The following is a 459,081-nucleotide window of genomic DNA, read 5'->3' on the forward strand; positions in this document are numbered from 1 at the left end:
CGGCCCTTGACGAAAAGGTCCGCGAGGCGGAAGACAAAAAATGGACGCCGGGAAAGATCGCGCTCTGGGCAGCGATTGCCCTCCTGGGCGGTGTGGCATGGTTCATGCTCGCGATCATCCGCGGCGAGACCGTGAACGCCATCTGGTTCGTGTTCGCCTCGGTCTGCACGTACCTCATCGGCTACCGCTTCTATTCCAAGGTCATCGAGCGCTACATCACCAGGCCGGATGACCGCCGTGCCACCCCCGCCGAGTACAAGGCGGACGGTAAGGACTACGTCCGGACGGACCGCAATGTCCTGTTCGGCCACCACTTCGCCGCCATCGCCGGCGCCGGGCCCCTGGTGGGCCCGGTCATTGCGGCCCAGATGGGCTACCTGCCCGGCACCATCTGGATCATCATCGGCGTCGTCCTGGCCGGTGCAGTGCAGGACTACCTGGTGATGTTCTTCTCAATGCGGCGCGGCGGGCGTTCGCTGGGACAGATGGCCCGGGAGGAACTCGGTGTCATCGGCGGCACCGCGGCGCTGGTCGCCACCCTGCTGATCATGGTGATCATCGTGGCCATCCTGGCCCTGGTCGTCGTCAACGCCCTTGGCGAAAGCCCCTGGGGTGTGTTCTCCGTTGGCATGACCATCCCCATCGCCCTGTTCATGGGCGTCTACCTCCGGTACCTGCGGCCCGGCAAGATCATGGAAGTTTCCCTGATCGGTTTCGTCCTGCTGATGGCGGCGATCATCGGCGGCGGCATCGTTGCTGAAACCCCTTGGGGCGCCGAGCTCTTCACCCTGGATAAGGTCACCATCGCCTGGGGACTTATCGTGTACGGCTTCATCGCAGCCATCCTGCCGGTGTGGCTGCTCCTGGCCCCCCGGGATTACCTGTCCACCTTCATGAAGATCGGCGTGATCGTGATGCTCGCGCTGGCGATTATCGTGGTCCGCCCCGAGATCACTGTCCCGGCCTTCAGCGAGTTCGCCAGCAGGGACAACGGCCCGGTGTTCCCGGGGGCCCTGTTCCCGTTCCTGTTTGTTACCATCGCCTGCGGCGCCTTGTCAGGTTTCCACGCGCTGATTTCCTCCGGCACCACACCGAAACTGGTGGAAAAGGAGCGGCAGACCCGTTTCATCGGCTACGGCGGAATGCTGATGGAGTCCTTCGTGGCCATCATGGCCTTGGTCGCCGCAATCTCCATCGACCGCGGCCTCTACTTCGCGATGAACGCTCCTGCTGCCCTCACCGGCGGAACCGTGGAAACAGCCGCCACCTGGGTCAACAGCCTGGGCCTGGCCGGCGTCAACATCACTCCGGACTTCCTGGCCCAGACCGCCAGCAATGTGGGTGAGGAAAGCATTGTTTCGCGCACCGGCGGCGCTCCCACCCTGGCCGTTGGCCTCGCCCACATCATGCAGCAGTTCATCGGCGGCACGGCCATGATGGCGTTCTGGTACCACTTCGCCATCATGTTTGAGGCCCTCTTCATCCTTACGGCAGTGGACGCCGGCACCCGCGTGGCACGGTTCATGCTGCAGGACTCCATCGGCAACTTCGTTCCCAAGTTCAAGGAAGCCTCCTGGCGACCCGGCGCCTGGCTCTGCACGGCCATTATGGTGGGCGCGTGGGGCGCGGTGCTGCTGATGGGCGTCACCGATCCGCTCGGGGGCATTAATACGCTGTTCCCGCTGTTCGGCATCGCCAACCAGTTGCTGGCCGCCATAGCGTTGTCAGTGTGCCTGGCCATCGTCGCCAAGCGCGGGACCTTCAAGTACCTGTGGATCGTGGCACTGCCTTTGGCGTTCGCGGCGGTGGTCACCATCACGGCGAGCTACCAGAAGATCTTCTCGCCCACCCCGGCCGTGGGGTACTTCGCCAACAACGCCGCCTTCAGCAAGGCACTGGCGGACGGGAAGACGGAGTTCGGCACCGCGAAATCTGTGGCAGCCATGGAAGCCGTGGTGCGCAACACCGCCATCCAGGGGTGGCTGTCGGTGATCTTCGTGGTGCTCAGCATCATTGTGATCGCGACGGCGGTGCTTGCCACCGTCAAGGCGTTCCGCACCCGTGCGGACGGGACTGCCGCCAAGGATAACGAGGACCCCGCCAGGCCGTCCCGCGTCTTTGCGCCGGCCGGACTCATTCCCACTCCGGCGGAGCGGGAGCTGATGGCTGAGTGGGACAAGGTCCCCGCCGAGTTGAGGTTCGAACGGGCAGGCCACCACTGATGAGTTCCGGACTCGCCGCGGTTGCCCAGGGCTTCCGGGGGTTCGCGCGTTACTTTGGCGGCGTGCTGGGGGCCGATGCCTACGCGAAGTACCTGGAGCACCACCGTGCTGCAGGCCACAGCGCGCCACCCCTGACTGAGCGCGAGTTCTGGCGGGACCGGACGGACCGCCAGGACTCCAATCCCCAGGGCCGGTGCTGCTGATTGAGCCTGGAGCGGACAAACCCCCAGGGGCCTTCGCCGAGTGGACTCCGGGCGGATCGCTCGTGAGAGTATGAACCCATGAGCGATCCGAAAGACACTCAGGCACCTGAGGACCTCCCGGTAGAGGGCACCACCATCGACGGCAACCAATCGACACCTGCGCCGGCTGTTTCGGGCGACGGCGGCAAGCCCAAAGGCAGCAACCTGCAGGATTTGGTGGATGAACCAGCCAAAGTGATGCGGATTGGAACGATGATCAGGCAGCTGCTGGAGGAGGTGAAGTCCGCCCCGCTCGACGACGCCGCACGGGAAAGGCTCGCCGAAATCCATGAGCGCTCCATCAAGGAACTGGAAGACGGGCTTGCGCCTGAGCTGGTGGAGGAACTGGACAGGATCAGCCTCCCCTTCCCGGACGAGGCCACTCCTTCCGACGCTGAGCTGCGCATCGCCCAGGCCCAGCTGGTGGGTTGGCTGGAGGGGCTGTTCCACGGCATCCAGACTGCTATCGCCGCCCAGCATGCCGCCCGCGAGCACGCCGCAGTGCAGCAGCAGCTCCGCCAGCTTCCTCCCGGCACGGTCATCGCCCCGGGTGTCGTGATCGGGGAAAATGGGGAGCCTCAGCGCGCGTCAGCCGGACCACGGGCGGGTGCTCCGGCACGGCCAGGCCAGCCCGCTGAACCGGACCACGGTCCGGGACAGTACCTCTAGGGTCGTTGGGCTTTTTCAGCGCCGCCAGGCAGGGGCGCAAGGACGACGCGGAACTTGGGAAGGGATTGTGGCGCCGGGCCCACGACCGCTTCCACCGGGGGCTGGACCGCTTCCACCAGGTCCTCGAAGGGGTTGAAGACGACCAGCTCTACGGGGAACTGGTGGACATTGCCAATGAGCTTGCCGCACTGCTGGACCGCGTCAGGGCAGTTTGTGTGGAGGCACAGCAGCGGTCACCCAGCGAGGGACTGGACATCCCGGTGCCCCTCGCCGGTGTACACCGTTCGCTGTCCAAGGCCGGCAACTCCCTCGCTACCACCGCCGAAGCCGCCGCGATGCTGCGGCTCGCGGTGGGCCCCGTCCCCGTCGGAGCGGCCTCCGTACGGCGCCGCGCGGAGGCAGTGTTCCAGCAGGTGTCCGATGCCGAGAGGCACCTGCGGGAGGAAAGCCTGGGCTCCCGGCAGGAGGATATTCCCGGTTAAGCGTGTGGCTTACTCGTCGCCCGATCTACCAATGCGGGGCAGTTGGTTTGGCAGGATAAGGGCATGACATTCTCACCGACACTGACTTTCAACGACGGAAACCAGATTCCCCAGCTCGGCTATGGCGTATGGCAGGTTGAGGACGGAGTGGCGGAAAAGGTTGTCCGCCAGGCCTTCGAAGCGGGCTTCCGCCACATCGATACCGCCAAGATCTACGGCAATGAGGCTGGCGTTGGCCGGGCCATCGCCAGCTCTGGCTTGTCGCCGGAGCAGCTTTTCATCACCACCAAGCTGTGGAACGCAGACCAGGGCTACGAATCCACCCTTGCCGCTTTCGAAGAGTCCATGGACCGGCTAGGCCTCGAGACCCTGGACCTCTACCTGATCCACTGGATGACGCCCAAACGGGACAAGTATGTGGACACCTGGAAGGCCCTGATCGAGCTGCAGAAGCGCGGACGGGTTACGTCGATCGGTGTCTCCAACTTCACGGTAGAGGGCCTGGAGCGGATCATCGACGAAACGGGTGTGGTCCCGGCCATCCACCAGATCGAGCTCCACCCGTACTTCAGCCAGCGCGAACTGCGCGAGTTTGGGGCGTCAAAGGGGATCCTGACGCAGGCCTGGTCACCGCTGGGACAGGGTGGCGAGCTCCTCGAGGACGCCACGGTGGCGTCCATCGCTGCCAAGCACGATGCCACGCCGGCCCAGGTGGTTATCGCCTGGCACCTCGCCATCGGCAACGTGGTCATCCCCAAGTCCGTCACCGAGTCCCGAATCCGCGAGAACTTCGCTGCGCTGGATGTTTCCCTGGACGCGGATGACATCGAGGCCATCAATGGACTGGACCGGAGTGCCAAAGGCGAAGGCCGAATCGGAGCTGATCCTGCAGTGGCCGATTTTGCCTAGGCTGAACCGCATGCCGTTATAAGCAGGCTGGTCTCACCAGACCGTTGACCCGCGTTGCCTGGGAAATTTTCCCGGACAACGCGGGTCACTGTTTTTAGCGGCCATGCTCCATAAGCAACACCGCATTATTGTCGCCCCGGCTTGACCGGACTTGATTAGGCGGCCAGACGGACCTGCTGAACCGGGACTGCGTCCACGACGGCCCAGCTGTCCTCGCCGGTGCAGTGCCGGCCGGCGAACCGCTCGGCCTCCGCCAGGGTGTCAAAAGTCTCGGCGCGGGCACGGCCGCAGTCGGCGTCGAAGTAGGTGACGTGAAATTCCTGTACGAGTTGGTTTTCCATAAATCCAGTGTGCAACCGGGGTCTGACATTCCACGGAATCAGCCCCGCGTGTTGCCCAGCCGGAGGACCCTTTCCTGAGCCAGCATCGCTGTCCGCTCAGCTTTGTCCGCTGCCCGCACGGCCTGTTTTGCCTCAGCAGTGGTGCTGACAAGCCTTTTGCGGGACCGTTCCAGCCGGTCCTCGGCCGCTTTGAGACGGGCGCGTAGATCCGATGCCTCCTGGGTCAGCTCAGCGATCTCAATCTGCGTTTCGTCCGCCTGGTCCTGCAGGTCCCGGGCGAGCTGCGCCGCCTCAGCTTCTGCCGCCTGCGCCTCCGCAAGGGCGGCCTTGGCTCTCTCCAATGCGGGTGGTGACGTTGGCCGCGGGGTCTGCCGGACTGCCTCAAGCCGCGGTTTAGCGGGCTTGGTCCGGGCGGTGCCCGCCGCCGTCGTACTCCCTTTCTGTTCCTTTTGCGTTGGCGCCTTGGAGGGTGCTCGAGTTGTCCCCGGTGCGGCAGTTGTTCGCGGGGCGGCAGTTGGCCGGGGTGCGGGCAAGGCGCCAGGGACTGCCACTGAGCCCTCAAGCTCCACGGCGTTCACGCCGTCGGCCGAAAGGGTCTTCAGGAGCCGGCCGCTCTGGACCGCAGCCGCTGCCCCCTCGTCCGCAGTCAGGGCCCGAAGCGTCTCCTCGACGTCGGTGGCCATGGCATCGCTGATGGGCCTGCCCTGCTGCTGGGCAACTGAGCGGGCCGTGTCGATGGCGGCGGCCAGCATGGTCCGCCGCTCGCGTCCGAGCTCTCGGAGCGCCGCGGCGTCCAGTGACGACTGGGCTTCGCGCATCCTGCCGCCGAGATCCGCCAAGCCGGACAGGATGTCAGGTTCGTGCAGTGCCAGCATGTTCACGGCCCAAGCGGCAACCGAGGGCTTGGGCAGCGCGCGCACCTCAGCTCCAAGTTCCTTGTCCGAACCGGCAGCTTCCTTCGCTGCGGCAGCGCGTGCTGCCACAAAGTCTTCCATCGGCTTGGCGTAGAGCTGGTTCGCAATCTCCGCCAGGGCCTCGTCTTCCATGAACGCCATTTTAGGTGCCGGCGTAGCCGCAGAAGGGCAATCCAATGCTGCGGTATGCGCAGGACTTTGCTAGCTGCCGTTCTGCCGGCGGACCATTTCGGTGATCCAGCTGGGCGCAAACGGCGAGGTGCAGCCCGGCGGGGTTGGGTAGTCCTTGAGTACTTCCAGGCGCTCACCAATGCGGACGGCCCGGTCCCGGTGCCCGGGGTGCCCGATCCCGATCTGTGCGAGGCAAGTGTTCATTGCCCACTGCAGGCGGTCCGGCGCGCCCTTCATCTCAGCCTCGATGACGTCCAGCAGCCCGGCGAGGTCGAGGCCTTCGGGCTGCTTCACTACACGTTCACTGGTCAGCGCCCAGCCGGCGCTCGCGACCACCGGGTCGGGATCGGCGGACCATGCCAGGCGCAGCTCTTCTGCGTGTGGGTTCTTTTTCACCACGTAGTTCACGAGCCAGTCGTGCACCTTGGGTCTGCGGGCCTCGCGCAGCATGGAGTCGAGCTCGTCGCGCCCGAACGCCTTGGGGCGGCAGACCAGAAGGGCAAGCAGCCTCGCCGCGGTGTCGCCGGTCTCCCAGAGCTCGCGGGCAAGTTCCTGCTGCGTCTTCAGCCGCTTCGCCACTGCACGCAGCTTCCCGAGGTTCACACCGTGATCGTCACCGTGTTTTTCGTTCACCTCGCGTGCCCGCGGGTCTTCAAGGTTGGCAAGCTCGGCCATCACGCCGGCCACACTCGTCCCGGTCAATGCAGTCCCGGCCATCGCAGTCTCCTCGTCGTCGCATGCGAAGTTCAGCCTACGATGAAGCAGGCAGTCCGTGCACGCCTGCATCCTCCGGCGCGGGGCATCGCAAGCTAAAGCCGACGCACCAGCCAGCTGGCCACCCACCGCGCATCGTGCCCGCCGCCGTCGTCCCACTCCACCAGCACGTGGGTGACGGTGTAGGCGATGGCGAGTCCGACGATGGAACCCGCTTTCACCCGTGCCGGCCGGAGCATCAGGACGGGCCGGCCGGGTGCTTGCCGCAGGGCGCCCTCGGGAACTGCTGCCTGTGCCGCAAGGCCGGGCAGCTGCCGGGGGAACGTATCCGGCAGTGCGCGCTTTTCGGCTGAATCGGGGGACAGCGGCATGGTTAGTCCTGGAGTATTGGAACCTGTGCACCAGTACCGTTTTCTTAGGCTGAGCGCACGAACCACCGGTCAAACCGGATGGCCGGCAGCAGCCGTGGCCGGCGTGCTGCCGTACCAATAAGACTAGGATCCGGTTCCTTGCTGTACATGCGTAGGAAGTACTCGATCCTGGACGGAGCAACTACTCGCCGGAAGCGCCGGTTCCAGTCTTGCTGAAGTCCAGGTCCTCAGGGGACAAGAGCTTCCGCCAAGTGGTTCCCACCCGGGCGGAGGGCAGTTGCGCCGCTATGGGCATGCGGTCCACGGAGGCCAGCTGGTGCAGATCCAGGCCCGTCAGTGCGGCAATGTCCCTGATGGGGACCTGGAAAGTCCGGAACGGGCCCAGCGGCGGTGCCGCATCGGCGGTTTTTCGGTGAGTGACGCCCGGCAGTTCGCCCAACTGAACTGTCTGGTCCGCTACGTAGCCCGTGGCTGCCAGCTCTCCGTCCTGCAGGAAGGCTGCGACTTTGAAGAAGAGCAGAGGGATGTCCACGCCCCGGTACACCGGATCGTTCTCACCGAAGATGGGACCGGTAAAAACGACGAGACGGCGGCCGTAGTCGGCGGCATGGTCGAGCAGGTACGACTCGAGGCCGAGCCACAGGTCCAGGCCTTGGTTGAATTCCGCGGCCTGCGGAGCAGCGTTTGTGTAATGAAAGGTGTCCTCATTGGCCTGGGCTGCCTCCGTGCGGGAATCGCCCCAGACAGCGGAGGCGCGCCGGACCAAATGGCCGCGATCGATGTCGTTGCGTGCGTAGAGCCGCTCCCCGGTTTGCTGGTCCTCAGCCAGCCTGGGATCCAACCGCCATTTAATACCGGACCTGTCCAGGTCCATCAGCTTCTCCCCGTTGATGCCCAAAGCCGTTATCGCCGCCAGGCGCTTGTCGAGCCGCATCAGCACTGAGAAGTGGGTGTAGGGCAGCAGCACTGTCTCAGCACCCGCGAGAGCCGGTACTGGAAGTGGAACCCCCAGGAATTTCTCGTCGAACCCGGCACGGCTCGACAAATCATGTGCCACAGCAGATTTTGATGACAACCAGACTTCATTCATGGCCCGGACACTAGCATCAGGAGATGACAATCGGGGTTAAAAAAGGCAGTTTCAAGATGTAACCAAAAAGCAACTGCCACCTGCGCCCGCACGTGTCATGCTGGGCCAATGAAGAGGCTGTCGGTCCCGTTGCTCGTGATGCTCGTGTCCGGCACGGCAGGTTGCGCTACGCCCGGCGTGTGTCCTGCCATCGGCTGGAGCAACGCTGCCACCGTTGTCCTTGCCGGACCGGTTGACGAGGTGGCGAAGGTCCAGTTCTGCCCGGACGGTATATGCTCCATCACACCCCAACCGACCACAGCACCGAAATCCACCATCACTCCCGGCGCCTCCTCCATCCCCGGCCAGGCCGGCGCCGCTGTCCCCGCAACACCCGGTGCGCCTGTCGGCGACTCGCAATACAGCCCATCCACCGGCAAGAAGATCGATGACCGCACGTGGCAGTTCAGTACGCCCATGAGCGCCCCCAAAAAAGCCACCATCAGGGCTTTGGCCGCAAGCGGCGAGGTACTCGCCGCACGCGAGGTGGATCTGACCTGGACCCGGGTGGGTGGCAGCGAACAATGCGGCGGCCCCTCCACAACAGGACCTATCACTCTGTCACTCTGATGGGGCCCCGAGGTCCTGTCTTTCAAGTTCCTGGAACAGTGTCACTTGCAGGCCCGGTCTATAAGCGCCTGCGCCGGGTTGGACAGTTCAAGGGTGGCGGGCGGGCGCTGCAAAGGAAAGCGGCGTGCTTTTCCGCTTAACCAGCGAAAAACCCCGCATCATCGTCGAAATCAACGACAACACGGGGTTTATCCCGAGCTTCCTATCAGAATCGAACTGATGACCTTTTCATTACGAGTGAAACGCTCTACCGACTGAGCTAAGGAAGCACCGCATGCTTGCCCGGACGAACCGGGCGCTTCATGCAAGAGTCAACTGTAATCGAGTCCCCGCGCCCGGGTCAAAATGGGCGGGACGAAAGGGCTGAGGCCTTCAACACACCGTGTTGTCGGCGGGAACCTGGCCGCTGACAAGGTAGGCGTCCACGGGCTCCTCGATGCAACTGTTGGACCGGCCGTAGGCGGTGTGGCCTTCGCCTTCCCAGGTCAGCAAGGTGGCGTTGCCCAGCTGCTTGCGGAGCGAAGCGGCCCACTCAACAGGGGTGGCAGGGTCACCGGTAGTGCCGATAACCACAATGGGCGAATCTCCCGTGTACTCGACTGGCGCCGGTGTGCGTACGTTTTTGTACGGCCAATCGGCACAGTTGGTACCGCCGTAGGCAAAGAAATACCCGAACGTGGGCGAGTCCTGCATCAGGCGCTGCTGTTCGGCCCGCATGGCAACAGGATCGGAGTCCATCGGGTAGTCCAGGCAGTTGATGGCGTTGAACGCGAACGTCGAGTTGGACGTGTACGTCCCGTTGGAAGCACGGTCGGCACCAAGATCGGCCAGCCGAAGCATAAGGGTCACGTCGCCGGTCATCGCGGCCTCCAGGGCCTGGGTCAGGGCCGGCCAGCTTTGATCGTTGTACAGCGGGGTGATCAGGCCGCTGACGAACATCGTGGCGTTGACCACGCGCCCGTCCTTCGCGGTGCGGGGAGTCTGCTGGACGGCGGCGATGAGGTCGCGGAGCTGCTGCACTCCCGAATCAACGGTGCCGCTCAGCGGGCATCCGTCCTGCTGGAGGCAGCTGGCAACATAAGCCCGGATGGCCTTTTCGAAGGCACGGGCCTGCCCCTGCGTCAGATCCTCGTTGCTCATGGCAGGATCCAGGGCACCGTCAAGCACCATGCGCCCCACGTTGTCCGGGAACAGCGAAGCGTAGGTGGATCCCAGGAACGTGCCGTAGGAGTACCCGAGATAGTTGAGCTTTGTGTCATTGACCACTGCCCGGAGGATGTCCATGTCCTTCGCGGAGCTCACCGTATCGACGTGCGCCAGCACCGGGCCCGTCTGCTCGGCACACTGGGCGGCGATCGCCTTGTTGTCCGTCCGGGCTGCTTCCAGGCCGGCATCGGTTTCCAGGTCGTAGACCTTGGCCCGCGCGGCGTCACGCTCGGCGTCCGACAGGCAAACGACGGGGGCGGAACGCTTCACGCCCCGGGGATCGAAGCCCACCAGGTCGTACGCGTCACGTACTGACTGGGAGAAGTGTGTTCCGGAGGCGTCCTTGATGAAGTCATACCCGGACGCGCCCGGTCCTCCCGGATTGACCAGCAGACTGCCGGTTTTGTTGCCCGTGCCCGGCGCCCTCAGCGCGGCCAGTTCGATGGTGTCGCCCTCGGGCTTGTCGTAGTCCATCGGCACCTTCACCTTGGCGCACTGGAATTCACTTTCGCACGGCTCCCACACCACTTCCTGCGAGTAGAACTGCTCCAGCCCGGCCGGGGCGGACGCCACAATCGAGGGATCGGCCTTGGCGGTGGCTGCCTCCGGGCTGCGGTCCCCGCCGTCGATCAGGGTGCAGGAGGCCAGAACCATGGCAAGCGCCATGGCTGCGGCGGCACGCAGTCCAGTCACCCAGGATCGGGGGCGTGCTGGCAGGGGGCGGGCAGTCATCGGGTCTCCTTGAAAGGGCTAGATCAGGCTGGCTGCCATGGACTCAATGGTCAACAGCGGGGCAACGTTGGTGGTGGTAATGCGTTCGCGGGCTTTGTTGATGGCGTCCATCCGGGCGAGAGTTGCTTCTGGAGTGGAGCGGCCGGCAAACTCCTCCAATTCACTCCTTAGCTCAACGTTTACGAGCTCCACAGCATTCCCGAGCTGGATAATCAGCACATCCCGGTAGAAGGACAGCAGATCGGTGAGGGTCCGGTCCAGGGAATCGGTGATGGACCGCTTCGCCCTGCGCTTCTGGTCGTCCTCAAGCTGCTTCACCTGGCTCCGCATGGCCGGAGGGAGCGTTCCGGACTCCGGCGCCCCCAGGGTTGCCAGCAGGGCGGCTTTCTCGGCGGCGTCGCGTTCCTCGTTGGAACTGTTGGCCTCGGCGGTGGCGATCTTGACCAGCTTCTCCGCCATCATCACCGCGGCGGTAACGCCCCGCAGTCCCAAGGGAAACCTGACGGTTTCCAGGCGACGTTCCCTGGCTGCAGGATCCCGGGCAAGCCTGCGGGCAATGCCCACGTGGCTTTGTGCCGCCCGGGCTGCCCGCTCCGCCAGCGCCGGTTCGACCCCGTCGCGCTTAACCAGCAGGGCGGCCACATCGGCGGCGGGCGGCAGCCGCAAGGCCACACTTCGGCAGCGCGAGCGGATGGTTACCAGTACGTCAGCCGGGGAAGGAGCACACAGCATCCACACTGTCCGGGGAGTCGGCTCCTCGATGGCCTTGAGCAGAACGTTGGTGGTGCGCTCAGCCATCCGGTCTGCATCCTCCACCACAATGATCCGCCAGCGGCCGGAGGACGGCCGATTGCCCGCCGTAGCTACCAGGTCGCGGGCTTCGTCGATGGTGATGGTCACTTTTTCGGTACGGACGAACGTGACGTCGGAGTGGGTTTCCCCGAGGATGGTCAGGCAGGCCGGGCACTGCCCGCAGCCGCGCCGGCTGACGTCCTCCTGGTCGCAGTTCAACGCCGCGGCAAACGCCTTGGCGGCATTTGAACGGCCGGACCCGGGCGGGCCGGTAAACAGCCACGCGTGCGTCAGGCTTTCGCCGCCGGCGGCCTGGCGGAGTTGTTCGACGACGGCGGCCTGGCCCTGCAGGTCGTCCCACACGGTCATGCGTCGCCCTCCGCAACCGCCAACAGGGCCTCCACGCGCTGGAGGATCTGCGCGGCAAGGCTACTCACGGGAAGATGGGCGGGCAGCACAAGGTAGGAACCGGCCCGGCTTGCGGCGAGCTCCAGGAAGGCCTCCCGGATCCGCAGGTGGAATTCGTCAGCCTCGGATTCGAGCCGGTCCTCTGAGGCGTCACCGGCGGTCCGGCGCTGGCGGCCCACTGCCGGGTCAACGTCCAGCAGGACTGTGAGGTGTGGCTCCAGACCCGAGGTGGCCCACGCATTGATTGACCGGACGGCGTCCTTGCCGAGGTCCCGCCCGGCTCCCTGGTAGGCGACGGAAGAGTCGATGTACCGGTCCGTCAGTACGATTTCGCCTCGCTCCAGCGCTGGACGTATGACCTGGCTGGCGTGGGCGGCCCTGGACGCCGCGAAGATGAGGGCTTCCGTGTGGGCGTCGATGGGGCCGTGGCCATGGTCAAGGACCAGGGACCGGAGTTTCTCGCCTATGGGGGTTCCACCGGGTTCCCGGGTGCGCAGGACGGTGAGCCCTCGCAATTCAAGGGCGTCTGCAAGCCGGGCCGCCTGGGTGGACTTCCCCGCACCATCCCCGCCCTCAAACGCGATGAAAAGGCCGGCCCGTTGTTTGCTCACCGGTCAAGCCTACCGATCCCCGCCGGCAATCGCAGATTGCCGCAGGCACCATGTGGACAGCATTGGCGGGCGGGTAACGGCTCTCCGGGGTGCCCGGGCCGGACAGTAGGCTTTCCTGCATGAGTCTTTCCGAACAGCAAGCGGCTTCCCTGGCAGCCGAGACGGTAGTGGTGGCTGCCGGGCGTCCCCCGCGGGAAAGGGACCAGCCGGTCAACGCGCCCATCGTCCTGTCCTCCACATTTTTCGGCATTGGTGCCCTCGCTGACGGGGAACGCGGCTACGGCAGGTACTCCAACCCCACCTGGGATCCTTTCGAGGAAGCACTGGGCCAGCTCGAGGCGTCGGAACTGCCCGGTCTCCTGTATGCGTCGGGCCTCGCTGCGGTCAGTTCCGCCCTGTCCCTCATTCCCGCCGGGGGAGTGCTGGTTATGCCAACGCTCTGCTATTCGGGTTCCCTGGTGATGGCGGCCGAGCTCGCCCAGAAGGGCTTCATCGAGCTCCGGACCGTTGATGTCGCGGATACCGAAGCGGTCAAGGAAGCGCTTGCGCCCGCTGGCCCGGCCGGACGCGCCGCCGCCATGCTGTGGCTTGAGAGCCCCACGAACCCCATGCTCAGCATCGCGGACATGCAGGCTCTTACCACCGCAGCACACGCTGCCGGAGCCATCGTCGTCACGGACAACACCTTTTCCACCCCCTTGGTCCAGCAGCCCCTGCGCCTGGGCTCCGACGTCGTCCTGCATTCGGTAACCAAGTACCTGGCGGGCCACTCCGACGTCGTCCTTGGCGCCCTGGTGACCTCCAACCCCGACATCCGTTCCGCGCTGCTCCATCACCGGACCGTCCATGGCGGCATTGCCGGCCCTTTCGAATCCTGGCTGGCCCTGCGCGGGCTGCGGACGCTCGCGCTCCGCATTGAACGCTCTCAGGCCACGGCCATGGTCCTGGCCGAGCGGCTTGCAGCCCATCCCCGGATCGAGACGCTCCGGTTCCCCGGCCTTCCCGCAGATCCAGGCCACGAACGGGCGAAGGCGCAGATGAAGGGCTTCGGTTCCATCATCTCTTTCCAGGTAGCGCCGGTGGGCGGGATGAGCGGCGCTGACGCTGCGGACGCGGTGGTCCGGGCAATGCAGCTGTGGCTGCCCGCGACGTCGCTGGGCGGAGTTGAATCACTGATCGAACGCCGGCGCCGGCACGCCGCCGAGCCTCCAGACGTCCCCGAGAATCTGGTCCGCCTCAGCGTGGGCATCGAGAATGTCGAGGACCTCTGGGCAGATTTGAAGCAGGCGCTGGACGCGCTGGGCGGCTAGGCTGGGCTTGTGGACGGTGAACTCATTATTCGGCCTGTAGAGCAGGCAGTGTTCTTTATTCTTGCCCTGGTGGCCCTTGGACTTGAGCTGTGGGCCGTGGTGGACTGCGCCCGGCACCGCGCCAATGCCTTCGAGGCCACAGGGAAGAGGACCAAGACCTTTTGGATGGCACTTACGGGCGGAGCGGCCCTCGTCGGCGTCATCTCGTTCTTTGGCAGCGGCGGCTTTTTCGGCACGCTTGGCCTGTTCGGGCTCGCGGCCGTCGTCGCGGCGTCCGTCTACCTGGCAGACGTACGGCCGGCCGTAAAGGATGCCGGACGCGGCGGCAGCCGCAACACGGGGCCCTACGGGCCCTGGTGAACTAGTCCCGCGGGGCTACCGCTTCCCAGTCCACCGTCAGTTCGCCCAGCCGCCATCTGGCCGGTCCGTCCTGAATAGGCCAGCCGGCGTTGCGCAGGAGCCTGGCCATGGATTGCCAGCGTTGCCTGTTGCCAAAGGCCGCCAGCGGTGCGGACTCCAGCCAAGCCCGGTCCATTGCCTGCATCAGGGCGTGCACCGGTTCACCGGGGACATTGCGGTGGATCAGCGCCTTGGGCAGCCGTTCGGCAACGTCGGAGGGCAGGTCGAAACTGCCGAACCGGACAGACACACTGAGTGAAAGTGGCCGTTCAGCATCCAGCGCCACCCACGTCACCCGCCGGCCGATCTCGTCGCAGGTCCCATCGATAAACAGGCCGTCAGCGGACAGCCGGTCCTGCACCAGGCGCCAGATCCCCGCCACATCGGCTTCCTCATATTGGCGCAGAACGTTGAACGCGCGCACCAGCACCGGCCGTCCGGGAACAGGGATTTCGAAGCCGCCCACGTGGAAGCTCAAACCGCGCCGCTGCAGCGGCAGTGCGGCGCGGACCCGGTCCGGTTCGATCTCGATGCCGCGCACTTGGACGTCCGGACGCAGTGCGGACAGCCTCTCAAAGAGCTCGACGGCGGTGGCGGGGGTAGCGCCATAGCCCAGGTCCACCACCAGGGGGCTTTCAGCGGACCGCAGCCGCCACGCCTGCGGCCCCGTCAGCCAACGGTCAACCCGGCGCATGCGGTTTGGATTGGTGGTGCCGCGGGTGACGTTGCCTACAGGCCGGCCTTGCCTGCCGGCCGGGTTTTTGCCGGTTATCTGCGGGGCGGCCACCCGTTCAGCTTTTTGCACCACCGCCCCACCTTATCCTTGCCGCAGTCCTGCCAAGGGGTGCCCTTTGTAACGCTGGGCGGGCGGCAGTGGCGCTCGGCTAGGATGAAAATCATGACTTACAAGCTGATTTTGCTGCGCCACGGCCACAGCGAATGGAACGCCAAGAACCTGTTCACCGGATGGGTGGACGTAGACCTCAACGACCAGGGCCGGACGGAAGCAGCACGGGGCGGGGAGCTCCTGGTTGAGAACGATGTTCTCCCGGACATCCTTTACACCTCCCTGCTGAAGCGGGCCATCAACACCGCAAACATCTCCCTGGACAAGGCCGACCGCGGTTGGATCCCGGTGAAGCGCGACTGGCGCCTGAACGAACGCCACTACGGCGCGCTGCAGGGCAAGGACAAGGCCCAAACCCTCGCCGAATACGGCGAAGAGCAGTTCATGGAGTGGCGCCGTTCCTACGACACTCCGCCGCCGCCCCTGGACGACAACTCCGAGTTCTCCCAGGCGCACGACCCCCGCTATGCAGACCTTGGCGACGCCCTGCCGCGCACCGAGTGCCTCAAGGATGTCCTGGTCCGCCTGCTGCCGTACTGGGAGTCGGACATCAAGGAGGACCTGAGGTCAGGCAAAACCGTCCTGGTCACGGCCCACGGCAACTCCCTGCGCGCGCTGGTCAAGCACCTGGACGGCATCAGCGATGAAGCCATCGCCGGCCTGAACATCCCCACGGGCATCCCGCTGGTCTACGACCTCGACGAGGATTTCCAGCCGGTCAAGCCGGGCGGCACCTACCTGGATCCCGATGCCGCCGCCGAGGCCATCCTCGCCGTGGCAAACCAGGGCAAGAAGTAAGGCGATAAATCAACGACGGCGGGCTGGTCACTTTTCGTGACCAGCCCGCCGTCGTAATTCCCGAAGGGTTAACTGTGCTCGATGCCGCTCGGTTGCCAGGCGCCGGTGACCAGGTAGGTGACCTTCTGCGCCACGGAGACGCCGTGGTCCGCGAAGCGCTCGAAGTACCGGCTGGCCAGGGCAACGTCCACAGTGGTCGCGGGTGACTCGGCCCATTCGGGGGCGGCGATGGCCTTGAATACGCTGAGGTGGAGATCGTTGATGGCCGTGTTCGCCTTCAGGATGTCCCGCGCCACCTCAAGGTCGCGCGTTTCCAGCAGTACGGTGAGCTTGTCGGCGATTTCCTGGTCCAGCTCCGCCATGCTCTTGAACGTTCCGGTCATGGAATCCGGAATGACGGTGGACGGGAAACGGAGGCGGGCCAGCTGGGCGAGGTGCCGGGCAAGGTCGCCCATCCGCTCCAGCGAGGCGCTCATCCGCAGGGACCCCACGATCATCCGCAGGTCGCTGGCAACCGGACCCTGCAGGGCCAGGATGTCGATGGCCCGTTCATCCAGGCTGTTCTGCAGGAAATCGATGCGGGCATCCGCAGCGATGACGTCCTGGGCCAGGTCAACATCCGCCACCTGGAAGGATGTGGTGGCCTTATCCATGGCTTCGCTGACCAGGCGGGAGATCTCCACCAGCTGGTCACCGACCTGGGTGAGCTCTTCCTGAAAAACCTTACGCACTTAGGCGTCCTTTCCTTGGAACTCCGTCCCGCCCGCTCCAGGGCAGCAGGAATTCGTGTCGCCGTTCGGCAGTCCAACTCGTTACTCTGCCAGTATCCGGTAAACGGTTAAGCCCTTGAAGATGAACGTTAGTTGAACCGTCGGTGCAGCAGTCGCGGACGCGCCGACGGCCACCTGCCAGCACATAAGGTGGAGCTGTGGATCCTATGCTCATTGGTCTGGTCGCCGGCCTCATCGGCCTGGCGCTCGGCACCTTCGGCGTGCTGGCCTACAGGGTCAGCGAGAAGCAGCGGCACCTGCTGGACATCGACGCCGATGAAATCGCCCTGCCGGCCGGCGCCGCCGAGGTGTTGGCCGTCGTCGGACGTGCCTTTGTGGTGGTTGACGCTGTGGACGGCGTGGTGCGGGCCAGCCCGGCGGCCTACGCCTACGGCCTCGTACGCGGGCACACCGTGGTCCACAAAGAGCTGCTGGACATGACAGCAGGAGTCCGGCGCGACGGCGTCATCCTGGAGAAGCAGCTGGAGCTTCCGCGCGGTCCCCTGGGTCAGGGCACCATCATTGTCCAGGTGCGGGCAGCGATGCTCGGGGAGGAATACATTCTCCTGCTCGCGGACGACCGCACCGAGATCACGCGCACGGAAGAAATCCGGAACGACTTCGTCGCCAACGTCTCCCACGAACTCAAAACCCCCGTGGGCGCGATCTCCCTGCTCGCGGAAGCCTTGGAGTCCTCGGCCGACGACGAAGAAGCAGTGCGCCGCTTTGCAAAGCGCATGCACAAGGAATCCGGCCGTCTGGCTGCCCTGGTGCAGGACATCATCGAACTCTCACGGCTGCAGGGGGCAAGCGTCACGCAGGAGGGCCGCCCTGTCGACATCAACGCCGTCATTGCCGAGGCCGTGGACCGTTCGCAACTCCCTGCGGAGAGCAAGAACATCCGCATTGTGGTGGGCGGCCGGACAGAGGGCAAGGTCTTCGGTGACCAGGACCTCCTGGTCACCGCACTGCGAAACCTGATCGACAACGCCATCCGCTATTCGCCGGCGAACACCCGGGTGGGCATCGGCGTCCGCTCCAGGGAAGGCCTCGTCTCGATCTCCGTGACGGATCAGGGCGAGGGGCTCACCCCCGAGGACCAGGAGCGCGTCTTCGAGCGTTTCTATCGGGTGGACTCGGCCCGTTCCCGCCATACCGGCGGCACCGGCCTGGGACTGAGCATCGTCAAGCATGTCGCTTCCAACCACGGCGGGGAAGTTGCCCTTTGGTCACAGCCAGGCCAGGGGTCCACCTTTACGCTCCGCCTCCCGGAGATGGAAGGGCAGGAGGACGAGGACGAGGTTCCGCACGCCGCTGCCCCGGGACTGGCTGGACACGGACACCGGAAGCCAGCTGTCACCCAAGTACCCCGCGCCGCAGGCGCAAAAGAACGAGGAGCTAACGCTTGAGCAGGATTTTGATTGTGGAGGACGAGGAATCGTTCAGCGATCCCTTGTCCTATTTGCTGGGCAAGGAAGGGTTCGAGGTGGAGGTCGTGGACAACGGCCTGGATGCCATTACCGAATTCGACCGGAACGGGGCGGACCTGGTGCTGCTGGACCTCCAGCTTCCAGGGCTCTCCGGCACCGAGGTGTGCCGCCAGCTGCGCCAGCGCTCCAGCGTCCCGGTGATCATGCTGACGGCCAAGGACTCCGAGATCGACAAAGTGGTGGGCCTGGAACTCGGGGCCGACGACTACGTCACCAAGCCCTATTCCTCCAGGGAACTCGTGGCCAGGGTCAGGGCCGTCCTGCGCCGCCAGGGTGAGCCGGAGGAACTGATCTCTTCCACTGTCCAGGCCGGGCCCGTCCGGATGGATATTGAACGCCATGTGGTCAGCGTCGGCGGCGAACAGGTGCTGCTTCCCTTGAAGGAGTTCGAACTCCTGGAGATGCTCCTGCGCAATTCGGGCCGGGTGCTCACCCGCGGCCAGCTTATTGACCGCGTCTGGGGCTCGGACTACGTGGGCGACACCAAAACCCTTGATGTCCACGTCAAGCGGCTGCGCGGAAAGATCGAACCGGATCCTTCAGCGCCGCGGTTCCTGGTGACAGTGCGGGGCCTCGGCTACAAGTTCGAGCCGTAGGCGGAACTGAGCCTAAAGGCCATAAGAAAAGGGAGGGGCCGCCTGGCCCCTCCCTTTAGTCTTGCCGAAGCTTCTTCAGGCCTGCTGCGGCCTAGTGGTTACCGCCCCCGAGGTCGGAAGCCGTGGGGGAGGGAGTTGGGGATGGCGACTGGGTGCTGCCCGCAGGCAGGTATTCCTTGTACTCGGGCAGAGTGGCGTCCAGCACCGGAACCTTGACGGTGTTGTTGACGTTGGTGCCGTTTTCGCTGATCTTGACGTCAACCAGGGACCCCGGGATTCCACCCGTGGTGCTCAGGACCGCTGCGTCCGTGGTGGCGTTCAGCAGTGTGTAGTCGTTGGCCTTGACCGGCACTTCCGTCTGCGAGCCTTCGGCGCCGTTGAGCTTCAGGGTCACATCCTGCGATGACGAGTTGTAGACCGCACCGATGACGCGGCCGGGCTGGTCTTCCCCGGCGGACACGATGAGCATGTTGCGCAGCTCAAGCGGGCCGAGGTCTGCGTTGATTCCATCGGACTGCTGGTACTGCGCAGTTGTCTGCTGGGAATTTGATGCCGAACAGCCCGATGCCAGCAGTCCGACGCCAAGGGCGGCAGCCGTCAGTGCCAGTTTGGCGCGCTGGGCCCGGTTCATCGCAGTGAAACGCACGTCACGTACTCCTCGAGAGTCTTGAAAGATTATTCAGCCATAGCCTATCCGGAAAGCTGCTGGAACGAGGATTCGGCGCTGTCATATCGGCCTTGGCAGCACCCTCGGGATGCACTATTATCCGCGTTCGTCAAGGGGGTGAAGGGGGTCGATTGTGCCGCTTTTCCGCGTATTTTCGCGGTTCCGGACCCTTTCCGCGGCCGGTCATATGCCTGAATCGTGATAAACTGGTCTGCGGGAAAGGGGAAATGTCCACATGGTATTTGAGGTCGGCGAGACAGTAGTTTACCCTCACCACGGTGCTGCGAAAATTGAAGAAATCAAGATGCGCACCATCAAGGGCGAAGAGAAGATGTATCTCAAGCTCAAGGTGGCTCAGGGTGATCTGACCATTGAAGTTCCAGCAGAAAACGTTGACCTTGTTGGGGTCCGGGACGTAGTGGGCAAGGAAGGCCTGGAGCACGTGTTTGATGTGCTTCGTGCCGAGTTCACCGAAGAGCCTACCAACTGGTCGCGCAGGTACAAGGCAAATCTGGAGAAGCTTGCTTCCGGTGACGTCATCAAGGTGGCAGAGGTCGTCCGCGACCTGTGGCGCCGGGATCACGACCGGGGCCTTTCCGCAGGCGAAAAGCGAATGCTGGCCAAAGCCCGGCAGATTCTGATTTCAGAACTGGCGCTGGCTGAAAAGACCGACGAGGAGAAGGCTGCAAGCGTTCTCGACGAGGTCCTGGCTTCCTAAGAATTGAACCCCGGTGGCACCCAAGTGCCGCCGGGGCTTCTTTTTGCCCGGATTCAGGTCCGGGCGGGGCCGGCCACGGGGACGTAGGCTAGTCCGCATGAGTGAAACTCCCACGCGCCCTGTCACCGCCGTGATCCTGGTGGCTGCCGGCTCCGGGCAGCGGCTCGGCTACGGAATGCCCAAAGCAGCGGTGCCGCTGGGCGGCGAACCTATCCTGATGCATGCCCTGCGGGGCATCGTCGCATCCGGAGTGAGCAGTCAGGTGTGCATCGCGCTGCCGGCCGCTGACACTGCCCTGCGGCAGCTGTGCGAGGACTTCCGGGGGGAATTGGCCGACGGCGGCCCCCTCCTTTCGATTGTCGACGGCGGCGCCACGAGGGCCCAGTCCGTCCGGGCGGGCATGGCTGCGCTGATGGACGGAATCGACGCCGTGCTGGTGCATGACGCTGCGCGGGCCTTGACCCCCGAGTCCGTGTTTCACCGGGTGGTGGACGCGCTGGCGGCGGGAGCCACCGCAGTCATTCCTGCCCTCCCGGTTGTGGACACCGTCAAAACCGTGGCTGCTACTACGGGGGAGGACAGTGCCCTGGCACCGGAGGTTGTCACCGGGACCGCTCCGCGCGAGGACCTGCGCGCAGTTCAGACGCCCCAGGGCTTCCGGCTCAGTACCCTCCTGAAGGCGCATGAAGCGGCCGGTGCCCTGGACCAGCAGCAGTCCGCAGCCGTCACCGATGACGCCATGCTCGTGGAGATGCTCGGCACCCCGGTCCATGCCGTGCGGGGCTCCAGCCAGTCCCTGAAGATCACCACTCCGCTGGATCTGATCGTTGCCGAGGGACTTCTCGAAGGGCCGCTGGGCGCCCGCTGGGTGGAGGGCTGACCATGACAGGCATCAACATGGTCCTGCCCCGTACCGGAATCGGCATCGACGTCCATGCCTACGCCCCGGAAGACGCGCCGCGCCCGCTCTGGCTCGGTGGGCTCCTTTGGGAAGGCGAACGCGGCCTTGCCGGGCACTCAGACGGCGACCCGGTTGCCCACGCTGCTGCGGACGCTCTTTTCTCGGCCGCCGGGATTGGCGATCTTGGCACCCACTTCGGAACCAGCCGTCCTGAGTTCGCTGGCGCCTCGGGAGTCACCCTCCTTACGGAGGCGGCACGGATCGTGAGGGCTGCAGGCTTCGAGATCGGCAACGTCGCAGTTCAGTTCGTTGCCAACCGGCCAAAGTTCGGTCCACGGCGGGAGGAATCGCAGCAGGTCCTCAGCGCCGCCGCCGGCGCACCCATCAGCGTTACGGCAACCACCAGCGACGGCCTGGGCTTTGCCGGACGCGGAGAAGGCATCTCCGCCGTGGCCACTGCGCTGGTTTATCCGAGGCCCTCCGGCGCCATCGGCTAATCTGGAGCGGTGACCCTGCGCTTCTATGACACTGCCTCCGCCGAAGTCCGGAACTTCGTCCCCCTCGTCGAGGGCAAGGCCAGCCTCTACTACTGCGGGGCCACGGTGCAGGGCATGCCCCACGTTGGCCACATCCGCTCAGCCATCGCTTTCGACCAGCTCACCCGCTGGCTGACCTACCGGGGCCTCCAGGTCACAGTGGTCAGGAACGTCACTGACATCGATGACAAGATCCTCGCCAAGTCGGAAGCATCCTTTGCGGCGGGCTTTGTGCCGGAGGCGGGCGAAGTGCCCCAGGAGGAGTGGTGGGCCCTCGCGTACCGCTACGAACAGGAATTCCTGAAGGCGTACGACACCCTCGGCGTCTCACGGCCCACCTACGAGCCCCGCGCCACCGGCCATATACCGGAGATGCATGCCCTCATCCAGCAGCTGATCGACCGCGGGCACGCCTACCCCGCCCTGGACGAATCCGGTGACGTGTACTTTGACGTCCGCTCCTGGAGCAAGTACGGCGCCCTGACCAGGCAGAACATCGACGACATGCAGGCAGCTCCCGACGCCGACCCGCGGGGGAAGAGGGACCCCCGCGACTTTGCGCTGTGGAAGGGTTCCAAGGAGGGCGAGCCTGCAACCGCGAGCTGGGCTTCCCCATGGGGCGCCGGCCGCCCGGGCTGGCATCTCGAATGCTCCGCCATGGTCACCAAATACCTCGGCGCCGAATTCGATATCCATGGCGGCGGGCTGGACCTGCGGTTCCCGCACCACGAAAACGAGCTTGCCCAGTCCCAGGCCGCGGGCCACCCGTTCGCCAACTTTTGGATGCACAACGGCATGGTCACCTACCAGGGCGAAAAGATGTCCAAGTCCATCGGGAACACCATCAGCCCCGCCGAGATGCTGGAGCTGGCCCCGCCCCGCGTGGTCCGCTACTACCTCGGCCAGGCGCATTACCGCTCCATCCTGGACTACCGGCCCACGTCACTGCAGGAGGCGGCCGCCGCCGTCGAACGCATTGACGGGTTCCTTGCCAAGGCCGCGGCCCGTTTCGGCAAAGACTTCGACTTTGCTGCAGGTGACTTCGGCCCGTCCACCGACGCTGTCCGTACTTTCTCCGGGGCCATGGACGACGACCTCAACGTCCCGCGTGCACTGGCGGCGCTTCACGAGACGGTCCGCGCCGGGAACACCGCCCTGGCCGAAGGGGATGACGACGCCGGCCGCCAGGCGATGTCCGCCGTGCTGATGATGACGGAGGTGCTTGGGCTCGACGCCGTCGCAGGCACCGATGCCCGCAGCAGCAAGGAAGCAACAGCGCTGGAGGTCCTGGTCCAGGCGCAGGTGGACGCCCGGGCTGCGGCCCGCGCCGAAAAGAACTGGGCCGCCTCCGACGCCATCCGGGACACCCTTGCCGCCGCCGGCGTCGTGGTGGAGGATGGCCCGGACGGCGCAACCTGGAGCCTGAAGCGGGATTGAGTCTGTAGCTTCCAGGCAGGAAGATTCCATGCGGGTCAGGCGATTTTAATTGGTTCAGTAGACTGGTAAGCAGACGCAGTCAACACAATCAAGGGTGGAACATCATGGCCAATAATGGTCGCCGATCGGTTAAAGCGAAGAAGGGCCCAACCATCGGAACCGGTGGCCATGGCCGCAAGGCCCTCGAAGGCAAAGGCCCCACGCCCAAGGCGGAGGACCGTCCGTACCACAAAGCGCACAAGTCCAAGCAGCTCGCTGAGCGCTCTGCCGCCAAGCGCGGCACGGGCGCGCGCAGTGCCGGCGCAGCCAAGTCAGGCCCCAAGGGACGGGCTACGGAGGAAGTGGTCACGGGCCGTAACTCCGTAGTTGAAGCGCTCCGGGCCGGCATCCCCGCCAAAGCCCTGCACATCGCCATCCGGATCGAAATGGATGACCGGGTCAAGGAATCACTGAAGATCGCCGCCGAACGCGGCATCCCGCTGCTGGAAACCGGCAAACCGGAACTGGACCGGATGACTGATGACGCCGTCCACCAGGGCCTGGTCCTGCAGATCCCGCCGTACGAGTACCAGGACGCCTACGAACTCGCCGAAGAAACGGTGGATAAGTGGAAGAAGGGACACGTCGCCAACGCGCCGCTCTTTGTGGCGCTGGACGGCATCACCGATCCCCGCAACCTGGGCGCGATCATCCGCTCCGTCTCCGCCTTCAGCGGCCACGGCGTCATTGTCCCCGAACGCCGTTCGGTGGGTGTCACTGCGTCCGCCTGGAAAACCAGTGCGGGGGCAGCGGTCCGGGTACCGGTGGCACGCGCGTCAAACCTCAACAGTGCGCTGAAGCAGTTCAAGAACATGGGCATCTTTGTCCTGGGCCTTGACGGAGACGGCGACGTTTCACTTCCCGACCTCACCCTCGCCACCGAACCGGTGTGCATCGTGGTGGGTTCGGAAGGCAAGGGCCTCAGCCGCCTGGTCCGGGAGAACTGCGACCAGATCGTTTCGATCCCCATCGACTCGGCCATGGAATCCCTCAACGCCTCCATGGCAGTGGGCATCTCGCTGTACGAAGTGTCCCGCCAGCGCGCGGCTAAGTAACCACGGCACAGTAACAAGGTTCCGTTTTCCGGCCTGCCTGCGCGTCATCGTGACGCGCAGGCAGGCAATGTGCCCTTGGCGGCTAATATTTTAGGTGATGGTCATGCCGCTCTTCGACACTGCTTCCACCACGGACGCCTCAACGGCCCGTCCACTCGGTGTGACTGTCCCGCGCGCAGATGTGAGCGCCGGCGGTCGGGCCGGAAACGTGACCAGGCCGGCCGCTCGGGCCAACGTGGCCTGCTACGCCCCCGGTGTACGGAGCCTGGAGATCGTCTACAGGGCCCCGGGGGATGACTGGCGCGTTCAGGCGCTGCCCAACGTGAGCCACGGCGTCCATCACGGGATGGTGGACAACCTTCCTTACGGCTCGCGGTATGGGTTCCGCCCGGCAGCAACCGAACAGTCCCTGCCGCTTGCCGTGCCTACCCAGGACGTTGACGACGACGGCGGCCAGCCGCTGCTGCTGGACCCCTACGGCCGGGCAGTGGACCAGCGTGAAGGATTCCTGACCAGTGTCCGGATGGCCAGCGACTTTGACTGGGGATCTGACACGCGGCTCAGACTGGAATGGCGCGACACCATCATCTACGAGGCCCACGTGCGTGGCCAGAGCATGCTCCACCCCGACCTGCCCCCGGAACTCCGCGGCACCTACGCCGGCATGGCACATCCGGCTATTGTCGAACACCTGAAAAGCCTTGGAATCACGGCCGTTCAGCTGTTGCCCGTGCACTTCCACCTTGATGAACCGCACCTGCAGGACCTGGGCCTGACCAACTACTGGGGCTACAACACCGCGGCCTTTTTCGCCCCGCACCCCGGCTATGCCACCAAGGCGGCCCAGGAAGCGGGCCCCCAAGCCGTCCAAAACGAGTTCAAGGGCATGGTCAAAGCCCTCCACGCCGCAGGGCTGGAAGTCATCCTTGACGTCGTGTACAACCACACCGCGGAGGGCGGGCCGGACGGTCAGGCCTTGAGCTTCCGCGGGCTGGGGGAGGACAAGTACTACCGGACGGACGGGAACGGCAAGTACGTGGACACCACGGGCTGCGGCAACAGCCTGAACTTTGCTGAGCCCCAGGTGGTCCAGCTGGTGGTGGACTCCCTGCGCCACTGGGTGGACGAGTTCCACATTGACGGCTTCCGGTTCGACCTTGCCGTCACGCTTTGCCGCAACGAGGCCAACGACTTCGATCCCCGGCACCCGTTCCTGGTGGCCATTGCGGCGGACCCCGTGCTGTCTGACGTGAAACTGATCGCCGAACCCTGGGATATTGGCTATGGCGGCTGGCAAACCGGGCGCTTCCCGGTTGGCTGGGCGGACTGGAACGACCACTTCCGTGACGCCGTGCGCTCATTCTGGCTGGCCGACCTGGCGTCCCTCGAATCCGGCGGACACGGCGGATCGGTGGCCCGGCTCGCCGACGTGATGTCCGGTTCCGCAGCCCTCTTTGCGGGGTCCGGCCGCTCCCGGCTGGCGTCGGTCAATTACATCGCCTCCCACGACGGCTTCACCCTGAACGACCTCGTCTCCTACGACCGCAAACACAATGAAGCCAACGGTGAGCAGAACCGGGACGGCCACGGCGACAACCGCAGCTACAACCACGGTTTTGAAGGCCCCACCGAGGATGGCGGCGTCCTGGCCCGGCGCGCCCAGTCCCGGCGCAACCTCATGGCCTCGTTGTTGATTTCCCTCGGCGTCCCGATGATCACGGCCGGAGACGAACTGGCGCGGACCCAGCAGGGGAACAACAACGCGTACTGCCAGGACAACGCCCTCGCCTGGGTGGACTGGACCAGGACTCCGGAGTCCTCCGAGATGCTCCGGACCACCAAACGGTACATCCGTCTCCGCAAGGAGTTCCTGGCCGCGCAGCCCCATGATTTCCCGGACCGGGATGAGCAGTCCTACCTGTACTGGTTCGACCAGGCCGGGCAGCCCATGTCCATGGAACGCTGGAACGATCCGCAGCACCGCGTGATGCAACTCCTGCTCGGCTCGGAGGATGGAACGCTGGCCGGCCTGGTGGTGGTGAACGGCAGCACCTCCGATATTCAGATCACACTGCCCCGGATCATCACCGGGGGCACACCGCACCCGAAGTTCGAGCTGCGGCTGACCACCACACCCCAGCACGAGCTTCGCCAAGGCAGCAGGGTGGCTTCGGGGGAGACGGACCTCGTGGAGGCCAACTCCATCAACATCTACCGCACCTGATGCAGCGGGGAACACCATAATGCGCAACCGCAAAATCCTGCCCTTGCTGCTGACTGCGCTCGTGGTGCTCGGGCTGCTCGCGTTCGGTGGCTCCGGGATCCTGGGCCAGCTGGCGGAAAGTACGACGCCGGAGGTTGGGTCCGGGGCCACGCCCGCAGCAGGTGCCGCAACAGGTTCCGGGGAAGCAGATGCTTCTCCCAAGCCGCAGGCACCGGACAACCCGTCCGGGCTGCCGGAGGTGCGGGAGTCGGCCTTGCCGGCTGAAGGCCGCAGGACCCTCGACCTCATTCGTGCGGGGGGACCGTACCGATACAGCCAGGATGACCAAACCTTCGGGAACTTCGAGCGGATCCTGCCGCGGCGGGACAGGGGCTACTACCGCGAATACACGGTGCCCACGCCGGGAGAATCAGACCGGGGAGCCCGGCGCATTGTGGCGGGCGGCGACGGGAAGTACTACACGGATGACCACTACGAGACGTTTCGTTTCATAGCAGAAGGCAGCTAGGCAACAATGAGAATCTACTCCGGCGAGACCTGGACCCTGGAAGAACTGCAGGAGCAGGTGGCCGACGCCGGCCGCCGCAGCCTGCTGGTTCCCGCGGCCGACAGCAAGAAGGCAGTCCTGGAAACCTTTGGCGAAGTCCTGAACTTCCCGGAACACTACGGCGTCAACCTTGATGCCCTGAACGATTCCCTGCATGACTTCGCGGACAGCATCACGGACAACGGCAACCCGCCGGTCACGGTGCTGTGGCAGGTGGCAGCGCCTTTCCGCGCCGACCGGTCATTCGGGGTTATCTGCGAGATCCTGCAGGACGCAGAGCGCTACGCCGGCAAAGACCTCTCCGTCACCGCCGTCATGCTCTAACACCCATCGCAGCTGCCCTAGGAGCGTTCTTCCTGACCGGTGTACGTGTCCAGCAGATCCAAGGCCCGGCTGCCGCCCGGCTCCTCCGCAAGGGCCTTGCGCATGCTCTCCGCCTTCTCCCGGCCTCCGGGGAAGGGCGGCAGGAGGGGAACCTCGGGGTCGGTCAGCACTTCGATCACCACCGGGCGGTCAGCCGCGAACGCCCGTTCCCAGGCATCACCCAGGCGCTCTGGATCGTCCACCCGGATGCCCGTGAGGCCCAGCAGTTCGGCGTAGCCCGCGAACGGGAAGTCGGGGAGTTCCTGGCTGTCCCGGAACCGCGGCTCGCCCTCGGACTCGCGCTGCTCCCACGTCACTTCGGTGAGCTCCCGGTTGTTGAAGACGCAGACGACAAACCGGGGGTCCTCCCACTGCCGCCAGCGGTGTGCCACCGTCACCAGTTCGGCGATTCCTGACATCTGCATGGCGCCGTCCCCCGACAGCGCCACCAGCGGCCGGTCGGGGTGGGCAAGCTTGGCCGCAATGCCATACGGGATGGAGCAGCCCATGCTGGCCAGCGTCCCCGAGAGGTGCGCCGGTACGCCGTGCGGAAGAACCAGCTGGCGGGAATACCAATAAACGCAACTGCCGACGTCGACACTCACCTGGGCGTTGGCCGGAAGCCTGCCGTTGAGTTCCCGCACCACGCGCTCCGGGTTCACGGGCCGGGCAGGTACCGCTGCACGTTCTTCGGCCAGTGCCCGCCAACGCGTGACTTCCTGTTCGACGTCGGCCCGCCATTGCCCGCGCGGCCGCTGGTTGAGCCGCGAACCAAGGGCCTGGAGGGCGCCGGCCGCGTCTCCTGCCAGCCCCACTTCCACGGGGTAGCGGTTGCCGATCTTCCGCTCGTCGATATCGATCTGGACGGCGCGGGCAGCTCCGGGAGGGGGATAAAACTCGGTCCAGGGATCGTTTGAGCCGACGATCAGCAGCGCATCACAGTTGCCCAGCAGGTGGGCACTGGCGGTGGTGCCCAAATGTCCCATGGTGCCCACGGCGAAGGGCAAGGTCTCGTCCACGTAAGGCTTGCCCAGGAGGCTCGTGGCCACTCCCGCCCCCAGCTGCTCCGCCACGGCCACCACTTCGGCGGCCGCGTGCCTGGCGCCCTGTCCTACGAGCAGCGCCACCCGCTGCGCGTTGTTGAGGATGGCGGCAGCGGCGTCCAGGTCTTCCTCGCGCGGGGTCTTGGCGGACGTGCTCCAGGTCGGCGCGGTGACCACCACGCCGTGTTCCTGTTCCAGCTGCGGTGCAGGCGCGGACTGGATGTCATGCGGCAGGATCACAACACACGGCGAGGAGGTGGCCTTGGCTGTACGGAAGGCGCGGTCCAGCACCATGGGAAGCTGCTCGGGGGCGTTGACCTGCTGCACGAACTGGGCTGCCACGTCCTTGAACAGGACGCTCAGCTCAATTTCCTGCATGTAGGCCGACCCCAGCACGGTCCTGCTCTGCTGCCCCACAATGGCCACCACAGGCACGCCGTCGAGCTTGGCGTCGTAGAGGCCGTTGAGGAGGTGAACGGCGCCGGGTCCCTGCGTGGACGTGACCACTCCCACCCCGCCGGTGTACTTCGCATGTCCCACCGCCATAAAAGCCGCGGTTTCCTCGTGCCGGGCCTGTACGAATTCAATCCGGCCCTCCGCGCGGCGGAGGGCCCCCATGAACCCGTTGATCCCGTCGCCGCTGTAACCGAACACACGGCTGACGCCCCACGTTGTGAGCCGTTCCACGATCAGGTCTGCCACAGTCCGGTCGTTCATGGAATCCTCCTGCAGTGGTTCGGGCCCTGCCTGTTATGCGTTGACGATCAGGCCCAGCTCGGCCTTTGATGCCAGCGCATCGTGCCGCGGCAGCACCCGGACGGTGTAGCCAAAGGATCCCGAGCGGTCGATCACCAGGGACCCGCTGAAAAGATGGCGGCCGCTGCCAAGGTCTTCCTGGACCTTCAGTTCCACCACGGTGATGTCAGTGAGCGTGTCGCTTTCCTCAGCCATGCCGTAGGCAACTTCCACGCTGACGTCGTCCGGGGTGAGGCTGTTCAGCGCCACGTAGGCATTGACCTGCAGGGTGTCACCGATCTGCGGATCCTCCGAGACTCCCACCGAATCCACGTGCTCCACGTGCACCTGCGGCCAGGCGGACCGGACCTTGGCCGTCCAGGCTGCCAGCGTCCGGGCCTGGGAGTAGGAGTTGGCACCGGCGCTCCGGCCTGCCTCTGCTGCCGGCCGGTAGAGGATGTTCACGTAGTCGCGCAGCATGCGCTCGGCTGAAACCGCCGGGCCGAGGTGCGACAGCGTGTGCTTGATCATCGACACCCAGTGCGTGGGCACTTTCTCGCTGCCCGACGTCGACGGCCCCGCGGCTCCAGCCGCTTCCGAAACTGTGCTGCCGTAGAACCGCGGGGCAACCTGCGTCTCAAGGAGCTCGTAGAGTGCGGCGGCCTCGATATCGTCGCGCTCATCGGGTGATGCGTCGTTATTGGCCGTGGGAATGGCCCAGCCGTTCTCGCCGTCGTACATCTCATCCCACCAGCCGTCCAGAACGGACAGGTTCAGCGAACCGTTAAGCGCAGCTTTCATGCCGGACGTTCCGCAGGCCTCAAGCGGCCGGAGCGGATTGTTCAGCCACACATCGCAACCGGGGAACAGCGTCCGCGCCATCGCGATGTCGTAGTTGGGCAGGAAGGCGATGCGGTGGCGGACCTCCGGGTCATCGGTGAAGCGGACCAGGTCCTGGATCATCTTCTTGCCGGCGTCGTCCGCGGGGTGGGACTTGCCGGCAATTACCAGCTGGATCGGGTGCTCCTTGTGCAGGAGGAGTGCCTTGAGCCGGTCCGGCTCGCGCAGCATCAGGGTGAGGCGCTTGTAGGTGGGCACGCGGCGGGCGAACCCGATGGTCAATACGTCCGGGTCCAGCACCTTGTCCGTCCAGCGCAGCTCGGCATCGGCCGCGCCGCGTCCCTTCCACGCGGCGCGCAGCCGGCGGCGGACGTCCTCAACCAGTGCGCTCCTCATCTCGCGGCGCAGCTCCCACACATCGGCGTCGCTGACGTTGTAGGCAAGGTCCCAGCGGCCCAGCGCTTCGGCCTCGCTGCCGAACTGGTCCCGGGCGAGCCTTGAGATGCGGCTGTCCACCCAGGTGGGCACGTGCACCCCGTTGGTCACGGAGGTGATGGGCACCTCCGAGTGGTCGAAGCCCGGCCACAGCGCGGAGAACATCCCGCGGGACACTTCGCCGTGCAGCTTGGCCACGCCGTTTGCCCGCTGCGCCAGCCGCAGGCCCATGACTGCCATGTTGAAAACGGAGGGGTTGCCCTCGGCGTAATTTTCGCGGCCAAGCTCCAGGATCCGGTCCACCGGCACGGCCGGTGCAAGCCCCGCCTGGAAGAAGTGGTGGATCTGGGAGATCTCGAACCTGTCGATTCCGGCAGGCACCGGGGTGTGCGTAGTAAACACGGTGGAGGCGCGGCCGGCAGCCAAAGCCTCGTCAAATGTCAGCGCCTCGTCACCGGACATCAGTTCCTGGATGCGCTCGATGCCCAGGAAACCTGCGTGGCCTTCATTGGTGTGGAACACTTCCGGTGCGCCGGTCCCGGTGAGCTTCTGGAAGGCGCGCAGCGCCTTGACCCCGCCCATGCCCAGCAGCAGTTCCTGCTGCAGCCGGTGGTCCCCCCCGCCGCCGTAGAGACGATCGGTGATGCTGCGGGCCGCTTCATCATTGCCCGGAACGTTTGAGTCCAGGAGCAGCAGCGGGACGCGTCCGACGTCGGCGCGCCAAATGTGTGCCAGCAGCCGGCGGTTGTTGGGAAGGGGCAGGGAGATTTGCAGGGGCCGGCCGTTGCCGTCGCGGGAAGGCTCGCGCAGGAGGGTGAGCGGCAGGCCGTCCGGATCCAGGACAGGGTAGGTTTCCTGCTGCCAGGCGTCACGGGACAGCGACTGCTTGAAGTATCCGGCCTGGTAGAGCAGGCCAACTCCGATCAGGGGCACGCCCAGGTCCGAGGCTGCCTTAAGGTGGTCGCCCGCCAGGATGCCCAGGCCGCCGGAGTACTGGGGGAGGACTTCGGTGATACCGAATTCGGGGGAGAAGTAGGCAATCGCCGCCGGTGCGTCCGGACCCAGGCTCTGGTACCAGCGGGGCGCCTCGAGGTACCGGTCCAGGTCCTCATCGGCTGCGCGGACACGGTCCACTACCGACTGGTCTGCGGCGAGCTGCTGGAACTCTTCGCGGCTTACCAAGCCCAGGAAACCGACGGGGTCCTCGCCGCTTTCCGCCCACAGCCGCGGGTTCAGCGCGGCGAAGAGTTCCCGCGTGGGGCGGTGCCAGGACCAGCGCAAATTACTCGCCAGCCGGGCGAGCGGCCTGATCGGTTCGGGGAGGACTGTACGGACCGTAAATCTGCGGATTGCCTTCACCTGCGTCACACTAACGGACAACATGCGCAGCCGGAACCGGCATTGGGTTTCTTTTGGGTAAATGACAGCGGGCTTGGAGGAAATGACACGGCCGCAACAAAATTGGTGCGCAGGCTTAGCAATCCGGCTCATTTCTCGCTAACGTCGAGCGTGTGACGACTAACTCAGGAACCATTGCCGCATCAGAGAAAAAGCCGCAGGGCCCCATCACGGACGGCCTGCAGTTTGGACGTTTCCCCATCACGGCCGTGCAGCCGGTGGTGGAGGGTGGAAAGTTCCCCGCCAAGGCCCTGCCTGGCGAGGGAATCGTGGTGGGCGCCACCGCGTTCCGGGAAGGGCATGACCAGCTTGGGGTCAATGCCGTGCTCCTGGATCCGGCCGGCCAGGAACGCCAACGCGTCAGGCTCACGCCGCCCCGCGGGGAACGCGGCATGGGCACCGACCGCTGGGAAGGCGTCCTCACGCCGTCGGACATTGGCAACTGGTCCTTCGTTATCGAAGCCTGGCACGACCGCTACGGCACCTGGCACCACAACGCGGAGGTGAAGGTGGAAGCCGGGATTGACGTCGAGCTGATGCTCGCCGAGGGTGCCGCGCTGCTCCATGAAGCGTCCGACGACCACTCCCGCAGCGAGTGGGACAGGGGAGTTCTCCGAAGGGCCGCCGACAGGCTGGCGGACCCTTCCCTCAGCACGGAGGAGCGTCTCGGGGCAGGATTCAGTCAAGACGTGGCCGGCGTTGTAGCGCACCAGCCCATCCGGGAGCTGGTCACCGTATCCGAGAAGTTCCCGCTGCTGGTTGAACGGGATCTTGCCGGCCGCGGCGCCTGGTACGAGTTCTTCCCCCGCTCCGAAGGTGCGGTCCTGGACCACAACACGGGGGTCTGGACCTCGGGAAACTTCCGCACCGCCGCGCAACGGCTCGATGCTGTTGCCGCCATGGGCTTCGACGTGATTTATATGCCGCCCATCCACCCCATCGGTGTCCAGCACCGCAAGGGACCCAACAACACCCTGATCGCAGGGCCGAACGATCCCGGCTCGCCGTGGGCGATCGGCGGCAAGGAGGGCGGTCACGACGCCATCCACCCGGACCTTGGAACCTTTGATGACTTTGACGCCTTCGTGGCGCGGGCCAACGAACTGGGCCTGGAAGTGGCTTTGGACCTGGCTTTGCAGGCTGCCCCGGACCATCCCTGGGTCCAGTCGAATCCCCAGTGGTTCACTACCCGGGTGGACGGCAGCATTGCCTATGCGGAAAACCCGCCCAAGAAGTACCAGGACATTTATCCGCTGAATTTCGATAACGATCCGGAGGGGCTCTCAAACGAAATTCTCCGTATTGTCCTGCTCTGGGTCAGCCACGGCGTAAAGATTTTCCGTGTGGATAACCCGCACACCAAGCCCGTGTGGTTCTGGGAATGGCTCATTGCACAGGTTAATAAGGAAGTTCCCGGGGTTGTTTTCCTGGCTGAGGCCTTCACCCGTCCGGCCATGATGCACGCGCTGGGCCGCGCGGGCTTCCAGCAGTCCTACACCTACTTCACGTGGCGCAACACCAAAAAGGAAATTGAGCAGTACTTCCACGAGGTTAGCCACGAGTCCTCGGCCTTCTTCCGGCCCAACTTTTTCGTGAACACCCCGGACATCCTGACGGAATACCTTCAGTTCGGCGGCCCGGCGGCGTTCAGGATCAGGGCAGCACTTGCCGCCACGGCAAGCCCTCTGTGGGGGGTCTATGCGGGCTACGAGCTGTACGAGCACGTTGCCCGGCCGGGGGCCGAGGAGTACATCGACAACGAAAAGTTCGAGTACAAGGCACGGGACTGGGACGCAGCCGCACAGTCCGGGCGGACACTTGCCCCGTACATCACCAGGCTGAATGAACTGCGCCACACGCACCCGGCGCTGCAGGACCTGCAAAACCTGACGGTCCACCACAGCACTGATGATTCGACAGTGGTGTACTCCAAGCACAAGACCCTCGCCGATGGATCCAAGGACACCATTATCGTGGTGGTCAACCTGGACCCCCACGTCACCAAGGAATGCAGTGTCTCGCTGGACCTGGCTGCCCTCGAGCTGAATCCCCAGGACCTCACCGCGAACGGCGGCTTCCACGTGGACGACCTCATCTCCGGTGAAAGCTGGGAATGGGGCGAGTTCAACTACGTCCGCCTCGATCCGCATGTTGAGCCCGCACACATCCTCAGCGTGAGGAGAACGCATCAGTGAGTTTTAATCCGCAAAGTTCGGGCCAGCATTTTACGCCGAAGAGCACCTTCGAACTGAATGCCCCGGGCCTGCAGCACGATCCGCTGTGGTACCGGAAAGCCGTTTTCTACGAGGTCCTCGTCAGAGCTTTTGCGGATGCCAACGGTGACGGCTCGGGAGATTTCTCGGGCCTCATCGACAGGCTTGACTACCTGCAGTGGCTGGGCGTGGATTGCCTGTGGCTGCCGCCGTTCTTCCAGTCGCCGCTGCGCGACGGGGGTTACGACATCTCCGACTACAACTCGGTGCTGGACGAGTTCGGCACCATCTCCGACTTCAAGCGGCTGGTCGCCGAGGCGCATGCCAGGGGAGTGCGGGTCATCATCGACCTGCCGCTGAACCACACCTCCGACCAGCACCCCTGGTTCCAGGAATCGCGGAAGGACCCGGAGGGGCCCTTCGGCGACTTTTACGTCTGGAGCGACACAGACGAGAAGTACCAGGACGCCCGCATCATCTTCGTGGACACCGAGGAATCGAACTGGACCTTCGATCCCATCCGCCGGCAGTTCTTCTGGCATCGGTTCTTCAGTCACCAGCCTGACCTGAATTTTGAGAACCCCAAGGTCATCGATGCCCTGTTCGATGTGGTCCGGTTTTGGCTGGACCAGGGCATTGACGGGTTCCGCGCGGACGCCATCCCCTACCTCTTCGAGGAGGAGGGGACCAACTGCGAGAACCTGCCTGCCACGCATGACTTCCTCCGGAAGCTCCGCGCGATGGTGGACGAAAGCTACCCGGGCCGGGTCATCATCGCCGAGGCCAACCAGCCACCCAATGAAGTGGTGGAGTATTTCGGGACGGACGAGGAGCCGGAGTGCCACATGGCCTTCCACTTCCCGATCATGCCCAGGCTCTACTACGCGCTCCGGGACCAAAAGGCTGCACCCATCATCGAGACGATGCAGGACACCCCTGACATTCCCGACGGCGCCCAGTGGGGCACCTTCCTGCGCAACCATGACGAGCTGACCCTTGAGATGGTGACCGCCGATGAGCGCGCAGCGATGCTTGGCTGGTATGCGCCGGATCCCCGGATGCGCGCCAACATCGGCATCCGCCGCCGGCTCGCGCCCCTGCTGGATAACTCCCGGGCGGAGATTGAGCTGATCAACGCCCTGCTGCTGTCGCTTCCGGGCAGCCCGTTCCTGTACTACGGGGACGAGATCGGCATGGGGGACAACATCTGGCTTGAGGACCGGGACGCCGTCAGGACTCCCATGCAGTGGAACCCGGACCGGAACGCCGGCTTCTCCAATGGGGACCCGGGCAAGCTCTACCTGCCGGTCATCCAGTCGCTTGTTTACAACTACAACATGGCAAACGTTGAGGCCGAGGCCGCCCACTCGGGGTCCCTCCTTCGCTGGACGCGGCAAATCCTCAGCGTCCGCAAAAACCATCCCGCCTTCGGCCTCGGTTCGTTCAAGCATGTTGAGGCCGACCATGACGCCGTGCTGGCTTACCTCCGGGAGTTGCCCAACGGAAACTCCGCCGGAGTGGACGGCGAATCCATTCTGTGTGCATTCAACCTCTCGCAGCATCCAGTGGCCGCCAGGCTGCGCGTCCCCGATTACGGCGGGCGCGGTCTTCGTGACGTGTTTGGCGGCCAGCCGTTTCCTGGCATCAACGAGGACGGGACGCTGACGCTGACCCTGGGCAGCCACGACTTTTTCTGGCTGCGGGTCCGGTCGGCAGCGTCCAGTCCTTCGTCCCCCTATACGCAGGCTATGCCGATCCTCTCGATTGAGAACTGACATGAACCAGCCCATCCTTACTCCCGCCCTTACCGCGCTGCTTCAGGAATGGCTACCGAGGCAACGATGGTTCCCCGTCAAGTCGCCCGGCTTCGAGCTGTCCCAGGCGGGCAGCCTGGGGCTGGAGGACCCTTCCGGCCACGCCGCACTCGCGGTGTTCCTCCTGAAAGTGACCACGAAGGGAGCAGCAGGCGGCCGCCGCACGGACGTCGTCCAGGTCCCCTTGAGCTTTCGCCCGGCGCCTGCGGCCGGCATGGAGCGAGCGCTGGTGGGGGAGGCCGCGGGGACGGATCCGTCCAGGCCATGGGTCTACGACGCCGTGCACGATCCGGATTTTGTTGGTGGCTGGCTTGAGCTGATGCGCGGCGGGGAAAAGGCGCCCAGCGGCACCGCTACCGGCTTCCGGGCGCCGGGAAACCACCGACTTCCCACCGCGCGGGGAGTGGTGAAGGTCCTTTCCGGGGAGCAGTCCAACAGTTCGGTAATTGTGGACGACGGCGAATCGGCCGCCATCGTGAAGTTCTTCCGCGTCTTGTCGGACGGGACGAACCCCGAGGTCGAGGTGGGCGCTGCCCTCACGTCGGCAGGCACCACCGAAGTACCGGCCACCCTGGGGTGGGTGCGCGGGGAATGGCTGACGCAGGGCGCGCCTTCCTCCGACGGCCCTGGCTCCGGCTCGCGGTATGTCCAGGGGGAGCTTGCGGTGGCGCACGAATTCCTGGCCGGCGGACGCGATGCCTGGCGCCTCGCTGTTGACGCGGCCCGGTCCGGAACGGATTTTACGGCTGAGGCGCGCGCCCTGGGCGCCGCCACGGCGACGGTCCACCGCCGGCTTGCGGAAGCGCTGGGGCAATCAGCGGAGGCTGAGCCCGGAAAGGCGATTGCCCCCGCCGTAGCCCAGCGCGTCCGGCAGGCGTGGGCAGAAGCCGCCTCCGCCGTCGGGCCTTACGACGCAGCTCTGGACGAGCTCCTGGCCGGGCTCGACGCCGTGCCAACCGGTCCGCTCCAGCGGATTCACGGAGACCTTCACCTTGGCCAGATCCTCCAGGTCCCGGGACAGGCCGGAAACCCTCCCCGGTGGGCGATCCTCGACTTCGAAGGCGAACCGTTGCGCCCCATCGCGGAGCGGAACGTTCCCGATGTTCCCCTGCGGGACGTCGTGGGCATGCTGCGGTCCTTCGACTATGCGGCAGGAGCTGCGCTGCGGGAGCAGGAAGGCGCCCAGGTGCCGGCCACCTGGGTTGATGACTGCGCCGAGGCGTTCCTTGCCGGTTATGCGGGTGTCACACCGGGTACGGTCAACAGGGAGTCACCCCTTTTTGTGGCATTGTGGCTGGACAAGGCCCTGTACGAAGTAGTTTATGAAATGCGTAACAGGCCGGACTGGCTGGCGATCCCTGTGAACGCCTCCAGGCGGCTCCTCAGCGGTAACGGCGCCGGCGACCAAGCCGGGGCAGCATCGGAAGGTAGTGAAATGACAGGCTCAGCACGAACGGACCGTCCGGGGGTGCCGCTGCATGTGGATGCGGGCACCCTTGGCAAGATCGCGAACGGTGAACACCACGCCCCCCATTCCATCCTGGGCGCGCACCTGGACGACTACGGGCACGTCACCATCCGTACCGTGAAGCATTTGGCGGAAGCCGTCACCGTCATCACTGCGGCCGGCGAAATCCCGATGGAGCATGAAGCCCACGGCGTGTGGGTGGCTGTTCTGGAGCCGCTGCAGCAGGGGCACGTCCCGGATTACCGCCTGGCCGTCACCTACCCGGGTGCTGAACCCGTCACCGTGGACGAGCCCTACCGCTACCTGCCAACTGTCGGTGAAGTGGATCTGCACCTCATTGGCGAAGGCCGGCACGAGAAGCTCTGGGAAGTGCTGGGCGCCCATGTCCAGCATTACAAGTCGTCCCTGGGAGACGTGGACGGAGTGTCCTTTGCCGTTTGGGCGCCCAACGCACAGGCTGTGCGCATTATTGGAGACTTCAACGCCTGGGACGGGCGCGAAAACTCGCTCCGCTCCCTTGGCTCGTCCGGCGTATGGGAGATCTTCGTTCCGGGGGTTGCAGCAGGGGCGTGCTACAAATTCGAAATCCGGACCAAGTCCGGCCACTGGGTGGAGAAGGCTGACCCGCTTGCCTTCGGAACCGAGGTTCCGCCGTTGACGGCGTCGAGGGTTGTCGAGCCCTCGTATGCCTTCAAGGACGACGAATGGATGGAGGCCCGGGCCCAGCGGGATCCGCACAACTCGGCCATGAGCGTCTACGAAGTCCACCTTGGTTCGTGGAAGCTTGGGCTCGGCTACCGGGAACTTGCCAAGGAACTGGTGGACTACGTTAAGTGGCTTGGCTTCACGCACGTGGAGTTCATGCCCGTTGCGGAGCACCCCTTCGGCGGATCCTGGGGCTACCAGGTCACGTCGTACTTCGCCCCCACCTCCCGGTTCGGCCACCCCGACGAATTCCGGTACCTGGTGGACGCACTTCACCAGGCCGGCATCGGGGTCCTCCTGGACTGGGTGCCCGCACACTTCCCCAAGGACGCCTGGGCCCTTGCCCAGTTCGACGGCGAGCCCCTGTACGAGCACGCCGATCCCTCCCTGGGTGAACACCCGGACTGGGGCACGCTGATCTTCGACTTCGGCCGCACCGAAGTCCGCAACTTCCTCGTGGCCAACGCCCTGTACTGGCTGGACGAGTTCCACATCGACGGCCTTCGCGTAGATGCCGTCGCTTCCATGCTGTACCTGGACTATTCCCGTGACGAAGGGCAATGGCGGCCCAACCGCTTCGGCGGCAGGGAGAACCTGGAAGCCATTTCCTTCCTCCAGGAAGTCAATGCCACCGTGTACAAGACGCACCCCGGTGCTGTCATGATCGCCGAAGAATCAACGGCCTTCCCCGGCGTCACCGCACCCACCAGCCACGGCGGCCTTGGCTTTGGCCTGAAGTGGAACATGGGCTGGATGCACGACTCCCTGAAGTACGCCTCCGAGGAGCCCATCAACCGCAAGTGGCACCACGGCACTGTCACGTTCTCCATGGTTTACGCCTTCACCGAAAACTTCCTGCTTCCCATTAGCCATGACGAGGTAGTTCACGGCAAGGGCTCCATGCTCCGCAAGATGCCCGGCGACAGATGGCAGCAACTTGCCAACCTGCGCGCTTTCTTTGCCTACCAGTGGGCCCACCCGGGCAAGCAGCTCATCTTTATGGGTACCGAGTTTGGCCAGGAAGCGGAGTGGTCCGAACAGCACGGGCTCGACTGGTGGCTCGCTGACATCCCCGCCCACAAGGGACTGCAGCTGCTGACCAAGGACCTCAACGAGCTCTACGCATCCACCCCGGCCCTTTATGCCCGCGATAACGAGCCCGGCGGCTTCCAGTGGATCAACGGGGGGGACGCAGACCGCAACGTACTGTCGTTTATTCGCTGGGACAAGGAGGGCAATGCCCTGGTCTGCGCCATCAACTTTTCCGGGTCGCCGCATGCCGGCTACACCCTGGGAGTGCCGGAAGCAGGTGCCTGGACGGAAGTGATGAACACCGATGCCACGGCGTACGGCGGTTCCGGGGTGCTGAACAACGGCGAGTTGAAGGCCACGGATGAGGGGCAGGACGGACAGCCGGCCACCCTGAGCGTTACGCTGCCGCCGCTCGGTGCTGCGTACTTCAAGCCGGTGTCCTCAGCAGCTGTGTAGTTCCGCTGATGCTTGGCGGGAGGGCCCGGAATCCTTGTGGTTCCGGGCTTTTTCGTGGCATGCGTGGCGTGCTCGGGATCTCTCCCGAAGCCGGGTTGGCCATCTCGGACGAGTGGTGGTAGAGTTTATTTCCGCGCTGCTCCACGGAGTCAGACGGAAAAACCGACAATCAAGCCTTCGGGTGTGGATGGTCGCGGACGCCGGTTTGACAAGTGAGAAGGCAGCCGGTAAGTTTGAAAAGTTGCTCCGGAGCGATCCTTGACATGGAAGTGTTGTGGTGGTGCCGGGTGTGTCTGTTGTTTGAGAACTCAATAGTGTGCCAAGTTTGTTGATACCGATTTGTTTTATGAATTGGTTGGATTTGCCGGGCTGCCCGCCCCTGTGGGTGGTCTGGTTTTTACAGCTGGTTTCAAATTTTGTGCAGCTTTTTGGTCCCGTTTTCCCGGGGCTGGGGGTTGTGTCTGTTTTTGTTTTACTTCAACGGAGAGTTTGATCCTGGCTCAGGATGAACGCTGGCGGCGTGCTTAACACATGCAAGTCGAACGATGAAGCCAGCTTGCTGGTGGATTAGTGGCGAACGGGTGAGTAACACGTGAGTAACCTGCCCTTAACTCTGGGATAAGCCTGGGAAACTGGGTCTAATACCGGATATGACTCCTCATCGCATGGTGGGGGGTGGAAAGCTTTTTGTGGTTTTGGATGGACTCGCGGCCTATCAGCTTGTTGGTGAGGTAATGGCTCACCAAGGCGACGACGGGTAGCCGGCCTGAGAGGGTGACCGGCCACACTGGGACTGAGACACGGCCCAGACTCCTACGGGAGGCAGCAGTGGGGAATATTGCACAATGGGCGCAAGCCTGATGCAGCGACGCCGCGTGAGGGATGACGGCCTTCGGGTTGTAAACCTCTTTCAGTAGGGAAGAAGCGAAAGTGACGGTACCTGCAGAAGAAGCGCCGGCTAACTACGTGCCAGCAGCCGCGGTAATACGTAGGGCGCAAGCGTTATCCGGAATTATTGGGCGTAAAGAGCTCGTAGGCGGTTTGTCGCGTCTGCCGTGAAAGTCCGGGGCTCAACTCCGGATCTGCGGTGGGTACGGGCAGACTAGAGTGATGTAGGGGAGACTGGAATTCCTGGTGTAGCGGTGAAATGCGCAGATATCAGGAGGAACACCGATGGCGAAGGCAGGTCTCTGGGCATTAACTGACGCTGAGGAGCGAAAGCATGGGGAGCGAACAGGATTAGATACCCTGGTAGTCCATGCCGTAAACGTTGGGCACTAGGTGTGGGGGACATTCCACGTTTTCCGCGCCGTAGCTAACGCATTAAGTGCCCCGCCTGGGGAGTACGGCCGCAAGGCTAAAACTCAAAGGAATTGACGGGGGCCCGCACAAGCGGCGGAGCATGCGGATTAATTCGATGCAACGCGAAGAACCTTACCAAGGCTTGACATGAACCGGAAAGACCTGGAAACAGGTGCCCCGCTTGCGGTCGGTTTACAGGTGGTGCATGGTTGTCGTCAGCTCGTGTCGTGAGATGTTGGGTTAAGTCCCGCAACGAGCGCAACCCTCGTTCTATGTTGCCAGCACGTGATGGTGGGGACTCATAGGAGACTGCCGGGGTCAACTCGGAGGAAGGTGGGGACGACGTCAAATCATCATGCCCCTTATGTCTTGGGCTTCACGCATGCTACAATGGCCGGTACAAAGGGTTGCGATACTGTGAGGTGGAGCTAATCCCAAAAAGCCGGTCTCAGTTCGGATTGGGGTCTGCAACTCGACCCCATGAAGTCGGAGTCGCTAGTAATCGCAGATCAGCAACGCTGCGGTGAATACGTTCCCGGGCCTTGTACACACCGCCCGTCAAGTCACGAAAGTTGGTAACACCCGAAGCCGGTGGCCTAACCCCTTGTGGGAGGGAGCTGTCGAAGGTGGGACTGGCGATTGGGACTAAGTCGTAACAAGGTAGCCGTACCGGAAGGTGCGGCTGGATCACCTCCTTTCTAAGGAGCACCTACAGGCTTCTGCTGCGTGTATGCGTTGGTGGGGGTTTGTCAGGAGTATATGCCCGTTGCGCAGACGTTTGTTCTGCGGCGGGTGCTCATGGGTGGAATATCAACGAATAGGTGCCTGGTGGCACGGACCGTTTGTTAGTACGGGCTGATCTCCTTGTGGGGTTGGTTCGGGAACGCTGGTGGTTTGTGGTGTTGGGTAGTGTTTGGCACACTGTTGGGTCCTGAGGCAACAGGGCCGGGATGATTGTGGCTTTGGCTGCGGTGGTTTCCGGGTTTGTTTGTTTCTGGTTTTCCTGGCTGCACCGATCATGCATGTAGATGTGTGGGGTGTGTGGTTTGGGGTTGTTGTTTGAGAACTACATAGTGGACGCGAGCATCTTTTATAAGAAGCAATTTCCAAGAATATGAACCTGGATCTGGTTGCAGCCCTTTTGTGGTTGTGGCTGGTTTTCATGGTTCTCTCGAAAATTACTGATTGATCTTTTGTGGTCAAGTTTTTAAGAGCACACGGTGGATGCCTTGGCATTAGGAGCCGAAGAAGGACGTAGGAATCTGCGATAAGCCTGGGGGAGTCGATAACCGGACTGTGATCCCAGGGTGTCCGAATGGGGAAACCCCGCCAGGGGCGCGAGTCGCCTGGTGACCCGCATCTGAACACATAGGGTGCGTGGAGGGAACGCGGGGAAGTGAAACATCTCAGTACCCGCAGGAAGAGAAAACAATAGTGATTCCGTTAGTAGTGGCGAGCGAACGCGGATCAGGCTAAACCGTTCCATGTGTGATAGCCGGCGGGCGTTGCATGGTCGGGGTTGTGGGACTTTCCGTACTGTCTCTGCCGGGGCAGTGGGGTGTGATGTGCAGGCATAGGTGAGCGGTCTTGAAAGGCCGGCCAGAGAGGGTGTGAGCCCCGTAACCGAAATGTTGTGTACCGCCTGGATGAGTATCCCAAGTAGCACGGGGCCCGAGAAATCCCGTGTGAATCTGTCAGGACCACCTGATAAGCCTAAATACTCCCTAATGACCGATAGCGGACCAGTACCGTGAGGGAAAGGTGAAAAGTACCCCGGGAGGGGAGTGAAACAGTACCTGAAACCGTGTGCTTACAATCCGTCGGAGCAGCCTTGTAGTTGTGACGGCGTGCCTTTTGAAGAATGAGCCTGCGAGTTAGTGTTACGTCGCGAGGTTAACCCGTGTGGGGAAGCCGTAGCGAAAGCGAGTCTGAATAGGGCGTTGCAGTGGCGTGATCTAGACCCGAAGCGAAGTGATCTACCCATGGCCAGGTTGAAGCGACGGTAAGACGTCGTGGAGGACCGAACCCACTTCAGTTGAAAATGGAGGGGATGAGCTGTGGGTAGGGGTGAAAGGCCAATCAAACTTCGTGATAGCTGGTTCTCCCCGAAATGCATTTAGGTGCAGCGTTGCGTGTTTCTTACCGGAGGTAGAGCTACTGGATGGCTAATGGGCCCTACAAGGTTACTGACGTCAGCCAAACTCCGAATGCCGGTAAGTGAGAGCGCAGCAGTGAGACTGTGGGGGATAAGCTTCATAGTCGAGAGGGAAACAGCCCAGACCACCAACTAAGGCCCCTAAGCGTGTGCTAAGTGGGAAAGGATGTGGAGTTGCGAAGACAACCAGGAGGTTGGCTTAGAAGCAGCCATCCTTAAAAGAGTGCGTAATAGCTCACTGGTCAAGTGATTCCGCGCCGACAATGTAGCGGGGCTCAAGTACACCGCCGAAGTTGTGGCATTCAGATATTAGCTAAGCCCTTGTGGTTCAGGCGTCTGGATGGGTAGGGGAGCGTCGTGTGGGCAGTGAAGTCGCGGTGTAAACCAGCGGTGGAGCCTACACGAGTGAGAATGCAGGCATGAGTAGCGAAAGACGGGTGAGAAACCCGTCCGCCGAATGATCAAGGGTTCCAGGGTCAAGCTAATCTGCCCTGGGTAAGTCGGGACCTAAGGCGAGGCCGACAGGCGTAGTCGATGGACAACGGGTTGATATTCCCGTACCGGCGAAAAACCGCCCATGCTGAACAGGGGATACTAACTGCCCGAGACCTGCCTGACACCCCTTGTGGGTGAAGGGTTTTGGTGGAGCGCAGGACCTGATCCTGGGAGGCAAGCGTATTAACAGGTGTGACGCAGGAAGGTAGCCAAGCCGGGCGATGGTTGTCCCGGTCTAAGGATGTAGGGCGAACGGTAGGCAAATCCGCTGTTCATGATGCCTGAGATCTGATGGGACCCCCGTTTGGGGGGATTTGGTGATCCTATGCTGCCGAGAAAAGCATCGACGCGAGGTTTTAGCCGCCCGTACCCCAAACCGACACAGGTGATCAGGTAGAGAATACTAAGGCGATCGAGAGAATTATGGTTAAGGAACTCGGCAAAATGCCCCCGTAACTTCGGGAGAAGGGGGGCCCCAACCTTGATGGACACTTGCTGTCCGGAGGGGATCGGGGCCGCAGAGACCAGGGGGAAGCGACTGTTTACTAAAAACACAGGTCCGTGCGAAGTCGCAAGACGATGTATACGGACTGACTCCTGCCCGGTGCTGGAAGGTTAAGAGGACCGGTTAGCCGCAAGGCGAAGCTGAGAATTTAAGCCCCAGTAAACGGCGGTGGTAACTATAACCATCCTAAGGTAGCGAAATTCCTTGTCGGGTAAGTTCCGACCTGCACGAATGGAGTAACGACTTCCCCGCTGTCTCAACCATAAACTCGGCGAAATTGCAGTACGAGTAAAGATGCTCGTTACGCGCAGCAGGACGGAAAGACCCCGAGACCTTTACTATAGTTTGGTATTGGTGTTCGGAGTGGCTTGTGTAGGATAGGTGGGAGACGTTGAAGCCCGGACGCCAGTTCGGGTGGAGTCATCGTTGAAATACCACTCTGGTCACTTTGGACATCTAACTTCGGCCCGTAATCCGGGTCAGGGACAGTGCCTGATGGGTAGTTTAACTGGGGCGGTTGCCTCCTAAAAAGTAACGGAGGCGCCCAAAGGTTCCCTCAGCCTGGTTGGCAATCAGGTGTCGAGTGTAAGTGCACAAGGGAGCTTGACTGTGAGAGAGACATCTCGAGCAGGGACGAAAGTCGGGACTAGTGATCCGGCGGTACATTGTGGAATGGCCGTCGCTCAACGGATAAAAGGTACCTCGGGGATAACAGGCTGATCTTGCCCAAGAGTCCATATCGACGGCATGGTTTGGCACCTCGATGTCGGCTCGTCGCATCCTGGGGCTGGAGTAGGTCCCAAGGGTTGGGCTGTTCGCCCATTAAAGCGGTACGCGAGCTGGGTTTAGAACGTCGTGAGACAGTTCGGTCCCTATCCGCTGCGCGCGCAGGAAATTTGAGAAGGGCTGTCCTTAGTACGAGAGGACCGGGACGGACGAACCTCTGGTGTGTCAGTTGTACTGCCAAGTGCACCGCTGATTAGCTACGTTCGGATGGGATAACCGCTGAAAGCATCTAAGCGGGAAGCTCGCTTCGAGATGAGATTTCCATACACCTTGTGTGTGAGAGGCCCCCAGCCAGACCACTGGGTTGATAGGCCGGATGTGGAAGCGAGGACTAACGACTCGTGAAGCTGACCGGTACTAATAGGCCGATAACTTACACCACACACCACCCCGGCAAACGTTCCTTCAAAAGCGTTTGCAACCACGGGTTGGTAAAAAGATAAACAAGACTGCTTGCGTCCACTATGTGGTTCCCGAACAACAAACCAAACTGTTGTCCAGGGAACAAAACCACAACTGAATAACAACACCACAGCTGCATCACTGCAGCACCTGTTGTAACCACAAAAGTTTTCCCACACCACCCCGAAAGGGGTTGGTGCCGGGTACAAGGGTTACGGCGGTCATAGCGTGGGGGAAACGCCCGGTCCCATTCCGAACCCGGAAGCTAAGACCCACAGCGCCGATGGTACTGCACCCGGGAGGGTGTGGGAGAGTAGGTCACCGCCGGACATAAATTAACAGTAGGGCCCTGACACATGGTGTCAGGGCCCTACGGCTTTAACCGCCATTAACTAAGTGGGCGCTTCAGGGCCCGCTGGCCCGCCGTTGCAGGTGGAGTGGCACGGGTAGAGTGGAGCACCATGAACAGCCTCTTCAGCCACGGCAACGAATCGTTCGGCAGCGATGACAGGGGCCCTATCGAGCTCCTCGAACCCGTCATTAACACAGTGGTAGTGCCAGGAAGTGTTGCGCCCGCTTTTGCCGGCTTCACCGACCACACGCACCTCTGGTGGCCGCTCGATATGGTTGGTGTGTACGGCGCGAAATCCTATGTCGAGTTCGAGGAGAACCTCATCCTGGAAACGGCTGACGACGGCCGGACCAGCATCTGGGGCACGCTCGACGACTGGCAGCCCCCGCTGTCCTTTCACGCGACCTGGCATCCTGGCTCCAGCGCGCTGTGGTCCACCGAACTGCTGGTGGTCTTCCGGGCAGTGGAGGACGGAACGGAAGTACGCACCTTCCACGACGGCTGGGAAGGGGCCGAGAACCCGGCCGCAGCCCGAGCTCAATATGTTGCCGCCTGGCCCCTGATTCTTGCCAAGTATTGCCGCTTTATGGGCGTCCCTGAGGCCGGCGGGGCGTAGGCACTAAAGGCGCCACCAACATTGTCAGAGGGTCAGGCCCCGCGGCCGGACCCGTTCCGCGGCACGGCCGTACTGGTCCTGATCACGAACTCAGTCCGGAACTCCTGATCGGCTCTTGGTGCCGTCGCGTCTTCGTCAGACCCATTCTTAGGCTCGAGCAACTGCAGCGCAGTCCTGGCTGCCAGGGCGCCCTGCCCGCGGGGGTCTTGATCAATGGTGGTAAGGCCGAACGTTTCACCAAGTTCGTGCCCATCCATGCCCACCACGGAGAGATCCTGCGGAACCTGCAGGCCGAAATCCCGGGCGGCAAGGATCGTGCCCACCGCCATCTCGTCTGAGGCTGCGAAGACAGCTGTCGGGGGCTCGGACGCGGTGCCCAACAGCCGGCGGGCGGCGCCGTAGGCGCCGTGGACAGTGAAGTCGGCCGTGATCTGCCATTCGGACCTGACCTCCAAGCCGGCGGCGTTCATTGCCTGCTGGTAGCCGGCCTGCCGGATGCCCGGCAGCTTGAAGTCCTGGTTCAGCGCGGCGTCGCCGGTGACGTGCGCTATCCGCGTATGCCCCAGCCGGATCAGGTGGTCGGTGGCCATCCGGGCCAGCCGCTCGTCGTCGATCCTGATCGTGGAGGCACCGGGCAAGGTGCCGCCGATGCCCACAATAGGGCGATGGACCGCCAGTAACTGCTGGATTTCGTCGTCGCTGAGCACCAGCGCAACGGCGATCACAGCGTCGAGGCGCTTGCGGAGCAGGAAGTCGTTCAGCACGCTTTGACGGCGCTCCGGCTGGTCGCCCACGTTGTAGAGCGTCAGGTCAAAGCCGGCATCCAGAAGGGTGGCAGATGCACCCTCCAGCACCGAGGAGAAATACCAGCGGTGGATGGAGGGAACCACAAGGCCGATGTTGTGGTTCCGCCCGGAGGCCAGGCTGGATGCGTGATAGGACGGGATAAACCCCAGTTCCCCTGCCGCCTCCAGTGCCAGTTTCCGGCTCTTGGCGGAGACGTTCGATTTGCCGCTAAGCGCCCGTGAGACGGTTGCGACGGATAAACCGGCCTTGTCTGCGACGTCCTTTATCCCGGCCATGCTCAATTGGCAGCGGTGTCCGGTCCAATCCGGATCCAGGCGGTTTCGCCCGAAGCCAGCAAACCGTCCGGCCCTGAAGATGCACTCCGGACGAGGACCTGGCCGGCGGGCATTTCCAGCGGCTCGTGGTTGAGGTTCATAAGCACCAGCGTAGTGCCGTTGAGGTATGCCAGGGATGAACCCATGCACCAATCCTCGGCCCACGCCAATGACCCGCGCCCCAGGTCCAGCTCACGGCGGATCTCCAGCATGTTCCGGTACAGGGCGAGGTGCGACGACGGTGAGCTGGCCTGCACGTCCCGGGCCAGTTCCCCGAAAGAGGAAGGCAGCGGCAGCCAGGGGTCGTTGCCGGCGCCGAAACCGAGATGGCGTTCAGCGGCCCGCCACGGCAACGGAACGCGGCAGCCGTCCCGGCCCAGCCGTTCCCCGCCTGTCCGCGCGAAGGTGGGGTCCTGGCGCAGGTGCTCAGGGATGTCGATGCCGTCAGGCAGCCCAAGCTCCTCACCTTGATAGAGATAGGCAGCCCCCGGAAGCCCCAGCATAAACAGCGATGCAGCAGCAGCCCGGTGCCGGCCCAGGGCCGTGTCAGGCTGCGGATCGGCCAGGCCGATACCGTCACCATCCCGGGGCCCTTGCCCGTTGTAGCCGAAGCGGGTGGCATGCCGGACGACGTCGTGATTGGAAAGCACCCAGGTGCTGGGAGCGCCGACGGCGCCCAGGACGGTCAGGGAGTCCGTGATGACGGTCCGGAGACGGTTCACGTCCAGTCCGGCGTGCAGATAGGGGAAGTTGAAGGCCTGGTGCATCTCGTCGGACCTGACCCACTGGGCGAGACGGGGGAGGTCGACGCTGGCTTCTGCGCAAAGGATCCGGTCCGGGCCATACTGGTCCAGGATTTTCCGCCAGGCACGGTAGATGTCGTGGATGGCCGGCTGGCCGAACATGGGTGCCTCATGGCCCGGGAAGCCGTCGGAACTTCCGCCGTCGGCCCGTCCGCCCCAGGCGGGGAGGCCGGGTGCCTTGACCAGCGCATGGGCAACGTCCACGCGGAAACCGGAAACGCCCCGGTCCAGCCAAAACCGGAGAATCCGTTCGAACTCGGTGTGGACGGCGGGGTTGTCCCAGTTGAAGTCTGGCTGGGATGAATCAAAAAGGTGCAGGTACCACTGGTCAGGCTGGCCATCAGGCCCGGTTACCCTGGTCCAGGCGGGACCGCCGAAGTGGGACTGCCAGTTGTTGGGCGGCTCGTGGCCGTCGGGCCCATTGCCGTCCCGGAAGATAAACATTTGCCGCTCCGGGCTGCCGGCGGGCGCCGCGAGGGCTGCCTGGAACAGCGGGTGCTGGTCGGAGCAGTGGTTGGGCACCAGATCCACAATGACGCGCAACCCCAGCCGGTGGGATTCCGCCATCATGACGTCGAAGTCGCCGAGGGTGCCGAAGATCGGGTCCACGTCGCAGTAATCGCTGACGTCGTAGCCGGCATCGCGCTGGGGGGAGCAGTAGAAGGGCGACAGCCACATCGCGTCAACCCCGAGGTCAGCCAGGTGCGGCAGCTCCTCGGTGATGCCGGCAATGTCTCCCACGCCGTCACCATTGAGGTCGCGGAAGGAACGTGGATACACCTGGTAGATCACGGCCGAGCGCCACCAGCCGGGCTGGTTGTCTTCGGAGTGGATCAGGGTCAGCGGGCCGGTACAGGGAGCAGTGGCGGACGTCACAATTTCGACAGACATGGAAGCAAGCTTAGCTTGTTCGGCGGTGGTCATGGAAACGCTTCCACTCCAGGCTACCGACGACGACTATCAAAAGCTGTCTCTCCGCAGGTCAGAAGCTGGAAGCGCTTGCAGGAGGATTATTGGTGTGAGCTCTGCCGTGTGCGGGACTCGAGTCCGAACGCCTCCAGCCCCAGCGGCACCCGTCCTAGACTGGTGGGACACGTGCGACGACGGATGGAGGCTTCGTGGGAAGTGTACTTGAGGAGCTGGAGACCGTCCTGGCGGCGGGCAAGGTGGACCGGACAGAAGCAACCCTCAGCCGGTACGCCGTGGACCAGGCGCCCGTCCTCGACTACCAGCTCCCTCTGGCAGTGGTGTTCCCCGAGTCGGTGCCGGACGTACAGGCTGTGGTGCGGATCTGCGCTGACAGTGCTGTGCCAGTAGTGCCGCGGGGCGCGGGAACGGGAGTCTCAGGCGGCGCCCACGCCACGAAGGACTGCATCATCCTGTCCCTCGAACGCATGGACCGGATCCTGGACCTGAACCCTGACGACGAAACAGCCGTGGTGGAACCAGGAGTCATTAATGCCGTGCTCAACGAAGCGGCAGCGGCGCACGGGCTGATGTACGCGCCGGACCCTGCCAGCTTCCGCAGCTCCACCATTGGTGGCAATGTCGCCACTAATGCCGGCGGCCTGCGCTGCGCCAAGTACGGAGTCACCAGGGACTCGGTCCTCGCGCTGGACGTAGTGTTGGCGGACGGCTCGCTGATCCATACCGGCCACCAGACGTTCAAGGGCGTGGCCGGCTATGACCTGACCGGGCTGTTCGTCGGTTCGGAGGGAACGCTTGGCATCGTGGTGGGGGTGACGGTGCGCCTTAAGTATCTACCCCGGGAAGTGCACACTGTTGCGGCTTTCTACCCGGACTTTCGTCTGGCCGCCGCCGGCGTCCTTGCTGTGGGCAGGGCGCGGGTGCAGCCAGCCATTATGGAACTGCTCGACGGCGGTACGCTTGCGCAGTTGGACGAGATCCACGGATCGGACCTCACGGCGCGCGGCCGGTCACTCCTCCTGATCCAGACGGACGGCTTCGGCGCTGCCGCCGAGGCTGAGGTGGTCCGGGAAGTCCTGAAGGCCGGCGGGGCAACCGTCACCACCGCGGCGAGCGCAGAGGCAGAACGGCTGGTGGAGCTACGGCGCCACAGCAGGGGCGTGGAGGTCGACGACGAGTACCGGGTGGGAGAGGATGTCGCCGTGCCCCGGTCGCGCCTGGTTGACTACGTCGTTGCCCTGGAGGGAATGGCCGTCCGCCACGGCGTGCACCTGAAGGTAGTGGCGCACGCCGGCGACGGCAACCTGCACCCCACCTTTTGGATAGACCGGAAGGACAGCAAGGTGGATACGGTTGCGATGGCGGGGCTCCAGGAAGTACTTGATGAATCCATCACGGCTGCCCTGCAGATGGGTGGAACCATCACCGGCGAACACGGCGTAGGACAGTACAAGCTGCGGTGGCTGGGCCAGGAACAGCCGGAACCGGTCCGGGAGCTCCAGCGCAGGATCAAGGAACTGTTCGATCCTGCCGGCATCCTGAATCCCGGTAAGGCGATCTGACCTTTAGTCGTCCACGTCGGGATATTCGTCGATGGACTCTTCCGCGCCGTAGCGGGACTCTTCCGTCTCCACCTCAAGGATCTTCAGCAGCCCGGTATCCGGGTTCAACATGATGGCTGCCTCGTCCCGGCGGTGCCGGAGGATGGAATCGATGTAGGACTGCACGGCTTCGGCGAGGGGGATGTGCCGCTCCTGCTTTTCGGACATGTACCAGCGGTGTTCCAGGACCTCGTGTACCGCCTCCGCCGGCTCCAGCTTGCCGGACAGGTCACGGGGAATGGACCGCACGATTGGCTCGAAGATCTGGCTGACCCAGAGGTGGGCGCTGTATTCCTCGTCCATGTCCGGATTGTTGTCAGCCCGGAAGCTGTCCATGTCGTTGAGGAGCCGGCGCGCCTGGTTCTCCTGTGCGTCCAGCCCCGTGAGGCGGAGCAGCCGTCGCTGGTGGTGCCCGGCGTCAACCACCTTGGGCTGCAGCTGGATGGTGGACCCGTTCTGGGTGGTCTTGATGGCGTATTCCTCGACGTCAAAGCCGAGTTCGTTAAGCCGCCGGATGCGGGCGCCCACGCGCCAGCGCTCGCCAAGTTCGAAAGATTCCTTCTCGGTGAGTTCGGTCCAGAGGCGGCGGTAGCTCTCCATGATCAGCTCGCTGGTGGCCACGGGGTCCACCTTTTCCTCGATAAGCCCCCCGTCCAGCAGGTCCATCAGCTCGCCCGCGATATTCACCCGGGCGATTTCCAGGTCGTATTCGCGCTGGCCGGTGGACAGGTCCGGATAAAGCTCACCGGTTTCGGCGTCCACCAGGTAGGCCGCGAAGGCGCCGGCGTCGCGGCGGAACAGTGTGTTGGACAGCGAAACGTCGCCCCAATAAAAGCCGATCAGGTGCAGCCTGACCATCAGCAGAGCCTGCGCATCGATGAGGCGCGTGAGCGTGTCCTTGCGGAGCATCTGCGAAAAGAGGGCGCGGTACGGCATGGAGAACTTCAGGTGCCGGGTCACCAGCACGGGGTTCAAGGGCCGTCCGTCCAGCGTGGTACGGCCGGTGATGACGGCAACGGGCTCCACGCAGGGAACGTCCAGCCGGGCCAGCTTGCGGAGCATGTGGTATTCGTGCCGGGCGACGTGCTCGGAGGTTTCCTTGATGGCGATCACGGAGCCGCCGAGGTGGGCGAAGCGGACAATGTGCCGGGAGATGCCGCGGGGCAGTGCAGCCAGGTTCTCCGCCGGCCAGTCCTCCAGCGCGATGTGCCACGGCAGGTCAAGCAGCTCCGGATCGGCAGCCGCCGCCGTAATGTTCAGGGAACTGGAGACCGAGGCATTTTTGCCGTCGTCGGCACTCGCCGCAACGAACCGTGGAAGCTTCCCCACCTGCGCATAGTCGGTGGGTTCATCGTGCCACTGGGCGCTGTATTCCTCGGTCATGGGTCAATTCTTCCGTACATAGGCGTGGCCAGCTAATTCTTGTGGCCGCGAAGTTAAAGGCCGACGGCGGCCGTCCATTCAAGGAAGGCCGCCGTCGGTTAGCGCAAGGGTTAGTCGCCCAGGCGCAGGCCGGTCTTGGTGTCGAACAGGTGCACGTGGCCCGACTGCGGACGGACGTAGATGGACTCGCCCTTCATCGGGGGGCGGCGGCCGTCGACACGTGCCACGATGTCGTGGTCCTTGCCGTCAAGCGTGGTGTGGCCGTAGACGTAAGCGTCGGCACCGAGCTCTTCGACGACGTCGACCTCTACCTTCAGGCCTTCACCGTGCGGGGCGGTCTCGAGGTCCTCCGGGCGGGAGCCCAGCGTCACGGTGGAGCCGTGTGCCTCTTCGAGGACGGAGCGGGGTACCGGGTAGACGGTTCCGCCGAACTGAACGCCGCCGTCGACAACCGGCAGTTCCAGCAGGTTCATGGCGGGGGAGCCGATGAAGCCGGCAACGAAGACGTTCTTGGGCTTGTCGTACAGGTTGCGCGGGGTGTCAACCTGCATCAGCAGGCCGTCCTTCAGCACAGCCACACGGTCGCCCATGGTCATTGCCTCGACCTGGTCGTGCGTCACGTAAACGGTGGTGACGCCCAGGCGGCGGGTCAGGGATGCGATCTGGGTGCGGGTCTGCACGCGGAGCTTGGCGTCCAGGTTGGACAGCGGCTCATCCATGAGGAAGACCTGCGGGTTACGGACGATGGCGCGGCCCATGGCGACGCGCTGGCGCTGGCCACCGGAGAGTGCCTTCGGCTTGCGGTCCAGGTAGGGCTCAAGGTCAAGGAGCTTGGCGGCTTCACGGACACGCTCGGCGCGCTCTTCCTTGGAAACGCCGGCGATCTTCAAGGCGAAGCCCATGTTGTCAGCAACCGTCATGTGCGGGTACAGCGCGTAGTTCTGGAAAACCATCGCGATGTCGCGGTCCTTGGGCGGAACGTCGGTGACGTCGCGGTCGCCAATGAGGATACGGCCGGCGTTGACGTCCTCGAGCCCTGCGAGCATGCGCAGGGAGGTGGACTTACCGCAACCGGAGGGTCCAACGAGGACCAGGAATTCGCCATCGGCGATGTCGATGTTGAGCTTATCGACGGCGGGCTTTTCTGTGCCCGGGTACAGACGCGTAGCGTTATCAAAAGTAACTGTAGCCACAGTTATCAATCCCTTCACCGGCAGGTACGTGCCGGACGATCCGTTGTGAATGGTTCATGTTTGTTCAGTTTTGTCCTGCAGACGCTCGCCGACCAAGGTTGGTGAGCGTCGAGTGACGCCGCACGGTGCTTGTGCGCCACATCACAAGCAAGAGTATGTCAGATATTGTGCATTTCGCCCCAAATGTTACGGACGTCACACGTGAGCTTGCTCAACTCCTGCCCTGGAAGCCCTGCTGGTCTTCCTCGGCAACGGCAAGGCTCCGCTCTTGAAGCAGCACCTCCAGCAGCTCCGCCACGTGCACCGGTGCCTCCACGCGGTACTGGGCCTGGGTGAAATCCAGGCCCACCTTCACGCCCACGTCCCCGGGTTCCAGGCGGGCCAGCGCATCCTCGTCCGTGGTGTCGTCGCCGGCAAACAGGACGGCCGTGGCCCCGGTGGCTTGCCGCAGGAAGGTAACCCCCTCGCCTTTGGAGGCATTCACCACTGAGGTTTCAAGGACTCGCTTCCCGTCCTTGAGGAAGACCCCTTTGCGGTCCTGCAGCAGCGAGCGCGCGGCGGATACCGCGTCCTGTGCCACGTCGTCATCCGCCTGGCGGGTGTGGAGGACCACGCCGGCCGGTTTGTCCTCCAGCATGGTGCCGGGCGCCTCCGCGGCGATCACCGCCAGGATGCTGCGGACCTCGGCCAGCAGGGCCTTTTGTTCCTCGTCCAGCGTCAGTCCGGTCGATCCAGGTCCCAGCCAGGCCTCTGCCCCGTGGCTGCCGATCAGCAGGGTGTCCACCGGCGGCGACGCTACTGCACGCAGGCTGGCGAGGGCGCGTCCGGAGATGAGCGCCGTCGTCGTGCGGGGCAGCACGGCGAGCCCGGCGAACGCCGTGGCTGCACGCGGAAGGGGGCGGGCGTCGTCGGCGTGGCCGACGATGGGAGCCATGGTGCCGTCGAAGTCCATGGCCACCAGCAGATGATCCGTCGCGGCGACGGCCCGAAGGGCCTCACGAAGCTCCGGTGTCAGGGCCAACTTGCCGTTGCCGGTTCTGCCGTCAGGAGTCATCGCGGACCACTTTTTCTTTCAAGGCCTGGAGGAAGTCGGCGGACCAGTGGTCCACGTCGTGTTCGAGGATCTGTTTGCGCATGGCCCGCATGCGCCGGGAAGCGTCCCGGGGCGTCATCTCCACTGCCCGCATGATCGCGCTCTTCAGGCCATCGATGTCGTGCGGGTTCATCAGGAGGGCCTGCTTGAGCTGGTCGGCGGCACCGGCGAACTCGCTGAGCACCAGCGCGCCGTCGTTGTTGGTGCGCGCCGTGACGTACTCCTTGGCCACCAGGTTCATCCCGTCACGCAGGGCGGTTACCAGCATGACGTCGGCGGCCAGGTACAGGGCCACCATCTCTTCCACGGGGTAGCTGTGGTGCAGGTAGCGGACGGCGGTGTTCTCGAGGGTGTCGTAGGTGCCGTTGATGTGGCCCACCGTGCCCTCCACTTCCTCGCGCAGGAGCCGGTACTGTTCAACGCGCTCGCGGCTGGGGCTGGCAACCTGGATCAGGGTGGCGTCGGCCACTGACAGCTTGCCGTCGGCAAGGAGCTCCTCGAACGCCTTGAGCCGGTGCCGGATGCCCTTGGTGTAGTCCAGCCGGTCCACACCCAACAGGATGGTTTTCGGGTTGCCAAGGTCCTGGCGGATCTGCCGTGCCCGCTCAATGATTTCCGGTTTTTGGGCCAGCTCGCTGATCTGCTGCACATCGATGGAAATGGGAAACGCCTGGGCCCTGGCGATGTGCGTGATTTCCCCGTCCTGGCCCTTGACGTGCACCTGCTGCTGCTTGACGCTGGCGCCCAGGAAGCGGCGGGCTGAGCGCATGAAGTTGCCGGCATCGCTGGGCCGCTGGAAGCCCACCAGGTCAGCGCCGAGCAGGCCGTCGATGATGGCCTGGCGCCAGGGCAGCTGGGCGAAGATCTCGGGCGGGGGAAACGGGATGTGGTTGAAGAAGCCGATCTTGAGGTCCGGCCGCGCTTCCCGGAGCATCCGCGGCACCAGCTGCAGCTGGTAGTCCTGGATCCACACCGTGGCGCCGTCATCGGCATGGCGTACGACGGCGTCGGCGAACCTTTTGTTCACCGTGCGGTAGGTGTCCCACCAGGTGCGATGGAATTCCGGCGGGGCGATCACGTCATGGTAGAGCGGCCACAGTGTGGCGTTGGAGAAGCCTTCGTAGTAAAGCTCGACGTCGTCCGCGCTGAGCTGAACGGGCACCAGGTCCATGCCACCGTGGCTGAATGGTTCCACGGTCTCTTCGGGGGCGCCGTGCCAGCCCACCCAGGCGCCGTCGGTCTTGGTCATCATGGGTGCCAGCGCCGTCACCAGGCCGCCGGGGGACCGGCGCCATCCGGAGCCGTCGTCGCCGCTTTCACCGGGGGCGCAGCGGTCAACGGGCAGCCTGTTCGAGACCACCATGAAGTCATACTTTGTTTCCCCGCCATGGCCGGAGCCGGCGGCGCCGGACCCGGCTGCGGTGGAAGGTTTTTCCTGGACGGGTGTTTGCATTGCGGCCCCCTGGGGTTGCTTGTGCCTCTTAGTTCACCCTAACGGGACGGAATCTTCCGTGCTATTCGTCCGTTGGTCAACCCGGCAGAATACTTGAACAGCCAAGCTCTCAGTTTTCTCCCCTAAAATGGGAGGGTTGCCACGAACTGGTCCCCCTCGTCGATCGACCCAAGGAACACATGAGCCCCGCAAACGAAGTACGTAAGTCCAAAGCTGAGCGCACCGCGGAGGCCCGCGAGAAAGCGCGGCTGATCCGTGACGCACAGCTGAAAAAGGACAAGCGCAACAAGCTGCTGATCGGGTGGGGGATTGTGGCGGCCGTTGTGGCTATCCTTGCGGTGATCGCATTGGTGGTGACCACCAGCATCCGCCAGAACACCCCCATTGCGGACCAGGGGCCGGTACCGGCCAGCGCGAACGTCAACGGTGGTGTGACCCTGCTGGCTAACACCGACGTCAAAAAGGCGGACCCGGCGACTGTGGACATGGCCAACCTCCCGGCCAAGCCGGATGCGCAGCCCAGCCCGGTCGTGGCGCCGGGCGCCGAGGCCGAAGCGGGCCAGCCCGTCAAGGTGATTGCCTACATCGACTTCATCTGCCCGGTCTGCCTGCGGTTCGAAAACACCTACAACGAAGCGCTTACCTCGCTCCGTAATGAAGGCAAGATCTCCATGGAGTACCGCCCGCTGGGCTTCCTGGACCGCCAGTCCACCACGAACTACTCCTCACGCGCAGCCAACGCCGCGGCCTGCGTAGCGGACAAGGCACCGGAGAAGTACTCCGAATACGTTGATGTCCTGTTTGCCAACCAGCCCGCTGAAGGCGGAGCCGGGCTCTCTGACGACAAGCTGAAGTCCCTGGCCAGTGACATTGACGCGGACATCAACAGCTGCGTGGATGACAAGACCTTCCGCCCCTACGTGAAGTACTCCACCGAGCTCGCCAACCGCACCGGGATCACCGGGACGCCCACCGTCTTCATCGACGGCAAGCAGTGGGACGGTGCTGCCGACCTGAACGCTGAAATCCAGGCGGCGATCGACGCGAAGGCCTAGCGTCTCCCTGGTACAAGGGCCCGCCGCCGGATATGTTCCGGCGGCGGGCCCTTCCCTTTGGCCGGGCATCTGCCGCGGGAACCACAACCGGCGTTTTTACCACCGGGAGGACTTGGGCTAACCTTATCTAGCGCCGTTCAGGTGCCCGCCCGCAAGGGCACGCCTCCTTAGCTCAGTTGGCCAGAGCACCGCTCTTGTAAAGCGGGGGTCGTCGGTTCGAATCCGACAGGGGGCTCAGACTGACCGGTCCTGGGAATCCTGTCGGACGCTTCAGGCACCCGTAGGCGGGATGTTGTGGTTAAGGCGCAGGAGATTCTGCGGATCATAACGGTCCTTGAGGGCAACGAGCCGCTGGTACTTATCCTGGCCGTAGGCATTGCGTGCAGCGTCTGCCTCCGGGACTCCCAGCTCCGCCCCCAAAAAGTTCACGTATTCGCCCTGCTCCGCGAACGGCTGCATCACCGCGTAGGCCTTCCGGGCAAATGCTGTAAGGCGTTCGTCCTCGGCCGGGTCCTGCCAAAACCCGTAAATGTTCAGCCAGTAACGCGCCGACCGGTTCGGAAACGCTGTTGCCTCTTCCGGGACCCGCCCGAAAGCGCCCTCCAGGTGGTGGATGTCGATGCCGGTTCCCTGCCACGCCAGCTCGGAGGCGAAACCAACCACCGCATCGGCCACCTCCCCGTCCAGCCGCGAGAAGGACACGTTCTTCCAGTAGCCGCGTGAGCCCTTGGGGAACACTGCGTCCATGGCGCTTTGCCAGTCCAGCCACGACGCCGATCCCACTTCCTCTTCGTCAGGCGGAGCAACGGCCCGGAGCTGGTCAACGAGGTTGAGGCCGGCCTGGTGGTCGTCGCTGACCCAGGCGAAGCCAAGAATCATCCATGGCTCATCACCCATGCCGAAATCGGGCGGGAAGACCAGGAAGGAAATGATCGGATTCATCTCGTCGGGCAGGTCCCGTGCCCACGCGTCGAAGGCAAGCAGGGCGGTCTTCCAGTGCTGTTGCCGGTAGAAGAGGTTGCCACCCAGGGGTGCCGCAGGCAGGGGAAGGGTGCGGAAGGTAAAAGAGGAGACGACGCCGAAGTTCCCGCCGCCGCCGCGCAGCCCCCAGAACAATTCAGGGTTTTCGTTCGCGCTTGCCTGCAGGTGCTCGCCGCCGGGGGTGACGACGTCCACAGCCTCCAGGTTGTCCAGGCTCAGCCCGCCCGTCCGCGTCAGCCAGCCCACCCCGCCGCCAAGGGCGAGTCCAGCTACCCCTGTCCCGCTGATGACTCCCAGCGGGACAGCCAGCCCATGCGCGGCCGTAGCCCGGTCCACATCCGCCAAGGTGGCTCCCGGCTCAACGGTGACGAGCCCGCTTCCGGCATCGACCGTGACAGCGCGGAGTGGCCCCAGGTCCAGGACCAGGCCGCCGTCGACAGTGCCATGGCCGGCGATGTTGTGCCCTCCGCCGCGGACCGCCAGCGCCAGACCGCTGCCCCGCGCAGTATCCAGCACCGCGTCGATGTCCGCGACGGCACCGGCCCTCGCGATCGCGCGGGGACGCAGATCCACCATGCCATTCCATACCGCCCGGGCTTCCTCGTAAAGTGGATCCTCTGGCTCGATCAACGATCCCTGCAGCCGTCTACGCAACTCCTGCAGTGACTGCTGGACCTCACGTTCCGGATGGTTGTGATGAGCTGTGGCCATCGCTGGTTACTTCCAGATCAAAGGGCAAGGACAATCCATCTGGAATGCCGATGCCGGGAGTTTAGGAGCAGTTCCCGGCGCGGGTCAACAGCCTATTTTTCCATTCACCTTGAGGCAGCAGGGCCGGGTTAATATCCACGAGACAGCGACGAAACGCGGCCACAACATTGGCTGCGTACGGTCGGTGGCATGAAAGCTCAATTTCCAGCCCGCATCAGTGCCTGGTTCGCGGATACGTTCTACTGCGAGACCCCTGCCCAGGCTGCCGATGCCATGGCCGATGCGACACGCTGGGGGTGGTTGCCGGCACTCAGTGGCGTGGCAGTCGGAGCGGACCATGCGCGGGAACTGCACGTGGAATCCGCGGCGGAACCGGGCGGCATGTCTGGTTGAACACACGGGCGCGCGTGTGAAGGCATAATGACTTAAACTGCCTGAGGTGCCTGAAATGGCGCTGTGCAGCAAGGAAAGTGAACACGCTATGGCTACCGATTACGATGCTCCACGCAAGCAAGAAGAAGAGTCTCCTGCCGACTCCCTGGAGGCCCTCCAGGCATCCCGTGGTGCCACCGCCCAGACCGCGGTGATTGACCTCGACGAAAACGACACGGCCGAGGGCATTGACCTGCCCGGCGCCGATCTTTCCAACGAGGAACTGACCGTCATCGTCGTTCCGGAGCAGTCAGATGAATTCACCTGCTCGTCGTGCTTTCTGGTCCGCCACCGGTCGCAGGTGGCCCGCGAAAAGAACGGCATGAAGTACTGCCGGGACTGCGAAGGCTGAAATCCCTACCCAAAACAGCGCCGGCCACCCCTAAAGGGTGACCGGAGCTGTTTCGTCGTCCGGCGTCGTTATCCGGCATAACAGCCGGGTCCAGAAACGGCACCGGAATGGTTAAGGACGGCCGCAAAAAGGCCCCGGATATAAAGGCGTGTGATCCGGATCCCGGCTTCCTTACGGTTCCGCGCCGAAGCGGCCACAACCCTCGTATTCAGTAGTGCGACGCTCCTACGCTTGAGCTATCCAATCGCACCACTCACTACGGATGGCACCCCAAATGAAAAAAATTCTCACCTGGCTCTCGGCCCTGCTCATGGCCGTCGGGGTCGGACTACTGGCTCCGGGGCCCGCCTCGGCTGCTACATCCTATTGCGGTCTTCAATGGGGGTCCCTGGCAAAAGCCGGACCCCACTTCAGCACCGCCTCCGTCACCAACGTCCGGACCGGGCAGCACACCTGCTTCGACCGTACGGTAATTGACCTCAAAGGCCCGGTAAAGGGCTACACCGTTGGTTACGTCACAGACATCACGCAAGACGGCTCCGGCGCAATCATCCCTGTCCGGGGCGGTGCTCGGCTGCAGCTAACACTGAAGGCACCCGCGTACGACGCACACGGCAATGCCACGTACAGTCCCCGGAACAGAACCGAACTGTCCAACGTCTCCGGCTACCAGACCTTCCGGCAGGTGGTCTACGCCGGAAGCTTCGAGGGCTACACCAGCGTTGGCCTGGGCGTCCGCGCCCGGCTGCCCTTCCGGGTCCTAACGCTGGACGGCCCCGGATCGGGGTCACGGCTGATTGTGGACGTGGCACACTTCTGGTGACGCACCTGAGGTGACGCAACGAAAAGGTGCCGCACCCCGGAATCTGGGATGCGGCACCTTTTGTGTGTGCTGCAACGAAGCAGGAAACTACTCCGGGACCACCAGGGCCGGGGTGTCCCGCTTGAGGGTCTCGCCGCGGAAGAATCCGGGGCGCAGCCGGGACATCACCAGCATGAACACCACACCAAGGACCAGGATGCCCACGCCGAGGACGAACACCAGGCCCACCCCGAACACCTCCGAGCCGCTGCCGAACTCGGGCGCCCAGCTGTCCACCGCCGTCTGCAGGAACACCACAAACAGTCCCACGCCGCCGAGCACCGGGCAGAGGAACCGCAGCAGGAAGTTGCGGGCGCTGCTGAAGACGCTGTGGCGGAAGTACCAGGCGCAGGCGATCGCAGTCAGCCCGTAGTAGAAGCAGATCATCAGGCCCAGCGCCAGGATGGTGTCGTTCAGGACGTTTTCGCTGAGCACATGCATCACGGCGTAGAACCCCGCGGACAGGAAGCCGGCGGCAATGGTGGCATAGCCCGGCGTCGCAAAGCGCTTGCTCACCCGGCTTAGCGGTTCCGGCAATGCCCCGTAATGGGCCATGGCCAGCAGGCTGCGCGACGGCGACATAAACGTGGACTGCAGGGAAGCGGCTGAGCTGGACAGCACAGCCAGGGACATCAGGATGGCGAAGGGACCCATGATGGGGGACGCCAGGGCAGTGAAGATGTTTTCGTGGTTCTCGGCGTTGTTCAGGCCGTTGCCCGTGTCACCAACGCCGGCGAACATCATGGTGGCGATGCTCACCAGCAGGTAGATGGCCAGGACGATGAGGGCGGTCAGGGTGCCGGCGAGGCCTGCCGTCCTTTTGCCGTTGGCGGTTTCCTCGTTCACGGTCAGACAGACGTCCCAGCCCCAGTACACAAAGATGGACAGGGAGATTCCGGCGGCGATCTGGCCGAACGTTTCGATCTTGGTGACGTCAAACCAGTCCCAGCTGAAGGGGATGGCCGTCTCCGACGTGGACCAGTTGGCGAACGCCATGGCCACAAACAGGCCCAGGACCAGCAGCTGGAACCCCACCAGGCCGTACTGCACCAGCTTCGTGGTGTGGAGGCCGCGGTAGCTGACCCACACGGCAAGGGCCACGAACACAAAACAGGTGAGCACGTTCAGCGGCTTGTTGGCCGCGAGGTCAGCAAGTTCGGCCGACCCGGTGAGCTGGGAGAGGAAAAGGTAGAAGAAGTCGACGGCGACCCCCGCCAGGTTGGACAGGACGATGATGTTGGCTGCGAGGAGGCCCCACCCGCCCATCCAGCCCACCCACGGGCCGAACGCTTTGGTGACCCAGGTGAAGGTGGTGCCGCTGTCCGGGGAGTCGGCGTTGAGTTCCCGGTAGGCCAGGGACACCAGGATCATCGGGATGAACCCGATCAGGAAGATGACAGGCAGCTGCAGCCCGGCTTCGTTGACGGTGGGGCCCAGCGCGCTGGTGAGTGTGTAGGCCGGGGCGATGGTGGAAATGCCAAGGACGACGACGGCGAGGAGCCCCAGCTGCCCGCCCTTTAGACCCTTGGGGGTAATTCCGTGGGCGGTGCCGGGAGCATGCTGTCCGGCCCCGCCTGCGGCAGGGGTGCCGGTGCGGATGGTTTCTGTCATGACACCACTTTCTGGGAGGCAGCGGGCTGCTGTTGGGTGATGCAGTGGATTCCGCCGCCGCGGGCGAACAGTTCGCGTGCGTCGATGGCGACGATGCGGCGTCCGGGGTAGGCCTCCGCCAGGACCTGCAGGGCCTTGTCGTCCTGGGGGTCGTTGAAGCTGCAGGCGATGACGCCGCCGTTGACCACCACGTGGTTGATGTAGCTGTAGTCCACGAAGCCTTCATCGTCCCGCAGGGTTTCGGGGGCGGGGACCTTGATGATCTTCCACTGCCGGCCGGCGGCGTCCGTGGTGCCGCGCAGGAAGTCGATGATGTCGCGGCTGACCTCGAAGTCCGGATGTTCCGGGTTCTCCTGCGAATGGACCAGCAGCGTGCCGGGGGAGGGGATGGCGGCCACGATGTCCACGTGGCCGCGGGTGCCGAAGCGCTCGGAGTCGCGGGTCAGGCCCCGCGGCAGCCACACCACATGGGTGGCGCCGATGGTGCGGGCCAGTTCCCGTTCGACGTCGGCCCGGCTGAGGCCCGGATTGCGCCCGGGATCCAGCTGCACGGTTTCGGTGACGAGGACCGTTCCCTGGCCGTCCACCTGAATGCCGCCGCCCTCATTCACGAGGGCGGACGCGAGGTGGCGTGCCCCCGAGCGGCCAGCCACCTCGCCGGCGATCAGGGCATCCTTGTCCCACTGGGCCCAGTCCTGCCCGCCCCAGCCGTTGAACACCCAGTCCACGGCACCGAGCTGCCCCTCGCCGTCCAGGACAAAGGTGGGCCCGATGTCGCGCATCCACGCGTCGTTCAGCGGGGCCGCGAGCACCTCTATGTGAGGGTGCAGGTAGTCGGCGGCTGTCTCGACGTCGTCGGGGTCCACCACCATGGTGACAGGCTGGAATTCGACGGCGGCGTTAGCCACGGCAGCCCAGGTGGACCTGGCCGCACGGGCGGCTTCAGCAGACTCCCCAAGGGTGTAGCCGCCGGCCGGGAACGCCATCCAGAGCCGCTCCTGGGGGGCTGTTTCGGCAGGCATCCTCCATTGCGTGGCTTGCGCCGTTTGCCCCCGGGCGCCAGCCTCCCGGTGAGCCGCGGCGGCGGTCACGAGCACACCTCCGCGAACCCGTGCTCGCCGCCGATGGATTCATTCGGGCGGACGGGTTCGGTGAGGCGGCCATAGGTATCCGGGCGGCGCGTTGCCAGGAAGGGGAACAGCGTCAGCCAGTCCTTCCTCTGGTCCAGGTCCACATCAGCCACCAAAACGGCGGACGCATCGCGGGGTGCCTGGGCGAGAATCCGGCCGTAGGGATCGGAAATGAAGGATGACCCGTAGAAGTTCAGGGTGCCTTCGCTGCCCCAGCGGTTCGGCGCAATCATAAAGAGCCCGTTGGCGATGCCGTTTCCCACGATCACCTGCTGCCAGAGCGGCTGGGTATCAAAGTCGGGGTGGTCAGGTTCGGAGCCGATGGCCGTGGGGTAGACCACGATGTCCGCGCCGCCGAGTGCATACAGCCGGGCCACTTCAGGGAACCATTCGTCCCAGCAGGTAGGCATGCCCAGCCGGGCGCCGCCGAGTTCGGCGGGCGCATGGACCTCATAGGCGTCTGCGGCAGCCGGGCCCTTGCGGAAGAACTTGTCCTCGTAGTAGCCGGCGGTGACCGGGATGTGTAGTTTGTGGGTCCGGGCCAGGAGCTCGCCTTCCGGCGAGACCAGAATGGCCGTGTTCAGGCCCAGGCCGTCGTCCTCTCCGTCCGGGTCTTCGGCCCGCTGGTACAGGGACGCGTGAACGGACACCCCGTGGCGCCGGGCAGCGTCTGCGGCGAACCGGAAGGTGGGGCCGGCGAGCAGGTCCTCGGCAATATCCGAGGGCCGGGTACGCGTGGGGCCCTCGGCGGGATCGTTGTGCGGCTGCGTGTCTGCGGGATACCGCGAAAGCGTCAGCTCAGGCAGGAAAACAACGGAGGCGCCAAGGCGGGCTGCCCGGCCGATGCCATCGTTCAGTTCGGCCTCCACGACGGCGCTGTCTGCTTGCCAGCGGTGCTGGACCACGCCAACGCGCAGGGCCTGCCGGCTGGACGGCGATGTCCGGGCCAGGGAGGCGGGTGCGTCGAGGCAGGAAATTTCAATCATGGTTTCTACTCCAGTGAGACGACGGTCACTAAATGAATGACGTTCATTTAGTATGGGGTTCCGCGCCGGCGGATGCAAGGGGGAATATGAATCAGGTTCGTTTATGTCGCGAAAAACAAATTAGTAAGCTCACTGAGAAATTTCCCAAGGGCGCCGTCCTATGCTGCGCAGGGGGCTGGTAGCGTCAGGATTACTGGACCAATCGAGGAGGACGCATGAAAGCTTCACCGACACTGACCAACAACCTGCAGGCTGTGCTTACGGACCTGATCGAGCTGCACATCCAGGGCAAGCAGGCCCATTGGAACATCGTGGGAACCAATTTCCGGGACCTCCACCTGCAGCTGGACGAAATTGTTGACGCCGCCCGCCAGTTCGCCGATGATACGGCTGAGCGGATGCGCGCCCTGCACGCGCTCCCCGACGGTCGCAGTTCCACCGTGACCGGGTCCACCAGCCTCGCTCCCTTCCCTGAGGGCCTCATCAGCACCAAGGATGCCATCGAGCGGATTGTTGGGGCCCTCGAAGCTGCCGTGGGCACCATGCGGAAGGTCCACGATGAAGTAGACGAGGAAGACCCCACCTCGGCTGACCTCCTGCACGAGTTCATCCTGAAGCTGGAACAGTTCGCCTGGATGGTGAACGCCGAAACCATGAAGGCCACCGCGAGCGTCACTGCGCCTGACGCGCAGTAGCCCGGTGGCCCTGACGGGCAGCGCCCTGCAGGCGCCCGGCGTCGGAGGTTATCCTCCGGCGCCGGGCGCTTTTTCCTGCCCGGCCGCTGCCCCTATGCCGCCTTGGGCACCTTCCGAAGCACGACGGCGGAGAGGACTGCCGCCGTCGCCATCAGCACCAGCCCGATCGCGGCGGTGACGTGCACGCCGGAGTCGAAGGCGGCGCCGGCTGCATGCCGGACGGCGTCCGCGAGGGGCGCCGGCAGGCCTGCCGCGAGCTCCATGGCCCCGGCCAGGGTTTCGCCGGCCTGTGCTGTGCTGTGGCCGGATGCAGCGGCTGCAAGACCTTCCGGGAGCCGCAGGTTGTGCTGGTAGGAGGCTGTAAGGATGGAGCCCAGCACGGCGGTTCCCAGCAGGGCACCCACCTCGTAACCTGTCTCCGAGATTGCTGAAGCTGCCCCGGATTTTTCCGGCGGCACGCTGCCGAGGATGAGGTCATTGGAGATGGTCTCGGCCGTTCCCACGCCCAGTGCCAGAACCAGCAGGGCAGCGAGCAGCAGTGCCGGGCCGTTGGCATGGCTGCCAAACGCCACCATGCTGTAGCCGGCGGCACTCATGGCCAGTCCGGCGCCCACCACGAATCCCGGCCGGATCCTTCGTACCACCGGAACCACCGCAAGGCCCGCCACCACGGTTGCCACCAGTGCGGGAATCATTGCCACGCCCGCAGCGGAAGGGGACATGCCCTCGAGGAGCTGAAGGTGCTGGGCCAGGAAGAGGATGAAGCCGTTGAAGGAAAACAGGGCCAGGACATTGGCGGTGATGGCCATGCTGAACACCCGGTTGCGGAACAGGGACATGTCCAGCAGCGGGCTCTCCAGCCGCTGTTGCCGGCGGACAAAAACGGCACCCATTGCCAGTCCAAAAGTTATGCTCCCCAGGGCCAATGGGCCGGCGCCTTCCGTGGCGAATTCCTTGATGCCGTAGACCACCGGAACCATGGTGAGCAGCGAGAGCAGGATGCTGGGCGCATCCACCCGCCCCGGTGTTGGGTCCTTGGATTCCGGGATGAATGCCGGGCCGAAAGCCAGCAGGGGCAGCATGATGGGTACGGCCACCAGCAGAATTGCGCCCCACCAGAACTGCTCAACAAGCCACCCGCCAAAGATCGGACCCAGGGCCGCGCCGCCGGAGAACCCCGCAGCCCAGATGGCGATTGCCAGCCGCCGGCGGTTCGGGTCAACGAAGATGTTGCGGATCAGGGAAAGGGTGGAGGGCATCAGCATGGCGCCGAAGAAGCCCAGGGCGGCGCGGCCGGCAATCAGCCAGCCGGCGCTGGGGGCGAAGGCCGTTACGGCTGACACAGCGGCGAAGCCGATGCTGCCGGTAATGAGGAGCCGGCGGCGTCCGATCCTGTCGCCCAGGCTCCCCATGGCAACGAGCAGTCCGGCCAGTACCAGCGGGTAGGCGTCCACGATCCACAGGAGCTCGACTCCGGATGTGCCCAGCGCACCCGCGATCGCGGGCAGCGCAAAGGTCAGCGCGGTGTTGTCCACGGCTACGAGGAGGACCGGGAACATCAGGAGTCCCAGTGCGAGCCAATCGCGCCAAGTGCCCGTGGCGCGATTTTGTTCAGGCGGGGCAGGTGGAGTGCTGCGGGTGATGCTCTGTGGGGAAGTGGCGGAAGACTTCATCATCCCTAAACTATACCGTCCGGACGGTATAGTTAAGAAACGGGGCCCGACGATGCATGATGGGAACCATGCCCCGAAAACCCGTTGCGCGAGACGCAGTCCTCGACGCCTTTGAAGAACTCCTGATTGATGTGGGGGAAAGGGCCGCCACGCTGGATGCAGCGGCCAAGCGTGCCGGCGTCTCCAAAGGCGGCCTGCTGTACCACTTCCCCAACAAGGAAGCGCTGATCACCGCCACCCTGGACCGGCTGGACCGGCTGGCAGGGGAGGACCTCGCCGCCATGGCGGCTGCGCCGGAAGGGGCTGCGGCATACTTCATCCGGTCATCGCTCTGGTCCGACACTCCGATGGACCGTTCCTTTGTCGCCGCGACGCGTCTCGCCGAGGTGGCCCATGAGGATGCGCGCCGCCGCTTTACTGTGATCCAGCAGCAATGGCTGGAGCTCATCGGCAAGGATGTGGGCCCGGCGATGGCAAAGGCTGTGCTGTACATGGGGGACGGGCTGTACTTCAACGCCATGTGGGAGAGCGGGCCGTCCGGAAACCCCGGCGACAGGCAGGCGGAGGTGGACGAACTGCTTGCCGCCGTCGAGCGGTTGAGGGGCTAGCTGCCATTTGCTCCTCAGTCAGTGGCATAGGAGAATTGGTCCATGTGTGGGCCGTCTCCGGCGCGCCCATACCCAAATGAATAGCCTTTGATCTGCGGCGGGAGAGTTCTGCCAAGGTACAAGCAGGCGCCGTAGGAGCAATACCTCCCCAGGAATCTCACAGGCCCATGTACCGCCGCGGCGAGGCACCTCTGGAAAGCAGCACGCTGTCCGCCTCGGTATCCGGTCCCGGATACTTGGAACGCTGTGCTCACCGACGGTGCAAGCGGGGCTTGCGCAAGCAGGCACCGCGGAAACTCTCAGGTCCAGTTACAGAGCGGGGAGGGCCCGAATCGATGTGGCGTACCCTGCGCCGCCTTAGTTATGGAGTTCCTCGTGACTGTATCTCCGGCCTCCGCCATCCCAGCCTCCGCCATCCCAGCCTCCGCCTCCCCGGCCACCGCCAATCCGGCCTCGGACCGCCAAACTCCTTCCGCCCCGGCCGCCGCCACCTTCGTTGACCGGCACATCGGCGCCCGCCGGGAGGCTGACGTCGACACCATGCTCGAGGCCGTCGGCTACGACACCGTGGACGCGCTGGTTGATACCGCCGTCCCCAAGGACATCCGGCAGGACTCCGCTTTGGAGCTGGCAGGCGCGCTGAGCGAGGTGCAGGCACTCGCTGAACTGCGCCGGCTGGCCGCCAGGAACAAGACCGCCGTGCAGATGATTGGCCAGGGCTACTATGACACCGTGACGCCCCCGGTGATCCGCCGCAACATCCTTGAGGGTCCGGCCTGGTACACCGCCTACACCCCGTACCAGCCCGAGATTTCCCAGGGCCGCCTTGAAGCTCTGCTCAACTTCCAGACCATGGTCCAGGACCTGGTGGGCCTGCCCATCGCGAACGCCTCTTTGCTGGACGAAGCCACCGCAGTGGCGGAGGCCGTACTGATGATGCGCCGCGCCAACAAGAACAAAGATGCGCGCGACGGCAAGACGGTGCTGGACGCGGACTGCCTGCCGCAGACCATCGCCATCGCGAAGGGCCGCGCCGAGGCTCTGGGCTTCGAGGTTGAGGTCGCGGACCTCTCCAAGGGACTGCCCGACGGCGTCATCAACGGTGTGGTGCTCCAGCAGCCCGGCGCTTCCGGCCGGGTTTTCGACCACAGCGCCGTGATCGCCGATGCCAAGGAGCGCGGTGCCCTGGTGACGGTTGCGGCCGACCTGCTCGCCCTGACCCTCATCACGCCACCAGGCGAGCAGGGCGCGGACATCGCCGTCGGCTCCGCGCAGCGCTTCGGCGTCCCGCTGTTCTATGGCGGTCCGCACGCCGCCTACATGGCAGTGCAGAAAGGACTGGAGCGTTCCATGCCCGGCCGCCTGGTGGGCGTTTCCAAGGACTCCGCCGGGGTTCCTGCCTATCGCCTGGCCCTGCAGACGCGCGAGCAGCACATCCGCCGGGAGAAAGCCACGTCCAACATCTGCACCGCGCAGGCGCTGCTGGCCATTGTGGCCTCCATGTACGCTGTGTACCACGGCCCCGAGGGGCTGAAGGCGATCGCCCAGTCCGCCCACGCGCATGCCAGGACCATCGCTGCTTCCCTCAAGGCCGCCGGCTTCGAGGTGCTGCACACCAGCTTCTTCGACACCGTCACGGTCTCGGTGCCGGGCAGGGCGGCGGGCATCGTGGCCGCCGCTGAGGCGAAGGGCATCAACCTGCGCAATATCGACGCCGACACGGTGGGCTTCTCCACGGATGAAACGACAACATCAGAAATTGCCGGCGGCGTCCTTGAAGCTTTTGGGCTGGAAGCCGTCGACGCTTCCGCCGGTGACTCCGAAGGCGCTGGCTTTGGCCTGGATGCCGCCGTCACGCGCTCCTCCGGCTTCCTGCAGCACCCGGTGTTCAACACCTACCGCTCCGAGACGCAGTTGCTCCGTTACATCCGTAAGCTTTCAGACCGGGACCTGGCGCTGGACCGCACCATGATCCCGCTGGGCTCCTGCACCATGAAGCTGAATGCCACCGCCGAGATGGAAGCCATTTCCTGGCCCGAGTTCGCCTCCATCCACCCGTTTGCCCCGGACTCCCAGACCGCAGGCTGGCGCGAACTGATTGCGGACCTGGAAGCACAGCTCACCGAGATCACGGGCTACGACCAGGTGTCCATCCAGCCAAACGCGGGTTCTCAAGGCGAGCTTGCCGGCCTGCTGGCGATCCGCGGCTACCACCACTCCCGCGGCGATCAGCAGCGGAACGTCTGCCTGATCCCCGCCTCGGCCCATGGCACCAATGCCGCCTCGGCGGTCCTGGCCGGCATGAAGGTGGTTGTGGTGGCCACCGCCGTTGACGGCACCATTGACCATGCCGACCTGTACGCCAAGATCGAGGCGAACAAAGACGCGCTGTCCTGCATCATGATCACCTACCCGTCCACCCACGGAGTGTACGACGCCGACGTGCGCGAGGTCTGCGACGCCATCCACGCAGCAGGTGGCCAGGTGTACATCGACGGCGCCAACCTGAACGCCCTGGTGGGCTTGGCGCAGCCGGGCAAGTTCGGCGGCGACGTCTCGCACCTGAACCTGCACAAAACCTTCTGCATCCCCCACGGCGGCGGCGGACCCGGCGTCGGACCCGTCGCTGCTAAGGCGCACCTGGCACCGTTTATGCCCGGCAACGCGGCCACCTGGACCGAAGGCAATGACGTCCCGATCTCTGCCTCGAAGTACGGTTCGGCCGGCGTCCTGCCCATCTCCTGGGCGTACGTCAAGCTCATGGGCGGCCAGGGGCTCACCGAGGCCACCAAGTCCGCGCTGCTCGCCGCGAACTACATCGCCGCGCGCCTGAACGACTTCTTCCCCGTCCTGTACACGGGCGAAGGCGGGCTCGTGGCGCACGAGTGCATCCTGGACCTGCGCGAACTGACCGCCAGGACCGGCGTCACCGCCGAGGACGTAGCCAAGCGCCTCATCGACTACGGCTTCCACGCCCCCACCCTGGCGTTCCCGGTTGCCGGCACCCTGATGGTGGAACCCACGGAATCCGAGGACCTCGGCGAGATCGACCGCTTCATCGAAGCCATGATCTCCATCCGCGCCGAGATCGACCAGGTGGCCAACGGTGACTTCACCGTTACCAACAGCCCGCTGCGCAACGCACCGCACACCGCCGCGGCCGCCATCAGCAGCGATTGGGACCGCGCCTACCCCCGTGAGCAGGCAGTGTTCCCGGTGAAATCGCTGAAGCAGGACAAGTACTTCCCGCCCGTCGGCCGCATCGACGGCGCAGCCGGCGACCGGAACCTGATCTGCTCCTGCCCGCCGCTTTCCGAGTTCGAAAACTAAGGCCCGCCATGACGGAGAAATACACCGCACTCTACGACGAGCACAAGAAGCTGGGTGCGTCCTTCACGGACTTCGGCGGCTGGCAGATGCCCCTGAAATACAGCTCCGAGCTCGCCGAGCACCACGCCGTCCGCAAGAGCGCCGGCCTGTTCGATCTCTCCCACATGGGCGAGGTCTGGGTCACCGGGCCGGCCGCGGCCGCGTTCCTCGACTACGCGCTGGTGGGAAAAATCTCCGCCATGCCCGTGGGCAAGGCCAAGTACTCCCTGATCTGCAACGAGGACGGCGGCATCATCGACGACCTCATCGCCTACCGGCGCCCAGCGGCGGAGGACGGTACAGACGTTTTCCTGGTGGTGCCCAACGCAGGCAACGCCACAGTGGTGGCCGCCGCCCTTGCCGAACGCGCCGCCGGGTTCGACGTCGCCGTTGATGACGCTTCCGCCGCCACCTCGCTGATCGCCGTCCAGGGCCCGAAGGCGCAGGAGCTGCTGCTCCGCCTCGTCCCGGCCGCCCGGCACAGCCTGGTGACGGAACTGAAGTACTACGCCGCCGTCGAAGTTCCTTTCCTGGTGGCCGGCGCCGGGCTGGACCTCCTGCTCGCCCGCACCGGTTACACGGGCGAGGACGGGTTCGAGATCTTTGTAGCGAACGACGACGCCCCTGGCCTTTGGCAGGCACTCGTCGCCATTGCCGAGGAGGGGGAGCTGGCGCCTGCGGGCCTGGCCTCCCGGGATTCCCTCCGCCTGGAAGCGGGGATGCCGCTGTACGGAAACGAGCTGTCCCTGCAGGGCGACCCGTTTAGCGCTGGGCTGGGACCCGTCGTCGGGCTTTCCAAGGAAGGCGACTTTGTGGGCAAAGCCGCGCTCGCAGCCCAAAAGGAAGCCGGTGCCGGCAGCACCTCCGGCCGCAGGCTCGTGGGCCTCAAAGGGCTCGGCCGGCGCGCGGGCCGGGCCCACTACCCCGTCCTCAAGGACGGCAACGTGGTGGGCGAAGTCACCTCCGGCCAGCCCTCACCCACCCTGGGATACCCCATCGCCATGGCGTACGTGGACGTCGATTTCACCGAAGTCGGCACGGCCCTGGAGGTTGATCTCCGCGGCAAGGCAGAGCCGTTCGAAGTCGTCGACCTGCCGTTCTACAAGCGCCTTCAGTAGCATCGTGCTCTTCGATGGTTGGCTTCGGGACCGGCGGACCGCGCCTCCGGATACCGATCCCACAGGGGCAGCGCCCGTCTCACCAAAGTCCGGCAGCCACTGATCGTCGGCAAGGGTGAGGGCCCGACGGCGGGTGAGCGGATTCCGGAAGCGTGCGTCAGAGGCGAGGAACGAGCCAGCACGCGGAGGAATTCGGCCGGTCGCACCCACCCCGCCACGAACTCTCTAGTTAGGAACACACCATGGCTGTTGGAGTCTTTGATTTGTTTTCCATCGGGATCGGGCCCTCGAGCTCGCATACCGTGGGGCCGATGCGGGCTGCTGCCGTTTTTGCGGAGGAGCTGAAATTCTCCGGTGCGCTGGACCGTGTGGCGTCGCTGCGGGTTGACCTGTTTGGGTCGCTCGCGGCGACGGGCCACGGGCATGGGACGATGACGGCAATCCTGCTGGGGCTGGAGGGCTTCCATCCGGAGTTGATCCTGCCTGATGAGGTGGAGGAACGCCTGGCGGCCATCGACCAGACGGGCATGCTGCAGTTGGCGGGTGCGGTGCCCCTGCCGTATGGGGTGAAGGACATGGTGCTGCGGCCGTTGACCATTCTGCCGCGGCACACCAACGGCATGACGTTCACGGTGTCCGATGCCAACGGCCAGGTCCTGCACACGGCCACGTTCTTCTCGGTGGGCGGCGGTTTCATCGTCCGTGAGGGCGAGGAGGACGCCGCGCAGCAGGAGCTGGAGGAATCCAAGAAGGAACTGCCGCTGCCGTTCCGCACGGCCGCCGAACTGCTGGAGCACTGCCGGGAAACCGGGCTGGGCATCAGTGACGTGATGCGCGTCAACGAGGAGGACAGCCGCACTCCCGAGGAGATCCGGGCGGGTCTGCTGCACATCTACTCCGTGATGGAGGGCTGTGTGCAGACCAGCCTGCAGCGCGAAGGCGTGCTGCCCGGCGGGTTGAAGGTCCGGCGTCGTGCCCCGGACTGGTACGACCGGCTGAAGAAGGAGAGTTCGCGGCCGGACAGTGAAGGCCAGGACCAGGAGTTCCATGACCCGAAGTATTGGCAGGAGTGGGTTAACTTGATTGCCCTGGCGGTGAATGAGGAGAACGCGTCCGGCGGCCGGGTGGTTACCGCGCCTACGAATGGGGCTGCCGGGATCATTCCGGCGGTGCTGTACTACGCGCTGCACTTTGCGCCGGGAATGGAAAACGCCAGCCAGGAGGACCGCGACGACGTCGTGGTGAAGTTCCTGCTCGCCGCCGGTGCCGTGGGGGTGCTGTACAAGGAGCAGGCCTCCATCTCGGGTGCCGAGGTGGGCTGCCAGGGCGAGGTGGGGTCGGCGTCGTCCATGGCGGCGGCGGGCTTGGCCGAGGTCATGGGCGGAACGCCGGCGCAGGTGGAGAACGCCGCCGAGATTGCGATGGAGCACAACCTGGGCCTGACGTGTGATCCGATCGGCGGGCTGGTGCAGGTTCCCTGCATCGAACGGAACGCGATCGCGGCGGCGAAGGCGATCAACGCCGCGAAGATGGCGCTCTGGGGTGACGGTTCGCACCGGGTTTCGCTCGACGAGGTCATCGTGACCATGCGCGAGACCGGCAAGGACATGAGCTCCAAATACAAGGAAACAGCCATGGGCGGCCTGGCCGTCAACGTGGCCGTCTGTTGACGGCGGCCGCATCTTCAGGGGACATGTGCCGTTCCGTTATGACGATCCCCGTCAGTTGTGGATGGCGGCCCACCAGTTAAGCGTGGCGGCGAACACCAGCCAGCTGATGTACGGCAGCAGGAGCAGCCCTGCTGTATGGCTGATGGGGCCAAAGTACAGCACTGTCACCGAGACTGCGGCGATGAGGGCAAGGATGATGACCAGCGCCAGCCACAGGGCAGCCGTGCCGATGGCGGGGTAGAGGCCGAAAAATACCGGGGTCCACGCCAGGTTCAGTGCGAGCTGGAATCCGTAAGCTGTCAAAGCGCGCTTGGTCCCGGGTGCCCGTTTTCGCCACACCAGCCAGGCCGCCACCGCCATCGCCGTGTAGAGGACAGTCCAGACCGGGCCGAAGACACTGTTGGGCGGCGACCAGGGTGCCTTGTCGGCGGTGGTGTACCAGCCGTTCACATTGTTGAAGGTGGCCAGGGACCCCAACCCGGCAACGATGAACGACGCAGCCAGGAAGGCAACCAAAGCCGTTGCCTGCCTGCCGGCCCCCGGCCGTCCGGCGCTTTGATCCTGCGGGTGAGTTAACTTTCCGGGATACGGCTGCATGCTTCAACCCTTGCCAAGAGCTTTTCCGGAGTCAAGGCGGCATGGGCGGGGCTTGGCGGAACGGCGCTGGCCCACGGCGCCTGAAAAGCCCCCGGCCCGCCAGCCTGGAACGTCCGAACGTCGTCAGGCTTTAGACTTGAGGCTGCATGTCCGCACGCAGCCACGAGTACAGAACCGCGCACAACCCTGATTGGACACGGCCCCCTTGCGAGAATTCACCGCACGTTTTGCCACAGCCGAGGAAATTGAAAACTGGGACAAGCACGCCACTGCCAACCCGAACGGCGGAAACATGCTGCAGTCGGCGGCGTACGCGTCGGTTAAGAACGGCACGGGCTGGAAGGTCCGCTTCCTGGTGCTGGAAAGCTCCGGGGCTGCCAGCTACAACCTGGTACTCGAAAAGCGGTTTCCGGTGCTGGGCCGGCTCTGGTACCTCATCAAAGGCCCCGACCTCGCTGCCTCCGGAGACCTGAAAGCAGCCCTCGAGGCCTGCGCCGACTTCGCCCGGGCCAGGAAACTCAACGTCTTTACCATCAAGATCGAACCCGACATCGTTGATTCCGCCGATGCCCGGGCGCATCTGGCTGAAGCCGGTCTGGTCAAGGCACCCAACATCCAGTCCAACGACTCCACCGCCCTGCTGGACATCTCCGGCCCGGAAGAAGCCGTCTTCAAGGCCATCTCCTCCCGCGCGCGCAACGCCATCCGCCGCGCCGAGCGGGAAGGCTGCCAAGTGCTCCGCAAGGAACACGGCCCGGATACCTACCGGGCGCTCTATGACCTGATGGCGGACACCGTCAATGCCAAGGGCTCGATGCCGCTGCGCAGCTACGAGTACTACGCCGCTTTCTGGGACGAGTTCTGCAACCGCGGCCAGGGCAACTTCTTCTTCGTTTACGAGGACGGCAAACCCAGCGTGGGCGCCTTTGTTATCAACTATGGAGCCAAAGCCACGTACAAGGACGGCGGCTCCACCCAGAACCGCAAACAGTACGGCGACTCGCACCTGGTCCAATGGGCAGCCATTAAGCGGATGCAGGAACTCGGCTGCACCGAATACGATTTCTGCGGCACGCCGCCCTCCGCCCGGATCAAGGACAAGAGCCACAACCTGTACGGCATGGGCATGTTTAAGACCAGCTTCACCAAAACGGTCACCGATTTTGTGGGGTGCCACGACTATGTTCTTGCTCCCCTGAAGCACCGCCTTTGGGTCAAGGGCGCAGAAAAAGTCTTCCGCCGGATTGAAACCGCGCGGACCGGCCAGCAGTTCTACTGACCCGATTTGCCCGTGCAAACGCCCGCACCGCTGGCCCGCCCCATACCCGTCATTGCCCTGCGCCTGGCACTGCAGGGCCGCACAACCGCGAATGAGGAAATCCCTTGAATCCAGTCACCACCGGCACCGATCTTGAATATGCCATCCTCAGCGACGCAGACTTCGAAGCCTTCGCGCTGAAGCACCCGCAAAACAGCTTTCTCCAGTCTGTTGACTTCGCGGCGTTCCAGATTGCCCGCGGCCAGCAGGTGGAGCTTTTCGGCGTGCGCCGCAACGGCGAACTGGTGGCAGCCGGAAAACTCAACTACAGCACCACCCGCCTGGGCTACACGGTGTGCGAATGCGCCAAGGGACCCCTGATGGACTACACGGACGCGGACCTGGTGCGCGACGTCGTCGTACTCCTCCGTCAACGCGCCGGGGAACGCAAAGCCGCCGAGCTCCGGATTTCCCCCAACCTCAAGTACATCGCCCGCGACGCCGACGGCGCGGAACACCCGGAGGTTGAGGACAACCGTCCGCTGGTGGCCCGGCTGGCCGGGCTGGGATTCCAGCACCAGGGGCTGGACATGAATTTCGTCAACGTGAACTGGATGTTCATCAAAAGCCTTGCCGGCGTCAGCGACGCCGAAGAGCTCATCATGGGGACCAGCTACCGGACCCGCAAGGCCATCCGGAAAGCCGAAAAAAACGGCGTCTTCCTGGAACAGGCGACCCTGGAAACCCTGGACGAGTTCTACGGCGCGCTGAGCAGGGCCGGGGACGAAAAGGGCTTCGTCTACCGGGAACGCGCCTACTACGAGCACCTGCTGCGGACCACGTCCGCAGAGTTTACGAAGCTGATGATGGCCAAGATCGACATCCCGGCCTATCGGAAATCGATCACCGAGCGGCTGGAGGCGGAATCGGCGACGGCTGCGGAGCTGCGCCGCGAGGTGGAAGAGACCGGCAGCAAGAAAAAGGCCAACCGGCTCAAAGTGGTCCAGGACCTCGTGGACAGCTATGAACGGAGCCTGAAGGACATTGAGCGGTTCCCCGACTCCGTGGGAGTCGCCACCGTGGCCGCGATCCACTTTGTCTGCTACGGCGACGAGGTGGTCTGCGTCATCGGCGGCACCGTGCAGGACTACATTTACTTCAACGGCGCCACCTCCCTGTATTGGGGCATGATGCTCCACGCACTGGAGAAGGGGTACCCGCGGTACAACTTCTACGGAACATTCGGCATTTCCGGCCAGGACGAGGAAGGCCACGGCGGGTACGAGTTCAAAAAGGGCTTCGGGGGAGAGGTGGTCCAGCTGGTGGGTGACTTCGTGGTGCCGGTCCGCCCCGCCGTCTTCCACGCCAACAGGCTGGCCCGCGCGGCAGCCGCCGCTGCCCGGACCCTGCTGGGCAAGTTGCCCCTGAAACGCAAGGCCTGAAATACCAGCCACAGCACCGCATCGGGAGGAGGGAACCATGACTGACCGGCCCGAACGTCCCGGCCGCAGGCCCCATACGGACGGCCTGCCCAAAACAGAGCCGCTGACCCCTGCCCAGGTCCGGCAGAACGCCGCTGCCAAAAGGATGCTGCGGCGCCTGGTGCAGGGTGAAAACCCGCCAACCGCGCCGATGAGCATCGTGGACCGGCTGACGGGGAGTCCCTACGCCAACCCCATGATCCAGGTGGGCGGTGTTGACACCTCTGCCCGCAAGACCCTCGACTTCGTCCTGCACCTGGCCGAAACCATGTTCCGGTACGGAGCCGGTGCGCTGGAGGTGGAAACGAGCATCATCGCAGTCACCGCTGCGCTGGGCCTGAAGAACATCGAAGTGGACATCACCAACCAGTCTGTCGGCATCAACTACGCGCCCAAGGACCAGACACCCATTTCGCTGCTGCGGGTGGTCCGTTCCTGGACCAACAACTACGCCGGTTTGGCAAAGGTGCACCAGCTGGTGACGGACATTGTGGCCGGGGGAGTGGGCCGTGACGAGGCGATCCGCCGGCTCGATGAGGCCATCACCAGCCCCAAGCCGTTTCCGCGCTGGATGGTCACTGTGGCCTTCGGTACGTTCGCGGCTGTCTTCGTTGGAGTCCTGGGCGGCGGACCGGTGGCTTCTGCCATCGCCTTCGTGGCCAACATTGGCATCAGCCTGCTGGCACGCCAACTGGGGAGGTGGCGTGTGCCGGACTTCTTCATCACCGCCAGCTGCTCCTTCGTGGTGACTCAGCTGGCGCTGGTGCTGTGGCAGTTCGGGCTGACCACCTCCCCGGCCATCGTGGTGGTGGGCGGCATCCTCCTGCTCCTGCCGACAGGACGCCTTGTATCGTCCGTGCAGGACGCCATCAACGGCTTTCCTGTGACAGCGGCAGGCCGGTTCCTGTCAACGCTGCTGACCTTCGGCGCCATCGTGGCCGGAATCGCCGTCGCCTTCGTGGTGGGTGAGCTGACCGGGATGCAGCGGATCGACGTCACGCAAACGTTCCCGCCAGCCTACGATCTGTGGGTCCTGGTCATTTTTGTGGCGGTGGCCGTGATGGCTATCGGCATCACCGAACAGACCAGCTGGCAACTCCTGCTGCCCACGGCGGCCGTGGGAGTGGCCGGCTATCTCGTGCTGCTCGCCGCCGGCCAGCTCGGGGTTGGCGATCGATTCTCACCGGCCCTGGCCGCCGTGGTCATCGGCTTGCTGGCACGTGTGGTCGCCCTCAGGATGGGGGCGCCGCAGCTGGTGGTTGCCGTGCCCGCAGCACTGATCCTGCTGCCTGGCCTCACCATCTTCCGGTCCATGTATGTGCTCACCATCGAGGAAGCCGAGATCCTGCTCGGCGCCGGAGGGATGCTCAACGCCGGTGCCATCGTCCTGGGGACGGCCGGCGGCATCGTCCTCGGTGACACCCTTGCCCGGCCGCTGACGCGCAGCCTGGCGAGCAATGAGCGGCGGCGCGCCCGCCGCCGCTAGTCAGGCACCTGCTAGACCTGTCCCACCGGCAGCTTTTTCTCCGCCTGGAACACATCCTCCACCCGGCCCTTGGCCCAGTACCCCGAGAGGGATACCTGGCTGCGCTCCAGGCCGCGCTGCTCGAAAAGGACCCCGCGGAGGGACTTCATGTAGCCGCGCTCGCCGTGGGCGAACACGTCCACCCGGCCTGCGGGCCACTCGGCGTTTGCTACGGCCTGCACCAGGACGTCACTCTCGCCGGCCGGGACACCATTGCGGGCAAGCCAGTGGATTTTCACTCCGGCGGGAGCGGCAATCGGCTGGATGTCGGCGTCGGAATCCACCTCCACAAAGGCCAGGCCCACTGCTTCCCCCGGCAGGGACTCCAGGCACGCGGCAATCGCAGGCAGCGCCGCCTCGTCGCCGGCGTAGAGGTACCAGTCGGCGTCGGGTGCCGGGTTGTAGGCACCGCCCGGGCCGGTGAAGGTCAGGATGTCGCCCGGCTGGGCCTTTGCTGCCCAGGGCCCAGCCAGGCCTTCGTCACCGTGGACCACAAAATCGATGGCCAGCTCGCGCGCCGCAGGGTCCACCCAACGGATGGTGTACGTGCGGGTGAAGGGCCATTGCTCCCTCGGCATGGTCTCGCGGATGCTCCACAAATCCAGAGGGGAGGGATACTCCACCCCCGGCTGGGGAAAAACAATCTTGACGTACCGGTCCACGAAACCGTTGTTGACGAAATCCGCGAATCCGTCCCCGCCGGCGACGATCCGCACCATGTGCGGGGAAAGCTCTTCCCTGCGTACCACGGCGAGGTTGATCTGCGGACGGCTTTTCTTGCTGGCGCTGGTAGCGGCGGGAAGGATGCTCATAAGGCAAGCCTAAGCTAGGCCGCTGGGGGGAGCTCCCAGGTTACGCCAAGGGCACCTTGCCCGTTCAGGAGGTCGTTGACGCGGCTGAAGGGCCGGGACCCAAAAAAGCCGCGGGATGCGGACAGGGGACTGGGGTGGGCGCTCGCCACCGCAGGAGCCCCGTCCAGGAGTGGGCGGACACTTTCGGCGTCCTTCCCCCACAGCACCGCAACCAGCGGCATCCTGGACCCGTCATGGTTCCGCCGGTGGGCCAGCGCGGAGACTGCCGCCGTCGTAATCTTCTCCCAGCCTTTGCCGCGGTGCGAGCCGGCCGATCCCGCCCGCACCGTCAGCACACGGTTCAGGAGCAGCACACCCTGGTCAGCCCAGGCGGAAAGGTCGCCGTGGACCCGCGCCGGCAGCCCGAGATCGGCCTCCAGCTCCCGATAGATGTTCGCCAGGCTCCGCGGGATGGGCCGCGTGCGCGGAGCCACCGAGAAGGACAATCCCACCGCGTGCCCCGGCGTCGGATAGGGATCCTGGCCCACAATCAGGACCTTTACCGTGGCGAGGGGCTGCCGGAAGGCCCGCAGGACGTTCGACGGCGCCGGCAGGACCTGGTGCCCGGCTGCCACTTCGTCCGCGAGGAAGGTGAGCACCTCCCGAAGTTCGTTTTCCACCCCCGCCAGGGCGGCGGCCCAGTCGGGCGCCATGAGCTCCTCCAGCGGGAGCCGCGCCAGCTCGGCGAAACCGGTGCCGTGCGCCGGTTCCTGCTCAAGTTCGAACAAGGCATCTGATTCAAACACCGTTCCATTCTTGCAGGGCAACCGGGTACGCGGCCCCGGCCTGCTGCCCGGCCCACTGACCCCATCGGCCCTCCGCTCCAAATGACAAGGGTGTTATTCGTCCGTAGCATGGGGGTCAGACATTTTCCGTAACCAGCTAAGGAGTTCGCCGTGGCGGAACCAGCTCGGGAGCACCTGCCGGAGCCGGAACCCCGGCAGTCCCTCCTGGCCGACTTCAAGCTTCGCGATTCACCCCTGACCGAGCGTGACCAGCAGATGCTTGCCCTGGAGCGGCAGTGGTGGAAGTACGCCGGTGCCAAGGAACAAGCCATCCGGGAGCTTTTCGACCTCTCCGCAACCCACTATTACCAGCTGCTCAACGCCCTGATTGACACCGAGGATGCGCTGGCCCACGATCCCATGCTGGTCAAGCGATTGCGTAGACTACGTACGTCGCGTCACCGTGCACGTACCGCACGGCGCCTGGGGTCCGACGCATAACACGCTCCAGCTGAGCCACCAGCAGCAATCAACAAGGATATCTCCATGCCCAAATATGCCCGCGATGAATTCGACAAGGTCCCGGAGACTGCTTCGCGACAGGGTGTCCACCGCACGGCATCCGCCTCGCCACGGGTGCGGCTCTGGCCCATTCTCGCAGTGGGCATGGCCGCTCTGGCGATTGGACTGGTGTCCTTCCTGATCCTTCCCAAGCTGGGTTTCAGTACGCCGGACAGCCAGGCCTCTTCAAGCCAGGAATCGGCCCCGCTGGCCAGCACCGGGGGCACTCCTTCGGCCACCCCCGACGCTTCTGCGGAACCCTCTGCAGAGGCAACGCCGCCCGCGTCCAGCGGGCCCGAAGCCACTGCTGACCCCGAACCGGAGCTGGAGGAGCCAACCGCCGCTCCCGTACTCATCGACAAGACGCAAAGCGTCGCCATCTATAACGCTGCCGGAACGGCAGGACTTGCCGGCCGCGTTGGTGGAACGGTCCAGGCCGACGGCTGGACGCTGGGGGAGGTGGGCAACTGGGCGGGGGCCCCGCAGCAGGCCTCCGTTGTCTACTACCAAGGGGCAGAACAGTTGCCCAGCGCGCAGGCCCTGGCGGCGCTGCTCGGCATTCCCACGGTGGTGGACAGCAGCGGGTTCCAGGTGCCGCTGGTTGTAGTGCTGGGGCCCGGCTACGTGTAAACGCTGGGCCGCTGTGGCCGCATCCCGTGTGGGGGGTTACGCCTGAATAACTTTTGTGGGCGGTCCCGCCGCATCCGGGCGGCCCCGGTCAGGCATTGGCTAGAGTGATTTTTAGGTGCGGTTGGAGCCGGTCGGCACACAGCGGCGTGGGCACCCGGACACAACGGAAAGAGTGGTCAGCATGGCACAGGGAACCGTCAAATGGTTCAACGCTGAAAAGGGCTACGGCTTCATCACCGTTGACGGCTCCGGCGATGACATCTTTGTCCATTGGTCGGCCATCCAGGGTGAAGGTTACCGGGCCCTGGATGAGGGCCAGCGGGTGGAGCTCGAAGTGGGCGAAGGCGAGAAGGGTCCGCAGGCTGAAAGCGTCCGGCCCGCCGAGTGAATGATCTGAACCGCCGCCCTGCAAACGTCTCCCGGGCGCTTTCAATGGCTGCCCTGTGCTCTGCCCTGGCCGTGACCGCCTGTTCGGGGACCACCGGCAATGCCCGGGTGGAAGCGGCAGAGGCTTCCGGTGACGGCAGCCTTCGCGTGGGACTGATCCTGGACAATACCGGCCAAAACGCCTTCCTGAATGCCCCGCAACTTGCCGCCGCCAAGCTCGCCGTGCAGGAAATCAATGCGGCCGGCGGCCACAAGGGGAGGCCGGTGGAGCTCCTTCCCGCCGACGCTGGGCAGGGTGCCGCGGAGCAGGCCCAGGCGCTGGTCGCCGCAAAGGCGGACGTCGTCATCGGCCCCACCGATTCAAGCCACGCCGCAGCGGCGATCGATGTCCTCTCCCGTTCCCGCACGCCGCTGATCTCGCCCGCCAACACTGCCGTTGGGCTCAGCAGTATCAGCAGCGGCGGCTATTACTTTCGGACCGCACCGGCCGACGTCGCGCAGGGTCCCGTCCTGGTGAAGCTGGCCAGGGACGCCGGCGCCACGTCGGTCGCGGTGCTGTACCAGGAGGGTTCCTACGGCAAGGACCTTTCGGACGCGGTCGCCGCCTCTGCCGAACAGGCGGGCGTGGACGTGCTGGCCAGTGCCGGCTTCAAGCCGGGCGACGCGGGCAGCGCGGCCGATGTCGCCGGTAAGGCTGGACCAGGCGCCGTTATTGTCATAGCCCGCGATGGTGCGCAGGGCGCCCTCGCGGAGCTGGCCAACTCGGGTGTTGACGGGAAGCAGCTCATCCTCAGCGACGGCGCCTTCGGCCGCTATGGTTCGGGCCTGGCAGCGGGGTACCTGGAGGGCGCCCGGGCCGTGGTTCCCGGACAGCTTCCGGACGCCGGTTTCCAGGCGAAGCTCCTGGCGGTGGACCCCGCGTTGAAGGACCTGTCTTTCGCCGCCGAAGCCTATGACGCAGTGACCGTTGCTGCCCTGGCCGCTGCAACGGCCCAGGACGACGCCGGCCGGTCAATTGCCGCCAACCTGATCGGTGTTTCGGGAGGAGCCGCGGAGGGTTCAGCGGGGGACGGGGCAGCGGAACCCTGCCTGTCCTACAAGGACTGCCTGACACGCCTGAAAACCGGGCCGGATGCCAATTACGACGGCGAGTCAGGGCAGATTGCTTTCGACGACAACGGAGACATCACCACGGGCACTTTCACCGTCTTCAGGTACGGAGCCGACAATATTCCCGCACGGAGCGGCCTGGAGACGGCGGGGCGGGCTTCGGACTGAACCTCGCCCCTGCTCCCCGGCGCCACCGCATTCCGTCTTCTTTCGCTTGCACTCTCACGTGGGGAGTGCTAATTATTGAGTTAGCACTCTGACGCACCGACTGCTAAGCAAAGCTGGTTCCGGCCAGCGGGCTCTGCACCGGTCGACGAGCGAAGAAACACCTAACTGGAGTGAGATCCGCAGCCGGAGGCATACAGAGGCCAACGGTCAAGGATCGTCCGTCGCGGGCACTGCAGCGAAGGTTCAATCTTAACGACTGTCCCGAAAGGACTATTGCCGTTATGGCCAAGATCATTGCATTTGATGAAGAGGCACGCCGCGGCCTTGAGCGGGGCCTGAACACCCTCGCCGACGCCGTTAAGGTCACCCTCGGCCCGCGTGGACGCAACGTCGTCCTCGAGAAGAAGTGGGGCGCCCCCACGATCACCAACGATGGTGTTTCCATCGCCAAGGAGATCGAGCTGGACGATCCTTACGAGAAGATCGGCGCCGAGCTGGTCAAGGAAGTTGCCAAGAAGACCGATGACGTCGCTGGCGACGGCACCACCACGGCTACCGTGCTGGCGCAGGCACTGGTGAAGGAAGGCCTGCGCAACGTTGCTGCCGGCGCCGACCCGCTGTCCCTTAAGCGCGGCATCGAAAAGGCAGTCGAGGCCGTTACGGCCGAGCTGCTGAACTCCGCCAAGGAAATCGAAACCAAGGAAGAGATCGCCGCTACGGCTTCCATCTCCGCCGGTGACGACGAAATCGGTGCCCTCATCGCCGAAGCCTTGGACAAGGTGGGCAAGGAAGGCGTCATCACGGTCGAGGAGTCCAACACCTTCGGCCTGGAGCTTGAGCTCACCGAAGGCATGCGCTTCGACAAGGGCTACATCTCCGCCTACTTCGTCACCGACACTGAGCGCCAGGAAACGGTCCTTGAGGATCCGTACATCCTGATCGTCAACTCCAAGATCTCCAACGTCAAGGAACTGGTTGCTGTCCTCGAAAAGGTCATGCAGTCCAACAAGCCGCTGCTGATCATCGCCGAGGACATCGAGGGCGAGGCCCTGGCCACGCTGATCGTCAACAAGATCCGCGGCACCTTCAAGTCCGTCGCCGTCAAGGCCCCGGGCTTCGGCGACCGCCGCAAGGCGCAGCTTGCCGACATTGCCGTCCTCACCGGTGGCCAGGTCATCGCCGAGGAAGTTGGCCTCAAGCTGGAGACTGCCGGCCTGGAACTCCTGGGCAAGGCACGCAAGGTTGTTGTCACCAAGGATGAGACCACCATCGTCGAAGGTGCCGGCGACGCCGACCAGATCGCCGGCCGCGTCTCGCAGATCCGCGCCGAAATCGAGAACTCGGATTCCGACTACGACCGCGAGAAGCTGCAGGAGCGCCTGGCCAAGCTGGCCGGCGGCGTGGCAGTCATCAAGGCCGGAGCCGCAACCGAGGTTGAGCTCAAGGAGCGCAAGCACCGCATCGAAGACGCAGTGCGCAACGCAAAGGCTGCCGTTGAAGAAGGCATCGTAGCCGGTGGCGGCGTGGCCCTCATCCAGGCTGGCGCCAAGGCATTCGCCAACCTGCAGCTTTCCGGTGACGAGGCAACGGGCGCGAACATCGTCCGCGTTGCCATCGATGCACCGCTGAAGCAGATCGCCTTCAACGCCGGCATGGAGCCGGGTGTTGTAGTCGACAAGGTCCGCGGCCTGCCCGCCGGCCACGGCCTGAACGCCGCAACCGGCGAATACGTCGACCTGCTGGCCGCCGGTGTTAACGACCCCGTCAAGGTAACCCGCTCTGCCCTGCAGAACGCGGCTTCCATTGCCGGCCTGTTCCTCACCACCGAAGCAGTCGTGGCTGACAAGCCGGAGAAGAACGCCGCTCCGGTTGGCGGCGGCGACGACATGGGCGGCATGGGCGGCTTCTAGGCTTCCCCTGCAGGGCCTGTCCCGCAAAACAAAAAATGCGGCCCCCTCCCGAGGGGCCGCATTTTTTATGCCCGGATCCTTTGATCGGTCCCGGCGGTTGCGCTGGCGCTGTTACCTGGCGCCGGCCAGCATTCCTTCAACTTCCTTTTTGAATGCTTCTGCGGCTGCCTGCGGCGTGAGACGGTCGTAGAGGACCTCATCGGTGTACCGCTTGATGACGTTCTGCACGCTGCCGGCGCCCACCGGGGGAACGGGCGGTGCTTCCTTCATGTCGGGGGCGATGTTCTTCAGGAAGCTGACCACGGTGGTGTCCGCAGGCTTCAGGGCAGGAGTAATGCTTTCAACGATCTCCGGGTTGGTGGGTACGCCCCGGTCCGTCATCAGGATGGCTCCGGCTTCAGGGCTGTTGGCCAGGTAGTTGATGAAGGTGGCGGCGGCTTCCGGGTGCTTGGACCGTGAAGAAGCTGACCAGAACATGGTGGGCTTGTAGTACATGCCGTTGCCTGCCGAAGAGCCGTCGTTGCTGGGCGCACGGAGCATTTTGATGCTGCTGCCGGTGGTCGCCTCCAGTGAGCCGAGCTGGTTGGTCCACCACCACGCCATGCCCACCCTGTTGGTGCCGAAGAGGCTTTCCTCAAGCCCTGCTCCGGCGTCTTCGGTGGCGACGGTGGCCTGCGGGCTCGCCTTCGAATCACGCTGCTCCTTCAGGCGCTCCCAGAAGGACGCGGCCGTGGCGGTGTCGAAGTCCAGCTTGCCGTCCCCTGAGTAGAGGTTCTCGCCGTGCTGGCGCAGCCAAATGATCAGGTCAGCCTCATTGCTGCCGTATGCAGCGCCATAGTTCTTCCCGTCTCCAGCGGCGCTGATCTTGGACGCAGTCGCCATGAATTCGTCCCAGGTCCACTTGGTGTCGTCCGGCAGGGGCACTTTGGCCGCCTCGAAGACCTTCGTGTTGGCCATGAGGACGTAGGCGTTCTGGCCGGTGCTCAGGCCGTACTGGGCGTCGTTATACTGGCCCGAAGCCAACGCTTCCTTGTCCAGCTTCGATGTATCAATGCCGTCCTGCTTGGACAGATCCAGCAGGGCCCCGCGTCCACCGTATTCAGCAATGTACTTCTGGTCCATCTGGATGACGTCAGGGGCGTCGTTGGCCGCTGTCTTGGTGGCGAGCTTGTCCCAGTAGCTGGCCCACTCGCCGGGTTCGGATTCGATCTTGATGTTCGGGTGCTCCGCTTCGAAGGCATCAATGACCTTTTCAGTCTGTGCATTGAGATACTCGTTGCCCCACCAGGCAAACCGCAGGGTCACTTCCTCGTTGCTGGTGGAACTGGTGGACGTGCCGCATCCGGTGGCGAGAAGCGAGAGGGCAACGGCTGCTGCGCCGAGCTGGAACCTTCTCCGGCTAACGGTTGGAATCGTCATTGATGTGCCTTCCTTGTGCTGATAAGTCCGCTTCCGCCTGGCGTTTGGGCAGGCTTGGGCACCGGCGGGAGCGATGTGAGAAAACGTTTTCTCATATGACTTTCGATTGTGCCGGGGGCCGGCGCCTTCCGTCAAGAGGTTTTGGTAAACGCTTTCCTTCTGCTCCGCCGAATGCTTCTGCCGCCGGCGCCCGCATCTCTGTTCGTTGCCGGGCTACGGCGTCCCGCCAAGCCTGCATCACCGCATTGGTGCCGTCTTCTGGCAGGATGGACCGGTGACGATTACTGCAGCGGCCGACGGTTCGGCTTTGGGAAACCCTGGCCCGGCCGGCTGGGCCTGGTACGTGAACGACGATTGCTGGCGCGCCGGCGGATGGCCCCACGGCACCAACAACCAGGGCGAGCTGATGGCTGTACTGGACCTGCTGCGGGCAACCGCCCACCTTCGCCACGAGGACCTGCACATCCTTTGCGACAGCCAGTACGTCATCAACTCGATCACCAAGTGGATGCCGGGATGGAAGCGCAAAGGCTGGCGCAAGGCGGACGGCAAGCCGGTGCTGAACGTCGATCTGCTCAAGGAGTTGGACCGGGAACTCGCCGGGCGGAAGTACAGGTTCGAGTGGGTCAAGGGGCACGCGGGGCATGACCTGAACGAAGCCGCCGATGAGCGGGCCCGGGCCGCCGCGACCGCCTACCAGCAGGGGGTTGCGGCCCGGTCAGGACCAGGGTTTCCCGGGGCCCACCACGCGTCGGCTTCCGGAAACCCGGCCGCTGCCGGAATACCGGCAGCGGGCAAAGCCCCGGCCGGTGATGCAGCCCCAGCAGCTGGCTACGGCGAACCCGACCTCTTCAGCCAGCAGGACGGGACCCGGCAGGGTGCCGCGCAGCTGAACGGCAGCAGGCTGAGCGGCAGCAGGCAGGACGTTGGCCGGCAGGACGCTGCCCGGCAGAGCGTTGCCCGAAAGGAGCCCGCTCAGGAGGAACTCAGCCACGGGGACTTCGATCAGGAGGATTTCACCCAGCTGGACTTCACCCAGCTGGACGCTGCTTTTGGCCTGGCCGGCACGGGCCGGGCGGAAACAGCCGCGCCCGAAGCGCTGGTGGAAGAGCTGGAGCGGGAACTGCTCGGTCCCCTGGTGCGCGGCGACATCGGCAGGACAGCTGTCCTGCTGCACCCTGACTTCCTGGAGATCGGCAGCTCGGGCAGGGTCTGGACCCGGGACGCGATGATGATGGCGCTCCAGGAAGACCCGGGCGAGCGGACCGACATCGAGATCCTCGGCGCCGACCGTATCGGCACCAGCGCAGTCCTCCTGACCTACCGAAGCTACGCGCGCTCCGGCACTACTCTCAGAAGCTCACTCTGGATGCTGGACAGTGGCCGGTGGCGGCTGCGGTTCCATCAGGCAACCCCCGAAGCCTAGGCCTTGACCGCGGATCAGCTGAACCGTTGGGTGTTTCCCTGCTCAGCCTGCGCGTAGGTGGCTGCGGCCGAAGACAGTGCCATATTGATCGAGGCCAGTGAAGCCTCCACCCTGCCCTGGGTGATGGTCCACTCCGTGATGAGTGCTTGGAAGTTGGTGGCTGCGGAGCCCCGCCAACTGCCCTGGAGCTCGTCCAGCCCCCGTTTCATGGCCTGGACGTCGGCGCTGATCCTGTCCACTGTTGCCTGGACGTTGGCGGATTTGAGCTGGAGCAGTTCGGTGTCGACGGAAATGATGCTCATGGCATTGCCTTTCGCTGGAACGGGCAGCGTCTGCACCCGCGCCCGGACTGTCCGGGCCACGTTGACGAGCCTATGAAAGCGGATGCGGCGGTGCCATGACAGGGAGGCTATATGTGGATAACCCGGCCGTCGCTGCCCCTGGCGTCATTGCCCGCAGGCTTGGGGAATTCGCCCAGGCTCTCCACATCGGCGCTGTCCGAGGTCTCGTGCTCCGGTGCGTCATCGCGGCTCGGAAGGGTGACCACAAGGGTGGCGCCCCCGCCAGCAGTATTCTCCACCCGGACGGAGCCGCCGTGGGAGCCGACGATGGCGGCCACAATGGCCAGTCCCAGCCCGCTGCCCCCGGTCTCCCGCGTACGGGAGGTATCAGCCCGATAGAAGCGCTCGAAAACCTTGGACGCGTCCTCCTCGGAGATCCCGGGGCCGTGGTCGCGGACTTCGATGACTGATCGGAGGAGCCCACCCTGCATGGCGCGTACGCCGACAGCCAGTTCAATCGGGCTGTCCTCCGGGGTGTAGCGCAGGGCGTTGCCTACCAGGTTGCCTACCACCTGGCGGAGTTTTGCTTCGTCGCCCAGCACCGGCGCGGGAGCTGCCGGGCCGCCGTCGAGCCCCACGAGCGAGATCACTCGGGACCGGGCGCTGGCTTGCGTATCCACCACCGCGTCATGGGCAATGAGCTGAAGGTCAACAGGTTTTTGCTGCAACGGGCGCTGCTCATCAAGGCGGGCCAGCAGCAGCAGGTCCTCCACCATGGAGCCCATGCGCTTGGCTTCGCTTTCGATCCTGCCCATGGCAGTGGCCACGTCCTCGTTGGTGGCCAACGCCCCGTGCCGGTACAGCTCCGAGAAGCCCCGGATTGTCACCAGCGGCGTACGCAGTTCGTGGGAGGCGTCGGCCGCGAACCGGCGCATCCTGGCCTCTGACGCCATGCGGGCGGAAAAGGCTGTTTCGATGTGGGCAAGCATGGCATTGAGCGAGCTGCTGAGCCGGCCGAGCTCGGTGCCCGGATTTTCCACGTCCACGCGGCGGGACAAATCCCCGGCGGCAATGGCGGCGGCGGTCTTTTCAACCCGGGCAAGCGGCCGGAATGCACGCGATACAGTCCAGCTGGCAATCAGGGACGCCAGCAGCAAGGTCAGCAGGCCCACACCGATAACAACAAGGGTGGCGTGCTTCAGGACGTCGTCAACGCTCTCCAGCGGCAGCCCAATGACCACTACCGCGGTGGTCTTGTTGTTCTGCACGGTCACCGCGATAACCCGCCAGTTCTGGCCGTCCGTTCCCCGCACCTGGAAAGGGGCGTCGCCGTGGGCCTGGGCCTGTTCCACGCTCATGGAGCTGATGTCCGGTCCATTATCCGGTTCAGCGCCGAACGGGTAAGGCTCTTGGCCGGGTACAAACAGAATCAGCGAATAGTCGGTGGGAACCGCGGGGTTGCTGGGTGCCTGCAGCTGCGAGAAGGACCGTTGCCTGCCCGCCAGGTCAACGGCTGCGTAAAGCTTGCCGTCCACCTGGTCCTGCAGGTAGCTGTGAAGCAGCGCCAGGGTGCCCGCCCCGGTCACCGTGAGGGCGACGATGAGCAGCGCCATGATCATGGCCACCAGTTGTGTCCTGAGTGAGGACGACTTCCACCGCTGCAGCAAGGTCAGCGCTTTTCTGCCGTCCGGAGCACATACCCCACGCCGCGTTTGGTCTGGATCAGTGCAGGAGCTTCAGGGTCAATGTCCACTTTCCGGCGCAGGTACGAGATGTACGACTCCACGATGGAGGCATCGCCGTTGAAGTTGTACTCCCATACATGGTCCAGGATCTGCGACTTGGACAGCACCCGGTTGGGGTTAAGCATGAGGTAGCGGAGCAGCTTGAACTCCGTGGGGGAGAGCTCGATGACGGTGCCGCCGCGCCGGACTTCGTGGGCGTCGTCGTCCAGCTCCAGGTCATCGACCCGTATTACGGCGTCGTCATCGAGCAGGGGCTGGGTCCGGCGCAGGACGGCACGGATCCGGGCAACCACCTCATCGAGGCTGAAGGGCTTGGTGACGTAGTCGTCCCCGCCGACGGTAAGGCCCGTGACCTTGTCCTCTGTGTCGTCTTTGGCAGTCAGGAACAGGACGGGGAAGTGCTTGCCGGAAGCCCTGAGGCGGCGGGTGACGGTGAACCCGTCCATATCCGGGAGCATCACGTCCAGGACGGCAAGATCCGGGGAGTGAAGGTCGGCAGCGGCAAGGGCGTCGCGTCCGTTTGCTGCCGAGACGACGTCGAATCCGGCGAACCGCAGGGACGTGGAAAGCAACTCCCGGATGTTGGGTTCGTCATCCACTACCAGGAGCTTTGCTTCAGGGCCGTTCTTGTTCATGTTCCCATCATGCTCCCAGACACTGGGAGTTGTCTGGATACTTCTTGTGAGCAAGGTGGCAGACACAGGTTGTGACTTACCACCCCAGGGATCCAGGTTCGCCCTTGAAAGGGCCGACTACCCGCGTGGTAATCCAGCCACCATAGAAGTCTCCGGACTGGGGGCGCACCCGTTCACCCTCGACCTCGCAGCGATCCATCCTGCCCGGATAGACCGCAACGCGGTCCAGGAGCGCAGCATAAGCGGCAACTGGCTCGGGGTAGAACCACGCTGCCCTTTCCCTGACCTTCCCGCCACCGCGGACAGTGAGGTAACCCGCTGTGCCCTTGAACTCGCAGAAGCTGCTCCCGGGAGCGGGCTCCAGTGCACCTGGGCAGAACTCTGACCGGGGCAGGTAATAGGCCGGGGGATGGCTGGTCTCAAGGACACGGAGCGAGTCCGTGGTGTCCAGGATGAGTTCGCCGCCCAGGAAGATCCTGATGCGTTCCTTGCTTGGCTCTACGCGCGGCGGCCGGGGATAATCCCATACTGACTCTTGGCCCGGCAGGGGGATCACGGGCTTTCGTTCAAAACGCATGCCTCCAGTGTGCGCCCCAATTTACGTCCGCACTGGACGGCGTCGCCGGGGGAGGGCCTGCTATTCGGCCGTTTCCACGTCCTTGGCGTCCATGATGCGGTAGGCGTACCCCTGCTCGGCGAGGAACCGCTGGCGCTTGGCGGCGAAGTCCTGGTCCAGGGTGTCCCTTGCCACGAGCGAGTAGAAGCGGGCTGCCCGGCCGTCCTTTTTGGGCCGTAGCAGCCGGCCCAGCCGCTGCGCCTCCTCCTGCCTCGACCCGAAGGAACCGGAAACCTGGATCGCCACCGAGGCCTCCGGAAGGTCGATGGAGAAGTTGGCCACCTTGGAGACCACGAGGGTCTGGATCCCCCCTGCACGGAAGGCATCAAAAAGCTTCTGGCGCACCTTCACGGAGGTGTCACCCTTGATCACCGGCGCCTTGAGGCGCTCGCCGAGGTCGTCCAGCTGGTCGATGTACTGGCCGATGACCAGCAGTTGCTCCCCGGTGTGCCGGGCCACGAGTTGTTCCACCACCAGGGTCTTGGATTCGGAGGTGGCACAAAGCCGGTACTTGTCCGCATCATCGGCCATGGCATAGGCAACCCGCTCGTCCCGCGGCAGGTCCACGCGCACCTCGATGCAGTCCGCCGGGGCGATGTAGCCCTGGGACTCAATGTCCTTCCAGGGCGCGTCATAGCGCTTGGGTCCAATAAGGCTGAACACTTCGCCTTCGCGGCCGTCTTCCCGCACCAGTGTGGCCGTGAGGCCAAGGCGGCGCCTTGCCTGCAGATCAGCCGTCATACGGAAGATCGGGGCGGGCAGCAGATGGACTTCGTCGTAAATGATCAGGCCCCAGTCGTGCCCGTCCACCAGCTCAAGGTGCGGATACAGGCCGCCGCGCTTCATGGTGAGGACCTGATAGGTGGCAATGGTCACCGGCCGGACTTCCTTTACCGCCCCCGAGTACTCGCCGATCTCGTCCTCGGTGAGGGACGTGCGCCTGAGGAGCTCGTCCTTCCATTGCCGGGCCGCCACGGTGTTGGTGACCAGGATCAGGGTGGTGGTGGAGCCGGTTGCCATGGCCGCTGCGCCCACCAGCGTTTTGCCCGCACCGCAGGGCAGCACTACAACCCCGCTGCCTCCGGCCCAGAAGTTGTCGCTGGCCATCTGCTGGTATGGCCGCAGTTTCCAGCCGTCCTCTTTAAGCGCAATCAGGTGCGGGGTGCCGTCCACGTACCCGGCCAGGTCCTCCGCCGGCCACCCAATTTTGAGCAGGAGCTGCTTGATCTGCCCTCGCTGGGAGGCGTGCACCACGACTGTTTCGCCGTCGATGCGTGGTCCCAGCAGCGGCTGGATCTTCTTGGCCCGGATCACTTCCTCCAGAACCGGATAATCGTCGGTCCTCATGACCAGTCCGTGATGCGGGTCTTTTTCCAGGCGCAGCCGGCCGTACCTGGACATGGTTTCCTCGACGTCGATCAGCAGCGAGTGCGGCACCGGGAACCGGGAGTACTTAAGGAGGGTGTCCAAAACCCTCTCGGCGTCCAGCCCCGCCGCGCGGGCATTCCATAAACCCAGCGGAGTCAGCCGGTAACTGTGGACGTGCTCGGGGGCACGTTCCAGCTCTGCGAACGGCGCGATGGCGTGCCGGGCTTCGGTGGCGAGCTCGTGATCCACCTCAAGGAGGATGGTCTTATCGCTCTGGACTATCAGGGGTCCATCGTTCACGCGGGGGAGTCCTTCACTGGCGCAGTTCCTCTGCGGCCTCAATATCAATAATGCGGTGGATGGACAGCACCCGTTCGGTGTCCTTTGCGGGGTCGAAGACCCGCACCCGTCCGCCCGTTACTGACAAGGGAACAACAATTTCCAGGTTGGCATTCCCCATGCCGTCCACCACGTTCATGCTGATGCGCTGCTTGAGCCGGATGGCCCGCTGCAGAGCCTCCAGGCCAAGTTGCGTGGCCGCCTCATCAGCATGGTCTCCTTCCGGGCCGTGGTGATTCCTGACGGCGGCAGGACGCTGCCGCAGCACATCAAGTTGTGCTTGTATTTCCTCCGCCGGCGGGGCTGTCCGCGGGGCGGTGTAGATGGGCCGGGACGGGGTGTGTGCCGCAGGAGCGCGCCGCAGCCGGAGCACGGGCTGCTCCGAGTCGTCAAAGGATGGGGAAAGGCCCAGGCTCCGGAGAACCTGGGCTGTTTCACGCGGCGGCGCCGATGAGATGAGGACCGTGGGGGAGATCCGAACCAGGCCAAGCCCCTCCGTTTTCGGGCCGGTCAGCAGGTCCAGCAGTGCGCCTTCATCCTCGCTCTGGACAAAACTCGCCGCTCCGCCTATCCGCAGCCGGCCGTGCCGGGCGGCCGTATCCTCGACGAGGTACTGCAGCGGTTGGGGTACTGCGGTGGCAGAGTGCTCCCGCAGGAACTCCAGAAGGGTGGAGGCGTCATGGCCGGCGTCGAGCGCCCGGCGGAGGGAGCCGGGCGAGAACCGGTAGATGGTGGCCGGCCCCTGGCCTTCGGCGTCGGCCATCAGCAGCAGTTTTTCGGTCAACGCCGGGGCAAGGTACCCGGGTGCCACGGCGGTGAGGTCCGCCTGGAGCAGTACGTGGTTCAACTCCGCGGGCAGGTGCTCACCCAGGAGGGAGAGAGCCGCGTCCGGCTCGTCGTCCGCGATGGCGCTTCCCAGCTGGCTCAGGGCCCCGGATCCGAGCAGGCCGAGTATTTCGGCTTCGGCCAGGACTCCGCGGATCAGGGAGCTGAAACGCCGGGCCATTCGGGGCTGCGCCCACTCGGCGCGCTGGAGCACTGCTGCGGCGTCCAGCACCGGCGCTGTTCCGTCAGGGGCGGCTGCTTCACACGTGAGTTCGTTGAGGATTTCCAGGATCCGTTTGCGTACCACGGGGGCGTCCGGCCGTTGCGCCTCGGCCGACAACGCGATGATGGTACTGCCGGACGCCGCGCGGTGCGCAGCTGCTCCCGGGGTTCCATTGATTGGCTGCCCCACCATGGACGGCACGCGCTCGCTGGCCAACCATGCGTTGACCAGCCAGAGCCATTGTTCCTGCCTTGGCAGGACAAGCCACTCCAGCTCCGGCGGCTGGACCCAGGACGACGAATCGACGTCCAGGCGGATCAGCCCTGCGAGCCCGCAGAGCTCCAGCAGAAGCCCGGCACGCGGCTGGTCAATTCTGAGCAGCTCAGCCAGCCGCCTCATCTCGCGGACGCCCACGCCGCCGCTGCGCAGTGTGGCCAGGGGCTGTTCGCGCACCGCGTGCAGTACTTCGCCTACCAGCCGCAGGGTTTCACTGATGGCCCCCAGGGCGGCGTTCCGCCGCAAGGCGGCGCTGGTCCGGCCAAGCGCCGGCACCGGCGGCGAAAGATTGAAGTCGTTGATGATGGCACCGCCCCGCAGCGAGAGCCCAACGCTGTGCGGCAGCTCCACATGGGCGGCGTCCAAAGGCACCAGCAGGCCGCGCGCAAGGAGCCAATCGATGGGCCCGACGTCGGATCCCTCTGTGGTGATGGACGCCTTGCGTTGCGCCTGGGGGACCGCGCCCATGGCCCAGTTCCGGAACCGGGCGAGCAACGCGGTTGTCCGTTCCGGAGCCGTGGCCAGAATTTCCTGCAGGGCCTCCGGCGAGGACGTCCAGTGCTGCAGGGCAAGCGCCGCCTCCATGGGCGTTGTGGCTCCATGGATGGCTGCACCGCTGCGGTGAAGGTCGGAAACGAGCTGAACGGCCCGCTGCGCAAACGCAGGCTGGAGGCGCACCAGCTCGGTATAGCTCCGGCCAAGCCCCGCCGGATAAATGCCCACGACGTCCTTGAGGCTGCCAACGGGGAGATAGTAGCGCTGCCTGTTGCCGGTGGTGGCTGCTCCGTGTGGGGGGTCGGCACGGTGGACCAGGGCAAGTTCCTGAAGCGAAGCCAGGATCCGTTCCACAACGGCAACGGTGGAACCGGAAATCAGTTTACGCAGCCCTGCGGCGGAGGCACTGTGCTCCGTATCCGTGTTGGTACACAGATGGAGGGTTTCCAAGACCTGCATCTGGGGCCGGTTGAGGCGCTCCAGCGCGCGCTGGACGCTGACGCGACCGCTGGCCCTGGCTGCGAGGGCGCCGAAGTCCGGCACTGCGGGGGAGATGAGGTCCGGCCGCGCGTCGAACAGCGCCCGCAACGAGTCGTCGCTGCGGGCCTCCAGGTCCTTGCTGAGCGCGCGTATGAGGGACATCAGTCCAACGTTACCGCCCGCCCGGTTTTCCTGCCCGGCGGCGCCCGGCAACGCTGTCCAGAACAAGGAACAGCATCAGGAGGAACGCCAGCGGCAGGCCGTACAGGGCGGTGTAGGTGACCCAGGCCGGAGACACTGAACCGGCGACGGCGAATGCCATAACGGCAGCCACCGCTGCCAAGGAAAGCACGGCAATAACTGCGGCGAAGATCGTCAGGGGACGCCGGTAACGCGAGGGTGTCATGAACGTAACGCTAACAGCCCGGTCTGACAGATCCGCTGCGCCGGGCAGGTGCCGTTGCACAGAGCCATCGAAAGCAGGATTACGGCACCGGGCAGGATAACCTTGAGGGATAAGACCAACACGGTCTCCAGCCGTCATACCCTGAACCCGCACAGCAATGCGGATGCGGTGACGGCTGGCCGTGTCTCAAGACGTCAGAACGAAGAAGGTTGATTACGTGCCTACCGGCAAGGTCAAGTGGTATGACAAGGAAAAAGGCTTTGGATTCCTCGCGGGCGAAGACGGCCAGGAAGTTTTCCTGCCCAAATCGTCGCTGCCCGAGGGCGTAACAGAGCTGAAGGCCGGCACCCGCGTTGAATTTGGTGTGGCCGACGGCCGCAAGGGTGCCCAGGCCCTGGGCCTGCGCGTGCTCGACAAAACGCCGTCCATCGCCAAGGCAAAGCGGCCCAGCGCCAAGGACCTCGCACCGCTGGTCCAGGACCTCGTGACTGTCCTTGACAACCTGTCCGGCACCCTTTCCAAAGGCAAATACCCGGAAGGCAATAAGGGTAAGGCAATCGCCGCCGCCCTGCGCAAGGTTGCCGACGAGCTGGACGTTTAGGCCCTCATGAATCCGGAAGCTGATCAGCAGGACCCGGAGTCAACGACCCCGGCTGCAGAGGACATGGAGTTGACTACCCCGAAGTCCCTGGGCTCTGTGTCATTAGACCCGGCGTCGTTGGGTTCGGAGTCACTGGACATTGAATTGGTGGACCCGGTGTCACTGGAGATCGAGTTGGTGGACCCCGTGTCAGTGGACCCGGCGTCGGTGGACCTGGCGGCGCTGCAGGCAGGTGCCGCAGCGGCCAGTGGTGCCACTGCGGGTCCTTCGCCTGCCGGCCCGACCGCAGCGGCGGCCAAAACGGCCAAGCGCCGCGCCGGGGTGCCTGTTTGGCGGACCGGCAAGCCTGACGCTTTCCTTGCCGCTTCCGTGGACACGGCCCGGACCGCCCTTGAGGGCATTACGGCGGCCTCGGACATTGGGCAGCACCTGGCAGCGAAGAGCGAAGGCGACCGCCTGGTAACCCACCTCTTCGACTGCAGGCTGCCCGGCTACGCCGGCTGGCAGTGGTTCGCCGTGCTGACCCGAAATTCGCGGTCCAAGGTGGTCACGGTCAACGAGCTCGGCCTCTTGCCGTCCGAGGATTCGATCCTCGCACCGGAATGGGTCCCGTGGGCGGAACGTGTCCGGCCCGAGGATGAGCAGGAACAGGAGTCCGGCGAACACGAGGCCCGTGAGCCGGAAGCAGGCGCGCATGAAGCCGCTGCGCTCCGAGATCGGGCGCCGGAAGCCGGTGCAGACCAGGCCGACGCACCCGTTGCTGCCGCCACTGAGCCTGCCGACGGCGTTGCTGCGTCCCTGGACGCCGCAGGCCTGGACGGTGAGACGCATGAGGGTGGAACGCAGCAGGGTGAAGCCCGGGATGCTGAAGCCGGGGAGTCACCGGAACAGCGCTTCACGCACGACGCCGGGACAGACTAAGGCACAGAGCCGCGCAATGCACGGGAACTGAGCTACGACGCAAAAACGGCGCCGACCGGGCAGAACCCGGGCGGCGCCGTCGTACGTTAATGCTGGAGCGCTACGCCAGCCGGGCTAAGGGCGCCCTTGCGATTACTTGCGCAGCTCGCCCACCACATAATCGATGCTGGCCAGAAGGGCGGAAACGTCGGCCGGCTCGATGGCCACAAATGTAGCGATGCGCAGCTGGTTGCGGCCGAGCTTGCGGTACGGCTCGGTGTCCACGATCCCATTGGCTCGCAGGACCTTTGCGACCACTGCGGCATCCACGGAGTCATCGAAGTCGATGGTTGCGATGACGTTTGAACGCTCGTCCGGGTTGGTGACGAAGGGGGTCGCAAATTCCGAAGCCTCGGCCCAGCTGTAGACGCGGCCGGCGGAGTCTGCTGTGCGTGCGGAAGCGAAGTCCAGGCCGCCGTTGGAGTTCAACCACTGCACCTGGGCGTCCATCGTTACGAGGGTGGACAGCGACGGGGTGTTGTAGGTCTGGTTCAGGCGTGAGTTGTCGATGGCCGTCTGCAGGTCCAGGAAATCCGGGATCCAGCGGTCGCTGGATTTGATCCGCGCTGCACGTTCCAGGGCGGCGGGGGAGAACAGGCCAAGCCAGAGGCCGCCGTCGGAGGCGAAGTTTTTCTGCGGGGCGAAGTAGTAGACATCGCTTTGCGCAACGTCCACATCCAGTCCGCCGGCGGCAGATGTGGCGTCAACGAGCACCAGCGCGCCCTCGTCTGCCCCGGCAACACGCTGCACGGGGGCTACGACGCCGGTGCTGGTCTCGTTCTGCGGCCAGGCGTAGACGTCCACGCCTGCCTCGGCCTGGGCCGAGGGGCGGGTCCCGGGTTCAGACTTGATGATGGAAGAGGCATCCAGGAAGGGCGCCTTGTTGGTGGCTGCGGCGAATTTCGAGCCGAACTCGCCGAAGGAAAGGTGCTGGGCCTTGTTTTCCACCAGGCCGAAGCTGGCAATGTCCCAGAACGCCGTGGAGCCGCCGACGCCGAGTACAACTTCGTACCCTTCGGGCGCGCGGAAGAACTGGCTGAGGCCCTCGCGGACGGAACCGACGAGGTTCTTGACCGGGGCCTGCCGGTGGGACGTACCCAGGATGTTCTTCGACGCGGCGGACAACGCATCAAATTGCTCCGGCCTGACCTTGGAAGGTCCAGCGCCGAACCGTCCGTCCTTGGGCTGCAGGTCGGCGGGAATAGTGATGCTGGTTTCGCTCACAGGTGCTCCAATTTCGGCATGGACACGGCTTTGGTCCGGACGGGTGTTGGTGGCCGGCAGCCGGTGATGGCTGCAACCAGGGCCTCCCTCATTCTGCCCTGTTGGTATGTATCGCCGGGAACCGGAACCGTCATAGTCCAGCCAATGAGACGGTACTGCCGCCAGCGGCAACTATTCGGACAAAGTCAAAATAGGCTAAGCTCTTCCACGGACTACGTCGCAGTGAAGGCGATACGGTGGGACAACGCAAGGTACTGCGCTCGAGGAGCTGAGCTGGATGACGGATCTGATCGATACTACGGAGATGTACCTTCGGACCATTCTGGAGCTCGAGGAAGAGAACATTGTTGCCCTTCGTGCCCGTATCGCCGAGCGGCTGCGCCACTCCGGGCCCACTGTCTCCCAGACCATCGGCCGAATGGAGCGGGACGGTCTGGTGGTTGTGTCCGGCGACCGCCATCTGGAGCTCACCGAGACGGGCCGGAAGCGCGCCACTGAAGTGATGCGCAAGCACCGCTTGGCGGAACGGCTCCTGGCTGACGTGATCGGACTGGACTGGGCCTACGTCCATGACGAGGCCTGCCGCTGGGAGCATGTGATGAGCGAGCGGGTGGAACGGCGCATTTACGAGATGTTGAACCACCCCACCGAGTCTCCCTACGGGAACCCGATCCCCGGCCTGGCGGCCCTGGGCGGCGTGCCGTCCCCTGGCTTTGCTGATGGAGCCATCAGCCTCCTCGAGGCGATGAAGTCCTACGGGCCCGCCTCGGCTGTGACTATCAGCAGGTTGGCCGAACCTATCCAGGTGGAGCCCGAACTGCTTTCACAGCTCGATGAGGGCGGCATCCGCCCGGGCGCTGCTGTGTCGCTGGAACGGGTGGGTGACTACATATCCGTCCGCGTTCCGGGCATAGAAGGGGCGCTTGAGTTGCCACCAGAGGTGGCCGCGCACGTCTTTGTAGCCGTCCGCTAGGGAACCACCCGGGCGTTTCCCTACCCCATGTGAGGTGGGTTACGCAAAGATAACGGAATTGTTACTTTGCACCATGAGCCTCTATAGTTAAAACGAAGTTGATATTTAAGCGTTACCTGATCTGGAGCCGAGCTCTGCCAGCAGATCAGGAGCACGAGTCGTAACTGGCAGAGGCGGGGGAACCACAAGCGGCAGCCGGGGGACTGCCTTGGGGTGAAGTCCGTCAGCAGCAAGCCTCTTCCAGTGAAGGATTCCTCCGGGGATATCTCTGTGCCGAAGCTTGCTAACGGCGGACCGGGTCTATGAACTCTCTGACCCGAATCCGACAGCTAACTTCGCAGGCTACCCAGAGAGGAACCCTTCTTGACCATGCAGAATTCCAGGGGACGCCGCCGCGCGGCGGTCCCTGCTTCGACACCGCGCGTTGTCGAAGTCATCACCTCGGAACGCCCCCGCGATCCGCAACGTGATGCGCGCCGGCGTCGGGGTCCCTTCCATCAGATCACTGAGTTCGCTGCTGCCAGCGGAATCGGCCAAAAGGCCGGCGCCGCACTGGCCGCGGCCGGGCTGGTTCTCACCGTGACCGTTCCGGCCACCAGTCCCGTGATGGCAACGGACGGCTCGGGAGCTGCTTCTGTTGCTGCGTCCGCTGTTGCCCCACAGCCGCAGGTTTCCGCGAAGGCCGAAGCCCAGATCGATTTCAGCCGCTCTGCTGTAGTCACCAAGGCGGACCCGGACGGAAAGCTGAAACAGCTGCTGAGTGCCCAGTCTGCCGGTGCCATAACCCGCGCTGCTTCCGCCGGAAGCCTCGGAGCCCCGCTCGCTGCGTTGAGCACTGCTTCGCCTTTCGGCTACCGCGTCAGCCCGATTACGGGCGGCTCCGGCGACTTCCACCGCGGGCAGGATTACGTAGCCCAATGCGGCACCTCGGTTTTGGCCGCGGCCACCGGAACCGTTACCTTCGTCGGCTGGCACCAGTACGGCGGCGGCAACCGCGTTGTGGTGGATCACGGCAACGGCCTGGAAACCACCTATAACCACCTGTCGTCCTTCAGCGTCAAGGAGGGGCAAACGGTTTCCCGCGGGGACGTTGTGGCCCTCAGCGGGACCACGGGAGCCTCCACGGGCTGCCATCTTCACTTCGAGGTCCAGGTCAACGGTGAAGTTGTTGACCCGACCGGCTGGCTCTAGTCAAATGACCGTGGACTCTCAAATGATGTTGACCTGCCGTGACCTGAATGTGACATTTACGCAAAACTGCTGTACCGTCTAACTCGCGTCAACTTTTCCGAAGTTGACGCTCTTGTGCGGATTGCCTAACTCTGCCACCGCTCAAGGTCCGTTCGCATTTCATCGTCTGGCAGGGGCGGGGGAACCAATTTTGGCCTTCAGCTTTGAAGGCCTTGGGGTTAAGTCGCAAAGCTTTCCACGGAAGCCGCGCGGCCGGGTGACTCCCATCCGAATCCGACAGCTCACCTCGCAGGCATTGGGAGAGGCTACCTTCGTGTCTTCACGCCATAATTCTGCGCGCCACCGTGCGCAAACGGTTCGTACCAACCCCCTGGACACCATGTCCAGGGCTGTTAGTGCCAATGCCGGGACAGTAGGTCGCCAGGCTGCAGTTATCGCAGCTGCGTCCGGACTCATCCTGACCATGGGCCTGCCGGCCAATGCAGCGGACACCACCGCTGGTGTTTCCGCTTCGACCGAATCCGGGTCCGCGCAGGCGGCCCTCGCCGTCACCGCGGCACCCACGGCTACCGTTTCCTTCGAGCGCCCGGTGGTCAAGACCATCGCCGCTCCCGTGCTGGAGCCGGTGACTGTCCAGTCAACCTCTGATGATGAAGACGACGACGCGGATGCGGCCACCGCTCCCACGGCCACCACTGCTTCCGAAGCAGCAGAGAAGGTCGTAGCGACCGCATCCTCCGCTGCTACCTCCGGAATTGCGGCCATCGCCTACACCGGCATCGGCAGCCCGTACGTCTGGGGCGGCACCACCCCCAATGGCTGGGACTGCTCAGGCTTCACCCAGTGGGTTTACGCCCAGGCCGGCATCAGCATCCCCCGCGTCAACGCCTGGACGGCAATGAAGCCCACCTCCACGCCGCAGCCCGGTGACCTGGTTATGCAGAACGGCGGCGCGCACGTTGGTATCTACGTCGGCAACGGCATGATGATCAGCGCCCTGAACCCCTCCCAGGGAACGCTGCTGCACGCGGCCGCTGCTACCGGCTCCTCCGCGTTCTACACCATGAACTAGTTCTTCGACCTTACGGTCCAAGGGCTTTTTCTTTGCCCAAACACGCTTTTCGCTAAATCACCACATCCCCCGTTCGGGGCGTGCCGGCGTACCCCCAAGATGCCGGCGCGTCCAGTCCCCTTTGGCTGCCTACACGCGGTTTGAAGGAAAACGAAAGAGAGAACTGATGACTACTCGTGCAACCGCACGGCACCGCGCCGAGGTCACCAAAACCAACTCGCTCGCCATCATTGCCAAGGCTGTCGGCGACAACGCCGGCGGCGTAGGACGCCAGGCAGCTGTTATCGCAGCCGCCTCCGGCCTGGTCCTGACCAGCGGCCTCGCAGCCAACGCCGCCGATGCCAACGTTCAGCGTGACTCCGCTCCGGCTTCCACCCTGGAAGTTGAATCAACGGTTGAGGCTCCGATCTCCGCTGCTTCCACCATTGCCATTTCCTTCGAGAAGCCTGCTGTGACCACCACGCCGGCTCCCGTTGTTGAGGCGCCCGAACCCGAGCCCGAGGTTGAGGTCCAGGAAGCTGCTCCGGCTCCGGCTCCTGCTCCCGCCGCTCCCGCCGCAGGGACAGCCGCTGTCGCCAAGGTGACCGCCACAGCTCCGGCCGCTGCAGCCCCCGCCGCTCCTGCCTCGGCAAGCGGCAAGGGTGCAGCCATCCTGTCCGCCGCCTACGCCCAGCTCGGCGTTACGCAGGACTGCACCATGCTGGTGACCAACTCCCTGGCTGCCGTTGGCATCAACTTCCATGACTGGCCGGCAGGCTACCTGTCCCTGGGCCGCACGGTGAGCGCTGCCGAGGCTCAGCCGGGCGACCTCATCTACTACGCCGACGGCGGAGCCGGCATGGCGCACATTGCCGTCTATGCCGGAAACGGCCAGGCGGTGCATGGCGGCTACAACGGCAACCAGACCGTTGTCTTCAGTGCCAACGTCGGCTCCGGCCCGGTGTTCATCCGCGTCGACTGACACCCGCAGCCGCGGTTTGCGCTGCTGATCAAGACACTCACAGGACCCCTGCCCTACGCGGCAGGGGTCCTGTCTGTTAACCCCCGGCAGGGGCGGGCACTCCACCGAGTTTCGGCCGGACACGGCAACCCCGGCAACTGTTATTAGCTGATAGTGCACTTCTTTGTTTACTCTTGTGGTGTCGATCCATAGCCCGGACATGCCGAGGGCAGCCGGCCCTCGTGCCCCTGACGGGTGCGGCCGTGAAGAGGTACGTGCATGCGCACTCTCGTTCTGAATGCTGGATATGAACCGCTGGCGGTTATTACCTTCCGCCGGGCGCTGGTGCTTGTGCTCACGGGCAAGGCGAGCGTTGTGGCTGAAGGGGACGACCCCGTGGTGGGCCCCCAGGAGATCCTGGGCCGCCCGTCCGTGATCCTCCTGAACCGCTACATCCGTCCCAGATACAACCAGTCGACGGCGGTCAGCCGCCGGGGCGTGCTCAGACGCGACGGGCACAAGTGCGCCTACTGCGGGAAAGCTGCGCACACCATCGACCATGTCCAGCCAAAGTCACGCGGGGGTGCTGAGTCCTGGGAGAACCTGGTGGCCGCCTGCCTGAGGTGCAACAACGTCAAAGGTGACCACACCCCGGCGGAAATGGGCTGGAAGCTGCGGTTCGTCCCCGAGCCGCCGCACGGCACCATCTGGCAGATCAAGGAACTCGAGAAGCCCACGCCCGCCTGGGATCCGTTCCTGCTGCCCGAGCGCGCTGCCTGATTCCAGATAGTTAGCCTCCGCCGTCACCGGACTAGGCTGGGGGAGTGGAGCAAAACCGGCTGGACTTCGATGCCCTGATCCTGGCCGGCGGCCGGTCGTCACGGCTGGGCGGGTTGCCCAAGCAAGGGTTGGTCTTTCACGGTGCCACGCTCCTGCAGCGGTCACTTGCCGCGGCCGCCGGGGCCTTCCGTACGGTGGTGGTTGGTCCCGATCCCGGCGCACTTCCCCCCGGTGTACTCTCCTGCCGGGAGCAGCCGGAGTTCGCAGGACCCGCTGCCGCTGTGGCTGCCGGCCTCGAAGCCCTGGCACAAGCCGGAGGCGAACGGACGTACACGCTGGTGCTGGCCTGCGACATGCCGCGGGTCTCGGCTGCCGTGCAGGTACTGAGGGAGGCATTGGAACAGGAGGAGTTCCAGGGCGACGGACTCATGGCATGCGCCGAGGACGGCAGGGCCCAGCAACTCGCGGGGTTTTACCGCACAGGCTTGTTAAAAAGGGCTGCTGGGGACCTGGCGTCGCGAGGTGCCTTAATCAACGGCTCCATGCGGGCGCTCCTTGCTAGTCTTGACCTGCAGCTTGTCACCGTCCCGGCCGGCTCCACCGATGATGTGGATACCTGGGATGATGCCGCCGCACTAGGAGTTGACGCCGGGATCCGGGACGAGGTCCAGGACCCGCGCGGCAGCAGTTGAATTGGGAGGCAGTGCGTGAAAAGCCAGGATGAAACGCTGGAGGAATGGTGCAGGTCCCTGCTCCAGGCTTATGAGCTTGAGGACGTCCAGGTGGACGTCAATGCCATCCTCGCCCTCGCGGGTGTAGCCGCCCACTCCGTTGTGCGGCCGGCGGCGCCACTGACTACCTTCATCGCCGGCTACGCCGCTGGCCTGGCCTCAGCAGCCGGACGCAGCACAGATGCCGCGTCCATGGAAGGGGCCCTGGCCGTGGCACGTTCCCTGGCTGCCGACTACGATGCTGAAGCCGCCGGGACTCCCGGCGAATGACAGGGGAACCCGGGGAGGAACGGAGCCCAACCGGCCAGCCGGAGGTGCCGCAGCACCTGGCCCACACCTGGGAGGAAGCGCGGCTGGCCGCATTCGAGGCTGCCTCGCCAATTCCTGCCGGACCCGTTCCACTGCATTTGGCCCTCGGCCGCAGGCTGGACCAGGACGTTGCGGCACTGCAGGACATGCCCCACTACGCGTCCTCCGCCATGGACGGCTGGGCCGTTAACGGGACCGGGCCATGGATTCTGGCGGAACCCGGGGCTCGCCTGGCGCCCCACCAGGCCAGCCCTATCGTCACCGGCGGGCTGATCCCTCCGGGCGGAAAAGCAGTGCTGCGGAGCGAGAGCGCAGTGCTGGGCAAGGACGAGGACGGCTTGCCTGTCCTGATGACCGGAGGAAGCGTACGGCCCGGAGAGCCGCGCAACGGCCAGCACATCCGTAAAGCCGGGGAGGAAGCCCTGGCAGGGGACGTACTGGTCAAGGCGGGGGCGAAGCTCAATCCTGCCCATCTTGCCTTGGCTGCCTTGGCCGGTTACGACGAACTGCAGGTCCAGGGGAAACCCCTGGTCCGGCTGCTGCTCACCGGCTCCGAAGTTATCGACCAGGGAGTACCGGTCCCCGGCCAGGTGCGGGACACGTTCGGTCCGCAACTGCCGGCAGTCGTGGACATGCTGGGAGGTATAGCGGGGGAACAGCAGAGAATCGGGGACTCCTACGGCGAGTGGCTCGCCGCACTGGAAGACGGTGTCCCTGAGGCGCCCGGCGCTCCTGACCTGCCGGCCGACGTCGTCATCACTACAGGCGGGACGGGACGCTCCGGTACGGACCACCTCCGCCAGGCGGTGGCAGAGCTGGGCGGCCGGCTCGTCATCGACGGGATCGCGATGCGGCCAGGACATCCGGCTGTCCTGGCGGAACTGCCGGATGGCCGTTTTGTGCTCGGCCTCCCAGGGAACCCGCTCGCCGCGATGATGGCACTGCTCACCGTGGGGGCACCGCTGCTCGCCGCGCTGGGACACGGCAGCCTGCCCGAGGTCCAGGAAGTGCCCTGCGGAAGCATCATCGAACCCGATCCCGGCCGCACACGGCTGATGCCGTTCCGGCTCCTGTACGGGATGGCATCTCCGGCGCAGCACACCGGCCCGGGCATGATGCGCGGGCTTGCGTCGGCCGACGGCGTGATGGTGGTGCCGCCGCACGGAGTCCAGCTCGGCGAGTTGGTGCCCGCGGTTGCCCTGCCCTGGGGACCACCTATACCGGCGGTTGCCGATCCTGCCACCAAAGCAAAGCCGAGGAGCGCGGCGCGGCCAGGCCGGACGGCCGCCAAGCCGGCGGCCAACGGCCCCGTGGACTGGAGCGCGCTTCTTGGCTGAGGGACTTGCCCCGCTGGCATCCCGCTCCGGCAGTTGCCATGATGGACTTATGAAAAGGCAGGGGTGGGAATGGGCCGTGTGACCCAGCGCCGAAAGGTGCACAAGTATATCCTCGACGGTTCTCCCAAGGCCCTCGAGTTTCCGGTACGGCACCGTGAGGACGTCCTCGCCGTCGAGGAGCCGCTGGAAATCCGGTTGGGCCAGCTCTCCTTCTCCGTCACTATGCGGACCCCCGGCGACGACTTTGACCTGGTGGCCGGCTTCCTGGTGTCGGAAGGCATCATCTGGAGCTCCGAGCAGCTCGTGTCGCTGCGTTTCTGTGCCGGTGAAGATGAGAACGGCGTCCAGACGTTCAACGTGGTTGAAGTCCAGTTGCGGCCTGATGTGACAGTCCCGTCCATCGGCCGCCACATCTACACGTCAAGCTCCTGCGGCATTTGCGGGACCGATTCGGTGGAGTCCGTCCAGAAGTCCTCGCACTACAGTCCCGCCGCGGATCCCCTGGCCATTCACGCGGAACTCCTGGCTTCGCTGCCCGCTCTCCTGCGGAAGTCCCAGCGGCTTTTCGAGGACACCGGGGGAGTGCACGCCGCTGGACTGTTCAGAATCCAGGACGACGGCGGCGTGGAGCTTTTGTGCCTCCGGGAGGATGTAGGGCGCCACAACGCCGTGGACAAGGTAGTGGGCTGGGCGCTGCGTGAAGGGCTCCTGCCGCTCCGTGGCACCGTCCTCCAGGTCTCGGGGCGGGCGTCCTTTGAGCTGGTGCAGAAAGCGGCACTGGCGGGAATTCCCGTGCTGGCTGCCGTCAGCGCCCCGTCAAGCCTCGCCGTGGAACTCGCGGAAGCCAGCGGTTTGACGCTTGCCGGTTTCAGCCGGGGGACCAGCCTCAATATCTATGCCGGTGACCACCGGATTGTGAGGCCCGTGGCCCAGATAAGCGCTGGCGCCCATCCCTGACTTCCGGATTCGCGGCGGGCCCATTGTTCGGGAAAGCGCTTTTTTGGGGATGTTATCCGCAGCCATTGGCGAGTAGGCTACCAGCGGGTAGTTTTATCCACCGGATGGACACAATGGTCCATATTTCCAGCGCTGAAGAGGGCCAACATTGCATGACGACCGCCGGATCACGGAAGTCCGCCTCGAACGATTCGTCCGCGAACGCATCGGTCCCGCCGTGTACAGCCGGAGCCTTCCCCTCACCCTGAGCAGCTGGGATGTGCCGGACGAACCAGTCCCGGCCCTCGAAGCCATGCGGCAAAAGTTTCAGCCGCAGGAACACTGCGCTCCCTGGGGAAAGCCGTGGGGTACCAAGTGGCTCCGCCTTCAGGGTGAAGTGCCCGAGTTCTGGGGCACGGAACCGGACACCACCGTTGAAGTGGTGGTTGACCTGGGCTTCACCGTCGAAGTGCCCGGCTTCCAGTGCGAGGGCATCGCATGGCGCGCCGACGGCACCATCATCAAAGCCGTGTCGCCCCGAAACCAGTACATTCCGCTGAAGCTGCTGGGAGGCGGCATGGCAGTGGACTTCTACGTGGAGGCCGCCGCCAACCCTGATGTTGCCCAGGGCTGGACGTTCGCTGCCACCCCGTACGGCGACAAGTCAACGGCCGGAGCGGCGCCCCAGTACAGGCTGGGAAACATTGCCATCGCCGAGTTGAACCAGACCGTCTGGGAACTCCAGCAGGACATCTGGACCCTGTCCGGGCTGATGGCGGTGCTGCCCCTTGAGCTGCCGCGGCGGCACGAGATCCTCCGGGCGCTTGAGCGCATGATGGACGTGATGGATCCCGACGACGTTGCCGGAACCGCAGCAGCCGGCCGCAATGCCCTCGCCGAAGTGATGGCAAGGCCAGCGTATGCTTCAGCGCACCAGCTCGTCGCCACCGGCCATGCCCATATCGATTCCGCCTGGCTTTGGCCCGTCCGGGAGACCATCCGCAAATGCGCCAGGACGTTCTCCAACGTGGTGGCGCTGATGGATGAATACCCGGGTTTCGTTTTCTCCTGCTCCTCGGCGCAGCAGCTCGCCTGGATCAAGGAGTACTACCCTGAGCTCTTCGGCCGGATTCGGGAAAAGGTGCGTGCAGGGCAGTTCGTACCCGTGGGCGGCATGTGGGTGGAGTCTGACACCAACATGCCCGGCGGCGAGGCGATGGCACGTCAGTTCGTTGAGGGAAAAAGCTTCTTCCTGGCTGAGTTCGGTGTGGACTGCCAGGAAGCGTGGCTGCCGGACTCCTTTGGATACTCTGCCGCCCTGCCCCAGATCGTCAAGTCCGCCGGCAGCCGGTGGTTCCTCACGCAGAAAATCTCCTGGAACCAGACCAACAAAATGCCGCACCACACCTTCAACTGGGAAGGAATCGACGGCACCAGGCTCTTCACCCACTTCCCGCCGGTAGACACCTACAATTCCCAGCTCAGCGGCCGCGAACTCGCCCACGCCGAGCGGAACTACCGCGACCACGGCCGGGGCACGGTGTCGCTGGTGCCCTTCGGCTATGGCGACGGCGGCGGCGGCCCCACCAGGGAAATGCTTGCGGCGGCCGTGCGGACAGCGGACCTGGAAGGCTCACCGAAGGTACGGATTGGATCCGCGGAGAGTTTCTTCAAGCAGGCCGAGGACGAGTATCCGTCACTGCCGGTGTGGGTGGGCGAGATGTACCTCGAACTGCACCGCGGCACCTACACCAGCCAGGCCCGGACCAAGAAGGGCAACCGGCGCAGCGAACACCAGCTGCGCGAAGCGGAACTGTGGTGCGCAACGGCCGCAGTCCGCACAGGGGGCTCGTTTGCCTACCCCGCAGATGAGCTCAAGAGGCTGTGGCGGCTGGTACTGCTGCAGCAGTTCCACGACATCCTTCCGGGCAGCTCCATCGCCTGGGTGCACCAGGACGCGGAACGCAATTACCAGGCCATCGAAGTTGCCCTCGAAGCACTCATCGCCCGGGCGGCCAAGGCAGTGCTCGGCAGCGGGGACCGGCAGTTCTTGTTGAACGCAGCCCCGCATGCCCGGGAGGGCGTGCCGGCGCTGGCTGCCGGCGAACCGGTGGCGTCGCCGGTACCAGCCCGTGCTGCAGCCCGGGACACCGGCTTCGTACTGGACAACGGCATCATCCGGGCAGTCCTGGATGCGGACGGTTTGCTCACCTCACTTCGGGACTACGCCAGCGGCCGCGAGGCGATCGCCCCGGGGGAGCGCGGCAACCTGCTGGAACTCCACCGCGACACCCCCAACGAGTGGGACGCCTGGGACATCGACGAGTTTTACCGCCGCAACGTCACACCGTTGACGTCCGCGGAGTCTGTGCGGCTCGCGGACGATGACGGCGAGGCTGCTGTGGTGGTTGAGCGGATGGCCGGGTCCTCTGCCATTACCCAGCGCATCAGCCTTACCGCAGGGAGCCCTTCCCTTTCCATCACCACGTCCGTGGACTGGCAGGAGCGGGAAAAGCTGTTGAAGCTTGGCTTCGCACTGGATGTTCGTGCGGACCGGTCTGCAGCGGAGACACAATTCGGGCACGTCTTCCGCGCCACGCACACCAACACGTCCTGGGAAGCGGCCAAGTTCGAAATCTGTGCGCACCGCTGGATCCACGTTGCGGAGCCAGGCTACGGCGTTGCCATTGCCAACTCGTCCACCTACGGCCACGACGTCACCAGGAGCATCAGGGAGTCCGACGGCGGCACCACCACCACGGTCCGTCTGTCACTGTTGCGTGCCCCTAAGTTTCCTGATCCGGATGCAGACCGTGGGCGTCACGTGCTGACGGTCACTGTTCGGCCCGGCGCTGACATCGCCGATGCCGTCCAGGAGGGTTACCGGACAAACCTTGCTCCGCGCCTGGTTGCCGGCGCCTCGCCGGTGGAGCCGCTGGTTTCCCTGTCCAATGCGGCTTTGGTTATTGAGGCAGTCAAACTGGCTGAGGACGGTTCCGGAGATGTGATCGTCCGGTTGTACGAGTCGCTGGGGCAGCGTTCGGGCGGAAGGCTCACGGCGAATTTCCCGGTACAGCGCGTCAGCGCCGTCGATTTGCTGGAACGCGCGGTCGAGCCTGCCGGCGTGGAGGCCGGTCCTGACGGGGTGGAGCTGCTCCTGCGGCCATTCCAGTTGGTGACACTGCGGTTTGTCCGCGGGCAGGAGTAGGCGCCAAACAAGCATGTGGAGCCGCGAAGGAATGCTTGGGGCCTTAAATGGCTGAGTGGGGGCGGTCCCCAACGGCCGCCACCACTCATCCCCCCAAAGCGTGCAAAGGCCCCCGGGAGCCGCATTCGTTCAAGAAAGTATCCCCGTTCGTAAACGTCCCGCAACCCCCACCTTCACACATTCATGATTGTTTCACATTCTAATGATTTTGTGAAAGCCGAAAAGGTTACGTTTCAGTAGATGTCCTTTTCAGCTTGAAGCTCCTGCTGTTCCTGACTTTGGCTGCCCAGATCAGCGCGAGGCCGAGGACGAAGCAGAGCACTGCGGTGTAGTTAACGATAAATTCCAGCGCGCCCCACTCCGGCGGCACTACAGGGAACAGCAGGGTGAGGGCACTGGCACCTCCGCCCAGTGCGAGAAGCCCGGCCGCAAGCCGTACCAGTACGGGCAGCCTGCTGCCCACTGCGCGGACCATGGCCGGAATGAGGACCAGGGAGATGTAGGAGGGATATGCGCGGCCCGCTGCAGCGTAGTACTCCACCAGGACGAAGTTCCGCCCACTCTTGCCTGAGGTCGCCGCCATCCCTGCAGAGGAACCGGCCGTGTCCGCAAGGAAGAACAGAATGGTCATCACCAGGGAAATGACCAGGAGCACCGCCATGCCAAGCCTGCCCGTAATGAGCCGGTAGGCATGGTCGGCACCGAATCCGCGGGTTACCCGTATCCCGATGAAGTAGATCGCAGCGAAGATGATGAAGCGCAGCAGCAGGTTTGCGAGATTGATGCCCCCCAGCGCTGTGTCCACCGCTATGTAAGGCGCCTCGATGCTCAAAAAAATGGCCGCGGTCATCAGGGCGAAGATATAGAAGAGGGACCTGTTCTCTCCCCTAAGCGCACTGGGTACCCGGGCAGCCGCGATGAGGCCGCAGGTGGCCAGCGTTGACCACTGAAGGATTTCGATCATCCCAGGTTCTCCCAAATCTTCTCTGTCTGCGCCTGGTCGTGTTCCTGGCGCCGTAGAACTTTGCCCAACGCCTGCAGCCGGTCGCCGGCCAGGACGGCGAGGTCGCCGTCGGACAGGCTGTCCAATGCTGCCTGGCGGGCGTCGGTAGGCCAGCCGGCCTCTTCCTCGGTGATCAGGCCGGTGGCCACGAGGCCGTTGGCGGCTCCAACGCCCGCCGCCCGCGCCGTGGCCACAACCAGCTCCGCCGAAAGCCGGTTGGCGGTCAGCTGCGCGGAATAGTTTTGCGGGGCAATGCCGGTGGCGGCGGAAACGCGGTGCCGCACTTCGCCGTCGTCAATGGCGTCAACCCAGTTCTTGACTGACGTTGCGTGCGGCGCCGGCGACAGTGCGGGCGGCTTGCCGCCTGTTTCCCCCGCCGGGTCCAGCCCCGGACGGGCCAGCATGGCACGCAGGAGGTCGGCGGTGGAAATCTGGCTTACCAGCTCGCACGGGGCGGGCGGCTGCTGGGCACGCGCCAGTTCCCGGTACGGTTCGAAGTCGGCCAGGGCCGCCACCGGATTGATGTTGTAGGCGCGGCTGATGCTGACCACCGTGCTTACTGAGACTTTCCCGCGCACCAGCTGCTGGGCCAGGGTGGTCCGCTTGATCCCGGAGATCCTGCAGACGTCTGCCGTACTGGCGTCCGGCGCGATGCCTTGCAGCCAGCGCTGGAACGCCTTGGCGGGGAGGGTCATGGATTGCTCTCTGCAGAACGGATGGTGTGTTGATATTAGCCTGCCGTTGCCCTGCCGATTTTGCCAGCACCTCCGTTTCGACTATGCTTGATGGTCGAGCCCGTTGGTCCGTACACCCCCCAAGTCCGGACCAGCGGGTTCTTTCATGTCCGCGCTCCGGGCGCCGTCCTCCTGCCGGTATGCAGAGGCTTTGCGGGCCGAAAGACGCCAGACCTGCTGCGCGCTTCGGTGAAAGGATGAACCATGACTGCGACCCTTGTTGCGAAGGATGTTTCCGGCGGTCATGACCACCGGCTGCTCTTCTCCGAACTTTCCCTCACGGTGGCCCCCGGTGATGTTGTGGGTGTGGTGGGAGCCAACGGCGCCGGGAAGTCCACCCTGCTCCGCCTGCTTGCCGGGGTCGACCAGCCGCAGGACGGCACTGTCAGTCTTGCTCCCGCTGACGCCTTCGTGGGCTGGCTTCCCCAGGAGCATGAGCGGGTTCCCGGCGAATCGGTTGCCGCCTACATTGCCCGGCGGACCGGCTGTGCCGAGGCCACCGCAGAGATGGAATCCACAGCGGAGGCGCTCGGTTCCGGCGCCCCTGGTGCCGATGACGCCTACGCGCGGGCTTTCGACCGCTGGATGGCTTCCGGTGCCGCGGACCTGGACGACCGCATCCCCGCCGTCCTTGCCGATCTGGGGCTGGAAACAGGCGCGGACGCCGAGATGACGGGTTTGTCCGGCGGGCAGGCAGCACGGGTGGCCCTCGCAGCCCTGCTGCTCAGCCGGTTCGACGTCGTCCTCCTGGACGAACCCACCAACGATCTCGACCTGGCCGGACTCGCGAAACTCGAGGACTTTGTCCGCGGACTGCGCGGCGGTGTTGTCCTGGTGAGCCACGACCGGGAATTCCTGGCCCGCTGCGTCACCACCGTGGTGGAACTGGACCTGGCCCAGAACTCCGTCGCTGTTTACGACGGCGGCTATGACGCCTTCCTTGAAGAACGCGCCGTGGCGCGACGGCACGCGCGCGAGAAGTACGAGGAGTTCGCCGCCACCAAGGCGGATCTGGTGTCCAGGGCGCGGACGCAGCGCGAATGGAGCTCCCAGGGAGTTCGGAACGCGATGAAGAAGAGCCCGGACAACGACAAGATCCGCCGCGCCGCCAGCACAGAGTCCTCGGAGAAGCAGGCACAGAAAGTGCGGCAGATGGAATCGCGGATCGCGCGGCTGGACGTCGTGGAAGAGCCTCGGAAGGAATGGCAGCTGCAGTTCTCCATCGGCAAGGCGCCCCGCTCAAGCGCCGTGGTGGCAACCCTCCGCGATGCTGTGGTGCGGCAGGGCGGTTTCACCCTCGGACCGGTCAACCTCCAGCTCAATGCGGGGGAGCGGATCGGCATCACAGGCCCCAACGGCGCCGGCAAGTCCACCCTGTTGCGCCTGCTGTTGGGTGACCTGGCACCGGAGTCCGGCAACGCCGCCATGGGCGCGTCGGTGGCCATCGGGGAGATCGACCAGGCCCGCGGGCTGCTGGCAGGCCATCTTGCCCTGGCTGACGCCGTCGAGGCCGTCCTCGTGGAGCTGAACCCGGCAGAGGTCCGTACGTTGCTTGCCAAGTTCGGACTCAAAGCGGACCACACGGCGCGGACCGTTGAATCGCTGTCGCCCGGTGAGCGGACCAGGGCTGCATTGGCGCTGCTGCAGGCGCGCGGGGTGAACCTCCTGGTGCTGGATGAGCCAACCAACCATCTTGACCTTCCGGCCATCGAACAGCTGGAGGAGGCGCTGGAAAGCTACGACGGCGCCCTGCTGTTGGTGACGCACGACCGGAGGCTGCTGGAAAACGTGCGGCTGGATGTACGTTGGAATGTGGAGAACGGGACAGTAGTGGAGCAGCAGCAATGAGTATGGAACGGGTGGCCTGGGGCTCCCTTTACAACATCACCCGGGCCAAGAGCGGTTCCAAACCGTTCTCAAAGGCCACCCTGAAGCGTGTTTTGGGGTTTGCCCGGCCGCACCGCGGCAAGCTGTTGGCCTTTGTGGCGTTGTCTATTGTGATGGCATTCCTCGCCGTGGCCACGCCCGTCCTGGCTGGGCAGGTGGTGGACGCGATCGTGGCTAAGGCCGCCGCCGGGGAAGTGGTCCGCCTGGCCGTGCTCATCGCCGTCGTGGCCGTGGCAGAAGCAGGCCTTGGCCTGGTGAGCCGTTGGCTCTCCTCCACCATCGGGGAGGGTGTGATTGTGGACCTGCGCACCCGGGTCTTCGACCACGTGCAGAAGATGCCCATCGCGTTCTTCACCCGCACCCGCACCGGAGCCCTGGTCAGCAGGCTGAACAACGATGTCATCGGTGCCCAATCGGCGTTCGCCGGCACCCTGTCGGGGGTTGTCAGCAACGTGGTGGCACTGATCCTCACGCTCATCGTGATGCTGGGCACGTCCTGGCAGGTGACGGTCCTGGCCATGATCCTGTTGCCGATCTTCCTTATCCCGGCGCGGCGGATGGGTTCCAAACTCGCGGACCTGCGCCGCGAGGCTGCGGAGCACAACGCCGCCATGGGCACCCAAATGACCGAGCGCTTCTCGGCCCCCGGCGCCACCCTGGTCAAGCTCTTCGGCCGCCCGGATGAGGAATCCCGGGAATTTGCCCTCCGCGCCGGCCGCGTCCGCGATATCGGCGTCCGGACCGCCATGCTGCAGTTCACATTTGTGACGGCCCTGACCCTGGTCTCCGCGCTCGCGCTCGCCCTGGTGTACGGGCTGGGTGGCTGGATGGCCATCACCGGACAACTGGCGGCAGGTGACGTTGTGGTGCTGGCCCTGTTGCTCACCCGGCTCTACGCTCCACTGACGGCACTTTCCAATGCCCGCGTGGAAATCATGAGCGCCCTGGTCAGCTTCGAGCGTGTTTTCGAAATCCTGGACCTCAAACCCCTGATCCGGCAGAAGCCGGACGCCGTGGCTGTTCCCCCAGGACCGGTCGCCGTGGAGTTCGACGACGTCCGCTTCGCCTACCCCTCCGCAGACAAGGTTTCACTGGCCTCCCTCGAGGATGTGTCCACACTGGACACCCGCGGCGGGGAAGAGGTGCTGCACGGCATCAGCTTCCGGGTGGAACCGGGACAGACAGTGGCGCTGGTCGGATCCTCCGGCGCCGGCAAATCCACCGTCGCCCAGCTGCTGGCCCGGCTCTATGACGTGGACTCCGGCGCGGTGCGCCTCGGCGGAACCAGGCCCGGGACCGGGCTTGACCTGCGCGATGCCACGTTCGATTCGCTGCGGGATACCCTGGGCATGGTGACGCAGGACGGCCACCTGTTCCACGAAACCATCGCCTCCAACCTCCGGCTGGCCAAGCCGGACGCCACCGAGCAGGACATGTGGGATGTCATCCGTCAGGCCCGGCTCGAAGCCATGATCCGCTCCCTGCCCGACGGGCTGGACACGGTGGTGGGAGAACGCGGCTACCGGCTTTCCGGCGGTGAACGCCAGCGGCTTACCATCGCCCGGCTGCTCATCGCCCAGCCCCGCGTGGTCATCCTGGACGAGGCGACCGCCGCACTCGACTCCACCAACGAAGCTGCAGTACAGGCTGCACTGGGCGCCGCTCTCGAGGGGCGCACCGCCGTCGTGATTGCCCACCGCTTGTCCACGGTCCGTGCCGCTGATGCAATCCTGGTGGTGGAGGACGGCCGGATTGTGGAACGCGGGACGCACACCGAACTGCTGGCCGCCGAAGGCCGCTACGCGGAGCTCTACCGGACGCAGTTTGCTGAAGCCACGGCAGTGGCCCAGGAAGCAGTTCCTGAGTTCTAGGCTTCCGGCCGGGCGCCGGCAGGCCTTGCAGCCAGCTCTGGAAGGATATGGTCCGTCAGTAGCGGGGCGAGGTCCGCGGGCAGTTCGCCGGTGAGTTCGAGCCAGCGGATTTCCGCTATTTCGGCGGACGGATGGGCCGCCCAAGTGCCCGGCGCCAAGAACACGGTAGCCTCGATGTCGGTGGCGGCCTCATTCGCGGCATCGGCGATCCAAACGCCCATCAGCTGCAGTTCCCGGGGATCGACGACGATACCCACCTCCTCCGCCAGCTCCCGAGCCGCCGTCTGTACCGCTGTTTCCCCTGCTTCCGGCTTGCCGCCCGGATGCATGAACATGGATGTGCCGCGCTTCCTTACCGTCAAAAGGCGGCCGGCGTCATCAAAAACGCAGACGGCGGAGACCACGATGCGGTTTTTCATGCTTCCCGCACCAGCGTTGATGTCAGCAGCAGATCCTTGCGTGGGCCCTTGACGTCCCAGCTGTAACTGAACCGGTCCGTATCCCCATAGTTGTACGCCACGCGGTAGGTATCAGGATCGCACCAGTGCTGGTCCAGGTTGGCCTCCGGCGTGAAGCTCATGGTGTGGAAGGGACGCCCGTCCGGGAAAAATACGTCCATGGCATCGGGCCTGTCGGTGGTCTTCAAGAGGTATTCACGCGAGGCGGGGCCGGTAAAGGTAGGCCAGCGCATGGTGCCTTCCTCCCGGAGGGCAAGGCCGCCGTCGTCCGTGGGAACAAAGTGGACGACGCCGGAAAAGGTTCCGCGGGTGCCATTCGTCCGGTCCAGCAGGTCCCGCTGGACGGTCCACTGCCCGGCGGGCCCATTGGCCGTTCTGCCGAGCAGGTAGGAGCGGAGGGCGAACTCCGGGGGAGGAAAGTTCAAGTGCCCTCGATTGGAATCGAACCAACGACACCGGCTTTAGGAGAGCCGTGCTCTATCCACTGAGCTACGAGGGCGGGCATCCGATGGATCGGCAAGGCCGGTCCGGCCGGACACGGATATAAGCATACAAGGTGCGGAGCCGTACTACGCTCAAAGCATGAGTTCAGCGCCGTCCACCGCCCAATCCGTGGCGTTCATCCCGGACACCACCTCCACCCGGCAGTACATCGGAGCCTGGTCCGTGCTTAGCGTGCTGCAGTATTTCGCGGCGGAGGCGGCGGTGATTGGCGCCTGGGCCGGTCCCCGGCCCTATGACCTGCGCACCGGCTACATCAGCGACCTCGGGGCCATCAACTGCGGCGTCTTTGATGGCCGGGAGGTGTGTTCCCCGCTGAACTGGCTGATGAACGCATCGTTCGTGGTCCAGGGGCTGGGGATGCTGCTGGGGGCGCTGCTCCTGAGCTCGGGGCTGCTGCGGGTGGCTGCCCTGGCCGGCGCGCGGGTCCGGCCGGGCCGGCGGACACCGTGGCTGGCCGCCCTGGCCGTGCGGGTGCTGACAGGAACGGCGGGAGCCGGAACGGTGATTGTGGGGCTGGTTCCGGAGGATGTTGGCTCCGGCTGGCACTTTTCCGGCGCAGTCATGTACTTCATTGCCGGGGCGGTCGCCCTGTTGGTCCTGGGGTTCCTCTGGCTGCGGAAGACAGCGATGGCCTGGTTCATCCTGGCCTGCGGCACCGTGTCCGCTGCCGCCCTGGTAACGGGCGGGCTGACCGGCATGCAGGTGCCGGAACCGGGCACCCTGGAACGGCTTATGGGCTACCCGGTCACCGTGGGGATGGCCACCGCCGGTTTGGTTATAGCGCAGCGGGTGCATCGGCACCGGAAACAGGTCCGGGCAGCGGCCGCGCTGGGGTCAGGGCCGGTTGAGGAAGAATTCCCTGAAGTCCGTTAGGGCGGTGCCGCCCGGGTAGCCGAGGGCATCCACCCCCACGGAGACGGCATCATCGGATGAAAAGATGGTGGTCGAGAAGGTCCCGGACTGGAGATTTTCGGTTTTCTCGAGCATTGCTGGAAGGGCTCCTTCTAGAGCCTTGGCGAGCGTTGCCTCGTCGCTGCCGGTTCCCACGAGCTTCGCGGTGATGAAGTTTCCGGACGTATTCATGTTCACGTGGACCTGGGCCGATGCAATCCCAGGAACTGACATGGCGGCGTCCTCCATGGAGGCTTTCAGGCTTTCAGCCCCTGTCGGGGCACCGGGGCCACACGATGCGAGAGCAAGGACTGCCAGCCCTAGCGCGAGCATTCCGGCAACGGTTTTAAGTCGGCGCATCATCACTGCTTTCGGGAAATGTTGGACACCGTCGAGGTTACTTGGCTGGCATCCGAGGTCAGGAATCTCTGGGTCGATTGCTGCTGGCTGTACTGGGCGAGCGGTCCGCCGGCCTCGTGGTTCCGGGCTGACTCTACGTAAGCGGAGCCGTCGTGGTAGTTGATGCCCGCAATCCCGGGGTCGCCGCCGGGGTTTGGCAGTTCCACTATGGTGGCCCCGTTGTCCCGGCTAGCGGAAACCATCCCGCCCGACCACGCGGTGGCGTCGGCCAGGTCCACCTTCGGTACCGGATCTCCGGCGTGCTGCAATGCCAAAACATCGATGGACGACGGGATGTGCGCGGAATCCACGGGTGAACCGAACGTGACCACGTTGGTGACGTTGAAGCGGTCAGTAAACCCGGCATCGGATGCAAGCGCCGTAGCAATCATTCCACCTTGGGAGTGCCCGGACAGCATCACCGGTGCTCCTTCCGGGATGCCGACTTGCTCCATGGCCAGCCGGACAGCCTCCGCCGCGGTGGACAGGTTACCGCCTGCCAGTTGGAGGTTCCCGGTTAGGTCCGTGGGATTTGCCGCGCCGTCAGGCATCCACCGCGTGGTGCCGGGAATGTTGATGATGTAGGCCGGCGCCTCACCCGGCTTGTCGATCCTGTTGATGCGAACGCCCGTGTCCTCTGTGCCGGGCTTTCCCTGGTCCCCGTACGCCATGTTGGTCGTGGCCAGTACCGCACTGATGGTGGACGGGACAGGCGTATTGCCCCTGCCGTTGGTGTCCACCATCCTGGGATCTCCAACCCCAACAGGGATAGGCTCCCCGGCGACCGGCCGACCGTCATCAAGCAAGTGGGGGTTGGACAAGCCCAAATTGAAGGTGGTTGCCCGCAGATTGTCCACGGCGACCGCCAGCAACACGCCGTTGGAGAAAAGCTCTGTTACCGATGGCGGCTCGCCGGATGTCAGCCATCGCCAGCCCATGTCTGTCACATTGCCGGTTTGGCTGAAGACATTTCCTTGGGCGTCCATGAGGTTGCGGATGGGAAGCGGAGCCGAGTCCTGGACAGAGTTCCATACGTTACCCACTGCGTCCTGGACAGTAGTCGTGAGTTGTCCGGCCGTGTTCCACAAGTCGCCTGCGGTGCCGGCAATGGAGTCAAGCAGCGGGTCGGGAAACGACGGGGCCTGCGGAGCATACGTTCCGCCCGTCACCCTGGTGCTGGCCGCAATCTGCTCCTCGACATTGCGCCCGACATCTTTGGCCGCCGCAGCGAGCGCATGGGCTGTGCTGATCAGCTTGGTCCTGTGGCCGGTCCATTCGTCAGTAAACTTCTGCGCGTCTGCACCCTTCCAGGGGGAGCCGTGGATCAGGGGTGTGAGGCTGCGGCTCAGGGCAGCGAGCCGGTCACTGGCGCGGGCCAACTCTTCGCTGAGGCGCCGCCCGCTTTCTACGTCCATTCCGTAGAGGGTCATCTTCAGGCCGCCTGTTCCGCAGCGCTGGCCAGGTATTTTCTGGCGCCCAACAGCCGCCACGCGAACCCGAGGCGAATGGCATCCGAGGGAACAGGAGTCAGGGCGGAACCCTCGCCGGATGGACCGGTACTGACTGAATACAGACGCTCCCCGAGCGCCCAGACGTCCCAGCTGACGTGGTCCGGGGCGGGGGCCGGGGCAGACGGCCGCACTGGGCATGATCCCGCGGGATGAGCCGACACGTGGAGATGGATGGTGTACCTGGCCTTGGCGACGATTTTGCTGAGCGCGGCGCCCGGGGCCTTCGGGAGTTCGGTGGCCTCGGGGACTTCCGTAATGTCCGGGAGGTGGCGCTTGAGGGCGGCCCAGGCATTTTCCTCAGCGAAGAAGGATATTTCGACGGCGTTGCGGACCTCCGTCACGTCGACTCCCCCGTCACCGTGCCTGATGCGCCGGGCATAAGTGACTCCGATACCCCGGCCGCCTGCGAGGGCGAGGTCGGTGTGGACGGATGATTCGCCGGACTGGACCACTCCAGTGGCCTTGAGCGGGCCGAGTGCTGCAATCGAGACTGCCAGCGCCCACTGCCGGGTAATGGCACCGTTCGCGTCAACTATTCCCGCCTGGCGCAGTTCGGCCCCGGCCGCCTCTACTTCCTGGGAATCCAGCGCCTCCAACGCCTCGGCATGGATTGACTCCCGGTATGCGGACAGGTCCGCATCCGGCTCATGCGCAAGAACCTCAGCCGCCTTGTGGACCGTCAAAGTCCAGGCCACTCCGCTGATCGCAAAGACGTTGAGAGCAACGTCTGTCCGTGATTCCCCCAAGGATTCCCCCGTATTAAGTCCGCAACAGGCATCCAGCGCCTGTATTCAACACCCTATCCGGCCCCTCTCAGGAGCGGGAATGGGGAGTTCTACCGGGCCTCCTGCCGTTCCTGCGGCTTTTTCCGCAGGAACACTGCGGCCGCGCCGGCGACCAGGCTGAGAACCAGCAGTACCCAGCCGGCAACGGTGAGGACGGACGCAAGGGCGACCTGCCCGGCGTCGGGCGTTCCCGACGCCAGCATGCTGTCGATGGCTGCGTTGCCCCAGAGCCGGACCACCACAAACAGCAGGGGGAGCGCCCACAGCGTCCAGCGCAGTGCCTTCCTGGCAACGTTCGTTCCGATCAGCAGCAGCCAGGTGAAACCGAAGATCAGCGGGAACAGGGTGCCGGCCGTTTTGTGGATGTAGTTGAGCTGGCCGCGGGCGTCATCGTCCATGGCCGAGTTCAACTGGCTGACGTAGGAAGGATCGAAGCCGCCGAGCAGTGAATCGGGCATGGCCAGCCCGTCGGCGAGCTGCCGGAGTTGGTCCAGCGTCAGCAGGTGCAGGTACCAGAACAGGAACAGGCTGGCCACCACGCCTGCGATCAGGATGAGGTTGCCGTTGCTTTCGGCTTTCTGCGGGGTGCGCGCGGTGGTGGGATTAACCACCGGGGGTAGGTGGTGCTGCGGTACTACCGCCTTTGAGCCGTGCTTCTTGATCCGCTGGGCAGGGGTTTTGGCCATGGCATTATTATCCCGCCCCATAAACTGAAGCCATGACCATTGGCCGGCACAGCGCTGTTGAACTCGACTCCACCCTGGACGACTACCAGCTGGCGGCAGCCCTGGTCCGCGAAGCCGGGCAGCTGGCGCTGCTCATGCGGATGGCCGGCCTGCAGTCCGAGCAGAAGACCTCGATTTCCGATGTTGTGACCGCAGCGGACCATGCCGCCGAGGCATACGTGCTGGAGCAGCTGCAGCGCTGCCGGCCTGAAGACGGCATCCTGGGGGAGGAGGGCGCCTCGGTGCAGGGGACCAGCGGCCGCACCTGGGTCATCGATCCCGTGGACGGCACCTACAACTTCTTGCACGGTTCCACCTACTGGTGCTCGGCCATCGCCTTGAAGGACTCCTCGGATGTGGTGCTGGGCGCCATCTTCCAGCCGGAGGAGGACAAGCTTTGGCTGGGGGGCAGGGCGCATCCGGCCACCTTGAACGGCGAGCCCCTGACGGTGTTCCACGACGGCAGGGGAGCGCGGAACGGTGCTGCCGTGGCCGAGCTTGGGGCGGCCACGTACATCCACCCCAGCTGGCTGATGGATCCCCTGTGCGCGATGCCCTGGCACGCCGCTGCCACCTCGGCCGCCGCCCTGCGCATGCTCGGATCTGGCTCCTGCGACCTCGGCCGGGTAGCGGACGGGCAGCTCGGATGCTGGTTCCAGCACAGCTGCCCGGAGTGGGACTGGCTGCCGGGCAAAGCAATCGTCCGTGCGGCCGGCGGGGCCGTGGACACCGTCCGCGTCAACGGCCTGGAGTGGTTCATGGCAGGAGGCACGACGGCGGTACGCGAGTTGCGTGCTGCCCTCGAGTCGGGCTCGGTGGCGTGAACGCCAGGGTAATCCCTGCCACGTAATCCACAGGCTGGAAGTGGGTGTCGGCCCCACCGCCTAGACTTGTAGGCATCATGGATATGTTGTTTGACCCGTACTCTGACGGACCTTTTAAAGCCGCTCCCGCCGCCGCTGCCCGCACCAAATCGTCCTCCGAGGGCGTAGCTGCGGCTCCGGGGACGGGCGGCAGCGTCCGCGTGGACCGGGCCCCGGAAGGGCAGGGCCACCGAGGCCACCGCCTGGATGCCGCCCAGCTCCTTGAGGGTCTGAACCCGCAGCAGGAAGAGGCAGTCAAACACTCCGGCCCCGCCCTGCTGATCGTGGCCGGTGCCGGTTCGGGTAAAACCCGTGTGCTCAGCAACAGGATCGCGTACCTCATCGCCACCGGCCGTGCCCACCACGGCGAAATCCTTGCCATCACCTTCACCAACAAGGCCGCCGCGGAAATGCGCGAGCGTATTGAAGTGCTTGTGGGCGGCCGCGCGAAGATCATGTGGATCTCCACTTTCCACTCATCCTGCGTCCGCATCCTCAGGCAGGAAGCCGCCAACGTAGGGCTGAAATCCAACTTCTCCATCTACGACTCCGCGGACTCCCTCCGGCTGGTCACACAGGTGTCCAAGGCCCTGGACCTGGATCCCAAAAAGTTTGCGCCCAAGGCCATCCAGCACAAAATCTCTGCGCTGAAGAATGAACTCATCGATGCTGACGCGTACGCTTCCTCGGCGAACTACAACGATCCTTTCGACCAGGCGGTAGCAGAAGTCTTCAAGGGCTATACGCAGCGGCTGCGCCAGGCCAACGCCATGGACTTTGACGACCTCATCGCGGAGACCGTCTACATGTTCCGTGCCTTTCCGGCCCTCGCCGAGTCCTACCGCCGGCGGTTCCGGCATGTCCTGGTGGACGAATACCAGGACACCAACCACGCGCAGTACGCCCTGGTCCGCGAAATCGTGGGTGAAGGCCCGGGAGCATCCGAACTCACAGTGGTGGGCGATTCTGACCAGTCCATTTACGCTTTCCGCGGCGCAGACATCCGCAACATCGTGGAGTTCGAAAAGGATTACCCCGAGGCGCGAACCATCAAGCTGGAGCAGAACTACCGCTCCACGCAGAACATCCTCAGTGCGGCCAACTCGGTTATTTCGCGCAACCCCAACCGCCCCGAGAAGCGGTTGTGGACAGCGGAAGGCGACGGCCACAAAATCGTGGGCTATGTGGGCGAGAACGAACACGACGAGGCCCAGTTCATAGCCAAGGAGATTGACCGGCTCCAGGATGAGGACAACCTCCGTCCCGGGGACGTCGCCATCTTCTACCGCACCAACGCCCAGTCCCGCTCCATCGAAGACGTACTGGTCCGGGTTGGCCTTCCGTACAAGGTGGTGGGCGGCACCCGCTTCTATGAGCGCAAGGAGATCAAGGACGCCCTGGCCTACCTTCGTGTCCTGGTCAACCCGGACGACGACGTCAACCTCCGCCGGGTGCTCAACGAACCAAAGCGCGGCATCGGTGACCGGGCTGAAGGCGCCGTCGCAGCGCTGGCCCAGCGCGAGCGGATCTCCTTTATGGCCGCCGCACGCCGCGCCGAGCAGGCCCCGGCCATGGCCACCCGCTCCGTCAATGCGGTCCTCGGTTTCGTAAAGCTGCTGGACGACCTCGCCGAAGTGGCGGCGGGTTCAGGTGCTGCGGCAGCCCTGGAAGCCGTGCTCGAACAGACCGGTTACCTGGCCACACTCCGCGCCAGCACCGATCCCCAGGACGAGTCCCGGGTGGAGAACCTGGCGGAACTCGTGGCAGTGGTGCGTGAATACGAACAGGAGAACCCGGAAGGAACCCTTGAGGCCTTCCTGGAACAGGTCTCCTTGGTGGCCGACGCCGACCAGATTCCCGATGCCCCCGGCGGTGACGCCGAAGACACAGCTGCCGCCGTGGCCGAAGCGAAACGGCTGGGCGTTGTCACGCTGATGACCCTGCACACTGCCAAGGGACTCGAATTCCCGGTGGTGTTCCTGACCGGCATGGAGCACGGACTGTTCCCGCACCAGCGCTCAGCCACCGATCCCAAGGAACTGGCTGAAGAACGCCGGCTCGCCTACGTGGGCCTCACCCGCGCCCGCAAGCGGCTCTACGTCACACGTTCCGAGGTCCGCAGCATGTGGGGGCAAAGCCAGTACAACCCTGCGAGCCAGTTCCTGGAGGAGATCCCCGCTGAGCTCCTGGAGTGGAAACGTGAAGGAACCAGCCGTCAGTCCGGTGGCTGGGGCGGCGGATCGATCGGGTCCGGCCGTTACAGCGGGTCCTTCTGGGGCGCGGGAACAGCCCGCGGTGCCGCCGCTGACCCTTCGGCCGGCTTCAACGCGGATGTCCCCGCCATAGTTGCCCGGACCCGGGTGCAGCCGCAGAAGGAGATTGTTGCGGTCAGTGTGGGGGACAAGGTCAACCACACGAGTTTCGGCAATGGAACCGTCCTGGCGCTCGAGGGAGCGGGGGACAAAACCGTGGCCAAGGTGACGTTCGACATCGGCGAGAAGCGGCTGCTGCTGCGGTATGCGCCGCTCACGAAGCTCGACGCCTAAGCCGCCATGCGACGGACTGTTCTGGGGATCTTCGCCGCCCTTATCCTGACGGCGGGCACGGCCTGCACCATCACAACGGAGGATCCAGGGTACGTCCCGCCTGCGCCGCTGCCGCCGTTGGAACAGCTGGAACAAGCCGCGCTGGTGGACTCCGAAGGTTATTCCACCGGCGGGGTCATCTCGTTCATCACCGAAGACCGCGGTATTGCCTGCTCCCTTACGTCTGCCCGCGGCGGGCACGTAAACCTTCCTTACGAGCAGAACAACTTCGGCGACAGCGCCAACAACAAGCTGGCAACAGTGCCAGTGGCCCACTGTGAACTGGCCAGGTATCCCAAACCCCGGACCGAGGACGTCAAGGATGACTGCGCGCGAACAAACCTTGGCTACCTGGGCGGCGTCGCGTTGCTGACTCCGGACAGCGCACGCTATGGAGAGTGCCGGTCCGGCGTCACACAGATGGAAGCAACATACGGCCCCAACGGCAGCAAGGCAGGTCCCGTGGCCCAGCTGCAGGTGCTGGGGGAGGGGCAGAACCTTGAGAACAACGGGCTGCGCTGTACCGCCTACAACGGCGGGGTGGCGTGCGGAAACGTGTCCGCCGGCGTCGGATTCTTCCTTTCGCAGGACCGTTACGAGTTGATTTCCGGTCCTGCTGAAAGCGCCACACCAGCACCGGCAGAAGCGTCAAAAACCGCGTAATTCCGCGGTTTTTCTACGCTTCATAGAATAGTGTGCTTACTCACATAAGCGGTAGTCTTGGACGGGCCGGTCCCTCCAAAGGACTAGAGTTCCCAGTGGAGCATCACGCCGCGTGGCTCGTTTCCAACAGGCCTCCGGTGCGAGCAATTCCGCAGCCCGGTCATCGTCTCCGATGGTGTCCGACTGTACAGAAACTACTTCGACGTAGAAGGACACTAAACCGTGGACCTGTTTGAATACCAGGCGCGCGATATGTTCGAGGCGCACGGTGTACCCGTGCTTGCCGGCATCGTGGCGCACACCCCAGAAGAAGCAAAGGCAGCTGCCGAGAAGATCGGCGGCGTAACTGTTGTTAAAGCACAGGTCAAGGTTGGCGGCCGCGGCAAGGCCGGCGGCGTCAAGGTCGCAAAGTCCGCCGATGAGGCACTTGAGCACTCCACCAACATCCTGGGCATGGACATCAAGGGCCACACCGTCAACAAGGTGATGATCGCCCAGGGTGCGGACATTGCCGAGGAATACTACTTCTCCGTCCTGCTGGACCGGGCCAACCGCAACTACCTGGCCATGTGCTCGGTTGAAGGCGGCATGGAAATCGAACAGCTCGCCGTCGAGCGCCCCGAAGCGCTCGCCAAGATCGCCATTGACCCCGCCGTGGGCATCGATCAGGCCAAGGCCGACGAAATCGTCGCAGCCGCAGGCTTCGCTGAGGAACTCCGCGGCAAGGTGGCCGCAGTGATCCTCAAGCTCTGGGACGTTTTCAAGAAGGAAGACGCCACCCTCGTTGAGGTCAACCCGCTCGTCAAGACCGGTGCGGGCGAAATCGTGGCACTGGACGGCAAGGTAACGCTGGACGAGAACGCCGAGTTCCGCCACGCCAAGCACGCACTCCTCGAAGACAAGGACGCTGCCGATCCGCTCGAGGCCAAGGCCAAGGCGCAGGACCTCAACTACGTCAAGCTGGACGGCGAAGTGGGCATCATCGGCAACGGTGCAGGCCTGGTCATGTCCACCCTGGACGTTGTTGCCTACGCCGGTGAGAACCACGGCAACGTCAAGCCCGCCAACTTCCTGGACATCGGCGGTGGAGCCTCCGCCGAGGTCATGGCTGCCGGCCTGGACGTCATCCTCGGCGATGAGCAGGTCAAGTCCGTATTCGTGAACGTCTTCGGCGGCATCACCGCCTGTGACGCCGTTGCCAAGGGCATCGTTGGTGCACTGGCCGAGCTGGGCCACTCCGCGAACAAGCCGCTGGTAGTCCGCCTCGACGGCAACAACGTTGAGGAAGGCCGCCGCATCCTGGCCGAGGCGAACCACCCGCTGGTTACCCTGGCCGCAACCATGGACGAGGGCGCCGACAAGGCCGCCGAGCTCGCCAACGCAGCTAAGTAAAGGGACGCACCATGTCTATCTATCTGAACAAGGACTCCAAGGTCATCGTCCAGGGCATCACCGGCGGCGAAGGCACCAAGCACACTGCCCTGATGCTGAAGGCGGGCACCAACATTGTCGGCGGCGTCAACGCCCGCAAGGCCGGCACCACGGTCCTGCACGGTGACAACGAGATCACCGTCTTTGGCACCGTCAAGGAAGCGATTGCGGAAACCGGCGCTGACGTCTCCATCGTCTTCGTGCCGCCGGCGTTCACCAAGACCGCCGTCGTCGAAGCCATCGAAGCCGGCATCGGCCTCGTCGTTGTCATCACCGAAGGCGTCCCGGTCCAGGATTCCGCCGAGTTCTGGGCACTTGCCCAGGCCACGGTGGACGCGGACGGCAACCAGGTCACGCGCATCATTGGACCGAACTGCCCCGGCATCATCACCCCCGGCGAGGCATTGGTCGGCATCACGCCGAACAACATCACGGGCAAGGGTCCCATCGGACTGGTTTCCAAGTCCGGAACCCTGACCTACCAGATGATGTACGAGCTGCGCGATCTCGGCTTCTCCACGGCGATCGGCATCGGCGGCGACCCCGTCATCGGCACCACGCACATCGACGCCCTGGCTGCGTTCGAGGCTGACCCCGAAACCAAGGCGATCGTGATGATCGGCGAAATTGGTGGCGACGCCGAAGAGCGCGCTGCGGACTTCATCAAGGCCAACGTCACCAAGCCGGTTGTTGGCTACGTTGCCGGCTTCACTGCTCCCGAGGGCAAGACCATGGGCCACGCCGGCGCCATCGTCTCCGGTTCCGCCGGAACCGCCCAGGCCAAGAAGGAAGCCCTTGAAGCTGCAGGCGTGAAGGTCGGCAAGACGCCATCCGAGACCGCCAAGCTGCTGCGCGAAGTCTACGCAGCCCTCTAGGCACAACCTGCAACGCGGGCTCACTTCCCATCCATTCCACGCTCGTTGGATGGGCGGGAAGTGACCCCGCGTTTGTTGTTTAACTACGACGACGGACGGCACCTTCCCGCCGGAAGATGCCGTCCGTCGTCGTACTTTTGAGGCCTAGACCTTGGCGCCGCTGAGCAGCTCATCCAGACGCTCGTAGCCTTCGGTCATGCCGCCTTCCATTCCGGACTGCGCCATCCCGTCCCGCGCCTCCTGGGAGGGGTAGACGGAGTGGCCCACGAGCCGGCAGCGGCCGCTGCCGAGGTCCTCAAATGTCATGAACTCCAGGCTGACCACGTCCGGGTAGCCGCCGAACTCGAAGGTCTGGATGGCGAACTCGTTCTCGCGGACGGTATGGAAGATGCCCTTGAACTCGTAGGCCACCCCTTCGGGCCCGGTATGCAGGTAGCTGTAGGTGCCGCCGGTTCGGAAATCGTAGTGGTCGATGTCCATCTTGTAGCCCCGCGGACCAAGCCACTGGACGATCAGGTCCGGTTCCTTGTGGGCACGGAAAACGTCCGCAACCGGGAAATCGAACTCGCGCTCGTAGTCGATGAAGGGGACGCCCTCCGGGACGCTGAGTTTCAGGGAATTGCTCATGATGACTCCTATGAATTAGTCGCTGCCGCCTGCAGCGCTTGATCTAAGCACGGCGTCGAGGTTGCGGAACTGCCCTTCGCGAACCAACCTGTACTGGTCGATCCATGCGGTGAGCGACTCAAGCCGCTCGGGGTTCAGGTGCACGGGCCGCCGTTGCGCATCCCTGGTCCGGGTGACCAGTTCCGCCTGCTCGAGTACCTGGATGTGCTTCGAGACCGCCTGCTTTGTGATCTCGAAGGGTTCTGCCAATTCATTTACTGTTGCCGGTCCCCGGCTGAGCCGTGCGATGATGCTCCGCCGTACGGGGTCCGCCAAGGCCATAAAGGCCGCATCCAGTGCCGCGCTTCCGGTGCTCATCCGCGGCCTCCGTTAGTCAACCAAAACCTTTATCAACCTTTTGGTTGTTTAAGCGTATACCCGCCTGGTCCTCGGTTCAATACTTTTCCTCACTTGTGCCGCGAGCGAGGAGCTTGTTAGTATGTCAGGACAAACTTTTGAAGGAGCCGAAGGTGCCACTAGTACGCATTGACGTCAACGAAGGACGCAGCCAAGAGGATCTGCAGCGATTGAGCCAGGGAATCCATGACGCGATCCTTGCTGAATACGGCGTTCCTGAACGGGACTACTTCCACATCCTCACCGAACACCCGCAGGGGCAGATCTTCGCCCAGGATGCCGGCCTCGGGTTCGAGCGGACCGGAGGAGTGGTGATGATCCAGATCTTCACCCAGGAAGGCCGTTCCCAGGAGGCAAAGCAGGGCCTCTTCGCCGCGGTGGCTGGAAAGCTGTCCGAGGTGGGCATTTCGGGCGAGGATGTGTTTATTGGCTATGTGGAAAACACGGCAGGCGACTGGTCATTTGGTTTCGGTCGCGCGCAATATGTCACAGGCGAACTCGCGGTCCCAAAGAGGTAGCGTGCCCGCCCGTTATTAGGGGTGGGCGTCACCCATTTTATGTTGTAAGTATGTCATTACAAACCTTTGACAGGACATTCGTTCTGAGGCAAAGTAGTGTCTGTGGCCTCCACCACGGCCTGCCAGTTCCGGAGCTCCTGATACTCAGAGGTTTCGAGTTCCACACCAGAAAGGTCCACGATCACCGTGACCCACGAGCTTCTTACGATCGGGCGCATCAGCGTTGATATCTACCCGAACGATATTGGGGTGGACCTGGAGGACGTTACGTCCTTCGGGAAATACCTCGGTGGTTCCCCGTCCAACGTCGCGGTAGCCGCTGCCCGGCACGGACGCCGTGCAGGCGTTATTACCCGTACGGGGGATGACGCGTTCGGCAAGTACCTGCACCGGGAACTGCACAAGTTCAACGTCGATGATTCGTTTGTTTCCCCAGTGCCGGAATACCCGACGGCGGTGACGTTTTGCGCGATCAAGCCAGCTACGGATGAGTTCCCGCTGTACTTCTACGGCCGTTTCCCGACTGCCCCTGACCTGCAGATCAAGGCAGCTGAGCTGGACCTGGACGCCATCCGGAACGCCGGGATTTTCTGGTCCACCGTGACCGGCCTCTGCCAGGAGCCCAGCCGCAGCGCACATATCGCCGCTCATGAGGCCCGGCCCCGTACGGGCCTGGCCGAGGGCCAGTTCACCATCCTGGACCTGGACTACCGCCCCATGTTCTGGGCATCGGAGGAAGAGGCCCGGGCCGAAGTGGCCAAGGTCCTGCCCCATGTCACCGTCGCCATCGGCAACGACAAGGAATGCGCCGTCGCTGTGGGCGAGGGTACTCCGGACGAGCAGGCTGACCGGCTGCTGGCCGCCGGCGTTGAGATCGCCGTCGTCAAACTTGGCCCAGAAGGCGTCATGGCAAAGACCCGCACCGAGCGCGTTGTCTCCGCGCCAGTTCCGGTGGAAACCGTCAACGGCCTGGGCGCAGGTGACTCGTTCGGCGGCGCCTTCTGCCACGGGCTGCTCTCCGGCTGGCCGCTGGCCCAGGTCCTGGACTACGCCAACGCTGCCGGCGCCATCGTGGCCTCCCGCCTTTCGTGCGCCGACGCCATGCCGACGCCGGAAGAGGTCACCTCGCTGCTGGCCGAACGCGGCCGCCCGGTACCCGGCGCCGTTTCGCAGCTTGCCACCGAAGGAGCAGCACTGTGACTCTCACCCCTGTCGCCGCCAACAGCGTGGTCAATGACGATCCCCGCCGGTACGAGCATCTGAGCACTATCCGGCTCGAAGACCCCGGAGCCGTGGCCCGCGCTGCCAAGTCCCGCCGCCGCCACCCCGGAGTGAAGTCCGGGAAGCAGAATTTCATCGTTGCTGCCGACCACCCGGCCCGTGGCGCCCTCGCCGTGGGCAGTGATCCGGTGGCGATGGCTGACCGCCGGCAGTTGCTGGACCGGCTGCAGATCGCACTCGCCAACCCGGCCGTGGACGGTGTGCTCGCGTCCCCGGACATTATGGATGACCTGCTGCTGCTGGGCGCCCTGGACGGCAAACTGGTGTTCGGTTCCATGAACCGGGGCGGGCTGTCCGGCCTGGTCAACGAGATCGATGACCGCTTCACCGGCCACACGGCCGCGGCGCTGGAAGCACTGGGCGCAGACGGTGGCAAGATGCTGACCCGTATATGTCTGGGTGACCCGGACACTGTGGTTACCCTTGAAGCGACGGCCAAAGCCATCGACTCCCTCGCCGAGCGCAAGCTCATCGCCATGGTGGAACCCTTCCTCTCGGTCCGCGAAAACGGCCGGGTCCGCAACGACCTGTCCACCAACGCCGTGATCAAGTCCATTGCCATCGCAGAAGGACTGGGATCCACCAGCGCCTACACCTGGATGAAGCTGCCCGTAGTGGCCGGGATGGAACGCGTCATGGCCGCCACCACCATGCCCACCGTCCTGCTGGGCGGGGATCCAGAAGGGACCCAGGACGAGGTCTTCGCCAGCTGGCAGGCCGCACTGGCGCTGCCCGGCGTCCAGGGCCTCACCGTGGGCCGCACCCTGCTCTACCCCTCGAACGGGGACGTCGCCGGCGCCGTCGCCACGGCTGCTTCCCTGCTGCACCACACGTCAGAAGTATCGGAGTAGGAATCATGGCAACGCGCAGAATGACGGTGGCCCAGGCCGTCGTCGAATACCTTTCCCAGCAGTACACGGTGGATTCCATCGGCGGAGTCGAGTACCGTGAACGGCTCATTCCCGGCACGTTCGGCATCTTCGGGCACGGCAACGTGGCCGGCGTGGGCCAGGCGCTGAAGCAGTACCAGCAGCTGGACCCGGCCATCATGCCGTACTACCAGGGCCGCAACGAGCAGGCCCAGGTCCACCAGGCCGTCGGCTACGCCCGGCACACCCGCCGCCGCCAGACCTTCGCGGTCAGCACCTCGATCGGGCCGGGCTCCTCGAACCTGCTCACCGGCGCCGCGCTGGCAACCACCAACCGGCTTCCGGTGCTGCTGCTGCCGTCCGACACCTTCGCCACCCGCGCCGCGGACCCTGTGCTCCAGCAGCTGGAGCAGCCCTACGCCTACGACCTCACGGTAAACGACGCGTTCCGGCCGCTGTCCAAGTTCTTCGACCGGGTGAACCGGCCGGAGCAGCTGTTCTCCGCGTTCCAGCACGGCCTGCGCGTCCTCACGGACCCGGCCGAAACCGGCGCCGTCACCATTTCATTGCCGCAGGATGTCCAGGCCGAGGCGTTTGACGTCCCGGCGGAGTTCCTGGCCGAGCGTGAGTGGCGGATCCGCCGCCCGGACGCGGACGACGACGACATCGCCCGCGCTGCCGACGCCATCCGTTCCGCGAAGCGGCCGCTGATCATCGCCGGCGGCGGTGTTTTGTACGCCTACGCCAACGACGAACTCGCAAGGTTCGTCGAGCTGACCGGCATCCCGGTGGGCAACACCCAGGCCGGCGTAGGCGTCCTGCCGTGGGACCACAGGTTCTCCCTCGGTGCGATCGGCTCAACGGGCACGACGGCGGCCAACGCCATCGCAGCCGAAGCGGACCTGATCATCGGGATCGGCACCCGGTATGAGGACTTCACCACCGCGTCCCGCACCGCATTCCAGAACCCGGACGTGCGCTTCATCAATATCAATGTCGCCCCGATTGACGCGTACAAGCACGGCACCACGCTCCCGATTGTGGCCGACGCCCGCAAGGCCCTGGTGAAGCTGAACCAGGTCCTGGGCGGGTACCGCGTCGGCGCGGACCTGGAGCAAAAGGTCGCGGCGGAGAAGAAGCGCTGGGACGCCACCGTCGACGAGGCGTTCGACACCCGCTACACGCCGCTGCCGGCACAGAACGAGATCATCGGCGCCACCTCCCGGGCCATGGACGCCCGTGACGTCGTGATCTGTGCCGCCGGGTCCCTGCCCGGTGACCTGCACAAGATGTGGCGCGTCCGGGACCCGTTCGGCTACCACGTCGAATATGCGTACTCCTGCATGGGCTACGAAATTCCCGGCGGGCTGGGCGTCAAGCGTGCAGCGCTTGCCGAAGCCGCAAGCACGACGGCGGCGGGCGGGGACCGCGCGGACGTGCGGGACGTCGTCGTGATGGTGGGGGACGGCTCCTACCTGATGATGCACACGGAACTGGTCACCGCCGTCGCCGAACGGATCAAGCTGATCGTGGTCCTGATCCAGAACCACGGCTACGCCTCCATCGGCTCGCTCTCCGAATCCCTGGGCTCGCAGCGGTTCGGCACCCAGTACCGGACCCTGAACGAGGAACAGCACAGCTTCGACGAAGGCGAAACCCTGCCCGTTGACCTGGCCCTGAACGCCGAGTCCCTGGGCGTGAAGGTCATTCGGATTGAGCCGGGGGAGAAGGTCATCGCCGAGCTCGAACAGGCCATCCGGGATGCCAAGGCCGCGCCGGAGCGTGGCGGACCGATCCTGATCCACGTCGAATCCGATCCGCTGCTGGACGCCCCGTCCTCCGAGTCCTGGTGGGACGTTCCCGTCTCCCAGGTCTCCGAACTGGACTCCACCAAGCAGGCTTTCCAGACCTACACCGACCACAAGAACCGCCAGCGCAAACTGCTCGGCTGACGTTCCCCTGCACTTCATCCCCTTTCACTACTCAAGGAAGAGTCCCATGACTGCCACCACCACCGAGACCACCGTCATCAACCACTTCATCAACGGCGCCGAGACCGCCGGCGAGGGTGACCGCACCACGTCTGTCTATAACCCGGCTACCGGTAAGGTCTCGGCAGAACTGCGCTTAGCCAACCGGGCCGACCTGGACGCTACCGTCGCCGCCGCCCGCAAGGCCGCCGACACCTGGGGCGACATTTCCCTGGCCAAGCGCACCGCCGTGCTGTTCAAGTTCCGTGAACTCGTCGCTGCCCACGTTGACGACCTTGCCCAGCTGGTGACGGGCGAGCACGGCAAGGTCCTCTCCGACGCCAAGGGCGAGATCGGCCGCGGCCTCGAGGTCATCGAATACGCCTGCGGCATCCCCACCCTGCTCAAGGGCGACTACTCGGACCAGGTCTCCACCGGCATCGACGTGTTCAACTTCCGCGAACCCCTCGGCGTCGTCGCCGGCATCACCCCGTTCAACTTCCCCGTCATGGTGCCGCTGTGGATGGCCCCGATGGCGATCGCCACCGGTAACGCCTTCATCCTCAAGCCCTCCGAACGCGACCCCTCCGCCTCCATGCTCCTGGCCAGGCTCTGGAAGCAGGCCGGCCTGCCCGACGGCGTGTTCCAGGTCCTGCACGGTGACAAGGAAACCGTCGACGGGCTCCTGACCCACCCGGACGTGGACGGCATCTCCTTCGTCGGCTCCACCCCGATCGCCCAGTACGTCCACGAAACTGCTACGAAGCACGGCAAGCGCGTCCAGGCCCTGGGCGGGGCGAAGAACCACGCCATCGTCATGCCCGACGCCGACCTGGACAACGCCGCCGACCACCTCGCCGCCGCCGCGTTCGGCTCCGCCGGGGAGCGCTGCATGGCCATCTCCGTCGCCGTCGCCGTCGGGGACGCCGCGGACCTGATCGTCAAGAAGGTCGAAGAGCGCGCCTTGGCCGTGAAGGTCAACAACGGCACCGAACCCGACGCCGAAATGGGCCCGGTCATCACCCCGGCGTCCAAGGAACGCATCGTCAAGATCGTCACCGAAGCCGAAGCCGCAGGAGCGGCGATGGTCGTCGACGGCCGCGACCTCGTGGTCCCCGGCCACGAAGACGGCTTCTGGGTGGGCCCCACCGTCATCGACCACGTCAAAACCGAAATGACCGCCTACACCGAGGAGATCTTCGGCCCCGTCCTCGTCGTCGTCCGCGTCCCTGACCTCGCCGAAGGCATCAAGCTGATCAACGCCAACCCCTACGGCAACGGCACCGCCATCTTCACCTCCTCCGGCGCCGCAGCCCGCACGTTCCAGCGCTCTGTCACTGTCGGCATGATCGGTATCAACGTGCCGCTGCCCGTGCCCGTTGCCTACCACTCCTTCGGCGGCTGGAAGGCATCCCTCTTCGGCGACAAGCACATCTACGGCCCCGAAGGCGTCAGCTTCTACACCCGCGGCAAGGTCATCACCTCCCGCTGGCCCGAAACCCACCACGCCTCCGGCGCCTCCTACAACTTCCCGTCCAACTGATCCCCACCGCCCAAGAAGAAAGACAACGCTGTCATGACTGAGAACAAGCTGATCATCGGCACGGCGCCGGACTCCTGGGGCGTCTGGTTCCCCGATGATCCCAAGCAGACACCTTGGGAACGCTTCCTCGACGAAGTTGCCGAATCCGGCTACAAGTGGATCGAACTGGGCCCATACGGTTACCTTCCCACGGACCCCACCCGGCTGGCGGAGGAACTGAAGCAGCGCGACCTTCAGGTCACGGCGGGGACCGTGTTCACCGCCTTCCACCGTGGCCTGGACCAGTGGGAAAGCGCCTGGGAGCCGGCCCGCAAGGTGGCCGAACTGACGGCGGCCATGGGCGGGGAGCACATCGTGGTCATCCCGGCCATGTGGCGCGACGACGTCACCGGCGAAGCCTTGGAAAGCGGCACCCTGGGTGACAAGGCCTGGAGCGACCTGTTCGCCGGCCATAATCGCCTGGGCAAGACCTTGCTGGAGGACTTCGGCCTGAAGCAGCAGTTCCACTCCCACGCCGACTCGCACGTCGGTGCGCAGGAGGACATCGAAACCCTGCTGGGCGCTACAGATTCGAAGTACCTGAACCTGTGCCTGGACACCGGCCACGCCGAATACTGCGGCGCCTCCAGCCTTGAGCTCATCAAGAACTATCCCGACCGGATCGGCTACCTGCACCTGAAGCAGATCAACCCGGAGATCCTCCAGAAGGTCAACGAGGAAAACATGACCTGGGCCGCCGCCAACCTGGCCGGCGTCATGACCGAACCGCCGAACGGCCTGCCGGATCTCCGCGCCGTCATCGAAGCCGTGGAGGCCCTGGACCGGCCCATCTTCGGCATCGTGGAGCAGGACATGTACCCGGTTGCGTTCGACGTGCCGATGCCCATTGCCAAGCGCACCCGCAACTACCTGCTGTCCTGCGGCTCCCGCACCGCTGTCAGCTAACCATCGCCAAGAGACCTAAGGAAAAGACAATGACCGAAACATTGCGCGTAGCCGTCATTGGTGCCGGACGCATGGGCGCCGACCACATCCAGCGACTGAACAAGCGCATCCACGGAGCCGAAGTTGCCGCCGTCGTGGACGTCGACCTGGCCCGTGCCCAGGCCGCCATCGAAGGCATTCCGGGCGCGGTTGCGCTTGCCGACGCCGAGGAAGCCCTGAACAACGGTGACGTAAACGCTGTACTGATCGCCACCCCAGGGTTCCTGCACGAGGACATCCTGTTCAAGGCGCTCGCCAAGGACATCCCGATCCTCTGCGAAAAGCCGCTGACCCCGGACGCCGAGTCCTCCTGGAAGGTCGTCGAGGCCGAGGTGGCCCTGGGCCACAAGCGCATCCAGGTGGGCTTCATGCGGCGCTTCGACGCCGAGTACGCGGCTCTGGGCGGGATCATCCGGAACGGCGAACTGGGCGAACTGCTCATGCTCCACCACCAGCACCGGAACCCCACCACGCCTGCAGGGTTCACCAACGAGATGCTGATCAACGACTCCGTGGTGCACGAGTTCGATGCCATCCGCTACTTCACCGGCGAGGAAATCACCAACATCCAGGTCCGGCTGGGCAAAGCGACCAGGAACGCTCCGGGCGGCCAGCACGATCCCCAGCACGTCCTGCTCGAGACCGAGTCAGGTGTCCTGGCCGACGTCGAAATCTTCGTCAACGCCAAGTTCGGTTACGAAGTGGCAACACAGGCCTCCTTCGAGGACGGCATCGTGAACATCGGTGGGGACAAGGGTCCGTACACCCGCAGCGTTGGCCGCTGGGGCGGCAACGTCACTCCCGGCTTCGAGGAGCGCTTCGGTGCGGCCTACGACGTCGAAATCCAGTCATGGGTGGACGCTGCACTCCGTGGCGGGATTGGCGGGCCCACCGCCTGGGACGGTTACGCCACCGCCGCCTGCTGCGAGGCCGGCGTCGAAGCGCAGAAGAACGGCGAGAAAGTCGCTGTGAAGCTGGCCGCCAAGCCCGACCTCTACAAGTAGGACCCGGGAAGGGGACGGAGCGATCCGTCCCCTTCTGCGCGCCTCCGCCCATAACTGATCCTCAATGGAGTGTTTTACGTGAAAATCGCACTTGATCCCACGCCGTTCCACCACAGCCACAATTTGCTGGAATTTCCGAAGGTGGTGGCGGATCTCGGCTACAAGTACATGCAGATGACCCCGCACCCGGACTTCATCCCTTTCTACAACCATCCGAAGGCGGATGACGAGCTGGTGGGCCAGCTCAGTAAAGCGTGCAAGGATGCGGGAATTGAGATTGCCTCTGTCCTGCCGGTGCTCCGCTGGTCGGGACCTGACGAGGACGCCCGCGAGGCGGCAGTCCGCTACTGGAAGCGCGCCATCCAGATCACCGTGGACCTCGGCGTCAGCACCATGAACACTGAGTTCAGCGGCCGGCCGGAGAAGGCAGAAGAGTCTGAGCGGGCCTTTTACCGTTCCATGGAGGAGCTGCTCCCCATCATCGAGCGTGAGGGCATTGACCTCCTGATCGACCCGCATCCGGACGACTTCGTGGAGGAGGGTCTTGCAGCCATCCGGGTGATCCGGGGCCTGAACTCCAAGAACGTTGGCATGGTGTACGTGGCTTCGCACAGCTTCCATATGAAGAACTCGCCGATGGACATCATGAGGGCTGCGGGGGACAGGCTGCGCCTGGTCCACGTGGCCGACACAATGAATCACCACGCCTCCCACGGGCTGCGCTACATCACCAACCCGCCCGGTAACGCCGTGCGGGTGCACCAGCACCTGAAAATCGGCGACGGCGACGTCAACTGGGACGAATTTTTCGGCGGCCTGAAGGACATCGGCTTCCTGGACCGGGACGACACCGTCATGGTATCCAGCGTCTTTGCGGAGGACGAGAACGCAGAGGACGTGTCCCGGTACCAGCTGGAGACCATGAAGCAGCACGTGCAAAAGGTCAGTGTATGAGTGCCCCTGTCCCTGCGGAGACCGGGACAAAGCCTCGAAATCACAAAAGGGCACTCCGTACCGTCACCATCATTTCAACGTTCGGCGGCCTGCTCTTCGGCTACGACACCGGCGTGATCAATGGCGCGCTGCCTTACATGCAGGAGGACCTGGGGCTCACGCCGCTGACCGAAGGCCTGGTTACGTCCTCGCTCCTCTTCGGTGCAGCCTTCGGTGCCCTGTTCGGTGGCCGCCTCGCTGACCGCAACGGACGACGCAAGATGATCATGGTCCTTGCCGTCATCTTCCTCCTGGGCACGCTTGCCTGCACCTTCTCGCCGAACACCGAAGTCATGATTGCCGCCAGGTTCGTGCTGGGGCTTGCCGTCGGTGGCGCATCCGTGACCGTGCCCGTGTACCTCGCGGAGGTCTCGCCGAGCGCCCGACGCGGCAGGATTGTCACGCAGAACGAGTTGATGATTGTCACCGGCCAGCTGCTGGCCTTCATCTTCAACGCATACTTGGGCAATACCTTCGGGGAAGCTGGCGGCATCTGGCGCTGGATGCTGGTGATCGCCACCCTTCCCGCCATCGCGCTGTGGATCGGGATGAACTTCATGCCCGAAAGCCCGCGGTGGCTGGCTTCAATGGGCAGTTTCGGTGAAACGCTCAGCGTGCTGCAACGCATCAGGTCCCAAGCTGAAGCGCGTGCGGAGTTTGAAGAAGTCAAAGCCATGGCTGTTGAGGACTACAAGTCCAAAATGGGCTCCTGGAAAGACTTGGGAATCCCGTGGCTCCGCCGGATCTTCCTGGTGGGCATCGGGCTTGCCGTCATACAGCAAATCACCGGCGTGAACTCGATCATGTACTACGGGACGCAGATTTTGGCTGAGTCCGGCTTTGGCAGGGAAGCAGCCCTGACTGCCAACATTGCCAACGGGGTCATCTCGGTAGTCGCCACGTTTGTTGGCATCTGGCTGCTGGGTAAGGTGGGGCGCCGGCAGATGCTCATCACCGGTCAGGTAGGCACAACAGCGGCGCTGTTGCTCATAGGTGTCTTCTCCTTGATTCTTCCTGAAGGGTCCGCGCGCGGTTTTGTGATCCTCTCACTAACGGTCACGTTCCTCGCCTTCCAGCAGGGTGCCATCTCACCGGTAACCTGGCTGATGCTTTCAGAGATTTTCCCGCTGAAAATTCGCGGATTAGGAATGGGGGCGTCCGTCTTCGTGCTCTGGATTGTGAACTTCCTGGTGGGTTTCGGCTTTCCGCAGCTCCTGGCGGGAATCGGGCTTTCCAACACCTTCTTTGTCTTCGCCGTCCTGGGCGTAGGCGCGATTGCTTTCGCTGCCAAATACGTGCCGGAAACCAAGGACAAGACCCTGGAGGACCTGGAGCATTACTTCAAGAGTATTTCGGGGGCAAAACCCACCGCCGTGGAAGCCCCTGCCGGGTAGCTGGCAGCGCTTTTGCGCCTGGCACAGACAGAAAGGGCACCAACACCGACCAAGGTGTTGGTGCCCTTTGCCGTACCCGTCCAGGCCAAGCGGCGGCCGGTACCCTGCCGGCAAATAAATCAATACGTACTAATGTCAGGACAAACTGTTGACATGTGTGCTATTAGTCACCATGATCGTTGTAGGCACTATTCCGGCAGCTGAGAAGCGGCAGCCCGGAGCTGAAATCAAAGGAGATTCACGTGGCAAGATTTTCATGGCGCAAGGCGGCTTTGGTCGGGGCTGTCGTGCCGATGCTGGCATTGAGTGCGTGTTCAAGCACCGGGGGCAGGCCTTCTGATTCCGGCGGTGCCGCCGGCGGGGGCCAGGTCGCAACGACCGAAAGGATGCGGGTTGCGCTCATCACGCACGCAGCTCCCGGTGACACTTTCTGGGACATCGTCCGCAAAGGGGCGGAAGAGGCCGCTGCGAAGGACAACGTGGAGTTGCTTTACACCTCGGACCCCGAAGGTGGCCGCCAGGCCCAGCTCATTGAGCAGGCGGTTGACCAGAAGGTCGACGGTATCGCTGTGACCCTTGCCAAGCCCGAAGCTCTGAAGGATGCACTCAAGAAGGCTACGGATGCAGGGATTCCGGTCGTGAGCCTCAATGCAGGGGAATCGACATTTGCGCAGGTTGGCGCATTCACCCACTTCGGCTCCGATGAAAGGCTCGCCGGCGTGGCCGTCGGGGAGAAGCTCCAGGCGGAGGGCCTCAAGCGCCCCATCTGCGTCATCCAGGAGCAGGGTCACGTGGGCCTGGAAGCCCGCTGTGCCGGTGTGAAAGAAAAAGTTCCTGCCACGGAGATCCTTTACGTGACCGGAACGGACATGACCCAGGTTTCCTCGACCGTCACCGCCAAGATCCAGGCGGCCACGGACACTGATGTCGTTATCGGACTCGGCGCCCCGTACACCCTCACGATGCTGAAGGCTGTTACGGCCGCAGGCAGCGCAGTGAAGGTTGCTTCCTTCGACATGAACGCCGAGTTGGCACAAAAGATCGCCGACGGTGAAGTTCTTTTCACCGTGGACCAGCAGCCGTGGCTGCAGGGCTATGGCGCAATCGACGCACTATGGCAGGCCAAGCGCGGCGGCTTCAGGGTCGGCGGTGGCCAGCCGGTTCTGACCGGGCCCGCAATCGTGGATAAGGCCGCTGCTGCCGAAGCCCTTTCGTTTGCCCAACAGGGCGTCCGCTAAATAGCCCGCTTGCCGGGCCGGTAATGCCGGCCCGGCAGCAAGGAGAATCATCATGACCATTACCCAAACCAAAACGGCGGCAGCGCCGGCGGCCGATGAACGTATCGCCAAGCGCAGCCCGTTGCAGAAACTCCTCGGCCGGCCCGAGGTTGGTGCCCTCGTTGGCGCGATCGTCCTCTTTGTCTTCTTCGCACTCGTTGCCCCGACGTTTACCCAGCCCAATGCCTTCGCCACAGTGCTGTACGGCAGCTCCACGATCGGAATTATGGCGGTCGGGGTCTCCTTGCTCATGATCGGCGGTGAATTCGACCTTTCAACCGGCGTCGCCGTTATCTCCTCGGCACTGACCGCATCGATGTTCAGCTGGTACTTCAGCACGAACATCTGGGTGGGCGTTTTCCTGGCTTTGCTTGTCTCGCTCGCCATCGGTTACATCAACGGCTGGATTCTGATGAAGACCAAGCTGCCCAGCTTTATTGTCACGCTGGCCACGTTCCTGATGCTGACCGGCCTGAACCTGGGACTCACCCGGCTGATCGGCGGTTCGGTGTCATCACCGTCCATCTCAAACATGGACGGCTTCGATTCAGCCCGGGCAGTGTTCGCTTCCTCGGTGACAATTGCTGGTATCGACGTGAAAATCACCGTCTTCATCTGGATTGCCCTCGTCGCCGTCGCCACCTGGGTCCTGATGCGCACCAAGGTGGGCAACTGGATCTTCGCCGTCGGCGGGGACGAGAACGCCGCCCGTGCAGTCGGCGTCCCGGTCAAAGCCACCAAGATCGGCCTGTTCATGGGAGTCGGCTTCTGCGGCTGGATCCTGGGCATGCACAACCTCTTCGCCTTCGACACCGTTCAGTCCGGTGAGGGCGTGGGCAACGAATTCCTTTACATCATCGCCGCCGTCATCGGCGGATGCCTCCTGACCGGCGGCTACGGCTCGGCCATTGGCGGGGCTATCGGGGCATTCATCTTCGGCATGGCCAACAAGGGCATCGTCTACGCAGAGTGGAACCCGGACTGGTTCAAGTTCTTCCTCGGCCTCATGCTTCTGCTGGCCACCATCGTCAACCTCATCGTCAAGCGCCGCGCGGAACTGAAGTAAGGGGTCCGGGACATGAACGCCCAGAAAATCGACCAGCAAACGCTGCTCCAGAATGAAAAAGATCCGCTCACGCATACCCCGGTGCACCTGCTGTCCCTGGAGGGTGTTGGCAAGCACTACGGCAATATCGTGGCACTGCGGGATGTGACCATGGCCGTGGACAACGGCCGCGTCACCTGCGTCCTTGGCGACAACGGGGCAGGCAAGTCCACGCTGATCAAGATCATCGCGGGCCTGCACCAGCATGACGCAGGAACGCTGAACATCATGGGCGAGGAACGGAAGTTCGGTTCGCCCCGTGATGCCCTCGATGCCGGCATCGCCACCGTCTACCAGGATCTCGCGGTCGTGCCCCTGATGCCGATCTGGCGCAACTTCTTTCTCGGTTCGGAGCTGACCAGCGGCTTCGGTCCGTTCAAGAGCATGGACGTCCAGCAAATGAAGGACATCACCAAGAAGGAACTGGCTGAAATGGGCATTGATCTGCGCGACGTGGAGCAGCCCATCGGCCAGCTCTCCGGCGGTGAACGCCAGTGCGTTGCCATCGCCCGGGCCGTGTACTTCGGTGCCAAGGTCCTCATATTGGACGAGCCGACGGCGGCCCTGGGCGTGAAGCAGTCAGGCGTGGTTTTGCGCTACATCCTGCAGGCCCGCGACCGCGGCCTCGGGGTCATCTTCATCACCCACAACCCGCACCACGCCTTCCCCGTCGGGGATCGGTTCCTGCTGCTCAAACGGGGCAAGTCCATCGGCTACTACGACAAAAAGGACATCACCCTGGACGAGCTCACCGCCCAGATGGCCGGCGGCGCGGAGCTTGCCGAACTTGCGCACGAACTGGAGCAGCTCGGCGGCCACGGCGACGTAGTAAAGGAAGTCCAGGCCGAAGTTGCCGGCGTCGCCGGAACGGCAGAAGTCGCCAGGGGAAGCAGCGCGCGCCACGCCTAGCACTGGACCCGCCTGAAGCATTGCTGTTCTAACCATTGAAAGGACAAGCCTTTGGCTTACATCACCCACCACCTCACAGCAGGCCCGGCGCCTGTACGAATCGGGCTTATCGGCTCCGGCTGGATGGGCGCGTTCCATGCGGAGAGTATTGCCCGCCGCGTCCCCGGCGCCGTCTTGGCGGCCATCGCAGACCCCAACGTTGAATCTGCCCGGACCCTTGCCCTGGAACTGGACACCGCGAAGGTGACTGCCAATGCAGACGACATCCTGGCTGACCAGGAGATTGACGCCGTCATCATCGCCAGCCCGGCCCGTTTCCACGCCTCACTCATCACCCAGGCTGCCGCAGCCGGAAAGCACGTCTTTTGCGAGAAGCCGGCCGGGCAGGGCCTGGAGGAACTCGAAGGCGCGCTCGCGGCGGTCGAAGATGCGGACGTGCACTTCCAGGTCGGCTTCAACCGCCGGTACGCGGACGACTTCCAGGCCGCCAAAAAGGACCTCGCCGCCGGCATCGCCGGTACACCGCAGCTCCTGCGCTCGCTGACCAGGGACCCCGGCAACGGAAGCATCCCCAACGCGGCCCGGGTCCCGGCATGGACAATTTTCCTGGAGACCCTCATCCATGACTTCGACACCCTCAACTGGTTCAACGAAGGTGCTGAGCCGGTAGAGGTTTACGCTGTGGCGGACGCACTCGTGGAACCCTCCCTGCGTGACCAGGGGTTCCTGGACACCGCGGTGGTGACCATCCGTTACAGCAATGGAGCCGTGGCTGTGGCCGAGGCAAACTTCAGCGCCCTCTACGGATATGACATCCGCGGGGAAGTTTTTGGCTCACGCGGCATGGTCCAAGCCGGCCGCGCCACGGAAACGGCAGCACGCCGGTACACCGCGGAGGGGCTCTCCGCCGACACCCCGCGGCTGAACGTCGAGCTGTTCCGCCAGGCCTATACGGACGAACTTGCCGACTTCGCCGGTGCGGTGCGGGCAAAGCGGGACGGTACGCCGTCGCCGACGTCCGGCCCCACGCTGACCCCCGGCGCTGCAGACGCCCGCCGTGCCCTGGCCATGGCCCTGGCCTGCATTGAGTCAGTCAAGTCCGGGGCTCCCGTTGCTGTCACGCAGAAGGCAGCCGTTTGATGCGCCTGGCAGTGTGCGCGGAGATGGTCTTCACCGACCTTCCGCTCGTGGAACGGGTGCGCCGGATCCACGAGGCCGGCTTCGACGTCGAACTGTGGGATTCACGTGGCAAGGACATCCAGGCGTTGAAGGCCACCGGTGCCGTCTTCTCGTCCATGACGGGCTACACCTCAGGCAGCCTGGTAGACCCCGATACCGCCGATGACGTCGTGCGGACAGCCGAAACGCTGATCCCCACAGCCTTGGAACTGGGAATCAGCCGCATGGTGGTGCATCCGGCGGAACTCATCGATGGCCACGCTGCCCGCCCTGCGTACCGCGCCACGGGCAGGATGTGGGACACGGGCGCGCGGACCCTGGAGCGGCTCGGAAACCTGGGCGAGAAGCACGGCGTAACGTTCTGCCTGGAGAACCTCAATACCATCCTTGACCACCCCGGCATTCCCCTGGCACGGGCAAAAGACACGCTCGCTCTGGTGCAAGCGGCCGGGCATTCCCACGCCAAGCTGATGCTGGACCTCTACCACGCTCAACTGGGGGAGGGGAACCTCATCGAATTGGTGCGGACCGCCCTGCCGTACATTGGCGAAATTCAGGTCGCTGATGTCCCCGGCCGCTGCGAACCCGGAACCGGCGAGATCAACTACGCAGCTGTAGCTAAGGCCCTTGCCGGTCTTGGATACGCGGGCACCGTGGGCATGGAGGCTTGGGCCAAGGATGACAGCTTCGCTGCCCTTGACGCCTTTCGAAGCGCCTTCACCGTTTATGCCGAGGAAAAACGATGAAGAGTGTCACTCTTGGCTTGGTGGGGGTAGGCCGGATCGGGGCCATGCACGCGGACAACATCGTGGCGCTCAACGGCGTCCTGAATGCGCAGGGCATCGAGATCAGTCTCAGGCTGACGGACGTCGCCGAAGAGCACGCGAGGACCACCGCGGCGCGGTTGGGCGCCGGTTTCTACCCATCCGTGGAGGCACTGCTCGCCTCCGGCCTGGACGGCTTGGTGATTGCCACCGGCACTGGCACCCATCCCGGCCTGATCAAGGCGGGGGTGGACGCCGGCATCCCGGTCTTCTGCGAAAAACCGGTGGCGTTGGATGTGGCGGACGCTTTGCCGGTCCTCGAGTACGTGCTGGAGCGGCAAGGCGTGGTGCAGATCGGCCACCAGCGGCGCTTTGATCCCGGCTACCTCGAGGCGCGGCGTGCCTACCAGGCGGGTGAGCTCGGCTGGATCCACTCGCTGCGGGCTGTCACATGCGACATGGCGCCGCCGCCGGTTGAGTTTTTGGCGGGTTCGGGCGGCTTGTTCCGGGACTGCTCCGTGCATGATTTCGACATCCTCCGCTGGCTGACGGGCCGGGAGATTGTGGAGGTGTACGCAAAGGGCTCCAACAACGGGGATCCGGCCATCGGTGCGGTGGGGGACGTCGATACTGGACTTGCGATGGTGACGTTCGACGACGGGACCTTGGGCACCGTCTCTGCCAGCCGTTACAACGGGGCCGGCCACGACGTCCGCCTGGAAATCCAGGGCTCCCTCGGTTCGCTCCTGGTGGGACTGGATGACACAACAGCGCTGGCGTCGGCAGAAGCCGGCGTCGGCTTTCCCGCCGGCGAAGCGCACCGCACTTTCGCCCAACGGTTCGATGCTGCCTACCGGGCAGAGATGGCGGCGTTCGTGGAGCTGATCCTGGGCCTGCGCGGGAATCCCTGCACCCCGGAGGACGCAATCATGGCCTCCCGGGTGGCGGACGCTGCACAGGAGTCCCTGGCCAGCGGCGTGCCCGTGCGCGTTGCACAAAAGGTGGCCAGCTAAAAGTCTTTCCGAGACCACTGATGCCCCGTCCCGCAGTTGCGGAACGGGGCATCAGCCGTTGGCAGTTAGCCCGTGAACGGCAGCCGCGGGTCGATGTCCTGGCCCTCCCACGTCTGGCGGATCCAACCATGGTGCGGGTCGTCGCTGATGAGCCAGTCGCGGACCGGCCCCGGGCCGGCCATGACGTTCAAGTAGTACAGGTCGTATCCGGGGGCGGCCATGGCAGGACCGTGCCAGCCGTACGGTACCAGGACAACGTCGCCGGTGCGGACCTCCGCGGCCACGTCGATGGGCCGCTCGTCCGAGGCGTACACACGCTGGTATCCGATGGCATCAGCCTCGGCGGGGGCTGCGGAATTGGCGGCCTTCTGTGTCTCGAAGTAGTAGATTTCCTCCAGGCTGGTCTCGCCGTCCTTTTCCTCGTCATGCTTGTGGGGAGGGTAGGAGGACCAGTTGCCGGCTGGAGTGATGACTTCGCAGACGATAAAGCGGTCAGCCTCCAGCGCGGCCGGCGTCCCGAAGTTGTGCACTTGGCGGGAGCAGTTGCCCGCCCCGCGAAGCTCCACCGGTGTTTCCCCGGCGGTCACCAGCCGGGTGGGGTAGGACGTTTTGGCCGGCGCGCTCGCAACCGCAACCCTGCCGCCGTCGGCCGAGCTGATGGTGAGGGCCTTCCCGGTGCCGGTGTACAGGACGTCGCTGGGGCCGCTGAAGACACTGTTCCTGCCGGCCAGCTGAAAGTCCACACCGTCAACGTCGGCCGTAAAGGAGCCGTTCAGCGGCACCACAATGCGCTCCTCGTCGGAGGCGGAAAGTTCGACGGCGGCACCAGGCTCAAGGGTTGCGATCTTCAGGCCGGTGTGGGCCCAGCCGTCGACCTTGAGTGCCGAATCGGCCGTTCCCAGAGAGACGTCCCAGCTGCCGTCGGCGGCGGAACCCAGCGGATATACCCAATTGGCCATGGATTTTGCTCTTTCGTTCAAGGACGGGCGCCCGGGAGGCGTCCGCGTGGTCTAGGCGCTTCGCGCCGTTTCGGGGATCGTCGCGCTCAGCGCTGCACCAGGGTCATTTCGAAACTGTAGGAATCGCCACGGTAGACGTGGTGGCCGGTTTCCACATTGCGCCCGGTGTCGTCCACAGCGGTGCGCTCCATGGTCACCAAGGCTGAGCCGGGTTCGGTCTCCAGCAGGGGTGCCTGGTAATCGTTGGCCACCATCGCTCCGATGCGCTGCGAAGCGAGCCGGAAGTTCACTCCGCCGTTGCGCAGGATGCCGTAGAGGCCCTGCTCGCTGAGTTGGACTTCGTCGAGGGAAGTGATGTCATCCCGCACCCAATTCTCCATTAGTGCCAAGGGTTTGCCGCCCACCCTGCGCAGGCGGGTGAAGTGGTAGACCTTCGCGCCGACGGGAAGATGGAGGGCCTCGCGGGTGGCCGCATCGGCTTCAATATGGGAAAAGCTAAGGACCTCGGTGGTGGGTTTGGCGCCGTTGTTGCTGAGGTCGTCGTAAAGGCTGGAGAGTTCCAGCGGTCTGCGGACCTGGCTGGAAACCACCTGCGTTCCCACCCCGCGCTTGCGCACCAGCAGCCCGGAGCGGACAAGCTCATCCATGGCTTTGCGCATGGTGGGTCTGGACAGGTTGAGCTGGGCAGCAAGGTCGATCTCATTGTCGAGCCGGCTGCCGGGAGGCAGCACGCCGGTGTGAATGGCCGATTCAATACCTTGCACCACCTGATGGTAAAGGGGCACGGGCGATGAGCGGTCGATGCTGAGGTTTAATTGATTCGCCATTGAGCGCTCCCTTGGGTCCGCGGGTCCCGGTTCTGCGGGATCCACGAATGTCCGCTTATGTTCTCTTGATAGGACATACTGCCTTTGTTGACGATAATAGCAGGCACTTTTGGGCCCGCCAAGGAGCCTTTCCGGGAGCCATGCGGCAGGGCAGCCGATTAGGCTTGGTCCATGAGCAACCGATTTCTGGCGCCTTAGGTCCTGGATATGAACCTCTCCGGAAACCTTGGCGCCAGCCCCCGCAGCCTTGACGTGGACGACCTCGCCACTTTCGACCACCTGGTCGGAGCAGGCGGTGTGGACCTGGACGGCTGGCACGCGCAGTCGCTGGATTTGCGCGGGCGGGCCCCGGCCCTGGAGCAGGTCAACGTTGAGGGCGCCATTTTCCTGGGTTGCACCTTTGATGAGGGAATGGAGGACACCCTCCGGCGCCGGGGAGCCCTGATTTTCCCGCGCCTGGAGGCAGTTCCCTTCAACCCCTACCGGGCCGGTTTGTACTCGCCGGCCCAGCTTTACGCCGGCCTCGCGGCTGCCCCGTATGAAGAGCTGCCGGACGCACGCATCTACCAGTGGAGCATCCAGACCGGGCAGCGGCACCGGCTGGATGCCACCCTTGCGTCAGCACTGCACGACCACGCCATAGGTGATGCGCTGGAGGAAGCAATCCATTCCGGGCCCTTCTCCACCCGGTCCCTGGTCGGCGTGATGGGTGGGCATGCCGCCCAGCGGGGGAGTGCCGACTACGTCCAGGCGGCACGGCTCGGCAGGCTGCTTGCCCGGGACGGGCACGTGGTAGCAACCGGAGGGGGACCGGGAGCCATGGAGGCAGCCAACCTGGGTGCCTACCTGAGCCAGGCGGACGACGGCGGGCTGGAGACTGCGCTTTCAGCGCTCGCCTCCGTCCCGGGGTTTCGTCCCTCGGTGTCCGCGTGGGCGCGCGCGGCGGCTGCCGTCGTCGAACGCTACCCGGACGGGACGCCGTCGCTGGGCATCCCCACCTGGTTCTATGGCCATGAGCCGCCCAACTACTTCGCCACGCACATCGCGAAGTACTTTGCCAACGCCATCCGCGAGGCAATCCTGCTTGAACTCTGCCAAGGGGGCATCATCTTCCTGCCCGGAGCAGCAGGCACCATCCAGGAGATCTTCCAGGACGCCTGTGAAAATTACTACGGTGCCCGCGAGAAAATCACGCCCATGGTGCTGGTGGGCAGCCACCACTGGAAGCACCAGTATCCGGCGTGGCCCATGCTCCGCAGCCTGGCCACGGGCAGGCCAATGGCGGACCGGATTTTCCTGGTGGAGACGGTGGACGAGGCTGTGGCAGTACTGCGGGGCTAGCCAGGACGTCCCGTTGCGGCAGGGCTGCTCAGAGGTCCTTGCGGCACTGCGCTTTGCTTAACTCGTACAAGCCGTTGAGGTCCCCAGCGGACAGTCCCTCGGGCGTGCCGATCTCCGGGTACATCAGCTGGGTGGGGTCCTCCACATGGTCCAGCCCCATCACATGGCTGAGCTCGTGGAGAATCACTGCGGTTGCGTAGCGGTGGCCATCCGGGTTCAGCAGTTCATCGGCAATCTGTGGTGCGTCCAGGTCCAGGCCGCCGGTCACGAACGTTTTGGGACCGTCGTCGTAGCCATAGTGGGTGCTGCCGCCGGTGCCGATCACCTTGCCCTTCAGTTGCGGTGCAACTTCCGGCGTGGTCCACGCGATGAGAAGCGGAGCCCAGCGCTCGCCGTATGCATCGGGCTGATAGGGCGGACGCTGGGGCGACGGCAGTTCGCCGGTGGTGCCGTCGTAGACGAAAGTGATGCCGGTGGCAGCGGAAATAGTAATGATGGCTTCCGAAACCAGTTGCTGCGACCCCTCCGGCGCCAGGCCGTCATTGATGACATAGTGCAGCGGCCGGCACGGGGAGTACCCAACCGGGCTTCCGTCGCCGTTGACCGCCAGGAACCGGTAGGAATCACTGCCCACGGTCGGTGGTACGGGCGCGCCCAGGGGAGCTGCCTCTTCCTCCACTCCCGCCGGCGGCGCTCCTGTCCGTGCCTCCGCCGCGGGCTGCCCTCCGGCTTCCCCGGCGGTCCCGGATTCTGGCGCGCGGCCCTCTTGCCCGGCAGCACCCGGACCGAGGCGGAGATCAAGGAAATCCTTCAACCGCGGATCGTCAAGCACCAACGCTGCCCCCAGCAAGGCAGCAGAAAAGAGGGCACCCTTGAGCACAAAACGAAGGGCCCTGCCGCCGGTTCCAGTGCGCGCCCGCCTCCCGGCATGGCGAGGCGGCTGCCCGTCCATCACTGAACCCCCATTATGTCGGCCCCGCTCATTCGCTGCTGCTGCCAGCGAACCTGTTGCCAGTGAACTTCACTGCCAGTGAATTTTACTGCTAATGGACAACCGTTCCGAAAACCAGTCCGAGCAGGTAGGTGACCGCCGCGGCGCCGAGCCCGATGGCAAGCTGGCGCAGGCCGCGGGTCAGCGGTGACGTGCCGGAGAGCAGGCCCACGATGCCGCCGGTGACCAGCAAAGCAAGCCCCACGAGCACACCTGCCACCACCAGGGCCGCTACTCCGGTCATGCCGAACAGGAACGGCAGGATGGGGACAACGGCCCCCGAAGCAAAGAAGCAGAAGCTGGACAGGGCCGCACCCCACGCCGTGCCCACGGCTTCGTGCTGGTCCTCGGCCTCGGAAAGCTCCGGCTGCAGGGACAGGCTGGGATCGCAGTCGCAGGTCAGGAGGCCCATGCGTTCGGCAACGCGGTGCTGCGCCGCTTCCTGGGTCATGCCCCGGGCCAAATACACGAGCAGCAGTTCGTTGTGCTCGATGTCCAATTTGGGGGCCGCGGCCAGGGTGACCTGGGTGGGGCGCGTGGCTGCCAGGAGTTCGCGCTGGGAGCGGACCGAAATGAATTCTCCGGCTCCCATGGACATGGCGCCGGCCAGCAGACCGGCAATGCCGCTGAGCAGCACCACACTGCTGGCCACGCCGGATGCCGCCATGCCCATCACCAGGGAAAGATTGCTGACCAGGCCGTCGTTTGCGCCGAAAACGGCGGCGCGGAAGGTGCCCGCCAGCCGGTTGCGCCCGCGGGTGGCCAGTCCCCGGACCACTTCCTCGTGGATCTGCTCGTCGGCAGCCATCGCGTCCGTTGCGTTGGGGTCCTTGGCGTAGGGGGAGCGGCCTTCTGCGCGCTGCGCGAGGGCCAGCACAAAGACCGAGCCAAAGTGGCGCGCCAGGAAACCGAGCAGCTGGCTTCGCAAGGAGGCAGGGCGGGGCTTGCCTGCGTGTCGGCCAAGGAGCCCCAGCCAGTGGGCTTCGTGCCGTCCTTCTGCTTCGGCAAGGGCCAGGAGGATGTCGCGTTCTTCACCCTTCCGGTTCTGCGCCAGGTCCCGGTAGACAGCAGCCTCGGCACGCTCATCCGCCAGGTACTGGCGCCAGCGGCGGATGTCCGCGGCGGTGGGCTGGGGTACTTGCCGGGCGGCGGGGGAGGGTCCGGCCGGGCCGGAATCTGAGGGAAACGACTCTGACGGGGCGGCGCGGCGGCGGTATGGATCGGCGTGCTGAGTCACGTAAACTCCTGGGCTGGATGGGGTATGGTTCGGCCCCATTGCAATGGCCAGCTTACCGCGGAAATCCGCGGTTTTTCGGCTGGCTTCCCTCACTCCGGAGTTTCGGTATCCCTCAAACCGCTGGGCTTCCGGGGGCTCCTGGCTTCCGGTGCTGACCCTTGACCGCGGCACCCTGCGGTGCTGTGATGAAACTGTGGCGCACGCCGGCGCCCACCGGAAAAGAGCACGTCAGAGGCGAATAAACGGAGGTTGCACAATGAACACCACCGGACAGCACCCGGACATGCCCCACCTTGATTCGGTAGAAGCCGATCCCGCTTACGACTATGCCGAGGATGTGCCCGTCAGCGAAGAGGACTGGGACACCGAGGATGAGTTCCTGGACGCGGAGGAGCCCGTCGTCCAGGTGCCGCCGGTAGTTATTGACGCAGAGGATCGCCCGGTCCCATTGGACGATGACGAGGTCCGCGACACTGAATAGAACGCACGACGGCGGCACTCCAGCTTCGCTTGGAAGCGAAGCTGGGGTGCCGCCGTCGTGAGTGCCGTCGGCGTTGCCGCTAGGGGGCGGAAACTGCGTCCGCTGAAGTCTCCAGGGTGTCCTGCCCGGCAACGCGGCGTTGCCAGTTGCGCATCACCTGGGGATCGGTGGGCTTGGTCAGCAGGGAAACCGCGACGTACACCACGGCGGATGCGAGCAGGCCGTAGTAGATGGGCTCATTGGCGTAGATGCCGTCAAGCGGCGCCTTTGCATTGATTTCCAGGACAATCATGGTGCCCAACGTGACCACGGAGCCAACGGCCATGGAAGCGGCGGCGGCCACACCGGTGCCGCGCTTCCATACCAGGCCGCCGAGGATGGCCACCAGGAGGCCGCCCACCAGGATGTCGTACGCGATGGTCAGGGCCGCGACCACGTCCTTGGTGATGATCGCGATGATGATGGCGATGATGCCCAGGGACAGGACCCAGATGCGGTTGGCCTTGACGTCGTGCTCGGGATTGTCGGTGTCCTCCGTGTTGATGGTCTTGCCGAACCAGCTGGCCACAAACGGCAGGACATCGGCGCGGGCAACGGTTGCGGCGGCGATGAGTGCGCCCGATGCTGTCGACATCATTGCCGCTACAGCAGCCGCCAGCACCAGTCCGCCGATGCCGACGGGCAGCAGGGTCTGGGCCACTTCGGCATAGACGTCATCCTGGGCGGCAATCTCGATGTTGGCCAGCGCCACGCTGGCGGCCATGCCGATGAGAGCACCGGCAACACCGTAGAGGATGCAGTAGATTCCGGCGGTTGCGCCGCCCCACCTGGCCACCTTGGCTGTCTTGGCCGTGAAGACACGCTGCCAGATGTCCTGGCCGATCAGCAGGCCCAGGGTGTACACCACGAAGTAGGTGATGATGGTCTGCAGGCCGATGCCGTCGATCTGGAAGAAGCTCTCATCCACCCGGCTGCGGATGCCGTCGATGCCTCCCGCGGCGTTGAGGGTGAAGGGGAGCATCAGGAAGAAGATGCCGACGGTTTTGATGATGAACTGCACCTGGTCAGCCAGGGTGATGGACCACATCCCGCCCACTGTGGAGTAGATCAGCACAATGGCGCCGCCGACGGCGATTGCCATTGCGCGTTCCCAGTCGAAGAGCACCACGAAGATGGTGGCGTAGGCGCCGGTAGAGGTTGCGCAGAGCATCAGGGTGTAGGCGAGCATCACGATGCCGGAAGCCTCCGTGGCCCTGCTGCCGTAGCGCAGGGTGAGCATCTGCGAAACCGTGTAGATCTTCAGCTTCTGGATGGTTCCGGCGAACAGCAGGCTCAGGAGCAGGACGCCGGCGCCGATAGCGACGACAAGCCACATCCCGGAGATGCCGAACTTGTAGCCGAGGCCAACGCCGCCCACCGTGGAAGCACCGCCCAGGACGACGGCGGCCATCGTGCCGGTGTAAAGGAACGGGCCAAGGCGACGGCCGGCGACCAGGAAGTCGCTGTTGTTCTTTGTGCGGGACTTGCCCCACCAGCCGAATGCCAGCATGGCGAGGAGGTACACCACCACGATGGCGATGTTGATGACATTTGCGTCCACGTTGGACTCCTTGGAGCTGTTGGCAGCCGGGGCGGGGTGTTCTCCCGGTAAAGGGGAAAAGGGGAAGCCGGGAACCGCTGCACGAGGATAAGTGTGAGAGTGGATTCTCAAATATTGCTCTATAGGCAACAAGTGTTTTCCAAAGCGTAGGCTGTGACGGCGATAACAGTCAAGAGGTCGCCGACCGACCGAGCCATACGCGCCATGCAGGCGTCACAGAAGCCGCTGGCCATTAGTATTGCTCCAGAGTGGGGCCGGGCGGCCGGCCATGAAAGGTACGCAGATGAAGGCACTGCCAGTTGAGCCGAGCAATGTACCGGTTGCCATCGGCTCCCGGATCCGCGCCGCGCGGCAGTCCCAGCGGCTCACCATCGAGCAGGTCGCTGACGCCACCGGACTCACCAAGGGCTTCCTCAGCAGGGTGGAACGGGACCTGACGTCCCCCTCCGTAGCCTCGCTTGTGACGCTTTGCCAGGTCCTCTCGATCTCCATTGGTGACCTGTTTGCGGCGCCGGAAACCCATCTCACCAAACGCAATGATGGTCCCCGGATCTCCCTCGGCGGCCAAGGCATTGTGGAGCGCCTGCTCACAGCCCGTTCCGAGCGGCGCATCCAGATCATTCAGGCCTGCATCGAGCCGCACGGCCGCGGCGAGACGGAGCTCTACGCCGTGGACTGCGACGTCGACGTCCTTCATGTCATCAAGGGCAACATCAGGCTGATCCTCACCAATGAGGAGTATGACCTGAGTGCCGGGGATACCGTGACCTTCCCCGGCCGGGAACCGCACACCTGGATCAACCCCACGGACAAGCCAGTCGAAGTTCTCTGGGTCCTGGTCCCTGCCGCCAGCCGCTGACCCTCCCGCCCGCTGGTTCTTCCCGGCCGGGCTGTGCGTTCCTGCCCGCTTGGTGGCTTCGCCCCCAGTGGTGAACCGCATGGTGGCTCCGCGCCCAGTGGCCGCGCTGCCTCCTGTGCTTGTGGGGATTTCGCGGCCCGGAGCTGAGAAGTAAACAGATGGTGCACATATGAAAACAGGCTGTATGATGGCAGTCACATCAGTCCCCCAACTCCTCGAAGGAGAGGCCTCCATTGGAAGAGCTGCGCATCGAAGCCAACGGCAACCTTGGCCCCATCGATTCATCCCGTATTCCCCGCTACGCCGGGGCAGCCACCTACGCCCGGCTTCCGCGCCTGGACCAGGTGGAGACGGCCGATATTACGGTGGTGGGCGTTCCTTTCGACTCCGGCGTCTCCTACCGCCCGGGGGCCCGCTTCGGCGCCAACCACGTCCGTGAAGCAAGCCGCCTGCTCCGCCCCTATAACCCCGCCTGGGACGTCAGCCCCTTCGAAAATGTCCAGGTGGCCGACGCCGGGGACATGGCCGTCAACCCGTTCAACATCAATGAAGCCATCGAGACCATCCAGCAGAACGCCCTGGACCTCACCGCCGGCGGCAGCAAGCTCGTAACCCTGGGCGGTGACCACACCATCGCCCTGCCACTGCTCCGGGCCGCCGCCGAACGCGCCGGTGAACCCGTCGCCATGCTGCACTTCGACGCTCATCTGGACACCTGGGACACCTACTTCGGCGCGGAGTACACACACGGCACGCCGTTCCGCCGCGCCGTCGAGGAGGGCATCCTGGACACTGAGGCGATCAGCCACATCGGCACCCGCGGGCCTCTGTACGGCAAGAAGGACCTCGACGACGACCATCGCTTTGGGTTCGGCATCGTCACCTCCGCGGACGTCTACTACCAGGGCGTCCTGGAAACCGTGGCCAAGGTGCGGGACCGCATCGGCAACCGGCCGCTGTACATCTCGGTTGACATCGATGTCCTTGACCCGGCCCACGCCCCGGGCACCGGCACCCCTGAAGCCGGCGGCATCACCAGCCGCGAACTGCTGGAAATCATCCGCGGTTTCCGCGGCATGAACCTGGTAGGCGCCGACATCGTCGAGGTGGCCCCCGCCTACGACCACGCCGAGATCACCGGCGTCGCCGCAAGCCATGTCGCTTACGAGCTGGTGACACTCATGGCTGACAACGCCGTGGCTGGTGACCGCTTCGGGGCTGCCACCGGTTACGCGGCACAGGCCCTCGGCCAGGAAAGCCGACGCCCCGCAGGGTTCGCCGCCGCCGGAAAGGAGTAGGCAACGTGATTGATTCCGGTCCGGGTACGGCAGCTGCTCCCGCAGGGAACAGTGCAGGCACGGGGGCCCGCAACGGCGGGGACCTCGTCGTCGAGACCCTTGAGGCGCTGGGTGCGAAAACTGTCTTTGGCATCCCTGGCCAGCATGCCTTGGGACTCTTCGATGCGATGGGCAGGGGCAACCTGCAGTTTGTGTCCTCGCGGGTGGAGAACAACTCCGCTTTCGCAGCAGACGGTTACTCGCGGGCAACCGGGGAAGTGGGGGTCCTCTTCCTTTCCACCGGGCCCGGGGCCCTGACATCGCTGGCCGGGCTGCAGGAAGCGTATGCCACGGGTGTTCCCATGGTGGTGGTGGCAAGCCAGATCCCGCTCGAGGGCCTGGGCGCCCGGCGCAAGGGCATGCTGCACCAACTCGATGACCAGAAGGCCTCGGCGGCAAACGTCACAAAGAGCCAGCGGCTGATCCAGCATGCGTCCGGTATCCCGTCGGCGATCCAGGATGCGTGGACGGAGGCGATCTCCTCACCCCAGGGACCCGTCTGGATCGAAATCCCGCAGAACGTCCTGCTTGATCCGATTATGGTGCCGCCGGTCGAGGACGCGTTGGCCGAAGCGGCGGATAACCCGCCCCGGGTTGAGCTGGTCCGCGAAGCGGTGAAATGGCTGCAGGCGGCGAAACGCCCCGCCATCATTGCCGGCGGCGGCGCCCGGCGGGGCCGGGCCGAGAAATCCCTGCTCTCGATCGCGGAGAAACTCCGCGCTCCGGTGATCTGCACTCCAGGCGGCAACGGCGCGTTCCCTTGGAACCATGAGCTGTCGCTGCAGTCCTGGATCGAGGACCGCTACATGACCGATGTGCTGGAGGAGGCGGACGTTCTGGTGGTGATCGGTTCGTCCCTGGGCGAGGTCACCTCCAACTACTTCACTTTTGAACCGCGGGGCCGGATCATTCAGATCGACGCCGAACCCCGGGTCCTGGAGTCCAACCGCCCTGGGCTGGGGATCCGCGCCGACGCCGGCCAGGCCCTCGCCGCCCTCGACGAGGCGCTCCTGCCTGACAGCGCCACCGTACCGAACTGGCACGGCACCGCGCCGGAGGACCTGGTGAAGGAATCGCTGGCGAAGGTCCGCGCGCGCTTGGAATCCCAGGACCTCGGCACGGAGCTGAAGTTCATGGCCGACATCCGTGAAGCAGTTCCGGCGGACATGCAGACCTTCTGGGATATGACCATCTCCGCCTACTGGGGCTGGAGCTGCTGGGACGCCCGCGAGGGGCAGTTCCATTCTGCACAGGGCGCAGGAGGGCTTGGCTATGGCTTCCCGGCAGCCATCGGGGCGGCAGTTGGCCTGGAAACGGTGGGCTGTCCGGGCCGGGTCCTCGCCGTATCCGGTGACGGGTCCTCGATGTACTCCATCTCCGAACTGGCAACCGCGAAGCAGCACAACGTGCCGGTCACCTGGCTCATCGTGGACGACGGCGGCTACGGCATCCTGCGCGAGTACATGGTGGGTGCGTTCGGCAAAGCAACCGCCACCGAACTCGCCCGGCCGGACTTCGTCAAACTCGCCGAGTCATTCGGCGTGCCGGCCACACGAGTGGCGCCTGAGGACGTGGGGGAGGCGTTGAAGGCGGGCTTCACCGCGGACGGGCCCAACGTCGTCGTCGTTGAAACGCTCCTGAGGATGTTCGCGCCCACCCACTTGCCCACATAATTGCTCCGGTCTTGCACCGGAACCGAGACAGTAAAAGGCCCCGCAGCACGAGTTCGTGTTGCGGGGCCTTTTGGCAACCGCTCCGCGTGATGGGGGACAAGCGGAGTAGCTGAAACCAGAGTATAGAAAGCATGCTTACGTTTCAAGCTGCGGTTGCGACCGGTTCTGTTCGCGGTTGGTTATGCTCCATCCTGCAAGCCCTGGCACCCCCGCGCGTGCACTTAGTTTCCCAAAGCAACCAACTTGAGATATAGTTGCTTCAGGCAAACAAGTAAGGAGTGCCTGAAGCCATGGCAGTAGCACCGGATACGGCAGCGGATCTCGTGTACCAGATCTTCGATCTCCAGCGCGCAGTGCGGTGCATTGCCACCGCCAGCGTGCGCGGGCAGGACACCGGAGTAGCGCTCCAGGGTGTCCTGCGCTTCGTCGGTGAAGGGGAGTCCCGGGCCACCCGCCTGGCCGAGCGGTTGGGCGTCAGCGCCCCGGTCCTCAGCCGCCACATCGCGGACCTGGAAGAGCACAGCCTGGTGGTCCGCAGGCAGGATCCCGACGACGGCCGGGCCCAGTTGGTTGCCCTGACGCCCCTGGGTGCGCAAAAACTCCGCCACATCGAGGAGCAGCGGACAGCCGTCCTGCAGGACTACCTGCGCGACTGGAGCGAGGAAGACGCGGGCCGCACCGCGGCAATCCTCCAAAAGCTCACCGAGTCACTTAAACAATCAGCCCGGGCAAAGGCGGCCGGCACCATCACAAGCCACACCTCCTAGGAGCTTCACTTATGGCAAGCCAAACCGCCGCCCCGGCCAAGGTATCCACCGCACCCGCAGGGACGCCTCCTGAGATGTCCCACCGCCAGATCATGGAAGCCCTCACGGGGCTCCTGGCCGCGTTCTTCACGGCCATCCTCAGCAGCACCATCGTGGCCAACGCGCTGCCGACCATCATGTCCGACCTGCACGGAACGCAGACGGACTTCGCTTGGGTCATCACGGCTGCGCTGCTGGCCAACGCTGCCACCACCCCCATCTGGGGCAAGTTGGCTGACCTCTTTAACAAAAAGGTGCTGGTCCAGCTCAGCATTGTGATCTTCGTGGCCGGTTCCGTGATGGCCGGCCTCTCCGAAACCATCCCGCTGCTCCTGGGAGCACGGGTAATCCAGGGTGTCGCGATGGGCGGACTCACCGCACTGGCCCAGGCCATCATCGGCACCATGATCCCGCCGCGGGACCGCGGGAAGTACTCCGGCTACATGGGCGCCGTGATGGCAGTCGGCACCGCCGGCGGGCCGCTGCTGGGCGGCTTTATCGTGGACAGCCCGCTCGGCTGGCGCTGGACCTTCTTCGTGTGCGTGCCGCTCGCCGTCGTCGCACTGATCCTGCTGCAGGTCACCCTCAAGATCAGCCACGTCCGCCTCCCCGCCAAGATCGACTGGCTCGGCTCCATCCTCCTGACCTCCGGCGTGAGCCTGCTCCTGATCTGGGTCTCCTTCGCCGGCAACCCGGCCTACTACGACTGGATGTCCTGGCAGTCGGCTCTCATGGTGGGTGGCGGTGTACTCCTGCTGGCGCTGCTGGTGCTGGTGGAATCGAAGGTTGAGCAGCCCATCATCCCGCTCAAGATCATCTCCGAGCGCACCACAGCACTGGCCATCATCGCTTCCGTGGCGGTGGGCATCGCGATGTTCGGCTCATCCACGTTCCTGGGCCAGTACTTCCAGGTGGCCCGGGGAGCGACCCCCACAGAGGCCGGGCTCCTCACCCTGCCGATGATCGCCGGCAACCTCACCGGTTCTGTGGCTTCCGGCCTGCTGATCAGCCGGACGGGCAAGTGGAAGGGCTATCTGATTGCCGGTTCCATCCTGCTGATCGGCGGACTCGGGCTCGCCGGCACCATGGACCACACCACGGAACTCTGGCACACTGGCGTATTCACCGCGGTGCTGGGCCTGGGCCTGGGCATGCTGATGCAGAATCTCGTCCTGGCGGTGCAGAACACTGTCCGGGCTGCTGACATCGGAACAGCCAGCGCCTCCGTGGCGTTCTTCCGGTCCGTGGGCGGCGCCATCGGCGTCTCCGTTCTGGGCGCCGTCCTGGCCAACCGTGTCAGCGAACTGGCCACCCAGGGACTGGTGGCAGCCGGAATCCCGGTGCAGGGCGGCGCCGCCGGCTCCAGCATGGACCTGGCACACATGCCGGAACCAGTCCGCGACATCATGAGGGCAGCGTATGGCGATGCCACCGCGGAAGTCTTCCTGATCTCGGCCGCCGTGACCGTCGTCGCGCTGGTATCGGTGCTGTTCATCAAGGAAAAGCCACTGCGGCGCACCGTGGACATCCAGCCCGTGCAGCCGGCGGCGCAGGCGGCGCAGGCGAAGGAAAGCGCGACGGCGGAGCCCGCCTCCGCTGCCCGATAAGCCATGGGCACTACTCCTCCCGGATGATCTTTTGCGGAGCTGTTTCACCCCCGGGAGGAGTTTCGTAGAGTGGGAAGGCTAAGGCTGTCAGCCCCGGCTGGTACTACTTAAGCCTCACCACTTCGCGAACTCTTCCTAAGGACCCGTGGGCATGCTCCTCACCCTCATACGGCGGTATTCCAGGCCGTACATGCCATACATTGTGGCCGTTATCGTCTTCCAGCTGGCGTCCACCATCGCTGCGCTGTACCTTCCCAGCCTGAACGCCCAGATCATCGACGAAGGGGTATCCCGCGGGGACACTGACTTCATCTGGCGCACGGGCGGAGTGATGCTCCTCGTCGCCTTCATCCAGGTGGGGACGGCCATCGCCGGCGTGTACTACGGCTCCAAAACGGCCATGGCCGTCGGGCGCGACCTGCGGCGGGGGGTGTTCAGCAAGGTCACCAGCTTCTCAGCCAAGGACGTCAACACCTTTGGCGCCCCCACCCTGATCACCCGCGGTACCAATGACGTCCAGCAGGTCCAGATGCTGGTGCTGATGGGGCTGAACTTCATGGTGGCCACTCCCATCATGTGTATCGGTGGGATCATCATGGCCCTGCGTGAGGACCTCAACCTGTCCTGGCTGGTCTGGGTCTCCGTGCCCGTCCTGGTTGTGGTGGTGGGCTACCTGGTGGTCCGCCTGATGCCGCTTTTCCGTGCGATGCAAAAGAAGATCGACCGCATCAACGGCGTCCTGCGTGAACAAATCATCGGCATCCGGGTGGTCCGGGCCTTTGTCCGGGAACCCTATGAAACCGAGCGGTTCGGCGAGGCCAACAAGGACCTGACGGACGTATCCCTGAAGATCGGCGCCCTGTTTGTCCTGATGTTCCCGGCCATCGGCATGATCCTGCACCTGTCCACCGCTGCGGTGCTCTGGTTCGGCGGCCAGCGCGTGGACTCAGGCGAGATGCAGGTGGGCGCACTGACCGCGTTCCTGCAGTACTTGCTGCAGATCCTGGTGGCCGTCATGATGGGCACGTTCATGGCCATGATGATCCCGCGCGCCTCGGTGTGTGCGGACCGCATCGGCGAGGTGCTCGACGTCGAACCCTCCATCCACGATCCCGAACGGCCGGAGACCCCGGCTGCACTGGCCGGCGTGGTGGAGTACCGGAACGTCACGTTCGCGTACCCGGGCGCGGAGTCGCCGGTGCTGAGCAACATCAGCTTCACCGCCAAACCAGGCGAGACCATCGCGATCATCGGTTCCACGGGTGCGGGGAAAACCTCGCTGTTGTCCCTGCTGCCGCGCCTCTACGACACCGCCGAAGGGGAAGTGCTCCTGGACGGGGTACCCGTCAGCAGGCTGGACCGCGCCGAAATCACCAAGCGCGTGGCACTGGTGCCGCAGCGGCCTTACCTCTTTTCCGGCACTATCGAACACAACCTCCGCTTTGGAAAAACCGAAGCCACGGATCTGGAACTCTGGGACGCGCTCGAGGTGGCACAGGGCGCCGACTTTGTCCGGGACAAGAAAAACGGGCTGAACTCCCGGATTTCGCAGGGCGGGACCAACGTCTCCGGCGGACAGCGGCAGCGCCTCTGCATCGCCCGCGCCTTGGTCACCAAGCCCCGGGTCTACCTCTTTGATGACTCCTTTTCCGCCCTTGACGTCGCCACTGATGCCCGCCTCCGGGCGGCGCTGAAGCGCACCACCGCCGACGCCACGGTCATCATCGTTGCCCAGCGTATCTCCACCATCACCGAAGCGGACCAGATCCTGGTGCTGGATAACGGCCGCATTGTGGACCGCGGAACTCACGAGGAACTCCTGGAAACCTCACCCACCTATCAGGAAATTGTTGAATCCCAGCTGAGCGTGGAGGAAATGGCATGAGCCCCCGCAAGAGAAACTCCACCGTGGAAGAGACAGCAGCCTCCCAGGACCAGGTTGCCGCGGGGCTGGCCGAGGACGGCGCCGTTGAGGACGAGGAATTCTTCGAAGAGGAATACAAGCCTTCCGAAGCCGACGGCGACATGTTCGGCGGCATGCCGGCAAAGAAGGCTGAACACTTCTGGCCGTCCGCGAAGCGTTTAATGGGACTGCTGAAGCCGGAGGCCGCGGGCATCTATGCCGTGGTGGCGATGGTGGTGGTCGCGGTGGTCCTGAACGTTATTGCCCCCAAGATCCTTGGCCAGGCGACGGATGTGATCTTTGGCGGTGTGGTGGGCAAGCAACTCCCGGCAGGCGCCAGCAAGGAAGAGTTCGTGGCGGGGCTGCGCCAGCAGGGGCAGGACAACTTCGCAGACATGATCTCCAAGATGGAGCTGGTACCCGGAAGCGGCATCGACTTCCAGAAGCTGTCCTTCCTTATTGCCGTGGTGCTGCTGATGTACTTTGTGGCCAACATCTTCCTGTGGCTGCAGGGCTACGTCCTGAACCGCATCGTGATGAAGGTTATCCGCCGGCTCCGTGACGACACCGAAAAGAAGCTCAACCGGCTTCCGCTGAACTACTTCGACACCCGCCAGCGCGGCGACGTCCTCTCCCGGGTAACAAACGACGTCGACAACATTCAGCAGGCGCTCCAGCAGGCGTTCGCCCAGCTGATTAACTCGCTGCTGACGGTCATCGGCATTGTGATCATGATGTTCATCGTCTCCTGGCAGCTGGCGCTTATTGCTTTGGTGGCGCTTCCGCTGTCCGGCGTCGCTGCCGGGATCATCGGCTCGCGCAGCCAGAAGCTCTTTGCCGCCCAGTGGAAGAACACCGGTGCTTTGAACGGCCAGATTGAGGAGTCGTTCTCCGGCCATGACCTGGTGCGGGTCTTTGGGCGGGACGCAGACATGCTGGAACGCTTCGAGGAACGCAACGAAGCCCTGTACAAGGCCAGCTTCGGAGCCCAGTTCGTATCCGGCATCATCTTCCCGGTGATGCAGTTCGTCTCCTACCTCAGCTACGTGGGCATTGCCGTGGTGGGCGGACTTCGGGTGGCTTCGGGGTCCATGTCCCTGGGCGATGCCACGGCCTTCATCCAGTACTCCCGCGAGTTCACCCAGCCGCTGGGCCAAATGGCCGGGATGGCCAACATGCTCCAGTCCGGCGTGGCGTCATCCGAGCGCGTGTTCGAATTCCTGGATGCCGAAGAACAGGACGCTGAGACGGCCACAGGGCACTTGCCGGCCAAAACGGACGGACACGTCGAGTTCAGGAACGTCACCTTCAGCTATACAGAAGACAAGAAGCTGATCGAAGACCTGTCCTTTAACGCGGAACCGGGACACACCGTGGCCATCGTTGGGCCCACCGGAGCCGGAAAGACCACCCTGGTCAACCTGGTGATGCGTTTCTATGAGCTCAACTCCGGCTCCATCACCCTGGACGGGGTGGACATCACCCATCTCAGCAGGTCCGAACTGCGCTCCAAGGTAGGTATGGTGCTCCAGGACGCCTGGCTGTTCGGCGGTTCCATCTACGACAACATCCGCTACGGCAACCTGGATGCCACGGAGGAGCAGGTCATGGCTGCGGCCAAGGCAACCTTCGTGGACCGCTTCGTCCGTGCGCTCCCCGAGGGATACGACACGGTGATTGACGAGGAAGGCAACAACGTCAGTGCCGGCGAAAAGCAGCTCATCACCATCGCCCGCGCCTTTGTGGCCAACCCGTCGCTGCTGATCCTCGACGAGGCCACCAGCTCCGTTGACACCCGCACGGAACTGCTGGTGCAGAAGGCCATGGCAGCGCTCCGTACGGACCGCACCAGCTTTGTGATCGCCCACAGGCTCTCCACCATCCGCGACGCCGACACCATCCTGGTGATGGAGAACGGCAGGATTGTGGAGCAGGGCAACCACAAGGTCCTCCTTGCTGCGGAAGGCCCCTACCACCGGCTGTACATGTCCCAGTTCGCAGGCACGGACGCCGGGGAACTGCCGGTGGATGATTCGACGGCGGTGCACAGCTGAGCGCGCAGGAGGCCCCGGTGCAGGAGAACGCGTCGGTGCAGCAGGACACAGCCGTGCATCAGAACCCGGCGGGGCAGCAGGATGCGGACGTTCAGCCGGATGCCCTGCTGAAGCGCGGCGGGCGGATCGAGGTCCTGGTTCCCATGCGGTGGGGTGACATGGACGCCTACGGGCACATCAACAACGTGCAGATCGTCCGGATGCTGGAGGAAGCGCGGATCGGGGCGTTTGGGCCGCCGCGGGGAGCGGGGATGCCAGGCATCGAGCCGCACGTCTCCCTTTTCAACGACCTCCCGGACGGCACCATGGCGCTCGTAGTGGACCACAAGATCCGCTACGTCAGAACCCTTGAGTACCGGAACATCCCCGCTGTGGTCCAGGTGTGGATCGGCGCCGTTAAGGGAGCCAGCTTCGATATCCACTACCTGGTCCAGGACCCGGTCACGGGGGAGGATTGCGTAAAGGCCAGCAGCCACTTGGCGTTTGTGGATGAAGCTACGGGCCGGGTGCAGCGCCTCACGCCAGAACAGAAGGAACGGTTGGCGCCGTTCACGGCATGAGCTGAATTTGCAGACACACAGCGGGACGCCGCCCGCTGCTTTGGTGCCGTCCACTGAACCGGTGCAGGCCGTTGCACTGGAGCGCGCCTGTACCGGAAACTGAAACCCCAACCCAAGGAGAAGCAGGCATGGCTCAGAAGAAGACCTGGAAGGAAATGTCCCCGTCCGCGAAGGCCGGCACCATACTGGTGGGCATCACGCAGGTGTCCCTGTTGGTTGCGGCGCAGCGGGACATTTCCAAGCGCCCGGCGGCCATGATCAACGGTCCGAAGGCGGCTTGGCGCGCGGCATCCTTCATCAACTTCATTGGGCCGGTGGGCTACTTCACCTTCGGCCGGAAGAAGCCGGGACCGGTCAAGTAGCAGCCTGGACCGGTGGGGCGCGGGCAGCTCTCTGAGCACCCGTTCAGCTTCACCCTGTAAGTTTGAATCCATGACCCCCGCTTCCACTGCTGCCATGACCCGCGCCCTCGGCATCTCGAAGGAGATTGAGGACGCGGCATGGTTTGTGCTTGGCCCCGGGCTCCTGGGAAAACCGTCAGCGCTGGATGGGCGCACCATGACCTGGACGTCCGAGGCTGCGGCGGAGCTCCTGGAGAGGCTGGAACGGGGCACGCCGGATCCGAAGGCGCCCATGATGACAAACCTTCGGCAGAACCTCGACGGCGCGTCCCGGGAAGCGAAGCAGCTGGCCGTCGAGCTGCTGTTCCTTCAGTCGCTGCCGCTGGCCCATGAGGTGAAGTCCCTGAAGGTCAAGCGCGCCCGCGTGGCCGAGGCCGCCTCCTGGCTTGAGCCTGCGCTGGATTTGCCTGAGGAGCTGTACGAGGGCCTGACGGACCACGGCGTCATCCGTGACCGGACCGCCGAGTTCAACTGGACGATCTGGGACCACCTGAAATGGCTGTGCCGGTTTGTGCAGCACGTGGACCAGCTACCGACGGCGGACATTGCCGAGGCGCTGCAGGACCCGTTGAAGTTCCACCGCCTCGCCGCCGCCACGCCGGGGGACCAGCCGGCAATCCGCCGCAGTATCGAGTTCCTCACCTGGCCCACCTACTTCGAACCCGTCGTCGCTGACGTGGAACGCCAGGAAATCCGGGACGCCTTCGCCTCGCTGGTGGGCGGCGCGAAGGGGGACGCCGAAGAGGACATCACCGCGGACATCCACCGCATCCGCCTGCACCTCGATGAGCAAGCGGGGCAGCGCATCGACTGGCACGCCCGCCAGCTGGTCAGCCAGTGGCGCAAAGTAGGCGACCCCGGGCGTCGGGCGTGGCTGCTGCGCACACACAGCGACAACACCGAGCTGCTCACCGCCTGGCAGGGCGAGGAAAAGGTGACGCTCGACGTCGAACATCTCCGCCTGCTGGGCCCCGGCGTCACGGCGGGGGTGGTCCAGCACGCCGTGGACGAGGACTACAAGCACCTCGGCTATGTGGAGCGCGAGGACACCAAAACCGCTGTCTTTGCTTTCTTGACGGTTATGAAGCCAGGGGACCTGGCGCTGTACCAGCACGGCGGAAAGGTGCGGTTGGGCGTGGTGCTGGGGGAGCCCGAACACAACGAGGACAACCGGCGGCTGCGCCGGAAGGTCCGCTGGTTCGATGAAGGCCACGCCACTACCAGCCTTCCCCGGCACGTCCAGCGGCAGCTGGCCACACCTGGGATCGTTGTGGACCTGACCAGGGTGGTGCAGGCACTGCAGGCCCTGCTGCCTGCCGAAGCGGAAACAGAGCCCGACGGCGATGCTGAAGCGGCCGCCGTCGTCCCGCCCGTCCAGGAGGGCTTCCGTCCGTTGACCCCCGAGTTCGCGGACTCGCTGCACATGGAGCTGGAGCCGCTCCAGGAAATTGCCGAGCTGCTGGAGGAGAACCGGCAGCTGGTGCTGTACGGCCCGCCGGGCACCGGCAAGACCTACCTGGCCAAGCACCTCGCCGCGGAACTTGCCGACGACAGCACCGACGAGCGCGTCAAACTCGTGCAGTTCCACCCTTCGTATGCCTACGAGGACTTCTTCGAGGGCTACCGGCCGGACAAGACGGACGAAGGCCAGGTGTCCTTCAAACTCGTTGCCGGTCCGCTCCGCCGCCTCGCCGAGGAAGCCGCCAAGCCCGGCAACGAGAAGAAGCCGTACTTCCTCATCATCGATGAGATGAACCGCGCCAACCTGGCCAAGGTGTTCGGCGAGCTGTACTTCCTGCTCGAGTACCGCGATGACCGGATCTACCTGCAGTACAGCCCCAACGAGCCGTTCACGCTGCCGGACAATCTTTACATCATCGGCACCATGAACACCGCGGACCGGTCCATTGCCATGATGGACGCCGCCATCCGCCGCCGTTTTGCGTTCATCGAGCTGCACCCGCAGACCGAGCCGGTGCGAGGCTCACTGCTCCGGTTCCTTGAGGCACGCCAGCTGGACACCACCCCGGCGCTGCTGCTGGATGCCCTGAACAGCGCCATCGACGAGTGGGACCGGGACCTGATGATCGGCCCGTCGTACTTTATGAAGCCAGCGGCCCAAACCCCTGCCGGGCTGCGGCGCATTTGGAAGTACGAGCTGATGCCCCTGCTTGAGGAGCACTACCACGGCCAGCTGACGCGGGCGCAGCTCGAGGAACGCTTCGGACTGGACCGGTTGCTGGAACGCCTTGCGGGCCGCTGACCCCGGCGTGTCCGTCCGGCACCTGGTGCTGGACGAACTGTCCCGGGGGATGGTGGAACGGCTGGACCCGGCCAGTGCCTCCTTCCTGAACTCCAGCGGCCTGGCCAAGGCGTCCCCGATGGGCCTGGGGCTGTATCGGATCGAGCCGGTGGGCAAGGTGGGCTCCGTGCGAACTGGCACGGTGCAGCTGGATGTGCGGCCCAAGGACCGGCTGGGGCTCAGCCGGCTCCTGTTCCTGCTCAGCTACGCGGGCGAGCAGGGGTTCCGTCCGGATTCGGTGGCGGCCATCGAGGACCGGGAGCTGTGGAGCGCGCTGGCTGAGTCGCTGGCCCAGCTCGCTGAACGTGCCTTGGGCCGCGGGGTGCTGCAGGGGTACCGCACCGTGGACGAGTCACTCCGCACGGTTAAGGGTCGAATCCGGATCTCGGACCAGATCTCCCGGCGGCCCGGGATGCTGGTGCCCCTGGAAGTCTCCTATGACGAGTTCAGCGAGGACATCGCCGAAAACCGCATCCTCCGCGCCGCACTGGAACGGATGGGCCAGGTGCCGCGGGTCCGCCCCGAGGTGCTGAGCAGGCTGCGCCAGCTCAAGGGAAAGCTCGACGCCGTCACCCGCCTTCCAGCGGGTGCCCCGCTGCCCAGGTGGACGGCGACCCGGATGAACCTCCGCTACCACGCCGTCCTCCGCCTGGCGGAGCTGATCCTCCGCAACGCCTCGGCCGAAGCCGGCCAAGGCAAACAGCAAACCGCTTCGTTCGTGGTGGATATGGCGCAGGTGTTTGAGGACTTCGTCGGCACGGCGCTGCGGGAGGCGTTGGCAGCGTACCCGGGGGAGCTCCGGCTCCAGTACAACGCGCTCCTGAGTGAGGCGGTACGGGACGCGGACCGCCTGTCCGTGCGGCCAGATGCCGTGCACCTGCTGGGCGGGCAGCCTGTGGTGGTCTACAACACCAAGTACAAGGCCGCGTCCGACCTCGGTGCCTCGCTCACGGCGGACCACTACCAGATGCTGGCGCACTGCACGGCTTTGGCGGTTCCCACCGCCTGGCTGGTCTACGCGGGCTCCGGCGAGGTCAAACTGCGCCGCATCCTCAACACTGACATCGACATCGTGGAGTTCCCGCTGGACCTGTCCAGGCCGCCGTCGGAAATCCTCGCCTCCATCGCGGACCTCGCCCGGCAGTCCTGGGGCGAAGTGGTGCGGCAGGCACGCGCCGAAGGTTGACGCTGGCACTGGCCGCCGCCGTCGTACGTCTTAGACCGGAACCCGGAACGTGAAAGTGGTGCCCTTGCCCAGGGCGCTCTCCACTTCGATGGTCCCGCCGTGGGCCTCTACGATCGCTTTGCTGATCGGCAGGCCCAAACCGACGCCGGGGATGGCTGTCCTGCGGACGCTGCTGGTGCGGAAGAACTTTGCGAAGACCTCTGAGGCGTCCTCAGGGGTCATGCCCATTCCGGTATCGCTGACCCGGCAGGCCAGGTGGCCGTCCTCCTGAGCCAGCGAGACCAGCACGTTGCCGCCGTCGGGGGAGTACTTGATCGCGTTGGACACCAGGTTGTCCAGCACCTGGGAAATCCGCGCCCCGTCCAGGTGGGCCTCCAGCTGCTCCGGTGTATCGGCGGCCAGCACAACACCGGACGCATCGGCCTTCGGTAGGGCCGAGGAGACGCTGCTGCGAACGAGGTCAGCCACGTCAACGGCGTGCGGGGAGACGATCAGCTGCCCGTTGCGGGTGGACAGCAGGTCGGAAACCAACGTCAGCAGCCGCTCCGAGTTCCTTCGGATGATCTCCAGCATGCCCCGCTGTGTTTCGTCCGGCTCGTCGTCAAGCAGGATTTCCACATACCCGAGGATCGACGTGAGGGGTGTGCGGAACTCGTGTGAGACGCTGGAAACGAAGTCATCCTTGGCCGTCAGCGCGTTGACGAGGTCCGTGACGTCGCTGAACGCGATCACAGAGCCGGAGAACTTCCCGTCGGCGTCCTTCATGGCCCGGGCGGTGGTCACGAAGGCACGTTGCCCGGTGCCGGAGCCCAGCCAGACGAGGTAGTCCGTGAAGGTTTCCCCGAGTACGGCACGGCGGACGGGGCGGTCCTGCACTGGAACCAGCGTCTTGCGGTCCGGTCCGAAAACGAGCAATTGGGACTCGTTAGGGTCCGCTACATCCTTGGGCCGCGCCAATTCGTGGTTGGTCCGCTGCTTCCGGTTCATCAGTACGTCATGCCCGTCGGCGTCCACCGCCAGGACGCCCAGGTGAACAGTGTCCAGGACAGTATTCAACAGTGCTTCCTGCCGCTGGCTGTTCCGCAGGTTGGTCTGCAGCTGGGCATCCTTATCCTCCAGCTCGCGCTGTTGCCGCATCATGCTGAGCGTCAGGACACTCACGGAAACGCCGATGCCGAGCATCATCACGGGCAGAAGCAATGACCGTGCCAGGTCCTGTGCCGTAAAGCTCCCCTTGATCAGCAGCGGAACCCAGATGATTGCCAGCGGCGCCAAGAATGACAGCCACAAAGCAGCCCGGGGGTAGTACCCGGAGGCGCACAGCCAAATCACCGGGAATACTGCAAGCAGGCTGATACCCGTCAGGCTTTCCTGCCCGCCTTCCCTGCCGAGGGCAATGGAAATGAAATCAAGCAGTGGAATGATCAGGAAGCTTGTATAGGGCAGCCGCTCCCATGGGACCAGGTAGCAGAGCGCCATGATGGCGGCCTGCGACACAAGGAACACAACAAAAAGCGGATTGTTCATGGTGGACGGGAAAAACGCCCACATCAGGAAGGCTGTCAGGATCGTCGTCACAAACAGCGGCATCTGGCTCAGCGTCACCCGCTCCGCCAGCCGGTACTCGTGGAAGGGCCGCCGAAAGAACCTGATCCGGCCGGACGACCACGCTACGGGGTTAGTCATGGCGCGAAAACTTACGGGGCAAGGTGTGCGAGGCCATATCAGCAGGATATCCGCAGCCAGCTATACTTCAGACGTTGGCTGCTGAGGGGGCGCTATGAGTGATGCACGTGTCGGACTGGTCATCGAGGATGACCACGACATTCGGGAACTGGTTCGCACGGTGCTGACCCAGGCAGGCTTTGACGTGACCGTGGCCAGCAGCGGCGCCGAGGGCGTCCTGACGGCGAAGACCCTTAATCCGGATGTCATCACCCTGGACCTCGGGCTGCCGGATATCGACGGTTTTGAGGTCTCCCGGCAGATCCGTGAATTTTCGGACGCCTATATCGTGATGCTGACGGCCCGCACGGACGAGCTGGACACCCTCATCGGGCTGGAATCCGGCGCGGACGATTACCTCACCAAGCCGTTCCGGCCCAGGGAGCTGCGCGCCCGTATCGCTGCGATGATGCGCCGTCCCCGTTCCGTCCCGGACCCGTCAGAAGCAACAGGTGTCGAGGCATCAGCTGAGGGCCAAGCGCATCCCGAGCGGGGGAATTACAGCCATAACGGGCTGGAGCTGAGCTATGCATCCCGCACGGTAACCGTGGACGGCGCAGACATGAACCTGACCCGTACCGAGTTCGAACTCCTGCACGCACTGCTGGAAGCAGGCAAAACTGTCCGGACCAAATCGGATCTGGTGCGTCGGCTGCGGGACGAGGATTACGACGTCGGGGGTTACATCAGCGAAGCGGACGAACGGTCCGTCGAGGTCCACATGGGGAACCTGCGCAAGAAACTTGGTGATTCGCCGCAGAAGCCGCGTTGGCTTCAGACGGTTCGCGGCGTCGGCTACAGGCTCGCTCCCGGCGAGCACTGAGCCTGCAGCCTGTTTATCGTTTGGCGGCTGCACCGGCTGATCGGTCGAAGGAACGAGGCTGCGAGCTTGGGGAGGACGACGACGGCGGCGTCAGCATCGAGCCCTTCAGTCCGGATTGCGCCTTCCAAGGCTCCCGCCAGACCGGCGAGCCGCTCGGCGCCCACCATTTGGCTGGATGTCTTCAGGCTTAGGACGGCGTCCACTGATCCGTCCAGGTCTCCTGTGGTCAGGGCCAGCTTCAGGTGCCCGATCCGATGCGGGAGGTAGTTGATGAAGTTTCCCACGAAGACGCTGCAGTAACCCTCGTCCTCCTCGAGTTCCGCGCGCAGCCGGTCCAGGACGGACTGGTCCACCAGGGGGCGGTCGGCATCATCGGACGGCGTCATCGTTGTCCTTTCGGAAGTGGTCTTCCACTCCGGAAACTGTGAGATTAAGTGGGGCATTAGCTCCTCTTCAGATTAGGACTGCTCCGCATAGTCAAAAGTTGTTTCGGATGAGAATTGTGCGTTTCTTGATGAGACTGCGGGTTTTACGCCTAATACTTGAGCCGGTGCGTTTGTACCGACAGTCAGTGCCGGGGCCGCATGTCGACATGGAGAAGTTGCTTTGTTGCGATCGGTAAGAACGTTAGTGATTCCCCTTTTTGTCACTGGCGCGTTCAGCACCGGTATCACCAGTCCTGCCGGGTCCAGCGGCACCGTCACGATTACAGCCAAGACGTCATCCATCAAGGGAACCGCCTCCTTTGTTGTGGAGGCCGCCCCGGCGCCCCAGCCGCCTCAGGTCAGCACGGGCCCGCTGCGTTTTGGAGTGGCCACCCCCGGCGGAGCTTTGGCTGCCGCAGAACTCGATGAAGTATCCGCGTTGGCGGGGGAGAGCCCGTCCATGGTCCTTATCTACAAAGACTTTCTTCAGCCGCCTCCGCTGAGGGAGATGACCGCGGTGCGCGCCCGCGGTGCTGTTCCGCTGGTGACGTGGGAGCCGTGGGCCTGGGGTGGCGGCGTCGAGCAGGCCGCCTACTCCCTTGACCGGATCACCGCCGGCGACTTTGATGCCCGCATTCTCGAGTGGGGCCACGCCATTGCTGCCTGGGGCCAGCCTGTGATGCTCCGCTTTGCGCATGAAATGAATGGCAACTGGTATCCGTGGGCGGAAGCGGCGAACGGAAACCAGCCAGGCGACTACATCCAGGCCTGGCATCACGTCCACGATGTCGTCGCCTCCACCGGAGCCGGCAACGTCCAATGGGTGTGGTCCCCGAACGTATCCTACTGGGGTTCCACGGAGCTGGCGGGGCTTTATCCGGGCGCAGGCTACGTGGATGTGGTGGCCCTTGACGGCTACAACTGGGGCACGTCCACCGCATGGAGCAGTTGGGTTTCGCCGCAGGACCTCTTTGCCCCCGGCATTGCGCAACTCCGCACCCTCGCGCCGGCCACACCGATCCTGATTGCCGAGACGGCGTCGAGCGAGACCGGCGGTTCCAAGGCTGAATGGATCACCAGCCTGGTGTCCTACCTTGCCGCCCAGCCCGACGTTGTGGGCTTCGTGTGGTTCCACCTGCAGAAGGAGGCCGACTGGGGCATCAACAGCAGTGCTACCTCGGCGTCGGCCTTGAATGCGGCCCTGTTGGCGCGTCACAGTTAGCTGGCATGAGGGGATGTTGTTGCTCCGGACTTCTGGTGCTGCAGTCCTCCAAGCGGGACAACGGGAGTCATCCTTCCTGACCAACATCAAGAGCTTCCGGGGCAAAGGCTAAAGATTGCCTCAAGATTGGTCTTTATTGAGGCCCGGGCCAGAGGGGGAGGGGGCAGTTTCCAGGAACTGCACCAGCTGCTCTTCAAGCGCTGAGCCATCCTTGAGCTCGCATTCCCAAACGGTGAGTACCTCCCAGCCGGCGTCCTCCAGCAGCCGGCGCTGACCGGCGTCGCGCTCCTTGGTGCGTGAACGCTTGGCTGCCCAGAACTCGGCATTCGCTTTGGGCGCGTGCAGGCCCACGCGGCAGTCGTGGAAATGCCAGAAGCAGCCGTTGACGAAGATAACCTTGCGGCGGCCGGCAAAAACGAGGTCCGGATTGCCCGGAAGTCGGGTGCCGCCGGTGCGCCCGTGCAGGCGGTAGCGGTATCCCTTGGCGTGGAGGAGGCGGCGCACCAGCAGTTCGGGCTTGGTGTTCTTGCCCCGGATCCGGGACATGTTCCAGCTGCGCTGCTCCGGGCTCAGCTTGTCCGCCATGCTTTTAGTCTAGGTTCCTAGAAGCCGCGCTCCGGCTGGTCCCCGAGCTGGAAATGGCGCCCGCTCACCGATACGGGGTCGATCTCGACGTAGAAGTCCTTGAGTGTCGGCACCCAGGACTTCAACCCCAGCTCCTCCACGGCTGCCAGTTCGGCCGACTTGCTCAAAACCCGGGCTTTTCCCCGAAGCACCACGGACCACGCCTCGTCGGAGAGGATGCCATCAGCCTCGAAGAGCACTGTCGAGTTGATGGTCAGCTGGGCGAGCTTGTTGCCGGGGGCGGTCCGCAGATACAGCTTGCCGTTCGAGCTGACGTAGTTGACGGGAAAGATGTCCGGTTCGCCGGCAACCGAGACCACCAACCGTCCGTGCCTGGTTCCTTCCAACAGGTGCCAGGACTGCTCGTCGTCGAGTTCCAGGACCGGATTTCCATCTGGGTGTTCAAACATCATGACGCCATTCTTCTACGTCCCGTAGAAATGCGCTAGGGGTTTGATGCCTTCATTCCTGTGGCTGTGTTCGAAATTGTGCCCTAACGGATGTGCTCAGTTCAGGACGAGCCCGACGGCGGCCGCCACTACTTTTTGTCGCTCGCCCTTTTGATGGGCAGAGCGGGGGAGGGCGGTGGTCCTGCCTGCGGAGAAGTTGCTTTCTGGCCTTGTGGGCGGCGTGACGCTGCCGCACTTCACACGGCGGCTTCCTCTATGACTTTCTTCAGGGCAATTGGGGTGGTAGAACCAAGGACGGGTACCTGTGGATAAGTTTGATTGCTGAAATGTGACCTGGGCTACCCTTAAGTCACTGTCCGGAGCATGCCGTCTTGAAACTACTGGGGGATTAGCGGCCCATGACATCGCACAACATATTCACGTCCCGACTCATGGGCTCCGGCGCTGTAGTCTTCGGTGTTGCTGCCGCACTTATGCTGGCGGGTTGTGCGGGGGAAGCACCTGCAGACCCCGGCACTCCATCCCCGGCTGCTACAGAGCTAGCCTCTTCCAGCCCTACAGCCACCCCCACGGCGACGCCCAGGGCAGTCTACAAACCGGCCGATGCGTCCGGCCCCGCTCAAAACGTGCCCGTACCCGTGCTGCCGGAAGTGGCAAAGACGGAGACGAAGGAGGGCGCGGAGGCTTTTGCAAAGTATTGGTTTAGCGTGCTGAGTTATGCATATGAAACAGGCGACCTCGTTCTTCTTGAAAGCGTAGAACCACCGTCCTGTGCGGCTTGCCAGAAAGTCAAAAAAGTAATTCGTGACTGGCACTCCGAGGGGCGTTGGCTGGTAGGCGGCAAGCTAACGACGCCTGTCGCGGACACCACGTTTATGAAGGATCAAGAGGGCAAGTACAAAGTCGCTGTCCAAGTCCACCAAGAACCTTTGTCATACATGCGATCTGACGGATCCACAGCTCGAACAGATCCCCAGCAGCCCGACCAGGGGAATCTACTTATACTCACTCATGAAAGCGGCGGATGGACTGTAGTTGAGCTCGGAAGCATCGTTGGCTAGCAGTGTCCCGGTATTTACTGCTCCGCGTCCTTCTGGCAGCAATCGTGTCCGTTGGCCTTAGTGCCAATCCCGCGCACGGGGACGGCGGCCGTGATCCGGAATTTGGTGGCGAATGGAATCCCGGTCTCCAAGTAGTCGGTTACAGCTGGGACTCTGCACTCAAAGATTTTGTTAGGGCCGATCCGAATGTCCCCCTCACCGACCCGAACGAGTACAAGTACGAACTCCAGTGCCACCTTGGTGGGGGCGACTTCGACACTCCCTGCCTCGCCCGACAGATCGAATGCAACAACGGTCCCGACGGGGAAGACGGTATTCCTGTTACTTGGCTATCCAGGCCCCGCGGAGTTCCCGGCGCCGTTTGGGCCCACCACTCCGGCCCGACCTGCCTCTACGATGCTCGACCGGAGGATCTGCTGCCTCGTATTGCCGCCGGCATTCAGCGGCAGTTCGAAAGCTTGCCGGTGAACGCCGGAACGGTCGTGGCGCAGCCCAGTCCGCACACGCTCAGGGGTGCCGAAACCAACTTCTACGCCGAAGCAGTTGAACAGCAGTTCGACGTCACCATGTTCGGCCAGAAGGTGCACATCGTGGCTACGCCAGTCCAATACACCTGGAACTACGGCGACGGCATGGTCTTCGGTCCCCAGCCGTCGATGGGAGGCCCGCTGCCCCAGGACCGGTGGGGCGAGAAGACGAGGACAAGCCATGCCTACGGAACCACGGGGGACTTCCAGGTCGTGCTCACCACCACCTTCCAGGGAACCTACTCCGTCAACGCCGGCCCTCTGCTGCCTATCCCGGGCCAAGGCCAGTTCAATGCGCCGCCTCAAACCATCAGCGTCTGGCGGTCGGTCACCCGCAACTATGCCGACGACTGCAATGTGAATCCTCAAGGACAGGGGTGCCCGGGCGTCGGGGCGCCGCGCTGAGCTCCTGTCGTGCCCCTTGTGGCCGGCGCCACCCAATACCCGCAGCGCTCGGCGCCCACCCGCCGTTGGCAAGCCTGTGATTCGCGCCGCATCCGGAATAGCTGCACGCGCCTCCCAGTTGGGCCAGACAGAACGTTGAAAACTTCGAAAGGACGCGCACATGCTGTTTTCTCCTCTGGCCCTTGGCGAACTTGAACTCCCGAACCGGCTGGTCATGGCACCCCTGACCCGCCTCCGCGCCGGCGAAGACGGCATCCCCGGACCCCTCATCGCGGAGCATTACCGCCAGCGGGCTTCCCTCGGCCTGATCGTCAGCGAGGGAACCTACCCCAGCCAGGCGGGTCGTTCCTACCCCGGCCAGCCCGGCATCGTCACCGAGGAACAGGTGGCCGGCTGGAAGAAGGTCACCGACGCCGTCCATGCCGAAGGCGGCCGCATGTTCGCCCAGGTCATGCACGGCGGAAGGGTCTCGCATCCCGACATCACAGGCGGCAACGCAATCGTCGCCCCCAGCGCAGTGGCTATCGAGGGCGACGTCCGCACTCCGTCCGGCAAACAGCCGTACCCGGTGCCGCACGCACTCACCACAGACGAACTGCCGCTGGTCATCCAGGAATTCGTCGCCGCCTCGCTTAACGCTGTTGAGGCGGGGTTCGACGGCGTGGAGCTGCACTCCGCCAACGGCTACCTCCTTCACGAGTTCCTGGCGCCGAACTCCAACGTCCGTACGGACAGCTACGGCGGTTCCCCGGAAAACCGGGCACGTTTTGTGATCGAGACGGTCAATGCGGTTGTGGCAGCAGTCGGAGCCAACCGGGTGGGTATCCGTATCTCCCCTGAGCACAACGTCCAGGGCATTGCCGAGGTTGATGCAGCCGATGTCCGGGCAACGTATGAGGTATTGGTGGACAGCATCGCCCCACTGAACCTGGCTTACCTCAGCATCCTTCACCACGAGCCGAGCGGGGAACTGGTTCAGGACCTCCGCGCCCGCTTCGGCGGTACCTTCCTGGTCAACACCGGCTTCAGCGTCGTCACCACCCGCGAGGAAGCCGTTGCCCTGGTGGCCGACGGCCACGCTGACGCCGTGGTGGTGGGCCGTCCCGCCATCGCCAACCCGGACCTGGCACGGCGCTGGGATGAGAGCCTGCCGCTGAATGAGCCGGACCCCTCCACCTTCTACGCCGATGGCGCCGAGGGCTACACGGACTACCCGGCCTACGCGGGCTAAACGACTTTTTAACAGCAACGACGCGACAGCGACGACGGCGGCACCCGGTTTGGGTCCCGCCGTCGTTTGCTGCTCGGTGTGCTGTCCCGGCAGGGGCGCTAAAGGTCATCCGACGGCCTTTAGCTAGTGAAGTTGGCCCGCCGGGCTCCTCTGGGGTCCCGGCGGTGATCAGATGCTACTCCAGCAAATGGAGTTTTACTAGAGGCCCGTCCAGTGCCTGCGGGACGGGCTTAGAGAAGCGCCTCCCGGCCCGTCCCTTCCTTCATTACGAGCCTGCCGTCTTCGATTGAAACGAGCACGCTTTTGGGCTTTCCGCTGACCTTCGTGATCGCCTTGAGGCCCCGGTTGGTCACTTCAACTCCCACCTGCGCGCCCTTGGCCGGCAGCTCTATGGACACCTCGGACGCGATGCCGAGGATCGGATTCGTGGAAACGTCCAGGTCCCGCCGCGCCTCCTTGCCGTTCACCGTCACGGTGATGTTTGCTTCCTCGAACCCCTCCTGAAACACAATAAGCAGTTCCCGCATGATGCCCTCTTCCTCGAGCGATGGGTTCCTTGTGACGGTATTCCAACTACAGCACTTTGCGGGCGGCAGCGGAATACCTTGCCGGCAGAGCAGCGCCCCGGCGGCAGTGGAGCCGCGCAAGCGCTTAGGGCAAGATGTTCTGGTGACCCAACTGCCGCATGCCCCTTCCCCCGCACCGTCCACCCCCGCGAAGAGGGAGGACGGAATCTATGGCCAGATCGCAACTGAACTGGGCGTCAAAGCCTGGCAGGTGAAGGCAGCTGTGGAACTGCTGGACGGCGGCTCCACCGTCCCGTTCATCGCCCGCTACCGCAAGGAAGCCACCGGGACGCTGGACGACACGCAGCTCCGTGACCTCGACGAGCGCCTGCGCTACCTCCGGGAGTTGGAGGACCGCCGTCGTACCGTGCTCGATGCTGTTGCGTCGCAAGGACAGCTGACACCCGAGCTGCAGAAGATGATCCTCGCTGCTGAGACAAAGTCCCGGCTTGAGGACATCTACCTGCCGTTCAAATCCAAGCGTCGGACCAAAGCACAGGTTGCGCGTGAGGCGGGCCTGGAACCGCTGGCCGAGGCGCTGCTGAAACGGCCTGAGCTTCATCCCGAACGTGAAGCGGCCAAGTACCTTAACCCTGAGCACGCCGTGAGTGACGCAGCTTCCGCGCTCGCCGGTGCACGGGCCATTCTGGTGGAGCGTGTTGCCCAGGATCCGGACCTCGCTGCCACCCTGCGCGAGCGCCTTTGGACGCAGGGCCGCATGGTGTCGCGCGTAAAGAAGGGAAAGGAATCAGAGGGCCAGAAGTTCGCTGACTACTTCGAGTTCGCGCAGGCGCCGGCCGGCATGCCGTCGCACCGGGTGTTGGCTTTGCTGCGCGGCGAGAAGGACGGCGTCCTTGAGCTCGATCTCGCTGAAGCAGATCCCACGGACGACGGCGCCCTGGCCGCCGCGCGCTCGCGGTACGAATCGGCTGTGGCCAGGTGCCTCGGGGTCACCGACCGTGGACGTCCCGCCGACCCCTGGTTGATGGAAACGGCCCAGTTGGCGTGGCGGTCCCGCGTGCTGGCCCGGCTGACGGCCGACCTTCGGGGCAAGATGTTTGCAGCCGCCGAGGATGAGGCGGTTCGTGTTTTCGCTGCGAATCTTCGCGACGTGCTGCTGGCCGCGCCCGCCGGGAACCGTGCCACGCTGGGTTTGGACCCCGGTCTTCGGACCGGCGTCAAGGTCGCGGTGGTGGATGGCACCGGCAAGGTCGTGGCCACCGACACGGTCTACCCCCACGCCCCGGCACGGAAGTGGGACGAGGCGCTGGCAACGCTGGTGCGGCTGGCGCGGCAGCACGCCGTCGAACTCGTGGCCATTGGCAACGGAACCGCTTCCCGGGAAACGGACAAGCTGGCAGCGGAGCTGATCAAGCGGCTGCCAGACGTTGAACGCAAACCGCAGAAGCTGGTGGTTTCGGAGGCCGGGGCGTCCGTCTACTCTGCTTCCGCGCTTGCCGCGGCTGAACTGCCAGGGATAGATGTATCCCTGCGCGGGGCCGTTTCCATCGCGCGAAGGTTGCAGGACCCTCTTGCCGAGCTGGTGAAGATCGATCCGAAGTCCATCGGCGTTGGCCAGTACCAGCACGATGTGACGGCGTCGAAGCTGGACCGGAGCCTGGATGCAGTTGTGGAGGACTGTGTCAACGCCGTGGGAGTGGACGTCAACACGGCCTCGCCCGCGCTGCTCAGCCGGGTGGCCGGCGTCGGGCCTCTGCTGAGCGAAAACATCGTGGCGTACCGCAACGAGCACGGGCCCTTCGCCAAGCGGGCCGAACTAAAGAAGGTGCCGCGCCTCGGTGCCAAAGCGTTCGAACAGTGCGCCGGCTTCCTTCGCATCACTGGGGGAGCGGAACCTTTGGACGCGTCCAGTGTGCACCCGGAGTCGTACGCCGTGGCCCGCAAGATTCTTGTCGCCGCCGGTTCTGCGCCCGCCTCATCGCTGGACCCGCGGGAGTTTGTGGACGACACCTTCGGGCTGCCCACCGTGCAGGACATCCTGGTGGAGCTGGACAAGCCGGGCCGTGACCCGCGTCCCGCATTTGCAGCTGCGACCTTCTCAGAGGGGATCGAAAAGATTTCCGACCTCAAGCCGGGCATGGTTTTGGAGGGGACAGTGACCAACGTTGCTGCGTTCGGTGCGTTCGTGGATGTGGGCGTCCATCAGGACGGGCTGGTCCATGTCTCGGCACTGGCTAACCGTTTCGTGTCGGATCCGCGCGAGGTAGTGAAGTCCGGGCAGGTGGTCCGGGTGAAGGTCCTCGAGGCAGACCCTGAGCGGAAGCGGATTTCGTTGACGCTGCGGCTCGATGACGAACCTTCCTCCAGTGCCGCGGGTTCCGGTGCCGCATCCTCTGGAAGGACCGGTGGCAGGCTGCAAAGCCAGGAGCGTGGGAGGGCGGAGACCAGTGGCCGCGATGCTAGCTCAAATACCGGGCGTGCCGGAGCCCGTGCCGGAGCCCAGGGCGGCTCGAAGCGTGGCATCCGTCAGGATCAGGGACGATCGGGTGGCAAGCCGGCACGCAACGCGCCAGTGCCTGGCCGCAGCGGTTCAGCCCAGCCAGCCCCATTGGATACGGCGATGGCGGAGGCGCTGAGGAAGGCGGGGCTCGGTAAGTAGGCCGTTCGAATAGCTGGTGAGCTGGTGATCTGTGATTTCGGGGTGCTGGGTGTGGCTGCTGCCCGGCAGTTACGCCTTAGGCCAGCGACAGCACGAACGCGAGGACGAATCCCGCCGCCGTGCTCAGCGCGACGGCCGGGCCGCCGTGTTCATAGGCTTCGGGCATCAGGGTGTCCGCCAGCGATGCGATCACCGCCCCGGCAGCAAACGCCAAAGGTATCGAGATGGCCTCCGGGTCTGCTCCGGAGAGCGGTCCCGCTCCCACTACGACGGCGATGACGAGCAGAACCGCGCACCCCAGCCAGAGTCCGAGGATGCTGCCCGTCGACCGGCCTTGGCTGCGCATGGACGCCGAACCTACCAGTGCTTCCGGGAAATTGGAGACGAAGATAGCTGCCAGGAGCGCCAAGCCGCCGGTTCCTTCGCCCAGCGAGATTCCGAGGGCAACGTTCTCCGGCACGCCATCGAGGGTTACGGCAGCCAAGAGGGCCAAACCAGCTGCTCCGCGGGTTGAAGCAGATGTGGCTGACTTATCGCTGGCGGCCGCGTCGGTGTCCAGCTTGGCGCTGCCCTCGAACTCATCGGCAGGTGCTGCCTGCTTCTGGTCTCCGGCTTGCGCCCACCGGTCCAACAGCGCGCTGAGGACCGTGAACACTACCGCGCCGCCCATCAGGCCGATAGCTGCGAGGATGATTCCGCCGTGTTCATAGGCGTCCTGGAAAAGTTCGAAAGCGAGGGCTGTGATGAGCGAACCTGCTGCGAAGGCCAACAGCATTGCCAGAAGGCGCTTGGGGAGTTCAAAGCGGACGCCGATGAAGGCACCCAGGACCAGAGCGCTGGACGCTATGACGCCAAACCACAGCGACATCATCATGCCGCAAGTATAGGAGCAGGCCCTTGACGTGAGAATACTTCGCAGGCCTACGATCCGTGGGCATACTTTCGATGATGAGGGGTTTCTGCAAAGGTGGTTTCATGACTTACTTCCTGGAGTACACCATCCCTGCCGCCGCCGACGACCCCGAGTTTGAGTTCCCGCACGATGAGATCAACTCCGGTACTACCATTCCGTTGACCCAGACAAACGCCGATGTGGTGCACAATCCCGAACTGCCGGCGCGGACCGGCATCATTGGAGCCACGGTTCCCGAGGCAAAAGTGGAAGCCGAGCAGCTGATCACTCACAGCCGTGCAACCGAAGCATCCCTGTACTTCGACCCGTCCAACTCGTTGAACGCTGGCGTCGGAAACCTCGTGGCCACTTTCAGCGAAGGCCGCGGCTGGCAGGACGTTTAGGACATACGGCTTAAGTCAGCTATCGGCCGACGACACGGGGCCGGCCGAATTGTGTTCGGACACCGGGCGAGTACAGTACGGACTCCGGCGGGCCGACCACTTCGATCCCCGCGGCTCCCAGCAACCCGTCCTCTAGTTCGAGCACGTCTGCCACATACAGGGGCCATGGTTCGTGCGTATTAGGAATGTAGACGGTATGTCCCCTGAAAGTGGTGTGCAGCCCGAATCGTGCCGTCAGGTGAGTGGAGAGGGGATCCTCCGCAGAGGTGCCAAGATCCGGCGCAGCACGAAAGATGCTGCGTGCGCCCCGCCGGAACCTGCGGACGGAGTAGCTGATGACAGGGGCCAAAACTGAGGGCGGCTCGTACCCCGTGCGTGACCAGACATAGGGTAGGCCAGCCGCCCGAGCGGCCAGGACCACGGGCAGCCGGTTTGCGTCCAGGCTCAGAAAAACCACACCACGCGTTCCGTCAGGCTCATGGGAGTAAAGGCGGACATTGACCTCAGTGAAACTCCCCAGGTGGGGGATGCCCGGTCCGCGGCCAATCCCAGCCTCCTTCATACGGAAGCCGATAAGGCCCGCCCAGGAGCTTCCCTCGAAAGTGTCCGGCTCAACGCCCTGGGGCATAAACCGGGCAGCAACGGGTTCCGGAATGCGCCAGTGGAGGAAAACGACGTCTATCCAGCGCTGATCCATGATGACAGGAAGAGGCAGATCCTCCGGCAGCGGCCATCGTGGCACCCCGTTTTGGTGTTGTATCATCGCCCGCTCCTGTTACTTCAGTGCAAAGGTGCCCGGAGAACGCTGGCCATCACCGCAAGAAGGGTGGTACCGGTAAAGCGGCCTTTGCACTGGTGGTTGCCTTCGTGCTGTGAAGCGTAACGGAGCTCGTCGGTAAGCAGCAGTGCGGCTTTTCCCGGGAAGGACGGCTTGCTGAACGTTTGACGGCGGGGTGGTGGCAGCCCCTCCCGATGGGTACCTTTGGGTTTTCTCGGAATGTAGCTGCTAAACCGCTTCCCCGGCGTTCATTCCACTGCGTTGATTTCTTCATTTTCGAAGGGTGTTCATTCACAGGGTGGTGGGGGTGGTTTGAAGTAGTTGTTTTGTTGGGGTTTTTGGTGGGGGTCGAGGTGTTTTGGGGGTGTGTACCAGGGGGTGCCGTTGATGGTGGTGATGGTCCATTGTTCTTTGTGGATGAGGTGGTGGTGGGCGGAGCAGAGGAGTGCGCCGTTGTCGGTGGTGGTGGGGCCGCCGTGGGACCAGTAGGTGATGTGGTGGGCTTCGCACCAGGGGGCGGGGATGGTGCAGTTGGGGAAGGTGCAGCCTTGGTCGCGGGCGGTGAGGGCAAGGCGTTGAGCGGTGGTGAAGAGCCGGGCTTTGCGGCCGAGGTCCAAGAGTTCGCCGTGGGTGCCGAGGACGGCGGGGATGATGTCGGCGTCGCAGGCGAGTTTGCGGAGGGCGGCTGCGGCGACGGGTCCGGTGAACACGAAGTTGCCCGTGCCGGTGCCGGTGGTGTTGGTGTTTGTGGTGGTGGTGTTTGTGGCTGTGCCGGTGCCGGTGCGTGTGCCGCCGTTGCCCGTGTAATTGGTGCCCGTCCGGTGGGGGAGGAGGTCTTGGTAGTTGATGGTGGCGATGATTTGGGGGCGGTTGCCGCCGGTGTTGGGCAGGGTGTTGGTGGCCAGGGCAACTTTCGCGGCACCGACGAGTCCGTCGAGTTGTTTCTGCGGCCGGGTGCGGCGGTCGAGTTCCACCTCGCCGTCGTGCCAGGGGCTCAGTCCGGTGCCACTGCCACTGCCACTGCCGCTGCCACTTCCAGTGCGGGTGCCTGTGGGGGCAGTGCTGGTGCCTGTGGTGGTGCGGGGGTTGGTGGCGGTGTTCATGACGGTGAGGAGGTGTTCGTATTGGTCGGTGGTGGCGAAGATTTCGAGGTGGTGCAGGCCGTGGCGGGGTTTGCGGATGAACGCGCCCTGGGTGTGGCGGAGGGTTTCTTCGCTGGGTTCGGTGCCGTCGGCGTCGATGGTGTCGGCCCAGCGGCGGGCGACGCGGGCGAGGAAGTCCGGGTCGGTGGTGGCGGCGGTGGTGGTGAGGTTCTCCTCGATCAGCGCGAGTTTTTCCGGTGTGGTGAGGTGCTGGAGCCGGTTCAGGGTCAGGCTGATGATGGTCCCGGCCCGGGATGAGACGGCAGGGCTGGCCGGGCCCTGACCGGGCGCCGTAAGTGCATTGGTGCCGGCGGTGTTTTCGGTACGATCGTCCGGATTGGGGCCGGAGCCGGTGCTGGAATCGTCGGTGCCGGTGCCGGTGCTGGTGCCGGTGTTGTCGAGGTTTGTGGCGGGTGTGGGCGCGAGGGCGGCGGCGAGGTGTTCGCGCGGGGCCGGGGTGGTGTCGCCTGTGAGGGTGGTGGCGGGCAGGATGTCCGCGGCGAGGGCGAGGCGGCGGTGGGCTTCGCTCTTGCCGATACGCAGCCGCTGGCGGAGGAACTCGGCGGTGTTGGCGCACCCGTCGTCGGCCGGCGATGTGACAACGCGATCCTGCCTGTCGGTCCAGGCCCCGGTGCCACTGCCGACTGAACCGCTGGTCACCGAGCCGCTGGTGGTTGGGCCGCTGGCAGTTGAACCGCTTGCTGCTGCGCCCTCGGGCCAGGCGGCGTCCGTCTCATCCAGGGTTTCAACGCCGTTGTCCCAGCCGGTCACCCAGTTTTTGCCCGTCCGGGAGCGGCAGGCACGGGCGGTGCCGGCGTCCGCTATGGCCCGTGCCCGGGTACGGTCAACGACACCGGCGGCCAGGATCTGCAGGTATTCCACACCCCGGGAGAGCTCCTCCACCTGCCCGGCAAAATCAGCGGCTTCAACGTAGTCAGCCGCCGCAAGCCTTGAGGGGGCAGCAGCGGCGGCAGCAGCCAGGAGCCGGCAAATCTCCGCCAAGCTGACCGCCGCATCAGCACTCGCCCCGGCGACCGGGGCGAGGGGCACGGCCTCAGCCAGCACAGCATCAGCCGGCGGCGCCTCACCCCGCACAGCATCAGCCGGCGCCGCCTCACCCCGCACAGCATCAGCCGGCGCCGCCTCACCCCGCACAGCATCAGCCGGCGCCGCCTCACCCCGCACAGCATCAGCCGGCACAGCTTCGTCGGGTTCATCATCATGAGGGGCGGGCCTGGCGGGAACGACGCGGAGGTGACCGGTAGGACTGAGGCGGGAGTCGTCGTCGTACGCCTGAGGGCCACGGCCGGGACTGCTCCCAGCCCGCGTGAGTACGGCAGTAGTACTGCCGTACTCCGCAAGCTGATCCCCCATGGCTTCCATGGGACAACTCTGCCAAAGACCCCTGACAAAAGTGCTCGCAATGACCGCTATGTGGATAACCGGGCCACGTCAGCTAATTGGTAACCACCAAAGAAATCAGCGCGCAGGAGCCTCCTCGGACTCCGAGGTATCTGGCTCTTTCTGCCACGGCCACCGACCCGTAATTTCCAGCTCCAACGAGAAGCTCAGGAACGTCCTGATCAGCACGATCATGGCGAGGACCCCCACGCTTTCGAACGTCGGGGTACGGCCACCGTGCGGATGATGTCGGCCGCAATCAGGAGTTCGAGGCCCAGCAGGATGGACCTGCCCAGCAGTTGCCGATAAAGGCGGTACGTGCTGAGGCTTTCAGCCCCCGCCGGCAAGTCGCGGCTGGTGCCCGCGGAGCGCCATCGGAATGGAAACCAGCGCCCCGATGACCATGACGGCCACTCCGGCGAAGTCGACAAACTCTCCGACAGTCTCGATGCGAGGGAAGGCCCACAACCTACGGGTGCCGCACCCCGTTCCCGGCAAGGATGTCACGGTAGCCCTCCCGGAACGACGGAAAGTTGAACTCGAAACCAGTGTTGCGCAGGAGTTGGTTGCGGCAGCGCTTGTTGCCCCCGCGCGCTGGCCCGGCGTCTCCCACAGTCGGCTCGGTAAAGCCCATTTCGGCTGCCAGGAAGCGGAGGACGGCACCAAGGTCGGCGGGTTCGTCGTCCACACCAACATAAACGGGCGCCAGTTCGAGTGGCATGGTGGCGAGATGGACGATCACAGCAGCGGCATCGTCGCGGTGGATGCGATTGGTGAAACGGGAATCTTCCGGAATGATGGCTGAACCGCTGCGCACCTGATCGATCAACCGGGTCCTGCCAGGACCGTAGATGCCGCCAAGCCGGAGTGAGGCCGACGTCGTCTTTGTCTCATCAAACCTGGCAGCCAGGAGTTCTTCAGCCTCCAGAAGGACCTGCCCCGAAAATCCGCCCGGAAACGCCGGTGTAGCCTCGTCGACCCAGCCGCCTCCAGCGTCGCCGTAAACAGCGGTGGAGGAGACAAAGAGCACGCGTTCCGGGGTTACGCCGTCCCGCTCTAATGCGCCAAGGACATTGGAAAGGCCCCTCACGTATGCGGCACGGTAGGCGTCCTCCGTTGGTGAGTCGGCAGCCACAGCTATGACGACGGCGGTGGTGTCCGCCGGGACCGGCGGAAGGTCCGGTGCGCTTAGGTCAGCCGCCACACCTTTGATAGCGCGGGGCAATTTCCCAGGGGAGCGGCGCCAGCCCACAACGCCGTGGCCCTGCGCCGCGAACCGCACTCCTGCTTCCGTTCCAAGATCGCCGCATCCGGCCAAGAGGATTGTCATGCCCTACGGTGCCTCCACCGGGAAGAACACGCGAGGGTCCTGCAGGAGTGCCGGGTAGGCGAAGGCGGACCGGTCGATGATCTCGGTGACCGTGAAATTCCTGCCAAACCTGCCGTCGTCGAGCGTGATGGGCCGCCCCACCACCTGCCCTACCGCAAATTTCGTGCCGTGCTCGAAAGGAACAGCCACGGGCGTCTTTCCGGGGAGCGTGGAGAAGGCTTCCTCCTGCGCCAGGCGCTTGCGGGTGGGCTTCTTCACCAGTTGCTTCGGCGGGGCCTTCCGGGGCTGCTTTGAGGGACGGCGGGACCCGTCCTCGATGTAGACGGGGGTGTAATCGTCATCCTCGTCAGCTACGGCGGCAGCGGTGAATCCATGCACCGGCGGCAGTGCCACCGTGTCCAGGGCCTGGGGATCGACGTCGTGATGCGGCGAGCGGAGGATCCAGAGAATGTCTCCCTCGGGTTCCTGCGGCAGGAACTCGTGCTTGGGTTCGGGCCAGAGGTAGTCCATGTCCGGAACCGCGTCCGTGAAGATGGAGCTGTAGAACTTGGGTTCCTTGCGCACCAGCTTGGACCGGTGGCTCAGGTGGAAATCCGTATCGCCGAGCCAGGGCGGCATGGGAATCTTCGAGGTGTAATCCGGATGGGCCGCCTGCGGCGCGAACTCGGTGATGTTCGCTCGGGTCTTGTCGGGGTGCCCGCGCTCGGTCCACTCGTCCACCATCGCCAGCCCGTACATCGTCAGGGCCGGCACGTAGCCCATCCACATCCGGATGGCGGGGTGGGTCTGCCAACCGTATCCGGGAATTACCAATGCGCGGAGCGTCTGCAGCGCTTCGACTCGCTGCTTGCCCAGCCGGGCAGTGTCCAGGGCAGCGGCGGTCTGCCGGAAATCAGGGTACGGGAGGAAGGTTTGCATCCCTTCAGTCTGACGGCCGCCGGCAAATGTGCCAATTGCAGTGCCAGGCGCCACAGAAGCGGCGCCAAAATGTTCACCATGTGGACCCATGCATACAACAGGTGGACGGAACCACTAAGATCACCGCAACCACCCAAGCGTTCTGGAAGCCCTCTCATGACATTCACACCTGAAAAATCCACCGGAATCACCCACGTCTTCGCCCCCCGCTACGGGCAGATGCTGAGTCCGGAAGCAAAGGGCATCCTGGTCCTTGACGAATTCACCCTCGACGCCGAAGCCGCGCGCAAGGAGCAGCATGGCTTCCGCGCCGGCATGGCCGCCGTCGCCACCACTATGCGCCGCATCGCAGCTGCGCGCGTGGTGATCGCGATCGTGGCTATCGCTAATCTGCCGCTCTTCCTGCTCTCAAGCGGATGGTGGATTTACGGCGTCTCACTCACCCTCGTCGTTGGCGTTCACGCCGCCGTCACCTGGTTGAACCGCCACGAGCCGCGGCTCAAGCAGCGCTCGGCTTTGGAGCTGCACCTCCACCGGGAACGCAGCGCCAACTACCGCAAGGTGCGCGACGCCGTGAAGTACATGATCGATACCCCCAGCCGGATGAACGAGCACCTGTACCTGGAGCTCCTGGCCGCCAAACGCGTTGCACTTAACTTGGCGCATGGCACCGTTGCCCTCCTGGACACGAGCGACGATTCCGCCTGGAAAGTGCGCATCGTCCGCGAGTTGCCGGCGACCAGCTAAGGCATCCGTCTACAACAGCATCACAAAAAGTACGACGCCGGTCCGCCCCTTTTGGGAGCGTGCCGGCGTCGTTCTTTGGTCAACGGAATTTGTCTATCGCCGACCGATTGGGGAGCCCTTGCGGGCCTCAGGCACTACCATGTCACCGTTTACGCGGGAAGCTGGATGACCTGTCCTTCGAAGACGAGGTTAGGGTCGGAAATTGTGTCCAGGTTCGCGTCGGCAAGGTGCTGCCAGCCGCCGTCGACACCCAGCTTCTCAGCCACGATGCTCAAAGTGTCGCCGGCCTGCAGGGTGTAGGTCTCGCCGCTCAGGGCAACCGCGGTGACGTGCTTGGCAACGGGCGCCTGGGCGGCGGGCGTCGAGGTGACGGGCGCACTCTGGACGGCCGCGCTTGGCGCGGTAGCAGCCTGAACGGGCGCGGCCTGGGCCGGCACGCTCTGGACGGGAACGCTTTGCGGTGCGACGCCGGTGGCGCCCCCGCTCAAGCCGAGCTTCGCAGCGCAGGATGGCCAGGCGCCCCAGCCCTGCGACGCTTGGACCTGCTCGGCCACTGCGATCTGCTGCTCGCGGCTGGCGTCGGCGGCCGAACCCGTGCCGCCGTATGCTGCCCATGTGCTGGGGCTGAACTGAAGGCCGCCGCTGTAGCCGTTGCCGGTATTGGTTGCCCAGTTGCCGCCGCTCTCACACTGCGCGAGGGCGTCCCAGGTGGAGGCACTGGTGGTGGCGTTGGCCCCGGTGGCGGAAAGGGCCAGCCCTGCAGCCGAAATGGCGGCGACAGTGGCTCCGCGGCGCGCGGCAGTACGGAAAGTGGTGTTTTTCATGGTGGTGATGCTCCTGAAGGCCACCTGCGCTGGCTCCGTCCCCGGAGATCGTCGCGCCACTGCCCACCCCTGACGAATAGAGGTCAAGTTCGGTGGCTGCCAGCTGGGCAGTTCTGGTGGAGGCAGCACCGGGCATTCATGCGCCCACATTCGCGGGCATGCCTTTCACGCTAGGACATCACCGGAGCGTTATCAAATCGAGATCTTAGCTGGGCGTTGGCTGACAGTTTTCTGACCGAGCACCGCGGCCAGATAGGGGGCCGTGCGGCTTTCAAGGGACTGTGCGACGGCGGCCGGTGTCCCGGTTGCCATGATCTGCCCGCCTTTGTCGCCACCTGACGGTCCCAGATCAATCACCCAGTCGGCGCCGGCCACCACCGCCATCTCGTGCTCAACAACCACCACCGAATTTCCGGCGTCCACCAGGCCGTGGAGCTGCGCCATCAGCAGTTCCACGTCGGCGGGGTGAAGGCCCGTGGTGGGTTCATCCAGCAGGTACAGCGTGTGCCCGCGTTGGGCGCGCTGAAGCTCCGTGGCCAGCTTGATACGCTGCGCCTCCCCACCCGAGAGCTCAGTTGCCGGCTGCCCGAGCCGCAGATAGCCGAGCCCAACATCCTGCAGGCTCTTGAGGCTCCGGGCCGCGGCGGGGACATGGGCCAGGAACTCCGCGGCGATGTCCACCGTCATGGCCAGCACTTCCGCCACGTTCTTGCCCCGGCACTGCACCTCGAGCGTTTCCGGATTGTAGCGGGACCCGGCGCATTCGGGGCACGGGCCGTAACTGCCGGGCAGGAAGAGCAGTTCGACAGCAACAAAACCCTCGCCCTGACAGGTCTCGCAGCGCCCGCCAGCCACGTTAAAGGAAAACCTGCCGGCACCGAAGCCCCGAAGCCTGGCATCTTCGGTGGCGGCAAATTCCTTGCGGACAGCATCAAAAAGCCCCGTGTAGGTGGCCAGGTTGGACCGCGGCGTCCGTCCGATGGGCTTCTGGTCCACCGTCACCAGGCGGTCAATGTGATCGTTTCCGGTGACGGCTCCCAGCGCCAACGGGTCCGCCGCTTCGTCTGCCTCACCGGGCGCCTTGAGCCCGGATCCCACCACGCCGGCCAGCACACGCCCTACAAGCGTGGACTTGCCGGAGCCTGAAACGCCGGTGACGGCAGTCAGGACACCAAGGGGAAAACGCGCGTCCAGTCCGCGCAGGTTGTGCCGGCTGACGTCCTTTAGCTCCAACCACCCGGCGGCCTCCCGTGCCTGGCCGCGTGCCAGGTAATCGCGGGAAACACCGGGGACTTGCGGTAGGGCATCGTCAAACAGGAAGGGCCTGGTGACTGATGACTCGATGTCGGCCAACCCGTTGACGGGTCCGCTGTAGAGCACCTTGCCTCCGCCTTCGCCGGCACGGGGACCAACGTCCACCAGCCAGTCGGCCCTGCGGACCACATCCATGTTGTGCTCCACCACGAACACCGAGTTGCCGGAGGACTTCAGTTGCTCCAAGACATCCAGGAGTGGCTCTGCGTCGGCCGGGTGAAGCCCTGCAGACGGTTCGTCCAGCACGTAGATCACGCCGAAGAGGCCGGAGCGAAGTTGGGTGGCTATGCGGAGCCGCTGCATTTCGCCCGGCGACAGCGTGGGTGTGGCGCGGCCCAGGGCGAGGTATCCGAGCCCGAGGTCCAGCAGGACAGTGATGCGCTGGAGCAGGTCCCGGGTGATGGCCACGGCCACCTCGTTCGACTCGCCCGAAACCTGCGTGCGTATGGCCGCGCCGGCGTCGTGCAACTCGGAGGTGGGACGGACCACCTCCGCAAGATCCACCATGGGGAGGCGGTTCAGTTCCGCGATGGTCCTGCCGGCAAACGTGACGGCCAGGGCCTCCGGTGTCAGCCCTGTGCCCGAACAGCGAGGGCACGGTCCGGACTCCATGAACGCAAGCACCCGTTCCCGCATGGTGGCGCTTTGCGAATCGGCGAGCGTATGGAGCACGTAGCTCCTGGCACTCCAGAAGCGCCCCTTATAAGGTTTGGCCACGCGGTCGCGCTGGGGAGTCACCTCCACCACGGGCTGTTCCTCTGTGAAGAGGATCCAGTCGCGGTGCTTCTTCGGCAGCCTGCGCCAAGGGACGTCGACGTCGTAGCCCAGGTGCGTCAGGATGTCCCGCAGGTTCTTCCCCTGCCAGGCGCCCGGCCAGGCCGCGATGGCGCCATCGCGGATGCTCAGGGAGGGGTCCGGGACAAGCGAGGACTCAGTGACGGTGTGCGCGACGCCCAGGCCATGGCATTCCCGGCACGCCCCGGCAGCTGTGTTGGGGGAGAAGGCGTCCGAGTCCAGCTGGGTGCTGCCGGCGGGGTAAGTGCCCGCGCGGGAAAAGAGCATGCGCAGGGAATTGGAGAGCGTGGTGACCGTTCCCACCGTGGACCTGCTGCTGGGTGCGCCGCGGCGCTGTTGAAGCGCGACGGCGGGCGGCAGTCCGCTGATCAGCTCCACCTTGGGATTGTGCCCCTGCTGGATGAGCCGGCGGGCGTACGGGGCCACGGATTCGAAGTAGCGGCGCTGGGCCTCCGCGTAGATCGTGCCGAAGGCAAGTGATGATTTCCCGGAGCCGGAAACCCCTGTGAACGCCACGATCGCATCCCGCGGAACATCAACGTCCACGTTGCGGAGATTGTTCTCGCGGGCTCCGCGCACCCGGACAAAGCCGTCGGTGGCATGGACAGGAGCTGGATACTGCAGGTCATCAGCGTGTTTGGCATTCTGCATTGGCTCGACTCTAGTGGCGAATCCGGCGCAGGGCATTATCCTGACCGGATGGATAACTCTGCAGGCGGTACTGCCGCGCCTGAAACCGAACTCGTCGCCGTTGAGCCCGAGGTCCCCGCCAGACTCCTCCCGGTGGCGGAGCTGCACCTGCACATTGAGGGGACCCTTGAGCCGGAGCTGATTTTTGCGCTGGCCGAGCGCAACGGCATCGCGTTGCCGTATACGGGGCTGGACGAGCTGCGGGCACGGTATGAGTTCACGGACCTGCAGTCCTTCCTCGATTTGTACTACGCCAACATGGCGGTGCTGCAGACTGAGGAAGATTTCGCAGACATGACGTACGCCTACCTTGAGCGCGCCGCCGCTGCCGGGGTGCGGCACGCGGAAATTATGATGGACCCGCAGGCCCATCTCTCCCGCGGCGTTCCTTTGAAGACCTGCGTCAACGGTGTGGCCTCGGTCCTGGCGACGTCGGAGGAAGACTTCGGAATCTCCACCGTCCTGATCGCGGCATTCCTGCGGGATCTTCCTGAGGAGTCCGCTTTGGAAGTCCTCGACGCCCTCCTGGCTATGAACGCGCCGATCGGGGCGGTGGGTTTGGACTCGGCCGAGGTGGGCAACCCGCCGTCGAAGTTTGAGCGGCTGTACGCCAAGGCACGCGAAGCGGGCCTGCGGCTGACCGCCCACGCGGGCGAGGAAGGGCCGGCGTCGTACATTATTGAGGCCCTGGACATCCTGGGCGTGGAGCGGATCGACCACGGAATCCGCTGCATGGACGATCCCGACCTGGTGGAGCGCCTCGTGGACGCACGGATCCCGCTGACCGTCTGCCCGCTGTCAAACGTTCGGCTGCGCGCGGTGGACACCCTGGCCGACCATCCCCTGCCCGCCATGCTCGCTGCAGGGCTGAATGTTTCGGTCAATTCGGATGATCCGGCGTACTTCGGCGGCTACGTGGATGACAACTTCACCCAGCTGGGATCGGTGTTCGAACTCTCTGATTTCGACAAGGCGCGGCTTGCCGCAAACTCCATCCATTCGTCCTTCGCTTCGGAGGAGCGGAAGGCGGAGTTGCTGGACGAACTGAATGGCGGAGAAGTAACGCACTGACACCGTTGTGTCTCACGCAACAAGCGGGGCGTAATGCCGCTAAACTTGGTGCCGCAGGCGTGTCTGGGGAATTGGAGGGCGGCGCCCAATGCCAACGCTCCGGGTTGTGCAGCCAGCCCTGCACCCGATACTCCAGACTCACTTGTTGGAACGTACGCTTCATAGTCGGTCACGACACGCAGAGTTAACCATTTCAAGTCGCGCGATTTAACGGGCAGTTGGCATGATGCCTAAGACCGATCGCTTTTATAAAGGGGAATCATGGCCAAGTCCACCGCAGAAAACACCTTCCTTCGACTCAAGACCGTGCTGGATGTCCTGACCGAAGGCGTGTGGTCCGGCGATGCACTGAACGCAGGCCAGGTCCTCGCTGAGGCTACCGCGCGCGTGCCGTTCAACGACCACGAGCGCGAACTGCTCAGCGGCGGCATTCCCCGCGGCCATAAGACGCTGACGTCCGCCACCGCCAAGCTGGTCAAAGCCGGCTGGCTGGTCAAGGGCCGCACCGGCTGGACCATCACCGAAGACGGCATGCGCGCCACCGTCGCCTACCCGGATCCGGTGTCCTTTGCCACCGCGCTCGATGCCGGCACTCCGGTCCCTGCCGACACGCAGGTTCCCACGGCTCCCGCAGGCTTCGTCCGCCCGGTCTCCGCTGCCACGGCTACCTTGGAGGTTCCGGCAAAGGTGGAGACCAAAAAGACCGCCGCGAAGAAGACTCCTGCGAAGAAGGCGGCTGCAGCCGTAGGCAAGGCAGCCAAGGTGATTGAAGACGCCGTCGAACCAGTTGTGAAGGCAGTGCGCGGCAAGGCGCCGGCAAAGGCCGAGGAAGCCGCTGCTGCTGAGCCGTTCGAGGACGCGGACGTCGAAACGCACCCGCAGCCCGAAGCAGTGGCTGTTGCAGGTGACTTCAACACTCTCCTGGGCGCGCCGGAGAACTGGGCGCCGCAATACGACGAAGCCCAGATGGAGTTCGACTTCCTGGACCAGCTGTGGAAGAAGAGCGCCGAACTTCCGGCCGGGCACTACACCTTCAAGATCGCCCTGAACCGGTCGTGGGACGAGAACTACGGCGCGTTCGGCACCTTCGACGGCCCCAACCACGAACTGCACCACGACGGCGGAACAGTCACCATCCGCTACAACCACAGCACCCGCGACATCACGATCAACTAGGTGCCCCCGGCCCAACTGGGTAGCGCTGAGTGTCGTTTTGGAGCGTCAAAACGACACTTAGCGCTACTTGGTTGGGAGGGGACGGCTCTGACTGAGGGGAGACAACATGGCCAGGAACGAAGGGTCGTCGCCCGATGAGTCTGATGCTGATGCTGATGCGGTGCGTTTGACTGCCCGCGTTTTCGGCGTGGTGCAGGGGGTCGGCTTCCGCTTCTGGACGATGGGCAAGGCGGAGGAGCTGGGCCTCACCGGCGAAGTGAAGAATCTCGACGACGGTTCGGTCGCCCTGGTGGCTGAGGGGCCACAGTGGAAGATCAACGAGCTCCGCGCGTGGCTGAACTCTGACGCCGCGCCGGGCCGGGTGGACCGGGTGGAGGACTCGATGTCCCCCGCCGCGGGCAACTTTCGCAGCTTCAACGCCCGCTGACCCAGTCCCGCTGATCGTCTCACGCGTGCAGCCTTGCCTTCACTGTTGAGCCAAGGCCGGCGCACTGCCTACGCCTGTGGAATTGTCCTGCTCCGGGGGATTGCTCACTCCCGCGGGCTCAGGCCGATAAACGCGCCGAGCTCCTCCAACGCCGCCGGCCGATGCGGCATGTAGCTGGTGAGGTCGGGTGAGCGAATAATGACCGCCCGCCACTGCCCGCGCGATACTGCGACGTTGATCCGGTTCCTGTTCAGCAGGAACTCCGCCCCGCGGGGCGCCTCGCTGACTGCCGAGCACGCCATCGAGACCAGGACCACCGGTGCTTCCTGGCCCTGGAACTTGTCCACCGTCCCGACCCGGACGCCCGTCAGGCCTTCCTCCTCGAGGGCTTTCCTGATCAGATGGACCTGCGCGTTGTACGCGGCCACCACCAAAAGGTCGTCCTGACCCAGGGGCCGGGACTCTGCATCCATGCCGGGAGTCCACTTCAGCCCGAGATGCCGCCGCGCCTGGCGGACCACCTCGGCAGCTTCTTCCTTCGACGAGGTGGTGTTGCCGCTGTGGTTCACGAAGAACGTTTCCACCCCCGGCGGGAGCCCCTCAAGCTCGCGTTGCGAAGCCGCAGGCGCCGCCTGGAGCTTGCCGTCGTAGCTCAGCCGGGAGACCGCGCGGCACAGCTCCGGATGCATTCGCCAGCTGTCCGCCAGGAAGTAACCAAGGTTGGCAGGCAGGGTGGCGTGTCCCGCGGCGAGCCAACCCAGCGCAGATTCATCCACCGGCTCGGGGTGCGCGCCCTGCGTGACCTGCGGCAGTTGCTGGGGGTCACCGAGCAGGAGGAGCCGCTTCGCCGCCCGGGAGACTGCCAAGGTGTTGGCCAGCGAGAACTGCCCGGCCTCGTCGATGACCAGCAGGTCCAGAGAGCCGGCCGGGACCTCCTTGCCCGTCATGGTCCAGGCCGTGCCGCCCACCAGGCAGCCGCCGGGCATAGCCAGCAGCCGCGCCACATCGCCCTCGGCCGTCAAACTCCACGGGACGTCGTGCGCTGACGCCAGTTTCTTGGCTACCACAGCCGGATCGACGCCCCCGGTGTTGATCGCACAGCAGAGGAGATTTTCGACGACGTTATGCGACTGGCCCACAACGCCGATCTTCCAGCCTTCAGCGACGAGCCGGCCGATGACGCGGGCACCAACGAACGTCTTCCCCGTGCCAGGAGGTCCCTGGACGGCGAGGTAGGAACGATCGAGGTCGCGGACAGAACCGGTGATCGCGGCGGCATAGTCGGCGGAACCGTCCGGCCCGTGCGGGACGTCCACGGGCTGCTGGAGCCTGCGGAACCGCGGAGGCTGTTTGCGCAGGATGTCCAGTCCCGGCTGGGCCGGCATTGATGGCAAAGATGCGCCAACCACGGCCGCAATCTCGGCGATGGCAGCCTCGATGCTGTCGGTGGGTATAGGCGTATCCTCCGTCAGGGCCACGGGAAGGTGTGGGTAAGCGGCCACCTTCCCGGACTCGCGCTCGGAAATGGTGATAATGGTGTGCTGCGGATTGTCCGGTGCCGGCTCTAACCCGCTGATTTTCGTCTTGAACGTGTAGGCCCGGGCACCGGGCGCAGCAGTGGGCGCAACCATGCCGTCAGGGGCGGGAGAGTCGTAGAGCCGGCACCAGGTGGAATCGCTCCGGAAATCTGACCCATCGGTCATCGTTCCCCGTAACCGCAGGACGCGCGTGCGATACCGTTCCCTGGGTTTGGCCAGCGCCCAATCCGAGGACACTTCGGCCGAAGACACCACAAACACGTTCCGCTGGTCCGACCAGTTCTCGATCGGTGCTTCCACCCGGTCGAAGTGCTGCCACCAGAACTGTTTGCGTTCACGGCGGTGATATCCGGTAGCGGCGGCCACCATGGCGATCGCGCGTTGGTCGTCCGTCCAAGGTGCGTCGTCCGGCAGGCCGGCGAGGTATTCGCGCAGCCTGGACTCCTCGGGAGTTTCCTCCGGGACTGCCGGGCGGTCCGAGGACCCGGCCGCAGCGGGCTGGCTGGCCTCCGCTGTGGAGGAATCTTCCGCAGCCTGCCCTGCGAACTCCGCATAGCCTTGGCCGGCAATTCCGAGGAGCCAATCGCGCAACCGGAGGGTGGACAGGCAGTCGTACCGGTTGTAGTCGGAGATGGACGCGAGGATCTTCCCGGCCTCGGCCTTGCCGGAGTCGGTGCCCGCGTCCCGTGCCGCACAGTACGCGGCGTACGCGACCACCGAGGCACCGGCGTCCTTTACGTCTCCGGAGCGCAGGTTGTTGCCCATGTACAGCGGTTCGAGCTTTTTGATGGAGTACGACGCTTCGGAAATGCGCAGCGACTGCCGGACCGTGGCGTAGAGGTCCACGAGCAGCCCCTCCCTGAGCCAGGTGTCCACCGTGTCCTCGCCGGCCTGATGGGCCAGGGAGAGGTTCCGCAGGGCGGTCTTTTCGTAAGCGGCGTAGTGGTAAACGTGCATCGCCGGGTAGCGGGCGCGGCGTTCCTCTACATATTCCAGGAACTCCAGGAAGGCGCGGCGTTCCTCGGACCGGGAGTGGGCCCAGAACGGGCGGAACACGGGGCCGCCGGAGTCACCCGGAACCGGTGCCTCGACCACACCGAAAAGGTACTCAATACCCCAGGCTCCGGTGGCTGGGTCCTGCCAGAGCGGGTCGCCCTCAAAGTCGAAAAAGATGTCGCCGGGGCTGGGAGACGGGAGCGAGCCGATGGTGTTCTCCGGCAGCACCGTGAACGCGACGGTGTGTTCCTGGCCGTCCTTCGTGAAGGTCCGGGATCCGGCCGGGGTGTCCAGGCCAAGCTGCATCCGGGCCTGCGCCCGCAACCGGACTACGGAATTCTGGGCGTCCCCGGGGGGCATCGCAGCCAGTTGCTCGATGGTGGTGACACCGGCCGCGCGCAGCTTCCTGCGCTGCACTACGGACATCCCGGCAACCATCAGCAGGTCCCGGTGCACCTGAACCTGCTCGGCGCAGTAGTCGCACCGGCCGCAGTGGACAATCCCCGGCTGCTGCCACTGCACGGTGGTCTCGGCGGACCGGTGCCGCGCAGTCAGCTCGAGGAAGCGCCGGCGTCGTTCCCGGAAAACAGGCAGCAGGTCCGGAAGGGAGTGGCTGCTGCGGAGCCAGTCGTCACCCATACGGGTGCCCAGCACCAGGGTCACGGTGGGGGAGGGTTCAAGACCCATGCCGAGAAGCTGGTCCCCGTATGCCGCGAGCTGCAGCAGGGCGCCCACCTTGGCGTGCCGTGCCAGCTTGGTGTCCCAGACTTCGTAGCGCCCGGGGCTGCCCGTGCCGGCGGCTTCGTTTACAAGGAAATCCGCATAACCCAGGAATTCGCCGTCGAAGAACGTGGCCTGGAAAACAACGTCGGCGCCGGAACGGAGGGCGAGTTCGGTTTCCGCATGCCTGGCCTGCAGGTCCCCGCGTAGGTTCTGGCCGCGTTCGAGGCAGTAGACACCAGCGCCACGGCCGGCATCCCACTCTCCGTACTTGGCGACCAGGCTGGCGAGGACGGTTTGCTCGTGCTTGTCACCCAGCCCGCCGGCACGGACCTGCATTTCGTCAGCCTCAAAGACGGCCTTAGGGGAGCGTCCCAGCTTTTCGTCCAGGATCCGGAGCGTGCGGTACTCACACTCGCTGGCAGCCACCAGATCGCTGGCAGAAAACACCAGGTCCGGCGGTGCGCCAGCTACTGAAGCTTCGAGCAAAAACACGTGGCCTCCCCATCGACAGCCGGGCTGTGATCATCAGCCTAAGGAGGGTTCCCCCGGCTATGAACCAAACCTAGCAAGAGGCACTGACAATACGGACCGCCTGAACGGATCCGGCCAAGGCTAGCTGTCCGCGGCCGCCCGTACCTGGGCCTTGTCGTGCTCCGCATGGGCGCTGCGCAGCAGGTCCAGGAACTCCGTCTCGTTGCGGATGAGCTTCTTGTACTTCTCGGGAAGCTTGCGGATCTGGTCCTCTTCGCGGCACATCCGGGCGAAGATCTTGTCGCGCTCCACCATGTCCGTCTCGTAGTTGAGGTCCAGGTATTCGTTGGCGTGGCGTCGGGCTCCGGACACAGCGTTCTTCGCCTTGCCCTTGGGGCTGAAGATGGATGCCAGGACCGTGACCAGCAGGACTCCCAGGATCACGCTCAGGGACACTTGGGTGCTGACTTCCACCACATTGACGTGTGCGCCGTCGTTGATGAACGGCAGCGTGTTTTCGTGGAGGGCATGCAGGATGAGCTTGACGCCGATGAAGCCAAGAATTGCTGCCAGGCCGTAGGAAAGGAAGATCAGTCGGTCCAGCAGCCCGTCGATCAGGAAGAACAGCTGCCGCAGGCCCATCAGGGAGAACGCGGTGGCAGTAAAAACGATAAAGACGTTCTGGGTCAGGCCGAAGATCGCGGGGATGGAATCCAGCGCAAAGAGGATGTCTGTCCCGCCGATCGCCACCATCACCAGGAGCATCGGAGTGAGGACACGCTTGCCGTTTTCGGTGGTGAAGAGCTTGTCCCCGTCATAATGGGCCGACGCCGGAAGATACTTCTTGGCGAGCCGGACCACCAGGCCGTCCTCGTCCTCGTCGTGGCTGTTCGGCCGGAGCAAATTACCGGCGGTGATGAGCAGGATGAGGCCGAAGATGTAGAACACCCAGGCGAAGCTGTTGATCAGCGCGGCACCCAAAAAGATGAATGCGGTGCGCGCGATGAGCGAGAAAACGATGCCGAACAGCAGTACCTTCTGCTGGTCCGCCCGGGGCACCTTGAAGCTGGCCATAATGATGAGGAACACAAAGAGGTTGTCCACGGACAGTGCCTTCTCCGTGACGTACCCCGCGAAGTACTCCGTGCCCATCGTGGGTCCGCCGAAGAACAGCACACCCAGCCCGAAGAGCAGTGCGATACCCACATAAATGGCAGACCAGGTGGCGGATTCCTTCAGCGAGGGCGTGTGGGCCTTCCGCACATGGAAAAAGAAATCGAAGGCAAGCAGGCCAACAATTCCTGCGATGGTCAGGGTCCAGACAGAGGAGGGTACGTCCACGCGGCGGGCCTTTCGTCGGAGTGTCCTTCCAGCCTACCCGCGTGCCTACCCGCGTGCGCAGCAGCTAAGCAGGCCTCAGGAGTTCGTGCTCCACGACGGCGGTACGGGAGAGCGTCTTGTACCCCTCCTGCTCGAACAGGACGGTAATAACGTCATCCTCGTGCCGCATCACCAGCCCCGGACCCCACTCCTTGTGGACCACCGCGGACTGGAGCGGGAAGGGCTCCTCGGTATCCGGGGCGGCCTGTTCCGCGGCCCCCGGCCCGCCGTCGTCGTGCATTTCCGTTCCCAAGGCGGGCGCATCCGCGCGGCCGGCAGCATCGGCGCAGGCGTCGCAGTTGCCGCACGATTCCGGCAGGTCCTCGCCGAAGTAGCCCAGCAGGAACTGCCGCCGGCAGCTGTCCGTCTCCGCGAAAGCGCGCATCATGGTGAGCCTTGACTGGTCCACGCGCTGCCGGGCGTCAGCAATTTCCACGGCGCGGTCCACTAAGGAGGGCAGTTTGGCTTTGGAGGTAAGGCGGATGCCGCGCTTGCCGGTGGTGACACCGCCCGTCTCCTCGAGCTGGTTCACGAGCCCTGTGACCCGGCGGACCGGGAAGCCGGTGAGCTCCGCCAGGGACGTCTTGGGTGCGGCTGCGCCAGCGGACTTGAGGACCTTCAACACCGCCAGCAGCGAGTCCGGATCGGGGGAGTGCGTGCCGAAGAACTTGCGCAGGCCAAGGTCCTCGGCGCGGTAGTGCAGCACAGCTGAAGCGGGGCCGCCGTCACGGCCCGCCCGGCCGATCTCCTGGTAGTACGAGTCCAGGGATTCAGGGATGTCGGCGTGCACCACGAAGCGCACGTTGGATTTGTCGATGCCCATGCCGAAGGCGGTAGTGGCAACCACCACGTCCAGCTGGTCGTCCAGGAACAGCTCGTGGATGCGTTCGCGGTCCCCTGCGGAGCGGCCGGCGTGGTACGCCTCCGCGCGGAGCCCCTCCTTCTCGAGCTTGGCGGCGTATTTCTCGGTGTCCTTGCGGGTGGCGGCGTAGAGCAGTCCCTGCCCCTGTTCCCGGGCGAGCGCCGCAACCTGCTCCAGTACGGCCTTGCGCTTGCCCTTGTCCTCCTGGTGGCGGATCACGTCGAGGGTGATGTTGGGCCGGTCAAAGCCGTGGACCAGGACCAGCGGGTCCTTCATACCCAGCCGTTCACAGATCTCATCGCGCACGGGCGGCGAGGCGGTGGCGGTCAATGCTGCTACCGGCGGATTGCCCAGCCGTTCGCGGACGTTGCCCAGGTTGAGGTAATCCGGCCGGAAGTCATGGCCCCAGGAGGAGACACAGTGGGCCTCGTCCACCACAAACATGGAGATATCCAGTTTGGCAATGCGGTCCACGGTTTCCTGCTTGGCCAGCTGCTCCGGTGCGAGGAACAGGAAGGTTGCGTCGCCGGACTCAGCCGCCTGCCAGGCGGTTTCCACCTCGGAGTCGCTGCGGGAGGAGTTGACGGCGACGGCGGCGCCTTCGCCCAGCTCGGCGGCCAGCCCGTCCAACTGGTCCTCCTGCAGGGCAATGAGCGGGGACACCACGACGGCGGGACGTCCCGTTGTGTTGTGAAGGTACCGGGCGGCGACCTGGTAGATGGCGGATTTTCCGTATCCGGTGGGCATCACGGCCAGGACATCGCGGCCGTCTGCGAGGGCACGGATGCCATCCAGCTGGCCGTCGCGCAGGTGGGGCAAGGAGAAGGAGGACGCCGCAAGGGCGCTGAGGGCACGATCGTCGGACATTGGGAGCGGCTCCGCACAGTGGTTCCTGCGGCCGCTTGCTTCAGCCGAGGGATCAAGCCTAACGCGGGCCGGGACCCGCCGTCGTCCTTTGCAGCGCTATGTGGACAAACCACCCCTCCTGCACAGCGCTGCTGTTGTCCACCTGCCCACTCCCATCCTTGACTTCCCGGCCACCCTGAACAACTGTGGAAGGAACTGGTCCGCCGGCAGACGCTGTGACCTTTTGGGGCCGGGACAAGCAAGGAGAGTGCATCGTGACACGCGAAAACCCGAAGGTCGAAGAAGCCGACGAGTCCGAGCTTGAGGTGACCGGACATCCCAAAACCTGGGCTGCCGGGGTGCCCGGCGTCTACCACTCCATGCAGCCTGCGTTGAAGCACATGGGCGTGGACAGGTCCCGGAAAACCCTGCTGGCGCTGAACCAGAAGGACGGCTTTGACTGCATGAGCTGCGCCTGGCCGGACCCCGGCCACCGCAAGACGTTCGAATTCTGCGAGAACGGCGCCAAGGCAGTCACCTGGGAGGCCACCCCTGTGGTGGTCAGTTCGGAGTTTTGGGCCGAGCATCCCGTCAGCGAACTGCGGGAGCGCTCCGAGTACTGGCTGGGCATGCAGGGCCGCCTCACGGAGCCCGTGTACAAGCCCGCGGGCGAGGACCATTACCGGCCGGTCAGTTGGGACGAGGCGTTTGGCATCATCGCGGACAAGCTCAACTCACTGCCCACCCCGGACCAGGCAGCCTTCTACACGAGCGGCCGCACCTCGAACGAGGCCGCTTTCCTCTACCAGTTGTTCATCCGCGGATACGGCACCAACAACCTGCCGGACTGCTCCAACATGTGCCATGAGTCTTCCGGCTGGGCCATGGGACAGACCATTGGTGTCGGCAAGGCCACGGTTTCCTACAACGACTTCGCCAAGGCCGAACTCATCATCATCATGGGCCAGAATCCCGGCACCAACCATCCGCGGATGCTCACCGCACTCGAGGAAGCCAAGGAAGCCGGGGCCAGCATCGTGGCGGTCAACCCGCTGCCCGAGGCAGGCCTGATGCGGTACAAGAACCCGCAGAAGGTGAAAGGGATCATCGGGCACGGCACGGATATGGCCGACCAGTTCCTCCAGATCCGGCTGGGCGGCGACATGGCATTGCTGCAGGCCGTGTCCAAGCGCGTCCTGGACGCCGAGGCCGCGGCGCCCGGGACAGTGCTGGACCATCAGTTCCTCCAGGAACACTGCCTGGGACTCGAGGAACTGCGGGCGCACCTGGCCACGCTGGATGAGGCGGCCGTCCTTGAGGCCACAGGGCTGCGTACCGAGGAAATCGACGAACTCGCGGACCGTTACCTTCGCGCCGAGAAGGTGATCATCACCTGGGCGATGGGCATTACGCAGCACAAGAAGGCCGTGGCCACCATCAAGGAGATGATCAATCTGCTGCTGCTGCGGGGCAACATCGGCAAACCCGGCGCCGGTGCCTCGCCCATCCGCGGGCACAGCAACGTCCAGGGGGACCGCACCATGGGTATCTGGGAGCAGATGCCACCGGCGTTCCTGGACGCGCTGGGAAAGGAATTCAGCTTCGACCCGCCACGGAAGCACGGGGCGGACGCGGTGGAAACCATCCGGCAGATGCGTGACGGCGGCATCAAGGTCTTTATTGCCGTGGGCGGCAACTTCGTGGGAGCAATGTCGGACACCCGTGCCGCGGAAGCTGCGATGGTGAACACCGAGCTTTCAGTACAGGTTTCCACCAAGCTAAACCACTCCCACGCCGTGACCGGTGCGGAGGCCTTGATTCTCCCCACGCTTGGACGCACTGAAATCGACAGGCAGGAATCCGGCCCGCAGTTCGTCTCCGTGGAGGACACCGTGTGCGCCGTGCACGCCTCCCATGGCACGGTGGAGCCGGTGGCGCCGGGGCTGCTCTCGGAGGTGGCGATTGTCAGCCGGCTGGCGCATCGGGTACTGGGAGACCGGATTTCCGCGGACTGGGCTGGCTTCGAAAAGAACTACGACCTGATCCGGGAACACATCTCCCACGTGGTGGTGGGCTGCGAGGATTACAACCGGAAGGTCCGGCAGGAGGGCGGGTTCGTCCTGCCCAACGGGCCCCGCGACTCCCGCACGTTCAATACGCCCACCGGCAAAGCCATGCTCACCGTGAACGAACTCGAACACGTGGAAAGGCCCACCGGCACCCTGATCCTGCAGACCATCCGTTCGCACGACCAGTTCAACACCACCATCTACGGCCACAACGACCGGTACCGGGGCATCAAAAAGGGCCGCGAGGTGGTTTTTGTAAACCCTGCGGACCTGGCCGAACTCGGCCTTGAACACGGACAGCACGTTGACATCCGGGGTGTGTACCCGGACAACGTGGAGCGCGTGCTCCGGAACTACCGGGTGGTGTCCTACCCGTCAGCACGTGGATGCGCCGCCGCCTACTACCCGGAGGCGAACGTCCTGGTGCCGCTGGAGAGCGTGGCCGAGGGCAGCCAGACGCCCGCGTCCAAAGCCGTGATCGTGCGGCTGGAGCCCGTTCCGGTACTCGAAGAGGAGCCGACGGCCGCCGGATAACTACTGCGCGGTGTCAGCCCAGCCCTTGCTGGCGGGCCCGCCGTCGTGCCCGTCCTCGCACAACCCGAAAGCCACACCGGCGGCCCTGGTGACCGCCGCACTCGATGCTTCCCGCGTCCCGGCACTGCCCGTTCCGGCTTCCAGGCCCGCGGCATAGCCCACCAGGAACGTGGTGACCGGGGCGGCCGGGTGGATCACGGACTCGGCCGATTTGCGGGCGAGGTCCAGAAGCAGCTCGTTGTCCACGTCCAGGTCCAGGATCTGCAGCGCCTGGGCAAGCCGATTGCTCCACTGGTCCAGCACCTGCGCTTCTTCGTCACTGACTGCCATGGTTCGCTCCTCGTCAACATGTGGTCCAACAACTGGATGCTTTCCCGGTGCCGACACTACAAGGCTTCGCCATGGAAGTCAGGAGTTCACGCCTTCCAGCCAGAAATCCATATCGCAAAATGGTGGTCTAAAGGTCGCCTTAGCTATGGATTCCACTCAGGGGCCGTGCCTAGACTGGGCAGACCCCGGCCAAGGCACCAATTGAGTTGCAGGACGGCAGACTGTCCGGGGACGCATCACCACTCATGAAAAAAGTGCTCCCAGGACTGGACATCGACGCCCGGACCAGGGGGATAACAGAGGAGAGAGATGACAGGGAACAAAGCCGTTGCCTACAAAGCGCCCGGGAAGGTCGAACTGATCGATATCGACTACCCCACGTTCGAACTCAAGGACGGACCGGGCGTCAACCCGGCCAACGTGGGGCGCGCCGTCAACCACGGCGTAATCCTCAAAACCGTGGCCACCAACATCTGCGGATCGGACCAGCACATGGTGCGGGGACGCACCACCGCACCGCCGAACCTGGTGCTGGGCCACGAGATCACCGGTGAAGTGGTTGAAGTGGGCCGCGACGTCGAATTTATTAAAGTCGGAGACCTCTGTTCGGTGCCGTTCAACATCGCCTGCGGGCGCTGCCGGAACTGCAAGGAACGCAAGACCGGCATTTGCCTGAACGTGAACCCGGACCGTCCGGGCAGCGCCTACGGATACGTTGACATGGGCGGCTGGGTGGGCGGCCAGGCGAACTATGTGCTGGTGCCCTATGCCGACTGGAACCTGCTTAAGTTCCCGGACAAGGACCGGGCCATGGAGAAGATCCTGGATCTTGCCATGCTCTCGGACATTTTCCCCACGGGCTACCATGGCGCTGTCAGCGCGGGGGTAGGCGTCGGTTCCACCGTGTACGTGGCCGGGGCAGGGCCGGTGGGCCTTGCAGCGGCGACGAGCGCACAGCTGCTGGGCGCCGCCGTCGTCATTGTTGGGGACCTCAACGAGGACCGGCTGGCACAGGCCCGCAGCTTCGGCTGCGAAACGGTGGACCTCACCAAGGGAGGCCCGGCGGAGCAGATTGAGCAGATCCTCGGCGTGCCGGAAGTGGACTGCGGCGTGGACGCCGTGGGCTTCGAGGCGCGCGGGCACGGGCACGGCAGAGAGGCCGAGGAGGCGCCGGCCACGGTGCTGAATTCACTGATGGACATCACCGCGGCCGGCGGTGCCTTGGGCATCCCCGGCCTCTACGTCACCGGTGATCCGGGCGGTATTGACGAGGCTGCGAAGAAGGGCGCCCTGAGCCTCAGCCTGGGCACCGGCTGGGCCAAGTCGCTGAGCTTCACCACAGGCCAGTGCCCGGTGATGAAGTACAACCGGCAGCTGATGATGGCCATCCTGCATGACAGGGTGAGCATCGCGAAGAACGTCAACGCCAAGCCCATCACACTGGAAGAAGCGCCGAAGGGCTACGCGGAGTTCGACGCCGGCGCAGCCACCAAGTACGTCCTCAACCCGAATGGATACCTGAACTAAGGCGGGAACGGCGGACGGTGGTCCTGGTGGGGAAACCGGTGCGGAAATAAGGGCTGCCCGGCCCGGGTTAGGCTTTGCACGGGCAGCAAAACAACCGCATCGAAGGAGATCCCCTTGAGCCAGATCACCGTCCGCCACAACCCCGGCCACCAGCGCTTCGAAATGCTCGACGCCGGCAACGTGATCGGCAAGGCAGCGTACAAGGATTACGACGGCGGCGCCTCACCCCAGCGGATTTTCTACCACACCGTGATCAATGAGGAATACGGCGGGCAAGGTTTGGCAGGCCAGCTCGCCACCGCTGCCTTGGACGATGCGGTCAGCGCCGGGAGGGGCATCGTTCCCGTGTGCCCGTTCATCAAAAAGTTCCTGACCAAGCACCCGGAATACGCTGACAGCACTGTTCGCGTCGCCCCGGCACACCTGGAGTACCTGGACTCGGCACTGGCTGCCCGCACCCGCTAGCGGATACCGCACCCCCCTGCATGCGCAGGGGTGCTGGGGGTTCTCGATATGGATGACCAGCCTTGAAGAATCGATGTTCCCGCCCCTGGCAGGTTGGCGAATAAGCCCGACAGGTTCATCAAAGTCGCGAACGCCCGGGCCGGTGCACCAGACTGTTTCCGTGAGCAACAATCCCCGGACTGCCCTGGCCGTCGCCGGCCTCAGCCTGGGCACGGCGCTGAACCCCCTTAACTCCTCGATGATCGCCGTCGCCCTGGTGGTGCTCCGCGCAGATTTTGGGCTCGACGTCGCCGCCGTCACCTGGGTGGTTACCTCCTTTTACCTCGCCTCGGCCGCCGGGCAGCCGGTGATGGGCAGGCTGGCCGACAGGTTCGGACCGCGGCGGATGTTCATGCTGGGCATGGCACTGGTGGCCGTCACCTGCGCCCTGGCACCGCTCGCGCCGAACTTCGCCCTGCTCTGCGTGGCCCGGGCGGTGATGGCGCTGGGCACCGCCACGGCGTATCCCGGCGCGGTGGTGATGGTGGGGGCTGTTGCCCACCAAGCGAACGTCGACTCCGCCCGTCTGCTGGGCCGGCTCCAGATGGCCAACACATCGGCGGCGGCAGTGGGGCCCGTGGTGGGCGGCCTGCTGGTGGGCTTTGTGGGCTGGGAGGCACTGTTCCTGATCAACGTGCCGCTCGCGCTCGCAGCACTGCTGATCGTGCGGCAGGCTGCCCCGCCGGACGAAGCCCGGGAACACGGCCGCCTTGCCGAGCTGGTCCGGGACTCGGACATCCCGGGCATCCTGGCCTTCGTGTCCGCCCTGCTGCTGGTGATGATGGCCGCGCTGAACGTAGCGCCGGGCTACCGCTGGTGGATGCTGGCCGCCGGAACCGCGATCGCGGCCCTGTTTGCCTGGCGCGAGCTGCGCTTCAACCGGCCGTTCCTGGACCTGAGGCTGCTGGGCCGCAACCGTCCCCTGATGCTGGTGTACCTGGGCTTCGCGGTGTTCAGCAGCGTCTACTACTTCGTGTTCTTCGGCCTGCCCCAGTTGCTGCAGGAAGCGGGCGGCTACGATCCCGGCGTGGTGGGTCTGCTGATGCTGCCGCTGGCCACGATGTCTGTCGTGGCAACGCCGTGGGCAGTCAAGGCCATGGGAAGGTTCGGCGTGCGGCACGTGCTGATTGCCGGCGTCGTACTCCTGACCGCGGTGGCCGCCCTGATGTGGCTGCTGACCGGCACCCTGGTGATCCCGCTGGTGGTGGTGCTGACGGCACTGATGGGGGTCCCGTACGGAACGGTCAGCATCGCCACCAACCAGGGCATGTTCGTCTCTACGCGGCCGCAGGAACGGGGTGTGGCGGCCGGCATTTACCAGACCTGCCGGTACGTCGGCGCCATCACCGCCACCGTGATGATTGGCGTGTTCGCGGCCGACGGGGTGCACCAGGAAAACTGGGCCAGGATGGTGCTCGCCATGCTGGCCCTCTGCCTGGTGACGTTCGGCCTGTGCCTGCTGTGGCGGCAGCGGACGGATTAGCCGGATCATGGCGGAGAGTCGGGTCTATCGTGGAGCTATGGCTTCTCCAAAGGCGCAGCTGTACCTGGATATCACCGCTAAGGGCCTGTGCATTCTCGGCGCGGCGTTGATGATTTTCGGCCGCGGCGGATGGTTCTACGCGGGCGTCGCGATCGTGGTTTTGGGCGTGCTGTTCATCGGCGGCTCGCTGGTGGCCACGCGCAACCTACGGCGCAGGGGATGGGACGGCACCAACCGGCCGCCGGCCGGATAGCGCCCCACCCCTTCAGCCTGCCCGTCACGTGTACATCAGTGAACCGGGCGTGGTGAGTTTCTCACCAGTTTCCAGCCAGGTTTTCAGGCCGGAGAGGATCATCGGCCAGCCGCCGTAGAGCTGCTCGTTGGCCCCTTCGCGAAGGTCACTGTGCGTGACGGTGAGGCGGCAGGAGTCACCGACCGGCTCGATGTCCCAGGTGATCTTCGAAGTACCCTCTGCCTTCACGTCCTCACCCCAGAGGGCGCGCATGGTCTGGACGAGGCGGCGCGGCGGGTCCACCTCAAGGTTCTCGCCTTCACCGAGGGGCGCCCCAGCCTTGACGTTGTTCATGGTGAAGCGCCCGCCCGGCGTCCAGTCGGCCTCGATGGTGTTCCCGAACTGGTACTTGCTGCGGATCCCGCTGTCCGTGATGGCTTCCCAGAGCCGCTCCGGCGTGGTCTTGATGTAGATTTCGAAGATTTTTTCCATGGGACTTTCCAATCTGGATTTGAGGTCGCTGAGGCCAGCGGCCCATGGTTCTGCATACTTGCTCACCCAACGGTCGTGGACGAGCCGGATGGGGACCGGGTTCAGGAAATGCAGCTTCTCACGCCCCCGACGGCGGGTTACCACCAGTCCCGCTTCCTCCAGGATCTTGAGGTGCTTGGCGATCCCGAAGCGGGTCATTTCGAAGCGGCCCTCAAGAGCGCTGAGGGTCTGCCCGTCTTCGCGGAAGAGTTCGTCGAGCAGCTCCCGCCGGGTGGGGTCGGAGAGCGCCTTGAACACTTCATCCATAAGACCAATGATAGGTGACCATATGGTCACCTATCAAGGGGTTTCTCAATTTCAGAGCCCGCTAGCCCGGCGAAAACGTGCGGGTGCATTCCTGCCTTGCTTAGGCGCTGGCTGGTGGGGCTAGCCCCGGGGCCTTGGCGAGCAGCTGGGATGGAAGGCACGGGGTCCTGAAGTGCGTGCAGGCGTGGCAGGATGGTCCACATGCTGCCGTTGAGTCAGATATCCGGGTTGCGGGCCACTGTTGATGATGCGTGGTGCTCGCCCTTGGCGGATGCGGTGGGTGGGCACTGGGACATTCCTGCCGGCAGCTTGCGGTACTGGCGCTCCTCGGCGGCCCATGTGTTTGTTATCCCGCCTGGCGGTGACCAGCGGGGAGTACTGTACGCGCGCTTCGCTCCAGCCGGGTCCGCGGCAGGAGTGCGACTGCAGCGCGGAGCGCAGCTGCAGGCCCGGCTCAGCGATGCCGGAGCCCCGGTGGCCGAACTCGTGCGCTCGCGGGCGGGCCTGCCGGTGGAGACTATGCCCACCCCGCTCGGTGAGACGGCCGCGTGCGTGGTCCGAAGGGCCGACGGTGACGAGTTGGACGTGGACGAGCTCGACGCCGGGGCTGCCGCCGCCTGGGGTGCCGCCCTGGCCAAGTTTCATCACGCCGCAGGCCCCGTGGCGGCGGAACAACAGGAGCAGACGGACGTGTTTGCCCGCCTGATTGCCCACCCCGATGAGGACCTGCGGGACGCTGCACAGGCCCTGCGCGTACTGTGCGAAGGCCTGGATTTAGGGCGGACGCCCGTGGTGGGCCACGGTGACTTTGAACTCGACAACCTCCGATGGTCCCGTGGGATACCAACCTGCTTCGACCTTGACGAGTCCGGCGTGATGCCCATGGCAGCGGACATAGCTTCAGCTGTGCGCGACCTCCTCGGCCAACGTCCGGGCACCCCCGAGCACCCGGAACTCCTCGAAGCATTCCTGGCCGGGTATCAGCACGGCTCTGGCCTGGCAGTGAGTATTGATGAACTGTTGCTGCACCGGGCAGCGCTCGCAGCGCAGCAATTCCTCAGGGCACCAGCAGTCCTGGACATGGATGATACGGTCCTCGAAGCTCCCGGCAATGACTGGCTCAAGGAGCTGGACGGTTCCTTGGCCAGCCACTACGAAGATCAGCGGGGGATAGTCCTGGCAACGGCCCGCCTGCTTGCGTGAGGTGGGCGGCGGGGGAGTCATCTAACTGCTTTTTGCCAATCAGCCCATTAGGATCACGTTTATGATTTCCTCGCTCAAACCCATGGTGGCGGCATGACCGGGCCGCTGCGGGTCTCTGTTCCCGACCAGAAACTGCTGGAGGCGCTGGAGCCGGCTCCCGGCGTCGAGTTCCTGCTGTGGGACTTCTCCGGGCCGGCTCCGGCAGGGCGGTTCGACATCGTGGTGCCGCCGTACATGCGCGGGCCGGGAGTGCTGACGGCGCTGGAGTCTGTGGACGTCGGCCTGATCCAGAGCCAGTCCATCGGGTACGACGGCGTTGAGGCCGTTCTGCCCAGCGGTTCCCTTTTCGCCAACGCGGCGAGCGTCCACGAGACATCGACGGCGGAGCTCGCCCTGGGGATGATGATTGCCAGCCAGCGCGGGATGGTGGACTTCGTGCGAAACCAGGCCAGCGGCACCTGGGCCAACAGCCAGCGGCCCAGCCTTGCGGACCGGCGCGTGCTGCTGGTGGGTTACGGGGGAGTGGGCAAGGCCATCGAGGCCAGGCTGCTGCCCTTCGAAACCGAGGTCACCCGGATGGCCAGCCGCGCACGCGAGGACTCCGGCGGGAAGATTTTCGGGATTGACTCGCTGTACGAGCAGTTGCCGCTGCACGACATCGTGGTGGTCAGCGTTCCCTTGAGCGAGCAGACGCAGCAGCTGGTGGATGGGAAGTTCCTCGCCGCCATGCCCGATGGCTCCCTGCTGGTGAACGTGGCCCGAGGCCCTGTTGCGGACACGGAAGCGTTGCTGGCGGAGACGTCATCAGGCCGTTTGCGGGCAGCTTTGGACGTCACGGACCCGGAGCCGCTGCCGGCCGATCATCCGTTGTGGACCGCCCCCGGTGTGCTGATCACACCGCACGTGGGCGGGGCGAGCTCGGCGATGTTTCCGCGGATGGTTCGGCTGATTAGGCAGCAGATCGGGCTGATGCTGGAGGGCAAGGAGCCGGTGAACGTGGTGCTGGGCCCGGCCGTGTCCGGCAGTTAAACAGGCGGTCGTTTGCTTGATCGGCGGCTGCCGGCAGGTCCTTACTGGCATCAGTCACCGCACTAATGCGGTGGCGCCTGAAGGAACCTGCCGGCAGGTTTTGGTTCTTTGAAGACCAGGTGGAGAGCGGCGCGTGCCGCTCCAGCCTAGGCCGCCGCTGAACGTCCCTGTTTGACCACTGCGCCACCCTGGATGACATAGTCCAGACGTGATTCTGCAAGCACCGCCAGGTCTTTCAGCGGGTCCTCGGAGGTTATGACGAAGTCACCTTGAGCACCCACGCCGATGACGCCAAGTTCGCCGTCGCGTTGGAGCAGTGCTGCGGCCGTGGTCGTGGCGCTGCGGATGACATCGATCGCCGGCATCACCTTCGCCCGCACAGTAAATTCCTTTGCCTGGTGTACCTGCATCCCGCCCAGCAGGTCCGACCCGTAGGCCAGGTTGATGCCTGCTTCATGGGCTTTGCCCAACGCCTCGTAGCCGCCATCGAGGACGGCTGCAACCTTCTCCCAGTTCTCCTGGGACAGCCCGAACTTGCGACCTTCCCTTTCCAATGCCCAGTAAGTCACCAGGTTCATTGTCAGAAATGCGTTGAACTCTTTGAACAGTTCCAGTGACTCGTCGTCGAGGAGGTTGCCGTGTTCGATACCGCGGACTCCAGCGCGCAGTGCCCGGTTGATGGCCCGGCCCGTATAGGCGTGGGCTGTTACGTAGCGGTTCGCTGCTGTCGCTTCCTCCACGGCAGCTTCAATTTCAGATAGGGAGTACTGGGTGGAGTCGATCCGGTCAGTGGGAGAGGCAACGCCTCCACCAGCCATGATTTTGATGTGGTGGGCGCCTTTGCGGAGTTCGTCCCTGGCGGCTTGTCTAACTGCGTCCACGCCATCAGCCAGGCGACCGATATGCGGGCAGCAGGAACCGGCGTCATAGGAATCCCGCCCGCGGGGACGCGGGTCTGCGTGGCCTCCGGTTTGTGAGAGGGCCTTACCACCGAAAAACAGCCTCGGACCGCGAAGGAGTCCCTCTGCCTGCGCATCGTGGATGCCGAAGTCTGCACCGGCCGCGTCCCGCACAGTGGTGAAGCCGCGGTCCAGCATTTCCCCCATGAGCTTGGCTGTGTTGAAGGCAGCATAGTTTGGAGACCATTCGCCGAGTTGCCCCAGATCCGCGGTTGCTGCTGTCACATGGACATGGCAATCGATAAGGCCGGGCAGGACAAACTTGTTCGCCGCGTCTATGACCGTTTCGCCCGCTGCCGGCAGGTCGGACCCGATCTCCGTGATCGAACCACCCGAGACCTTTATGTCTCCGTGTTCGTAGCGCCCTTCGGCGACGTCGAGGTACGAAGCGTTTTTGATGAGTAGGTCATTTGCCATTAGCTATTCTCCTGTTGCTTCCACAATGGTGGCGGTGTATCTGCGTGCTATCTCCAGCACCTTGTCAACATCCTGGCTCGTATAGGCGCCCTCGGCGTCCAGGACATTTAGCGCGGCAACTGTGGTGTCAGCCAGCAGGATCGGAGCATTAATAATGGATCCGCAGCCAAGGCTGGCTATCAGGTCAGCGTCCTTGAAGATGCGCTCTACGTCCGCTCGGGTCTGCCCAAAGAAGGGCCTTTTCTCAACCAGGCATGCATCCAACCAGTCTTTAGCGACATCGCGACTGACGTCCTTCCGTCCGCCCACTGGGTATTCGCGGGGGTGGGAGGAATAGATCCTTTCCATTTGCCGGCCCTGGTCCCGGAATGCCAGGATCGTGAAGAGCCTGAATCCGACCTCGTCTTTCACCGCCTGTTCGACGGCCTCCAGGTTGGAGATTTCGTTACCCTTCATGGCGCACGGCTTCCTTTCCCTTTATCTCTTCCATCGTGATGTCTTCCAGCGACCTTCCCTTTGTCCGCACCGCGAAAAGCAAGGTACAGATGACACCAACGGCCAGTACTGCCGTGGTCATACCAAACACTCCGACAAATCCCCACTGGGTAGCGAAAATGCCGATCAGCAAGGGTGCGGTGATGGAACCCACCCGGCCGAACGAGGAACTCAGCCCGACGCCTGTTGCCCGCAGCCAGGTGGGGTATACCTCCGGGGTGTAGGCATATACGCCGGCATAAGTGCCATTGAGGAAGAAGGAGAGGGCGATACCAGCTGCAGTAATGAGGATCGGGTCCGACATCTGGCTAAGCCAGAATGCGCTGATGGCTGAGCCGATGAGGTAAATGGCAATTGTGTACTTGCGGTCAAGCTTTTCGTTGACCCAGGCAGCGCTGAAGTACCCCGGAATCTGTGCAAGGTAGATGTACAGGGAGAACGTGAAGCTTGTGGTGACCGTCAGGCCCTTGCTGATCAGCAGCGTCGGAATCCACGAGAAGAAGCCGTAGTAGGAGAATGTGATAACAAACCAGATCAACCAGGTCACCGAAGTTATTCGCCACATCTGCGGGCCCCACAGGAATTTGATGGCCTTGCCCAATGAAAACTTTTCAGGTTCTGGTTCCACAGCATGATGTGGATCTACGGGCGGCAGATCCTTCCCGGTGGCAGTAAGGACCCTGTCTTCGAAAGTCTTTACAACCTTTTCGGCTTCGGCCTGCCGCCCTGCGTTCATGAGGAACCGGGGTGATTCAGGCAAGGAGCGCCGCCACCACAGCAGCATAACGATCGGGATGAAGGTGATTACCTGCGCCCACCGCCACCCCTCGGGAAACACTGGCACGACAAAACGTCCAATGAGGGCCGCCCCTACGAATCCGAAGGAGAAGAAACCGGCCAGCGCACCAAGGAACCATCCTCGCTTGTAGCTGGGCACAAACTCTGACAGGAAGGGCGCGATGATGGCGCTTTCTGCTCCTGCCCCCAAGCCGGCCAAAACGCGGGCAACGAGGAAAACCTCGAAGTTCCAGGACATGGCTGCAACCAATGACGCCGTCGCATACAACGCCAGCGCATACATCATCACAGCCTTCCGGCCGAGCTTGTCACCCAAGTAACCAGCGAGGAATGCGCCGAAGAGGAACCCGAACGGCGCTGATGAAGCAACCAAGCCCAGTTGGACCGCAGACAGGGAGAAGGCCTCCCGGACGTCCGGCAGAAGGAAGGCTACAACTGCGCTGTCCATTCCGTCGAAGGTGTAGCCGAGGCCTCCGATCAGCAGCAATGCATAGTGGGGCTTGCTCAGGGGCAAGCGGTCGAGCCGCGCGGAAAGGGACACCTTGAATCTCCTGAGGGCTAAGGTAAGTGATGCAGATAACATGAGATACTAGGTGCAACAATTCGTGCACTCAATACATACCTGCAAGTAACTTTGCAATTAGGAGTTGGTTTGCCAGCGAATCCTGGTCCGGTAGCCGCCATAGGAGATGCCGACTCGGTCGACGACTGGTTGCGGTCCCTCCTCCCGGGCAAAGACTTGGGGGGAAGTACGCAGCAGGTATTCAGGCTCATGACCACGCAGCCGGCTAAGGCAAGTTTTGCGCCTGCCGCAGAGCTCGCCGAGCTGGCCGGCACCAGCGTTTCCAGCGTCACCAGACTGGCGCAGCGTTTGGGCTACACGGGCTGGCCTGACCTGCAAAGGGACCTGCGGGCGCGGTACTTGGCACACCTGTCGGTGTTGCAGGTTTCTGAGACGCACAGCACCAGGGAGTCCCCCTTTCGGGCCTCCTTGCGGCAGGATGCGGATTCACTCGCAACATCGTTGCGCAATTCCGACGAACAGCGGATCAACCGCATCGCACAGATCCTTGCGGCATCCAAAAACATCTACGTCACTGCCCAGGGCAGCTTTTCTGCGGTGGGCCACGCTTTGGTCCACAATATTCAAATCGCCGGCTACCCAGTGCGGCAGCTCCTGGATAGCCCCGCGATGGTTGCCAACCACGTGGCGGGTATGACTGAAACAGACACCCTTATCGTTTGTTCGTACTGGAGGCTTTATGACGTTGCTGTCATCGCGGCCGCGGAAGCTAAAGCACGGGGGAGCAAGGTAGTTGTCCTCGCGGATAACGTTTCTCCTGCGCTTGAAAAATCCGCTGACGAGATTGTCCTGGTTCCTGCTGAAGGAACTTCCTTTTTCCCGTCCCTGACAGCTGCGATGGCTGCCCAGCAGGGGATCGTGGCCACCTTGGCAAGAGTGGATCCGGACCGGACGCAGAAAAGCCTCGCGTCCACTGAGGAGAGCTGGCAAACTTTCAAGCTTCTCCACCGGTCCGTGCCGCGGAACTAGCAGCCGACGTGACAGTGCGGGTCGTCTTGTGGCGTAGAACGAACATCTGTGGGATGCGGGTACAGGTGCTGTCGCTCCTTCTCTTTGTCTAAATGGGTTTAGACCGCCGGCTCGCGCCGCCGCCGCCGGAACACGATCCGAAGGTTGTCCCGGAAGGTCATGCTGCTCCGGCGGCTGACCACGATCACGGCGACCAGCGCGGTCACCAGAACCACCGCACCGCCGGCGGCCACCGACCAGCGCGCGCCGAACTCCGAGCCGATCCAGCCCATCAGCGGTGCCCCCACGGCGGTTCCGCCCTGGAGGACCGCCAGGTACAGGGCCAGCACGCGCCCCCGGAACCGGGGCTCCACCGAGAGCTGGATGCTGGTATTGCAGCTGTTCAGGAAGGTGATGGACGCCAGCCCGACAGGGATCAACACTGCGGCGTACTGCCAGAACGACGGCGACACGCTGCCCAGGAGTGTGAAGAACCCGAGCCCGAGCGCCCCGCCGAGCAGGAACCGCAGCCGCGGCCCCGCCCGGCGCGCCGCGAGCAGCGCGCCGGCCAGTGTGCCCACCGCCATGATGGAGCCGAGGAGTCCGAATTCGCCGGGGCCCATCCCGAACTCGACGGTGGCCATCAGCGCGTTGATGATGGGAAAGTTCATGCCGAAGGCGCCAAGGATGCCCACCAGGACCATGATCAGCACAAGGTCCGGCCTCTGCCGGACGTAGCGCACGCCTTCGGCGACCTGGTGTTTGCCGCGGCTGGCCTTGGCGGCCGGGGCCAGTTCCGGGGTGCGGATCCGGAAGAGCGAAATGATGACGGCGGCGAAGCTGGCGGCGTTGATCAGGAACACCGGCCCGGTGCCCACCCAGGCGATCAGCAGACCGGCGACGGCGGGGCCGGTCAGCCTGGCGGTGTTGAAGGACGCGGAATTCAGTGCCACCGCGTTGGAAATGTTGTCCTGTCCCACGAGCTCGGAGACGAACGCCTGGCGCGACGGTGCGTCAATGGCGCCGGCGATTCCGAGGCAAAGGGCGGCCAGGTAGGCGTGCCACAGTTGGGCAGTGCCGGTCACTACCAGGAGGCCAAGTCCCAGCCCGGTCAGTCCCATGGCCACCTGCGTCCACAGCAGGATCACCCGCTTGCGGTAGCGGTCCGCCAGCACGCCGCCGTAGGGGCCAAGCAGCAGCATGGGAAGGAACTGCAGGGCGGTGGTGATGCCGACGGCAGCGCCCGAATGGTTCGTGAGGACGGTCAGCACCAGCCAGTCCTGCGCCACCCGCTGCATCCAGGTGCCGACATTGGACACCAGCGCCCCGCCGGCCCAGATCCGGTAGTTGCGGTTTTCCAGGGCCCGGAACATGGCGCTCATTTTGCGCTCATCTCCTGCATGAGATGCGCGGCGCGGCTCAGGACCAGCCGGTCCTCCTCGCTTAGGCCGGCCACCCGCTGGGCCAGCCACGCTGTCCGCTGGTTCCGGGCCTCCGTCAGGACCGCCCGGCCGGCGTCGGTGATATCCACGTGAACCTGCCTGCCGTCGTCGGGATTGGCGGCCCTGGACACGAAACCCTGCTCGGCGAGGGCGTTGACGATCCGGGTCATGGAGGGGGCCTGCACGTGCTCCCGTTCGGCGAGGGCACGGAGGGTCTGCGCGCCGTTGCCGTGCAGTTGGGCCAGCACCGTGTACTGGCCCGGGGTGATGACGTCGCCGGTTGCCTCGACGCGGAGCCTGCGGGATGTTCTCATCACGGCTGTGCGGAGGTCTATGGCCAGGCTGTCGGGGCTGGCCGTTTCTGTCGCTGCGCTGTTCTTGGTTTTGGTGGTGGTCACGCTCGCGTTGCGCCTCCTGAAGATGCTTAGCAGTGCTAATTAGTTCTGCTAATAAGTATGCTGCGGAGTCCTGTGGAGGGCAAGGTCCGGGAGGTAGACGTGCGTCACCAAGCGGCAGGAAGGGCACCCCGCCCGGGAGGAGAGGCGGGGCGCTTGGTTAGGCTGGAGTATGGATTACGTTCTTCGCCAGGCCACTCCTGAGGACGCGGAGGCGGTGGTGCTGATGCACACGCGGTCCCACGAGGAGTGCTACCCTCACCTGCTGTCCCCGGCGTTCTTCGCCGCCCGCCGGAAGGAGATTCCGGAACGGGTGGATCGCCGCCGCAAGTATTTGGACGTCCCGCACCCGCGGATCATCGCCCTGGACGCCAACGATGAGGTGGTGGGACTTGCCGACGCCGGCCCGGGCCGTGACGAGGAAGGTCCCGCTGCGCTGGAGCTGTATTCGATGTACGTCCTGGCCCGTGCGCAGGGCGGGGGTTTGGGGGCGGCCCTGCTAGGTGCCGCCATTGGGGAGTCAGCGGCGTACCTTTGGGTGCTGGAGGACAATCCCAGGGCGCAAGCCTTCTACCGCAGGCACGGGTTCCGGCCGGACGGAAAGCGGGGCCTGCTTCCGCCCGAATGGGAAAGGGTGCCCGAAATACGGATGGTCAGGGCCGGGCGGGAGCCTGGGCAGCCGGTCGATTGTTAGCCTGCCATGGAGGGGCTTGTCACCAGCAGGTCTCCCACCTCGCAGTCCAACTTCCGGTGTCACGGTCACCAGCATGTCCTTGACCGAGGCGCCTACTGTCCAGCTTTGAGCTTCCGCCAGCCGCCGGCGCGGTTGTTGGCGATGATCGCACGGAACATCTCCACCAGGGCTTCCTCGTTGATGGGCTCACCCTCGTGGTACGAAATCATCCTGCCGGTCTTGTTGCCGTGGCCTGCAGTGATGATGTGGTGCGGATCCGGGGTGATGCCGCCGTCGTACAGGAAAACGTTCACATGGTCCTTCGCCGCTAGCAGCGCGCAGATGTTGCCCTGCAGGACGAAGTACGGCTGCACGGTGCGTTTGATGGTTTCCTCGACGGCGGGATCGGCTGCGTGGACCAGGTCGCGCACCTTCCGGCAGATGTCTTGCTGCCAGGGCGGGAGGGGATCGACATACTGATCGACGCGGGGGTCCTTTTCGTAGCTCATCTGTATAACTCCTCCTTCGCCCGTGCTGTGAAACATTCAACAACATTGGTTCTCCAGGGCCTATGGTTCCCCGGTTCGGCGGCCGGGTGGGGAAGAGACATCCGTGCAATTCCGGAAATACGGTGCTCAAACAACCACGTACATGTGTCGCTGCCCACACTCCATGTGAGACCATCCGGTATGGGTGAAAACAACCAAGTGGACGACGCCGCTGTGCCTGCAACGGGCGTGAATGACCATGCGTGGGAGCGCGAGCACCGCCATCCCACCGCCGAACAGGCCCGGTCCATCGGCTACCGCCGCAGGGACGCAGAAGCCAAGCTGGAGCAGCATCTGCGGGAGGCCCGCGATAAGTCGGGCGAGGAAGCCGGCAGTCAGCACCAGTAGACCGCAGGGCCGGTGGCCGGCACGCTCGAGCAGTTCCAGGGCGCGCTCAACGATCACCCCGCATCCGCCGCTTTGCGGCGGAAGATGCGACGGTGCTCAAGGGCACCCACCGTGTCATCAGTCAGGCCCTTGCGCCAGGCATAACTCCACAGACCGGCGAGGGTGAGGTAGACGCCGGAAATCGTGGCGGCGTACAGCACACTGGGCCACGGATTCGGGTTTCCGCCGTAGTCGCTGAGCACTGACGTGGTGGCGGGCAGCATCACGATAAAAAACAGCAGCAGCATGTTCAGCCAGGCCAGTCTGGAGCTGAATTCCCGGATCCGGAAGAAATCCGGGTGGTGGGACATCCACACCCGGGCAATGATGACGAAAGACAGCGCAAAGGCGACAGCCCAAGAGATAAATTCCCTATTTCCGTAGCCGCCATTCAGTTCCATAATGGCCTCATACGCTTCGGGGACCCTCGTGCCAAAGACGGCTGGCGGGGCGCTTCAGAGTCCCAGGTGGCCGTCCATAGCAGGCGGAACGGACGGCCTCGCGGCTCCGGACATAAGAGCCCGGGAACGCTAACGGGGGAAAGCATCGCCATCATGCGATAAACAATCAACAGAAGGAATCATCATGCTCAAGGATTCAGCGATCATGGCTGTCCTGCCGGCAAAGGACATCAACAGGGCGAAGGATTTCTACCGGGACAAGCTCGGCATGGAATCATCCGGCGCTATGGAGGAGGACAGCCTGGTGTACCGCTGCGGCAGTGGGACCAGCTTCCTTGTTTACCAGACCGACAACGCAGGTTCGGCGAAGAACACGCAAATGGGCTGGGAAGTGGACAACCTCGATCGCGAGATGGAGGAACTGCGAGGCCGCGGCGTCAAGTTTGAGGATTATGACCAGCCCGGTTTGAAGACGGAGAACGGCGTTGTCACCTCTGAGTGGGGCAAGGGTGCCTGGTTCCTGGACAGCGAGGGAAACATCCTCAGCATTACCCAGCGCGCATAGCCCTCGGCGACAAGCCCGTGGGAGCTTCGTCCCTGCGGGCTTTGCTCCTCAAGAGTCGATCAAGACGGCATCAATGTTGTCCCAGCTTTGCCGCAGTTTCAGGGCCCGCCCGCATTGCGGGAAATAGGCTCGAACTATAACCAATGCGGCTTAGCAAAGGCCCGGCTTATTGCCGGGCCTTTTTTCGGGGGAAATAGTGTCGAACGACGAGACGCTGCCGGGATCAGCAAGATTTCCGGGGTCAGGGCGGGGGCCAGGGCGGCCGCGAAAATCGGGAACCATAGCCCTCGCCATTTCTTTTGCACTCTTTGTTGCCGGCGCAGCCACGTTGCCGCAGGTATTTGCTGCGGACCTTGACGCTGCCACGTCAGACAGCTCGGCGGCGCCCACGCCTGCCAAGGCGGGCGCAGCTGTGGAAGCGAGGCCGACGCCGTCGTCCGTTCCAACAGCGCAGGAGACAGGCGCGCCGCTGGACGCCGAGGCCCTCCATCAACTGGGGGCGGGCGTCACGGTGGCTGCGCCGAAGACCCGGCCTGCTTTCGCCACGAAGGCGATCGACCTGCTGGCCAGCCTCCCCATCAAGGGCCGGGCGCCCAAGACAGGGTATGACCGCGGGCTGTTCGGGCAGGCGTGGGCGGACGTTGATCGCAACGGCTGCGATACCCGGAACGACATCCTCAAGCGTGACCTGGCCGGGATCACCTACACGAACAGCGTCCCCTGCAAGGTCCAATCCGGCACGCTGGCGGATCCGTACACGGGGACCAGCATCAGTTTCCTGCGGGGGAGTGCCACCAGCAGCAAGGTCCAGATCGACCACGTTGTGGCGCTCAGCGATGCATGGCAGAAGGGGGCGCAGCAGCTGACCACGGAGCAGCGGACGGCGTTTGCCAATGATCCCCTGAACCTGCAGGCAACGGACGGTCCCACCAACATGAAAAAGGGCGACGGCGACGCCGCGACCTGGCTGCCGCCGAACAAGGGGTTCCGCTGCGAGTACGTCGCCCGCCAGATTTCGGTGAAGGCAACGTACAGCCTGTGGGTCACGCAGGCGGAGCACAACGCGATGGCCAATATCCTGGCTGACTGCTCCGCGCAGTTGGCGCCGACGAACCAGCAGGCGCCCGTGGCTCCCGCACCGGTTGCCCCCGCCCCTGTCGTCCCTGTTCCGGCTGCCCCGGCAGCCGCGGCCGCCTACTACGCGAACTGCGCAGCGGCCAGGGCTGCAGGTGCCGCGCCGCTCTTCGCCGGACAGGCCGGCTACCGCGCCGGGCTCGACCGCGATTCAGACGGTGTCGCCTGCGAGTAGCCACCCAAAGTCTGGGGCTGCAACGCCCCATCTGCATCACCATCACCTACATTTCCTAGGGGGAAAAATTGAAGAAGACGCTGACACTAGTTGTGCTGGCCGGCCTTATGCTGACCGGTTGCGGCACCAATCAGGCTGCAGTGCAGCCAACAGAAACCGCCACTGCTGTTGCGGCGGTTGTAGAGGCCGTCACGGTTCCCAGCGTGATGAGCCTGACCCTGGATAAAGCAAAGGAGCAGCTGGAAGCCCTCGGGCTCGAGGTCGAAGCGGAGGACACCGCCGACGGCAAGTTGATCATTTCCGAGAAGAACTGGCAGGTGACGTCCCAGGACCCCGCGGACGGTGCCAGCGTCCCCGAGGGCTCCACGGTGCATCTCGGCGTCAAGTCCCTCGAGAAGATCGCGGCGGAAAAGGCCGCCGCCGAGAAAGCCGTGGCTGACAAAGCAGCCGCCGAGAAGGCTGCCGCTGACAAGGCTGCCGCAGAGAAGGCTCTGGCAGACAAAGCAGCGGCAGATAAAGCAGCGGCCGACAAGGCCGCGGCCGATAAGACGGCAGCGGACCAGGCGGCAGCAGCGCAGGCTGCTCAACAAGCTGCAAAGCCCGCACCTGCACCGGCACCTGCCCCGGCACCCGCTCCGGCTCCGCTTCCCGCTCCCGCCGCACCGGCAGCGGCGTACTACGCCAACTGCACAGCGGCGCGGGCAGCAGGCGCAGCACCGGTGTATGCCGGCACGCCGGGCTACGGAACGCATCTCGACAGGGACCGCGACGGCATCGGTTGTGACAAGTAGGGTCCACTACCCAACTGACTCGCCGTCGAATCAGTGACCGGTGGACATGATGCCGTGGATACCCTTCCGCAGGGTGTCCGCGGCATCTCCGTTTGTTGTCCTTGGCGTACAACCCGGCCTCACTGCCAACGAAGCGGCTACACGGTCTTCCTAAGGCCGACCCGACGCTTGTATGCTGTGGATCGGAGAGCCGGGAAGCCTGGTCGGCCCGTGGGCTTTGCCTGCGGAACGCCTTGGCACCGCCACGGGCGTTCGCGTGACGACCTGAGGAGTGGACGGCTCATGAACGCAGCAACACAACCCGTCATCGAAGCCCGCGGTCTTGTCAAGGATTTCGGCAGGACTCGGGCGCTGGACGGACTCAACCTGAACGTGGCACCCGGGGAGGTGCACGGATTTCTGGGGCCCAACGGCGCTGGCAAATCCACCACGCTCAGGATCCTGCTGGGGCTCATCCACGCCACTGCGGGCATTGCCAGGGTCTTCGGCCGGGACCCCTGGGCTGACCCTGTTGCCGTGCATCGGGACGTCGCTTACGTTCCGGGCGATGTGAGTCTGTGGCCAAACCTTACGGGCGGGGAAGTCATCGACCTGCTCACGGGCCTGCGCGGTGGCGCCGATGGGAAGCTGCGCCGCGAGCTCATCGAGGAGTTTGAGTTCGACCCGCGGAAGCAGGCCCGTACCTACTCGAAGGGAAACCGGCAGAAGGTTGCCCTGATTGCGGCGTTCGCCCGCCCGGTGCCCCTGTATCTGCTGGATGAGCCAAGCGCTGGCCTGGATCCGGTGATGGATGCAGTATTCCGCCGGCGGATAGCACGGGTCAGCAGGGACGGAGCCACGGTTCTGCTGTCCAGCCACATTCTCAGTGAGGTGGAGCAACTCTGCGACCGGGTGACCATCATCCGTTCCGGAGCCGCGGTAGAAGCAGGGACCCTGGGCGAACTGCGGCACCTGCAGCGCACACATTTCCGCGTCACGGGCCTGGCTGAGCCGGCACGGCTGGCTACGCTGCCCGGCACGCACGAGGTCAGGATTGCCGGCACCGCAGCGGAGTTCGACGCCGACCCCGCGGACCTGCGGGCTGTGCTGGCCGGTATCGCGGAAGCGGGAATCAGCGGACTCTCCGTCGCTCCGCCGTCCCTGGAGTCCCTGTTCCTTCGCCACTACAGCGATGGCAAAGGCACCGAGAGCGGGGTGAAGTGATGCGGGGCGTGCTCCGGCTGGCCCTGTTCCAGGCCCGTCGGGACAGGGTGGTGCTGCCCGTCTGGATCCTGGCGATCACGCTGCTCAGCTTTGCCACGTCCACCGCGGTCGCCACGCAGTTCGGGGACAAGGCCGCGCAGGCGGCGGTCCTGGCGCTGGCAGCATCGAATCCGGCATTTCTCTTCCTCCGCGGCCTCCCTGACGGAACCGGCGTCGGCGCGGTGGTGTTCTTCCAGGGTTATGCCTTCACGGCAGTCCTGGCAGGACTGATGAGCACTTTCCTGGTGGTGCGGCACACCCGTGCGGATGAGGAGCTTGGCCGGGCCGAACTCCTCGGTTCGGTCCCCATCCCGCGGGCCGCGTCCTTGGCCGCGACGCTTCTGCTGGGGGCCGCCGCGAACCTGCTGCTGGCCGTCTTCGTTGCTGCCGCTTTCGTCGCGGCCGGACTGCCTGGTGCCGGCTCGGCAGCGGCCGGTGCCGCCGTCGGGGTTGCCGGAGTTTTCTTCGTGGGCGTTGCCGCCGTGGCCGCCCAGGTCCTGCCCTCGGGCCGGAGCGCGAACGGTGCAGCCGCGGGCTTGGTGGGTGCGGCATATCTGCTCCGGGGTGTCGGGGACGCGCTCGGGACTCCGGCGGCGGACCTCCTGCACGTGACCAGTGCCTGGCCGTCGCTTTTCTCGCCCATTGGCTGGGGCCAGCGCACCCGGCCGTTTACCAGCCCCGACCCATCAGCGCTGCTGGTGCCGCTCGCTGCCGCAATGCTCCTGGGCATGGCGGCCGTGATGATCCGACGGCGGAGGGACGTGGGTGCCAGTCTGCTGCCCCAGCGTGCCGGCCGGGAGCGCGCCGGAGTGGGCGGCGCGTCCTCAATAGGCCTGGCCTGGCACCTGCAACGGTCCACCCTGGCGGGATGGTGTGTTGGGGCCGCGGCTTTGGGTGCCGTGGCAGGCGCCCTTGGCCCGGCGGTGAGTGAGAGCGTGTCCAGCGCGGCGCCGTTGAAGGACCTTATTGCCCGGCTGGTGCCGGACGGACAGGCGGGGCTGATCGACGTGTTCGTCACGGCACTGCTTGGTGTGGCGGGAGTGTTCGCGGCAGCCGCGGGTATTCAGGCAGTGCTGCGACTGCGCTCGGAAGAGGCCGAAGGCAGGGCTGAGCTTCTGCTCTCCGCGCCGGTGTCCCGGGCCCGCTGGCTCGGCGCCAACCTGTTGATTGCTGCCTTTTCCACAGCTGGCGTCTCCGTGACGGCGGGCGTCGCTGCCGCCGTCGGCTTGGCTGCATCCGGCACCGCCAACGGTCCCGCCTGGATCCTGGTTGCGGCGGCTCTGGCGCATGTTCCCGCTGCGTTGGTGTTCCTGGCCGCGGCCGCCGTTGTTTTCGCGTTGGCACCGCGGCTCGCCGTCCTGGCCGGCTGGGGGATGCTGGCGGCAGGTATTGCCCTGGGCGAGTTCGGGGAGCTGTTCGGCCTGCCGGTGTGGCTGCAGGACGTGAGTCCGTTCCGGCACTCCTCGGCCATGCCCGTGGAATCCTTCAACCACGCCGGGGCGCTGGGCCTGGTTCTTCTCTCTGCCGGCGGGGCTGCTGTGGCCGCCTACTCCCTCCGCCGGCGTGACCTTACCGCATGAATGGAGCACCCCGTAATGAAGATGATGCTGCTTACCGCCGGCACGCGCGGTGACGTTGAGCCCTTCCTGGCATTGGCACGGGCCGCCGTCGCAAGGAGACACCAAGTCCGGATCGCCGTCCCAGATAACTCCGGAGCGGACACTGCAGGCCTTGGCACGGTCAGTCTGCGCATGGATTTCGCACAGCTCATCAGCGATCAAGGCGTTACTCCGTGGGCCGCAGGGGCAACGTTCCGGAAGTTGATCCAGCCGGCCATGGGCCGACTGCTGTCCGCTGCCGTGGAACACATAATCGCCTTCGGCCCGGATGTTGTGGTCTATCATGCGAAGGTCCTCACCGCGCCAGTCGCGGCAGAGAGCCTGGGCGTGCCGGCCGTCCTGGTCGAGACTGTTCCACTCACCCCAACAGGGGATTTTCCGGCGGCGTTCCTCACCACGGCCAACCTGGGCCCGTTGAACCGTGCCACCTACCGGGTAACGAACGTAGCCAACCTGATGTTCAGGAGCGAAATGAACACTGCGCTGCAGATGCTGCCTCCGGGGACCAAACGGAGGCCGGGAACCCGACTCGCGATGGTCCCTGTGAGCCCGCACTTGCTGCCCCGCCCGTCCGATTGGCCAAACACTACGCACCTCACGGGGCACTGGACTGCCAAGCCCGCGGCAGCGGACGGGGACGGGGAGCTGGAGGACTTTATGGACGCCGGCGACTTTGTGTATGCGGGGTTCGGCTCCATGAAGTCCGGTGACGCCACGCGACGGGGTGAAGCGGTCATCGAGGCGGCCCGCAGAAGCGGCCTGAACATCCTGGTGGCAGGAGGTTGGGGAGGTATCGAGGTCCCCACAACGGCAAGGGGCGGCGATGTGCTGGTCAGGGACTCAATAAACCACCACCATGTCCTGCCGCGGGCCGTGGCCGCCATCCACCACGGCGGGGCGGGGACGGTCCACGCCGTAGCCCGGGCGGGTATTCCGTCTGTGGTGGTGCCCTTCATTGCCGATCAGCCGTTCTGGGGGAATCTGCTGCACCGCCGCGGCCTCGCGCCGGAACCGATCCCGTACCGGAAGCTCACGGAGGACCGGCTTACCGCTGCCTTGGCGCAGTCAACAGGATGTCGGGCACGGGCAGCGCAAGCAGGGGAGGTCATACGGCGAGAGGACGGGACCGCCGTCGCGCTTGATGTCCTGGAGGACCTGGCCGGCTCGTAAGCCTCGCTCGCGGCGCATGCTGCCAGCATTACAGGAGCATCAGGAACTGGGTATACCGAAGGAACCAGGAGTCACGCGGATCCGTGCGATCCGCAGCCTGTCCATCGCGGTCACCGTCAGCATGTGCCCGTCCACCTCCACCCGGTCGCCGGTCCGGGGAAGCCGGCCCAGCTTGTCGATGACGAACCCGGCCACCGTTTCGTAGTGCCCCTCCGGCAGTTCAAGCCCGGACGCCGAGGCGAACTCCTGAAGGATCAGCCCGCCGTCCACCTCGAGGGATTCCCCGGCTTTGGTGACGCGGTCCTCGGGGTCGGCGCCGGCGTCGTACTCGTCGTAAATCTCGCCCACCAACTCTTCCACGAGATCCTCCATGGTGACGATGCCGTCCGTGCCGCCGTACTCATCCACCACCAGCGCAATCTGCTGGCCCAGCCTGCGCATGCGTTGCAGCGACGGCAGAACTTTGTTGGTTCCCGGCAGCGGAAGGATCTCCCGCGCGAGGTCCCGCACCAGCCCGTCGTTGTACTTCCCGTCCCGGGGCATCAGGTCACGGATGTGGATGAAGCCCAGGACGTCGTCGGGCGTTTTGTCGATCACGGGATAGCGCGAATAGGGGCCATCGCGGACCAGGTGGCGCGCGTCAGCGATGCTCAGGTTTCCGTTGACGAAGGTCACCTCGGTCCGCGGGCGCATCACCTCCTGCAGCGAACGGTCCGCGGCCCCGAAGACGTCCGACAGGATGCTCCTGCTGTCTTCCTCCAGCGACTCGCTTTCAGCCACCATGTCCCACAGTTCCTCGGAGCTGAGGCTCTCCTGCTTCACGTTTGGATCCCCGCCGAAGAGTCGAACCACCGCGTCCGTTGAAACGGACAGCAGCCAGACGGCGGGCCGCATAATGTCGGAGAGGACGCTCAGGGACGGGGCCAGGACTCTCGTGAAGCCGACGGCGCTCTGCATGGCCAGCCTTTTGGGCACCAGCTCCCCGAGCACCAGGGACAGGTAGGCAACCAGCAGCGTCATGCCGATGAAGGACACCGGTTCAGCCGCGGTGCCCAGTCCTGCGGCCTGCAGGAGGGGCACGACGTCGGGGGCGATCGTGGAGGCGCCGTAGGCTGCGGAGAAGAAGCCGGAGAGCGTCACGCCGATCTGGATGGTGGAGAGGAAGCGGTTGGGGTTGCCGGCCAGCGCGGCGATCCTGGCGCCATGTTTTCCGCTTCTTTCCATTCGGCGCACCTGGCTCTCGCGGAGGGAAACCAGCGCCATTTCCGTGCCGGCGAAGACCCCGCCCAGCAACACAAAAAAGAGGACCAGGAGGAAGTTGACCAGGGTATTGCTGTCCATAAACAGACATTACCCAATCGACTCTGCGCGCCTAGCTGTTCCAGCCGTGGTGGTCTTCCTGCAACAGCTTCGCGAAGTCGGAGGCGTGTGTGGCCGGGAACCAGTGTCCGGCCTTCACTTTCGTCACGGTGAGCCTGGGCACCCAATTTTCCAGACCGTCGGTCAGCTTCGGGGAAAGGAAGGGGTCCTTCACCGGGACCACCACATGGACAGGAACCGATACCGGAAGCGGCGGTTGGCGCGTGACGTGGAAGTTTGCCCGGTAGAGAGCAAGCCCGCGGACGGGGTTGTTGCCTACCGCCCGCCCGGTGGCTCTCTCGTAGGAGCCGGTGAGGAAGCGCCAGAGCACTTCGGGCAGCACCGGAATCTGGAAGAAGGCAACGTACAGGCTGCGCAGGAGCTGTCCCAGCAGTTGGGCCCAGCCGCGCGGTTGCCGCAGCCGTTGACGCAGCCACCAGGAAAAGTGCCACAGGTCTGGTCCGGACACGCTGGTGAACCGGCTGATCCTGCCCGCCGCGCGTGGGTCCTGCACAGCTGCCCAGGCCTGGATGGACCCCCAGTCGTGGCCCACGAGGTGAACGGACGAGGCACCCATTGCGGCCAGCACGGCGTAAAGATCATCCACCAGCGTCGGCAGCACAAAGCTCCCGGGCTTGCCGGTGAGGGATGATTGCCCGGCATTGCGGGTGTCATAAGCGATCACGTGGCATGTCTCTGCCAGCTCGTGAATGAGCGGAAGGAACACGCTGTGGTCATCCGGGTAGCCGTGAACCAGGAGCAGGGTAGGGGTATCCGGTGCCGGTTGCGGGCCGTATTCGAAGACTGCCAGTTCCGCCCCCTGCGACGGGACTATCCGCGGCTCTTCATTCCAGCTGCTCATCGGCAAAGCCTATAGCTTCACAACACTCACAGCCGCGATGCCCAGCCTGGCGGCAGCTTCGATAAGCTGCCGCCAGGCTGGCACTCAGGGCTGTTCAGGCTTACTCCTTCACCTCATACGCCTTGGGCAGCTTGAGGCCCCGTTCCTGCATGAGGGTGCGCAGGCGGGTGGGGTAGTCGGTGATGATGCCGTCCACGCCCAGGTCCATTAGGCGCTCCATGTCCGCGGTGGTGTTCACGGTCCACGGGATCACGGGCAGGCCCAGTTCGTGGGCTTCGGCGATCATCTCCGGGGTGACGGAGCTGAACGTGGGGGAGACGACGTCGTACCCCTGGGCAGCTGCGGCCTTGGGAAGGGAACCGTTGTAGTCGTCGATGTCGATGCCGCCCAGGTTGCGGCTGGCGCCGGGCTGGCCCACGCCCATCCACGCGTTGCCGCTGGAGAGCGCCACCAGCGGCAGCTCCGGCGCGATCTCCTTGGTGAGGTTCAGCGATGACCAGTCGAAGGACTGCAGGGTGGTCCGGTCCGCCATGCCGGACGCCTGGATCCCGGCCACCACTGCGCGGGTGAGGGACTCCATGCCGGCGCCGCCGATCTCGCTGCTCTCCACCTTGGTCTCCACGTTGAAGCGGACCTTCGCGGCGCCGGCGTCGCGGACCAGCTGGTAGACGTCCTGGAGCTCCGCGATCCGGTTGCCCTCGATGACGTCCTGCTCCGGGTAGCCGGCCAGCTGCTTGAAGCCGCAGTTGAGCGTCTTGATCTGGGCCAGGGACAGGTCGGCCACGCGGTCGCCCACGTACGGAAATTCCGGGTCGCCGGCGGTGGCCGCTGCGGTGTCCGCGCATTTGGCGGCCTGGATGGTGTCGTCGTGCCAGACGATCACCTTCCCGTCCTCGGTCAGGTGCGTGTCCAGCTCCAGGGTGGTCACGCCCAAGGCCAGCGAGTTCGTGAACGCGGCCAGGGATTCCTCGGTCCATTCGCCGCGGCCGCCGCGGTGGCTCTGCAGGTCAAAGGAGCCGTTGCGCTCGTTGGTCTTGATCGCGCTTGTTGTCGCCGTTGGCGCCGTTCCTGCAGCGTTCGACGACGGCGTGCCGGCTTCGTTCTCCGGGGCGGCGACGGCGGGGCTCGCCATGGCGGCGATCAGGGCGGCGGCTGCCGCAGCAGTCAGGACGTGGCGCATGGGTGGTTCCTCCAGGGGTGATGGGACCGGCTGATGCCGGTGACCCGTCAACGCTAGGGAGGGCAGGTTGCGTGTTTGGTGCGCGGAGTTGGAGGGGAGGTGAACGGGGGTGGTCTGTGCGTTCACCTTGAGGGCTTCGCGCCAGTCTTGACACCCTTTCCCGCGCTCAGGAACGTCGGCAGATCCCTAGCGCGTCCCCTTCGTCTCCTCGATGGGCCGGGGCCGCTTCCACGTGGACTCGCGCGGGCCCGGCGGGTAGGCCGCCGTCTTTCCGGCGTAGGTGATGACCAGCGCTGCGATGACCGGGAGTGCCGCAGCCGCCGGCACCAACAAAGGCCCTGCCACCACCAGGGCGGCGGAGCCGTAGAGCGCGCCGATGGTGATGCCCAGCTGGATGGTCAGGACAGTAAGCCCATTCGCAGCGTCCTTGTTCTCGCGGCCGGCGCGGAGGATGGCCGACTGGTTGTAGATACCGATGGCGCCCAGTCCGGCGCCCCACACTGTCATCAAAGCCAGGGCGAGGAAAAGGCTGCCACCCACGAAAGGCAACGCCAGCATCGAAACGGCGATTGCCGCCGTCGTAATCAAAAGCGAACGGCGCGGGTGGGAATCCACGGTGAGCCCGGCGATCCAGATGCCCAGCAGGCCGGAGACGCCGAGGACGGTGAGGGAGAGGCTGATGGCGTAGTCGGGCAGGCCGGCGTCGCGGATGTACGGGGCGATGTAGGTGAAGAGCGCAAAGTGGGCCAGGACCAGCAGCGGCCAGGCGATGGCCACGGGCTTCACGCCGGGCTGCGCGATGGCCGCGCGCATGGAGGGGCGGACCTCGCCGGCGCCGCGCCGGACGGACGGCAGCAGCAAGAAGCCGAGGACGGCGAGGAGTACGCCGAAGCCGGCGAGGGCCAGGAACGCCGCCCGCCAGCCGAGGACCGTGCCCAGGGCGGTGCCCACCGGGGCGCCGATGGCCAGGCCCAGGCTGTTGCCGCTGAAGACGATGGCCAGGGCCTTGCCCACCTTGTCCGCCGGAACCACGCGGGAGACGTAGGGGGCCATGGTGGTCCAGAGCAGGCCGTGCGCCAGGCCGCCCACCAGCCGCGCCACCATGGCGAAGGTGAAGTCGGGGGCGATGCCCACCAGGGCGTTGCTGAGCGCGAAGGTCAGGACGAGCGCCACCAGCAAAGGCCGCTTCGGTATGTTGGCGAGCAGCCGGGCGGCGGGCACCACGGTGACCACGATGACGGCGGCGTAGGCGGCGGCGAGGTAGCCGGCAACCGGCTCGGACACATTGAGGCCGGTGCTGATCTGGGGGAGCAGTCCGGAGGGGAGCAGTTCGGTGGTGATCGCGGTGAAGGCGATGGTGGCCAGGACCATCATGGCGGCCAGCGGGAAACGCTGGGGCGCCGGCGCGGGAATCGCGGAGGACATTAAGGAGGTTCCATTCAAGGGGGAGGGGAGGGGAGTGGAACCGGGCGCAACTGGGCCGAACAATTCCTCCAACAAGTTTACCGGGTGAACTAAGGGCTTCGGTGCAGATCCGGCGCGGCGTAGGGGGCCCTGCTGGTACCTGCCAGGCGCGATCTGCGCCAGACTGGAGTCCGGTCCAAACAACGAAAGCAGATTCCCTTGATTACTCTCCAGCAGGACGCAGAAGGCTTTATCCGGATGAACCGGCACTACCCGGCCAGCGTCCGCATCAGGATCACCTTCACCGACGGCAGCACCCGCGAGTTCTCAGGCCAGACCCTCAACAACGCGTACGATGCAGCGCTCGCTGAATTCCGCGCAAAGAACGGCCTCGACGCGCGGGGATTCTCCAGGAACACTGCGGGCCGCACGAACTCCGGCAACAAGGTCGATTTTGTTCCGGTGCATCCTGGAATGGGGGAGTAGCCGGCGCACGCGCTCGAGAATGCTTACGGCGCTGGCCGCGTGATGAGCAGCCACACCGTCCGCGGGATGGACCAGATGACCGCCAGCGCGAGCACCGGCACCAGCGAGACGCCGACGTCGGGAAACTGGCGGATGATGACCAGCAGGTCGGTGTCGAACCGGGCAGGGGCGTAGAGAAGGCACAGCCAGAGGGCGAATCCGTCGAGCCCCAGGGTGGCGGCGGCCCAGGCCAGCGGAGCCCAGCGTTTGCCGGCCATGAACCGTCGCCGCAGCAGGACCGAGAGTGACAGCCACAGGCTCAGCAGTTCGGCCAGCAGCAATGCCGCCGAGACCGCCCAGCTGTAGCGCTGCAGCCAGTCCTCATGGACGACGGCGGGCAGCGGGGACTGCCCGTGGAGGATCCGCAGGATGTTGGTGTCGATGGCCTTGAGCCGGGACGGGGCAGCGGTGTCGTTGCCGTTGATGACCAGGGCGACGCCGAGGCCGGACTCCGGAACCATGGCCAGGTAGGTGTGGCTGTTGCCCCATTCGCCCTGGTGCTCCAGCAGCAGCGGCAACTCTTCCTGGGCCGGCTCTGACGGATCAGCAGACTCCACGAGCGGCCGGGTATACCAGCCCATTCCGTAACCCTTGGTTTCGTCCACGGACGTACCGGGTTCGAACATCACCGCCACGCTCTGGGCCTGAAGGATCCGCGCGCCGCCGTACCTGCCGCCGTCGAGCAGCGCCGTCAGCACGTGGCCCAGGTCCTCGGCCGAGGCGTACAGGGTGCTGGACGGCATCCCGGCGGCGGGCGCGGGGACATCCGTCCGAAGCCAGAAGGAGCTGAACCAGCGGGAATACCCGGCGGCCGCCCTGGCCTCCCGGGCCGCGGCCTGGGTGGGATGGCTGTGGACCATATCCAGCGGCCCGAACACGTGTTGCTTCAGATAGTCCCCGAACGGCTGGCCGGCGACGGTCTGCACCAGGAGGCCCAGGATGTTGTAGTTGGCGCTGGCGTAGTGGAAAGCCCGGCCCGGTTCACCGGCAAGGGGAGAGCCCGCCAGTCCGCGGATTGCTTCCTCGAGGGCTTCCGGGTGCTGTGCAAGGGAGGCTTCGAAGGCTGTGTCCCTGGAGGACATGCCGCTGGTCTGGTGGAGCAGGTGGCGGACAGTGACCACCGACGAGCGGGCGTCGTCCAGGGTGAACCAAGGCAGGTAGGTCTGCACCGGCTCATCCAGCCGCAGCCGCCCGGCCTCCACCTGCTGCATCACCGCGATGGCCGTCAGGGACTTGCTGGTGGAGGCGAGCAGCACCGGCGTCCGGGTGGTCATCGGCCGCCCGGAGGAGTCCGCGCGGCCGAAAGCGGCTGAGTGCACCTGAACACCGTCACGGACGACGGCGACGGCGGCTCCCGGAATCCCGAGGGTTTCGAGCTGTTCCCGCAGGAAGGCGTCCACCGCCGCGTAGGTCTGCCCAGGACCGGCGGGTTCCGCGGCAGTTGCGGCGGCCGAGGCTGCCGGGGGAGCGGCGCCGCCGAGGACCGCTGCCACCAGGACGCACAGCAGCAGGCAGCGCGCTGACCACGATATTGTCCGCATGGCTGCACCTGCTTCGGCTGGCCGTTCCTTCACGGTAGAACCTGGCCAAACGGAAAACAACGGTCACCGTGTCACCGGTCAACGAAAACCAGGTCCCACCGCCAATTGTGAGTGCGCCTTGATTCCGGCTGCCTCAGTTGAACTGCGCTTACTCTGTTACAGCTGACGGAACCGGCTGACCCCCGGGTGCAGCAGGAGTGCTGCGGCGGCGCCAGTAGGCGGCCAGAAGGGCGCCGGAAACGTTGTGCCAGACAGAGAAAATAGCGCCGGGCAGAGCCGCTTCGGGAGTCAGGTACTGCCGTGCCAGCCCTGCTGCCAGCCCGGAATTCTGCATGCCGACCTCAATTGCGGTGGTACGCCGGGAAGGAATCGGCAGCCGGAACACACGGGCCGCAGCGTAACCGAGGGCATATCCCAGGCCGTTGTGCAGAATAACGGCGGCGAGAACCAGCAGTCCGGCTGCGAAGATGGCCTTTGCGCTTCCGGCAACCACGGCAATCACCACGGCGGTGATGGCGAGTACCGAAATCCAGGGAAGGGCAGGCAGTGCCCGGTTGACGAGGCGCGGCAGGAAGAGCCGGACAACAAGTCCCAGCAGCACGGGGAACAGCACGATCTGGACGATGGACCACGCCATCGAGCCGGCGTCCACCGGCATGTACTGGCCGGCCAGCCACAATGCCAGCACCGGGGTCAGCAGCGGGGCGATCAGCGTCGACACGGTGGTCATCGCGACGGACAGGGCGACGTCACCTTTGGCCAGGTAGGACACCACGTTGGAAGCCGTTCCGCCAGGGCAGCAGCCCACCAGGATGACGCCCGCGGCCAGGGCAGGCGGCAGTCCCAGCGCCGCGGCGACCAGCCAGCCCAGGAACGGCATGATGGCATACTGCGCCACCACTCCGATGACCACCGGGACAGGGCGTTTGGCGATGACGGCGAAGTCAGGGGGCGTGAGTGTCAGGCCCATGCCGAACATGATGATTCCCAGGAGGGGGTTGATCCAGGGGGCCAGCCCGGTGAAGGCTGTTGGAGCGGCAAGCGCTACGGCTCCTCCGGCCAGGATAAGTATGGGAAAGAGCGTGACGGCGACGCGGGCGCTGCGTTCTTCGGCGGCTGATGCCGTGGTGGAAGATTCGGATAAAGAAGACATACCTACCGGATTATCACAGGGAGGGTGGGGTTCCAGAATCAGCGTGTTTTGATGACGGAAGGGGTGCCTGTGTAAAGAGGAAAGGAAAGGGACGTGAATGAAAACCAATGAGTTGCTGCAGGACGCATTCGGCCGGATCCGGGAGACAGTGGAGGACACGCTGGAAGGGCTCGACGGCGATGCCCTCACCCAGCGGCCGGGTGGCACCGGGAACTCGATCGCCTGGCTGATCTGGCACCTTGGCCGGGTGGAGGACGCACAGGTGGCCGCCGCGGCCGGACTGGAGCAGGGGTGGACGTCGCAGGGTTTTGCGGGCCGTTTTGGTCTGCCGCTGCCGGAGCGGGACACCGGCTACGGCCACTCGAGTGAACAGGTTGACGCGGTGCAGGCCGGGCCGGAACTGCTGCTTGGGTACTACGACGCCGTGCACCGGAAGACCGCTGGCTTCCTGGAGGGACTGGGGGACGAGGACCTGGACCGCATCGTGGACCGGCGCTGGGACCCGCCCGTAACCCTCGGCGTCCGGCTGGTCAGCACCCTTGCCGACTGCCTCCAGCACGTGGGGCAGGCCGCCTATGCGAAAGGGCTGGGGCGTACGTAGTCGGACGAAGCTACACCGCTGCTACGTGGCCGGCTGCTGGATGGTGACGGTGCCCGCGTCGCCATCCACGCTGATCTGCTGGCCGGTGGAAAGCCGCTGCGTGGCCACCCCGGTGCCGAGGACGGCCGGGATGCCGTACTCGCGGGCTACGATGGAGCTGTGGCTCAACGGCCCGCCGACGTCGGTCACCACGGCGGAGGCCATCGCGAACAGCGACGTCCAGGCGGGAGTGGTGATGCGGGCCACCAGGACATCGCCGGGCACCATCTGCCCGAAGTCCTGCGGCCCGGTGAGGACGCGCGCGGGCGCGCTGACCCGGCCCGCACTGGCGCCAACGCCTTTGATGATGTCGCCGGGCTGGTGCTGTGAGCCTGCCGGCATCATCGACCCGAACGCCTTCTCCATCCACCGGTTCTCCGGGAGCAGTTGCGGCGCGGCGGCCTTCGCCTGGCCCCGCCACAGCATCCTGCGCTCCTCGACGGCGGCGGCACGGACGGGCCGGTCAGCTCCGGTAATGGCGGCGCCCGCCCGCGCTCCCGGTTCAGCGAGGCCGAACTCGACGGCGCTGCGCAGCTCCTGATGGCGCAGCCAGAACACATCGTCCGCCGAAGCGATGACGCTGGATTCCACCAGCCGCTGCCCGAGTTCGAGCAGCATCCGCCGCAGCAGCGGCCAGGCGAGTCCGACGTCGGCCAGTGCGTCCTCGCGGATCGGTGCCGTGTCCTGGGCCCACCGGAGCAGCCGGAGGAATGCGGCCCGGCGGCGGGGTCCGAGCCGGCCGGCCATCTGGCTGGTCAGGTTTTCACGGCGTTCCGTCGACAGGCGCTGCCGCTCATGCGGGTCCGTGCCCTGCCCCCGGAGGTAGAACTTCACCGTGTTCAGCAGTGCGGACGGATCGTCGGCCGGCACTGGGCTGGCGAAGTCCAGGTTATAGACCGTGTGGCCGAACAGCCCCAGGTGCTCCTGGAAGGCGAAACACCATTCCTGCCAGAGGACGTCGTCCACAGCTCCGGGCGGGGAACCGGTGCGCTGGCACTCGGCGAGCACCGCCGTCGGCCGGTCCAGCAAAGCCGCCGAGAGCCCGGGGTCGCTGCGGGCCCAGCCGGCCAGGTCATGCAGTGACTTCTCCGCCCGAATCGGTTCGCTGTCGTAGCCGAGGAGGAACGTCTGGGCGGGGGGATCACCGTCGCGCCGGACAAGCTTGTCGTAGAACGCCCGAAAGGAGAGCTCGCTGGTAGCGGCGAGCGGAATGATCGACTGCACGGCGGTGTAGTAGACGGTGCCGGCGTCCAGCAGCGCCTGAACACCCGCCAGCAGCTCCTCACCGGAGAGCTCCCCGACGGGCTTCGCGGACCAGTCCCTGATCACCCGTTCGTACCGGGGGTGCGAGAATTCGCGCCAGCCCGACACGCCCATGTGCGCCTTGCCGCGGGCCAATGCACCTACAGCCGTCAGTGACTTGCCCATCAGCCGCCACATTCCGGAGCTGCGGTAGTAGTAATAGGCGTAGCCGTTGACGGTGGGCAGCCGGATGTCGCCGTCGCGGATGACGTTCCTGCCCACGGCCTGGGCCAGCAGGGACTGCAGCGACCGCGCCACCGAGCCGTCGATCATGTCAGCAAACAGCGGTGTGAGCGGGTCGGGCAGTTGTTCCACGATGCTCGCCCGGAAGTAGAGGCCCTTTGGATACGGCAGGGGCCAGGTCTCCGGGGTGTCCGCTGCCGGTTCGGGGAGCGCCGTGATGGGCCGGGATTGCAGGATAAAGAACTGGCCACCGGCCCGTGCCCACTCGATGTCCTGCGGGGCGCCGAAGTGATCTGCGATCCGCTGTCCATAGCCGGCCAGCTCAGCCGCCGCCCGGTCATCGAGCACGGGCTCACGACGGCGGGCTGCCGCCACCGGCTGCTCCCGGGTGCCGTTCTCCGCGTAGACAGTCATGACCTCCTTGTCGGCTGTCTGCCGCGACACCACCGAGCCGGTCCCGGCGTCGACGGTCACGTCATCGGTGCTGACCGTCCCGCTGACCACTGACTCGCCCAGGCCCCACGCGGCACTGACCACCGTCTGGTCCCGCCGGCCATTGGCCGGGTTGGCAGTGAACATGACACCGGCGGCCTCGGCCTCCACCATCTGCTGGATGACGACGGCGAGGCGCACCTCGTCCGGTCCCACGCCTTCGCGGGCACGGTAGGCCATGGCGCGCGCCGTCCAGAGGGAGGCCCAGCAATCGATCACGGCTTTGGCCAGGGCGTCCGTGCCGCGGACGTTCAGGTAGGTGTCCTGCTGCCCGGCGAAACTGGCGGAGGCAAGGTCCTCGGCAGTGGCGGAGGAGCGCACGGCCACTGCCGTGTCCCCGCCGAGATGCCCGTAGGATGCGCTAAGTTCTGCTGCGATCCCGGCAGGTATGGTGCCGCTCCGGAACAGGGCTGTGATCCGCTCCGAGGCATCCGCATAGTCCCGCGGTACCGCCTGCGGTGGCAGCGATGCCAGTTCCTGAATGGCCGCGTCCAGGTGGTTTTCAGTGACGAAGTGCGAATACGCGGCGGTGGTGAGCACAAACCCCGGCGGGACCGGCAGTCCGGCCTGGATGAGGCCGCCCAGTCCCACGGCCTTGCCCCCGGCCACGCTGACGTCGTCCCGTCCCGCATCGGCGAGATCGTTCACATAGGTCATGGCCGCGCGTCCTTGCTGCCCCGGTTTAGGGCGCCTGGGAACCTGATGCTCACATACTGGCACTGCAAGGGACAGGAGGCCACAGGTTCGGAGCCGCGAGCGCCTACGGTTGCACGGAGTCGAAAAACTTGTAGCCGGGGTCCGACTGCCCGGTCTCGGCAGCGCGGGATTTCATCCGGATGAAATCTATGTCCTGTTGGCAGAGCGTGGTCTCGCCGTGGGGGTCCTCGTTGAGGGGCTCGTTTGTGGCTGCACTGATTTCTGCTGACAAGGTGCGCGGAAGGATCACGCAGCCGGGGTTATCAATCAACCACTGCGTAACTGTGGCGGGAAGCCTGTGCCACTGGTCTTGAATGCGCGTGTCGGTCATGGTGTGCCTTTCAGGGCTGTCATTCAGGGGCCGGTTGGATGGGAGAAGGGTTGACGGATGCGAGGACGCCGTTGAGCATCAGTGCCGAGCGGCGTGTACTGGAAGGTCTTGGAGGGTGGTCATGGCGTTTTGCCAATGTTCTTGAGGATGGACCGTCGGACCACGGGAACAGCAGCCCTGGGGACTGCAGGAAAGTTGGACTCATTATTCGGGGAACCGGATGTCCAGTCACGACGTCCCGAGATGCTTCGAGTGTACGCTCAATGGCGCATGCCGGGGTGTTAAACCCTGTGGCAATCATGGCGAGCCAAAGCTGCCAATCATCGCGCCTCTGCACAAGTTTCAGGGCACGGTGATCCATTAGGGCAGGTTTTGCCCACAACCCTTCCGGACGGTTCCGGTGCCGGTGTGTCTTCGGTCAGATGGTGGCCGGCAATGTCGGTAAAGGTGGAGCAGAATCGCCGAATAAGGGTTGCCGGCCGGACCGGTAGGCAGCGTCGATGACGGGTTCGAGTTCGTCCAGTACAGTGCGGTTTCCCGGGAGAACAACATGGGCCAGGAACTCCGATTCGAGGGTGGCGATGCCTGCCGCCGCAGACGCGAGTTTTGCATCTATTGACAGAGCCAGGGCGTGCCAAAACCTGCGGTTGGTGCGTTCGAGGATTTTTGCCTTCGCTTCGCGGATAGGGCCCTCCACTGTGTCCCCTGCGGTTGTTGAGGTGCCATCAGATTGTGGCAATGAAACTACGATGCGAAATTGCCTCCCGCCGCCCCTGAAGGCGATGGCGCTCCGGTTCCCACGTTGGCTGAAAAGAACGTCCGTCGCCCCGTGGTCCACGAGCGCGCGTTTGATATGTTCCCGGGACGCCCCGCTGCTGAAAGAGTCGCCACGGGTGTAAGGACTTGTCATCGTCCAACTATGCACCTTTCGGCCCGTCCTCTCCGCCTGGTTTCCCGGCGCCACCGGCGGGGACCCCTGCTTCGACATCGATTTCGGGGGCACGCAGCCTGTGGTGGTTGTGGTTGTGATGGATTCTGCGATGGTGCCGTCTTTTTTGGGAATGGTTGCTGCTGGGGTCAACGGGAGGGGCAGCCGAAGCCACCAGTGACGACCCGTTCCTGCGGCGCCGCAACCGTGAAAGTACGACTACCGTCAAGCCCAGCCAAGCGAAAGCGGCACCGAGAATCAGGATCACCGCTGGAATCGTGTCCATGGTTGAGTTTAGGCCCGGAGCAGCCTGCATGCCCTACTCGTTTCCGGGTGGGCTGACCACCCGGTGACGGAGATTCGGGGCATCCTGGCGCGCGCTGACGCAGAGACGGAGCACTAACCCCAAGAGCACTGATGCCCTGCACCATGGCTAGCCTGCTACAACAGCTCCCGCCTTCAGCGGCGGAGGAGAAGGCCTAAGCGGGCTGGATAGCGGGGCGGGGCTTTCGTGCGGTTCCTTGCGCTCGGCGGTGGATGAAGTATTCGGCCACCGCCAGGCTGAGAACCCATGATGCCCCGATCAGGAGCGCCCGGGTCAGCTCGTCCACCGGCCCCACCAGGACGATCCAGGGAATGGTCACCACAACAATGGTTCCCTGGGCAATGCCGATGGCGTACGCCCGGGACATCCACTCACTGTGCCGGACGTAGTTCCGGCGCCGCACGGCGATGAAACCCAGGATGATGAACGCCACCATCGCGGACCCAAACACCAGTCGAAGGATGAGCAGCAGCGTCCCGTCCAGGGGCGGGAGGTCGTAAAAAACGGCCATCCACAAACCGGACAGGGCGGCGAGCAGGCCGGCCGGGGCGATGATGCGGCCGGCAATTTTGTGCCAGCTTGCCTTGCCGCGCTTGCCCAGGCGCAGCGAGGGAACGAACTGGAATGCGCCCAGCACCAGATACACGGTGACCGTTGGGATATGGATCAGCACGGGGACCGGCGAGTCGAAGAACCGGGCGTTGTCCGGGGTTACCTGGCCTCCCGTCAGGTCGGTCAGGCGAACAATCCCGGCGATGATCGGGACCAAGCTGAGGAAGATCAGGGCGGCGGGCACGAGCCACCGGAACCGGGGCTTTGGACGGGAGCGGGGAATGGTTGCAGATGTCATGGCTTCGCTTCTCTGGTCTGTGCGCTCAGGCAATAGACGGGTTGAGTCAGCCTGGAGCCCCCGATTCGTACGGCCTACGCTCAACCTACTGCACTTGGTTCCGGCAAGCGACAGGCATGTATGTAAAGGTTTGTTGTAGGTGCAGTGCTGGACATACGGTTTACCGATGCTGTCAAATGGGGCGAGCAATAAGTGAATATTTGCCGTCGGGGAGCGATGACTGGGACATCAGCGTAGAACCGAAGGCAATTTGAGGAAGCCGGTCTATGGAATTGGGTAGCGGCCCTGGGTGGAAAGCTCAGCAAAAGCTGAGCGAAAACCCAGGGGAACTGGATCACCTGGTTTGTTGTCGGGACTCGGAGTGGCGGCGGGCCCTTTGCGGCTACATCGCGGAAGACCCGTCATTGCTCCATGCGTCGGACAACGCCTGCAGGCTGTGCATCACGACTGCTGAAAGCATGGATGCGGTTCCCGGGGACCGGCAGTGCCCTATCGACATCCAGCCGTGTCCGGATGAGGCGGAAATCGAGCGGATGATCGACGAGGCCGTCTCCGGCACCTGACCGGTGATCAGGTACAGCCTCGGGGCAGTACCTAAGATTTTCCCAACCTCCGGCATGGATCCTGATCAAGGATCACGCCAGCGCGAACCGCCTCTGGGCAGGTTTCCTTGCTGAGTCTCCGGTGAACCACTGTTGCGTACACGCGCCTCAAAACAAGTACCCGACGGAATGGGTGACTGAAGAAGCGAGTACTGACCACTGTGGTTTGTGTTTCTTCCCGCCACTTCAATGGGAACCACGCATCACCGGTCTATATGGGGGAATCATCGTGATTACTTTGGAACTGCCCAACAACACTGGCCACGCAGGCCTCGTTCCCGAAGCGTCGCCAACGACGTCTGCGCTTCAAATCTCGGTTTTCGGCCCGTTGACGGTTCGTCGCGGCGACATCGAGCTGGGCGCAAATGACCTGGGCGGGCCCAAGCCCCGCCAGGTACTCGAAATTCTGCTGATGAATTTTGGCTCGCCAGTGTCGAAGAGGCGGCTCATGGATCTGCTGTGGCCTGGCAAGCAACCGGCTGTTGCACTGCCTACCCTTGAAAGCTATGTCAGTGTCCTTCGGCGTCAACTGCAGCCCGGTGCCGGCCGACGAGGCCCCCTGCGGACGGTCACCGGAGGCTACGCCATCGACCGGTCACTGGTGGAACTGGACCTGGACCGGTTCGAGACGCTAACAAATATGGCCGGGCAGGCGGAGCCCCGCGAGGCGCTGGCACTGCTGACGGAAGCACTCGACCTGGCCTCCGAGCCGCTGCTCGGGGAGGAGCTGCTGCCTGCCTGGGCGGAGGAGGAGCGGGCCGCACACGCAACGCGCGTCGGCCTTGCCCGCGTCTTGGCTGCAGAAACCGCGCTCGTCGCGGGGGAAGTCGGCAAGGCCATTGCCTGGGGCGGCTCGGCAGTAAAGGAGGATCCGCTCAACGAACGTGCATGGACCGCGTTGATTCTTGGCCTGGAGCAGAATGGCGAGAACACGGAAGCGTTGCGGGCTTTTGAACGCTGCCGGAGGGTTATGGATGAGGAACTGGGCTGTGCGCCGTCGCCCGTGCTGAGGGAGGCGCAAGCCAGGCTTTTGAGGAGCACCGCGGCAACTTCCGGGCCAGCGGAATTCCGCGGCCGTCCCGTGGCGCCGGAAAGTCGTCCCCTTGCGGCGGCGGCCACGGAGACGGCGGAACGTTTGCGGGTCCTGATTGTTGATGACCACACCACCTTCTCCAGTCTGCTGGCCGGGGCCCTGGACCGCGAGCCGGACCTGCAAAGTGTAGGAGCGGCGGCGTCCGTGACATCAGCCGTGAGCATGTTCCGGGACCTCGAACCCGACGTCGTCATCATGGACATGTACCTTCCTGACGGCAGCGGACTTGAAGCTGCAGAGCGCATCCTCGCGGAAGCACCGGAAACCCGGATCATCATGCTGACAGGCAACCCCTCACAGGAAGCGCTCCGCGGGGCGGCACGCGCGGGCGTCTGTGGATTCCTTCCGAAAGACGGCGCCCTGGGAGCCATGCTGGACACTTTGCGGCACGCCCGCACCGGCAGCATGATTGTGACTCCGTCCCTGCTGACCGGATGGGGCAGCGCCACTGATTCCCTGCCGATACCAACAGCTGCGTAACCCCTCGCCCGGCCGGCAACCCCTAATCACTGTCGCGACAGGTCAGCGAACCTGAGCCGGGCCGGCCCGCCCGGCTCCGGATCGGCGGCCGGACGGGGTGGGCCCGGATGGGCTGCGCGTAGGGTGGGAGGTGGACGATAGGAGCACTTCATGAAGAAAATCCTCATGGTACTGACCAGCGTTTCCGAGATCGGCGATACGGGGGAGAAGACCGGTTACAACGTGGCCGAGGCTGCACATCCCTGGAAGGTGTTCAAGGATTCCGGGCATTTCGTCGACTTTGCGTCCATCCAGGGCGGCCAGCCCCCGCGTGACGAGGTGGACTCGAAAGATCCCATCCAGGTCGCCTTCACGGAAGATGAGACCACGCGCGCCGGTCTCTACAACACTGCCCGCGTGGGCGTCGTTGATCCCGCCCAGTACGACGGCGTCTTCCTCGTGGGCGGCCACGGCACCATGTGGGACTTTCCGGACAGCGAAGGTCTGCAGGATCTGGTGGCCAGTGTCTACAACAACGGCGGAGTGGTGGGCGCGGTCTGCCACGGACCGGCCGGCCTGCTGAACGTGGAACTGGAGAACGGGCTTCGCCTCGTCGAGGGCCGAAGGGTGGCTGCCTTCACCAACGACGAGGAGGTCGCTGCAGGCAAAGACAAGGTCATCCCGTTCTTCCTGGCAGACCGGCTTGAGGAACAGGGCGCCACCCACGTCTCCTCTGATGTCTTTGAGGAGAGGGTCGTAGTTGACGACCGGCTGGTGACCGGCCAGAACCCGGCTTCAGCTGCCGGCGTGGCCAAGGAGATGGAGAAGCTCTTCGCAGCCGTCATCCACCAGGAAAAGGCCGAGGAACAGCACGACGCTGAGGCCCTGCGCGCCGAGAAGGACGCCATCAAGGCTGCTGCCGCCGGGGAAGAGGAGCGGTAATTTCCAAGCCCCCCGGCATCCTCACCTGGTCGCCGGAGCGCAACAGGGAATCCAGGCGCCGCCTTGCGGACCTCCAGCCTCGGCTTGTCTTGTTCGGTCACGGCAAGCCGGCCACGTACGGCCCATCAGAACGCATGGGATTTTGATGGTTGCCTGAAAGACATCGCCACTCGTGACGCCAGGTTTCGCGGCCAGGCGGCGAGCCCTCAGACTGTCCTAGTGAAGTGGACACGTGCGAAGGACTGGCTAATCGGTGCTGTTGGAATGGTCCTCATTTTGGTGGCCGCCGTTGCGATCTTTTGGTGGGTGGTGAGCGATCCGGCTGGCGGGGGCGAAGCAGGGCCCGCGCCGTCGTCGACAGCGGGCACCGAGCGCACGCCGGGCGCAGATCCTCCCGCCGGCCTGCGCGAGGATGACCTGTGGCTCGGTGCCGTCGTGCTGGATGCCGGGACAGTGGTGGCTGCGGGCTCGACACTCCGCGACGTTCGGGCCGTCGGGCAGGATGTAGTCACGGGGCCTGGCGGTCTGATCGCTGCAGAGCTCAAAGTGGACGCGACCGTACCCTTCGAGGTTGTCGCTGACGAGCTCGGGAACGGGACAGTAGTTCGCGCTGCTGACGGCGGTCAGGCCAGCGTGGTTCGCACCGTCGAGGCCCTGGGGCGCGAAGTACGCGTCATCGCCACCGGCACGGTCATGGTCGAGGGCGGCAGGCTCCTGGTCGAGCCACGCTCCATCGCCTTTGGTGGGCCGGCCTTCCTCTCCGACGCCACTGCCGCCGTCGTGCGCGGGCTCGTAACCATCGAGCACGACATCAAGGGACTGCCCGAGGGTCTCGTGCTTCAGGACGTCGCCGTCCAGGGCGACGGCTTCCGTGCCAACCTTCGGGGCGAGGACGTCAAGCTCGTCCCGTAGAGTTCATCCCCCTGTCCGGCCAGCTAGGGTCGTTCCATGACCACTGACGCTCTTCGGCTTGTCTATTTCCTTTCGGACAGTACCGGCATCACGGCGGAAACGCTGGGCAACACGTTGCTGACGCAGTTTCCCGGAAACAACTTCGACCGCATAACCATCCCCTTCATCACCACCGTTGACCAGGCGCGGTCGGTAGTCAGGATCATCGACAGCGCCGCCGCTACCGGCCCGGCGCCGCTCGTCTTTTCCACGGCGGTCAGCAGTGACATCCGCCAGACGCTGTCCACATGCCAGGGAATCATCGTGGACCTTATCGGCTCATACGTGGAACAGCTGGAGCATGCGCTGGGCAGCCACGCCAGCGGGGAGCCCGGCCGGGCGCACGGCCTGGGAAACGCTGCGCGCTACCAGTCCCGGATGGCCGCCGTCGAGTATGCGATGGAGCACGACGACGGCCAGAGCCTGCGTGCGCTGGAGAAGGCCCAGGTCATCCTGGTGGCCCCGTCCCGGTGCGGGAAGACGCCCACCACCATGTACCTGGCGCTGCAGCACGGGATCTTCGCGGCGAACTTCCCGCTGGTGGAGGAGGATTTCGAACGCGAGGGGCTGCCCAAATCGCTCAAGCCGTTCGTGTCGAAATGTTTCGGCCTCACCACCAACCCGCTGCGCCTCAGCCAGGTCCGCACTGAACGGCGCCGCGGCTCACCCTACGCGTCATTGCGCCAGTGCGGTTTTGAGCTGAGGAGCGCGGAGCGGCTCTACGAATCCCACGGGATCCCGTACCTCAATTCGGCCAGCGTGTCCGTGGAGGAGATGGCGGCCACCATCCTTCAGAAGATGAACCTCAAGCATTAGGGAAAAGTTCCACAAAGGTGATGTGGCGCACAACATGTGGCGGCCCTCTGGCGGGCCTGCCAATGTGGAGGAGACTTTTGCCCTCAACCGGCCACCGCCGGAGCAGGGCCTTGGCACAAATTTCTGCGAAGGAGCAGTAACTATGGCAACTGACATCCTGTGGTTTTCCGAACTCGGACTCAAGGACCTGGACCGGGTGGGCGGCAAGAACGCCTCCCTGGGCGAGATGGTTCAAAACCTAACCTCCGCCGGCGTCCAGGTGCCTGACGGGTTCGCCACCACTGCCGATGCCTACCGCAGCTTCCTTGCCGATTCCGGGCTGGACCAGCAGATCGCCGACCGCCTGGTGGGCCTGGACGTTGATGACGTGACGGCCCTGGCTGCTGCCGGGCAGGACATCCGGTCCCTGGTGCGCCAGACGCCCTTCCTCCCGGATTTTGAGCAGCAGCTCCGCGATGCCTACCGGCAGCTGGTGGAGAAGCACGGCGGTTCCGATGACCTCTCGTGGGCCGTCCGGTCCAGCGCGACGGCGGAAGACCTCCCGGACGCCTCCTTCGCCGGCCAGCAGGAAACGTTCCTGAACGTCCGGGGGATCGAGAACATCCTGGCCGCCATCAAGGACGTGTTCGCCTCGCTCTACAACGACAGGGCCATCGCCTACCGGGTGCACCACAAGTTCGAACACGCGGACGTGGCACTCTCGGCGGGCATCCAGCGGATGGTGCGCTCCGACGTCGGGGCCTCCGGCGTCATGTTCACCATGGACACCGAATCAGGCTTCCAGGACGCAGTGTTCGTCACCTCCTCCTACGGCCTGGGCGAGGCAGTGGTCCAGGGTGCCGTGAACCCGGACGAGTTCTACGTGTACAAACCGGCGCTGCAGGCCGGCCGTCCCGCCATCCTCAAGCGCGGACTGGGGGAGAAGGCCCTGCAGATGACCTACACCAACAGCGAGGAGATCGGCCGCACCATCGACTTCGCCCCGGTGGAGGCATCCCTGCGGAACCGCTTCAGCCTCAGCGACGAGGACGTGGAGCAGCTCGCCCGGCACGCCGTGGCCATCGAGAACCACTACGGCCGGCCCATGGACATCGAATGGGGCAAGGACGGGATCGATGGCGGCCTGTACATCCTGCAGGCACGCCCGGAAACGGTGCAGTCGCGCCGCGCCCCCGGCAGCCAGACCCGCTTCCGCCTCAACGAAACCGGCCCGGTCCTGACGGAGGGCCGCGCGATCGGCCAGCGCATCGGCGCCGGCAGCGTCCGCATCCTCACCGCCATCGACCAGATGGCCGCCTTCCAGAGCGGGGACGTCCTGGTGGCGGACATGACGGACCCGGACTGGGAACCGATCATGAAGCGCGCCTCCGCGATCGTGACCAACCGCGGCGGACGGACCTGCCACGCGGCCATCATCGCGCGGGAATTGGGGATCCCCGCCGTCGTCGGAACGGGTCACGCCACTGACATCCTGTCCGACGGGCTGGACGTCACCGTCTCGTGCGCCGACGGTGAGACCGGCGTCATCTACCAGGGCCTGCTGGACTTCACGGTGGAGGATACCGGGATCACCAAGATGCCCGATGCACCCGTGAAGGTGATGATGAACGTGGGCACCCCGGAGCAGGCGTTCACCTTCGCCCAGCTGCCCAACCACGGCGTGGGGCTGGCCCGGCTCGAGTTCATCATCAACCGCCAGATCGGCATCCACCCCAAGGCGCTGCTTAACCTGGACAGCCAGCCGGAGGATGTGGCGGCGAAGATCCGGGAGCGGATCGCCGCCTACAGCAGCCCGCGCGAGTACTACATTAAGCGCCTGGCCGAAGGCGTGGCCACCATCGCCGCCGCGTTCGCGCCGGAACCGGTAATCGTGCGCATGTCCGACTTCAAGTCCAACGAGTACGCCAACCTGCTGGGCGGACCGGCCTACGAGCCGCACGAGGAAAATCCCATGCTCGGCTTCCGCGGCGCCTCCCGCTACCTGGAGCCGTCCTTCCGGGACTGCTTCGACCTTGAGTGCGAGGCCCTGTCCTTCGTCCGCAACGAGATGGGCCTGACCAACGTCAAGCTCATGATCCCGTTCGTGCGGACCCTGGACGAGGCGCGCGGCGTCATCGAACTGCTCGCCGAGAACGGGCTGCACCGCGGCGAGAACGGCCTGGAAGTGATCATGATGTGTGAGCTTCCGTCCAACGCGCTGCTCGCCGACGAATTCCTGGACTACTTCGACGGCTTCTCCATCGGCTCCAACGACATGACCCAGCTGGCCTTGGGTCTGGACCGGGACTCGGCCATCGTGTCCGCCGGTTTCGATGAGCGCGATCCTGCCGTCAAGAAGCTCATCAGCATGGCCATCAGGGCCTGCCGGGAACGCGGCAAGTACGTGGGCATCTGCGGCCAGGGCCCCAGCGACCACCCGGACCTCGCCGAGTGGCTGGTGGAGCAGGGCATCGAGTCCGTCTCCCTGAACCCGGACACCGTGGTGGACACTTGGCTCCGGCTCGCGGACGTCGCCGCGGGCACTTCCGCTGACGGCGCCGCTTTGGTGGGCTCGCGCTGATCCCTCCATGCTGATTTGCGTGCCGCCGCCGGACATTCCGACGGCGGCACGCGGCTTTTGGCAGGTGTGCACATCAGAGGTATCCCGGCGTATTGACCGGCTGTAGCCCGAGGAATAGTTTCTGCGGTAACGGGGTCAGTCTCCCCGTGTCCACGGAAGGAAGAGACCATGCCGAAGTATCTGTTCGAAGCAACGTACGTAGGCCAGGGCATCAAGGGGCTTATGCAGGAAGGCGGCACCAAGCGGCGCGATGCCCTGACGGAGGCACTGAAATCGGTAGGAGGAACGCTGGAGAGCTTCTACTACGCTTTTGGTTACTACGATGTCTTGGGCGTTTTTGAGGCGCCGGACGATGCAAGCGCCGCAGCACTGTCGCTGCTGATCAATTCGTCGGGGAACGTCAACGTCCGCCTGAAGCCGCTCCTGACCGTGGAAGACCTCGACGAAGCCGCCAAGAAGACGCCGTCCTACCGGGCCCCGGGGAAGTAGGGGAGTTCAGCACCCTCGCCAGCGGGCCGACGTCGTGAAAGTACGACGGCGGCCCGCTGGGTTTTGTGCGCCAGGATAGCCCTGGGTGTGGATTATTGCGGACACTGCCTGGCTGCAAGGAGGGCCAGATCGTAAATAAGTCGCAGGACTTCGCGTTCGCGGCCGCTGGTTTTGGAGGGCTGGACTTGTGAGGCCGTGAGTCCTTGGCTTGGCGGAGCGGGAACGGGCCGACGGGCCGCTTAGGGTGCCGCGGATATCGGTTCTCTGACCGCAGGTGGATTACCAGGGCTTGTAAGCTGCACCGCCTTGGCTTCATTGCAGCTATTGCCCTCCGATTCGTCGGTGATCGTCACAATTGTCCCCTTACGCGAACTGGTGTGCCCACCTTAGAGAGCAGTTACTCCCCGCGAAAGAGTTTTTATCCACCGAAGGAATTTATTGCACGATTCTTGCGGATTCCTTGAAAATTCCGCCGCCGGAGTTCCAGCGCGGAAATGGCCGGGACAGGAGCAATCTGCAATATCATTCCGGTTTTTCTTTTGTGGGGATCACCCGCCGATGCGCGGTGCCTCAATCGGCAGTATTTGCAGATTCAGAGCATGTAGCGCCCATTGAACGCCCGCAAAGAAGCCGGCATCACGCAGGAGACACTGGCTGACCTGATCGAAACGTCCTCCCGGACCATCCACGCTATCGAAACGGGGACCGGCAATCCTTCGCAGTGCGAATGGCCAAATGGACGGACAGCGATGCCGTGTGAGAAGCTTCACAGGTTTTGGTGCGGTGCACCACATGCGTTGACCGACGCCGCGCAGCACCACCCGCATTACCCGCGCTCTTCATGGAGGGAACCCACACTTATGAGCGACGTCTTATCGGCCATCAACAACGTGATCTGGAGCGACTGGCTCGTCTATCTCTGCCTCGCCACCGGAGTCTACTTCTCCATCCGGACACGCTTCCTGCAGGTCCGGCACGTCAAGGGGATGTTCCAGCAGCTGGTTCACGGCGAGAAGTCCGCCTCCGGCGTCTCCTCGTTCCAGGCCCTGGCCATGTCCCTGTCCGGCCGCGTCGGCACCGGCAACGTCGCCGGCGTCGCCACCGCGATCGCCTTCGGCGGACCGGGCGCCCTGTTCTGGATGTGGGCGGTTGCCTTCCTGGGCGCGTCCACGTCGTTCGTCGAGTCAACCCTCGGCCAGATCTACAAAACCCGCGATCCGCTGACCGGCGAGTACCGCGGCGGTCCGGCCTACTACTTCTCCCGTGCCTTCGCCCACACCAAAGGCGCCGGCTTCTTCAAGGTCTACGGCTACGTCTTCGCGGCCGTGACCGTCCTTGCCTGCGGCGTTCTTATGCCGGGTGTCCAAACAAATTCCATGGCCACCGCCATCAGCGGCGCGTGGACCCTCGAGCCGTGGGTTGTTGCCGTCGGCTCGGTCATCCTCCTGGCCCTCGTCGTGATGGGCGGCGTGAAGCGCATCGCCAGCGTTGCGGCGTTCGTCGTGCCGTTCATGGCCGCCGGCTACATCATCCTCGCCCTGATCGTCGTTGTCATCAACGCCGCCCAGCTGCCGGAGATCCTCTCGCTGGTGTTCCGCAGCGCCTTCGGCATGGATTCGGCCCTCGGCGCGATCATCGGCCTGGCCGTGATGTGGGGCGTCAAGCGCGGTGTCTACTCCAACGAGGCCGGCCAGGGAACGGGCCCGCACGCCGCGGCTGCCGCCGAGGTCTCGCACCCGGCCAAGCAGGGCCTCGTCCAGGCCTTCGCGGTGTACATCGACACGCTGTTCGTGTGCTCGGCCACCGGCTTCCTGATCCTCTCCACCGGCGCCTACCGCGTCTTCTCCGGCGGCAGCGAAGACGGCGACATCCTCGCCGAAGGCGGCCTGCTGTCGGCCACGGCCGTCGTCGGGCCGCAGTATGTGCAGGCCGGATTCGACTCCGTCTTCCCCGGCGTCGGCGCCGCGTTCATCGCTGTCACGCTGATCTTCTTCTGCCTGACCACGGTCATCGCGTACTACTACATGGCCGAGACCAACCTGCGCTTCCTCCTGGGCAACTCGTCGGCCACCATGATTCCCGGCCTCCGGACCAGCCTTGGCCGCGCCACCACCATCGCCCTGCAGGTGGCCATTCTCGTCGCCGCTGCATACGGATGCGTGAACACGGCCGCCGATGCGTGGGTGATGGGCGATATCGGCGTCGGCCTTATGGCCTGGCTGAACATCTTGGGCATCCTGGTCCTCCAGAAGCCCGCGTTCAAGGCGCTGAAGGACTTTGAGCGGCAGCAGAAGCTCGGCCTCGACCCGGTCTTCGACCCGCAGCCCCTTGGAATCACGGGCGCCACCTTCTGGGAGTCCTACAAGAAGTCCGACCGCGAGAAGGAATCCGCGCGGATCTAGTCCGCAGTGCACCCGCCGCATGAGGCGGCAGGAGGCAAAGAGCGGAAAGCCAAGCGCCGCCGTCGTACCCTTTGGAAGGTACGACGGCAGCGCTTGGCTTTGGTCCCGCTCCCCGCACTCAGCGGGGGAGGCCGGCCCTGACCTGGATGAGGGTGAGGTCCAGCAGTGGGGTGGGAACGTCCAGCTCCCGTGCCCGGCGCGCGAGGTCGCCGAGGATGTGCTCCGCTTCGGAGGGCAGCCCTGCGGTGAGGTCCCGGTACAGGGAGGACGTGAAGGCCGACCCCGGCTCCGTGAGTATCCCGACCGCCTGTGCGTGAGCGGCGTCGGAAACGGGATGTCCCGCCGCTGCCGCCACTGCTTCGGTTTCGCAGATGGCCTCCAGGATCCTGGATTGCCCGCCTGCGTCGAGGATCCGTCCCACCGTTGCCCGGAACAGGCAGTTGACGATTCCCGCGGCCGCGATGAAGGCCCATTTATCCCACAGTGCCCCTACTACGTCGTCCACTACCGAGAAGTCGACGCCGGGCACGTTCAGAGCTTCAGAAACCTCCGGAGGGACAGGGTTTCCGTTCAGCCCGCCCACCATGAGGGAGGTGAGGGGCACCTGCTGGCGGACCACGTCGCCGTCGAGCGTGGCGACGATCCGCGCCAACCCGCCGAGCACCTGTCCCGGGTACTGCTGCTCAAGCCGGTCCACATGGGCCATGCCGTTGAGGATGGGAACGATGGTGGTTCCCTGCCCGACGAAAGCCCCGATCTCGCCGAGCACGCCCTCGAACGCGGTGGCTTTGACGGTGACGAGGATCAGATCGAAGGCCGCTGACCCGTCCGGCGCGGTGATGGTTTTCACCGGGTTCGTCCGGTCAGCGGTGGGGGAGATGAAGCGCAGCCCGTCGCGGCGGAGGACCTCCTGCTTGCGCGGCCGCACCAGGTACGTGATGTTCCGTCCCGCTTCCTGCAGGAGGGTACCGAACGCCCCGCCTGTGGCTCCGGCTCCGACGACGAGTATCCGCATGGGTGCATGCCTTTCCTGAGTGGTTTCGAATTGTTGACCGGGTCCAAAAGCCAGGACGGCCGGGCCTTGTATCTGATGTTCCAAGGCTAGGCCGTTTCTGCAGAGCCACCCACCGACGGGGCCAACCTCACGACGGTCCCGGTGGCCTGGGCTGCCCACTTCGCTTACAGGTGGACTCGAAAGATCCCATCCAGGTCGCCTTCACGGAAGATGAGACCACGCGTGCCGGTCACTACAACACTGCCCGCGTGGACGTGGTTGATCCCGCCCGGTACGACGCCGTCTTCCTTGTGGGCGGCCACGGCACCATGTGGGATTTCCCGGACAGCGAAGGCCTGCAGAATCTGGTGGCCAGCGTCTACAACAGCGGCGGATTGGTGGGCGCGGTCTGTCACGGACCGGCCGGCCTGCTGAACGTGGAACTGGAGAACGGGCTTCGCCTCGTCGAGGGCCGAAGGGTGGCTGCCTTCACCAACGACGAGGAGGTATCCGCAGGGAAGGACAAGGTCATCCCGTTCTTCCTGGCAGACCGACTTGAGGAACAGGGCGCCACCCACATCTCCGCTGATGTCTTTGAGGAGAGGGTCGTAGTTGACGACCGGCTGGTGACCGGCCAGAACCCGGCGTCAGCTGCCGGCGTGGCCAAGGAGATGGAGAAGCTCTTCGCAGAGGTCATCCACCAGGAAAAAGCCGAGGAACAGCACGACGCGGAGGCCCTGCGCGCCGAGAAGGACGCCATCAAGGCTGCTGCCGCCGGGGAAGAGGAGCAGTAACCCCAACAGGCACCGCAAAGCGTGCTTGTCGTAGCGGGGCTGTACTCTTTCCCTGGTTCATTTTAGAAATAGGGGTATTTAGTGCAGTACAAAGATTCGGCTTTCATCTTCGTGACGGGCCTCGTCCTTTTCGTCATTGGTGGGTTCATGAATGCCCTTGGCATTTCTGGTTCCATCACTTACAGCCTCACGCGGAGTATCTATTCCTCGGGTAGCAATGGTGGTTATGTTGTGCTGACTCTCTTGGGTTCAGTGATAGCTTTGATCGGTCTTATTCAGATGTGTATGGGAGCCTACCGTGCCCTCAAGAAGATCGACGCGTTGCCTGTTCCTGCTGCAACTAACGTAGCGCCTGCACCTGTTGAGGCTTCTACCCAGTCCTAGTCGTTTCAGTTGTGCCGGTGGCCGTGGTTCTGTGGCTACCGGCACAACTGATTTACGGGCAGCTTAGGCTTGGCCTGTGTCTACTGATGATGAGAAGGACCCTCCCGTGCCTACTGATGATGAGAAGGACCCTCCCGTGCCTACTGACGTCGAGGGAAAGATCCCGAAAAAGGTTCACGACAAGCCAGGTGCAGACGATGGTGAGGCGCGGGCCGGTGAACCCAACGACTAGCTAGTCCGGACCGAGGTAGCTTACGGACCAGCGGTGTGGAAAGGGCCCGCCCAGCAATGGCTTGCTGTCTCGGGTGAGTCACTGAGCCGGACGAGTGGTTACGTGCCCGTCCCCTTCCCGTGGCCTATCCGTGGGTAACCGTTTACCTGGTCCTGTGAGGGTGGATGCGCCGGCTGGAACGGCCGGCAGCATTCACTCGACCCGGAGGACCTTCGTGTACCTGATTGCCAGACCGTCCGCATTCCATCCCGCCCGGCCTTTGGCCCTGACCGCCAGCACCCTGGCCGTCATTGCCGCCGCGTCCCTTCTGAGCCCTGCTGCCGGCAATGCCGCCGAGCCGACTGAGTGGGCCGCCTCAGCCTACCGCGGCAGCGTCAACGTGGTGGAAGGGCCTGACGAGAACCAGCAGGTGATCGACGGCGTCGCCTTTGTGGACGAGGACCAGGACTCCGTACAGGACGGAAACGAGCGCGGTCTGGCCGGGGTGACCGTATCCAACGGACGTGACGTGACAAAGACGGACAGCCAGGGCCGCTACGAGCTGCCGGCGTTCGACAACATGACGGTCTCAGTGACCCAGCCCCGCGGCTACCAGGTTCCGGTGGATCAGGACAACGTGGCCCAGTTCTTCTACCACCACCTGCCAGCCGGTTCCCCGGAGCTGAAGTTCGGGGGCATCGAGCCCACCGGCCCGCTCCCGGACCAGGTGAACTTCCCGCTGGCCAAGAGCGGCCTGACCCAGTCGCCTGAACAGCACTGCGTGATCGGCGGAGATGTCCAGACGTACGACCAGGACGAGGTGGAATACGCCCGCACCGGCGCCTTCGCCGATCTTGCCGCCCGGACGGACTACGCAGGCTGCGGCGCCCTGTTCATCGGCGACGTGGTGGGCGATGACCTCTCGCTGTACCCGCAGACCCGGGAACTGTCCGGCATGCTGAACGGCCCGGCCCGCTTCCTTCCCGGCAACCACGACCTTGACTTCGATGCCACCAGCAGTGAGCACACGTTCGACACGTTCAGGGCCAAGCTCGGTCCGGAGTACTACTCCTACGACGCCGGCAAGGCGCACGTCGTCGCGCTGAACACCGTGGAGTTCCCCACCAAGCTGCCGGCCGCCAAGGGTGATTACACCGGTTCCCTGGACGAGCAGCAGCTCGAATGGCTGCGCAATGACATCGCACAGGTCCCGGAGAACCAGCTGATCGTCCTGGCCGCGCACATCCCGCTGCTCGACTACGCAGACCAGGGCAGCGGCAAGCACCAGGTGGAGCAGGTCAAGGAGGTCTACAAGATCCTCGAAGGCCGCGAGGTTGTTGCGTTCGGCGGACACACCCACAGCATCGAGAACCTCCGCGAAGGCGACTCCCTGGCAGGCTGGTCTGAGCTGTTCGGCATCGACGCCCTCCCGTTCACCCACATCACCGCCGGCGCCATCTCCGGCGACTGGTACTCCGGACGCCAGACCGCCGAAGGCTACCCGCTCGCATACCAGCGCGACGGCGGCCTGCCGGGTGTGCTGACCCTGGACATCAAGAACACCGAGTTCAAGGAGCGCTTCACCGTCCGCGGCGAGGCCGAGTCACTGCAGATGTCCCTGGGCCTGAACACCCCGCGCTACCGTGACTGGTACGCCCAGAACCTCGCGAACAAGGGCAACGCCCCCGCCTTCACCGACCAGCTGACGGTCTCCAGGGATGACCTGGCCAACACCACTTGGCTCACCACCAACTTCTGGATGGGCAGCACCGGCTCCACGGTGAAGGTACAGCTCGACGGCGGGCAGACGGTTGAGGCTGTCCGCACCCAGCAGATGCAGGGCGAAGGCCAGCTGGTGGGTGCCGAATACTCCGATCCCGTTGCCGTCCAGGAGCAGCTGGTCAACGGCGGAAGCCTGGCCGACCGCATGATGCACCTGTGGCGGCTGCAGCTGCCCGCCGACCTGGCGTCCGGTGAGCACACCGCCACCGTCACTGCCACTGACGTGTATGGCCGGGCCTTTACGGAAACTCTGACCTTCCACGTCACCGAGTAAAAGTTAGACCTAAGCCGCCCGCTCACGCGGCGGCACGGAAGCCCCGGCACGACTACGTGCCGGGGCTTCCGGATATTCAAAAGTCACCACTTGCTCGGGAGCTAGTGAGTGTTCGGGCCTGCTGAGGCACCGGAATGCGCATAACCTGCACTGGTCGGGGCAGATCCCGGATGGAGGAACGCCCTGAGTTGCTGCACCAGAAAGGCGTGATCGTCCTTTTGCGGCAGTCCGGAGACGCCCACGGTGCCAACCACCAGCCCCGAGTCCCTCAGCCTGACAGGAAACACACCGCCGTTAGCCGCATACCGTCGCATCGGCAACCGCGAGTCTTCTTCGAACACGCGGCCAAGCGATCGGAAGTGTTCGCCGACGCCCATGGAACTGCGTTCAAAGTGCGTCACGACGGCTGCCTTGCGTTCGAGCCACAGGTCGTTGTCAGGGGTAGCCCCTGGTAATGCAGTGTGGAACACCCTTTGCCCGCCTATCGTGATACCGATGACCAGGGGCAAGCCCCTCTCCAGTGCTGCGGCCCGCAACGCACAGCCCAGGCGCCAGGCTTCCTGACGGTCAAAAACAGTAAACTGCAGCTCTTGCTCGTCAGCTTCGATTTCCTGAAGGAAGGCGTTGTCCGTCATCTACGCCTCACTCGAGACGGTCCACAGGTTGATCCCGCCGTCGCGGGCGAATTCTTCGATCCTTGCAAGTTCTTCTTCCGTGAACGGCGGGCTCTGCAGGGCCTTGACCGTATCGTCCAGTTGCTCGGGACGGCTTGCGCCCACCAGCACAGAGGAGATGCGGGCGTCCTTCAGGACCCACGCCACGGCCATGTGCGCCAGCGACTGCCCCCGTTCCTCGGCGATCGCAGCCAACTCGCGGGAGTAGTCGAGGTTTTCCTGGGACAGCATGCCGTCCTTCAGGGTTTTGCCCTGGGTAGCTCGGGAGCCTTCAGGCACACCGTCGAGATATTTCCCCGTGAGCAGACCCTGGGCCAGCACTGAGAAGGCGATGCACCCGACGCCTTGGTCCGCCAGAACATCGAGGAGGCTAGGGTTCCCCTCTTCGACCCACCTATTCAGGAGCGAGTAGGAAGGCTGGTGGATGAGCAGGGGCGTACCCAAGTCCTTCAAGGCGGCGGCAATCTCGAGCGTGCGCGCCGGGGAATAGGAGGAGACGCCGGCATAGAGCGCCTTGCCCTGGCGGACAGCGGCGTCCAGGGCCGAGGCGGTCTCCTCTACCGGCGTCTCCGGGTCGAAACGGTGGCTGTAGAAGATATCCACGTAGTCCAGCCCGAGGTTATCAAGAGACCGGTCGAGCGCGGAGAGCAGGTGTTTGCGGGAGCTGCCTCCGCCGTAGGGGCCGGGGGTGAATGCGTAGCCGGCCTTCGTTGACACCACAATTTGGTCGCGAAGACCGCTGAAGTCCTCGGACAGGATCCGGCCTACGTTTCGCTCTGCAGCACCTGCGGGAGGACCGTAACCGTCTGCAAGGTCGAAGTGGGTAATGCCCAGATCGAACGCACGCCGCATAATGGCCCGTTGCCGATCAAGGGGAGTGTCGTCGCCAAAGTTGTGCCACATGCCCAAGGAGATGGCGGGCAGCTTAAGGCCACTGTTTCCCACTTTGCGGTAAGCCATGGTGTCGTAGCGGCCGGGGTGCGGGACGTATTGCCCTGTTTTGTTCTGCACGAATATGTCCTTAGTACTGGTTGTAACGGATAAATACGTAACTGCTTAGGGTGCGTGCGTGGAGGCCAGCGGCATGAGCTTGGCAAGCAGCTCGAACTGGGCCGGGTCCTCGAGTGCTGAACCAACGGCCACGACGTCGGCACCCGCTGCCAGATATTGAGGGGCGTTGTGCCCGTTGATCCCGCCGGTGGCGACAATGCGGGCGCCGGGAAAGGGCCCCCGCATGCCCTGGAACCAGGTGAGGCCCAGGCTGACCGCTGGGAAGGCCTTGACCCAGTTCATCCCGTGGTTGCTGGCGAGTTGAACTTCCGAGGCGGTGGCGACCCCGGGCAGATGGGCCAGGCCGGCGCAGATACTGGCTTGTGCGACGCTCAGATCCAGGCCCGGTGCGACGGTGAATCCAGCCCCCGCTGCAACCGCCTGTTCCAGGCGTTCCAAGGTGGTTACGGTTCCCGCCCCCACAACCCGGCCGTTTGGGCGTCCCGCGCTGACGGTTGCAGCCAGGGCCTCAACCGCCGAGGGGGACTGGATCGGCACTTCAACACAGTTAATACCAAGCTCCCATGCCCGGTTGGCCAGTTCCACTGTCCGCTCTGGCGTGTAGCCGCGCAGGATGGCCATGACGGACGGGCCGTTAAATGTTTGGTCAAAGAAGTCGTCTACTGACGCCATCCCAACTCCTCGGAAATCGTAGTTGTGGTTGCTTCAAGTGCAGGCAAGAGCTGCACAAGGTCGGGCATGGTTGCCCGCGCTTTGAGTGCCGTGATGGACACCGCTCCGGTGACTTGGCCGGTGGCGTCCCTTAGCGGCATGGCGACGCAGTTCACGAAATCCTCGTATTCGCCGTCGTCCACCGCGTAGCCCTGCTTCCGGACGTCGGCCAACTGCTTGAGGAATTCTTCGCGCGAGCTGATCGTCGTGGGGGTGTAGGTGGCGAAGTCGGTGCTGCTGAGAACGTGCTCTACGAAAGCGGGGTCCCTGTAGGCAAGGATCGCTTTGCTGACACCGGAGGTGTGGACTGTGACCGGATGCCCGATCTGCGAGTACAACCGCACCATGCCCGCCTGTTCAATTTTGTCCGCGTACACGATGGACTGTCCCTGAACCGCTGCCAGGTGCACCGTGTGCCCGCAGCTGGCGCCGAGGGCCTGCAAATGAGCATGCGCAATGTTTGCCAGGTCAAACTGCTCGAGTGCGAGGTTGGCGAGCCCGGCGAGCCGGTAGCCCACCCCGTAGCGGCCGTCTTCCCGCCGTCGGGTCAGCCCACTTTCAGTGAGAGTCTGCAGGGTGCGCAGTGCGGTGGACCGGTGGATGCCGAAGTGCGCGCCGACGTCGCTCGGTGTGCGAGGCTGGACGCTGACGTATTCGAGGATCTCGATGGCGCGTTGAATGCTTTGTGACATAGCCCTACTACACCAGATCGAAGTCGTGGACACTCGATAGGGCCCGCGCCGCAAGGGTGTGGCCGAGCAGCAACCGGTCGCTGGGCCGGTAGCCCGAAAGTAGGCCCGAAAGATATCCAGCGGCGAAAGCATCGCCGGCTCCCACCACCTCCACCACATCCACGGTGCGGGCGGGTGCAAATTCTGAGCCTGCCGCCGATACGTCTGTAGCACCTATCGCGCCGTCTTTGATCACCAGGTGTTGCGGGCCAAAATCCCTGTACAGGGCATCGGGGTCCCCGGTGCCCCACAGCGTTTCGGCCTCATCCCTGCCCACAAACACGATGTCGGCGCGCCGGGCGCACTCGGCCAGCACCGGCCCGGCCTCCTCCGTACTCCACAGGCCGGGCCTGTAGTTGACATCGAAGGAAACGAGCGTGCCGTGGGCTTCAGCGGTTGTGAAGGCTGCATCAAGCAGGTCCCGGCAGCTGGCGGACAACCCGGCGGTAATGCCTGACACGTGCAGCAGCGGCAGCGCCGGCCAGTCGATCCTTTGCAGGATGGCAGGATCCATACCCGAGGCCGCCGAGCCTGAACGGTAGTAGTACACGGTGGTGCCGGAGGCGCCGGGGTCCTTGAAGTAAACGCCGGTCGGGGCGGCAGGGTCAGTATCGACGAGGGTGGTGTCGACGCCGTGCGCTGTGAGTTGCCGCAGCAGGCGCCGGCCCAGGGGATCATCGCCGACCCGGCTCAACCAAGCAGTGCGGTGGCCTTCCCCAGCCAGGTAGAGGGCGACGGTGGATTCTGCGCCGCCGGCAGACAGCACAAAACTGTCAGCGGTTTCAAGGGGTTCGGCGCCGGCCGGTGCGACGAGGGCCATCGTCTCACCGAGGCACAGGACGGCGGGGGCGTTACCGGAGGACATCAGCTTTAGCACGGAGCTTCCTAGATTTGAGCGTGGAGCGGAGCCAGGGCAGCAGCACCGCGCCAAGGCTGAGGAGAATGAGCCCGACGGCGATGGGACTGGTAAAGATTGAGCCGAACCCGTCGATGACGAGTGCACGGCGCAGGTTGCTCTCGGCCAGGGGGCCGAGGATGAGCCCCAGCACCATGGGTCCTGCAGGGAAACCGAACCGGCGCATGAGCAGGCCAATGAGGCCGAACACCAGCATGAGAACCACGTCAAAAACGCTGCTCTGTACCGCGTAGGTGCCCACGATGCAGAAGGCGATGATGATGGTGGTCAGGTACTGCTGGGGCAAAGCCAGCAGCTTCACCACGCCCTGCATGCGGACAAGGGCAAGCGCCAGTGCGAGGAACGTGGCCACCACCATGATGGTGGCCAGGCTGTAGACGAGGTCGGGTGACTCTACGAACAGCGCCGGGCCGGGCTGCAGGCCCCAGATGATCATGGATCCGATCATGACGGCCATTACCGAGTCGCCGGGCACGCCGAGGGCGAGTGTCGTGGTGACTGATCCGCCCATGGTCGCGGTGCTGGCGCTGTCGGCTGCGGCCAGGCCTTCGAGCGAGCCTTTCCCGAACTTTTCGGGCCGCTTGGAGGCGCGTTTGGCCTGGGCCCAGGCGATGACGCCGGCGATGTCTCCGCCGGCCGCCGGGACGACGCCGACGACGGCGCCTACTCCGGTTCCGATCGCGGAAGGCTTGATCAGCTCCCGCCGCTGGGCCTTGTTGGGCCACCACGCCCCGAGCTGGGTGATGGGGGCGGGCATGGTTTTGGTCCGCGTCTCGGCCAGCTGGTTGAAAAGTTCCGCGATACCGAACAGCCCGATGATCGCCGCGATGAACGGAACTCCGGAACTCAGTTCCGAAAAGCCGAAGGTGAAGCGCTGGTCCCCGGTGATGGGGTCCCGTCCTATTGTGCCCAGGAGGAGGCCTGCTGCGCCGGCAACGAGACCACGCAGCACATTCCCGCCGGAGACACCAACCATCATGGTGAGTCCGAAGACAACGAGGGCAAAGAGTTCCGGAGGGCCGAACCGGAGAGCAACCGAAGCGAGGGGCTGGGCTGCAAGCACCAGGATAAGGATTCCGGCCAGGGAGCCCACGGCAGAGACCAAGGCCGAGCTGGTGAGCGCGACACCTGCTTTGCCCTGTTTAGCCAGGGGATACCCGTCGAAGGTGGAGGCGATGGAGGCTGGGGTACCCGGAGTGTTCACGAGGATGGCAGGAACCCGGTCGCCAAACTGGGCTGCAACATAAATGGACAGCAGGACGGCAAGGCCCTGAAGCGGTTCCAGGGTCAGGGTGAAGCCTGCTGCCAGAGCGACTGCCATCGTTGCCGTGATTCCCGGTACCGCGCCGACCAGGGTGCCCAAAAGCACGCCGGCCAGCAGGCACAATCCGATAGTTGGATCCAGAAGAGCCGCGACGCCGGCAATGAAATCGTTCATAGCGGCACCTGCAGCAGCATTTTGAACAGTCCATAAAGCACCACTGCGGTTAGCACGGGAAAGACCGCGAGGGCCTTAACCCCTCGACCGCCAGTGATAAACATCAAGGCGCTGAGGAACACAACGGTGACTGGAAGGAAGTGGAGGTAGTGCCAGGCAGCGCCGTAAAGAATCGTGGCCAGCAGCACCGCCCCTAGCCGCGCGAGCCCGTGCGTGCTTACCCGTTCCTCGGGCAGCGGATCGGGTTTCCTGAACGCCACCAAAGCGATGGCCACGGCACCTGCCACCAGTGTGCTTCCCAGCACGATCGGCCACCAGCCGGGCCCTATGGACCCGTCCGTGGCATAAAACTCCAAGCCGTGGGTGGGGAGCACCAGGGCGCCTCCCACGACGGCGACGGCAGAGGCTACAAGGAGGCCCCGCACATTGATTTTTCGCGGTCCCCCCGCAGAATCAAGTGGACCGTCGGTAACGGCAGTGGATTCCCCGGGTAACCCGACAGGCGTTCCCACGATGGGCACGCCCTTCATGACCCGCCCCCGAGCAACTTGGCGAAGCGGTTGCTTTCGGCGTCAACGAGCTTTGCTGTCTCGTCCGCCGAGCGGTAAAGCGGCAGATTTCCGCCCTTTTCGATGAAAGACGTGTACGCCTCGGACCGGACGGCCTTCTCCAGGGACTCTTCCAGCTTCTTCGTCGTGTCGGCGGCAAGGCCGGTAGGTGCAGCTACTGCTGCCCAGCTGCCGATGACGACGTCGTGTCCCTGCTCGCCTGCAGTGGGCACATCAGGAAGGACAGGGGCGCGTTCTTCCGTGAACACTGCCAGGACCCGCAGGCGGCCGTCCTTGTGAGCGGGAGCGGTTTCACCGATGCCGGCAACGACGGCGTCCACCTGGCCGCCGGTGGCTGCTGTGACGGCGGGAGCCCCGCCGTCGAACGGGACGTTCTTGAACTTCACATCAGCGACGCTGCCCAGCTCGGTAGCCCCCAGTTCCCAGATGGAGCCTGGGCCGGCGTTGGAGACGGCCACGCTGCCCGGTTTGTCCTTGGCCGCGCGGATGAGGTCTTCAAGGGTGCGGAACGGGCTGTTGGCAGGGACGGCGATGGTTCCCGGCTGGGAGTTTGCCTGTCCCAGGAACTTGTAGTCGGATGGCTTGATGTCGTAGCCCTGGTGACCCAGCAGGCTGACTTCCACGGGGAGGACGGCGATGGTGTACCCGTCCGCCGGCAGCCCGGCGAGGTGCTCCATCCCGACGCTCCCGGAACCCCCGGGGCGGTTTTCCACCACGATGGAAACGCCCAGGTCCTTCTCCATCTCGGTGGCCAGGGTGCGGGCCGTAAGGTCGGTTGCGCCGCCGGCTGAGGTGGGTGTCATGAAGGTGATCGTCTTGGAAGGGAAGTCACCTCCCGCCGCTGCCGATCCGGTGCGGTCCGCGCATCCGGTGGCGCCCAACAGGATGGCAAGGACGGCAGTACCGGCAAGCGCGGTGCGTCCGCGGGTCAAAACTGGGGACATCTTCGTCCTCTTTCTTGTCTTGTTGCGTATATTGCAACATTGCTGTGTATGTTGCACAAGCATATCCGCGAACGAATCTCCGTGACAAGGGTCACCAGGGATTCATGGTGCCGGTGGACATGGCGGGGTGATCTGGCCGTTACCCGCCCCTTGACCAATTACGCGCATACCTCAAGCTTGGCCAGTGCCTCTACACGACGAAGGCTCCGTCGCAAGGAACGGAGCCTTCGCAGGGAGCTGACGGCCAACAGCTAATCTGGAAACTCAACCGCGGGTCCGACTTTCGGGGACCACTTGGCTACGGGAGCCGGCCCGGCGCCAGCCTGTTGCTGGACTCAGGAAACCTGGTCCACGGCAACCACAATCTTGCCGCGGGTATGCCCCTCCATGTTTGATCGGAAGGCATCCGCAGCCTTTTCCAGCGGGAAGACCTCGGCGACTTCCACACGGATTTTCCGGCTGTCCACCAGATCGGCGAGTTCCTGCAGGTCGGCCCCCACCGGATTGACCCACATCCAGTCGCCCCCGTGCTGCTCCACGTCACTGTCGGCAATCGAAGCGTGCCGGCCTCCCTCGGCCAGCACCGCCAGTGTTGAGTCGAGATTTCCGCCCACAAAGTCTGCAACGACGTCCACGCCGCCCGGACGGAGCGCCCGCACGCGCTCCGCGAGCCCGTCCCCGTAGGCAACCGGCTCCGCTCCCAGGGAGCGCAGGAATTCGTGGTTCTTCTCCGAGGCTGTGGCAATGACACTCGCGCCGAGGGCCACCGCGATCTGGATGCCAAGGGAGCCCACGCCTCCGGAACCACCATGGATCAGGACGGTTTCGCCAGCCTTAAGGCCCAGCCGGTTGAGAACCTGGTAGGCGGTCAGTCCGGCCAGCGGCAGCCCCGCCGATTCATTCCACCCGAGCGAGGCGGGCTTCCGTGCCACGAGCCGCTCCGGCAGCGCGATGTACTCGGCAAAGCTTCCGCCGTGGACGTAGTCCTTGCGGCCATAGGCGATGACCTCGTCGCCGGGCTGGAACTGCCGGGCATCGATGCCCACGGACTCCACAACCCCTGCTAGATCCCACCCGGGGATGGCGGGAAACTCCAGGTCCATGACCGCGTCCAGGTAGCCGGCCATGATTTTCCAGTCCACCGGATTCACGGCGGCTGCCTTGACTTTGACCAGGACCATACCGGGCCCGACTTTTGGCATTGGCTGATCGCCGTACTCGAGGACGTCCGGGTTTCCGTATCTGCTGTAAGTGATTGCCTTCATGCCTTCGACAACGGCTGGGCCGGGCACCACTATTCCGGATCCGGCCGGGAAGTGGCGAACCGCACGGGCAGGTGGCTACCACGCGGGGGTGGCTCTTACCCTGCCACCGCCGCCTTCTCTGCCCGCGTCGCGTTCATCCACTCGGTCAGCCACGGGGCGCGGACGCCCGACGTGATCCGGCAGTCGGCCACGAAGGTTCTCTTGGCGCCGGCGTCGATCCAGTCCGTGAGCGCGGCAAGGTCAGCCAGCGAACGGATGATCGCCGACTCGGCGCCGAGCGCGCGGGCGATCCCGCTGAAGTCCACCTCGGGGATGAGCATGGGTTTTTCGGTCAGGCCCTGGGAGCCGTACTGGTGGATTTCGGCTCCGCAGGCAGCGTCGTTGTAGATCACCACGACGGTGCTCTTTGCCGAACCGATGAGCGATTCGAGATCGGCCAAGCCCATCAGGAAACCGCCGTCGCCGGAGGCCAGCACCAGGGTTCGGCCGTCCTCCAGTGCAGGACATGATGGCGGCTCGACTCCATATGCGCCGCCGATGGAAATTCAACGGCGCACTCGTGTCATTTAAGCAAAAGAACGCCAGGGTGGTTCGTCACCCCGACGTTCTTTCCGTTGCGTCGTTTGCGCTACTTTGCGGAGGATCCTGAGCATGACGCCATGGCAGCCGTGCCGGAGCCGCTGTTCTTGGAGACGCTTGCACCGTCAACCAGAATTTCGCACGTAACCGAAGTGTCAGCGCTGAAGTCTCCCGTAACGCTGAGGGTGCTGAAGCTGAGCCCTGATGCCGTCACTTCCTTCTTCCAGTCAGCCGAGATGTCTTCGTTGGAGGAGCCGTCACCGTTCCAGTACGTGACCTTGGCGGGGCCTGTAGTCGTGACGACGTACTCGATCTTGTGTTCCTTGTTCAGTGCCTCGTCCACGCTGTTCGCGGCCGCGCTAATCATTGCGGTGACAACGATGGCAATAATGACAGCGACCGCGCCCAAGATCAGGCCAGCAATGGAGGTGCCCTTCTTGGTGAACTTACGGGTCAGACCGATCACACCAAAGATCAATGCGAGCGGGCCAAGAATGAAAGCTATGAAACCCACAATGGGAATGATTGCGAAGACCACGGCGACAATGCCGAGGACCAATGCAGCGGTTCCAAATCCATTACCCTTCAGCGGCTGACTGCTACTTGCCGAGGGAGCTTGGGCAACGGGCGGGGAATACGGTTCACTCATGACTGTCCTTTGTTTGATGCGGTACCTAAATGCTGCCGCTGTCAACCAATTTAGGTGGAGTGGCAAGTCGAGCTCGTTTCCCCCAGGCAACGGCGATCTCAGTGTATGTAAGTTTTGGGTGCATGTCTGGCCTATGGCTGAATAGGCTGAATTGTGTCGATCCCAAATGGCGAGGTTAGCTGTGCGCCAGTCCCTTTTTGATCCAACCCTGAGGAAAACCTGCGGCAACTCTAGGCTGAAAAGGACAGACCGGGGATATGCTCCCGGAGTGGGCCGGGATGGAAGCTCACTCTGTTGCTCGTTCAGGGGGGAAATTGCAAATCTATAACTCGCCAAAAAATTGGCCGCAGCCGCCTGCTGGTTGGCAGCCGCACGAAGGCTGGCACCCCGACCCCGCCTGGGGTCCGGCTCCTCCCGGGCATGAATTTTGGATTGATGTGCCAGACGCGTTCTCCTCGCCGCCAACGCGTGGAAAGTCGCTGATAACCACAGCCCTGGTGCTGGCGGCTGTAGCGGTAGTCACGTGCTGGATTCCGATTCTCAATATCTTGAGCTTTCTCCTTGGTCTTAGTGCCGTTGTTTTGGCAGTCATCGCGTTGGCGACCGGACGACGTGCCGGAACTTCGATACAAGGTATGACCGTTACCGCCCTTGTTATCGGAGGGGCATCCGTACTCGGATCCATTTTGTTTTTAATGGCCTACTCATCAACTTCCAAGGAAAGCACTAGTCCGATCACTGCCGTGGAGACCAAAGGATCGGTGTCCGCAGGAGCTGACGTGACACCGTCCGCAACTCCCACCCCTGAGGCAACTGCGGCAGTGGGCGGATCGGCAGAAAAGCCGTATCCACTCGGGACGGCAGCCGTTGTGGGGAACGAGTATCAGGTCCAAGTTCTCGGGGTCAGGCTCGATGCAACTGAAGAGGTCGTAGCCAACAATATGTTCAACGATCAACCCGAGGGGAGGTACGTCCTCGTCGACCTTGCTGTCACATATGCAGGGGCTGATGAAGGAAATCCCTGGGTTGACTTGTCGCCAACCTTTGTCGGCACAGATGCCAGACAGTACGATGCGGGCTCTTGCGGGGCATCTTTGGACAACGGGGCGATGCAAGTACCAACGCTTGAAAAGGGCGGTACGGCTAGCTACCAAGTCTGCATGGACGTGCCCGTTGGCGCGATCGAGGGTGGCAAGATTTTCGTTCAGAAGAGCATGTCTATGAATAGCAAAGCCAGGATCTACTGGGGATTGAAGTAGCGCTGCAATGGGGGACCAATGACCGAGAACACTTCGCCAATTCCGCCAACCCCAAGGCCTGGGCCGAGCTACCCTTCGCATGCGCCCTCCGGCCCGATTCAAGGCAATGAACCGGCATACGGAACGCGCCAGCATTACAACCAGCCGCACCCGGTTGCTAATGGCGGGCAACTTCAATACTCGGACCACCAGTACGGCCAAGCGTCACCGCAGTATGCGTCGCAGTGGTACCCGGCCGCACCGGTGCCCAAATCCTCCGGCTTTCGGGTCGCCGCCGGCACCGTCGGCATCGTGCTCGGCGCCGTCCTGCTGTTCGGGTCCATGGCCGGGTTCGGCTCCAACGCGATCGCTGGCCTCCTCTTGCTGGTGGCTGCACTGGGCAATATCACTACCGGAATCGTGCTTTTGGCCAGTCAGCGCGGACGGACCCGCGGTGCGCCGATCACGTCCATCAGCTTCGCCGGATTCGCGCTGCTGGCGGCACTTCTGGCGGTGCCGTTTCTCGGTGGGGCTGTGCTTTTCTTCGTGGTTCTTCTTGCAGTTCCAGTCAGTATTCTCCTGGGCCTTGGGCTCGCACGGGAGAAAAGCGGCGCCTAATCCGTTGGGTAGAAAGAAGCGAGCCATGTGGTTCGGGCTTTCGCTGTTCGCCTGAACAGGGTGCCCGTGAGAGCTACCCGGCCACCGCCGCCTTCGCAGCCTCCTTGGCGTTCATCCACTCGCTCAGCCACGGCGCCCGGACGCTCGAAGTGATCCGGCAGTCGGCCACGAACGTTCCCTTGGCACCGGCGTCAATCCATTCCTGAAGCGCGGCAAGATCCGCCAGTGACCGGATGATCGCCGACTCGGCACCGAGCGCGCGGGCGACTCCGCTGAAGTCCACTTCCGGGATCAGCATCGGCTTTTCGGTCAGGCCCTGGGAACCGTACTGATGGATTTCGGCTCCGTAGGCGGCGTCGTTGTAGATCACCACGACGGCGCTGCTTGCCGTACCGATGAGCGATTCGAGATCGGGCAGGCCCATCAGGAAACCACCGTCGCCGGACGCCAGCACCAGGGTGCGGCCGTCCTCAAGTGCGCGGGCTGCCCCGACGGCGCTCGCAAGTCCGAGGCCAATGGACTGGAAGGCGGTCCCCACCATCACCAGGTCCTGCGGCCGCGGGATGTTCCAGTACATGGGCGCCCAGCCGATGAAGTGCCCGCCGTCCTGAACCACCGTGCGACGCTCCGGCAGCACGGCATTCAGCGCGGTGGCGAGGGCGCGCGGATCCAGCCGGCCGTCCTCGGTCACATCGGAACCGGGGCTGTGGGCCGGTCCTTCGGCCAGGCGTTTCCGGGCTTCCGCGCGCCACGCTTCCGCCGCAGCCCTGTCTTCCAGAAGACGAAGGAGACGTTCCGCGGCGGACTTCACGTCCGCGCTGACGAAGAGGTCCACCCGCTGGTTGGTCGGCTGCAGGGCAGTGTCGATCTGGATGACGGTGCTGTCCGGACCGAGCAGGTGCCCGAACCGCATGGTGAAGGGGCTCAGGCTCGCCCCGGCCACCAGGACCACGTCGGCCTCGCCCATGAGGCCCGTCGCGGTGTCCGTGCCGAAACCGCCGGCCACGCCCAAGTACCCCTCGCCATTGAGGAGGTTGAGCGCCAGGGCGGTTCCGGCAGTCAGTGCGCCGAGCCGGTCGGCGAGTTTGCGGAGTTCCGGGCCGGCGCCGGCGAGGTGCGCACCACGGCCGGCCAGGATCAGCGGCCGCTTCGCCCCGGCGAGCAGGCGGGCTGCCTGCCCTAGCCCGCCGTCGACGTCGTCAATCATCTTTGGTTCTGGCAGCTCGGGAAGCTCCTCGTCCGCAGCCTCCAGTGCCGCGAGGTCGTAGGGAATGGCAATGACGACGGCGGTGCGCTTGGTGAGCGCGTACTCCACCGCCTGCTGGGTGATGGCGCCAGCGGCGTCGCGGGTGACGGTGAAGGTGGCCGCGCCGAGGCCCGCGGCGATGGCGGCCTGGTCCACGTCCTGCGGCCGGGCGCCACTGCTCGGCGCATCCCCGGTGACGAGCACGACGGGGATTTGCGCCTGGACTGCCTCGGCGAGGGCAGTGAGGGCGTTGGTGTAGCCGGGGCCGTAGGTGGTGGTGCCGGCAGCGAGCCGTCCCGACGTCCGGTAGTAGGCGTCGGCGGCGGCGATGGCTGCACCTTCGTGCCGGACGGGGGAGAAGCGGAGGCCCAGCTTCTCGGCCGCGTCCAGGAAGTAGACGTTTCCGTTGCCCATAACGCCGAAGACATCGCTGAGGTAGCTGCTGAGAACCTGCGCCACGCGGCCGGAGACAGTGAGAGTGGTCATGCAGGAAGCTTGCGAGCCTGCGGTCAGATAAGCAATAGAGCTGCGTGGGAGTGGGATATTTGGCAGTAGGGAGCAGCAGTAACTGAAAATATGCTTACTTGTGGCCCGTGTCACCCTCTCTTTCGTTCGTGGCGCCGGATTCCTGCTGCGACAGCCGGGCCAGGAGGCCGTCGTAGCGGGGCGGCATAAGTTCAACCACCGAAATGGCGGTGCTGGTCCGCTGGATCCCATCGATGGCCAGGATCTGGTTGGTGATGCGGTAAAGATCGGCCGTGCTCCGGGCCACCACCTTGGCCATCAGGTCCGCGTCCCCGGTGGTGGCGTGCACCTCGATCACCTCCGGGATGGCCGCGAGCCCGTCTTCCACCGCACCTGCCCGTGTCTGGCTGATGGCCAGTGAGAGGAAGGCCATCAGGTCATACCCGAGGGCGGCGGGGTCCAGCCTGCGGCTGAAGGAGCGGAGGGCGCCGCTGCGCTCGAGCCGTGCCAGCCGGGCATGGACCGTGTTCCGTGCGACGCCGAGTGTCCGGGAGAGTGCCAGTGCACTGGCTTCGGGGTCCTTGTCGAGGGCCAGGATGATCCTGCCGTCGAGAGAATCAAGGGTACGAGAGTTGGCGATGGTCATATTTTCACCACACACAGTAGAAGTTGAGCAGAAGTCCCAATGGCATGAGCGTATCTTGCAATGTGCGCGGGGTCACAATCATGATCGGTCCTCATGACCCTCACTCAGTTCCGGACTGCACCGGATACCGCGCGCCCCACCCTTCGTGACGCCGTGACCGGCCTTCCGTCCTACGTCCCGGGCAGGCGCGGCGCCGGCACGGACATCGCAGCCCTCGCCAGTAACGAAAGCCATTACGAGCCGCTGCCCGCTGCTGCTGCTGCGGTGGCCGCAGCGGCCGGTACCATGAACCGCTACCCCGACGCGGCCGCCGTCGAACTCCGCGAACGGATCGCTTGGCACCTGGGCGTCACGGCAGGGGAAGTGGCGGTGGGACCCGGCAGCGTGGGCGTCCTCCAACAGATCATTACCGGACTGTGCGACGCCGGGGATGAAGTGATCTTCGCGTGGCGTTCCTTCGAGGCCTACCCCATCCTGGTTGAGCTGGCAGGCGCCCGCCCGGTCCGCATTCCGCTGGACGATGCCGAGGGTCACGACCTCGATGCCATGGCCGCCGCCGTCACCGAACGCACCAAAGTCATCCTGCTCTGCACCCCCAACAATCCCACCGGCGTCCCGATCAGGCACGAACGCATTGACGCTTTCCTTCGCGCCGCCCGCTCCGACATCCTCGTGGTGATCGACGAGGCCTACGTGGAATATGCCGAAGCGGGCAGCGGCCCCGATTCCCTGGCGCTCTACCGCCAGTACCCGAACGTCTGCATCCTGCGGACCTTCTCCAAGGCCTACGGACTCGCCGGCCTGCGCGTGGGGTACGCGGTGGCGGCACCGGCCATCGCCGAGGGGCTGCGCCGAACCGCCCTGCCCTTCTCGGTGAGCGCGCTGGCCCAGAAGGCAGCCATCGCTTCGCTGGACGCGGGGGAGGAGATGGAGGCGCGGGTCACCGTCGTGAAGGAGGAGCGCGCACGGATTGCCGCGCAGCTGGCAGCCCAGGGCTGGAGGCTGCAGCCGAGCCAGGGCAATTTCCTGTGGATCCGCGCGGACGACGAGCTCCGGGCAAGGCTCGTCGAGGCGTTCGACGGCGCGGGCATCCTGGTCCGGGCGTACGAGGGCGACGGCGTGCGGATCACCGTTGCCGACGCCGCCTCCAACAATCGCGTGCTCCGGATCTTGGAAGCCCACGCAGCCTAAATACCGACTGACCTTCTTCCCCAAAACGTCATACTAACTAGAGGAATCCCCATGGAACAACAGACAAAGACGTCTGCCCGCGCCCTCGGCGCGGCCCTCAAACCACGCCAGCTAACCATGATGGGCCTCGGAAGCGCCATCGGCGCCGGCCTCTTCATCGGGTCCGGCGCCGGCATCCAGGCGGCCGGCCCGGCTGTGCTGATCTCCTACCTCGTGGCCGGCACCCTCATCATCCTGGTGATGTGGGCCCTCGGCGAGATGGCCGCCGCCAACCCGGACAGCGGTGCCTTCTCCGTCTATACCGCCAAGGCCTACGGGCCGGTGGCCGGTGCCACGGTGGGCTGGCTGTGGTGGCTGCAGCTCGTGGTGGTCATCGCGGCCGAAGCGCTGGGTGCGGCAGGCCTGCTGGCCACCATCTTCCCAGCGCTGCCGGTGTGGCTGATGGCCTTCGTGTTTATTGTGGTGCTCACCGCCGTGAACCTGACCAGCGTGAAGAACTTCGGCGAGTTCGAGTTCTGGTTTGCCCTGCTCAAGGTGGCGGCAATCGTCGCGTTCCTGGCGGTGGGCGCTGCCCTGCTCTTCGGCTGGCTGCCGGGCTTCCAGTCGCCGGGCCTGTCCAACTTCATGGGTGACGGCTTTGCTCCCAGTGGTTTTGCCGGGATCGCGACGGCGCTGTTTGTGGTGGCGTTTGCGTTCGGCGGAACCGAGATTGTGTCCGTGGCGGCAGCCGAGACCGCTGAGCCGGCCCGGAGCGTGAAAAAAGCCGTCCGCACGGTGCTGTGGCGCATCCTGGTGTTCTACATCGGTGCCATCTTCATCATCGCGGCCGTGGTTCCTGTCGGTTCGGAGGGGCTTAAGAGCCCGTTCGCCGCCGTGTTGGAGGCCGCCGGCATGCCGGGTGCGGCCACCGCAATCACCCTGGTGGCCGTCGCAGCTCTGCTTTCCGCGCTCAACGCCAACCTCTACGGTGCTTCCCGGATGGCGTATTCCCTCGCGGAGCGGGGCGAAGCACCACGGTTGCTTGCCTCGGTGTCCAAGGCGCGGGTTCCGGTGGTCGCAGTCCTGGCCAGCGTCGCCTTCGGCGTTGTCACGGTGGTGCTGGAACTGGCGTTCCCCGAGATGGTCCTTGGCGTCCTGCTCAACATCGTGGGCTCCACCTGCCTCCTGGTGTGGACGTCCGCGCTCCTCGCCCAGCTCGCACTGCGCCTTCGCGCCGACCGCGAGGGGACGGAGCTTCCCCTGCGGATGCCCGGCTTCCCATGGCTCACGGGCTTTGGCCTGCTCATCCTCGCGGCGATCTTCACGGTGGGATTCATCGGCGAGGATTCCCGTCCCCAGCTCCTGAGCACCTTCGGACTCGTGGCGTTGCTGGCGGTTGCGAACTGGCTGAACCACCGCAAACGGGAGCTTCCGGAGCGTGTTGAAGCTTCGGAGGGTGACAAGCAGTCGGTGCTCATCGACTGAATCCGGGGCTGCGGCCAGATCGTAAATCCCTTGCACAGGAGGGCGCGTCCGGTTTTGCCGGGCGCGCCCTTGGCAACTCATACCGAGTTAGCCACACTGACTGCCTTTGGACTTGGGCCTCCCCAAACTCTAAGCATGTTGGAACGCACACGCTTTCTGAGGTTCCGCGCTCCTTCGTACTCCGCCAGCGCGGTATAGCGGTCGGGACCGGGTACTGCTCCGGCGTCGAACGTGTCAGGGATCGGCTGCAAACTCAATACTTGGCAGCTCGCTCCCATCGAACAGGCTGAGCGCCCGTTGATGCCCGACGCTGGAGTGTCTCGACCTCAAAGTCTGCGCAGAGGCCGTAGGCTCACCTAATGATTGACCAAAACGCCCGAGGTTCCGAATGGAAAAAATGGGACCTGCACGTCCATACGCCGCTCTCACTGAGGCAGGGCTATGGCGGAGACACTCCTGAGGTTTGGGAAAAGTTCATCCAGGAAATTGAGAACCTGCCACGATCCTTTGCGGTATTGGGAATCAACGATTATTGGTTTCTCGACGGCTATAAGCGACTTCGGGATGAGCACGCTAACGGACGCATGCAGAACATCGAGACGCTCTTTCCTGTTATCGAGATGCGTCTCAATCAGTTCGGCGGTTCGGAATCAAAGCTCAGCAGAGCGAACCTCCACGTCATCTTCGATCCCGAGATTGCACCCGAAGTGATTGAGTCTCAGTTCATTGCTGCGCTACGCCCTAAGTTTCAACTGGGTGCCTCGGGTGAGAATTTCTGGAATGCCTCGATTACGAGAGATTCGCTCGCAGACCTGGGCCGAAAGATGAAGCTGACCGTTCCTCCGGAACGTATTGCTGAGTATGACTCCGACCTGATTGAAGGATTCAATAACGCTAACGTCACCCTTGAAATGGTCCAAGAGGTTTTGACGGGACACGTCTTCAAGAACCGCTCGCTTCTGGCGCTGGGCAAGACTGAGTGGGCCGACATCAAGTGGGCTGACGGCGCGATAACGAGCAAGAAGCATTTGATCAACATTGCGGACATCGTATTCACCGCCTTCGATGAAACAACGACTTGGGCCAAGAGCAGACAGGCGCTTATTAACAACGATGTGACCTCCGCGCTGCTGGACTGCAGTGACGCCCACACTTGGAGTACCAATACCGCCAATAAAGACCGGATCGGCAACTGCGAGACTTGGATACGCTCAACCCCTACGTTTGCCGGTCTTGTGCACGCACTCTCCGAATTCACTAGCAGGGTGTACGTGGGCACTGAGCCGGAAGACCTCCGACGGAGACGCGAGGCTCCCGAACGGATCATAGATTCAATTGCAGTGCGACCAGTCGAGGGTGCGACCTCGGAGCTGTTCAACTACGCAATTCCCCTGAATCAGGGACTGGTAGCCATTATCGGTAACAAAGGGCAAGGTAAGTCGGCCCTCCTTGACTGCTTGGCCCGAGGAGGAAACTCTTCCCGAGGAGATTACTTTGCATTTCTTAATCGGATGCGATTCCTGAATCCTAAGAACAAATTGGCCTCGGCTTTCGAGGCCGAGTTGACGCTCGCTGACAAAACGTCTCACGTGGCAGGCCTAGCCAAACCGCACGACCCGGCCAACCTTGAAAGGGTCGAATATCTTCCCCAACGACTTATCGAGACGATTTGCGCCAGCGATCCGCTGAGTCCGGAAAATGATGCATTCGAGGGGGAACTTAGCCGAGTGCTGTTCCACCACATCGATGAGGTGGATCGGTCAGGCGAAGAAACTCTAGAAGGTCTTCTTCGCCTTCGAACGAAGTCCATCGATGCGGCCGTAAGCAGGCTCCGCCTGGACGTAGATGCCAAGTCCGCCCAGCTCGTTGATCTCGACCGGGAGATGAACGAGGTCACGTTGGTAGACCTCAAGAAGCGCCGCGATGAAATGCGTCTTCAGGTCGACGCAGCCGTGGCTGATCTGGACGCAGCCGTTCTAAGTCTGAAGGAACTCGAGGCCGGAGAGGCTGAACCCACTGAAGTCGCGTCCGATCGGGACGCGCTTGCCCAGGCGGTTGCCGAGGCTGAGACTCTTGCTGCACACGTGGCCACCCTGACTGTGGAAGGGGCTCAGGTTTCTAAACAGCTGACTGAGCTTGTCAGCGTTGAGCAGGCCGCGCAATTCATGTCGCAGCAGGCTTCCACCCTGAACGTCGAATACCGTGAGGCCATTGGCATTCCAGCTGGAGACGTGGTGACGGTAGTGATCGACTCGGCTGCAATCGTGGCAGCCCGCTCGCAGAGAGTTGGCAAGCAGCTGCAAATTACTGATGAACTGTCCACGGCTCGCGGCGCTCTAGAAGTGTTGGGAAAGTCGTGTGACACCCTTCGACTCCAGCTCACCGCGCATGACGGTGTTCGAGAGGCTGCACGGCGTGAGGTAGAACAACTCCAGAAAAGGGTTGAGGCATTGGCCGGCGAGCCTGGGGAGCCGGACTCGGTTTCTGGTTTGGACACGCGGATCAAACGCGTAGGTGAGATTCCGGGCGAGATAGAGAAGTTGCAGGACGACCTCGCGCAGCTGGCCACGGGGATCTACTCGCAGCTTATGTCCCGAATAGACACGATTCGTGATGTTTATAAGCCAGCGGAGGAGTTTGCCCGCCACGATGCCTTGGCAAGCGCGGCAGGCATCACGTTTGATGCCAGTATTAGGTTTTCTAGTGACTGGGGACGCCTCTCCGATGTGCTCGACGGGCGCCGAAATTCAGAGCTGCTGAGCCGACTCGAAGAAGTGAGAGTTAGTCTCGACCCCATGGACGAAGGCGAAGTCGTAACAACTACCCTCGAGATCCTGAGACGCATGGGTTTTGAAGGCGGGGACATGTCTAGGCCTGCTCGTTCACTGAAAGCAGGGTTCAGATCTAATACGACCCCCTCAGAAACAATCGCCCACCTGGCTGGTCTTACATGGCTGGAGACATCGTTCAGCTTGTCCGGAAACGGAATTCCTCTATCGCAACTTTCGCCCGGCGAGCGCGGCTTGATTCTCCTTCTCTTCTACTTGGTGCTTGACCGGAGTGACACTCCCCTCCTCCTAGACCAGCCGGAAGAGAACCTTGATAATTCGGCAGTGCGCAGGGTCCTCGTTCCGGCACTCCAGCAAGCGAAGCTCCGACGCCAGGTCATTGTTGTAACGCATAACGCCAACCTAGCCGTCGTCGGCGATGCGGATCAGATCGTGCATTGCTCTTACGACTCGGGCGTTTTCACGTTGCACAGCGGACCGCTGGCGTCACTGGATACAGGGGAGTTCGTCATTGACGTACTTGAGGGTGCACGGCCAGCGTTTGAAAACCGTCGGAAAAAATACGAGGAGGTCGTAGTCCAGCCACTCGTCTGAGTTGGGCGGAAACTATCAGCCGGGCACGATCGAACCGCCCTAGCTGGGGTGACCAACACTGAGCCTGGATAAATCTCTGGCTTTGGACAAGCCTGCCTTCTTGCTGCTGGGGCCGTGATTATGGACACCTGTGAGAACGGACTTTCGTTGTCGCAGCGGGATAAGTGCTCGGAGCCCGTGGCCAAGAACAAAAGGCCCCGGAACTTCCCGGCAAGGTGCATTGTGTTTCCGTGATGTCCGGGCTTGCCGAATCCAGTACCGCTGACCTTGCCGGAAAATAGGTCCAACCCGGCGATTACTTCTCAGCTTTGTCGCAGTATTGGATCAAGATCGGCATTACACGAGGGACCCCATGAGACGATTCACGCACCTTGCGCGCCATGCGCAACGACGCTAAGCATTCGGACAAATCACATTATTAAATGGGGAACCAATTGGGCAAAATGACGGGCAACCGCCTCAACACCGCGGCAAATGTCGGCACCTTTGTAACTAGCCGCCAGCAGCTGGATCAGCAGAGGAAGCTGGCAGCAGACACCAGTGCGCTGCTGGAGATTCAGAGGCGGCAGGCCTACGAAGCCGACTATGACCGGCTGCTGAACCGTACCGACAAGGATGTGGCACAGGGGCGAATCACACGGGGTCAGGCGGACTATACCCTGCTGGCGGCCCGCACGGATCGTGCTGTGGCAGAGGGGCGTAAGAGGCCGACCGAGGCCTTCTATGACCTGCTTGTGGCCCGAGTTGAGCTGGACGTGGCAGAGGGGCGGCTGACCCGCAACGAGGCGGATACGCATATCGAGCTCGAGTGGTACAACCACATCAACCCGGCCCCCAAGCCAGCAACCCGCGTCACGCATTCGTTCGGCGCCATGCTCAACGCGAGCCTTAGCTCCGCAACGGCCGGGTGGTACATCAAGGAGACGGGCGTCGCCCGCCGCTGGGACGGTGCAAGATGGACGCTGGAGACCATGCCTGCGACTGCTGCAAAGGAGATAGCCCGCCACGAATGGCTGTCGGTCACAGCTGAAGGGCGGGTCCAAAAGTCGCGGACGACGGCCGGGATCTTGGGGATCCTGCTCGGCCTCGTCGGCGCGCACCGGTTCTACTTGGGCGACAAGGGCTGGGGCGGGTTGCAGTTTGCCGTGTTCCTCCTGACGTTCCCACTTACCTTCGGGCTTGTGGGCTTGTGGGGTGTCATCGAGGGCATCATGATCCTATGCAAGGCAAATACTTTCAGCCGTGACGCTTCAGGGGTGCCGCTTAAGTAGATGGTTGATCAGCCTCGCTGCGCGCATTAGCCCAACACGCAGCTTGTCTTGCGTCAGTCGTTGTGGCCAGTCCCACCAAGGGGGTGGCCACGGTCGTATCCTCAGACTATTAGGCTGTCGACCAGTTGCTTGTGCTGTGCCTAATGACTTTTCGCCTTGCCGACTCCCTAACGCTGACCCTGGTGGGTGCAATCAGTCCAAGATGCAGAAGGACCCGGCGATCTCATCTCAGCTTTGATGCAGCGTTGGAGCAGGACCGGCTTTGCGCGTGGGATCACGTGAGAGGATTCACGCATCATGCGCGTCATGCGCATCAAGAACAATTTAGGGGTCTCCAACAATGAAGTACAAAAGGTCTTTGCCAGCCCTTGCTCTGATGGCTACGTTCGTGCTTGGCCTGTCCGCATGCGGTGGGTCACCGTCCGCCACTACGGCCACGCCCACCGTTCCCAGTGTTGAAGCGGTGCCGTCGGCCACGCCCACACCGACTGCCACTGCATCACAGATGGCAAGGTCGCCACGCGGCAACCTCATCAAGGTTGCAGGCCAGCCTGCCGGCCAGGCTGATCCGGTCACGAAAAAGCAAACAGTCAGCTTCACCATCAACAGCATCACCGTTGATCCGCCATGCACCGGCCCATTCCCACGGCCTGCGGAGAGGGGTCACTTTGTCATTCTGGACGCGTCCATTGAGACGCTGCCGGAGCTGGCGGAATCGTCCTTCCCGAGGTTTGACCTGAGCCCGCACACGTTCAAGTTTGTGGCAGCCAACGGCACCACCTACAACGGCAACCTGACCAGTGGCCCATCCTACGGATGCCTGCCCGAATCTGAGATCCTCCCCATCAGCGGCGTGGGACCAGCGGAAAAGGTGACAGGCAAGATCGTCCTGGATGTCCCCGACACCACCGGAACGCTAATGTTCCAGCCTGACGGGGCCGGCATGGGCGGCTGGGAGTGGACCTTCTGACCAAGGGCTATGGCGAGGGCCGTCCGACCAAGGGACGGAGGGCAGGACGATAAGACGATGAGCACGCTCGTCGCCCAATTGCTAATCAGGGGAGTGTCTCATCGGTGTGTACTCGTTGAACTGGATTGGGACGAAGGGCGGCAATTAAGGACGGTGCTTCAACCGTTTTCCTGGGTGTTCGCGGAGTTACTGAGAGGCCGCCGCGTGAAGTGGGATCTTCTAATTATCTGAGCCAACGGCAGGATACTGTCCAGTGATTGTGTATTGCGCCTGTGTGCTGTCCGGACTGCCGGACATTACAGACTCACCAGACCATGCGGCCCACCGGAAATCACAGACTTACCAGTTGCTCGCTAGAGCGGTAGGGGCAATTATGGTTTGCGTTTCAACGCCCGGTCTCCCGGGCCTTCGGACAGTAGGTCCTGGGCCCGGGGGCTTTAGATTAGGAGCCGTCGCTAATCGGGTTAGGCACGGCGTCCTGTCCTCTCAAACGGGCGCGATCTTGTTCGATTTGGTCCTGTTGCATCGCCAACACAGGGCTTGCAGATTCTCCGGCGTTGACAACCCGCCCTTCGAGACAGGAACAACGTCGTCCACTTCAAGAAGAAGATGGGGCTCAGCAGCGAGCGACACTGAGCAGTATCGGCAAGTGTGGCGGTCTCGCGTCTTGATGAACTGGCGGAGTTTGGCAGTCATAAGTGCTCGCTGTCCAGCCGCGCTTTGGCTAAACCGAATCTTCTGCGAAAGCGTCCCGACGAGCGCGTCAATCGTCTCGGTATTCAGGGCGACGGTCGTTCTCTGCGAGCTGTTCCCACCAGCGCTTACGTATTCGAAGGCATATTCAGGATACGGAACGCTGATGGGCAAGAGTTCGATTCCGACGTGCTCCATGAACTCGTCCGCGTAGTGCTTCAAGATGAACGCAGGAGGGTTGAACGACGCAGTAATACTCGTCTCGCGCTGGCGCAAATTGTCGACCGCATCTTCGAGTCGGGCGACCTCCTCACCAGATGTTCCACGTCAGAGAGGTTTGCCTCGTCCGCCTTGATGTTGAAGTACTTCATCAGATACTTGATGGGATCGGTGCTAGCATTGCGGACAACTTGCAGTGAGCAGTTATGCACATTCTGTGCCTGGTAGTTAGCTACATTACGGTCGCGGCGGTAGTTGTGATTGCTCGTATTATCGAACGACGCCAGGTGTGCGTGAGCGCCCGTGGCAGCTATGCCAAGCTGAAACGTTCCGCGGCCACGAATCTCAGAGGTGTACTCAGCTATCTCATTGTGCTCATCGACGACCGAAGTGATCGCAGCCTTCCTCGCCAGAAAGTCTTCGCTCGCAAAGTAGCGGTTCTTACGGATATGCCGGATCAGCCGGGGCAACATCACGCCCGCCCAAGTAACCAGCACAATTGGCAGGACGATATACCAATACGAAGCCAGGAGCGCTAGCACGACTATGACGATTCCAAATGCGACAGCTATATACGGCAACGGTGGCTCCCCCTCGAAATGATTCAAATATGAGGATAGCGCTCGGCACTCTCTCGAACAGACTCTGCCGCGGAGAGCGTCGCGCACTTTGAGTCCGGAAGGCTAAGACGTGGCTCGTGCTCAGAAGAGAAACGGTCGCGAACCGCTGCCTAACCCGCTGGCGGTTGCACGCGGCCAGGGCCGATTTCCTGAGGCGCAGAGCGCGGATAGTCGGCGTTAGTCGAGACCTGCTCCGCCAAAGTCATGCTGCTCAGCGTCGATGCGTTTTCAGCTGCTATGGCACTTTCTGTTCGCTCCACGAGAGTTTCAAGAGCGGTGGCATCGTCAAGATCCTTGTACACGCCCACGGCCTTTGCGAAATAAACCGCCTCATGGCCGAGGTACTGTTCAGTCGATCGGTAGTTCTTCCACTGCTCCCGGTAGTGGTAAACACTTTCCAAGGAGACGAGCACGACGACTCCAAGGCTTATTGCTGTTGTCACGGGAGCCATCCAGTCCCACTGGACATTGATGAGCGCTGGCACGAGCGCTCCGCCGACAACCGATGCAGTCCGCATCTGTAAGTAGCGCTTCTTGCACTTGACAGCCTTGCCGTCGTACCACGTCTGATACTGCCTCAGCCTGCCAGTGATGTAGTCCTGTGACCCGGGAATGCGGTCCTCCCCTGGGAAAACGGCGGGCTCTGCAGGTGGACTTGCAGCACGGCGGCGCCAGCGGAAGATTCTAGGGGTCATGAAGCAAGCCAGCCCGAAAAACAAGGGAATGTCAATTTAAGGTTTGTTGCTGTGCGCGTGACAGAATTCCAGTCTCTGCCGGAAAGAAAGTCGTACCGATTTCGGGACACAGTTGCACAAATGGGAGGCGACTTGCGTTTCGGCATACTTTGCCTGCCAGGGATGCGCGCTGTGCATGAAGAACATGCCTGCTTTCAGTATCATCAACCGGGCGATCGCCTCTAAATAGAGCTACGGGCCGCGGAGCCGGTTGTTTTCGGTCAGAGGCAGCAGCAGGAAGTACCGGGCGCAAGTATTAGTCAGTCAGCGTGGCTTAGACCCTGCCGGCGGCCAGCCCCATAAACATCGTCCGGTGCAGGATGTCCACGTGCTTCCGCGAAACCTCCACGGCCTCCTCAACTTGACCGGCGCGGAGGGCAGCCACAATCGCGATGTGCTCGTGGTTGGACTTGTGCAGCTTCTCAATCGGGTAGGGAATGAAGTAGTTATAGAGTTCGGCGAGCGTCTCGTGATAGACCTCGACGGCGGTGCCCATCCCTGACGCGGTGCCCACCAGCTGATGGAACCGCTCGTCGGCCTGGTGATAGACGGACCAGTCCGTCGCCTCAGCCATGTCCAGGGTCAGCCGCTCCAGCTCATCCAGCTGCTCCGGCGAGGCGTTAGTGGCCGCATAATGCGTCACCGCGCACTCGAACAGCAGCCGTCGGTCCACCAATCGGTTCACGGCCTGCGATTCAGCTGGTGACGCCGAAAGCTCCGCCAGAACCTCCGTAGGCGGTGAATCCGCCACAAACGTTCCCCCGGCCCGGCCGCGCCGTCGCACCACCACACCCTGCTCCGCGAGGCTCGCCAGAGCACGCCGGGCAGTGATCGGGCTGACAGAAAGGCCCAAGGCAACGTCCTCCTGGTCCGGCAGCCGCTCGCCCGGCTTCAAGAGCCCAAGCGAAATGGCCATGCCGATCCGCATCCGCACCGCGTCCATCGCGCTGCGGCGCTCCATCCCGGGCATCCTGCCGGCACCAAGACGGGTGGGCTCGACGGTGTCCTCCAGCTGACGGGTCATATCCGCTACCTTACGGCCCACGCCGCCCCCTTTCCTTTATTGGTTCATTCTGATCTAATATAACCCGGATCACACCCCAACGCGGAGACAAACCCATGCAACGCATCCTTCCCCTCATCGCTGCCCAGGCCCGGCCGCGGCTCATCGGCGAACCCGTCTCGGCCTTCGCGGACGAGGTCAAGAGAGCCCTCGAGGCCCAGCCGCACAGCAAGCTGGTCGTCTTCCCCGAACTGCACCTCTTTGGCGATGAAAACCCGGACCTCCAAAGAACCGAAATGCTCCAGGCCTCCGCCGAGCCTCTGGACGGGCCACGGGTCAAAGAGCTCACACAGCTCGCGAAAGACCTCGACATCTGGCTGGTCCCCGGCAGCGTCTGCGAACGCGGCCCGGAAGGCCAGCTGTTCAACACCCAGCTGGTCCTGTCCCCGGAAGGGGAGCTCGCCGGCTACTACCGGAAGATCTTCCCCTGGCGCCCGTTCGAGCCCTACGATCCCGGCGACCGGTTCACCACCGTGGACCTGCCCGGCATCGGCAGGGTGGGCCTGAACATCTGCTACGACGCCTGGTACCCGGAGGTGTCCCGCCAGCTCGCCTGGATGGGCGCCGACGTGATCCTCAACGTCGTCAAAACCACCACCCCGGACCGCAAACAGGAACTGATCCTCGCCAAGGCCAACGCCATCGTGAACCAGGTCTTTATGGTCAGCGTCAACTGCGCCGGCCCCACCGGCCAGGGCAAGAGCATCATCGTGGACCCGGAAGGCAACACGCTCACCGAGGCCCGGAATGATCACCCGCAGCTGCTCACGGCGGAACTGGACCTGGCCGCCGTCGACCGCGTCCGCACGCACGGCACGGAGAACCTCAACCGCCCCTGGTCGCAGTTCCGCGACGGGGAGCCCGCCGTCGAACTTTCCGTCTACCAAGGCCGGATCAACCCGGCCACCTGGACACCGCCGTCCTACAAGCCGTAAGGAAACACCGTGACTACAACCCTGACCCGCACGCTGAAGCTGCCCTCGCTGGTCCTGTTCGGGCTGGCGTACCTGACCCCGATCATCGTCCTGGGGATCTTCGGCATCATCGCCGAAACCACCGGCGGCGCCGCGCCCGCCGCGTACCTCGTGGCGCTCGTGGCCATGCTGTTCACCGCGCACAGCTACGGCCGGATGGCCGTCGCCTACCCCGTGGCCGGCTCCGCCTACACGTACGTCCGCCGCTCCATCGATCCCCGTGTCGGGTTCCTGGTGGGCTGGGCCGTGCTGCTCGACTACCTCTTCCTGCCCATGGTCATCTGGCTGATCGGCGGCTCCTACCTGAGCGCCCAGTTCCCCGGCATCCCCATCGGCGTCTGGATCGTGGGCTTCATCGTCATCACCACGCTGCTGAACATCCTGGGCATCAAGGTGGCGGACAAGGCCAACTACGTGCTGATGGCGTTCCAGCTGCTGGTCCTGGTGTTCTTCGTGGCGCTGGCCATCGGCAGCGTGGTGTCCGCCAACGGCGCCGGGGTACTGGCCAGCGGTCAGCCGTTCTTCAACGACACCGCCAGCTTCGCCACCATCTCCGCGGGCGCGGCCATCGCCGCGTACTCGTTCCTGGGGTTCGACGCCGTCACCACCCTCACCGAGGAAACCATCAACCCGCGCCGGACCGTGCCGCGCGCCATCATGCTGGTGGCCCTGATCGGCGGCGGCATCTTCGTGGCGGTTTCCTACGTGACCCAGCTGGTCCACCCCGGCGGCGTGTTCGAGGACTCGGCCTCCGCAGCCAGCTCCATCGCCCTGCAGATCGGCGGGCAGCTGTTCGGCGCCGTGTTCCTGGCCGGCCTGGTGGTTGCGCAGTTCGCCTCCGGCCTCGCCGCGCAGGCCAGCGCCTCCCGCCTGCTGTACGCGATGGGCCGCGACTCCGTCCTGCCCAAGGCGGTCTTCGGCCGGCTCAGCGAGAAGTTCCACACCCCGGTGGCAAACCTGGTGGTCACCGGCATCGTGGGCCTGATCGCGATCTTCCTGGACGTCGCCACGTCGACGTCGTTCATCAACTTCGGTGCCTTTACCGCCTTTACGCTGGTGAACGCCTCGGTGGTGTTCCACTATGTGCGCCAGCGCCGGGCCGGGCAGCAGCTGAACCCGGTGTCCTACGTGGTGGTCCCGGTGATCGGCGCGATCATCTGCGCCTACCTGCTCTCCCGGCTGGACAGCAACGCCATTACGCTGGGGGTGTCCTGGCTGGTGCTGGGCGTGCTGGTCCTGGCCCTGATCACCCGCGGGTTCAAGGCCTCGCCGCCGGAGATGACGGCCACGGAGAAGGCCACGGTCGAGGCAGCCGCCTGACCTTTTGTCAGTCTGTAGTGTGGCCGGCGGGCCGAGGGAAGGAACACCCGTGAGGATTGCTCTGGGGCAGCTGGAGTCGGGCGCCGACATCCGTGCCAACCTTGCCGCGATTGACCGGTTCGCCGCAGAGGCAGCGCGCGACGGCGCCGCGCTGGTCGCCTTCCCGGAGTACGCCACGTACGAGAGGAAGAAGGTGGACGCAACCTTCCCGGAGGTCGCCGAGCCGCTGGACGGCCCCGTCTGCCGGGAGCTCGCCGCCACCGCCCGCCGCCACCGCATCGCGCTGGTGGCGGGCGTGGTGGAAACGTCGGAGGAGCCGGGCAGGGCGTACAACACGCTGGTGGCTTTCGGACCCGACGGCGGCCGGCTGGCTTTCTACCGGAAGATCCATCTTTTCGACGCGCAGGGCTTCGGGGAGTCCACATTCATCAAGCCCGGGCCGTCCACCGACCCCGTGGTGTTCGAGCACAGGGGAGTGCAGTTCGGGCTGATGACCTGTTACGACCTGCGGTTCCCCGAGCTCGCCAGGTCACTGGCCGACGCCGGCGCGCAGGTTCTGCTGGTCTGCTCGTCCTGGGTACCGGGGGAGCACAAGACGGAGCAATGGCTCGCTTTGAACGCGGCGCGGGCGATCGAGAACAGCGTGTACGTGGCGGGCGTGTGCCAGGCGCCGCCAGTGTCGGTGGGGCGGAGTGTGCTGCTCAATCCTATGGGGGTGGTTGAGGCTGACCTTGGGCTGGAGCCCGGGGTGCGTGCGCTGGAAGTCTCGCTGGAGACGGTGGAGCGGGTGCGGGAGTCGTTCCCGATGTTCCGGCAGCGGCGGCTATAAAAGGCTGATGTTAGGGCAGTCCCGCCGGGCACGGGGCGTTGGGGCCATTGACGGCGCAGCCATGCCTGAGTTGGTATCCTCCGACCCGCGATAGAATCAGCAGTTCTCGTGGCGGCACGCTGTACCGGTTCCCCTGCAACAGCAATCCTCATGGAAGAAATCCTAAGCTGGTTCCCTCAACGGAAACGTACTCCTCACGACAACATCCGGGAGTTGATGTCGCCGCCGAATGCGGCTTCCAGCAACTTCGCGTAGCCAAAGTAGAAGTGGGACATCTCGATCAGTATTTCCTGGAAGCCGAATTCTGTTAGGGAGCCGCCGACCTCGTCCTGAAATAGCGCGGCGTGCTTGACGCGGTTGTCCCCCCAGTGGATGTACTCGCCGTAGTTGAAAAGATCGATTAGCTGGGCCGGGGAGTGCTCCCTCTGGATTGGAGGCACGGGTGTGCCGACCCGGGCCTCCTGGATCTTCACGGTGACTATGTCCGACAGCGAGTGCTGGAGTAGCTGGCTTCGGGCGCCATGCCATTGCTTTATGACACGCAGTCGATCCTGCACGTATTTATCGTCAGCTTTCGCCGAGGCCTTGGAAAGGACACTCCTAACGACCTTGAAGCTGGCGGGCTCGTTTCCATCCGAATGGATCTGACGGAACAGGACGACAAATCCTCTCAGCGCCTCTTTAGCGGGAGCGTCTACCTCTACCGTTTCGCCATCCGGCGTAGCAGTTACCGTTATTCCGCCGCCATGATTCAACAGGCTGTACGTCGCAAGCTCCCTGCACACTCTTACGAATCGTTTGACGGCCTCGCAGTCTTTGCTGTCGAGCACCTCAGAGATGGGCGGGAATTGCGCCGGGTCCGAGAAAGCAAAAGCGTATTGGAGCTTCCTCCAGTGAAAATAAAAGCCCTCCGGGTCCGGCGCGTAGTCCACGTAGGGCGGGGCGTAGCGAAGCCTTGCGTCTTCCGCTATTTGCCTGTCCACTTCATCGAAATCTGTCTGCCCTTGAAACGTCATTTCGTCATACTAAACGCTACGCGCTGCTCCCCCGGCACCCGGGCGTCACCCCGGAGGAGGTGGCGGCGGGGCCCGGTAGCGTGGGCGTCCTGCCGCAGATCATCACCGGACTGTGCGACGCCGGGGATGAGGTGGTGTTCGCGTGGCGCTCCTTCGAGGCGTACCCAATCCTGGGGCAGCTGGCAGGCGCCCGGCCGGTCCGCATCCCGCTGGACGACGCCGAGGGCCACGTCCTCAAGGCCATGGCCGCCGCCGTCACCGACCGCACCAAGGTGATCCTGCTGTGCACGCCCAACAATCCCTCCGGCCAGTTGATCAGCCACGACCGCCTCGAGGCCTTCCTGCAGGCCGTGCCGTCCGACGTCTTGGTGGTGATCGACGAGGCCTATTCGCGGAGTACGCCGACGCGGGCAGCGGCCCCGATTCCCTGGCGCTCTACCGCCGGTACCCGAACGTTTGCATCCTGCGCACCTTCTCCAAGGCCTACGGGCTCGCCGTCCTGCGCGTCGGGGTAAGGATGCGTCGAGTTACTCACCGGCACGTCCTTCACCCTCAAACTTATGCTGAATCTATTGAAATCGGTTTAGGAGTTGGTTAGCGCTGTCCCTGCCGGCCCCTCGCATCACATGCGCCATCGGGACCGCTGCACGCCACGAGATGGTCATCCGAAGAGTCGTGGTCCCATCGCTGCTTCTTCTGACCTGCCGGGTTGTGTTCTCCAGAGTTTGCAAGTAGGGACTCATCTCAATGAGCGTCCCGAACTCGTCAAATGCATTCACCATGCGTACGAGACCGTCTTCGAGGAGAGGAAAGTTCAGCGCCAGGTCTCCGGTCGGCCAGGTGTCCGTTCTGAGATCCCAGGAAGCATGCCCGGCCCACTTGTTCCTGATGTGGCGGACGTACATGAGGGACTTTACAACGTCAGGGTTAGTCTCGTTCAAGATGTGGTCGATGAGTCGGGCTGTCGCTTCGGTCTCGCTATCATCTGGCCCTGCAGATGAATCTTCGACGCTCTGACGGAGGGCCTTCAGCGAGAGGGGCAGTGATCGAGTCCGTCCTGTCGATTCATCTATCGTTTTTGCTATCGCTATGACAGCGCCCTTGACCACGCTCTCGCGGGTTTTCTTCAAGGCTAGGGAAAGGGGGCCGTGGTGACTCTCGCTGATACTGCCGAGCCGCGTCTCCAGCTCCTTGGCAAAGTAAAAGCTATAAACCGCATCGAGTATGAGTGCGTAGGCCTCCTCTACGCGTTCCTCTGTCGGAAGCATCATGACCGCCGCGTTTAGCGGCGAATTTTCCATCGGCTTGCTGTCCTTCGCTATCACAGGCAGATCCGATGGATTGAACTCAGAAATAAATCGGGGCAATTTCACTCCTCTAACGTACTGATGTCGAGCATGCTTTTGCTGGACACCACACTCAGGATCGATTAATGGTTTCTGACAGTGCTAAGGAAGCCATCCTAGAAATGATCACCACGAAGGCCGCTGACTGGTCATGGACTCAAAGTGGTAGGCGAAGGTCAACAACTTAAGGCTTGGTGTTCGATGGATCCAGCCGATTTCACGATTGCAGGTTGTATGAGTACTGAACCTCGCGAACTGCGAGGCGTTGCAAACGGGGACAGGCATTCGCCCCGATCTCCAGTCTGATACAGGTGTCGCCTCGGCCAGCGAGATCCTTGTCGCATCAACGCTGGAATGGTGCTGGCTCGCCTGGGATTTCGAACGCCAGCGAAGAACCGGCTGCTATCCTTTCTCCCATTTGACAGTGGGTTCGTTTGCGGGTTTTTGCTCCCAACTCGATAGCGACCTCTACAACAGGAGCTGTCTTCTTTGTGGCGACCTTTGAAAGTCGATATACGCTGACGTGCATGGTCAACTACAAGCCCGTCTCGGTTCCACTTAGCACTCTGATGCTCGATCCAAATAACTTCCGATTTAAGCAGCCCGGTCACACTCCCATCATCGCCGAGTCACGATTCCGTGAAGAACAGGTACAGGCGGCGGTGCTGGAACGTGTGAAGACTGACGGAGTGGGGGAGCTCAAACGATCGATCGCCGAGAATGGATTCATCCCCGTTGAACGAGTCGTCGTCCGAGCGTTGCCCGCCGGCTCGGCCGATGACGAGACTCAATATGTAGTAGTCGAAGGAAACCGTCGGACAGTTGCCCTGAAACTCTTGCAGCAAGACTACTTTGCAGGGGTTGATCTTTCTTCAGCCGTAAGGGACGTTTTCTCGGCAGTGCCAGTGCTCGTTGCTGAGGATGCCTCGGATGACGACATATTGGCAATTATGGGTATACGACATGTCGGGGGGCCTAAAGAATGGGGTGGTTACCAGAGCGCGCTTCTCGTCTACCAGATGTTGAAGAATTCGAGTCTCTCGGCACGTGATGTCGCTTCACGCCTTGGACTAACAGTCAACGAGGTCAATCGTAGACATCGCGCCTTCTCTGCACTGCAGCAGATGATGAGCGATGAAGATTTTGCGGAACATGTCAAACCGGAGATGTATCCAATTTTTCATGAAACGGTTGGTCAACCGGCCGTTAGGGAGTGGCTGGGATGGTCGCAGGGCCAGCGAGAGTTCACTAATAATGAAACCCGACACTTATTCTTCACCTGGTTGATTGATGGGGAAAATGGTCCCAAGATTCGCAGTTATACCGAAGTTCGCGAGCTTCGACTCATCCTTGAAAATGAGGATGCACTAACTGCACTCAAAGATGATGACCAAGCGTTCAGTGATGCATTGGCGATCGTTAGGGCTGATGCTAAAGCTGTACGTTGGTTGCCAAATGCCAAAGCGGCCCTTACCTCTCTTAATGAGATGGGATCGGACACGATCGAGAGCCTCGAGGAAAAAGACATAGAGATTCTGCAAAAACTCAAGAGTCGCGCTTCGTGGATAGTGAAGGCACATGCACTGTCGTCTGAAATCGGTGACGATGACGATTAACACCACAGAGCTCATCGAGCTCATTACTGGCGCAATTGGACCCAGCAGTTCTCCGAGGCTATTGCATGACGTTGCAGCCGAATTGATTCTTCAGTCTAATGCGGCGAGTGACCTGGACGAAGCTTTCGAACTTGCGGAACCGCTCCTTGATGACCTGAAAAGGGCCTTCCTAGACGTGCAGGCAATTTCTGAGAGGCAAGGTGTCACCTGGACGTGTGAGGTCTACGGCTCAGACTACGAGTACCTTCGGGGATCGTCTTTCGCCGACCAGTCATTGTCCGCGGACGAACGAAGGGTCAGGGCGGGTCGCAACTTTATCACATCCGTTCAAGCGGCACTCCTGGAGCTCACTCCAAATGAGTTTGAGCGGGCCTGCACGCAAATTCTGCAATTAATGGGTTGCGCTCATCCGAGAACGTCGCCCGTGCGCGATGACGGAGGCCTGGACTTCTACGGCAAACTGGAACTTAAAGGTAGGTTGGACACGGTAGCACCCTATGGCGGTATCGATGGCCGTGCTGCTGTTTGGCTGATTGGGCAAGCTAAGCACTACCCGGTTCACGCAATACAGACTGCCGTCTTGCGAGAATTGGTTGGTTCCGTTGAACTTGCTCGAACCCGCGGTGCTATCCATGCTTGGGAGGGACTGGATCTTAGACCTTTTGATCCGGTTATACAGCTTATTTTTACCACCGGTCGATTCTCCGCCGGTGCGCTCCGCCTGCTAGAGAAATCAGGAATGCTCTCTATGGATGGACGGCAGCTTGCAACTTTCCTTTGTGACGCGGGGCAGGGCATCGACTTGGAATCAAACACATTTTCCAAAGCATCTTTTCGCGCCGGCCTTGGGATTTGATGCTGCTGTAGCGCCGAGAACGGCAGCGATAAGGGAGTTGGTTTTCCGTGCAGCATTCAATAGCCTGGCCACGTGAACACACAAGGGACATCGGAAGCTGCACATTTCGCAGAAGGTCTTTACGAACTCCTCAAAACTAAAGAGCTGACCGCTGACCTGTCGGAGGTTCCTCAGCTGAAGCCCCTGTTCTCTCTTGTCGACGAAGGGGATATTCCCAATGTCCTAAGCGGTCACATAGCCCGCGTTGTGCACGAAGCACTTGTTGCAACCAAGCCGCAGGCCCGAGTCGCCCTAGCGAACAGAATCCTTCGGGAGCTGGAGTTTGACAGCGAAATTTTGCCCGGGCCCTCCCAACTGCAATCACTGCACCGCCCAGAGGCACTACAACGCCGCCAGCTTCGCCGTCCCACCAACAAGCTAAGTGATTCAGCGCTGCTCACCAACAGCAAGGATGAGCCGAACCTCGCCGCAGAGCTTAGGGCGGAAATGGAGTCAGCCGACAAAGTTGACCTTCTCTGCGCCTTCGTCCGGTGGACCGGCCTGAGGCTCCTGCAGCCGGCCCTCGAACAACTCAAAGAACGCGGGGCCAAGTTCCGGGTCATCACCACCACGTACATGGGCGCCACGGAACGCCGCGCCATCGACGAGCTCGTCAACCGCTACGGGGCCGAGGTGAAGATCAGCTACGAAACGCAGGCAACCCGGCTGCATGCCAAGGCCTGGCTGTTCCGCCGAAACACCGGTTTCGATACCGCTTACGTGGGCAGCTCGAACCTAAGCCAGGCTGCACTTCTGGACGGACTGGAATGGAACGTCCGGCTCAGTTCCGTGGCAACTCCTGCCCTCCTGCAGAAGTTCCAGGTCACCTTCGACAGCTACTGGGAGCAGCGGGCCTTCCAAAGCTACGATCCAGAACGCGACGGCGAGAAGCTGGACGCTGCGCTCGAATGCAACGGCGGCCGCCGAACCGCGGCCCCGGATGCCGGCACCGGGCTTGAAGTTCAGCCGTTCCTCCATCAGGAGGAGATGCTGGAGGACCTGGAAGCGGAGCGACTCAAGGGCTTTAACCACAATCTCTTGGTCGCCGCCACAGGCACTGGCAAAACAGTCATCGCCGCCCTGGACTACAAACGGCTCTCTGAGGCCGCCGGCGGAAACCTAAAGCTCCTCTTCGTCGCCCACCGGCAGGAAATCCTGAAGCAAGCGATGCGCACCTACCGCGACGTCATGCAGGACGGCGCTTTCGGTGAACTCTACGTGGGGGACCACAAGCCGCGAGAGTGGAAGCACATCTTCGCCTCGGTTCAGTCGCTGTCTTCGCTCGGCATCGAGCAGCTGGAGCCTGACTTCTTCGACATAGTGGTCGTCGATGAGTTTCATCACGCCATGGCGCCCACTTATCGGCGCCTGCTGGATTACCTGCAGCCGCTGCAGCTCTTAGGGCTCACGGCTACACCGGAGCGCGGCGATGGCGTCGACGTCGCCAAAGAGTTCTTCGATGGCCGGACCGCCAGCGAATTGCGGCTCTGGGACGCTCTGGATGCTGACCTGCTGGTGCCGTTCCACTACTTCGGCGTTTCGGACGACGTCGACCTCAGCCAGTTGGAATGGAAACGCGGCAACTACGACACCGCCCAGCTGAGCGCCCTTTACACCGGAAACGACGCGCGCGCCGCCAAGGTAATCCGCGAACTCAGGGACAAAGTCACCAGCACCGACCAGATGCGGGCCATCGGCTTCTGCGTCTCCGTGCAGCACGCCCACTACATGGCGGAGGTGTTCAACCGCGCGGGCATTGCATCCGTCGCCGTCGATGGCACCACTGACAATGCCGACCGGGAGGAAGCCCTCAGGCGCCTCGGGCAGCGGGAGATCAACTGCATCTTCGCCGTCGACCTTTTCAACGAAGGCCTGGACCTGCCGCAGGTGGACACTATCCTGCTGCTCCGGCCCACGCAGAGCGCCACGGTCTTCCTCCAGCAGCTGGGACGGGGGCTGCGTCGTGCTGAGGGCAAAGCGGTGCTGACGGTCCTGGACTTCATCGGCCAGCAGCGCCGTGAGTTCCGCTTTGATCTGCGCTACCGAGCGCTGACGGGTTACGGGCGCAAGGAGCTGGAGAAGGCCGTGGAGGATGAGTTCCCGTACCTGCCGTCCGGCTCGCAGATCGTGCTGGACCGGGTGGCACAGAAGGTGGTGCTGGACAACATTAAGGCACAGCTCCGGTTCAACCGGGCACAGCTGGTCCGGGATATTGCCTCGTACGCCGAGACCGAGCTGGAGGCCTATCTGGAGCGGTCGGGGAACGACGTGAAGACGATCTACCGTTCCACCAGGTACTCGTGGACCGGCTACCTCCGCCAGGCAGGGTTGATCGAGGGGTTCTCGCCCCTGGAGACCGTGCTTCGTGGGAAAATTGAGGAGCTGTCGGACGCGGAGGAAAAGAAGCTGCTGGGCCGCATGGCCGCGCTGATTCACGTGGACGATTCGGAACGCGCCGCTGCCTATTCCATGCTGGTTGCTCCAGACGCACCTCGCTACGCGGATCTTGGCATGCGCGAGCAAGCTTTCGCGCGAATGCTTTTTTACACGCTGTGGGATGACGGCGGCGGGTTTACAACGTACGACGGCGGACTGGACCATCTGCGCGGCTACCAGTTTGTGTGCCGCGAGATTCGCCAGGTCGTGAAGCTGGGGTCGGCGGCATCAAAACATGCGGCTAAGAGCCTCGGTGCGGGGCTGCAGCATGTCCCGCTCCTCTCGCATGCTACCTACCGGCGCGAGGAGGTTCTCGCGGCGCTTCAGTACGGCTCGCTGGAACAGGGCAAGAACGTGCAGCACCGCGAGGGCGTTGCATGGTGTCCTGCAACTTCCACAGATGCCTTTTTTGTCACCCTGAACAAGGACAACAAGAAGCATTCAGCGACTACGATGTACAAGGACTACGCCATCAGCCCGGAGCTGTTCCACTGGGAGTCGCAGAACGCGACCTCACCCAGCAGTCCCACAGGACGCCGCTATCTTGACCGGACTTCGTACGGTTCGAAGGTTCTGATCTTGACCAGGGACACAGCGGACGACGAGACCGGGCTGACAGTTCCCTACATGTGCCTGGGTCAGGTGGACTACGTTCAGCACACTGGCGAGAAACCGATCGCGATCACTTGGAAGCTGCATCGGGCGATGCCCGCGGATGTATTCGCGACGGCGGCGGCGGTGGCTCAGTGAATCCGATTGCCCGGGAATGCCCTATGTGTGAAAAAGCCTTGGGCACCTTGAGCGACGATGCCAGGATCCCTGATCACTCGAGTCCTCGAAGCCGATATTGTTCCGCTCCGGACGTTCGTTCTCCGCTGTCGAGGCACAAATGAATCCCGTAATCATTGAACCTGAACCAGACAAGCCTATACGGATGGGCCGTTGCCCATCCTGTGGGCAGGAGAAACAACTACTCTCTGGGTCAACGCTTCCGCCAGCACATGGATGGAAGACGGGGCCAATATGTTCCGGTGGAGGCAGGGAGGGTTCGTATACGAAGGCCGTTCAGGCCGAACTTTAGCTTACCCGAACTCGGCACAACAAGTGTCCGAGCAACACCCTCTTCGCCTCCAGGAACTGGGAAGCGGCGCTAATATCTCAGTCTGTTGTCGTCTGACACCTTTACGTTGGTAAGCGTTTAAGCGGCGTTCGGGCCGGCGACACGCGTCTTGAAGCCTGGAATGAATGCATTGCTCTCTACTGGTGTCGTAGGTTGGTCAGTGTTTCAAGTTCAACCTCATGGGGGAAAGATGGCGCCTTCTGCGCGCAAACGACTCAAATGGCAGTGTCCTGCTTGCAACAGGATCTTGGCGGCCAAGCCTCTCGCCGGAAGGGTTACAAAGCATGCAAATGGCAAGGGAGATTTATGTACCGGCGTGGGCAAGGCGGCTGTAAACCTTTCGGCAAAAGCGGCACCAAAAGTTGGCCAGGGGGCTCCAGGAAGAGTTATAGCCCGTAAGAAAAGCCCGAAGCCCTCACCCCGACCGGCGCTTCAAATAAAGCCATCAGAACGACCCGTCCCTGGGAACAGGGAACGTCCAGCCATGCTTCCGAGTAAGAAGGCCGTCGGCGGCTTTAGTCACCCTAAGAACTGCATAAAGGACGAAGATCACTGGACGTTGTTTCAAGACGCCCCGCGACAGGACATCGAAACCGATGGCGGCTGGCGCAGGGTGAGGCTCGGCGCTTCACAAGGCACTGGGAAGCGACGCTGACCGTCGTGGCATTATGCGCACATCAGCATTCAACGCTTCATCTGCGATCATTCGGCGTTACAGTCACGGGTCCCACGCTGTTGCAGTGACAAGTTGAGTGTCTGCTACTCTGCCAGCTCCGGGAGTAGGAGAGCCTTACGAGGCACAAATTTGTATAGGCGGTCGTTCAGATCGCATCGCTGACAGCACCATATTGAAGCACAGTGGGAGTAAACATGGCGAAGTACACGGTTCAGCAGCAGCAAGTGGACACGCTTCTTGGGTGGGTGCGCAGCGGGCAGGTGGCGATTCCCGAGATGCAACGGCCCTTCGTTTGGAATTCCACCAAGGTTCGTGACCTCATGGACTCGCTGTACAACGGCTTTCCTATTGGTTACTTGATCACCTGGCAAAGTCTGGATGTTGGGTTGAAGGACGGAAGTAAATCAAATTTCAAGCAGATCCTCATCGATGGACAGCAGCGCATTACGGCCATGACGGCAGCGCTGGTCGGAGAGCCAGTTGTTGATAAGACATACGCAAGAAAGCGAATCAAGATCGCTTTCAACCCGGCGACCGAGGAATTTGCCACTCTCACCCCCGTGCTTGCCAAAAGTCCAGAATGGCTTCCCGATGTGGCGGAGTTTATTAGTGCTCCATCTGTCCTCGGCCTGATGAAGACTTACATTGCCGCCAACCCTGAGGCCGACGAATTAGCGGTCGAACAAGCTTTCGGTAGGCTTGCGGCGATTAAGACAGCGCAAGTGGGCATTATCACACTGGCGGATGACCTGGATATCACCACAGTGACGGAAATCTTCATTCGAATTAACTCGAAGGGCGTCCCTCTAAGCAGCGCGGACTTTGCCATGAGCAAGATCGCAAGCCACGGCGAGTTCGGGTCTAACCTTCGGAAGCTCATCGACTATTTTTGTCACCTGGCTGTGTCTCCCCATGTATACGACGACATTGCGCAGAACGACACTGCTTTCGCCTCCTCTGGGTACATGAAGAAAATTGCCTGGCTCAGGCGGGACGCCTCCGACCTCTACGATCCCACTTACACCGACGTCATCCGGGTCGCCGGAATTAAGGAGTTCAAGCGGGGCAAGGTGGCCGCCTTGGTCAGCCTTTTGTCTGGGCGTGATTTCGAGACGAGAACTTTTGACGAGCAGCTTGCTGTGGAGTCTTTTAGCCGGCTAGAAAAAGTTCTGCTTGAAATTGTGAACGAGTACAACTTCCAGCAGTTCATAATGACCATCAAGTCTGCCGGTTTCATTTCTTCAGGCATGATCAGTTCTAAGAATGCACTGAATTTTGCTTACGCCTTGTACTTGCACTTGCGCAGTGAGGGGCGGCTTACGGAGGGCGACATTAAACGCATCGTTCGAAAGTGGTTCGTTATGTCCCTCATTACCAGCAGGTACACGGGTTCCTTCGAAACTGCCTTCGAAGCAGATATACGCAGGATTTCGGAGTACGGGGCCAGCGAATTCTTGGCCAACATCGAGCGGTCTTCCATGAGCGAGAACTTTTGGGATGTAGCGGTACCTATGTCGATGGAGTCTTCCAGCATCCGCAGCCCCTTCTTCCAAACGTACCTTGCTGCCCAAGTTCATTCCAGTGCGCGTGGGTTTCTCTCCAAGAACATCACTGTGGCCAACATGCTAGAGGAGTCCGGGGATATTCATCACCTCGTCCCGAAGAATTACCTACAAAAGAACGGTATACGGGACCGTAGCGACTATAACCAGATCGCAAATTATGCGTTGACAGAGACACCCATCAATATTGGCATCAAGGATTCTGCACCAGCTGACTACATGGAACGGGTGAAGCAGCAGATCGACGACGGTGAACTACGGCTCGGCGAAATCACCGAGCGTTACGAGCTGAAGGAGAACTTGGCAGCGAACGCTGTTCCGGAATCCATTTATGACACCACAGCGGAGACTTACGGACAGTTCCTGGTAGAACGCCGCCTGATGATGTCGCACTACATTCGGGATTACTACCGCAGCCTGTAACCCGGCCCAGCGTCCACGCCAACTGGTACTTCGACTCGACAAAGTAAGTGGGCTGCGGGGAGTAAGTGTAGCCTTTGAAACCATGGCGCCGCGATCGCGGTAGGCGGCATTGAGCACGACGCCACGCTCATCGGGATGCTTGATGATGTCGGATTTCAATTGTCGGCTCTTCTTGGTTGATGGTGAAACGGGGTTCCGTGTCTTGAAAGCTCTAAGGCTCGTAGCCGGCTGTGATAAATGTTTTCTACGGATTCATCAAGAGCCAGGAGCTACGAGCCCTGATCGAGCCTCCTTCCCCGCGCCCCGATGCTGCCACCACCATATTGAATCTGCCCGACTACCGCGTCACCGACACCGAGGGCCTCTCGTTCGGGCAGCGGCGAATCCATGTCGATTCAACGGCTCTCCACGGTAGAACATTCACCACGATCCGTGAAAAGCCGTGAACCTGGTCCGAGTCCGGCTGCGCGACCGCTTTGATGCTTACCTCGCCCGAGAACAACCGGGCATACACCCGGCCCTCTGAGCTGTCGCGACATGGCCCCACCACACCTGCCACGTCTTCAGCCTCCAGCACCGCCGTGAGGCTCTTCCGGGACACTCCTCGCGATGCCGCGATGCCGCGATCGTCCATCCGGACAGGCCTTCCGCGCGCAACTGCAACAGAAGCTTAGCTCTGATCTTCTATGCCATGACTCATTACTCCTTCCGCCGAACGCCCTATACACACAACGGAAGGAGCTGAGCTGAGGTGGCCCCAAGAACGCCACTACAGGCGCCAAGCACGGCTACTCACCGCGCAGCGCATCGGCCACCAGATCTGCGACCCTATGGACCGAAATAGCGAACATTCACCTGGCAGTCAAGGGCCGTGTAGGACTTTCCCCACCGATCAGAGCGATTACTTATAGGCGCCACGCTCCCGGCACAGCTCGCGCGTAATCGCCAACACCAATGGCATCAAAGTGGCGCTTGGCGGATTTGATCTTTGCCAGCTCGGTCGGACGGAGCCTTGAGTCATCGACCGTGCTCTTCGTCTCGCGAATCATGTAGATCCGATTCTCGCCGTCCTCTATCTTCATAATCGCCCAATCGGGGTTGTACGGGCCGACCGGGGTGTCGATCTTGAACTTGGCGGGGAGCTTCATGAACAGCTTGATGTCCTCGCGCGAGTCCAACAGCTCGGCGAACTGGCGCTCGACGTCGGAGTCGAAGACAACGTAGTCGAAGTCCGTCTTCTGGGTGTGCTGCACCTTGTACATCTGGTCAAGGAAGCGCTCCTTCTCCTCCTCGCCGTCCTTCTGCAGTTCACGAAGCTCGTAGACCGAGCCCGCTATCTTCTCATATTGGATACCCTCGACCACGATCTTCGCGAGCTCACCCTGGAGCACACGTTTGGCCATCGCGATGAAGTCGTTCGGGTTGCCGATGAACTCGCCGAGCCGACCACTGCCGATCAGGATGTCGACGATGGTCTTGCGGGTGAGGGATGTCGCCTCCTGAAGCTCCGTGATGATGTCTGGCAGGTCGTAGCTGCCCCTGAGATCCGCCGAGCGGGTGCCAAGTTCCTCACCTTTGGCGCCACCTCGAAGCACCTTTACCCCGGCGCGGGTGACCTGAATTCGCAGCGCGTCGATGTTGGGAGCGTCCTTGATCGCAGCGACCGCGTTTTCGATGATCTCGTCGCGGCCAACCTTGACCCGGTAGGTGGTCTTCTGGCTGATCGTTTCCCAGAACTCCTCGAACTCTGGTGTCGCGTAGAGCTGTTTGTTGAGCACGCGCGGCTGGCGTTTGCTGACCGGCTTGACGTACTTGCCGATGTTCGCGCGGTCGACCAGCTCGATGATGATCGGTTCCGCCCAGACGAAGTCGACCGGCAGGTCGAGGTCGAAACCGAGCTGGTTTGGTTGGAACTTCGAGGTGACGGCACCTTCTTTATCGATGAAGCCCTTGTCATAAAGGTGCTCCCACACTTGGATGGAGCGCTGGTAGCCGAACCGCTCGTCGGTGAGCGCACCGTTTTCGTCCTGCAGCGGGATCTTCGAGAACTCGGCCTTGCGCACCCGGCCGATCTCGACTCCGGCGTCCTTGTACTCCTTCTGCAGCGCGTCGGCGAACTTCGTGTAAGATTCGTTCGCCACCACCGTCAAAGTCGCAACCCCGCGGTCAGGGACACGGGCATAGCCGTTTTCGGTCTTGGCGACCGGGAGGCGCAGGCCGCGCCCGAGCGTCTGGCGGCGTTCGGTCTCGGCGCCCATCTCGCGCAGGGTGCAGATCTGGAAGACGTTCGGGTTGTCCCAACCTTCGCGCAGGGCAGAGTGGCTGAAGATGAACCGCACCGGCTCGCTCTCGTCGAGCAGGCGCTCTTTCTGCTGCATGATCAGTTCGTAGGCGTCATCGTCGGCCCTGGTCGTGCCGGAGGAGTCCTGGAAGGTGCTCGTCTTACCCCGCTTGATCTGGGAGAAATAGGCGCGGCGAAGCTCGCTCGGCGCGTGCGGAAGCAGCTCCTGGTAGCGCGCGGACTTGGAACGTTCCTCGATGAAGACCTCATCGAACCACTGCACGAAGTCACCGTTCGCGTCATCGTTGTTCATGCCGTCGCCCAGATAGCTGGCGACCTTGTCGACAAAAAAGAGGCTCAGCACCTTGATGCCCTTCGCGCGCAGCATCGACTCCTTGCGCAGATGCTCGCGGACCGCCTCGCGGATCATCTCTTTGTAGATCGCGCCGGCGGAAGCGCCGATGCTTTCACCCTCGTAGAGGAAGCCGTGTGCGGTGAGGTCGACGCATGCAGGCTCGATGCTCATCTCGTTGATCCGCCAACCCTCGTAGATCGGATTGTTGGTTATTTGCGCGTCCGACAGCTCCTTATCCTGCTTCACGCTTACGACGCGTCGCTCGAGCGAGCCATCGGCCCTTCGGCACGACAGCTCCAACCGGGCCAACCACGACGGCTCACGCCGCACCTCGACCAGCTTGATGTACGGCGTCGCGTCCGCACCCTGCTGCTGCACCTCGGCAACGACGATCTGCTTCACCAGCCCCAGATCATGGGCATCAACCGGGTCGAGCCGGTAGACCACATTGCGCTGCTTCTTGTGGGTCGCGCTGAAGCGCAGGGTGAACACTGGGTCGAGTTCACCGACCGCCGACTGCGAGAGCTCCGACTCCATATTCTGCGGCTCGTCCATGATGACGACCGGGTGGGTCGCCTTCAGGTAGTCAATGGGGCGCAGGCCGTTCAACTTGTCGCGCGCCTGGTGGATGATGCGGGTGTTCGCGTTGCCGCGGATCGAGTCGATCGTCATGATCAGGATCTGCACATTCGTCGAGGTCGCGAACGATTGGACTTCCTCGGCGCTCTTGCCGCTGTAGATCGAGTCATCGAAGGTGATGCCCTGCGGCTTGTAGAGGTTCTCGAAGTGCTCACGCATGAGGCGGATGCTCGTGCTGACGCCCTCCCGGATAGCAACGCTTGGCACGAGGATCACGAACTTCGTGAAGTTGTATCTGACTGCCAGATCGAAGATGGTGCGCAGATACACGTAGGTCTTGCCCGTACCCGTCTCCATCTCGATGTCGAAGTCCAGCGCGTCACCCGCGAGCTTCGGCGCTACCTCGAGGCCGTTCCGATCCTGCACGCGCTGAAGATTCGCCAGAATCAGCTCGCGATCGAGCACCAAGCTGTTACCGACGGCCCCGACCTCCTGCGTGAGGTCGATATCGAGAGCCGCCTGATCCGAGCCGGACAGCGCCGCTGCACCCCGCAGCGTTGTGACGAGCTTCTCCGCATCCTTCGGTTGCCCATCTATGAGGTCGACCACGGATGCGATCGCATCGAGCTGATACGGCTGGCTGGCATCGAACTGGAACCCTGACCCGCTCATCACGCCGTCCAGAGCTCAATGCCGTTGCTCTTGCAGAGCTGGGTCAGGTTGGTCTTGAGTTCGTCGTCGCCCTGGAACGCATCCTCGAGAACGATGATCCGTGTCGGAGACTCGTCGACGAACGCGCGGAGCTGCTCGAGCGTCGGTTTGGTGTGCTCGTTCAGGTACGCCAAAACGGCGACATCTCCGTCACGGTCACGAACAAACCGGACGTCGAGACCCGCCACCTCAGCCGCCGAAACAGCCTCGGTCAAGGAGTACCCCTGCTTGAGCAGGATTTCGGTCAGCAGCTCGTCGGCCGCGGCGTCATCGGTCGCACTGTCCCGGAGGTTGAGCAGGTGCTCCTGGAGCGTCCCCTGCTCGACATCACTGGAGAGCCGCCACTTGGAGAAGTTGGTGTCGGCCAGTCGGTATGCGCGGAAGCCAACATCCGTGGACTGACCGGTGAGCTCATCACCTATCTTGTCGCCTGCCCGATCGATACGCGCCCGGCTGATGTCGGCGATCGTCGCGAAGCCGGCGGCGGAGGCGGGCGAATCCTCCGCCACCGGTTCAGGGAGCTGAACAGAAAATACCCGGCGAGTGCCGCCATCGTCAGCATTCATTCGCATAACTGCGTCGGCAGTAGACCCGGAACCTGCGAAGAAATCTAGCACGATGTCATCGTCGCGCACATCTCCGATTGTGAGCAGCGCGCGCAAAACCTCAGTTGGCTTCGGGTTCTCGAACACAACGTTGTCGCCGAAGTAAGACTTGATCTCTTCTGTGCCGCGTGTCGACGGTACGTCAAGAAAGCTGCCGGCATTGGACGTCGCCTTTGCGAGATCACGTTGCTCGATTTTCAGGCCCTGCCGCGCACGTTTGGCGCGGAAGTCTCCCTGCGCCAGACGCTGCTGAGCAGTTTGGAGGCCGTTTTCCCAGAACCCTTCGACGCCGTTCGAGTCCTGTGGATAGATCGCGGTTGCACCGGTAGTCTCCGTCAGGCTTAGCGAGTCATCCTCGAGCAAATAGAACGGGTAAAACTGGCCCGGCCTGTACTGCCGTTGCCACTGCCCCCCGGACTTCCGGAAGTCTCGCCAGCCTTCCTTGCCCTCATCCTCATTCCGCGGTCCAGATAGTTGAACTGTCGCCACCGAGCGTGCGTAGAGAACAACGTACTCAACCTGCTTGATAATCGCGTTCTTGGCGACCTGCCCACCCGTGCCGCGCTTCTTCCATGCGAAAATGGCGACCCGATTCGCTTCAAGAAACACTTCATCAGTGACCTTCAAGAGGTGTGGCAGCTCTGTGTCACCAATCGAGATCATGATGACGCCGTCGTTGCGGAGCAGGTTGCGCGCAAGCTTGAGGCGCGGGTACATCATGTTGAGCCAGTTGGAGTGGTAGCGCCCCTCCGTCTCAGCGTTGGTCGTGACCTTCTTACCCTCTTCATTGACCTGGCGGGTCCATTCGAGGTAAGTGTCGAGCCCCTCCTTGTAATTATCCGGGTAGACGAAGTCTTTGCCGGTGTTGTACGGGGGATCAATGTAGATCAGCTTGATCTTGGCGTGGTAGTGCTTCTGCAGGACCTTCAGCACCTCGAGGTTGTCGCCTTCAATGAAGACGTTCTGCGTGGTAGCCCAGTCCTTCGACTTCTCGAAATCGGGCCTGAGCGTCGCCGTCGTGGGGTCCTGGGCGGCACGAAGCGCACGCTTCTTGCCCGGCCAGAACAGACCGAACCGCTCGCTGCTGTCAGCCGCATCGCCGTCGAGCAGTTCCCTGAGCTTCTCGACATCCACCTTGCCGTCGGCAATGGCCTCGGGGACCAGATCCGCAAGCTGCGCTGCCAGCTCGGTCTGGAAGTTCCGAGTGGCGGATGGTGTTTCGTAAATCTCGTCAGTCATTCGGGTGAATCTCTTTCATGTGCTCAATAGTTTTCGACGGGTTGTCAATGCCCCGTGGTCTATGTGGTTATCCGCCAGCGAATCGTGAACAGGTGCTCCGTGTCCTGAGTTCCCTGTAGTGACTGCTCGATGAGTTCGAGATACTTGTCCGCCTCAGCGCGTAGTTTCTTGCGCGCCTCGCGGAAGTCCTCGTCGGCTTCTTCGGCGCGCTGTTCCCACTTGCGGGCTTCCTTCTTGAGCCGCAGCTGTTCCATCGGATCATCGGCCTGACGTGCCAGCTTGCGGGCTTCCTTTTCCTTGGCGCGGTAGTCACGAATCGCGCCTTCGTGCTCGGCCTTCCGATCCTGCTGGTTGCGGTAGAGCAGCTCCTCCTGCTGGTCGTAGTAGCGGGAGTTCCGGCCCTGAACTTCCTTCTCCAGCTCGGCCCGGCGAGCGTCCAGGTGAGAAGCGAAGCGGCTCTCGTCGATCGCCACCGGCTGTCCACCGACCTCAGTGCAGGCCAGGTCGAGGATGTCCGCGACGTACTCCTCGTCGAGCCACCTTCCGCCATCGGTCAACGCGCCGGCGAGCATGTAGGACTCCGAGACCTCTTCGTCGCGTGCCTTCATCCGAAAGGTCGCGAGGCTGACTGTCAGCTCGCCGCTAGCGCCTTCCAAGGCTCGGATCGCGCTGCTGACACGCTCCGACTGGTTGAGCGAAAACGTCAGCTCACTTGCCGGGGTGTCGTGGGTCTTCGCCGCATGGACGACGTGCTGTGCGAGCGGGCTCGCGTAGCGGTACTGGTGGGCGTTGTCGAGCGGCTGCGACTTGAAGAAGTAACGCCCAGTCGGCGCATCACCCACAGGGGACTCATTCAGCACGAAGGCGCGTCCGTCGCCCTCGAAGGTGGCGAAAAGATCCAGCTCGTATCGGGTCACCGCGAGCAGCAGACGTTCAAATTTGTTCAGCACCTCGCCGGACTGCGTGTCATACGCCATGAGGCGATCCTGCACGTGCGGGTCGAGGTTGTCGAAGACCTTGGCCTTGGCACTGGCCATCTCACGCGAGATCTCGGTCGCGTACTGGCCCTCAAGTCTTCTGAACGCTGTGTCCAGCTCGTCGGCAGTTTTGCAGCGGGTGAGGATGTCACTGATCGTCTTCTCGAAGTCCAGGCCGTCCTCGATTGCGCCGAGCACCTCGTCACTCGCGCCGAAGACACTGGAGAACAACTTGAATTTGTTCGTCAGCAGCTCCAGGATGCGCTGCTCGGCGATGTTGCCCTTGTTAGAGAAGTTCACGACGACAACGTTGTGCTTCTGCCCGAAGCGGTGCACGCGGCCGATTCGCTGCTCGACGCGCTGCGGGTTCCAAGGCAGGTCGTAGTTGACGAGCATCGAGCAGAACTGCAGATTGATGCCCTCGGCGGCCGCCTCGGTTGCGATCATGATCGTGCCCTCGTTGCGGAAATAGTCCACAAGCGCCTTGCGCCGATCCACGGCGGCGATGCCGGTGATCAGGTCGCCGCCCTGGTTGTCCTTTAGCCACTCCTGGTAGATCGCCGTTTGCTCCGGCAAGTTGTTCGAGCCGTTGAAAAGGACGAGCCCGTCACCACGACCGGCCTCTCGGAGGGAGCGCGCAATGTACTCCTGAGTCTTGGTCGAGTCGGTGAAGATGATGGCTTTCTCCGGAGCGCTCAGCTCGTGAAGGCGCTCGAAACCGAGGTCGAGCGCCTCGCTGAGCTTGACGGCCTTCTGGTTCTCCGTGATTGAACGAGCGAGCGTCGCATACTCCCGCAACTCAGTAACTTCGGCCATCATTGCCTCCAGGAGCGACTCATCCAACGGCATCATCGATGCGCCGGAGCCAGGCTTGGCTGCCTCGATCTCCTCGGACTCCTCCAACTCCTCGCTGGTGATCTCGTCGTCGACAGCGAAGTCCGCCATCACCAGAGCGCCACGGCCGTCGCGGCGCTGCCCGGCAGCAACCTCATCCGCCAGACGATTGGCGATGTTCTCCAGCGTGCTGGCGACGGCGTAAGTGGATGACCCGAGGCGCTTACGGATGATTAGGGCGGAGAGGTGGCGCTGGCTGCCTGCAAAGGCAAACAGCTCATGGCGCTGCAGATAGTCATTCACTAGGTCGTAGAGACGCGCCTCGTCGGCGGACGGTGTGAACTCGACCGTCAGCGGCATACGCTTGGTGAAGTGTATGTACTTATCGGCGTCTCGCCGAAGCGTGCGCTTCGAGACCGTTGCAACACGCTCGACCAGGTCGTCACCGCCACCTAGGTCCCGGTTCTTGACGTACCGTTCCCGGAACGCATCAAGCGAGTAGAAGTAGCTCGGGTCAAAGATCGACACGAGGCCGTACAGCTCCTCGAGCTTGTTTTGAAGCGGCGTCGCCGTCAGCAGCACCGACTTACGAGCACCCTGCACGATATGCGCGACCGCCTCAGCGGCCTTGGTCTTCCCTGTCCAGTAGTTGCGCAGCCGGTGCGCCTCGTCAGCTACCAAGAGATCCCACGCCGCGAGCAGCGAGGTCTCGTGGCGTAGCGCGAACTCGTACGAGCAGATGAGCACCTGCGCTGAGCGCCCACCCGTACGACCGAGCAGGGCGTCCTTCGACTTCGGATCCAGGATCGCGGACGGGATCAGGAACTTCTCGTGCAGCTCCTGCTGCCACTGCTGCCGCAGGCTCGACGGGGCAATTATTAGGATGCTGCGGCGCCGCTCCGCCCAGTACTGCGAGATGACAATGCCCGCCTCGATCGTCTTCCCGAGGCCCACCTCATCAGCGAGGATCACCCCCGGTAGAAATGGCGTCTGCAGCGCGAACAAGGCAGCATCAATCTGGTGTGGCTTCGGCTCCACCTGCGCGTCAAACAGCAGGCCGGCGAGCTTACCGACGTGATCGTTCGCGTAGCTGCGCTGCAACTCGTGAGCGTAATACTTCGCTTGGTGCCGCGTTAGCGTGCGGCTCATCTGAGAGTCCTCGATGGGGAAGTAACAAGACCCATCGAGGCCGCGGCGATCATTCGGACGTCGTGTTGGGGTAGTGGTACCTCTCTGCGCCTCATCCGGTGTTTCTGCTCCTCCGCGCCGAGGGCGCGATTCAATTATTTTCGTTTCCAAGTCCTACGTTACCGGTACCGTTCGACACTCATTCCATGCCACGCCGAGTGGAGAGGCCGATGGCTCCGGGCCGGGCGCGCTCACCGCTGGATCGAAGCCGAACTCGCGCCGGAATGCGCGGGAATGAATGCCGTGCAAAGACACCGGAGCCAGGGTTGGTGCATCCGAGGGCCGGAGATTGCCCGGCCTTCACGTTCAGCTCGGGGGCTTACGTGACTGCCGCGACCTCGACGCCAACCTAGAACTTTTGGATCTGCCCGGGGTCAGCGCGGTCACAAGGCTCCAGGATTTCGCCAGGCGCGACCAGGCATGAAAGGGTCGGAGGCTGATTCGGAGGAGACCGCCGGGACATAGACCTCTGGGGCCGCACTCACGTCATGAGTTCCAGGAGGCGTGTCTGAATTTGGACTGTCTCGCAGATGGTGGTCCTCGCGGTGACGGTGCCGGCGCACAAGAAGACGCGGTCGAGGCTTTTCCGCTCCAGCTCCGCTTCGTCCAGCAGGCCTACAAAGTTATGCCAAACGCCCCTGAGCCGCCGTCGAGGCAGTCCTCCTCGAAGTCCTCGGAATCGGATGAAGCTCACGTCGAGCAGGATGTTGGCCCCGAGCTGCACGATTGACTCCGCCAGCCGAGGCCTCGCCATGCTCAACCACGCGTCAGAGGCCCAACCGGAACACCCACAGCAGCACGTCCGCGCCCGGAACGTACCAGTCCCGCTCGGGCGCGCGGCGGAAGCCCAGTGACTCATACAAGGTGTGGGCGCGCTCCATAAAAGCAGCGCTGGTGATGCAGATTGCCTCAATATCAAGCAGCTGCCGGGCGTGCTCCACGATCTCGCGGACCACGGCACGGCCCACGCCGCTGCCCTGGAACCACGGGTCAACGGCCAGCATCCGGAACTCCAGCTCCCCATCCTGGGCGATCTCGCTGTACGGCTGGCCCGCGAACGTCAGCGTCACCGCCGCCGCCACCCGCCCGTCCAACTCCGCCACCCACACCTGCGCGTGTTCCGCGCGGTGCTCCACGTCCTCCAGCACGCTCATGTACGGGTGGTCGGCGGCGAAGTGCCCGGCCCGCAGGTACGCCTCGCGGGTGATCCGCAGGACCTCCGGAAAATCCGCTGGCACCGCCGGCCGGAACGCGGCGCTCACCGGGTCCCAGCAGTCGCAGCGGTCCGCTCGACGTAATAGCCCAGCTGTGCCAAATCCGGCTGGGAAGACGGATCCGCCACGGCGTCCCCACCCACCGCGTTCGCCACCGCCAGCGCACGCGTGTAATCCAGCCCCTGCCGCACGGCCAGGACCAGGGCGGCGCAGAACGCGTCCCCGGCACCGACGGTGTTCGCAACCGACACCGCGGCCGACGGCGCCTCAGCTACCTTCCGGCCGTATTCGAACATCGCCGAGCCGTCCCCGCCGTACGTCACCGACACCAACTTCGCCGAGCCGAGGGCCGGGATCAGGGCGTACTCGCTCTCGTTCACGATCACCAGGTCGCACCGCTCCAGCAGCTCCGCCGGCAGGTCCATGGCCGGCGCTGCGTTCAGCACAAAGTACCCCTTATGCCGCCGGGCGGCCTCGAGCACGACGGGCAGCCCGACCTCCAGTTGGCACAGCACCGTCTCCTCGGAGCCGAACTCCACCCCGTCCAGCGACAGATGCGAGTTGGCGCCCGGGCACACCACGATCTGGTTCTCGCCGTCGCGGTCCACCACAATCAGTGCGGTCCCGGTCGGCTCCGGAAGCACGGCCACATCAGCGGTGTCCACGCCGGCACCAGCCAAAGCGTCCAGCATCCGCTGTCCCTGCGCGTCGCTGCCCACGGCCCCGACCATCCGGGCACTGCCGCCCAAGCGTGCGGCTGCCGCGGCCTGGTTGGCGCCCTTGCCGCCGGGCTGCTCGGACAGCACCGCGCCGCCGATGGTTTCGCCCGCGGTGGGCAGGCGTTCAGCGGTGGCGATCAGGTCCAGGTTGATGCTGCCGACAACGGTGACGGCAGGAGGTCGTTTGCTCATGGGAAGTCCTAACGGGGGAGGGGCCGGAAGCGGCCGGATTGAGAAATAGTGTAGACCATGGTTGTACTTGTGCGTCATACATGGTTGTATAACAACTCACATCCCAAGCGCAGGACCCGCCTGCAGAACAAAGGAGTTTGATGTGAACACCCCAACCCCGGCGGCCGCCGCACCTTCCACGGAAGCCGCCTCCGCCGTCGTACTTCCCGACGAAACCAAATTCGCCGGCCGCAGCGCCGCCCTGCTGATCTCCACCCTGCTGCTCGGCGTGCTGTCCTTCCAGCTCAACGCCAGCATGGTCACCCCTGCCCTGCCGCAGATCGCCGCCGAGTTCGGCCAGGGTGCCGACAGTGCCGCCCCCGTCCAGTCCATGTTCTTCCTGGCCGGCGCCATCGCCGGGCCCGTGATCGGCCGGTGGAGCGACTACATCGGCCGCCGCGCCGCCCTGCTCCTGGTCCTCGGCATCATGGGCGCCGGCACCGTCCTCTGCATCACCGCCCCCACCCTGCCGCTGCTGGTCGCCGGCCGCTTCCTGCAGGGCGTCTCCAGCGCCGTCTTCGCCCTCGCCTACATCGTGCTCAGCGAAAACCTGCACACCAAAGTCTTCGGCACCTCCGTGGGCATCATCGCCGCCATCAACGGGGGAGTGGGCGGCGTGGACGGCTACGTGGGCGGACTCATGGCCGAGACCCTCGGCTTCCGGTCCATCTTCGTGGTGGTCCTGGTCCTCACCGCCATCGCCGCCGCCTGCATCATCAAAATCGTCCCGGCCGGACGGCCGCAGGGCGTGCGCGGCGCCATGGACTGGTGGGGCGCCGGGTCCCTCTCGCTGTTCCTGGTGTTCACCACCTACTTCGTGTCCGGCGGCTCGGCCGCCGGCTGGACCGCACCCGGCACCCTGGCGCTGCTGGCCGGCACCATCGCGTCCTTCGCCGCGTTCTGGATGATCGAGAAACGCCGCAGCCACCCGCTGATCGCCGTCCACCACCTGCGCTCCCGCCAGGTCTGGCCGGTCATCGCCACCACCGTCCTCACCCTGGCCGGCATCTTCGCCATCATCAACTTCACCGTGGTGCTGCTCAGCCAGGATCCCGACGGCGGCTTCGGGCTTACCGCGTCCATCTCGGCGCTGCTGTTCCTCGCCCCCGCCGCACTGATTGGGGTGTTTGCCGCACCGCTGGCCGGGTGGCTGGCCGACCGCCGCGGCTGGATCAAGACCCTCCGGTTCGGCACTGGACTGAGCCTGGCCTGCGCCATCGCCGCCGCCACCTTCTCGGACAACCAGATCGCGGTGCTGATCGCCGTCGCGGCCCTGGGCATCTTCTACAACGGCTTCTTCCTCACCGCCATCAACGGGCTCTCGGTGCTCCTCTCACCCAAGGAAGCCCCGGCTGCCCTGCCCGGCATCAACGGTGCCTCCTTCGGCATCGGGGCGAGCCTCGGCGTCGTCCTCGTGGCGCCCTTCGCTGCCCAGGCCACCGCCGCCGGGTACGCCACCGCCCTCTGGATCTCGGTGGCCATCACCGCCGCCGCGTTCATTGTCAGCCTCTTCGTCGCCGCCCCCAAGGGCGAGACCGTCTAACCCCCTTTTACTGTAGGAGAACCACCATGACCACGCCCTCCCCGTTCTACCTGGACTGCGACACCGGCATCGACGACGCCCTCGCCCTGGCCTACCTGCTGGCCTCGCCTCTTGCTTCCGTGAAGGGGATCGGGACCGTCAGCGGCAACGTCAGCGCCGCCGCCGGTGCCCGCAACACCCTGGACCTGCTGGCGCTTGCCGGATCCGGTGATGTGCCGGTTGCCCTTGGTGCGCACCACCCCCTTGCCGGTTCGTTTGGGGGCGGGGCGCCTTGGGTGCACGGCGAGAACGGGATTGGCGGTGTTTCGCTTCCGACGGCGGCTGCTTCCGTTGCGTCCGAGAGCGCGGCTGAGATGCTGGTGCGGTTGGCCCGTTTGTACCCTGGGACTTTGAAGGTGCTGGCCATCGGTCCGCTGACCAACGTCGCCGACGCCCTCCGGCTGGAACCTTCCCTGCCGTCTTTGGTGGAGTCGGTCACGGTGATGGGCGGGGCCGCCCTGGCTCCGGGGAACATCACCCCGGTGGCGGAGGCCAACATCTTCAACGACCCCGAAGCCGCCGCCCTGGTGCTGGCCGCGGACTGGGACGTGACCCTGGTGCCGCTGGACGTGACCATGGCATCTGTCCTGGAGGAGACCCACCGGCAGGCGCTGCTGGCGTCTTCCTCACCCGTGCCGCAGGCGCTGGGGGAGATGCTGGGCTACTACTTCCGGTTCTACGAGGACATTTACGGCCGGCCCTGCTCGGCGATGCACGACCCGCTGGCGGCGGCGCTCGCTGTCGGTGTTGTGAAGGCTGCTGTTGCGCCTGTGGTGCGGGCCGACGTCGACACCTCTGACGGGCCAGGCCGCGGGCAGACCATCTGCGACCTCCGGGGGCTGTATGCGGGCTACCCTCCGGTTGCGGGAGCGCGGTGCCGCGTGGTGCTGTCGCTCGAGGAGGACTTCGTTCCGCACCTGGTGGAGACGCTGCTTTCCTCTGGGGGAAGTACGACGGCGATGCTCGCCTCAGCAGGTTCCAGCGCCTGAACTGGCGCGGCGGGGACGGCTGCTGATTGGGCCAGGTCTCGGAATTGATTAGGCGTGCACCAGCAACCGGTGCAAAGGTGGACGGGTGAATGCCGACATCAACTTCTATTTCGGCCCGGTCTGCCCTTTTGCCTGGATGACCAGCAAGTGGGTGCGCATGGTGCAGACGCAGCGCGGATACACCGTGGAGTGGCGGTTCATCTCGTTGCGGCTGATCAACGCCAGCGTTGACTATGACGCCCATTTCCCGCCTGAGTACGAGGCCGGACACACGGCCGGCCTCCGGCTTCTGCGCGTGGCGGCCAGGGCCCGTGCAGAGCATGGCCGCGAGTCGGTCGCGAAGCTGTACGAGGCATTCGGAACACACATCTTTGAAGCCGCCCCGGACGCGGACAACCTGCCCATCGAACGCGCGGTGCCTGAGAGGCGCGGGACGCGCGGATTTGTGGAGCCGATCCTCGGCGAGGCCGGCTTGCCCCTGTCGCTGGCGGAAGCCCTGGATGACGAGTCCTGGGACCGCGAGATCCGGCAGGAGACGGATGAGGCGCTGGGGCTGACGGGCAAGGATGTGGGCACGCCCATCATCCATTTTGAGCCGCCCGCCGGGGTAGCCTTCTTCGGGCCGGTAATCAGCCGGCTTCCGGGCGAAGAGTCGGCCGCCGAGTTGTGGGACCACGTGGTGGGGCTGGCACGCTTCCCGGGTTTCGCCGAGCTCAAGCGAAGCCTGCGGGAGCAGCCGCAGCTGCCCGCCTTCGGAGTCACCGCCGGTGCGGTCGGCCGGCAGGAGGACTGGCACGGCGGCAGCCGGCGGCAGAAGAAGTGACTGTCAGTAAGGATGGACCCATGAACCAGAGCAGCACCCGCCAGTACCAGGAGGCCGTTACGGTCCAGGCCTCGGCCGAGACGGTTTACGACTTGGTCTCGGACATCACCCGAACGGGGGAGTGGAGCCCGATCTGTAAAGCATGCTGGTGGGACGTCGAGGACAGCGCCGGCCAAGTCGGCGCCTGGTTTACGGGGCGTAATGAACTGCCCCACCGGACCTGGGAGACGCGGTCGCAGGTGGTAGCCGCCGAGCGCGGCCACGAGTTCGCTTGGGTGGTAGGCGGCAAGTTCGTCCGCTGGGGCTTCACCATGGCTCCGGCGGATGCCGGGACCACCCTGACCGAGTCGTGGGAATTCCTCCCGGACGGGCTAGCCATGTTTGAGGAGAAGTTCGGTGACGACGCCTCGCAGCAAATCGCTGACCGCACCCAGCAGGCACTCCATGGCATCCCGGTAACGCTGGCCGCGATCAAGCAGATCGCCGAGTCCAGCGCTGCAGGTTAAGAAGTCCGGTCCTAGGACTGGAACTGCTGCATCACCGAGAGGTGCCCGGCTCTGGCGGCAATCAGGCACTTGGCCAGGTAGAAGGGCTGGTTGCCGTATCGAACGTACTGGGTGAGGACCAGCACGGGATCGGACGGGCGCAGGTCCAGCAGCTTCGCACGGCTGGGCCCCACCTGGCTGAGGCTGATCTGGCACTCGCCCGGCCCGGGCAGCCGGCCCACCTGGTTGTTGAGCGCGGCAAGCAAGGTGGCGCCGCCGTCGTCCTTAATATCCAGGGGCACGGCGGCCCTTTTGCCGAGGCTGACGGGCTGGGCCGAGATGTTTTCCTGCAGGTGGGCGATGGCCTCGCCGTCGCGGATCAGGACCGATTCCCAGAGCCAGCAGTCGGTGCCCGGTTCGACGCCAACGCCGGGGGCGGCGAACTCGGACGCGGGCTGGCGCACCACCTGGATGCGCTTGACCTCGAGCTGCTGGCCTGGGCTGCCGAGGACTTCCTCGAAGGGGCGGATGCGTTCGATGCCGATGCGGGGGAGTGTGTCCGAGACGAAGCGTCCGACGCCGCGCCGCGCCCTGATCAGGCCGTCCTCCTCGAGCAGCATGAGGGCTTCGCGGACCACTGTGCGGCTGACTTTCATGTCGGCGCCGAGTTCGGTTTCGGTGGGGATCATGGAGCCGGGCGTGAGGAGGCCGTTGCGGATGGCCTCGGCGATCCGGGAGTACACCGCGACGCGGAGGGGTGAGCCGGGCTGGGCGGCCACCGGCTGGGACAGGAACCGCGCGGCGTCCTGGTACACGTTATGCCTCGCTTTGTGGGTCTTGGGAGTTCCAGCCTACCGGTGTGACGGGTTTGTTGGACAAGCCTCCGTCGGAACCCGACGGACTCAACCGCCGGCAGGCCGCTGTCATCCCCGCCAACGCTCTCGCACTTTTGGGGCCCCACAGGTGTGGGGTGCCCTTCACCGTCCTTACTCGTGCCACAAAGCGTCACGGACCTTCTGATTGAGGCAACCGCTGCCCGGCAACCCCATGCGTGACAGGTCAAAGCGTTACATGTAACGTTGAGCTATGAGCGTCAGGGATCGAGTTGCCAGGCACCGCCTTGCCATGCGCGAGCGGGGCTTCCGGCAGATTCAGATGTGGGTTCCGGACGCGCGCACGGACGAGTTCAGGCGCGAGGCCGAACGTCAGGCGCTGGCGATTGCCTCTGCCGACCGTGTCGGTGACGACCAGGACTTCGTCGAACAGATTTCGGAAGACTGGCCGGAGTGAATCGCGGTGAGCTGTGGACGGTATCGGGCGGAACGTATGCGCAGAAACCGCGGCCAGCGCTCATCATCCAGGATGACTTGTTCGCGGCATCAGAATCGGTGACCCTGCTCCCGCTGACCTCGCACCTCACGGACGCTCCGTTGCTTCGGCTGATGGTGAAGCCAAGCCCCTTGACAGGGTTGGCACAGGACAGCCAGATCATGGTGGACAAGCTGACAACGGTACGACGCGCTAACCTAGGCCAGCGAATAGGCAGAATCGATTCCGCAACCATGGTTGCTGTGGAGCAATCACTTGCCGTCTTTCTCGGCCTGGCACGATGATGGAGGTACTGAGCCCGCAGCGCCCGCCGTCGTGACGGGCGCGGTACTACTGCACGCCTCGACAGCACTCATCCCGTGCGATCGTGCCCTTCCTGTCAGGGGAGTGGCTGCCGTTCACCGACGCTGACGGAGGACGACGGCGGAAGGTAGTCCCGCCGTCGTCGTTCCATCCGTTGCTGCTGGCCAGGAGACGGAACCCTGGCGCGCTTGGCGCGGTTGCACCTGGCACATGCGGCCACGAAATTCTGCAGGCTGGTGGACCCGCCCTTTGACCACGGATAGAAGTGGTCGCCGTGCTCGGCCGGGCGGCCGCAGCGGCGACCAAATTCGCTTTCCAGCTCACACTGGTTACCGGCCCGGGCCATCCCTTCACCGCGCTGCTGGCGCGTGAAACGGCGCACCGGATCCCGGCGCCGGACGTCCTGCGCATTGATGACGGCCACGACGACGCCCAGCACGACGACGGCCAGGCCGGGGAGCGTGACCGCGGCGATGACGCCGTCGACCATGCCGCGCAGGACCTCCGCGGCGGAGGACGGTGCTGTTCCGCCGGCAGGTGTTCCCTTCGGCATGAGCGCCATCATCACGGAGACGGCGAGCCACACCATCACCGCCGTGTACCCCAGGCGAAGGCCGTGCCGTGTCCAATAGATCCGGCCCAGTTCCTGCATCGATTCCCCCATCGTCAGGTCGCCGGAGGCCCATAACCCCGGATATCTAGGGGAAGTGTATAGGCCGGACGTAGGGTGCTGTCCCAGCGTTAGCTCAGTTTTTGCTGAGGTTTCCCGCCGGGTGGACTGCCCGGCGGAGGTCCGGTGCGGCGGGGGAGGGAGGTATCAGAATGAGCACATGCGACAATAACGCGATGACCTACGAGCAGCCCCAATCGACCGCGCCGGAACTGGACTTCACCGCCCACCCGGCATTTGAAGCCGCCCATCAGGCCGCCCGAAAGAGCCTGGCTGAAGGCGGCATCCCCATCGGAGCAGCCCTCGCGCGCGACGGGATGGTCATTGCCAGCGGGCACAACGAACGGGTCCAAAACGCCGACCCGATCGCGCACGGGGAAATGTCCGCGCTCCGCGCAGCCGGCCGCCAGAAGAGCTACCGGGGCACCACGCTCTACACCACCCTCGCCCCGTGTGCCATGTGCGCCGGAACCATCATCCAGTTCAAAATCCCCCGGGTGGTGGTGGGGGAAGCACGCACGTTCGACGGCGAAGTGGAGCTCCTGCGGTCGCGTGGGGTTGAGGTGGTGGTCCTGGATGATCTGCGCTGCGTGGACATGATGCGCTCCTTCCAGGCTGAGAACCCGGAACTGTGGGCAGAGGACATCGCCGAGTAGGCCCCCGGATGTTTCCCGGGCCTGCATGCTCAGAAGCTACGGCTTCACTCCATCACGATCGGTGGGGGAGACCGTTCGTGATCATCCGAGTCAGCTGATGGCGGTCATGACGTTCCAGGCGTCGCCGACTTTGATGCGCGAGCCGAAGCGGCCGGTGCCGGTGCCGGGGTAGGTCCAGAGGGTTCCGTTGCTGTCGCGGGCTGTGAGGTCGGGTTTGCCGTCGCTGGTGAGGTCTCCGGCGGCGCTGATGGCGGTCATGACGTTCCAGGCGTCGCCGACTTTGATGCGCCAGCCGAAGCGGCCGGTGCCGGTGCCGGGGTAGGTCCAGAGGGTTCCGTTGATGTCGCGGGCTGTGAGGTCGGGTTTGCCGTCGCTGGTGAGGTCTCCGGCGGCGCTGATGGCGGTCATGACGTTCCAGGCGTCGCCGACTTTGATGCGCGAGCCGAAGCGGCCGGTGCCGGTGCCGGGGTAGGTCCAGAGGGTTCCGTTGCTGTCGCGGGCTGTGAGGTCGGGTCTGCCGTCGCTTGTGAGGTCTCCGGCGGCGCTGATGGCGGTCATGACGTTCCAGGCGTCGCCGACTTTGATGCGCAAGCCGAAGCGGCCGGTGCCGGTGCCGGGGTAGGTCCAGAGGGTTCCGTTGCTGTCGCGGGCTGTGAGGTCGGGTCTGCCGTCGCTTGTGAGGTCTCCGGCGGCGCTGATGGCGGTCATGACGTTCCAGCCGTCGCCGACTTTGATGCGCAAGCCGAAGCGGCCGGTGCCGGTGCCGGGGTAGGTCCAGAGGGTTCCGTTGCTGTCGCGGGCTATGAGGTCGGCCTTGCCGTCGCTGGTGAAGTCCCGTGCTCCTGTTGCCGGAGTGAACATTTGAGGGACCTGCCCTGTGTTGAGCAGGCGATTCGGGGTGTTGGCTGATGGGTTTGTAATAACGCCGGGGACGGCCGAAGATGTCAATTCTGCGGCTACACCAGCCTGCGTCAGCCCAGGATTCCGGGACAGGGCCAGTACCGCGGCGCCCGCAGCGTGCGGGGTTGCCATGGACGTCCCGTCCAAAGTGGCTACCGCCGTCGTCGAGGTGTGCCCGGCGGACTGGATGCGGACACCAGGCGCATACAGGTCCACGCAGCTTCCGTGGTTAGAGAACGATGCCTGCCGATCCGAGGAATCGCTCGCTGCGACAGTCAGCGCCTCCCGAACCCGCGCCGGGGAAGCGTTGCAGGCGTCCACCGCGGAGTTGCCCGCAGCCACGATAGCTGTAAGACCGTCGCTGATAACTCCCCGCACAGCATCGTCCAACACAGTGCTGACGGGACCGCCGACGCTCAGGTTGACGACGGCGGGTGTTCCTTGGGCGTGGTGGGTCGCTACCCAGTCGAGGCCAGCGATGATGTTGGAGTACAAACCGGAGCCATCGCAGGCGAGGGTACGGACGGGAATGATGGTCGCGGCTTTGGCCACGCCATAGGTTTTGCCGGCGATCGTTCCGGCGACGTGCGTGCCGTGGCCGTTGCAGTCGCTGCTGCCCCGGCCGTCGGCAATTGCAGTCCAGCCTGCAGCTACCCGGCCGCCGAAATCGTTGTGTGCGGCGAAGACGCCAGAATCGATAACGTACGCGCTGATGCCGGCCCCGGAGGACGGGGGCGCAAAGGTGCCCGAGAACGGAAGGGTGCCCTGGTCGATTCTGTCCAAACCCCACGGTGGCGACTGCTGGGTCTCAGCCACCGACACGGGCGCGTCCGGTTCGATAGCGGAAACACGTTGGGAACGCGCCAGGGAAGCTGCCTGCCCTCGGGTGGCTGTAATAACCGCGCCCTTCAATGCTGCTGAAAAGGTTCTTCTGACGCCCACCCCCTGGGACCGAAGCGACCTGGCCTCCTCAGCTACGTTGGCGCCCTTGTGAAAACTGACGAGATACCTGTCGTTGTCACCCGCCAACGGGACATCAGGTAGCAGCCGTTCGAGAGGCCCGGACGGTGTCTGTACCAAGGCCTCGCCGCTTCCTCCCGCCACGGGCGGCGGATCAACCGGCACGGTGGAAGTGCCCGCCACGGCCGGTGGTGCGGCCAGCATGACGGCGGCGGTGACAACCAGCACGGCACCAAGAGAGCCCTGAAAGTGTTTCGGGAATGACATGGTGTCCTTCTATCGATCGATGCGGGAGAGGTGTCCGGCTCTGGGAGTGTGTACCGGCGGGCAGCACTGAGCGCCTCGGCCAGCCAGCACCTCGGTGGCCCCCCAGCCGCCCCTTGCGCCTCCGCCATTGAACGGCGGAAAAGAAAACTCGTCCGTTGTCACGCGATCTTGGTCTTTCCCCCAGGCGACTCCGGCTGAGCCCGGAGCCTGTACCCCAACGCGCGGCTCCGAATCAGGAACCGGGCGTTGAGGGTGTGATGAGTTTACAAGAAGGACCGGCAGAACAAACAGACAAAAGAAGATAGGTACGAGAGTATGACCGCGCAGGCGCGGCCTTAGAATTCCTCACACCGCCTGGACGAGTTTGCCGTTCTTGTCTTCCGGCCGGACGTCGTCCTGATACATTCGGTTCAACTACCCGTGCGGCACCTGTAAGGGCTATGAAGTGCGGGACCAGGAATACTCAAAGGGAAGTTCTGCACGTGACAAGGCACCGGGGCAGCCAAGCCAGAAACGAGCCCGGGGCAGGCGTGCAGGACGATAACCTGCAGGCCGCCGGTTTCGTGAAGACGAGTCTTCCGGACGCCACAGCGCTTACTGCCATGGTGCGCGCCGGTGAGGCTTCCGCGCAGGACGTCCTGGCGGAGGCGCGGTCACGGGCCGCTTCAGCCCCCGCTCTTGGTGCCTTTATCCAGGAGGACTGGGACGGCGCAGCCGTTGCCGCCAGAGAGGTGGACCGCCGTCGGACCCGCGGGGAGGATCCCGGGCCGCTGGCCGGTGTTCCACTCAGCGTCAAAGATGTCATCGCTGTGGCAGGCTTGCAGCTGACCGGCGGCAGTGCCGCATACGCCGGAAACATCGCCTCATTCACTGCCACTGCTGTGCGGCGCCTGCGGGAGGCGGGCGCCGTGGTGATCGGTAAAACCAATTGCCCCGAGTTTGCGTTTGGTGCTGTGACTGAGAGCGCCGTCGGAGGCCGGACGCTCAACCCCCGCTTTCCCGGTGCGACGGCGGGAGGCTCGAGCGGGGGAGAGGCTGCCGCCGTCGCTGCCGGCATTTCGGCACTCGGCCTGGGCACCGACTACGGCGGATCCCTGCGGTGGCCGGCGCAATGCGTGGGGATCACCGCCCTGCGGCCCACCCCTCATACAGTTCCCGATCTGGGAATCGTTCCGGGAGCGGGCGGCTGGTACGGGGCCGGCAACCCGTCCCCGCCCGGTGCCCGCCTTCAAGCCGCCACCCAAGTCATTGGGCCGCTCGCGCGATCAGTGCGGGACCTGCGGACGGCGCTCGCAGTGCTTTCGGAGATACGACCCGGCGTTCGGACTTCACTCGCCGGGGCCGTCCCCGGCAACGTTGCGGTTGCATGGAGTGATGGTTCCGCCCTGGGGCCGGTACGGCGTGAAGTGTCAGAGATGATCGCGTCATTGGCGGTGCACATCGCGCCAGAGGTCCGGACGTTGACGCATGTTCCGGATTTATTTGCGGGATCACTGGCCGCCTATAACCGACTGCGCCCTATTGATCCGATGATTGATCATGCCGCGGCCGTCGCCGGCCACGAGCACCTGATTCTCCCTGCGAACCTCGACGTCATCCAGCGCTCCCTGCAAACCGACGCCTCGGAAGTCGAAGCAGCTGTTGCGGAATCCGAACAGGCAAGGAGACGGGATCTGGCGGTCTTCGACACCGCTGACATCGTCCTCCTGCCGGTGGCCGGCGGTCCTGCTTGTGATCCGTCCGGGAGGCTCGACATTGACGGGCAGTCCATTTTCGGCTGGGACATCATGGGTCAGTGCAGGGCTGTGACCATGGTTGGCGCACCTGTCGTTTCGCTGCCCCTCGCGTTCTCGTCCGAGGGCCTGCCCCTGTCGGTCCAGGTTGCCGCACGGCCGGGTGCGGATGCGCTGGCGCTGGACTTTGCCGAATGGCTCGAGGGCTTGACTGCAGTAAGCCACGTGGGCCTCGCGTAACTAGGAAGGTGTAAGACTCGTGCGGCCAAGGATGCAGACGCCCAGCGCGGCAACCCATAGTCCCCATCCCGTGCTGCCGAGGAGACCTGCGAGGTCCCACACCGGGAAGCCGGGAACGGCGGTGGCAAGGATGTCGCCCTGGTTGAGCAGGTAAAGGATGCTGACCAGAAGTCCTGCGGCACCGAGCCAGCGCGGGAGGACCCTGGCGCGCAGAATGATCATGCTGAGGGTGGCCGACCAGGCGATGACGAGCAGCTGGCCAAGGTGTTCGCCCAGCAGCGCTCCGCCGAACTGGTGCTGGGCAGTCCAGGCCGCATCCACGGCAGCGCGCACGCTGGAATCGCCTGTCACATATGAGGCTGCAAGGGGCGGGACGACGAACACCCAGCGGAGGAACCCGATCAGCGACAGGAGAACCGAGGCGGCGCCAACGTAGGTGGCCACCCGCATGGCCGGATGATCGCGGAGGCCCAGCGCTGAGGGCAGCAGCAGCACCGGTATGGCCAGGAGTCCATAGGTCCAGGCGGTGGCAAACCAGGTCCACACCAGTCCCGTTCCGCCGGCTTCGAAGGCGGGCAGCACAACGCTGGCCGGTTCCCGCAGGATGTCCGGCCAGTCGAACGTCACCGACAGGATGGTGGCGGCCGCGGCGAACGACAGCGCGCTCACCACGAACAGCACGCCGGTCACTCTCGCAGTGTTCTTGTCCGTAGAAATGCTTGCCATGGTGTCCACCTTCCGGAGTAGCTGAGGAGCCTAACCGGCCGGCAGGCTAGAGCGTCTCGGAAGTGGCGCGCCCAGGAAAGAGCGTGAGGACAGCCGACAGGTCAGGAGCCGTGGTTCCGCCGGGCTGCATGGTGAAGAAGTCGGTCATCGGTAGGGCCCCTAACGCTCGTCATGCCAGACCGGGCCCTCTCCCCGGCAGCATCGTATCGTTCGCCCTCAAGCCGCACAACGGCACCGGCCAACAGGCGCCGCGCCTATGGGGACTACTGCCGGACCACTAGTAAGTATGTCAGGACAATTTGACAAAGCTGTGCCGCGTCGCGAAATATGTCTGTGGGCCAGAACACAGCCCCTGGAATCACCAGCAGAAGCAGCTACAAGACAAGGACGTCATGACCGTTCACATCTCCGCGGAAGGGCAGCTGAAACCTGCAAGCCTCTCCCGCCGGGCCAGGTTCAAGACCGCTTTCTCCGGCACTCTTGGCACCGCCCTGGAGTTCTACGACTTCGCCATCTACGGACTGGCCGCCGCCACCGTCTTCAAACAGGTGTTCTTCGCCGAGGCGACCCCCGCCGTCGGCCTGATCGCGAGCCTGGCGACCTTCGCCGTCGGCTACGTGGCACGGCCCGTCGGCGGCATCATCTTGGGCGCAGTGGGGGACCGGATTGGACGTAAAGCCATCCTGGTCTGGACCGTGGTGCTGATGGGCGTCGCGTCCACGCTCATTGGCGCCCTGCCCACATACGACCAGATCGGCATCTGGGCCCCGGCGCTCCTGGTGCTGCTGCGCATCCTCCAAGGCCTCGGTGCCGGGGCCGAGCTGGCATCCAGCTCCACCCTGCTGGTTGAATCCGCTGAACCTGCCCGCCGCGGCTTTGTCGGCTCGCTGGTAGGCATCGGCACGAACGGCGGAACGCTCCTGGCCTCCGCAGTGTGGCTGGCAGTCTCCGCATTGCCGAAGGACCAATTGCTCTCCTGGGGCTGGCGCGTCCCGTTCCTGCTGAGCGTCATCATTGCCCTCGTCGGGCTATGGATGCGCCGGACCGTCGCCGAAAGCCCCACGTTCGACGCCCACAAGGAAAGTGCTGCCGAGCAGGGCATCATCGACATCTACCGCCAGCTGCTGAAAACCAGCCGGGCCAAGATGCTCGCGTGCCTTGGCCTCCGCTGGGGCGAAAACGGCGTCTCCACGATCTTCCTGGCCTTCTTTGTGGGCCAGCTGGTCACGATTGCGAAGGACAATCCCGGCCTGGGTTCGCTGGCCATCGTGGTCTCCGCCGCCGTCGGCTTCGTGACCGTTCCCCTGGGCGGGCTGCTGTCCGACCGCTTTGGACGCCGGCCCATGTATATCGCCCTGAGCGTCTTCCAACTCGTCGTCGCGTTCCCGGCCGTTTGGATGATCCAGACCGGTGAAACCGCCTGGGTGCTGCTGGCCTTCGTCCTGGCCTACAGCGTTGGCGTCATGGGAATGTATGCTGTCCAGTCCGCCTACATGGCGGAACTGTTCGGTTCAAGGGCCCGCCTCGCCGCGGTCACATCGTCAAAGGAACTGGGAGCGTTGTCCGCCGGCGGCGTGGCACCCCTGATCTGCGCAGCCCTGGTGGGAGCTTTCGGCAATCTCTGGGCTGTGGGAGCGTACATGGCACTGCTGGCCCTCGTGTCCGTTGTTTCAGCGCTGGTCCTGCCGGAGACGAAGGGCCGGGACCTCTTGGTTGCGGCAGACGCTTAAAACGTACTTCCATTGGGAACGCCCGGCAGGATATTCCCGCCGGGCGTTGTCGTTGGGTGGGTTTTCGAGTACGACGGCGGCGTTTCCGTCGGTGGGGCGGTCACCAGGACGTTGGGGCTTTTACCCCTAGCCAGCCGGTGCAGGCAGGGGCAATATAACCCTATGAAAAAACTCCTCCTTGCCGGCTTCGCGGCTCTAGTGGTGGTGCTGGGCGCAATCACCGGCGCGGTCCCGGGCACGGCAGCACCCTTGCCGTCCCAGCCCGGCCAGATCATCGTCAAGTTCCGCGACAACGCCGCGGCGGCGGGCGTGCTGCGCCAGCACGGCCTCGGCGAGGGCGCCGATATCGGCGGCACGGGCGCACGCTCCATTACAGTGCCGGCCGGCAAGGAAGCGCAGCTCATTCAAGCCCTGGGCCGGAACCCGGCAGTGGAGTATGCAGAACCGGACGGGCTGGTCACCGCCTCCACAGCCGACGAGTATTTTCCCCGCCAGTACGCACTGCAGAACACTGGCCAGGCGTTCACCAACACCCGTGGCGACATAAAGATAGCAGCGGGCACAGCCGACGCCGACGTCGACGCCGTCGAGGCATGGACCGTCACCAAGGGAAACGGCATCAGGGTTGCCGTTCTTGATTCCGGCGTGGACAACGACCACCCGGACATCTCGCCGAAGGTTGTTGCACGCAAGAACTTCAGCAATGCCAGGACCGGTGCGGACATCTACGGCCACGGCACCCACGTGGCCGGGACTGTAGCCGCCATCGGCAACAACTCGATGGGTGTGGCCGGCGTGTGCCCGGGCTGCACCATACTGGACGGCAAGGTCCTCAACGACAGCGGCGTTGGTTCCAGCTCAGGCCTGGCGAACGCCATTAGCTGGTCGGTCAGCAACGGCGCGAAGGTCATCAACATGAGCATCGCAGTGCCGGCGTCACGTACTCTTGAAACTGCGGTCCAAAGCGCCTGGAACAAGGGTGTGGTGCTGGTTGCCGCAGCAGGCAACAGCGGGAACCAGAACAAGATTTACCCTGCCGGGTATCCCAACGTCATGGCGGTCGCAGCCACCGACAATAATGACGCCAAAGCAGCCTTCTCAACCTACGGTGCCAGCTGGGTGGACATCGCAGCGCCGGGTGTCAACATCTACTCAACCTTTCCCAACCACGCGTTCGCACTGGAGGCGCCGAATAACCGCTCGCGGAATTACGACGTCGGCAATGGAACCTCCATGTCCGCACCGATAGTCGCTGCGACGGCCGCGCTCGCCTGGAGCACCAATCCTGATACAACGGCCGCTACCATCCGCTACAAGGTGGAATCATCCGCCGACAAGATCGCTGGCACGGGCACCTTCTGGGCCAATGGACGGGTGAACGCCAATAACGCCGTCCGGTAGTCCAGCGCGGTTTGCCGAATTCAGCGGGCCCGGGATTCTTTGGCCAAGGGCAGCGGTTCGGGCGGCCCTTCGGCTGCTGCCCAGTGGCGCCGAAGACCCTCGGCTAGCCGCTCAGGCTCCCTCCGGTGCGGCGGGTCGAAGTGATGGCGCCGGGGGAAGACCTCCAGATGGAAGTCGGGGAAGAAGACCCTTGCCAGCCGGGTTGCCATCTCGCCGTAGTCATCTGGATGGCTCAGGCCGCCGAGGGCAAAGAACACCGGCTTGCTGAAGGCGGCCAGCCGTGACCTGTCCAGGTCGTAGTCCCTGAAGGTCTGCAGGAACGCCCTGACTCCGCCGGGGCGCCGTGCCATCCACGTCGGCGGGGGAGTTTGCTCCTGCGGCGGAAGGACGACGTCGGGCCGCACTTGCAGCCTCATGAAGGCAGGCATGAACTGCTCCGGAGGGAGCGCATTCAGCTCCTCGTACTTTTGCCGGTGTTCGCTGTAGGCGGGGCTCCAGTCCCAGTTACCTGCCCAGGCCGGTTCCAGTAGGGCCAGGCTCTGCAGGCGCTCGGGGTGTTTGGCAGCGAACGCCAGCGCCGCCGCGCCACCACCGGAATAACCCACGAGGTGGAACGTCTGCCAGCCCCGTGCGTCGGCTTCCCGCAGGACGCCCTCGACCTCCGTATCCAGGCTCCAACCGGCCGGCTGTTCATGGCCCTTGTACAGCTCGAGTTCCTTGGGAACGGCCTGCACATTTTGCCCGAGGGCTTCAACCAGGGGCTTGTAGGCCAGGTCTGCGGGGAGCACTGCGCCGGGCAGCAGGATGGCCCGAATCGGTTCCATGCTGAAACCATACGCCCGAACCGGACGTACGCAACGGGAGCAAACGACTAACCGCGGTCCACAGCAAAGGTATCGTTGGGGGAGGGGAGGGCCGTACCGGTCAAGTCCTACACCGGTGTCCAGGTTGACCGCGGCCATGCCAAGCAGCAGCACGTCTGGCGGTGTCCGCGTTGGCGGCGGTGTCGTCGTCACCATGACCGAGGAGCATGACTGTTGAGCAACGCCGGCGAATGGGCTGCCAGACTCAAGGCATTCCATGAAAAACAGCTGGACCGTCCCCGCAAGGTGTACCGGATCGGCCGCACCAAAATGGTGGTCACCGGCGGCCAGGCCGCCTCGACGGTGGGCGCAGCCGTCGCCACGGCTTCAGTTGATTCTCCTGGCTGGCTGTTCCTGGCTGCAGTGGCTGGCGGGTTTTTCGGTGGAAAGTACCTGTACCCGATCCCGCGGAGCAGCGTCGCTGCCCGACGCGGCTCCAGCGCTGTGGCGGCCAGGAAATATCCTCACGAGCTGGACTCCATGACGCCGGCTGACATCCGGGCCTACCAGTTCAACATCGAGTTCACCCACAAGGAAGTTTCCCCCTCGGCGTTGGGCACCGAAGAAGCTCTTGGCCGCCACGCTGAGGCCGTCAGGACAGTGTCCCCGGTTGTTGGCGGGAACGCCGAATTGTTAGCCCACCTTTCCCTGACGGACGTGCAGGAATACGGGAGAACCGCTGCCCGGCACGACCTGCTGAAACGGCGCTGGCTCAGCTACGAGGTGGACCCGCAGAAACAGTTCGATTACCCCGCGATGTCCGATACAGCATTCCCCACGACAGCGGCAATGATCAGGGCTATGCGCGCCGCCGACCAGGCGAGAACCGCGGGCAGCCCGGCTGCCTACAGGGCCGCTGTTGACAGCTTTTCCCAGGCCTTGCAGGCAGCGGAGCGGGCAGCCGGCGTTCCCTAACACAGGTGGTAGGTCCGGATCAGCCCCTCAGGGCACCAGGATGGCGCGTCCACGGACCTTGCCCGCATCAAGGTCGCTGATGGCTTGCTGGAAATCATCCAGTTTGTACTTCTGCGTGTGCAGCGTGACCGCTCCCCGCGCGGCCAGCGCCATGAGGTCCTGCAGGTCGTTGTAGGACCCCACCAGATTGCCGATGATGTTGATCTCCGACGAGACGATGTCGATGGTGGGCACGGTGATGTTTTCGCCGTAGCCCACCACAAAGTAGTCGCCGGCCTCCCGCAGCATCGCAATGCCCTCGGACGTCGCCCCGCCTTCGCCCACGAAGTCGATCAGCACCTCCGCACCCAGGCCGCCCGTGAGGGCCCTCACCTGGTCCACCTGGGTGCCGTCCGCGAGAACCCCTTCGTCAGCCCCGATCGATTTTGCCAGTTCAAGCGCCGCAGGGTTGCGGTCCACCACGATCATGCGACTCGGGGTGAGGGCCTTCAGCACCTGGATCCCGATATGGCCCAGGCCCCCTGCTCCGATGACTACGCACGTGTCCCGCGGTGTCAGCCTCTTCGCCGCCTTGGCTGCGGCGTGGTACGCCGTCAGGCCCGCGTCCGCAAGGGCCGCAACGTCGGCGGGTTCCAGCGCGTCATCGATCTTCACTACGGAACGGGCCGCGGTGAGCAGGTACTCCGCGTACCCGCCGTGCGTGTCAATTCCGGGGAATTTGCTGCTCTCGCAATGCACGTCATCGCCGGACCGGCACGCCCGGCAAAGGCCGCAGGTGATCAGCGGGTGCAGGATGACCTTGTCTCCCTCCTTGACGTTGGTGACGGCGCTTCCGACGGCGTGCACCCACCCGGCGTTCTCGTGGCCGATCGTGTAGGGCAGCTGGACCTGAGACTTTTCAGCCCACTGGCCCTCGAGGATATGCAGGTCTGTCCGGCACACGCCGGCACCTCCAATCCTGACCACCACATCCAGCGGCCCGGACACTTCCGGGATTGGTGCCTCGGTCATCTTCAGGCCTTCGTGGTAGCCGACAACCTGAACGGCTCGCATGGTGTTCATGAATGGGTCTCCTTGATTGAAAGTGAAAGCAGCTGGTGGTGGTCGGCCGGTTCGGCCCCGTCCGGCCGGATCGTCTGGTCCGCGCCGGAACCGGCATAGCGTGTGCGCAGCAGGCCCCGGCAGAAGTGGGCGTTGCCGTCGATGGAAATGCGTGTGGACCGTGCCCGCCGCAGGGCCATTGGCACGCTCTCGGGCGGGTATGGATTGCCGTTGTGGTCAACAAGTACGACGGCGTCGGGAAGCGTTGGCAGGCCGGCGGCCACCCGCCGTCGTACTAAAGCGTCCTTGTTCCGCCCCGGCGGCAGATCCGCCAGCCGCACCGTCCCCACGCTTGCCTCGGCCAGGGTGGGATCCGCCCGCAGCAGGTCGGTGAGGCAACGTTCCATGGCGGCGGTATGCGCTTTGCGGCGGAATGTCCACCGCAACTCCTCCAAGCTGTCCTCCGCCTCATGCCGGAACGTGCCCCGGTACCCGGCGTCCGCGGCAAGGCCAGCGTTGATGAGTTCGGAATCATGGTGGTCGTCGAGCTCCACCACAACCCGCGCCACCCCCGGCAGTGCCGAGATGACGTCCTTGCTGTCGGACGCCATCAGGTAGGCGAAGTTGGGCGAACAGAAGGAGGTGGGCAGGCGCAGGTGAACTGTCACCTCCGCACCGTCCACGGCTGCACCAACCACGAGGGTACGGACGAAGCCCAGGTCCGTGATGGGCTCATCGAGCTCGGGATCAAGCACGGCGCCCAGGGCCAGGCGGACTTCGTCTTCGGTGACCGCCGGGGCAAAGAGCGGCTGAACTGTGGGATCAGGGTGCGTCAGTGTCATGAGATGCCTGCAAGGTCTGCCCGTTCCGGCTGGCGGGGACCGGTGGCCGTTTCGCCCGCGTCCGGCAGCTGAAGCTCGGCCGGCACCGGGATGTCGTACATCTTCGCGGCGTTCAGGCCCAGGATCTTCTTCTTCTGGTCGGTGGTCAGCGGGGCGTACTCGGTCATGTCCGCCGGAATCTGGAAGTCCACAAACCGCTCGATCAGCCAACGCGGCGTCCAGAGGGCGTAGTCGCTGGAGAACTGGATCCGGTCCTCGCCGATCCAGTAGATGAGCTCGCCGATGATTTGGGCGAAGTACCGCGGCCGGGTGTGCATAAAGGGCATGGCGACGGCCAGGCCTCCATGGACGTTCGGTTCCTGGGTGGCGATCCAGCAGAAATCCTCAAGCCTGGGCAGGCCTACGTGCTCCACCACGAAGTTCAGGTCAGTGAAATCCGAGGCGGCGTGGTCCACGTCGGAAACGTCGAACGCGTCCCGGTCGAGGGGACGGATGGTGGGGCCCTTATGGACGTGGATGTTCTTGATGCCCAGCGTGCGGCACTCTTCGAAGTAGCGGTAGGTCCAGGCGTCGGACAGTTTGTAGCCGCGTGATTGGCCGTGCCATTCGGCGGTATAAAGCTTGACTCCCTTGAAACCCATCTTCGCGTGGTCGGCGCGCAGCCGGTCGAGCCCGGCCTCGCCCTGGCGCGGATCGAAGCAGTGGTTGTAGGTCAGGAGCTTGGGATGGGCTGCGGCCAGGCTGTAGGCCTCCTCCGTCTGTCCGAAGCCCCGCTTATAGAACTCACCGAGGTAGGCCGGCTGGAAGATCGCGTGGTCAACGTAGCCGTCGTCGAAGAGATCCTTCATCAGGCGCTCGCCGCCCTGGTACAGGTATTCCTCGTAGGTCCACAACTCCTCCTCGGGCGAGAGGTTGCGGTGGTAGTCGTAGAAGCAATCGATGAACTGCTTGCCGTGAACGTTGCGCTGGTTCTCGGGCCGGGCGTCCCACAAAGCGACATGTGCGTCGACGATGAAGTAGTTCTCGCCATCTTTCGTGTACATAGTTCCCTCCTCTTCGCGACTGCCGTAGTCGCGACACAGACGACGTTAGGACGATCCGGCACACGTCAACATGTGACCGGTGTCTCATTTTGAGACAGTCGTGGGTCGCCTTCCCAACTGCCCTGCCGTAATCTCGAAATGACCAACACAAGGAGGACGGCGATGGCGCCGGATCAGAACGTGCCCGTTCAGCGGCCCCGCGGCGGCGGGCAGGACAGCGGGGTGGCCGTTGCCTCCAAACGCCTCATCGCGTCATGGCAGCGGAGCGAAGAGTACGGCGTCTCGGCCGAGGCCGTGGACCCCGTGTGGGCCGGTTCGATCGTTGGCGACTCACTGTTTTACCAGTGCGGCCAGGAGGTGCTCACCGGCCTGCACCAGACCCTGGCCAACGAGCCGCTGAGCCTGATGCTCACCGACGCCGACGGGCTGGTGCTTAACCGTTTCAGTGGTGACACGTCCCTGCTGCGGGCACTGGACAAGGTGCATCTTGCCCCTGGCTTCGCCTTTTCCGAACGGGAGGCGGGAACCAGTGGCCTGGGCATGGCCCTTGCCGACCGGACACCGACGTTGGTTCGTGCGGAGGAACACTATAGCGCCAGCCTGCGGACCTATACGTGCGCTGCTGTGCCGGTGCTCGATCCCCTCAGCGGCCGCCTCGAAGGCAGCGTCAACATCACCACCTGGTCAAAGTCGTCCCCGGAACTGCTTTTGGCGCTGGCACAGTCGGCCGCAAACAACACGTCCACCCTCATGCTCGCCAGATCCGGCGGCCGCCAGCCAAAAGCCGGGCCGAAAGGCGGGGTTTTCCGGGTGCAGCACGGCCGGCTTGAACCCGGGGCGGGTACGCTGCGCACCATGTCCAGGGCGTGGACGGAAGCCCTGGACCGCACAGCACTGGCGCTGGCTTCGGGCCGGGTGGTGGCCGCCGTTGGAGAGAGCGGGACCGGACGCGCCACCCTGCTGGGCCAGGCCATCCGCAAAGCCCACCCCGGAAGCCGCATCCTGTGTGCTGCTGCGCCCGCGCCTGAGGACGTCGAATCCTGGTTGTCGCTGTGGACGCCCGAGTTGTCCAAGCCAAATACCTCTGTGATCGTCGAAAACGTAGATCTCCTGCCAGCCTGGGCTGCGCAGGAACTGAGTGACCGCGCTGCGGAGGCCCTGCGCTCGCTGCCGGCGTCCGACGGCCGTCCTTCCGCCCTGACCTGGGTGGTGACGGCGGGAGATCTGATGGCTGTACCGCAACCGCTGGCCGCGTTGGTTGAAACCGTAGTGCCGGTGCCTGTCCTGCGCGAACGCCCCGCCGACGTGATGCCGCTGGCGCGGTATGCCGCACGCCAGGCTCGTCTGCGCGAGGTCGACTTCACGGCCGCCGCCGAACACGCACTGACCGGCTATGGGTGGCCTGGCAACGTCGACGAGCTTTTCAGCGTGGTCCAGGACGCGGCCTTCCGCACGGAAACCATTGATGTGCGGCACCTGCCGTCCGCGCTGGTGGGGCGCCCCGGCCCCAACTTGACCCGGATGGAGGCCGTCGAGCGGGATGAAATCGTGCGGTGCCTTTGCCGCCCGGGCACCACGGTGGGGGCTGCCGCCGCGGAGCTGGGCATAAGCCGTGCCACCATGTATCGGCGGATGGCCAGGCTGGGGATCACGCCACCCCGCTGAATTGAGCGGCTCAGCCAGCGACCGGGGCCACCTCAACCTCAACCCCGGCATCCCGGAACTTCTGCACCTGCCCGGGGTCGGCGCCGTCGTCCGTCACCAGGGTCCAGGGGAGAGCCAAGCGTGCCCAGGCGTGGAACGGCCGCAGCCCGAGCTTGGACGAATCCGCCAACACGTACACCTCCCGGCCCCGCCGGGCCATGAGTTCCTTGAGCCGGGTCTGGGCGTGGTCGGCTTCGCAGATGCCGTCCTCGGCCGTGACGGCGTCGGCCCCGAGGAAGACGCGGTCAAAGCTCATCCGCTCGAGGGCCGCCTCGGCGAGCGGGCCCACGAAGCTTTGACTCACGCTGCGGAGCCGGCCGCCGAGGCAGTCCACTTCGATGCCCTCGGAATCGGCGAGTTCCTGCATGGTGTTGATGCCCGGGGTGGTGACGGACAGCTTCTCGAAGCTGCGCAGTTCGTGGGCCAGGGCACCTGCGGTGGAGCCGGCGTCGAGCAGGATGTTCTCGCCGGGGACGATCACGGACGCCGCCCAGCGGGCGATGGCGTGCTTTTGCTCGAACGCCTCGCCGGTGCGCTGCCGCAGCGAGGCTTCCGGATGCGCGCCCAGCGCCATGGCCCCGCCGTACGTGCGGGCCAGCCGGCCCTGCCCGTTCAGCAGCGCCAGGTCCCGGCGGATGGTGGAGGCCGTCACCTCGAACCGGGCGGAGAGTTCCTCCACGGAGGCCAAACCGGTGGTCACGGCAAGGTGGTAGATCTCCTCGCGCCGCGCATTTGCGGACAGCATTCCCGGTCTCCTTCCCGTGGCAGTGGTAACCATGCTAGTTCCGGCCCCCGGCAAGTCCCCGCAACATCGCCCTATCGCCCCAAATACCGGACCAGCTACACGGCCACGGCGGGCCGGGTGGCCATCTCCGCGGCCTGGTGCAGCGCCTCCACCATGGAACGGGAATCGGCAATCGCCTTGCCCGCAATGTCGAAGGCGGTGCCGTGGTCCACGGACGTGCGGATCACCGGCAGGCCCACCGTGATGTTCACGCCGGCCTCGATGCCGAGCACCTTCACCGGCCCGTGCCCCTGGTCGTGGTACATGGCCACCACCAGGTCGTAATCGCCCCGGCCGGCGAGGAAGAACAGCGTGTCCGCGGGCAGCGGGCCCACGGCGTTGATCCCGTCCGCCTGCGCGGCCTTCACACCGGGTTCGATCTTTTCGGCTTCCTCGCCCTGGCCGAACAGGCCGTTTTCGCCGGCATGGGGGTTGATGGCGCAGACGCCGATCTTCGGGTTGGGGATGCCGGCACGGACCAGGGCCTCGTGGCCGCGGCGGATGGTGCGCTCCACGAGGTCCGGGTTGATCTTGCGGATGGCATCCATCAGCCCGATGTGCGTGGTTACGTGGATGACCCGGATTTTGGGCGTGGAGAGCATCATGGACACTTCTTCGGTGCCCGTCAGGTGCGCCAGCAGTTCGGTGTGCCCGGGGAAGATGTGCCCAGCGGAGTGCAGCGCTTCCTTGTTCAGCGGCGCGGTGCAGATGGCCTGCACCTTCCCGGCCATCGCCAGCTCGCTGGCCACCCGGATGTACTCGTACGCGGCGTGGCCTGCCACGGGGGAGAGCTGCCCCCAGGCGAGGTCCTCGGGCAGCAGTGCCAGGTCGATCACGTTCACCCGGCCCGGCGTGAACACCGCGTCCTCCACGTTCCCGATGCTCTGGATGTCCGCCTCGATACCCAGGACGTCAGCGGCCTGGCGCAGGCGCAGCGCGTCGCCGATCACCACGGGCCGGCACTCGGCGTTGCTCTGCGGATCCAGCACGGCGGCAACCACCACTTCGGGCCCCACACCGGCGCCGTCGCCCATGGTGACAGCTACGTAGGGGAGGGCGTTCTGCTCGGTCTTGCTTGTTGCGGCGGTTGTCATTTCTGCTCCAGATCGTTGGTCTTGCGGGGGAAGGGTGTTGGCGGGAGCCTGCGAGGACTGGCCGCGGCGCTCCCGGATTTCGTCGTAAAGCTGTAGGAGGGCGAGGTCATCGCCGAAGCTGCCGGGCTTGGTGCCCACCAGCGTTCCGTCCTCGGCGCGGCTGAGCACCGCCCCGTGCTGCACGGCCGCGAGCGGCACCAGCCGTTGGAGGCCGACGGCGTCCAGGACTTCCCGGGCCGTCTCACCGCCGGTAAGGATCAGGTCTGCTTCCAGCCCCTTCGCTGCCTCGGCTGCGAAGGAGGACAGGGCCTGCACGATGCTGGCGGCGCGAGCAGGGTCCACTTTTCCTGCGGCCAGCGTGACGGCCACGTTGGTGCCCGCGCCCAGAGCCACCCTTGCTTCCTGCAGCTGCGGTCCGAACGCACCAGTGGCGCCGGCGTACTGCGGGTGCAGCCGGATCACTTCGAAGCCGCGTGCTTCGAGCTGCGCCAGTTGCCCCTGGGCGGTTGCGGAAGCGGAGCCGACGACGGCGAGCACCGGTTTCGCGGCCAGCTGCGGTTGCGCGTTGGTTGTTTCTGCCCGTGCCCCAGTTTGCGCATTCCGCGCATGCTGTGCAGCAAGCCGCTGCGCGAGGACGTCCGCGGTTCCGCCCGTTCCTACCAGCACGATGCGGCGGTTGGCCGCAGTGAAGCCCAGCTCCAGCAGGGCGTCCACCACGTGTTCCAGGTCCTCAAGAGTTTCACCATCGGCCACTACCAGCGCGGGCTGTTCGCACTGCAGCAGCCCGGACAGTTTTTCCCGAAGCGAACCGGACCGTACCTCGGCCAGGTTCAGAGCCTGCACCGAGCCCGGGTTTTCCGGGTGGAGCAGGGAAGGAATGTCAGCAGGAGGCTCCGATTTTTCGGCCTGCCAGAGGTCCGTCTCCCTGAGAGGAGTCCCGGCGACCAGCGGCTTTCCGTTCTTCACCGAACGCTGCAGTTGGGGGAGTGCCCCGGCAACAACCGCATGGAAACCAAGCCCGTTCAGTGCGGCGACTTCTGCACGGACGTTGCCGCGCCACAGCGAGTCAATCTTCTTGAACGCCACCTGGGCGGCCGAAGCTGCGCGGGCGGAGAACGCTTCCTTTGCCAGTGCCTCGGCAGCGGATTCAGGGAGCCCGCGCGAATGTGTATCGGCGACCACCACGTCGGTGACAGTGCCCGGGAGGGCGGCGTCGCCGTCGTGCGTTCCAAGCAGAACCTGCACGGACAGGCCATGCCCTACGAAGCAGCAGCCAACCTCGGCGGCGCCGGAGAAATCGTCGGCCTGCACATATACGGAAGCCACATTGCTCCTCTCGCGTCGTTGTCGGGCTGGGACCCCGCCAAGTAGCGGGATGCTTTCCAACATTCTGGCATGCTTGCGCGAATCACGCTAGAGGGCTTGCGCAATTTGCGCAGGAGTGGCAAAGTGATGGACACAACATTCGGCGCAGCCATCCGGCCGGCAGCCGTCCCCGATCTACCGAGAGGTCAACGATGACCGTTCTTCCTCAAGGAAGTGAGATTTCCCGCCGGCGCCTGCTGCAGTTTGGCGCCGCCGCCGGGTTTCTACTGGGCACCGGCAGCCTCGCCGGCTGCGCCGGGCCCACCGGCCTGCCGGGACCCAGCACCCTGACGCTGGCACTCAACCGGTCACTGGTCAGCCTGGACAACAAGCTCAACCAGTTTGATGCAGCCGTCACCGTGCAGCGCTCGGTCCGCCAGGGCCTCACCGCCATTGGTCCCGAGACCAAGCCCGTCCTGGTCCTCGCCGAACGCTTCGAGATGACCGGCCCCACCGAGTGGACCGTCACGCTCCGCGAAGGCATCCGCTACTCGGACGGCAGCCCCGTCCAGATCGAGGACGTGGCCACCGCGCTGAAGATGTACAAGCAGGTGCAGGGCTCCTTCGTGGCCGGCTTCTTCCCCGAGTTCCCCGAGGTGGTGCCGGTGGATGACCGTACCTTCAAGATGGTGTCCAAGAACCCGGTCCCCATCCTGGACTCGCTGATGAGCATGATCCTGATTACTCCCGCCGCGCAGAACAAGCCGGAGGAACTGCAGGAAGGCCTGGGCACCGGCCCGTACGTGGTCACCAAGTTCAACCGCGGCGCCGGCACTTACAGCCTGGCCCGCAACGAGAACTACTGGGGCCCCAGGCCCGAGGTGGACAACGTGGAAGTCCGGTTCCTCCCGGAGGAATCCAGCCGCGTCATCGCCCTGCGCAGCGGCGAGGTGGACGTCATCGACTCCATTACGCCCGACTCCCGCGAACAGCTCGCCGGACTTCCCGGCGTCGAACTCCAGGAAGCATCCAGCCTCCGCCTGAACCAGATCTTCTTCAACTTCCGCAAGCCCGCCGGCCACCCGCTGGCCGATCCCCGCGTCCGCCAGGCACTCAGCATGGCCATCGACGGTGAAGCGCTGGTCCGCGACGTGCTGGTGGACTCCGTCACCCAGGCCGAGGGCGTCACCCCCTCCAGCCTCACCGGCTACTACAAGACCGGCACCTACACCTACGATCCGGAAAAGGCCAAGGCCACCCTCGCCGAGCTCGGCGTCAAGGACCTCACCCTGAAGATCATCTGGGAAACCGGTGAATTCGCGTCCGACACCTCCGTCATGGAAGCCCTGGTGGAAATGTTCGGCAACATCGGCGTCAAGGCCGAGCTGCAGCAGTTCGAACCAGGCGGCAACATCCTGGCCTGGCGCCAAGGCAAACAGGGGGACTGGGACCTCCTCGGCAACGGCTACCCCAGCCCCACCGGCCTGGCCATCACCATGCTGCAGGGAATGTACGCAGGCACCCCCGAAAAGGAAGCCACCCGCGACACCTACCAGGGCTACGTGATCCCCGAGGTCACCGCCAAAATTCAGGCTGCCTCCGCCGAAGCGGACCCGGCCCGCAGGACGGATCTGCAGAACGAAGCCCAGCAGGCCGTGTGGGACACCTGGCCCTGCGCCTGGGCGTTCGTCCCCAAGTCCGTCCTCGCCCACCGGGAGCGGGTGTCCAACATCAACCTGGCACCAACTAACTCCTACCCCCTCGTTGATGTCCGGCTGGAGGCCTAAGCCATGACGAACTACATCCTGAAGCGCCTGGGACAGGGCCTGCTGACCGTGTTCCTCACGGTGTCCACCGTGTTCATCCTGATCCGCATGGCCCCCGGCGATCCCGCCGTGTCCTATGCCGGTCCGCTGGCCACCTCCGAACAACTCGCGAAGGTGAGGGAGCAGTTCGGCCTGGACCGGCCGGTGCTGGAGCAGTACTGGATCTTCCTGCAGCAGCTGTTCACCGGCAATCTGGGCCAGTCGTACTCCTTCCAGGCGCCCGCCATGCAGGTGGTGGCCGAGCGGATGCCGTACACGCTGACCCTTGCGACGGCGTCCATCCTGCTGACCGCCGTGGTGGCCATTCCGCTCGGGGTGTGGATGTCCCGCCGCCCGGACACCGGCAAGGAACTCGGCGTCAACGTGCTGACCATTGCCGGGCAGTCCATGCCCGACTTCTGGACCGGCATCATGCTCCTCACCGGCTTCGCCGTGCTGATTCCGATCTTCCCGGCCTCCGGCTTCGCCACCTGGGGCGGGCTGGTGCTGCCCACCATCACCATCGCCATCCTGCAGATCGCCCTGATCTCCCGCATGGTCCGGCGGGAAATGACCGCCAACTTCGCGGCTCCCTACCTCACGGTGGCCCGCTCCCGCGGGGTCCGGAATTCGGTGCTCACCTGGCGCTACGCCATGGGCAACTCCGCCATCCCCGTCTTCACCGCCCTCGGTACACGCTTCGCCGCGATGCTGAACGGTGTGGTGGTCGTCGAGGTGGTGTTCGCCTGGCCCGGCGTCGGCTCCCTCATTGTGCGGGCCCTCGAAACCCGCGACTACCCCCTCATCCAGGCCACGGTCCTCCTCACCGCGCTGCTGGCGGTGGCTGTGCAGCTGCTGATCGACCTCGCCTACCCGCTTCTTGATCCCCGCGTTCGTCTTGGAAAGGCGGCAACAGCATGAGCCTCGACACCGCAACCCCTACTGCAGCGCAGCCGGCCCGGCAGCCGAGCCCCAGCGCCGTCACCAAGGCGGACATCGCCAAGGCAGGCGCCACCCGCCGTCGTAATGCCGCCAAGTGGAAGCTCATCGTGGGCACCATCTGCACCCTGCTGGTGATCATCCCCATCATCCTGGCCCAGGTGCTCCCGCTGCCGGACGCCAACTTCCAGGACCTCGGCGCCCGCCGCCTGCCGCCGTTCACGGACGGACACCTGTTCGGCACCGACCAGCTGGGCCGTGACCTCCTCTCCCGCGTGCTGCACGGCGGCCAGGTCTCGCTGACCATCGGCCTGCTGGCCGTGCTGGTCTCCGGCGCCATCGGCATCATCCTCGGCGCGGCCGCCGGCTACTTCGGCGGCTGGGTGGACACCATCGTCTCCCGCGTCCTCGAAGCGCAAATGTCCCTGCCGCTGCTCATGATGCTGCTGCTGGTGGTGGCCCTGTTCGGCCCCTCCATCCCGGTGATCACCTTCGTGATCGCCATCGCCCAATGGCCCGAAGTGGCCCGACTCACCCGCTCCATGGTGCTGGTGGAACGCGAGAAGCCGTACGTCTCCGCAGCCCGGATCCTTGGTTTGCACCGGATCCAGATCCTGATCCAGCACATCATCCCCAACGTGATCAAGCAGGCAACCCTGGTGGTCCTGCTCCTGCTGGCCCAGGCCGTGCTGCTCGAATCCGCGCTCAGCTTCCTCGGCGCCGGCCCGCAGCGCCCCTTCGCCACCTGGGGCCGCATCATCTCCGACGGCCAGGACTACATCACCACCTCCTGGTGGATGGTCACCCTGCCCGGCCTGGTCATCGTGCTCATGGTGGTGGGCGTGAACCTGCTGGGCGACGGCCTCCGCGACCGTCCCCGCCGCAAGAAGAAGGGTGCCTGACATGACCGCACAACCCGCATTCCAGGAACAGCCGCTCCTCGAGGTCCGCGACTTCCAGGTGGAACTGATCACGGATTCCGCCATCATCCGCGCCGTGGACTCGGTCAGCTTCAGCATCCACCGGGGCGAGACGGTCACCATCATCGGTGAGTCCGGGTCCGGCAAGTCGACGACGGCGATGGGCATCCTCCGCCTGCTGCCAGAGGACCTGGCGGTACTGTCCGGCACCGTGCTGATCGACGGCGTCGACATCAGTGCCGATCCCAAGGCCATCAACAAGGTGCGCGGCAAGACCCTGGCGCTGATTCCGCAGGACCCGATGACGGCGCTGAGCCCGGTCCATTCGATCGGGAACCAGCTCTTCGAGGCCATCCGGATTGCCGGCGCAGCCTCGGCGAAGGACAAGGGCGCCCTGCAGGCCCGGGCCATCCGGCTGCTGGAGCAGGTGCACATCCCCACCCCGGAAAAGCAGCTGAAGAAGTACCCGCACCAGCTCTCCGGCGGCATGCTGCAGCGTGTGCTGATAGCCATCGCGCTTGCCAGCGAGCCGCAGCTCCTGGTGGCTGACGAGCCGACGTCGGCCCTGGACGTCACCGTGCAGGGCGGCATCCTGGACCTGCTGCTGGAACTGCAGGAACAGCGCGGCGTCGGCATCCTGATGATCACCCACGATCTTGGTGTGGCCCGGCTGATCTCGGACCGCATCCACGTGATGAAGGACGGCTCGTTTGTGGAGTCCGGTGAGGTCCAGCAGATTGTGGACAACCCCGCCACGGAGTACACCCGGGACCTGCTGGCCGCCGTGCCGGTGCTGGGGCCCTGGGACGAGACGCCTGCTGCCACTCCTGCTGCTTCCCGCGGCGCTCACGCTGCCGGCTCTTCGGCCACCACCACTGACCCAGCCACCGATTCCGCCCTGACCCAGACCGGAGCAAGCCATGACTAAGCCGTTCCTCGCCGTCGAAAACCTGGTGGTGGACTACCACGTGCCGGGCGGCACCTTCCGGGCCGTTGATGACGTGTCCTTCTCGGTGGACAAAGGCAAGACGATCGCCGTCGTGGGTGAATCCGGCTGCGGCAAGTCCACTGTTGCCAAGGCGCTGATGCGGCTGGTGACGCCCACCAGCGGGCGCATCGATCTGGACGGCACGGACATCGCTTCCATGAGCGAGTCCAAGCTGCGGCCCATGCGCTCCAAATTCCAGATGGTCTTCCAGGACCCGTACGGCTCGCTGGACCCGCACATGACCGCGCAGGAGATCGTGGCAGAGCCGCTGAAGCTGCAGGGCGTCCGGTCCAAGGCCGAACGGCACAAGGCTGCCGCCAAGCTGATCGACCAGGTGGGCCTGCCCGTCCGGTCGCTGGACAAGCACCCGGGGGAGTTCTCCGGCGGCCAGCGCCAGCGCATCGGCATCGCCCGGGCGCTCGCCTCCAAGCCCGAACTGCTGGTCTGCGACGAAGCCACCAGCGCCCTGGACGTATCCGTGCAGGCACAGGTGCTGCGGCTGCTCAAGTCCATCCAGGACGAAACCGGCATCACCTACGTGTTCATCTCGCACAACCTCGGCGTGGTGCAGGAAATCAGCGATAGCGTCATGGTGATGCAGCGCGGCAAGCTGGTTGAACACGGCACCACCGCGTCCGTCCTGACCGCCCCCAAGGAGGACTACACCCGCAAACTGCGCCGCGCGGCGCTGGACCCCTCCACCATGCAGGGACTCAAGCCGCGGCACCTGGTCCGCTCCCTGGCGCTGGCCAACCAGGCCTGACCCGTACTTTTCGAGACACGCAACCACGAGGAATCAACGCATGAGCACACAGCCCGAAGGCGCCCAGGTGGACGGCCTGAAACTTCCCATCTCCCGGCTGGTCCTGGGGACCATGACGTTCGGGGACACCGTCGACGAGGCCACCGCGGGGCGGATGGTGGAGGAAGCGCTCGACGCCGGCATCACCACCATCGACACCGCCAACGCCTACGTGGGGGGTACCACCGAGGAAATGCTCTCCCGCCTCCTGAAGGAGCGGCGCGGGGACATTGTCCTGGCTTCCAAGGCGGGCATGCCGCACGCGGACGCCGGCGGGAACCCGCCGCTGTCCCCGGCCGCGCTGCGCTCCAGCGTTGAGGGCAGCCTGCGCCGGCTGGGCGTGGACAGCATCGACCTGTTCTACTTGCACCAGCCGGACCGCGCCACGCCGCTGCACTCCACCCTTTCGACGGTGGCCGAGCTGGTGGCCGAGGGAAAGATCGGTGCTTTGGGCGTTTCCAACTTCGCTGCCTGGCAGATCGCCGATGTTATCCACACGGCGCGTGAAGTGGGGGCGCCGCAGCCCGTCGTTGCGCAGCAGCTGTACAACCTGGTGGCACGGCGGCTGGAGGAGGAGTACCTCGAATTTGCCGCCACCCACAACGTGCACACCATGGTCTACAACCCGCTGGGTGGTGGGCTGCTCACCGGCAGGCACAGCTTCGACGCGAAGCCCACCGAGGGCCGCTATGGCGACTCGAAACTGGCTGCCATGTACACGCAGCGGTACTGGGACCGGCAGCTGTTCGACGCGATTGAGGAGCTGTCCCGCATCGCTGAGGGTGCCGGGATCACGCTCGCCGAGCTGTCGCTGCGCTGGCTGGCCTACCGTTCGGGGGTTGGATCGATGCTGCTGGGCGGGTCCAAGGTGGAACAGCTCCGTTCCAACATCGCCGCCGTGGCCAATGGGCCGCTGCCGGCCGACGTTGTGGAAGCCTGCGACGCCGTCGGCACCTCACTCCGCGGCCCGATGCCCGCCTACAACCGCTGACTTCCCGCTTCTGGAACACCCGGCCTCCGCCGTCCATCTGCGCCGTCCATCCGAACATTAGAACTGAAGGTAGAAGATCTCCATGACAACCGAACTGGCCCTCGAATTCGCCCGCAAGATCCGCGCCCGAGAACAGGCGGTGGGGTACTGGGCAGTGCTGGACGCGCCCGTTGCCACCGAACGCATCGGTCGGCTCGGCTACGACTACGTGGCACTCGACGCGCAGCACGGCCTGCTCGGTTACTCGGGTGTGCTCAACGGACTGATGGCCATTGATGCCGGGCACACCGCCGTTGGCATGGTCCGTGTGGAGGACAACAACATGACGGCGATCGGCAAGGCCCTGGACGCGGGCGCCGTGGGCGTCATCGTTCCGCTGATCAACACTGCTGAGGACGCCGCCGCTGCCGTTGCGGCCGCCAAGTACCCGCCGATGGGCGGCCGGTCCTACGGGCCCATGCGTTCCGCTCTGCGGATTGGGCCGAAGCCTGCCGATGCCAACGGCGCCACGCTGGTGTTCGCCATGATCGAGACGCCGGACGGCCTGGCCAACGTGAAGGAAATCTGCGCCACCCCGGGCCTGGACGGCATCTACGTGGGGCCGTCGGACCTGGCCATCGCGGTGGGCGGTGCGTTCCCCGGTGATCCCCAGGTCGAAGCGGAATTCAACGCCGCACTGGAAACCATCGCCGAGGCCGCCGCCTCCGCAGGCATCGCCGCCGGCATCCACACACCCGCCGGTACGGTGGCCGCCCAGCGGCTGCGCCAGGGCTACACGTTCACCACCATCGCCTCGGACCTCACGCACCTGGAACAGATCGCCAAGTCCCACCTCGACGCCGCCCGCTCCGATGCCGGAACCAAAGAGAGCTGATCCCATGCAGAACACCACGACAGACGCGTACAGCACCATTACCCCGGACGGCCAGGTGAAGCGGGCCGACGGCGCCGATTACGCCTACCTGCCGGCGCCCACCGTGCAAAGCCACGCCGCCAACCTGCTCACCCTGCCGGACGGCCGGCTCGGCTGCGTCTGGTTCGGCGGCACCCAGGAAGGCGTGCCGGACATCTCCATCTGGTTCTCCGCCCTGGAACCCGGCAGCAGCCAGTGGTCCGAACCGCAGCAGCTCTCCGACGACTCGGCCCGCTCGGAGCAAAACCCCATCCTGTTCACCGCACCGGACGAGTCTCTCTGGCTGCTCTACACCGCGCAGAAGGCGGGCAACCAGGACACCGCCGAGGTCCGCCGTCGTATTTCCACGGACAGCGGCCGCACCTGGGGCGAGGTGGAAACCCTGTTCGCCGCGAACGAAACCGGCGGCGTGTTTGTCCGCCAACTGCCCGTGGTGCTGCCGTCCGGCCGCCTGATCGTGCCGATCTTCCGCTGCATCACCACGCCCGGGGAGAAGTGGGTGGGCAACAGCGACGACAGCGCCGTGATGATCTCCGACGACGCCGGCGCCACCTGGAGCGAGCATGTCCTCCCGGGCAGCCTGGGCTGCGTCCACATGAACATCCAGCCGGTGGCCGACGGGTCCCTGCTGGCCCTGTTCCGAAGCCGCTGGGCCGATTCGATCTACGAATCCCGCTCCACCGACGACGGTTCCACCTGGAGCGAGCCGGTCCCCACCGAGCTGCCCAACAACAACTCGTCCATCCAGTTCACCGCGCTCGCCGACGGCCGCCTGGCCCTGGTGTACAACCACAGCCGGGCGGAGGAAAACACCGAGCGAAGGCTCTCCCTCTACGACGAAATTGACGACGACGGACTCGCCGAGGAGCAGGGCCAGCTGGCTGAGCCGGTGCCCGGCGCAGCTGTTGCGGTGGACGGCGAGCGGCGCGCGTTCTGGGGGACGCCGCGCTCTCCGATGACGCTGGCGATCTCCGAGGACTCGGGCCGTTCCTGGCCTGTCAGGCGCAACCTGGACGTCGGGGACGGGTACTGCCTGTCCAACAACTCCCGCGATGGGCTCAACCGCGAGTACTCCTACCCGTCCATCCACCAGGGCCCGGACGGTTCGCTGAACATCGCGTACACGTACTTCCGGCAGGCCATCAAGTTCGTCCGGGTGGACCCGCAGTGGGCGTATGACGGCACCCAGACGCCGGGCGGCCTGGAGGACGGCGCCATCAATGCCGGCTGAGCAGCATGCGGTAGTCACCGGATGCAGCTCCGGTATCGGTCTGGCCATCACCCGCCGCCTGCTGGCGGACGGGTGGGCCGTGACCGGGCTGAGCCGGACCGAAACCTCGCTTGCCGGGAAGTTCGAGTGGTTGCGGGCTGACCTTTCGGAGCCCGAGTCCTTGGCTGACGCTGTGGCCGGTCTCCGGCCTGCAGCCGCATTGGTCCACGCGGCCGGGTTCCAGCGTACGGCGCCGCTGGGGGAGCTGGATGCTTCCGCTTTGGCGGGGATGTTCACAGTCCACGTGGCGGCGGCTTCTGTGCTGGCCAACGCTTTGGTGGCCACCATGCCCGACGGCGGCAGGATCGTTTTGCTGGGCAGCCGCACCTCCACAGGGTCCCCGGGCAAGAGCCAGTATGCCGCCACCAAGGCGGCGCTGATGGGGCTGGGCAGGACATGGGCGCAGGAGCTCGCGCCGCGGGGGATCACCGTCAACGTGCTGTCCCCGGGCCCGACCGATACTCCAATGCTGAACGACCCCGGACGCGCAGCCACGCCGGTGCGGATGCCGGCACTTGGTGCCCTGGTGGACCCGGACGACGTCGCGGCGCTGGCTGCGTTCCTGCTGGGACCGCACGGAAAGTCCATCACGGGCCAGAACTACGTCATCTGCGGCGGCGCCTCCCTCTGACCCAACGCCCCATCACTTCCCGCCCCCTTTCCCGCAACCCTCGATCAGCTGATGCGCCCTTTCCCGCAACCCTCCATCAGCTGATGCGCCCTTTTCCCGGACGCTCTCTCACCTCCGGGCCGGAACGGGTGACACGGCTTGCGGGAATTAACAGGTCAACGACCTAACATGTCCCACATGAAGGTTGCCCGAGAGGCGCGCTCTGCTGCCGTAGTGATCAACACAGGATCACGCCGGGGAGCGGCCGCATACCAACTGGCGTTGGACACGTTACAGAGGGCAGGCGTGCCGATCTCTTCCGTGCATCACGTGCGGTCGGGGGCAGAGTTGGCGCAGACGCTCGATCGAGTGGTTGCGGACGGGCACGATCTGGTGGTTGTCGGCGGCGGTGACGGGACGGTGTCCTACGCCGCCGGTCGGGTTGCCGGCACCGACGTCGTGCTCGGCGTTCTTCCGCTGGGCACCGCCAACGACCTCGCCCGCACGCTTGAGATACCGAATAATCTTGCCGAGGCGTGCGCTGCCATCGCAGACGGGAAGGTGGTGGACATCGACCTCGGCCGGGCCAATGGCCAGCCATTCCTTAACGTCGCTTCCGTTGGCCTGTCGGTGGGTGTCACCGAGGCTCTCAGCCCCTTTCTTAAGCGGAGTATCGGGCCGTTGGCCTACGGCGTTGCAACTCTGCGCGCTTATGCCCGGCACAAGCCATTCCGAGCCCGTCTCGAGTTTCCGGAGGGGGACCACACGCCGATGGAGCTTGAGAACTTGCTTCAGGTCGCCGTCGGCAATGGCCGGCACTACGGCGGCGGCAACACCGTCTCCCCGACGGCGGGGATCGACGACCACATCCTTGACATTTACGCAATCCCGGCGGGGCCGCTCCGGGAGCACGCGAGTATTGCGCGGTTGCTCAAGGACGGGAGCTTCGTCAAGCACGAGCGGGTTTACCACCTGACCAGCCGACGTGTGCGGCTGGTCACCGAGCCCTCGCTGTCGGTAAATCTCGACGGCGAAATCGCCGCAATCACGCCGACCGACTTCACCATCCAGCGCAACGCCGTGCACGTTGTGGTACCGCAGAGCAGCAACAGCGCACTGTTTGACGGACCGGGCGGCGCGGGCGGGCCGTTCATCTGAAGGTTCACTAGCCCCGAGCCCTTGATTGGGCGGGGGTCATCTAGAGGTACTCGCCGGCCCGCTCACGCGCGATTTCCAGCAGGGTGGACTGGAACGCCACCTCCGCCGGGGCGTAGACCTTGTCCTGGCGCTGCGCCAGCAGCACCCGCCGCAGCGGAGCATCCGGACCCAGGCTGAGCACCCTTACATCCGGATGTTGGAGTGACACGGCGGTCTTGGGCACCATAGCCACGCCCATCCCCACGCTCACCATGGCCTGGGCCTCCTGGTAGTCGTTTGCCAGGAAGCCGATGGAAGGCTCGAACCCGGCATCGTGGGCGGAACGCTGCAGAACTTCCACCACCGGATGAGCCTCCGCGCGCACAATCCACGACTCGTTGCGCAGTTCTCCCATTCTGACTTGCTCCCTGTCCGCCAGCGGGTGGCCGACCGGAAGCAGGATCACGGTGCTCTCCTTGAAGACTTCCGTTACCCGGATGGACTCGTCCTGGAAGGGATTCCACGGGTAGTCCCACAGCAGGCAGAGTCCGGTGACGCCGGACGCGAGGTCCCCCACAAGATCGTCGAACCGCGCGCTGCGCAGCGAGAGGCCAATTGCGGGGTAGCGCCTCTTGAACGTCCGGATAACGATGGGCATGAAGGACCCCGCCAGGGTAGGGAACGTGCCGACGGTCAGGGAGCCCCGCTTGAGGCCTGCGATCTCGCCGAGATCGGACTGCGCTGCCTGCATCTGCCGGACAATTTTGCGGGCGTGCCCTGCAAGTACCTGGCCGGCCTCGGTGGGAACCACTCCGCGTGACCGCCGGTTGAGCAGAGGCTGCCCCACCTCCTGCTCCAGCTTCCGCAGCTGCTGGGAAACCGCTGAAGGCGTGTACATCATCAGCTCAGCCGCAGCGGTAATCGAGCCCTGCTCCACCACCTCCAGTAGCAACGCCAGCCGCCGGATATCGAACAAAGGCTGATCCTCGTCGTTAAGCATCGCTTCATCCTTCTGTGGATTTGGTTGATGGGCTGCATGGCGACCATAACCCCGCACGGGTAAAGGGTGCCCGCGGTCGGCACTAGGGCTTATCGTTCGGGTTCTCTGCCTTGCCCCAACAGTGATTGAAGCTACTCTACATCCCCGTTCAAATATCCAACATTGTCCTAAAATGTGATCTGGCTCAATCTTTTCTCAGGACCTCAACAACTAATGAGGTGAAGGAGAGGCGGAGAGTCGATGAGGATCGAAGCGGAATGGATGCGCGGAGGCACCAGCAAATGTTGGGTGTTCGAGGCGGAGCACCTTCGGGAGGGCGGCGCCAGCCTTGACGAGCTGCTGCCGCGGCTGTTCGGCAGCCCCGATGCACGCCAGATTGACGGGGTGGGCGGGGGAACCTCCACTACCAGCAAGGCAATCATTGTGCACCGGCCCGTCAGCGGGGACATCGACGTCGAGTACACCTTCGCCCAGGTAGGCATCGAAGAAGCCGGCGTGGACTGGGGCAGCAACTGCGGCAACGGCTCCGCGGTGGTGGGCCTGTACGCAATCGAAAAGGGATGGGTGGTCCCCCACGGAGACGTCACCCGGATCGTCACCCGCAACACCAACACCAACCAGGTCATCGTCCAGCGTGTGCCCACCCCGGAAGGTGCCCTGCCCATCGTTCCGGAAGGCCAGATGCCTGGTGTCCCGTTCCCCGGCTACCCGATTGGCCTCGGATTCCAGGACCCCGCCGGCAAGACCACCGGATCCCTGCTGCCCACGGGCGCGGCAACGGACACGATCACCGCGGGAGGCTCCCTCTGGACTGTGTCAATGGTCGACGCCGGCGCTCCCGTCGTGATGGTCCTGGCCGAGGAGCTGGGCCTGGACCCCGTCCGTTATGACACGTGGCGCGCAGGTGTGGAGCTGCAGCTGGAGACCTTGGAACAGATCCGGCGCCAGGCCGCCGTGCAGATGGGGCTGGCCGCAACGGCCCCCGACGCGGCCCGGGCAATCCCCAAGCTCGCCATCGTGGCAGCCCCTGCAGAGGCCGAACCGAGCTGCGACGTCAACGTCATGATGCTCTCCATGGGCAAGCCCCACCCGGCCCTGGCCATCACCGGCAGCATTGCCCTGACCCTTGCTGCGCGCACCCCCGGCACAGTCCTGCACACCATCACGGGCGGGACCAGGGGAGCCACCCTGCGGCTGCGGACCCCCGCCGGGGTGATCGAGACCTGGAGCGAGGAGCACGACGGAACGTTGCTCGTCGGCGTCGACCGCACCGCCCGCACCATTGCCACCACCATCATCCACCTCCCCGAGGTTTCCGGAAGCTCCGCAGCTGCCGCCCTCGCGGGAGCCACTCAATGAGGAGTAAGCACCATGACTAGTACTTTGAACCGTACCGCTGCCCCAAAGGGTGGCCCCCAAGACAAGCGCCCAGAGCGCCCGAACCGCCGCCGCCGTATCCTACTGATGGCGGTGGCCGGTCTAACGATCCTGGGTCTGGCTGCCCTCGTTCTGGGGGGTGGCCTCCTGAACCCGGGGGCCACCGCGGAACCGGAGCAGACCATGACCGCTGTCCAGATCATTCCGCTCGTCATCCTCGTGGTGATGTTCGTCGTCGCCACGAAATGGCCGCTGAACATCGGCGTGATGGGGCTGGTGGCCTCCTTCGGCGTCGGCTACTTCATGCTGGGGATGACGGACAAGCAGATCCTCGAAGAGTTCCCGGCCAGCATCGTTCTGACGATCATCGGCGTCACCTACTTCTTCAGCATGGCCCAGCGGAACGGCACTATCGACATCATCGTCCAGACCTGCGTTCGCCTTGTGCGGGGCAAGACGCTGCTGCTGCCGTGGGTCTTCTTTCTAATGGCTGCCGCTCTCACAGCATTGGGCACTTTCTCCCCGGCGGCCGTCGCGCTGTTGGCACCTGCGGCCATCGGATTCGCCTACGAGTCACGTATCCATCCCGTGGTGATGGGCGCCTTCGTCATCAACGGAGCCCATGCAGGCGGCTTTTCGCCGCTGTCCGTTGCCGGGGTGCTGGTGCACAACATCGCGGTCGAGAACGGCTTTCCCATCTCCCAGAGCGCACTGTTCACTGCCAGCTTCGCCCTGAACCTCATCCTTTCCGTACTGACCATCGTGCTGTTCGGCCTCCTGGGCAAGTTGCGCGACGGCGAAGGCGGCCTGCACGCCGAGGTGGACACCGCCCGCACAGGCCGTCCCCATGGCCAGCAAATCCTCACGCTGGTCCTGATCGCCGCGATGCTGGTGTGCACCCTGGGCTTCCATATGCCCATCGGCTTCGTTGCCCTTTCCGCCGGTCTCCTGCTGGCACTGGTCAACATCAAGGAACACCAGACGTTCATCGGCGGCGTCTCCTGGTCCACAGTCCTGCTGGTGGCCGGCATGATCACCTACGTTTCCCTGCTCCAGCACGTGGGCGTCATCGATACCCTCGCCGAGCATGCCCTGGCATTGGGTGCACCGCTGCTGGTTGCCTTGGTCCTCTGCTACGTCATCGGCGTCGGCTCGGCCTTTGCTTCCTCCACCGCTCTGCTGACGGCGTTCATCCCGCTTGCCGGTCCGCTGCTGGCCACGAGCTCACTGAGCGCCTCCGGAACGGTTGCGGCATTGGCAATTGCTGCCACCGTGGTGGATGTCTCGCCATTCTCCACCGACGGCGCGCTGGTGGTTGCCAATGCCCGTGAGAGCGACCGGCAGCGCGTGTACAAGCAGTTGATGGCCTACGCCGGGGGAGTGGTGCTGGTGGCTCCGGCCTTGGCATGGGCCCTTCTGGTACCCACGGGCATCATGTAGAAGCTTCATCAAGCGCTAATTGGCACCCATGACAGTGGCCCCGATCGACAGCGGAAGCTGGGATCGGGGCCACTGTCATGGTCCGGCGGGGTTAGCGCGGCTGGACTGCCTTAGGCGCGTGCCTTGTGGCCCTTGGTAAGGATCAGTGCCAGTGCCACCATGCCGACGCCGAGCAGCAGGTGCAGGATGTTGTCAGCGCCGTTCACCGGCACGAAGTTGCCGGCGGTGTCCTGGGGGATGACCAGGCCGTAGATGAAGAGCACCAGGTAGATGATGCCGCCGTAGAGCAGGAAGGAGCGGGCTCCGGACGCGGTCTTGGCCAGGACGATGCCGGCCACGCCGAAGAGCAGGTGGACGACGTTGTGCAGGGCAGATACCTGGAAGAGGCCCAGCAGCATGGCCTCGGAGTGGTGGCCGGCGAAGTGCAGCTGGTCGTAGTTGCCGGTGATTCCCGGGACGAAACCGAGGACGCCGACGAGCAGGAACACGGCGCCGACAGCCATCGATGCCTTTTGCACGTTGGTGCGGGTGGCCATTCCGGTGCTCGTATGTGTTGCCATGGTGATCTCCTCAATGCGATATGTGTTTATGGGCCGGCTGGTTTGCCTGCCAACCCAAGGGGTTATGCCAGCTATTCGTGCTGCATCGCATTGCGGATGGGTTATTGCGCCAACAATTTCATTGGCGGAGCGTGTGGCAACGTGGCGCCGTCACAGGCCAGGCGCTCAACCCGCAAGTCGGTGGCGGGCCCACTCCCAGTCGATCAATTCCTGTTCAAGGCGGAGAGCAATTCCGTAGTTGTCGTTTCTGAGCGCTTCGTAGAGCGCGGCTTCAGCCTAGACCAGACAAATCTCGAGGAGCATAGCGGATGTCCTCTGCATTACGTTCCGGTGCCGGAAGCTGGCGACTCTACGCTCAGTCCAGCCTCAACAGCTGCCGTCAGGAGCTCAGCATCATAGGCGACCAGGACGTCGGCCTGTACCCGGATGGCTGCGGCCAATTGGATGGCGTCAGCACTGCGGAGCTTGCCCGGCATTGCCGCCGCGTACATGAAGTCCGATCTCGACACATCCACAAGGTTGAATCCGCCCAGGACCTCATTCACTAGATCGCCAGGGATTCCGCGGCGGTGCCCTGCACAATGCAGCTCGGTGTAAAGGAGCATCGAAGCGACCAGACTGTCTCCCCGCGCCGAGGCCGTTGAGAAGTACATCGCCGCGCTATCCGATTCTTTTTCTGCCACCACCAGTTTCAGGACGGCGGAGGTGTCCGCATAGATGATCAACGATCCCCTCGAAGATCGTCCAGGATTTCTGCCGTGCTTGCTTCGGAAGAAACCCGGGGGAGGGCGCGGAAGTCGACAGGAGCCGTGCGCGCAGGGCGCACTTGGCCAGCCAGGAGGAGACGCTCAAAAGGGGACGCTGAGGGTGGAATCAGTGTCGCCGTAATCTCGCCGTTGTTGGTGACGTCGATCGTTTCGCCGTTCTTTACGCGCTCCAGGATCTTGCTGCTTTGATTGCGGAGCTCGCGATGAGGAATGGTTGTCATGGTTACCTCCCGTAGCAAGTGTAGCAATCTCGGACTTCGTAAGACCGTCATTGTGCTGACCGGTTGTTTTGGTAAAACGGCGTCCGGAATCTCGTGTAGAGTCGATCCTGTTGTTGTGTTTATGCAGTTGGTAGTTCAGGCAGTACGCGCGGTCGAAAGTCCGCGTTCTTCTGAAGTAGCGGTTTTGAACACCCCACACCGGAGGACCCGAAAGTCGGGATTTTTCCTCCACCTTCACGAAGGACAAAAATAATGGCTACTGGTACCGTCAAATGGTTTAACGCTGAAAAGGGCTTCGGCTTCATTTCCCCCGATGACTCCTCACAGGACGTTTTCGCACACTACTCTGCGATCGCTTCCTCCGGCTTCCGCTCCCTCGAAGAGAACCAGAAGGTCTCCTTCGAAACCGAGCAGGGCCCCAAGGGTCCCCAGGCCGTAAACATCCAGTCCCTCTAATTCCTTAGAGAAACTGGGGCCTTAGGGTTTCAAAGTTTTGAAAGCAGGGCCGGTCTTTTGACCGGTCCTGCTTTTGCTTAACCCAGATGTGCTATCAAAGCTTCAGCCAGGGGCATCACCGAGCAATCGGGAAGTACAGTCTCCGCCGACGAGCCCAGCCGGCAGCCGCGGCGGACCCCTAGCTGTACTCAGCCAACAGGTTGGTTGCACCTGCTGATGGGTGGTTTCCCTCCGAGGCTGCCGTGTGGCCGGTGGTTGTTGTAGAAGTTTAGCCATGGCTGCAGAGCGTCGGTGCGCTCCTGGTTGGACGTGAAGGGTTGGCGGTAGGCCCAGCCTTCTTGGAGGGTGCGGTTGAAGCGTTCTGCTTTACCGTTCTGCCAGGGATGGCGGGGTTTGATCAGAATGTGTTTGGCGCCCAACGCAGCGAGTGCGTCCTGGAAATCGCGGGAGAGCCGGTAGGCGAAGGCGTTGTCAGTCATGACGCGTTTGACCGGTGCACCGTTGGCTGCCATTGCTGCGGCCGCCCGGATAAGGAACCCGGCGCAGGTCGGGCCTTTCTCGTCGGGCAGGACCTCGGCGTAGGCGAAGCGGGTGTAGTCATCGACGGCGACGTGGACGTAGTCAAAGCCCATCCTCTGATGCGATTTGCGGTGGTTTGCCGGGCTCTGGGAAGGGTCAGCCCGCCAGCCGCCTCCCTCGGGGATCCTCCCGAGTTTCTTGACGTCGATGTGGATCATGTCCCCAGGGGCGTCGCGTTCGTAGCGGCGGTCAGTGGCTCTGGAAGCCCGGATCCGTGCCCCGGTCACGGGGTCCAGGTCCCACAGGCGCGGCATGCCGGCGCGGGCCAGAATCCTGGAGATCGTCCGGGCGCTGGTGCCACAGCGCAAGGCCAGATCCGTCGGCCCCTCGCGGTGCTCCACGCGCTGGGCCAGGACATCGGCAACGACATCCGCTGGGGTGGCATGCGGGCAAGACTTTGGTCTGGAGCTGCGGTCCTGAAGGCCACCCCAGCCCTGGGCCCGGTACCGGCTGAGCCAGCGGTGGGCGCAGGTCCGCGAGACGCCCATTTCCTTGGCAACATGGGCAATCGGACGGCCGCTCAGGACGCGTTCGACGAGGATTCGTCTACCGGTCGGGGTCAGGCGGGCATTACGGTGGAACATGAAGACCTCTTAGTCGTTGGCTGTGTGTGGTAACCACCAACCTAAGAGGTCTTCACCTATTCACGATGTAACCAACGTCCTGACTCAGTACACCTAGCGCAGCCCCATCGCGTTCCGCACCTCATCCAGAATGTGGTGCATCGCCGTCTCGGCAGTGACGGCATCCCCGCCGGCCACGGCTGCGGCCACGTCCTCGTGCGCCTGCAGTGCCTCGTTCCGCGGTTTGAACGGCATCAGCCCCTGCTTGGTGCGGCTGGTCAGGACCTCGGCCACCATGCCTTCCAGGGCCAGGAACATCTCGTTGCCGCAGCTCTGCAGCAGCAGGCAGTGGAACTCGATGTCCGCCGCGAGGAAGGCCTCGAGTTCGCCGGCCTCGCCCAGGCGCCGCAGGTCGGCGGCGAGGGACGTCAGCCTCGCCCGCTCCGCGGCACTTGCCCTGCGTGCCGCGCCGGCCGCCGCAATAGGTTCGACGGCGATCCGCAATTCCGTGAGGCTGCTGTACTGGATCTCGCGCCGGTCCGAGGTGAGCCGCCAGCGCACCAGCTTGGGATCAAAAACATTCCAGAACCGGCGCTCCTGCACCACAATGCCCACCCGCCGGCGCGAGTACACCAGGTTCATTGATTCGAGGACCTTCATGGTGTCCCTCGCCACGGTGCGGGAAATCCTATATTCCTGCTGGAGCCCCTCCAGGGTGAGGCGGCTTCCGGGCGGCAGGTCGCCGGAAGCGATGGCTATGCCAACCGCCTCCAAGACGCGCTCATGCATCGCGGGGGAAGCCCCGCCGTCGTGCACTTTGTCCGCGTCCTGTGGTGTCTCCGTCGACATCTTTCCTGCCTTCCTCTGCGCCTGCGCGCGCTTCCAGTTTACTGATGAAGGAGCGAAAGGTATGACTTGTGACATCGAAAGATAGTATCTGTGGTCACAAATGGTGATACCTTATTCCTCGGCGCACTTTCCCAAGGACGCGCCACCAGCTTTCCTCAAGCCAACGGCGTCTTCTTCGGAGGTAAACATGCAGTATCCAGCCACCCACCTGGTGGTGATGGGCGTTGCCGGTTCCGGCAAGTCCACCATTGCGGCAGCTCTTTCCCGGCAGCTCGGCTGGGCCTGCGCCGAGGCGGACGAGTTCCACCCGCAGTCAAACATCCAAAAGATGTCCCAAGGCATTCCGCTGCAGGACGAGGACCGCTGGCCCTGGCTGCAGGAAATCCAGAACTGGATGACCGCCAAGGCACAGACCGGCGAGAGCACCGTGCTCACCTGCTCCGCGCTCAAGCAGAGCTACCGGCAGCTTCTTGCGCTGGCAGAGGGCCGCGTCCTGTTCCTCCACCTTCACGGCGAAGCGGACCTCCTTGGCCAGCGCATGCAGGGCCGCGAGGGCCACTTCATGCCGCCCACGCTCCTGCCCAGCCAGCTGGCAACCCTGGAACCATTGAGCGAGGACGAACTGGCTGCCGGGAGCCTCCGCCTGGACATTTCCAAGTCCCCGGAAGAACTGGTCAGAACCATCGTCGCCTCCCTGAGACTCTCCGCAGATCAGGCATCCTAAACACTTTCAGCCTTCCTAATCCCCAATAAATACTGTTTCAAAGGAGAACCATGGTCATCGAAGGATGGACCCAAACGCTGGGAGCAGGCCCGCTGCTGCTCATCGCTGCGGCGGCGATTGTCGCCCTGCTGTTCCTCATCATCAAGCTGCGGATGCACGCGCTGGTCGCTCTGATCGTCATCAGCCTCGCCACTGCATTCGCAACCGGAATCCCCGCCAACCAGGTGGTGCCGGTGCTGATCAATGGCTTCGGAACAACACTGGGCACTGTGGCCCTCCTCGTCGGCCTGGGCGCGATGCTCGGCCGCATCGTCGAAACCAGCGGCGGTGCCAAGGTCCTCGCTGACTACCTGATCGGCGTCTTCGGGGAAAAGCGGGCCCCGTTCGCGCTGGGCCTCGCGTCCCTGATCTTCGGCTTCCCCATCTTCTTCGACGCCGGCCTGGTGGTCATGCTGCCCGTCGTCTTCGCCGTCGCCCACCGTCTGGGCGGGGGAGTGCTCCGCTACGGTCTCCCCGCCGCCGGCGCGTTCTCAGTGATGCACATCTTCCTGCCGCCGCACCCGGGCCCGGTCTCTGCCGCCGCCTTCTTTGAAGCCAACATCGGCCTCGTTATGATCGCCGGCCTCATCGTTGCCATCCCCACCTGGTACGTCACGGCCTATCTCTTCGGCCTTTACACCGGCAAGAAGCTGGTCCTGCCCGTGCCGGAACTGCTGGGCCACGCCAGCGCCGAAGCCGAAGCACACCCGCCGCGCTTCCGCACCATTGTGGGCCTGCTGCTCCTGCCGCTGCTCCTGATCTTCATGAACACCGGCCTGAACACGCTGGCCTCCTCCAACGTCCTGCCCGAAGGTGTCAAGGACGAGCAGTGGTACCAGATTCTGCGCACCATTGGTGAAACCCCGGTTGCCCTGCTGATCGCCGTCCTGGTGGCCGTGTTCGTCCTGGGTAAGCGCCGGGGAACCGACGCCGGGGCCATCGAGAAACTGCTCGAGTCCTCCCTGGGTCCGGTTTGCTCGGTTATCCTCATCACCGGTGCCGGCGGCATGTTCGGCGGCGTCCTGCGCACGTCCGGGATTGGTGCGGCACTGGCCGACGTCCTGGGCGACCTGGGCATTCCGCTGATCCTGGCCGGCTTCCTGATCTCGGCCATCCTCCGCATCGCCCAGGGTTCCGCCACCGTGGCACTGACAACCACCGCCGGCCTCATTGCCCCGGCCGTCGCGCTGGCGGGACTGAACGGCATGCAGGTCGCCTCCCTGGTCATCGCCGTGGCCGCAGGCTCCGTGGTGGTCTCCCACGTCAACGACTCCGGTTTCTGGCTGGTGGGCCGCTTCTTCGGCATGGACGTCAAGACCACGCTGAAGACCTGGACCGTGATGGAAACCCTTATCGGCGTGATGGGCTTCGCCATCGCCGCCGTGATCTTCCTGCTCGCCGGCCTGGCAGGCTAGCTTCCCCCCAACTAACTAGCGCCAAGTGTCGTTGTGAAACCCATAACGACACTTGGCGCTACTTGCTTTTCAGGGTGAGTCGGCTACGGCTGGAGCCCCGGCCTTCCGTCCTGGATCTGGAAGGAGGCGAGGGTCCTGACGGGGGATCCCGGCGTCGTGACATGGTCCAGTACCCGGAAGTCGGCGGTCATCGCGTCCTTGGTGATCTTCGTGTTCACGTAGCCGCGCGAATCGTTGTAGAACTTCAGGTGCGGGTTCCATGCCATGGTTGGGTCCGTGGTGGAGCCCGTGCCGTTGCCCGTGGACGTGATGGAAGTGCACACCAGCTCCGAGCCGACAACCGGCGAGGCAGGGTCCTTATAGTCCACCTTGAGGTCGTTGGCCCAGTTGCGGTGGACGTCGCCGGTGAGGACGACGGCGTTGCGGACGTTGGCGTCCACCCAGCCCTGGGTGATGCGGCGGCGGGAGGAGGCATACCCGTCCCAGCCGTCCATGGAGACGTCGTCCACTTCAAGGGCCTGGGCGCGGTCCCGCTCTGCGAAGAAGACCTGCTGGCCCAGAATGTCCCAGCGCTGGGTGGAGTTCCTGAACCCGTCCAGCAGCCACTTCTCCTGCTCGGCGCCGGTGATGGAACGGTCCTCTGCCAGGCGCTCGGTCACGTTCTTCCGCCAGCCGTCGCCGGCCAGCTGGTCGTCGCGGTACTGCCGGGTATCCATCATGTGGAAGTTCGCCAGCTGGCCCCACTGGATAGTGCGGTAGATCTTCATGTCGAACCCGGCCGGCACGGAGGACCTCCGCAGCGGCATGTTCTCGTAGTAGGCCTGGAACGCGGCGGCGCGGCGCTGCCGGAACCGTTCGGTGGTGTCGTTGAGCTGGTTGGCGTCCTGGTTCTCGGGGACCTCGTCCGCCCAGTTGTTGTCCACCTCGTGGTCGTCCCACACCACCAGCCAGGGCGCGATCGCGTGGGCGGCCTGGAGGTCGGCGTCGGACTTGTACTGGGCGTGCCGCTGCCGGTAGCCCTGCAGGGTGGTGGTCTCGGGGCCCTGGTGGTCGCGCGGGTTGCCGCCGCCGATCACGTAGCTGTCCTTCTTGTATTCGTAGAGGTAATCGCCCAGGTGCAGCACCAGGTCCGGGTGGTCCTGGGCAAGGCGGGTGTAGGCGGTGAAGTAGCCGTGCTCGTACTGCGAGCAGCTGGCGAACGCCATGGCCAGCGCCGCCGGCATCTCGTGCGGTGCAGGACTCGTCAGCGTGCGGCCCACCTGGCTGACGTGCCGGCCGCTGCGGAACCGGTAGAAGTACTCGCGGCCCGGCTTGAGGCCCTTGAGCTCCACGTGCACTGAGTGGGCAGTTTCGATCCGCGCGTGTTCGACGCCGCGGGCTACTACCGTGCGCATGGCGGCGTCTTCGGCAACCTCCCAGGCCACGGGGACCTGGCGTGAGGGCATGCCGCCCAAGCCGTCCTCGGCCAGGGGATCCAGCGCAAGCCGGGTCCAGATGACAAAGCCGTCGGGCCACGGCTCGCCGGAGGCGATGCCGAGCAGGAACGGATCAGTGCGGAGGCCGGCGTCGTCCGCAATGGAGGTGGCGACGGCGGCACCCGGCAGGGCTGCGACGAGACCGGCCCCGAGGCCGGCGGAAATGAGGGATCTGCGTGAGATGTTGTCCATGCCCTCGAACCTAGGGATGCCGGTTGGACGGGTCTTGAGGAGGATGTGAATGACTGGTTAACTTCGTGACAAAAAGAGTCGCGGGCGTGCGGGCAAGCTGGTTCCCAGCCTCCTTGTTGGCCCCCATATCCTTGGACGGTGACTCTCCCTCAGGCTGTCTTTTCGTTTGCATTGGTTGCCGGGCTTCTGACCCTGGTTCCGGGACTGGACACCGCTCTGGTCCTGCGCTCGTCCATCTCCAAAACGCGCCGTTTCGCCTTCTCCACCGCGCTCGGGATCAGCACCGGAGCCATGATTTGGGGGATCGCTGCGGCGGTTGGTGTGTCAGCGCTCCTGGCTGCCTCAGAGTTTGCCTACCGGATCCTGACCATCGCCGGGGCGGCCTACATGATCTGGCTGGGGCTGTCCCTGCTCCGGAAGAGCCTGCGGGAGGGCAATGCGGCCACTACGACAGCAAGTGACGCAGCAGTTCCGGCGGTAGGCAAGGACGACCTGTTCAAAGGATGGCTGACCGGGACCGGAACCAACCTTCTCAACCCCAAGGTGGGAGTGTTCTACATCGCCACCATCCCGCAGTTCATCCCGGCAGGCGCGTCACCCCTGCTGGTGGGCGTTCTGCTGGCCGGCGTCCACTGCATCCTGACAATGGTGTGGTTCACCCTCCTGATCTTCGGCACCGGCTACGCCTCCCGCTGGCTCAAAGGTGCCCGCAGCATCCGCATCATCGACAGCATCACGGGAAGTGTTCTTGTGGCCTTCGGCCTCAAGCTGGCGCTCGAACCCGGCCACTAGCTCGGCCTAATAGGAACGGGCACGCCTGTCGGAAAGAACGAAAGCGGGCTTGGCGGCAGTGTAAGCGCCTGCCGACTGCGACGTTGGCATCGAAAGGTGTTGGAGCGTCGCTAGGATGCGGGGGAGGCAGTGACCACCACGTTCTTGCCCCAGGGGTCCTCGGTGTAGCAGCTGATGAGCACCACGCGGTTGGGTACGACGTTCCAGATGTCGCTGTCCTTGAGCGTGTTCTTATCGTGCGTCGTCACGGAATCCACCACGTACTTCAGTGTCCCCTTCGACGTGGTCACAGTGACTGCATTACCCACGAGGGTCTTATCGCTGAGGCGGTTAAACGGAGCATCCCTGCCGTCCCAGCTGTGCCCCACGATATATGTCGTGTTGGTCGATCCCGCGCCCGGCATGCCGTAACTGGTGAGCCAGTAGGCATCAAGCGTGAGGGGCGGTACGAGCAATTCTGAAGACAGCTCGTCCGCACTGGGCGTCAGCGGCAGCACAGGCACATCAAGGTCTGCGGCCTCGATCGAAACCTTTATGGGTGCTGCTGCTGCGGGCGGGGCCGGTTTCCGGGCAGCGGCGGCGCTTGGGGAACTCATCGCCGAAGGAGCGGTGGGTTGCACGACGCCGACGCTGCCGCCGTCGTTCGGGGGAACAGCGCCCGACGGCGGCAGGAGAAGAGCGGCTGCCAGACCCGCCCCGGCAATTGCAGGCACGGCAAGCCAGCGCCGGCGGACGGGCCGGCGCTGGCTGGACGTGGTCTGCGGTTCCAACTCGGCGTGCTTACTTGCGGGTGCGCTCCAGGCGGCGCATCCTCATAGCGACGGCTGAGGGTACCGCGATGCCGGCCGCGAGGAGCCCGGCGAGAAGTGCCAGGCCCGGGTGCATGATCGGCTCCACTTTTGCCGCGGTCTGCACGTTGAGGCCCTTGTTCGTTGCGACGGCCGCGGTGCCGCCCCCGGCGGGAGTCGAGCTGACCGGGTTGGTGACTGTTGGCGCCGTGTTCCCCGGCGCGGTGACCGGCGGCGTGACCACGGGATCGACGCCAATGGCGTCGGGGTTGCATGCCGCCAGGAAGGCCTCGAACAGCCCCATGAGGTTGGCAGCGGAGGTTTCATCCAGCGAGACGGTGCTCAGCACGGTTTCGAACTCGGCCACCGCTGCGTCGAGGATGGCCCCGGCTCCGCGAATTTCCTCCGTATCAATTGCCGCCTCGTAGGCCGCAGTCAGGTCGTCAAACGCCCGCTGTGCCTTATCCTCGGCGTCCTCAGCAGCTTCTTTGGCGGCCTTTGCTTCAGTGAAAGCATCCGCGTCCCCAGAGTCCCGGGCCTCCTCCAGCGCGTTCTCGGCTGCGACGGTAGCTGCGATGGCGTCCTCCAGGTTGACCTCCGCTTCCTCCAGCTCGGCGACCAAACCCGCTGTGGCGGCTTCGACCAGCGCAATATATGCCGCCTCGGCAGCAGCAGCGGCCTCGGCGGAGGACTCAAGCCGGGCAACAGTTTCCTCGGTGATGCCGGCCGCGGACAGTGCGGCCTCGAACTGCGTGGAAGCCTGCAGGCAAGCGGCGTCACCTGGTGCTGCCGCAGCCGTAGGAGCGCCGAGGAAGAGCCCACCGGCGAAAATAGCTGCTGACGAACCAGCAGCGGCCCATTTGGATACAGCGGTCATAATATGTGCGTCCCCTAAAAACACGAAGTGGCCGCCGGGACGGCCCCGGCGGGTTCAGCGGCGGTAGAACAACTCAGTGCGGTTTACTCCGTAAATTCCGGCTGGACCAAGCAGGAGAGACGCTCGTACTGCTGATCGTCCGGAGTAAGACGGCGAGACTCAATTCAACCCGAATGCCGCCCGAAAGATCGCTGTGTGGCTAAAAATACAGAGCAAAAAGCCTTGTGGCAAACGTATCCGTTTTATGTATGAGTGTGTCAAGTGCTTTTGGCCTGAGGGTGACGCTCATATGATTGAGCGCCCGTTTGCATTCCAGCCTTTATGCGATAGCTGATTTTTATCTTGCTTTCAGGTTCCCCAGTAGCAACTCGGCGTCATGCCGGCCACGGGCCCTTGAACCTTGACCATCGGACGGCCGTCATTGAGCGTCTCCTGGCCCGTGCCCGACCTTGGCGATGACCTGCTCGGGGGTATGCCCGCGTGCCTCAACTTCCGAAAGAATTCCGCAGTTTATGCGCATTTTTGAGGAAAACGTACGTGCCCCATGCAACACTCAATCCAGCGCTCAAGGGGGCGCTCTACATTCTATTGGGGACAAATTGAGAATCAGATTAGCGCTTGTCACAGCGCTTTCCTTCGGGCTGCTCTTCACGGGCATTTCTGCACCAGCGGAGGCCGTTACTACTACCTACGTGACGAATCTCCGTGCAGCAGTTCGCGCACTGCCCGTAGCGGCAGAGAACAACGCCGGGTACGACCGGAACCGTTACTTCGGGCAGTGGACTGATCAGAACAAGGACTGCCAGAACACTCGCGCAGAAGTTCTCATTTCTGAGAGCAAAGTCGCCTCTACATACACGACTTCTCGTCGTTGCACCGTGGCAAACGGTAAATGGGTGACCACGTTCGATAATCGCACGCACACCTCAGCAAGTACCGTGCAAATCGACCACATGGTGCCCGTGCACGAGGCATGGGGTTCGGGCGCCAGGTCGTGGACGCAGGCACGCCGGGTCGCGTTCTACAACGACCTGGGGTACGCGGGCTCGCTGAACGCCCAGACCAGCAGGCTGAACTCCTCCAAGCAGGCGTCCGGGCCTGAGCAGTGGCTGCCGCCGGCTAACGTGTGCTTGTACATCGCGCAGTGGACCACCGTGAAGGCCCGTTGGAGGCTGACCGTGGATAAGACGGAAAAGGCCGCGCTGATCAGGCACGCGGATAAGTGCGCGCCGATGCGGCTCTCCATCACCAGGGCATAGTCCGGTCGGTCGGGGCTCTCCACGTTCGGCGTGGGCGGACGGAGCCCCATCGAAACTTGCCGGGACCTTGGTGTACTGAGTCAGGACGTTGGCGCTTTCCGGGCTTGTGGGGCTTTCGGCTCTTTCGGTGGAAGCTTCGCAACGTACTCGAAGGCCTTGTGGATCCAGGCTTTCGCCCGGGCGTCGTCGCCGTCGCCTTCCTCGTTCCACATCTCCGGAAGGCCGGTGTAGCCGCCCATCGGGCGCTCGGCAGGTCCGAAGGGGACGGTCCGTTCCGCGCCTTCGAGTTCCGCCCGGTCCTCCGGGGACAGCTTGATCCCGATAGTGGGCCCAAACAGCCCGGCGAACATGTTGCCGTTTACGAAGGCACCCAGGTTCCCGAACATCGGCTTGACCGTGACATCTGCACGGTCCGGAACCAGTGACCGGAAACGTTCCTTGTCCTCATCCGTCGCTTTTGGCATCTCCATGATGTTCCTCCCCGGGGCTCGGCCGTGTGTGCAGGATATGCCCTGCCAGGTGCGGCAGGGAACACCGGGCGTACCGCCGTCGTTGTGCCAAAGGCAGTGCGCTCCACCCGGGCCCTGGATCTTTCCCGACCAAAGGACATCCCTTGACTCCTCGCACCATCGTGATCACCGGCGCCAGCGACGGCATTGGCGCAGCAGCCGCGCGGACGCTGGCGAAGACAGGGGAGCAGGTGGTGATTGTGGGCCGTTCCGAAGAGAAGACCCGGACCGTTGCCAAGGAGCTCAACGCGGACTACTTCGTCAGCGACTTCGCCGACCTTGCGCAGGTCCGCACCCTCGCTGCGCAGCTGAAGTCTAACTACCCGCGCATCGACGTCCTGGCCAACAACGCCGGCGGCATCATGGGCAAGCGCACGCTTACCGTGGACGGCAATGAGTCCACTTTGCAGATCAACCACCTGGCGCCGTTCCTGCTCACCACACTGTTGATGGATACGCTTATCGCCAGCAACGCAAAGGTAATCAACACGTCCAGTGCGGCCAATGGCTTCGGCAAGCTCGACCTTTCCGATCTCACCGCCGAGCGCAGCTACTCCACCAACCGCGCCTACGGCACCGGCAAGCTCGCCAACATCCTCTTCACCTCGGAGCTGCACCGCCGCTACGGGGACCAGGGCGTGACGACGGCGGCGTTCCACCCCGGCGTGGTCCGCACCAACTTCGCGGCCGAGTCCACCAGCCCCTTCCGGCACGCGTACAAGTCCCTGCTCAACCGGTTCATGCTTTCCCCGGACCAGGGCGCCGACACCCTGCTGTGGCTCATCAACGGCACACCGGGCAAGGACTGGTTCTCCGGCGCCTTCTACACCAGGCGTGCTTTGGCCAAGGCCAATCCGCAGGCTTACGACGCCGAGCTGGCGCGGGGGCTGTGGGAGAAGAGCGAAGAGCTTGTTGGGGCTTCTTCCTAGGCTGGCGCCGGAGGGCTACACTTCTGCCCACCAGTTCCGTAGCGTCGCAGAGGGCAGGAGCATGCAGTGCCTAACTTCCTCTTCGCAACCCTCGACGCCGGCGGCAACTTGCCGCCCGCCGTCGGCATTGCCCGCGAACTGGTACGCCTTGGTCACCGGGTCCGTTTTCTGGGGCAACCCCGGCAAGCTGCTGCGATCACGGCAACAGGAGCCGAGTTTCAGGCGTACAACCATGCGCTACAGATGGATCCAACAGAGCATATGCCTGCATTGCGTGAAATCGCGGTGATGCTGTCCGTTTTTGTGAGCGCCGGGGTTGCCCAGGACGTCGTGGAAGAAGCCCGGAAGGAACCTACGGACGTGGTGGTTGTGGACTGCCTGCTGCTGGGAGCCGTGCATGCCGCCGTCAAGGCCGGTTTCCGCACTGTGCCACTGGTGCACAGCTTCTACGCTTTTTTTAATGGCCCGTTCCGGCGGAGTCCCCTCACGGCTGCGCTGGCCATGCGTGGCTTGGGCCCGGGCAAGGTGTTGGGACACAGCCACCGGATACTGGTGGCGGCGGATCGGCAGCTTGACCCGGCCGGCGGGCTGAACGGGCACGGGAAGGTGGTCTGGTCCGGCGCGGTGGTGGGCGTCGACAGGCCGGCGAAGGCGCCTGCGCCCGGTACCACGCCACGCGTCCTGGTCAGCCTGTCCACCACAGCCTTCAACGGGCAGGAGACGTTCCTGCAGAAAGCCCTTAACGCGTTAGCCGATCTTCCGGTAGAGGTGATCCTGACCACCGGGCCTGCTATTGATCCGGCGTCGATACAGGCACCGGAGAACGTAACTGTCCACGGGTACCTTCCGCACAAGGACGTGATGCCTGACTGTGCCGCCGTGCTCGGACATGGCGGGCACGCGACCACGATGCTCGCCCTGGCGCACGGACTGCCCCTGGTGATCGCCCCGATGCATCCGCTGCTTGATCAGCGGATGGTGGGCAAGGTGGTGGAGGATGCCGGAGCCGGACTGCTGATCAAACCTTCAGCCTCCGCAGCTGAGATTGTCAGTGCCGTCAATAGCATTGTGAATGTGCCGGCCTTCGGTACGGCCGCGTCTGCTGTGGGGCAGCGCCTCCGGGAGGGAGACGGGGCCCGCACGGGCGCGAGGCTGCTGGCAGAAATGGCCGGCTGATTGCGTATCTTCATTGCATCCTGCGTCAGCCATGAGCGCCGTTCCGGGACAGCGCCGCCCCGATAATCCGGGCGCCCTCGGGGAAGGCTCCCGGGTTGGGGCCCGAGTAGTTGAGCCTCACGAACGGGCCGGCAGGTTCGGCGGGAAACCACTCGGTTCCGGCGGCGATGATGACTCCGGCATCCTCGCAGTCCCGGGCCAGCCAGGCCAGGTCCGTCCCGTCCGGCATCCTGAGCCACAGGTTCAGCCCGCCCTTTGGCAGTTGTTCGATATGGGCCTGGGGGACGTGCTCGCGGATGCTGGTGACCAGCAGGTCCCGGCGCGACTGCAGCTGCTGGCGGAGGCTCCGCAAATGGGTCTGCCACCCCGGTTGGGTCACCACGTCCAAAGCCGCGGCCTGCAGAAGGCCGCTGACATACATCGACTCTGCGGCCCGGTGGGCAAGGATGCGTTCACGGGCCGGGCCGCGCGAAATGACAGCGGCGATGCGAATGGCGGTGGAGACACTTTTGGTCAGCGACCGGATGTAGATGACGTGCCCGGAGTCGTCCTGGGTTGCCACCGGCACAGGATCCGAGGTGATGCCGAAATCATGCGCCCAGTCGTCCTCGATCAGGAACGCGCCGTGCCGCCGGGCCACGTCCAGCACCTCCTCGCCGCGGCCAGGTGCCCACTGCGCCCCGGTGGGGTTGGCATAGTTGGGCTGGGCGTAGAAGACCCTGGCCCCCGTCTCCTGGAACGCCCGGTCCAGTTCTGCAGGCTCCGGACCATCGGGGCCGCTGGGCACCGGAACCACCCGCACACCCGTCTGCGCTGCAGCAAGGATGGCACCCCAATAGCTGGGTGACTCCATCAGCAGCGGCTGCCCGCTGCCCACCAGCGCTCGGAAAATTGAGCTGAGTCCGCTTTGGCTCCCCGGCAGGATGATGACGTCACTCGGCGTCGGGGGAGTGACGCCCGCGGGGGTGGCGGAGCCGAGTTCCTGGGCGAACCATGACTGCAATTCCGGCATCCCGGCAGCAGGCGGACGCGACAGCGCAGCGTCCCCCCGGGCGGCGCGGGCCAGGGCACCGCGCACCAGGCGCTCCGGCAGCAGTTCCCGGTCCGGGTAACCGGAGTGGAACCAGATGGCATCGTGGCGAACATTGCGCATGGTGCTGGACGCTGAAGGGAGCGGGGACTGCGGGGACCGCAGCGCCGCCGTCTGCCAGCCATAGTCAGAGGGGCGGGCAGTGCGCACCGCCCGCACAAAGGTGCCGACGCCGGGACGGCTTTCGATCAGCCCCTGCGCCGCCAAGGTCTGCAACGCCTTCTGCACCGTCACCGGGCTGGCTTGGTACTCTGCCACCAAAGACCGCGTGGACGGCAGCCTGGAGCCCGGGGACGTCCCGGAAATCCACTTCTTCAGTGCCAAGACGATCCGGGAACTGCTATCGTTGTTCATGAGAGACAATAGTAGCGCTACTACTCTGGAGCGCCCGCCGATATCCTCACCGCGGACCATGGGAATCTGGTGGGGGCTCCTGGGAGTAGCAGCGTTTTCCTTCACCGTTCCCTTTACCCGCGTGGCAGTGGCCGGCCTTTCCCCGCTCTTCATCGGTTCCGGCAGGGCTGTCATCGCCGGCGTCCTCGCCGCCGCGGCCCTGCTCCTCACCCGGCAGCGGCTTCCATCGGCCCGCATGTGGGCGAGGCTGGCACTCGTGGCGGCCGGCGTCGTCGTCGGCTTTCCGCTACTGACGTCCTACGCGCTCACCGCGGTTCCAGCCGGGCATGGAGCCGTGGTGATCGCCCTCCTGCCGGCCGCAACCGCAACGGCCGTGGTGCTCCGCACTCGTGAGCGTGCGACAGTCCCATTCTGGGCCGTGCTGGTGCTCGGGTCCCTGGCCGCCATGACCTTCGCAGTCCTGCAGTCCGGCGGGTTCCGGCACGTCCACTGGGCGGACCTGCTGCTGCTGGGCGCTGTCGCTGCCGCTGCCGTCGGTTATGCCGAGGGCGGCCTGCTCGCCCGGGAACTTGGCTCCTGGCAGACCATCGCCTGGGCGCTGGTCCTGGCCCTGCCGCTGATGCTGGTGCTCTCGGCACTCGCCATCGCCGTCCAGCCGCCGTCGGCTACTCCTGTTCAGTGGGCCGCCTTCGCCTACCTTGCCGTGGTGAGCATGTTCCTCGGCTTTTTCGCCTGGTACCGCGGCCTTGCCATCGGACCCATCGCCCAGGTCAGCCAGATCCAACTCGTCCAGCCCGTCCTGAGCATCTGCTGGGCCGCGCTCCTCCTCGGTGAAACCCTCACCTGGGCCACCGCCATAGGTGGCCTCGCCGTGGTGGCGTGCGCAGGAGCCGCGGTCCGGGTGAGGCTCAGCCGCCCTGCCTTGCCAGTTCCTGACACCTCCCGCTCCAATTAGAAAAAGGATCACACCATGTACGTCCCAGCCCACTTTGCCGCAGACCCTGAAGCGCTCCAGCAACTCCTGGCCCGTCCGGGCGCAGCCAACCTGGTCACGGCCACGGATGGGGGCCTGCTGGCCACGCTGCTTCCCTTCGTGTACGAGCCGTCGGTGGGGGAGCGCGGCGCACTCCATGCCCATCTCGCCCGGAACAACCCGCAGTGGACCAGTGCGCCCACCGGCGAGGCGCTGGCCATCATCCAAGGCCCGGACGCGTACATCTCGCCCTCCTGGTACCCGTCCAAAGCTGAGCACGGCAGGGTGGTGCCCACCTGGAACTACACCACGGCGCACGTTTACGGGGAACTAAGGATCCATGACGACGCCGGGTGGCTGGCTCGTCATGTCCGCCGCCTGACAGATTTGCACGAAGCAAAGAATAGGCAGCCCTGGACGGTGGAGGACGCGCCGGAGCGCTTTATCGCGGGGCAGCTGCGGGCCATCGTCGGCGTGGAGCTTGTAATTGGCCGAATCGAAGCGAAGGAAAAGCTGAGCCAGAACCGCTCGGCTGCCGACGCGGAGGGTGTCGTTGCGGGCCTCCGCGCCGCAGGGCAGGAAGCCAGCGCCGCTGCCGTCGAGCGGGTGCGCCGGGGCTGAGCCTTACTCTTCCCGCTGTCCGTAAACGCTGACCACGTTGCCCTTGCTGGTCCGGTACTGGTCCTGCAGGACAAGCCGCGTAGTTGGGTCGCCGTCCTCGAAGAGGCGGCGGCCGCTGCCGGCGACCACTGGGTGGGTCATCAGCGTGAGGGAATCAAGCAGCCCTGCGAACAGCAGCTGCCGCGTCACCGAGATGCTGCCGCACACGGCGATTTCGCCGCCGTCGCGCTCCCTCAGCTTGGCCACGAACTCCTCCAGCGGGGAGTCCATCAGCTGCGAGTTTTGCCATTCCAGCGGTTCTTTCAGCGTCCGGGAAGCCACGAACTTTTCCACCGGGTTGATGAAGGCCGCGAAGTCCTCGTCCGCGGAGGCAGTGGGCCAGTAACCCGCCCACTCCTGATAGCTCACCCGCCCCAGGACCACAGTGTCCACAGTTTCCATCATCCGCGTCAGGCCAACACCGAGCTCGTCATCGAAGCTGTCGAACTGGAACTTGTAGGGATCGGACACCACGCCGTCCACGGAGTGGAACAGGCCGGCGGTGACTTTGCGCATGGGAACCTCCAGAATGGCACCATCGGTGCGGGCAAGCCGGCTCCAGGCGGCCGGTCAGGTCCACCGTATTAGCTGCGTCGGTGGCAGGGAAGAGGGCCGCGGTCGGGGCTCTGTGGCGGCCGGACGTTAGGTTCGTCACCACTCCCTGCGTGTTGCCGGAATTCGCGGCCCCGCAGGGCCATACTGGTCTGGAGCGGCTGTTGCCGCGCGCCCCGGCCAGGCAGGAGGAAGTGCATGGAAACCCTGAAAAAAATCGTGTCCAACCAGTATTTCCCGGCCGCCGCGGTGCTCACCGCAGTGGTCCTTTTCTGGGCCGTGGGACTTTTTGGCGGTTTGTCCCTCCTGCACAACAACCAGCCCCCGCTGACCACCCTGACGTGGATGCTTTTCGTCTATGGAGCAGCAGTACTCACCCCGCTGGCCGGCGCTCTGGCCGCCGTCGACCTTCTCCGCCGCTGGAAGCGGAACCGCGCCGCCCAGGAAGCCGGCGCCACGGCAGAGGTCGAAGCCATGGAAGAAGCCCCGGCAGCAGAAGCAGCTCAGGCTGAGCCGGTACCCGAAACAGAACGTGCCGGTACCGCCCCGGTTGTCCGCCCGTCGTCGGCCGAACAGCCGGAACCCACGCCGTCGTCCGTCCAGCGGCCCGCATCCGATGCTCCGAAGAAGAGCGTCAAGCAGGCCGGAGGCAAGCAGGCCGCGTAGCGCGGTCCTTCGGCTGACGCTCCTCCTTACCGGCCCTTGAGGGCATTGAGGGCTTCCTCCGCGTGCTGCAGGGCGTACTCCAGCCGCTCACCGGGCTCCGGGAGCGAGAACAGGTACCCCTGCAGCGAGTCGCACTCCAGGGCGGCCAGGTAATCAGCCTGTGCAGCCGTTTCCACGCCTTCGGCCGTCACCGTCAGCCCCAGGCTGTGGGCCATGTTGATCATCGAGCTGAGGATGGGCAGCCGCTCGGCGCCCGTGCGGACCATCGAGACGAACGTCTTGTCGATCTTCACTGTGTCCACGGGCAGGTCCTGCAGCCGTCCCAACGAGGAATAGCCGGTGCCGAAGTCATCCAAAGCAACCCGGGCTCCCGCTTCCCGCAGGGTGCTGAGCTGCTTGATCAGGCTGCAGTCGGCGTCGAAAAAAACACTCTCGGTCACCTCCAGCACCAGCTGGTAGGCCGCCACTTTGCAGGCTTCGGCAAGGCGGAGGACCTGCTCGGCGAAATCCGGTTCCTGCAGCTGGACGCCGGAAATGTTCACGGACAGCGAGCGGGACGGGTCCTCACTGAGCCATGGCGCCAGCTGCACCATGCCGAGGGCCATTACCTCTGCCCCGATCTCGCTGATCAGCCCGGTGCGTTCAGCCAGCGGGATAAATATCGACGGCGGGACGCGCTCGCCGTCCCTGTCCCACCGCGCCAGCGCCTCGAACTTAACAACCTGGCCCATGCGGTGCGAGACAATCGGCTGGAGGGCCACCGAGATTTCGCCACGCGCCACAGCCAGTTGGAGCCCGCTTTCCATGTCCGTGCGCTGCACCAGGGCTGCCATCATGTCCGGGTGGAACCTCAGCGAGCGGTTCTTGCCGGCGGCCTTGGCTGCATACATGGCGATGTCCGCCTGCCGAAGCAGCTCGGAGGCCCCCACTTTTTCCTGGCCCAGGGACGCGAGCCCCAGGCTGAGGCTTGGCCGGAGCACAGTGCCGTTGATGGTCATGGGCACATGCAGGCAGTGGACGATGCAGGCGGCAATGGCATCCACGTCCGGACAGGCCGTCAGCAGCACCACGAATTCATCGCCTCCGAGCCTGGCCACCACGTCCGCGTTGGGCACGCAGCCGCGCAGCCGGCGTGCCACCTCAATTAGCATGTCGTCGCCGGCCTGGTGCCCCAGGATGTCGTTGACTTCCTTGAAATCGTCCAGGTCCAGCAGGAGGACGTCCACTGCTTTCAGCCGCGGCTCGGTGACTGCTTCTGCCAATCCGTCGTTGAAGACGGCCCTGTTGGCCAGCCCGGTCAGCGAATCCTGGAAGGCCATGATGCGCAGTTTCTCCGCCTGGGCGGCGAGGTCGAGCATCGCCTGGTGCGCCTGCTCCTGCGCCTTGCGGCGCGGAGTTACATCCCGGAAGCTCCACACCCGGCCAACGATTTTTTCGCCCACACGTTGCGGGCGTGAATACCGCTCGAAGGTGCGGCCGTCCTTAAAGTCCAGCACGTCGTGGCTTTCCGCCGCCGGGTTGTCCTCCAACTCGCTGATCCGGCCCGTGAAGGCAACTGGATCAACCAACTGGGCAACAACAATCCGCATGACCGGTTCCCCGCTGTCACCTTCAAGGAGTTTCGGCGGGATGTTCCACATGGTGAGGAATTGATCGTTGAACCCGGCCACGCGTCCCTCGGTACTCATGACCAGAATGCCGTCGGCGGTGGACTCCAGGGTGGCGGTCAGCAGCGACATCGCCTCGCGCAGGTCGTCGTCAGCGGCCTTCCGGTGCGAGGTGCCGCGGACGGACAACAGGAGGGCCGTTTGGGTGCCCGGGTGGTTGTTTGGGCCAGGATCCGGGAACAGCGATGCAGCCACCTCCGCGGAAAACTCCGTTCCGTTGCTGTGCACGCCGTAAATTTCCCGGGGCTGCGGGTGTCCTTCGGGCTGCGCCAGGAGCTGCCGGAAAAGCAGGTCCACCTCGTCGCGGAAGCCTTCCGCAAGCAGTGCCTGATGGTTCCGGCCCGCCAATTCTTCCCGGCTTGCCCCGAAGAGCCGCTCGGCGGCGGCGTTGGCCATGGTGATGGTGCCGTCCGGCGCCAGTGCGAGGAGTGCGTCGGGGCTGGCGTCCAGCATCGAGTCAAGCGCCCGCGCGGCAAAGCTGTTGCTGTGGCTCTGAAAGCTCGCCAAGTTACCACCCCCTCGCACATCATAAAGTGCCGTAGCCGGAAATAGGCGGGTTCGGCGGAGACAGTTTTCCCCAAGCGGTTGTAATGCCGCAGACCCTGCCGGTGGAAGCGCACGCGAAAGCGCCGCCCTCCGCATGCGGAGAACGGCGCCTGGCCCTTACGAAATTTTGTTCGGCGGCTACACGCGGCGGTGGCTGCGGTTGGTGACTGCCCCGTAAACAAGCAGTACGATAATTGCCCCCAGAATTGCCAGGAGCCAGGTGCGGATATCGAAGAATTCAGCCAGCCCGCCACCGAAAACCAGCGAGCCGATCCAGCCGCCCAGAATGGCGCCAACGACGCCGAGGACCATGGTGATCACCCAGCCTCCGCCCTGACGGCCCGGCAGGATGGCCTTTGCTATAGCTCCAGCGATCAGGCCCAAAATGAGAAATCCGAGAATACCCATGTTGTCACTCCTTAATCAGTTAAGTTGTGCCGGGCCCCCATTTCCGGTTCCATAATTCAAGCAGTGTGCTTACTACACTTCAAGACTTTATTTATCACGGGATGACTGTCAGTTTGGGCCGCGTGAAAAGCCGGCTCAGGCACAGCTGTGGAGGTGACAGCAACCGCAGGAGGCCCGGCGGGGGAACGCTCTTCGATAGAGTTGACTGTCCCGCCACCTACCTAGGAGCTCCGGCATGTCCAGCCAGCAGACCCTCCGGCCACGCGCCGTCTTCCTCGATATCGACGGGACCTACGCGGACCACGGGCTGGCACCTGACGCCCATGTCGAAGCCGTGCGGGCAGCCCGCCGCATGGGCCACCTCGTCTTCGTCTGCACCGGCCGTCCCCTGTCCATGGTCCCCGGCCACATCCTCGAAGCAGGGTTCGACGGCGTCATCACCGGTGCCGGCGCCCGGGTGGAACTCGGGGGAAAGATCCTTAAGGACACTCGCTTTGAACCGGACCTGGCCGCCCGCATCGTGGAAACGCTGGACGCCCATGGCGCCGCCTACATTCTCGAGGCACCCGAGGCGCTTTATGGCCGTACTGGCGTGGACCAGCGACTGAGGACGGTGCTGGGTCCCGTCTTCGCCGGCCGCGCCCGGCACGACGGAGTCCTCAGTACGGACGTTGATCCGCTGGAGGACATTCTGGGCCCAATGCAGTACAGCGATGACCTGCGCGGTGCCTCCTACGCGAAGATCTCCTGCTTCGATTCGCCGGTGCCGTTGACGGAACTGATGGATGCTTTTGGCCCGGAGGTGGGGCTGATCCCCAGTTCCCTGTCAGCGCTGGGTGACCGGGCCGGGGAGATCTTTATGGCCGGGACGCACAAGGCAGTGGGCATCCAGGTGGTGGAGGCCCACCTTGGCCTGGACCGGTCGGAAATCATCGCCATCGGCGACAGCGCCAACGACATCGAAATGCTCGAGTACGCGGGCATCGGGATCGCCGTCGAGGGCGGGCACCCGGCTGTGCTGGCGGTGGCTGACCGGCTCACCGCCGGACCTGACGGGAACGGGGTGGCGCTCGCCTTCGCCGAGCTTGGACTTTTGAACTAGGCCGCAGCCCGGGAGGGGCTGAGCCCGCCTCCTGAAACTACGCCTGCTGAAACTACGCCTGCTGGACGGCCGTTTCCACAGGCTGAAGATTTGAACTTCCTGTCCCGAGGCCGCGCACCGCCCAGCCTTGCGCCTGCCATGCCGCAGTGTCCAGCGCGTTCCGCGCGTCCAGGACCACCCGCCGTCGTACCAGCCCGCCCGCTACGACCGGTGAAAAGTGGCGGTACTCGTCCCATTCGGTGAGGAGCAACACCAGCTCGGCGCCCTCGAGCGCCCGCTTGGTGGAAGCCTCAAACCGGAGGCGGGGGTAGCGCCGCCAGGCGTGGTTGACCGCTTTGGGATCGGTGACGGTCACGTGCGCACCGGCAGCGGCCAGGCGGTCGGCAACGTCAAGGGCGGGGGAGTCCCGGATGTCGTCCGTGTCTGGCTTGAATGACGCCCCCAGCACGGTGAGGGAGCGCCCTGCCAGGCTGCCGCCGCAGAGCTCCGCGGCAAGGCTGACGGTCCGCTCTCGCTGGCTCAGGTTCACGGTATCCACCAGCCGCATCCAGTGGTCCACGGCAGCGACGCCGAGGGTTGAGGCCTGGGACCGCAAGCTGCGGATGTCCTTCGGCAGGCAGCCGCCGCCGAAACCGAGCCCGGCGTGCAGGTACCGTCCGCCGATCCGCGGGTCCATGCCCATCGCCTCGCTCAGTTCCGACACGTCCGCACCAGATGCGTCACAGAGCTCGGCCATGGCGTTGATGAAGCTGACTTTGGTGGCCAGGTACGCGTTCGCCGCTGACTTGATGAGCTCTGCGGTGGCGAAGTTGCACACCAGGCGGGGTATCCCGGCCGCGAGCAGCGGTTCGTACACGGCGTCCAGGGCGGCTGTCACGCCGCGCGGCGCCCCGGTCCGGACGTTGAATGCAGCGGCCCGGCCGCCGTCCACGCCGTAGACCAGCCGGTCCGGCACCAGGGAGTCCTTCACCGCGGTGCCCTGCCGGAGGAACTCAGGATTCCAGCCCAGCAGCACGTCCGGCCGCGCGGCCAGCATGCCGCGCAGCATGTCCACCGTGCCCACCGGCACCGTGGATTTTCCGACGACGACGGCGCCCGCCGCCAGGTGCGGCAGCAGCGCCTCCGCGGCGGAGACCAGGTAGGTGAGGTCGGCGGCGTCGGACGTTTTGTGCTGCGGCGTTCCCACGCACAGGAAGTGCACCTGCGCGCCCTTGGCCGCAGCCCCCGCGGTGGAGAAGGTGAGCCTGCCGGTGGCCAGCCCGTCCTGGAGCAGTTCGTCCAGCCCGGGTTCGTGGAAAGGGGCCACGCCGCGTGCCAGCTGCGCCACTTTCCCGGGGTCGACGTCGATGCCCACCACTGTGCGGCCCATGGATGCGAGCGTGGCAGCGTGCACCGCGCCAAGGTAGCCGCAGCCGATTACGGAAATTTTCATGATCCCCACCCGCGCCCTAACCTCGCAGGGCCACCCCGGCTCCCTGCCCTCGCAAGCTCGGGCTGGGGCCCTCGCCGGGGCGGCTTCACGGCCAGGGAACCCGGCGGGCGTGGGCCCAGGGCCATCGCCTGTTCGTAGTGGCGGACCAGCTGTCCGCAGAGCACCGGCCACGTCTTGTCCTGCACCGACGCGTGTGCCGTTGCGGCGAACGCGCGGCGCTTGGCGTCGTCGCCCACCAGATCCACCACGTGGGCGCGCATGCCGGAGAGGTCACCGGGCTCGTAAAGCCAGCCAGTCCGGGAGTTCTCCACCAGGTCCAGGGGTCCGCCGCGGCCCGTGGCCACCACCGGCACACCCGATGCCATGGCCTCCTGGATGGTCTGGCAGAACGTTTCGAGCTCGCCGGGATGGACGAACAGGTCAAAGGACGCCACAGCGCGTGCCAGTTCTTCACCACCCAGGAACCCGGTGAAAAGTGCGTCCGGCAAGGCTTCTTCCAGTGCGGCCCGCTGGGGTCCGTCGCCCACAACTACCAGCCTGCTGTTGGAGATTCCGGCCAGGGCAGCCAGGTCCTCCACCTGCTTCTCCACGGCCAGCCTCCCTACATAACCGATGATCCGCTCACCGCCGGGGGCCACGGAAGCCCGCCAGCCGTCGTCGCGCTTCTCCGGCGAAAACCGTGCCGTGTCCACGCCCCTCCGCCACATTTCCACCCTTGGGATGCCACGGCCGCGCAACTGGTTCAGCGCGAACGTCGAAGGCACCAGGGTGCGGGTGGCGAGCAGGTGGATGTTCTCCACCCGGTTCCAAGCCCAGTTCTCCAGGAACGGCACACCGTACCTTGCCGCGTAGCCGGGAACCTCGGTCTGGTAGATGGCCACGGTGGGGATGCCCAGCTGGTGCGCGGCCTGTGCCGCCCGCCAGCCGAGGACGAACGGTGAAGCCAGGTGGACGACGTCCGGTGCGTACTCGGCAAGGATTCGCTTGACCCGGTACACACCGCCCATCGCCACCCTGACGTTCGCATAGCCGGCAAGCGGCACCGCAGGCAGCCTGTGGATCTCGGCGCCCCTGACGCGGTCCGCCGCCTCCCCGTCCAGCGTGGAGGGCGCGATGACCAGGACGTCGTCGCCCCGGTCCTCAAGGTGCTCCAGCACGCGCAGGATGGAATGCGTGACGCCGTTCATCAGCGGCAGGAATGATTCAGCAACTATTGCGATCCTCACCCCTCCACCGTGGGCGGGCGGCATTGCCGCGCGGGGGACCGGACGTGACGGAGGGGGAAAGGTTTGGGAAACAACAGGACTGCCGCCGGCGCTGTTTGAACACGGATCAATCACAAATGCTCCGGCGGCGGCGAATGCTATTGACCCTGCCGTTTAACCGGCTTTATGATTCAGATCACGTGGGCGGTATGAAACGATTCATATTGACGCATAGACCTCAGAGACGCGGTTCATTATGCAGCATGATCGCAGTATTCTTTCGGAGCCCGGACAAGGGGTCCAGCAAGGCGGACCGGTGCTGTCGCTGACCGGAGCTGCCAAGACCTTCGGCCCCGTGGTGGCACTGGCGGACGGCACAGTGGAGATCCGCGCCGGGGAAATCCATGCGCTGGTGGGGGAGAACGGCGCCGGAAAGTCTACTCTCGTGAAGATTCTGGCGGGCCTGTATCACCCGGACTCGGGGGATTTCCGGCTCAGCGGCGAGCCCGTCCACTTTCGGAATGTGGCGGAGAGCAAGGCCGCCGGAATCTCCGTCATCTACCAGGAACCCACCCTGTTCCCGGACCTCACCGTGGCGGAAAACATTTTCATCGGCCGCCAGCCCAAGGGGCGGTCACGGCTGATCAGCCGTGCCGAGATGCGGCGGCAGGCCACGGAACTGTTTGAGCGGTTGGGCGTGCCCATTGATCCGTCCCGTGTTGCCGAGGGGCTTTCCATTGCGGACCAGCAGATCATCGAGATCGCCAAGGCCATTTCGCTCGATGCCAAGGTGCTGGTCATGGACGAACCAACTGCCGCGCTCAGCGGCATGGAGGTGGACAGGCTCTTTGCCGTGGCCCGCGGGTTGCGGGACAAGGGGACCGGAATCCTGTTTATCTCGCACCGTTTCGATGAGGTGTTTGACCTGTGCGACCGGATCACCGTGATGCGGGACGGCCGCTACATCGCAACCCACCGGACGGCCGAGGTCACCGTGGAAAAGATCGTCCGCGAGATGGTGGGTCGGGACATCGGAACACTGTTCCCCAAGGCCGAGGCGGACATCGGACACACGGTCCTGAAAGTTGACGGGCTCAGCAGGTCAGGAGTTTTCCGGGACATCAGCTTTGAAGTCCGTGCCGGTGAAATCGTTGCCCTCGCCGGACTGGTGGGCGCCGGCAGGACCGAGGTGGCCAGGGCAGTGTTTGGCATTGACCCCTACGACTCGGGAGAGATCCGGGTGGAGGGGAATCCGCTGAAGGGCCGGAACCCCCAGGCCGCCATCGCCGCGGGCCTGGGCTTTGTGCCGGAGGACCGGCGCAAACAGGGCCTGGTGATGAACCTGTCGGTGGCCCGGAACGTGACGCTCACGCTCCGGAACAAGTTTGTGACCGCCGGACTCATTAACGGCGGCAAGGAGCGTGCTGCCGCGAAGGAATGGAGCAAACGGCTGCAGGTCAAGGCCGGCTCCCAGGAGCACGCCGTCTCCACGCTCTCGGGCGGCAACCAGCAGAAGGTGGTGCTGGCCAAGTGGCTGGCAACAGACCCGAAGCTGCTCATCATCGACGAACCCACCCGCGGCATAGACGTTGGCACCAAAAGCGAAGTGCACCGCCTCATCTCCGACCTCGCCGGCCGCGGCATCGCCATCCTGATGATCTCCTCCGAGCTTCCGGAGGTCCTGGGAATGGCGGACCGGGTCCTCGTGATGCGGGAGGGCCGGATCACCGCCCAGCTGGACAGGGCCGATGCGGACCCGGAATCGGTGATGCACGCGGCAACCTCCCCGGCAGGAGTCACTGAATGAGTTCCACCGTCAAACCTGAGGGACAACGCACGACGGCGGGCCTGGCCGGCGGGAGCGGCTTCGGCTCATTGCTGCGGTTGCGTGAGCTCCCTGTCCTGATTGCCCTGGCGCTGCTGGTGTTTATCACCTTCCTCAACAATCCGCTGTTCCTGTCCCCGCAGGGAATCAAGGACCTGCTCCTCAACGCCACGATCATCGTTATCCTGGCGGCCGGTCAGACCCTGCTCATCATCACTCGGAACATCGATTTGTCCGTCGGCTCGATGCTGGGGCTGGTTGCCTTCGGCACCGGATCCATTTTCGCCGCCATGCCCGACCTTCCCATCCTTGCGGTCCTGCTCCTGGGCATGGCCTTCGGCGCACTGCTCGGCATGGTTAACGGGTTCCTGGTCACGGCGGCCAAGGTGCCGGCGCTGGTGATTACCCTGGGCACCCTTTACGTGTTCCGCGGCCTGAACAACGCCTGGGCCGGCGGCAAGCAGTACTTCGCCGGGGACCGGCCGGAGGCCTTCGGGGCCCTGTCCGTGGACACTGTGCTGGGCTTCCCGATCATCACCCTGCTGGCCATTGCGGTGGTGGCCGCAGTTGCGGTCTACATGGCGGGCACCCGTTCCGGCCGGGACCTGTACGCCATCGGCTCAGACCCAGGAGCCGCGAAGGTCCTCGGCATCAGAGTGTCCAAGCGGGTGTTCCTGGCCTTCCTCGCCAACGGAGCCCTGGCCGGCCTGGCCGGAGTGCTCTACGCCAGCCGCTTCAACTCAGTGGGCGCCACCACCGGGACCGGAATGGAGCTCGATGTGGTGGCAGCCGCCGTGGTGGGCGGAGTGGCGATTTTCGGCGGCAGCGGGACGGTTGCCGGCGCGGCTCTCGGAGCCCTGCTCCTGACCACCATCACCAGCTCCCTCACCGCTCTTCGGGTGGACAAGTTCTGGCAGCAGGCCATTGTGGGCATCCTGATCCTTACGGCCATCGTGATTGACCGTCTCGCCAGCTTGCGTACGGCCAGGAAACTGCGGATAAGCGAGGCACGGAATGTCTGAGACAACCACTCCCAGCAGCGCTCCCGCGGCCGTGCCCATTGCCGACAGCACCAAGCCGCTGGCCGCCGAGCCAAAAGGCAGGACGGGTGCTGCCAGGATCCTGGCCAGCCGTGACGCCATTACCATCTATGTACTTGTGGCATTCCTGGTCTACGCCGCAATCGCCATTCCGCGCTTCGCCTCACCCGTGACCACAGGCTTCCTGCTCCTGGATGTCATCCCTGTCCTGCTGATCGCGATGCCAATGACGCTCATCATCGTCACCGGAGAAATCGACCTGTCGGTGGCAAGCATCGCCGGGCTGACCAGCGCCTTGATGGGCGTACTCTGGGCGGCCGGGCTGGACATCTGGCTGGTGCTGGCCCTTTGCCTGCTGGCTGGAATTGGTGCCGGCATGTTCAATGGGTTCCTGATAGCCGTCCTGGGCCTGCCTTCGCTGGCGGTCACCATCGGAACGCTGGCGCTCTTCCGCGGCCTTGCCCTGGTGGTTATTGGGGACAACGCGGTAGCCAACTTTCCCAAGCCGCTCACAGCCTTCTTCACCTCCAAGCTCGGCGCCACAGGCATCCCCACGGTGATGATCGGCGTCGTGCTCATCATGGTGTTCTTCGGGATCCTGCTCCATTTCACGCCCTTTGGGCGGGGGCTGTACGCCATGGGGTACAGCAAGGAGGCAGCCAACTTTGTTGGCATCAATGTGGCGCGAAGTAAGTTCTGGCTTTATGTGGCCTCCGGCGCCGTGTCAGCCCTGGCCGGGATCTACTGGACGCTGCGCTACACCAGTGCGCGGAGCGACAACGCTTCGGGGCTGGAACTGGCCGTCATCGCTGCTGTGCTCCTTGGCGGTGTCTCGATCTTCGGCGGCAAGGGCACCATCCCCGGCGTGGTTGCCGGGGTCCTGCTGATCGGCAGCCTGAACTATGCCCTGCGCCTGGGGAGGGTGTCCGACGTCGTCCTCATCACCGTGACCGGCCTGCTGCTCATTTTCTCCGTGGTGGCGCCCAGCATCGGCTCCGCTGTCCGGGAATGGCGGCACAACCGGCGGGTCCGCCAAAGCTTCAGCCGGAGCACACCCTCCAGCAGCAAATCACCAGACCGCGGCCCGTGAACCGGGCGTACCGGCGCCCACCACCGACTACACAAGCAACTGACAGCAAAAAGGAAAAGGAAAAACAATGATGTTGAACCGAAAAGACACCGGCAGGCGCCCACTACTCGCCCCGCTGGTGGCCATCACGGCGGCCGCGGCCATGGCCCTGACGGCATGCGGCGGCGGCTCCGGAACAACGGCGGAGACCTCCGCCGCGGTTGAGGACCAGAAGATCACGTTCATCCCCAAACAGCTGAACAACCCGTACACGGACGTGGTCCTCGGTGGTGGCAAGGACGGCTCACAGGAAGCAGGTTTCGCCTCCTCCCAGGTGGTGGGGCCCCTCGAAGCCTCGGCGTCCAGCCAGGTCTCGTTCATCAACGCCGAAACCCAGGCGGGGACCAACGTCATTGTCATCGCCGCTAACGATCCCGACGCCGTCTGTACGGCTTTGGGCGAGGCACGCTCCGCCGGTGCCAAGATCGTCGCGTTCGACTCTGACGCCAACCCCGACTGCCGCGACCTGTTCATCAGCCAGGTGGTGGCCAAGGAAGTGGCCCTGATCCAGACCAAGCTGATCGCCGAGCAGATCGGCGGCTCCGGTGAAATCGCCATCCTCTCCGCCACGGCAAACGCCACCAACCAGAACGAGTGGATCAAGTTCATGGAGGAGGATCTGGCGTCCAATCCGGATTACAAGGACATCAAGCTGGTGGCCAAGGTCTATGGCGACGACGATGACACCAAGTCCTTCCAGGAAGCCCAGGGCCTGCTGCAGGCACACCCGAACCTGAAGGGCATCATTTCGCCCACCACCGTAGGTATCGCCGCCACCGCCCGGTACCTCTCCACCTCGGCCTACAAGGGCAAGGTTGCACTGACCGGGCTGGGACTGCCCAATGAGATGCGGCCGTTCGTCAAGGACGGCACCGTCAAGGAGTTTGCCCTCTGGGATCCGGCCCAGCTCGGATACGTCGCGGCGTTCGCCGGCAAGGCCCTCGTGGAGGGGAAAATCACCGGCGCCCCGGGCGACAAATTCACCGCAGGGGAGTTGGGTGACCGGACCGTTGAAGAAGGCGGCCTGGTCATTGTCGGCCCGCCAACCGTCTTCAACGCGGAAAACATCGACCAGTACAACTTCTAGCACCGCGGTGCCCAGGCCGGGCGGGCTGCTCCAGCCCGCCCGGCCTTCCACGCCTGGCGCTGGATAAAGTCTGCGGAAGGGAAGGTTGTTATGCCCACCAAGAGGAACGCTGCCGCCTTGCTGGCGCCCCATCGCCGGCGGGCCAGCCGGATCGGCCTGGTTTCCGGTGGCCTGGGTGCCTACTGGCCCCAGTTCCCGGATCTCCTGCCACAGCTGGAGGATTCAGCCCGGTACGTCACCTCGCGCTTAAAGGAGCTGGACGCGGAGGTGATCGACGCCGGATTCATCTCCGACGCCACCCAGGCTGTTGCTGCCGGGGAGAAACTCCGGCAGGCTGACTGTGACCTGATCGTCATCTTCCTCGCCACCTACCTGACCTCCTCCATGGTTTTGCCCGTGGCCCAGCGCTCTGGAAGTCCGGTCCTGGTCATTGACCTCCAGCCCACCGAAGCGATGGACCACGCAAACTTCGACACCGGCGCGTGGCTGGCCTACTGCGGCCAATGCCCGGTGCCCGAGGTGGCGAACGTCTTCCGGCGGGCGGGAATCGACTTCCGGTCCGTCTCCGGGCATCTGAAGCAGGAATCCGCCTGGGAACGGATCAACCAGTGGGTCCACGCCGCGGGCGTGCGCGCCAGGCTCCGGAATGCGCGGCACGGCCTGATGGGCCACCTGTATCCGGGCATGCTGGACGTCGCCACGGACCTGACCACCGTCTCCACCACTTTCGGATCCCACGTTGAAGTGCTCGAGTTCGACGACTTGCGTGAGCGCGTCAAGGCGGTGACGGACGCCGAGGTGTCGGAGCGGCTCGCCCTGGCGGGTGAACTTTTCGTACTCGATGAGTCAGTCAACGACGACGACTTCGCCTGGGGTGCCAGGGTCTCCGTGGGCCTGGACCGGCTGGTGGAGGACTTCGACCTCGACTCCATGGCGTACTACCACCGGGGACTGGCGGGAGAGCAGCATGAGCGGCTGGGTGCCGGGATGATCCTGGGCTCCTCCATCCTCACAGCGCGCGGAATTCCCATGGCAGGGGAGTACGAACTGCGGACCTCCATTGCCATGCTGGCTGCCCAGGCCATCGGCGCCGGCGGTTCCTTCACCGAAATCCAGGCCCTGAACTTTTTCGACAACGTGGTGGAGATGGGGCATGACGGGCCAGCGCACCTGGCCGTCTCCTCCAGGGATCCACTCCTGCGCGGCTTGGGCGTTTATCACGGCAAGCGCGGCTGGGGAGTCTCAGTAGAGTTCGACGTCCAGCCCGGACCTGTCACCACGCTCGCTCTCGGTCAGGATCCTGACGGCACCTATGTCTTTGTCACATCGGAAGGGATTGTGGTGCCCGGCCCGTTGCTGGCCATTGGGAACACTACCTCGCGTGTGGATTTTGGTGGTGATCCCGGACTATGGGTTGACCGGTGGAGCCAGACCGGAACCGGACACCACTGGGCCCTGTGCCTTGGTCATCGGGCCGCCGACATCAGGGCCGCCGCATCCCTATTGGGCGTCGAACACCGGCACGTGTCACTCCTGAACGGCGCGTAAATTTTTCCTGACAAAACCGCTGGTCAGCACCTGTTCCGGGGGTGAGGCACGAAAAAAATTACTAAGCAGACTTTCCTTTTGATGCTAAGCATGCTTACGGTATGGGGGCAGCCAGCACAAAGCCTTAAGCAAATAGGGCGGAGGCCGAGCTCCGGGACAACCGGTGCCGGGACATCCAACGCTGGCTATGCCCAGCGCAACGACAAATCCAAGGAGACGTCATGCTCAACAGGGAAAACATTGAAAGCCTGCTCCACAAGGGCGGCAACGTCGTCGGTTCCGATGGCGAGAAGGTTGGCTCAATCGGCCAGCTGTACGCAGACGATGACACGGGCGAGCCCACATGGGTCACCGTCAAGACGGGACTTTTCGGCACTTCCCAGTCCTTTGTCCCGGTCGAAGGCGCCCACAATCAGGGCGACGACCTGGTGGTTCCGTACACCAAGGACCACATCAAGGACGCCCCGCGCGTCGATGTCGACGGACACCTCACCCCCGAGGAAGAGGACCGCCTGTACACCTACTACGACCGCGGTGCCCGGACCTACTCCGATAGCCGCGACGGCACCCGGGACGACGTGGACCTGCAGGGTGACGCGGATCTGAACGCCGGCACTCCCAACGCTGGTACCGCTGGTTACGCATCCGGCACCGGAACCGCCAACACCGGCACCGCCGGCTACGCTTCTGACCGCGACACGGTGGGCCACGACACGTCCGGCCCCACCACCGATGACGCCATGACCCGCTCCGAAGAACAGCTCCGCGTCGGCACCGAGCGTGAAGCTGCCGGCCGGGCCAGGCTCCGCAAGTACGTCACCACGGAAAACGTCACCAAGACGGTTCCTGTGCAGCGCGAAGAGGTCCGCCTGGAGCGGGAGCCCATCACTGATGCCAACCGCGGCGCGGCACTGAACGGCCCGGACATCAGCGAAGAGGAACACGAGGTGATCCTGCACGAGGAACGCCCCGTGGTGGAAAAGGAAACCGTTCCTGTCGAGCGGGTCCGCATGGACAAGGACGTGGTCCAGGATGACGTCACGGTCAGCGAGGAAGTCCGCAAGGAGCACATCGAGGCTGACGGCGACGGCGTCGACCGCGACCGCCGCTAGCGAACTGCTGACGCGCCGCTGAACGGACCGGCGCTGACGCAACGGCAGACAGAACGACGCCGGGAGTCCACTTGGGGGCTCCCGGCGTCGTTGTGTATGCGGAACTTTCACTTTTGCGGGGCCAGCCTGCTGCTGGTGCACGCCGGCCGCGCGAATGCTGGTGCAGCCACGCTAGGAGCGGCGACTGCACCAGCCAGTAGGACGAATATCTTCAGAACTTAGGGTTCTTCTCTCATTCGCGGCTCCTGTTTCCCGGGTTACGGATTCCGGGCTACCTCCTGTCGGCCGTCATGTTCCTCGAGAACAGCCAGCCGGCAGCAATCATCACGATGCCCAGCACCAGATGGGTCCAGTTGTCCATCATGTTCAGCGACAGGAAATTGGCCGCCGAATCCACTCCGACACTGAGGCCGAAGATAGCCAGGACGATGTACAGCGCACCCGCTCCCAGAAGGAAGTTTCGTGCTCCATGTTCGGTGCGGGACATAGCCCAGCCGGTTGCGCCGATGGCCAACTGCACAATGTTGAGCAGCATGGACACCTGGAACAGCCCGAGGAACATGGCGTGCGAAGCCGGTCCGAGGAACATCAGCTCGCTGTATTGGGTGGTGACGCCGGGGATGAAGCCCAGGACACCCACCAGCATCAAAATAATTCCCACGCCCATGCCCACGTTCTGGACGTCTGCCCGTCCGAAGTGAACGCCGTGCGCATGGGGGGATGCGGTAGTCATTTTCTTGCCTCCAACCACTAATTGTGGACGGTTCAATTTTACGGCGGACCTCTCCGAAAAGCGCCGGTGCAGGGCCCCATTGAACGAGCAGCCAGCTCCGGGGTTGTGCCTGTCGGTCACGGGCTCGGCGGCACCATCGTGACACCATGGACAACGATGAAACTGCGCGCTGATCAGACCGGAGACCGTGGCCTTCCCATGCCCTTGTGGCTGCAGGGTGCCATCGAAACGGCCCAGGCAGCCATCATCTCGGCACTGGTGGTGCTTGCTCCGATTCTTGCTGTCTGGGCTACCGCCGGATTTCAGGACGGCGCCGTCGACTCCCTGGCGCGCCTGGCCGGGCAGTCCTGGCTGGTGGTCCACGGTGTACCCCTGGAACTCACTGCCGCCGGTTCGGACGCCGCCGCCGCTTCCGGGGCCGGGCTGCTCACGCTCATTCCGCTTGGTTTGACGCTAATCCCTTTCCTGCTCGCTTGGCGGGCCGGCCGCCGGCTGGCCCGGGCCTCCTATACGGACCAGCTGTGGCAGGCACTCCTTGGGTCCTGGGTGGTGTACTCGGCCTTCGGAGCGGCTACAGGCTTTATCTGCCGCACACCCGACGTCGGCATTAGCCCCTGGCAGGCGATGTTCATCCCCCTTATTCCCTACGCCCTGGGTATGGTGATCGGCGCACGGCGGGAGGCGGGCTCATGGAGCCGGCTCATCGGCGTCGACGCTGTGGACTGGATTTCCCGCACCAGCCAGCACTCCCGCTGGGCAGGGTCTTACCTCGCCTCGGCCGCGAAGGCCGGTTTTGTGGCCGTACTTTCGGCCCTTGCACTGGCTGCGGTGCTGCTGGCCATTGATTTGTTTATCCACTGGAACCTGGTGCTTGCGGTCTACGAAGCGCTCGACGCCGGCGTGGTGGGCGGTGCCGCCCTCACCATTGCGGAGTTGGGCTTCCTGCCCAACCTCGTCGTTTTCGCGCTGGCCTGGACCTCGGGCTCCGGCTTTGCCATGGGCGCCGGTTCCCAGGTGGGCCCGTTGGGCACTGCGGCCGGTCCGCTGCCTTCCATTCCGGTGCTTGCCGCCATCCCGTCGGGCTCCTTGGATTACGCCTTTGTTGCCCTGATCGTTCCGGTGCTGGCCGGTGTCCTGGCGGGCTGGTGGTTCCTCCGTGAAGGGGAGAACCACTTCGACGAATGGCTGGCCATCAAGGTCCGCGCGCGCTGGTTCACCGCAACCATATCGACGCTCGTGCTTGGCGTGCTCTGCGGGCTGGCTGCCGGGCTGCTGACCGCCGGCCTGGCGTGGCTGGCGCGCGGCTCAGCGGGAATCGGACGCCTTACGGATATTGGTCCCGACCCTTTCTGGACGGGAGTCTGGGTGGCGGCGGAAGTGGGTGCCGGCGTCGTCATTGGCTACGCGGCGGGACCCTGGCTGGAACGGGAGCAGGCGGCAAAGGAAGAAGACGCCGAACTGGTCCGGTAGGGTGCGGTGCCCCGCTTGAAGCGCCGCCCTTAGGGAGCTGCCGGTTCCTAGGGCAGCTGCGAGGGCAGCGATCCTTCGAGCTGCACCCGGCATGCCGTCTGCGCCTGGTCCGTCAGCGCCCGGCCAACACACGCCTGGTACTCGCGCACTTCGTCGAAGAACAGTGAGGTGACCAGGATCAGCAGCACCATGATCGCGGACACCACCAGCCCCGAAATGGTGCCGATGAGGATGAGGCGGGACTCCTTCAAGCGTGCAGCGCGGACCAGCAGCACCACACCAAGGGCAATGCTGGCCGCTGTCAGGAGTGCGGACAGCCAGAGGTAGCTGACGTCCAGCTGGTAGACAAAGAAGGCGCCCAGCACCGTCACCACGAAGATCCGGAAAAGGGTGTGGGTCTTGCCGAGCGAGGCCTTTGCCGCCTCGCTGAGCGGCTGTTTGGTGCGCTGCCGCCCAGCCGGTTCCGGTGTGGTGTTCATGTTTTCCAGCCTACGCGAGCCTGCCCATAAGCTAGTGCCATGCGTATCGTCGTCCTCGTTTCCGGAACCGGGTCCAACCTCCAGGCAGTTATCGACGCGGTTAAGGCAGGGGAACTGGACGTCGAAATCGCCGCCGTCGGTGCCGATCGGCCGGGCACTTTCGGGGTGGAGCGGTCCGCAGCGGCCGGCATCCCCACCTTTGTGGTGGACTTCAAGGACTACCCGGACCGGGCTGAATGGAACGCCGCGCTGACCGGGGCCGTGGCGGGGTTCGAGCCGGATGTGGTGGTCTCTTCCGGATTTATGCGGATTGTGAGCCCGGAGTTCATCGACGCGTTCAACGGCAAGTACCTCAACACCCATCCTGCCTTGCTTCCGGCCTTCCCGGGCGCCCACGGCGTGCGGGACGCCATGGCCTACGGCGTGAAGGTCACAGGGTGCACCGTGCACTGGGCGGACGCCGGCGTGGACACCGGGCCCATCATCGCCCAGGAGGCCGTGGCCATCCAGGAATCCGACACCGAGGAAACCCTGCACGAGCGCATCAAGGTGGTGGAGCGCCGGTTGCTGGTGTCCACTTTGGCGACCCTTGCCGCCGCACACCGCGCCTGAACCTAACCCAACCCCTCGCACGGCTGATCTTCGCCCACCGCAGCGCCGTCGACGCGCATGTTCCTATTCGCGGCGCAAACGCTTTGGCGCACCGGAAATTCGGTGTGCGCCGCGGAACGTCCGCGTCGAAATTGAAGGAGGGTGTCGCTGGCCTCCTACTCGAGGCGGCGCTGCTTGGTCTCCGGGGAGAAGAACGCCATCCACAGCACGGCCAGCAGCACCAAACCGCCGGCCAGGGCGAAGGACGTGGCCAGGCCCAGCTCGGGCCAGAAGTAGTTCGCGAGAATCAAAGGCCCGAAGCCCGCGCCAAGCCGAGAGAACGTGGACGCCCAGCCGAAGCCCGTACCGCGCAGCTCGGTGGGGTAGAGCTCCGAAACGTAGGCGTACAGCACCGGGATGGCCACCTGCACCACGAACCCGAACACCAGGAGCCAGAACACCGCTGCCGTGGGGATATCCACCACGATGGCCACGATCACCAGGGTCAGCGCAGACAACGGCCCCGTGACGGCAAGGATCCATTTACGGCCCACCCGCTCCACCAGCAGGGCTGCCACAACAACCCCCAACAGTCCGACGGCGGCCATGGACGCGGTGGTGACGAACGCTTTGTACTCGGCAAAGCCGGCACCAATGAGGATCCGCGGCATCCAGGTAAGGGACAGGTAGTAGACCAGCAGGATAGAGAAGAACAGCGACCAGGCCGCAGCGGTGATTTTCCAGTTGTACTGCCACACCAGGCGCAGCTGGTGCCAGGCACTGCCGGCGGAAAGGCGGGGCACTTCCTTGGCCTCGGGCAGGCTGTAGGCACGGGCTTCCGCCCCCGTTGCGGTTACCAGATCATCGATGACCTTGGCCGCTTCTTCACGCCGGCCCTTGCGGATGAGGAACAGCGGGGACTCCGGGACGCTCCGGCGGACCCAAAATACGAGCAGTGCCGGCAGGACCATCACCAGCATGGTCAGCCGCCAGTCGCCGTACAGGGCCACGAGCCCTGCGGACACAAAACCGGCCAGGGCGGCCCCCACCGGCCACCAGCCGTCCATGGCCGTGAGCACCTTGCCGCGCTGCTTCCGGGGAGTGAACTCACCCACCAGGGCGTAGTCCACCGGGATGCAGCCGCCAAGGCCGAACCCCGCCATAAACCGGAAGATGCAGAACCAGATGAAGTCGGGGGAGAAGGCGCCGAACACGGTAAAAAGGGAGAAGATCAGCAGCGTTGCAGTAAACGCCTTTTTTCGTCCGATGGTGTCCGCGATGGTGCCCCAGACGAAAGCGCCAAGGGCCATCCCGATCAGGTTGGATGTCCCTACCCACGCCACTTCGCCGGGGGAAAGGGCCCAGTGCGTGGAGAGCAACGGAATGAGGATGCCGTTCAGTGTCACGTCCCAGGCATCAAACATAAAACCGAGGCCGCCGATCAGAAAGATCCTGCCCTGGACTTTCCATCGCCAGGGCAGCTCCTGGACCACCTGCTCGCCGCTCGGCACAGTGGTGTAAGTATTCATCGCAGCCTCCTGAAAGAACTCTAGCCGGGCCCGGTGTCGTTCACACTTCCGCATTCACGAAGCCTTCACAGGGGGCAAACTGCACTTCGCGATAAACTGGCCCTATCCCCACCAACCGCGGCACTGTTCCGCGACATAAGACGGAGACATTTGTGAGCTTCACGCAGCATGAGCGCGTATCCATTGACCGTGTTCCCATCCGCCGGGCCTTGATCTCGGTTTACGACAAGACCGGTCTGGAGGAGCTCGCCCAGGGCCTGCATGCAGCGGGAGTGAAGCTGGTTTCCACCGGGTCCACCGCCAAGAAGATTGCCGCCGCTGGCATCCCCGTCCAGGAGGTCGAGGAAGTTACCGGCTCGCCGGAAATGCTGGACGGCCGCGTCAAGACGCTGCACCCGCGCGTTCACGGCGGCATCCTGGCCGACCGCCGCGTAGAGGCGCATATGGAGACGCTGGTCAACATGGAGATCGAGCCTTTCGATCTGGTGGTGGTGAACCTCTACCCGTTCGTGGAAACCGTCAAGTCCGGCGCTGCCCAGGACGACGTCGTCGAACAGATCGACATCGGCGGCCCCGCCATGGTGCGCTCCGCCGCGAAGAACCATGCCGCTGTCGCCATCGTCGTGGATCCCTCCTTCTACGGACAGGTGGTTACCGCAGCCGCTGAGGGCGGCTTTGACCTGAATACACGACGCCGGCTAGCCGCCAAGGCGTTCGCCCACACGGCCTCCTACGACAACGCCGTGGCCACCTGGACCGCAAGCCAGTTCCTCGATGAGGACGGCGACGGCGTCATCGACTGGCCCGCCTACGCCGGCCTCTCGCTGGAGCGCTCCGAGGTCCTCCGCTATGGCGAGAACCCGCACCAGCAGGCTGCCCTTTACGTCGACAAAGCTGCGCCCGCCGGCATCGCCCAGGCCGACCAGCTGCACGGCAAGGCCATGAGCTACAACAACTTTGTGGACGCCGACGCCGCCCTCCGCGCCGCCTTCGATTTCGCCGAGCCGGCCGTGGCCATCATCAAGCACGCAAACCCCTGCGGCGTAGCCGTTGGTTCCGCGGATGCCGCTGATCCCATCGCCGACGCACACGCCAAGGCCCACGCCTGCGATCCCGTCTCCGCGTTCGGGGGCGTCATCGCTGCCAACCGCACGGTGACTGCCGGCATGGCAAACACCGTCAAGGACATCTTCACCGAGGTTGTCATCGCCCCGGGCTTTGATCCTGAGGCCGTGGAGATCCTGTCCAAGAAGAAGAACATCCGCCTGCTCGCCCTGCCAGAAGGCTATGGCCGCTACCCGTCAGAGATCCGCCAGGTATCCGGCGGCGTCCTGGTCCAGGTCAGTGACAAGGTTGATGCCGTTGGCGACAACCCCGCCAACTGGACCCTTGCTGCCGGTGAAGCCGCGGACGACAAGACCCTCGCGGATCTGGCCTTCGCCTGGACGGCCTGCCGCGCCGCCAAGTCCAACGCCATTCTCCTTGCCCAGGACGGCGCTGCCGTAGGTATCGGCATGGGCCAGGTCAACCGCCTGGACTCCTGCCGCCTGGCCGTGGAGCGGGCCAACACGCTTGGCGTGACGGTGGAGTCCGACGTCGAAGGTGCCGGCGGGGCCTCTAACGCCGACGCGAGCGGCGCACCCCAGCGCGCCCGCGGCGCCGTTGCAGCCTCGGACGCCTTCTTCCCGTTTGCGGACGGACTGCAGATCCTGGTCGACGCCGGGGTCCGCGCCGTGGTCCAGCCCGGCGGTTCGGTGCGCGATGAGGAAGTCATCGCCGCAGCCAACGCAGCCGGCGTGACCATGTACTTCACCGGGGCCCGCCACTTTTTCCACTAGGCCCCACCGGCTCCCTAACCTCGCAAGCTCGGCCAGGGAACCCTGCCGGCGTGGGCCCACCCACCGGCTCCCTGGCCCCGCAAGCTCGGCCAGGGAACCCTGCCGGCCTGGGCCCACCTACCGGTTTCCTGGCCCCGCAGGCTCGGCCAGGAAACCCTGCCGGCCTGGGGCCTGGATGTGAAACGCCGACGGCGCCTGTCCCCTTCGCGGGGGACAGGCGCCGTCGGCGTTACGTGGCTTAGTTACGACTCTTTTCCGCGATGCCGTACGTTGCTTTAATGACGTTGCCCCAGTACGGGCCGTACAAGACATTGGCGCCCTTATAGCCGTAGCTGTTGACCGAGTTTTGCAGGCCGGCCGGGCCGGAGCCGATAAACCACGGGCCGCCGGAAGAGCCGCCGTTCATGTCGCAGGGAATGCCCTGAGTGCCGAATTGCGGGTTGATGGTGTCAGCGGTGCCCGTGCCTGTGCAGCTCCTAAGAGTCATTCCGTCGAACGGACTCGAGGCGGGATAACCGTACGACGTGTACGTCAGCCCCTGGTCCTGGTTGAACGCTGCGCCCGAACCGCCCACCACGTCGGTCAGGAGCCGGCCGTCCTCATCCGGGGCCATCACGGCGAAAGCGGTGTCGTATGTCATGTCGCCCTTGGAGCTCCACTCGATGGGTGCGTACAAGGCCTTGGCGGTCCACCTGCCGTAGGGTTCAACGCCGTTTTCATATGCGGGGACAAAAATGAAGTTCGTAGCCTCCTGTCCCAGTCCGTCCATGGCGCAATGGCCGGCTGTGGCCACGGTGCTTCGGTTTCTGGAGGTGAGGGCGTTGCCGGAGCAGACGTAGTTGGAGCCGCCCATGGTGAAGAAGACCTTGCCGATGTGCGGCACGGACGCTTCGGTTCCAGCCTGGGCACGGGTGCCCTTGACCTTGGTGCTCTCGCCCTTCTTCACGGTGTCCACGCTCGAGCGCTTGCCGCGGTCGAGCGCCTTACCCGCAAGGACCTCGCCTGAGACCGCCTGCCGCATCCGGTCAGCCGTCCAATAGTCCGCCACGCCGGTACTGTCCAGGACCGCGCTGACGACCGCGGGGTTTTTCTTCTCGTCGGACGTGTCGGGCGCAGCGGCAGCTCCGCCGGCGGCGCTGATGGTTAGAGCGGCTGCTGCCGAGAGGCTAAGAAATCCGGAAACCAAGGACCTGGTGAGAATCATGTTGTCCTGTCCTAACGGGGAGGGCCCCAGGGAGGGCCAGGAGTGACGTGGCGAACATATCGCCGAATACAACATTGTAGATAAAAGCTGCGTATCCGCTAGTGCTTCCGTCCTTTTCCCGACGCGGCAAGCGCGGACAAAGGGCACTGCGGCTCACCTTAAGGAAAAAGCGCGACGGCGGGCCATGGCACCCGGGCGCGTGCCGCCGTCGTACGTTCTCCATCGCTGTAATCCTGCCCGCCGGCAGGGTAACCGAGAAGCTCCAGTAGGGTTCAAACCCTTGTCCTCGGGTAGGTTATACATGGTGAAACAGAACAACTTTCACAACCCAAGCCGACCCACAGGGAGACGCCCGCGCATGTCCAAGATTATCTACACCCACACCGACGAAGCGCCGATGCTGGCTACCTATTCGTTCCTGCCCATCGTTGAGGCGTTTGCCTCGACAGCAGGTGTGGAGGTGGAGACCCGCGACATTTCGCTCGCCGGCCGCATCATCGCCGTCTTCGGTGACTACCTGACCCCCGAGCAGCAGATCGGTGACGCCCTTGCTGAACTCGGTGAGCTGGCGAAGACGCCGGAAGCCAACATCATCAAGCTGCCCAACATCAGCGCTTCCATTCCGCAGCTGAAGGCAGCCATCGCCGAACTGCAGGGCCAGGGCTACGTCCTCCCGGACTACCCGGACAACCCGTCCTCGGATGAGGAGACGGCCGTCCGCTCCCGCTACGACAAGATCAAGGGCTCGGCAGTGAACCCGGTCCTGCGCGAGGGCAACTCGGACCGCCGCGCACCCCTGTCGGTGAAGAACTACGCGCGCCAGAACCCCCACTCCATGGGTGCCTGGACCGCCGATTCGAAAACGAACGTGGCCACCATGGGCCAGGATGACTTCCGCTCCAACGAGAAGTCCGTTGTCATCGAGTCCGAAGGCACCATCGCCATCCAGCTGGTCCGCGAAGACGGCTCGGTCAAGGTCCTGAAGAAGGCCTTCCCGGTTCAGGCCGGCGAGGTCATCGACGGCACCGTGATGCGCGCCGCAGCCCTGGACGAGTTCCTGAAGGCCCAGGTTGCCCGCGCCAAGGAAGAAGGCATCCTCTTCTCCGCCCACCTTAAGGCCACCATGATGAAGGTCTCGGACCCCATCATCTTCGGCCACGTGGTCAAGGCCTACTTCTCCGAGCTGTTCGATACCTACGGCAAGCAGCTTGCCGCCGCCGGAATCAGCCCGAACAATGGCCTCGCCGCCATCCTGAGCAGCCTCGAGGACCTCCCGGAAGACGTCCGTGAAGGCGTCCAGTCCCTCATCAAGAAGGGCCTCGAAGAGGGTCCTGCCCTGGCCATGGTGGACTCGGACAAGGGAATCACCACCCTGAACGTCCCCAGCGACGTCATCGTGGACGCATCCATGCCCGCCATGATCCGCAGCTCCGGCCACATGTGGGGCCCGGACGGCAAGGAAGCCGACACCCTCGCCGTGCTGCCGGACAGCTCCTACGCCGGCATCTACCAGGTGGTCCTCGATGACTGCCGCGCCAACGGCGCCTACGATCCCACCACCATGGGAACCGTGCCGAACGTGGGCCTCATGGCGCAGGCCGCCGAGGAATACGGCAGCCACGACAAGACCTTCGAACTCCAGGAAGCCGGCACCGTGCAGATCGTAGACGGCTCCGGCAACGTCCTGATCGAACACCAGGTCTCCGAGGGCGACATCTGGCGCGCCTGCCAGACCAAGGACCTGCCCATCCGCGACTGGGTCAAGCTGGCCGTCACCCGTGCCCGCGCTTCCCAGACGCCGGCCGTGTTCTGGCTGGACGAGGAACGCGCCCACGACGCCAACCTCATCGCCAAGGTCAACGAGTACCTGAAGGACCACGACACCGAGGGCCTGGACATCCGGATCATGTCCCCCGTGAAGGCCATCGCGTTCACTCTGGACCGCATCCGCAAGGGCGAGGACACCATCTCCGTTTCCGGCAACGTCCTCCGCGACTACCTCACGGACCTGTTCCCCATCCTGGAGCTGGGCACCAGCGCCAAGATGCTGTCCGTTGTTCCGTTGATGAACGGCGGCGGGCTCTTCGAGACGGGCGCCGGCGGATCTGCGCCGAAGCACGTCCAGCAGCTGCTCAAGGAAAACCACCTGCGCTGGGACAGCCTGGGTGAGTTCCTGGCCCTGGCCGTGAGCTTCGAGCACCTGGCCACCACCACGGGCAACGCCCGCGCCCAGGTCCTGGCCGACACCCTGGACCGCGCCACCGGCACCTTCCTGCTGGAGAACAAGTCGCCCAGCCGCCGTGCAGGCGAACTGGACAACCGTGGCAGCCACTACTTCCTGGCCCGCTACTGGGCAGAGGAGCTGGCCAAGCAGACGGACGACGCCGAGCTGGCGGCCTCCTTCGGTTCCGTCGCCGGGGAGCTTTCGTCCAAGGAGGAGACGATCGTCAACGAGCTGGCCGAGGTCCAGGGCTCGCCGGTGGACGTCGGAGGCTACTACAACCCGGACGACGCGAAGGCTTCCGCCGTGATGCGCCCGTCCGCCACGCTGAACAAGGTCCTCGCCACCCTGAGCTAGGGCAAGGCTGCCTTCGCAGTCTGATCAGCCAATACGAAGAGAGGCGGTGCCCCCGGGTGTTATACCGGGAGCACCGCCTCTTTCTTATGGGGCAGGGTTTACGCGCTCGCTCGCATTTGACGCCAGGCCGTCGCGGCCTTATTGCTCGCGTTTAGTCTTTGCCCTTGCCCTTGTCCTCGTTGTCCTTCTTGTCGTCATCGTTATCGGTTTCCGGTGCGGGGGCCGGAGCAGGATCGGGAGCCGGTGCCGGTGCCGGTGCCGGGGCTTCGGCGGACGGCGATGAAGCTACTGCGGCCGCCTGGCCCGGTGCGATTTTAGCGTCTTCTGCTGCCTTGGCGGATGCGGCGACGGCCTCTTCCAGATCGGCGCGGACGGCCGCTGCGATGGTGGTGATGGTTTGGCGCCGCTCCTCGGAAAGGCCCTTGCCCTGCGCCGCAACCAGCTCCGCCTCAAGACCCTCAAGGGCTTTCAGGGCGGTGGCGGGATCATTCCTTGAGGAAGCCTCGCTTACTTCCAGGACGCGCGCCTGGAGCTGCCGGGCAGTGGCGGTCTGCAGGCCCGTGTCGCTGGGACCGCAGCCAGCCAGAAGCCCGGCCGCCAGCACGGCGGACGTCCACGCCGTCACAACCTGCACGTGCCTGCCGCGCAGCTTCAAGCTCACGGTTCCACGCTCTTCTGCAGTTCCTCCAGATGCTCGCCAAGGACGCCGGTCACGGTGGGGTAGGGCACGACGTCGGGCGTGGACTGGGCGGACAGGCTCGCCAACACCGCCGCTACGGCCGCGGCTATCACCACGGCCCCGATAAGCACTGCCAGCCACAGGCGTTTGCGCCGGGCCCCTGCGGACCGCTCCTTTTTGGGCTGCTTGCCCTTAATGTCTTGGCCAGGGGCGACCGGAGAGACCTGGTCTACCGGGCCGGCTGCCTCACGCAGTTCATCCACCGACTCTTCAGCGGTGATGGAGGGCGGGTGGAACGGCATGGCCGGCAGGACCCTCGTGGTCTCCGGAACAAGTTCCCCGGGGGTGGACGCGGGCGAAACCAATGCCTGCCTGAGGACGGTCTCGATGTCCGCGGCCGCTGGGCGCTCCAGTGGTTCGATGGCCGTCATGGAGCGAATCAGGTCAGACCACTCGGCCGGCAAGTCCTCGGGAATCTCCGGTGCACGGTGAAGGCGCGCCACGGCGGATTCAACGGCGCCGCCCGGATATTCGACCGTGCCCTTGATGCATTCCAGCAACACGAGCCCGAAGGAGTAGATGTCCGAGGCGGGGGAGAGGGGCTGGCCCAAAGCTTGTTCCGGGCTGAGGTAGGCGGCGGTGCCCACCATTGTTCCCGTGGCCGTGAGCCGGGTGGAGTCCGCAATGCGGGCAATGCCGAAGTCCGTGAGCTTGGGGCGCAGCGACTCTCCGGGTCGGATCTGAACCAGCAGGATATTGGCGGGTTTGATGTCGCGGTGGATGATCCCGAGACCGTGGACATAAGCCAGGGCATCAGCCACGCCTGCCCCGACTACTGAGAGTTCCTCCAAGGGGACGAAGCTGTGCCGGATCCTGGCGCGAAGGTCTTGGCCTTCCACCAGTTCCATGGTCAGGAACGGCCTGGGCTCATCCGGAATCCGGTCATCGATCCCGGCGTCGAAAAGAGTGACAAGCCCCGGATGGTTGAGTGTCGCCAGAAGCTGGATTTCCGCTTCCTGCCGCTTCAATTCGTCGGCGTCCGGAGCCTGCGGGGCAAAGAGCTTCAGGGCAACATCGCGGCCCAGGTTCTCGTCCCGCGCACAGTAAACCGATGACATTCCGCCGCGGCCAATAACTTCGCCCAACCGATAACGTCCGCCGACCACTTCATTCTTGATGGAGCTAGGCGATTCCGCCACCATGACCCGTTCCTCCCGGTGCGCTGCGGCACTGTCGTACACCAAATTATACGGGCGGTGAAGTAAACGGAACGATTGGCCTTGAGCTTCTGTTCTGTGACATGCCGGGGGCCCGGCGGCGAGACTGTGTGTCTGTTTCGCTGCCGGGCCACCGGCCACAAGGACATGTGTGCTGATGACATGTTTGTGTTGTTGGGTGTGTTTTTGTGTTTTGCGGGGTCCTCCTTCCGCTCAGCCTGCTTTTTGCTGCCGTTTCAGGCGCATGGTGCAGGCACGGCCAGCAAACGTTGGGTGTCCTAGGAGACCTTGCGCTTGCGGAGCATGAGGAGGATTCCTGCTGCCAGGAGCAGCAGGGCCAGCGGGACCAGGGAGGCGTCCGCGCCGGTGTTGGCCAGGGTGTTGGCGCCCTGGTTGGTGCCTGTCTGGGCAGGGGTGGTGCGGGCGGTGGTGTCAAGGGCGATGGCGCCGCCTACTGCGGTGGACCCGGCCGGTGCTGCGGAGAAGCCGCCGGCGCCTGCAGTGCCGGTGCCGGAACCATTGCCCGTGCCCGTGTCCGTGGCGCCGTTGCCTGGGGTGTTTGTGCCCGGAGTGTTGGGACCGGGGGTGTCCGTGTCGGGGTCGACGGCGCCGGTGCCTCCGGTGTTGCCGTCACCCGGGGTCTCCGTGCCGGGGGTCTCGGTGCCGGGGTTCTCCGTGCCGGGTGTGCCGGCGCCGGGGTTCTCCGTGCCATTGCCGCCACTGCCCAGTCCCAGTCCCAGGCCAAGGTCCAGGCCCAGGTCAAGGTCGGCAACCAGTCCACCGGTGCTTCCGGTGTTGCCGGTGCCAACACCGACCACTGCGTCTGCTACGGCGTCGAGGCCGCCGGGGGTGACTCCGTCGGTGGCGCCGTTGGTGCCGCCGAGGCTGACGTCCACGAGGGCGTCGAGGCCGCCGGTCGTGAGTCCGTCGGTGGTGCCAACGCTGCCATCGGTGCCGCCGAGGCTGACGTCCACGAGGGCGTCGAGGCCGCCGGTCGTGAGTCCGTCGGTGGTTCCATCAGTGCCGTTGGTGCCGCCGAGGCTGACGTCCACGAGGGCATCGAGGCCACCGGTCGTGAGTCCGTCGGTGGTGCCATCGCTACCGTTGACGCCGCCGAGGCTGAGGTCCACAAGGGCGTCGATGCCGCCGGTCGTGAGTCCGTTGGTGGCACCGTTGGTGCCGCCGAGGCTGACGTCCACGAGGGCATCGACACCACCAGTGGTGACTCCATCAGTGGCACCGTTGACGCCGTCGAGGCTGACGTCCACGAGGGCATCGACACCACCAGTGGTGACGCCATCAGTGGCACCGTTGACGCCCCCGAGGCTAACGTCCGCAAGGGCATCGACACCACCAGTGGTGACGCCATCAGTGGCACCACTGGTGCCGCCGAGGCTGACGTCTGCTATGGCGTCGAGGCCGCCGGTGGTGACTCCATCGGTGGCACCGTTGACGCCCGCGAGGTCGACGGCTACGTCCGCGGCGGCGGTGAGGTCGGTCGCGGCCGGGGCCGTTGCACCGGTGACGGTGTTGCCGAGACTGAGGTCCACGACGGCTGCTGCGGCGAGGTCGGGGCTGGTGGCTTGGCCGGTCCCGTTTCCGAGGTCGACGGCTACGTCCGCGGCGGCGGTGAGGTCGGTCGCGGCCGGGGCCGTTGCACCGGTGACGGTGTTGCCGAGACCGAGGTCCACGACGGCTGCTGCGGCGAGGTCGGGGCTGGCGGCTTGGCCGGTCCCGTTTCCGAGGTCGACGGCTACGTCCGCGGCGGCGGTGAGGTCGGTCGCGGCCGGAGCAGTTGCACCGGTGACGGTGTTGCCCAGGCCGAGGTCCACGACCGCTGCTGCTGTGAGGTCGGGGCTGGTGGTTTGGTCGTCAGTGGTGCTGGCTCCGAGGTCCACGGCGGCGTTGACTACGGCGGCGACGGCCGTTGACTCCGACGGCGTTGGGTCACCCAGCAGGCCCAACGACGCCGTGTCAGCGGACGCCGCCGCCGAGATGAGGGCGGACGCGGAAAGATCCGGACCGCTGGTGGTGTCCGCGGCGTTCGCCGCGGTGCAGCCGAAGGCCAGAAGCCCGCCGGCAAAGAGGGTGCCGAGCATCCCCCTGCGAAGGTTCGAACTCATGATGATGTCTCCTGAAAAAGTTGAGGTCAGGGGCGCTTGTCAGCAACCCGCAATAGCCGTCTTCTGCCGCACCCAGAGGGGGCAGACGGGTCTCAACTAATCAGGAGAGGAACCGGGGTCCAGGGACACCGGTGCAGGGACATGCTCAGAGGTTTCACCGGCGCGGAAGGCACCGGGAACAGGAAGATCAAAGCTGAAGGGGCTCAGCCAGGCCGCCGCACCGAAGGCACCGGCAGCGGACGTGCCGCTTCCGGCACCCGACCCCGGGACGGCGGGAGCCTGGGCAGGGACCGGCGAAGGGTCAGCGGTGTCCTGCTGCCCAACCCCGCCGTCAGATGCGGCGGCGGGGGCCAAGAGCGGGGACGACGTACCCGCCGGGGCAACCGCACCGGCACCGGCACCGGAGGCAGCCGGACCCGGGCCTCCCACAGCGTCACCAACGGGCAGGCCGACAGGGGCCGGGCCCTCACTGGCAGGCCCCGGATCCGCTGCCGGGACTTGGGGTTCTACGGGGACGGCCGTGGCGCCATCGGCAAGACCGGCACCTCCGGCAGGGTCCGCACCATCGGGGACGACGGGCAGGTCGGGCACCGCTGCGGGCAGCGGTGCGGTGCCGGTCACCACATCAGCGACGGGCTGCAGAACGGGTTCGAGAACTGGAACAGCCCCGGCCACAGGCGGCACAACACCGTCCACCACTGCTGCGGTGGCTCCGTCAGCAGCACCGGCAACGGGAACCGCAACGGCCGCTACGGCACCGGCGGGAACCACCTGGTTCACCACCGGTACTGCTGCGACGATATGATCCGGGAGCCCGGCAACCTGACCGGCCACCGGCGTCAGCAAACCCTGAGCGGGCGCCGCAGCAGCGGCGGCGGGGGCAGCGGGCGCCGCAGGGGCGGCGGGTGCAGGGCCGGCAAGTCTGTCCGTTACCGAGGACACCGAACTGGTCACCCCGCCCAACAGCGACGCGGTGTCAGAGACCGCATCCGCTGAAGCAGCCGGAGATGAAAACGTCAGCCAGGTCAGGGTCGCCGCGCCGGCAAGAAGCACAGGACGCAGGGCAGGCCACGAAGAACGAGCCATAGCCATGCGTACCACCCCCAGTACCGGTGCATTCGACGATTGCCAACAGCCTAAAACCAAATGTTGCAGGAAGTCCAGGCAAATCGAAAAACAAATTGACTAACTGAAGCTGCTTTTTCTTCCACCCCATGACGACAGTGAGCAACGATGTCACGACCTTGACGCGGTACTTCAGTTCTTTACGGCCGTGTCACCTTGGTGGCTTGCCGTTCATCGTTCGGGTAGCTGACCCCCAGCTGCGCCCGCACTCCATCGAACAGGCGCATCGTGTTCAATGTGTCCTCCAGCGGCATAACCGGGCTTTCGATGAGGCCCTGCTGGATGCACCGTGTCACCTCTCGCAGTTCGTAGGCATACCCGCGGCCCACCACGTCGAAGGCTTCAACCCGGCGTTCGTCCCGCCCTGTTCCAATGACGAGTTCCCGCGGGTTGTTGATAGATCCGATGCTCTGCAGGAAACCCTTGCTGCCGGCCACTGTGGCGGTGCGCGGGCCATGTGCTAGCAGTGACGAAGTCAGTTGTACCTGCGCTCCGTGGTTGTAGCCGAGCGTCATTGCGTTCTGGGCGTCGACGCCGTCGTCATTGATATGTCCTGTGGCACTGACAGTCTGCGGAAAACCCAGGGTCCCCAGCGCCCAAAGCAGTGGATAAACCGAAAGATCGAGCAGGGCACCGCCGCCGTCCCGTCTGGCCCAGAGCCTGGCGGTGGATGAGTAGGGGGCGGGGAAACCAAGGTCTGCCGTCACCCAGTGGATATCCCCGATCTCGCCTGAGGCCGCGATCTCGAAGGCACGCTGCATGCCCGGCAGGAACCGGCTCCAAACTGCCTCCATCAGGAAGAGTTTCCGGGACCGGGCAAGGTCGATGAGCTCGGCGGCTTCCCTGGCGTTGATGGTGAATGCCTTTTCACACAGGACGTGTTTGCCCGCGTTGAGCGCGGCCAGCACGATCTCGTGGTGTTGCGCATGCGGTGTCGCCACATAGACCACATCCACTGCATCATCCGCGAGCAGCCTCTGGTAGCCGTGAGCCCCGCCGTCGTCGCCGTATGCCTGACCGAACCCGTACATGGCGGCAAAGGCATCGGCCGTGTCTTGTCCCCGTGAGCTGACGGCATACAGCTCTGCATCGGCCAACAAGGCCAAGTCCTCTGAAACCGAACGGGCTATGCCGCCCGTGGCGATGACGCCCCAGCGGAGGGTTGCTCCCGTGGCGGAGCGGGGATCCTGGTCGGACTGGCTGGAAAGCCACGGCTTGGAGATAGGCGCATTCATGGTGACCATCCTCTCACCGGAGTGCTGGAGCGGCCGGCAGTACTCGAAGGAAGTGATGGAGGGTTGAAGGAAACGCCACGAAACGTGATGGAGGGTTTGGGAACAGCGGGCGGAAATCGGGGGGAGGGGGAGGGCCACGCTACTGGCCCTCCCCCTACCTGTCAGTGCTTAGTGCCCGCTCGTGCGTCTAAACGGCTAGACAGAGGCGGCAACCACAGCCCGGTTCCGCACCGGCTCCTCTGTCAGCTTGCCCTGCTGTAGGCGGAACCGCCGGTCCGTTTTGTTGGCCAGCGCGCGGTCGTGGGTGACCACGAGGATGGTGGTGTTGTAGTCCCGGCTCAGCGAGCTAAGGAGCTCGATGATGTGGTCACCCGTCTGCTCGTCCAGGTTACCCGTGGGCTCATCGGCCAGTATCAGCTTGGGCTCGTTGGCCAGGGCCCGCGCGATGGCCACGCGCTGCTGCTCGCCGCCTGAGAGCCTGTTAATGCGCCGGTCGTGCTTTTCCGGATCGAGCTGCACCTGCATCAGCAGGTCCTTGGCGCGCTGCAACCGGGTTACCTTCCGCATCCCTGCGAACTCCATCGGGAGCATCACGTTGTCCACTGCCGACAGGTTGGGAATCAGGTTGAACTGCTGGAAGACAAAGCCGATGTCCCGGCGTCGGTATTCGGTCAGCTTCCCGTCCGGCATGCTGGCCAGGCTCACGCCGTTGACGACGACGTCGCCGCTGGTGGGTTTGTCCAGGGCGCCCAGGAGGGACAACAGTGTGCTTTTGCCGCTGCCGCTCTTGCCGACGATCGAGGCAAGGGTTCCTTGCTCCAGTTCGAAGCTGACGTCATTGACCGGCTTGATGGTGCGGTCACCGGAGTTGAACGTACGGACCAGGTTCTTGACTTCAATCATGGCTATTCTCCTCGCAGGACTTCGATGGGACGGATGCGCGCAGTGAGCAGCGCCGGGACGAGCGCGCCGATGATGGCGACGCCGAAGACGGCGCCGATCCCGGCTGCAATGACGCCGGGGGAGGCGCTGGCAGTGACGGAGGTGAGCAGCTGCGACGCCCCGCCGAAGGGTCCGCCCTGGCCGCCGGGGAAGCCGGCGCCCCCCGGCAGTCCGGCGCCACCGGCAGCGCCGGCCATCGCGGCCCCGCGGCCGGTAGGGGGAGCCGCCGTCGTGGTGGTGCTGTTGGTGCTGATCAGCGCAGACGCGATGCCGCCGCTGGCGAAGGAGGCGATGGTGGCGCCCGCGGCGCTGCCCAGCGCCGCCAGGACCAGGGCCTCGAGGACAAACTGCAGGCCGATGGTGCGGTTGGGGGCGCCGATGGCTTTCAGCACTCCGATCTCCCGGCGGCGTTCGCGGACCAGCATCACCATGATCAGCAGGATGATCAGGCCTGCCGTGCCTAGGGCGACGACGAAGGCAATGAAGGAGATGTTCTTAACGCTGCCCAGTGAGCTGACGGCTGTTTCGAGGTTCTGCCCCTGGGTGACGTCCGCCTTATCGGTGCCAAGCGCGGCCTGCAGGGCAGTCTTGGTGGACTCGACGTTCTCCAGTGAATCCACGGTGACGATCATGCTGGCGAGTTCACCCGGAAGCCCGGCGAGGGTCTGGGCTGCGGGGAGCGTGACGTAGACGGCGTTGTTGCCGAAGGTGGTGCCGGCGTCGAACAAGCCCGCGACTGTGTAGGGCTGGTCGTTGATGGTGAACGTGGACCCGACCGTAAGGCTGTTTTTCTCGGCCAGCGTGGTTCCGAGCAGCGCACTGGTGGACTCGGCGGTGTAGTCGCCCAGGCCGGTGCCCTCCGTGATGGTGAGTGCCTTGCCGGCTATGTCCACTTCCGCGCCGATTCCCGTGGCGGTGATCGGCAGCGAGCGGACAGGCTCCGTGGTGGTGGTTCCCGTGGTGCCGTTGGCTGCCTGGTTGCGGCCGCCCAGCGTGCCGGCGTCGACGGCGGCAGCAAGGCTGGTGGTCAGGGTGGCAGAAGTCTGCCCGCCCGGGCCGCCCTGCCCGCCGCCGGGGCCGGTCTGGGTTCCGGAGGCCGTCTGGGCGGCGGCTTCGGTGGCGTTGCGGAGGCGGAGGGATTGTGTCCCGACAACGGCGCTGACGTTGGGCACGGCAGCCGCGGTTGCCGCCTGCTCGGCAGTCAGCGGCTCGCCGCCTCCTTCAAAGCCCTGCCCTCCGGCGGGGTTGACGGTCAGTACTGTGCCGACGCTGGCGTTGAGCTCCTGGACTTTTGCCGCGACGGCCTGGTTGGCCACCAGCATGGCCAGCGCCAGGCCGATGGCGACAGCCAGCACGGCAACAACTGCTGCCGTACGGACCTTGTTTCTGAAGGCGTTGCCTACACTGCGCGCTAGGACGCTCACGTTACTCCTCTGGATCCGGCGCCGGACGGAAGACCGGCTTCGGGTTCACTCTCGTGCGGCATCCTGTGCCGTAAACCGGCCGAAGCTGTGTTTGCGCTGTGAAGACCAATGCAGAAAAGTCCGGCCCCGCAAATGCGGGACCGGACTTTTCGGTGAGTCAGGTTGTCTACTTGGTGATCGGCCCGAGTACCGGATCGTCCACGTAGGCCGTCTTTACGTTCGCGGCGGTGACGATGACCGGCTCCAGCAGGTATGCAGGAACGGTCTTGACGCCGTTGTTGTAGGAGTCCTTGTCGTTGATTTCCAGTTCCTTGCCGGCCTGGAGATCCTTCACCATGGTGATGGCGTGCTCAACGAGCTTGCGGGTGTCCTTGTTGATGGTGGAGTACTGCTCGTTGGCCATGATGGACTTGACCGACTCCACTTCGGAGTCTTGCCCGGTGACGACGGGAAGCGGCTTGCCGGCGGCCTTGACGGAGGTCAGGACTGCACGGGCCAGGGTGTCGTTCGGGGAGAGGACGCCGTCCAGGGACTCCTTGGTGTAGCTGCCGGTGAGCAGGGTGTCAGCGCGCCGCTGGGCGTTTTCAGCCTTCCAGCCCTGCGTTACGGCCTGTTCGAAGCTGGTCTGGCCGGACACTACCTTCAGGGTGCCGTCGTCGATCTTCGGCTGCAGGACGCTCATGGCGCCGTCGAAGAAGACCTTGGCGTTGGCATCATCAGGGGAGCCGGCGAACAGTTCCACGTTGTACGGTCCGTTCGGGCTCTTGGCCTGGAGACCTTCGAGCAGTGCCTGGCCTTGGAGCTCGCCCACCTTGAAGTTGTCGTAGGCCACGTAGTAGTCCACGTTCTCGGTGTTCAGCAGCAGGCGGTCATAGGCGATGATCGTGGCGCCGGCGTCCTTGGCCTGCTTGAGCTGGGTGCCCAGCTGCGAGCCGTCGATGGCCCCGACGATGATGACCTTGGCACCCTTGGTGACCATGGCGCTGATCTGGTTCTGCTGCTCGGACACGCCGCCGTTGGCGAACTGCACATCAGCCTTGAACCCTGCACCGTTGAGGCCGTCGTTGAACAGCTTCTCCGCCAGGACCCAGTTTTCACTGGTCTTCTGCGGGAGTGCGACGCCGATGGATGAGTTTTGTTCGAACCCTCCCGTGCCTTCGGTTCCGCCGCCCGTGCCGGGCTCCGAGCGCCCGCAGCCCGTCAGCGCCAGTGCTGCGATAGCAGCAACCGCTGCGGCCTTTCCTGCTTTACCAATCATTCGCATTGTTGGTTCTCTTTCTTTGTGGTGGTGTAACGCTATTCAGGCTGCAAAGCTCAGGCTTCCCTGGCGATCGCTTCCTTGGTGGAGGTGGTCTCGTCGGGTTGGAGCGGGTTGCTGGGCCCGCCGCCGGAGGGCCGGTTGAAGTTCTGCGTCAACATGCCAATGATCGACTTCTTGCCCTGGCTCTTGTTGTAGACGTCGAACGCGACGGCAATCAGGAGCACCATGCCCTTGATGATCTGGGTGAGGTCTGCGCCCACGCCGAGGAGCTGCAGGCCGTTGTTCAGCACGGCCATCACCAGGCCACCAATGATGGAGCCGATGACGGTCCCCACGCCGCCCGTAACCGCCGCGCCGCCGATGAAGACAGCCGCGATGGCGTCCAGTTCCCAGCCCACGCCGTCGAACGGGCCCGATGCAGTGGAACGGCCCACGAAAATCATGCCCGCGAGGCCAGCCAGGACGGACATGTTCATCATGACCAGGAAGTTGACCTTCTTGGACTGGACACCGGACAGTTCGGCCGCGTGGCGGTTGCCACCTACGGCGTAGACGTGCCGGCCGAGGATGGTGCGGGAGGAGATAAAGCCGTACAGCAAAACCAGGACCGCGAGGATCAGGCCCGGGATGGGGAAGGAAGTGCCCGGGCGGCCCGTGGCGAACAGGTAGGTGGCGTAGAGGATGGCGCCGCAGATCAGGACCAGCTTCAGGGCCGTGACCCACATTTCCGGTACCTCGGCTCCCAATGCCTTTGCGCGGGCCCGGGAGCGCAGCTCGCCCCATACTACGAACGCGGCGGCGGCGATGCCCAGCAGCAGCGTGAGGTTGTTGAACCCGGTGTTGGGGCCTACCTCGGGGAGGTATCCCGATCCGAGGTACTGGAAGTCGTTGGGGACCGGGATGGTGTTGGACTTGCCCACGAACTGGTTGAAGCCGCGGAACAGGAGCATGCCGGCCAGGGTGACGATGAACGCCGGTATTCCTACGTAGGCCGTCCACCAGCCCTGCCACGCGCCGATCACCGCGCCGAGCACCAGGCCCAGGAGCACGCCGGCGTACCACGGGATGCCCCAGTCGCGGATGGCGAGGGCCACGGTGACTCCAACGAAGGCCGCCACGGAACCGACGGAGAGGTCGATGTGCCCCGCGATGATGACCAGCACCATGCCGATGGCGAGGATCAGGATGTAGGAGTTGCCGTTGAAGAGGTTGATGACGTTGCCGGGGGTAAGGGTCCGGCCGTCGGTGGCGATTTGGAAGAAGACGATCAGGGCCACCAGGGCGAAGATCATGCCGAATTGGCGGGTATTTCCGCCAAAGAGCTTCTTGAGGGCGTTCATTGTGTCAGTCCTTGTGTCCGGAAGGTTCTGGGGTGGTCCAGGGGGTCAGGCAGCTTCGGCTTTGCGGGCGGAGGTCATCAGTTTCATCAGGCTTTCCTGACTGGCCTCGTCTTTGTCCAGGACACCGGTAATGGCGCCTTCGAAGATCGTGTAGATACGGTCGGAAAGGCCCAGGAGTTCGGGCAGCTCCGAGGAAATGACGATGACACCCTTCCCCTGGTTGGCCAGTTGCTGGATGATGCCGTAGATCTCGTATTTCGCGCCGACGTCAATGCCGCGGGTCGGTTCATCCAGGATCAGCAGGTCCGGGTCGGTGAACATCCACTTGGCCAGGACCACTTTCTGCTGGTTGCCGCCGGAAAGTTTGGCCACGCCTTCCTCCACCGACGGGGTCTTGGTCCGCAGCGATTTGCGGTACTGTTCCGCCACGGTGAATTCCTGGTTCGGGTCCACCACAGAGTTGTGGCTGATCTTTCGCAGGTTGGCGGCTACCGTGGTGGTTTTGATGTCATCCAGCAGGTTCAGGCCCAGCGACTTGCGGTCCTCCGTAACGTAGCCCAGTCCGGCATCAATAGCCTGCCGAACGGATTTCAGGGTGACCTCCCGGCCGTCCTTATAGATCCGGCCGTTGATGAACCGGCCGTAGGAGCGGCCGAACACGGAGCGGGCCAGTTCCGTACGGCCTGCGCCCATGAGCCCGGCGAAGCCTACGATTTCACCCCGGCGGACGTAGAAGCTGGAATTCTTGCACACCAGGCGGTCCGCGACGTTCGGGTGGCCCACCGTCCAGTCCTTGACCTCGAAGAAGACCTCACCGATCTTCGGCGTGTGGTCCGGGAAGCGGGATTCGAGGGTCCGGCCCACCATGCCTTTGATGATCCGGTCCTCGTCCACGCCGTCGGCCTTGACGTCCAGCGTTTCGATGGACTTGCCGTCACGGATGATGGTGATGGAATCAGCGATCTGCTCAATCTCGTTGAGCTTGTGCGAAATGATGATGGACGTGATGCCCTTCGCCTTCAGGCCGAGCATCAGGTCCAGCAGGTGCTGGGAATCGGACTCGTTCAGTGCGGCCGTGGGCTCGTCCAGAATCAGAATCTTGACGGACTTGTTGAGAGCTTTCGCGATTTCCACGAGCTGCTGCTTGCCGACGCCGATTTCCTTGATGGGTGTGTCCGGGTCCTCGCGAAGGCCGACACGGGCCAGCAGGTCCAGGGAACGCAGCCGGGCCTCGGCCCAGTTGATAACCCCGCGTTTTGTGGGCTCGTTGCCGAGGAAGATGTTCTCCATGATGGAGAGCTCCGGGATCAGCGCGAGTTCCTGGTGGATGATCACGATGCCCGCGTGTTCGCTGGCCCGGATATCCCGAAACTGTTGGACCTGGTTCAGGTAGACGATGTCGCCGTCGTAGCTGCCGTAGGGGTACACACCTGAGAGGACCTTCATCAGGGTGGACTTGCCGGCGCCGTTCTCCCCACAGATGGCGTGGATCTCGCCGGCCTTTACCCGCAGGTTCACGTCGGCCAACGCTTTAACGCCGGGGAATTCCTTGGTGATGGACCGCATCTCGAGGATGATCGGCTCGTTTTGCGTGGTCTGGGACGTCATGTGCCCTAACCCTCCAATGCGATGACTTCTTTGTCCGGCCGGCAAAGCGCAGGGCCGTCTGATGCAAAAGTAAACTGGATCACGCCGCTTGTCGTCAAGTCTTTAACGCATATCCCGGGTAACGAAACGGTCTAGGTCTTCCGTATGCCGGCGTGTTGGAACACCAGCGCGGCCGCTCCGAGGGCCTCCGCACGGTCGCCCAGCGAGGACATGGCCAACGCCGTAGTCTCCCCAATAACCGGTACCGCATGCCTTACCAGGCCCCTTTTGATGGGATCGAGCAGGAGGTTGCCGAGTCCGGCGAGTGGCCCGCCGACCACGATCACTTCGGGGTTGATCAGGTTGGCAACATTGCCGAGGGCGCGGCCGACGGCGAGCCCTGCATCATCGAGTACCCGGAGGGTGGCCGAGTCACGGGCGAGGGCCTTGCGCACGATGTCTGCAGGGCTGAGCGGCCGGTCCTCACCGCGGCTCAAAAGCTCAATCATGGTGGTGGTGGAGGCGATGGTTTCAAGGCACCCGCGATTGCCGCAGCGGCAAACGAGCCCTTGTTCGTGGATGGTGGCATGCCCAATCTCGCCAGTGATCCCCACGTTGCCGTAATAGGGCGCCCCGTTGAGGATGAGGCCGGCTCCGATACCTGACCCGATTTTCAAAAACAGCAGGTTGCTGACCCCGGTATGCTGACCCCAGGTCACTTCAGACCACGCGCCCAAGTTCGCATCGTTGTCAACGAAGACGGGGATTTTCAGCCGTTCCTCCAGATGCTGGAGGATGTTGATGCCTACCCATTCCGGAAGGATTGCCCCTTGGGCCACGGTTCCGGTGCGGCGGTCGATGGGGCCCGGAATTCCGACGCCGGCGCCCACCACTGCGCTCCGCGCGATCCCGTTTTCGTCCAGGAGTTTGTCGAGCAGGAGCACCGCCGCCTGAATGCCTTCCTCGGCTTGGTGGCCGAGCGGCAGGGTTACTGATTCCTCGGCGATGATGTGGTAGCTCAGGGAGGCCAGGACCACGCGCAGGTGCCTGCGGCCGAAGTCAATCCCGACTGCCACCGCGCCGTTGCTGTTGAGCCTGACATTGAGCGCCCGCCGGCCGGAGCTGGTGATTGGTTCGGTGGATGCCAGGCCCGAATCGAGCATGATCCTGACAATGTTGGAGACCGTGGCGGTGGAAAGCCCGGTCTGCCTGGCCAGTTCAGCCTGCGTGGAAGGCCCGCCCATCAGCGACTCGATAATCCGTTGCTGGTTCAATTGCCGCAGGGCGGATTGCGAGCCGGGATTTTTGGGTCTGCTCCTCGTTGAGCGCGAAGTTGCGGGCATGCTTGAAAGAGTGCCTCATCGGAACTCTTGTAGTCAAGAAGTTAACGCAAAGGGCCCACCGCAATGATGAAAGGATCAGGATAATCTGCCCTCTGTGAGCTGCCTTGCGGTGCAAAATGGCCCCGACGGGCACCGGAAGCCGTGGCTAGTCTGTTCTCAGGCTTTCTTTTGAACGCCGGTCCGACGACGGAAGGTGGCCGCTGTGTTGCTGGCACTGCTGCAGGCGAACGCTCGTGTCATGGATGTGGACGCCAACTGTGCCGCCATCGATGCAGCCGCCGGGGCCGCCGCTGCCGCTGGAGCCGCCGTCCTGGTGACACCCGAACTCTTTCCCGTGGGTTATGCACCACGCAGGGTGCGGGCGGAACTGGATCCTGCTTGCCTGCCCGAGTTGCACGGGAGGCTTGCCAGCATCGGGCGGCGCCATCAGGTTGGCCTCGTATACAGCCTTCCCCAGGTCACCGGGCAGGGGGAGTGGCATATCAGCGCCACGCTTCTCGATGCTGACGGCAACAGTCTGCTCCGTTATTCGAAGGTGCACCTCTTCGGTCCGGACGAACGTGCGGCCTTCAGCCCGGCAGCTGAGAGTCCCGCCGTCGTGAATTTCAACGGGGTGCCTACCTCTATGGTGATCTGCTACGACGTCGAATTTCCTGAAGCCGTCCGGGCCGCGGCCGTGGCCGGAGCCGAACTGCTCCTGGTACCCACCGCCCTGGCACACGGGTTCGAGGACGTTCCACAGGTGCTGCTGCGTGCCCGCGCACTGGAGAGCCAGCTGACCATTGCCTACGCCAACCACTCCGGCGTCGAGGAGGGCTGCAGGTTCCTTGGCGGCAGCGTCATCGCCGGCCCGGACGGCAGGTTGCTGGCCGAGGCCGGCGGGGAAGCCCGGCTCCTTTTCGCGGAACTGGACGAAGGCGCCGCCGGAAAGGCCCGCGCCGAGGTGCCGTACCTTGAGGAACGCCGCCCTGATGCCTACCGCTTCTGGGACATCTAAGGGTTTGCGGTAAGCACGCCATCCACATACTGCAGCGCGATCAAAAGCTCTGCCCGTGACTGGGCCTGCCCAAGGTCCATTTCCAACAGTTCCGCGATGAAGTTCACCTGGCGCCGCACGCTGTTCCGGTGCAGGCCCAAGTCCTTGGCCGTGGCGTCCCAGCTTCCGTTCGCCGTTAGCCAGGACCGGAGAACGCGGAGCTGGACGTCCCGGCGTTCGGGCTCCAGCTCCAGTACTGGTGCCAGGAGCCTTGCTGCAAGCATGGTCCCGGCCTCATTGCCCAGCAGGCCGGTCACGGACCAGGTCACCTCCTCAACCCGCGAGCTTTTCCCCGTTGCGGCCACGCGGGGCCGCAGGGAAGTGGCGCGGCGGTAGGTTTCAGGCAAGCCGGACAATTCAGTGGGCTCACCCACCACCAGACTCCAGCCGAGCTGTTCGACCTCGGCCACCAACTGGTCATCCACGGTCAGCCGCGTGACTGCCGCGAATCCGTAGTCGGTCAGCTCAACCATTTTGCTGTCGAAGATCCGGCGCCACTGCAGCAGTTCCCGCACGGGCCCGTCCTCCGCGGCCGGGGCACCCGCCGGCCGCACGCCCTGGACCACCCGGACCGGGCGGGACCGGGGTCCCGACACGCTTTGCGCCAGCAGATCCTTCAAAACGTTCTGCTGCCGGGTGTTGCCCTCAATGAGGCTCTCGGGGTGCAACAGCAGGGCGGTCGCCAGCTGACTGGGGGCCAGGGACCCGCTGGTCCGTTGGCGGACCAGCAGTTCCAGGAGCCCGACGACGGACGAGACCACGCTGTTCTGCGGCGGAGTCAACGCCTTGTCCGCGCCGAGCACCAGTCCGCCCAGGGTGGCGTCTTTGCTGCTCCTGAGGGGGTGGCCCATCACCAAACCCGAGCCGGGGGCATCGAGCGTTTCTGTTTCCACGCGGGGCCCGCTACCGGTAAGAAGTTTCTTCAGGAGGGGCTGGAGTTCGGAAAGATCGACGGCGGCGCCGGTCCGGGCACGAACGCGGCCGTCGGCCCCAAAAAGGACGGCCCACACAGGGACGCGCCGGGCCAGCGCCGCCAGCAGTTCGTGTTCCGGCCGGGCCGAAAGCACCGCCCGCATGAGGTGCCTGTTGGTCTCTGCCAGTTGCCGGAACACCTGGGCATTTCCGGACTCCAGCAGCTTGGAAAATTCCAGGCCCAGGGCGGCAAACGGCACGCTGGCGGGCACCTCAACCAGCGTGATCCGGTGCTGCCGGCAGGCAGCCACCACGTGGTCCGGCACGGCGTCGTAGTAAGGCTGGAGGCCAAAGCCCAGGGCGGCGACTCCGGCTTCCACCAACCGGCGCACGTACTCCTCCACCCGGCCGGCACTGCCGCTCCCGGTTTGGCCGCCGTCGTCGTTTCCGTGTTCTCTGAAAGGCAGGCCGGCGGTGAGGACAAACTCGCCGTCCAGCAGGTAGGGCGTGGGGTCCTCCAACTCGCTCGGCTCCACCCAGCGCAGGGGCACCTGGCCGTTCCCGGCGTCGTGCACCACCCTCACTTCGGCAGGCAGGGCTGCGAGGAACTGTCCGAGGGTGACCGCGTCCAACTGGTCCGGGCTACCATCGATGGCTGGTGCATTACGTCTCATGGGTGATCACTATAGGTCACTTTGCACTCCCTTGAGATGCGGCTCACACCCCTACTCTGGGTGAGGGGAAAACCAGTTCAACCAGCCAACGACACGAACGGACGTCAACGATGACTGTGCCTACACTTTCCGGCCGGGCCCCGGACGGCGCGACCGGAACAACAGCCCGTCCGGCACTGGGCGCCCAGCTGCTGCGCCGCAAGCCAATTGCGCAGATGGTCAACGAGGCGGAAAGTACCAACGGTGGCCCACGGCTGATCCGCAGCTTCGGTGTCCTGCAGCTGACCATGATCTCCGTCGGGGCAACCCTGGGCACTGGCATCCTGGTGATCCTGGGCGAATCCGTTCCCCTTGCCGGGCCCGCCATCTGGATTTCGTTCGCGATTGCCGGCCTGGCCGCGCTGCTGTCCGCGGTGTCCTACGCCGAGATGGCCGGACTGGTGCCCGTGGCCGGCTCCAGTTACTCATACACCTACGCCACGATGGGCGAAGGGATGGCGTGGATCTGCGGCTGGTGCCTGGTGCTGGAGTACGCCGTATCCGTCGCCGCTGTTGCCGTGGGTGCCGGACAGTACGTCAACGAGACACTTGCCGTCTTCGGGTCCGTCCTGCCCGATGCCGTGTCCCAGCCGCCGGGCGACGGCGGCGTGGTCAACATTCCCGCCATGGTCATCGTGGTGCTCGCAACCATCCTGCTGGTCCGCGGGGCCAGGGAGAGCGCCTGGATCAACACCTCCATCGTGGTGGTGAAGGTGGGCATCCTGCTGTTCTTCTGCGCAGTGGCTTTCACCGCGTTCAACGCAGGCAACTTCGAGCCGTTGCTGCCCATGGGTGCCGCCGGCGTCTCCGCCGCGGCCTCCCGCGTCTTCTTCTCCTACATCGGCTTCGACGCCGCCTCCACGGCGGGTGAAGAAGCCCGCAACCCCAAGCGCGATCTTCCCAGGGCCATTATGTTGTCCATGCTGATCGTCACCACCATCTATGTCCTGGTGGCTGTCGCCGCCATTGGCGCCCGGCCGTGGGGCTGGTTCGACGGGACAGAAGCGGCACTGGTGAAGATCCTCGAAGAGACCACTGGCCAGCCCTGGATCGCCTTGATCTTCGCAGTGGGTGCCGTCCTGGCCATCGCCAGCATCGTCCTGACAGTGCTCTACGGGCAGACCCGCATCCTGCTGTCGATGTCCCGTGACGGGCTCATTCCCAAGGTGTTTGGCCGCGTCTCCCGCCGGACCGGCACCCCCGTGGCCGGCACGCTCCTGGTGGGAACCGCCGTCGCGCTCACCGCGGGACTGGTGCCGCTGGGCGCGCTCGCGGACGCCACCAGCATCGGAACGTTGTTTGCATTCGCCCTGGTGAACGTCGCCGTCATCTACCTCCGCCGCACCCGCCCGGAGCTGGAGCGGACCTTCCGCGTGCCGCTCTTCCCGATCACGCCCATCCTCGGCGCCGCGATGTGCGCCTACCTGATGGCGAACCTCGGTGCTGATACCTGGGTGGTCTTCGCCCTCTGGATGCTGGTGGGCGTGGCGGCGTACTTTGGCTACGGACGCCGCAACTCACGGGTGGCGGCCCTCAGCAGCGAGGAATACAGCGCGCTGTCCGCACCAAAACTTTCAACCCAGGAAACCCCCGAACCGACGAAGGCAGACCTTTCATGACCATCGCCACCGAACTGCCGGCTTCAGACCCGTCCAGCACATCAGCCACTCCCGCTGCAGCCCCGGCTCCCGGCGGCGCCCCTGCGGGCCCCATCACGATGCTGAACCCGGACTTCCCGTTCAGCTACGACCACTACCTCGCCCACCCGGACGGCCTGGGAAGTGTGCCGCCCGAACTGCTGGGCACCGAAGTTGCCGTCATCGGGGCAGGACTTTCCGGACTGGTCACCGCCTATGAGCTGATGAAGCTCGGGCTGCGGCCGGTGGTGTACGAAGCCGACCGGATCGGCGGGCGCCTGCGCACTGCTTCATTTCCCGCGGCGCCCGGTGTTGTGGCGGACCTCGGCGGCATGCGCTTCCCGGAGTCAGGCAAGGCGTTCTACCACTACGTGGACCTGCTGGGCCTGGAAACCGAAGAGTTTCCAAACCCCCTCTCGCCGGCAACGTCCAGCACTGTGATTGAGCTGGCAGGCCAGAAACACTATGCGGAAAAGCCAAGCGACCTTCCGCCGTTCTTCCGCGAAGTGGCGGATGCCTGGAAGGCTGCCGTGAATGACGGCGCCCAGTTTGTCGAGATGCAGCAGGCCATCCGCTCCAGGGACACGGCACGGATCAAGGAGCTCTGGAACGAACTTCTGCCGCTCATGGACGAGCAGACCTTCTACGGTTTCATCGCAGCCAGCGAGTCCTTCAAGAAGGCCGGGTTTGCCCACCGGGAAGCCTTCGGCCAGGTGGGCTTCGGCACCGGCGGCTGGGACACTGACTTCCCCAACTCCATCCTGGAAATCCTGCGCGTGGTGTACACCGACGCTGATGACCAGCACCGGCTCATCAGCGGGGGAGCGCAGCGGCTGCCCGAGGCACTGTGGCAGCACGCGCCGTCGGGTATGGCGCACTGGCCGGAAGGAACCTCGCTGGCGTCACTGCACTCCGGCTCGCCGCGAGGTGCCGTGGGCCGGATCAGCCGCGACCCGGACGGAAACCTGCGTATCCGCGAACGGTGGGGCCGCGAAGCCAGCTACCCCGCAGTGGTCACCACCTGCCAGTCCTGGCTGCTGTCCACCCGCATTCACACGGAGGAGGCCCTGTTCCCGGCCGAACTCTGGACTGCCATTGAGCGCTCGCACTACATGCAGTCCTCCAAAACGTTCGTGATGGTGGACCGGCCGTTCTGGAAGGACATCGATCCGGACACCGGCAACGAGGTGCTCTCGATGACGCTCACGGACCGGCTCAACCGCGCAACGTACCTCCTGGACAACGGGCCGGACCAGCCCGCCGTCATCCTGCTGTCCTACACCTGGAACGACGACGCGCTGAAGTGGCTGGCGCTGGACGCCGACGAGCGGGTGGAACTGATGCTGCACTCGCTTGAGCAGATCTACCCGGGAGTGGACATCGCCAACCACATCGTGGGCCAGCCCATCACCGTCTCCTGGGAGGCCGATCCCAACTTCATGGGCGCGTTCAAAGCCAACCTGCCGGGACACTACCGCTACCAGCAGCGGCTGTTCACGCACTTCAAACAGGACGCCCTGCCCGCAGCGCAGCGCGGGATCTTCCTGGCCGGCGACGACGTCTCCTTCACCGCCGGGTGGGCGGAAGGCGCCGTGACAACCGGCCTGAACGCGGTGTGGGGAGTGCTGAAGCACCTGGGTGGTTCCTCCGCACCCGGCAACCCGGGGCCGGGTGAACTGCTGGACGAGATCGGCCCGATCAGCCTCGACTAAGCGGGTGGGGACTAACCGTGCAGCTCCCGGTGCGACCGGGCCAGCTCGACGTAACGCGTAGCGTTGGCCCGGACGCCGTCATACTCCTCTTCCGTGAGTTCGCGGCGGACCTTACCCGGGACGCCCGCCACGAGTGAGCGGGGCGGAACAACGGTTCCCTCCAGGACGACGGCGCCGGCGGCCACCAGCGAGCCGGCGCCGATCACCGCCCCATTGAGTACGGTTGCGCCCATGCCGATCAGGCAGTCGTCCTCCACTGTGCAGCCGTGCACGACGGCGGCGTGCCCCACGCTGACCCGTTGGCCCACGATGCAGGGAAAACCGGGGTCCGCGTGCAGCACCACGTTGTCCTGCAGGTTGCTGCCCGCACCGACGGTGATTGCGGCAGTGTCGGCGCGGACGGAGACTCCGTAGAACGCGCTGGAGTCCTCGGCGAAGGTGGCGTTGCCGATGATGGACGCCGTGGGCGCGACGAAAGCGGAATCATGGACGGCCGGGGAGTTGCCGGCGAAAGGGTAAAGAGGGGCCATGCGCCCAAGCCTAGGACATCCGCCCCCGCTACCTACTTGGGTGACGCGACGCGGGGGTGCGGAGGACCAGGAACTGATAGTGCTGCGTCCAATACCCTGCACCTGGCCCGGAGTCTGTGCCCGTACCCTCCGGCCACGTGACAAACTCCTCGACAGTGCCGTGGCGCCCAAAGACTTCCCGGACCGTTGCGTCGCTGCGCCTGCTGAAAAAGCGGGGCTCGACCTCGTCCTCGGGATTCAGTACTTCTACATCGTCCCCTGACCAGAGGCCGACGGCGATCGGCGCAGCGGGTGCGGTGACCCGCACCAGCTCGGCCAGGACAGCGTCGATCTCGCGGGCGGGAATGTGCAGCAAGGTGCTCATCGACCACAACGCCGGGAACGAGCCGTTCGGGAAGGGCATTCGCCTGGCGCTCGCCACCGATACGTCCAGGCCCCTGGCCCGGGCCTTTCGGACCTGCCCCTCGGCGAGGTCCACTCCTGTGTAATGGATGCCGGCCTGCACGAATCTCAACCCGTCAAGTCCGGCCCCTGTCCCAACTTCGAGAACGGCGTGCCGGCCTTCGGACTTCAGCAGGGCGATGAAGCGTTGGCGCTGCTCCATCCGCCTGCGCGACGGCGGATGGTCGGCGCCGGAAGCGGCCCGCCAATTGTAGAAGTCGGCAAGGCGGCGCTCGCCGTCCTCCGCCCCCCGTTCCATTGCGCCTCCCTGAGGCTCAGTTCCATCAGTTGAAGACGACAGTCCTGTTGCCGTCCAGCAGCACCCGGTGCTCTGCGTGCCACTGCACTGCCTGGACCAGTGTGCGGCCTTCCACGTTCCGGCCCATCTGGACGAACTGCTCCGGTGTGCGGGCATGGTCCACGCGGATGACCTCCTGCTCGATGATGGGGCCTTCGTCCAGCGCTGCCGTCACGTAATGGGCGGTTGCGCCGATCAGCTTCACACCGCGGGCATGCGCCTGGTGGTACGGCTTGGCGCCCTTGAAGGACGGCAGGAAGGAGTGGTGGATGTTGATGGCCTTGCCCGTGAGCTCGGTGCAGAGCTCATCGGAAAGGATCTGCATGTAGCGGGCCAGGACCGTCAGTTCAATATCGTGCTCTGCCATGATGGCGCGAAGCTTGTCCTCCGCCTGCGCCTTGGTGTCCCTGGTGACAGGGATGTGGTGGAACGGAATGCCGTAGAACTCGGCGAGCCCGGCCAGGTCCTGGTGGTTGGACACAATGGCGGGGATCTCAATGGGCAGGGTCCCGGAGCGCTGCTGGAACAGGAGGTCGTTGAGGCAGTGCGCGGCGGTGCTGGCCATCACCAGGGTCCGGACCTTCTGCCCCACCGCGTTGAAACTCCACTGCATGCCGAACGCCTCTGCCACCGGCTCCAGGGCAACCCGAAGCTCCGAAGCAGGAACCGTCGTCATGACCTCTACCCGCATAAAGAAGTTGCCCGTGGCGGGGCTGCCGTACTGCTGCGAATCCGTAATATTGCACCCTGCCGCCAGCAGGGCGCCGGCCACCGCATGGACGATTCCCGGGCGGTCCGGGCAGGACAGGGTTACTACGTACGCTTGGCTCAGCTGCTCTTCTTTCACGCGTACAAGCCTACCCGCGCAGCGGCCCCCGGATTTGGTAGGCTGAAAGGGTCGCAACTGGCGTTGGGTGGCTAACCACCAGGGAGCGGCAATCACGAAGACCACGGATCGTACGCCTGGGCCGAGGGTCATGTCTTGCCGGAAGTGGGCTGCTCGCGTCAGTGCCGCAGCGCCATGCCCGCGCTTCGTCACGTCCTGTCATAGGAGGTGTGAAAGTGCGCCAGCCGGTAGCCTGACCTAAGCAGTGCCCGTATCCCTAGCCAGGAGTTCTTCGTGACTACTACAGCCACCTCCACCACCGCCGTCAGCAACCAGCCGCTGGCTGAGCTTGACCCTGAAATCGCCGCAGTCCTGGACCAGGAGCTCGGCCGCCAGCGCGGCACCCTGGAAATGATTGCCTCCGAAAACTTCGCCCCCCGCGCCGTGATGGAAGCCCAGGGTTCCGTCCTCACCAACAAGTACGCCGAGGGTTACCCGGGCCGCCGCTACTACGGCGGTTGCGAGTACGTTGACGTCGCCGAGCAGCTGGCTATCGACAGGGTCAAGGCCCTCTTCGGCGCCGAGTACGCCAACGTCCAGCCGCACTCCGGTGCCCAGGCCAACGCCGCCGCCCTGTCCGCCATGATCACCCCCGGTGACAAGATCCTGGGCCTGTCCCTGGCCCACGGCGGCCATCTGACCCACGGCATGAAGCTGAACTTCTCCGGCAAGCTCTACAACGTGGCTGCCTACCAGGTGGAGCAGGACAACTTCCGCGTGGATATGGACAAGCTCCGCGAACAGGCCATCGCTGAAAAGCCCCAGGTCATCATCGCCGGCTGGTCCGCCTACCCGCGCCACCTGGACTTCGCCGCCTTCCGTTCCATCGCCGATGAGGTTGGCGCGCTCCTGTGGACCGACATGGCGCACTTCGCCGGACTGGTGGCCGCGGGCCTGCACCCGAGCCCGGTGCCGTACTCCGACGTCGTCACCTCCACCGTGCACAAGACCCTCGCCGGTCCGCGCTCCGGTGTGATCCTGGCCAAGCAGGAGTGGGCCAAGAAGCTTAACTCCAACGTCTTCCCGGGTCAGCAGGGCGGCCCGCTGATGCACGTCATCGCCGCCAAGGCCGTGGCCTTCAAGATCGCCGGCACCGAGGAATTCAAGGAGCGGCAGGAGCGCGTCCTCGAAGGCGCCAAGATCATCGCCGACCGCCTCAACCAGGCCGACGTCGCCGAAGCCGGCGTCTCCGTGCTCACCGGCGGCACCGATGTGCACCTGGTCCTCGTTGACCTGCGCAACTCGAAGCTGGACGGCCAGCAGGCCGAAGACCTCCTGCACTCCGTAGGCATCACGGTCAACCGCAACGCCGTTCCGTTCGACCCCCGCCCGCCGATGGTCACCTCCGGCCTGCGCATCGGCACCCCGGCCCTGGCAACCCGCGGCTTCGGCGCCACGGAGTTCACCGAGGTGGCCGAAATCATCGCCACCGCGTTGAAGGCCGGCAACAGCGCCGATGTTGAGGCCCTGCAGACCCGCGTGGACAAGCTCGCCGCCGACTTCCCGCTGTACCCGCAGCACGAGCAGTGGTGACCCATGACTGAAACCACAAAGACCGCTCGTATCCTCGACGGCAAGGCAGCGGCTGCAGCCATCAAATCCGAGCTGACTGAGCGTGTCACGGCACTGAAGGCCCGGGGCGTCACTCCCGGTATTGCCACCGTTCTCGTAGGCGCGGATCCTGCCTCGCAGCTGTACGTGTCCATGAAGCACAAGCAGTCCGAGGAAATCGGGATGAACTCGATCCAGCGTGAGCTTCCGGCGGATTCCACCCAGGCCCAGGTTGAGGCCCTCATTGATGAACTCAATGCGGACCCCGCCTGCCACGGGTACATCGTGCAGCTTCCCCTGCCCAAACACCTGGACACCGATGCCATCCTGGAGCGCATCGACCCCGCCAAGGATGCCGACGGCCTGCACCCGACCAACCTTGGCCGGCTGGTGCTCAACGTCAACGGCGAAATCACGTCGCCGCTGCCGTGCACGCCCCGCGGCGTCATCGAGCTCCTGGAACGCAACGGCTACAGCCTCGCCGGCAAGCATGTTGTGGTGGTGGGCCGCGGCGTCACGATCGGCCGCTCGATCGGATTGCTGCTCACCCGCCGGGCCGTGAATGCCACCGTGACCCTGACGCACACCGGAACCGAGAACCTCTCGGAGCTGCTGCGGCAGGCGGACGTCATAGTGGGTGCCGCCGGCGTCAAGCACATCGTCAAGGCTGCGGACGTAAAGCCCGGCGCGGCCCTGCTCGACGTCGGTGTCACCCGCGAAACTGACCCCGGGACGGGCAAGAGCAAGGTCCACGGCGACATCGAGCCCGCAGCGGCCGAGGTAGCAGGCTGGATTTCGCCGAACCCCGGGGGCGTCGGCCCCATGACCGTGGCACTGCTGATGACCAACGTGGTGGAAGCCGCGGAACGCCAGGCGGAAATTGCCCGGTAGTTCTTGAGCACGCCGACGGCGGGCGGCCCTTGCGCATAAGGGCGGCCCGCCGTCGTACTTTAAGGCCGGAACTGAAAGTCCCCTTCCACCTGCCCGCCAGCTCCACTAGTCTGCGGAGGGTGCACAACAAAGCCAGCGTGTCCTCGAACGCCGCCCCCGGCGCCGTCCAGCAAGCCGCGGAACCCCACACTCAAGCCCGCCGCACCGTCATCACGGCGGAGAACCTGACCAAGACCTACGGCGGGGTTGCCGCCGTCGACGGCATCTCGTTCAGCGTCCCTGCGGGGGAGTCGTTCGGCCTGCTGGGTCCCAACGGCGCCGGCAAGTCCACCACCATGAAGATGATCGGCGGGGTCACCCGCCGCACTTCCGGAAACCTCCACATCATGGGCCTCGACCCGGACTCGCATGGGCCGGAAGTGCGCGCGCACCTGGGCGTGGTGCCGCAGCAGGACAACCTGGACGAGGAACTCCGCGTCCGGGACAACCTGCTGGTGTACGGCCGCTACTTCGGCCTGCCCATGAGCTACCTGAAGCCGAAGGCGGACGAGCTGCTGGAGTTTGCCCAGCTGACGGACAAGGCAAAGTCCAAGGTGGACGCCCTGTCCGGCGGCATGAAGCGGCGCCTGACCATTGCGCGGTCGCTCATCAACGAGCCGCGGATCCTGCTGCTGGATGAACCCACCACGGGGCTGGACCCGCAGGCCCGGCACATCCTCTGGGACCGGCTGTTCCGGCTCAAGGAGCAAGGCGTCACGCTGATCCTGACCACGCACTATATGGATGAGGCCGAGCAGCTCTGCGACCGGCTCATCGTGGTGGACAAGGGCCGGATCATGGCCGAGGGGTCCCCGGCGCAGCTGATCCGTGACCACTCCACCCGGGAGGTGGTTGAGCTGCGGTTCGGGTCCGAACGGAACACCACCATCTCCGCGGAGCTGGACGGCATCGGCGCGCGGCTGGAGGTCCTGCCGGACCGGGTGCTGATATACGCGCACGACGGCGAGTCAGCCCTTGAGCAGGTGGCGTCCCGCGGCCTGAGGCCGCTGACGTCGCTGGTCCGGAGGTCCTCCCTGGAAGACGTGTTCCTCCGGCTGACAGGCAGGAGCCTCGTTGACTGAGCGCGGAACCTACCGGGCCCACATCCCGGAGGTGGCAGCTGCGAAGGCCCGGCGCTGGGGAGCGTTCTACTACGCGGAGCAGGTGCTCCGGGTCATGAAAAACTACAGTTGGTCCATCCTGATGTACAGCGTCGGGCAACCCGTGGCGTACCTCTTCGCCATGGGGGTTGGCCTGGCCACCCTGGTTGAGGCCCAGGAGACGGCAGCGTTCGGCGGTGTCACTTACCTGGCCTTCATAGCGCCCGCGCTGCTGGTCTCCGCGGCAGTCATGACTGCCGCCAATGAGTTCACGTTTCCGGTGATGGCCGGGTTCAAGTGGCGCCGCACCTACTACGGTCCGCATGCCTCCCCGCTGACGCCGGAGCAGATCGCGGCCGGCCACATCATGGCCGTGACTCTGCGGCTGTTGGTGCAGTCAGCCATCTACTTCGCAGCCGTGGCACTGTTTGGCGCCTCTCCGCTGGCCTCGGGGTGGGCCGGGATCCTGGTGGCGACCCTTGCCGGCCTGTCCTTCGGCCTGCCGCTGATGGCCTATTCCGCATCGATCACCGAGGACAGGGGCCAGTTCGCGCTGGTGATGCGGCTCATCGTGATGCCGATGTTCCTGTTCTCCGGGACCTTCTTCCCGCTGGACACCCTCCCGCTGGCCGTCCGCTGGATCGGCTGGATCTCGCCCATCTGGCACGGCACGGAACTGGGCAGGGTGGTCAGCTACGGCTACGCGGAGCCCCCGCTCCTTACCCTTGTCCACGTTGCCGTCCTGGCCGGCCTTGCGGTGGTGGGCTGGATCCTGACCAAGCGCAGGTTCGCGGCAAGGATGGGGCAATGAGCGCCGCCGGCCAGAGCGCCACGGACAGGGCGCGGGACAGGACCTTCGGCACGCTGTACTCGCGCAACGCCAGGGCCGTGATTTCGCGCGGCATGAAGGCTACGATGGGCGGCCACTGGCTGGTCATGCTGTCAGGCTTCTTCGAGCCTGTCCTGTTCCTGGTCTCCATGGGTGTGGGCATGGGAGCGATCGTGGGCACGGTGGAGGGGCCGGACGGCACTCCGATCAGCTACGCCGCTTACATCGCGCCGGCCCTGCTTGCAGTCTCGGCGATGAACGGCGCGGTCTACGACTCGACGTGGAACGTGTTCTTCAAGATGAACTTCGCGAAGCTGTACCAGGGCATGCTGTACACGTCGCTGGGGCCGCTGGACATTGCCCTGGGGGAGATTTTCCTGGCCCTCCTGCGTGGGATGCTGTATGCCACGGGCTTCACGGCCGTCATGGGGATGATGGGACTCATCACCACTCCCTGGGCGCTGCTGATGATCCCCGCCTCCGTGCTGATCGCGTTCGGGTTCGCCAGCATCGGGATGGCGATCACCAGCTTCATGAAAACCTTCCAGCAGATGGACTGGATCACCTTCATCATGCTGCCCATGTTCCTTTTCAGCGCCACGTTCTACCCGTTGAGCGTGTACCCGCAGGCGATTCAGTGGCTCATCCAGGCCATGCCGCTATGGCACGGGGTGGAACTGCTGCGCCAGATCAGCGTGGGCACTTTCACAGCTGCGACCCCCGTCCACATTAGCTACTACCTGGTGATGACCGCCGTCGGAATGCTGCTCACCACAGTGCGGCTGCGGCAGCTCTTCCTGAAGTAGCAGGTGTTCGCCCGGGGTGGAAGGCGGCGGGAGCATACTCCCGCGTTTGAGAGAATGGGTGCATGCAATCTCTGGGCAGCTCCAAGTCATCCTCCAAACCCGCCAGGGGCGGATTTTCCATGTTCCGCATCAGCGGGCCGGGGCTTATGGTCCTCGTCACCGCGTTTGTGGTGGCCGTCATCTTTGCGGCCAACCAGAACGACGTCGTGGGCTGGGTTGTTGCCGTCATCGCCGCCTTCTGGCTTGCCCTCGCATGCTTCGTCGTCTTCAGCATCCAGAAGGCCGCCAAGAAAGCCGGAGCCAAGCTGACTGAAGCCCAGAACGCATTCACCACAGCTGCCGGACGCGGACCGTCCTCTTACGCCGACCAGGGTGGAACCCGGGTTGTTGCCGAGCGCAGCCAGGCCGAGGAGGTCCGGGACCTTAAGCTGGACCACTCCTTCAAAATTGTCCAGGTGCAGATCCGCGTGGTGGAGGACGAGCGTGCCAAGGGTGCGGCCGCCAACCAGGACACTATCAACCGGGCCCTGGAAACCATTGAGATCACAGCCACGAATGCAAGGGACATGATCAAGTCCTCCGGCGGCAGCGGAGAGCCGGTCGCCGGAACCATCATCGACTAGAGTGGAGCGGGTGATCTCGGCATTGAAGAAGGACCACCTTCGCATCGCATCCGTTAATGTCAACGGCCTTCGGGCCGCTTACAAGAACGGCATGGCGGCGTGGCTTGAGCCGCGCGAAGTGGACATCCTCTGCCTGCAGGAAGTCCGCGCCCCGGACGCCATCGTCCGGCAGTTGCTGGGCGACGACTGGCACATCCTGCACGCGGAGGCTGAAGCCAAGGGCCGCGCCGGCGTCGCCATCGCATCCCGCGAAGAACCGCTCGAAACGCGGAACGGCATCGGCGACGATTATTTCGCTACCGCGGGCCGCTGGGTGGAGGCTGATTTCCGGTTCGCCGATGCAGCCGGACATCCTGTCCAGCTCACGGTTGCAAGCGCCTACGTCCACTCCGGTGAGGTGGGCACGCCCAAACAGGACGACAAGTTCCGGTTCCTTGACGTCATGAGCACGCGCCTGCCGGAACTGACCAAGCACAGCGACCACGCCCTTGTGGTGGGGGACCTCAACGTTGCCCACACGCCCCTGGACATCAGGAACTCGAAGGGCAACGTCAAGAAGGCGGGCCACCTGCCCGAAGAACGCGCCTATTTTGACCGGTTCTTCGGCGAGGAGATCGGATGGCAGGACGTCCACCGCAAGCTGGCCGGCGAAATCGACGGACCCTACACGTGGTGGTCCCAGCGCGGGAAGGCGTTCGACAACGACACCGGCTGGCGCATTGACTACCACCTGGCCACCCCCGCACTCGCTTCCGCCGCCATCTCGGCAGTGGTGGACCGGGCGGCCTCGTGGGACACCCGCTTCTCCGACCATGCCCCGCTGGTAGTGGATTACCAGCTTTGAGCCCCGAAGGTTTCCTCCCCATGACCAGCCAAACTTCCCCGGCAACCAAGAAGCGCATCCTCTCCGGCGCCAAGCCCACCGCAGACTCACTGCACCTGGGCAACTACATCGGTGCGGTCCGCAACTGGGTGGACATGCAGGCGGAGTACGACGCCGTTTTCTTTATCCCGGACCTGCACGCCATCACCGTGGACTTTGACCCCTCTGAGCTGGCGAAGCGGACCCGCATTGTGGCTGCCCAGTACATTGCCGCCGGCATCGACCCGGACAAGAGCATCTTCTTCGTCCAGTCGCATGTGCCCGAGCACGCGCAGTTGGCTTGGGCCTTGAACTGCATCACAGGTTTCGGTGAAGCTTCCCGCATGACCCAGTTCAAGGACAAGACGCAGAAGTCCGGCGCCGACGCCGCCACCCTGGGACTCTTCGCCTACCCCACGCTCATGGCCGCGGACATCCTGCTGTACCAGACGGACCTGGTGCCGGTGGGGGAGGACCAGCGCCAGCACCTGGAGCTGACCCGGAACCTGGCCCAGCGCTTCAACACGCGGTTCGGTGCCACGTTCACCGTTCCGGAGGCCACCATCGTCAAGGAACGCGCCAAGATCTACGACCTCCAAAACCCCAGCGCCAAGATGTCCAAGACCGGTGAGTCACCTAACGGCGCCATCCAGCTGCTGGAAGATCCCAAGATCGCCGCAAAGCGCATCAAGTCCGCAGTGACTGATGCCGGGACGGAAATCCGGTTCGACTCCGAGGAAAAGCCCGGCGTCTCCAATCTGCTGACCATCTACTCGTCTCTGACGGGTAAGTCGGTGGCGGAACTCGAAGCCGAGTACCAGGGCAAGATGTATGGCCACCTGAAGGTGGACCTTGCGGAGGTGGTGGTGGAGTTCGTCACGCCGCTGCGTGACCGCACCAACGAGCTGATGGATGACCCCGCGGAACTGGACCGGTTGCTGGCGCAGGGTGCGGAGCGTGCCCGCGAAATCGCTTCGGTAACCCTCGGCCAGGTTTACGAGCGCATGGGCTTCCTCCCGTCCTTCTCCCTCGCAGGAGTCCGCTAGCGCCATGCCATCCAGCAAAGTCACCGCAAGGGAAGGCTCCCGCTCCACTCAGGTGGCGGGAAGGTCCGGTAACCCCCAAGGCGACCCAGCGGTGGCCACCGGCAGGAAGGTTTCCACCGCCCCCCCTACGGAAGACGTCAGTGTGGGCGTCATCCTGGGCTTTCCGCCGGAGGTGGCTGAAGAGCTGCAGCGCTGGCGGGCTTCATTTGGCGACCCGCTCGCGGGCGTGGTTCCGGCCCACATCACACTGGTCACCACCACTCCCACGCAGGATTGGGAGGCGACCCGGGAGCATGTCCGGAAGGTGGCCCGGAACCAAAGCCCCTTTATGGTCACCATCGCCGGGACCGGGACGTTCCGTCCGGTTTCCCCCGTGGTGTTCATCAATGTGGAGGACGGCTTCACGGACTGTGTTGACCTGCACGAAAAGCTCCAGCAGGGTCCCCTCCAGCGGGAGCTGCCCTTCGCCTACCACCCGCATGTGACCATCGCCCACGACGTTGCTCCGGAAAGCCTCGATGAAGCCGAAACGGTGCTGAAGAACTACAGGGCCAGCTTCCCCGTGGTTAGCATGGGACTGTACGAGCATGATGCTGACGGCATCTGGCAGCTACGGGAAGAGCTGGACTTTGGTACCGAAACTGACAACGACGCCGGCAGCCGATTCGCGGACGCCAGCTCAGACACAGCAGCTGAAGCAAGCGGAACAACAGCCACTTCCCACTGAGCAGGCCCGCCTGAAGCTCGCCGTCATTCAAAAGCGGATGGAGCTGGGCAAGGCGCGCAGGGCCGGCGGCGGCCCGTTCGCCACCCTGATGGCCACGTTCCAGTGGCTCCTCGCCCGCCTAAATGCCTTTCGTCCCATGCGTGCCTTCCGGCACTACACACTCCAGCATGGTCCGCTGATGAGCGCCGGCATCGGCTTCAACATGTTCTTCTCCATCACAGGCCTGCTCGCTACCGGGTTCTCCGTCGCAGGCCTGGTGCTGCGGGGGCAGCCCGCGCTGCTGGAAACGATCATCAGCAGCGTGGCCTCAAGCGCGCCCGGTCTCCTGAAGGTGAACGGCGGCGGCGGCCTTGTTGACCCGCAGGACCTGCTGAACCCGGATGGGCTCGGCTGGACGGCAGCAATTGCGGCCGCAGTGACTGTTTTTACGTCGCTGCGTTGGATTGCCAGCTTGCGGGACGGGCTGCGCGGCGTTATGGAACTGCCGCCGCCGCTGCTCAACCCCATCCTCCTGAAGCTGCGGGATGCCGGCACCCTGCTGCTCCTCGGTGTGGCGCTGGTGATCAGCGCCGGCGCTTCCCTGGTATTCGGGACGGCGGCAGGCTGGGTCACGGAGTTCCTGCAACTGGATGAAGTCCTGGCCGGCCCGCTGACCACGTCCATCAAGATCGGGGTGCCCCTGGTGCTGAGCTGGGTTACGGCACTGATCATGTTCCGGTTGGCCGGCGGCCTGAAATTGTCCCGCAGGGCCCTGCTGGAGGGCACCATCCTGGCGGCCCTGGGTACTACAGCGCTGCAAATCTTCAGCACGGAACTGCTGGCCGGGGCAGGCCGGAACCCGATCCTTGCGCCGTTCGCCATCATCATCGGACTGCTGATCTGGTTCAACCTCGTGAGCCAGGTCTACCTCGTTGCAGCGGGCTGGGCGGCCGTCCGGGAGGCCGACCTTAAGCACCATTCATCCGGGCACGAGAAGGGCATGTGGGGAGCCCGCCAGGTCCAACCGGGCAAGGTGCCTGTCCAGCCGGGGAAGGGCGCCGTCCCCAAGGACAATGGCACCGCGCCTGCTGGCAGGCGTCGAGGAATTGGCCGGCCCAGCCAGCGATAATCCGGGCCGGCCGGACGCTACGGTGCCGCCACCAGTCCTTCCCACCTCACCGTCCAGTCGGATGGGAAGCCCGGGGCATTCCGGCCCGGTCCGTTGTCCCACCCCGCCGCCATCAGTGCGGCGGCCGCGAGCAGGCCGCCGTTACCGGGCAGGTACAGCGGCAGGGAGTCTGTTTGGCGGTTATGTCCGTTGGGCAGCACCGTGTTCTTCCCGGCGTCGAGCAGGAGCGCGTTGACAGCAGCCTCCGGGTCGTCGAGGCGGGCGGCAGTCATTGCCATGACGGGGTAGTCCCAGCCCCAGGTACTGCCCCAGTCCCAGTCAGCAAGGACATCGGCGAGTGTTGCCCGCATAATGTCCTCGTCGATCAGGTCTGTCTTGGGCACGACGCCGAGGGCGCAGAGCATCGAGGGATGGTCCGTCCTGATGGTGAACGGTTCCACGTCGATGGCGGCGTAAATGCCATCGGTCACGCATGGCTTTACCAGGCCATCGGCCACCGCGCGCCAGGCTCCGACAGGTTCGAGCCCCAGCCGTTCCCGCCAGCTGGCTGCAGTCCGAAGGGCCCACTGCCAATACGCCAACTCGAAGGTGGGATTGGTCACGGACGCCCGGATGGAGCCATAGCTCTCCTGCGCAGGAATCAAGGGCGGACCCAGCTCAAATCCGCGCTCTGTGGGATGCGCGAAGCTGGCCATAAATGCAGCCGACTCGAAGACGATCTCCGCGAACTCTTCGAGCACCTCCCGGCTGGGATTGGAGCGGTATACGAGTTCGGCCAAGTAGATGGGGTGCGGCTGCTGCCAGATCAGGAAGGTCCCGATGGGGCTGGGGCTTTCCCTTCCGTCAGGGCCTACCTGCTTCGGCCAGCGCACGCCGTCGAAACCCTGTGTCCTGGCGGTCTGCCGCGAGGTCTCCAACACAGTGGAGTACCACCGCAACGATGGCAGCAGGAGGTCCACACGGTTCCAGAGCGCAAAGTGCGCGGCGTGCCACCAGTGCATTTCGAGGTGGAAGCGGCCACGCCACGAGTTGCACACGAGTCCTGTTTCCTGCGGGGTCATGGAGCCTGAACAGTTGACTGCGGTCAGGTACTGCGAGAGAACAATCCGGCGTTCCAGTTCCTTGGCTCGCGGATCGTCCGTCGCATCAAGCTCGATCGCGCCGCCCGAGGACCAAAACCGGGGCCAATACCCCTCCGAGGCGGCGGCCACGCTGCTGCCGGCCTCGAGGCTGTTGCCCTGTGAAAGGCCGACGGCGGACCGGCCTGATGCGGTATTGCCCGGCTTTGCTGCCGGCAGGGTTACCTCCCTGTCGCCTCGGGGGACGCAATCGCCGTCGCCGGCCGAGATGAAAGCAAGACTGCAGTCAAGGACGCCCGGACGGTCCGGGACGCCGTTGTCGGGCGTTATCCGGAGGTGGTGCTGCCCGGTCTGTTCCACCTTGAGCAGGCGTCCCGTGATCAGCACCTGGTAGCGGGAGTTGTCCAACTCGCGGCTGGCGGTCCAGCAGGTGGATCCGGAATGCTGTTGGGACCCTGTGGGTTCGCCGAGGCTGGTGGTGTGGGCGTCCGGGCTGTTCCAATCGGCCGCATCGTGCCACGCCTCCGAGCCGTAGGGAAAATCGATGCCAATCACCAAACCCTCATGGAGAGCGGGCGACTCCACGCGAAGGCCGAGCTCGCCGCGGTGGGGGTGGCATGCGGTGGTGACGGTGACCGGGTGACCGGCAAGTGTGAAGCGGCTGGTTACTAGGCCGGTCCACAGGTCGAGCGTTTGTTCGGTGTCGGTGACATCAGCTTCGGTGAGCGCACGTTCTGTTCCGGCCTCTGCCAACCTGAAGCCGATGCGTCCCAGATCCAGGCGGTGCGGGTTGGCACGCAGCCATGTTTCACCTAGCGAGGTATCGGTTTCACGGTCGTTGACGATGTCGCCCACCATGTCCACATATGGCACCGGCCCACGCGGTGAGTCGTAGAGGACCGTTGAGTCGGCCAAGTCATACTGTTGCCGCGGGAGAGTCGAATGCCACCCCCATTGGGCCTGCGTGCCAAGAAGCGTTCCGGGCGGCAGTTCGTCCCGTGAGCCCACAGGGTAGGTGTCCGGCAGCGATTGAAGCCCGGTCAGGTCCATGGTGAAAGCGAACTCGCCGTTGCCCACGGACACGGGGCTTGCTGGGTCAAAGGCCAGCTGGCGGACATTGTGCCGCCGGACGAGTTCTTCCCTCCTGATCATGCCGCCTGGGACGGCGCCGGGGGAAGGGAGAGCCGGGGGAGTAGCGGTGGTTTGGCTGTGCACTGTGCACGCCCTCCTGAAGGAAGCAACGTAAGAAAGCGTTTTCTGGACGCGGTTAATCCTTGTGGCGGCTCAAGCCCCTGTCAAGCCTTGGGCTGCTCAGGGCCGCTCAATTCCGAATGTCGATGCGAAAACCACAGTGTCCGCGAGTTCCCAGAGGCGTCAGCGGGCGCCGCCCGACAGGCTACTGGGCCGCGTCGAGGTATTGGTCGGCCCAGGCAGCGATGATCCGGCCGGCGCGCGCCGCCTGGCCCTTCCCGGTCAGGAGATGGTCGCTGCCTTCGAGGGACACAAAGTTCCGGGGATGCCGTGCCGTCTGGAAGATGGTGCTGGCATTCTCGATGCCCACGGTGTTGTCCGTGGGGGAGTGCAGCACCATCAGCGGCTTGTGCAGCTGCTTAATGCAGTCCGTCAGGTCGGCGTTCTCCAGGTCCTCAACAAAATGCTTACGGATCTCCACCCGCTTCCCGCCAAGGTCCACCTCGGCGCTGCCTTCGCTCAGGATTTTGTCCAGGGCGGCGTCGAAAACATGCGCCACGTGCTTGGGTGAGAAAGGCGCACCAACGGTAGCGACGGCGTCGAGCTCGGGGATTTCCCGCGCTGCAGCCAACACAGCGGCACCGCCAAAGGAATGCCCCACCAGGAGGGAAATCTGCTTTCCCTCGTTGCGCATGAACTCCGCCGCCTTCACCGTATCCGCCACCTTATGGCTGAAGGAACCGGCGGACCACTCGCCGGCCGAGCCGCCCAGGCCCAGGTTGTCGAACCGCAGCATTCCCACGCCGCTGTCCGCCAGCGCCTTGCACATCCGCGAAGCGGAGGGCGCATCCTTCCCCAGCGTGAACCCGTGGGAGAAGACACCCCAGCCCTTGACCGGTCCATCCGGAACGTCGATGATGCCGGAGAGCATTTCGCCGGTGGAACCGGCAAAGGAGACTTTTTCAGAGCGGGACATGTCGTCCCCTTTCCTTTGGTGCGAATGGCTGTGGGCCCACGCCCGCCGGGTTCCCTGGCCGAGCTTACGAGGTCAGGGGGCGGGTGGGGAGAAACAACGACGGCGCCGTTCCCCCTTGCGTGGGGAAGGCGCCGTCGTTTAGCTGGATCCTTTGTCAGATCTTGCGGGAAAGAATGGCCTGCTTGACCTCTTGGATGGCCTGGGTCACCTGGATGCCGCGGGGGCATGCTTCCGAACAGTTGAAGGTGGTGCGGCAGCGCCACACGCCTTCCTTGTCGTTGAGGATCTCCAGGCGCATGTCGCCGGCGTCGTCGCGCGAATCGAAGATGAAGCGGTGCGCATTGACAATCGCTGCCGGGCCGAAGTACTGGCCGTCGGTCCAGAACACCGGGCAGGACGACGTGCAGGCGGCGCAGAGGATGCACTTGGTGGTGTCGTCGAAGCGCTCACGGTCCTCGGCGGACTGAAGGCGTTCCTTGGTGGGTTCGTGGCCCTTGTTGATCAGGAACGGCATAACCTCGCGGTAGGACTGGAAGAACGGCTCCATGTCCACAATGAGGTCCTTCTCAACCGGCAGGCCCTTAATGGGCTCCACGGTGATGGGCTTGGACGTGTCCAGGTCCTTCAGGAGCGTCTTGCAGGCAAGGCGGTTGCGGCCGTTGATGCGCATGGCATCGGAACCGCAGACGCCATGCGCGCAGGAGCGACGGAAGGACAGGCTGCCGTCCGTTTCCCACTTCACCTTGTGCAGGGCGTCGAGGACACGGTCCGTGCCGTACATGGTCAGGTGGAAGTCATCCCACGTGGCCTCCTCGGAAACCTCGGGGTTGTACCGGCGGACGCGCAGGTGCACATCGAACGTGGGGATTTCGCCGCCGCCGCCGACGCCGGCAGGCAGTTCAATCTTTGAGGCTGGCTCAGCGGTTTCAGCGGTCATCTTAGTACTTCCTCACCATCGGCTCGTAGCGGGTAAAGACAACCGGCTTGGTGGCCAGGCGGATGCCGGCAATTGCCTCTGCTGATCCATCCGCCGGGGCGTGGTCGTCCTTGTACGCCATGGAGTGCTTCATAAATTTCTCGTCGTTGCGGTCCGGGAAGTCCTCGCGGAAGTGTCCGCCACGGGATTCCTCGCGGTACAGGGCTGCCACGGTCATCACCTTGGCCAGTTCCAGCAGGAAGCCCAGCTCCACAGCCTCAAGCAGGTCTAGGTTGAAGCGCTTGCCCTTGTCCTGGACGTTGATGCGCTTGTACCGCTCCTCGAAGGAGGCGATGTCCCGCAGCACCTGGTTCAGGGTCTCCGCGGTGCGGAAAACCTGCATGTTGGCGTCCATGGTGTCCTGCAGTTCCTTGCGGATCACGGCCACCTTTTCTTCGCCGACACCGTTGCGGGCAATGTCCAGCAGTTCGGTGGTGTACGCCAGCGGGTTCTCCGGCAGTTCCACAAAATCAGCCGTCTTGGCGTACTCAGCGGCGGCAATACCGGCGCGCTTGCCGAACACGTTGATGTCCAGCAGCGAGTTGGTGCCCAAACGGTTGGAACCGTGGACAGAGACGCATGCAACCTCGCCGGCTGCGTAGAGGCCGGGGACCACGGTGTCGTTGTCCTGCAGGACCTCGGTGGTGATGTTGGTGGGGATGCCGCCCATGGCGTAGTGCGCCGTCGGGAAAACGGGAACCGGTTCCGTGTAGGGCTCCACACCAAGGTAGGTGCGGGCAAACTCGGTGATGTCCGGGAGTTTGGCATCGATGTGCGCCGGCTCCAGGTGGGTCAGGTCCAGGAGGACGTAGTCCTTGTTCGGGCCGCAGCCGCGGCCTTCGCGGACTTCGTTGGCCATGGAACGGGCCACGATGTCGCGGGGCGCCAGGTCCTTGATGGTGGGGGCGTAGCGCTCCATGAAGCGCTCACCCTCGGAGTTGCGCAGGATGGCGCCTTCGCCGCGGGCGGCTTCGGACAGCAGGATGCCCAGGCCGGCGAGGCCGGTCGGGTGGAACTGGAAGAACTCCATGTCCTCGAGGGGGATGCCGCGGCGGAACGCGATGCCCATGCCGTCACCGGTGAGGGTGTGGGCATTGGAGGTGGTCTTGAAGACCTTGCCGGCGCCGCCCGAGGCGAACACTACGGATTTAGCCTGGAACACGTGGAGCTCGCCTGATGCGAGGTCGTAGGAGACCACACCGGCAACGCGCTTCTGCTTGTAAGACGTGCCGTCTTCGCGGACTGCGTCCTCTTCGACCGTCAGCAGGTCCAGGACGTAGTACTCGTTGTAGAACTCAACGTTGTGCTTGACGCAGTTTTGGTACAGCGTCTGCAGGATCATGTGACCGGTGCGGTCCGCGGCGTAGCATGCACGGCGGACCGGAGCCTTGCCGTGGTCGCGGGTGTGGCCGCCGAACCGGCGCTGGTCAATTCGGCCCTCAGGCGTGCGGTTGAACGGCAGGCCCATCTTTTCCAGGTCCAGCACGGCGTCGATGGCCTCTTTGGCCATGACCTCTGCGGCGTCCTGGTCAACCAGGTAATCGCCGCCCTTGACGGTGTCGAACGTGTGCCACTCCCAGTTGTCTTCCTCGACGTTGGCAAGGGCCGCACACATGCCACCCTGCGCCGCACCAGTGTGCGAGCGGGTGGGGTAGAGCTTGGTCAGTACTGCTGTGCGGGCGCGTTGACCGGACTCGATCGCGGCGCGCATGCCAGCGCCACCGGCACCGACGATGACGACGTCGTACTTATGGACCTGCATACCAGACGCTCTTTCTCTCAAAATTCGCAATAAAACAAGGGGCGGGCGTTGCCCGCTCCGCAAAACAAGGCCCGCGGTTGTACCCGCGGGCCCGGCATAGTACCGATGCTAGGCAGGGCAGAAGCCGCCGGGCAGGGGAACACCGTCAACCACGGGGCACGGGTCGAAGGTGAAGATCACCAGGGTGCCCAGCACGATGATGACGACGGTGGCCGAGTAAAGGACCGTCTTCAGCCAGCGGCGGGTTGAATCCTTTTCGGCGTAGTCATTGATGATGGTGCGGACACCGTTGGTGCCGTGAAGCATTGCCAGCCAGAGCATGGTGAGGTCCCAGAACTGCCAGAACGGGTCGGCCCACTTGCCGGCAACGAAGCCGAAGTCAATGGCGTGGATGCCTTCGCCCACCAGGAGGTTCACAAAGAGGTGGCCGAAGATGAGGACTACCAGCACCACGCCGGAGAGCCGCATGAACAGCCAGGCAATCATTTCGAAGTTGCCCCGGCTTCCGCCGGTGCGGCGGTACTGGGGGGCGATACGCCCGCTGCGCGGGCTCTCGATGGTTGCGGACATGGTTTAGTGACCTCCGAGCGCGAGGGACAGGTGGCGGATGGAGAAGGCGACCATGGTGACCAGCCAGAGGCCCAGGACTGCCCAGAGCATCTGGCGCTGGTACTTGGCGCCCTTCTTCCAGAAGTCCACTGCGATGATGCGCAGGCCGTTGAAAGCGTGGAAAACGATGGCGGCAACGAGGCCGGTTTCCCCCAGGGCCATCAGGGGGTTCTTGTAAGCACCGATCACCGCGGTGTAGGCCTCCGGAGACACCCGCACCAAGGAGGTGTCCAGGACATGGACCAACAAGAAGAAAAAGATCACTACACCGGTAATCCGGTGTCCTACCCAGGACCACATGCCTTCACGGCCGCGGTACAAGGTGCCAGCTGGTTTTGTCGGCACTGATAAACCTCCCTGCAACACAGCGGCGCTGGCATGAGATCCACGCGGGGGGAACGCCTGCTGCGAGAGCACTCGTAGCTCGGAGCCTAAATCTAGGCTCCGCTAACAGCTTATTCAATTTAGGAACTCCTTGGTGCCCAGTAACGGCAAGGAATCCGCCGATTAATGAGACAAACACCACAATCCCGCGCAGTCCGGCCGGTTTATGTTGCGGCGAGGGCAGCCGGAAGGGGCCGCCGGTAGCGGGTCGGCTAAAGTAGGCCTTGATGAGTACAGACAAAGTGACAAGCCCGGTTTCACCCCTTGACCGCTTCATCGCGGTGATCCCGGCAGGCGGCGTGGGGACCCGCCTCTGGCCCCTGTCGCGAGCCGCAGCTCCCAAATTCCTGCACGATCTCACCGGCTCGGGCAGCACGCTGCTGCGCGCCACCTACGACCGGCTGCACCCGCTCGCCGGAAGCCGCGTGCTGGTGGTGACGGGGCAGGCGCACCGTGAAGCAGTGTGCCGGCAGCTCCCGGAAGTGCAGGAGTCAGACCTCGTGCTGGAGTCCGAGCCTAAGGATTCGGGCGCGGCGATCGGCCTTGCCGCTGCCATCCTCCACGAGCGTGATCCGGACACCATTATGGGTTCCTTCGCTGCAGACCATGTGATCAGCCCGGACAACCTTTTCCAGCAGGCAGTCCGTGAGGCTATCCACACTGCCGCCGCCGGCAAGATTGTGACCATCGGCATCAAGCCCACGCACCCATCCACCGGGTTCGGTTACATCCGTTCCGGGCAGGACCTGCACATCGAGGCGGCGCCCAGTGCCCAGGACGTGGTGGAGTTCGTCGAAAAGCCGAACGAGGAAGTCGCCCAGCAGTACGTGGACAGCGGCAACTACGTGTGGAACGCGGGCATGTTCGTGGCACCCGTTGCGCTGCTGCTCAAGCACCTTGAAGCCAACCAGCCCGAGCTGTTCCAGGGCCTGCAGGAAATCGCGCGTGCCTGGGACACTCCCGCCCGCGATGAGGTGACGGCCCGGGTCTGGCCCACGCTGCCCAAGATTGCCATTGACTACGCCGTTGCCGAACCTGCCGCCGAAGCCGGGGACGTCGCCGTCGTGCCGGGTTCCTTCCGCTGGGACGACGTCGGTGACTTTGCGTCGGTGGGCCGGCTCAACAGCGCCAGGGAAGTGGACGACGTCACGGTGCTGGGGGAGGGCGCGCGCGTCTTCACCGAGAACTCCAGCGGCGTGGTGGTCACCGACACCAAGCGCGTGATCGCCCTGATCGGGATCCAGGACGTTGTCATCGTGGACACTCCGGATGCGCTGCTGGTGACCACCATGGCCAACTCGCAGCGGGTCAAGGCGGCGGTGGACGCCCTCAAGGCCAGCGGGGATACCGACGTTCTCTGAGGCGGCGTTTCTGCTGGCGCGGGCCGCGGATGTAACGCGAAGACCGCGATGGCCCGTATTCCAGCGACCCTCGCTAGAGTGAACCAGTGCGCAATTACACTACGGAAGCCGAGCCCACCGCGCTGGTGGCTCCATGGCTTGAGCCGCTCCTGCCGGAACTGATCGATTTCCGCCGGGACCTGCATGCGCACCCGGAACTGTCCTTCAAGGAATTCCGCACTACGGACAAGCTGGTTGACAGGCTCGAAGCCGCCGGCCTGAACCCGCGCCGCCTGGACGGCACCGGGCTCACCGTGGATGTTGGCGAAGGTCCCATCGCCACGGCGCTGCGCGGCGATATTGATGCGCTGCCCATCATCGAGGAAACGGGCCTGCCCTTTGCCTCGAAGAACCATGGCGTCACCCATGCGTGCGGCCACGACGTCCATACCACCACCATGCTGGGCATCGCCCTGGTCCTGCACCGGATGCACCTGGAGGAGCCGCTCGGCGCCACCGTCCGCATCATCTTCCAGCCCGCCGAGGAAACCATGCCGGGCGGCGCGCACTCGTGCATCGAGCAGGGTGTCCTGGAGGGGGTTCCCCGAATCCTGGCCCTGCATTGTGATCCGCGCATCGAAGTGGGCAAGATCGGCACACGCATCGGTGCCATCACCTCCGCCTCGGACACCATCCGGATCGAACTTTCCGGCCGCGGGGGCCACACGTCCCGTCCGCATCTGACCGAGGACCTCGTGTTCGCCCTGGCGCAGATCGCCGTCAATGTTCCTGCCGTCCTGTCCCGCCGGGTGGACGTCCGGAGCGGGGTCTCGGTGGTGTGGGGCCAGATGTCCGCCGGCTCGGCACCCAATGCAATTCCGGGAACCGGCTACATGGCCGGAACCATGCGCTGCCTGGACCGCGAGGCGTGGCACGCCGCCGGGGAGCTGCTGGATGAGGTGGTGCACCAGGTGGCTGCCCCCTACGGCGTTGATGTGCGCCTCGAGCACACCAGGGGAGTTCCCCCGGTAGTCAACTCCGAGCACGAGACGGCCATCATCGAAGCGTCTGCCCGCGCTGAAATCGGCGAAAGCGCCGTGGTGCTTACCCCGCAGTCCATGGGCGGGGAGGATTTCGCCTGGTTCCTCGCCGAGCTTCCAGGCGCCATGATGCGGCTTGGCACCAAGACGCCGGGCGGCGAGGAATACGACCTCCACCGCGGCGACTACATCCTGGACGAGCAGGCCCTGGGCCTCGGCATCCGGGTCCTTACGGCTGCCGCGCTGCGCACCATCCGCGACCTTTAGCCAAGGGCGCAGGCCCGCCGTCGTCCCGCCACAATCTGACAGAGGGACGGCGGGCCTGGGGCGATTAAGTTGTGCACAATTGAATTGCGTCCTATGGTATTTCTATGACTGATGCTCCGCGGCTGAACCGCCAGGTGTGCTTTGCGCTCTACTCGGCCTCCCGTGCCGCAACGGCCGTCTACCGGCCCGTCCTTGACGAGCTCGGCCTGACCTATCCCCAGTACCTGGTGATGCTGGTGCTTTGGGAGAACGAGCCGCGGGGGGTAAAGGAGCTGGGCGAGGAACTCGGCCTCGATTCCGGGACGCTCTCGCCACTGCTGAAGCGCCTGGAGTCCCTGGGGCTGGTGGAGCGCCGCCGCTCCGGCGAGGACGAGCGCCGTGTCGCCATCCACCTGACGGCCGCCGGACGTGACCTCAGCGAAAAGGCTGGCGCCATTCCCAGGCGGCTGGCCGAGGCCGCAGGGCTTACGCCCGAGGAGCTCGACCAGCTCCACAACACTCTGGGCCGGTTGACAGCCGCGCTGCAGAACAGCCATTGAGAGCATCAGCCCAAAGTCATCAACCCCTGGAACAGGACGGATACACCGTGAAACCTCTTTACACTGCAGAGGCCCTCGCCTCGGGCGAAGGACGCGACGGCAATGCGCGGACCAACGACGGCAAGCTGGACGTTGCCCTGTCCAGCCCCGTGGAGCTGGGCGGAAACGGCCAGGGAACCAACCCCGAGCAGCTCTTCGCCGCCGGCTATGCAGCGTGCTTCCACTCGGCACTCCGCCTGGTGGGCCGCAAGGAACGGGCTGACCTGACAGGCTCGGCAGTGGCTGCCAAGGTACACCTCGGCCAGCTGAATGACGCCGGATTCGGGCTTGCCGCGGAACTGGAAATCGCACTGCCGGCACTGGACCTGCCCACCGCGGAAGCGCTGGTAGCCAAGGCACACGAGATCTGCCCGTACTCCAATGCCACCCGGGGAAACATCACCGTGGACATCAAGATCATGGAGTTCGCCGAATGAGCCTCGCAACCCTTCCTGCCACCACCCGCGAAATCCGGCTGGCTTCCCGTCCGGTGGGCCGCCCTGTGGCCGACAACTTCCGGCTTGCCGAGTCGCCGCTGCCCGAGCTGGGGGACGGCCAGATCCTGGTCCGGAATCTCTACATGTCCGTAGACCCCTACATGCGAGGGCGCATGAACGACGTCAAGTCGTACTCAGCGCCGTTCGCCCTGGACAAAGCGCTCGACGGCGGTGCAGTGGGTGAGGTGATCGCGTCACGTTCCCCGGGCCACCGCGAAGGTGACGTTCTGGTGCACAGCCTCGGCTGGCGCGAGTACGCGGTGGTGGACGGCGCCGCTGCCCAGCCCGCCCGCACCGATCTTGCTCCGGCGTCCGCCTTCCTGGGGGCCCTGGGTATGACCGGGCTGACCGCATATGCCGGACTGCTGAAGGTGGCTGACTTCAAAGCCGGCGACGCCGTGTTTGTCTCCGGCGCCGCAGGGGCAGTGGGTTCGCTGGTTGGCCAGATCGCCAAGGCGATGGGTGCCTCCCGCGTGATCGGCTCGGCCGGTTCGCCCGCCAAGGTGGCCCGGCTCCTTGAGCTCGGCTTTGACGCCGCATTCGACTACAACGATGCTCCCGTGCGGGAGCAGCTGAAAGAGGCGGCCGGCCCGGGTGGGATCGATGTCTATTTCGACAACGTGGGCGGCGAGCACCTCGAGGCAGCCCTGGCCGCCCTCAACGTCGGGGGCCGGGTGGCAATGTGCGGGGCCATCGCCCAGTACAACTCGAAGGAGCCGACGCCGGCACCGCACAACCTCATGCTGGCCATCGGCAAGCAGCTTACGCTCAGGGGTTTCCTGGTAGGCGGGCAGCGGCACCACGCCGCCGAATTTGCCGCGAAAATGGCTGGTTGGTTGGCTGACGGCACCGTGCAGTACGACGAAACCATCGTTGACGGGCTCGGGAACGCGCCGCAGGCCTTTATGGACCTGCTCGACGGAGCCAATACCGGGAAGATGCTGGTCCGCCTCCAGCCGTAGCCATAACAGCTGGACCAGGGTAAGGGCGCCGCGCCGGGACGCGGCACCCTTACTGGTTGGTAACAACTTGTAAACAATCTCCGGGACCCGTCCCGCTGTGCTATTGGGACGTGGTGCAGGCCACTAAAGTGGGTGGCATCAGTGCGCTCCGGCGCAGTGCTGCGGACCTCAGTGAAAACAGAATTTCAGTGCAGAAACGGACACTCATTGAATTCGAGCCGCAGCGCCACTCTCTTCATCCTGGAGGAAAATTGAAGACATCACTGCGTGCACAATTCAAGCGCGGTTCAATGGCCGGCCTGGCTACCGTCAGCGCCTCGGCCCTTCTGTTGACCGCCTGCGGTGCAGCCCCCGAAGCCGGAAGCACCTCATCCGCCGGGGCCACCGACTACACCGGCTGCATCGTTTCCGACTCCGGCGGATTCGACGACCAGTCCTTCAACCAGTCCTCCTACGAGGGCCTGAAGAAGGCTGAAGCAGACCTGGGCATCAAGGTCAACCAGGTGGAGTCCAAAACCAACAACGACTTCGAGCCCAACCTGCGCGCCATGGTCACCGCAGGCTGCAACCTCACCGTCACCGTCGGCTTCCTGCTGGGCGACGCTACCAAGGCACAGGCAACCGCCAACCCGGACAGCCACTTTGCCATCATCGACTTCGGCTACGAGACGCCCATCAGCAACGTCAAGCCGATCATTTACGACACCGCCCAGGCCGCGTTCCTCGCAGGCTACCTCGCCGCAGGCACCACCAAGACCGGAACGGTTGCCACCTTCGGCGGCATCAAGATTCCCACCGTGACCATCTTTATGGACGGGTATGCCGACGGCGTGAAGTACTACAACGAGCAGAAGGGCAAGAACGTCAAACTTCTTGGCTGGAACAAGGAGGCCCAGGACGGCAGCTTCACCGGCGACTTCGAGAAGCAGGACGTGGGCAAGCAGCTCACCCAGAACTTCCTGGACCAAGGCGCAGATATTGTGATGCCCGTGGCCGGCCCGGTGGGCAAGGGCGCCGGTGCAGCTTTGAGTGAAGCCAAGGGCGCCGGCAAGGACGTCAAGCTGATCTGGGTTGACTCCGACGGCTACCTTACTGCCCCGGACTACAAGGACATCATGCTGTCCTCCGTCATGAAGCAGATGGGCGACGCCGTGGAGACGGTGGTCAAGGAAGACAAGGAAGGCAAGTTCAGCAACACCCCCTACGTGGGCACCCTGGCCAACGAAGGTGTACAGCTGGCTCCGTTCCACGATCTCGAGTCCCAGGTTCCCGCCGAGCTGAAGAGCGAGCTGGACCAGATCAAGAAGGACATTGTGGACGGCAAGCTGAAGGTGGAGTCGGCCGCCAGCCCCAAGGCCTGATTCCTGCTTGAAGCGCCACCCCCGGTTGGTCAATGACTGGCCGGGCGGTGGCGCTTTTTGCTGCTGCCTGCCTCTTTCGGGTTACCGCCCGCTCATCCTCCGACTGCACCCACTAGGCTGGTGCTGCAGCCACATATCCCGTCCGGTCGACCACTGGACGCTTCGAGATTGGTCAGAGTTTTGAAACTTGAACTCAGAGGGATCACCAAACGCTTCGGTTCCCTGCTCGCCAACGACCACATCGATGTGGTGGTTGAGCCCGGGCAAATACACTGCCTGCTGGGCGAGAACGGGGCGGGAAAATCCACCCTGATGAATGTGCTGTATGGCCTCTATGAACCGTCCGAAGGCGAAATCCTCATTGATGACAACGCGGTGGCCTTCCGCGGGCCCGGCGATGCGATGGCAGCCGGGATCGGGATGGTGCACCAGCACTTTATGCTGGTCCCCGTCTTCACAGTGGCCGAGAACGTGGCGCTCGGCGCGGAACCCACCAAGGCCGCCGGCTTCCTCAACCTCGAAGACACCCGCCGCCGGATCAGGGAGATCTCTGATCAGTACGGCTTCGACGTCGATCCGGATGCCCTGGTGGAAGACCTGCCCGTAGGCGTCCAGCAGCGCGTCGAAATCATCAAGGCGCTGGTCCGCAACGCCAAGGTCCTGATCCTGGATGAACCCACCGCAGTGCTGACGCCCCAGGAAACGGACGAACTTCTGGACATCATGCGCCAGCTCAAGGCAGGCGGCACGTCCATCGTCTTCATTTCGCACAAGCTGCGGGAAGTGAAGGAAGTTTCGGACACCATCACCGTGATCAGGCGCGGCAAGGTGGTGGGCACCGCGGACCCGGCCGCCCCCACAGCGGAACTCGCCTCGATGATGGTGGGACGGGCCGTCAGCTTGAACCTGGACAAAGCACCCGCCCAACCGAAGGAAAAAACCTTCGAAGTCCGGGACCTCACAGTCATCGCCTCCAGCGGCCAGCACGTGGTGGACGGGCTCAGCTTCGACATTGCCCGCGGTGAGATCCTGGCCGTGGCAGGTGTGCAAGGGAACGGCCAGACCGAACTCACCGAAGCCATCCTTGGCCTCCAGGACAGGGTCTCGGGCTCCGTCAAACTGGACGGCAACGAGCTGCTGGGCCGGTCCGTGAAGGAAGTCCTGCACGCCGGCGTCGGCTTCGTTCCGGAAGACCGCAAGGTGGACGGCCTGGTGGGCACGTTCTCCGTGGCCGAAAACCTGGTTCTGGATCTCTATGACAAGCCGCCCTTCGCCAAGGGCATCAGCATGAGCCCGGCGAAGATCCTGGAGAACGCCACAGCCCGTATCGGCGAATTCGACGTGCGGACGCCCTCCGCCGCAGCCGCCGCAGGCACGTTGTCCGGCGGCAATCAGCAGAAAGTGGTGATGGCGCGGGAACTTTCCCGCCCGCTGCGCCTGTTCATCGCCTCCCAGCCCACCCGCGGCGTGGACGTGGGCTCCATCGAGTTCCTGCACCGCAGGATCGTGGCCGAGCGGGACCAGGGCACTCCGGTGATGATCATTTCCACCGAGCTCGACGAGGTCATGGAACTGGCTGACCGAATCGCGGTGCTCTACAAGGGAAAGCTGGTGGGTATCGTCCCGGCCGGCACCAGCCGCGACACCCTGGGCCTCATGATGGCGGGCATCCCGCCGGAGGAACACACGCACCCCACGGGACAGGCGCCCACCGCTGCCGCCGCCTCCACTTCCGACGCCGAAGGAGGCGACCATGTCTGACAAGCATCCCCCCAAGCACGCGGCCGGCGAACACAGGGGCAAAGCGCACGAGGCCACGCCCGCCGCGGAGGAGACGGCCGCCGTCGTATCCGTTGATACTGCCGGCGGCGCCATGGAGCCCTCCGCCGTTCCGGCCACTGCCCAAAGCGGTCAGCTCCCGGGCGGCCCGGACACGCTGCTCCGCAAAATCTTTACCGGCAGCGGCATGGTCTCGGTCCTGGCCGTCCTGCTGGCGCTCATCATCGGCGGCCTCCTCATCGCCAGCACCGACAAACAGGTGGCCACCACCTCCACCTACCTGTTCGCCCGTCCCACCGATTTCCTCTCAGCAATGTGGAACGCCGCTACCCGCTCCTACATCGCCCTCTTCCAGGGCTCGGTCTTCAACCCCCGGGGTAACAGCGTCGCGGCCCAGTTCGCACCGTTTATGGAAACGCTCACCATCGCCACGCCGCTCATCACAGCCGGCCTGGGCGTAGCACTTGCCTTCCGTGCGGGACTGTTCAACATCGGCGGGCAGGGGCAGATCATCGTGGCCGGCATCCTTGCCGCCTGGGTGGGCTTCGCGCTGCACCTGCCCCTGGGGCTGCACCTGCTGCTGGTCCTGGCGGCGGGCATTATCGGCGGCGCCTTCTGGGGCGGAGTGGTGGGGCTGCTCAAAGCCCGGACGGGCGCCCATGAAGTCATCCTCACCATTATGTTCAACTACATCGCGCTGTACTTCCTGCGGTACCTGCTGAACACACCGGCCTTCCAGCGGCCGGGGGAGACGAACCCCATCTCGCCCATCCTGGATCCCACCGCCGTGTACCCGCAAATTTTCGGCACCCAGTACCGGCTGCACCTGGGCTTCCTCCTGGCCATCGCGGCCACTGTCCTGGTGTGGTGGCTCCTGAACCGCTCCACTGTGGGCTTTGAGTTCCGTGCCGTCGGGGCCAACCCCAAGGCTGCCCAGACTGCAGGCATCAACGTTTCCCGATCCACCGTCCTGGTGATGGCCATCGCCGGCGGACTGGCCGGCATGTCCGGCGTCGCCCAGGTGGCAGGCACGGAGAAGGTCCTCACCGACGGCGTGGCCGCCACCTATGGATTCGACGCGATCACCGTTGCCCTGCTGGGGCGTTCGACGCCGTGGGGCACCTTCGCTGCCGGCCTGCTGTTCGGCGCCTTCCGGGCCGGGGCGGTCCAGATGCAGATCCAGACCGGAACCCCCATCGACATCGTCCTGGTGGTCCAGTCCCTGATCGTCCTCTTTATTGCGGCCCCGCCGCTGGTCCGGGCCGTCTTCGGGCTGAACCCGCGCCGCAAGAAGCCTGCCCGCGTGGCCAAGTCCCGCCAGGCAGCCACAACCGGAGGTGCAGCATGAGCACAAAAGTATCGTCGCCCCGCCCCGGAAAACCACAGCCGGGTGACACCTCGACAGACTCCGGCTCCAATGCCGTCTCCGCCAAGCCGGTGACCTGGCGGACGCCGGTCCTGCTCACGGTCTTCGGACTGATCGCACTGGTCTTCTTCGGGTTGATGGCGCCCAACCAGACCGCCAGTTTCGGCATCTCCACAGGCGAGGACTTTTTCCAGCTGCCGGCCCTGGCGGTGAACGCGTTCGCCGGGGGCATCGCTTTGTCCGTCCTCCTGCTGGGACTCGCAGCCTATGCGGTATACCTCAAGACCAAAGACCGGCCCGCCCCCGGCTGGCTGACGGTCACCTTCATCGTCCTGTTCGTGGCAGCGTTCCTGATCTGGGTGGTGGGCGGTGCCCGTACCCCGAGCATCTCGTTGGCCGGCCTCATCGCCGGGTCCGTCACCCTCGCCGTCCCGCTGGTGTTCGGCTCGTTGTCCGGCGTCCTGTGTGAGCGGGTGGGTGTGGTCAACATCGCCATTGAGGGCCAGCTCCTGGGCGGCGCATTCACCGCCGCCATCGTGGCCAGCATGACCCAGAATCCCTTCATCGGGCTGCTGGCGGCCGCCGTGGCCGGGGCCGTGGTTTCCATGGTGCTGGCGCTGTTCAGCATCAAGTACCTTGTGAACCAGATCATCGTGGGCGTGGTGCTCAACGTCCTGGTCTCAGGCGTCACAGGCTTCCTGTTCAGCACCGTTATGCAGGCCAACAAGGCGCAGTTCAATTCACCTCCCGGGCTCGACATCATCGAGATCCCCGTCCTGTCCAGCATCCCCATCATCGGGCCCATCCTTTTCCGCCAGTCCCTGGTGGGATACCTGATGTACATCGCGGTCCTCGTGGTCTGGATTGGCCTCTTCAAGACCCGGTGGGGCCTGCGTGTACGCGCTGTGGGCGAGCACCCTCAGGCGGCCGACACCCTGGGCATCAACGTGAACGCCACTCGTTTCTGGAACGTCACCCTGGGCGGGGCAGTAGCCGGCATCGGCGGGTCCTTCTTCACCCTGGTGGCGATCGACAGCTTCACCAAAGAGATCTCCGGCGGGCGCGGCTTCATTGCGCTGGCTGCCCTGATCTTTGGCCGGTGGAATCCAATCGGCGCGTTCTTCGCCGCCCTGCTGTTCGGCTTCGCAGACAACCTGCAAAGCATCGTGACGATCATCGGCACCCCGGTGCCCAGCCAGTTCATGGCGATGCTGCCCTACCTGGTGACGGTTCTCGCCGTGGCCGGACTGGTGGGCAAGTCCCGAGGGCCGGCAGCCAGCGGCATCCCGTATGTCAAGGGTTGATGGCCGCGTGGAACCCGGACAGGACGTGGACTGGCCCGCACTGGAGGCTGCCGCCGTCGACGCCATGCGAAAGGCCTACACGCCCTACTCGAAGTTCCCGGTGGGGGCGGCAGCCTTAACGGCGGACGGCCGGATCGTCAGCGGCTGCAACGTGGAAAACGCAAGCTACGGCCTGACGCTCTGCGCCGAATGCGCGCTGGTGGGCAACCTCCACATGACCGGCGGCGGCCTGCTCCGCGCGTTCTACTGCGTGGACGGCGGAGGAAACGTCCTGATGCCGTGCGGGCGTTGCCGCCAGCTGCTGTACGAATTCCGTGCCCCCGGCATGGAGCTCATGACCACCCAAGGCATCAAGACGATGGACCAGGTGCTGCCAGACGCCTTTGGCCCCGAACACCTGGAGGGAACCCTGTGAGAGACACCCGCGCAGCGAAGAACAAGGCCGAAGCGTTCGACACCGTCGACATCATCCGCATCAAGCGGGACAAGGGCACGCTGAGCCCGGAACAGATCGACTGGACCATCGACGCCTACACGCGGGGAATCATCGCGGACGAGCAGATGGCCGCCCTGAACATGGCCATCCTGCTCAATGGTATGAACCGTACCGAAATTGCCCGTTGGACGGCTGCAATGATCGCTTCAGGCGAGCGGATGGACTTCTCCAGCCTGCGCCGCCCGGACGGCGGGTTGAAGTACACCTCGGACAAGCACTCCACCGGCGGCGTGGGGGACAAGATCACCCTGCCGCTGGCGCCATTGGTAGCCGTGTTCGGCGTCGCCGTTCCGCAGCTGTCCGGCCGGGGACTGGGCCACACCGGCGGCACGCTGGACAAGCTGGAAGCAATCCCGGGCTGGCGGGCATCACTCAGCAACGAGGAGATACTTGCCCAGCTCCAGGACGTGGGCGCCGTCATCTGTGCAGCCGGCGCAGGCCTGGCCCCCGCAGACAAAAAGCTCTACGCACTGCGCGACGTCACCGGAACGGTTGAGGCCATCCCGCTCATCGCCTCGTCCATCATGAGCAAGAAGATTGCCGAGGGCACCGGCTCGCTGGTCCTGGACGTGAAGGTGGGCAGCGGCGCCTTTATGAAGGATGAGGCCAAGGCCCGCGAGCTGGCGGAAACCATGGTGGCGTTGGGTAAGGATGCCGGGGTCAACACCGTGGCTCTCCTCACCAACATGAGCACGCCGTTGGGCCTGACGGCGGGCAACGCCATCGAGGTGGAGGAATCCGTTGAGGTGCTGGCCGGCGGGGGTCCCGGCGACGTGGTGGAGTTGACGGTCCGGCTCGCCGAGGAGATGCTCGCCGCTGCAGGAGTGCACGACGCCGACCCTGCAGCTGCCCTCAAGGACGGCCGCGCCATGGACGTCTGGAACCGGATGATCGAGGCGCAGGGCGGGGACCCGCGGGCCAAGCTGCCGGCGGCCCGGGAATCCGAGGTGGTTTACGCCCCGGCGGACGGAGTGCTTGTGGAACTCGATGCCTTGGCCGTGGGCGTGGCAGCCTGGCGGCTCGGCGCCGGGCGGGCGCGCAAGGAGGACGCAGTGCAGGCAGGCGCGGGAGTCCGCATGCACGCCAAGCCAGGCGCCGTGGTCCGGGCGGGCGAGCCCCTGATGACCCTGCTCACGGACACCCCGGAACGGTTCCCCCGCGCCAAGGAAGCGCTGGAAAACGCAGTAGTCATCGCCCCCGAGGGTGCACGGCCCGCACAGCGACTCATCATTGACCGCATAGCATAGGGACCCATGCAGGCCATCAATGACTTCATCCTCGCGGCAGCCGGACAGCCCTGGGTGCTTTTCCTCGTATTGGCATGCTGCATCATTGACGGCTTCTTCCCGCCCATTCCCAGCGAGTCAGTGGTGGTGGGCCTGTCCGCCGTTGCTGCCACAGCGGATGTTCCCAACCCCTGGCTCCTGATGCTGGTGGCGGCTTTGGGCGCCTTTTCCGGCGACAACATTGCTTACCTGATCGGGCGCAGGGTGGGCACCCGGCGCTGGGTCTGGATGAGGGGCCCCCGCATGCAAAGTGCCTTCCGGTGGGCAGGCCGGGAGCTGCGCAAGCGCCCGGCGTCGCTCATCCTCGTGGCGCGGTTCGTCCCGATCGGCCGGGTTGCCGTTAACCTCACGGCCGGGGTCACGCATTATCCGCACCTGCGCTTTGTGGGGCTGACTGTCCTGTCGGCCAGCCTGTGGGCGGCATACTCGGTGGGGATCGGCCTGTTCTTTGGCCAGTGGTTTGAAAACAACCACCTCCTGGGCGCTGTCATCGCCATCATCTGTGCGGTGGCGCTGGGGATCGTGGTGGACCTCGTCATCAACCGGGTCCGGCGCAGGCCTGCCATGGTGGAACGGATGAAGGAACCAGAAGCGTAGCTGGACCGTTGTTCGGGCAGGACGGGGCGTAGCAAAGTGCGCCGCGGCCGTGGGACACTTAGGAACGATTTCCGCTTTGGCTGCGTCACTTTTGGCCGGTGCCATTTTGCATAGGAGCAAGACCGCGTGGAGTTTATTAATGAGGCCGTGCTCCATGCAGCTGGCCAATGGTGGATCTACCCGGTCCTGCTGTTGTTTTTCTTTGTGGACGGCTTCGCCATGGTGGTCCCCAGCGAGACCCTCATCGTGGCCCTTGCAGCGTTTTCCCGCCACAGCGGGGAACCCAATCTCTGGATCCTTGGCCTCACCGCGCTGGTCGGTGCCATAGCCGGGGACAACATGGCTTTTATGCTCGGACGCCGGATCGGCCTGAACCGGTGGAAGTGGATGCGCCGGCCCAGGGTCCAGAAGGCCTTCGGCTGGGCGCGTTACGAACTGGACAAGCGCGGCGCCGTGCTGGTCTTCACTGCCCGCTACATTCCCTGGGGCCGGGTGGCTGTCAATTACGTCGCCGGAAGCACCGGTTTCTCCCACCGCCGCTTCTTCCTGCTGGACGCTTTCGCCTGCATCACGTGGGTGGGGTATTCAATCGGCATTGGTCTGCTGGCCAGTTCCTTCCCCTGGCTGCACCACAACCCCCTGCTTAGTGCTGGCATCGCAGTAGTGTTCGCCATTGTGTTGGGCATCCTCATCGACCACCTGCTCCGGTGGTGGCACAAGCATCTGGCCCGCAACGACGCCGAAGAAGTGGATGAGTGGCTCGACGGCGGTCCGGACGGGGCGCGGGACAACCAAACCGTCAGCACCGCAGTCCTGGCACCCACTGCCCGAGAGGGTAAGTCCGCCGCCACCTAGCGGCTGGCATTGGAACCCTGCCCACCCTAAGGTGGGAACGTGACTGAGCCTATTGTTGACGCTGCCCCTGCCATCGATTTTGACCTGAAGAACCTGCCCAAGGTTTCACTTCACGACCACCTGGACGGAGGACTCCGTCCGGCCACCATTATCGAACTGGCCGAGGCAGTTGGCCACACCCTTCCGTCAACCGATCCAGTGGCGCTGGGCGAATGGTTCCGCGAGTCCGCGGACTCCGGTTCCCTGGTCCGGTACCTTGAGACGTTTGACCACACCGTTGCGGTGATGCAGACCGCCGAAGGGCTGTTCCGCGTGGCCAAGGAATTCGTCGAGGATCTTGCTGACGACGGCGTGGTGTACGGCGAAGTACGGTGGGCGCCCGAGCAGCACCTGCAGAACGGCCTCACCCTTGACGAAGCCGTGGAAGCGGTGCAGGGAGGCCTTGAGGCCGGCGTCGAGGCCGTAGGGGAGACCGGCCGCGAAATCCAGGTGGGCCAGCTCATCACCGCCATGCGCCACGCCGACCGCGGCCAGGAGATCGCCGAACTCGCCGTCCGCCACCGCAACAAGGGTGCCGTGGGATTCGACATCGCCGGAGCCGAAGACGGCTTCCTGCCCTCCCGCTTCAAAGAGGCCTTCACCTTCCTTGCCCAGCACAACTTCCCGGCCACGGTGCACGCGGGCGAGGCAGCCGGACTGGAGAGCATCCAGTCCGCTTTGGTGGACGGCCGCGCGCTGCGGCTGGGCCACGGCGTCAGGATCGCCGAGGACATCATGGTGGAGTTCGACGACGATGACGAGACAGAGGACACCATCGGCCTGGTGACCCTCGGCGACCTTTCCAGCTGGATCCGCGACCGCGGCATCGCCCTGGAAATCTGCCCGTCGTCCAACCTCCAGACCGGTGCCATCGCCGGGTTCGGCGATGGCATCGAGAGCCACCCGCTGGACATGCTCTACCAGCTCGGCTTCAACGTCACTATCAACACCGACAACCGGCTGATGAGCGGCGTCACCCTGACCGACGAGTTCGACCTCCTGGTGGAAACCTTTGACTACGATCTCGACGACTTGCTGGAGCTGACCCTGAACGCTGCCGAGGCATCCTTCCTGCCCCTTGAGGAGAAGGAAGCACTGGTGGAGTACATCAACGACGCCTACGCGAACCTTGGCTAACCAGCAGGCACCCCTGCCGGAGCTCATCGGCGTGGTTGCCGCCCTGCGCGAGCACTGCCCGTGGATGGGCGCGCTGACCCACGAGTCCCTGGTGGAGTACCTCCTTGAGGAGGCCTATGAGGTGGCGGAAACCATCGAGGCCGGAACGGGTACCGAAGCCGGCGACGCCGAACTCCGGGGCGAGCTGGGCGACGTGCTGCTCCAGGTGGTGCTGCACGCCCGGCTGGCCGAGGAGCGCGGGGCTTTTACGTTCGACGAGGTTGCACGCGGCCTGAGTGCCAAGATGGTCCGGCGGAATCCGCACGTGTTCCGCCCGGACGGCTCCCTGCAGGACAGCTTTCCGGCCACGGTTGGTGAGATTGTACAAAAGTGGGACGCGGTGAAGCGGGCTGAGCGCCCGGAGCGGCGGGACCCGTTCGAAGGCATCCCGCTGGCGCTGCCGGCGCTGGCCAGGGCGCAGAAGTCGATCGACCGCGCGGCCCGGGCAGGACTTGGGCAGCCTCAACCACCGGCGGAGGTTCCCGCCTTCACGTCGGAAGAAGAACTCGGCGAGCTGCTGCTCGCCGTCGTGCGTTCCGCCCAGGCCAGCGGATTCGACGCAGAGCGTGCCCTGCGCGGCGCAGTCCGGGACTACCAGCAGCGTGTCCCCGGGCAGCACCAACAGAGATAACCGCACCATCATGACGTCCGGGGGCTGGATAGGTTTCCGTAACCCGGACCACTCTCGACTACGCTGGTCCGTGACGAGTACGTCGAGTCTTTCTGCAAGATCCCCCCGTTAATCGCCCATAAGGAGCAAATTCATGGCGCTTATCGATGCCATCCACGCCCGCGAGATTCTCGATTCCCGCGGCAATCCGACAGTAGAAGTTGAAGTACTGCTCTCCGACGGCCAGATCGGCCGCGCTGCAGTGCCGTCCGGTGCTTCCACCGGCGAGCACGAAGCCGTTGAGCTGCGTGACGGCGACAAGGGGCGTTACCTCGGCAAGGGTGTCCAGAAGGCTGTTGACGCCATCATCGACCAGATCGCCCCGGCCCTGACCGGCTTCGACGCCACGGACCAGCGCAGCATCGACCAGGCCATGCTGGACCTGGACGGTACGCCGAACAAGGGCAAGCTGGGCGCCAACGCCATCCTGGGCGTTTCCCTGGCCGTTGCGAACGCAGCTGCCGCCTCGGCAGACCTTCCTCTGTACAAGTACCTGGGCGGCCCGAACGCCCACGTCCTGCCGGTTCCGCTGATGAACATCCTCAACGGCGGCTCGCACGCAGACTCCGACGTCGACATCCAGGAATTCATGGTTGTCCCGCTGGGTGCCGAGACCTTCTCCGAGGGCCTGCGCTGGGGCGTTGAGGTGTACCACGCCCTCAAGTCCGTCCTGAAGGAAAAGGGCCTGGCCACCGGCCTCGGCGACGAAGGCGGCTTCGCCCCGAACCTCCCGTCCAACCGTGCAGCCCTGGACCTGATCCAGGAAGCCATCAAGAACGCCGGCTACACCCCGGGCAAGGACATCGCCCTGGCCCTGGACGTTGCCTCCTCCGAGTTCTTCACCGACGGCGCCTACCAGTTCGAAGGCAAGTCGCTGACCTCCGCCGAGATGAGCGCCTACTACACCGAACTCGTCGCCGACTACCCGCTGGTCTCCATCGAAGACCCGCTGGACGAAAACGACTGGGACGGCTGGAAAACCCTCACCGACTCCATCGGCGACAAAGTGCAGCTGGTGGGTGATGACCTCTTCGTCACCAACCCCGCCATCCTGCAGCGCGGCATCGACACCAAGACCGCCAACTCCCTGCTGGTCAAGGTCAACCAGATCGGTTCCCTCACCGAAACGCTTGACGCCGTGAGCCTGGCCCAGCGCGCCGGTTACACCACCATCACCTCGCACCGCTCCGGCGAGACCGAGGACACCACCATCGCCGACATCTCGGTGGCCACCAACGCCGGCCAGATCAAGACCGGCGCTCCGGCCCGCTCCGAGCGCGTTGCCAAGTACAACCAGCTGCTGCGCATCGAAGAGGAACTCGACGACGCCGCACGCTACGCAGGCCGCAGCGCGTTCCCGCGTTTCAAGGGCTAGTAGCCGCGTAAACGACGAGGCGGTGGCTATGGTTTAAAGACCATAGCCACCGTTGTTGTTTCGGCAATTTTAGTTTCAGCCAGCTAGTGGCGGCCCAGACAGGCTGCGCGTTTCAGGAGTGTCATGGCTACCCGTCGTCCCAAAGTTCCGAAGGTCGCCTCTTCCCGTTCGCGAACGCCAAGCCAGGAAACGGCCGGCGACGCGGATGTCATCCGTGCGGATTTCGGTTCCGCCAAGGACAAGCCCGGCATGGATGGAACCGCCCGGAAAGCCCCAGCACCGCAGGCAGCAGACGCGGCGGGTAGCCGCTCGCCGGGTGCCGGGAATGTGTCCGGGTCCCGCGCCGCCACCGCGCCTGCCGCTGGAAGGAAGGACAGCAGTTCCCACGGCACTTCCTCAGCGTCCGGCCCCGAAACCGCCGAAGACCAGCAACCCGTCCCCGCCAAGGCGTTTTCCGGCCGGATGCTGGCGCTGGCGGTGGTCATGATTGCCATCACCATCATGCTGGCGCCCACGGTGAAGATCTTCTTCGACAAGAGGGCTGAAATTGCGGCCCTGAATGCGGACATCGCGGCCCGGGAGGCCGAAGGTGACAGCCTGCGGCAGCAGGTTTCCCGCTGGCAGGACCCCAACTACGTGAAACAGCAGGCCCGCGACCGCATTAACATGGTTATGCCGGGCGAAACCGGCTACTGGGTTTTCGGCAGCGATTTGCCGGCCGAAGAAAGCAGTAGCCAAACCGGTGCAGCAGCACAAGACCCCGCCGATCTGCCGTGGGTGGATTCCCTGTGGGAGTCCATCACGCGCGCGGCTACAGACTGAACCGCAAAAGGAAGGACGGCCCGCCACAGTGGAACTTAACACGGCAGCCGCCCGGGACGAATCCCGCCAGCCATCACCACGAGACCTGGAAGTACTGAGCCGCCAGCTGGGACGGCCGGTCCGGGACGTCGTCGAGATTCCCGCGCGCTGCGTCTGCGGCAACCCGCTGGTGGCCGCAACCGCTCCGCGGCTCCGCAACGGAACGCCATTCCCCACCACCTTCTACCTGACGCATCCGGTCATCACCTCTGCGGTTTCCAGGCTGGAAGCAGCAGGTGTTATGAACGAAATGAATGACCAGCTGGCAGCCGATGATGAATTGGCCGCCGCCTACCGCTCCGCCCACGAGGCTTATCTGGCCGCACGTGCGGGCATCGGTGAACGCTCGGGCATCGGCTCTGTCCCCGAGATTGACGGGATCTCCGCCGGCGGCATGCCCACCCGCGTCAAATGCCTGCACGTCCTGGTAGGGCATTCACTCGCCGCCGGTCCGGGAGTCAACCCGCTGGGGGACCAGGCCATCTCCGCGATCAGCGAATGGTGGACCGCCGACAGGTGCTACTGCGAAGGCGCCTGGGATACCACCGGGGAAGCCCCGTCCAGGGACCTCAGCCGGCATGGACCGCAGGGGCTGCCGGACATCGTAGGCCGTCCCGCGCCCGTCCGGAAGACCTCCGGGACAGCAGAGGCCGGAAAATGACCCGCGTAGCCGCGATCGACTGCGGCACCAACTCCATCCGCCTTCTGATCGCTGACATTGACCGCAGCAACGGGACCACCAGCCTCAAAGACGTGGTGCGCGAGATGCGCGTGGTCCGGCTGGGCCAGGGAGTGGACGCCACCGGCGAGCTGGCTCCGGAGGCCCTGGAGCGCACGTTTGCGGCCGCCGCAGACTACGCCCGCCAGATCCGGGAACACGGCGCCGTCAAGGTCCGTTTCGTTGCCACCTCCGCAAGCCGGGACGCGAAGAACCGGGACGTCTTCGTGGACGGCATCCGGAACCTGCTGGGCGTCGAACCTGAGGTCATCTCCGGCGACGAGGAAGCCGCGCTGTCCTTTGCCGGAGCCAGCAGCGTGCTGCCGATCCTTGATGGCCAGGAGGTGCTGGTGGTTGACCTGGGCGGCGGAAGCACCGAGTTCGTCCTTGGCACGGCAGCCGGCGTAACTGCAGCCAAGTCCGTGGACATTGGATGTGTGCGCCTGACGGAACGGCATCTGCGCCAGGACCCGCCCACCGCTGAACAAATTGCCGCCGCGGAAGCTGACGTCGACGCTGCCATCGCCCGCGCCGGACAGGACGTACCCCTGGAACGCGCCGCCGCCGTCGTCGGCGTTGCCGGTTCCATTACCACCATCACCGCGCATGCCCTTCGCCTTCCTGAATATTTGCCAGGTGCAATCCACGGCACCGAACTGCCCCTCGACACCGTCCGGGCCGCCTCGTCGGATTTGCTCACCATGACGCGATTGGACCGCGCCGCGCTGCCCTACATGCATCCCGGCCGGGTGGATGTCATCGGCGCAGGGGGACTCGTCTGGCGCCGGATCCTCGAAAGCCTGGCCGGCCTCACCGGCGGACGCATCGCAACTGCCACAGCCAGCGAACACGACATCCTCGACGGCATAGCCCTGAGCATCGGCTGACGGCCCATGCAGATACACGCAACCCGGATGAGGCCACCATTTGGTCGGGCCGGCGCAGCCCTGCTCGCGCTGGTCCTGGCGGGCGGCTGCCTCGCCACCGGCCTGTTGACTGCCCCGGCCGCGCACGCGGACAAATGGCGCGACAAGCAGTACTGGCTGGCCGAGTCCGGCATCACCAAGGCCTGGGAGGTGTCCAAGGGCGCCGGGGTCAAAGTGGCCGTGATCGACAGCGGCGTTGACGCCCAGCACCCTGACCTCAAGGGAGCCGTGGCCGGCGGCTATGACGCGTCGGGTTCCGGTCAGCCCAACGGGCAAGAAGGCGTGGGCTCCAAGACCGAACACGGCACGCTGGTGGCCACCATGCTCGCAGGACGGGGCCACCAGCCGGCCGACGCCACTGCCAAGCCTTCGCCCGGTCCCAAAGCACTTCCTCCTGACGGGATCGTGGGAGTGGCCCCGGAAGCCCAGATCCTTGCGGTCTCCACCTGGCTCGGCTCAACCAACCCCTCCGGCAAAAGCGATCAGGACCAGATCCCCGAGGCCGTCCGCTGGGCGGTGGACAACGGGGCCGGGGTCATCAATATTTCCCTGGGCAGCACCACCCCGCAGTGGCCGCAAAGCTGGGACGCCGCCTTCCTCTACGCCGAGCAAAAAGACGTGGTGATAGTGGCCGCCGCCGGCAACCGCGTGGGCGGCAACATCCAGGTGGGCGCTCCGGCCACCATTCCTGGCGTCCTCACGGTAGCCGGCCTGGACCGCAAGGGCGCAGCCAGCGTTGACGCATCCTCCCAGGGCATCAGCATCGGCGTAGCGGCGCCCGCGGAGAACCTGCTGGGGGGTGTGCCCGGCGGCACCTACGCGGAATGGGCCGGGACCTCCGGCTCCACGCCCATCGTTGCCGGCGTTGCGGCGCTGATCCGTTCCAAGTGGCCCGACATGAGCGCCGAACAGGTGATCAACAGGATTGTTTCGACAGCAAAGGACGCCGGAGCCCCCGGCAAGGATCCGTTGTACGGCTTCGGTGTGCTCAACGCTGAGGCGGCGCTCAAGGCCGAGGTGCCGGAAGCAGCTACAAACCCGCTTGGTTCCATCGCGGAATGGATCCGGGTTCACCGGCGCGGCAACTTTGCCACCCCTGCACCGCTCCCCACGACTGAAGTTCCCAGTGCAGTGCCCACCCTGCCGGAGGCCACCGTGCCTGCGGCTGAGCCGCCCTCGAGCCGGGATACCGCCCTCGGCGCCGCCGTCGTTATCGGTTTCAGCCTGTTGTTCATGGCAATTATCGCGGCAGCGGTGATCCAGCTCCGGCGGGCGGCGAGGAGACCGGCAGATGGGGGAGAGGAGCCGGAGACGGGTGTTGTGGACCGGGTGGATTGCGGGCGCCAAACCTGAGGTCTGTAGCTTTTAGGCAGTTAGTGAAGATTTTCACAAACTACTGTATCCTTGAGCTATGGCAACCACCCCAGAGCTCCAGGACCGTCCCAGGGTACTCGTCGTCGGCGGCGGGTACGTCGGCCTGTACGTAGCACTCAAACTGCAGAAGAAGATCGCGAATGCCGGTGGCATCGTCACCCTCGTGGATCCACTGCCCTACATGACCTACCAGCCGTTCCTGCCCGAGGTGGCCGGCGGCAACATCGAGGCTCGCCACGCTGTGGTCTCCCACCGCAAGCACCTCAAGCAGACCGAGCTGATCCAGGGCCGCGTGACCTCGATCGACCACGCCAACCGCACCGCAGTGGTGGCTCCCGCTGACGGCGGCGCGAACTTTGAGGTTCCCTACTTCGATGTTGTCATGGCCGCTGGTGCCATCACCCGTACGTTCCCCATCAAGGGCCTCGCGGACAAGGGCATCGGCCTGAAGACCATCGAGGAAGCTGTAGCCCTCCGCAACAAGGTCCTGGAGCGCATCGAAGTTGCCTCCACCATGACCGACCCCGCTGCCCGCGCCAAGGCCCTCACCTTTGTTGTGGTGGGTGGCGGTTTTGCCGGCATCGAGTGCATCACCGAGATGGAAGACCTTGCCCGGGCCGCCGTCCGGAACAACCCGCGCATCAAGCAGGAGGAAGTCCGCTTCGTCCTGGTTGAAGCCATGGGCCGGATCATGCCGGAAGTTACGGCCACGCAGGCCGAGTGGGTTGTGGAGCACCTCCGCAGCCGCGGCATTGAGGTCCTCCTCAACACGTCCCTGGACAACGCCGAGGGCAGCCTCAAGCTCATCAACCTCCCGGATAAGACCCCCGCCCAGGAGTTCGAAACGGACACCCTCGTGTGGACCGCCGGCGTGCAGGCCAACCCCATGGTCCGCTCCACCGACTTCCCGCTCGAGCCGCGGGGCCGCGTCCGCGTCCTGCCTGACCTCCGGGTTGCGGGCGACGAAGGCATCATCGACAACGCCTGGGCCGCCGGCGACGTCGCCGCCGTGCCTGACCTGACCGGCAAGGGCCTCCCGGACGGTACGTGCGTCCCCAACGCCCAGCACGCGCTTCGCCAGGCCAAGCGCCTCGCCAAGAACCTTTGGGCCTCCCGCTGGGACAAGCCACTGAAAGACTACAAGCACAAGAACCTGGGTGCTGTTGCCGGCTTCGGCCAGTGGAAGGGCGTTGCCAACATCAACCTTGTGGGCAGCATCGGACTCAAGGGCGGACTCGCCTGGCTCGCGCACCGCGGCTACCACGGCCTGGCGATGCCCACGTTCGAGCGCAAGTTCCGCGTGATCTTCAACTGGATCCTGAGCTTCTTCGCAGGCCGCGACACCACGCAGTTGATGGACCTCGACAACCCGCGCGGCGCCTTCGTGGCAGCAGCTACCCCGGCCCCCAAGCCGGCTGCCGCATCCGCTGCGGACGCTCCTGCGCCGGTGGCTGGCGGCTCCGGTTCCACCGCGACCACGAAAGTGGAAGCGGTCCCGGCCAGCGCCAAATAGACCCGCTCTGCTTTAGCGCACGACGGCGGCTGTCCCTTTCGGGGCGGCCGCCGTTCGCGTTTTCCAGGCAGCAACAGGCGGCCGCCGGAAGCGCCTCCTAGACTGGCAGCATGACTGGCGAGAAGAACCTTCAGGCCCTGCTGGCGGGAATGCGCCCGGTCCGGCGCTCGGGTGAGTACGTCTACGTCCTGTGGCCGCACGGGCGGCCACTAACGTCCGGCATTGAAGCGGCGGTACGGGAAGCTGAGGGCCTCACCGTGGTCCTGCCCCGGGCGCAGGCGGACCAGGAAGGGCTGTCCTACGACTTCGTGGGCGCCTGGATTACCCTGCAGATCCACTCCGCCCTGGAAGCCGTGGGACTCACTGCCGCTGTCAGCAAGGCCCTCACGGATGCCAGGATCAGCTGTAACGTTCTTGCCGGATTCCACCACGATCACCTGCTGGTGCCGGTTGCGGACGCGCCCCGCGCCCTTGAGGTATTGGCTGAACTCGCCGCGCAGAACGGGCGCGGGCAGGATGGCGGTGAGCTGCCCCGGCCTGAAATCCTGCTTCGCGACGAGACGCCGGAGGACCGGGACGCGATCCTCGCCCTGACAGCCGAGGCGTTCGCCATCTCGCCGGCCACCGGGCTTCCGGCGGAAGGGCAGCCCGTGGAGGTCAACGTGCTCCGGGAGCTCTTTGACGCCAAGGAGTACCTCCCCGGTTTCAGCGTCGTAGCGGTCCTTGACGGCGAGGTGGTAGGGCATGTGATCAGTACACGCGGATGGGTGGGCCGGCAGGAACTCCTGGGCCTCGGCCCCCTCGGAGTTACCCCGCGGCTTCAGAGGCATGGCATCGGTTCCGCACTGATGAAGGAGAGCATCGCCAGGGCAAACGCTGCGGGGGAGGTCGGCATCGCCCTGCTTGGCAGCCCTGACTATTACTCCCGCTTCGGCTTCGTCCCGGCGGCAACGCTGGGAGTGCTTCCGCCTGAGGACGTATGGGGCGATTATTTTCAGCTACTGCCGCTCGCTTTGTGGCGTGGCGGAGTCCACGGGACGTTCCGGTATGCCGAACCGTTCTCGCGCCTCTGACGGGATACCATTGAGCCGTTGCCCCAGTAGCCCAATTGGCAGAGGCAGCGGACTTAAAATCCGCGTGTTGTGGGTTCGAGTCCCACCTGGGGTACTTAGCAGAAACCGGCCGCCAGAAGCCGCCGACAGAGGAAGCCGTCCGCAGCGCGGGCGGCTTCCTCCGTTTAATTCCACATATGCAACGACTGTTATAAGGATGTGACCTCTCTCACTTATCTTCCCTGTGCATATGCATTAGCTTGAGAGCTAAATCAGGAACACCTGATTTTTCGTGTCAAAGGCCGTTCGCACCTTTAGATCGAGGAGCTCGTAAATGACTTTATTCCCCCAGGCGGGAACCCGCGTTGCCAAGCTGACAGCGCTTGGCATCGGCGTCGCCTTTATGGCAACGGCTTGCGGCGGTTCGTCCACACCCACGGCGTCCGAAACCGCCACCGGATCAGCGGCAGGCATTGAATGCCCGGCCCCCGCGGCTACCGGCGGAAGCTCCGCCCCGGCGACTGACGCGGGCGGCGCGGTCCCACCGTCCACTGGTACCACCGCAAAGCCGCTGAAGCTCGGCTCTCTCCTGCCCACCACCGGTTCGCTGGCCTACCTTGGCCCGCCGGAAATCGCCGGTGTTAACCTCGGTGTCAAGGAAGTCAATGATGCCGGCGGCGTCCTCGGCAAGCCTGTCGAAGTAGTCCACCGCGACTCGGGCGACACCAAGACGGACATCGCAACCCAGTCCACGTCGGCTTTGCTCGGCCAAGGGGTCAACGCCATCATCGGCGCAGCCTCCTCCGGCGTGTCCAAGACAGTCATCAACCAGATCACGGGCGCCGGTGTGCTCCAGTTCTCGCCCGCCAACACCTCGCCCGACTTCACCACCTGGGACGACAAGGGACTCTACTGGCGTACAGCGCCGTCGGACGTTCTCCAAGGTAAGGTCCTGGGCAACTACATGGCCACCTGCGGCGCCCAGACCGTCGGCCTGATCGTCCTGAACGATGCCTACGGCACAGGGCTGGCTACCAACGTCAAGGCCGCTTTCGAGTCCGCCGGCGGCAAGGTGGTGGCTGAGGAACTCTTCAACGAGGGCGATACCCAGTTCAGCAGCCAGGTGGACAAGGTCATCGCAGCCAAGCCGGATGCCATCGCCCTGATCACCTTTGACCAGGCCAAGAGCATCGTGCCGCTGATGACCGGCAAGGGTGTCAAGGCCACGCAGATGTTCCTGGTGGACGGCAACACCTCGGATTACAGCAAGGACTTCCAGCCCGGCACCATGCTGGGAGCCCATGGCACCTTCCCGGGAACCTTCGCCAACGAGTCCTTCACCCAGAAGCTTCTTGCGGTGGACCCGGCACTGAAGGACTTCACCTACGGCGGCGAATCCTACGATGCCGTAAACCTGATCGCTCTGGCGGCTGAAGCTGCCGGAAGCACCAGCGGCCCTGAAATCGCCAAGCAGCTCAAGGGAGTCTCCGAGGCCGGAGAGAAGTGCACCAGCTTCCCCACCTGCGTTACCCTGCTGCGCAAGGGCCAGGACATCGACTACGACGGCCAGTCCGGCCCCGTAACGTTCTCCGACGCCGGTGACCCCACAGAGGCCTACATCGGCATCTACGAGTACACCAACGAAAACAAGCTCAAGCCCCTCCAGGCGGAGTTCGGCAAGCTGTAAACCCCGCACTCCTGAAACACCAAAGAGCCCCTGTCCAACCGGACAGGGGCTCTTTGTGTCGCGTTTGCTTCTACTCGACGGTATCGGCCAGCGTGCCCAGATACAGCTGAATGACCTTCGGGTCCTTCATCAATTCACGGCCGGTGCCCGTATAGGCATCCCGGCCCTGGTCCAATACGTAGCCTCGGTCGCAGATCTGCAGGCAACGCCGGGCATTCTGCTCCACCATGATCACAGAGACGCCGGCACGGTTGATTTCATGGACGCGCAGGAAGGTTTCATCCTGCTTGACGGGGGAGAGGCCTGCAGACGGCTCGTCAAGCAACAGCACCGCCGGATCCATCATCAGTGCCCTGCCCATCGCGACCATCTGCCGCTCACCTCCTGACAGGGAACCGGCCCGCTGAGCACGCCGCTTGCCGAGTTCAGGGAACAGGCTGGTGACGAAGTCGAACCGCTCGGCGAAGTCCTTGGGACGCTGGAACATGCCCATCTGCAGGTTTTCCTCGATGGTCAGGGTGGCGAAGACGTTGTTGGTTTGCGGGACGAAACCTACGCCCCGGCTCACCAGCTTGTTCGCTTTCAGGCCCGTAATGTCCTGCCCGCGCACCACCACTGTTCCGGAATGGACCTTGACGAGGCCGAACATGGCTTTCAACAGGGTGGACTTGCCGGCTCCATTGGGCCCGATGATGCCGATCAGTTCACCCTTGCGGGCTTCAATGCTGCAGCCGTTCAGGATGTTGACGCCTGGAAGGTAACCGGCCACCAGGTCGGTGACCTTGACCACTGAGTCGCTGTCGCTGACTGGTTGTGCGGCGGGTGCTGGGCTGGTGCTGCTCATTGGCTGTCCTTCTCTGTGGTGCCGGTCTCCGTACTTCCGTGACGGCCGCGCGGTTGCTCAGGTTGGGGCTGGCCATCCTCGCCACGGGAGGGATTCCCGCCCTCTGCAGCCACGACGTCGACAGCGATAATGCCCGCATCCTCTGTTCCCACGATGGATTCTTCGTCAGCCACGAGTTCGGCTGCAAGTTCCTTGATGCCCTCGGAATCGCCAAGGTCCACGTCATGGTGTGCGCCCAGGTAAGCGTCGATGACCGCCGGGTTTTTCATGACTTCGCCCGGGGGACCTTCCGCAACTACCTTGCCTTCGGCCATGACCACCACCCAGTCGGCGATGTGCCGCACCATGTGCATGTCGTGTTCGACGAAGAGGACCGTCATGCCTTCGGCTTTGAGGTTCTTGATGTGATCGAGCAGGGACTGCGTCAACGCCGGGTTGACACCTGCCATTGGCTCATCAAGCATCACCAGCTTGGGCCGGACCATGAGGGACCGGGCCATCTCCAGGAGCTTGCGCTGGCCGCCGGAAAGCGAAGCGGCGTAATCGTCCTTCTTGGCGTCAAGCTTGAACTTTTCGAGCAGGACATCGGCCTCGGCGGTAATCTGTTTCTCCCTGCCGCCCCAGATGCCCTTGAAGAGGGCCTTGGCGAGGCTCTCGCCGGGCTGGTTCGCAGCACCGAGGCGCATGTTCTCCATCACGGTGAGCTTGCCCATGACCTTGGTGAGCTGGAACGTGCGCACCATTCCCATCCGGGCGACCTTATAGGGGGACACCCCGGCCAGGCTCTGGCCTTCGAACTGCCACTTGCCGCTGTTCGGCGTATCAAAACCGGTCAGGAGGTTGAACAGCGTGGTTTTTCCGGCTCCGTTGGGGCCGATCAAGGCCGTTATTTTGTGGCGGGGAATTTCCAGGTACTCGACGTCCACCGCGTTGATGCCACCGAAGCTTCGGGTGACGTTCTCGGCGACGACGATAGGGTCCCGTTTCTTGCAGCCGGGGCCGGTTTCGCCGGCAGCGATGGGACGGGTGTCGGTCATGTAGTCCGGTTCCCCGGCGCGTGTGGTGGTGGGTTCTTCGCTGTGCTTGCTCATGCGAACGCCAGCTCCTTCTTGTTTCCGAAGACGCCCTGTGGCCTGAAGATCATCAACAGCATCAGGGCGACGCCAACCAGGATGTAGCGCAACTGCCCGGCCTGGACCGTGTTGAGCCACGTGACGGCACCCGACTCAATCAGGCCATAGAGGATCCCCTGGGTCAGGGAAAGGACCACCCAGAAGATCATGGCGCCGATGACCGGGCCGAGGACGGTGGCCATGCCACCGAGCAGGAGGCAGGTGTAGAGGAAGAACGTGAGCTCCGTTCCGTAGTTTGCCGGCTGCACCGATCCCCGGGGGAGGGTAAAGACCATGCCGGCGAGGGCACCCAGTACGCCGCCGATGATAAGGGCCTGCATCTTGTAGGCGTAGACGTTCTTGCCCAGTGAACGTACGGCGTTCTCGTCTTCACGGATGCCTTTGAGCACCCGGCCCCACGGGCTGCGCATGAGCAGCCATACAAGCGTGCAGCAGAGGATGACAAGCGCCCAGGCCACCACGCGGATGAAGAAGTCGCGGTTGTTCATGCCGAAGTAGGAGCCTTCCGGGAACGGGTTCATGGAGTAGAACCCGCCTTCGAAGGCTGCCAGGCCGTTGGCCGATCCTGTGACCGAGGTGAGCTGGTTGGTGGTCACGACGTACCGCACGATTTCCGCTGCCGCGATGGTGACGATGGCGAGGTAGTCGGCGCGCAGCCTCAGTGTGGGGATGCCGAGCAGCAGCGCAAAAATGGCTGAGGCAACGACAGCGATCAGCAGCCCCACAAAGAACGGGACGCCGAAGCTGAGGGTTGAAATGGCGAAGCCGTAGGCTCCGACCGCCATAAAGCCGGCCTGGCCGAAGTTGAGCAAACCGGAGTAGCCGAAGTGCACGGCGAGGCCGAGGGCGGCCAGGGCGTAGGCCGCCGTCGTCGGGCTGAAAATCTCAGCGGCGGCGCTGGCAAGAATAAATCCAAAGTCCATGGCTGTCTCCTAACCCACGCGCTCGCGTCGGCCCAGGATTCCCTGCGGCCGGAACAAGAGGACAACGATCATGATGAACAGTGCTCCCACGTATTTGAGGTCGGCGGCGAGGCCGAACACAGTGGTCAGCTCCACAAAGATGCCGACGATGATGGAACCGATCAGGGCGCCAAAGACTGTGCCGAGACCGCCGAGGGTTACGCCGGCGAAGATCAGCAGCAGGATCGCGGAGCCCATGTCGAAAGTTACGCCCGGACGGTAGTAGGCCCAGAGGATACCGCCAAGCGCAGCCAGCATGCCGCCGGTGATCCAGACGAGCCGGATCACGCCGTCCACGTCGATTCCCGAAGCCGCCGCGAGGGCGGGGTTGTCTGCTACTGCCCGGGTGGCTTTGCCCAGCCTGGTTTTCAGCAGCACAATGCCGATCAGGGCGATCACCACGGCACTGATGCCCAGGGACCAGAGGTTGTTGGGTGATATGGATACCGGGCCAAGCTGGATTTCCGGGCTTTGGGCGAACGGCAGCTGCTGGGTGGCGCCGCCGAAGAAGAACTGGATAACGTACCGGACGGCAAGGGCGAGGCCGATGCTGACGATCATCATGGGCACCAGGCCCGTGCCGCGGCGCCGCAGCGGCCGCCACAGCCCCCTGTCCTGGGCGTAGCCGAACAACCCGCCGCCAAGCAGTGACAGGATGATGGCCAGCCAGAACGGAAGTCCCATCACATTGAAGGCAAACACCAGCACCGCACCGAGGGTGACCATCTCGCCATGGGCAAAGTTAGTCAGTCCGGTCGTACCGAAGATGAGGGAGAGTCCCACGGATGCCAGCGCCAGGAGCAGGCCAAAACTCAAGCCGGCCACGAGGCGGTTGAGCAGGTTCTGTCCAAAGTCCTGCTGCTGGACCACGATGCCCTTGCCGAAGGCGAAGATCACCGACAGATTGGACGTCTGGCTGAACGTTACCTCGCGGGGGTTCTCCTGGCCCTCAGCCAAGGTGATGCCCTCCGGCAGGGTGGATTCGTCCAGCTCCACCGTGTAGGTGCCTTGCTCGGGTACTCCGATGCTCCAGGACCCGTTCGCGGACGATGTGGCGGTGCCGGTGAAGTCGCCGCTCGTGGCAGTGATGGTCACGTCTGCCAGTGGCGCGCGGGCATCGTCGCGGAGGAAGCCGCTGATGTTGTTCTGGAAGGTTTGGTTCGACGGGGATGGTGTCGGTGTGGGGGAAGTGGCCTGGGATGCCGGGGCCGCCACGAGGAGGATTGCCAGAATGGATGCGCTGATGGCTCCCAATATTCTCAGCAACCCGCGGCGTCCTTTGGCTGGCAGGCCTTGGGATGTACTTCTCAAATTGAAAACCTCCACTTGGGGGGCGGTCTCGGCTGCGCCATTGCAGCCGGTGCGAACGGATGCAGGGCTGGGATGATGCCATAACGCCCTGCACCCGCCACGCATGTGAGTTCCGTCACCCTGCTTGGCTTATGCTACAGCGCGGAAGAACCGATAAATGCCGTGTTTGGCGGCGTCAGGATAGCGATCAGATAACAACTGCGCTCTGTGGTGGGGCCGTTCCTTGAGGAGAGCGCCAGGAAACCTTTGTTGAGCCTTGGTGCTTCCTGAAGGACTCCACTGCTTGCTGAACTCCGTCATGGAACGAACGTGCGGCTTCAGCACGTCACGGTTGGGTTGCACCCGCGGACGCAGGGAACTTTTAGCGGTGCAGCGACGTGAAAATTGGTAGCGTAAACCTTAAGGTTCACGAACACATCCCATACATGGAGGAATCCCGCAATGGCACTTGGCGGCAACCCGATCTTCAACGGAAAGAGCTTCCGTGGAGCCACCCAGGCACCGCCTGTCCCGCAGGCTCCCTACGGCAACGCTCCTTACGGCCAGGCTCCGTACGGCCAGCAGCCCTACGGCCAGGCTCCGTACGGCCAGCAGGGCTACGGCCAGCAGGGCTTCGGCCAGGCTCCGTACGGCCAGCAGGGCTGGAACGCCCAGCCGCAGAACATGACTGACGAGCAGCTGCAGCAGATGTACAACCAGCCTGCAGCGGGCCCGGCCGACACCGGCCGGATGACCTTCGACGACGTCATCGTCAAGACAGCGGCCTGCCTCGGCGTGCTGCTCGTCGGTGCCGCGGTGACAATGTTCGTCAGCATGGGCCTCGCGTCACTCCTGATGATCGTCGGCGCCTTGGGCGGCTTCGTGCTGGCGCTCGTCAACACGTTCAAGAAGCAGCCCTCGCCGGCACTGATCCTTGCTTATGCAGGTTTGGAAGGCCTCTTCCTCGGTGGCCTCACCCGGGTCCTGGACACCATGTACCCGGGCGTGGGGCTTCAGGCTGTCCTCGGCACGTTGTCCGTCTTTACCGTGACGCTCCTCCTCTTTAAGAGCGGCAAGGTACGTGCCACCCCGAAGGCCATGAAGTTCTTTATGATCGCCATCGTTGGCTACGCGCTGTTCTCCGTGGTGAACCTCGTCATGATGGTAACGGGCCTGACCACGGAGCCGTTCGGGCTGCGAAGCGGCATCATCGGCATCGCCATCGGCATCCTGGCCATCGGTCTCGCGGCCTTCTCGTTGGTCATGGACTTCACCAGCATCGAGGCAGGCGTCCGCAGCGGAGCCCCGCAGCGTTTCTCGTGGACTGCAGCCTTCGGCCTGACGGTGACGCTGGTATGGCTCTACGTGGAAATCATCCGACTCCTGGCCATCCTGCGCGGGGACGAATAACACCCACGCCGGGTCCCGCCGTCGGACTTTCGTAACAGCTAAGGGCCCCCACCTCACGGTGGGGCCCTTAGCTGTTAAACGGTTGTGAAGACACGCGCTAAGCGGTCCGCCGGGCTCCCGCTGCCGGAGACACCGTGAAGATGTCCGGCACCTTGTAGCCTGCCCCCGCGAAGGCCTTGGCGACGGCGTCGCGCACCCTGTGCTCGGCAGCGGCGGGGGTCAGCGCGATCGCCGCGCCGCCAAACCCTCCGCCGGTCATCCGGGCGCCGATGGCTCCATTAGCCCGGGAAGCCTCCACCGCGAGGTCCAGTTCGGGGCAGGAGATTTCGAAGTCGTCGCGCATGGAAGCGTGGCTCGCGTCCAGCAGGGCACCGATCGACGCCGGCCCGTCGGCGGCGAGGAGCTCCACGGTCTGGAGGACCCGGTCATTCTCGGTGACCACATGGCGCACGCGGTGGAACGTCACTTCGTCCAGCAGCCCGGAGGCTTCCTCCAGGTCGGCTACCTGGACATCCCGCAGTGCCTTAACGCCCAGCACCTCAGCGCCCAGCTCGCAGGACGCGCGCCGGGACGCGTAGCCGCCGTCAGCATGGGAGTGGGACACCTTGGTGTCGATGACCAGCATCACCAGGCCTGCCGGCTCCGTTTCGAACGGGACCAGGCTGACGTTTTGGTCCCTGCAATCCAGGAAGACGGCGTGGCCCTTCGACCCGCGCAACGAGGCGGACTGGTCCATAATCCCCGTGGGTGCCCCCACGAAATCGTTTTCGGCCTGCTGAGTGGCCAGGACCATGTCCTCCGCCTGAAGCCCGGCACCGGTCAGTTCATTCAGTGCGGAGATAACGGCGCATTCGATGGCGTGGGAGGAGGAAAGTCCAGCGCCGAGCGGGACGTTCGAGTCCAGCAGCAGGTCTACGCCCGGCACGTCAATGCCCCGCTGACGGAGCGCCCATATGACGCCCAGCGGGTACTTGGTCCAGCCCTTGGCTGAACCGGGCTGCAGGGAATCCAGCGAGGTAGTCACCACGCCCTGGTCACCGTAGGTGGACAAAAGCCGTATGGACTTGTCAGGGCGCGGTGCCACCGCCACGCGGGCGGACCGGTCGATCGCGAAGGGCAGGACAAATCCCTCGTTGTAGTCCGTATGCTCCCCGATCAGGTTCACGCGTCCCGGTGCCTGCCAGATGCCGGCGGGAACCCCGCCGAACTCCCGGGTGAACCGAGTGGCCAGATCCTCGGCACCGGTGGGTTCCGGTGTGGTTAGCGGGTCTGATGCGGCACTCAAGCGGGGGCTCCTTCGCGCAGGGCTGCCTGGAAGGCAGCGGGGGAGGGTGTTGAAGCTGGAACGGTGACGCCGCGAAGGCGCTCGGCGACACCTTCCGGGGTGGTGTCATTGATAAAGGCGCCCATGGCTGCCTCCGAGCCCGCGAGGAACTTCAACTTGTCGGCCGCCCGCCGCGGTGAGGTCAGCTGGAGGTGGAGGTAGCTGGCGGGACGCAGCAGTGGATCCAGCGGGGCCTGGTGCCACGCGGAGATATACGGCGTGGGCGTGGGGTAGAGCGCGTCCAGCCGTTTAAGCAGGTCAAGGTAGACATACGCCAGTTCATCCTTTTCCTCACCGCTGAGCGCCGCCAAATCGGGAACGTGGCGGTGGGGAACCAGGTGGATTTCAAGCGGCCAGCGGGCAGCAAACGGAACGTAGGCGCTGAAGTTTTCGCCTTCCATAACCATCCGGCTGCCGTCCTGGCGTTCGGAGCGCAGCAACGAGCCCGTGAGGGTCTCCCGGCCGTCCGCCGCATCGTAAAACTTCCGGGCAGCGGCGCCCAGTACTCCTGCGCGCGGAGTTACGTAGGGATAAGCATAAATCTGGCCGTGCGGATGGTGGAGGGTAACGCCGATATCCGCGCCGCGGTTTTCGAAGGGGAAGACCTGTTTGATCCCGGGGAGTGCGCTCAGGGCTTCGGTGCGTTGCGCCCATGCCTCAATCACTGTGCGGGAGCGGGCCTCGCTCAGGCCGCTGAAGGACCCGGTATGGTCCGGGGTGAACGCCACCACCTCGCAGCGGCCATAAGCCGGACCCGTCGTTCCCCAGGCCGCTTCCGCCGGGACCGCCCCGAGAGCCGGGCCGAGGGACGGGAAGCGGTTCTCGAACACCACAACGTCGTAGTCGCCAGCCGGTATCTCCGATGGATTGGTGGCGCTGGTGGGGCAGATGGGGCACTGGTCCGCCGGTGGCAGATGTGTCCGGCTTTGGCGGTGCGCTGCCACCGCCACCCATTCATCGGTGAGGGCATCGAAACGGACTTCACCCGGCTCGCCCCTGGGAGGCAGGCCACGGTGGTCCGTGATGGTGTCCGCAGTCCGCGCTTTGGGAGCGTGGGCGTCGTCAAAGTAGATCAGCTCCCTGCCGTCGGAGAGCCTGGTGTTTGTGATTCCCGTCATCGATTCCGTCCTCTGGGTGTTGCTGCAACCTAACAATATTGTGCCATAGGCCGCGCAAAAAGGAATAGAAGCAAACAAAACATAACAAAAACGTCTGGGTGCGGGAGCAGGGGCAGCGCTGTACGGTATTGCTCATGACTTCCGATTCACCCCTTGAAACCAGCGTCGCTTCAGGCTACCGGGCATACGCGACCGGCCGGCAGTACGAACTCCGGCGGGGAGACGCTTTGGCAGTGGTCACCGAACTGGCAGCCGGCCTCCGCCTGTTCAGCAGGGCAGGCGTCCAGCTGACGGAAACCTACGGCGACGACGAAATTCCGCCCGGTGGGTCAGGGATTACGCTTGCGCCCTGGGCCAATCGCGTCGAAGACGGCAAGTGGTTCCTGGACGGCAGGAAGCAGCAGCTTGCCATCACCGAGGTTGCCCGGAACAACGCCAGCCACGGGCTCCTGCGTAACGCCTCCTACACTCTGGTTGACGAGTCCGAGCATTCAGTCACGCTCGAGGCCACCATCTTTCCCCAGCACGGTTACCCGTTCCTGGCGCGCCACCGGGTGCAGTACCTCCTCACCGAAGACCTCGGCCTAGTGGTCCGCCAGACGCTGGCGAACGACGCCAAGTCGCCCGCGCCGTTGGTCCTCGGGGCCCACCCGTACCTGCGCCTGGGGGACACCGCCGTTGAGGAACTGGTGCTGACTGTTTCCGCGGACACCCAGTTACTGGCTGACGAGCGCATGATTCCGCGCAGCAGTGCTCCGGTCAAGGGCGACACCGACTTCCGGGCAGGGCTGCACATTGCGCCGCTGAACGTGGACGTCGCCCTTACCGGGCTGCAATTCGATGGGGGCAAGGCGCGTCACACGCTGGCGGCACAGGACGGCCGGCAGGTGAGCCTCTGGCAGGACGAATCCTGCCAGTACGTCCACGTCTACGTAAGTACGCAGTACCCCGGCCGCAGCCGCGCGGTGGCTGTTGAACCCATGACCGGTCCCGCCAACGCCTTCAACTCCGGCGACGGCCTCCGCTGGGTACAGCCGGGTGAATCCTTCACTATGTCGTGGGGGATCGACTACCGTTCCGGCGCCGCCGGCTAGCAGTTTCCCATTGGGCCATGGCTGGGGAATTATTAGGCTATGACGCCAGCCGAGGATCCCGTTTCGCCCGACCCTCAACCCCCATTACTGCAACCATCCGCTGCACCACCCAACGCAACCCCGCCACTGCGGGTTCTGACGGACCGTGAACTGGATAAGGACATTCCCTACGGAGTGCGCATCGCCGCATCCTGGGCCTGGCGCCTGGGACTCATCCTCCTTGTGGGCGGCGCACTGGTGTGGCTGCTGAGGGGGATCAGTTTCCTCATCATCCCGGTGATGGTCGCCGCTCTCCTGGCCGGCCTCCTCAGCCCGGTGGTGGGCTGGCTCAAACGGGGCAGGGTGCCCGGCGGGGCAGCTGTGGCGATCACCGTGCTCGGCTTCCTGGGCCTGATCGGGGGATCACTGGCGCTGGTGGGCAGGCAACTCGTGGCCGGCTTCGGGGAACTCTGGTCTGAAGCGCTGGCCGGCATCCGGCAGATACAGAACTGGTTGTCCGAGGGGCCCCTTCACCTGACGGCCGACCAGATCGATAAGTACCTGCAGGACGCCAGCACGGCTCTGCAGGACAACACCAGCAGTATCCTCAGCGGTGCACTGTCCTTCGGCAGCACCGCAGGGCATTTCGCGGCGGGACTGGTCCTCGCGCTCTTCGTCCTCATCTTTTTCCTGCTGGAAGGCGACCGGATCTGGGCTTTCCTCGTCCGGCTGCTGCCCCGGAAGGCGCGGGCTGCGACGTTGGGCGCCGGACGCAAAGGCTGGGCCTCGATGGTCAGTTATGCCCGCATCCAGATGTTTGTTGCGTTTGTGGATGCAGTGGGCATCGGCCTCGGTGCGGCGATTATCGGCGTCCCGCTGGCCCTGCCCCTGAGTGTGCTCGTGTTTATCGGTTCGTTTATCCCGATCGTCGGCGCCCTGGTGACCGGGGCCATTGCAGTGTTGCTCGCGCTGGTGGCCAACGGCCCCATCAACGCCCTGGTCATGCTCGGCATCGTGCTGCTGGTCCAGCAGTTGGAGAGCCACATCCTTCAGCCGCTGGTGATGGGCAAGGCGGTGGCCCTGCATCCGGTGGCAGTGATCCTGTCGGTAGCGGCAGGCTCCTACCTGGCCGGGATTCCGGGAGCGCTGTTCTCAGTGCCCATCCTGGCCGTCGCAAATTCGGCCATTCGCTACATCGCCGCCAGAACGTGGGAACATGAACAGGTGTTGGCATCACCTGCAGGCTCGGTGGCTGCCGGCGCCGGCCCGGACAACACCATTACCCGCGTTGACCCGCCGGACGCCCTCAAAGGCGGCGAGGACGCCGCAGCCAGCACCGACGCAGAACAACCTGGCGCCCGTTCCAACGACGCGGCGCCGGGGCCGAAATCCAGAGGAGAATAGTCCGTGAACATCCTTGAAACCCTTCCCGTCACGCTGGACGATGTCCTGGAGGCGCAGAAGCTGCTCGACGGGATTATTGCGCGGACCCCGGTGGAATCATCACGGGCCCTGGGCGCGCTCGTCGGTGGCGACGTCTATCTCAAGTGCGAAAACCTCCAGCGGGCGGGATCATTCAAGGTTCGCGGCGCGTACGTGCGGATGGCGCGTTTGTCCGAGGAAGAAAAGAAGCGGGGCGTGGTAGCGGCATCTGCGGGCAACCACGCCCAAGGTGTTGCCGTAGCCGCCAAGAGCCTGGGCATCAAAGCCCGGATTTACATGCCGCTGGGCGTGGCCCTGCCCAAACTGGCTGCCACCCGCGGCCATGGAGCAGAAGTCATTCTCCACGGGCACAATGTCGACGAGGCGCTCGCCGAGGCGCAGCGGTACAGCAATGAGACCGGAACCGTCTTCGTCCACCCGTTCGACAACGTGGACGTCGTCGCAGGTCAAGGCACGCTGGGACTCGAAATCCTGGAACAGGTGCCCAACGTTGACACCGTCCTCATGGGTGTAGGGGGCGGCGGGCTCTTGGCGGGTGTCGCCGTCGCCATTAAAGCCCGGGCCAAGGAACTGGGCCGGGAGATCCGCATCATCGGCGTGCAGGCGGAGAACGCCGCGGCCTACCCGCCCTCACTCGCCGCTGATGCACTGGTGCCGTTGAAAAAGGTGTCCACCATGGCCGACGGCATCGCGGTCGGACGCCCGGGACAGCTTCCCTTCAGCATCATCCGCGAGCTGGTGGACGACGTCGTAACGGTTAGCGAAGACTCCCTGGCGCGTGCGCTGATCTTCCTGCTGGAGCGGGCAAAGATGGTGGTGGAGCCCGCCGGCGCTGTGGGCGTGGCCGCCCTCATGGACGGCAAGATCGAGAATCCCGGAACCACGGCAGTGGTCTTGTCCGGCGGAAACATCGACCCCATGCTGATGCTCAAAGTCATCCAGCGGGGCCTCTCCGCCGCCGGTCGCTATATGACCGTCCGCATGATGCTGGACGACCGTCCGGGTTCGCTTGCCACCATCGCCCGGATCATCGCCGAGAACGACGCCAACGTCACCGGCCTGGACCACACACGGGTGGGCGGGTCCATCAGCATGGGCGACGTCTCCATTACTG

396 protein-coding genes, 4 tRNA genes, 3 rRNA genes, 5 pseudogenes and 5 riboswitches (2 of these 413 running past the window's edge) are annotated in these 459,081 nt (G+C 64.5%); of the genes and pseudogenes, 237 read left to right on the forward strand and 171 right to left on the reverse strand.

Annotated features, from left to right (window positions below):
- From M1E07_RS04825 to M1E07_RS04845, 5 genes are all read left to right on the forward strand, one after another.
- A protein-coding gene (locus M1E07_RS04825; RefSeq protein WP_461189142.1) for a carbon starvation CstA family protein crosses the window boundary here: on the forward strand, positions 1-2,222 show its 3' portion. 79 nt of this gene lie to the left of the window's left edge; 2,222 of the gene's 2,301 nt are visible here — the last part of the coding sequence; its start codon lies beyond the left edge, outside the window; the stop codon is at positions 2,220-2,222.
- Positions 2,222-2,425, forward strand: coding sequence for a YbdD/YjiX family protein (locus tag M1E07_RS04830; RefSeq protein ID WP_461189143.1), 204 nt, complete (start codon positions 2,222-2,224; stop codon positions 2,423-2,425). The genes M1E07_RS04825 and M1E07_RS04830 overlap by 1 nt, the downstream gene beginning before the upstream one ends.
- A 78-nt stretch (positions 2,426-2,503) precedes the next feature.
- Positions 2,504-3,133, forward strand: coding sequence for a bacterial proteasome activator family protein (locus M1E07_RS04835; RefSeq protein ID WP_461189144.1), 630 nt, complete (start codon positions 2,504-2,506; stop codon positions 3,131-3,133).
- Positions 3,134-3,138: 5 nt separating this feature from the next.
- Positions 3,139-3,615, forward strand: coding sequence for a hypothetical protein (locus M1E07_RS04840; protein ID WP_461189145.1), 477 nt, complete (start codon positions 3,139-3,141; stop codon positions 3,613-3,615).
- A gap of 63 nt (positions 3,616-3,678) precedes the next feature.
- Positions 3,679-4,524, forward strand: a complete 846-nt coding sequence (locus tag M1E07_RS04845; RefSeq protein WP_461189146.1) for an aldo/keto reductase — start codon at positions 3,679-3,681, stop codon at positions 4,522-4,524.
- A 155-nt stretch (positions 4,525-4,679) separates the two neighbouring features.
- On the opposite strand, the gene M1E07_RS04850 is transcribed toward M1E07_RS04845, so the two are convergent.
- The 5 genes from M1E07_RS04850 to M1E07_RS04870 form a co-directional block, all read right to left on the reverse strand.
- Positions 4,680-4,865 (reverse strand): hypothetical protein, encoded by a 186-nt coding sequence (locus M1E07_RS04850; protein WP_461189147.1) that lies wholly within the window; start codon positions 4,863-4,865, stop codon positions 4,680-4,682.
- A 38-nt stretch (positions 4,866-4,903) separates the two neighbouring features.
- Entirely contained in the window at positions 4,904-5,911 is a 1,008-nt protein-coding gene (locus M1E07_RS04855; RefSeq protein ID WP_461189148.1) for a hypothetical protein, read from the reverse strand.
- A gap of 69 nt (positions 5,912-5,980) precedes the next feature.
- Positions 5,981-6,667 carry a DNA alkylation repair protein gene (locus M1E07_RS04860; protein WP_461189149.1) on the reverse strand — a complete coding sequence of 229 codons (687 nt, stop codon included), beginning with the start codon at positions 6,665-6,667 and terminating at the stop codon, positions 5,981-5,983.
- 92 nt (positions 6,668-6,759) lie between these two features.
- Positions 6,760-7,035 (reverse strand): hypothetical protein, encoded by a 276-nt coding sequence (locus tag M1E07_RS04865; RefSeq protein ID WP_461189150.1) that lies wholly within the window; start codon positions 7,033-7,035, stop codon positions 6,760-6,762.
- A 181-nt stretch (positions 7,036-7,216) separates the two neighbouring features.
- Positions 7,217-8,092, reverse strand: a complete 876-nt coding sequence (locus tag M1E07_RS04870; RefSeq protein WP_461189151.1) for a DNA/RNA non-specific endonuclease — start codon at positions 8,090-8,092, stop codon at positions 7,217-7,219.
- Positions 8,093-8,233: 141 nt separating this feature from the next.
- Between M1E07_RS04870 and M1E07_RS04875 the strand changes: the two genes are divergently transcribed.
- Complete coding sequence (locus M1E07_RS04875; RefSeq protein WP_461189152.1) at positions 8,234-8,734, forward strand: hypothetical protein; 501 nt, start codon at positions 8,234-8,236, stop codon at positions 8,732-8,734.
- A 196-nt stretch (positions 8,735-8,930) separates the two neighbouring features.
- On the opposite strand, the gene M1E07_RS04880 is transcribed toward M1E07_RS04875, so the two are convergent.
- From M1E07_RS04880 to tmk, 4 genes are all read right to left on the reverse strand, one after another.
- Positions 8,931-9,003, reverse strand: a tRNA-Thr gene (locus M1E07_RS04880).
- A gap of 103 nt (positions 9,004-9,106) precedes the next feature.
- Positions 9,107-10,672, reverse strand: coding sequence for an alpha/beta hydrolase (locus M1E07_RS04885; protein WP_461189153.1), 1,566 nt, complete (start codon positions 10,670-10,672; stop codon positions 9,107-9,109).
- 18 nt (positions 10,673-10,690) lie between these two features.
- Positions 10,691-11,833, reverse strand: a complete 1,143-nt coding sequence (locus tag M1E07_RS04890; protein ID WP_461189154.1) for a DNA polymerase III subunit delta' — start codon at positions 11,831-11,833, stop codon at positions 10,691-10,693.
- Positions 11,830-12,483 (reverse strand): dTMP kinase, encoded by a 654-nt coding sequence (gene tmk / locus M1E07_RS04895; RefSeq protein ID WP_461189155.1) that lies wholly within the window; start codon positions 12,481-12,483, stop codon positions 11,830-11,832. Before tmk ends, M1E07_RS04890 begins: the two co-directional genes overlap by 4 nt.
- Positions 12,484-12,602: 119 nt before the next feature.
- On the opposite strand from tmk, the gene M1E07_RS04900 reads away from it, so the two are divergent.
- Both M1E07_RS04900 and M1E07_RS04905 read left to right on the forward strand, forming a co-directional pair.
- Positions 12,603-13,793 (forward strand): trans-sulfuration enzyme family protein, encoded by a 1,191-nt coding sequence (locus M1E07_RS04900; RefSeq protein ID WP_461189156.1) that lies wholly within the window; start codon positions 12,603-12,605, stop codon positions 13,791-13,793.
- 9 nt (positions 13,794-13,802) lie between these two features.
- Complete coding sequence (locus tag M1E07_RS04905; RefSeq protein WP_387553740.1) at positions 13,803-14,153, forward strand: DUF2516 family protein; 351 nt, start codon at positions 13,803-13,805, stop codon at positions 14,151-14,153.
- A 1-nt stretch (position 14,154) separates the two neighbouring features.
- Here the strand turns inward: M1E07_RS04905 and M1E07_RS04910 are convergent, their stop codons facing one another.
- Complete coding sequence (locus M1E07_RS04910) at positions 14,155-15,000, reverse strand: class I SAM-dependent methyltransferase (RefSeq protein ID WP_461189157.1); 846 nt, start codon at positions 14,998-15,000, stop codon at positions 14,155-14,157.
- 90 nt (positions 15,001-15,090) lie between these two features.
- On the opposite strand from M1E07_RS04910, the gene M1E07_RS04915 reads away from it, so the two are divergent.
- A complete protein-coding gene (locus tag M1E07_RS04915; protein ID WP_461189158.1) occupies positions 15,091-15,837 on the forward strand; it encodes a phosphoglyceromutase in 747 nt (248 codons plus the stop codon).
- 68 nt (positions 15,838-15,905) lie between these two features.
- On the opposite strand, the gene phoU is transcribed toward M1E07_RS04915, so the two are convergent.
- The gene (gene phoU, locus M1E07_RS04920; protein ID WP_461189159.1) at positions 15,906-16,568 is read right to left on the reverse strand and encodes a phosphate signaling complex protein PhoU; all 663 of its coding nucleotides are present in this window, start codon (positions 16,566-16,568) and stop codon (positions 15,906-15,908) included.
- Positions 16,569-16,774: 206 nt separating this feature from the next.
- Here phoU and M1E07_RS04925 point away from each other — a divergent pair, with 206 nt between their 5' ends.
- On the forward strand, positions 16,775-18,016 hold the full coding sequence (locus M1E07_RS04925) for a sensor histidine kinase (RefSeq protein ID WP_461190328.1): 1,242 nt from the start codon (positions 16,775-16,777) through the stop codon (positions 18,014-18,016).
- Complete coding sequence (locus tag M1E07_RS04930) at positions 18,013-18,693, forward strand: response regulator transcription factor (protein WP_104043086.1); 681 nt, start codon at positions 18,013-18,015, stop codon at positions 18,691-18,693. The genes M1E07_RS04925 and M1E07_RS04930 overlap by 4 nt, the downstream gene beginning before the upstream one ends.
- A gap of 91 nt (positions 18,694-18,784) precedes the next feature.
- On the opposite strand, the gene M1E07_RS04935 is transcribed toward M1E07_RS04930, so the two are convergent.
- Positions 18,785-19,339 (reverse strand): hypothetical protein, encoded by a 555-nt coding sequence (locus M1E07_RS04935; protein WP_461189160.1) that lies wholly within the window; start codon positions 19,337-19,339, stop codon positions 18,785-18,787.
- A 256-nt stretch (positions 19,340-19,595) separates the two neighbouring features.
- Between M1E07_RS04935 and M1E07_RS04940 the strand changes: the two genes are divergently transcribed.
- The 8 genes from M1E07_RS04940 (at position 19,596) to M1E07_RS04975 (ending at position 27,141) form a co-directional block, all read left to right on the forward strand.
- Positions 19,596-20,078, forward strand: coding sequence for a CarD family transcriptional regulator (locus M1E07_RS04940; protein ID WP_011690592.1), 483 nt, complete (start codon positions 19,596-19,598; stop codon positions 20,076-20,078).
- A gap of 97 nt (positions 20,079-20,175) precedes the next feature.
- The gene (gene ispD, locus M1E07_RS04945; RefSeq protein ID WP_461189161.1) at positions 20,176-20,958 is read left to right on the forward strand and encodes a 2-C-methyl-D-erythritol 4-phosphate cytidylyltransferase; all 783 of its coding nucleotides are present in this window, start codon (positions 20,176-20,178) and stop codon (positions 20,956-20,958) included.
- A 2-nt stretch (positions 20,959-20,960) separates the two neighbouring features.
- On the forward strand, positions 20,961-21,476 hold the full coding sequence (gene ispF / locus M1E07_RS04950) for a 2-C-methyl-D-erythritol 2,4-cyclodiphosphate synthase (RefSeq protein ID WP_461189162.1): 516 nt from the start codon (positions 20,961-20,963) through the stop codon (positions 21,474-21,476).
- A gap of 9 nt (positions 21,477-21,485) precedes the next feature.
- On the forward strand, positions 21,486-22,952 hold the full coding sequence (gene cysS / locus M1E07_RS04955; RefSeq protein WP_461189163.1) for a cysteine--tRNA ligase: 1,467 nt from the start codon (positions 21,486-21,488) through the stop codon (positions 22,950-22,952).
- Between the two features lie 104 nt (positions 22,953-23,056).
- Positions 23,057-24,046: a 23S rRNA (guanosine(2251)-2'-O)-methyltransferase RlmB gene (gene rlmB / locus M1E07_RS04960; protein WP_461189164.1), complete on the forward strand. Its 990-nt coding sequence runs from the start codon at positions 23,057-23,059 to the stop codon at positions 24,044-24,046.
- A gap of 97 nt (positions 24,047-24,143) precedes the next feature.
- Entirely contained in the window at positions 24,144-26,270 is a 2,127-nt protein-coding gene (gene glgX / locus M1E07_RS04965; protein ID WP_461189165.1) for a glycogen debranching protein GlgX, read from the forward strand.
- A 19-nt stretch (positions 26,271-26,289) separates the two neighbouring features.
- The gene (locus M1E07_RS04970) at positions 26,290-26,778 is read left to right on the forward strand and encodes a guanyl-specific ribonuclease (protein WP_461189166.1); all 489 of its coding nucleotides are present in this window, start codon (positions 26,290-26,292) and stop codon (positions 26,776-26,778) included.
- Positions 26,779-26,784: 6 nt separating this feature from the next.
- On the forward strand, positions 26,785-27,141 hold the full coding sequence (locus tag M1E07_RS04975) for a barstar family protein (protein WP_461189167.1): 357 nt from the start codon (positions 26,785-26,787) through the stop codon (positions 27,139-27,141).
- A gap of 17 nt (positions 27,142-27,158) precedes the next feature.
- Here the strand turns inward: M1E07_RS04975 and M1E07_RS04980 are convergent, their stop codons facing one another.
- Both M1E07_RS04980 and glgP read right to left on the reverse strand, forming a co-directional pair.
- Positions 27,159-28,940 carry a thiamine pyrophosphate-requiring protein gene (locus M1E07_RS04980; RefSeq protein WP_461189168.1) on the reverse strand — a complete coding sequence of 594 codons (1,782 nt, stop codon included), beginning with the start codon at positions 28,938-28,940 and terminating at the stop codon, positions 27,159-27,161.
- A gap of 33 nt (positions 28,941-28,973) precedes the next feature.
- Positions 28,974-31,592: an alpha-glucan family phosphorylase gene (gene glgP, locus M1E07_RS04985; RefSeq protein WP_461189169.1), complete on the reverse strand. Its 2,619-nt coding sequence runs from the start codon at positions 31,590-31,592 to the stop codon at positions 28,974-28,976.
- A 152-nt stretch (positions 31,593-31,744) separates the two neighbouring features.
- Between glgP and M1E07_RS04990 the strand changes: the two genes are divergently transcribed.
- The 7 genes from M1E07_RS04990 (at position 31,745) to M1E07_RS05020 (ending at position 45,932) form a co-directional block, all read left to right on the forward strand.
- Positions 31,745-33,826 carry an alpha-1,4-glucan--maltose-1-phosphate maltosyltransferase gene (locus M1E07_RS04990; protein WP_461189170.1) on the forward strand — a complete coding sequence of 694 codons (2,082 nt, stop codon included), beginning with the start codon at positions 31,745-31,747 and terminating at the stop codon, positions 33,824-33,826.
- Positions 33,823-35,619 (forward strand): maltose alpha-D-glucosyltransferase, encoded by a 1,797-nt coding sequence (gene treS / locus M1E07_RS04995; RefSeq protein ID WP_461189171.1) that lies wholly within the window; start codon positions 33,823-33,825, stop codon positions 35,617-35,619. The genes M1E07_RS04990 and treS overlap by 4 nt, the downstream gene beginning before the upstream one ends.
- A 1-nt stretch (position 35,620) precedes the next feature.
- Positions 35,621-39,319, forward strand: coding sequence for a 1,4-alpha-glucan branching enzyme (locus M1E07_RS05000; RefSeq protein ID WP_461189172.1), 3,699 nt, complete (start codon positions 35,621-35,623; stop codon positions 39,317-39,319).
- A 477-nt stretch (positions 39,320-39,796) separates the two neighbouring features.
- Positions 39,797-41,319, forward strand: a 16S ribosomal RNA gene (locus M1E07_RS05005).
- A 499-nt stretch (positions 41,320-41,818) separates the two neighbouring features.
- Positions 41,819-44,944: ribosomal RNA gene (locus tag M1E07_RS05010) — 23S ribosomal RNA — on the forward strand.
- 233 nt (positions 44,945-45,177) lie between these two features.
- A 5S ribosomal RNA gene (gene rrf, locus M1E07_RS05015) occupies positions 45,178-45,294 on the forward strand.
- The 16S, 23S and 5S rRNA genes sit together here, the layout of an rRNA operon.
- A 131-nt stretch (positions 45,295-45,425) precedes the next feature.
- The gene (locus M1E07_RS05020) at positions 45,426-45,932 is read left to right on the forward strand and encodes an SRPBCC family protein (protein WP_461189173.1); all 507 of its coding nucleotides are present in this window, start codon (positions 45,426-45,428) and stop codon (positions 45,930-45,932) included.
- 32 nt (positions 45,933-45,964) lie between these two features.
- Here M1E07_RS05020 and M1E07_RS05025 read toward each other — a convergent pair whose 3' ends face one another.
- Together M1E07_RS05025 and M1E07_RS05030 are read right to left on the reverse strand one after the other, a co-directional pair.
- Entirely contained in the window at positions 45,965-47,014 is a 1,050-nt protein-coding gene (locus M1E07_RS05025) for a LacI family DNA-binding transcriptional regulator (RefSeq protein ID WP_461189174.1), read from the reverse strand.
- A gap of 2 nt (positions 47,015-47,016) precedes the next feature.
- Entirely contained in the window at positions 47,017-48,747 is a 1,731-nt protein-coding gene (locus M1E07_RS05030) for a glycoside hydrolase family 13 protein (protein WP_461189175.1), read from the reverse strand.
- Between the two features lie 227 nt (positions 48,748-48,974).
- Here M1E07_RS05030 and M1E07_RS05035 point away from each other — a divergent pair, with 227 nt between their 5' ends.
- A complete protein-coding gene (locus tag M1E07_RS05035) occupies positions 48,975-50,345 on the forward strand; it encodes an FAD-binding oxidoreductase (protein ID WP_461189176.1) in 1,371 nt (456 codons plus the stop codon).
- A gap of 3 nt (positions 50,346-50,348) precedes the next feature.
- Here M1E07_RS05035 and M1E07_RS05040 read toward each other — a convergent pair whose 3' ends face one another.
- The 4 genes from M1E07_RS05040 to M1E07_RS05055 all read right to left on the reverse strand — a co-directional run bounded on the left by M1E07_RS05040 (position 50,349) and on the right by M1E07_RS05055 (position 55,506).
- Positions 50,349-51,767 (reverse strand): DUF4032 domain-containing protein, encoded by a 1,419-nt coding sequence (locus M1E07_RS05040; protein ID WP_461189177.1) that lies wholly within the window; start codon positions 51,765-51,767, stop codon positions 50,349-50,351.
- 110 nt (positions 51,768-51,877) lie between these two features.
- Positions 51,878-52,960: an ABC transporter ATP-binding protein gene (locus tag M1E07_RS05045; RefSeq protein WP_142043703.1), complete on the reverse strand. Its 1,083-nt coding sequence runs from the start codon at positions 52,958-52,960 to the stop codon at positions 51,878-51,880.
- Between the two features lie 211 nt (positions 52,961-53,171).
- The gene (gene otsB / locus M1E07_RS05050) at positions 53,172-54,014 is read right to left on the reverse strand and encodes a trehalose-phosphatase (protein ID WP_461189178.1); all 843 of its coding nucleotides are present in this window, start codon (positions 54,012-54,014) and stop codon (positions 53,172-53,174) included.
- A complete protein-coding gene (locus M1E07_RS05055) occupies positions 54,004-55,506 on the reverse strand; it encodes an alpha,alpha-trehalose-phosphate synthase (UDP-forming) (RefSeq protein WP_461189179.1) in 1,503 nt (500 codons plus the stop codon). Before M1E07_RS05055 ends, otsB begins: the two co-directional genes overlap by 11 nt.
- 179 nt (positions 55,507-55,685) lie before the next feature.
- Here M1E07_RS05055 and M1E07_RS05060 point away from each other — a divergent pair, with 179 nt between their 5' ends.
- Positions 55,686-56,561: a DsbA family protein gene (locus M1E07_RS05060; RefSeq protein ID WP_461189180.1), complete on the forward strand. Its 876-nt coding sequence runs from the start codon at positions 55,686-55,688 to the stop codon at positions 56,559-56,561.
- A 161-nt stretch (positions 56,562-56,722) separates the two neighbouring features.
- Positions 56,723-56,796, forward strand: a tRNA-Thr gene (locus tag M1E07_RS05065).
- A 35-nt stretch (positions 56,797-56,831) separates the two neighbouring features.
- Here the strand turns inward: M1E07_RS05065 and M1E07_RS05070 are convergent.
- Complete coding sequence (locus M1E07_RS05070; protein ID WP_461189181.1) at positions 56,832-58,253, reverse strand: FAD-binding oxidoreductase; 1,422 nt, start codon at positions 58,251-58,253, stop codon at positions 56,832-56,834.
- A gap of 189 nt (positions 58,254-58,442) precedes the next feature.
- Here M1E07_RS05070 and M1E07_RS05075 point away from each other — a divergent pair, with 189 nt between their 5' ends.
- From M1E07_RS05075 to M1E07_RS05085, 3 genes are all read left to right on the forward strand, one after another.
- On the forward strand, positions 58,443-58,646 hold the full coding sequence (locus tag M1E07_RS05075; protein ID WP_461189182.1) for a hypothetical protein: 204 nt from the start codon (positions 58,443-58,445) through the stop codon (positions 58,644-58,646).
- An 88-nt stretch (positions 58,647-58,734) separates the two neighbouring features.
- Positions 58,735-59,037, forward strand: a complete 303-nt coding sequence (locus M1E07_RS05080) for a DUF4193 domain-containing protein (protein WP_461189183.1) — start codon at positions 58,735-58,737, stop codon at positions 59,035-59,037.
- 274 nt (positions 59,038-59,311) lie between these two features.
- A complete protein-coding gene (locus M1E07_RS05085) occupies positions 59,312-59,860 on the forward strand; it encodes an AMIN-like domain-containing (lipo)protein (RefSeq protein WP_461189184.1) in 549 nt (182 codons plus the stop codon).
- Between the two features lie 87 nt (positions 59,861-59,947).
- Here the strand turns inward: M1E07_RS05085 and M1E07_RS05090 are convergent, their stop codons facing one another.
- The 3 genes from M1E07_RS05090 to M1E07_RS05100 form a co-directional block, all read right to left on the reverse strand.
- Complete coding sequence (locus tag M1E07_RS05090; protein WP_461189185.1) at positions 59,948-61,510, reverse strand: APC family permease; 1,563 nt, start codon at positions 61,508-61,510, stop codon at positions 59,948-59,950.
- Positions 61,507-62,532, reverse strand: a complete 1,026-nt coding sequence (locus M1E07_RS05095; protein WP_461189186.1) for an agmatine deiminase family protein — start codon at positions 62,530-62,532, stop codon at positions 61,507-61,509. Before M1E07_RS05095 ends, M1E07_RS05090 begins: the two co-directional genes overlap by 4 nt.
- Before the next feature lie 65 nt (positions 62,533-62,597).
- Entirely contained in the window at positions 62,598-63,626 is a 1,029-nt protein-coding gene (locus M1E07_RS05100) for a nitrilase-related carbon-nitrogen hydrolase (RefSeq protein ID WP_461189187.1), read from the reverse strand.
- Positions 63,627-63,841: 215 nt separating this feature from the next.
- Between M1E07_RS05100 and M1E07_RS05105 the strand changes: the two genes are divergently transcribed.
- Complete coding sequence (locus tag M1E07_RS05105) at positions 63,842-64,321, forward strand: Dps family protein (RefSeq protein ID WP_461189188.1); 480 nt, start codon at positions 63,842-63,844, stop codon at positions 64,319-64,321.
- A 92-nt stretch (positions 64,322-64,413) separates the two neighbouring features.
- Here the strand turns inward: M1E07_RS05105 and M1E07_RS05110 are convergent, their stop codons facing one another.
- Positions 64,414-65,997, reverse strand: coding sequence for an MFS transporter (locus M1E07_RS05110; protein WP_461189189.1), 1,584 nt, complete (start codon positions 65,995-65,997; stop codon positions 64,414-64,416).
- 65 nt (positions 65,998-66,062) lie between these two features.
- Between M1E07_RS05110 and M1E07_RS05115 the strand changes: the two genes are divergently transcribed.
- The 4 genes from M1E07_RS05115 (at position 66,063) to M1E07_RS05130 (ending at position 72,759) form a co-directional block, all read left to right on the forward strand.
- The gene (locus tag M1E07_RS05115; RefSeq protein WP_461189190.1) at positions 66,063-66,602 is read left to right on the forward strand and encodes a TetR/AcrR family transcriptional regulator; all 540 of its coding nucleotides are present in this window, start codon (positions 66,063-66,065) and stop codon (positions 66,600-66,602) included.
- 88 nt (positions 66,603-66,690) lie between these two features.
- Positions 66,691-66,787, forward strand: a riboswitch (glycine riboswitch).
- A gap of 1 nt (position 66,788) precedes the next feature.
- A riboswitch (glycine riboswitch) is annotated at positions 66,789-66,927 on the forward strand.
- A 38-nt stretch (positions 66,928-66,965) separates the two neighbouring features.
- Positions 66,966-69,932 (forward strand): aminomethyl-transferring glycine dehydrogenase, encoded by a 2,967-nt coding sequence (gene gcvP, locus M1E07_RS05120; RefSeq protein WP_461189191.1) that lies wholly within the window; start codon positions 66,966-66,968, stop codon positions 69,930-69,932.
- Between the two features lie 8 nt (positions 69,933-69,940).
- On the forward strand, positions 69,941-71,089 hold the full coding sequence (gcvT, locus tag M1E07_RS05125) for a glycine cleavage system aminomethyltransferase GcvT (RefSeq protein ID WP_461189192.1): 1,149 nt from the start codon (positions 69,941-69,943) through the stop codon (positions 71,087-71,089).
- A 242-nt stretch (positions 71,090-71,331) separates the two neighbouring features.
- Positions 71,332-72,759, forward strand: coding sequence for an L-serine ammonia-lyase (locus M1E07_RS05130; protein WP_461189193.1), 1,428 nt, complete (start codon positions 71,332-71,334; stop codon positions 72,757-72,759).
- Between the two features lie 51 nt (positions 72,760-72,810).
- On the opposite strand, the gene M1E07_RS05135 is transcribed toward M1E07_RS05130, so the two are convergent.
- Entirely contained in the window at positions 72,811-73,356 is a 546-nt protein-coding gene (locus tag M1E07_RS05135; RefSeq protein WP_461189194.1) for a TspO/MBR family protein, read from the reverse strand.
- Between the two features lie 205 nt (positions 73,357-73,561).
- Between M1E07_RS05135 and M1E07_RS05140 the strand changes: the two genes are divergently transcribed.
- The 3 genes from M1E07_RS05140 (at position 73,562) to M1E07_RS05150 (ending at position 77,581) form a co-directional block, all read left to right on the forward strand.
- Entirely contained in the window at positions 73,562-74,635 is a 1,074-nt protein-coding gene (locus tag M1E07_RS05140; protein WP_461189195.1) for a lipid II:glycine glycyltransferase FemX, read from the forward strand.
- Positions 74,636-74,739: 104 nt separating this feature from the next.
- Positions 74,740-76,056, forward strand: coding sequence for a peptidoglycan bridge formation glycyltransferase FemA/FemB family protein (locus tag M1E07_RS05145; RefSeq protein WP_461189196.1), 1,317 nt, complete (start codon positions 74,740-74,742; stop codon positions 76,054-76,056).
- A gap of 37 nt (positions 76,057-76,093) precedes the next feature.
- Positions 76,094-77,581, forward strand: coding sequence for a threonine/serine exporter family protein (locus M1E07_RS05150; protein WP_461189197.1), 1,488 nt, complete (start codon positions 76,094-76,096; stop codon positions 77,579-77,581).
- A gap of 11 nt (positions 77,582-77,592) precedes the next feature.
- Here the strand turns inward: M1E07_RS05150 and M1E07_RS05155 are convergent, their stop codons facing one another.
- Positions 77,593-78,432 carry a siderophore-interacting protein gene (locus tag M1E07_RS05155; RefSeq protein WP_461189198.1) on the reverse strand — a complete coding sequence of 280 codons (840 nt, stop codon included), beginning with the start codon at positions 78,430-78,432 and terminating at the stop codon, positions 77,593-77,595.
- Between the two features lie 14 nt (positions 78,433-78,446).
- Entirely contained in the window at positions 78,447-79,217 is a 771-nt protein-coding gene (locus M1E07_RS05160; RefSeq protein WP_461189199.1) for a uracil-DNA glycosylase, read from the reverse strand.
- A 150-nt stretch (positions 79,218-79,367) separates the two neighbouring features.
- On the opposite strand from M1E07_RS05160, the gene M1E07_RS05165 reads away from it, so the two are divergent.
- The 5 genes from M1E07_RS05165 (at position 79,368) to groL (ending at position 83,962) form a co-directional block, all read left to right on the forward strand.
- Positions 79,368-79,697, forward strand: a complete 330-nt coding sequence (locus tag M1E07_RS05165) for a DUF3263 domain-containing protein (protein ID WP_461189200.1) — start codon at positions 79,368-79,370, stop codon at positions 79,695-79,697.
- Positions 79,698-79,742: 45 nt separating this feature from the next.
- Positions 79,743-80,387, forward strand: a complete 645-nt coding sequence (locus M1E07_RS05170) for a LytR C-terminal domain-containing protein (protein ID WP_461189201.1) — start codon at positions 79,743-79,745, stop codon at positions 80,385-80,387.
- A gap of 181 nt (positions 80,388-80,568) precedes the next feature.
- Positions 80,569-80,775, forward strand: a complete 207-nt coding sequence (locus tag M1E07_RS05175; protein ID WP_009358138.1) for a cold-shock protein — start codon at positions 80,569-80,571, stop codon at positions 80,773-80,775.
- A gap of 44 nt (positions 80,776-80,819) precedes the next feature.
- On the forward strand, positions 80,820-82,052 hold the full coding sequence (locus M1E07_RS05180; protein ID WP_461190329.1) for an ABC transporter substrate-binding protein: 1,233 nt from the start codon (positions 80,820-80,822) through the stop codon (positions 82,050-82,052).
- Positions 82,053-82,333: 281 nt separating this feature from the next.
- On the forward strand, positions 82,334-83,962 hold the full coding sequence (gene groL, locus M1E07_RS05185) for a chaperonin GroEL (protein ID WP_307096487.1): 1,629 nt from the start codon (positions 82,334-82,336) through the stop codon (positions 83,960-83,962).
- A gap of 111 nt (positions 83,963-84,073) precedes the next feature.
- Here groL and M1E07_RS05190 read toward each other — a convergent pair whose 3' ends face one another.
- The gene (locus tag M1E07_RS05190; protein ID WP_461189202.1) at positions 84,074-85,381 is read right to left on the reverse strand and encodes an ABC transporter substrate-binding protein; all 1,308 of its coding nucleotides are present in this window, start codon (positions 85,379-85,381) and stop codon (positions 84,074-84,076) included.
- A 274-nt stretch (positions 85,382-85,655) separates the two neighbouring features.
- Here M1E07_RS05190 and M1E07_RS05195 point away from each other — a divergent pair, with 274 nt between their 5' ends.
- The gene (locus M1E07_RS05195) at positions 85,656-86,807 is read left to right on the forward strand and encodes an RNase H family protein (protein WP_461189203.1); all 1,152 of its coding nucleotides are present in this window, start codon (positions 85,656-85,658) and stop codon (positions 86,805-86,807) included.
- Positions 86,808-86,821: 14 nt separating this feature from the next.
- Here the strand turns inward: M1E07_RS05195 and M1E07_RS05200 are convergent, their stop codons facing one another.
- The 7 genes from M1E07_RS05200 to M1E07_RS05230 form a co-directional block, all read right to left on the reverse strand.
- Positions 86,822-87,109 carry a WXG100 family type VII secretion target gene (locus tag M1E07_RS05200; RefSeq protein WP_387551115.1) on the reverse strand — a complete coding sequence of 96 codons (288 nt, stop codon included), beginning with the start codon at positions 87,107-87,109 and terminating at the stop codon, positions 86,822-86,824.
- 107 nt (positions 87,110-87,216) lie between these two features.
- Positions 87,217-88,755: a sensor histidine kinase gene (locus tag M1E07_RS05205; protein ID WP_461189204.1), complete on the reverse strand. Its 1,539-nt coding sequence runs from the start codon at positions 88,753-88,755 to the stop codon at positions 87,217-87,219.
- A gap of 2 nt (positions 88,756-88,757) precedes the next feature.
- A complete protein-coding gene (locus M1E07_RS05210; protein WP_142059953.1) occupies positions 88,758-89,468 on the reverse strand; it encodes a response regulator transcription factor in 711 nt (236 codons plus the stop codon).
- Positions 89,469-89,544: 76 nt separating this feature from the next.
- The gene (locus M1E07_RS05215) at positions 89,545-90,045 is read right to left on the reverse strand and encodes a DUF427 domain-containing protein (protein ID WP_461189205.1); all 501 of its coding nucleotides are present in this window, start codon (positions 90,043-90,045) and stop codon (positions 89,545-89,547) included.
- Positions 90,046-90,105: 60 nt separating this feature from the next.
- Positions 90,106-91,752 (reverse strand): DNA repair helicase XPB, encoded by a 1,647-nt coding sequence (locus tag M1E07_RS05220; RefSeq protein WP_461189206.1) that lies wholly within the window; start codon positions 91,750-91,752, stop codon positions 90,106-90,108.
- Between the two features lie 13 nt (positions 91,753-91,765).
- Positions 91,766-94,252: a helicase-associated domain-containing protein gene (locus M1E07_RS05225; RefSeq protein WP_461189207.1), complete on the reverse strand. Its 2,487-nt coding sequence runs from the start codon at positions 94,250-94,252 to the stop codon at positions 91,766-91,768.
- 10 nt (positions 94,253-94,262) lie between these two features.
- Complete coding sequence (locus M1E07_RS05230; RefSeq protein ID WP_461189208.1) at positions 94,263-94,496, reverse strand: hypothetical protein; 234 nt, start codon at positions 94,494-94,496, stop codon at positions 94,263-94,265.
- Between the two features lie 217 nt (positions 94,497-94,713).
- On the opposite strand from M1E07_RS05230, the gene M1E07_RS05235 reads away from it, so the two are divergent.
- Together M1E07_RS05235 and M1E07_RS05240 are read left to right on the forward strand one after the other, a co-directional pair.
- Entirely contained in the window at positions 94,714-95,097 is a 384-nt protein-coding gene (locus tag M1E07_RS05235; RefSeq protein WP_013599963.1) for a cold-shock protein, read from the forward strand.
- Positions 95,098-95,166: 69 nt separating this feature from the next.
- On the forward strand, positions 95,167-96,018 hold the full coding sequence (locus M1E07_RS05240; protein ID WP_461189209.1) for a DUF3027 domain-containing protein: 852 nt from the start codon (positions 95,167-95,169) through the stop codon (positions 96,016-96,018).
- A 132-nt stretch (positions 96,019-96,150) separates the two neighbouring features.
- Here the strand turns inward: M1E07_RS05240 and serC are convergent, their stop codons facing one another.
- A complete protein-coding gene (serC, locus tag M1E07_RS05245) occupies positions 96,151-97,281 on the reverse strand; it encodes a phosphoserine transaminase (protein WP_461189210.1) in 1,131 nt (376 codons plus the stop codon).
- 277 nt (positions 97,282-97,558) lie between these two features.
- Here serC and M1E07_RS05250 point away from each other — a divergent pair, with 277 nt between their 5' ends.
- The 10 genes from M1E07_RS05250 (at position 97,559) to M1E07_RS05295 (ending at position 108,758) form a co-directional block, all read left to right on the forward strand.
- The gene (locus M1E07_RS05250; protein WP_461189211.1) at positions 97,559-98,254 is read left to right on the forward strand and encodes a metal-dependent transcriptional regulator; all 696 of its coding nucleotides are present in this window, start codon (positions 97,559-97,561) and stop codon (positions 98,252-98,254) included.
- A 140-nt stretch (positions 98,255-98,394) separates the two neighbouring features.
- A riboswitch (cyclic di-AMP (ydaO/yuaA leader) is annotated at positions 98,395-98,613 on the forward strand.
- A 10-nt stretch (positions 98,614-98,623) separates the two neighbouring features.
- The gene (locus M1E07_RS05255) at positions 98,624-99,445 is read left to right on the forward strand and encodes a M23 family metallopeptidase (RefSeq protein WP_461190330.1); all 822 of its coding nucleotides are present in this window, start codon (positions 98,624-98,626) and stop codon (positions 99,443-99,445) included.
- A 128-nt stretch (positions 99,446-99,573) separates the two neighbouring features.
- A riboswitch (cyclic di-AMP (ydaO/yuaA leader) is annotated at positions 99,574-99,754 on the forward strand.
- 70 nt (positions 99,755-99,824) lie between these two features.
- Positions 99,825-100,517: a C40 family peptidase gene (locus tag M1E07_RS05260; RefSeq protein WP_461190331.1), complete on the forward strand. Its 693-nt coding sequence runs from the start codon at positions 99,825-99,827 to the stop codon at positions 100,515-100,517.
- Positions 100,518-100,683: 166 nt separating this feature from the next.
- Positions 100,684-101,478: an NlpC/P60 family protein gene (locus tag M1E07_RS05265; protein ID WP_461189212.1), complete on the forward strand. Its 795-nt coding sequence runs from the start codon at positions 100,684-100,686 to the stop codon at positions 101,476-101,478.
- 258 nt (positions 101,479-101,736) lie between these two features.
- Entirely contained in the window at positions 101,737-102,237 is a 501-nt protein-coding gene (locus tag M1E07_RS05270) for an HNH endonuclease (RefSeq protein WP_461189213.1), read from the forward strand.
- Positions 102,238-102,281: 44 nt separating this feature from the next.
- Positions 102,282-102,929 (forward strand): molybdenum cofactor guanylyltransferase, encoded by a 648-nt coding sequence (gene mobA, locus M1E07_RS05275; RefSeq protein ID WP_461189214.1) that lies wholly within the window; start codon positions 102,282-102,284, stop codon positions 102,927-102,929.
- Positions 102,930-102,944: 15 nt separating this feature from the next.
- Positions 102,945-103,238 (forward strand): DUF6457 domain-containing protein, encoded by a 294-nt coding sequence (locus M1E07_RS05280; RefSeq protein WP_307096466.1) that lies wholly within the window; start codon positions 102,945-102,947, stop codon positions 103,236-103,238.
- Positions 103,235-104,614, forward strand: coding sequence for a molybdopterin molybdotransferase MoeA (locus tag M1E07_RS05285; protein WP_461189215.1), 1,380 nt, complete (start codon positions 103,235-103,237; stop codon positions 104,612-104,614). Before M1E07_RS05280 ends, M1E07_RS05285 begins: the two co-directional genes overlap by 4 nt.
- A gap of 69 nt (positions 104,615-104,683) precedes the next feature.
- A complete protein-coding gene (gene fdhD, locus M1E07_RS05290) occupies positions 104,684-105,571 on the forward strand; it encodes a formate dehydrogenase accessory sulfurtransferase FdhD (protein ID WP_461189216.1) in 888 nt (295 codons plus the stop codon).
- Between the two features lie 148 nt (positions 105,572-105,719).
- Complete coding sequence (locus M1E07_RS05295; protein WP_461189217.1) at positions 105,720-108,758, forward strand: alpha-mannosidase; 3,039 nt, start codon at positions 105,720-105,722, stop codon at positions 108,756-108,758.
- Positions 108,759-108,984: 226 nt separating this feature from the next.
- Here M1E07_RS05295 and M1E07_RS05300 read toward each other — a convergent pair whose 3' ends face one another.
- Both M1E07_RS05300 and M1E07_RS05305 read right to left on the reverse strand, forming a co-directional pair.
- Entirely contained in the window at positions 108,985-109,722 is a 738-nt protein-coding gene (locus M1E07_RS05300) for a hypothetical protein (protein ID WP_461189218.1), read from the reverse strand.
- Complete coding sequence (locus M1E07_RS05305; protein ID WP_461189219.1) at positions 109,719-110,456, reverse strand: hypothetical protein; 738 nt, start codon at positions 110,454-110,456, stop codon at positions 109,719-109,721. The genes M1E07_RS05300 and M1E07_RS05305 overlap by 4 nt, the downstream gene beginning before the upstream one ends.
- Positions 110,457-110,699: 243 nt before the next feature.
- On the opposite strand from M1E07_RS05305, the gene M1E07_RS05310 reads away from it, so the two are divergent.
- Together M1E07_RS05310 and M1E07_RS05315 are read left to right on the forward strand one after the other, a co-directional pair.
- On the forward strand, positions 110,700-112,343 hold the full coding sequence (locus M1E07_RS05310) for an ABC-F family ATP-binding cassette domain-containing protein (protein WP_461189220.1): 1,644 nt from the start codon (positions 110,700-110,702) through the stop codon (positions 112,341-112,343).
- Positions 112,340-114,253, forward strand: a complete 1,914-nt coding sequence (locus M1E07_RS05315) for an ABC transporter ATP-binding protein (RefSeq protein ID WP_461189221.1) — start codon at positions 112,340-112,342, stop codon at positions 114,251-114,253. The genes M1E07_RS05310 and M1E07_RS05315 overlap by 4 nt, the downstream gene beginning before the upstream one ends.
- Here M1E07_RS05315 and M1E07_RS05320 read toward each other — a convergent pair.
- The 3 genes from M1E07_RS05320 to M1E07_RS05330 form a co-directional block, all read right to left on the reverse strand.
- A complete protein-coding gene (locus M1E07_RS05320; RefSeq protein WP_461189222.1) occupies positions 114,250-114,672 on the reverse strand; it encodes an NUDIX hydrolase in 423 nt (140 codons plus the stop codon). The genes M1E07_RS05315 and M1E07_RS05320 overlap by 4 nt on opposite strands.
- Positions 114,669-115,136: a DUF6314 family protein gene (locus M1E07_RS05325; RefSeq protein ID WP_461189223.1), complete on the reverse strand. Its 468-nt coding sequence runs from the start codon at positions 115,134-115,136 to the stop codon at positions 114,669-114,671. The genes M1E07_RS05320 and M1E07_RS05325 overlap by 4 nt, the downstream gene beginning before the upstream one ends.
- A gap of 1 nt (position 115,137) precedes the next feature.
- Positions 115,138-115,210 (reverse strand) — tRNA-Arg (locus M1E07_RS05330).
- Positions 115,211-115,293: 83 nt separating this feature from the next.
- Between M1E07_RS05330 and M1E07_RS05335 the strand changes: the two genes are divergently transcribed.
- Positions 115,294-116,088 (forward strand): DUF998 domain-containing protein, encoded by a 795-nt coding sequence (locus tag M1E07_RS05335; protein ID WP_461189224.1) that lies wholly within the window; start codon positions 115,294-115,296, stop codon positions 116,086-116,088.
- On the opposite strand, the gene M1E07_RS05340 is transcribed toward M1E07_RS05335, so the two are convergent.
- The 4 genes from M1E07_RS05340 to M1E07_RS05355 all read right to left on the reverse strand — a co-directional run bounded on the left by M1E07_RS05340 (position 116,050) and on the right by M1E07_RS05355 (position 119,487).
- A complete protein-coding gene (locus tag M1E07_RS05340) occupies positions 116,050-116,340 on the reverse strand; it encodes a hypothetical protein (protein WP_461189225.1) in 291 nt (96 codons plus the stop codon). The genes M1E07_RS05335 and M1E07_RS05340 overlap by 39 nt on opposite strands.
- A 128-nt stretch (positions 116,341-116,468) precedes the next feature.
- Complete coding sequence (locus M1E07_RS05345; RefSeq protein ID WP_461189226.1) at positions 116,469-117,935, reverse strand: PGAP1-like alpha/beta domain-containing protein; 1,467 nt, start codon at positions 117,933-117,935, stop codon at positions 116,469-116,471.
- A gap of 2 nt (positions 117,936-117,937) precedes the next feature.
- The gene (locus tag M1E07_RS05350) at positions 117,938-118,711 is read right to left on the reverse strand and encodes a hypothetical protein (protein WP_461189227.1); all 774 of its coding nucleotides are present in this window, start codon (positions 118,709-118,711) and stop codon (positions 117,938-117,940) included.
- A 140-nt stretch (positions 118,712-118,851) separates the two neighbouring features.
- A complete protein-coding gene (locus tag M1E07_RS05355) occupies positions 118,852-119,487 on the reverse strand; it encodes a hypothetical protein (protein WP_461189228.1) in 636 nt (211 codons plus the stop codon).
- Positions 119,488-119,519: 32 nt separating this feature from the next.
- On the opposite strand from M1E07_RS05355, the gene M1E07_RS05360 reads away from it, so the two are divergent.
- The 5 genes from M1E07_RS05360 to sucD all read left to right on the forward strand — a co-directional run bounded on the left by M1E07_RS05360 (position 119,520) and on the right by sucD (position 125,943).
- Complete coding sequence (locus M1E07_RS05360; RefSeq protein WP_461189229.1) at positions 119,520-120,350, forward strand: inositol monophosphatase family protein; 831 nt, start codon at positions 119,520-119,522, stop codon at positions 120,348-120,350.
- A gap of 77 nt (positions 120,351-120,427) precedes the next feature.
- Positions 120,428-122,935 carry a DNA helicase PcrA gene (pcrA, locus tag M1E07_RS05365; protein ID WP_461189230.1) on the forward strand — a complete coding sequence of 836 codons (2,508 nt, stop codon included), beginning with the start codon at positions 120,428-120,430 and terminating at the stop codon, positions 122,933-122,935.
- A gap of 6 nt (positions 122,936-122,941) precedes the next feature.
- Positions 122,942-123,637 (forward strand): hypothetical protein, encoded by a 696-nt coding sequence (locus M1E07_RS05370; RefSeq protein WP_461189231.1) that lies wholly within the window; start codon positions 122,942-122,944, stop codon positions 123,635-123,637.
- A 222-nt stretch (positions 123,638-123,859) separates the two neighbouring features.
- Positions 123,860-125,029, forward strand: a complete 1,170-nt coding sequence (gene sucC / locus M1E07_RS05375; protein ID WP_104044673.1) for an ADP-forming succinate--CoA ligase subunit beta — start codon at positions 123,860-123,862, stop codon at positions 125,027-125,029.
- Between the two features lie 11 nt (positions 125,030-125,040).
- Entirely contained in the window at positions 125,041-125,943 is a 903-nt protein-coding gene (gene sucD / locus M1E07_RS05380; RefSeq protein ID WP_461189232.1) for a succinate--CoA ligase subunit alpha, read from the forward strand.
- Positions 125,944-126,087: 144 nt separating this feature from the next.
- Here sucD and M1E07_RS05385 read toward each other — a convergent pair whose 3' ends face one another.
- Together M1E07_RS05385 and M1E07_RS05390 are read right to left on the reverse strand one after the other, a co-directional pair.
- Positions 126,088-126,570, reverse strand: coding sequence for an SRPBCC family protein (locus M1E07_RS05385; protein WP_461189233.1), 483 nt, complete (start codon positions 126,568-126,570; stop codon positions 126,088-126,090).
- Between the two features lie 15 nt (positions 126,571-126,585).
- A complete protein-coding gene (locus M1E07_RS05390) occupies positions 126,586-126,927 on the reverse strand; it encodes an ArsR/SmtB family transcription factor (RefSeq protein WP_461189234.1) in 342 nt (113 codons plus the stop codon).
- Between the two features lie 152 nt (positions 126,928-127,079).
- On the opposite strand from M1E07_RS05390, the gene M1E07_RS05395 reads away from it, so the two are divergent.
- The 15 genes from M1E07_RS05395 (at position 127,080) to M1E07_RS05465 (ending at position 143,769) form a co-directional block, all read left to right on the forward strand.
- Positions 127,080-127,484 carry a tautomerase family protein gene (locus tag M1E07_RS05395; protein WP_461189235.1) on the forward strand — a complete coding sequence of 135 codons (405 nt, stop codon included), beginning with the start codon at positions 127,080-127,082 and terminating at the stop codon, positions 127,482-127,484.
- Between the two features lie 186 nt (positions 127,485-127,670).
- Positions 127,671-128,684, forward strand: a complete 1,014-nt coding sequence (gene iolC / locus M1E07_RS05400) for a 5-dehydro-2-deoxygluconokinase (RefSeq protein WP_461189236.1) — start codon at positions 127,671-127,673, stop codon at positions 128,682-128,684.
- Positions 128,681-129,616: a Cgl0159 family (beta/alpha)8-fold protein gene (locus tag M1E07_RS05405; protein ID WP_461189237.1), complete on the forward strand. Its 936-nt coding sequence runs from the start codon at positions 128,681-128,683 to the stop codon at positions 129,614-129,616. Before iolC ends, M1E07_RS05405 begins: the two co-directional genes overlap by 4 nt.
- Before the next feature lie 20 nt (positions 129,617-129,636).
- Positions 129,637-131,586: a 3D-(3,5/4)-trihydroxycyclohexane-1,2-dione acylhydrolase (decyclizing) gene (iolD, locus tag M1E07_RS05410; protein ID WP_461190332.1), complete on the forward strand. Its 1,950-nt coding sequence runs from the start codon at positions 129,637-129,639 to the stop codon at positions 131,584-131,586.
- A gap of 46 nt (positions 131,587-131,632) precedes the next feature.
- Positions 131,633-133,147, forward strand: coding sequence for a CoA-acylating methylmalonate-semialdehyde dehydrogenase (locus tag M1E07_RS05415; RefSeq protein WP_461189238.1), 1,515 nt, complete (start codon positions 131,633-131,635; stop codon positions 133,145-133,147).
- Between the two features lie 33 nt (positions 133,148-133,180).
- The gene (locus tag M1E07_RS05420; protein ID WP_461189239.1) at positions 133,181-134,092 is read left to right on the forward strand and encodes a sugar phosphate isomerase/epimerase family protein; all 912 of its coding nucleotides are present in this window, start codon (positions 133,181-133,183) and stop codon (positions 134,090-134,092) included.
- 29 nt (positions 134,093-134,121) lie between these two features.
- On the forward strand, positions 134,122-135,135 hold the full coding sequence (locus tag M1E07_RS05425; RefSeq protein WP_461189240.1) for a Gfo/Idh/MocA family protein: 1,014 nt from the start codon (positions 134,122-134,124) through the stop codon (positions 135,133-135,135).
- Positions 135,136-135,213: 78 nt separating this feature from the next.
- The gene (locus M1E07_RS05430) at positions 135,214-136,089 is read left to right on the forward strand and encodes a sugar phosphate isomerase/epimerase family protein (protein WP_461189241.1); all 876 of its coding nucleotides are present in this window, start codon (positions 135,214-135,216) and stop codon (positions 136,087-136,089) included.
- Positions 136,086-137,522, forward strand: a complete 1,437-nt coding sequence (locus tag M1E07_RS05435; RefSeq protein ID WP_461189242.1) for a sugar porter family MFS transporter — start codon at positions 136,086-136,088, stop codon at positions 137,520-137,522. The genes M1E07_RS05430 and M1E07_RS05435 overlap by 4 nt, the downstream gene beginning before the upstream one ends.
- A gap of 242 nt (positions 137,523-137,764) precedes the next feature.
- Positions 137,765-138,760, forward strand: coding sequence for a substrate-binding domain-containing protein (locus M1E07_RS05440; protein ID WP_461189243.1), 996 nt, complete (start codon positions 137,765-137,767; stop codon positions 138,758-138,760).
- Between the two features lie 52 nt (positions 138,761-138,812).
- Positions 138,813-139,865 carry an ABC transporter permease gene (locus tag M1E07_RS05445; RefSeq protein WP_461189244.1) on the forward strand — a complete coding sequence of 351 codons (1,053 nt, stop codon included), beginning with the start codon at positions 138,813-138,815 and terminating at the stop codon, positions 139,863-139,865.
- A 12-nt stretch (positions 139,866-139,877) separates the two neighbouring features.
- On the forward strand, positions 139,878-140,813 hold the full coding sequence (locus M1E07_RS05450; RefSeq protein WP_461189245.1) for an ATP-binding cassette domain-containing protein: 936 nt from the start codon (positions 139,878-139,880) through the stop codon (positions 140,811-140,813).
- A 51-nt stretch (positions 140,814-140,864) separates the two neighbouring features.
- Positions 140,865-141,953 (forward strand): Gfo/Idh/MocA family oxidoreductase, encoded by a 1,089-nt coding sequence (locus M1E07_RS05455; RefSeq protein WP_461189246.1) that lies wholly within the window; start codon positions 140,865-140,867, stop codon positions 141,951-141,953.
- Positions 141,953-142,738 (forward strand): TIM barrel protein, encoded by a 786-nt coding sequence (locus tag M1E07_RS05460; RefSeq protein ID WP_461189247.1) that lies wholly within the window; start codon positions 141,953-141,955, stop codon positions 142,736-142,738. Before M1E07_RS05455 ends, M1E07_RS05460 begins: the two co-directional genes overlap by 1 nt.
- Positions 142,735-143,769 (forward strand): Gfo/Idh/MocA family protein, encoded by a 1,035-nt coding sequence (locus M1E07_RS05465; RefSeq protein ID WP_461189248.1) that lies wholly within the window; start codon positions 142,735-142,737, stop codon positions 143,767-143,769. Before M1E07_RS05460 ends, M1E07_RS05465 begins: the two co-directional genes overlap by 4 nt.
- Before the next feature lie 65 nt (positions 143,770-143,834).
- On the opposite strand, the gene iolB is transcribed toward M1E07_RS05465, so the two are convergent.
- On the reverse strand, positions 143,835-144,728 hold the full coding sequence (gene iolB, locus M1E07_RS05470) for a 5-deoxy-glucuronate isomerase (protein WP_461189249.1): 894 nt from the start codon (positions 144,726-144,728) through the stop codon (positions 143,835-143,837).
- Between the two features lie 86 nt (positions 144,729-144,814).
- A complete protein-coding gene (locus tag M1E07_RS05475) occupies positions 144,815-145,555 on the reverse strand; it encodes a GntR family transcriptional regulator (RefSeq protein WP_461189250.1) in 741 nt (246 codons plus the stop codon).
- Positions 145,556-145,762: 207 nt separating this feature from the next.
- On the opposite strand from M1E07_RS05475, the gene M1E07_RS05480 reads away from it, so the two are divergent.
- Positions 145,763-146,896 (forward strand): LOG family protein, encoded by a 1,134-nt coding sequence (locus M1E07_RS05480; RefSeq protein ID WP_461189251.1) that lies wholly within the window; start codon positions 145,763-145,765, stop codon positions 146,894-146,896.
- Between the two features lie 28 nt (positions 146,897-146,924).
- Here M1E07_RS05480 and M1E07_RS05485 read toward each other — a convergent pair whose 3' ends face one another.
- Positions 146,925-147,848: a matrixin family metalloprotease gene (locus M1E07_RS05485; protein ID WP_461189252.1), complete on the reverse strand. Its 924-nt coding sequence runs from the start codon at positions 147,846-147,848 to the stop codon at positions 146,925-146,927.
- A 91-nt stretch (positions 147,849-147,939) separates the two neighbouring features.
- Positions 147,940-149,124, reverse strand: coding sequence for a VIT1/CCC1 transporter family protein (locus M1E07_RS05490; RefSeq protein WP_461189253.1), 1,185 nt, complete (start codon positions 149,122-149,124; stop codon positions 147,940-147,942).
- A gap of 256 nt (positions 149,125-149,380) precedes the next feature.
- On the opposite strand from M1E07_RS05490, the gene M1E07_RS05495 reads away from it, so the two are divergent.
- Complete coding sequence (locus M1E07_RS05495; protein ID WP_461189254.1) at positions 149,381-149,605, forward strand: hypothetical protein; 225 nt, start codon at positions 149,381-149,383, stop codon at positions 149,603-149,605.
- Between the two features lie 79 nt (positions 149,606-149,684).
- On the opposite strand, the gene M1E07_RS05500 is transcribed toward M1E07_RS05495, so the two are convergent.
- The gene (locus M1E07_RS05500) at positions 149,685-151,205 is read right to left on the reverse strand and encodes a sodium:solute symporter family protein (RefSeq protein WP_461189255.1); all 1,521 of its coding nucleotides are present in this window, start codon (positions 151,203-151,205) and stop codon (positions 149,685-149,687) included.
- Between the two features lie 283 nt (positions 151,206-151,488).
- Here M1E07_RS05500 and M1E07_RS05505 point away from each other — a divergent pair, with 283 nt between their 5' ends.
- From M1E07_RS05505 to M1E07_RS05555, 11 genes are all read left to right on the forward strand, one after another.
- Positions 151,489-152,064, forward strand: coding sequence for a helix-turn-helix domain-containing protein (locus tag M1E07_RS05505; RefSeq protein ID WP_461189256.1), 576 nt, complete (start codon positions 151,489-151,491; stop codon positions 152,062-152,064).
- A gap of 233 nt (positions 152,065-152,297) precedes the next feature.
- Complete coding sequence (speB, locus tag M1E07_RS05510) at positions 152,298-153,362, forward strand: agmatinase (RefSeq protein WP_461189257.1); 1,065 nt, start codon at positions 152,298-152,300, stop codon at positions 153,360-153,362.
- Positions 153,363-153,367: 5 nt separating this feature from the next.
- Positions 153,368-155,074 carry a thiamine pyrophosphate-binding protein gene (locus M1E07_RS05515; protein WP_461189258.1) on the forward strand — a complete coding sequence of 569 codons (1,707 nt, stop codon included), beginning with the start codon at positions 153,368-153,370 and terminating at the stop codon, positions 155,072-155,074.
- 290 nt (positions 155,075-155,364) lie between these two features.
- Entirely contained in the window at positions 155,365-155,841 is a 477-nt protein-coding gene (locus M1E07_RS05520) for a MarR family winged helix-turn-helix transcriptional regulator (RefSeq protein WP_461189259.1), read from the forward strand.
- Positions 155,842-155,915: 74 nt separating this feature from the next.
- Positions 155,916-157,487 (forward strand): MFS transporter, encoded by a 1,572-nt coding sequence (locus M1E07_RS05525; protein ID WP_461190333.1) that lies wholly within the window; start codon positions 155,916-155,918, stop codon positions 157,485-157,487.
- A 151-nt stretch (positions 157,488-157,638) separates the two neighbouring features.
- On the forward strand, positions 157,639-159,372 hold the full coding sequence (locus M1E07_RS05530) for an ABC transporter ATP-binding protein (protein WP_461189260.1): 1,734 nt from the start codon (positions 157,639-157,641) through the stop codon (positions 159,370-159,372).
- Positions 159,369-161,444, forward strand: coding sequence for an ABC transporter ATP-binding protein (locus tag M1E07_RS05535; RefSeq protein ID WP_461189261.1), 2,076 nt, complete (start codon positions 159,369-159,371; stop codon positions 161,442-161,444). The genes M1E07_RS05530 and M1E07_RS05535 overlap by 4 nt, the downstream gene beginning before the upstream one ends.
- A gap of 143 nt (positions 161,445-161,587) precedes the next feature.
- Positions 161,588-162,004 (forward strand): acyl-CoA thioesterase, encoded by a 417-nt coding sequence (locus M1E07_RS05540; protein WP_461190334.1) that lies wholly within the window; start codon positions 161,588-161,590, stop codon positions 162,002-162,004.
- A 128-nt stretch (positions 162,005-162,132) separates the two neighbouring features.
- The gene (locus M1E07_RS05545; RefSeq protein WP_461189262.1) at positions 162,133-162,366 is read left to right on the forward strand and encodes a PLDc N-terminal domain-containing protein; all 234 of its coding nucleotides are present in this window, start codon (positions 162,133-162,135) and stop codon (positions 162,364-162,366) included.
- Positions 162,367-162,436: 70 nt separating this feature from the next.
- Complete coding sequence (locus M1E07_RS05550) at positions 162,437-164,668, forward strand: McrB family protein (RefSeq protein ID WP_461189263.1); 2,232 nt, start codon at positions 162,437-162,439, stop codon at positions 164,666-164,668.
- A complete protein-coding gene (locus M1E07_RS05555) occupies positions 164,655-165,893 on the forward strand; it encodes a 5-methylcytosine restriction system specificity protein McrC (RefSeq protein WP_461189264.1) in 1,239 nt (412 codons plus the stop codon). The genes M1E07_RS05550 and M1E07_RS05555 overlap by 14 nt, the downstream gene beginning before the upstream one ends.
- A 30-nt stretch (positions 165,894-165,923) precedes the next feature.
- Here the strand turns inward: M1E07_RS05555 and M1E07_RS05560 are convergent, their stop codons facing one another.
- Positions 165,924-167,579 carry an ATP-binding protein gene (locus tag M1E07_RS05560; protein WP_461189265.1) on the reverse strand — a complete coding sequence of 552 codons (1,656 nt, stop codon included), beginning with the start codon at positions 167,577-167,579 and terminating at the stop codon, positions 165,924-165,926.
- 94 nt (positions 167,580-167,673) lie between these two features.
- Here M1E07_RS05560 and M1E07_RS05565 point away from each other — a divergent pair, with 94 nt between their 5' ends.
- Positions 167,674-168,441 (forward strand): response regulator transcription factor, encoded by a 768-nt coding sequence (locus tag M1E07_RS05565; protein WP_461189266.1) that lies wholly within the window; start codon positions 167,674-167,676, stop codon positions 168,439-168,441.
- Here the strand turns inward: M1E07_RS05565 and M1E07_RS05570 are convergent.
- Positions 168,414-168,827, reverse strand: coding sequence for an Hpt domain-containing protein (locus M1E07_RS05570; protein ID WP_461189267.1), 414 nt, complete (start codon positions 168,825-168,827; stop codon positions 168,414-168,416). The two genes, M1E07_RS05565 and M1E07_RS05570, sit on opposite strands and share 28 nt — an antisense overlap.
- 244 nt (positions 168,828-169,071) lie before the next feature.
- On the opposite strand from M1E07_RS05570, the gene M1E07_RS05575 reads away from it, so the two are divergent.
- On the forward strand, positions 169,072-170,088 hold the full coding sequence (locus M1E07_RS05575) for a glycoside hydrolase family 26 protein (protein ID WP_461189268.1): 1,017 nt from the start codon (positions 169,072-169,074) through the stop codon (positions 170,086-170,088).
- Between the two features lie 120 nt (positions 170,089-170,208).
- On the opposite strand, the gene M1E07_RS05580 is transcribed toward M1E07_RS05575, so the two are convergent.
- The gene (locus tag M1E07_RS05580; RefSeq protein ID WP_461189269.1) at positions 170,209-170,673 is read right to left on the reverse strand and encodes a very short patch repair endonuclease; all 465 of its coding nucleotides are present in this window, start codon (positions 170,671-170,673) and stop codon (positions 170,209-170,211) included.
- A 17-nt stretch (positions 170,674-170,690) separates the two neighbouring features.
- A complete protein-coding gene (locus M1E07_RS05585) occupies positions 170,691-171,125 on the reverse strand; it encodes a pyridoxamine 5'-phosphate oxidase family protein (RefSeq protein WP_461189270.1) in 435 nt (144 codons plus the stop codon).
- A 470-nt stretch (positions 171,126-171,595) separates the two neighbouring features.
- Here M1E07_RS05585 and M1E07_RS05590 point away from each other — a divergent pair, with 470 nt between their 5' ends.
- The 3 genes from M1E07_RS05590 to M1E07_RS05600 all read left to right on the forward strand — a co-directional run bounded on the left by M1E07_RS05590 (position 171,596) and on the right by M1E07_RS05600 (position 174,346).
- Positions 171,596-172,183, forward strand: a complete 588-nt coding sequence (locus M1E07_RS05590) for a DUF6318 family protein (protein ID WP_461190335.1) — start codon at positions 171,596-171,598, stop codon at positions 172,181-172,183.
- A 2-nt stretch (positions 172,184-172,185) separates the two neighbouring features.
- Positions 172,186-173,115 carry a hypothetical protein gene (locus tag M1E07_RS05595; protein WP_461189271.1) on the forward strand — a complete coding sequence of 310 codons (930 nt, stop codon included), beginning with the start codon at positions 172,186-172,188 and terminating at the stop codon, positions 173,113-173,115.
- A gap of 160 nt (positions 173,116-173,275) precedes the next feature.
- On the forward strand, positions 173,276-174,346 hold the full coding sequence (locus M1E07_RS05600; protein WP_461189272.1) for an alkene reductase: 1,071 nt from the start codon (positions 173,276-173,278) through the stop codon (positions 174,344-174,346).
- Between the two features lie 230 nt (positions 174,347-174,576).
- Here M1E07_RS05600 and M1E07_RS05605 read toward each other — a convergent pair whose 3' ends face one another.
- The gene (locus M1E07_RS05605; protein WP_461189273.1) at positions 174,577-174,873 is read right to left on the reverse strand and encodes a hypothetical protein; all 297 of its coding nucleotides are present in this window, start codon (positions 174,871-174,873) and stop codon (positions 174,577-174,579) included.
- A gap of 142 nt (positions 174,874-175,015) precedes the next feature.
- On the opposite strand from M1E07_RS05605, the gene M1E07_RS05610 reads away from it, so the two are divergent.
- Complete coding sequence (locus tag M1E07_RS05610) at positions 175,016-177,532, forward strand: Tex family protein (RefSeq protein WP_461189274.1); 2,517 nt, start codon at positions 175,016-175,018, stop codon at positions 177,530-177,532.
- A gap of 76 nt (positions 177,533-177,608) precedes the next feature.
- On the opposite strand, the gene M1E07_RS05615 is transcribed toward M1E07_RS05610, so the two are convergent.
- A complete protein-coding gene (locus tag M1E07_RS05615; protein ID WP_461189275.1) occupies positions 177,609-178,406 on the reverse strand; it encodes a ZIP family metal transporter in 798 nt (265 codons plus the stop codon).
- 101 nt (positions 178,407-178,507) lie between these two features.
- Here M1E07_RS05615 and M1E07_RS05620 point away from each other — a divergent pair, with 101 nt between their 5' ends.
- Positions 178,508-178,828: a hypothetical protein gene (locus M1E07_RS05620; RefSeq protein WP_461189276.1), complete on the forward strand. Its 321-nt coding sequence runs from the start codon at positions 178,508-178,510 to the stop codon at positions 178,826-178,828.
- A 19-nt stretch (positions 178,829-178,847) separates the two neighbouring features.
- Here M1E07_RS05620 and M1E07_RS05625 read toward each other — a convergent pair whose 3' ends face one another.
- The 5 genes and pseudogenes from M1E07_RS05625 to M1E07_RS05645 all read right to left on the reverse strand — a co-directional run bounded on the left by M1E07_RS05625 (position 178,848) and on the right by M1E07_RS05645 (position 184,397).
- Positions 178,848-179,591, reverse strand: coding sequence for a YqjF family protein (locus M1E07_RS05625; protein WP_461189277.1), 744 nt, complete (start codon positions 179,589-179,591; stop codon positions 178,848-178,850).
- 302 nt (positions 179,592-179,893) lie between these two features.
- The gene (locus M1E07_RS05630) at positions 179,894-182,131 is read right to left on the reverse strand and encodes an HNH endonuclease signature motif containing protein (protein ID WP_461189278.1); all 2,238 of its coding nucleotides are present in this window, start codon (positions 182,129-182,131) and stop codon (positions 179,894-179,896) included.
- 96 nt (positions 182,132-182,227) lie between these two features.
- Positions 182,228-182,554: pseudogene (locus M1E07_RS05635) on the reverse strand (DUF1622 domain-containing protein).
- A gap of 64 nt (positions 182,555-182,618) precedes the next feature.
- A complete protein-coding gene (locus M1E07_RS05640) occupies positions 182,619-183,479 on the reverse strand; it encodes an NAD-dependent epimerase/dehydratase family protein (protein ID WP_461189279.1) in 861 nt (286 codons plus the stop codon).
- Positions 183,480-183,482: 3 nt separating this feature from the next.
- Positions 183,483-184,397, reverse strand: coding sequence for an MSMEG_6728 family protein (locus M1E07_RS05645; protein ID WP_461189280.1), 915 nt, complete (start codon positions 184,395-184,397; stop codon positions 183,483-183,485).
- Between the two features lie 156 nt (positions 184,398-184,553).
- Here M1E07_RS05645 and M1E07_RS05650 point away from each other — a divergent pair, with 156 nt between their 5' ends.
- Positions 184,554-185,144: a hypothetical protein gene (locus M1E07_RS05650; protein WP_461189281.1), complete on the forward strand. Its 591-nt coding sequence runs from the start codon at positions 184,554-184,556 to the stop codon at positions 185,142-185,144.
- Between the two features lie 149 nt (positions 185,145-185,293).
- Here the strand turns inward: M1E07_RS05650 and M1E07_RS05655 are convergent, their stop codons facing one another.
- The gene (locus M1E07_RS05655; protein WP_461189282.1) at positions 185,294-185,968 is read right to left on the reverse strand and encodes a transglycosylase family protein; all 675 of its coding nucleotides are present in this window, start codon (positions 185,966-185,968) and stop codon (positions 185,294-185,296) included.
- A 192-nt stretch (positions 185,969-186,160) separates the two neighbouring features.
- A complete protein-coding gene (uvrA, locus tag M1E07_RS05660; RefSeq protein WP_461189283.1) occupies positions 186,161-188,728 on the reverse strand; it encodes an excinuclease ABC subunit UvrA in 2,568 nt (855 codons plus the stop codon).
- A 48-nt stretch (positions 188,729-188,776) separates the two neighbouring features.
- Between uvrA and M1E07_RS05665 the strand changes: the two genes are divergently transcribed.
- From M1E07_RS05665 to M1E07_RS05675, 3 genes are all read left to right on the forward strand, one after another.
- The gene (locus M1E07_RS05665) at positions 188,777-189,838 is read left to right on the forward strand and encodes an adenosine deaminase (RefSeq protein ID WP_461189284.1); all 1,062 of its coding nucleotides are present in this window, start codon (positions 188,777-188,779) and stop codon (positions 189,836-189,838) included.
- A gap of 261 nt (positions 189,839-190,099) precedes the next feature.
- Positions 190,100-191,014, forward strand: coding sequence for a pullulanase X25 domain-containing protein (locus tag M1E07_RS05670; protein ID WP_461189285.1), 915 nt, complete (start codon positions 190,100-190,102; stop codon positions 191,012-191,014).
- Positions 191,015-191,120: 106 nt separating this feature from the next.
- Positions 191,121-191,441 carry an acylphosphatase gene (locus tag M1E07_RS05675; RefSeq protein ID WP_461189286.1) on the forward strand — a complete coding sequence of 107 codons (321 nt, stop codon included), beginning with the start codon at positions 191,121-191,123 and terminating at the stop codon, positions 191,439-191,441.
- A 104-nt stretch (positions 191,442-191,545) separates the two neighbouring features.
- Here the strand turns inward: M1E07_RS05675 and M1E07_RS05680 are convergent, their stop codons facing one another.
- The 3 genes from M1E07_RS05680 to M1E07_RS05690 all read right to left on the reverse strand — a co-directional run bounded on the left by M1E07_RS05680 (position 191,546) and on the right by M1E07_RS05690 (position 198,278).
- Positions 191,546-195,190, reverse strand: coding sequence for a TM0106 family RecB-like putative nuclease (locus M1E07_RS05680; RefSeq protein ID WP_461189287.1), 3,645 nt, complete (start codon positions 195,188-195,190; stop codon positions 191,546-191,548).
- Positions 195,191-195,310: 120 nt separating this feature from the next.
- Entirely contained in the window at positions 195,311-196,510 is a 1,200-nt protein-coding gene (locus M1E07_RS05685; RefSeq protein ID WP_461189288.1) for a TerC family protein, read from the reverse strand.
- Between the two features lie 64 nt (positions 196,511-196,574).
- Positions 196,575-198,278 carry a RecQ family ATP-dependent DNA helicase gene (locus tag M1E07_RS05690; protein ID WP_461189289.1) on the reverse strand — a complete coding sequence of 568 codons (1,704 nt, stop codon included), beginning with the start codon at positions 198,276-198,278 and terminating at the stop codon, positions 196,575-196,577.
- 254 nt (positions 198,279-198,532) lie between these two features.
- On the opposite strand from M1E07_RS05690, the gene M1E07_RS05695 reads away from it, so the two are divergent.
- Positions 198,533-200,860, forward strand: a complete 2,328-nt coding sequence (locus M1E07_RS05695; RefSeq protein WP_461189290.1) for an FdhF/YdeP family oxidoreductase — start codon at positions 198,533-198,535, stop codon at positions 200,858-200,860.
- Here M1E07_RS05695 and M1E07_RS05700 read toward each other — a convergent pair whose 3' ends face one another.
- On the reverse strand, positions 200,861-201,190 hold the full coding sequence (locus tag M1E07_RS05700; RefSeq protein WP_461189291.1) for a DUF6457 domain-containing protein: 330 nt from the start codon (positions 201,188-201,190) through the stop codon (positions 200,861-200,863).
- 309 nt (positions 201,191-201,499) lie between these two features.
- Between M1E07_RS05700 and fdhA the strand changes: the two genes are divergently transcribed.
- The 4 genes from fdhA (at position 201,500) to M1E07_RS05720 (ending at position 204,957) form a co-directional block, all read left to right on the forward strand.
- Positions 201,500-202,717 (forward strand): formaldehyde dehydrogenase, glutathione-independent, encoded by a 1,218-nt coding sequence (gene fdhA, locus M1E07_RS05705; protein WP_461189292.1) that lies wholly within the window; start codon positions 201,500-201,502, stop codon positions 202,715-202,717.
- Positions 202,718-202,831: 114 nt separating this feature from the next.
- Positions 202,832-203,182 carry a GNAT family N-acetyltransferase gene (locus M1E07_RS05710; RefSeq protein WP_461189293.1) on the forward strand — a complete coding sequence of 117 codons (351 nt, stop codon included), beginning with the start codon at positions 202,832-202,834 and terminating at the stop codon, positions 203,180-203,182.
- Positions 203,183-203,342: 160 nt separating this feature from the next.
- The gene (locus M1E07_RS05715; RefSeq protein WP_461189294.1) at positions 203,343-204,704 is read left to right on the forward strand and encodes an MFS transporter; all 1,362 of its coding nucleotides are present in this window, start codon (positions 203,343-203,345) and stop codon (positions 204,702-204,704) included.
- A gap of 37 nt (positions 204,705-204,741) precedes the next feature.
- The gene (locus M1E07_RS05720; protein WP_461189295.1) at positions 204,742-204,957 is read left to right on the forward strand and encodes a hypothetical protein; all 216 of its coding nucleotides are present in this window, start codon (positions 204,742-204,744) and stop codon (positions 204,955-204,957) included.
- Between the two features lie 24 nt (positions 204,958-204,981).
- On the opposite strand, the gene M1E07_RS05725 is transcribed toward M1E07_RS05720, so the two are convergent.
- A complete protein-coding gene (locus M1E07_RS05725) occupies positions 204,982-205,734 on the reverse strand; it encodes an ArsR/SmtB family transcription factor (protein WP_461189296.1) in 753 nt (250 codons plus the stop codon).
- Positions 205,735-205,935: 201 nt separating this feature from the next.
- On the opposite strand from M1E07_RS05725, the gene M1E07_RS05730 reads away from it, so the two are divergent.
- Both M1E07_RS05730 and M1E07_RS05735 read left to right on the forward strand, forming a co-directional pair.
- Positions 205,936-206,937 carry a phosphotransferase gene (locus tag M1E07_RS05730; RefSeq protein WP_461189297.1) on the forward strand — a complete coding sequence of 334 codons (1,002 nt, stop codon included), beginning with the start codon at positions 205,936-205,938 and terminating at the stop codon, positions 206,935-206,937.
- 93 nt (positions 206,938-207,030) lie between these two features.
- Entirely contained in the window at positions 207,031-207,966 is a 936-nt protein-coding gene (locus M1E07_RS05735) for a 2-hydroxyacid dehydrogenase (RefSeq protein ID WP_461189298.1), read from the forward strand.
- A gap of 146 nt (positions 207,967-208,112) precedes the next feature.
- Here the strand turns inward: M1E07_RS05735 and M1E07_RS05740 are convergent, their stop codons facing one another.
- The 3 genes from M1E07_RS05740 to M1E07_RS05750 are packed head-to-tail and all read right to left on the reverse strand — an operon-like array spanning position 208,113 to position 211,176.
- Positions 208,113-209,342: a metal-dependent hydrolase family protein gene (locus M1E07_RS05740; protein ID WP_461189299.1), complete on the reverse strand. Its 1,230-nt coding sequence runs from the start codon at positions 209,340-209,342 to the stop codon at positions 208,113-208,115.
- 3 nt (positions 209,343-209,345) lie between these two features.
- Entirely contained in the window at positions 209,346-209,798 is a 453-nt protein-coding gene (locus M1E07_RS05745; RefSeq protein ID WP_461189300.1) for a hypothetical protein, read from the reverse strand.
- Positions 209,788-211,176, reverse strand: coding sequence for an MFS transporter (locus tag M1E07_RS05750; RefSeq protein ID WP_461189301.1), 1,389 nt, complete (start codon positions 211,174-211,176; stop codon positions 209,788-209,790). The genes M1E07_RS05745 and M1E07_RS05750 overlap by 11 nt, the downstream gene beginning before the upstream one ends.
- Before the next feature lie 231 nt (positions 211,177-211,407).
- Here M1E07_RS05750 and M1E07_RS05755 point away from each other — a divergent pair, with 231 nt between their 5' ends.
- Positions 211,408-212,187 carry a MurR/RpiR family transcriptional regulator gene (locus M1E07_RS05755; RefSeq protein ID WP_461189302.1) on the forward strand — a complete coding sequence of 260 codons (780 nt, stop codon included), beginning with the start codon at positions 211,408-211,410 and terminating at the stop codon, positions 212,185-212,187.
- Between the two features lie 98 nt (positions 212,188-212,285).
- Here the strand turns inward: M1E07_RS05755 and M1E07_RS05760 are convergent, their stop codons facing one another.
- Positions 212,286-213,548 carry an MFS transporter gene (locus tag M1E07_RS05760; protein ID WP_461189303.1) on the reverse strand — a complete coding sequence of 421 codons (1,263 nt, stop codon included), beginning with the start codon at positions 213,546-213,548 and terminating at the stop codon, positions 212,286-212,288.
- Entirely contained in the window at positions 213,545-214,006 is a 462-nt protein-coding gene (locus tag M1E07_RS05765; protein WP_461189304.1) for a MarR family winged helix-turn-helix transcriptional regulator, read from the reverse strand. The genes M1E07_RS05760 and M1E07_RS05765 overlap by 4 nt, the downstream gene beginning before the upstream one ends.
- A gap of 169 nt (positions 214,007-214,175) precedes the next feature.
- Between M1E07_RS05765 and M1E07_RS05770 the strand changes: the two genes are divergently transcribed.
- Positions 214,176-214,697: a GNAT family N-acetyltransferase gene (locus tag M1E07_RS05770; protein WP_461189305.1), complete on the forward strand. Its 522-nt coding sequence runs from the start codon at positions 214,176-214,178 to the stop codon at positions 214,695-214,697.
- Between the two features lie 92 nt (positions 214,698-214,789).
- On the opposite strand, the gene M1E07_RS05775 is transcribed toward M1E07_RS05770, so the two are convergent.
- The gene (locus M1E07_RS05775) at positions 214,790-215,185 is read right to left on the reverse strand and encodes a DUF1801 domain-containing protein (RefSeq protein ID WP_461189306.1); all 396 of its coding nucleotides are present in this window, start codon (positions 215,183-215,185) and stop codon (positions 214,790-214,792) included.
- Between the two features lie 180 nt (positions 215,186-215,365).
- Between M1E07_RS05775 and M1E07_RS05780 the strand changes: the two genes are divergently transcribed.
- Entirely contained in the window at positions 215,366-215,572 is a 207-nt protein-coding gene (locus M1E07_RS05780) for a hypothetical protein (protein ID WP_461189307.1), read from the forward strand.
- Positions 215,573-215,625: 53 nt separating this feature from the next.
- Here the strand turns inward: M1E07_RS05780 and M1E07_RS05785 are convergent, their stop codons facing one another.
- Entirely contained in the window at positions 215,626-216,012 is a 387-nt protein-coding gene (locus M1E07_RS05785; RefSeq protein ID WP_461189308.1) for a TMEM175 family protein, read from the reverse strand.
- A gap of 184 nt (positions 216,013-216,196) precedes the next feature.
- Between M1E07_RS05785 and M1E07_RS05790 the strand changes: the two genes are divergently transcribed.
- The 6 genes from M1E07_RS05790 (at position 216,197) to M1E07_RS05815 (ending at position 222,708) form a co-directional block, all read left to right on the forward strand.
- Complete coding sequence (locus M1E07_RS05790; protein ID WP_461189309.1) at positions 216,197-216,577, forward strand: VOC family protein; 381 nt, start codon at positions 216,197-216,199, stop codon at positions 216,575-216,577.
- Between the two features lie 328 nt (positions 216,578-216,905).
- Complete coding sequence (locus M1E07_RS05795) at positions 216,906-217,886, forward strand: GmrSD restriction endonuclease domain-containing protein (RefSeq protein WP_461189310.1); 981 nt, start codon at positions 216,906-216,908, stop codon at positions 217,884-217,886.
- 68 nt (positions 217,887-217,954) lie between these two features.
- On the forward strand, positions 217,955-218,677 hold the full coding sequence (locus tag M1E07_RS05800) for an excalibur calcium-binding domain-containing protein (protein WP_461189311.1): 723 nt from the start codon (positions 217,955-217,957) through the stop codon (positions 218,675-218,677).
- A 282-nt stretch (positions 218,678-218,959) separates the two neighbouring features.
- Complete coding sequence (locus M1E07_RS05805) at positions 218,960-219,880, forward strand: ABC transporter ATP-binding protein (RefSeq protein ID WP_461189312.1); 921 nt, start codon at positions 218,960-218,962, stop codon at positions 219,878-219,880.
- A complete protein-coding gene (locus M1E07_RS05810) occupies positions 219,880-221,499 on the forward strand; it encodes an ABC transporter permease (protein ID WP_461189313.1) in 1,620 nt (539 codons plus the stop codon). Before M1E07_RS05805 ends, M1E07_RS05810 begins: the two co-directional genes overlap by 1 nt.
- A gap of 15 nt (positions 221,500-221,514) precedes the next feature.
- Complete coding sequence (locus tag M1E07_RS05815; protein ID WP_461189314.1) at positions 221,515-222,708, forward strand: glycosyltransferase; 1,194 nt, start codon at positions 221,515-221,517, stop codon at positions 222,706-222,708.
- A 39-nt stretch (positions 222,709-222,747) separates the two neighbouring features.
- On the opposite strand, the gene M1E07_RS05820 is transcribed toward M1E07_RS05815, so the two are convergent.
- From M1E07_RS05820 to M1E07_RS05835, 4 genes are all read right to left on the reverse strand, one after another.
- Positions 222,748-224,049 carry a hemolysin family protein gene (locus M1E07_RS05820; RefSeq protein ID WP_461189315.1) on the reverse strand — a complete coding sequence of 434 codons (1,302 nt, stop codon included), beginning with the start codon at positions 224,047-224,049 and terminating at the stop codon, positions 222,748-222,750.
- A 31-nt stretch (positions 224,050-224,080) separates the two neighbouring features.
- Positions 224,081-224,929, reverse strand: coding sequence for an alpha/beta fold hydrolase (locus M1E07_RS05825; RefSeq protein ID WP_461189316.1), 849 nt, complete (start codon positions 224,927-224,929; stop codon positions 224,081-224,083).
- A 100-nt stretch (positions 224,930-225,029) separates the two neighbouring features.
- Positions 225,030-226,109, reverse strand: a complete 1,080-nt coding sequence (locus tag M1E07_RS05830) for a glycerophosphodiester phosphodiesterase family protein (protein WP_461189317.1) — start codon at positions 226,107-226,109, stop codon at positions 225,030-225,032.
- A 186-nt stretch (positions 226,110-226,295) separates the two neighbouring features.
- Positions 226,296-227,534 carry an MFS transporter gene (locus M1E07_RS05835; RefSeq protein WP_461189318.1) on the reverse strand — a complete coding sequence of 413 codons (1,239 nt, stop codon included), beginning with the start codon at positions 227,532-227,534 and terminating at the stop codon, positions 226,296-226,298.
- Positions 227,535-227,732: 198 nt separating this feature from the next.
- Between M1E07_RS05835 and M1E07_RS05840 the strand changes: the two genes are divergently transcribed.
- Positions 227,733-227,999 (forward strand): hypothetical protein, encoded by a 267-nt coding sequence (locus M1E07_RS05840; RefSeq protein WP_461189319.1) that lies wholly within the window; start codon positions 227,733-227,735, stop codon positions 227,997-227,999.
- Positions 228,000-228,022: 23 nt separating this feature from the next.
- Here M1E07_RS05840 and M1E07_RS05845 read toward each other — a convergent pair whose 3' ends face one another.
- Both M1E07_RS05845 and M1E07_RS05850 read right to left on the reverse strand, forming a co-directional pair.
- A complete protein-coding gene (locus M1E07_RS05845) occupies positions 228,023-229,612 on the reverse strand; it encodes a serine hydrolase domain-containing protein (RefSeq protein WP_461189320.1) in 1,590 nt (529 codons plus the stop codon).
- 115 nt (positions 229,613-229,727) lie between these two features.
- Positions 229,728-230,732 (reverse strand): bile acid:sodium symporter family protein, encoded by a 1,005-nt coding sequence (locus tag M1E07_RS05850; RefSeq protein ID WP_461189321.1) that lies wholly within the window; start codon positions 230,730-230,732, stop codon positions 229,728-229,730.
- A gap of 97 nt (positions 230,733-230,829) precedes the next feature.
- On the opposite strand from M1E07_RS05850, the gene M1E07_RS05855 reads away from it, so the two are divergent.
- Positions 230,830-231,333: a mycothiol transferase gene (locus tag M1E07_RS05855; protein ID WP_461189322.1), complete on the forward strand. Its 504-nt coding sequence runs from the start codon at positions 230,830-230,832 to the stop codon at positions 231,331-231,333.
- Positions 231,334-231,354: 21 nt separating this feature from the next.
- On the opposite strand, the gene M1E07_RS05860 is transcribed toward M1E07_RS05855, so the two are convergent.
- The 4 genes from M1E07_RS05860 to M1E07_RS05875 all read right to left on the reverse strand — a co-directional run bounded on the left by M1E07_RS05860 (position 231,355) and on the right by M1E07_RS05875 (position 236,479).
- The gene (locus tag M1E07_RS05860) at positions 231,355-234,006 is read right to left on the reverse strand and encodes a PEP/pyruvate-binding domain-containing protein (RefSeq protein WP_461189323.1); all 2,652 of its coding nucleotides are present in this window, start codon (positions 234,004-234,006) and stop codon (positions 231,355-231,357) included.
- Between the two features lie 103 nt (positions 234,007-234,109).
- Positions 234,110-234,376, reverse strand: coding sequence for a hypothetical protein (locus M1E07_RS05865; protein ID WP_461189324.1), 267 nt, complete (start codon positions 234,374-234,376; stop codon positions 234,110-234,112).
- Positions 234,377-234,794: 418 nt separating this feature from the next.
- Positions 234,795-235,073 (reverse strand): hypothetical protein, encoded by a 279-nt coding sequence (locus M1E07_RS05870; protein ID WP_461189325.1) that lies wholly within the window; start codon positions 235,071-235,073, stop codon positions 234,795-234,797.
- Positions 235,074-235,783: 710 nt separating this feature from the next.
- Positions 235,784-236,479, reverse strand: a complete 696-nt coding sequence (locus tag M1E07_RS05875; RefSeq protein WP_461189326.1) for a DUF2306 domain-containing protein — start codon at positions 236,477-236,479, stop codon at positions 235,784-235,786.
- Positions 236,480-236,745: 266 nt separating this feature from the next.
- Between M1E07_RS05875 and M1E07_RS05880 the strand changes: the two genes are divergently transcribed.
- From M1E07_RS05880 to M1E07_RS05920, 9 genes and pseudogenes are all read left to right on the forward strand, one after another.
- A complete protein-coding gene (locus M1E07_RS05880; protein ID WP_461189327.1) occupies positions 236,746-237,042 on the forward strand; it encodes a hypothetical protein in 297 nt (98 codons plus the stop codon).
- A 268-nt stretch (positions 237,043-237,310) separates the two neighbouring features.
- Positions 237,311-238,654, forward strand: coding sequence for a response regulator (locus M1E07_RS05885; protein WP_461189328.1), 1,344 nt, complete (start codon positions 237,311-237,313; stop codon positions 238,652-238,654).
- A 150-nt stretch (positions 238,655-238,804) separates the two neighbouring features.
- Positions 238,805-239,575 (forward strand): type 1 glutamine amidotransferase domain-containing protein, encoded by a 771-nt coding sequence (locus M1E07_RS05890; protein WP_461189329.1) that lies wholly within the window; start codon positions 238,805-238,807, stop codon positions 239,573-239,575.
- Between the two features lie 219 nt (positions 239,576-239,794).
- A complete protein-coding gene (locus M1E07_RS05895; RefSeq protein WP_461189330.1) occupies positions 239,795-240,487 on the forward strand; it encodes an LmeA family phospholipid-binding protein in 693 nt (230 codons plus the stop codon).
- Positions 240,488-240,523: 36 nt separating this feature from the next.
- Positions 240,524-241,342 (forward strand): pyruvate, water dikinase regulatory protein, encoded by an 819-nt coding sequence (locus M1E07_RS05900; RefSeq protein WP_461189331.1) that lies wholly within the window; start codon positions 240,524-240,526, stop codon positions 241,340-241,342.
- A 142-nt stretch (positions 241,343-241,484) separates the two neighbouring features.
- Positions 241,485-243,902, forward strand: coding sequence for a phosphoenolpyruvate synthase (gene ppsA / locus M1E07_RS05905; protein WP_461189332.1), 2,418 nt, complete (start codon positions 241,485-241,487; stop codon positions 243,900-243,902).
- Between the two features lie 168 nt (positions 243,903-244,070).
- Entirely contained in the window at positions 244,071-244,391 is a 321-nt protein-coding gene (locus tag M1E07_RS05910) for a GYD domain-containing protein (RefSeq protein ID WP_461189333.1), read from the forward strand.
- A gap of 611 nt (positions 244,392-245,002) precedes the next feature.
- A pseudogene (locus M1E07_RS05915) lies at positions 245,003-245,101 on the forward strand (helix-turn-helix transcriptional regulator); the annotation flags it as partial.
- A 150-nt stretch (positions 245,102-245,251) separates the two neighbouring features.
- Positions 245,252-246,793 carry an alanine/glycine:cation symporter family protein gene (locus tag M1E07_RS05920; protein ID WP_461190336.1) on the forward strand — a complete coding sequence of 514 codons (1,542 nt, stop codon included), beginning with the start codon at positions 245,252-245,254 and terminating at the stop codon, positions 246,791-246,793.
- Positions 246,794-246,911: 118 nt separating this feature from the next.
- On the opposite strand, the gene M1E07_RS05925 is transcribed toward M1E07_RS05920, so the two are convergent.
- Complete coding sequence (locus tag M1E07_RS05925) at positions 246,912-247,808, reverse strand: ketopantoate reductase family protein (protein ID WP_461189334.1); 897 nt, start codon at positions 247,806-247,808, stop codon at positions 246,912-246,914.
- 170 nt (positions 247,809-247,978) lie between these two features.
- Here M1E07_RS05925 and M1E07_RS05930 point away from each other — a divergent pair.
- From M1E07_RS05930 to M1E07_RS05945, 4 genes and pseudogenes are all read left to right on the forward strand, one after another.
- A pseudogene (locus tag M1E07_RS05930) lies at positions 247,979-248,581 on the forward strand (type 1 glutamine amidotransferase domain-containing protein); the annotation flags it as partial.
- Positions 248,582-248,662: 81 nt separating this feature from the next.
- Positions 248,663-248,965 (forward strand): hypothetical protein, encoded by a 303-nt coding sequence (locus M1E07_RS05935; RefSeq protein WP_461189335.1) that lies wholly within the window; start codon positions 248,663-248,665, stop codon positions 248,963-248,965.
- Between the two features lie 106 nt (positions 248,966-249,071).
- Positions 249,072-249,197 carry a hypothetical protein gene (locus M1E07_RS05940; protein ID WP_461189336.1) on the forward strand — a complete coding sequence of 42 codons (126 nt, stop codon included), beginning with the start codon at positions 249,072-249,074 and terminating at the stop codon, positions 249,195-249,197.
- A 214-nt stretch (positions 249,198-249,411) separates the two neighbouring features.
- A complete protein-coding gene (locus tag M1E07_RS05945; protein ID WP_461189337.1) occupies positions 249,412-251,232 on the forward strand; it encodes a calcineurin-like phosphoesterase C-terminal domain-containing protein in 1,821 nt (606 codons plus the stop codon).
- A gap of 101 nt (positions 251,233-251,333) precedes the next feature.
- Here the strand turns inward: M1E07_RS05945 and M1E07_RS05950 are convergent, their stop codons facing one another.
- The 11 genes from M1E07_RS05950 to M1E07_RS06000 form a co-directional block, all read right to left on the reverse strand.
- Complete coding sequence (locus M1E07_RS05950) at positions 251,334-251,867, reverse strand: heme-degrading domain-containing protein (protein WP_461189338.1); 534 nt, start codon at positions 251,865-251,867, stop codon at positions 251,334-251,336.
- A complete protein-coding gene (gene mgrA, locus M1E07_RS05955; RefSeq protein WP_461189339.1) occupies positions 251,868-252,917 on the reverse strand; it encodes an L-glyceraldehyde 3-phosphate reductase in 1,050 nt (349 codons plus the stop codon). It abuts the gene before it with no gap.
- A gap of 45 nt (positions 252,918-252,962) precedes the next feature.
- Positions 252,963-253,589, reverse strand: coding sequence for a bifunctional 4-hydroxy-2-oxoglutarate aldolase/2-dehydro-3-deoxy-phosphogluconate aldolase (locus M1E07_RS05960; protein WP_461189340.1), 627 nt, complete (start codon positions 253,587-253,589; stop codon positions 252,963-252,965).
- Positions 253,577-254,320 carry an IclR family transcriptional regulator gene (locus M1E07_RS05965; protein WP_461189341.1) on the reverse strand — a complete coding sequence of 248 codons (744 nt, stop codon included), beginning with the start codon at positions 254,318-254,320 and terminating at the stop codon, positions 253,577-253,579. The genes M1E07_RS05960 and M1E07_RS05965 overlap by 13 nt, the downstream gene beginning before the upstream one ends.
- Positions 254,321-254,327: 7 nt before the next feature.
- Positions 254,328-255,236 carry a sugar kinase gene (locus tag M1E07_RS05970; RefSeq protein WP_461189342.1) on the reverse strand — a complete coding sequence of 303 codons (909 nt, stop codon included), beginning with the start codon at positions 255,234-255,236 and terminating at the stop codon, positions 254,328-254,330.
- Positions 255,211-256,713 carry a tripartite tricarboxylate transporter permease gene (locus tag M1E07_RS05975; RefSeq protein WP_461189343.1) on the reverse strand — a complete coding sequence of 501 codons (1,503 nt, stop codon included), beginning with the start codon at positions 256,711-256,713 and terminating at the stop codon, positions 255,211-255,213. The genes M1E07_RS05970 and M1E07_RS05975 overlap by 26 nt, the downstream gene beginning before the upstream one ends.
- Positions 256,710-257,138 carry a tripartite tricarboxylate transporter TctB family protein gene (locus M1E07_RS05980; protein WP_461189344.1) on the reverse strand — a complete coding sequence of 143 codons (429 nt, stop codon included), beginning with the start codon at positions 257,136-257,138 and terminating at the stop codon, positions 256,710-256,712. The genes M1E07_RS05975 and M1E07_RS05980 overlap by 4 nt, the downstream gene beginning before the upstream one ends.
- 101 nt (positions 257,139-257,239) lie before the next feature.
- Positions 257,240-258,226, reverse strand: a complete 987-nt coding sequence (locus M1E07_RS05985; RefSeq protein ID WP_461189345.1) for a Bug family tripartite tricarboxylate transporter substrate binding protein — start codon at positions 258,224-258,226, stop codon at positions 257,240-257,242.
- Between the two features lie 335 nt (positions 258,227-258,561).
- On the reverse strand, positions 258,562-259,491 hold the full coding sequence (locus tag M1E07_RS05990) for an NADP-dependent oxidoreductase (RefSeq protein ID WP_461190337.1): 930 nt from the start codon (positions 259,489-259,491) through the stop codon (positions 258,562-258,564).
- A 95-nt stretch (positions 259,492-259,586) separates the two neighbouring features.
- Complete coding sequence (locus tag M1E07_RS05995; RefSeq protein ID WP_461190338.1) at positions 259,587-260,036, reverse strand: thiamine pyrophosphate-dependent enzyme; 450 nt, start codon at positions 260,034-260,036, stop codon at positions 259,587-259,589.
- Between the two features lie 83 nt (positions 260,037-260,119).
- Positions 260,120-260,719: a hypothetical protein gene (locus M1E07_RS06000; RefSeq protein WP_461189346.1), complete on the reverse strand. Its 600-nt coding sequence runs from the start codon at positions 260,717-260,719 to the stop codon at positions 260,120-260,122.
- A 635-nt stretch (positions 260,720-261,354) separates the two neighbouring features.
- On the opposite strand from M1E07_RS06000, the gene M1E07_RS06005 reads away from it, so the two are divergent.
- Positions 261,355-261,978, forward strand: a complete 624-nt coding sequence (locus M1E07_RS06005; protein ID WP_461189347.1) for a hypothetical protein — start codon at positions 261,355-261,357, stop codon at positions 261,976-261,978.
- Positions 261,979-261,996: 18 nt separating this feature from the next.
- The gene (locus M1E07_RS06010) at positions 261,997-262,575 is read left to right on the forward strand and encodes a hypothetical protein (RefSeq protein ID WP_461189348.1); all 579 of its coding nucleotides are present in this window, start codon (positions 261,997-261,999) and stop codon (positions 262,573-262,575) included.
- Between the two features lie 73 nt (positions 262,576-262,648).
- On the opposite strand, the gene M1E07_RS06015 is transcribed toward M1E07_RS06010, so the two are convergent.
- Entirely contained in the window at positions 262,649-264,307 is a 1,659-nt protein-coding gene (locus M1E07_RS06015; RefSeq protein ID WP_461189349.1) for a thiamine pyrophosphate-binding protein, read from the reverse strand.
- 94 nt (positions 264,308-264,401) lie between these two features.
- Positions 264,402-264,932, reverse strand: coding sequence for an Lrp/AsnC family transcriptional regulator (locus tag M1E07_RS06020; protein ID WP_461189350.1), 531 nt, complete (start codon positions 264,930-264,932; stop codon positions 264,402-264,404).
- A gap of 93 nt (positions 264,933-265,025) precedes the next feature.
- Here M1E07_RS06020 and hisC point away from each other — a divergent pair, with 93 nt between their 5' ends.
- From hisC to M1E07_RS06045, 5 genes are all read left to right on the forward strand, one after another.
- On the forward strand, positions 265,026-266,123 hold the full coding sequence (gene hisC, locus M1E07_RS06025; protein ID WP_461189351.1) for a histidinol-phosphate transaminase: 1,098 nt from the start codon (positions 265,026-265,028) through the stop codon (positions 266,121-266,123).
- Between the two features lie 51 nt (positions 266,124-266,174).
- On the forward strand, positions 266,175-267,587 hold the full coding sequence (locus M1E07_RS06030) for an amino acid permease (protein WP_461189352.1): 1,413 nt from the start codon (positions 266,175-266,177) through the stop codon (positions 267,585-267,587).
- Positions 267,588-267,946: 359 nt separating this feature from the next.
- Positions 267,947-270,970, forward strand: coding sequence for a TrlF family AAA-like ATPase (locus tag M1E07_RS06035; RefSeq protein WP_461189353.1), 3,024 nt, complete (start codon positions 267,947-267,949; stop codon positions 270,968-270,970).
- A gap of 443 nt (positions 270,971-271,413) precedes the next feature.
- A complete protein-coding gene (locus tag M1E07_RS06040; RefSeq protein WP_461189354.1) occupies positions 271,414-272,241 on the forward strand; it encodes an NINE protein in 828 nt (275 codons plus the stop codon).
- Positions 272,242-272,617: 376 nt separating this feature from the next.
- Positions 272,618-273,211, forward strand: a complete 594-nt coding sequence (locus M1E07_RS06045) for a DUF4352 domain-containing protein (protein ID WP_461189355.1) — start codon at positions 272,618-272,620, stop codon at positions 273,209-273,211.
- Positions 273,212-273,697: 486 nt separating this feature from the next.
- On the opposite strand, the gene M1E07_RS06050 is transcribed toward M1E07_RS06045, so the two are convergent.
- From M1E07_RS06050 to M1E07_RS06065, 4 genes are all read right to left on the reverse strand, one after another.
- Positions 273,698-274,102 carry an HNH endonuclease gene (locus tag M1E07_RS06050; RefSeq protein ID WP_461189356.1) on the reverse strand — a complete coding sequence of 135 codons (405 nt, stop codon included), beginning with the start codon at positions 274,100-274,102 and terminating at the stop codon, positions 273,698-273,700.
- A 20-nt stretch (positions 274,103-274,122) separates the two neighbouring features.
- A complete protein-coding gene (locus M1E07_RS06055; RefSeq protein ID WP_461189357.1) occupies positions 274,123-274,665 on the reverse strand; it encodes a hypothetical protein in 543 nt (180 codons plus the stop codon).
- 188 nt (positions 274,666-274,853) lie between these two features.
- Positions 274,854-275,438 (reverse strand): DUF4231 domain-containing protein, encoded by a 585-nt coding sequence (locus M1E07_RS06060; protein ID WP_461189358.1) that lies wholly within the window; start codon positions 275,436-275,438, stop codon positions 274,854-274,856.
- A 313-nt stretch (positions 275,439-275,751) separates the two neighbouring features.
- A complete protein-coding gene (locus M1E07_RS06065; protein ID WP_461189359.1) occupies positions 275,752-276,501 on the reverse strand; it encodes a FadR/GntR family transcriptional regulator in 750 nt (249 codons plus the stop codon).
- Between the two features lie 95 nt (positions 276,502-276,596).
- On the opposite strand from M1E07_RS06065, the gene M1E07_RS06070 reads away from it, so the two are divergent.
- From M1E07_RS06070 to M1E07_RS06080, 3 genes are read left to right on the forward strand one after another with little or no spacing between them, the layout of a single operon-like run.
- Entirely contained in the window at positions 276,597-277,475 is an 879-nt protein-coding gene (locus tag M1E07_RS06070) for a carbon-nitrogen hydrolase family protein (RefSeq protein ID WP_461189360.1), read from the forward strand.
- Positions 277,476-277,484: 9 nt separating this feature from the next.
- A complete protein-coding gene (locus M1E07_RS06075; RefSeq protein ID WP_461189361.1) occupies positions 277,485-278,834 on the forward strand; it encodes an APC family permease in 1,350 nt (449 codons plus the stop codon).
- Positions 278,835-278,883: 49 nt separating this feature from the next.
- Complete coding sequence (locus M1E07_RS06080; RefSeq protein WP_461189362.1) at positions 278,884-279,663, forward strand: carbon-nitrogen hydrolase family protein; 780 nt, start codon at positions 278,884-278,886, stop codon at positions 279,661-279,663.
- Between the two features lie 194 nt (positions 279,664-279,857).
- Here the strand turns inward: M1E07_RS06080 and M1E07_RS06085 are convergent, their stop codons facing one another.
- The gene (locus tag M1E07_RS06085; RefSeq protein WP_461190486.1) at positions 279,858-280,679 is read right to left on the reverse strand and encodes a hypothetical protein; all 822 of its coding nucleotides are present in this window, start codon (positions 280,677-280,679) and stop codon (positions 279,858-279,860) included.
- Between the two features lie 26 nt (positions 280,680-280,705).
- On the opposite strand from M1E07_RS06085, the pseudogene M1E07_RS06090 reads away from it, so the two are divergent.
- A pseudogene (locus M1E07_RS06090) lies at positions 280,706-281,190 on the forward strand (aminotransferase class I/II-fold pyridoxal phosphate-dependent enzyme); the annotation flags it as partial.
- Positions 281,191-281,248: 58 nt separating this feature from the next.
- Here M1E07_RS06090 and M1E07_RS06095 read toward each other — a convergent pair.
- The gene (locus tag M1E07_RS06095; RefSeq protein WP_461189363.1) at positions 281,249-282,046 is read right to left on the reverse strand and encodes a hypothetical protein; all 798 of its coding nucleotides are present in this window, start codon (positions 282,044-282,046) and stop codon (positions 281,249-281,251) included.
- Between the two features lie 506 nt (positions 282,047-282,552).
- Between M1E07_RS06095 and M1E07_RS06100 the strand changes: the two genes are divergently transcribed.
- From M1E07_RS06100 to M1E07_RS06115, 4 genes are all read left to right on the forward strand, one after another.
- Positions 282,553-283,641, forward strand: coding sequence for a hypothetical protein (locus M1E07_RS06100; protein WP_461189364.1), 1,089 nt, complete (start codon positions 282,553-282,555; stop codon positions 283,639-283,641).
- Positions 283,631-284,497, forward strand: coding sequence for a restriction endonuclease (locus M1E07_RS06105; protein WP_461189365.1), 867 nt, complete (start codon positions 283,631-283,633; stop codon positions 284,495-284,497). The genes M1E07_RS06100 and M1E07_RS06105 overlap by 11 nt, the downstream gene beginning before the upstream one ends.
- 486 nt (positions 284,498-284,983) lie before the next feature.
- Entirely contained in the window at positions 284,984-287,722 is a 2,739-nt protein-coding gene (locus M1E07_RS06110; protein ID WP_461189366.1) for a DEAD/DEAH box helicase, read from the forward strand.
- 1,240 nt (positions 287,723-288,962) lie between these two features.
- Complete coding sequence (locus M1E07_RS06115; RefSeq protein WP_461189367.1) at positions 288,963-290,753, forward strand: GmrSD restriction endonuclease domain-containing protein; 1,791 nt, start codon at positions 288,963-288,965, stop codon at positions 290,751-290,753.
- Between the two features lie 905 nt (positions 290,754-291,658).
- Here the strand turns inward: M1E07_RS06115 and M1E07_RS06120 are convergent.
- The 5 genes from M1E07_RS06120 to M1E07_RS06140 form a co-directional block, all read right to left on the reverse strand.
- Positions 291,659-294,640, reverse strand: coding sequence for a restriction endonuclease (locus tag M1E07_RS06120; protein WP_461189368.1), 2,982 nt, complete (start codon positions 294,638-294,640; stop codon positions 291,659-291,661).
- On the reverse strand, positions 294,640-296,523 hold the full coding sequence (locus tag M1E07_RS06125; RefSeq protein ID WP_461189369.1) for a site-specific DNA-methyltransferase: 1,884 nt from the start codon (positions 296,521-296,523) through the stop codon (positions 294,640-294,642). The genes M1E07_RS06120 and M1E07_RS06125 overlap by 1 nt, the downstream gene beginning before the upstream one ends.
- A gap of 59 nt (positions 296,524-296,582) precedes the next feature.
- The gene (locus tag M1E07_RS06130) at positions 296,583-299,483 is read right to left on the reverse strand and encodes an SNF2-related protein (RefSeq protein ID WP_461189370.1); all 2,901 of its coding nucleotides are present in this window, start codon (positions 299,481-299,483) and stop codon (positions 296,583-296,585) included.
- A gap of 806 nt (positions 299,484-300,289) precedes the next feature.
- On the reverse strand, positions 300,290-300,784 hold the full coding sequence (locus tag M1E07_RS06135; RefSeq protein ID WP_461189371.1) for a GNAT family N-acetyltransferase: 495 nt from the start codon (positions 300,782-300,784) through the stop codon (positions 300,290-300,292).
- A complete protein-coding gene (locus tag M1E07_RS06140; RefSeq protein ID WP_461189372.1) occupies positions 300,781-301,647 on the reverse strand; it encodes a ribokinase in 867 nt (288 codons plus the stop codon). Before M1E07_RS06140 ends, M1E07_RS06135 begins: the two co-directional genes overlap by 4 nt.
- 142 nt (positions 301,648-301,789) lie before the next feature.
- Here M1E07_RS06140 and M1E07_RS06145 point away from each other — a divergent pair, with 142 nt between their 5' ends.
- The 4 genes from M1E07_RS06145 (at position 301,790) to M1E07_RS06160 (ending at position 305,586) form a co-directional block, all read left to right on the forward strand.
- On the forward strand, positions 301,790-303,229 hold the full coding sequence (locus tag M1E07_RS06145) for an MFS transporter (protein ID WP_461189373.1): 1,440 nt from the start codon (positions 301,790-301,792) through the stop codon (positions 303,227-303,229).
- A 26-nt stretch (positions 303,230-303,255) separates the two neighbouring features.
- The gene (locus M1E07_RS06150; RefSeq protein ID WP_461189374.1) at positions 303,256-304,257 is read left to right on the forward strand and encodes a nucleoside hydrolase; all 1,002 of its coding nucleotides are present in this window, start codon (positions 303,256-303,258) and stop codon (positions 304,255-304,257) included.
- Between the two features lie 85 nt (positions 304,258-304,342).
- Positions 304,343-305,080: a mycothiol-dependent nitroreductase Rv2466c family protein gene (locus tag M1E07_RS06155; protein WP_461189375.1), complete on the forward strand. Its 738-nt coding sequence runs from the start codon at positions 304,343-304,345 to the stop codon at positions 305,078-305,080.
- A 20-nt stretch (positions 305,081-305,100) separates the two neighbouring features.
- Positions 305,101-305,586, forward strand: coding sequence for an SRPBCC family protein (locus tag M1E07_RS06160; RefSeq protein WP_461189376.1), 486 nt, complete (start codon positions 305,101-305,103; stop codon positions 305,584-305,586).
- 11 nt (positions 305,587-305,597) lie between these two features.
- Here the strand turns inward: M1E07_RS06160 and M1E07_RS06165 are convergent, their stop codons facing one another.
- Positions 305,598-306,380: a GntR family transcriptional regulator gene (locus M1E07_RS06165; protein ID WP_461189377.1), complete on the reverse strand. Its 783-nt coding sequence runs from the start codon at positions 306,378-306,380 to the stop codon at positions 305,598-305,600.
- A gap of 271 nt (positions 306,381-306,651) precedes the next feature.
- Between M1E07_RS06165 and M1E07_RS06170 the strand changes: the two genes are divergently transcribed.
- Both M1E07_RS06170 and M1E07_RS06175 read left to right on the forward strand, forming a co-directional pair.
- The gene (locus tag M1E07_RS06170) at positions 306,652-306,855 is read left to right on the forward strand and encodes an antitoxin MazE-like protein (RefSeq protein ID WP_461189378.1); all 204 of its coding nucleotides are present in this window, start codon (positions 306,652-306,654) and stop codon (positions 306,853-306,855) included.
- Entirely contained in the window at positions 306,852-307,178 is a 327-nt protein-coding gene (locus M1E07_RS06175; RefSeq protein WP_461189379.1) for a type II toxin-antitoxin system PemK/MazF family toxin, read from the forward strand. The genes M1E07_RS06170 and M1E07_RS06175 overlap by 4 nt, the downstream gene beginning before the upstream one ends.
- Before the next feature lie 95 nt (positions 307,179-307,273).
- On the opposite strand, the gene M1E07_RS06180 is transcribed toward M1E07_RS06175, so the two are convergent.
- Entirely contained in the window at positions 307,274-307,849 is a 576-nt protein-coding gene (locus tag M1E07_RS06180; RefSeq protein WP_461189380.1) for an HNH endonuclease, read from the reverse strand.
- A gap of 194 nt (positions 307,850-308,043) precedes the next feature.
- On the opposite strand from M1E07_RS06180, the gene M1E07_RS06185 reads away from it, so the two are divergent.
- Positions 308,044-308,523, forward strand: a complete 480-nt coding sequence (locus tag M1E07_RS06185; protein WP_461190339.1) for a nucleoside deaminase — start codon at positions 308,044-308,046, stop codon at positions 308,521-308,523.
- A gap of 90 nt (positions 308,524-308,613) precedes the next feature.
- Here M1E07_RS06185 and M1E07_RS06190 read toward each other — a convergent pair whose 3' ends face one another.
- Complete coding sequence (locus M1E07_RS06190) at positions 308,614-310,650, reverse strand: S8 family serine peptidase (protein ID WP_461189381.1); 2,037 nt, start codon at positions 310,648-310,650, stop codon at positions 308,614-308,616.
- A 482-nt stretch (positions 310,651-311,132) separates the two neighbouring features.
- On the opposite strand from M1E07_RS06190, the gene M1E07_RS06195 reads away from it, so the two are divergent.
- Positions 311,133-312,623, forward strand: a complete 1,491-nt coding sequence (locus tag M1E07_RS06195; protein WP_461189382.1) for an amidase — start codon at positions 311,133-311,135, stop codon at positions 312,621-312,623.
- Here M1E07_RS06195 and M1E07_RS06200 read toward each other — a convergent pair whose 3' ends face one another.
- Positions 312,624-313,349 (reverse strand): DUF4386 domain-containing protein, encoded by a 726-nt coding sequence (locus M1E07_RS06200; protein WP_461189383.1) that lies wholly within the window; start codon positions 313,347-313,349, stop codon positions 312,624-312,626.
- Between the two features lie 392 nt (positions 313,350-313,741).
- Here M1E07_RS06200 and M1E07_RS06205 point away from each other — a divergent pair, with 392 nt between their 5' ends.
- Both M1E07_RS06205 and M1E07_RS06210 read left to right on the forward strand, forming a co-directional pair.
- A complete protein-coding gene (locus tag M1E07_RS06205) occupies positions 313,742-315,079 on the forward strand; it encodes an MFS transporter (RefSeq protein WP_461189384.1) in 1,338 nt (445 codons plus the stop codon).
- A 162-nt stretch (positions 315,080-315,241) separates the two neighbouring features.
- Complete coding sequence (locus M1E07_RS06210; protein ID WP_461189385.1) at positions 315,242-316,480, forward strand: S8 family serine peptidase; 1,239 nt, start codon at positions 315,242-315,244, stop codon at positions 316,478-316,480.
- 20 nt (positions 316,481-316,500) lie between these two features.
- Here the strand turns inward: M1E07_RS06210 and M1E07_RS06215 are convergent, their stop codons facing one another.
- On the reverse strand, positions 316,501-317,304 hold the full coding sequence (locus M1E07_RS06215) for an alpha/beta fold hydrolase (protein ID WP_461189386.1): 804 nt from the start codon (positions 317,302-317,304) through the stop codon (positions 316,501-316,503).
- Positions 317,305-317,517: 213 nt separating this feature from the next.
- Between M1E07_RS06215 and M1E07_RS06220 the strand changes: the two genes are divergently transcribed.
- Positions 317,518-318,258: a hypothetical protein gene (locus M1E07_RS06220; RefSeq protein WP_461189387.1), complete on the forward strand. Its 741-nt coding sequence runs from the start codon at positions 317,518-317,520 to the stop codon at positions 318,256-318,258.
- 27 nt (positions 318,259-318,285) lie between these two features.
- Here the strand turns inward: M1E07_RS06220 and M1E07_RS06225 are convergent, their stop codons facing one another.
- From M1E07_RS06225 to M1E07_RS06235, 3 genes are read right to left on the reverse strand one after another with little or no spacing between them, the layout of a single operon-like run.
- Complete coding sequence (locus M1E07_RS06225; protein ID WP_461189388.1) at positions 318,286-319,320, reverse strand: NAD(P)-dependent alcohol dehydrogenase; 1,035 nt, start codon at positions 319,318-319,320, stop codon at positions 318,286-318,288.
- Complete coding sequence (locus tag M1E07_RS06230) at positions 319,317-320,141, reverse strand: iron-sulfur cluster assembly protein (RefSeq protein WP_461189389.1); 825 nt, start codon at positions 320,139-320,141, stop codon at positions 319,317-319,319. Before M1E07_RS06230 ends, M1E07_RS06225 begins: the two co-directional genes overlap by 4 nt.
- Positions 320,138-321,184: an amidohydrolase family protein gene (locus M1E07_RS06235; protein ID WP_461189390.1), complete on the reverse strand. Its 1,047-nt coding sequence runs from the start codon at positions 321,182-321,184 to the stop codon at positions 320,138-320,140. The genes M1E07_RS06230 and M1E07_RS06235 overlap by 4 nt, the downstream gene beginning before the upstream one ends.
- A gap of 162 nt (positions 321,185-321,346) precedes the next feature.
- Between M1E07_RS06235 and M1E07_RS06240 the strand changes: the two genes are divergently transcribed.
- Entirely contained in the window at positions 321,347-322,849 is a 1,503-nt protein-coding gene (locus M1E07_RS06240) for an AAA-type ATPase lid domain-containing protein (protein WP_461189391.1), read from the forward strand.
- A 10-nt stretch (positions 322,850-322,859) separates the two neighbouring features.
- On the opposite strand, the gene M1E07_RS06245 is transcribed toward M1E07_RS06240, so the two are convergent.
- Positions 322,860-323,633 carry a DeoR/GlpR family DNA-binding transcription regulator gene (locus M1E07_RS06245; protein ID WP_461189392.1) on the reverse strand — a complete coding sequence of 258 codons (774 nt, stop codon included), beginning with the start codon at positions 323,631-323,633 and terminating at the stop codon, positions 322,860-322,862.
- 95 nt (positions 323,634-323,728) lie between these two features.
- Complete coding sequence (pdxA, locus tag M1E07_RS06250) at positions 323,729-326,092, reverse strand: 4-hydroxythreonine-4-phosphate dehydrogenase PdxA (protein ID WP_461189393.1); 2,364 nt, start codon at positions 326,090-326,092, stop codon at positions 323,729-323,731.
- A gap of 191 nt (positions 326,093-326,283) precedes the next feature.
- On the opposite strand from pdxA, the gene M1E07_RS06255 reads away from it, so the two are divergent.
- The 10 genes from M1E07_RS06255 (at position 326,284) to M1E07_RS06300 (ending at position 336,467) form a co-directional block, all read left to right on the forward strand.
- Positions 326,284-327,858 carry an ABC transporter substrate-binding protein gene (locus M1E07_RS06255; RefSeq protein WP_461189394.1) on the forward strand — a complete coding sequence of 525 codons (1,575 nt, stop codon included), beginning with the start codon at positions 326,284-326,286 and terminating at the stop codon, positions 327,856-327,858.
- Between the two features lie 3 nt (positions 327,859-327,861).
- Positions 327,862-328,797, forward strand: coding sequence for an ABC transporter permease (locus M1E07_RS06260; RefSeq protein ID WP_461189395.1), 936 nt, complete (start codon positions 327,862-327,864; stop codon positions 328,795-328,797).
- Positions 328,794-329,717 (forward strand): ABC transporter permease, encoded by a 924-nt coding sequence (locus M1E07_RS06265; RefSeq protein ID WP_461189396.1) that lies wholly within the window; start codon positions 328,794-328,796, stop codon positions 329,715-329,717. The genes M1E07_RS06260 and M1E07_RS06265 overlap by 4 nt, the downstream gene beginning before the upstream one ends.
- Position 329,718: 1 nt before the next feature.
- Entirely contained in the window at positions 329,719-330,663 is a 945-nt protein-coding gene (locus M1E07_RS06270; protein ID WP_461189397.1) for an ABC transporter ATP-binding protein, read from the forward strand.
- On the forward strand, positions 330,656-331,486 hold the full coding sequence (locus M1E07_RS06275) for an ATP-binding cassette domain-containing protein (RefSeq protein WP_461189398.1): 831 nt from the start codon (positions 330,656-330,658) through the stop codon (positions 331,484-331,486). Before M1E07_RS06270 ends, M1E07_RS06275 begins: the two co-directional genes overlap by 8 nt.
- A 40-nt stretch (positions 331,487-331,526) precedes the next feature.
- The gene (locus M1E07_RS06280; RefSeq protein WP_461189399.1) at positions 331,527-332,516 is read left to right on the forward strand and encodes an aldo/keto reductase; all 990 of its coding nucleotides are present in this window, start codon (positions 331,527-331,529) and stop codon (positions 332,514-332,516) included.
- Positions 332,517-332,598: 82 nt separating this feature from the next.
- A complete protein-coding gene (locus M1E07_RS06285) occupies positions 332,599-333,390 on the forward strand; it encodes an HpcH/HpaI aldolase family protein (RefSeq protein WP_461189400.1) in 792 nt (263 codons plus the stop codon).
- A 4-nt stretch (positions 333,391-333,394) separates the two neighbouring features.
- The gene (locus M1E07_RS06290) at positions 333,395-334,660 is read left to right on the forward strand and encodes a sialidase family protein (RefSeq protein WP_461189401.1); all 1,266 of its coding nucleotides are present in this window, start codon (positions 333,395-333,397) and stop codon (positions 334,658-334,660) included.
- Entirely contained in the window at positions 334,650-335,330 is a 681-nt protein-coding gene (locus M1E07_RS06295; protein ID WP_461189402.1) for an SDR family NAD(P)-dependent oxidoreductase, read from the forward strand. Before M1E07_RS06290 ends, M1E07_RS06295 begins: the two co-directional genes overlap by 11 nt.
- 177 nt (positions 335,331-335,507) lie before the next feature.
- A complete protein-coding gene (locus M1E07_RS06300; RefSeq protein ID WP_461189403.1) occupies positions 335,508-336,467 on the forward strand; it encodes a lipid kinase in 960 nt (319 codons plus the stop codon).
- A 40-nt stretch (positions 336,468-336,507) separates the two neighbouring features.
- Here the strand turns inward: M1E07_RS06300 and M1E07_RS06305 are convergent, their stop codons facing one another.
- Positions 336,508-337,446, reverse strand: coding sequence for a LysR substrate-binding domain-containing protein (locus tag M1E07_RS06305; protein ID WP_461189404.1), 939 nt, complete (start codon positions 337,444-337,446; stop codon positions 336,508-336,510).
- A 240-nt stretch (positions 337,447-337,686) separates the two neighbouring features.
- Here M1E07_RS06305 and M1E07_RS06310 point away from each other — a divergent pair, with 240 nt between their 5' ends.
- Positions 337,687-338,805, forward strand: coding sequence for a PrpF domain-containing protein (locus tag M1E07_RS06310; RefSeq protein ID WP_461189405.1), 1,119 nt, complete (start codon positions 337,687-337,689; stop codon positions 338,803-338,805).
- A 12-nt stretch (positions 338,806-338,817) separates the two neighbouring features.
- Entirely contained in the window at positions 338,818-340,263 is a 1,446-nt protein-coding gene (locus M1E07_RS06315) for an SLC13 family permease (RefSeq protein WP_461189406.1), read from the forward strand.
- Positions 340,264-340,373: 110 nt separating this feature from the next.
- Here the strand turns inward: M1E07_RS06315 and M1E07_RS06320 are convergent, their stop codons facing one another.
- The 4 genes and pseudogenes from M1E07_RS06320 to M1E07_RS06335 form a co-directional block, all read right to left on the reverse strand.
- The gene (locus M1E07_RS06320; RefSeq protein WP_461189407.1) at positions 340,374-340,823 is read right to left on the reverse strand and encodes a DUF4383 domain-containing protein; all 450 of its coding nucleotides are present in this window, start codon (positions 340,821-340,823) and stop codon (positions 340,374-340,376) included.
- A 165-nt stretch (positions 340,824-340,988) separates the two neighbouring features.
- Positions 340,989-341,087 (reverse strand): annotated as a pseudogene (locus M1E07_RS06325) (hypothetical protein); the annotation flags it as partial.
- A 56-nt stretch (positions 341,088-341,143) separates the two neighbouring features.
- Entirely contained in the window at positions 341,144-341,548 is a 405-nt protein-coding gene (locus tag M1E07_RS06330; protein ID WP_461189408.1) for a type II toxin-antitoxin system VapC family toxin, read from the reverse strand.
- The gene (locus tag M1E07_RS06335; protein WP_461189409.1) at positions 341,545-341,811 is read right to left on the reverse strand and encodes a type II toxin-antitoxin system Phd/YefM family antitoxin; all 267 of its coding nucleotides are present in this window, start codon (positions 341,809-341,811) and stop codon (positions 341,545-341,547) included. Before M1E07_RS06335 ends, M1E07_RS06330 begins: the two co-directional genes overlap by 4 nt.
- A gap of 252 nt (positions 341,812-342,063) precedes the next feature.
- Here M1E07_RS06335 and M1E07_RS06340 point away from each other — a divergent pair, with 252 nt between their 5' ends.
- On the forward strand, positions 342,064-342,267 hold the full coding sequence (locus M1E07_RS06340) for a cold-shock protein (RefSeq protein ID WP_066274236.1): 204 nt from the start codon (positions 342,064-342,066) through the stop codon (positions 342,265-342,267).
- A gap of 188 nt (positions 342,268-342,455) precedes the next feature.
- On the opposite strand, the gene M1E07_RS06345 is transcribed toward M1E07_RS06340, so the two are convergent.
- Together M1E07_RS06345 and M1E07_RS06350 are read right to left on the reverse strand one after the other, a co-directional pair.
- A complete protein-coding gene (locus M1E07_RS06345; protein ID WP_461189410.1) occupies positions 342,456-343,430 on the reverse strand; it encodes an IS481 family transposase in 975 nt (324 codons plus the stop codon).
- 93 nt (positions 343,431-343,523) lie between these two features.
- Positions 343,524-344,258: a FadR/GntR family transcriptional regulator gene (locus tag M1E07_RS06350; RefSeq protein WP_461189411.1), complete on the reverse strand. Its 735-nt coding sequence runs from the start codon at positions 344,256-344,258 to the stop codon at positions 343,524-343,526.
- 187 nt (positions 344,259-344,445) lie between these two features.
- Between M1E07_RS06350 and M1E07_RS06355 the strand changes: the two genes are divergently transcribed.
- Both M1E07_RS06355 and M1E07_RS06360 read left to right on the forward strand, forming a co-directional pair.
- On the forward strand, positions 344,446-344,982 hold the full coding sequence (locus M1E07_RS06355; RefSeq protein WP_461189412.1) for a gluconokinase: 537 nt from the start codon (positions 344,446-344,448) through the stop codon (positions 344,980-344,982).
- Positions 344,983-345,032: 50 nt separating this feature from the next.
- The gene (locus M1E07_RS06360; protein WP_461189413.1) at positions 345,033-346,436 is read left to right on the forward strand and encodes a GntP family permease; all 1,404 of its coding nucleotides are present in this window, start codon (positions 345,033-345,035) and stop codon (positions 346,434-346,436) included.
- An 83-nt stretch (positions 346,437-346,519) separates the two neighbouring features.
- Here M1E07_RS06360 and M1E07_RS06365 read toward each other — a convergent pair whose 3' ends face one another.
- On the reverse strand, positions 346,520-348,103 hold the full coding sequence (locus tag M1E07_RS06365) for an alkaline phosphatase D family protein (RefSeq protein ID WP_461189414.1): 1,584 nt from the start codon (positions 348,101-348,103) through the stop codon (positions 346,520-346,522).
- A gap of 138 nt (positions 348,104-348,241) precedes the next feature.
- Between M1E07_RS06365 and M1E07_RS06370 the strand changes: the two genes are divergently transcribed.
- Positions 348,242-348,895, forward strand: a complete 654-nt coding sequence (locus M1E07_RS06370; protein ID WP_461189415.1) for a LysE family translocator — start codon at positions 348,242-348,244, stop codon at positions 348,893-348,895.
- A gap of 110 nt (positions 348,896-349,005) precedes the next feature.
- Here M1E07_RS06370 and M1E07_RS06375 read toward each other — a convergent pair whose 3' ends face one another.
- Positions 349,006-349,665, reverse strand: a complete 660-nt coding sequence (locus M1E07_RS06375) for a class F sortase (RefSeq protein WP_461189416.1) — start codon at positions 349,663-349,665, stop codon at positions 349,006-349,008.
- Between the two features lie 10 nt (positions 349,666-349,675).
- Positions 349,676-350,560 carry a hypothetical protein gene (locus M1E07_RS06380; RefSeq protein ID WP_461189417.1) on the reverse strand — a complete coding sequence of 295 codons (885 nt, stop codon included), beginning with the start codon at positions 350,558-350,560 and terminating at the stop codon, positions 349,676-349,678.
- Positions 350,561-351,072: 512 nt separating this feature from the next.
- Here M1E07_RS06380 and M1E07_RS06385 point away from each other — a divergent pair.
- A complete protein-coding gene (locus M1E07_RS06385; protein WP_461189418.1) occupies positions 351,073-351,819 on the forward strand; it encodes an HNH endonuclease family protein in 747 nt (248 codons plus the stop codon).
- A gap of 80 nt (positions 351,820-351,899) precedes the next feature.
- Here M1E07_RS06385 and M1E07_RS06390 read toward each other — a convergent pair whose 3' ends face one another.
- Positions 351,900-352,289, reverse strand: coding sequence for a TfoX/Sxy family protein (locus tag M1E07_RS06390; protein WP_461189419.1), 390 nt, complete (start codon positions 352,287-352,289; stop codon positions 351,900-351,902).
- Between the two features lie 143 nt (positions 352,290-352,432).
- Here M1E07_RS06390 and M1E07_RS06395 point away from each other — a divergent pair, with 143 nt between their 5' ends.
- Together M1E07_RS06395 and M1E07_RS06400 are read left to right on the forward strand one after the other, a co-directional pair.
- Entirely contained in the window at positions 352,433-353,257 is an 825-nt protein-coding gene (locus M1E07_RS06395) for an SDR family NAD(P)-dependent oxidoreductase (protein ID WP_461189420.1), read from the forward strand.
- Between the two features lie 66 nt (positions 353,258-353,323).
- Entirely contained in the window at positions 353,324-354,433 is a 1,110-nt protein-coding gene (locus tag M1E07_RS06400) for a glycosyltransferase (RefSeq protein ID WP_461189421.1), read from the forward strand.
- A 25-nt stretch (positions 354,434-354,458) separates the two neighbouring features.
- Here M1E07_RS06400 and M1E07_RS06405 read toward each other — a convergent pair whose 3' ends face one another.
- Positions 354,459-355,877, reverse strand: coding sequence for an aminotransferase-like domain-containing protein (locus M1E07_RS06405; RefSeq protein ID WP_461189422.1), 1,419 nt, complete (start codon positions 355,875-355,877; stop codon positions 354,459-354,461).
- 58 nt (positions 355,878-355,935) lie between these two features.
- Between M1E07_RS06405 and M1E07_RS06410 the strand changes: the two genes are divergently transcribed.
- The gene (locus M1E07_RS06410; RefSeq protein ID WP_461189423.1) at positions 355,936-356,832 is read left to right on the forward strand and encodes a DMT family transporter; all 897 of its coding nucleotides are present in this window, start codon (positions 355,936-355,938) and stop codon (positions 356,830-356,832) included.
- Positions 356,833-356,847: 15 nt separating this feature from the next.
- Positions 356,848-357,471, forward strand: a complete 624-nt coding sequence (locus tag M1E07_RS06415; protein WP_461189424.1) for an FMN-binding negative transcriptional regulator — start codon at positions 356,848-356,850, stop codon at positions 357,469-357,471.
- A 3-nt stretch (positions 357,472-357,474) separates the two neighbouring features.
- On the opposite strand, the gene M1E07_RS06420 is transcribed toward M1E07_RS06415, so the two are convergent.
- Positions 357,475-358,026 carry a dihydrofolate reductase family protein gene (locus M1E07_RS06420; RefSeq protein WP_461189425.1) on the reverse strand — a complete coding sequence of 184 codons (552 nt, stop codon included), beginning with the start codon at positions 358,024-358,026 and terminating at the stop codon, positions 357,475-357,477.
- A 234-nt stretch (positions 358,027-358,260) separates the two neighbouring features.
- Here M1E07_RS06420 and M1E07_RS06425 point away from each other — a divergent pair, with 234 nt between their 5' ends.
- A complete protein-coding gene (locus M1E07_RS06425; protein ID WP_461189426.1) occupies positions 358,261-358,728 on the forward strand; it encodes a hypothetical protein in 468 nt (155 codons plus the stop codon).
- A 26-nt stretch (positions 358,729-358,754) separates the two neighbouring features.
- Here the strand turns inward: M1E07_RS06425 and M1E07_RS06430 are convergent, their stop codons facing one another.
- Together M1E07_RS06430 and M1E07_RS06435 are read right to left on the reverse strand one after the other, a co-directional pair.
- Entirely contained in the window at positions 358,755-360,848 is a 2,094-nt protein-coding gene (locus M1E07_RS06430) for a putative bifunctional diguanylate cyclase/phosphodiesterase (protein WP_461190340.1), read from the reverse strand.
- A 231-nt stretch (positions 360,849-361,079) separates the two neighbouring features.
- Positions 361,080-361,349: a GlsB/YeaQ/YmgE family stress response membrane protein gene (locus M1E07_RS06435; RefSeq protein ID WP_461189427.1), complete on the reverse strand. Its 270-nt coding sequence runs from the start codon at positions 361,347-361,349 to the stop codon at positions 361,080-361,082.
- A gap of 235 nt (positions 361,350-361,584) precedes the next feature.
- Here M1E07_RS06435 and M1E07_RS06440 point away from each other — a divergent pair, with 235 nt between their 5' ends.
- Positions 361,585-362,451: an HAD hydrolase family protein gene (locus tag M1E07_RS06440; protein WP_461189428.1), complete on the forward strand. Its 867-nt coding sequence runs from the start codon at positions 361,585-361,587 to the stop codon at positions 362,449-362,451.
- A gap of 52 nt (positions 362,452-362,503) precedes the next feature.
- On the opposite strand, the gene M1E07_RS06445 is transcribed toward M1E07_RS06440, so the two are convergent.
- Entirely contained in the window at positions 362,504-363,883 is a 1,380-nt protein-coding gene (locus M1E07_RS06445) for a UDP-glucose dehydrogenase family protein (RefSeq protein ID WP_461189429.1), read from the reverse strand.
- Positions 363,880-365,109: a glycosyltransferase family 4 protein gene (locus M1E07_RS06450; protein WP_461189430.1), complete on the reverse strand. Its 1,230-nt coding sequence runs from the start codon at positions 365,107-365,109 to the stop codon at positions 363,880-363,882. Before M1E07_RS06450 ends, M1E07_RS06445 begins: the two co-directional genes overlap by 4 nt.
- Before the next feature lie 235 nt (positions 365,110-365,344).
- Here M1E07_RS06450 and M1E07_RS06455 point away from each other — a divergent pair, with 235 nt between their 5' ends.
- From M1E07_RS06455 to M1E07_RS06480, 6 genes are all read left to right on the forward strand, one after another.
- Positions 365,345-366,895: a sugar ABC transporter ATP-binding protein gene (locus M1E07_RS06455; protein WP_461189431.1), complete on the forward strand. Its 1,551-nt coding sequence runs from the start codon at positions 365,345-365,347 to the stop codon at positions 366,893-366,895.
- On the forward strand, positions 366,892-367,935 hold the full coding sequence (locus M1E07_RS06460) for an ABC transporter permease (RefSeq protein ID WP_461189432.1): 1,044 nt from the start codon (positions 366,892-366,894) through the stop codon (positions 367,933-367,935). The genes M1E07_RS06455 and M1E07_RS06460 overlap by 4 nt, the downstream gene beginning before the upstream one ends.
- Complete coding sequence (locus tag M1E07_RS06465; protein ID WP_461189433.1) at positions 367,928-369,043, forward strand: ABC transporter permease; 1,116 nt, start codon at positions 367,928-367,930, stop codon at positions 369,041-369,043. The genes M1E07_RS06460 and M1E07_RS06465 overlap by 8 nt, the downstream gene beginning before the upstream one ends.
- 67 nt (positions 369,044-369,110) lie before the next feature.
- Entirely contained in the window at positions 369,111-370,169 is a 1,059-nt protein-coding gene (gene rhaS / locus M1E07_RS06470; RefSeq protein WP_461189434.1) for a rhamnose ABC transporter substrate-binding protein, read from the forward strand.
- Positions 370,170-370,259: 90 nt separating this feature from the next.
- The gene (locus tag M1E07_RS06475) at positions 370,260-371,717 is read left to right on the forward strand and encodes an arabinose isomerase (protein ID WP_461189435.1); all 1,458 of its coding nucleotides are present in this window, start codon (positions 370,260-370,262) and stop codon (positions 371,715-371,717) included.
- 221 nt (positions 371,718-371,938) lie between these two features.
- Positions 371,939-372,829, forward strand: a complete 891-nt coding sequence (locus M1E07_RS06480) for a DUF2382 domain-containing protein (protein ID WP_461189436.1) — start codon at positions 371,939-371,941, stop codon at positions 372,827-372,829.
- A 271-nt stretch (positions 372,830-373,100) separates the two neighbouring features.
- On the opposite strand, the gene M1E07_RS06485 is transcribed toward M1E07_RS06480, so the two are convergent.
- Positions 373,101-373,562, reverse strand: a complete 462-nt coding sequence (locus M1E07_RS06485; RefSeq protein WP_461189437.1) for a DUF4383 domain-containing protein — start codon at positions 373,560-373,562, stop codon at positions 373,101-373,103.
- Between the two features lie 156 nt (positions 373,563-373,718).
- Between M1E07_RS06485 and M1E07_RS06490 the strand changes: the two genes are divergently transcribed.
- Complete coding sequence (locus M1E07_RS06490) at positions 373,719-375,032, forward strand: cell division protein PerM (protein WP_461189438.1); 1,314 nt, start codon at positions 373,719-373,721, stop codon at positions 375,030-375,032.
- A gap of 47 nt (positions 375,033-375,079) precedes the next feature.
- Here M1E07_RS06490 and M1E07_RS06495 read toward each other — a convergent pair whose 3' ends face one another.
- Positions 375,080-375,511 (reverse strand): hypothetical protein, encoded by a 432-nt coding sequence (locus M1E07_RS06495; protein ID WP_461189439.1) that lies wholly within the window; start codon positions 375,509-375,511, stop codon positions 375,080-375,082.
- Between the two features lie 39 nt (positions 375,512-375,550).
- Here M1E07_RS06495 and purN point away from each other — a divergent pair, with 39 nt between their 5' ends.
- The gene (purN, locus tag M1E07_RS06500) at positions 375,551-376,123 is read left to right on the forward strand and encodes a phosphoribosylglycinamide formyltransferase (protein ID WP_461189440.1); all 573 of its coding nucleotides are present in this window, start codon (positions 375,551-375,553) and stop codon (positions 376,121-376,123) included.
- Positions 376,124-376,278: 155 nt separating this feature from the next.
- On the opposite strand, the gene M1E07_RS06505 is transcribed toward purN, so the two are convergent.
- Entirely contained in the window at positions 376,279-377,631 is a 1,353-nt protein-coding gene (locus tag M1E07_RS06505; RefSeq protein ID WP_461189441.1) for an MFS transporter, read from the reverse strand.
- Between the two features lie 152 nt (positions 377,632-377,783).
- On the opposite strand from M1E07_RS06505, the gene purH reads away from it, so the two are divergent.
- Positions 377,784-379,469, forward strand: coding sequence for a bifunctional phosphoribosylaminoimidazolecarboxamide formyltransferase/IMP cyclohydrolase (purH, locus tag M1E07_RS06510; RefSeq protein ID WP_461189442.1), 1,686 nt, complete (start codon positions 377,784-377,786; stop codon positions 379,467-379,469).
- Positions 379,470-379,707: 238 nt separating this feature from the next.
- Here the strand turns inward: purH and M1E07_RS06515 are convergent, their stop codons facing one another.
- The gene (locus M1E07_RS06515) at positions 379,708-380,673 is read right to left on the reverse strand and encodes a trypsin-like serine peptidase (RefSeq protein WP_461189443.1); all 966 of its coding nucleotides are present in this window, start codon (positions 380,671-380,673) and stop codon (positions 379,708-379,710) included.
- Positions 380,674-381,031: 358 nt separating this feature from the next.
- Between M1E07_RS06515 and M1E07_RS06520 the strand changes: the two genes are divergently transcribed.
- Entirely contained in the window at positions 381,032-383,251 is a 2,220-nt protein-coding gene (locus tag M1E07_RS06520) for an NADP-dependent isocitrate dehydrogenase (RefSeq protein WP_461189444.1), read from the forward strand.
- 151 nt (positions 383,252-383,402) lie between these two features.
- Here the strand turns inward: M1E07_RS06520 and M1E07_RS06525 are convergent, their stop codons facing one another.
- From M1E07_RS06525 to M1E07_RS06575, 11 genes are all read right to left on the reverse strand, one after another.
- Positions 383,403-383,912, reverse strand: a complete 510-nt coding sequence (locus M1E07_RS06525; RefSeq protein ID WP_461189445.1) for a hypothetical protein — start codon at positions 383,910-383,912, stop codon at positions 383,403-383,405.
- Entirely contained in the window at positions 383,909-385,132 is a 1,224-nt protein-coding gene (locus tag M1E07_RS06530) for a serine/threonine-protein kinase (protein WP_461190341.1), read from the reverse strand. The genes M1E07_RS06525 and M1E07_RS06530 overlap by 4 nt, the downstream gene beginning before the upstream one ends.
- Positions 385,133-385,425: 293 nt before the next feature.
- Positions 385,426-387,270 (reverse strand): beta strand repeat-containing protein, encoded by a 1,845-nt coding sequence (locus M1E07_RS06535; RefSeq protein WP_461189446.1) that lies wholly within the window; start codon positions 387,268-387,270, stop codon positions 385,426-385,428.
- 96 nt (positions 387,271-387,366) lie between these two features.
- On the reverse strand, positions 387,367-388,362 hold the full coding sequence (locus M1E07_RS06540; protein WP_461189447.1) for a hypothetical protein: 996 nt from the start codon (positions 388,360-388,362) through the stop codon (positions 387,367-387,369).
- A gap of 173 nt (positions 388,363-388,535) precedes the next feature.
- Positions 388,536-389,630: a Gfo/Idh/MocA family protein gene (locus M1E07_RS06545; protein ID WP_461189448.1), complete on the reverse strand. Its 1,095-nt coding sequence runs from the start codon at positions 389,628-389,630 to the stop codon at positions 388,536-388,538.
- A gap of 195 nt (positions 389,631-389,825) precedes the next feature.
- A complete protein-coding gene (locus M1E07_RS06550) occupies positions 389,826-390,533 on the reverse strand; it encodes an ABC transporter ATP-binding protein (RefSeq protein ID WP_461189449.1) in 708 nt (235 codons plus the stop codon).
- Between the two features lie 2 nt (positions 390,534-390,535).
- Positions 390,536-391,996 (reverse strand): ABC transporter permease, encoded by a 1,461-nt coding sequence (locus tag M1E07_RS06555; RefSeq protein ID WP_461189450.1) that lies wholly within the window; start codon positions 391,994-391,996, stop codon positions 390,536-390,538.
- Between the two features lie 166 nt (positions 391,997-392,162).
- Positions 392,163-393,260, reverse strand: a complete 1,098-nt coding sequence (locus M1E07_RS06560) for a substrate-binding domain-containing protein (protein ID WP_461189451.1) — start codon at positions 393,258-393,260, stop codon at positions 392,163-392,165.
- A 50-nt stretch (positions 393,261-393,310) separates the two neighbouring features.
- Positions 393,311-394,597, reverse strand: a complete 1,287-nt coding sequence (gene mmsB, locus M1E07_RS06565; RefSeq protein WP_461189452.1) for a multiple monosaccharide ABC transporter permease — start codon at positions 394,595-394,597, stop codon at positions 393,311-393,313.
- Between the two features lie 45 nt (positions 394,598-394,642).
- Entirely contained in the window at positions 394,643-396,205 is a 1,563-nt protein-coding gene (mmsA, locus tag M1E07_RS06570; RefSeq protein WP_461189453.1) for a multiple monosaccharide ABC transporter ATP-binding protein, read from the reverse strand.
- 131 nt (positions 396,206-396,336) lie between these two features.
- A complete protein-coding gene (locus tag M1E07_RS06575) occupies positions 396,337-397,527 on the reverse strand; it encodes an ROK family transcriptional regulator (protein WP_461189454.1) in 1,191 nt (396 codons plus the stop codon).
- A 202-nt stretch (positions 397,528-397,729) separates the two neighbouring features.
- Here M1E07_RS06575 and M1E07_RS06580 point away from each other — a divergent pair, with 202 nt between their 5' ends.
- Complete coding sequence (locus tag M1E07_RS06580) at positions 397,730-398,524, forward strand: nitrilase-related carbon-nitrogen hydrolase (RefSeq protein ID WP_461189455.1); 795 nt, start codon at positions 397,730-397,732, stop codon at positions 398,522-398,524.
- Here M1E07_RS06580 and M1E07_RS06585 read toward each other — a convergent pair.
- Positions 398,521-400,149, reverse strand: a complete 1,629-nt coding sequence (locus M1E07_RS06585; RefSeq protein ID WP_461189456.1) for a PucR family transcriptional regulator — start codon at positions 400,147-400,149, stop codon at positions 398,521-398,523. The genes M1E07_RS06580 and M1E07_RS06585 overlap by 4 nt on opposite strands.
- Before the next feature lie 110 nt (positions 400,150-400,259).
- Here M1E07_RS06585 and M1E07_RS06590 point away from each other — a divergent pair, with 110 nt between their 5' ends.
- Together M1E07_RS06590 and M1E07_RS06595 are read left to right on the forward strand one after the other, a co-directional pair.
- Complete coding sequence (locus M1E07_RS06590) at positions 400,260-401,807, forward strand: amino acid permease (protein ID WP_461189457.1); 1,548 nt, start codon at positions 400,260-400,262, stop codon at positions 401,805-401,807.
- Positions 401,804-403,537: a flavin monoamine oxidase family protein gene (locus M1E07_RS06595; RefSeq protein ID WP_461189458.1), complete on the forward strand. Its 1,734-nt coding sequence runs from the start codon at positions 401,804-401,806 to the stop codon at positions 403,535-403,537. The genes M1E07_RS06590 and M1E07_RS06595 overlap by 4 nt, the downstream gene beginning before the upstream one ends.
- An 11-nt stretch (positions 403,538-403,548) precedes the next feature.
- Here M1E07_RS06595 and M1E07_RS06600 read toward each other — a convergent pair whose 3' ends face one another.
- From M1E07_RS06600 to purU, 3 genes are read right to left on the reverse strand one after another with little or no spacing between them, the layout of a single operon-like run.
- Entirely contained in the window at positions 403,549-404,067 is a 519-nt protein-coding gene (locus M1E07_RS06600; protein ID WP_461189459.1) for a gamma carbonic anhydrase family protein, read from the reverse strand.
- 28 nt (positions 404,068-404,095) lie between these two features.
- Positions 404,096-404,767, reverse strand: coding sequence for a class I SAM-dependent methyltransferase (locus M1E07_RS06605; protein ID WP_461189460.1), 672 nt, complete (start codon positions 404,765-404,767; stop codon positions 404,096-404,098).
- A 25-nt stretch (positions 404,768-404,792) separates the two neighbouring features.
- Entirely contained in the window at positions 404,793-405,653 is an 861-nt protein-coding gene (purU, locus tag M1E07_RS06610) for a formyltetrahydrofolate deformylase (protein ID WP_461189461.1), read from the reverse strand.
- A gap of 43 nt (positions 405,654-405,696) precedes the next feature.
- Positions 405,697-405,782, forward strand: a riboswitch (ZMP/ZTP riboswitch).
- Positions 405,783-405,926: 144 nt separating this feature from the next.
- Between purU and glyA the strand changes: the two genes are divergently transcribed.
- The 10 genes from glyA to M1E07_RS06660 all read left to right on the forward strand — a co-directional run bounded on the left by glyA (position 405,927) and on the right by M1E07_RS06660 (position 415,274).
- Positions 405,927-407,225 carry a serine hydroxymethyltransferase gene (glyA, locus tag M1E07_RS06615; protein ID WP_461189462.1) on the forward strand — a complete coding sequence of 433 codons (1,299 nt, stop codon included), beginning with the start codon at positions 405,927-405,929 and terminating at the stop codon, positions 407,223-407,225.
- 3 nt (positions 407,226-407,228) lie between these two features.
- Complete coding sequence (locus M1E07_RS06620; RefSeq protein ID WP_461189463.1) at positions 407,229-408,134, forward strand: bifunctional methylenetetrahydrofolate dehydrogenase/methenyltetrahydrofolate cyclohydrolase; 906 nt, start codon at positions 407,229-407,231, stop codon at positions 408,132-408,134.
- A gap of 137 nt (positions 408,135-408,271) precedes the next feature.
- Complete coding sequence (locus M1E07_RS06625) at positions 408,272-409,255, forward strand: ABC transporter ATP-binding protein (RefSeq protein WP_461189464.1); 984 nt, start codon at positions 408,272-408,274, stop codon at positions 409,253-409,255.
- Entirely contained in the window at positions 409,248-410,084 is an 837-nt protein-coding gene (locus M1E07_RS06630) for an ABC transporter permease (protein WP_461189465.1), read from the forward strand. Before M1E07_RS06625 ends, M1E07_RS06630 begins: the two co-directional genes overlap by 8 nt.
- A complete protein-coding gene (locus M1E07_RS06635) occupies positions 410,081-410,908 on the forward strand; it encodes an ABC transporter permease (RefSeq protein ID WP_461189466.1) in 828 nt (275 codons plus the stop codon). Before M1E07_RS06630 ends, M1E07_RS06635 begins: the two co-directional genes overlap by 4 nt.
- Before the next feature lie 62 nt (positions 410,909-410,970).
- Positions 410,971-411,531: a hypothetical protein gene (locus M1E07_RS06640; RefSeq protein ID WP_461189467.1), complete on the forward strand. Its 561-nt coding sequence runs from the start codon at positions 410,971-410,973 to the stop codon at positions 411,529-411,531.
- A 10-nt stretch (positions 411,532-411,541) separates the two neighbouring features.
- Positions 411,542-412,375, forward strand: a complete 834-nt coding sequence (locus M1E07_RS06645; protein ID WP_461189468.1) for an exodeoxyribonuclease III — start codon at positions 411,542-411,544, stop codon at positions 412,373-412,375.
- A gap of 20 nt (positions 412,376-412,395) precedes the next feature.
- Positions 412,396-413,439: a tryptophan--tRNA ligase gene (gene trpS / locus M1E07_RS06650; protein ID WP_461189469.1), complete on the forward strand. Its 1,044-nt coding sequence runs from the start codon at positions 412,396-412,398 to the stop codon at positions 413,437-413,439.
- A 4-nt stretch (positions 413,440-413,443) separates the two neighbouring features.
- Complete coding sequence (locus tag M1E07_RS06655) at positions 413,444-414,166, forward strand: 2'-5' RNA ligase family protein (RefSeq protein ID WP_461189470.1); 723 nt, start codon at positions 413,444-413,446, stop codon at positions 414,164-414,166.
- A gap of 37 nt (positions 414,167-414,203) precedes the next feature.
- A complete protein-coding gene (locus tag M1E07_RS06660) occupies positions 414,204-415,274 on the forward strand; it encodes a YihY/virulence factor BrkB family protein (protein WP_461189471.1) in 1,071 nt (356 codons plus the stop codon).
- A gap of 17 nt (positions 415,275-415,291) precedes the next feature.
- Here the strand turns inward: M1E07_RS06660 and M1E07_RS06665 are convergent, their stop codons facing one another.
- From M1E07_RS06665 to sdhC, 6 genes are all read right to left on the reverse strand, one after another.
- The gene (locus tag M1E07_RS06665) at positions 415,292-417,505 is read right to left on the reverse strand and encodes a hypothetical protein (protein ID WP_461189472.1); all 2,214 of its coding nucleotides are present in this window, start codon (positions 417,503-417,505) and stop codon (positions 415,292-415,294) included.
- 244 nt (positions 417,506-417,749) lie between these two features.
- On the reverse strand, positions 417,750-418,520 hold the full coding sequence (locus tag M1E07_RS06670) for an alpha/beta hydrolase family protein (RefSeq protein WP_461189473.1): 771 nt from the start codon (positions 418,518-418,520) through the stop codon (positions 417,750-417,752).
- Between the two features lie 154 nt (positions 418,521-418,674).
- On the reverse strand, positions 418,675-419,457 hold the full coding sequence (locus M1E07_RS06675; protein ID WP_104043022.1) for a succinate dehydrogenase iron-sulfur subunit: 783 nt from the start codon (positions 419,455-419,457) through the stop codon (positions 418,675-418,677).
- Between the two features lies 1 nt (position 419,458).
- On the reverse strand, positions 419,459-421,258 hold the full coding sequence (sdhA, locus tag M1E07_RS06680) for a succinate dehydrogenase flavoprotein subunit (protein WP_461189474.1): 1,800 nt from the start codon (positions 421,256-421,258) through the stop codon (positions 419,459-419,461).
- Between the two features lie 108 nt (positions 421,259-421,366).
- Positions 421,367-421,828, reverse strand: a complete 462-nt coding sequence (locus tag M1E07_RS06685) for a succinate dehydrogenase hydrophobic membrane anchor subunit (RefSeq protein WP_050055919.1) — start codon at positions 421,826-421,828, stop codon at positions 421,367-421,369.
- 3 nt (positions 421,829-421,831) lie between these two features.
- The gene (gene sdhC, locus M1E07_RS06690; protein WP_074446982.1) at positions 421,832-422,212 is read right to left on the reverse strand and encodes a succinate dehydrogenase, cytochrome b556 subunit; all 381 of its coding nucleotides are present in this window, start codon (positions 422,210-422,212) and stop codon (positions 421,832-421,834) included.
- 266 nt (positions 422,213-422,478) lie between these two features.
- Here sdhC and M1E07_RS06695 point away from each other — a divergent pair, with 266 nt between their 5' ends.
- The 24 genes from M1E07_RS06695 to M1E07_RS06810 all read left to right on the forward strand — a co-directional run bounded on the left by M1E07_RS06695 (position 422,479) and on the right by M1E07_RS06810 (position 447,370).
- The gene (locus tag M1E07_RS06695) at positions 422,479-423,612 is read left to right on the forward strand and encodes a mannose-1-phosphate guanylyltransferase (protein WP_461189475.1); all 1,134 of its coding nucleotides are present in this window, start codon (positions 422,479-422,481) and stop codon (positions 423,610-423,612) included.
- An 86-nt stretch (positions 423,613-423,698) separates the two neighbouring features.
- Positions 423,699-424,898 (forward strand): amidohydrolase, encoded by a 1,200-nt coding sequence (locus M1E07_RS06700; RefSeq protein WP_461189476.1) that lies wholly within the window; start codon positions 423,699-423,701, stop codon positions 424,896-424,898.
- 104 nt (positions 424,899-425,002) lie between these two features.
- Complete coding sequence (locus M1E07_RS06705; RefSeq protein ID WP_461189477.1) at positions 425,003-425,437, forward strand: MarR family winged helix-turn-helix transcriptional regulator; 435 nt, start codon at positions 425,003-425,005, stop codon at positions 425,435-425,437.
- 47 nt (positions 425,438-425,484) lie between these two features.
- Entirely contained in the window at positions 425,485-425,913 is a 429-nt protein-coding gene (locus M1E07_RS06710) for an organic hydroperoxide resistance protein (RefSeq protein ID WP_461189478.1), read from the forward strand.
- Entirely contained in the window at positions 425,910-426,935 is a 1,026-nt protein-coding gene (locus M1E07_RS06715) for an NADP-dependent oxidoreductase (RefSeq protein WP_461189479.1), read from the forward strand. Before M1E07_RS06710 ends, M1E07_RS06715 begins: the two co-directional genes overlap by 4 nt.
- A gap of 251 nt (positions 426,936-427,186) precedes the next feature.
- Positions 427,187-428,296: a BMP family lipoprotein gene (locus tag M1E07_RS06720; protein ID WP_461189480.1), complete on the forward strand. Its 1,110-nt coding sequence runs from the start codon at positions 427,187-427,189 to the stop codon at positions 428,294-428,296.
- 180 nt (positions 428,297-428,476) lie between these two features.
- A complete protein-coding gene (locus M1E07_RS06725) occupies positions 428,477-430,057 on the forward strand; it encodes an ABC transporter ATP-binding protein (RefSeq protein WP_461189481.1) in 1,581 nt (526 codons plus the stop codon).
- Positions 430,050-431,423: an ABC transporter permease gene (locus M1E07_RS06730; protein ID WP_461189482.1), complete on the forward strand. Its 1,374-nt coding sequence runs from the start codon at positions 430,050-430,052 to the stop codon at positions 431,421-431,423. Before M1E07_RS06725 ends, M1E07_RS06730 begins: the two co-directional genes overlap by 8 nt.
- Complete coding sequence (locus M1E07_RS06735; RefSeq protein ID WP_461189483.1) at positions 431,420-432,745, forward strand: ABC transporter permease; 1,326 nt, start codon at positions 431,420-431,422, stop codon at positions 432,743-432,745. The genes M1E07_RS06730 and M1E07_RS06735 overlap by 4 nt, the downstream gene beginning before the upstream one ends.
- Positions 432,746-432,752: 7 nt before the next feature.
- Positions 432,753-433,160, forward strand: coding sequence for a cytidine deaminase (locus M1E07_RS06740; protein ID WP_461189484.1), 408 nt, complete (start codon positions 432,753-432,755; stop codon positions 433,158-433,160).
- Entirely contained in the window at positions 433,157-434,488 is a 1,332-nt protein-coding gene (locus M1E07_RS06745) for a thymidine phosphorylase (RefSeq protein ID WP_461189485.1), read from the forward strand. The genes M1E07_RS06740 and M1E07_RS06745 overlap by 4 nt, the downstream gene beginning before the upstream one ends.
- A 6-nt stretch (positions 434,489-434,494) precedes the next feature.
- Positions 434,495-435,124, forward strand: a complete 630-nt coding sequence (locus M1E07_RS06750; RefSeq protein ID WP_461189486.1) for a DedA family protein — start codon at positions 434,495-434,497, stop codon at positions 435,122-435,124.
- Between the two features lie 126 nt (positions 435,125-435,250).
- Entirely contained in the window at positions 435,251-435,979 is a 729-nt protein-coding gene (locus tag M1E07_RS06755; protein WP_461189487.1) for a DedA family protein, read from the forward strand.
- Positions 435,980-436,018: 39 nt separating this feature from the next.
- Complete coding sequence (locus M1E07_RS06760; RefSeq protein WP_461189488.1) at positions 436,019-437,155, forward strand: adenosine deaminase; 1,137 nt, start codon at positions 436,019-436,021, stop codon at positions 437,153-437,155.
- A gap of 64 nt (positions 437,156-437,219) precedes the next feature.
- The gene (locus M1E07_RS06765; RefSeq protein ID WP_461190342.1) at positions 437,220-437,825 is read left to right on the forward strand and encodes a MazG nucleotide pyrophosphohydrolase domain-containing protein; all 606 of its coding nucleotides are present in this window, start codon (positions 437,220-437,222) and stop codon (positions 437,823-437,825) included.
- A 133-nt stretch (positions 437,826-437,958) separates the two neighbouring features.
- Complete coding sequence (eno, locus tag M1E07_RS06770) at positions 437,959-439,239, forward strand: phosphopyruvate hydratase (protein WP_163164245.1); 1,281 nt, start codon at positions 437,959-437,961, stop codon at positions 439,237-439,239.
- 123 nt (positions 439,240-439,362) lie between these two features.
- Positions 439,363-440,061: an FtsB family cell division protein gene (locus tag M1E07_RS06775; protein WP_461189489.1), complete on the forward strand. Its 699-nt coding sequence runs from the start codon at positions 439,363-439,365 to the stop codon at positions 440,059-440,061.
- Between the two features lie 28 nt (positions 440,062-440,089).
- The gene (locus M1E07_RS06780) at positions 440,090-440,761 is read left to right on the forward strand and encodes a DUF501 domain-containing protein (protein ID WP_461189490.1); all 672 of its coding nucleotides are present in this window, start codon (positions 440,090-440,092) and stop codon (positions 440,759-440,761) included.
- Positions 440,758-441,705, forward strand: coding sequence for a Ppx/GppA phosphatase family protein (locus M1E07_RS06785; protein WP_461189491.1), 948 nt, complete (start codon positions 440,758-440,760; stop codon positions 441,703-441,705). Before M1E07_RS06780 ends, M1E07_RS06785 begins: the two co-directional genes overlap by 4 nt.
- A gap of 27 nt (positions 441,706-441,732) precedes the next feature.
- A complete protein-coding gene (locus tag M1E07_RS06790; RefSeq protein ID WP_461189492.1) occupies positions 441,733-443,097 on the forward strand; it encodes a S8 family serine peptidase in 1,365 nt (454 codons plus the stop codon).
- Positions 443,098-443,155: 58 nt separating this feature from the next.
- A complete protein-coding gene (locus tag M1E07_RS06795; RefSeq protein WP_461189493.1) occupies positions 443,156-444,631 on the forward strand; it encodes an NAD(P)/FAD-dependent oxidoreductase in 1,476 nt (491 codons plus the stop codon).
- A gap of 110 nt (positions 444,632-444,741) precedes the next feature.
- Positions 444,742-445,704 (forward strand): N-acetyltransferase, encoded by a 963-nt coding sequence (locus tag M1E07_RS06800; RefSeq protein ID WP_461189494.1) that lies wholly within the window; start codon positions 444,742-444,744, stop codon positions 445,702-445,704.
- Between the two features lie 20 nt (positions 445,705-445,724).
- Positions 445,725-445,798 (forward strand) — tRNA-Leu (locus tag M1E07_RS06805).
- 219 nt (positions 445,799-446,017) lie between these two features.
- Positions 446,018-447,370, forward strand: coding sequence for an ABC transporter substrate-binding protein (locus M1E07_RS06810; protein ID WP_461189495.1), 1,353 nt, complete (start codon positions 446,018-446,020; stop codon positions 447,368-447,370).
- Between the two features lie 70 nt (positions 447,371-447,440).
- Here the strand turns inward: M1E07_RS06810 and M1E07_RS06815 are convergent, their stop codons facing one another.
- The 4 genes from M1E07_RS06815 to M1E07_RS06830 are packed head-to-tail and all read right to left on the reverse strand — an operon-like array spanning position 447,441 to position 451,575.
- The gene (locus M1E07_RS06815) at positions 447,441-448,214 is read right to left on the reverse strand and encodes an ABC transporter ATP-binding protein (RefSeq protein WP_461189496.1); all 774 of its coding nucleotides are present in this window, start codon (positions 448,212-448,214) and stop codon (positions 447,441-447,443) included.
- Positions 448,211-449,305 (reverse strand): ABC transporter ATP-binding protein, encoded by a 1,095-nt coding sequence (locus M1E07_RS06820; RefSeq protein ID WP_461189497.1) that lies wholly within the window; start codon positions 449,303-449,305, stop codon positions 448,211-448,213. Before M1E07_RS06820 ends, M1E07_RS06815 begins: the two co-directional genes overlap by 4 nt.
- Positions 449,302-450,270 (reverse strand): branched-chain amino acid ABC transporter permease, encoded by a 969-nt coding sequence (locus tag M1E07_RS06825; RefSeq protein ID WP_461189498.1) that lies wholly within the window; start codon positions 450,268-450,270, stop codon positions 449,302-449,304. Before M1E07_RS06825 ends, M1E07_RS06820 begins: the two co-directional genes overlap by 4 nt.
- Positions 450,271-450,279: 9 nt before the next feature.
- Positions 450,280-451,575 carry a branched-chain amino acid ABC transporter permease gene (locus M1E07_RS06830; protein WP_461189499.1) on the reverse strand — a complete coding sequence of 432 codons (1,296 nt, stop codon included), beginning with the start codon at positions 451,573-451,575 and terminating at the stop codon, positions 450,280-450,282.
- Between the two features lie 486 nt (positions 451,576-452,061).
- Between M1E07_RS06830 and M1E07_RS06835 the strand changes: the two genes are divergently transcribed.
- Positions 452,062-453,009, forward strand: a complete 948-nt coding sequence (locus M1E07_RS06835) for a Bax inhibitor-1/YccA family protein (protein WP_461189500.1) — start codon at positions 452,062-452,064, stop codon at positions 453,007-453,009.
- Between the two features lie 97 nt (positions 453,010-453,106).
- Here M1E07_RS06835 and galK read toward each other — a convergent pair whose 3' ends face one another.
- A complete protein-coding gene (galK, locus tag M1E07_RS06840) occupies positions 453,107-454,294 on the reverse strand; it encodes a galactokinase (protein ID WP_461189501.1) in 1,188 nt (395 codons plus the stop codon).
- Positions 454,291-455,451, reverse strand: coding sequence for a galactose-1-phosphate uridylyltransferase (gene galT / locus M1E07_RS06845; protein ID WP_461189502.1), 1,161 nt, complete (start codon positions 455,449-455,451; stop codon positions 454,291-454,293). The genes galK and galT overlap by 4 nt, the downstream gene beginning before the upstream one ends.
- 134 nt (positions 455,452-455,585) lie before the next feature.
- On the opposite strand from galT, the gene M1E07_RS06850 reads away from it, so the two are divergent.
- The 3 genes in view from M1E07_RS06850 to ilvA are tightly spaced (at most 39 nt apart) and all read left to right on the forward strand, a layout consistent with a single transcriptional unit that may run on beyond the window.
- Positions 455,586-456,545, forward strand: a complete 960-nt coding sequence (locus tag M1E07_RS06850; RefSeq protein WP_461189503.1) for an aldose 1-epimerase family protein — start codon at positions 455,586-455,588, stop codon at positions 456,543-456,545.
- 39 nt (positions 456,546-456,584) lie between these two features.
- Positions 456,585-457,928 carry an AI-2E family transporter gene (locus M1E07_RS06855; protein WP_461189504.1) on the forward strand — a complete coding sequence of 448 codons (1,344 nt, stop codon included), beginning with the start codon at positions 456,585-456,587 and terminating at the stop codon, positions 457,926-457,928.
- A 3-nt stretch (positions 457,929-457,931) separates the two neighbouring features.
- On the forward strand, positions 457,932-459,081 hold the 5' portion of the coding sequence (gene ilvA / locus M1E07_RS06860) for a threonine ammonia-lyase (RefSeq protein ID WP_461189505.1). Its footprint extends 89 nt past the window's final position; only the first 1,150 of its 1,239 coding nucleotides appear in the window; it begins with the start codon at positions 457,932-457,934; its stop codon lies off the right edge, out of view.

Source organism: Arthrobacter sp. Z4-13 (genome assembly GCF_054792705.1).

What these genes read in the sequence shown, in the direction of transcription:
- M1E07_RS06245 (WP_461189392.1), bottom strand. Translation starts at nt 323,633, where the DNA reads ATGCTGTCCGCAAATGCGCGGCGCGAGGAGATCTACCACCTTGCCGTG.
- M1E07_RS05770 (WP_461189305.1), top strand. Translation starts at nt 214,176, where the DNA reads ATGGATTACGTTCTTCGCCAGGCCACTCCTGAGGACGCGGAGGCGGTG.
- M1E07_RS06815 (WP_461189496.1), bottom strand. Translation starts at nt 448,214, where the DNA reads ATGAGCAGCACCAGCCCAGCACCCGCCGCACAACCAGTCAGCGACAGC.
- M1E07_RS06275 (WP_461189398.1), top strand. Translation starts at nt 330,656, where the DNA reads ATGACTAAGCCGTTCCTCGCCGTCGAAAACCTGGTGGTGGACTACCAC.
- M1E07_RS05155 (WP_461189198.1), bottom strand. Translation starts at nt 78,432, where the DNA reads ATGAGCATCCTTCCCGCCGCTACCAGCGCCAGCAAGAAAAGCCGTCCG.
- eno (WP_163164245.1), top strand. Translation starts at nt 437,959, where the DNA reads ATGGCGCTTATCGATGCCATCCACGCCCGCGAGATTCTCGATTCCCGC.
- M1E07_RS06410 (WP_461189423.1), top strand. Translation starts at nt 355,936, where the DNA reads ATGGGAATCTGGTGGGGGCTCCTGGGAGTAGCAGCGTTTTCCTTCACC.
- M1E07_RS05855 (WP_461189322.1), top strand. Translation starts at nt 230,830, where the DNA reads ATGAAAACCAATGAGTTGCTGCAGGACGCATTCGGCCGGATCCGGGAG.
- M1E07_RS05810 (WP_461189313.1), top strand. Translation starts at nt 219,880, where the DNA reads ATGCGGGGCGTGCTCCGGCTGGCCCTGTTCCAGGCCCGTCGGGACAGG.
- M1E07_RS06750 (WP_461189486.1), top strand. Translation starts at nt 434,495, where the DNA reads ATGCAGGCCATCAATGACTTCATCCTCGCGGCAGCCGGACAGCCCTGG.
- M1E07_RS05090 (WP_461189185.1), bottom strand. Translation starts at nt 61,510, where the DNA reads ATGACAGAAACCATCCGCACCGGCACCCCTGCCGCAGGCGGGGCCGGA.
- M1E07_RS05180 (WP_461190329.1), top strand. Translation starts at nt 80,820, where the DNA reads ATGGCTGCCCTGTGCTCTGCCCTGGCCGTGACCGCCTGTTCGGGGACC.
- M1E07_RS06000 (WP_461189346.1), bottom strand. Translation starts at nt 260,719, where the DNA reads ATGAGTGAACCGTATTCCCCGCCCGTTGCCCAAGCTCCCTCGGCAAGT.
- M1E07_RS06405 (WP_461189422.1), bottom strand. Translation starts at nt 355,877, where the DNA reads ATGAACAACGATAGCAGTTCCCGGATCGTCTTGGCACTGAAGAAGTGG.
- M1E07_RS06665 (WP_461189472.1), bottom strand. Translation starts at nt 417,505, where the DNA reads ATGATCAGGAGGGAAGAACTCGTCCGGCGGCACAATGTCCGCCAGCTG.
- M1E07_RS06380 (WP_461189417.1), bottom strand. Translation starts at nt 350,560, where the DNA reads ATGACCGCTGTATCCAAATGGGCCGCTGCTGGTTCGTCAGCAGCTATT.
- M1E07_RS05230 (WP_461189208.1), bottom strand. Translation starts at nt 94,496, where the DNA reads ATGACACCCTCGCGTTACCGGCGTCCCCTGACGATCTTCGCCGCAGTT.
- M1E07_RS05985 (WP_461189345.1), bottom strand. Translation starts at nt 258,226, where the DNA reads ATGTCCCCAGTTTTGACCCGCGGACGCACCGCGCTTGCCGGTACTGCC.
- M1E07_RS05310 (WP_461189220.1), top strand. Translation starts at nt 110,700, where the DNA reads ATGACTGCGACCCTTGTTGCGAAGGATGTTTCCGGCGGTCATGACCAC.
- M1E07_RS05390 (WP_461189234.1), bottom strand. Translation starts at nt 126,927, where the DNA reads ATGAGCACCGGAAGCGCGGCACTGGATGCGGCCTTTATGGCCTTGGCG.
- M1E07_RS06360 (WP_461189413.1), top strand. Translation starts at nt 345,033, where the DNA reads ATGGTCATCGAAGGATGGACCCAAACGCTGGGAGCAGGCCCGCTGCTG.
- M1E07_RS05080 (WP_461189183.1), top strand. Translation starts at nt 58,735, where the DNA reads ATGGCTACCGATTACGATGCTCCACGCAAGCAAGAAGAAGAGTCTCCT.
- M1E07_RS05305 (WP_461189219.1), bottom strand. Translation starts at nt 110,456, where the DNA reads ATGACCCTCCCCGCCAAGGCGTTCCAGCGCTGGCTGCAAGGCATCGCG.
- M1E07_RS05020 (WP_461189173.1), top strand. Translation starts at nt 45,426, where the DNA reads ATGAACAGCCTCTTCAGCCACGGCAACGAATCGTTCGGCAGCGATGAC.
- M1E07_RS05670 (WP_461189285.1), top strand. Translation starts at nt 190,100, where the DNA reads ATGGCCAAGTCCACCGCAGAAAACACCTTCCTTCGACTCAAGACCGTG.
- M1E07_RS04975 (WP_461189167.1), top strand. Translation starts at nt 26,785, where the DNA reads ATGAGAATCTACTCCGGCGAGACCTGGACCCTGGAAGAACTGCAGGAG.
- M1E07_RS05565 (WP_461189266.1), top strand. Translation starts at nt 167,674, where the DNA reads ATGAGTGATGCACGTGTCGGACTGGTCATCGAGGATGACCACGACATT.
- M1E07_RS06850 (WP_461189503.1), top strand. Translation starts at nt 455,586, where the DNA reads ATGACTTCCGATTCACCCCTTGAAACCAGCGTCGCTTCAGGCTACCGG.
- M1E07_RS06065 (WP_461189359.1), bottom strand. Translation starts at nt 276,501, where the DNA reads ATGACCCGTCAGCTGGAGGACACCGTCGAGCCCACCCGTCTTGGTGCC.
- purN (WP_461189440.1), top strand. Translation starts at nt 375,551, where the DNA reads ATGCGTATCGTCGTCCTCGTTTCCGGAACCGGGTCCAACCTCCAGGCA.
- M1E07_RS06345 (WP_461189410.1), bottom strand. Translation starts at nt 343,430, where the DNA reads ATGTTCCACCGTAATGCCCGCCTGACCCCGACCGGTAGACGAATCCTC.
- M1E07_RS05920 (WP_461190336.1), top strand. Translation starts at nt 245,252, where the DNA reads ATGAGCGACGTCTTATCGGCCATCAACAACGTGATCTGGAGCGACTGG.
- M1E07_RS06060 (WP_461189358.1), bottom strand. Translation starts at nt 275,438, where the DNA reads ATGACCCCTAGAATCTTCCGCTGGCGCCGCCGTGCTGCAAGTCCACCT.
- M1E07_RS06130 (WP_461189370.1), bottom strand. Translation starts at nt 299,483, where the DNA reads ATGAGCCGCACGCTAACGCGGCACCAAGCGAAGTATTACGCTCACGAG.
- M1E07_RS05040 (WP_461189177.1), bottom strand. Translation starts at nt 51,767, where the DNA reads ATGACCGAGGAATACAGCGCCCAGTGGCACGATGAACCCACCGACTAT.
- M1E07_RS05355 (WP_461189228.1), bottom strand. Translation starts at nt 119,487, where the DNA reads ATGGCCAAAACCCCTGCCCAGCGGATCAAGAAGCACGGCTCAAAGGCG.
- M1E07_RS06120 (WP_461189368.1), bottom strand. Translation starts at nt 294,640, where the DNA reads ATGAGCGGGTCAGGGTTCCAGTTCGATGCCAGCCAGCCGTATCAGCTC.
- M1E07_RS05960 (WP_461189340.1), bottom strand. Translation starts at nt 253,589, where the DNA reads ATGGCGTCAGTAGACGACTTCTTTGACCAAACATTTAACGGCCCGTCC.
- M1E07_RS05655 (WP_461189282.1), bottom strand. Translation starts at nt 185,968, where the DNA reads ATGAAAAACACCACTTTCCGTACTGCCGCGCGCCGCGGAGCCACTGTC.
- hisC (WP_461189351.1), top strand. Translation starts at nt 265,026, where the DNA reads ATGACCCTCACTCAGTTCCGGACTGCACCGGATACCGCGCGCCCCACC.
- M1E07_RS05580 (WP_461189269.1), bottom strand. Translation starts at nt 170,673, where the DNA reads ATGGCGGACAAGCTGAGCCCGGAGCAGCGCAGCTGGAACATGTCCCGG.
- M1E07_RS06775 (WP_461189489.1), top strand. Translation starts at nt 439,363, where the DNA reads ATGGCTACCCGTCGTCCCAAAGTTCCGAAGGTCGCCTCTTCCCGTTCG.
- M1E07_RS05345 (WP_461189226.1), bottom strand. Translation starts at nt 117,935, where the DNA reads ATGACCCTCTACGGAATGGACGTAGAAAGCGGGCGGCGCCTCAGCGAA.
- M1E07_RS06295 (WP_461189402.1), top strand. Translation starts at nt 334,650, where the DNA reads ATGCCGGCTGAGCAGCATGCGGTAGTCACCGGATGCAGCTCCGGTATC.
- M1E07_RS06475 (WP_461189435.1), top strand. Translation starts at nt 370,260, where the DNA reads ATGCCCACCAAGAGGAACGCTGCCGCCTTGCTGGCGCCCCATCGCCGG.
- M1E07_RS06785 (WP_461189491.1), top strand. Translation starts at nt 440,758, where the DNA reads ATGACCCGCGTAGCCGCGATCGACTGCGGCACCAACTCCATCCGCCTT.
- M1E07_RS05250 (WP_461189211.1), top strand. Translation starts at nt 97,559, where the DNA reads ATGACGGATCTGATCGATACTACGGAGATGTACCTTCGGACCATTCTG.
- M1E07_RS06270 (WP_461189397.1), top strand. Translation starts at nt 329,719, where the DNA reads ATGACCGCACAACCCGCATTCCAGGAACAGCCGCTCCTCGAGGTCCGC.
- M1E07_RS05025 (WP_461189174.1), bottom strand. Translation starts at nt 47,014, where the DNA reads ATGGCCGGGATAAAGGACGTCGCAGACAAGGCCGGTTTATCCGTCGCA.
- M1E07_RS05100 (WP_461189187.1), bottom strand. Translation starts at nt 63,626, where the DNA reads ATGATTGAAATTTCCTGCCTCGACGCACCCGCCTCCCTGGCCCGGACA.
- M1E07_RS05665 (WP_461189284.1), top strand. Translation starts at nt 188,777, where the DNA reads ATGGATAACTCTGCAGGCGGTACTGCCGCGCCTGAAACCGAACTCGTC.
- M1E07_RS05820 (WP_461189315.1), bottom strand. Translation starts at nt 224,049, where the DNA reads ATGGACAGCAATACCCTGGTCAACTTCCTCCTGGTCCTCTTTTTTGTG.
- fdhA (WP_461189292.1), top strand. Translation starts at nt 201,500, where the DNA reads ATGACAGGGAACAAAGCCGTTGCCTACAAAGCGCCCGGGAAGGTCGAA.
- M1E07_RS05060 (WP_461189180.1), top strand. Translation starts at nt 55,686, where the DNA reads ATGAGCCCCGCAAACGAAGTACGTAAGTCCAAAGCTGAGCGCACCGCG.
- M1E07_RS06265 (WP_461189396.1), top strand. Translation starts at nt 328,794, where the DNA reads ATGAGCCTCGACACCGCAACCCCTACTGCAGCGCAGCCGGCCCGGCAG.
- M1E07_RS05425 (WP_461189240.1), top strand. Translation starts at nt 134,122, where the DNA reads ATGACCGAAACATTGCGCGTAGCCGTCATTGGTGCCGGACGCATGGGC.
- M1E07_RS06355 (WP_461189412.1), top strand. Translation starts at nt 344,446, where the DNA reads ATGCAGTATCCAGCCACCCACCTGGTGGTGATGGGCGTTGCCGGTTCC.
- M1E07_RS05990 (WP_461190337.1), bottom strand. Translation starts at nt 259,491, where the DNA reads ATGAAGGCAATCACTTACAGCAGATACGGAAACCCGGACGTCCTCGAG.
- M1E07_RS05030 (WP_461189175.1), bottom strand. Translation starts at nt 48,747, where the DNA reads ATGTCTGTCGAAATTGTGACGTCCGCCACTGCTCCCTGTACCGGCCCG.
- sucD (WP_461189232.1), top strand. Translation starts at nt 125,041, where the DNA reads ATGTCTATCTATCTGAACAAGGACTCCAAGGTCATCGTCCAGGGCATC.
- M1E07_RS06240 (WP_461189391.1), top strand. Translation starts at nt 321,347, where the DNA reads ATGGCGCCGGATCAGAACGTGCCCGTTCAGCGGCCCCGCGGCGGCGGG.
- M1E07_RS05055 (WP_461189179.1), bottom strand. Translation starts at nt 55,506, where the DNA reads ATGCAAACACCCGTCCAGGAAAAACCTTCCACCGCAGCCGGGTCCGGC.
- M1E07_RS06010 (WP_461189348.1), top strand. Translation starts at nt 261,997, where the DNA reads ATGACCGAGAACACTTCGCCAATTCCGCCAACCCCAAGGCCTGGGCCG.
- M1E07_RS05320 (WP_461189222.1), bottom strand. Translation starts at nt 114,672, where the DNA reads ATGAAAAACCGCATCGTGGTCTCCGCCGTCTGCGTTTTTGATGACGCC.
- M1E07_RS06545 (WP_461189448.1), bottom strand. Translation starts at nt 389,630, where the DNA reads ATGAATGCGCCTATCTCCAAGCCGTGGCTTTCCAGCCAGTCCGACCAG.
- M1E07_RS06560 (WP_461189451.1), bottom strand. Translation starts at nt 393,260, where the DNA reads ATGCGAATGATTGGTAAAGCAGGAAAGGCCGCAGCGGTTGCTGCTATC.
- M1E07_RS05875 (WP_461189326.1), bottom strand. Translation starts at nt 236,479, where the DNA reads ATGACATCTGCAACCATTCCCCGCTCCCGTCCAAAGCCCCGGTTCCGG.
- M1E07_RS06550 (WP_461189449.1), bottom strand. Translation starts at nt 390,533, where the DNA reads ATGATTGAAGTCAAGAACCTGGTCCGTACGTTCAACTCCGGTGACCGC.
- fdhD (WP_461189216.1), top strand. Translation starts at nt 104,684, where the DNA reads ATGGGCCGTGTGACCCAGCGCCGAAAGGTGCACAAGTATATCCTCGAC.
- M1E07_RS04855 (WP_461189148.1), bottom strand. Translation starts at nt 5,911, where the DNA reads ATGGAAGACGAGGCCCTGGCGGAGATTGCGAACCAGCTCTACGCCAAG.
- M1E07_RS05615 (WP_461189275.1), bottom strand. Translation starts at nt 178,406, where the DNA reads ATGATGATGTCGCTGTGGTTTGGCGTCATAGCGTCCAGCGCTCTGGTC.
- mmsA (WP_461189453.1), bottom strand. Translation starts at nt 396,205, where the DNA reads ATGACGTCCCAGACCACGCAAAACGAGCCGATCATCCTCGAGATGCGG.
- M1E07_RS06540 (WP_461189447.1), bottom strand. Translation starts at nt 388,362, where the DNA reads ATGGCTATGGCTCGTTCTTCGTGGCCTGCCCTGCGTCCTGTGCTTCTT.
- M1E07_RS05475 (WP_461189250.1), bottom strand. Translation starts at nt 145,555, where the DNA reads ATGGCGAATCAATTAAACCTCAGCATCGACCGCTCATCGCCCGTGCCC.
- M1E07_RS05815 (WP_461189314.1), top strand. Translation starts at nt 221,515, where the DNA reads ATGAAGATGATGCTGCTTACCGCCGGCACGCGCGGTGACGTTGAGCCC.
- M1E07_RS05175 (WP_009358138.1), top strand. Translation starts at nt 80,569, where the DNA reads ATGGCACAGGGAACCGTCAAATGGTTCAACGCTGAAAAGGGCTACGGC.
- ispD (WP_461189161.1), top strand. Translation starts at nt 20,176, where the DNA reads ATGAGTGAAACTCCCACGCGCCCTGTCACCGCCGTGATCCTGGTGGCT.
- M1E07_RS06185 (WP_461190339.1), top strand. Translation starts at nt 308,044, where the DNA reads ATGACCTACGAGCAGCCCCAATCGACCGCGCCGGAACTGGACTTCACC.
- M1E07_RS05210 (WP_142059953.1), bottom strand. Translation starts at nt 89,468, where the DNA reads ATGAACAAGAACGGCCCTGAAGCAAAGCTCCTGGTAGTGGATGACGAA.
- M1E07_RS05525 (WP_461190333.1), top strand. Translation starts at nt 155,916, where the DNA reads ATGTCCCACCGCCAGATCATGGAAGCCCTCACGGGGCTCCTGGCCGCG.
- M1E07_RS05785 (WP_461189308.1), bottom strand. Translation starts at nt 216,012, where the DNA reads ATGGAACTGAATGGCGGCTACGGAAATAGGGAATTTATCTCTTGGGCT.
- M1E07_RS05130 (WP_461189193.1), top strand. Translation starts at nt 71,332, where the DNA reads ATGGCTGTTGGAGTCTTTGATTTGTTTTCCATCGGGATCGGGCCCTCG.
- M1E07_RS05925 (WP_461189334.1), bottom strand. Translation starts at nt 247,808, where the DNA reads ATGCGGATACTCGTCGTCGGAGCCGGAGCCACAGGCGGGGCGTTCGGT.
- M1E07_RS06030 (WP_461189352.1), top strand. Translation starts at nt 266,175, where the DNA reads ATGGAACAACAGACAAAGACGTCTGCCCGCGCCCTCGGCGCGGCCCTC.
- M1E07_RS05585 (WP_461189270.1), bottom strand. Translation starts at nt 171,125, where the DNA reads ATGATGTTTGAACACCCAGATGGAAATCCGGTCCTGGAACTCGACGAC.
- M1E07_RS06070 (WP_461189360.1), top strand. Translation starts at nt 276,597, where the DNA reads ATGCAACGCATCCTTCCCCTCATCGCTGCCCAGGCCCGGCCGCGGCTC.
- M1E07_RS06820 (WP_461189497.1), bottom strand. Translation starts at nt 449,305, where the DNA reads ATGAGCAAGCACAGCGAAGAACCCACCACCACACGCGCCGGGGAACCG.
- M1E07_RS06315 (WP_461189406.1), top strand. Translation starts at nt 338,818, where the DNA reads ATGACTAGTACTTTGAACCGTACCGCTGCCCCAAAGGGTGGCCCCCAA.
- M1E07_RS05215 (WP_461189205.1), bottom strand. Translation starts at nt 90,045, where the DNA reads ATGCGTTTTGAACGAAAGCCCGTGATCCCCCTGCCGGGCCAAGAGTCA.
- M1E07_RS06455 (WP_461189431.1), top strand. Translation starts at nt 365,345, where the DNA reads ATGCAGCATGATCGCAGTATTCTTTCGGAGCCCGGACAAGGGGTCCAG.
- M1E07_RS05730 (WP_461189297.1), top strand. Translation starts at nt 205,936, where the DNA reads ATGCTGCCGTTGAGTCAGATATCCGGGTTGCGGGCCACTGTTGATGAT.
- M1E07_RS06595 (WP_461189458.1), top strand. Translation starts at nt 401,804, where the DNA reads ATGACCATCGCCACCGAACTGCCGGCTTCAGACCCGTCCAGCACATCA.
- M1E07_RS05150 (WP_461189197.1), top strand. Translation starts at nt 76,094, where the DNA reads ATGACTGACCGGCCCGAACGTCCCGGCCGCAGGCCCCATACGGACGGC.
- M1E07_RS05700 (WP_461189291.1), bottom strand. Translation starts at nt 201,190, where the DNA reads ATGGCAGTCAGTGACGAAGAAGCGCAGGTGCTGGACCAGTGGAGCAAT.
- M1E07_RS06300 (WP_461189403.1), top strand. Translation starts at nt 335,508, where the DNA reads ATGAAGGTTGCCCGAGAGGCGCGCTCTGCTGCCGTAGTGATCAACACA.
- M1E07_RS05720 (WP_461189295.1), top strand. Translation starts at nt 204,742, where the DNA reads ATGGCTTCTCCAAAGGCGCAGCTGTACCTGGATATCACCGCTAAGGGC.
- M1E07_RS05690 (WP_461189289.1), bottom strand. Translation starts at nt 198,278, where the DNA reads ATGTCCGACGATCGTGCCCTCAGCGCCCTTGCGGCGTCCTCCTTCTCC.
- M1E07_RS04940 (WP_011690592.1), top strand. Translation starts at nt 19,596, where the DNA reads ATGGTATTTGAGGTCGGCGAGACAGTAGTTTACCCTCACCACGGTGCT.
- M1E07_RS06430 (WP_461190340.1), bottom strand. Translation starts at nt 360,848, where the DNA reads ATGCTGGACGCCAGCCCCGACGCACTCCTCGCACTGGCGCCGGACGGC.
- M1E07_RS06180 (WP_461189380.1), bottom strand. Translation starts at nt 307,849, where the DNA reads ATGCAGGAACTGGGCCGGATCTATTGGACACGGCACGGCCTTCGCCTG.
- M1E07_RS06190 (WP_461189381.1), bottom strand. Translation starts at nt 310,650, where the DNA reads ATGTCATTCCCGAAACACTTTCAGGGCTCTCTTGGTGCCGTGCTGGTT.
- M1E07_RS05260 (WP_461190331.1), top strand. Translation starts at nt 99,825, where the DNA reads ATGTCCAGGGCTGTTAGTGCCAATGCCGGGACAGTAGGTCGCCAGGCT.
- M1E07_RS05630 (WP_461189278.1), bottom strand. Translation starts at nt 182,131, where the DNA reads ATGGAAGCCATGGGGGATCAGCTTGCGGAGTACGGCAGTACTACTGCC.
- M1E07_RS05315 (WP_461189221.1), top strand. Translation starts at nt 112,340, where the DNA reads ATGAGTATGGAACGGGTGGCCTGGGGCTCCCTTTACAACATCACCCGG.
- M1E07_RS06140 (WP_461189372.1), bottom strand. Translation starts at nt 301,647, where the DNA reads ATGAGCAAACGACCTCCTGCCGTCACCGTTGTCGGCAGCATCAACCTG.
- M1E07_RS06425 (WP_461189426.1), top strand. Translation starts at nt 358,261, where the DNA reads ATGGAAACCCTGAAAAAAATCGTGTCCAACCAGTATTTCCCGGCCGCC.
- M1E07_RS06085 (WP_461190486.1), bottom strand. Translation starts at nt 280,679, where the DNA reads ATGACGTTTCAAGGGCAGACAGATTTCGATGAAGTGGACAGGCAAATA.
- M1E07_RS05070 (WP_461189181.1), bottom strand. Translation starts at nt 58,253, where the DNA reads ATGGCCACAGCTCATCACAACCATCCGGAACGTGAGGTCCAGCAGTCA.
- M1E07_RS06705 (WP_461189477.1), top strand. Translation starts at nt 425,003, where the DNA reads ATGACTGATGCTCCGCGGCTGAACCGCCAGGTGTGCTTTGCGCTCTAC.
- M1E07_RS06215 (WP_461189386.1), bottom strand. Translation starts at nt 317,304, where the DNA reads ATGGAACCGATTCGGGCCATCCTGCTGCCCGGCGCAGTGCTCCCCGCA.
- M1E07_RS06200 (WP_461189383.1), bottom strand. Translation starts at nt 313,349, where the DNA reads ATGGCAAGCATTTCTACGGACAAGAACACTGCGAGAGTGACCGGCGTG.
- M1E07_RS04875 (WP_461189152.1), top strand. Translation starts at nt 8,234, where the DNA reads ATGAAGAGGCTGTCGGTCCCGTTGCTCGTGATGCTCGTGTCCGGCACG.
- M1E07_RS05335 (WP_461189224.1), top strand. Translation starts at nt 115,294, where the DNA reads ATGAGTTCAGCGCCGTCCACCGCCCAATCCGTGGCGTTCATCCCGGAC.
- M1E07_RS05435 (WP_461189242.1), top strand. Translation starts at nt 136,086, where the DNA reads ATGAGTGCCCCTGTCCCTGCGGAGACCGGGACAAAGCCTCGAAATCAC.
- M1E07_RS06620 (WP_461189463.1), top strand. Translation starts at nt 407,229, where the DNA reads ATGACTGAAACCACAAAGACCGCTCGTATCCTCGACGGCAAGGCAGCG.
- M1E07_RS06660 (WP_461189471.1), top strand. Translation starts at nt 414,204, where the DNA reads ATGGAGCTGGGCAAGGCGCGCAGGGCCGGCGGCGGCCCGTTCGCCACC.
- M1E07_RS06125 (WP_461189369.1), bottom strand. Translation starts at nt 296,523, where the DNA reads ATGACTGACGAGATTTACGAAACACCATCCGCCACTCGGAACTTCCAG.
- M1E07_RS06590 (WP_461189457.1), top strand. Translation starts at nt 400,260, where the DNA reads ATGACTGTGCCTACACTTTCCGGCCGGGCCCCGGACGGCGCGACCGGA.
- gcvP (WP_461189191.1), top strand. Translation starts at nt 66,966, where the DNA reads ATGGAGTTCCTCGTGACTGTATCTCCGGCCTCCGCCATCCCAGCCTCC.
- M1E07_RS06735 (WP_461189483.1), top strand. Translation starts at nt 431,420, where the DNA reads ATGAGCACAAAAGTATCGTCGCCCCGCCCCGGAAAACCACAGCCGGGT.
- M1E07_RS06225 (WP_461189388.1), bottom strand. Translation starts at nt 319,320, where the DNA reads ATGAACACCATGCGAGCCGTTCAGGTTGTCGGCTACCACGAAGGCCTG.
- ispF (WP_461189162.1), top strand. Translation starts at nt 20,961, where the DNA reads ATGACAGGCATCAACATGGTCCTGCCCCGTACCGGAATCGGCATCGAC.
- ppsA (WP_461189332.1), top strand. Translation starts at nt 241,485, where the DNA reads ATGGCAACTGACATCCTGTGGTTTTCCGAACTCGGACTCAAGGACCTG.
- M1E07_RS06305 (WP_461189404.1), bottom strand. Translation starts at nt 337,446, where the DNA reads ATGCTTAACGACGAGGATCAGCCTTTGTTCGATATCCGGCGGCTGGCG.
- M1E07_RS05520 (WP_461189259.1), top strand. Translation starts at nt 155,365, where the DNA reads ATGGCAGTAGCACCGGATACGGCAGCGGATCTCGTGTACCAGATCTTC.
- pcrA (WP_461189230.1), top strand. Translation starts at nt 120,428, where the DNA reads ATGGATATGTTGTTTGACCCGTACTCTGACGGACCTTTTAAAGCCGCT.
- M1E07_RS04925 (WP_461190328.1), top strand. Translation starts at nt 16,775, where the DNA reads ATGCTCATTGGTCTGGTCGCCGGCCTCATCGGCCTGGCGCTCGGCACC.
- M1E07_RS06365 (WP_461189414.1), bottom strand. Translation starts at nt 348,103, where the DNA reads ATGGACAACATCTCACGCAGATCCCTCATTTCCGCCGGCCTCGGGGCC.
- M1E07_RS05545 (WP_461189262.1), top strand. Translation starts at nt 162,133, where the DNA reads ATGGCTCAGAAGAAGACCTGGAAGGAAATGTCCCCGTCCGCGAAGGCC.
- M1E07_RS06150 (WP_461189374.1), top strand. Translation starts at nt 303,256, where the DNA reads ATGACCACGCCCTCCCCGTTCTACCTGGACTGCGACACCGGCATCGAC.
- iolB (WP_461189249.1), bottom strand. Translation starts at nt 144,728, where the DNA reads ATGGCCAATTGGGTATATCCGCTGGGTTCCGCCGCCGACGGCAGCTGG.
- iolD (WP_461190332.1), top strand. Translation starts at nt 129,637, where the DNA reads ATGACGGTGGCCCAGGCCGTCGTCGAATACCTTTCCCAGCAGTACACG.
- M1E07_RS05605 (WP_461189273.1), bottom strand. Translation starts at nt 174,873, where the DNA reads ATGCGGGAACTGCTTATTGTGTTTCAGGAGGGGTTCGAGGAAGCAAAC.
- M1E07_RS06800 (WP_461189494.1), top strand. Translation starts at nt 444,742, where the DNA reads ATGACTGGCGAGAAGAACCTTCAGGCCCTGCTGGCGGGAATGCGCCCG.
- M1E07_RS05450 (WP_461189245.1), top strand. Translation starts at nt 139,878, where the DNA reads ATGAACGCCCAGAAAATCGACCAGCAAACGCTGCTCCAGAATGAAAAA.
- M1E07_RS05735 (WP_461189298.1), top strand. Translation starts at nt 207,031, where the DNA reads ATGACCGGGCCGCTGCGGGTCTCTGTTCCCGACCAGAAACTGCTGGAG.
- M1E07_RS06765 (WP_461190342.1), top strand. Translation starts at nt 437,220, where the DNA reads ATGGGCGCGCTGACCCACGAGTCCCTGGTGGAGTACCTCCTTGAGGAG.
- M1E07_RS05340 (WP_461189225.1), bottom strand. Translation starts at nt 116,340, where the DNA reads ATGTCAGTTCCTGGGATTGCATCGGCCCAGGTCCACGTGAACATGAAT.
- M1E07_RS05650 (WP_461189281.1), top strand. Translation starts at nt 184,554, where the DNA reads ATGACATTCACACCTGAAAAATCCACCGGAATCACCCACGTCTTCGCC.
- M1E07_RS04900 (WP_461189156.1), top strand. Translation starts at nt 12,603, where the DNA reads ATGAGTCTTTCCGAACAGCAAGCGGCTTCCCTGGCAGCCGAGACGGTA.
- M1E07_RS06310 (WP_461189405.1), top strand. Translation starts at nt 337,687, where the DNA reads ATGAGGATCGAAGCGGAATGGATGCGCGGAGGCACCAGCAAATGTTGG.
- M1E07_RS05625 (WP_461189277.1), bottom strand. Translation starts at nt 179,591, where the DNA reads ATGATACAACACCAAAACGGGGTGCCACGATGGCCGCTGCCGGAGGAT.
- M1E07_RS06340 (WP_066274236.1), top strand. Translation starts at nt 342,064, where the DNA reads ATGGCTACTGGTACCGTCAAATGGTTTAACGCTGAAAAGGGCTTCGGC.
- M1E07_RS06005 (WP_461189347.1), top strand. Translation starts at nt 261,355, where the DNA reads ATGACCGTTACCGCCCTTGTTATCGGAGGGGCATCCGTACTCGGATCC.
- otsB (WP_461189178.1), bottom strand. Translation starts at nt 54,014, where the DNA reads ATGACTCCTGACGGCAGAACCGGCAACGGCAAGTTGGCCCTGACACCG.
- M1E07_RS06290 (WP_461189401.1), top strand. Translation starts at nt 333,395, where the DNA reads ATGCAGAACACCACGACAGACGCGTACAGCACCATTACCCCGGACGGC.
- M1E07_RS06440 (WP_461189428.1), top strand. Translation starts at nt 361,585, where the DNA reads ATGTCCAGCCAGCAGACCCTCCGGCCACGCGCCGTCTTCCTCGATATC.
- M1E07_RS05255 (WP_461190330.1), top strand. Translation starts at nt 98,624, where the DNA reads ATGCAGAATTCCAGGGGACGCCGCCGCGCGGCGGTCCCTGCTTCGACA.
- M1E07_RS06335 (WP_461189409.1), bottom strand. Translation starts at nt 341,811, where the DNA reads ATGACAACCATTCCTCATCGCGAGCTCCGCAATCAAAGCAGCAAGATC.
- M1E07_RS06235 (WP_461189390.1), bottom strand. Translation starts at nt 321,184, where the DNA reads ATGTACACGAAAGATGGCGAGAACTACTTCATCGTCGACGCACATGTC.
- M1E07_RS06390 (WP_461189419.1), bottom strand. Translation starts at nt 352,289, where the DNA reads ATGGAGATGCCAAAAGCGACGGATGAGGACAAGGAACGTTTCCGGTCA.
- M1E07_RS06535 (WP_461189446.1), bottom strand. Translation starts at nt 387,270, where the DNA reads ATGAGTTCGAACCTTCGCAGGGGGATGCTCGGCACCCTCTTTGCCGGC.
- M1E07_RS04835 (WP_461189144.1), top strand. Translation starts at nt 2,504, where the DNA reads ATGAGCGATCCGAAAGACACTCAGGCACCTGAGGACCTCCCGGTAGAG.
- M1E07_RS06285 (WP_461189400.1), top strand. Translation starts at nt 332,599, where the DNA reads ATGACAACCGAACTGGCCCTCGAATTCGCCCGCAAGATCCGCGCCCGA.
- M1E07_RS05445 (WP_461189244.1), top strand. Translation starts at nt 138,813, where the DNA reads ATGACCATTACCCAAACCAAAACGGCGGCAGCGCCGGCGGCCGATGAA.
- M1E07_RS06045 (WP_461189355.1), top strand. Translation starts at nt 272,618, where the DNA reads ATGGCTACGTTCGTGCTTGGCCTGTCCGCATGCGGTGGGTCACCGTCC.
- uvrA (WP_461189283.1), bottom strand. Translation starts at nt 188,728, where the DNA reads ATGCAGAATGCCAAACACGCTGATGACCTGCAGTATCCAGCTCCTGTC.
- M1E07_RS05645 (WP_461189280.1), bottom strand. Translation starts at nt 184,397, where the DNA reads ATGCAAACCTTCCTCCCGTACCCTGATTTCCGGCAGACCGCCGCTGCC.
- M1E07_RS06255 (WP_461189394.1), top strand. Translation starts at nt 326,284, where the DNA reads ATGACCGTTCTTCCTCAAGGAAGTGAGATTTCCCGCCGGCGCCTGCTG.
- M1E07_RS04885 (WP_461189153.1), bottom strand. Translation starts at nt 10,672, where the DNA reads ATGACTGCCCGCCCCCTGCCAGCACGCCCCCGATCCTGGGTGACTGGA.
- M1E07_RS06320 (WP_461189407.1), bottom strand. Translation starts at nt 340,823, where the DNA reads ATGGCAACACATACGAGCACCGGAATGGCCACCCGCACCAACGTGCAA.
- M1E07_RS05225 (WP_461189207.1), bottom strand. Translation starts at nt 94,252, where the DNA reads ATGTCCCTCATACGCGCGCTCAGCAAGGACCTGGAGGCCCGCAGCGAC.
- M1E07_RS06385 (WP_461189418.1), top strand. Translation starts at nt 351,073, where the DNA reads ATGCGCATTTTTGAGGAAAACGTACGTGCCCCATGCAACACTCAATCC.
- glgX (WP_461189165.1), top strand. Translation starts at nt 24,144, where the DNA reads ATGGTCATGCCGCTCTTCGACACTGCTTCCACCACGGACGCCTCAACG.
- M1E07_RS05755 (WP_461189302.1), top strand. Translation starts at nt 211,408, where the DNA reads ATGACCACGCAGCCGGCTAAGGCAAGTTTTGCGCCTGCCGCAGAGCTC.
- M1E07_RS05865 (WP_461189324.1), bottom strand. Translation starts at nt 234,376, where the DNA reads ATGACCGACACGCGCATTCAAGACCAGTGGCACAGGCTTCCCGCCACA.
- M1E07_RS05805 (WP_461189312.1), top strand. Translation starts at nt 218,960, where the DNA reads ATGAACGCAGCAACACAACCCGTCATCGAAGCCCGCGGTCTTGTCAAG.
- M1E07_RS04860 (WP_461189149.1), bottom strand. Translation starts at nt 6,667, where the DNA reads ATGGCCGGGACTGCATTGACCGGGACGAGTGTGGCCGGCGTGATGGCC.
- M1E07_RS05300 (WP_461189218.1), bottom strand. Translation starts at nt 109,722, where the DNA reads ATGATCGAAATCCTTCAGTGGTCAACGCTGGCCACCTGCGGCCTCATC.
- M1E07_RS06260 (WP_461189395.1), top strand. Translation starts at nt 327,862, where the DNA reads ATGACGAACTACATCCTGAAGCGCCTGGGACAGGGCCTGCTGACCGTG.
- M1E07_RS05265 (WP_461189212.1), top strand. Translation starts at nt 100,684, where the DNA reads ATGACTACTCGTGCAACCGCACGGCACCGCGCCGAGGTCACCAAAACC.
- M1E07_RS06730 (WP_461189482.1), top strand. Translation starts at nt 430,050, where the DNA reads ATGTCTGACAAGCATCCCCCCAAGCACGCGGCCGGCGAACACAGGGGC.
- M1E07_RS05830 (WP_461189317.1), bottom strand. Translation starts at nt 226,109, where the DNA reads ATGCGCCACGTCCTGACTGCTGCGGCAGCCGCCGCCCTGATCGCCGCC.
- M1E07_RS06835 (WP_461189500.1), top strand. Translation starts at nt 452,062, where the DNA reads ATGGCACTTGGCGGCAACCCGATCTTCAACGGAAAGAGCTTCCGTGGA.
- M1E07_RS05170 (WP_461189201.1), top strand. Translation starts at nt 79,743, where the DNA reads ATGCCCAAATATGCCCGCGATGAATTCGACAAGGTCCCGGAGACTGCT.
- M1E07_RS06605 (WP_461189460.1), bottom strand. Translation starts at nt 404,767, where the DNA reads ATGGAACGGGGGGCGGAGGACGGCGAGCGCCGCCTTGCCGACTTCTAC.
- M1E07_RS05415 (WP_461189238.1), top strand. Translation starts at nt 131,633, where the DNA reads ATGACTGCCACCACCACCGAGACCACCGTCATCAACCACTTCATCAAC.
- mmsB (WP_461189452.1), bottom strand. Translation starts at nt 394,597, where the DNA reads ATGAACGCCCTCAAGAAGCTCTTTGGCGGAAATACCCGCCAATTCGGC.
- M1E07_RS06485 (WP_461189437.1), bottom strand. Translation starts at nt 373,562, where the DNA reads ATGACTACCGCATCCCCCCATGCGCACGGCGTTCACTTCGGACGGGCA.
- M1E07_RS05000 (WP_461189172.1), top strand. Translation starts at nt 35,621, where the DNA reads ATGAACCAGCCCATCCTTACTCCCGCCCTTACCGCGCTGCTTCAGGAA.
- M1E07_RS06685 (WP_050055919.1), bottom strand. Translation starts at nt 421,828, where the DNA reads ATGTCCGCAACCATCGAGAGCCCGCGCAGCGGGCGTATCGCCCCCCAG.
- M1E07_RS06695 (WP_461189475.1), top strand. Translation starts at nt 422,479, where the DNA reads ATGAGTACAGACAAAGTGACAAGCCCGGTTTCACCCCTTGACCGCTTC.
- M1E07_RS05910 (WP_461189333.1), top strand. Translation starts at nt 244,071, where the DNA reads ATGCCGAAGTATCTGTTCGAAGCAACGTACGTAGGCCAGGGCATCAAG.
- M1E07_RS06280 (WP_461189399.1), top strand. Translation starts at nt 331,527, where the DNA reads ATGAGCACACAGCCCGAAGGCGCCCAGGTGGACGGCCTGAAACTTCCC.
- M1E07_RS06115 (WP_461189367.1), top strand. Translation starts at nt 288,963, where the DNA reads ATGGCGAAGTACACGGTTCAGCAGCAGCAAGTGGACACGCTTCTTGGG.
- rhaS (WP_461189434.1), top strand. Translation starts at nt 369,111, where the DNA reads ATGATGTTGAACCGAAAAGACACCGGCAGGCGCCCACTACTCGCCCCG.
- M1E07_RS06715 (WP_461189479.1), top strand. Translation starts at nt 425,910, where the DNA reads ATGAGCCTCGCAACCCTTCCTGCCACCACCCGCGAAATCCGGCTGGCT.
- M1E07_RS06435 (WP_461189427.1), bottom strand. Translation starts at nt 361,349, where the DNA reads ATGGGTATTCTCGGATTTCTCATTTTGGGCCTGATCGCTGGAGCTATA.
- M1E07_RS06040 (WP_461189354.1), top strand. Translation starts at nt 271,414, where the DNA reads ATGACGGGCAACCGCCTCAACACCGCGGCAAATGTCGGCACCTTTGTA.
- M1E07_RS06495 (WP_461189439.1), bottom strand. Translation starts at nt 375,511, where the DNA reads ATGAACACCACACCGGAACCGGCTGGGCGGCAGCGCACCAAACAGCCG.
- M1E07_RS06445 (WP_461189429.1), bottom strand. Translation starts at nt 363,883, where the DNA reads ATGAAAATTTCCGTAATCGGCTGCGGCTACCTTGGCGCGGTGCACGCT.
- M1E07_RS05465 (WP_461189248.1), top strand. Translation starts at nt 142,735, where the DNA reads ATGAAGAGTGTCACTCTTGGCTTGGTGGGGGTAGGCCGGATCGGGGCC.
- M1E07_RS05880 (WP_461189327.1), top strand. Translation starts at nt 236,746, where the DNA reads ATGGAATTGGGTAGCGGCCCTGGGTGGAAAGCTCAGCAAAAGCTGAGC.
- M1E07_RS05965 (WP_461189341.1), bottom strand. Translation starts at nt 254,320, where the DNA reads ATGTCACAAAGCATTCAACGCGCCATCGAGATCCTCGAATACGTCAGC.
- M1E07_RS05745 (WP_461189300.1), bottom strand. Translation starts at nt 209,798, where the DNA reads ATGAAGGGTAACGAAATCTCCAACCTGGAGGCCGTCGAACAGGCGGTG.
- groL (WP_307096487.1), top strand. Translation starts at nt 82,334, where the DNA reads ATGGCCAAGATCATTGCATTTGATGAAGAGGCACGCCGCGGCCTTGAG.
- M1E07_RS05890 (WP_461189329.1), top strand. Translation starts at nt 238,805, where the DNA reads ATGAAGAAAATCCTCATGGTACTGACCAGCGTTTCCGAGATCGGCGAT.
- M1E07_RS05480 (WP_461189251.1), top strand. Translation starts at nt 145,763, where the DNA reads ATGAACCTCTCCGGAAACCTTGGCGCCAGCCCCCGCAGCCTTGACGTG.
- M1E07_RS05780 (WP_461189307.1), top strand. Translation starts at nt 215,366, where the DNA reads ATGGGTGAAAACAACCAAGTGGACGACGCCGCTGTGCCTGCAACGGGC.
- M1E07_RS05135 (WP_461189194.1), bottom strand. Translation starts at nt 73,356, where the DNA reads ATGCAGCCGTATCCCGGAAAGTTAACTCACCCGCAGGATCAAAGCGCC.
- M1E07_RS05385 (WP_461189233.1), bottom strand. Translation starts at nt 126,570, where the DNA reads ATGAGCAATTCCCTGAAACTCAGCGTCCCGGAGGGCGTCCCCTTCATC.
- M1E07_RS05775 (WP_461189306.1), bottom strand. Translation starts at nt 215,185, where the DNA reads ATGAGCTACGAAAAGGACCCCCGCGTCGATCAGTATGTCGATCCCCTC.
- M1E07_RS05570 (WP_461189267.1), bottom strand. Translation starts at nt 168,827, where the DNA reads ATGACGCCGTCCGATGATGCCGACCGCCCCCTGGTGGACCAGTCCGTC.
- M1E07_RS04830 (WP_461189143.1), top strand. Translation starts at nt 2,222, where the DNA reads ATGAGTTCCGGACTCGCCGCGGTTGCCCAGGGCTTCCGGGGGTTCGCG.
- M1E07_RS05760 (WP_461189303.1), bottom strand. Translation starts at nt 213,548, where the DNA reads ATGAGCGCCATGTTCCGGGCCCTGGAAAACCGCAACTACCGGATCTGG.
- M1E07_RS05505 (WP_461189256.1), top strand. Translation starts at nt 151,489, where the DNA reads ATGAAGGCACTGCCAGTTGAGCCGAGCAATGTACCGGTTGCCATCGGC.
- M1E07_RS05550 (WP_461189263.1), top strand. Translation starts at nt 162,437, where the DNA reads ATGACCCCCGCTTCCACTGCTGCCATGACCCGCGCCCTCGGCATCTCG.
- M1E07_RS06640 (WP_461189467.1), top strand. Translation starts at nt 410,971, where the DNA reads ATGCAATCTCTGGGCAGCTCCAAGTCATCCTCCAAACCCGCCAGGGGC.
- M1E07_RS05495 (WP_461189254.1), top strand. Translation starts at nt 149,381, where the DNA reads ATGAACACCACCGGACAGCACCCGGACATGCCCCACCTTGATTCGGTA.
- M1E07_RS04865 (WP_461189150.1), bottom strand. Translation starts at nt 7,035, where the DNA reads ATGCCGCTGTCCCCCGATTCAGCCGAAAAGCGCGCACTGCCGGATACG.
- M1E07_RS05370 (WP_461189231.1), top strand. Translation starts at nt 122,942, where the DNA reads ATGCGACGGACTGTTCTGGGGATCTTCGCCGCCCTTATCCTGACGGCG.
- M1E07_RS05115 (WP_461189190.1), top strand. Translation starts at nt 66,063, where the DNA reads ATGCCCCGAAAACCCGTTGCGCGAGACGCAGTCCTCGACGCCTTTGAA.
- M1E07_RS06160 (WP_461189376.1), top strand. Translation starts at nt 305,101, where the DNA reads ATGAACCAGAGCAGCACCCGCCAGTACCAGGAGGCCGTTACGGTCCAG.
- M1E07_RS06420 (WP_461189425.1), bottom strand. Translation starts at nt 358,026, where the DNA reads ATGCGCAAAGTCACCGCCGGCCTGTTCCACTCCGTGGACGGCGTGGTG.
- M1E07_RS05075 (WP_461189182.1), top strand. Translation starts at nt 58,443, where the DNA reads ATGAAAGCTCAATTTCCAGCCCGCATCAGTGCCTGGTTCGCGGATACG.
- M1E07_RS05420 (WP_461189239.1), top strand. Translation starts at nt 133,181, where the DNA reads ATGACTGAGAACAAGCTGATCATCGGCACGGCGCCGGACTCCTGGGGC.
- M1E07_RS06655 (WP_461189470.1), top strand. Translation starts at nt 413,444, where the DNA reads ATGCCATCCAGCAAAGTCACCGCAAGGGAAGGCTCCCGCTCCACTCAG.
- M1E07_RS05725 (WP_461189296.1), bottom strand. Translation starts at nt 205,734, where the DNA reads ATGGATGAAGTGTTCAAGGCGCTCTCCGACCCCACCCGGCGGGAGCTG.
- M1E07_RS06670 (WP_461189473.1), bottom strand. Translation starts at nt 418,520, where the DNA reads ATGTCCCGCTCTGAAAAAGTCTCCTTTGCCGGTTCCACCGGCGAAATG.
- M1E07_RS05640 (WP_461189279.1), bottom strand. Translation starts at nt 183,479, where the DNA reads ATGACAATCCTCTTGGCCGGATGCGGCGATCTTGGAACGGAAGCAGGA.
- M1E07_RS06585 (WP_461189456.1), bottom strand. Translation starts at nt 400,149, where the DNA reads ATGAGACGTAATGCACCAGCCATCGATGGTAGCCCGGACCAGTTGGAC.
- M1E07_RS04980 (WP_461189168.1), bottom strand. Translation starts at nt 28,940, where the DNA reads ATGAACGACCGGACTGTGGCAGACCTGATCGTGGAACGGCTCACAACG.
- M1E07_RS04915 (WP_461189158.1), top strand. Translation starts at nt 15,091, where the DNA reads ATGACTTACAAGCTGATTTTGCTGCGCCACGGCCACAGCGAATGGAAC.
- M1E07_RS06460 (WP_461189432.1), top strand. Translation starts at nt 366,892, where the DNA reads ATGAGTTCCACCGTCAAACCTGAGGGACAACGCACGACGGCGGGCCTG.
- M1E07_RS06170 (WP_461189378.1), top strand. Translation starts at nt 306,652, where the DNA reads ATGAGCGTCAGGGATCGAGTTGCCAGGCACCGCCTTGCCATGCGCGAG.
- M1E07_RS06575 (WP_461189454.1), bottom strand. Translation starts at nt 397,527, where the DNA reads ATGCCCGCAACTTCGCGCTCAACGAGGAGCAGACCCAAAAATCCCGGC.
- M1E07_RS06530 (WP_461190341.1), bottom strand. Translation starts at nt 385,132, where the DNA reads ATGGTGGCGGAATCGCCTAGCTCCATCAAGAATGAAGTGGTCGGCGGA.
- M1E07_RS06675 (WP_104043022.1), bottom strand. Translation starts at nt 419,457, where the DNA reads ATGACCGCTGAAACCGCTGAGCCAGCCTCAAAGATTGAACTGCCTGCC.
- M1E07_RS06795 (WP_461189493.1), top strand. Translation starts at nt 443,156, where the DNA reads ATGGCAACCACCCCAGAGCTCCAGGACCGTCCCAGGGTACTCGTCGTC.
- M1E07_RS05105 (WP_461189188.1), top strand. Translation starts at nt 63,842, where the DNA reads ATGAAAGCTTCACCGACACTGACCAACAACCTGCAGGCTGTGCTTACG.
- M1E07_RS06050 (WP_461189356.1), bottom strand. Translation starts at nt 274,102, where the DNA reads ATGGAGCACGTCGGAATCGAACTCTTGCCCATCAGCGTTCCGTATCCT.
- M1E07_RS06015 (WP_461189349.1), bottom strand. Translation starts at nt 264,307, where the DNA reads ATGACCACTCTCACTGTCTCCGGCCGCGTGGCGCAGGTTCTCAGCAGC.
- M1E07_RS05675 (WP_461189286.1), top strand. Translation starts at nt 191,121, where the DNA reads ATGGCCAGGAACGAAGGGTCGTCGCCCGATGAGTCTGATGCTGATGCT.
- M1E07_RS06490 (WP_461189438.1), top strand. Translation starts at nt 373,719, where the DNA reads ATGAAACTGCGCGCTGATCAGACCGGAGACCGTGGCCTTCCCATGCCC.
- M1E07_RS05790 (WP_461189309.1), top strand. Translation starts at nt 216,197, where the DNA reads ATGCTCAAGGATTCAGCGATCATGGCTGTCCTGCCGGCAAAGGACATC.
- M1E07_RS05560 (WP_461189265.1), bottom strand. Translation starts at nt 167,579, where the DNA reads ATGACTAACCCCGTAGCGTGGTCGTCCGGCCGGATCAGGTTCTTTCGG.
- M1E07_RS05270 (WP_461189213.1), top strand. Translation starts at nt 101,737, where the DNA reads ATGCGCACTCTCGTTCTGAATGCTGGATATGAACCGCTGGCGGTTATT.
- M1E07_RS05485 (WP_461189252.1), bottom strand. Translation starts at nt 147,848, where the DNA reads ATGGACGGGCAGCCGCCTCGCCATGCCGGGAGGCGGGCGCGCACTGGA.
- M1E07_RS05110 (WP_461189189.1), bottom strand. Translation starts at nt 65,997, where the DNA reads ATGATGAAGTCTTCCGCCACTTCCCCACAGAGCATCACCCGCAGCACT.
- M1E07_RS05360 (WP_461189229.1), top strand. Translation starts at nt 119,520, where the DNA reads ATGACCATTGGCCGGCACAGCGCTGTTGAACTCGACTCCACCCTGGAC.
- M1E07_RS06350 (WP_461189411.1), bottom strand. Translation starts at nt 344,258, where the DNA reads ATGTCGACGGAGACACCACAGGACGCGGACAAAGTGCACGACGGCGGG.
- M1E07_RS06465 (WP_461189433.1), top strand. Translation starts at nt 367,928, where the DNA reads ATGTCTGAGACAACCACTCCCAGCAGCGCTCCCGCGGCCGTGCCCATT.
- M1E07_RS06230 (WP_461189389.1), bottom strand. Translation starts at nt 320,141, where the DNA reads ATGACACTGACGCACCCTGATCCCACAGTTCAGCCGCTCTTTGCCCCG.
- M1E07_RS05095 (WP_461189186.1), bottom strand. Translation starts at nt 62,532, where the DNA reads ATGCCTGCCGAAACAGCCCCCCAGGAGCGGCTCTGGATGGCGTTCCCG.
- M1E07_RS05530 (WP_461189260.1), top strand. Translation starts at nt 157,639, where the DNA reads ATGCTCCTCACCCTCATACGGCGGTATTCCAGGCCGTACATGCCATAC.
- trpS (WP_461189469.1), top strand. Translation starts at nt 412,396, where the DNA reads ATGACCAGCCAAACTTCCCCGGCAACCAAGAAGCGCATCCTCTCCGGC.
- gcvT (WP_461189192.1), top strand. Translation starts at nt 69,941, where the DNA reads ATGACGGAGAAATACACCGCACTCTACGACGAGCACAAGAAGCTGGGT.
- M1E07_RS06415 (WP_461189424.1), top strand. Translation starts at nt 356,848, where the DNA reads ATGTACGTCCCAGCCCACTTTGCCGCAGACCCTGAAGCGCTCCAGCAA.
- M1E07_RS05600 (WP_461189272.1), top strand. Translation starts at nt 173,276, where the DNA reads ATGCTGTTTTCTCCTCTGGCCCTTGGCGAACTTGAACTCCCGAACCGG.
- M1E07_RS06110 (WP_461189366.1), top strand. Translation starts at nt 284,984, where the DNA reads ATGGAGTCAGCCGACAAAGTTGACCTTCTCTGCGCCTTCGTCCGGTGG.
- M1E07_RS05740 (WP_461189299.1), bottom strand. Translation starts at nt 209,342, where the DNA reads ATGGCAAATGACCTACTCATCAAAAACGCTTCGTACCTCGACGTCGCC.
- M1E07_RS06825 (WP_461189498.1), bottom strand. Translation starts at nt 450,270, where the DNA reads ATGGACTTTGGATTTATTCTTGCCAGCGCCGCCGCTGAGATTTTCAGC.
- M1E07_RS05825 (WP_461189316.1), bottom strand. Translation starts at nt 224,929, where the DNA reads ATGAGCAGCTGGAATGAAGAGCCGCGGATAGTCCCGTCGCAGGGGGCG.
- M1E07_RS05540 (WP_461190334.1), top strand. Translation starts at nt 161,588, where the DNA reads ATGCGGTGGGGTGACATGGACGCCTACGGGCACATCAACAACGTGCAG.
- M1E07_RS05285 (WP_461189215.1), top strand. Translation starts at nt 103,235, where the DNA reads ATGACAGGGGAACCCGGGGAGGAACGGAGCCCAACCGGCCAGCCGGAG.
- M1E07_RS05190 (WP_461189202.1), bottom strand. Translation starts at nt 85,381, where the DNA reads ATGACGATTCCAACCGTTAGCCGGAGAAGGTTCCAGCTCGGCGCAGCA.
- M1E07_RS06105 (WP_461189365.1), top strand. Translation starts at nt 283,631, where the DNA reads ATGACGATTAACACCACAGAGCTCATCGAGCTCATTACTGGCGCAATT.
- M1E07_RS06520 (WP_461189444.1), top strand. Translation starts at nt 381,032, where the DNA reads ATGTCCAAGATTATCTACACCCACACCGACGAAGCGCCGATGCTGGCT.
- rlmB (WP_461189164.1), top strand. Translation starts at nt 23,057, where the DNA reads ATGGCCAATAATGGTCGCCGATCGGTTAAAGCGAAGAAGGGCCCAACC.
- M1E07_RS05860 (WP_461189323.1), bottom strand. Translation starts at nt 234,006, where the DNA reads ATGACCTATGTGAACGATCTCGCCGATGCGGGACGGGACGACGTCAGC.
- M1E07_RS05900 (WP_461189331.1), top strand. Translation starts at nt 240,524, where the DNA reads ATGACCACTGACGCTCTTCGGCTTGTCTATTTCCTTTCGGACAGTACC.
- M1E07_RS05535 (WP_461189261.1), top strand. Translation starts at nt 159,369, where the DNA reads ATGAGCCCCCGCAAGAGAAACTCCACCGTGGAAGAGACAGCAGCCTCC.
- M1E07_RS05460 (WP_461189247.1), top strand. Translation starts at nt 141,953, where the DNA reads ATGCGCCTGGCAGTGTGCGCGGAGATGGTCTTCACCGACCTTCCGCTC.
- M1E07_RS06855 (WP_461189504.1), top strand. Translation starts at nt 456,585, where the DNA reads ATGACGCCAGCCGAGGATCCCGTTTCGCCCGACCCTCAACCCCCATTA.
- M1E07_RS05950 (WP_461189338.1), bottom strand. Translation starts at nt 251,867, where the DNA reads ATGACGGACAACGCCTTCCTTCAGGAAATCGAAGCTGACGAGCAAGAG.
- M1E07_RS06790 (WP_461189492.1), top strand. Translation starts at nt 441,733, where the DNA reads ATGAGGCCACCATTTGGTCGGGCCGGCGCAGCCCTGCTCGCGCTGGTC.
- M1E07_RS04970 (WP_461189166.1), top strand. Translation starts at nt 26,290, where the DNA reads ATGCGCAACCGCAAAATCCTGCCCTTGCTGCTGACTGCGCTCGTGGTG.
- M1E07_RS04845 (WP_461189146.1), top strand. Translation starts at nt 3,679, where the DNA reads ATGACATTCTCACCGACACTGACTTTCAACGACGGAAACCAGATTCCC.
- M1E07_RS06205 (WP_461189384.1), top strand. Translation starts at nt 313,742, where the DNA reads ATGACCGTTCACATCTCCGCGGAAGGGCAGCTGAAACCTGCAAGCCTC.
- M1E07_RS06515 (WP_461189443.1), bottom strand. Translation starts at nt 380,673, where the DNA reads ATGATTCTCACCAGGTCCTTGGTTTCCGGATTTCTTAGCCTCTCGGCA.
- M1E07_RS06035 (WP_461189353.1), top strand. Translation starts at nt 267,947, where the DNA reads ATGATTGACCAAAACGCCCGAGGTTCCGAATGGAAAAAATGGGACCTG.
- sdhA (WP_461189474.1), bottom strand. Translation starts at nt 421,258, where the DNA reads ATGCAGGTCCATAAGTACGACGTCGTCATCGTCGGTGCCGGTGGCGCT.
- M1E07_RS06600 (WP_461189459.1), bottom strand. Translation starts at nt 404,067, where the DNA reads ATGGCCCCTCTTTACCCTTTCGCCGGCAACTCCCCGGCCGTCCATGAT.
- M1E07_RS06020 (WP_461189350.1), bottom strand. Translation starts at nt 264,932, where the DNA reads ATGACCATCGCCAACTCTCGTACCCTTGATTCTCTCGACGGCAGGATC.
- M1E07_RS05200 (WP_387551115.1), bottom strand. Translation starts at nt 87,109, where the DNA reads ATGAGCATCATTTCCGTCGACACCGAACTGCTCCAGCTCAAATCCGCC.
- M1E07_RS06635 (WP_461189466.1), top strand. Translation starts at nt 410,081, where the DNA reads ATGAGCGCCGCCGGCCAGAGCGCCACGGACAGGGCGCGGGACAGGACC.
- M1E07_RS06480 (WP_461189436.1), top strand. Translation starts at nt 371,939, where the DNA reads ATGCTCAACAGGGAAAACATTGAAAGCCTGCTCCACAAGGGCGGCAAC.
- M1E07_RS06505 (WP_461189441.1), bottom strand. Translation starts at nt 377,631, where the DNA reads ATGAATACTTACACCACTGTGCCGAGCGGCGAGCAGGTGGTCCAGGAG.
- M1E07_RS05620 (WP_461189276.1), top strand. Translation starts at nt 178,508, where the DNA reads ATGACTTACTTCCTGGAGTACACCATCCCTGCCGCCGCCGACGACCCC.
- M1E07_RS05085 (WP_461189184.1), top strand. Translation starts at nt 59,312, where the DNA reads ATGAAAAAAATTCTCACCTGGCTCTCGGCCCTGCTCATGGCCGTCGGG.
- M1E07_RS04890 (WP_461189154.1), bottom strand. Translation starts at nt 11,833, where the DNA reads ATGACCGTGTGGGACGACCTGCAGGGCCAGGCCGCCGTCGTCGAACAA.
- M1E07_RS06210 (WP_461189385.1), top strand. Translation starts at nt 315,242, where the DNA reads ATGAAAAAACTCCTCCTTGCCGGCTTCGCGGCTCTAGTGGTGGTGCTG.
- galT (WP_461189502.1), bottom strand. Translation starts at nt 455,451, where the DNA reads ATGACGGGAATCACAAACACCAGGCTCTCCGACGGCAGGGAGCTGATC.
- M1E07_RS05835 (WP_461189318.1), bottom strand. Translation starts at nt 227,534, where the DNA reads ATGTCCTCCGCGATTCCCGCGCCGGCGCCCCAGCGTTTCCCGCTGGCC.
- M1E07_RS06810 (WP_461189495.1), top strand. Translation starts at nt 446,018, where the DNA reads ATGACTTTATTCCCCCAGGCGGGAACCCGCGTTGCCAAGCTGACAGCG.
- M1E07_RS04850 (WP_461189147.1), bottom strand. Translation starts at nt 4,865, where the DNA reads ATGGAAAACCAACTCGTACAGGAATTTCACGTCACCTACTTCGACGCC.
- M1E07_RS05850 (WP_461189321.1), bottom strand. Translation starts at nt 230,732, where the DNA reads ATGTCTTCTTTATCCGAATCTTCCACCACGGCATCAGCCGCCGAAGAA.
- M1E07_RS06100 (WP_461189364.1), top strand. Translation starts at nt 282,553, where the DNA reads ATGGTCAACTACAAGCCCGTCTCGGTTCCACTTAGCACTCTGATGCTC.
- M1E07_RS05590 (WP_461190335.1), top strand. Translation starts at nt 171,596, where the DNA reads ATGCTGGCGGGTTGTGCGGGGGAAGCACCTGCAGACCCCGGCACTCCA.
- M1E07_RS05975 (WP_461189343.1), bottom strand. Translation starts at nt 256,713, where the DNA reads ATGAACGATTTCATTGCCGGCGTCGCGGCTCTTCTGGATCCAACTATC.